Source organism: Schlegelella aquatica (assembly GCF_026013905.1).
GTDB classification, from domain to species: Bacteria; Pseudomonadota; Gammaproteobacteria; order Burkholderiales; family Burkholderiaceae_C; genus Caldimonas; species Caldimonas aquatica.
Genome location: NZ_CP110257.1, coordinates 54,844 through 508,593, shown reverse-complemented (window position 1 = coordinate 508,593; position 453,750 = coordinate 54,844). Strand labels below are relative to the sequence as shown.

Genomic DNA, 453,750 nt, shown 5'->3' with positions numbered 1-453,750 from the left:
CAGGAACGGAGGTGGGGGACATCACAGTTCGCGTAACTTCTGTAGCGAACGGATTCTCGCATGCACGTAACAGGGGCGCCGGTGCACGTAAATACCTACTTCCGGCCCGTGCGGCGCGCCGCGCAGCCAGCGCTGCATCCACACCGTGCGCAGACCCAGCCGGTGGGCCGACTTCTGATGAGCCAGCGTGTCCTCCACCAGCACGCAGCGGTGCGCCGGCACGCCCAGGCGGACGAGCACGCCGCGCAGCATGCGGGCGTCAGGCTTGGGGCGCCACTGGCCGAACATGCGCATGTCCTCGATGCTGAGAACGCCATCGAACTCGCGCCACAAGTCCAGCGCCTTGAGCACCCGGCGCGCATAGGCGGCCGGCGCGTTCGTCAGCACCAGCTTGCGCCCGCGCAGGGCCCGCAACGCGGCCTTGTCGTGGGCGTGGGCGCGCAGCGCCGCCTCCAGCCCGGGCAGCGCGTGGGTCTGGTGGAGGAAGTCGGTCGCATCGACCGCGTGGTGGCGCACCAGGCCCAACAGCGTCGCGCCATAGCGCCGCCAATACTCGCGGCGCAGGTGGTCGGCCTCTCGATCGGACAGGCCCAGCTCTTGAGCGATGTACTGCGTCATCGACTCGTCCAAGCGGGCGAACACCGCGCGCGAAGCGTCGTGCAGCGTGTTGTCGAGGTCGAACAGCCACACCGGCGGCGCCCTGCCGGCGCGCTCGCAAGCCTTCGCCGGGCGCGCGGCGCGCCGCACCCGGCGCGCCGAAGGCGACAGCCGTCGCGCGCTCAATGCGAGCGGATCATCGTGCCGAATGCCTGCTCGGTGAGGATCTCCAGCAGCAGGGCGTGCGGCACGCGACCGTCGATGATGTGCACCGAATTGACCCCGCTCTTGGCGGCATCCAGCGCCGAAGCGATCTTGGGCAGCATGCCGCCCGAGATGGTGCCGTCGGCGAACAGCTCGTCGATCTCGCGGGCGGTGAGGTCGGTCAGCAGCCGGCCGTTCTTGTCCAGCACACCGGGCGTGTTGGTCAGCAGCACGAGCTTTTCGGCGCTCAGCACCTCGGCCAGCTTGCCGGCCACCACGTCGGCGTTGATGTTGTAGTTCTCGTTCTGCTCGCCGAAACCCAGCGGCGAGATCACCGGGATGAACTGGTCGTCCTGCAGGGCCTTCACGACGCTCGGGTCGATGGAGACGATGTCGCCGACCTGACCCATGTCGTGTTCCTTGCTGGGGTCGTCCTTGTCGACCATCTTGATCTTGCGCGCGCGGATCATCCCGCCGTCGCGCCCGGTCAAGCCCACGGCCTTGCCGCCCGCTGCGTTGATGAGGCCGACGATGTCCTGCTGCACCTGGCCGGCCAGCACCCACTCGACGACTTCCATCGTCTCCTCGTCGGTGACGCGCATGCCCTGGATGAAGGTGCCCTTCTTGCCCACCTTGGCCAGCGCCTCGTCGATCTGCGGGCCGCCGCCGTGGACGACCACCGGGTTCATGCCCACCAGCTTGAGCAGCACGACGTCCTCCGCAAAGTCCTGCTGCAGCGCAGGGTCGGTCATCGCGTTGCCGCCGTACTTGATGACGATGGTCTTGCCGTGGAACTTGCGGATGTACGGCAAGGCCTGCGCGAGGATCTCGGCTTTGTCGCGCGGCAAGACGTGGCTGAGATCGGGCGAGGCGGGTGCCGCAGCGGCGGCAGCGGGGGGCTCGTTGCTCATGGCGATCGGCTCTCGGTGAGGCGTGGTACGGGAAGTGGCGGGATTGTAGGACCGCCGACTTGCGCGGACTTGAACGGGGCGCCGGGGCGGCGGGCAAATGTGGCATTGCGCGCCGCAGGGCCTTGACCTTGCCGCCGTGGGAAGGTCTATAGTGGCGCCCATGCGTTCGCCGTCGCGTTGGCGTCTCGTCCTGGCCTGCCTGATCGTCGCCCTGCTGCCCATGCGCGGCTGGGCGATGGACGGGTCGTGGTCGCGCGCGCTCACCGGCGCGGGGCGACTCGCCGCGCAGATGCCGCACGCCGACGGCGCGGCGCCCTGCCACGGCGCCGAGGCGCAGCCAGCGCCGCACCTCTCGGCAGCCCTCTCGGCGACCGACATGCAGGCCGTGCAGGCCGCCCCCGACCATGCCGCACCCGAGCACGAGAAGCGCCTGGCGGCCGCCGGCGGCGAGCACGACTGCGGCAAGTGCCAGGTCTGCCACAGCCCGGCCGCGATGACGGTCGGCTCCGCCACCGTCCCCGCCCACTCGGCGCCGGGCCAGCCCGTGCCCCGGCTGCGCCTGGCCGGGGGCCGCGACGAGGGCGACACCCTCTTCCGTCCGCCCAGGGGCTGATCCGCCCCCCCTGCACCCGAGCCTTCGCCCCGCTTCGTCCATGCGGCCGAGGGTGGGTCGCCGGCCGCGGCAGCGCCCGGTGTGCCCCTTGTGTATTGCTTCCGGTTGCCGTGCGCGCACCGCCTGCCAGGGCCCCTGCCCCGAGCGGCTGCAGGCCGGCACCCCCGATGCAGCGAGTTGAGATGACCTCCACGACTTTCCGACGCACCTTACCCGCCGCCGTGCTCGCCCTGGCGGCCGGCGGTGCCGGCGCGCAAGGCGCGCCGAGCACCTTCGAACTGGACCTGCCTTATCGCTCGGCCTTCGACGGTTACCTTCCGCACGCCGATCCCACCGCCTTCGACTGGCGCGGCGCCAACGACCTCGTCCGTCGCCTCGGCGGGCACGCCGGGCACCTGCGCAGCCCGGAGCGCGCGAAGGACGCAGCCGAGAAGCCGGGCCGTCCGGCAGCGCCGACCGACGTCGGCCCCGGCGCCCCGGAGGGGCGGCGGCAGCCGGCCCGCGGCACCGACGGAGGTGGCCGATGAGAACCCGCACGAAGGCGCTCGTACTGGTCCCGCTGGTGGCCGTGCTCGCCGGCTGCGCCACGCCGGGCCCGCAGGACGCGCTCGTGGAGGCCCGGCGTCTCGCCCCTCAGGGCGGCGAACTGACGCTGGCGACCGACGAGGCCGCCCGCCGCGAGCGGGAAAGCGCGGTCGCCCGGGCGCTGGCCGAACCGCTGGACGCACAGGGCGCGTGGCGGGTGGCGCTGCTCAACAGCCCCGCGCTGCAGGCGCTGATCGCGCAGTCCTGGGCTGCGCAGGCCACCGTGGTCCAGTCGGGCCGGCTGCCCAACCCGCGTCTGGCGCTGGAGCGGCTCACGCGCGGCGACGAGACCGAGATCGGACGCGTCCTCAGCTTCGGCCTGCTGGAGCTCCTTGCGCTGCCCTGGCGCGCCGGGCAGGCCGAGCGAGCGGCAGAGGCGGCGCGACTCCAACTGGCGGCCGATGTGCTGCGCGTGGGCGCGCAGGTGCGCCAGCAGTGGGTCCGCGCGGTGGCCGCGCAGCAGCTCGCGCAGTACCACGAGCAGGTGCGCGATGCCGCGCAGGCCAGCGCGGAGCTCGCGCGCCGGATGCAGGCCGTGGGCAACTACAGCCGGCTGCAGCGCGACCGTGAACAAGCGTTCTACGCCGATGCCACCGCCCAACTCGCGCGTGCCCGGCAAGCGGCCGTCGCCGAGCGCGAGGCCCTCGTGCGACTGCTGGGCTTGTCCCCCCAGCAGGCCTCGTCGTTGCGACTGCCCGACCGCCTGCCCGACCTGCCCGGCGAGCCGCGCCCCGCGCAGCAAGTGGCCGACGCCGCGAAACGAGAACGCGTGGACCTGCGACTCGCCCAGCGCCGCTTGGCCGCCGCCGACGCGCAGCGGACGCTGGCGCGCTGGACGAGCCTCACCGACATCGAACTCGGCGTCGTACGCAACAGCGAAACGCACCAGCCGACGCAGCGCGGCTTCGAACTGGAGCTCACCCTGCCGCTCTTCGATGCGGGCCAGGCCCGGCGCGCCGGGGCCTCGGCCGAGGCGATCGCCGCCTTGAACCAGGTGCACCAGGTGCAGATCGAAGCCACCTCCACTTTGCGCGAGCGCTACGCCGCCTACCGCACGGCCTACGACCTGGCGCGGCATTTCCGTGACGAGGTCGTGCCGCTGCGGCAACGCATCGTCGACGAGATGCTGCTGCGCTACAACGGCATGCTGGGCTCGGTCTTCGAGCTGCTGGCCGAGTCGAGGACGCACATCGGCAGCGTCATCGGCGCCATCGAAGCCCAGCGCGACTTCTGGCTGGCGGACGCGGCCCTCGATGCCGCCATCCTCGGTGTGCCGGCCGAGGGCGCGTCCCTCCTCACCCAGGCGCCTGCCGCCGGCGGCGCCTCCCCCGCAGGACATTGACGATGACCACACGACGCCTGTTCCTCGGCGGTGCGGCGCTCGCCGGCGCTGCCACCGTGGCGCGCTCGGCGCTGGCGGCGCTGCCAGAGCCCGCCTCTCGCACCGACACCAACACCGCCGCACCGCTCGCCCCCGCCCAGGGGCGCCCCTACCGCCCGGTCGTCACGCTCAACGGCTGGTCCCTGCCCTTTCGCCTGCGCAACGGCTGGAAGGAATTCCACCTCGTGGCCGAGCCCGTCGTGCGCGAACTCGCGCCCGGCATGAACGCGCAGCTGTGGGGCTACAACGGCTCCTCGCCCGGGCCCACGATCGAGGTGGTCGAGGGCGACAAGGTGCGCATCTTCGTGACCAACCGGCTGCCCGAGCACCACGCGGTGCACTGGCACGGCCAGCGCCTGCCCAACGGCATGGACGGCGTGGGCGGCCTCACCCAGCCGCACATCCCGCCAGGCAAGACCTTCGTCTACGAGTTCGAGGCGCGCCGCCCGGGCACCTTCATGTACCACCCGCACGCAGACGAGATGGTGCAGATGGCGATGGGCATGATGGGCTTTTGGGTCACGCACCCGCGCGAGCCCAGGCGCGTGCCCGGGTATGTCGAGTGCGACCGGGACTTCGTGTTCCTGCTCAACGCGTTCGACATCGAGCCCGGCAGCGCGACGCCCAAGGTCAACACGATGCTGGACTTCAACCTGTGGTGCTTCAACAGCCGGGTCTTTCCGGGCATCGATCCGCTCGTCGTGCGCCGCGGCGATCGCGTGCGCATCCGCATCGGCAACCTCACGATGACCAACCACCCGATCCACCTGCACGGCCACGAGTTCGTCGTGGCGGGCACCGACGGGGGCTGGACGAACCCCGCCTCGCGCTGGCCGGAGGTGACGGTGGACGTCGCCGTGGGGCAGATGCGGGCCGTCGAGTTCGTGGCCGACGAGCCGGGCGACTGGGCCCTGCACTGCCACAAGAGCCACCACACCATGAACGCGATGGGCCACGACGTGCCCACGATGATCGGCGTGGACCATCGCGAGGTGGTGCAACGCATCCAGAAGCTCGTGCCCGACTACATGGTGATGGGCGAGCGCGGCATGGCCGACATGGGCGAGATGGAGATGCCCCTGCCCGACAACACGCTGCCGATGATGTCGGGCCAGGGCCCGTTCGGCCCGGTGGAGATGGGCGGGATGTTCACGGTGCTCAAGGTGCGCGAGGGGCTCGCGCGCAACGACTACCGCGACCCCGGGCCCTACGCGCACCCCGCAGGCACCGTCGCCCGCGAGTGGACGGACGCGGCCCCCGAGCCGCAGCGTGCCCCCGGGGCGGCGAGCGCCGCACCGGCCCCGCTGCGTGCGCGCAAGCCGTCGGGACACAACGCCCACCATTGACCCCCTCGGATCGAAAGGAACGCACTCATGTCTGTACGTTTGAACGCCGGAGTGGCACTGCTGGCCGCGCTCGCCATGAGCTCGACGGCCTTCGCCCACGGCGAAGGCCATGCCTCCCGCCGCTTGGAGCTCTCGTCCGAACGGCACCCCTGGGGACAGCAGGGCGACCCGGCCAAGGCGACTCGCACGGTGCGCGTGGACATGGACGACCGGATGCGCTTCGTCCCGGACCGGCTCGAGGTGCGGCAGGGCGAGACCGTGCGCTTCGTCGTGCGCAACCGCGGCCAGGTGCTGCACGAGATGGTGATCGGCACGCGCGATGCGCTGGAGTCGCATGCCGAGCTGATGCGCAAGCACCCGGGCATGGAGCACGACGAGCCGTACATGGCCCACGTGGGGCCGGGCCAGCGCGGCGAGATCGTCTGGACCTTCACCGAGCCGGGCGAGTACTTCTACGGCTGCCTCGTGCCCGGGCACTGGGAGGCCGGCATGAAGGGCCGGATCGTGGTGCGGCCGTGATGCCCTGCGCAGCCCGGTGTCCCGCGCACCGCCAGAGGGAACATCGGGCGGTGCCGGCACTCGAAACCACCAACACCCGTTGATCGAGGAGTAACGAAATGCCATTGAACCCTGCCCGCCGGCGATGGGTCGGCGCCTTGGGCGCGGCCGCGGCTCTGGCCGCCACGGGCGTGGCCCTCGTGCCCGCCCGGGCCGCTCGCAAGCCGGTCGTGGAGGTGTGGAAGTCCGCCACCTGCGGCTGCTGTCACGAATGGGTGGCCCACCTGGAGAAGCACGGCTTCCAGGTCAAGACGCACGACGTCGACGCCCCCGGCGACTACCGCGAGAAGTTCGGCCTGCCCCAGAAGTACGGCTCTTGCCATACGGCGAAGGTCGAGGGCTACGTGCTCGAAGGGCACGTGCCCGCCCGCGAGATCGAGCGCCTGCTGCGCGAGCGCCCGCAAGCCCTGGGGCTGGCCGTGCCCGGCATGCCGGTCGGATCGCCCGGCATGGAAGTGGGCTCGCGCAAAGACCCGTACGATGTGCTGCTCGTCGCCCGTGACGGGCGCGCATCGGTGTATCAGAGCTATCGTTGACAATGAACGCCATGAAGAAATCCCTCATCGTCTCCCTCACACTGGCTCTGGCCTCGTTCGGCGCCTTCGCTCAGATGACCGACGGCGAAGTCCGCAAGATCGACAAGTCCCAGGGCAAGATCACCATCAAGCACGGCGAGATCAAGAACCTCGACATGCCTCCGATGCAGATGGTGTTCAAGGCCGAGCCGCCCTCGCTGCTGGACAAGGTGCAAGTGGGCGACAAGGTGAAGTTCCAGGCGGCGAAGGTCGGCGGCACGTACACCGTCACCGCGATCGAGAAGCAGTGACAGCAGTGACGCGCGGCGCAGCGTTGCGGCCCCGCCCCGGCGCCTGCGATCGATACGCAGGCGGGTGAGCGAGCGCCGCGCAGTCACGCCCAGAGCGCGCCGAGATCGAGGTGAGAGGCCACCGCGTCGGCCTCGTCACGGGGCAGCCGCGGCACCGCGCCGAGGCAGGGCGCGCCGAAGCGGCGCCGCATCAGGTCCGCCAGCGTGGCGAGGTTGTCTTCGCGATGGGCCATCCCGGCGTCCACCTGGTTGCCCACCCAGCCTGCCAGGCGCAGCCCCCGCGCGCACACCGCCTCGGCGGTCAGCAGCGCGTGGCTGAGGCAGCCCAGGCGCAACCCCACCACGAGCACCACCGGCAAACCGAGAGCGGCCGCGAGGTCGGCGGTGTCCTCGTTCTCGTTCAAGGGCACGCAAAAGCCACCCACGCCTTCCACCACCAGGCGATCGCAGCGGGGCATGAGGGCGCGGGCCCCTTCGAGAAGGGGGGCGAGTTCCAGGCGCACACCGGCAAGGCGGGCGGCGATGTGCGGCGCACAGGGCTCGTCCAGCAGAAAGCGGCAAGCCTCCTGGGGCGCGAGCGGCACGCTGCTGGCCGCACGAAGACGTTCCACGTCGTCGTTCACGCGCCGCCCTTCGCGCAGCTCGGTGCCCGCTGCGATCGGCTTGTACCCCGCCGTACGCAGCCCCTGCCTCGCCCAGGCGCGCAACAGGCCCGCGCTCACCGTCGTCTTGCCGATCTCGGTGTCGGTCCCCGTCACGAACACGCCCTGCAATTCCATCGTTTGCCTCCTGCGATGCCAACTCGCGCCGAGCAGCTCCCGCCCGGCTCACTCATCCTTCGCACCGCGCCCGACGCGACAAGCGCCCGGCCGCGCGGCGTACGGCCGCGATGAGCAGGTCCACGTCGCCCTCGTCATGAGCGGCGGTGACGGTGACGCGCAAGCGCGCGGTGCCCGGCGGCACCGTGGGCGGGCGGATGGCCGGCACCCAGACCCCTTCGGCATCCAGCGCGGCTGCCAATTCGAGCGCGGTCGCGTTGTCGCCGACGATGATCGGCTGGATGGGCGTGTCCGAGGACCCGAGGCGCCACGCGGACGGCAGCACCGCCGCAAGGCCGGCGCGCAGCTGGCCGATCCGCTGGCGCAGACGCGCGCGCCGTCGCTCGCCCTCCTCGCCCGCCAGGAACGCCAGGCTCGCCGAGACGGCGTGCGCCACGGCGGGCGGTGAGGCCGTCGTGTAGATGTAGGTCCGCGCCGCCTGCACGAGCCATTCGATCACCGTGGGCTGCGCCACGACGAAGGCCCCCGCGACCCCCGCCGCTTTGCCCAGCGTGCCGATGTAGACGATGCGCTCGCTGCGCAGCCCGAAGTGCGACAGACTGCCGCGGCCGCCCTCACCCAGCACGCCGAAGCCGTGCGCGTCGTCCACCACCAGCCAGGCGTCGTGCCGCTCGGCGAGAGCGAGCAGCGCATCCAGCGGCGCCAGGTCACCATCCATGCTGAAGACGGCATCGGTGACGATCAGCTTGATCGGCGTGCGAGCCTGCTGCAGCAGCGCGTCGAGCGATTGCACGTCGTTGTGCGGGTACTTGACCACCTCGGCCCGCGCGAGCCGCGCACCGTCGATCAGCGAGGCGTGGTTGAGTTCCTCGCAGTAGAGCGTCGCCTGGGCGTCGCCCAGGGCCGTGAGCACCGCGAGATTGGCCATGTAGCCGGTGCAGAAGAAGAGCGCACGGCCGTCGGGCACGTGGGGCGCGAGGAACCGCGCCAGCGCCTCCTCCAGGTCGGCGTGCGCCTGCGAGTGCCCGTTGATGAGGTGCGACGCGCCGCTGCCCGCGCCGTACCGCCGCGCGCCTTCCGCCAGCGCGTCGGTCAAAGCCGGATCGCCGGCGAGGCCCAGGTAGTCGTTGCTGCAGAACACCAGCTTCGCAGTCAGGGAGCCGTCCGGCGGCGCGATGAGTTGCCGCGGGCCGCAGGGAGAGTGCGCGACGCGCAGGCGCCGGCGCAGCCCTTGCGCCTCGCGCGTCGCCAGCTGGCGTTCCAGGTGCTCAAGCAGCATGGCGGCACACCTCCTCGAGCGTGTCGATCACCCGCGCTGCGAGCCATGCAGCGAGCTCCTCGTCCATCACGTAGGGCGGCATCACGTAGACCGAGCGTCCGATCGGGCGTATCAGCAGTTCCCGTTGCAGGCCGGCCTGGTGGAAGCGCTCCGCGAAATCGGCACCCGCCACCTCGGGGCGCACATCGAAGGCGACGATCGTGCCGCGCCGGCGCAGGTGCTCGACGCGCGGGTCGTCCTTGAGCGGCGCGAGCGCGGCCTCCAAGGCGCTGCTCGCCCGTGCATTGCGCTCGAGCACCGGCTCGCGGTCGAAGCGGTCCAGCACCTCGCAGGCCGCCCGACAGGCCAGGGGGTTGCCGGTGTACGAATGCGAATGCAGGAAGGCCCGCCGCACGTCGTCGGCCAGAAAGGATTCGTAGATCGGCCGGCTGGCGAGCACGAGCGACAAGGGCAAGTACCCGCCGCTGATGCCCTTGGACAGACACAGGAGGTCCGGCCATGGCACCTCGCCTTCGTCCGCTGCCTGTTCGGTCGCGAAGAAGGTGCCGGTCCGACCGCAGCCGACGGCGATCTCGTCGGCGATGAGGTGGACCTCGTATTCGTCGCACAACGCCCGCACGCCGCGCAGGTAGCTCGCATCGTGCATCGCCATACCGGCCGCGCCCTGCACCAGCGGCTCGTAGATGAAGGCGGCGATGTGCTCGTGGCGCCGCTCCAGCAGCGCACGTAGATCGTCCAGCGCGCGCACGGCCACGTCGGCCGGCGTCTCGCCGGCAGCCGCTTGCCGCGCGTCGGGCGAGGCCACCTGGTGGGAGCGCATCAGCAGCGGGTCGTAAGCGTCGCGGAAGATGGCGACGTCGGTGACGGCCAGCGCGCCGATGGTCTCGCCGTGGTAGCCGTGGCGCACGCAGACGAACTCCCGCTTGGCCTCGCGCCCGCGGTTGCGCCACGCATGAAAGCTCATTTTGAGAGCGATCTCCACGGCAGAGGCCCCGTCGCTTGCGAAGCACACGTGCGGCAAGGCGCCCGCCGTGCGACGCGCCAGGCGCTCGGCCAGCTCCACCGCCGGTTCGTGCGTGCAGCCGGCCAGCATCACGTGGGCGATGCGGTCGAGCTGGTCCTTGAGCACGGCGTTCAGCCCGGGGTCACCGTGCCCGAACAGATTGACCCACCACGAGCTGATCGCGTCGAAGTAGCGCCGCCCCTCGGGGTCGAACAACCAGGGCCCCTGGCCGCGCGCCACCGGCAGTGGCGGCGCCTCGCGCAGCCGGTGCATCTGGGTGCAGGGGTGCCACACATGGGCCAGGCTGCGTTCGATCCAGTCGTGCGTGCGGTCGATGACCATCGTCTTCGTGCCTCCCGGTGAGCCGGTGCGTCGAGTTGTTGGCGAGTTCGCGATGTTAGTGGGCGCCTAGAGCACACTCCCCAGAGCGGAGCGCCTATAGTGGGCCCGTTTCACGCCGGAGAGCCCCCATGGCCACCAAACCCAGCCGCGACGACACCCCGCCCGATCCCTTCGCCGGGCCCTTCTCGCAGAGCGTGCGCGATTCGGCGCAACAGATCTGGCTGGCCGGCCTCGGAGCCTTTTCCAAGGCCCAGCAAGAAGGCGGCAAGCTCTTCGAGACGCTGGTCAAGGAAGGTGTCGCCCTGCAGCGCAAGACGCAATCCGTGGCCGAGGAGCGCGTGAGCGAGGTCACGCAGCGCATGTCCGCGGTGGCTGGGGAACTCAGCCAGAAGGCCACCCAGCAGTGGGACCGCCTCGAGGGCATCTTCGAGCAGCGGGTCTCGAAAGCCTTGCACAAGCTCGGCATGCCGACCCAGGCGGACCTCGACGCGCTGCACGCCCGCCTCGACGAGTTGCAGGCGCGCCTGGACAAGTTGAGCCCCACGCATCGCCCGAGCCGCGCCGCGCGCCCGGCGACGTCCAGCACGAGCCCCGTGCGCAAGGCCGCCGCCAAGCGGGCGCCGGCTCGCAAGGAACCCAAGTAGCCCCACCCGGGGCCGAGGGCCACCGGCCGCCTCACACCCCACGGCCGCTGCGCCCCGGCGCTGCAGCCTCGCCACCCGCTCACGCGTCAGCTGCGGTAGTCGGCATTGATGCTGACGTAGTCGTGCGAGAGGTCGCACGTCCACACGGTCGCGCTGGCAGCGCCGCGGCCCAGCCCGACGCGCACCGTGATCTCGCGTTGCTTCATCACGCGCTGGCCGTCTTCCTCGCGGTACGACGGGTGGCGCCCCCCCTGAGTCGCGACATGCACATCGTCCAGGTGCAGGTCGATGAGGCCCTGATCCAGGTCGTCGATGCCGGCGTAGCCGACGGCGGCCAGGATGCGCCCCAGGTTGGGATCGCTCGCATAGAAGGCCGTCTTCACCAGCGGCGAGTGTGCGATCGCATAGGCCACGCGGCGGCACTCCTCCTCGTTCGCACCGCCTTCGACCTGCACGGTGATGAACTTGGTCGCGCCCTCGCCATCGCGCACGATGGCCTGGGCAAGTTGCTGCGCGACGGCCACCACGGCCTCGCGCAAGGCCCGGCCTTCCGGAGAGTCGAGGGACGTGATCGCCGCATGGGCCGCCCGGCCGGTCGCGATCAGCATGAACGAATCGTTGGTCGAGGTGTCGCCGTCGATCGTGATGCGGTTGAACGACAGGTCCGCCGCCTCCCGCACCAACGCTTGCAGCACGCCGGGCTCCACCTTCGCATCGGTGGCCACGAAACCGAGCATCGTCGCCATGTTGGGGCGGATCATCCCCGCGCCCTTGGAGATGCCCGTCACCGTCACCGGCGCACCGCCGATCTGGACCTGCCGCGAGGCCGCCTTGGGCACGGTGTCGGTCGTCATGATCGCCTCGGCCGCCTCGGCCCAGGCGTCCTCGCGCAGCGCGGCCAGCGCGGCGGGCAGCGCCTGCTCGATGCGGTCGTTCGGCAACGGCTCCATGATGACGCCGGTGGAAAACGGCAGCACCTGCTCCGGTGCCAAGTCCAAGTGGCGCGCGAGCGCCACGCAGGTCGAGTAGGCCCGCACCAGCCCGTCCTCGCCGGTGCCGGCGTTCGCGTTGCCGGTGTTGATCACCAGCGCCCGAATGCCGACGCCGGCCGCCAGGTGCTTGCGGGCCAACTGCACCGGGGCCGCGCAGAAGCGGTTGCGGGTGAACACGCCGGCCACCGCCGCGCCCTCGTCGAGCGTGATGACGGCGAGGTCCTTGCGGTTGGCCTTGCGCACGCCGGCCATCGCGATGCCGAGCTTGACGCCGGGCACGGGGTGCAGGTCCTGCGGGCGGGGGGCTGCGAGGTTGACGGGCATGATGCGTCTTCCGTGAGGTGGGGCTTCAGGTCAGACGGCCGTGGCAGTGCTTGTACTTCTTGCCGCTGCCGCAGGGGCAGGGATCGTTGCGGCCGACCTTGGGCACCTGCTGGCGCACCGTGCTCGGGTCGGTCTCGCTGGCGACGCTGCCGTCGTCGTTCGGGTGGGTGTACGTCACGTTGGAGATGTGTTCGGCGCGGTCCTCGATGGCCTCGGCGGCCTGCGCCACCTGCTCCTCCGACTGGATGCGCACGGTCAGCAGCAGACGCGTGACTTCCATCTTCACCGCATCGAGCATCTGCGCGAAGAGTTCGAAAGCCTCGCGCTTGTACTCCTGCTTCGGGTTCTTCTGCGCATAGCCGCGCAGGTGGATGCCCTGCCGCAGGTAGTCCAGCGCCGCCAGGTGCTCGCGCCAGTGGCTGTCGAGCGACTGCAACAGCACCATGCGCTCGAACTGCACGAACTGCTCGCGCCCCACACGCTCGACCTTGCTCCGGTAGAGCGCATCGGCGGCGGCCAGCACCTTCTCGACGATGTCTTCGTCGGTGATGGCTTCGCTCTTGTCGACCTCGGCCTTGAGCGGCAGGTCGATCTGCCACTCCTCGCGCAGCGCTTTCTCCAGACCTTCGAGGTCCCACTGCTCCTCGACGCTCTCGGCCGGCACGAAGGTCCGCACCACGTCCGTCAGCGCACCGTGGCGCAGGCTCGCGATCTGGTTCGACAGGTCCTGCGCGTCCAGGATGTCGTTGCGCTGCTGGTAGATCACCTTGCGCTGGTCGTTGGCGACGTCGTCGTACTCCAGCAGCTGCTTGCGGATGTCGAAGTTGCGCGCCTCGACCTTGCGTTGCGCGCTTTCGATCGAGCGCGTGACGATGCCCGCCTCGATCGCCTCGCCTTCGGGCATCTTGAGGCGGTCCATGATCGCGCGCACGCGGTCGCCAGCGAAGATGCGCATCAGCGGGTCTTCGAGCGAGAGATAAAAGCGCGAAGAGCCCGGGTCGCCCTGACGGCCGGCACGGCCGCGCAGCTGGTTGTCGATGCGGCGGCTCTCGTGACGCTCGGTGGCGATGATGCGCAGGCCCCCCAGCGCCTTGACCTGCTCGTGCAGGCTCTGCCACTCGTCGCGCAGCTTCTGGATGCGCGCCTGTTTCTCGGCGGCGGGCAGCGACTCGTCCGCCTCGATCAGCTGGATCTGCTTCTCGACGTTGCCGCCCAGCACGATGTCGGTGCCGCGGCCGGCCATGTTGGTCGCGATCGTGATCATCTTCGGGCGGCCCGCTTGCGCGATGATCTCCGCTTCCTTGGCGTGCTGCTTGGCGTTGAGCACTTGGTGCGGCAGGCCCGCCTTCGTCAGCATCGCCGAGATCAGCTCCGAGTTCTCGATGGAGGTGGTGCCCACCAGCACCGGCTGTCCGCGCTCGTAGCACTCGCGGATGTCGGCGATCACCGCGTCGTACTTCTCCTTGGCCGTCTTGTAGACGAGGTCGAGCTCGTCCTTGCGCTGGGTCGGCTTGTTGGGCGGGATGACCACCGTCTCCAGGCCGTAGATCTCCTGGAACTCGTAGGCCTCGGTGTCGGCCGTGCCCGTCATGCCGGCGAGTTTGCCGTACATGCGGAAGTAGTTCTGGAAGGTGATCGAGGCGAGCGTCTGGTTCTCGGCCTGGATCTCCACGCCTTCCTTGGCCTCGACGGCCTGGTGCAGACCGTCCGACCACCGGCGCCCATGCATCAGGCGGCCGGTGAACTCGTCGACGATGATGACCTCGCCGTTCTGCACCACGTAGTGCTGGTCGCGGTGATACAGGTGGTGCGCCCGCAGCGCGGCATACAAGTGATGCAGCAGCGCGATGTTGGCTGCGTCGTACAGGCTCGCCCCTTCGACCAGCAGGCCCGCTTGCGCCAGCAAGTGCTCCGCGCGCTCGTGCCCCTGCTCGGTCAGGTACACCTGGCGCGTCTTCTCGTCCAGCGTGAAGTCGCCCGGCTCGATGATGCCTTCGCCGGTGCGCGGGTCGGCCTCGCCGATCTGCTTCTTGAGCTGCGGCGCGATCTTGTTGATGCGCACGTACAGCTCGGTGTGGTCCTCGGCCTGCCCGCTGATGATGAGCGGGGTGCGCGCCTCGTCGATCAGGATCGAGTCCACCTCGTCGACGATGGCGTAGTGCAGGCCCCGCTGCACGCGGTCGGCCGTCTCGTACACCATGTTGTCGCGCAGGTAGTCGAAGCCGAACTCGTTGTTCGTGCCGTAGGTGACATCCGCGGCGTAGGCGGCCTGCTTCTCCTCGCGGGGCATCTGCGGCAGGTTCACCCCCACCGACAGACCCAGGAAGTTGTACAGCCGCCCCATCCACTCGGCGTCGCGCCGCGCGAGGTAGTCGTTGACCGTCACGACGTGCACGCCGTGGCCCGTCAGCGCGTTCAGGTACACCGGCAGCGTGGCCACCAGCGTCTTGCCCTCGCCCGTGCGCATCTCGGCGATCTTGCCCTGGTGCAAGGCCATGCCGCCGATCAGCTGCACGTCGAAGTGCCGCATCTTGAGGGCGCGCTTGCTGCCTTCGCGCACGACGGCGAAGGCCTCCGGCAGCAGGTCGTCGAGCGTCTCACCCTGGGCCAGCCGGGCCTTGAACTCGTCGGTCTTGGCGCGCAGCTGCTCGTCGGTGAGCTTCTCGAACTGCGGCTCCAGCGCGTTGATTCTCTCCACCACCCGCCGGTACTGCTTGAGGAGACGGTCGTTGCGACTGCCGAATATCTGGGTGAGAAGCTTGGGCAACATGCGGGTTGTCGGTAGTGTCCTTGCCCCAGGCGCGGGGCTTGCCGCCGCCTCGAGGGCGGGCGGCCACGATCGAGCGCCGGCACGCGCCGGCGAACACAGAGGGGCTGCCCGGCGCTGCCAGCAGCCACCGTGCCACCCAAAAGCCGCTGAGTTTAGCACCCGGGTTCGCGGCGCTTCCCAGGGAGGGCCGGTACACTGGCGCCCATGAACACGCGCTCCGACCCCGTCGTGCCGATCGGCGAAGCCTTGGGTCGCCACGGAGGGCTGGCGCGGCTGCAGCAGCTCGTGCGCGAGTCGAACGAGCGGTTCGAGGCGATCCGTCCGCTGTTGCCTGCGCCCCTGGCCCGGTACGTCAAACCCGGCCCCATCGACGAGGAGGGCTGGTCCCTGCTGGCCCCCAATGGCGCGGTCGCCGCGAAGCTGCGGCAGTTGCAGCCGCGCATGGAGGCGCTGCTCAAGCACCGCGGATGGCAGGTCACGGCGATCCGCATCAAAGTGCAATCGGCCTGACCGGGCCTCGGGGAACGGAGCTGGTGCCGGCTATCCGACTCGAACGGATGACCTACCGCTTACAAGGCGGTTGCTCTACCAGCTGAGCTAAGCCGGCGAATAGGCCGCGGGCGCGCCCCGCAGCGCAGTGAAGCAGGCAGTGTACCGGAGCGCCGGCGCCCGCTGCACCGGGTGCGTCACTTGATGCGTTTGAGGGCGGGGCGCCCGCCGCCCGGGGGCGGCGGGGAAGGCGCGTCCTCCTCGCCACCCGCGGGCCCGGGAGACGGTGCTTGCGGCTCACCCTCGGCCGGCGACGGCGCGAGCTTGAGCGGGCTCGGGCTGTGCGCCGCCGTCTCAGGGACGCCCTCCTCCGCCGACGATTCGGGCGGCTCGCTCGGGATCGGGAAGGCCATGCCCTGCCCGTTCTCACGGGCGTAGATCGCGATCACGTGGTCCACCGGCACGACGATGTCGCGCGCCACTCCGCCGAAGCGGGCCCGGAACTCGATGAAGTCGTTGCCCAAGCGCAACCCGCTCGTCGCATCGAAGCTGACGTTGAGCACGATCTCGTGGTTCTTGACGTACTCCATCGGCACCTGGACGGACGCATCCACGTACACCGCGATGTACGGCGTGAAGCCGTTGTCGGTGCACCAGTCGTGCAGCGCCCGGATCAGGTAGGGCCGGGTCGAGCTGCCGGCAGGAGGCGCGGGAGGCGGCGGGTTCATGGCGCAGGGGTCGGGGCGCGCTTACTTGCGCATCACCTTCTCGGAGGGCGTCAGCGCCTCGATGTAGGCCGGACGCGAGAAGATGCGCTCGGCGTACTTCAGCAGCGGTGCGGCGTTCTTGGACAACTCGATGCCATAGTAGTCCAGGCGCCACAGCAGCGGCGCAATGGCCACGTCGAGCATCGAGAAGTCGTCGCCCAGCATGTACTTGTTCTTCAGGAAGATGGGCGCGAGCTGCGTGAGCCGGTCGCGGATCTGCGAGCGCGCCTTCTCGAGCTGTTTGTCGCTGGGCTTGACCCCGCGCGACTCGAGCACGTTGACGTGGGCGAACAGCTCCTTCTCGAAATTGAGCAGGAACAGCCGCACGCGGGCACGGGCGATCGGATCGCCCGGCATCAGCTGCGGATGCGGAAAGCGCTCGTCGATGTACTCGTTGATGATGTTCGATTCGTACAGGATGAGATCGCGCTCGACGAGGATGGGCACCTCGTTGTACGGATTCATCAACGCGATGTCTTCCGGCTTCGCGAACAGATCGACGTCGCGAATCTCGAAGTCCATCCCCTTCTCGAACAGCACGAAACGGCAGCGGTGGGAATAGGGGCAGGTGGTCCCGGAGTAAAGCACCATCATGATGGCGTGCTCCTATGCTCGTCGAGTTCGTCTATCAGAAAACACAAACGGAGTGGGCGCCGCGGGCCACCCACTCCGAACGTCGCAGCGGCGCCCTCGAGGCCCCGCCGCCGTCGTTACTTCACGTCCTTCCAGTACGCGGCGTTCAGGCGCCACGCGATGACGGTGAACAGACCCAGGAAGATCAGCACCCACACCCCCAGGCGCACGCGCTGCTTCTGGACCGGCTCGCCCATCCACTGCAGGAAGGCGACCAGGTCCGCCACGGCGTTGTCGTACTCCTGCGCCGACATCTTGCCCGGCGTCAGTTGCTCGAAGCCCGCGAAGACGTGCTGCGTCTTGCTCGGGTCGTGCGGGTCCTTCTCCTCGATGAACTTGGCCGCGCGCTGGCCCTGCAGCTCCCACAGCACGTGCGGCATCCCGACGTTCGGGAAGGCGAGGTTGTTCCAGCCGGTCGCCTTGGTGTCGTCACGGTAGTAGGTGCGCAGGTAGGTGTAGAGGTAGTCGGCGCCCGTCCCGGCATGCGAGGCACGCGAGCGCGCGATCACGGTGAGGTCGGGCGGGGTGGCGCCGAACCATTCCTTGGCCTGCTTCGGATCGAGGGACACTTTCATCGTCTCGCCGACCTTGTCGGTGGCGAACATGAGGTTGTCCTTGATCTGCTGCTCGGTCAGCCCGATGTCGCGCAGACGGTTGTAGCGCATGAAGGCGGCCGAGTGGCAGTTCAGGCAGTAGTTGACGAACAGCTTGGCCCCGTTCTGGAGGGCGGCGATGTCGGTGACCCGGCTCACCGGGAACTTGTCCCAGGCAATGCCGCCCTCGGCGGCGCGCGCGGCCGGCGCGCCGGCCAGCAGCATCAGGGAAGCCAGCAGGCTGTAGATCAGTTTTTTCATCGTGTGGGCTCCAGCGGCATCAGTGGGCGACGTAGGTCACGCGCTCGGGGACCGGCTTGAACTCGCCCATGCGGCTCCACCAGGGCATCAGCAGGAAGAAGCCGAAGTAGAACAGCGTGCCGATTTGGGAGATGAGTTCGCCGGTGGGCGACGGCGGCTGGATGCCGAGGTAGCCCAGCACCAGGAAGAACAGCACGAACACGCCATAGACGTACTTGTGCCAGCTCGGACGGTAACGGATCGACTTGACCGGGCTGTGGTCCAGCCAGGGCAGGAAGAACAGGATGATGACCGCACCGCCCATCACCACGACGCCCCAGAACTTGGCATCGAAGGTCTTGAGCAGGGCGATCGCGACGGCCGCGCCGACCAGCAGGCCGACCTTGCCCTTGGCCGAGAACGCACCCTTGATCACACCGAGAACGGCGCCGAGGGCGATGATGACGCACAGCACGTTGACCATCAGGTCGGTCGTGGCGCGCAGCATCGAGTAGAACGGCGTGAAGTACCACACCGGTGCGATGTGCGGCGGCGTCTTCAGCGGGTCGGCAGGGATGAAGTTGTTGAACTCGAGGAAGTAGCCCCCGAACTCCGGCGCGAAGAAGACGATGGCGCTGAAGACCATCAGGAAGATGGACAGGCCGAAGATGTCGTGCACCGTGTAGTACGGGTGGAACGGAATGCCGTCCAGCGGGCGGCCCGCGGCGTCGAGCTTCTCCTTGATCTCGACACCGTCGGGGTTGTTCGAGCCCACCTCGTGCAGCGCGATGATGTGCGCCACGACCAGGCCGAGCAGGACCAGCGGGATCGCGATCACGTGGAAGCTGAAGAAGCGGTTGAGCGTCGCATCGGAGACGACGTAGTCACCACGGATCAGGAGGGCGAGGTCCGGGCCGATGAAGGGGATCGCGGAGAAGAGGTTCACGATCACCTGGGCACCCCAATAGGACATCTGGCCCCAGGGCAGCAGGTAGCCGAAGAAGGCCTCGGCCATCAGCATCAGGAAGATCAGGCACCCGAAGATCCACACCAGCTCACGCGGCTTGCGGTACGAGCCGTACAAGAGGCCGCGGAACATGTGCAGGTAGACGACCACGAAGAACGCCGACGCGCCGGTGGAGTGCATGTAGCGGATCAGCCACCCCCACGGCACGTCGCGCATGATGTACTCGACCGAGGCGAACGCCAGGTTCGCGTCCGGCTTGTAGTGCATCACGAGGAAGATGCCGGTGACGATCTGGATCACCAGCACGACGAGCGCCAGCGAGCCGAAGATGTACCAGAAGTTGAAATTCTTCGGCGCGTAGTACTGCGCCATGTGCTCGTTGTAGAGCTGGGTCAGCGGGAACCGGTTGTCGATCCAGTTCAGGAGCTTCTGCCCGCGCGTCGCGTTCGGCGGAGCTTCTTTGAATTGAGCCATGGGGGTCACCTCGATACTTCGTTAGCCTTCTCGTCAGCCGCGTAGGGCGCGCCGCGCCGCCGTCTCGACGCGCAGCCGTGCCCTCCGCCCGGGGGCATCAGGCCTTCTTGTCCTCGCCGATCAGCAACTTGGTGTCGGAGAGGTACACATGCGGCGGCACCTCCAGGTTGTCCGGCGCAGGCTTGTTCTTGAAGACGCGACCCGCCATGTCGAAGGTCGAGCCGTGGCAGGGACACAGGAAACCGCCCACCCAGTCCTCGGGCAGCGAGGGCTGGGGGCCGGCGGCGAAGCGCGCCGTCGGCGAGCACCCCAGGTGCGAGCAGATGCCCACGGCGACCAGGATCTCTTTGTGGTCCTCACGGGCGCGCCACTGGTTGCGGGCGTACTCGGGCGTCAGTTCGGCGGGCTTGCGCTCGGACTTGGGGTCGGCGACCTGGGGCTCCGTCTTCTCGAGCGAGGCCAGCTGCTCGGGCGTGCGGCGCACGATCCACACCGGCTTGCCGCGCCACTCCACCGTCATCATCTCGCCCGGCTTGAGGCCGCTGATGTCCACCTCGACCGGCGCGCCGGCCGCGCGGGCCTTCTCCGACGGCTGGAACGTGGAAACGAAAGGAACCGCTGTGGCCACGCCACCGACGGCACCGGCTCCACAGGCAATGGCTACCCAAGTGCGGCGGCCTTTGTCCACTTGCTGGTCACTCATGGGGGGATCCTCAGGAAGCACTTCTCTAGTTAGGGGCAACCCGAGATTCTATCCGACCGCCCACCCCCGAAACCAGCCCGCCAGAGCCCGCGGCGGCGCCGTTCGAGGCGTCCGGAGCGCCGCCGGGTCGCAGCGGCCGCGTGCATGCGCGCTCCCACTGGCCGGCGCGCCCGCCCTCCCCCATACTGCTCGCACGCGCCGAGCAAGGCCGGCGCGACGGCACATTCGGCACTCGACGAGAAGGGGTCGGCCATGGGATTCATGCGCGAGTTCAGGGAGTTCGCGGTCAAGGGCAACGTCGTGGACCTGGCCGTGGGCGTCATCATCGGCGGCGCCTTCGGCAAGATCGTGGACTCGCTGGTCAACGACCTGGTCATGCCGGTGGTGAGCAAGCTCTTCGGCGGGCTGGATTTCTCCAATTACTTCATCCCGCTGGCGGGGCAGACCGCCAGCACGCTGGCCGAGGCCAGGAAAGGCGGCGCGGTCTTCGCCTACGGCAGCTTCATCACGGTGGCGCTCAACTTCGTGCTGCTGGCCCTGGTGATCTTCGTGATGGTCAAGCAGATCAACCGGCTGCGCCGCGAGACCCCGTCCGCGCCCGCCGCTCCACCGGCGCCGCCCGAGGAAGTGGTGCTGTTGCGCGAGATCCGCGACGCCCTGAAGAAGTAACGGTCTGTTAACAGGCCGGCCGGGCAGCGCCGAAAGGTGGCGAATTGCGCACCGGCCGTCGGCCCGGGGGCGCCGCAGAGGGAAGGTTTCGCGCCATACTGCGCTTCGTTGCGTCCCGGCTGCAATGAGCGTACCCGACCCGCGTCTTCACGCCGCCATGCAATCGGCGGTGCAGAGAATCCTGTCCACGGTCGCCGACACGGCGAGCCGCACCGTGGACGTGCTGGGCATGCTCGCGCTGTCGGCGAAGAGCAACGCCGACCGCCAAGCCTACATGGCGGCGCAGTACGACTTCCAGCACAAGCTGTCTGCCTTCAACATGACGTTCACCAGCGTGTTGAACGAGAAGGTGGCTCAGCAACTGCACCCGCGCAGCACCCGCCCGATGGCCGCCACCGACTGGACGGCGCTCGGCCTCGTCGGCGACCAGGAGGTCGAAGAACAGGTCACCGCGCACCGCCTGGGCCTCGCGATCGAGCACGAATGCGAATGGGAACTGCGAGAGCTCGACGCCTACATGGGCTCGCTGCTGGGGCTGGGACGACCGGACCCGGAGCGCAACCCCATCCGCCCGGAGATCGTCGGCAAGGCGCTCTTTCGTGCGATCGAGAGCGTCACGACCGATGTCGGGGTGCGCAAGACATTGGCCCGCGAGTTGTCCCACGGCCTGGCGAAGTCCATGCGGCAGTGCTATGGCGCGATCGTCGCCGACCTGAGCGCGCGCGGGGTGCAGCCCGTGGGGCTGGCCGTGCGCTCCGGCATCACGGGCACGGGCGGCGTGACCGCGCCCGCCTCGGCGGCCCCGCGCACCACCCCGCCAGACCTGCACCGGACGGCCCAGACGCTGAGCGCCCTGTTCGGCGTGCCGCCACCGTCGAGTTTCGCCACCTCGGCCGGGGGCCTGTTCGGGCCGTCCGGGGGAAGCGGCTTCGCGGCCTCGGGTGAGGGCTCCCACCGCTCGGGCTTCGGGGCCGCTGCGCCGGGCCCCACCGGCAGCGGCGCGGCAGGGCGCGTGAGCGACGCCCAGATGGCCGAGCTCATCCGCCGGCTCGCATTCCTCGCCAGCACGCCCGGCGCGCTCGACCCGGCCGCCGCGAGCGGGTGGACACCCGGCATGGCGACGGGCGGAGTGGGCGGGGGTGTCCCGCCGAGCGGCGAGGCCCTTTCGAGCGGGTTGGGGGGGCTGATGGCCGTCAACCTGATCCGCGCCCACCGCGAAGAGCTGGTGCGTGCGGCGAGCGCGCCCCTCGATCACATGGTGATCGACATCGTCGCCTCGCTGTTCGACCAGATCCTGTCCGACCCGAAGGTGCCGCCGCAGATGGCGCGCCAGATCGCGCGCCTGCAACTGCCCGTGTTGCGCGTGGCGCTCAAGGACGTGCGCTTCTTCTCGTCGCGCAGCCACCCGGTGCGCAAGTTCGTCAACCGCATGGCGTCGATCGCCTGCGCCTTCGAGGACTTCGACGACGGCCCGGGCATGCGCTTCCTGTCGCTCGTGCGCGAGCTCGTGCAGCAGATCGTCGAAGGCGACTTCGACCAGATGGATCTGTACGAGTCCAAGCTGCGGGCGCTGGAGGGCTTCGTGCAGGAGCAGGCCCAGGACGAGGCCCGCGCGCATGCCGAGGCGGTCGAGTTGCTGGCCCAGAAGGAAAGCCAGCTGCGACTGCAGGCCCGCTATGCCGAGCAGGTGCAGGCGGTGCTGCTGCCGCTCGGCGTGCAGGACTTCGTGCGCGAGTTCTTGCAGCAGACCTGGTCCCAGGTTCAGGTCGAGGCGGCGATGCGCCACGGCCCCGATGCCGAGATCACACAGCGCATGAAGCAGGCCGCGCGCGAGCTGATCCTCAGCGTGCAGCCCAAGCACTCCCCGGCCGAGCGCAAGCAGTTCATCCTGACGCTGCCGCAGCTGATGAAGACCCTCCACGAGGGCCTCGCGCTGATCCGCTGGCCGGAGGACAAGAAGAAGGCGTTCTTCTCCGAGCTGCTGCCCTGTCATGCGCAGTCGCTCAAGGGGCAGCCGCTCAGCGACTCCCAGCGCCACCAGCTGGAGAGCCACCTGCAGGCCCTGGACCGGCTGGAGCTGCCCAAGGCCGAGGACACGCCGCCGCCTGACGCGGCGCCGGTGCTCCAGGGCGAGCCCACGGGCTTTTCGGACGAGGAGGCGGCGCAGGTCGGGCTGGTGCAGGAGGCCGCCGTCGATTGGGACGGCCAGGTGGACATCGACCTGGCCCACCTGGACGATGGGGCGGCCGGCGGCGACGTCGACATCAATCTCGACGGCCTGGGCGCCGAGCTGCGACCGGAGACCCCGACGCAGGGCGCGCAGCTCGCACAGTACGTCCAGGCCGGAGTGGCCTACCAGATGTTCGTCGACGGCGCCTGGAAGAAGGTGCGTCTCAACTGGGTGAGCCCCGGGCGGACCTTCTTCATCTTCAGCCAGGGCCACAAGCACCAGAAGATCATCTCCATGACCGGGCGCATGCTGGCCAAGCTGTGCGAGAGCGGGCGCTTCCGCGCGTTCGAGCAGGCCTACCTGATCGAGCGTGCCGTCGCGCGTGCGAGGCGCCAGCTGGCCGCACTGACGGCCCATAGCAAGAGCTGAGGCCCGGCGCTCGGCCGCCCGGAGCCGGGCCGTCACCCCCCCGGGGGGTGGGGCGTACGCCCCGGGGGCAAAGACATAAGGCCCGGCGCTCGGCCGCCCGGAGCCGGGCCGTCACCCCCCCGGGGGGTGGGGCGTACGCCCCGGGGGCAAAGACATAAGGCCCGGCGCTCGGCCGCCCGGAGCCGGGCCGTCACCTCCCCCGGGGGGGTGGGGCGTACGCCCCGGGGGCCAAGACATAAGGCCCGGCGCTCGGCCGCCCGGAGCCGGGCCGTCACCCCCTCGGGGGGTGGGGCGTACGCCCCGGGGGCCAAGACATGAGGCCCGGCGCTCGGCCGCCCGGAGCCGGGCCGTCACCCCGTCGCCGGCGGGCGCGCGAAAGGAAGGATCAGCGAGCCGGCGCGGCGGCGCGCCGGGCCCCGGCCACGAGCGAGCGCGCCATGCGCAGCGCAGCGACGAGGCTAGCCGGGCTGGCGCGCCCCGTGCCCGCCAGGTCGAACGCGGTGCCGTGGTCGGGGCTCGTGCGCACGAAGGGCAGGCCCAGCGTCACGTTGACGCCTTGTTCGACGCCGAGGTACTTCACCGGGATCAGCCCTTGGTCGTGGTACATCGCGATCACCAGGTCGAACTCGCCGGGATGCTCGGGCGGCGCGTGGCGGGCCCGCATGAAGACGGTGTCCGGCGCAAAAGGGCCGCGCGCGTCGATGCCCTCGAGTCGAGCGGCCTCGATCGCGGGGGCGATGATGCGCAGCTCCTCGTCGCCGAAGAGCCCGCCCTCGCCCGCGTGCGGGTTGAGCCCCGCGACCGCGATGCGCGGGCACGGCTGCCCCCACAGGGCGGCACTGCGATGGGCGATGCGCAGCGTCTCGAGCACGCCTTCGACGGTGACGGCCTCGATCGCGTCACGCAGCGAGACGTGGATGCTGACCAGCACCGTCTTGAGCTGGTCGTTGGCGAGCATCATGCGCACCGGAGAACCGCCCTCGCCGTTGGCATACGCCTGCAGCATCTCGGTGTGGCCGGGAAAGGGAACACCGGCCGCGGCGAGGGCTTCCTTGTGGATCGGGGCGGTAACGAGGCCGGCCACACGGCTGTTGAGCGCGTCGGCCACCGCCTGCCGGATGCACTCGTGGGCCGCCGCACCGGCACGCGCGTCGACCTGTCCCAGTGGCAGGTCCTCCGGCAGCCGGACGGCAGGCCAGACGGGCAGACACCCGGGCGGCACCTCGCGCCACTCCTGGATCGACTCCAGCACCGCCACAGGCACCCGGTGGCCGAGCCGCGCGCAGACCCGACGCAGCAGTTGCGCATCGCCGTAGACCACGCAGTCGCGAAGCTCGCCGGCCCGGTGCGCCATCGCGATGATCTCCGGCCCGATGCCGCAGGCATCGCCCATCGTCACGGCGAGCGGCGCGGCGCGGCGGTCGCCCGCCCCGGGGGTTTGCGGCAGCGTCTCGCTCATGCCGGATTGTCGATGTCGATGAACTCGTGCACGAGCCCGAAGCGCTCGGCGACGTGGGCCGCGAGGGCCGGGGCGCCGTAGCGCTCGGTGGCGTGATGCCCGCACGCCAGGAACGCGACGCCCGTTTCCCGCGCGTAGTGGGTCTGCGGCTCTGAAATCTCGCCGGTGAGAAAGACGTCGGCACCCGCGGCAATCGCCGCCTCGAAGTAGCCCTGCGCCCCGCCGGTACACCACGCGACGCGACGCACCGGGCGGCCGTCGCCCTCCACCACCAGCGGCGCGCGCCCGAGCGCGGCGCCCACGGCCTGCGCGAAGGCACCCAGGCCCGCGGGCTCGCGCAGCGTGCCCAAGGCTCCCAGCTCCTGCTCGCCGAACCGACGCTCGATCTCGAGGCCGAGCACGCGGCCGAACTGGGCGTTGTTGCCCCACTGCGGGTGTGCGTCCAGCGGCAGATGGAAGGCGTAGAGGTTCATGTTGGCGGCCAGCAGCCGCTGCAGGCGCTGCTTCATCCAGCCCACGACGCGGCCGTCCTGACCGCGCCAGAAGAGGCCGTGATGCACCAGGATCGCATCGGCCCCGGCCTCGGCCGCCGCGTCGATGAGCGCGCGGCTGGCGGTCACCCCGCTGACCAGCTTGCGCACCTCGGGCCGGCCCTCCACTTGCAGGCCGTTCGGCCCATAATCCCTGAAACGGTCCGCCTCCAGCAGCCCGTTCAGGTACGCCTCCAGTTCATCCCGGTGGACCATCGACCCCAACTCCCATGCGCAAGACCTGGCTCATTTTCTCGCAAGCCGTGACAGTGGCTGTGGCGGCGTTGTTCGTCGTCGCCACCCTCAAGCCGGAGTGGCTGCACCGCAGCCCCGGCAGCGTGGTGCCGACCATCTCGATCAACGAAGCGCCCCCGGTGCCGGCCGTGGCGGCGCCCAGCAGTTACGCAGCCGCGGCCAAACGGGCGGCGCCGGCGGTCGTCAACATCGCCACCAGCAAGGCGCCCGAGCGCAACCCTCATCTGGACGACCCCTGGTTTCGCTTCTTCTTCGGCGACCAGCCCTCGCAGCCGCAGATGGGACTGGGTTCGGGCGTGATCGTGTCACCCCAAGGGTATGTGCTCACCAACAACCATGTCATCGAGGGGGCGGACGACATCGAGGTGATGCTGAGCGACGGCCGCAAGACGAGCGGCACGGTGGTCGGCACCGACCCGGAGTCGGACCTCGCCGTGCTCAAGATCGAGCTGGACAAGCTGCCCGCCATCACCTTCGGCGACTCGGACTCCCTGCAGGTCGGCGACGTGGTGCTCGCGATCGGCAATCCCTTCGGCGTCGGCCAGACGGTGACCTCCGGGATCGTGAGTGCGCTGGGGCGCAACCGGTTGGGCATCAACACGTTCGAGAACTTCATTCAGACGGATGCGGCGATCAACCCCGGCAATTCGGGAGGAGCGCTCGTCGATGCCGCCGGCAACCTCATGGGCATCAACACCGCCATCTACTCGCGCACCGGCGGCAGCATGGGGATCGGCTTCGCCATTCCCGCCACAACGGCCCGGCAGGTGATGGAAGCGCTGATCAAAGACGGCCACGTGACGCGCGGCTGGATCGGCGTGGAGCCGCAGGATCTGACGCCCGAGATGGCCGAGACCTTCAACCTCCCGGTCAAGGAAGGCGTGCTCATCACCGGCGTGCTGCAAGGCGGCCCGGCCCACCGGGCGGGCGTGCGTCCGGGCGATATCGTCGTCTCGGTCGCGGGCAAGGAGGTAACCAACACGGCGCAACTGCTCAACGCGGTGGCCGCGCTCAAGCCGGACTCCACGGCGCCCATCGTCGTGCAGCGTGGCAAGGAGAAGCTCGAGTTGCAGGTGCGCGTGGCGGAGCGCCCGACGATGGCGCGCCGCGGACGCTGACACGCAGAGCCCGCGGTCCGCGCAGGACCGCAGGCCCGCGCCTTTCGGGGTGGGCGGACCCCGGCGCGCGTTCAGCGCGCCGCGTCTTCCTCGGCCTCCGGCGCGCGGGTGTGCTTGATGAAAAGCGCCGCCGCCCACAGGCCCACCTCGTACAGCAGGCACATCGGAATGGCCAGCGCCAGCTGCGAGATCACGTCAGGGGGCGTGACGATGGCGGCGATGATGAACGCCAGCACGATGAAGTAGCTGCGGAAGGCGCGCAGCTTCTCGAGCGGCACCACTCCCATGCGCGCGAGCACGACGATGACGATGGGCACCTCGAAGGCGAGCCCGAAGGCGATGAACATCGTCAGCACGAAGCTGAGGTAGGCCTCGATGTCCGGCGCGGCCGTGATGCTCTTGGGCGCGAAGCTCTGGATGAACTTGAAGACCTGCCCGAAGACGAAGAAGTAGCAGAACGCCACACCCACCAGGAACAGGATGGTGCTGGAGATGACGAGCGGCAGGACCAGCTTCTTCTCGTGCGTGTAGAGCCCCGGCGCGACGAACGCCCAGGCCTGGTACAGCACCACCGGCAATGCAAGCAGGAAGGCCGCCATCAACGTGATCTTGAGCGGCACGAGGAACGGCGAGATCACGCTGGTGGCGATCAGCGTGGTGCCCTGCGGCAGATGGGCCACCAGCGGCGCCGCGAGCAGGTCGTACAAGCCGGACGGACCGGGCCAGACGAACAGCGCGGCGAAGGCGATGCCCACCGCGATCAGAGCTCGGACCAGCCGGTCGCGCAGCTCGATGAGGTGCGAGACGAACGGTTGCTCGGTGCCGTCCAGTTCGTCCGGACGGTCGTTGGGGGAAGGAGCGCTCACGAGCCGGCTTTCGAGGACGCGCGTGGCGGGCGAAAGCGCGCCACCCGGGCGGCACCGGACTGCACGCGCGTGCGCACGCCATGGCGCTGCTTGTACCACTGGGGAACGGCGGCCCGTTTGGCGCGCCAGTTCTTCTTGACGGGCTTGTACTCGGCCACCGGCGTGTGCCAGCTGCCGCCGGCCGCCTCAGCGGGGGTCGAGACGCCTTGCAGTTCGGACCAGGACTTCTCGAAGTCCTGCGAGACCTGACCCACCTCCTGCGACACGGTCTGCTCGAAGTTGCGCGCCGCGTCTTCGACGTGGGTCTTCATCTTCTTGAGCTCTTCGAGCTCGATGGAGCGGTTGACCTCGGCCTTGACTTCGGCGACGTAGCGTTGGGCGCGGCCGAGCAGATGCCCCACCGTGCGGGCGACGCGCGGCAGTTTCTCGGGGCCGATCACGATGAGCGCGACGGTACCGATGAGGGCGAGCTTGTCGAAGCCGAAATCGATCATGGATGCCGTTCAGCCCGGCCGGCCGAGGCCGTCGCCGGGCGCGGGGCCCGCTTTGGGGGCGGGCCGGCGCCGAAAAATCAGGACTTGGTCTTGGCGTCGACGTCGATCGTCGCCTGCTTGTCGGCGCTGCGCTCGGCGGTCACCTGCTGGGACGGCGGCGCCGCCTCCGCGCTGGAGCCGTCCCGCACGCCGTCCTTGAAGCCCTTGACGGCCGCGCCCAGGTCGCTGCCGATGTTCTTGAGCTTCTTCGTGCCGAACACCAGAACGACGATCAGCAACACGATCAACCAGTGCCAGACACTGAAAGAACCCATGGTGAACTCCTAAGCCAATCGCAAATTTTACGTGTGCGCACGCCTCGGTGCCGCTTCTGCCCGCGCCCCCTTCACGCCGCCAGGGGCACCCGCGCGGGCCGGCGCCTTCACCCCACGCGCCAGGGGCGCGGCCCGCCCATGACATGGACATGGAGGTGATAGACCTCCTGCCCGCCGTCGGGGCCGGTGTTGACCACCACCCGGAAGCCGTTGTCGGCGCCGTTCTCGCGCGCCAGCCGGGGCGCCAGTGCCAACATGCGGCCCAGCAGCGCCTCGTGCTCGGGGCCCACCTCCTGCAGCGAGGGCACGTGCACCTTGGGAATCAGGAGGAAGTGCACCGGCGCATGGGGTCGGATGTCATGGAAGCCGAGCAGTTCCTCGTCTTCGTAGACCTTGCGTGACGGAATTTGGCCTTCGGCGATCTTGCAGAAGATGCAGTTCGGGTCAGCGTGGCTCATGGGCGGGCAGGCTCGATGGCCTTGTTGGCGTTGAGGTTGATCCATCCCCGCACGACGCGGTAGAGGAACCAGATCGAGATGATCGCCCAGGCGATCATGCCGGGCACGACGAACAGCAGCCACAACGGCGCAGTCAGCAGGTACAGGCCGCCGGCCCACAACACCGAGCGGATGCGCCAGGCGAAGTGCGAGGCCTGCCACGTTCCGGCGGCGTCGTCCTTCTTGACGAGGTCCAGGATGAAGGCGGCGATCAGCAGCAGCACGCTGGCCTGCACCCCCGGCACCACCGCCGAGACGGCCACGATGGTGTGCAGCAAGTAGCTGACGGTCCCGATCGTCTTGAGGGTACGCTCCTGCTCGCTCAACTCGACATCCATCGTCATCGCGGCTCGTCCTCCCGAGGGTGCCCCCCGCGTCGCTCGGCCTCGCGCTCGCGCGCCTTGCGCAGCGCGAACTCCTCCAGTCCCGACAGGCCCTCGCGGCGCGCGAGTTCGGCCAGCACGTCGGCGGGCCGCAGCCCGAAGTGCGCCAGCGCGATCATCGAGTGGAACCAAAGGTCGGCGACTTCGTAGACGATCTTCTGCCGGTCGCCGTCCTTGGCGGCCATGACCGTCTCGGTCGCCTCCTCGCCCACCTTCTTGAGGATCGCGTCGGTACCCTTGTGGAACAGACGGGCGACGTAGGACTTCTCCGGGTCGCCGGCTTTGCGGGATTCGATGACCTGGGCAAGCCGGGCCAGGGTGTCGTTGCCGTCCATGGCGCTATTTGTAGATGCGTTCCGGATCTTTCAAGACCGGGTCCACCGCCTGCCAGGCACCCGCCTCCAGCCGCTGGAAGAAGCAGGAATGCCGCCCGGTGTGGCAGGCAATGCCCGGCTCGTGGCCGAGCTGGTCGACCTTCAGCAGGATCACGTCGCCGTCGCAGTCGAGCCGGATCTCGCGCACCTTCTGCACGTGGCCCGATTCCTCGCCCTTATGCCACAGGCGCTGCCGCGAGCGGCTCCAGTACACCGCCTCGCGGCGCTCGGCGGTGAGCGCGAGCGCCTCGCGGTTCATGTAGGCGAACATCAGCACGTCGCCCGTCGCGGCTTCCTGCGCGATGACGGGCACGAGCCCCTCGGCGTCCCATTTGACCTGATCCAGCCAGTCCATCCGGGCAGTGTAGCAATGCGGCGTGAAGGAAACGGGACAGCCGCAACGGCAGCCCGCGCCGGCGCCCGGGCGAAGGGCGGGACGGCGGCGCCCCGTGGCGTCACAGGCGCACGGGAATCCCCCGCTCGGCCATCAGCGCCTTGGCCTGGCCGACGGTGTATTCGCCGTAGTGGAAGATGCTGGCGGCCAGCACCGCATCGGCGCCACCTTGCACGAGGCCCTCCACCAGATGCTCCAGGGTGCCCACGCCGCCCGAAGCGATGACCGGCACGGGCACGGCGTCGCTGACGGCGCGGGTGAGCGCCAGGTCGAAGCCGCTCTTGGTGCCGTCGCGGTCCATGCTGGTGAGCAGGATCTCGCCAGCGCCGTACTCGGCCATCTGGCGCGCCCAGGCCACGGCGTCCAGGCCGGTGTTGCGGCGCCCGCCATGGGTGTAGACGTCCCACCCGCTGCCGTCGGCGCGCGCCTTGGCGTCGATCGCCACCACGATGCACTGAGCCCCATACTTGGCCGAGGCCTCGCGGATGACCTGCGGGTTGGCCACCGCCGCCGAGTTGAAGCTGACCTTGTCGGCCCCGGCGTTGAGCAGCCGGCGTACGTCCTCGACGGTGCGCACGCCGCCGCCCACGGTGAGCGGGATGAAGACCTGGCTGGCCACCGCCTCGATGATGGGCAGGATGAGGTCGCGTCCGTCGCTGGTGGCGGTGATGTCGAGGAAGGTCAACTCATCGGCGCCCTGGTCGTTGTAGCGCGCCGCAATCTCGACCGGATCGCCGGCATCGCGCAGCTCGACGAAGTTGACGCCCTTGACGACGCGGCCGCCGGTGACGTCCAGGCAGGGGATGATGCGTTTGGCGAGCATGTGGGCAAGGAGGTGGTGGGCGCCCCACCGCGGCGCCGCATGAAAGAGGTGGAGAGGCTGAGGGGCGGGGCGTGCAGGCGTCCTCAGACGCGCTCGCTCAGCTGCTCGACGCGCTTCAAGGCCTCGGCGAAGTCGAGCGCGCCGGTGTAGATCGCACGGCCGCAGATCACGCCTTCGATGCCTTCGTCCTCGACCTCGACCAGCGCCTCGATGTCGCGCATGCCCGACAGGCCGCCGGAGGCGATGACGGGGATGGTGAGCGCTTGCGCCAGTTTGACGGTAGCCTCGATGTTGATGCCCGTCAGCATGCCGTCGCGGCCGATGTCGGTGTAGATGACGGCTTCGACGCCGTAGTCCTCGAACTTCTTGGCCAGGTCGATGACCTCGTGGCCGGAGAGCTTGGACCAGCCGTCGGTGGCGACCTTGCCGTCCTTGGCGTCCAGGCCGACGATGATGTGCCCGCCGAAGGCCGTACACGCATCCTTCAGGAAGCCCGGGTTCTTGACCGCCGCGGTCCCGATGATGACGTAGCTCAAGCCGTCGTCGAGGTAGCGCTCGATCGTGTCGAGGTCGCGGATGCCGCCCCCCAGTTGCACGGGGATCTCGTCACCGACCTCGGCGAGGATGCTCTTGATGGCCGCTTCGTTGACCGGCTTGCCGGCGAAGGCGCCGTTCAAGTCCACGAGATGCAGGCGCTCGGCGCCGGCATCCACCCAGCGTCGGGCCATGGCTGCCGGGTCCTCTCCGAAGGTGGTGGAGTCGTTCATATCGCCCTGCTTGAGGCGCACACACTGGCCGTCTTTCAGGTCGATGGCGGGAATCAGCAACATAGCCGAAGCGAGGGTGGTGGAAGAAAAGGAAGGCGGGCCGCGGAGAAACGTTCGAAGCGTCGGGGGTTCGAGCGTGAGGGATCAGGGCTTCCAGAGCAGGAAGTTGCGATACAGGGCGAGACCGTGGTCGGCGCTCTTCTCCGGGTGGAACTGGGTCGCGAAAATGTTATCCCGCGCCACTGCCGAGGTAAAGCGCACCCCGTACTCGGTTTCCCCGGTGCTGTGGGCCGCGTCGCGCACCCGGGCATGGTAGCTGTGCACGAAATAGAAGTACGCGCCGTCCGGCACGCCCGACCACACCGGGTGAGCCGAGGTCTGGAACACGCGGTTCCACCCCATCTGGGGGACTTTGTAGCGGCTGCCGTCAGGCTGACGAAGCCCCTCCAGACGGAAACGCCGCACCTCCCCGGGGATGAGGCCGAGCCCTTCGGTGGGCCCTTCCTCGCTGCGGTCGAGCAACATTTGCATGCCAACGCACACGCCCATCAGCGGCTTGTGCGCAGCCGCTTCGAGCACGGCCTCTTGCAGGCCGGACTCGCGCAGCTCGCGCATGCAGTCGGGCATCGCCCCCTGCCCCGGCAGCACGACGCGCTCGGCGGCCTGCACGACGTCTGGGTCGGCGGTCACGACCACCTCGACGCCGGGCACGTCGCGCGCGACATGCAGCACGGCCTGCGAGACCGAGCGCAGATTGCCCATGCCGTAGTCGACCACGGCGACGAGGCCCGTGCGGCTCATAGCGCACCTTTCGTGGAGGGCACGACGCCGGCCATGCGCTCGTCGCGCTCCAGCGCCATGCGCAGCGCCCGGGCGAAGGCCTTGAACACCGTCTCGCACTGGTGGTGTGCGTTCTCGCCACGCAGGTTGTCGATGTGCAGCGTCACGAGCGCGTGGTTGGCGAAGCCCTGGAAGAACTCGTGTGCGAGCTGCGTGTCGAAGGCGCCGATCATGCCGGCCTTGAAGGGCACGTGCATCGTCAGGCCCGGGCGGCCGGAGAAGTCGATCACCACGCGCGAGAGCGCCTCGTCGAGCGGCACATACGCATGACCGTAGCGCCGGATGCCCTTCTTGTCACCGACGGCCTTGGCCACGGCCTGGCCGAGCGTGATGCCCACGTCCTCGACGGTGTGGTGCCCGTCGATGTGCAGGTCGCCTTCGGCCTCGATGTCCAGGTCGATGAGGCCGTGCCGGGCGATCTGGTCGAGCATGTGGTCGAAAAAGCCGATGCCGGTGGCCAGCCGGGCTTGCCCCGTGCCGTCCAGGTCGACGCGCACGCGAATGCGCGTCTCGCTCGTGTGGCGGGTGACTTCGGCCACGCGGGCGGTGTCGGGCGAGGCGGTGTCGGGCGTCGTGCTCATCGCGTTCTCTTCAGGTCAGGCTCGCGGCCAATGCCGCGATCATCCGGTCATTTTCCTCGGGCGTGCCCACGGTCAGGCGCACGCAGCCGGCCAGCAGGGGATGCGAGCGGCTCACGTTCTTGATCAGCACCCCGCGCGCCTTCATGCCCTCGAACGCACGGTCGGCATCGGGCACGCGGGCCAGCACCATGTTCGCCTCGCTGGGGAACGGGCGCACGCCCGGCAGCGCGGCCAGCGCCTCGATGAGGCGCGAGCGCTCGCGGCGCAGCACCTCGGCCTGGCGGCGGAATTCGTCCTCGTGCTCGAGCGCGAAGAGCGCCGCCTCGCAGTTGAGGACGCTCACGTTGTAGGGCGGGCGCACCTTCTCGACCTGATCGACGATCTCCGGGCGGCCCATCAGGTACCCCAGACGGATGCCGGCCAGACCGAACTTGCTCAGCGTGCGCATGAGCAGCACGTGCGGATGGCGCGTGAGCCGGTCGAGGTAGTGGCGGCTCGCGAACGGCTGGTAGGCCTCGTCGATTACCACGAGGCCGGGGGCGGCCTCGATCACGCGCTCGATGAGGGCATCGTCGAAGAGGTTGCCGGTGGGATTGTTCGGGTAGGCGATGTAGATGAGCGCCGGCTGGTGCGCCTCGATCGCCGCGAGCATCGCCGCCTCGTCCAGCTCGAAGGTCTGCGGCACCAGCGGCACGCCCACGTAGCGCAGGCCGAGCAGCTCGCACGACACCTCGTACATGACGAACCCGGGCGTGGGGGCGAGCACCGTCGCCCCCGGCCGGTTGCACGCCACACCGAGCAGCGTGATGAGCTCGTCCGAGCCGTTGCCGAGCACGAGGCGGTAGCCCTCGGGCATGCCAGCATGGCGGGCCAGCGCGGCCTTCAGCTCGTCGATGCGCTCGCCCGGATAGCGGTTGATCGCCACGCGCCCGAGCCGCTCGCCGAGCGCCTGTTGCAAGGCGGGCGGCAGTCGGAAGGGGTTCTCCATCGCGTCGAGCTTGACGAAGCCCGCGCTGGGTTGCACCACGTAGGGGCGCATCTGCCGCACGTCGGGCCGCAGCACGCGTTCCAGGCGGTCCTCCAGGCTGCGCATCACACGCCCTCCTGGCCGTCTTCGATCCGCAGTTCCGCGGCGCGCGCATGCGCTTGCAGGCCCTCGCCGTAGGCCAGGGTGGCCGCCACGCGGCCGAGCTGCCGCGCCCCGGCGGCGCTCACCTCGATCAGGCTGGAGCGCTTTTGGAAGTCGTACACCCCCAGCGGCGACGAGAAGCGCGCGGTGCCGGAGGTGGGCAGCACGTGATTGGGGCCGGCGCAGTAGTCGCCGAGCGACTCGCTGGTGTAGGCGCCGAGGAAGATCGCCCCTGCGTGCTTGAGCAGCGGCTCCCAACGCCCGGGCTCGCGCGAAGACACCTCGAGGTGTTCGGGCGCGATGCGGTTGCTGATCTCGCAGGCCTCTTCCATGCTGCGCGTGAGGATGAGCGCGCCGCGGCCTTCCAGCGAGGCGCGGATCACGTCGCGGCGGGGCATCTGCGGCAGCAGGCGCTCGATCGCCTCCTTCACGCGGGCGATGTAATGCGCATCGGGGCACAGCAGGATGCTTTGCGCCAGCTCGTCGTGCTCGGCCTGGCTGAAGAGATCCATCGCCACCCACTCGGGCCGGGTGGTGCCGTCGGCGAGCACGAGGATCTCGCTGGGGCCCGCGATCATGTCGATACCCACCACGCCGAAGACGTGCTTCTTGGCGCTGGCCACGTAGGCGTTGCCGGGGCCGGTGATCTTGTCGACCTTGGGGATCGTCGCGGTGCCGTAGGCCAGCGCCGCCACGGCTTGGGCACCGCCGATCGTAAAGACACGGTCCACGCCCGCGACCGCGGCCGCGGCGAGGACGAGCGGGTTCTTCTCGCCGCGCGGCGTGGGCACGACCATGACGATCTCGCCGACCCCGGCGACCTTGGCCGGCACGGCGTTCATCAGCACGCTGGACGGATAGGCGGCCTTGCCCCCGGGCACATAGATGCCGACGCGATCGAGGGGGGTGACCTTCTGGCCGAGCAGCGTGCCGTCGTCGTCGCGGTAGCTGAACGAACGGCCGCAGGCCTCGAGCTGGCGCTCGTGGTAGCGGCGCACGCGCTCGGCGGCGTGTACGAGCGCCTCGCGCTGGTCGGCGGGCAGGCCGTCGAGTGCGGCCTGCAGTTCGGCCCGCGGCAACTCGAGCTGGGCAAGCGAGGACGCCTCCAAGCCGTCGAAGCGGCGCGTGTAGTCGAGCACCGCGGCGTCGCCGCGGGCGCGCACGTCGGCCAGGATCTCGGCCACGCGCTGCTCGATCGCATGATCCGTCTCGGCCGCCCAATGCAGCACGCGCTGGAATTCGCGGTCGAAGTCCGGCGCGGTGGTGGCGAGCTGGCGGATCTGCACGCTCATGGTCTTACCTTTCGATGGCGAGGGACAAACGGTCGATCAGGTCGGCGAGCGGCTCGCGCTTGAGCTTGAGCGCCGCCTGGTTGACGACGAGGCGCGAGGAGATGTCCATGATCTTCTCGACCTCGACGAGGTGGTTGGCCTTCAACGTGCTGCCGGTGGACACGAGATCCACGATCGCGTCGGCCAGGCCGGTGAGGGGCGCCAGCTCCATCGAGCCGTAGAGCTTGATGAGGTCCACGTGCACGCCCTTGTCGGCGAAATGCTGGCGGGCCACGGTGGTGTACTTGGTGGCCACGCGGATGCGCGAGCCTTGCCGCACGGCCTGCGCGTAATCGAAGTCGGCCCGGGCCGCCACGCTCATGCGGCAACGCGCGATGCGCAGGTCCAGCGGCTGGTACAGGCCCTGGCCGCCGTGCTCCAGCAGCACGTCCTTGCCCGCCACGCCCAGGTCGGCTGCACCGTACTGCACGTAGGTGGGCACGTCGGTGGCGCGCACGAGCACCACGCGCACCTGCGGTTGCGTCGTCGGCAGGATCAGCTTGCGCGAGCGCTCCGGGTCCTCGGTGACCTCGATGCCGGCGGCCTTCAGCAAAGGCAAGGTCTCCTCGAAGATGCGCCCCTTCGAGAGGGCGAGCGTGAGCAGGGGCTGCGCGGACATCACTTGATCCTTTCGATGTCGGCACCGAGGCCGCGCAGCTTGGCTTCCATCTGGTCGTAGCCGCGGTCCAGGTGGTAGATGCGATCGACGAGCGTCTCGCCTTCGGCCACGAGCCCGGCGATCACGAGGCTGGCCGAGGCGCGCAGGTCGGTGGCCATCACCGTCGCGCCGGACAGGCGCTCCACGCCGTGCACGAGCGCCGTGTGGCCGTCCACCTCGATGCGCGCGCCCAGGCGCAGCAGCTCGTTGACGTGCATGAAGCGGTTCTCGAAGATGGTCTCGGTCACGCGCGCCGAGCCCTCGGCCACGCAGTTGACGGCCATGAACTGCGCCTGCATGTCGGTCGGAAAGCCCGGGTACTCGCTGGTGCGGAAGGACATGGCCTTGAGCCGGCCCTGCGACTTGATGCGGATGTGGTCGGCGCCGGCTTCGATCACGGCGCCGGCCTCGCGCAGCTTCTCGATCACGGCATCGAGGTGGTCGGCCCTCGCGTTCTTGACGAGCACGTCGCCGCCCGCGGCCGCGACGGCGCACAGGAAGGTGCCGGTCTCGATGCGGTCGGGGATGATGGCGTGCGGCGCCTCGGCCGGCAGGCCGCGCAGGCGCTCGACGCCCTGGATGCGGATCTTGCTCGTGCCGTGGCCCTCGATGCGCGCGCCCATCTTGATGAGCATTTCGGCCAGGTCGGGGATCTCCGGTTCCTGCGCCGCGTTCTCCAGCACCGTTTCGCCTTCGGCCAGCGTCGCGGCCATCAGCAGGTTCTCGGTGCCGGTGACGGTGACCATGTCGGTGGTGATGCGCGCGCCCTTCAGGCGCTCGGCCCGCGCGACGATGTAGCCGTGCTCGACGCGGATGTCCGCGCCCATGGCCTGCAGGCCCTTGATGTGCTGGTCCACCGGGCGCGAACCGATCGCGCAGCCGCCGGGCAGCGAGACGGTCGCCTCGCCGAAGCGTGCCAGCAACGGCCCGAGGACGAGGATCGAGGCCCGCATCGTCTTGACCAGGTCGTACGGCGCTTCGCGGCGGTCGATGCGGCCGGCGTCGATGGTCACGCGGTCGGGCCGCGCCTCGTCGCGCTCGGCGACGGCGCCCATGTTGCGCAGCAGCTTGAGCGTGGTGGCCACGTCCTGCAGGCGCGGCACGTTGGCCAGCGTGACCGGCTCGTCGGTCAGCAACGCGGCGCACAACTCGGGCAGGGCCGCGTTCTTGGCGCCGGAGATCTCGACGTCGCCCTGGAGGGCACGGCCGCCGCGAATGAGGAGTTTGTCCATGGAAGGGGTGTGGTGTGGTCCGCGCGACCGGGCGGCATGCGGGACCCACCATCGCGCCTGGCCAGGCGCGCGCCGAGCCCGCCTGCGACCTGCGGTCGCGGCGAGGCGGTCAATGATGGTGGTGGCTGGAGGCGGCCGAGACTTCAGCCCACTCGGCAGGGGTCAGCGTCTTCATCGACAGGGCGTGGATTTGCTCGCGCATTCTATCGCCCAGCGCCCGGTACACCGCCTGATGGCGCGCCACGCGGGACTTGCCCTCGAAGGCCACCGACACGATGGTCGCGAAGAAATGGCGGCCGTCGCCCTCCACCTCCAGGTGCTCGCAAGGCAGGCCCTGGGCGATGTAGTCGCGCACTTCGGAAGGAGTCGGATCGGCCATGCGGGCGATTATCGCTCATCCCGCCCTGCTCTTCGTGCTGCGCAACATCCTCCCGGGAAGCGGGCGTCGCTCCTCGGCCGGCCGGGCGGTCAGTGCCGGATCTTGTAGCCCGAGCGCAGCAAATGGAGCGCCAGCCCGGCCACGACGAGGAAACTGCCGGCCACGATCGCCAGGCTCAGCCACGGCGACACGTCACTCACGCCGAAGAAGCCGCGCCGGAAACCGTCGATCATGTAGAAGAAGGGATTGAGGTGGCTCACCGCCTGCCAGAAGCCCGGCAGCGAGTGCACCGAATAGAACACGCCGGACAGGAAGGTCATCGGCATGATGATGAAGTTCTGGAAGGCGGCCATCTGGTCGAACTTCTCGGCCCACAGGCCCGCGATCAGGCCCAGCGAGCCCAGCATGCCGGCGCCCAGCACCGCGAAGACGACGATCCACCACGGTTGTGCGAACGTGGGCGGCGCGAACCACACCGTGACGACGAAGACGCCCAGGCCCACCACCAGCCCCCGCACGACCGAAGCGCCGACGTAGGCGGCGAACCAGGCCCAGTGCGACAAGGGCGTGACGAGCAGGAACACGAGGTTGCCGGTGATCTTGCTCTGTATGAGGGATGACGAACTGTTGGCGAAGCTGTTCTGCAGCACGCTCATCATCACCAGCCCCGGGATGAGGAAGCTGGTGTAGCCGACCTTGTCGTAGACGCGGACGTGGTCTTCGAGCACGTGCCCGAAGATGAGCAGGTACAGCACCGCGGTGAGCACCGGAGCGGCCACCGTCTGGAAGCTGACCTTCCAGAACCGCAGCACCTCCTTGTAGAAGAGCGTGCGCACCCCCGCCCAGCGGGTGGCTTCGGGACCGGGCCTCATCGAACCCGCTCCCGGGGCGCCGAAGGCACGTCGTAGAAGGCTGCGGGCGAAGTGTCGGCTTGCATGATCTCCAGGAACACGTCTTCGAGATCGGCGCGGCCGATCTCCAGGTCTTCGACGGGGCAGCCGCAGATGCGCAGCTGGCGCAGGATGTCCTCGACCTCGCGGGCATCGTGGGCCTTGATCTGCACGATGCGCCCCACCCAACGGGCGCGATCGGCGAGAGTCGGCGGCAGTTCGCCTTCGGTCTTGAAGCTGAGCATGGTGCTGGCCGTGCCGGCGAGCAACGCCGAGGTCTTGTCGAGCGCCACCACGCGCCCGCTCTTGAGCATCGCGATGCGGTGGCACAGGGCCTCGGCTTCCTCGAGGTAGTGCGTGGTCAGCAGCACCGTGTGGCCTTCGCGGTTGAGGCGGGCGATGAACTGCCACAGCGTCTGGCGCAGCTCCACGTCCACGCCGGCGGTCGGCTCGTCGAGCACGATCACCGGGGGGCGGTGCACGAGCGCCTGCGCGACGAGCACCCGGCGCTTCATGCCGCCGGAGAGCTGGCGCATGTTGGCATTGGCCTTGTCGGCCAGCCCGAGGTTGACGAGCAGCTCGTCGATCCAGTCGTCGTTGCGCCGCACCCCGAAGTAGCCGGACTGCAGCCTCAGGGCTTCGCGCACCGTGAAGAACGGGTCGAACACCAGCTCCTGCGGCACGATACCGAGCTGGCGCCGCGCGGCCGCGTAGTCGGCGACCACGTCGTGGCCGTGCACCTCGACCCGGCCGGCGCTCGCTCGGGCCAGACCGGCCAGGATGCTGATGAGCGTCGTCTTGCCCGCGCCGTTGGGCCCCAGCAACCCGAAGAACTCGCCTTGCTGGATGTCGAAGCTGACATCGGTCAAGGCATGGACGTCGCCCCGCGAGGAGCGATAGGTCTTGGAGACGTGCTGGAAGCTGACGGCTGGCATGGCGCGTGGATTGTAGGCAGGCGGGCCACGGCGTGCAGCGGGCCCGCGCACGGCGCCGCCCCCACTTTTTTGCTAGATTGGCCGAAAGAGGCGCACGGCCCGCCGCGCCCCCGGCACGCCAGGGCCCGATGCAGCGCGCAGCCCGGGTGGCCAGAAGCCCGCAGCGCGAGGAGACAGGTTCAGCCATGCAAGCGAAGAAACCGCGACGAACGGCCGAGCGGATCCTGGACGTCACGCTCGAGCTGTTCAATCGCTTCGGCGAGCCCAACGTCTCCACCACCTTGATTTCGGCCGAGGTCCGCATCAGCCCGGGCAACCTGTACTACCACTACCCTGCCAAAGACGAGCTGATCAACGCGCTGTTCGACCGCTACGAAGCTTCGCTGCACGAACTGCTGGCCGCCGCGGAACAGGTGCGCGACGTGGAAGACGCGTGGCTGTTCTTCCACATGCTGTTCGAGCTGATCTGGCAGTACCGATTCCTCTACCGCGATCTCAACGACCTGTTGAGCAAGAACCGTCGGCTGGAGACGCATTTCCAGTTCGTGCTCAAACACAAGGCCGGTGCGGTGCGCTCCGTGCTCGACGGCCTGGCCGCGCGGCAAGCCGTGCGCATCGACCCGCGCGAGGCCGAACCGGTGGCCGATGCGATGGTGGTGGTGCTGACGTACTGGCTGAGCTACGAGTACGTGCGGGACCCGCGCAAGGCGCTGGAACCGCAAAGCGCGGCAGGCGCACTGGCCCGCGGCGCCTACCATGTATTGAGCCTGCTGCTGCCCTACCTGGAGCCGGGGCAGAAGGCGCACTTGACGGAGTTGGCCAGCCGCTACCGCGCGGCCGGAGAAGGATGAAGGCCATGCAGGACTGGACGCTTCATGCCGACGAGTACGCGGCATTCGTGCGGGACGACGGACACCTGGCACGCCACTGGGAGGCGCTGCACCGGGGAGACGGCCTGCCCTGGCCCGAGGAGCGCACGGTGCAGCGTGCGTGGGCGCTCTTTCATGCCGGGCGCTGGGGCGAGGCCCTGGAGGCGGGACACGCGGCCGGGCCCGCCGGGCTGGCGGTGGCCTGCCGCGCGCAGGCGCTGTATGCGACCTTCATCGAGCCCACGGAAAGGCGCAAGCTGGAGTTGCTGCTGGAAGTGGCGCAGTGGGCGCGCAGCAGGAACGGCGAGAACGCGCAGGATGCCGATGCGTGGTACTGGCAGGCGCACGCGATGGGCCGCTACGCGCAGGCGGTGCAGGCCACCGCGGCAGTGGCCCAGGAGATGGTCGTGCAGATCCAGACGGCGCTGGAGCGTGCGGTGCAGCTGCGGCCCCACCACGCGGAGGCGCACTTCGGGCTCGGCACCCTGCGCGCGGAGGTGATCGACAAGCTCGGCACGCTCATCGCACGGTCGGTGGGGGCCACCTCCGCCGCGGCGATCGAGATGTTCGAGCGGGGCCTTCGGCTGAACCCGCGCGCCGTCTTCGGCCGCATCGAGTACGCGCAAGGGCTGTTGATGCTCGAGGGCGACGACGCGGTGCCGCGCGCGGAGGCGCTCTACCGGGAGGCGGCCGGCGTGGCCCCCTTGGACGCTGCCGAACGGCTCGGCACGGAAGTCGCCGCGCTCGCGCTGCAGGACTGATGCGAGCGTGACGTTTGAACACCTGGATGAGGGATTTCACCCCCGTTCGGGGGACTCCACAGCGAGCGGCTCGTGCCGATACTGTGCTCGGGCAAGCCCACGAAGCAGTGGGAGGCCGGCTCCCCCGCCCGCCCACCGCACCCCGCCGCAACCCGGCGCTGCGGTCTTGCCCGCCAATGCCCGACGGGCAGCCCCGCCAGGGGCTGCCCGTCTCTTTTCTTGCTCTTGTCGTGCCGTGGGCGTCGCCCGGGGTGGGCGGCCGGGCGCCGGGCCTTCAGGCCCGGGCCTGGGCTCCCGGCTGGGCCTGTGGTTGCAAGGCGGGACGCCGCCGCAGGTCGTCGGGCACCCAGGCCGCGGCGGAGCGAGCGGCCTGCAAGCCGCGCGGGAAGCCGCTGCGGTCGCTGTAGTCGTACCAGGGCTGCTCGCGGCGGCGCTGCTCGACGCTGAGCGCGCGAGCACACCACACGTCCACCGCGGCGAGGCCGAGCACCGCCGCGAACGCGGCGCGGTGGCGACGGTGCTGCGCCGGCTCGCGGCCGAGCCCGAGCGTCGCGAGATCGAGCACGTCGCCCGCGACGCGCGCCCACATCCAGGCCGCCGGGCGAAGCGTCAGCAGCACGCCGGCGCCCACGAGCATCTCGCGCAGGCCCCACGCCTTGACCACGGGGGCCCACCCGGGCACGCCGGCAGCCCGGGCAGCGTGGTGCGGACGCAGCCATTGCGCGGCGCCCAGCGCCAGGCTGAACCAGCCGAGGCTTCGCGCCACGCTGCGCGGTGCGGAACGCACGTAGCGCGTGGGCGCGGGCGGCGGGCGGCGCCTTTCGGGCTCGGGGCGGGAGAGATAGGTGATGGAGGATCGGCTCATGGGCGTGGCCTTTCATCGAAGGTGGCGCGGCTCGAGACGCCGGGTTTCAGGACGACCTTGATGCAGCCGTCGTGCTTGTCGCGGAAGGTCTCGTACATCTGCGGTCCGTCCTCGAGGGCGACCGTGTGGGTGACCACGAAGGAGGGATCGATCTGCTCCTCCTCGATGCGGCGCAGCAGGTCCTCGGCCCAGCGGTTGACGTGCGTCTGGCCGGTGCGGATGGTCAAGCCCTTGTTCATCACCGCGCCGAACGGTATCTTGTCCACCACGCCCCCGTACACCCCGGGGATCGAGAGGATCCCCGCCGGCCGGCATGCATAGATCATTTCTCGCAGCACGTGAGCCCGGTCGGACTCCCACATCAGCGCCTGCTTGGCGCGGTCGTAGAGCGAGTCGAGCGAGCGCGGCACGTGCGCCTCGAGGCCGACGGCGTCGATGCACTTCTCGGGGCCCTTGCCGCCGGTCAACTCGGCCAGGCGCTCCAGCACGCTTTCCTCCTCGAAGTTGATCGTGAGCGCGCCGCAGGCGGCGGCCATGCTGAGCCGGTCGGGCAGACGGTCGATCGCCACGACCTGCCGAGCACCGAGCATCAGCGCGCTGCGCACGGCGAACTGTCCGACCGGGCCGGCACCCCAGACCGCGACGGTGTCGGTGGGCTCGATCTCGCATTGCACGGCCGCCTGCCAGCCCGTGGGGAGGATGTCGCCCAAGAAGAGCACTTGCTCGTCGGTCAGCCCGGCGGGCACCTTCACGGGGGCGACGTCTGCGTAGGGCACGCGCACGTACTCGGCCTGGCCGCCGGGGTAGCCTCCGGTGAGATGGGTGTAGCCGAACAACCCGGCCGTCGTGTGGCCGAAGACCTTCTCGGCCAGCGACTTGTTGCGGTTGCTGCGCTCGCACACCGACCAGTTGCCGCGGCGGCATTGATCGCATTCGCCGCAGCAGATGGTGAAAGGCACGACCACGCGGTCGCCGACCTCGAGCTTCTTGTTGCCGGGGCCGACCTCGACCACCTCGCCCATGAACTCGTGGCCGAGGATGTCGCCTTCCCTCATGCCGGGCATGAAGCCGTCGAACAGATGCAGGTCGGAGCCGCAGATGGCGCAGCTGGTGACTTTGACGATGGCGTCGCGAGGCTCCTCGATGCGCGGATCGGCAACGGTCTCGCAACGCACGTCCTTCTTGCCGTGCCAGCACAGTGCTTTCATGGGGCCTCCTGGTGAACCGCCCTTCGCCCGGCACATAGCGCGCCCGCCCCGGGTCGGCCGGCATCGCTTTCGCAGGGCACGGGGATTGCTCGGCGTCCTCACCAGGAGCAGGACAGATGGGGATCACACATCCACCGACACACGCGGCCCCGAGACGGGTGTGCGTGTTCCGCGCGCTCAAGCTCGGGGACATGGTGTGCGCCACGCCCGCGCTGCGCGCACTGCGGCAGCGCTTTGCGCTCGCGCACATCACCCTGGTGGGCCTGCCGTGGGCGAGGGACTTCGCCGCGCGCCTGTCGCCGTGGGTGGATGAGTTCATCGAGTTCGACGGTCATCCCCAGTTGCCCGAGCGCCCTGCGCCGCAGGCCGTGTTCGAGGCGTGGGCGGCCCGCATGCAGGCGCGCGGCTTCGACCTCGCGTTGCAGATGCACGGCAGCGGGCCGCTGTCGAACCGCATCGTGCGCGCCATCGGAGCCCGCACGACGGCGGGCTTCTTCCCGGCGGGCGGTTCGTGGGAGGGGCTCGACATCGCCTTGCAGTACCCCGACGGCATCCACGAGGTGCATCGGCACTTGAGACTCGTGCAGTGCCTGGGCGGACCGCTGGACGAGCGGCCGGACGATCGCGTGGTCTTCCCCCTGCTCGCGCGAGACACCGAGGAGCTGGCGCGTCACCCCGACCTGGCGCGGCTCGTGCCCGGGCGCTTCGTGTGCCTGCACCCGGGGGCGCGTCAGCCCGAGAAGCGCTGGCCGCCGCACCGGTTCGCGGCGGTGGGTGATGCGCTGGCTCGCAGGGGCTTCGAGGTGGTGCTGACCGGTGACGCCTCAGAACAGCGCCTGGCCGAAGCGGTGCGCCGCATGATGGCCGCGCGGGCCGTCAATGCCGCGCGGGACTTGTCCGTAGGTGCGCTCGCCGCGCTGCTCGCGCGGTCTCGCCTGCTGGTGTCGAACGACACGGGCGTCGCGCACATCGCGGCCGCGCTGCGTCTGCCGAGTGTGGTGATCTTCTTCGCGACGGACCGCGTGCGCTGGGCCCCGCTCGACGCGCAACGCCATCGCTGCGTGGAGCCGCTGAAGGCCGGACGCCCGGCGTCGGCCGGTGTGCTGCCCGAGGACGTGTTGTCGGCGGTGCAGGAGGTGCTGAAGGAGCCCTGGCGCCCCGAGGCGATCACCTTGTCTGCCCCGCCCGCGGCGCCCGAGGGTCCGGCTCTTCCCGCGTTTCCGGCAGCATGGCATCGGCCGGAGCCGGCCCCTCGTACAGCGGCTGGGCCAACGCAATGACTTCCTCGGGCGCGACGTCGTCCACGAAGGAGGCGTCGTGCCCGCAGTCCACCCCGATGCAGTTGCGCCCGCAGGTGGGGCAATCCAATCGCCAGGACACCGCCACGGCATGCCGGGCGCTGCTGGTGGGGCCGTGGCCCGGCAGGTTGCCGATCCAGTAGACGGCCACGGTGGGCACGTCCAGCGCGCGTGCCATGTGCATGGGCCCGGTGTCGTTGGACACGAGCAGGCGCGAACGCTCCAGCAGCCCGAGCAGCCCGCCGAGGGACAAGCGGCCGGTGAGATCCATCGCGCGATCGCGATGGTGCATCGCGTCGATCACCGCTCGCACGGCGGCGGCTTCGTCGCGGGTGCCGTTGACCGCGATGCTGGCCCCGAGGCCCGCGAAGTGGTCGCCCACCCGCGCGAAGTGCTGCGGCGACCAGCACCGCCGCGGGTCGGTGGCACCGGGTTGCAGCACCACCAGCGGGCCGCCCCCGGGGGGCACGGCGGCGTCGGCCTCGGCGCGGTCGCGCGCGGTGACGACCAGGCGCGGCTCGACCGTGCGGCCGAAGGCCCCGACCAGGGCCACGCCTTCGAGCAGCCGCAGCAGCTCGGGGTAGAGCTCGCGGTACGGCAACATCCGGTCGAGCGGCTCGGCGCCCGGCGTGTGGAAGCCCGCCGTCAGACGTGCCCCCAGACGGCGCACGAAGGGGTTGCTGTAGCGCCCGCCTCCATGGAGTTGCAGGGCGAGGTCGAAGCGGCGCTCCTGCATCGCCTGGAAGAAGCGCTCCTGCGCGCGCGCGTCGGCCGCTTCGCCGGGTGGCGACCCCACGCCGGGCGTCGGTGGAATGACGATCACTTCGTCCACCGGCGAGGGCCGGTCGGCCAGGAACTGCGCATGCCAGGCCCGGCCGAGCAGGCTGATGTGTGCGTCGGGGTACGCCTCGCGCAGCGCGTGCAGGGCCGGTGTCGCGACGATGAAGTCGCCCACGGCGTTGGCCCGCAGCACTGCGATGGAGGCGACGCCCTCGACCGGCCGGCCCAGCCCCTCGTAGAGCCCGCCGTGTCTCATGCGGCGGCCCCGAGCGCGGGCTCGGTCGCCGCGCGCGGGCGGCCCAGGACGTGGGGCGCGTCCACCTCGCGGCAGGGCACGGTGGTGGGCAGCTCCTGGTGGTAGGCGCCGGAGGGCATCAGGCCGCAGCCGCCGTGGCGCTCCATCACGCGCAACTGGGCCCAGACGTCCTCGCCGCAGTGCTCCGGCGGCAGCTCCTGCCAGAAGTCGAAGCCCCCGCACTCGCGCAGCTTGGCGGCATCGAACATCACGCAGCCGCCGACCCAAGCCACCTTGTAGAGCCGGGTCTCGCCCGGTGCGAGCCGCTGCTGCACGTGCCAGAGGTTGGCGGCGTTGTGCAGCAGATGCCGCTGCCAGGCCGGCGTGCCGGGCCGCACGCGCTCGGGCTCGACACGGTCGTCCCAGAACTCCACCGCCTGCTGGTGCGGCCGCACGTCGTCACGAAAGGACAGGCCGATCACCGCGCTGCCCACGAAGCCGCACCCCGCCTCTCGCAGGGCCGCCAGCATGCGGCCGATCTGCTCCGGCTCGAGCAGCACGTCGTCGTCGAGATAGAGCACATAAGGCGCGGTGGAGTGGTCCAGCAGGAACTGCCGCTGCTGCGCGAGCCCGCGGCGCGGCAGGTTGCGCTGCAACGTGACGCGGTGCCCGCGCGCTTGCAGCAGCCGCACGACGGAGCGCACCTCGCCGCAGTCGTAGCTCGCGTCGCCGTCGGACTGGTCGGAGACGATGACGTCGAAGCCCCGGTACTGCTGCCCGACGAGGGTGGCGAGCGTGGCGGCCAGTGCCGCCGGCCGTTGGCGAGTCGGAACGAGGACGTCGACCCGTGCGCCCTCGGCCCACCGCTGCACGCTCATGTCGCAGCCCCCTCCTGCACCTGGCCCTTGGTGCCGTTGAGGTACGGATTGAGGGCGGGGTCGTTGTACATCTTGAACTGCCGGTACAGCCGGAAGGTGCACGTGCCGTCCTGAAGCCCTTGCAGCAAACGCTCCAGGCAGCCGAGCAGGTCCTGTCGCTGAACCTTGAGCCGCTCCCACTTCGCGGCACAGGCCATGCGGTGGGCCTGGGAGACGCCGGTGCGCTGCAGTTGCAGGCCCATGTGATGGATCTTGAGCGCGTTGATCGAGAGCCGGTCGATCAGCGAGCCGGCGGTCTCGCTGTTGATCCACGCATCCGGGTGCGGCCGGACGTGCTCGACCGCGGCGAGGAGACACTCGTCGAGCGCCTCGATGGCGTCGTTGCGCAACTGGTTGTAGCGATCGATCGCACGCTTGTTCTTCGCGATCTCGCTGTCTGGCACGTCGGTGCGACGGGCCTGGTCCTCCTCGTCCCACAGCAGTGAGTTGTAGCGGTGGTTGGCCGCGACCCAGCGCATGGCGCCATCGGGGTGAGGCGTGTCGGGCCAGCCTGTCAGGCGCAGCGCGGCTTGCTGGAACTGGTCGATGTCGTCGGCGCGCGGCAGCGCGGCCGCCGGGTGGCACGGGCGGATCGATGCGGACATGCACACTCCCTGTGTCTCGGTGGGCAGCCGGCAGGCGGCCCTCGCCGGGGAGGGAGCAAGCACAGTGCCCTAGGGCCCGGCCGGTGCGGTCGCTGGCCCGAGGTGAGCGTGGCCCCAGCCGCAGCGGGCCTTCGCCTTCAACCGGCAGCGGGTTGAATCGGTTGCCGCCGCAGTGGCTCCATGTGGCGGTCCACCCGCGGGTCCATGAGACGTCGCCACAGGGGCGGACACAGCGCCACGACGACCGCGGCCGCGTAGCCGAACGGCAGCTGGGGGCTCTCGTCGAAATGCCGCAGCAGCTGGTAGCGCCGTGCGGCGTGGGCGTGGTGGTCGGAGTGCCGCTGCAGGTGGAACAGGAACATGTTGGTGACGAGGAAGTCCGAGTTCCACGAGTGCTTGGGGTCCACGCGCTCGTAGCGGCCGTCCGGCAACTGGCGGCGCATGAGACCGTAGTGCTCGACGTAGTTGATGATCTCCAACAGGCACACCGCAATGAAGGCCTGGCCGGCGAAGTACACGGCGCCGAGCCAGCCGCCCGCGATCCAGACGCACAGCGCGCAGAACACCGCGCTGCATGCGAACCACAGACTCACCTCGCTGCGCCACCAGCGCCACCGCCCACCGCGCCGCAGCGTGTGACGGCGCTCCAGCTCGAACGCGCGCGGCACGTTGTGGCGCAAGGCCCGGCCGATGAAGTGGTAGACGTGCTCGCCGCGGTATGCGGTGGAGTTGTCGCGCGGGGTGGCGACGTCCACATGGTGGCCGTAGATGTGCTCGATCTTGAACGAGCCGTACAGCACCGACGCGAGCAGCAGCCCTCCGCCCCACTGCTCGGCGCGGGTGGGCTTGTGAATGAGCTCGTGCGCGACGTTGATGCCCAGCACGCCACCCAGGCATCCCATCGAGACCACCCAGCCCAGCGCGCCCAGCGGCCCGAAAGGCGCGGTGGCGAACACGTGGGCCCCCCACAGCATCAGGCCGATCTGCAAGGGCACGCACAGCAGCGGCAACGCCGCGAAGTACCACGAGCGCTCGAGCCGCGGCACATCCTGCGCAGCGGGGTTGAGCGTGTCGGTGCCCACCACGAGGTCCGCCAGCGGGATGAGCACGAAGTACATGAGCGGCGTGTACCAGGCCCACGAGTCCCAGTGGCCCCAGCGCGACGCCGACCCCCACGTGACGACGGGGGGAGCGGCGGCCAGCAGGAACACGAGGTAGCCCCAGCGGTGGTGATCGGTGGTCTTGGAACGGGTGAGAACACGCCACAGCATCGCTCGCCTCCTCTGCCGGCCGGGCCCGCCCGGGCCGCGCAGCGCGGGTTGCGCACGCGCTGGAACGCAGACCCCACGCCCCAGCAGCCGCACGCAAGGGTCCAGTTTGGTCTCGATCTTGCGCTCGCAGGTCTCGGGGTTTCCCCCGGGCGCGGGCCACGTCGCGGACGGCGAGCACGCGCGTCGAGCCTCGCCATGCACGTGCAGCCGGCACGCCACGTGCACGAGGAGTGCGTTGCATCAGGCAGGAGACACGATGATCCAAGTGCAGGTGAACACCGACCATCACATCCAGGGCGGGGAGTCTCTCAACGCCTCCGTGACGCGCCTGGTCGAGCAGGCGATCGGCCGTTTCGAGAGCCAGCTCACGCGCGTGGAGCTGCATCTGAACGATGTGAACAGCCACAAGGGGGGTGACGCCGACGTGCGTTGCATGATCGAGGCGCGCATCACGGGCCACGAGCCGATTGCGGTGACCGAGCACGCCGTGAACGTGGAGCAGGCGGTGCGGCAGGCGGCCGCGAAGATGGAGCGCGCCCTCGACTCGGTGATCGGCAAGCGGCAGGAGCGCGACCGGCAGGGGCGCCCCTGAATGACAAGACGCCCCCGGCCGGTGGGGCGGGGGGCGCCTGTGCGGGAGGACTTCGATCGATCAGCGCAGGACCCGCGCGTCGAGGCCGCTGGTCGCGGGCCGCAGGATGGTCGGCTCGGGTCGCCGCTCCGAACCGCGGGCACTGCCCAGCGGCTGCTTGAGGGACTGGGCCTGTGCGTGCTCGCTGCGCAACGTCAGGCGAGTGAGCGCATAGAGCGGATCGGCATCCTCGCGGCACAGCTCGAACGTCTCCATCGCGGCGAGCGTCTGGCCCTGATAGCGCATCAGGCAGGCGGTCAGCGGCGTCTCCACGGTGAGTTCGTAGCGGCGCAGCGTCTGGGTCAGGTGAGGCCGCACACGGGTGATGAGGAGCGAGGCCGCGGACCATTCCGGCGCGCCGACGATGCGCGGAGCCGGACGCTCCTGTCCGAACAGGGCGTGAATCGATGCCTTGATCGCGAGCACGGCCAAGCTGTCGCAGCTGCTGACGAAGCGCGCGGGCAGGCAGCACTGCGAGGACGCACCGATGGTCGGGCTGCGCAGTTGGATGTCGAGCTTGCCGGCCGGATCGGCCAGGGGCCCCACCTGCACGCGGTACGCATCGCTTTCCTGCTGGCCGTAGCGCACCGCCAGCTCCACCGTCAGCATCTCCTGTCGTTCAGGCATGAATTCCACACAGTCCTCCTACGGCTACCGCCGCTCGCGCACCGGTTCCCCAGCCCCCGGCGGCCTGCGCGGGAGGGCCGCCGATTGCAAACATTTCTGCAATTGCGTAACTCCTATCCATCGCCCGGCGCCAGGCTGCCGCGGCAGTCCCTCGAAAAGTCCCCGAGCCCAGGCCGTTCCAAGAGGGGTCGGTGTCGGAAAGGAGGCTGAATCGACCTGGTTGCAGCGCTCGGGGCAGACGACAAAGAGCAAGCTGCGTGCCGGGCGCCCGGGGCGCGGAGATCGAACGCACGCGAGGCCCTGCCGCGACCGGCCGGCGGGCGGGCTGTTACACAAAGACGCCAATGGGCCTACGCGCAAGTCGTTACGCTTCAGCCTGTTGGACGACGACGCTCCACGGTCATGACGGCCCAGTGCCCTCCCCTGGCGGCTTGCCTCGACGAGCTCGGGGGTGAGGCGTCGTCGCGCGAGGCGCAGGCGGCGGCGCGGAAACGCGGGGCAGCGGCGGGACGCCGGGCGAGAGCCCGGCAGGGCGAGCGAACCGTGGAGGGGTGCAGCGTGAAGACGATACTGGTCGTCGACGATGAGCCGGCCCACGCCGAGATCCTCAGCCTGATTCTCGAGGACCTGGGCTACCGGGTGTTCTGCGCCTCAAACGGGCGCCAGGGGCTCGAATGCGCCACGCAGGTCCGTCCCGACCTGGTGGTGCTCGACTTCATGATGCCCGTCATGGACGGCGCGCAGATGGGACGCGCGATGCGCGCCGAGGGGCAGATGCATCACATCCGCATCCTGATGAACAGCAGCGTGGCCGAAGAAGTGGTGCGTTGCCATTTCGACGGCTACGACGGCTTCTTGCGCAAGCCGTACGACGTCGAGGTGGCGCTCGAGCTCATTGCGGACTTGCTCGAGCGGGATCGCTGCGCTTGAGCGTTTGCGTGCGATGCAGCGCGCGAAGGGCGCTTGCGCGAACAGGCGCGTGGCCGCGCCGGGGCTTCGCCGCGCCGGCAGCGTCCTGGCGGACACCACGGCGCGTGCGAGGCCGGGATCACTTCTTCTTCTGGACAGCCGACTTGAGCGTCGCGCCGGCGGTGAACTTCACACCCTGGCTCGCTTCGATGGTGATCTCTTCGCCGGTACGCGGGTTGCGGCCGGTGCGCGCGGCGCGCTCCGACACCGAGAAGCTGCCGAAGCCGATCAGAGAGACGGAGTCTCCGGCGGCCAGGGCCTTGGTCACGTTGGCGATGAAGGCGTCCAGCGCGCGGGCGGCAGAGGCCTTCGACAGATCGGCATCGGCGGCGATGGCATCGACGAGTTCGGCTTTGTTCATAGGGATCGCAATCCGTCAGTGGTTGGGTCGTGGACATGCGCGCAAGGCGCGAGGGCCCGGGGCCCGGGCGCGTCGCACGCGGCAAAGCCCGCAGTCTAGCCGCATCCCGGCCTTCCCCGCATCCGCCCGTGCGAGGGACGGGCGGGCGACCGGAGATGGCCACATGGGTTACCCGCATTTACAACGGCGCCGGCCGATCGGACTCTCGGTGGACGGCTGTCGCCCTCGTCGCGTCGCTCATCCGGCCGCGATGGCGGCGGGCCACACCTGCTGTAACACTGCGGGCCACACGAAGCCCGCGGAACCGGCTCATCATCGGCAGAACAACACCAGCACCCGGATTCTGTCCGTCGCGCAAGGCACCTGCCAGCCGCAGGTGCTGCGGCGTCGCAGGAGGTCGTAGGAGACACAATGAGCACGACGCGATCGACGTCTGCCACTCGCGCTGCGCCCTCAGGGCGCGCCAGCGCCGCGTTGCGCGAGCCCACCGCTGCCGTGTATGAATCGGCCCTCGCGCTGATCGGCCTGCTCCACAGGCACGGCCTCACCGACGCTCGGATCGCGCAGGCCACCGGCATCGAAACGGGGCGGATGTACGAGCCGGACGCACGCCTGCCGCTGTCGCAGATCGAAAGGCTCTGGGAGCTCGCGGCCGAGGCCACGCGCAACCCCGGTGTCGCGCTGCAATTGCATCTGCACTACCCCGAGAACAAACTGCACTTCGTCGCGCACGTCGGGATGCGCTCCCGCACACTGCGCGAGGCCCTGGAGCACTGGCGCAAGTATGCGCCCCTGCTGTGCGAGGCCGACGACGTCGACTTCATCGTCGAAGGCTCGCACGCGCGCTTCCTCTACACCTGCCGCGACCCCCGCTACGACTCGCGGTGGTTCGCCGAGCACTTCCTGGCGCTCGCCGCCTGGTTCGGCCGCTCTTTCACGGGACAGCCGCTGCGACCGCATGCGGTGCGCTTCATGCATCCCGACCCCGGTTGTGCGCAGGCCTACCATCAGGCCTTCGACGGCGCACCGGTCACCTTCCTCGCGCACGACAACAGCCTCGCGTTCGATGCGCGCTACCTGGACCTGCCGGTCCGGACGGCCGACAGCTACCTGCAGCACTTCCTCACGCAGAAGGCCGACGAGCTCAAGCGGCGGCTGGAGCGCGAGGCCCCGGTGGGCAATCGGGTGATGTTCGCGATCTCGGCGCTGATCCAACGCCGCGAGGAGGTCACGTTCGAGCGCGTGAGCGAACTGCTGGAGCAGTCTCCCCGCAAGCTGCGCGCGGTGCTGGAAGGCGAAGGACGGCGCTTTCGGGAGCTGGTCGATGAGGTGCGGCGCCACGCCGCCGCGCGCTACCTCCAGTGGGGCTTGTCGGTCTCGCAGGTGGCCGAACTGCTCGGCTTCTCGGAGCCGAGCGCGTTGCAGCATGCCTTCCGGCGTTGGTTCCAGACCAGCCCCGGGTCGTTCCGTGCGCAGCTGCGCGCCGGCCACTGGAGCGCAAGCGAGGGGGCCGGGCCCTGGCCTTGCCGCCCATCGCCCGACGAGCTGGTGGGCGAGGCCGATCGCGCCCGCTGACCCCGCTGACGCGCCGAGCGTTGCGCGGCGGGTCGACCTCAGGGTTAGACGACGGTGACGAGGACGCGGGAGTGGCGCCGCCCCCTGCTCATGCACCGAGCCAGCTCTGGCCGCACACGCGCAGGACCTGCCCGTTGACGCCGGCGGAGCCGGGGTGGACGAGCCAGGCGACGGCCTCGGCGACATCCACCGGCAGGCCCCCCTGCCCCAGCGCGTTCATGCGGCGGCCGGCCTCGCGGATCGCGAAGGGAATCGCCGCCGTCATCTGCGTCTCGATGAAGCCCGGGGCCACGGCGTTGATGGTGACGCCGCGTGAACCGAGGATCGGCGCATAGGCCTGCACCAGCCCGATCACGCCGGCCTTGGCCGCGGCGTAGTTGACCTGCCCGCCGTTGCCCGCGATGCCCGCGATGGAGGACAGGCACACCACGCGCCCGCCGGGCGGCAGGGCCCCCGCGGCGAGCAACCGCTCGGTGATGCGCTCCTGGGCGGCGAGGTTCACCTCGATCACCGATTGCCACTGGTCCTCGCGCATGTTGACGAGCCGCTTGTCGCGCGTGATGCCGGCGTTGTGGACCATCACGTCGACGCGGCCCCCGGCGCGCTCGGCGATGCGCTGCGCTGCGTCGGGGGCGGTGATGTCCAACGGCAGCGCACGCCCGTCGAGGTCGTTGCACACGCGCTGCAAGTCCACCTCGGCGGCCTGCACGTCCACGCCGATGACGAGTGCACCTTCCCGATGCAGGACGCGGGCGATGGCAGCTCCGATCCCGCGGGCCGCACCGGTGACGACCGCCGTGCGGCCGGCCAGAGGCCGAGCCGCATCGGCCGGCCAGGCGGCCCCCGGCAGGCCGTTCGAGGGCACGCCCACCCGCACGACCTGGCCCGCGACGTAGGCCGAGCGCGGCGTGAGGAAGAAGCGCAGCGTGCTGCCCAGCGCCTCTTCGGCACCGGGAGCCACGTACACGAGATTGGCCGTCGCGCCGCGGCGCAGCTCCTTGCCCATCGAGCGCACCGCCCCTTCGAGGGCGCGCTGGGCGAGGGCGGCTGAAGGAGCGACCGCGGTCTCGGGCGGGCGCCCCAGCACCAGCACGCGCCCGCAGGCGGCCAGCGAGCGCAGGCGGGGTTGGAAGAAGTCGAACAGCAGGCGCAGCCCCTCGGCGGCCACGATGCCGCTCGCATCGAGCACGAGCGCGTGGGCGCTGCCGGACGGGGCCGCCCCCTGCGCCTCGGAGAACAGCGGCGCGCCCCACGCCGCCAGGGTGCGCCGGATCGGCTCGCCCAACGCCCCGTCGGGCGGTCCGCCCACGACGACGGGGCCCGGGAACTCGGACGACTTCGGCTGCCAGCGCCTGAGCGGCGCCGGTTGCGGCAGACCGAGCGCGGCGAGCAGCCGCTGCCCGAGGGGTGAGTTCGCGAAGTCGAGATAGCGGTCGGTCACGAGAGTCTCCTCTGCCTCGGGCACGGCCCCTTGGCACGACGGCCGATCCTAGTGCGACATCAGCACCGGCAAGGTCATCTGACCGAGCATCGTGCGCGTGGCCCCGCCGAGGACGAACTCCGCCCAGCGCGGGTGCCCGTAGCCTCCCATCACCAGGCACTGCGCGCCCCAGTCGGCCGCGCGCGAGAGCAGCGCCTCGCCGGCAGGCACGGAGCTGACCTCGACATGGACGTGCGCCTGCACACGATGGCGCTCGAGCCATTGCTGCACCGCGCCGAGCGCGATGCGAGCGTCGGCATCCTCGCGGGGCCGCACCGACACCAGGTGCACGCGCGAGGCGCGCTGCAACAGGGGCAGCGCGTCGGCCATCGCGCGCGCGGCTTCGCGCCCGCCGTCCCAGGCGGCGACCACCGGCCCGTTCGTCCACCGGAACTCCCCGATGTGAGGCACCACCAGCACCGGCCGCCCGCTGCGCAGCACCACCTGCGTGGCCAGCTCGCGCTGCACGGTGGAGCGGTCCTCGGGGGCCGGCTGCCCGACGACGACGAGGTCGACGGTGCGCGCTGCGGCGATCAGCGATTCCACGGCCTCGCCGTGATGGACCCTCGATTCGTGGGTCACATCCGTGCGGGGGGCGAGCAGCGCATCGAAGCGGCGTGCGGCGTTGCGCGCCTGCTCGATCAGGTAGTCCATCGACAGCTGCAGATAGGTCGGCCCCGCCACCGCGCGCCCGACGCTCGCGGGCATGTCGGCCCAGCCCGTCGGCGCCCACCCGATCAGATGGGCCCCTTCCAACGCGCCGAGCTCGGCGGCGTAGTGGATGCGCGCCTCGCAGCGCTCGGTGTCGTCCAGATGGACGAGGATCTGACGGTAGGCCATGGAGCGCTCCTTCGGTCAAAACAGTGAGGACGGAAGCTCCTGCGCGGCGGAGCCGGACGGCAAGTGGCCTCCGGCGCCGAGCTCCAGCCGCAGGGCCATCACGCCGCCGCCGGCATCGCGCACCTCGAAGCCGAGCGAACGCGCCAGGCGCGCCATGCCGACGTTTTCGCGCAGGCACATGCCGACCAGGCGCTCGGTGCCGCGCCGGCGCAGGTGGTCCGCGAGCAAGGCGAGCAGCAGGCGTCCGAGGCCCCGCTGCTGCCAGTCGCTGCGCACCTGGATCGCGAACTCGGCTTCCCGATTGTCGGGGTCGCACAGCGCGCGCACCTCGCCGAGCAGCGGTGCCTGCGGCGAGGGGTGCCCCTCGGCCTCCACCGGCAACGCGACGAGGCACATCTCGCGGTCGTAGTCGATCTGCGAATAGCGGGCAAGCTCGCTGTGGGCCCATTCCCGCCGCGGGCCGAAGAACCGCAGGCGCACGTCCTCGGGCCGTGCGCTCGCATAGAAGTCGCGCAGCCGCGACTCGTCCTCGGGCCGGATCGGGCGCACCAGCACCTGCTGGCCGTCCACCGGGTGCAGGCTTTCCAGCTCCTTCGGGTAGGGCCGGATCGCCAGCCGCGAGGCCGCGGGAGGCTGGCCGGCCCGCACGCGCATGCGCGCGTCGAGCGCGATGACGCCGGCCTCGTCGGCCAGCAAGGGATTGATGTCGAGCTCGGCGAGTTCGTCGAGGTCGCACACCAGATGCGAGACGCGCACCAGCACCGCATGCAGCGCCTGCGCGTCGACGGCCGGATGGTCTCGCCACGCGCCGAGCAGCTTGGCCACCTGTGTGCGCGAGACGAGTTCGCGAGCCAGGGCCATGTTGAGCGGCGGCAGCGCAATCGCGCGGTCGGCGAGCAGCTCCACCGCCGTGCCCCCCTGGCCGAACAGGATCACCGGGCCGAAGACCGGGTCCTGCGAGACGCCGACGATGAGCTCGCGGGCCATCGGCCGGCGCACCTGAGGCTGCACCGTGAAGCCGGCCAGCCGCGCGCCGGGGCGCACCCGCGCGATGCGCTCGCTCATCGCCCGCGCAGCTTCGCGCACCTGGGCGGCGTCCTGCAGGCCCAGCACCACGCCGCCGACGTCGGACTTGTGGCTGATGTCGGGCGAGAGGATCTTCAACACCGCCGGGAAGCCCAGCGCCTGCGCGCAGCGGGCGGCCTCGTCCGGGTCGCGCGCCAGACGCGTGGGCACGGTGGGGATGCCGTAGGCCTCCAGCACCGCCTTGGCCTCGAGCTCGCTGAGCATCTCGCGGCCCTCGGCCTGCACGCGCTGCAGCATGGCGCGCGCCGCGGGCCGGTCGGCGGCGGCGGTGTATCGGGCCGTCGCAGCCGCTGCTCCGTCTGCCGAGGCGGCGTCGGCCGCCCGGGCGACATCGCGACGCGGCGCCTCGGGCAGCGCAGGCGGCGTCTGCAGGAGGCTGTCCTGGTTGCGGCGGTACTCCACCAGCTGCAAGAAGGCCGTCACGGCGCGCTCGGGGGTGTCGTAGGTCGGCACCCCGGCCGCCGCACACAGCTGTCGCGCGGGCTCGACGACGTCGCCGCCGAGCCAGCAGGTGAGCACCGGCTTGCGGGCCTGCTGCACGAGGGGCAGGCAGGCCCGCGCGATCTCGGCGCTCGGCACCACGGCCGTCGGCGCATGCATGAGCAGCACGGCGTCCACTTCGTCGGCTGCCAGCAGCGCCTCCAGCGCCGCGGTGTAGCGGGCGACCGGCGCGTCGCCGATGATGTCCACCGGGTTGCCGCGCGACCACGTGGCCGGCAGCGCCCGGTCGAGCGCGGCGAGCGTCTCAGGGGCCAGCGGCGCGAGCCGCCCGCCGGCCAGCGCCAGCGCGTCGGCGGCCAGCACGCCCGCGCCGCCCCCGTTGGTGAGCACCGCCAAGCGCTCCCCGGCGAGCGGTCGAGCGCGTGCCAGTGTCTCGGCGGCATCGAACAGCTCTTGCAGCGTGAGCACGCGCAACATGCCGGCGCGTCGGATCGCGGCATCCACCACCAGGTCGGACGCCGCCAACGCGCCGGTGTGCGAAGCCGCCGCCCGCGCGCCCTCGGGCGCCCGGCCGGACTTCACCACGAGCACGGGCTTGTTGCGCGCCGCGGCACGCGCTGCCGACATGAACTTGCGCGCCGACTGGACCGACTCCAGGTAGAGCAGGATGGCCCGGGTGGCCGGGTCGCTCGCCAGCCAGTCCAGCACATCGCCCACATCGACGTCGGCACTGTCGCCCAACGAGACGAAGTGGGAGAAACCGATGCCGCGGGAGTTGGCCCAGTCGAGCAAGGCCGTGGCGAGCGCCCCGGACTGCGAGACGAACGCCAGGCGCCCCGGCAGCGCATGCGTGTGCGCGAAGCTCGCGTTCAGCCGCACGCCCGGCACGAGCAGGCCCAGGCAGTTGGGCCCGAGCACGCGCAGGAGGTACGGGCGCGCCGCTTCCAGCATCCGTTGCTCCAGCGTCGGGCCGTCCGGCCGCTCGCGCGCCTTGAGTCCGGCGGTGAGCACCACCGCCGCGCGCGTGCCCCGTCGGCCGAGCGCCTGCACGAGCCCCGGCACGGTGACCGCCGGGGTGCAGATCACCGCCAGCTCCGGCACTTCGGGCAAGGTGTCCACGTCCGGCCAAGCCTGCAGGCCCGCCACCGTGGGGTGCTTGGGGTTCACCGGCCACACCGGGCCCTCGAAGCCCGCCGACAGCAGGTTGTGCATGACCAGCGAACCGATGCTCCCGGGCCGGTCGGTGGCGCCGATCACCGCCACCGAGCGGGGTCGGAACAAATGTTCGAGATTGCGAACGCTCAAGAGCTCCTCCCGACGAGGCGCGGCCCCCCGCGACCCGACCGGGGCCGCGCTGCGCACCGCGCTTGACCTGTGCAGCCTAGCCGGCCGCGCCGGGCCCGGCTTGAGCAGGGTCAAGAGGGCGACCGGCCGCAGCCCGAACGCAGACGACCGGTGCACGCGCTCCATGCCCACCGTCAAACGCCGTCCACTTGCGCTGCGTCAAGCCGCCGCGCCCGGCTGGCGCGAAGAATGGCCTGCACACGCCGGACAGTTTCATGCCCTGAAAGGAACAGACATGTATCAACGTATCCTCGCCCCCGTGGACGGCAGCTCCGCCTCCGACCGGGGTTTCAGGGAAGCGGTGGCGCTGGCGCGCGACCAGAACGCGCGCTTGCGCGTGCTGCACGTGGTGGACGAGTACGCGCTGGCATTGGACCTGTCGGGCACCACGGACTTGGGCCAGATGCACGAGACGCTCAAGCGCTACGGCGAGGAGGTGCTGGACAAGGCCAAACGCTATGCGGCCGACCAGGGCGTGCAGGCCGAGACCGCGCTGCGCGAGACGGTGGACCGCCGGGTGGCGGGGGCCGTGCTGGCCGAAGCCCAGTCCTTCAATGCCGACCTCATCGTCATGGGCACGCACGGCCGCCGCGGCCTCAGCCACCTGATCCTCGGCAGCGACGCCGAACTGGTGGTGCGCAGCAGCCCCGTGCCGGTGCTGCTGGTGCGCAGCGGCGAAGCGCAGTGAGGGGGCCGATGACGATGGGAGCGCCCATGACGAGTGCCGGTACCGACCTGCTGCGCGAGCGCCTTCAGAAGCGCCTGGACGAGTTGCGTGCCGAGGTGCGGGCGGCGAGCCTGCGCGATGCGAGCGAAGCCGAAGCCGTGGTGCGCGAAGCCCATGACCGCGGCGACGAGGCCAGCGCCGAGATCCAGCTGGGCATCGGCGACGCCGAGTTGGTGCGCGACCTGCACGAACTGCGCGAAGTGGAGGCCGCTTTGCAGCGGATGGCGCGCGGGACCTACGGGCAATGCGAGGACTGCGGCCAGGAGATCGGCGAGGCCCGCCTGGCCGCGCACCCGGCCGCTCGCCGCTGCGCGGCCTGCCAGGCGGCGCAGGAGCGCCGCCGGCCGCGCTGAGCGGCCCCTACTACTCGGGCCGGGTCAGCAGTTCGCCCACCGCGGTGAGGGCCGTCATGTTGACGACCCGCCGCACGGTGGCCGACGGCGTGAGCACGTGCGCGGGGGCCGCCGCACCGAGCAGGATCGGCCCGACCGTGATGCCCTGACCGCCCGTCATCTTCAGCACGTTGAAGAGGATGTTGGCCGCGTCCAGGTTCGGCAGGATCAGGATGTTGGCGGTGCCCGAAAGCGTCGAGGAGGGCAGAAAGCTCTGCCGCACCGATTCGCTCAGTGCCGCATCGCCCTGCATCTCGCCGTCGGCCTCCACCCCCGGCATGCGCGCCCGGAACATGTCGCGCGCAGCGCGCATCTTGCGGGCCGAGGGCCGCTGGCTCGAGCCGAACATCGAATGCGACAGGAACGCCACCTTCGGCGTGAGCCCGAAATGGCGCACCGTCTCGACCGCCAGGCCCGCGATCTCGCACAACTGCTCGGCCGAGGGGTCCTCGTTGACGAAGGTGTCGGCAATGAAGAGGGTGTACTTGTCGAGCATCAGCGCGTTGAGCGCGGCCAAGCCCGAGACGCCCTGCCGCAAGCCGATCACGTCGCGCACGTGCTCCAGGTGGCTGTCGTAGCGCCCGACCAGGCCGCACAGCATCCCGTCGGCATCGCCCAGACGCACCATCAGCGAAGCGATCAGCGTGTTCGAGCGGCGCACGGCCGTCTTCGCCGCCTCGGGCGTCACGCCGTCGCGGCCCTTGATGAGGTGATACGCCTCGCAGTAGGGGCGGAAGCGCGGATCGTCCTCGGGATTGGTCAGTTCGAAATCGACCCCCGGCTTCAAGCGCAGGCCGGCGCGCTCGATGCGTTGCGCCACCACGGCCGGGCGGCCGATGACGATGGGCCGCACGATGCCTTCTTCCAGGCCGATCTGCACCGCGCGCAGCGTGCGCTCGTCCTCGCCCTCGGCGAACACGATGCGCTTGGGCGCGCGCCGCGCCGCCATGAACACCGGCCGCATGAAAAGGCCGGTGTGGGTGACGAAGCGCAGCAGCGACTCCCGATAGGCCTCGAGGTCGGCGATCGGCCGCGTGGCCACGCCCGAGTCGGCCGCGGCCTTGGCGACCGCCGGCGCGATGCGCAGGATCAGGCGCGAGTCGAACGGCTTGGGAATGAGGTACTCGGGGCCGAAGCGCATCTCCTCGCCGGGGTAGGCGGCGGCCACCTCGTTGCTCACCTCGGCCTTGGCGAGTTCGGCGATCTCCCGCACGCAGGCCACCTTCATCTCCTCGGTGATGCAGGTGGCGCCGGAGTCCAGCGCGCCGCGGAAGATGTACGGGAAGCACAGGACGTTGTTGACCTGGTTGGGGTAGTCGGAGCGGCCGGTGGCGACGATGCAGTCGGGGCGCGCGGCCTTGGCCACCTCGGGCCGGATCTCGGGCTCGGGATTGGCGAGCGCGAGGATGAGCGGGCGCGGTGCCATCGTCTGGACCATCTCGGCGGTCAGCACGCCCGCGGTCGAGCAGCCGAGGAAGACGTCGGCGTCCTTCACCACGTCGGCCAGTGTGCGCGCGCTCGTGCGCTGCACGTAGCGGCGCTTCGACTCGTCCAGGCGGTCCTCGCGCTCGTGGTGCAGCACGCCCTTGGAGTCGCACATGTACACGTGCTCGCGGCGCAGGCCCAGTTGCACCATCAGGTCCACGCAGGCGATGGCCGCCGCGCCCGCGCCCGAGACGGCGAGCTTGACCTCGTCGATCCTCTTGCCGGTGAGCTCCAGCCCGTTGAGCAGCGCCGCGGCGGAGATGATCGCGGTGCCGTGCTGGTCGTCGTGGAACACCGGGATCTTCAGCCGCTCCTTGAGCTTGCGCTCGATGTAAAAGCACTCGGGCGCCTTGATGTCCTCGAGGTTGATGCCGCCGAGCGTGGGCTCCAGCGCGGCGATGATCTCCACCAGCTTGTCCGGGTCCTTCTCGGCCAGCTCGATGTCGAACACGTCGATGCCCGCGAACTTGCGGAACAGGCACCCCTTGCCTTCCATCACGGGCTTGCCGGCCAGGGGACCGATGTCACCCAGGCCGAGCACCGCGGTGCCGTTGGTGACCACCCCGACGAGGTTGCCGCGCGAGGTGTAATCGGCCGCGAGCGCGGGGTTCTCCTCGATGGCGAGGCAGGCATAGGCCACGCCCGGCGAGTACGCGAGCGAGAGGTCGCGCTGGTTGGACAGCGGCTTGGTGGGCAGCACCGCGATCTTGCCGCGGCTGGGGGAACGGTGGTATTCGAGCGCGGCGTCGCGCAACGCCTGCTCGGCATCGGACAGCACGGTCTTGGGGGTCGTCATGGCATCTCCTGCCCCGGCGCGCCGGGGGGTGACGAGTATCGGCCGCGAGGGGGCCGCGAAATCCGCGCGTTCATGCAAATGTGTCATGACTTGAGGCATGCGAACGGCAGCCCCGCAGCATCTGCTCGCCCATCCAGCGGCGCAGCCGGGGCAACGCCGGTTCGGGCGTCTCGTGCCCGCCCGCCGCGAGCACCAGCTCGGTGCGCCAGCCGCGCTCACCGAGCCGCCGCGCCATGCGCAGCGCCTGCGCGGGCGGAATCGTCGTGTCGTTCGCGCCATGAGCGATGAAGGCGGGCCTTCCCCCGGCCGGGGGGGCGTGCGCTGCGCGTTGTTGCGCTCGGCTGAGCAGGCGCGTGCCGACGAGGACCAGCCCCGCGACCCGCGGCGCATCGAGCAGCCCCAGGGCGCAGGCCAATGCCCCGCCCTGGCTGAAGCCGCCCAGCACGAGCGGCAACGCGGGGTCCACGCCGACGGCACCGGGCAGGGCCGCGAGGACTTCGCTCAGCTGCTCCAGCGCCCCGTCCACCTCGGGGTGCGACACATGGGGGCCCCGGCGCCGGAAGTGCACCGGGTACCAGAACCAGCCGCCCCGCGGCATCGGCCGGGGCGCGCGCAGGTTGAGCACGAGCACCTCCTGCGGCAGCCACGGCCACCACGCCGCCAGGCTGCGTTCGTCGCCGCCCGCGCCATGCAGCAGGACCATCCAGGCCCGGGCTCGATCAGGCTGCGTGCCGGGGCGCCGAGCGAGCGACCAGCGCAGCCCCGCCGCATCGCAGCTCAGCAACGGCTCGGACTCTTGCGAGCTCAGCAATGGCGCGGGCTCTTTCGTCATGGCGGGGCTCGGATGCCGCTTTCGCAGCACCGCGTATGCCCGAGCGCCGCCCCGACCCACCCGCGCTCGAGGGGGAACGCGCGCGATCGGGGCGCCTCGCAGCCGCCCCGGGGGCAAAGATAGGAGGACCGGGCGGACTCAGGACGTGCGCGGCGCGGCCAAGGGGTCGGTGGAACAAGGCGTGGAGGAGCCCAGCCGCCTCGTGTCGCGCAGCCGCGCCCTCCATGCCACGCCGGCCGCCCCGCCGGACGGGCAGGCGGCATGGGGCCGGCGCTCCACGCGCCAGTGCAGCGGCATCAGGCCGCGGAAGCGCACCGTCCACAACCACTCGCGCGCGTCGGGAAGGCGGTAGCTCAGCGCGAAGCGGTCGGAGTTCATGTCGCCGGGCAGCGCGAGGCACACCGCCTCGAGCTCGCGCGTGCACAGCGCGCGGCCGCACAAGTCCAGCGCCTGGGCCTCGGCCTCGCACTCCAGGTAGTGCCGTGCGTCGTGGTCGAGACGCTCGATCAGCACCAGCGTGGCCAGTGCCACCTCGCAAGCGAGCACGGAGGGCTCGGCACGGGCGTGGAGCATCTCGAGGTGCAGCCGTGCATGCGGGCCGAGGCCGGGGAGCTCGGCCGACCAGGCACTGGAGGCGTCGTCCCAGTGCAGCGCCAGGTCGCGATAGGTGTAGACGGTCGAAGCGGAGGCAGAGCCGGGTTCGGCGGACGGTGTGTTCATGGCTGTCTGCACCAGTTGCAAGACGGTGTAAGTCATCCTAGATCGCGTGCCCGCCCGCTGCATCCCTCTCAAGGGGGAAGCCCCCTTCGGGGGGAGAGAGCGCCAGTCTAACCGGCACCGATGGCAACACGATGACGCCCGTCGAAGTCTCGGTGGCCCGCCAGTTGGCGCACAATGCGGGGCTTCACGGGCGCCGCCGGCCGTGCGGCGCGGGCGGCCGCGCGCGGCAGGTGCCGCGCACGCATACCTCACAGTCAAGCAAGCACAGGACCCGGGCCCCGAAGCCCCAGCCGGCGATGAACCAACCTCTCGAAGACGCGCCCCGGGCGCAGTCCCCCGCCCCTGCCTCCGACGTCCCCCACGCCGGCGAGCCTGCCGTGGCCCCCGCGGCGGACGAGCCCGGCAAGGAGGAGACCGCCAAGGAGGAGACCGCCACGCAGGAGACCGCCACGCAGGAGACCGCCACGCAGGAGACCGCCACGCAGGAGGCCGCCTCGCCTGCGCAGGGTGCCGGCGCGCGGGACGCCGGCATGTCGGCGGCGGAATGCGCGACGCTGCTGCGGCAGCGCTTTCCCGACCTGTTCGGGGGCAAACCGCGCCCGCTGAAGCTGCGCATCCAGGCCGACATCCAGCAGCGCGCGCCGGGCCTGTTCCCGAAGCAGGCCCTCGGTGCCTTCCTGAGGCGCTACACGTCGAGCGATGCCTACCTGCGCGCGATGACGCAGGAAACGCACCGCTACGACCTCGACGGGCAGCCGGCGGGCGAGATCAGCGCCGAGCACAAGGAAGTCGCGCGCCAGGCGCTGGCCCAGCGGCGCTCGCGCGAGGACGCGCGTCGCGCCCAGGAGCGCGCCGAACGGCAGTTCCGCGCCGGGCTGCTGCGCGATTTCGAGACCACGACGCTCACGCGCGAGAACTTCTGCGCGCTCAAAGGCCTCGCGGTGGACCAGCTCGATGCGCAGCTCGAGATCGCCCGCCGCGAGCGCGAGGAGCGCCGGCAGTTCCTGGATCGACTGGTGCAGGACTTCCGCGCCAGCGGCAAACGCCTGCCCGAATTCGCCGCCGAGCGGGGGCTGCACCCGGCCCAGCTCGACCGCCTGCTGCGCGAGGCGGGCTGGCGCACCGGCCCCCGCCCCGGCGCGGGACGCGAGGCGCCGGCCGAGCGCGTGCGGGCGAGCGAAAAGCGTTCGCCCCACGGTCGGGACGGCGCGCAGGGCCCCGCTCCTCGCGAGGCCCGGCCCTCCCCTGGGCGCCCGAAGCGACCCTGAGGCGCATCGCGCTCCGCCCCGAGGGCGGGCGACGAGCGCCGAAGCACGGCGCGCCGCCCTGCAAGGGGGCGGGCGAGGGCCAGGAAGCACCCGCACCCGGGCGCACCCGCGCCACTCAGGGCGCAGGCCCGGGGTCGGCCAGAGCCGCTTCGATCAGCCCGACCAGACGGGCGATGTCGATCGGCTTTTCCACCAGCCCGAAGAAGCCGGCCTCGCGCAAGCGCCGCAGCGTGGTGCCGGTGACGTCCGCGGTGACGGCGATGACCGGCGTGGCGTCCAGCGCGGCGTGCCCGCGCAGCATCTGCAGGAACGCGAAGCCGTCCATCTGCGGCAGGTTGATGTCCAGCAGCACCAGGTCCGGCTGGTGCGCGAGGGCCAGCTCGATCCCGAGCATCGCCGAGGGCGCGACCAGCAGCTGCCAGCCGCGGTGCGGTGCCAGCACCTCGCGCACGAGCGCGACGTTGTCCGGGTTGTCCTCGACGTAGAGCACCTTGCGCGGCGGGCCCTCGACCACCGGCAGCGCGGCAGATGCTTCGACGGCCGCGGCGGGGGCCGTGGGGGGGCAGCCGGCCGGCAGCATCACCGTGAAAGCCGAGCCCACGCCGGCGATGCTCTCCACCTCGATGCGGCCTTGCATCAACTCGACGAGCCGTTTGCTGATGGCGAGCCCGATGCCGGTGCCTTCGATGCCCAGCTCCTCGGCGCCGAAGCGCTCGAAAGGCTCGAACAGTCTGGTCTGCTGCTCGTCGGTGAGGCCGCGTCCGCTGTCGCGCACGGTGACCGACACTACGCCCCCGCGCTCGCCCATCTCGACCCGCACCCAACCGTGCGGGCGGTTGTACTTGATGGCATTGGACAGCAAGTTGGCCAACACCTGCTTGAGCCGGGTGCGGTCGGCCACCACGTAGGTCGGCTCGCCTTGGAGGGGCTCGAGCGTGACGCCCCGCTGCGAGGCGACGGGCGCGAGCAGGTCCAGCGACTCGCGCACGAGCGCGAGCAGGTCCACGTGCTCCGGCGAGATGCCGATGCGCCCGGCCTCGACCTTCGCGAGGTCCAGCACCTCGCCGATGAGCTCCAGCAGGTGCTTGCCGGCGCGCAGGATGTGGCGCACGTACTCCTGGCTCTGGGGGGGCAGCGCGCCGCGCAGTTCGAGCAACTGGGCGAAGCCGAGCACGGCATTGAGCGGCGTGCGCAGCTCGTGGCTCATGCGCGAGAGGAAGGCCGACTTGGCCTCGTTGGCTCGCTCGGCCGCTTCCTTGGCCTTTTGCAGCTCCTTCTGGCGCGCGATCTCCGCGGTGATGTCGCTGAACACGTGGAAGAGGCGGTGCACCTCGCCGCGGCCGTCGTGCACGACGCCCAGGTTGCTCATGGTCACCAGTTCGCGGCCGTCCGTGCGGCGCATGCCCACCTCGCCCTGCCAGCTCACGCGCCCGTCGCCTCGCGCCAGCACCCGGCGGATCTCGTCGCGCAGCGGCTCGGCGATGCGCTCGAAGATCGAGGTGCCTGCCGGCGGCTCGCCGGCATACCCGAGTGCGCGGTGGTAGGCCGGGTTGCTGTAGAGCAGTTCGCCGGAGGGGGCGGCGATCGCGATGGCCTGGTCGGTCGTCTCGACCACCTGGCGCAACAGGTGCGTGCGGTCCTCCAGCTGGATGCGGGCGGTGATGTCCTGTGTGGTGCCCAGCAGCCGCAGGATGCGTCCCTGCGCGTTGCGCATGGGCTTGGCGCGCACGTGCACCCAGCGCACCGTGCCCTCGGCCGCCAAGATGCGATGGATCACGTCCATCGGGTGAGCCGGGTCCAGTTGCGCGAAGGCCGCCTCGATCAGCGCGCGATCGCTCGGGTGCACGTCGCCCCACAGCGTCTGCAGCGTCGGCACGAAGGTGTCCGGGTCCTTTTCGTGGATCTGGAACACCATCTCCGACCAGCGCACGGCGCCGGTGACGAGGTCGGCGTCCCAGTCGCCGATCTGCGACAAGCGCTGGGCCTCGAGCAGCCGGCGCTGGCTTTCCATCAGCCCGATCTCGGCCGTCTTGCGGCTGGTGATGTCCTGCACGACGCCCAGCATGTGCAGCGGCCGGCCGGCCGCATCGCGCGTCACGTCGCCGCGCTCCAGCAGCCAGCGCACGCTGCCGTCGGGCCAGACGCAGCGGTGCTCGATCTCGTAGCGCTCGCCGGTGTCGATGCAGCGCCGCACCGCCGCCTCGACCGCCGCGCGGTCGTCGGGATGCACCGCCTTCAGGAAGTTGTCGTAGCTCGTCTCGAGGTCGCCTCCGGGATAGCCGAACAGCGGCGCGATGCGCTCGGACCAGTACAACTCGCCGGTCTGGATGTTCCAGTCCCAGGTGCCGATGTCGGCGTACACCTGGCTGCGGCGCAGGCGCTCTTCGCTGTCGAGCAGCCGCCGCCGGGCCTGCTCGATCTCGGTGACGTCGGTGGCCACACCCACCCAGTGCGTGCGCACGCCGGCCTCGTTGAGCACGGGCGCCCAGCGCAGGTCCAAGGTGCGCGGGCCGCCGGGGCCCGGGGCGCACAGCGTCTGCGCCGCGGGCAGCTCGCCCTCGGCGGCCAGTCGCAGGCCCGACTGCGGCAGCACCTCGGCCAGCGCCCGCCCGGCGGGATCGCCCTCGCCTTGCAGCGCCATCTCGCCGAACGGGCGGCTCGCGTAGATCACGGGAGCATGGGGGCGCAACGCATCGACGATCACGACGCCGCTCGAACTGGAGTGCATGGCCCGCTCCAGCAGGCCCAGGCGCTCCTCGGTCGCCTTGAGGGCCGTGACGTCGGTGCGGATCGAGACGAACTGGTCCGGGCGGCCGTCGGCGTCCAGGATGGGGAGGATGGTGGACTGCACCCAGTAGTACGCCCCATCCTTGCGGCGGTTGCAGATCTCGCCGTGCCACACCTCGCCCGCGAGGATCGTCTCCCACATCTGGCGATAGAAGGCGTCGGGGTGCCGGCCGGACTTGAGCACGCGATGCGTCGTGCCCAGCAGTTCGTCGCGGCGGTAACCGCTCACCTCGCAGAAGCGCTCGTTGGCCTCGGTGATCACGCCTTGCCGGTCGGTCACGCTGACCAGGGCATGCTGGTCCACGGCCAGATGCGCCCGGCGCAGTCGGGCGATGGCTTCGGCCGTGGCGGCCGCGGCGAAGCGCGCCGAGGCCAAGCCGTCGGCGCCCGCGGCCCGCGGCTCGTCCTCCGCGAGATCGGCCCACGTGGTGCCCGGCGCGGGCGCATCGGTGCCCGGATCGTCCCCGACCAGGAGCTCGTCGCGCAGCGCCAGCAACTGCTCGATCAGCGGCGAGCGGTCGATCGCTGCGACGCCGTCGAAGTGGTCCGCCCCCTCGAGACGGCGCAACACCCGGCGGCTCGCGTCGCGCAGACGGGGGTCGGACTCGTGCTGCCACCCCTGCGCGGCCGCCTGCAGCGCGGCCTCGGCCTGCCGCGCGACGGCCGGCTCCCAGCGCGGGCCGGCGAAGAGCCGGATCAACATCAGCGCAAGCTGATGGATGTGCTCGATCGAAGCATTGCGGGCGTCCATGGCGGCGTGCGAGTGATCGGGCCGAAGGGGCCTCCCACGGGCCGCGCCGCATCGACCGACGCAGTGCGCCTCACTGCGAACGCAACAGCCGACCGGCCCGGGAGTCGGCCTCGCGCGGCCGCCGCGCAGCGGCGAGAGGCACGCGGCTTGCTCCCCGGGTGCGCATCGAGGCGTCCGGGCAGTGGTCTTGGGATGACCCTCTCTTGATGCAGTCGTGTACGTGTTTGAGTCGTGACACAGTACGCGCGAAGCCTGGGGGTCGTCAATCGATTCGTGACGAAATTGACAGACATTAAGCCCCCTGCGCGATCACCGCACGCGGGCTCACGCCCGTAGCGGCTCCGCCACGCAGCGCCTCACCACGGGCGGCTCGGGGCCCAGGTGGAAGGCCAGCCGCCGCTCGCGCAGGGCCACTTCGGCGGCCGTGACGCGGTCGAAACGGCGCAGGTGCTCGACCCAGGACTCGTCCACGAACTGCTCGACGTAGCGCGCCGGGTCGCCGACATCGCGGAAAAGCTCCCACGACAGCGCGCCATGCCGCAGGCGGCTGCGCCGCGTCTCCTGCATCACCGCCCGGAACTCGGCGGCCCGCGCCGGGTCGATGCGGTACTCGATCGTCACCAGCACCGGCCCCGCCGAGGGGTCGATCGGTTGCGAGGTCTGCGGCGCTTTCCACACCGGCGTGGGGGTGAGGTCCTCCTCGGGCCCGCCCTCCACCCGCAGATGGCGCGTGGCGGCCAGCGCCGCGAGGCCGAACAGCGCCGCGGCGACGAGGCTCGTGCGCAGGTCCGTCCAGCCGGCCACCTTGCCCCACCACGCCGCGCCGGCAGCGCTGCCGCCCATCAGCGCCATCTGGTAGATGGCCATGCCGCGGGCGCGCACCCAGTCCGGCAGCGCGAGCTGGGCCGAGATCGTGAGCGAGTTGGCCACCGAGATCCAGGCCATGCCGGCCACGAGCATCGCCGCGGCGGCCAGGAGCACCGACGGCGAGAGCGCGACCACGACGGTGGCTGCGGCCTGGATCGCCGAGCCCCACATCACGAGCTGGTCGCGGTCGAGGTGCTGCCGCAGGCGCTGCAACTGGGCGGCGGCGAACACCGCGCCCAACCCCAGGCAGGCCAGTAGCAAGGTGTAGGTGCCCGCCCCGCCGCCCAGGGCCTTGGCCACCAGCGGCAGCAGCGCGAGCAGCGCCGTCGACTGGAGGAAGAACAGCGCGACCCGCAACAGCACGGCGTGCATGCGCACCGACTGGCGCACGTACTGCACGCCGACGCGGATCGCGCCGAGGAAGCGCTCGCCCGGCAGGGCGCTGACCTTGACCTCGCGCCGCCAGCGTGCGATCAGCACGGCCGCGGCGACCGAGAGCAAGGCGTTGAGCACGAACACATAAGCGCTGCCCAGGCTCGCGATGAGTGCGCCGGCGATGACCGGACCGATCACGCGCGAGGCGTTCATCGCGATGCCGTTGAGTGCCAGCGCGGCGGGCAACTGCGCGCGGGGCACGAGCTCGGGCACGATGGCGGCGAACACCGGCCAGCGCATCGCCAGCCCGATGCCATTGGCGAAGGTCAGCAGCAGGAGCAAGGAGGCGCTCATCTCGCCGGCCAGCAGCACCGCGCAGGTGATGAGCGCGACGGCAGCGACCCAGATCTGCGTGACCATGAAGTAGCGTCGCCGGTCGAGGATGTCGGCCAGCGCGCCGCTGGGCAACCCGAGCAGGAACATGGGCAGCGTGGAGGCGGCCTGGACCAGCGCGACCATCACCGGCGAGGTCGTCAGCGTGGTCATCAGCCAGGCGGCGGCGACGTCGTTCATCCACATGCAGGCGTTGGCCGCCAGCCAGGCCAGCCACAGCATGCGGAAGGTGGGATGCTCCAGCGGCGCGAAGGCGGACACGCGCACCGCCGGTGAAGGGGCGGCGGCAGCGGACGTCGGGTCGGGCGCGGGATCGTTCATCCAGTCTCCATCTCGGGCGCAGGCGGCATGCCTTGCGGCCGCGCCTTCCTGCACGGCAATACTTTTACCCGGATTCGCTGTGAACAACCTGAGACCGCGCACGCGACCGCGGGCCGCACGGCCGCCATGAAGCCACGGGGCCTCGCGGCCCCGTGGATGCCAGCTCCTCCCTGAGCTGATCGTCGTCGTTGTCGGTGGAAATGCCGGGCGCGCCGCTACCGGGCCATCGCCGCGCTGCTCGCCGCACTGCGGAACAGACCGAGCCGCTGGGCTTCCAGCGCGGCCTCGGCGCGTGACGAGACGTTCAGCTTGCGGTAGATGTTCTTCACGTAGTCGGAAATGGTGTGGCGCGACAACCCGAGTTGCACGGCGATCTCGGGCAGCGTGTAGCCCTTGGCCACGCGCAGGAGCACATCGTGCTCGCGCTCGGTCAGGCGCACCTCGGGCAGCACGTCGACGCTGCTGCGCTCGGCGCGCGGGCCGCCGGGCTTGAAGTGCGCGATCACGCGACGCGCCACCGAGGGCGACAGCGGCGGCTCGCCCTGCGTGATGCGGTGGAGCTGCTCGGCGAGCTGGTCCATCGGCTGGTCCTTGAGCACATAGCCGAAGGCGCCGGCCTGCAGCGCGGGAAAGAGATGCCCGTCGTCGTCGTGGATCGTCACGACCACCGAGCGCGCCTGCGGTTGGGTCTCGGTCAGCGCTTCGATCACCTCGGTGCCCGAGCCATCGGGCAGCCCCAGGTCCACCAGCGCGAGATGGAAGCGCATCGCCGAGGCGTACGCGAGTGCGTCGTGCACCGTGGCACTCTCGGTGATGAAGGCGTTCGGGAACAACTGCGACACCAGCGTACGCAACCACTGGCGTACCGCAGGGATGTCCTCGACCAGCAGGATCTCGGTGATCGGCGGAAAGACCGGGCGGCTGCTGGACCCGCTGGTGCCGGAAGGGGTGAGCTCAGCCATGGAACGGGTCCCGCATGCGAGGCTGGAATTCGTCGTGGCGACCGTCCGCCGAGCGCTCGTCGGGCTCGCGCTGCTTGAGAGCGTCGATCGCCAGTTGCAGCACGACCAGCACCGCCGTGACGGCCATGATGGTGTGCAACGCATCGGCGCTCGGCGTCTCGCTGCACGCTTCGGGGATCAGCACGCACAGTCCGAATGCGGCCCATGACATGGGCCGGTTGTCGCGCCAGGCCAGCACACCCAACAGCGCGAGCACCAACAACAGGGCCAGGGTCACCGTGATCTCCAGTTCTCTCAGGTCCATGTGAAAGTTCTCCATAGGCAGTGCAGGCCCCGCCCTGATGCAAAGACGATGCCTGCTTTGCCAGGGGAGTTGTAAGTGAGGCGCTACTCGCGTTGCATGGATTGATTTGCCTTGAACGCGAGAAAGGTTCACGTGCGCGTCATGCGCACAGCCCGCGCAGCGTTACGCACGCGGCGGTAAATTCGAATGACAGAGGCTGCAAAAAGCATCGGCGCCGCGCCGAGCGAGCACATCGCCGTAGAGCGCGGCGTAGCGAGCGGCGCTCGCCTCCCAGCCGTGGTCTTGCCCCATACCGGCCTGTTGCAAGGCCCGCCAGGCGACCGGCTGCCGGTAGGCCGCCAGCGCCCGCTCCAGGGCCGACTGCAGCGCGGCCGGCTCGGGGTCGTCGAACACGAAGCCGGTGTGCCCCTCCTGCACCGTGTCGGCCAGCCCCCCGGTGGCGCGCACGATCGGCACGGTGCCGTAGGCCAGGCTGTAGAGCTGGTTGAGGCCACAAGGCTCGAAGCGCGAGGGCATGAGGAAGGCATCGCAGCCGGCCTCGATCAGATGCGCCAGCGGCTCGTCGAACCCGAGCCGCACCGCCACCCGTCCCCGATGGCGCTCGGCCAGGGCCTGCAGGGCCGCTTCGAGGGCCGGCTCGCCCTGCCCGAGCACGGCGAGCTGCGCGCCCTGCTCCACCAGCCAGGGCGTGACGGCCACCACCAGGTCGATCCCCTTCTGATGGGTCAGACGTCCCACCAGGCCGAACAGCATCGGCGCGCCGCTTTGCTCGAGGCCGAGACGGTCCTGCAGCACCCGTTTGTTGACGGCCTTGCGGGGCAGCGCGCGGGCGTCGTAGCGCGCCGGCAGGTGCGGGTCGGTCGCCGGGTTCCAGAGCTCGCGGTCCACGCCGTTGAGGATGCCGACGAGGCGGTGCGCCCGCCGGCGCAGGATGCCGTCGAACCCGCAGCCGTGCGCGGTGCCGAGGATCTCGCGCGCGTAGTTCGGGCTCACGGTGGTGAGGGCATCGGCGAACTGCACGCCGGCCTTGAGGAACGACACCTGGTGCCAGAACTCGATGCCCTCGGGGTGCAGCCACTCGCCGGGCAGTTCGAGCTCGTGGGCCAGATGCAGCGGGAAGTTGCCCTGGAAGGCGAGGTTGTGGATGGTGAGCACACTCGCCGCGCGGGGGCCGGGCAGGCGTTGCAGGTAGGCCGGCGCCAGCGCCGCGGGCCAGTCGTGCACGTGCAGCAGATCGGGTTGCCAGGCCGGCCAGGGCGAGCCGGCCGTCGCGAGCCGGGCCGCCAGGTGGGCGAAGGCCGCGAAGCGCCGCGCGTTGTCGCCCTGCGCGTCCTCGTAGGGTCCGCCGGGGCGGTCGAACAGCGCGGGGCAGTCGTGCAGCAGCAGGTCCACCCCGCGATGGCGGCCCGCGTGGACGAGCCGGCCGCCCGGCCAGGGGCCGTGGGCGCTCCATTCGGCCAGCGGGCGGCCGGCCTCCAGGAGCGGCCGCAGGGCCGGGTAGGCCGGCAGCAGCAGCTTGACGTCGTGGCCGAGGCGGGCCAGCGCGCCGGGCAGCGCCGCGCTCACGTCGCCCAGGCCGCCCGTCTTGACCCAGGGCGCGCATTCGGGCGTGGCGTGGAGGATGCGCAACGGACCGTCGGCACGGCTCATGCGGAGCCCCCCTCGTGCACCAGGACCGCCGCGGGCAGGGCCACGAGCAGCTCTCGCAGCCGCAGGCGCGGCCCGCCCGCGGGCAGCCTCCACACCCGCCCGGTGTAGAGCTCGCGCCAGCGGCCGCCGGCCGGCAGCGGCAGCACGGTGTCTTCCCACGCCGCAGCCCAGCCTTGCAGCGCGCCCCCGGCGAGCGACCACGACAGGCGCGCGACCGCGGTGACCACGCAGCGCCCCTCCGCCGCGCGGGCATAGGCCACGACATGCTCGGCGCGCGGGCCCTCGGCCGACAGCGGCACGTAGCTGCCCTGGCGCCACAGCAGCTCATGCTCGCGCCGCAGTTGCAGCAGCCGCCAGGTGACGAGCATCTTGAGGCGCCCGTCGCCCAGGTGCGTCCACAGCAGGCGCCAGTCGTCGGGCGTCGGCGCACCGGGCGCGTAGAGCTCGCGCACCTCGGCCAGCCGGCGCTGCAGGCGGTCGAAGTCCACCGGGCGGCGGTTGTCCGGGTCCACGAGGCTCAGGTTCCAGTCCTCGCAGCCCTGGTAGACATCCGGCACGCCGGGCGACGTGAACTTCAACGTGACCATCGCCACGCTGTTGGCCGCCCCGAAGGGCGCGATCTCGCGCACGAACTGGCGCAGCTCCCCGAGCACGGGGTTGGGCTCGAGTTGCCCGAGCAGGGTGTCGATGTAGTGCGCGAGCCCCGCTTCGTAGGCCTCGTCGGGGTGCGTCCAGCTCGTGCGCTCCTTGGCCTCGCGCACGGCCTTGAGCATGTAGGCCTGGATGCGCCCGCGCAAGGCGGCGAGCGCCTCGGCATCGAAGCCCTCGTCCTCGAACGGCCAGGCGCCCACCAGCGTCTGGTACAGCAGGTACTCGTCGTTGGGATGCGGCAGCACCGCCGACGGCGCGAGCGCGCGGGCATGACGGCGTTGCAGTTCGGCCCAGCGCTGCACCCGCTCGGCCCAGCGCTGCGGCATCTCGGACAGCACCGCCAGGCGCATGCGCACGTCCTCGCCGCGCTTGGTGTCGTGCGTGGAGCTGCCGAGCAGCGTGTGCGGCAGGTAGCGCAGGCGCTGCACGTTGGCCGCATGGAAGGCCGCGGGCGAGAAGCCGAAGTGCCGGGGGTCGGCGCCCACTTCGTTCAATGCGACGAGCCTCAGGTAGCGGTAGAAGACCGTGTCCTCCATCGCCTTGGCCATCACGGGCGCGGTGAACTGCTGGAAGCGGCGCACGAAGGCGAGCTGCTCCTGGCGGCGGGCCGCATCGCCCGCGTCGGCGGCATGCAGCATCAGCTGACGCAGGTACTCCACCACCGCCGCGTCGCACCGGCGCGCGGCCTTGGCGCAGGCCCAGTCGAGGTGCTGCCGATCGACGTCGCTGGCGCCTTCTTCGCCGATGTAGGTGCGGTAGACGGGAAACGCGGCGGCGATTTCGGCGAGGGCCGTGCGCAGGCCGTTGCGGGTGTGGTCGCGCGTGCGCCTGTCGCCTTGCGCGATGCGCCATGCCGACTCGGTCAGCAGCGTGAGGTCGGCGGCCAGCGCCGTCGCCATGATGTGGTGCTTGGCCTCGTACAGCAGCTCGTCCACCGGCTCGGTGCGACCGGCGAAGCCCGCATAGAGCTCGTCGAACGCGGCCTCGTGCCGGGCGTCGATGAAAAGCCCGGTGGACTGCGCGACGAAGCGGTAGCCCGTGTCGCCGTGCACCGGCCACGACGAGGGCCAGTGCTCGTGCTCGCCGAGGATCTTCTCGATCACGAGGTAGAGCGCACGCGGTGCGGCCCCGGCGGCGCGCATCGCGGCGGCGTGCCGGGCCTGCAGGCGGCGGAAGTAGCCGGGCGGGTCGCTCAGCCCGTCAGGGTGGTCGATGCGCAGCCCGTGGATCTTGCCCTCCTGCAACCAGCGCAGCAGGGTGCGGTGCGTCGCCTCGAACACCGGCTCGCGCTCCATGCGCACCGCCGCCAGGGTGTTGATGTCGAAGAAGCGCCGGTAGTTGACCTCGTCGCCGGCGACCCGCCACCACGCGGGGCGCCAGGCCTGCCGCTGGATCAGCGCGTCGAGCGCGTCGATGCGGCGGGCTTCGCCGCTGCCCGCGTCGAAGGCGCGCACGCAGGTGTCGATCCACGCGCGCACCCACTCGTGCTCCGAGGCCAGGCGTGCGAGCTCCTGCTTGAGCACCGCCTGGTCGCGCAAGCGCCTCGCGCGCGCACCGGGCTCGCGGTCGTCGCGCGCGGGCAAGGCGGCGAAGGCATCGGCCAGGTGCTGCACCCGACGGGCGACGGTGCGGGCGTCCTCCGACTGGGCCGCGCGCAGAGGCAGCGGTGCGGCGCTCAGCACCTGCGCGTAGTCGCGCGGGTCCAGCGGCAGCCGGTGGTCGTGGTAGGCCACGTGGAAGCTGCCGGCGGCGCCGTCGAAGACGAGCTTGAGTTCGCCGCGCTCCAGCACCTCGCCGTAGGCCGCTCCCAGCAAGGGGAGCAGCACCTTGCCCGGGCAGCCGGCCGCCGGCGCCTGCCAGTCGATGTCGAACGTCTCGGCATGCAAGGAGGCGGGTCCGTGCTCGAGCACATCCAGCCACCAGGCGTTGTCCGAGCCGAGCACGCCCATGTGGTTGGGCACGATGTCGAGCAACTGCAACAGGCCCAGGCCCTCCAGCGCGCTGCACAGCCGCTCGAAGTCCGCCTCGTCGCCGATCTCCGGGTTGAGCGCGTTGTGGTCCACCACGTCGTAGCCGTGCGTGCTGCCGGCGCGCGCCTTGAGGTACGGCGAGGCGTACAGATGGCTCACCCCGAGGTCGGCGAGGTACGGCAGCACACGCTCGGCATCGGCGAAACGGAAACCCGCATGGAACTGCACGCGGTAGGTGGCCCGAGGCACGAGCGCCGTGGCCAGCGGCGGCCAGGCCTCCAGCCCGGGCGCCGCGCCCCGCGGGCGGGCGCGCGTCACGGCCCGCGCGATGGCGTGCAGGCGGGGCTCGGCCGGCAGGTCCTCGAGCGGCACTGCGAGCTTCAGTCGCCAGTTGGGCCTCTCGTCGGTCGTGCCGGGGACGTTGACGGGCTCGAGTTGCAGGCACACGTCTTCGAGCTGGAGGCCGACGAGCCAGGCCCGGCTGCGGCCGAGGTACTCGTGTACCGCGCAGGCGAGGGCCTCGTCCATGTGCGGGGGCGGCTGCACCGCGCTGCCCGGGGCGACGAGGCCCTCGCGCTCCAGCGCGAGCAGCAGGTGCGCCCGGTCGGCGGCACGCTCGAGCGCCTGCTCCTCGGCCATCGACGCCTCGGGGTACAGGCCCAGCTCGCGTCGCGTGCGCAAGTCCTGCCCCGCCCAGAAGCCGGCGAGCGTGGGCAGGTCGTGCGTGCCCACCACGGCCAGCGCCTGCTCGGGCCAGTCGGCCGGCGCGCGGAAGCGCCCCTGCTCGTCGCGCTCGAAGTAGAGCGGGCAGTACGACAGCACGGCGTGCTCGCGCATCGCATCTCGCACCTCGGGCGGCACCGTCCCCAGGTCTTCGCCGATCACCAGGCACTGGCAGCGCTGGCTCTCCAGCGCCAGGATCGCGAAGAGGTCGCGCATCGGGTAGTGCAGGTAGGCCCCCTCGGTGGAGGGGTGCCCGGGCGGCACGCAATACAGGCGCATCAGCGCCATCGCGTGGTCCACGCGCAGCGCGCCCGCGTGTCGCATGTTGGAGCGCAGCAGTTGCACGAAGGGCTTGTAGGCCCTCTCGCGCAGGGCCTGCGGCTGCCAGGGGGGCAGACCCCAGTCCTGCCCGGCGGGGTTGAGCGCGTCGGGCGGGGCCCCCACGCGCGTGCCGAGTGCATACAGCGAGGGGGCCGACCAGGTGTCCGAGCCGCCCTCGCTGGAGCCGACCGCGAGGTCGCGGTACAGGCCGATCGCCATGCCCAGCGACTCGGCACGCTCGCGCACCGCCTGCAACTGCTCGTCGGCGAGCCATTGCAGGTACTCCTGATACTCCACGGCCTCGGGGTGCTCCTGCACGAAGCGGCGCACCGTCTCGCCCTCGGGGTCGCGCCAGGGCTCGGGCCAGGCCGGCCAGCCCCAGAGGGCCGGGTCCTCGGCCTGCAGGCGCGCCTGGATCGCTGCGAACACCGCATGCGCGCGCAGCGTGGCCCCCCGGCCGCGCTGGAACTGCCGGAACGCGCGCGCGCGGTGCGTGTCGCGCAGCAGGTGGCGCTCGCGGAAGCACTCGTACAGCGCCCCGAGCACCGGCAGCTTGAGCGCCGCGACCCCGGCATAGTCCACCTCGTCGCGCTCGCGCAGGGCGCGCAGCCGCTCGTGGAAGGCCGCATCGCGCACCAGACGCTGCGCGGCCTCGCAATCGGCGAACTCCGGCGCGGCCTCGACATCGATGTACAGCACGTTCAACGCCGAGCGGCTGGAGGGGCTGTACGGGCTGGCGGCGTCGGGGTTCTCGGGAAAGAGCGCGTGCAGCGGGTTCAGGCCCACGAAGGCCGCGCCGAGCAAGGCCATCGACTCCACCAGGTGACGCAGGTCGGTGAAGTCCCCCATGCCCCACTGGCGGGCCGAGCGCAGGGCGTAGAGCTGCACCGTGACGCCCCACAGACGCTCGCCGCGCTGCAGTGCCGGGGGCACGTGGCACCGGTGGGGGCAGACGATGATCTCGCAGTGCGTCAGCTCCACGCCCTCGGCACTGAGCAGCTGCAAACGGTGGTAGCCGAGCGGCAGTGTCTCGGGCAGGTCGATGCGCCCTGCGGCCACTTCGCCCTCGCCCGTGCTGCCGCTCTCGCACTGCAGGCGCCAGCGCCGGGGCGGTTCGCCGCGGCCTTCCCCCAGGGGCAACTCGACGCGCTCGCCCTCGCGCACCACGTGCACCGGCGGCAGCCAGCGCACCGTCTCGCGTGCCCGCAGGCGGGCCAGGCTTTGCCGCGCCTGGGCGTCGTCCCCCGCGGGATGACCGAGCGCCGCGGCCAGTGCGCGCAGGGCCCCTGGCGGCACCTCGCGCTCCTGGCCGCGCACATCGGTGTAGCGCGAGGCGAGCCCCAGGGCCTCGCACAGCGAGGCCAGCGCCGACGAGGATGGCGTGCGCATGCGCGTCAGCCCCCTGCGACGGTCGCGCGGACGGCGGCGGCCGGCGCGCGGCCCAGGTGCCAGCGGCCCGCCCACGGACCCAGGCCCCCGGCCGCGCCGCTGCCGAGGCTGTAGAGCAGCACCGGCTCCTCCAGCGCCGGCGGCGCCCCCGCCTCGACGGCCTCGGCCGCCAAGGGCTGGGGCCCGAGGTTGACGAGCATCTCGATCGCCATGCCGTCGTCGAAGTGCCAGCGCACCTGCAGACCGGACTCCCCCACCCGACGCGCGAGCCGGCCGCCTGCGCTGAGCCCGCTCACGCGCGGCAAGAGGTGGCGATGGCGCACTGCGAGCAGCTCGCCGTGCAGGCGGCGCCACTCGCGATGGGCCACCGCGTTGGCGCTGCCCCAGTCCAGCTTGCAGCGCTGGAACGTCTGCTCGCTGCAGGGGTCGGGCAGTTCGCCGCGTTCGGCCGCCTCGGCGTAGCGGGGGAAGTGCGAGAACTCCTTGCGTCGGCCCTCGCGCACCGCCTCGCGCAGATCGCCGCTCCAGTCGGCGAAGTAGAGGAAGGGCGTCGTCGCACCGAACTCCTCGCCCATGAACAGCATCGGCACGCCCGGGGCGAGCAGCAGGATCGCGGCGGCCAACTGCACGCTGGCGTCGTCGGCCAACTGCCGCAGCCGCTCGCCGAAGGCGCGGTTGCCGATCTGGTCGTGGTTCTGCAGGAAGTTGATGGTGTGGAGCGGATGGGCCGCGCGTGTCGCGTCGCGCCGCGGCGCTGCGCCGGGCACGAGGTGCGGCGCGCCTTCGCGGGCGAAGCCGTCGACGAGGCAGCGCGCCAGCTGCTCCAGCGGGCGGTCGTACTCGGCGTAGTAGCCGTCGTGCTCGTCGGTCAGCAGCACGTGCAGGCAGTGATGGAAGTCGCCGTTCCATTGGGCCTCGAAGCGGCCCGGCGAGCCGGGCGGCCCCAGCCGGTCCACGTCGTTGCAGTCGTTCTCCAGCATGAGGTGCACGCGGCGCTCGCCACAGCGCTCGCGCACGGCCTGCGAGATCGCCTCCAGGATGTCCGGCGAGCCGTCGTCGGCGATCGCGTGCACGGCGTCCAAGCGCAGCCCGTCGAAGCGGTACTCTTCCAGCCAGTACAGCGCGTTGTGGATGAAGAACTCGCGTACGACCTCGCAGCCGGGCCCGTCGAAGTTCACCGCCGGCCCCCAGGCCGTCTGGTGGCGCGCGTTGAAGAACTGAGGGGCGTAAGCCGAGAGGTAGTTCCCGTCGGGCCCGAAGTGGTTGTAGACGACGTCCAGGAACACCATCAGGCCGTGCCGGTGGCAGGCCTGGATGAATCGTTTGAGGTCGTTGGGGCCGCCGTAGGCCGGGTGGGGCGCGAAAGGCAGCACGCCGTCGTAGCCCCAGCCGAAGCGGCCCGGGAAGTCGGCCAGCGGCATCAGCTCGATGGCGGTCACGCCCAGCTCGGCCAGCGCCGAGAGCTGCGCCTCGGCCGCCGCGTAGGTGCCGGCCGGGGTGAAGGTGCCCACGTGCAGCTCGTAGATCACCGTCTCGTGCCAGGGCCGGCCCTTCCAGCCGCTGGTCCATTCGAACTTGCGCGGGTCGACGACCTGGCTCGGCCCGTGCGGGCCGAAAGGGTTGAAACGCGAAGCGGGGTCGGGCACCCGCTGGCGGCCGTCGATCTCCCACAGGTAGAAGGTGCCGGCCTGCGCGTCGTCGGCGTGCACCGACCACCAGCCCCGGCCGTCGGGGCGGGCATCGAGCGTGCGCTCCTCCTCGCGCGCGGGATTCATGACGAGCCGCACCCCGCGTGCGGCCGGAGCCCAGAGGCGGAACCGCACTCCGTGCTCCGTGAGGGTCGCACCGAAAGGCATGTCGTGGACGAATTGCATTGCGTCCTCTCTCACGATGAAGGTTGGGTGAGCACCGCGATCGAACGGCCGGCGACGACATACCGCCCTTGCGTGGGCGTGCCTTCGCCGGCTGGCACGCCGCTGGGCGTGCGCGTGTCGATGCGCGGTGTCCAGAGGCCGCCGCGCAAGGGCGGCAGCGCGAATGCGACGGGGTCGTGCTGCTCATTGATGAGGATGAGCACCGAGTCCCCGACGCTCCGGTCGTCGGGCGGCGATGCGGGCGGTCCGGCCGGGTCCTCCTCGGGCCCCGGCTCGTGCACCGGGCCCACTTTCCATCCGCAGATCATCGCGGCCAGCGCCCCGAGGTGCGGCTGCTGCCAGTGCTCGGGACGCATCTCCTCGCCCTGCGCGGTGAGCCAGGTGATGTCCTTGTGGCCGGCCTCATCGGCCTCGCCCTCGAAGAAGCAGGTGCGCCGCAGCGCGGGCTGCGCCTTGCGGAAGGCGATCAGCCGGCGCACGTAGTCGCACAGCAGTTGCTGCGGCGGGGTGAGCGGCCCCCAGTGCACCCAGCTGACCTCGTTGTCCTGGCAGTAGGCGTTGTTGTTGCCGCGCTGCGTGCGGCCGATCTCGTCGCCGGCCAGCAGCAGGGGCGTACCCTGCGACAGGAACAACGTGGCCAGCAGGTTGCGCTTCTGACGCTCGCGCAGCGCGTTCACCACCTCGTCGTCGGTGGGCCCTTCGGCGCCGCAGTTCCAGCTGCGGTTGTGGTTGTCGCCGTCGCGGTTGTCCTCGCCGTTGGCCTCGTTGTGCTTGACGTTGTAGCTGACCAGGTCGTGCAGCGTGAAGCCGTCGTGCACCGTGATGAAGTTGATGCTGTCGGTGGGCAGTCGTCCGCAGGCGCGGTACAGGTCGCTCGAGCCGCACAGCCGCTCGGACAGCGCCGCCAGGTGCCCCTGCTGGCCGCACCAGAAGCCCCGCACCGTGTCACGGTACTGCCCGTTCCATTCGGCCCAGCCGGCCGGGAAACCGCCCACCTGGTAGCCGCCTTCGCCCAGATCCCACGGCTCGGCGATCAGCTTGACCTGCGAAAGCACCGGGTCCTGCGCGATCGCACTGAAGAGCGCGCAATGCGGATCGAAGCGTCCGCGCACGCGGCCGAGCGCGCTCGCCAGGTCGAAGCGAAAGCCGTCCACGTGCATCTGGGTGACCCAGTAGCGCAGGCTGTCCATGATGAGACGCACCACGGCCGGCTGGTGGGCATCGATCGTGTTGCCGCAGCCGGTCACGTTCTCGTAGCGGGAGGCGTCGTCGGGCAGCAGGCGGTAGTAGGTCGGGTTGTCCAGCCCGCGAAAGCTGATCGTCGGCCCCCGGTGGTCGCCTTCGGCGGTGTGGTTGTAGACCACGTCGAGGATGACCTCCAAGCCGGCCTCGTGGAGCGCCTTGACCATCTGCTTGAACTCGCGCACCGCGTCGGCCATCGCGTAGCGCGGCTCCGGGGCGAAGTAGCCCACCGGGTTGTAGCCCCAGTAGTTGCGCAGGCCGAGCTGCACCAGCCGATGGTCGTCCACGAACGCATGCACCGGCATCAGCTCCACGGCCGTCACGCCCAGCGACTTCAGATGCTCGATCACCGGGGGCGCGGTGAGCCCCAGGTAGGTGCCGCGCCACTCGGACGGCACGTCGGGATGCAGCCGGGTGTAGCCCTTGACGTGCAGCTCGTAGAGGATGGTGTCGCGCCAGGGGATGCGAGGCGGCCGGTCGCGGCCCCAGTCGAAGCGGTCGTCGACGACCTGGCATTTGGGCGTCACCGGGGCGTCGTCCTCGATGCTGCAGGCCGGCGCGCCTTCCTCTGCGTCCGGCACGAAGCCGTAGTGCGCGCTCGACCACTGCCAGGAGCCCACCAGCGCGCGGGCGTACGGGTCGAGCAGCAGCTTGCGCGGGTTGCACCAGCAGCCGCGTTCGGGCGCCCACGGCCCGTACACGCGAAAGCCGTAGAGCGCCCCAGGCGCGAGGCCCGGCACATAGCCATACCACACGCGATAGCGGCGGTGGGTGAGCTCGATGCGCTCGCCCTCGGCCGCGTCGGGGCGGTCGAACAGGCACACCTCCACGCGCGTGGCCAGCCGGGAATGCACCGCGAAATTCACCCCCTTGCCATCCCAGGTCGCGCCCAGCGGATACGGACGCCCGATGCGCCGGCCCTTCGGCATGGCGTGCGGCGTCAACTCGCCATCGCGAGCTCGCGGTCCTGCACCCGGGCGCTGCTCGACACCGCGGGGAAGGCGCACTTGGGGACCACCACGATGCCGCCCTCGCTCACGTGAAAGCGCTGGCGGTCGCGCTCCAGGTCGTGGCCGATCGTCTCGCCCGGCGGGATGTGGTTGTCCTCGTCGATGATGGCGCGTCGCACGCGGGCACCCCGGCCGATGACCGAGCGTTCCATCACGATGCAGTGCTCCAGCACCGCGCCTTCCTCCACGTGCACCGAACGGCGCAGCATCGCGTGGTCGAGCCGGCCGCCGTTGATGATGCTGCCCGAGCCGATCGTGGAGTGGTGGATGACGCCGTTTTCGATCTGGGCCGACTCGGCTTGGTCCGGGCTCGCGTAGATGGGCCAGCAGCGGTTGGTCATGCGAAAGCGCGGGGTCGCGCCCAGGGTGTCGAAATGGGCCTGGAAGTACGCGTCGATGGTGCCCACGTCGCGCCAGTAGCCGTGCTCCTCGTAGGGGTGGACACCGGGGATGACGTTGTCGTGGAAGTCGTACGCCATCAGCCGGTGCGTGCGGGCCATGCGCGGCAGGATGTGTTTGCCGAAGTCGCTCTCGCCCGTCTCGTGCGCGCGGCGCAGCTCGCGCATCAGCACGTCGGCGTCGAAGATGTAGTTGCCCATCGAGGCGAGGGCGTAGCCCGGTTTGCCGGGCATCGGCTGAGCGATGGGTGGCTTCTCGACGAACTCGCGGATGCGCCGCCGCTCGTCCACATTCGCGATGCCGAAGGAGGAGGTCTGCGCAAGCGGCACCGGCAACGTCGCCACCGTCACGTCGGCGCCGTGGCGCACGTGAAACTGGATCATCTGCCGCACGTCCATGCGGTAGATGTGGTCGGCCCCGAACACCGCGACCAGGTCCGGCTGGAAGCTCTCCATCAGATGCAGGTTCTGGTAGACCGCGTCGGCCGTGCCCTGGAACCACTGCCGCCCGTTGATCATCTGCGGCGGCACCACCGTGACGAAATGGTGCGGGATGAACCGGGTCATCGTCCACGACTGCCGCACGTGCTCGATCAACGACTGCGACTTGTACTGCACCAGCAGGTAGATCGAGTAGATCTCGGAGTTCACCAGATTGCTGAGCACGAAATCGACGATGCGGTGTTTGCCGTTGAACGGCACCGAGGGCTTGCATCGATCAGCGGTCAGCGGGTGAAGGCGCGAGCCTTCACCGCCGGCCATCACGAAGGCGAGGACGTTCTTGCCGGCGATCATGAGGAGCTCCAGTGCGGCAGGCGGTGGGACGAGGAACAGCGCAGGGCGCGGCCGGGCTCCCCGGAAGGAGGGGGGGTGCCGGGCTGGCCGGCCCTCGCGAGAGAGGTCGAAAGGAGCGCGGCGGGCCGGGAAGCCGCCGCGCCCGGGTGGTTCGGCCGAGAGGGATCGCACAGGCCGGCCGTCCGAGGCCGGTAGCCCTTGCGCGCGCCGTCGTGGAATTCGTACCGGCGTGCCCCGCGCAACGCTCGGGGCCGGCTGCCGGGCGCGCGCCCATCCTGCACGGCAGGCTCCCCGCCGACCACGCTCCACGCGCACGAGACCGTTGCTTGCACCCTTCACCTTTCTGCAATCGCCTGCAAGGAGGGCAAGCGCTGTGCCCGCTGCGGCGCGCCGCACACCGGGTGCCAATGGGCGCTTTTCACATGCACCGCTGGGTCGTATGCGGGGTGGATCGAGACGTGGCGGGAGTTCGCAGCCCGCGTGGGAGGGCACCCGCGCGGGGGCCACGCCCGCCCCTCACCCCGTCACCGGCGCTCGATCGATGAACGCCCGGTGCTCGCGCGGCACGTGCATTGCCTCGTCGCCTCTTGCACGCCGAGGAGGAGTGCAGAACGAGGAGGAACGCCAGATGTCTCACCTGCAAATGCCGAAACTTCGATGGATCCAGCGCTGCGCGGAGCGGTTTCTGGACCGCCATCCCGCGTTGGACACCGACCAGGCGATCGAGCTGGCTGCGCGACTGTGGCTGGACACCGAAGGCGACGAGAGCCCGGAGGCGGCGGCCGAGGTCGAGATGGCGCTGTGGGAGGACGATGTGCAGGGCCAGTGGGGCCTGCGCCCGGCCGCGCCCACGCTGCACTGAGATCGAAAGGCACCGAATGCCGGTCAAGGTCCGTCACCCGATCCGTCTGGCTGTCGGGCTCGCGCTGGCCTGCGGCCTCTCGGTCGCCGCCGCGCAGGAGCTCACGCGCGGCGAGCTCGCCTTCGTCAAGAGCGCGGCCCACCTGGGCCACGCCGAGGTCGAGGCGGCCGAGGTCGTGCTGCGCAAGGCGAGCGAGCCGCAGGTGCGCCAGTTCGCCGAGCAGATGAAGCGCGACCACACCACCGCGAACGAGGAGCTCAAGGCCTGGGCGGCGGCGCAAGGCGTCGAGGTGCCGGGCGGGCCCTCGCCGCTGCAGTGGGCCCGCATCCGCATGCTGGGGGCACTGGAAGCTTCGCACCTGGCGCGCCGCTACGTCGACGAGCAGGGCATCGACGCGCACGAGGAGGCCATCGCGCTGTACCAACGTGCGTCGCGCGAAGTCCGCCAGCGCGAGCTGAAAGCCTACGTGGAGCGCCAGCTTCCGGTGCTGCGCCACCACCTCGAGGCAGCCCGCGGGGTCAAGGCGTACCTGGCAGGGGCGGCGAGAGCCTCGGCGCCCTCCGCGCCCCCGCCCCCCTCGACCTCGGCCCCCTCGACCCCGGCCCCCGCGACTTCAGCCCCCGCTGCCGCGGAGCCGGCGGCAAGCGCCACGCCTGGCACCCCGCCGTCCTGAGCTCGAAGCGCGCCCCGTGACGAGGCGTCCTCACCCCTTCCACCCCTTCCATTTGTCAGGACGAGGCTGGCGGCCTAGCATGGCCGCCATGCCCGATGCCCGCCTGCCCTCGACGGAGACGACCCCGGCCCCGCTCGTCCTACAGCCCGCCGACCGTGGCGACGCGACGCGCATCGGCGCGGTGGTCCTGGCGGGAGCCCTCGCGCTCGCGGCGGCCATGGGGATCGGCCGCTTCGCCTTCACGCCCGTGCTGCCGCTGATGCAGGCCGAAGGCCTGGGCTGGGCCGAAGGCAGCGCGCTCGCGGCGGCCAACTACCTCGGCTACCTCGTCGGCGCGCTCTTGTGCATGTGGCGTCCGGTCGCGGCGCCGCAGCGCGCCATCGGCGTCGGGCTGGTCGCGGTGGCCGTCGCCACCGCCGCCATGGCCCTGCCCGCAGGGCTGGCGGGGTGGAGCGCCTGGCGCTTCGCGGCCGGGGTGGCGAGTGCCTATGTGCTGGTGGGCGTGTCCGCCTGGGCCCTGCCGCGGCTGGCCGCCTCGGGCCGCGCGGCCGCCCCCGGCCCGCTGTACGCCGGCGTGGGCGCCGGCATCGCGGTGGCCGGGGCGGTCGGCTGGCTCGGGGCGTGGCAGGGCAGCACCTCCACGGCGCTGTGGATCGTGCTCGCGGCGCTGGCCGCCCTCGCCTGGCTCGCCACCGCCCGCGTGTGGCACCGGCGCGACGGGCCGCCCGCCGCAGCGCCCACCGCTCGCCCTGCTCCCGTCGGCCCTGCGACGGCGAGCGCCGGGGAGCGGGCACTGCCGCAATGGCAAGAGCCCGGGTCGGCCCGGCTCGCCTGGGCGTACGGGGCGTTCGGCTTCGGTTACATCGTCCCTGCGACCTTCCTGCCTGCGATGGCACGCGAGCTGGTGCCGAACCCCGCGGTCTTCGGCGCGGCGTGGCCGGCCTTCGGCCTCGCCGCGGCCGCCTCCACCATCCTGGCCGCCCGCTCGTCGCTGTCGCCGCGCAGGCGGTGGATCGCGGCCCAGAGCGTGATGGCGGCGGGCCTCGTGCTGCCCGCGCTGTCGTCCTCGTGGTGGGCGCTGCTGGCGTGCGCCGTCGCGGTGGGCGGCACCTTCATGCTGGTGACGATGAGCGGGCTGCAAGAGGCCCGGCGCGTGGGCGGCGCGGCGCCGGGGCACGTGATGGCACGCCTGACGGCCGCCTTCGCCGCCGGGCAGTTGCTGGGGCCCTTCACCGTGGCGCTGGCCCGCACCGGCCATGCCTCCCCCCGCTGGGCGCTGGCGGCGGCCGCCGTCGCGCTGGCCGCCGGGGCCTGGGCACTGCGAGAGCGCCGCTCGCCGGCCGCGCCGGGTGGCTGAGCCCCGAGCCCTCCCCGCCCGCTGCACACGCTGCCGAGGCGGCTCCTTTCCAACTCACCCCAACCCAGGAGCACAGCTTCCATGACCTCCGTCCCGCAAGGCGCTTCTCGATGCGCCGGCCCCCTCGCCGAGCGCCTGCCCGCCCTGCCCCTCGACGCCCTGGACGCGGAGCAGCGTGCGGCCGCCGAGGAACTCATCGCCGGCCCACGCAAGGCGGTCAAGGGCCCTTTCATTGCGCTGCTGCGCAGCCCCCGGCTCATGGCGCGGCTGCAGAAGGTGGGCGAGTACCTGCGCTTCGAGAGCGCGCTGCCGCGCCGGGCGAGCGAATTCGCGACGCTGATCGTCGCCCGGCACTGGACGCAGCAGTTCGAGTGGCACGTGCACGTACCGCTGGCGATGGCCGAAGGCACAGCGCCGGAGACGATCGAGGCCCTGCGCCAAGGGCGGCGCCCTCAGACGATGTCCGAGGAGGAGGCGCTCGTCTACGACTTCACCACCGAGCTGCTCGCGCATCACGGTGTCGCGGACCGGACGTTCGAGCGGGCGCGCGAGGCCTGGGGCGAGCGCGGGCTGGTCGATCTCGTCGGATTGATCGGCTACTTCGCGGCGGTGTCGATGGTGCTCAACGTCGCGCACACGCCGCCCGAGCCCACGCCGGGCGTGGAGCCGCTGCCGGCGCTGCCGTTGTAGGGCCGCCCCCGGGCGCGCGCCGCCGCATGCGCGGCATACTCGCGTCGAACACCACCGAAGGAGACGCTTGTGTTCCAAGGCATCCTGCTCACGCAAGGCCCGGACAAGAAGACGATCGCCACCTACGGCCCGCTCGACGAGGCCCAGTTGCCGGCGGGCGACGTCGACGTGCGGGTCGAGTACTCCACCCTGAACTACAAGGACGCGCTGGCCGTCACGGGCAAAGGCGCCATCGTGCGCAGCTGGCCCATGGTGCCGGGCATCGACCTGGCCGGCGTGGTCGAGACGAGCCGCGACGCCCGCTGGCAGCCCGGCGACCGCGTCGTCGTGACCGGCTGGGGCCTGGGCGAGACGCACTGGGGCGGGCTGGCGCAGAAGGCCCGGCTGAAGGGGGACTGGCTGCTGCGGCTGCCCCCCGCCTACACGACCCGTCGATCCATGGCGATCGCCACCGCCGGCTTCACCGCGGCCCTGGCGGTGATGGCACTGCAAAAGCACGGGCTGGCCCCGGGCGACGGCGAGGTGCTGGTGACCGGTGCGGCGGGCGGGGTCGGCTCGATCGCGGTGGCCTTGCTGGCGGGGCTGGGCTACAAGGCGGTGGCCTCGACCGGGCGGCCGCACGAGTCGGGGTATCTCGAATCGCTGGGGGCCTCGCGCATCATCGACCGCAACGAACTGAGCACGCCGGGCAAGCCGCTGCAAAGCGAGCGCTGGGCCGGCGTGATCGACACCGTGGGCAGCCACACGCTGGCCAATGCCTGCGCGCAGACGCGCTGGTACGGCGCGGTGGCGGCTTGCGGACTGGCGCAAGGCGGCGACTTCCCGGCCACCGTGATGCCCTTCATCCTGCGCGGGGTGAACCTCTACGGCATCAACAGCGTGTTCACCGACAACGCCACCCGCGAGCGCGCCTGGGCGATGCTCGCCCAGCACGTGGACACCGCCAAGCTCGAACAGATGACGGTGGAGATCGGGCTGTCGGAGGTGATCGACTACGCCCCGCGCGTGCTGGCCGGCCAGGTGCGCGGCCGCACGGTGGTGGACGTCAACCGCTAGGGAAGGTCTGAACAACCCGCTCTGCCGCCCGGATTGCGGCATCGTGGCGCCGGCCTGGCGTCGCTTTCGAGCCGGATTTCGCCCGTGCAGGGCGGTTTTTGGCGGGTTTCCCCGCCTTACGGACGCACTGCTCCCGTCGTCGGCAACAAACGCCGGCGCGCCATCCACAGGTTCGACAGCGCGAACAGCGTCAGCACCTGCGCCGCGTTCTTCGCCAGGCCGCGGTAGCGCACCTTCGTGTAGCCGAACTGCCGCTTGATCACCCGGAACGGGTGCTCCACCTTCGCCCGCAGACTGGCCTTGTAGCGCTCCCACCGCTCGGCGTAGCGCCGCTCGCGCTCGTTCTTCATCGCACGCAGCTTCGACGGCTTCTCCGCGATCAGGAATCCGGCGTCCACGTCCTGCAGCTCCTCGCGCTTCTCGGCACCCGTGTAGCCGCTGTCGCCGCACACCGTGTCTTCCCGGCCGTGCAGCAGCTTGTACACCTGCGTCACGTCGGCCACGTTCGCCGCCGTGCATTCCACGTGGTGCACCAGACCGGACGCGTCATCCACGCCGATGTGCGCCTTCATCCCGAAGAACCACTGGTTGCCCTTCTTGGTCTGGTGCATCGCCGGATCGCGCTCGCCCGCCTTGTTCTTGGTCGAGCTCGGCGCACTGATGATCGTGGCATCCACGATCGTGCCACTGCGCAGGCTCAGGCCCTTGCGCTGAAGATGGGCGTTGACCTGCTCGAAGAGCTTCTCGGCCAGCCCGTGCGTCTCCAACAGCCGGCGGAAGTTGAGGATCGTCGTCTCGTCCGGGATGTCGGCAAGCCCGCCCAACTGCGCGAAGCGGCGCATCACCGGCGTGTCGTACAAGGCTTCTTCCATCGCCGGGTCGCTGAGCGCATACCACTGCTGCAGGAAGTGGATGCGCAGCATCGTCGCCAACGGATAGGGCTGGCGACCGGGACGGCCCATCTTCGGGTAGTGCGGCTCGATCAGACCCAGCAGCGCCTGCCACGGCACCACCTGCTCCATCTCCGCCAAAAACACCTCGCGCCGCGTGCGCTTGCGGCTCCCCAGACCCTCGGCATCACCGAACGACAGCTGCATCGCACTCACCCCGATCACGGTGAGGCATTGTCGCGCAATCGGGCGGAGTTGTTCAGACCTTCCCTAGGCCCGGCGCCCGGCCGCGGCACCCTCAGCACGAGGGTGCCAGCCCAGGGCTGGTGGGACGCTCGGCCGCCCGGACTCCTAGGCGGTGCCCTTCGGCGCCGTCTGGCGGTCGAGCCACACCTCCAGCCCCTGGGCATTGAGCTCGATGTCCCCCTCGAGCAAGGCGGCGCATTCGGCCGCGGGGCGGGTGCATCCGCCCTGGGCCAGTTCGTGCAGGTAGAGCTGACGCAGCCCCTCGCGCAGCCGCTCGCTTCGTGCCGGCGCGTGGGCCTCGCCCTGCGCCAGCCTCACCATCGCGTCGAGCTGACGGCGCAGCATCTGCGCATGCGCGGCCACCTCCCGCGTCGCGCCGAAGTGGGTGAGATACATCACCTGGGGCTCGCGCGCCAGCAGCCGCTCGATCGACTCGCGCAGGGCCTCGGGCTCGAACTGCACGGGCGTCGTGGTGGGAAAGGCGAACCGCCCCGAACCGGTCGTGAGGTCGGGGTAGGCGATGCCGAAGGTGTCGCCCGTGAACCAGCCGCGGCTGGCCGCGTCCCAGATGCAATGGTGGTGGCGTGCGTGGCCCGGCGTGTCGGCGACGAGCAGCGGCCGGCCGGCCAGCTCGAGCACCATGCCGTCGTGGGTGGTGAGCACGCGATCGGCCGGCACCGGCACCAGTTCGCCATAGTCGCGCGCGGCGACCTCGTCCCCGTACACCGCCCGCACGCCCTGCATCAATGCGGTCGGGTCCACCAGATGGCGCGCCCCGCGGGGATGCACCACCAGCCGGGCGCGCGGCAGGTGCTGCAACAGCAGGCCGGCGCCGCCGGCGTGGTCGAGGTGCACGTGCGTGACGATCACATAGTCCACCGCGTCCGGTGCCAGGCCGTGCCGCTCGAGGGCGCCCAGCAGGCGGGGCACGGCGCTGTTCGGTCCGGTGTCGATGTAGGCCGCACGCCCGTCTTGCACGACCAGGTAGGCGGCGTCGAAACGCGGGCGCACGAAGCCGGTGTCGATCACGGTGACGCCGTGCGGCTGCAGCTCGTAGATGTCCATGGGCCTGAATCCTGCCAAAACGATGAGAGCCTGCGGGACCGGCCCGACAGGCCGTGGGTCGAGGGCGCCAGGTTGGCATTGTGGCCCCTGACCGCCCTGGCCCGCACAGCAAAGGAGCACCGATGACACGCACCTCCCTCTCCTCCCCGGCATGGGCGTGGGCCTGCGCGGGCCTGGTCGCCCTCGGCGCGGCCGGCCCCGCCGACGCGCAGAACACTGCGCGCGAGCGCTACCTGCAGGAGCGCGAGCGTTGCCTGAGCGGCCAGACGCATCAGGAGCGCCGCACCTGCCTGCGCGAAGCCGCCGCGGCCTACGAGGCGGCCCGTCGCGGCGAGCTGAGCCGCGGGCTGACGGAAGACGATTTCCGCGCCAACTCGATGGCGCGCTGCCACGCCCTGCCCCCGGGCGACCAGGAGGCCTGTCGCGCCCGCATGCAGGGCCAGGGCATCACGCGCGGCAGCGTCGAGGAAGGCGGGATCTACCGCGAGTACCGGGAGGTGGTCCCGGCGCCCGCCGCGGCTCCGCCCGCCGCACCGGAGGGCCCGCGCGGCGCGCCGGAGCCTTCCGGCCTGCCGGCGGGGGATCGTCCGCAACCTGCCGCGCCGCCCCCGAGCGGGCCGGCAGGCGACCGGCCGGGCCCGCCTGCCACGCCGCAGACGGACCCCCGCCTGCAGTTCAGCGGGCCCTCGTCCCCGCCCGGCAGCCCGGTCCCGCCGCCGGGCACGGCGAGCCCGACCCAGCCGGGCACGGTGCCGGGGCAGATCGGCCCGTCCACCACTCCGGGCATGGCGCAGCCGCACCCCCCGGCCTCCGGGCGCTGAGGCGCCTGCGCGGCGCCCCCCGGGGCGTGGTCCATGAAGAAAGAAAAAGGGGGCCGCCCCAGCGGCCCCCTCGGCCGGGCTCGCGTAGCGCCCAGCCAGCCTCCATCACGAGGTGCGCGGCGCCTTGCGCTCGCCGGCCTTGGAGCCGGCCTCGCCCATGGAGCTCATGGAGCGCGAAGCCCCGGGCCCGTCGCCGGAGGTCGCCTCGCGGGCGGCCTCGGCGAGAGCCGAGGTTTGCGTCCCGGCTTGCGAAGCGGCGTCGCTCGCGGCCGAGCGAACGGCCTCGCTGCCCTGGCGCCAGCGCTCCTGCGTCTCCTGGCTGGCCCGCTCGGACGCCTCGCGCCACTGCGCCGAGGCCTGGTCGCCCTGGCGCTGGGCCGCGTCGGTCGCCTGGCGTGTGGCATCGCGCCACTGATTCACCCCGTCGCGCGCGGTGCTGCTCCACTGCTGCAGGCCGCGCTGCCACGTCTCGGCGGCCTCGGCGGTCTGGTGCTCCAGCGTGCGAACCAGTTGCTCGTTCAGGTCGGCCCAGGCCTGGTGCGCCTGCTGCGCGGTCGCGAGCCACTGCTCGGTGGCGATGCTCACGACCTGGCGGGTGCGCTCGTCGGTGCACTCCAGCACCGAGGACCAGTCCGGCAAGCCGAGGGCGGCGGCGGCGCGGGCCTGCGTCTGCCACAACGTGCGTGCGGCAGACACATGCGCGTCGTACACCTGCTCGGCACTGCGCAGGGCGGCCTCGGCCAGATACACCGGATGGAAGCCGGCTTGACCCCCCCGTGGGGCAGTTTGCTGCATATCAGCCATCGTTCATCCTCCTTTCGACACTCGAGTCAGCCCACCACCCGGGCAGCGGTGGACCCCTATGCTGCAGGGCAACATGCGTGCCCGGCGCGCGGAGGTCGGCGCGAGGCCCCGGGGGCGCGCCAGGCCCGGCGAGACCCCTGCGCAGAGTCGAGCGAGAGCAGATGTCTTGCAGCAGAACTTGCACTCGAGCGTGCACGCAAGCCCGCATGCAGACGGGCACCCGAACGGGTCACCCGGCCGTGCACCCGAGCGTGCACCCGAAGGGGCCCGAGGGCGTCGGCGGTGCCGCAGCCCCCGGTCAGAAGACGAAGTCGTCGTGCTCCACCGCCTGACGCGCGAACAGGAAGGCGGCGGCGTTCCAGCTCTGGCCGGCCATGCCCTTGGGTTCCAGGGTCTGGCCGTGGAACCACTCCGTGAACCGCCAGTCGTCGGCCGCCAGGCTCCAGGCGAGCTTGTCCAGCTCGGCCCGGGCCTCGTCGCGCTGGCCGAGACGGGCCAGTGCCATCGCATAGAAGCCGCCGATGAAGGGCCAGATCCCGCCGTTGTGGTACTGGTGCGGGTGGTTCTGCTTGTGGCGCGCCATGTAGGGGCGCCACAGCTCGTGCTGCGGGGTGATCGGATGCGTCACGGCGCGCACGGGGTACGGCTCGGCCACCTTCGCGGCCTTGAGCGTCTGCAAGATGCCGTTGGCCATCGCGTCGCCCGCCAGCCCGCACAGGATGGCTAGCACATTGCCGAACACGTCACCCTCGTAGCCGACGAACGACAGGTTCACGAAGCTGAGGTACAGGTCCGGCGTGCGCTGCCCTCGCCGCGCATAGTGCGCCAGCAGCCGGCCCCGGCGGTACTCGGGCAGGTCGCGTTTGAACGGGTGGAAGAGATGGTTGAAGTGATAGTGCGTCTCTTCCTGGTTGGGCAGGCGGTAGATCTCCTTGACGCGGTACCACAAGGCGTTGGTGTAGAGCACGAAGCCCGAGCGGGGCATGATGTCGGCCCAGTCGCTCGCCTCGTTTTGCTGCAGCAGGAAGAACCGCTGATGCTCCTGCGAGGCCAGCCAGTTGAGCGCGAGCGCCACCTGGGGCTCCCAGCGGTGCTCGACGCCGGCCAGGGCGCTGCGGCGCCGGACGTGGTCCACCGCGATGAGCCACCACAAGGTGGCGTCGATGCAGCCCAGGTACCAGAAGTCCGCATCGACGCCCTCCGGGTCCACGTACTTCGGAATCTGGCCGTTCGGCGCCTGCGCCTGCGCCAGCGCATCCAGGCTCGCCACCGCGCCCAGCTCCAGCGTCTCGATGCCGCTGCCGGCCATGGCCAGCACGCAGATCGCGGCATCGCGGCCGAAGATGCGCGTGTAGCTGCGCGCCTCGGCGGCCTTGGTGCGGCTGGCGGCCAAGATGCCTTGCGGCGTGAGGTTGCGCTCCAGCAGATCGACCGACTCCACCGTGCACCGGTGGACGATGGGCGCCGGCTCGCAAGCAGGGCGGGCCGCGGCCAGCGGCGGCGAAGCCCACCCGGCAGGGGCTGCGCTGCAAGAAGACAGGAGCGGCGCTGGGGCCGGTTGCGGACGCGCGTGTTTCATGGACACCTCGGCAGAGCGGGTTCGACGAAGGGTCGACACCGAAGCGGCCAGTGTAGGAAGACCGCCCTGCGCGCCGGCGTGCATTTGACGCAGCGCGCCCACGCGCTGCCCGAGCGGGCTGCGGCCCTTGTCACGCTGGGCGCCGGATTCCGACGAGTGGCCGCCCGAAGCCAGGCTGACACCCCCGCGGGGGGTGGGGCGCAGCCCCGGGGGCGAAGATGCAAGAGGCTCAGGCCGAAGCCGGGGCGGGCGGCGGGCTGGGCGTGAGCGGCACCGCCATCGGGCGGCGCAGCAGCACGAGCGAGCGGCCTTGCAGCGGATAGGTCTCGCCCGGTTGCAGGCGGCGCGGCTGCGCTTGCCCCGTGGGCTCCGCCGTGTCGACCAATGCGAACCACGGCCCGCCGGGGATGGTCGGGATCGTGAACGGGATCTCGTTCGCGTCGGCATTGAAGAGCAGCAGGAAGTCGTCGTCCTCCAGCGGAACGCCGCGCGCGTCCACGTCGTCCAGACCCGCGCCCGAGAGGTACATGCCCAGGCAGCGGGCATGCTCGTGCTCCCATTCCTCGGTGCTCATCTCGTGGCCGTCGGGCTTGAGCCAGAGGATGTCCTTGAGATGCCCGCCCACCAGCGGGCGGCCGGCGAAGAAGTCGCGCCGGCGGAACGTCGGGTGCGCGCGGCGCAGCGCGATCAGCCGGCGCACGAAGCCGAGCAGCTGCTCGCGCTCGGGCGTCATCGTCCAGTCCAGCCAGCTGATCTCGTTGTCCTGGCAGTAGGCGTTGTTGTTGCCGCGCTGCGTGCGCCCGATCTCGTCGCCCGACAGGATCATCGGCACGCCCTGCGACAGCAGCAGCGTGGCCAGCAGGTTGCGCTTCTGGCGCTCGCGCAGTGCATTGACCTGCGGGTCGTCGGTCGGGCCTTCGACGCCGCAGTTCCACGACAGGTTGTGGTTGTTGCCGTCGGCATTGCCTTCGCCGTTGGCCTCGTTGTGCTTCTCGTTGTAGCTCACCACGTCGTGCAGCGTGAAGCCGTCGTGCGCGGTGATGAAGTTGATGCTCGCGTGCGGGCGCTTGCCGGTGCGCCCGTACAGGTCGGACGACCCCGTCAGGCGCGTGGCGAATTCGCCGATCAGGCCGCCGTCGCCCTTCCAGTACGCGCGCATGCCGTCGCGGTAGCGGTCGTTCCACTCGGCCCAGCCGAGCGGGAAGTTGCCGACCTGGTAGCCGCCGTGGCCCAGGTCCCACGGCTCGGCGATCAGCTTGACCTGGTTGAGCGTCGGGTCCTGACGGATGACGTCGAAGAAGCCGCCCAGATGCTCGACGCGCCCGCGCTCGCGCGCCAGCGCCGAGGCCAGGTCGAAGCGGAAGCCGTCGACGTGCATCTCCTCCACCCAGTAGCGCAGCGAGTCCATCACCATCTGCAGCACGCGCGGGTGCATCAGGTTGATGGTGTTGCCGCAGCCGGTGAAGTCGTTGTAGTAGCGGCGGTTCTCCTCCGAGAGGATGTAGTAGGAGGCGTTGTCGATGCCGCGCAGCGAGAGCGTGGGCCCCAGGTGGTTGCCCTCGCAGCTGTGGTTGTAGACGACGTCGATGATGACCTCGATCCCCGCCGAGTGCAGGGTCTTGACCATCGTCTTGAACTCCTTGACCTTGCCCGAACACGAGTAGCGGGGCTCGGGCGCGAAGAAGCCGAGCGTGTTGTAGCCCCAGTAATTGCGCAGCCCCTTTTCCTCCAGGTAGCGGTCGTTCACGTAAGCGTGCACCGGCATCAGCTCCACGGTCGTCACGCCCAGCCGCTTGAGGTAGTTGATGGCGGGCGCGCACGCCAGCCCCGCATAGGTGCCGCGCATCCGCTCCGGGATCTCCGGGTGGCGCATCGTGAAGCCGCGCACGTGCATCTCGTAGATGACCATGTCGTGCCACGGCACCTCGGGGCGCCGGTCGTCTCCCCAGGTGAAGGCCGTCTCCAGCACGCGGCACTTGGGCATGTGCGGTGCGCTTTCGCGCCGGTCGAAGGAGAGGTCCTCCCTCTTGTGGCCGATGGTGTAGCCGTACAAGGCATCGCTCCAGCGCAGCTGACCGACGAAGTCCTTCGCGTAGGGGTCGAGCACCAGCTTGTGGGGGTTGAATCGGTGCCCCTCCTCCGGCTTGTAGGGCCCGTACACGTGGTACCCGTAGGCCATGCCGGGCCGCGCCTCGGGCAGGTAGCAGTGCCAGACGTGGTCGGTGCGTTCCCGCATCTCGATGCGTTGCCGCTCGCGCCGGCCCGTCTCGTCGAAGATGGCGAGTTCCACGCGCTCGGCATGTTCCGAGAAGAGCGCGAAGTTCACGCCCTGGCCGTCCCAGGTCGCGCCGCGCGGGTACGGCTTGCCCGGCCAGACTGCGGTGATGGGTTTGTCCTTGCTCATGGTTGGCAGCTCGTGGGCGAGAGACGCCCTCGTCAGGGCAGGCGGTCGCGGCGTTCATCGCCGGGGCGCCGCGGCGCCGGCCACCAGCGCTCGAGCCACGCGGCCGCCCAGTCGCGCCCGCCCAGACCGAAGGCCAGCGCCAGTGCCAGCACGACGCCCGCCAGCAGGATGAGGAAGGTCAGCCGCACGAGCTGTCCACCCACTTCGAGCTGATCCACGGCGATCATCAAGACGAACACCAGGATCGCGTAGCGGGCGAGGTTGCCCAGCACCGCCCCGTCGCGAATGCCGATGCCGGCGCAGTAGGTGTGGACGGCGTTGCCGACGAAACGCGCGAAGTACGCACCGAAAGCCACGATCAACAGCGCGACGATGACGCGCGGCACGAACAGCATCACACGGCTGAGCAGGTCGGTCACGTAGGACAGCCCCAGGCCGTTGAACGCGACGATCAAGGCCGCGAGGATGACGACCCAGTACGCCAGCCAGCCGAACAGGCCGATGGTGTCCGTTTGCACCCCGCCGCGTTGCAGGAAGCCGTCCACGCCGGCGCGCTGCGTGACGATGTGGAGGTTGATGGCCCGCAGCGCCTTTTCGATCGCGAAGCGAGCCGCCTTGGCGAGCAGGTACCCGATGAACAGGATCACCACCGCCAGCGCGAGCCGCGGCAGCAGCGCGCCGACCTGGTAGAGGAACGCTCGCGCGGGGTCGAGCAGGACTTCTATGCGCTCCATGTGGATCTCCGTGGTGGGCGCCGCGAACGCGCGGGCTTCATGCCCGCCCCAGCAGGCCGGCGATGCCCTCCAGGGGGATCGCGACCCAGTCCGGCCGGTTGCTCAGTTCGTAGCGCAGCTCGTACAGCGCCTTCTCGAGCTCGAACAAGCCGAGCAGGCCTTCTCCGGGCCGCAGGTCTTCGTAGAGGCGGGCTGCGCCGGCGTGACGGTGGTAGGCGCGCAGGAAGGCCGCACGCGTCTGGCGCTCCCACAGCGCCGCCAGTGCCTCCAGAGAGGACGCATCCTCCGGCCCCCGCGGCAGCGAGCGCAGTGCGGCCGCGCGCGCGTAGCTGAAGGAACGCAGCATCCCCGCCACATCGCGCAGCGGCGGGTGCTTCTCGCGCCGCTGCGCGAAGCTGCGGCCGGGCTCGCCCTCGAAGTCGATGATGACGAAATCGTTCTTCGACAGCAGCACCTGCGCGAGGTGATAGTCGCCGTGGTAGCGCGTCTTGAGCCCCTGCTGGCCCGGCGCGCCCAAGGCCTCGATGCGTGCCATCACGACGTGCCGGTTGACGAGCAGCTCGCGCGCGAGTGCGGCCGCGCGCTCGTCCAGCCGGTCCAGCGCCGACTCCAGCATCGCGAAGGTGGTGCTCGCTTCCTGCGCCACCTGCTCGCGGTAGTGCGCGAGGTCGTCGCTGGTCAGGCGCTGCGGCGCGAACGCCTCGGTACCCCCATCGCTCGCGAAGGCCAGGTGCAGCTGTGCGGTGCGCTCGCCCAGCGTCTCGATCAGCGCGAGATAGGCCGCGTGCTCGTCTTCGCGCGGCGGCTCCACCACGGTCTGTCGAGACTCGAGGTAGCGCTGCAGGTAGTCCTGGGTGTAGCTCCAGCCGTCCCCCTGATTGGGCACATACCCCTGCAGGATGGACAGCGTGTAGACCGTGCCGGCGCCGGACTCGTACTCCACCACGCCGGCCACGGGCACGCAGTGCGGGAAGCGGGCCGCCTCGGTGAGGAAGCAGCCGACCTCGAACTCCGGGTTGGAGCCCGGGCGCAGACGCCGGTAGCCCTTGAGGAACAGGCGCTCATCGAGGGTGACGATGGTGTTGCTGCTTTGTGCCTGGGGCTTGCCCACCGGCAGGCTTTCGTGGTCGTCGCCGGCGACTTGGCGGAACAGGCTCGTGGGGCGGAAGCGGATGATGCCTGCCGCCGTCTTGACCTCCACGCGGCGCTGGATGGCCGAGACGACGGCATGGCAGAACGCGTCGTCGGCGAAGGCGTCGGCCATCACGCCCACCATCGCCTGCTGCCGCACCCGCGCGACGGTGGCCACCGCGAGGCTGCGCATCCGCTCCTCCTCGCGGTCCTCCCAGGCCATGGCCAGCGGCGCGTAGTACGTCGCCGGCGCCGCGGGCCCTTCCAGCTCGACGATGGGCAGCAGCCACTGGCGCTCGCCGTGCTCCCACACCGCGTGGTCGGCCAGCCGCGCACGCTGCACCGCGGTGCCCTTGGAGGCGTACCAGCGCTGCGCCTCGACGTAGCGCGCGAGCGTGTCGGTTTCGAACTGCTCGCGCACGCGCAACGCGAGCCCGATGCGCCACGGCACCACCTGGTCGCGGAACAGGCTGTTCCAGCCGTCGAAGAGGACCAGCACCGGGCGGTCCTCGGCCGGCAGCACCTCGGTGTGCCAGCTCGGCGCGTCGGCGTCGGCCGCCAGGCGGAACCAGTAGAACGCATGCGCGGGCAGCGTGAGCAGGTAGGGCAGATCGCCAATGGGCGGAAACGCGTTGCGGCCCAGCATCTCCACCGGCACGCGCCCGCGGAAGCGCGAGAGGTCCAGCTCCACCGGCTGCGCCGTGCGGGCGAGGTTCACGACGCACAGGATCACGTCGTCGCCGTACTCGCGCAGGTAGGCCAGCACCTTGCGGTTGCCGGGCCGCAGAAAGGTGAGCCGACCGCGGCCGAACGCGAGGCTCGTCTTGCGCACCGCCAGCATGCGGCGCATCCAGTTGAGCAACGACGACGGCTCGCGGGTTTGCGCCTCGACGTTGACCGCCTGGTAGCCGTAGACCGGGTCCATGATCGGCTGCAGGTACAGCCGTTGCGGGTCGGCCCGGCTGAAGCCGGCGTTGCGGTCGATGCTCCACTGCATCGGGGTGCGCACGCCGTTGCGGTCCCCGAGGAAGACGTTGTCGCCCATGCCGATCTCGTCGCCGTAGTAGATGATGGGCGAGCCGGGCATGGACAGCAGCAGGCTGTTCATCAGCTTGATGCGGTCCATGTCGTTGTCCATCAGCGGCGCCAGGCGACGGCGGATGCCGAGGTTGATGCGTGCGCGCGGGTCGGCGGCGTACATGTTGTACATGTAGTCGCGTTCCTTGCTCGTCACCATCTCGAGCGTCAGCTCGTCGTGATTGCGCAGGAAGATCGCCCACTGGCAGGTCTCGGGGATCTCCGGCGTCTGCTGCATGATCTCGACGACGGGGAAGCGGTCCTCCTGCGCGATGGCCATGTACATGCGCGGCATCAGCGGGAAGTGATACGCCATGTGGCACTCGTCGCCCTCGCCGAAGTATTCGCGCACGTCCTCGGGCCACTGGTTGGCCTCGGCCAGCAGGAAGCGGTTGGGGTAGTGCGCATCGATCGCCGCGCGCAGCTGCTTGATGATCGCGTGCGTCTCGGGCAGGTTCTCGTTGTTGGTGCCCTCGCGCTCGACCAGGTACGGGATCGCGTCGAGCCGGAAGCCGTCCACGCCCATGTCGAGCCAGAAGCGCATCACCTTGAACACCGCCTCGAGCACCAGCGGGTTGTCGAAGTTGAGATCGGGCTGGTGGCTGAAGAAGCGGTGCCAATAGTAGGCCTTGGCGACCGGGTCCCACGTCCAGTTCGACGTCTCGGTGTCGGTGAAGATGATGCGGGTGCCCAGGTACTTCTGGTCGGTGTCGCTCCAGACGTAGAAGTCGCGCTCCGGCGAGCCGGGCGGCGCCTTGCGCGCGCGCTGGAACCACGGGTGCTGGTCCGACGTGTGGTTGATGACGAGTTCGGTGATGACCTTGAGGTCCCGCTTGTGCGCCTCGTCCAGCATGAGGCGGAAGTCGTCCAGCGTGCCGTACTGCGGGTGGACGTTCTCGTACTCGGAGATGTCGTAGCCGTCGTCACGCAGCGGCGACGGGTAAAAGGGCATCAGCCACAGCGTGTTGACGCCCAGTTCCTTGATGTAGTCGAGCTTGGAGGCCAGGCCGAGGAAATCGCCGACGCCGTCGTCGTTCGAGTCGAAGAACGCCTTGACGTTGACCTGGTAGATCACCGCGTCCTTGTACCAGAGCGCCTCGTCGGTGCGGGGGATCACCGCGCCGCCTTCGGCGGCCTCGAGCTGAGGCGTGTGCGGTGCGTTCATCCAGAGGCTCTAGTCGAAGTAGTCGAAATCCTGCTCGCTGCGCACCCGCCGCCGCAAGCGCAGGACGTGCGCTGGCGAGTGGCGCGGGTCGAGCAGGATGAAGTTGCGCTCGCCGTGCCAGGTGAAGCGCTGCTCGCTGAGCAAATCGTGTACCTGGTACGGCAGGTGCGGATCGACACCGAGCCAGGCGAGGTCCACCGCGAGCCAGCCCGACTGGGGAAAATGCGGATCGAGGTTGACGACGGTGAGGATGACATTCTCGCCGTCGTCGCTGCGCTTGCCATAGGCGATGAGGTGTTCGTTGTCGATCGGAAAGAACTTGAGGCTCCAGTCCGACTGCAACGCCGGATTCTCGCGCCGGATGCGATTGACGCGGGCGATGAACGGCTTGAGGCTGTCGGGGCGGTCGCGGTCCCAATGGCGCAGCTGGTACTTCTCGGAGTTCAGGTACTCCTCGCTGCCGGGCTTGAGCGGCGCCGACTCCATCAGCTCGTAGGCCGGGCCGTAGAGGCCGTAGTTGGCCGCCAGCGTCGCGGCCAGCACCAGCCGGGCCATGAAGGTGGCCCGCTCGCCGGACTGCAGGCGCTCGTGCAGGATGTCCGGCGTGTTGGGCCACACGTTGGGCCGGAAGTACTCGCGCCCCGGCCCCTGCGACAGCTCGGTGAAGTAGTCGATGAGCTCCTGCTTGGTGTTGCGCCAGGTGTAGTAGGTGTACGACTGCGTGAACCCCAGCTTGGCCAGCCGGTGCATCACCTTCGGCCGCGTGAAGGCCTCCGACAGCAGGATCAGGTCCGGGTGCTCGCGCTTGAGGTGGGTGATGACCCATTCCCAGAACAGGAACGACTTGGTGTGCGGGTTGTCCACCCGGAAGATCCGGACCCCTTGCGCGATCCAGTGATCGAAGACGCTCTTGAGTTCCCGCCACAGCGCCGGCCAGTCCTCCGTCTCGAAGTTGAACGGGTAGATGTCCTGGTACTTCTTCGGCGGGTTCTCGGCGTACTGCACCGTGCCGTCGGGCCGCCAGCGGAACCACTGCGGGTGGTCCTTGACGTAAGGGTGGTCGGGCGCGCACTGGAAGGCGATGTCCAGCGCGATCTCGATGCCGAAGTCGCGCGCGCGGGCCACCAGGCGGCGGAAGTCCTCCAGCGTGCCCAGCTCCGGCAAGATGTCCTTGTGCCCGCCCTCGGCCGCGCCGATCGCCCAGGGGCTGCCGACATCGTCGGCCTGGGCCACCAAGGTGTTGTTCTTGCCCTTGCGCCGGGTGCGCCCGATCGGGTGGATGGGCGGGAAGTACAGCACGTCGAAACCCATCTCGGCCACATACGGCAGCAGCGCCTCCACGTCCTTGAAGGTGCCGTGCCGCCCGGGCTCGGGCGAGGCCGACCGGGGGAAGAGCTCGTACCAGGTGCTGTAGCGCGCCCGCTCTCGGTCCGCCACGAGCGGCAGCAGCACGGGGTGGGTCACCGCGAGGCTGCGGTCCGGGTAGCGGCGGGCGAGCTCCGCCAGCGACGGGTTCAGCGCGAGGGTCTTGAGGTCGGACGCATGGTGCTGCGCAGCCGCTTCGCTCAGCTGCGCGGCCCACTGCTTCAAGGCCTGCTGGTCGGCCCCCTTGGCGCGCGCGGCGGCCTCCTCCAGCAGATGGGCGCCCACGAGCACGGCGATGCGCACGTCCTCCTCGTCCACACGGCGCTCCAGCTCGTGCCGCCACGACTCGAAGTGATCGACCCAGGCCGTCACGGTATAGACATAGCGGCCGGGCGCCGGCGGCGTGAAGCTGCCGAGCCACTCGTCGTTGTGGCGCAGGCGCATCTCCACCTCGTGGAAAGACTCCTGCGTCTCCTCGCGCCATTGCAGCACGACGCGCAACACATCGTGCCCGTCGGTGAAGCAATGCGCCTCCACATGGAATGGCTCGCCGGCCACCCGCTTGACCGCGAAGCGGCCTGCGTCCACACAGGGCAGCACGGCGTCGATGACGGCACGCACGCGGCCGGCACGCGGGTCGGCGACGGCCGCCGCGGTGTTCTTGCGGGTCTCAGGCATGGCGCTCGGGTTTGAGGATCAGCGTGGCCAGGGGCGGCAGCACGAGGCTGAGCGAATGGGGCTGCCCGTGCGAGGGCAGAGGCACCGCCTCCACCCCGCCCAGGTTGCCCCACCCGCTGCCGCCGTACTCCCTGGCATCGGTGTTGAGGAGTTCGCGCCAGCGCCCCATCACCGGCACGCCCAGCACGTAGTTGGTGCGCGGCTCGGGCGTGAAGTTGCACACCACGAGCAGCGGGGCGTCCTGCGGCTCGCGGCCGCGGCGCAGGTAGGCGATGACGCTGCGCTCGGCGTCGTGCGTCTCCACCCACTGGAAGCCCTCGTGCGAGAAGTCCGTGCGGTGCAAGGCCGGCTCCTCGGCGTACAGCCGGTTGAGCTGCTGCACGAGGCGCTGGACGCCACGGTGCTCGGGCCACTCGGTGAGGTGCCAGTCGAGCTCGCCCTCGTGCGCCCATTCGCGCTCCTGCGCGAACTCCCCGCCCATGAAGAGCAGCTTCTTGCCGGGATGGGTCCACATGTAGCCGTACAGCGCCCGCAAGTTGGCGAACTGCCGCCAGCGGTCCCCGGGCATCTTGTTCAGCAGCGACCCCTTGCCGTGGACCACCTCGTCGTGCGAGAGCGGCAGCACGAAGTTCTCGTTGAAGGCATAGACCAGCGAGAACGTGAGCCGTCCGTGGTGGTACTTGCGATGGACCGGGTCTTCCCGCAGGTAGGCCAGCGTGTCATGCATCCAGCCCATGTTCCACTTCATGCCGAAGCCCAGCCCTCCGAGGTAGGTCGGCCGCGACACCATGGGCCAGGCGGTGGACTCCTCGGCGATCGTCATCGTGTCGGGGAAGTCGCGGTACACGGCCTCGTTGAGCTTGCGCAGGAACTCGATGGCCTCGAGGTTCTCCTTGCCGCCGTGGACATTGGGGATCCACTCGCCCTGCCTGCGGCCGTAGTCCAGGTACAGCATCGAGGCCACCGCGTCGACGCGCAGGCCGTCCACGTGGTACTTGTCCAGCCAGAACAAGGCCGACGAGATCAGGAAGCTGCGCACCTCGTTGCGGCCGTAGTTGAAGATGCTGGAGTTCCAGTCGGGGTGGAAGCCCTGCCGGGGGTCGGCGTGCTCGTAGAGGTGCGTGCCGTCGAAGTACTGCAGCCCGTGCTCGTCGGTGGGAAAGTGCGACGGCACCCAGTCCAGGATCACTCCCAGCCCTTCACGGTGCAGGTGGTCGACGAAGTACATCAGGTCCTGCGGCGTGCCGTAGCGGGAGGTCGGTGCGAAGTACCCCGTGGTCTGGTAGCCCCAGGAGCCGTAGAAGGGATGCTCGGTGACCGGCAGCAGCTCGACGTGGGTGAAGCCCATGGCCTTGGCATAGGGCGCGACCTGATGCGCGAGCTCCCGGTAGTTCAGGAACTGCCCGTTCGCCCGCCGCCACGAGCCGGCGTGCAGTTCGTAGATGGAGATGGGCGCATCCAGCGCGTTGCGGCGTGCGCGCTCGGACAGCCACACGTCGTCGTGCCAGTCGTAGTCCAGCGTCCACACGCACGAGGCCGTGGCGGGCGGCACCTCGGCATGGAAGGCGAAGGGGTCGGCCTTGCCCACCGTATAGCCGTGGTGCCGGGACACGATGCGGTACTTGTAGCGCTGCCCCGGGTGCACGCCGGGGATCACCGTTTCCCAGATGCCACTGCCGTCCCAGCGCGGCTGCATCGGGTGAGCCTCGGCAGACCAGCCGTTCCAGTCGCCGATCACCGAGACCGACTGCGCGTTCGGGGCCCAGACGACGAAGCGCGTCCCCCCGGGGGCCCAGTGCGCCCCCAGCTTTTCGTAGAGTCGGGCATGGCTGCCTTCGCGAAACCAGTAGATGTCCTGCTCGGAAATCGTCATCGGCAGCCGCAGAGTCAGTGTTCCAGCGCCTGGCGGACCGCCGCGGCATGGTCGCCCACGCGGGCGACCGCCTCGCGCAGCTCGGCCTCGGTGCAGTCGAACTCGCGACACCAGTACGCGACATCCTCCGGGTCCACCAGACTCACGCGGCCCGGGTCCAGCGGCTCGACGGGCTCATCCGTCGCGGGCGCGTCGCCTCCCATCGTGACGTCCATGCTGGCGCCCGGGTCCTCCTCTCCGGCGGCTGATTCGCTGCCCAGATCGACCGGGCGCGGAGTGTGGGATTCGGCGGGGCCGGGCGACGGCGACGCCGCCGCGCCGGGACGGGGCGTGGAAGGTGCAGAAGGCGACGGCATGGCGGACTCCAAAGATCGACGGCGGCTCACCGCCGCCCGCGATGCTTCAGCAAGAGGCGTACCCACACCGGGCGGGGCGATCCCCCGTGCGGGTCGCGGGGAGATCATGCGGGGCTCACGTGGGCTCACGTGGGGGTCGTGTGAGGGTGGCGTGGCGGCTGGCCGGTCGGTCGTCGCGGCCGCGCACGCCGCGCCGTCCCTTGGCCCCGACACGGCCGCGCGCCCGCGGCACCGAATGCAGACGATCTTGCCGATCGAGCGGCGGCGCGGGGGGGCGGTCGCTTCTCGGGGCGACGGGCGGGGGCTCGCTTCGGGCACGAAAAGGGGCGACGGCACGCGCCGTCGCCCCGTGGGCCGCACACCGCGCGCCGGGCGCCCCCGGCGCGGGCGAGGTCAGCGCTGCAGCAGGTTGCCCTTGTAGGGCAGGCGCACCACCGACTTCATGACCGAGGCCTTGCCCTCGAACTGCCCTTGCGCGCGCATGCCGGCGATGGCGGCGGTATTCATCGCGTAGTGCAGCGTCGCATAGCCGATGGCCTGCGCGTTGACCTGCAGCGCCACCGGGTTCACGTTGCTGAGCGTGTCGCAGGCCCGGTGGTAGCACGGGTCGTAGGGCTCGCCGGCGATGCCGCCCCACTTGGCAGCCTCCTCGGCGCTCTTGATGCCCTCCGCGCCGGTGAAGAGGCCCCCGGCCGGGATGCCTGCCTCGATGAAGGGGCCGTAGTCCGAACGCCCGTCGAAGTCGGTGCCCTTGGTGGCCAGGCCGCGACCGGCGAAGAAGGACTCGAACACCTTCTCGATCTGCGCGGAACCGGCCGGGCCGGGGCCGGCACCCACGCCGTCCGAGTCGTCTCCGTCATAGACGAAGTACACGAAGTTGGGCGAGCCCACCATGTCGAAGTTCAGGTACAGCGCGATGCGGCTGCGTTCCTCCTCGCTGAGCGTCTGGACGTAGTGGGTCGAGCCGACGAGCCCCGACTCCTCGGCGCCCCACAGCGCGAAGCGCAGCTTGTTGCGCGGACGCACCTTGCCGAGCTGCACGGCCGTCTCCAGCACGGCGGCCGTGCCGGTGCCGTTGTCGTTGATGCCCGGCCCCTCGTCCACCGAATCGAGGTGGGCGCCGATCATCACGACGTTGTTCGGGTCGCCGTGGCGCGACTCGGCGATCACGTTGTAGGTGTTCACCGTGTCCACGCGCGTGTCGGTCTTGATGCGCAGTTCGAGCCCGGGCGTGGCGGCCAGGCGCTCGCCCACGGACAACGTGACGGCGACGACCGGAATGTTCAGCGCGAAGTCCTCGCCGAGCGTGCCGTTGAGCTCGGCCTCCACGTTGTTGTAGATGACGACCCCTTGCGCGCCCGCCGCATGGGCGTTGGTGGCCTTCTGCGCGAAGGTGCACGAGCCCCGGCGGATCAGCGCGATGCGGCCGGCGCCGAAGCCGGCGAAGTCGGCCGGGTCGCACCCGGTGGGCGCGCCGCTGGGCTGCTGCACCGCCGCAGTCACATCCCCCGCGCCCGAGTACGCCATGATGCGATGCGCGATCGCGCCGCCGGGTGCGGGCGCGGTCTGCGCGAGCACGCTCGGCGAGAGCTCACGGAACACGCGGAAGTCGAACGCCTGGCGCGAGACGACATAGCCCGCGTCGCGGAACACGCGCTCCGCGTACTGCACACTGCGATCGTAGCCGCTGGTGCCCGAGGCGCGCTGGCCCCCGTTCTCGTTGGCGATGCGCTGGAGGGCGTCGAGGTGCCGACGCACGCCTTGCGCGGTGATGCACATGTTCAACTTGTTCGGCGTGTCGTTGACGCGCTGCGCGCACAGCCACTCCCGGGTGCCGGGAGCGGCTGCCGCGATCGCGGCATCGAGCGAGTCGGCCTCCAGGCGGGTGGCGGTGTCGTCACCGGAGCCGCCGCCGCAGCCGGCCAGCGCCAAGGTGATCGCCGCCAACGCGAGCGGCCAGGTGCCGGCCCTCGGGGCCAGGCGATGGTGCGGTGGGACTTTCATGCGAGCTGTCTCCTCTCGATCAGGGGTGGGACGAAGACGGGCGCTCGTGGCACCCGCACGGACGAGCCGGCCCGCCGGCGCGCGAACAGACGCGCGCCGTCAGGACGACGCAACGGGGCAGAACCGGGGTGGGAGCCGCAACGGCGGGCGCGGCCTCTTACGAGACCGCGCCCCCGTCCACGGAGCGGTCGCGGCGCATTCGCCCGTCAGGCGGTGCGGGCGCAGCGGTGGCGACGCAAAGGGTGCGGCGTGTGGCACGCCGCCGGACGAGCCGTGCATCAGTGCATGTCGGCATCGTGGCTCCCTGAGGGGTTGGTTGTTGTAGCCCCATCGTAGAAGAGGCCTCCGGCCCGGGGGCACCAGTGTGATACCGCCTGTATCCGCCCGAGCTTCATGTGCACAGGGCGCGCAGGCGCGGGTGCGCCGCCACGCAGCGCAGGGTGCCGCAGGCACCCGCACGGGGCGATCGATCGACCGCCACTCACGGGAGCGCGGGCCGGGCGTGCGGGTTGCTGGCTTCCCCCCACATGGAGACCATCATCATCTTCCAGGGCGGCGGGGCCTTGGGCGCCTTTTCCGCCGGGGTGTGGGGGGCGCTCGCGCCCCGCCTGCGAGAGGCGGGCGCCCGCCTGGCCGGTGTGGCGGGCGCCTCGATTGGGGGCATCCTCGCCGGCGTGATCGCGCGGGCCACGGCGCGCGGCGAAGCGGATTGGGGCGCGGCCGCGCTGGAGCGGTTGTGGCGCGAGCGCCTGGCCACGCCCTCGCTGCCCTTCGTGCCGGCCGCGGCGCCCTTCACGCCCGGGATCGCGCACGCCGACCCCGACGCCTGGAACGGGCTGCTCACCGGCTTGCTCGCCGGCACGCGCAGCCTCTACCGGGCAGCCCCCGAGCGGCTGAACCCCTGGGCCGGCATGCAACGCATCGATTGGCCGCTCTTCGACCGCGCGGCGATGTACCGGACCCTCACCGAGCTGATCGGCGAGTACGACACGCGCGATGCGCCCGCCCGGCCCTGGCTCGCCGTGGGCGCGGTGGACGTGCTCGACGGCGAGCTGCGGGTGTTCGACAGCGACCGCGCGCCCGTCACGCCCCGCCATCTCGCTGCGTGCGCGGCGCTGCCGCTGCTGTTCGATCCGGTGGAGGTCGACGGGCGCCTCTATTGGGACGGCGAGATGTGCAGCACCTCGCTCGTGCCGCCCGTGATGGATCGCGCCCGCGAGGCGGGCCGCGCGAGGCGCGGCGAGGACGTGCTGCTGGTGACGGTCGAGCCCATCAGCCCGAAAGCGGCGGCCTTGCCTCGCACGAGCGTCGAAATCGCCCACCGGGCGATCGAGCTGCTGCTGATGCGCAAACTGAGCCGCACCGATGCCCGTGCCCTCGGCGCCTCACGCCATTTGAGCATCACGCGGGAGCCGCTGCCGCAGGATCTGGTAAGCGGTCATTTCGACTACTCGCCCGGTCGCATCGACACCTTGCTGCGGCAAGGCCGCGAGGCAGGCGAGCGCGCCTGGGAGGCGGCGATGGCCTCGTGAAGCCGGGCCTGGGCGGCCACAGCCGGCGCGACGTCCGGCGCCATGCCGGCGTCGGGTGTGTCGCGCACCGGACTGCCATGGCCGGCCCGTCGGCGCCATACTGGGCCGTTGCGACGAGGAGACCCACCATGTCCCCCCTGTTCTCGCTGGCCGGCCAGGCGGCCGTCATCACCGGTTCGTCATGCGGCATCGGTCGCGCCATCGCCCGGCGCATGGCCGAGCGCGGGGCGAAGGGCGTCGTCTCGTCGCGCAAGGGGCAGGCCGACACCGCCGTGCCCCGGCGCCGCATGGGCGAGCCCGACGGGATCGCGGGGGCGGCCGTCTTTCTCGCCTCGCGGGCGGGCTCTTTCATGACGGGGCAGGCCATCGTCGTCGATGGCCGCGCCACCTGCTGAGGTGCCGAGCATGAGCGCCCCCGCCCCTGCACGCGAGCGGCATTTCGCGCACTGGCCGCCCGGCCAGCCGCGGCACCTGACGCTGCCGCAGACGTCGCTCTTCTACAACCTCGAAGTCTCCGCCGCCCGCTACCCCGACAAGACGTGCATCCACTACTACGGCCGCGACATCAGCTACCGCGAGGTGCTGCGCGCGGCAGAGCGCCTGGCCGGCTTCCTGCAGGGGCACTGCGGCGTCGCGCGCGGCGACCGCGTGCTGCTTTACATGCAGAACAGCCCGCAGTGGGTCGTGGCCTTCTACGGCATCGTGCGGGCGAACGCGGTGGTCGTGCCGGTCAACCCGATGAACAAGACCGACGAGCTGCGGCACTACGTGAGCGACAGCGGCGCCACCACGATCGTCGTGCCGCAGGACCTCTACCCCCAGGTGCGCCCGCTCGTCGGCGAAGGCGGCCTGGCCCACGTGGTGGTGGCCTGCTATGCCGACGCGCTGGACGCTGCCGCCCCGCACGCCCCGGCGCTGGTGCAAGCGCCGCGCGAAGCCTTGCAGGGCCCGGGCGTCGCGCTATGGTCCGATGTGATGGACCGGGCGCTGGAGCCGGGCCCGCTCGAGGTCGGGCCCGACGACCCCTGCACGATGCCCTACACCTCGGGCACCACCGGCGCCCCCAAGGGTTGCGTGCACACGCACCGCAGCGTGATGTGCTCCGCCGTGGGCGGCGTGCGCTGGTTCGGGCGCTCGCAAGACGACGTCTATTTGTCGGTGCTGCCCTTCTTCCACGTGACCGGGCTCACCGGCAGCCTGCACGGCCCCATCTATGCCGGCGCGACGATGGTCGTGCTCACCCGCTGGGACCGGCACGCGGCGCTGCTCGCGATCGAGCGGCAACGCGTCACGGTCTGGCAGTCCATCTCGACCATGATGATCGACTTCCTCGCGCAACCCGGCCTCGAGGGGCGCGACCTGTCCAGCCTGCTGGTGGTGCGAGGCGGCGGCGCGGCGATGCCGCAGACCGTGGCCGAGGAGCTGCTGCGCCGCACCGGGCTGCGCTACGTCGAGGGCTACGGCATGTCCGAGACGATGGCGGCCACGCACATCAACCCGCCACACCGGCCCAAGCCGCAGTGCCTGGGCATCCCGGTGTTCGACGTCGATGCGCGCATCGTGGACCCGGACACGCTGCACGAGCTGCCCGCCGGCGAGGTGGGAGAGATCGTGGTCCATGCGCCCCAGGTGATGCAGGGCTACTGGCGGCCGCCCGAGGCGAACGAGGAGGCGTTCGTGCCACTCGACGGCAAGCGCTTCCTGCGCACGGGCGACCTGGCGCGCATCGACGAGGACGGCTACTTCTTCATGGCCGACCGACTCAAACGCATGATCAACGCCTCCGGCTACAAGGTGTGGCCCGCCGAGGTCGAGGCGCTGCTGTACCGGCACCCGGCCGTGCAGGAGGCCTGCGTCATCGGCGCGCCCGACCCGCACCGCGGCGAGACCGTCAAGGCGCTCGTCGTGCTGCGCGCCGAACACCGCGGCACGGTGGACGCGGCGGCCCTGCTCGCGTGGGCGCACGAGCACATGGCCGCCTACAAGGCACCGCGCGTGATCGAGCTCGTCGACGAGCTGCCCAAGTCGGGCTCCGGCAAAGTGCTGTGGCGCGAGTTGCAGGAGCGCGAATGGCGCTCGGCAAGGACATGAGCATGGGCATCGTGGTGCTCTCGTCTCCGCTGCCCAGCGCCCCGTTCGCCGAGGCCTTGCGCGCCGCCGCGCCCGACATCCCGGTGTGGACCGAGCAGGACGACCCGCCCGCCGACGAGGTGGAGGCGCTGCTCGCCTGGCGACTCAAGCCCGGCATCGTCGGCCGCTATCCGAGGCTCCGGCTCGTGTGTTCCACCGGCGCGGGGGTGGACAAGCTGCTGGTGCCGGACCTGCCCGCCGGGCTGCCCCTCACGCGCGTGGTGGACCCGGACCAGGCGGTCCAGATCGCCCAATACGTGCTCGGCTGCACGCTGCGCCATACACGCGACCTGACGCTCTATGCCGCACAGCAGTCGCAGCGGCTGTGGCGCCGGCATCCGGTGCGCCCGTCGGCGCGCTGCCGCATCGGCATCCTGGGCTTCGGCGCGGTCGGGCAGGCGATCGCACGCGCCTTCGGCCCGGTGGGCTACCCCGTCACGGGCTGGTCGCGCCGGCCCAAGGCGGTGGCCGGCTGTGTCTGCGTGCACGGGGCCTCAGGGCTGGCACAGGTGCTCGCGACCAGCGACGTGCTCGTGTGCGCGCTGCCGCTGACGGCCGAGACCCGCGGGCTCCTGGACCACCGCCGGCTCTCGGCGCTGCCGGCGGGCGCCTATGTCATCAACGTGGGGCGCGGAGAACAACTCGTCGAGGACGACCTGCGGCGCCTGCTGGACGACGGGCACCTGGCCGGCGCGGCGCTGGACGTGTTCGAGCGTGAGCCACCGCCTGCGGACCATTGGGTGTGGTCGCACCCCCGCGTGCTCGCCACGCCCCACATCGCCGCCCAGGCCGCCGACTCGGTGGTGGCCGCGCAATGCGTGGCCGCCTTGCGCGCCGTGCGCGAGGGCCGCCTCCCGGACCACGCGATCGACCGGCACGCCGGGTACTGAGCGGGCGCTGCCGCGCGCGGGGCCGCGGCATCCCGTGGGGCCCGCGCCGGGCACACACCCTTCGATTGGTGCGGCCCCGTCTGTTGCACGCCCCGTCCTCAGGGCTCGCAGACCTCGAAGACCGCCTGCTGGAGCGCCTCCAGCAGCTCCTCGACCGCGTAGGGCTTGCGCAGCAGGTGCCGCTGCCCCTCGGGAGCCTGCATGCTGTAGCCGGTGGCGACCACGGCCGGCAGCCCGGGCAGGTGGCGGGCACACCACTGCACGAGATCGGCGCCCGACATCGTGCCGGGCATCACCATGTCGGTGAACAGCACGTCGAACCGCTCGCCGCGCGCGAGCTGTGCGCGTGCCTCGTCGGCGTTCGCGCACATCACCACCCGATGCCCCGCCGCCTCGAGCGAGGGCCTCACGACCGAGGCGATCAGCATGTCGTCCTCGACCATCAATACGCGCAAGGGGCGCCCGGCCGACCGGGCCGCCGGGCGCTCCTCGGCCGCCGCGGCGGCGCCCTGCGCGGCGGGCAGCAGCATCTGCGCCGCGGTGCCCACGCCCGGCTGGCTGCGCAGCCGCGCATCGCCGCCGGACTGTCGGCAAAAGGCCATCACCTGGGCCAACCCCAAGCCGCTACCGGCCCCCACGGCCTTGGTGGTGTAGTACGGTTCGAAGGCCCGCGCCACGGTTTCCGCGCTCATGCCCACGCCGTCGTCCACCACCTCGACGCTCACATAGCGGCCCGCCGGCAGCCCCGCGGTCTCCTCGTCCGTCGCCGGCCGCGCGCGCACCACGATGCGCCCGCCTTGCGGCAGCGCATCGCGGGCGTTGAAGACGAGGTTGAGCAGCGCGAGCTCGAGCTGGGTCGGGTCGGCCCGCACGGCGGGCAGGTCCGGGGCGAAATCGGCGGTCAGCGCGATCTGGCCGCCCACCGCCTTGGCGAGCAGCTCCTGGTTCTTGAGGACGAAATCGGCCAAGCTCACGGGGCGGGGGTCCAGCGGCTGCGCGCGCCCGAAGCTCAGCATCTGCCGCACGACCTCGGCGCCGCGGGAAGCGGCCCGCGAGGCCGCATCGAGCACTTTGTGCTGCGACTCCTGCGTGCAGGTGCGCTTGAGCAGGTGCAAGCCGGTCGTGATCGTCTGCAGGATGTTGTTGAAGTCGTGCGCCAGACCGCCGGACAGGCGCCCGATCGCCTCGTGCTTCTGGGCCTCGAGCAGGCGGGCCTGCGCCTGGCGCGTCTGTTCCACGGCCTCGGCGATCTTTTCCTGCAGCAGCCGCTGCGCGTCGTGTGCCTGCAGCCCGGCCTGGTGCAAGGCGAGGCTCACCGCGTCCACCTCCGCGACGCCGGTGCGCAGCGGGGGCGGCACTTCGTCGCGGCCCAGGCACCGCGCGGCCTCGTGCAGCGCCGTCACCGCCCGGATCGAGCGGCGCGAGGCATACAGCGCCACCAGCAGGCCGATGAGAAGCAATGTGCCCGCAGCCGCGAGCGCCTGCGCCGTCAGGCGCCAGGCGGCCGCCGAGAGCTCCGACTGCGGCGCGCCGATGACGACCGACACGCCGTAACGGTCCGGCGGTGTCAGGTAGGCCAGCGTCTCGATGCCTTCGAGTGTGCGCGAGCTGCCGAAGCCGGTGGCGCCCGTGTGCAGGCGCTCGCGCAGGTCCGGCGTGGCCAGCGAGCCGACCCACTGCGCCGGGTCGATGTTGCGCGCGATCACCCGGTCGCGCAGCAACACCGCGATGACGGTGTTGCGCATGTCGGCTTGACGCTCGACGATGTCCTGCACGACGGAGGGCTCGAAGCTCACCGCCACGTTCAGCTGCTGCTCCGCGACGCCGTACTCCGGGACGAACACGGCCATGACGGGGCGCCCCGCCACCGGCCCGCGCGGGTTGAAGTACAGGGTGGGCTCGGAGACGAGCGCGAAGCCCGGCGAGCGCGGCACCGTCTGGCCGGGCTGGAAGGGGCGCAGGGTGTTGACCAGCTGCCGGTTCGCGTCCACCACGAGCACCCAGTCGCGTGTGCCTTGGACCGCGGCCGCCGCCTCCTCGTAAAAGCGCGCCAGGTCACGCTCGCGCAGCTCGCGCGATGCCGCCAGCGTCGCGCCCAGCAGCGCCCGCTTGTCGAACTCGCGCTCCAACACCGAGCTGATGCTGCGCGCAACCGCCTCGATGCGCGCCCGCAGCGCGGCGGACTCGCGCAAGTAGGTGTCACGCGCCAAGACGCCGAAGGCGATGGCGGCCGGCAGCCACACCACCAACACGAGCAGCAGAAGGCGGGTGCGGATGCTCAGGGATGCAGGGCTCGGGCAGCGACGCAACTTCATCGTGTTCACCCACCTCGTCACCAAGACGTCGCGATCACCACGAGCCCGGCCTGGCCCCTCGCGCTGAGGCCGGCCGCGATGAGGATCGTGCGGCCCGCCACCGGCAGGCCGACCAGCGCCGAGGTGAGCCAGAGCGCGAACGCCGCATGCATGCTTTCCTGCGCCGGATGCCGGCCGGCGCTGGCGCCACTGTAACGTCCCTCGGGCGAGGACGGGGGGCGTGCCGAACCGGAGTTCCCCGCTTCGGCACGGCCTTTGCCGGCGGGTGATCGTCTGCTGCGAGTGCCCTGCGCGTGAACACGACCGCCCTGCTTCGTTCCCCCCCCTCCCGTCGGCTGCGTCCCCGGCGCCCGCTCCTGTGCAGGTGGCTGGGCGCCCTGCTGGCGGCCGCGGCGACGGCGAGCGCGCCGGCCGCGCCGGGCGACTCCTCGCTGCGCGACCCCTCGGCGGTGCCGGGCTTCCGGCACATCGACTCGATGGAGGCCCGGGTGCAAGGCTGCGTGACCTGCCACGGCCGCCAGGGCGAAGGCACCGCCAATGGCTACTACCCGCGCATCGCCGGCAAACCCGCCGGCTATTTGTACAACCAGCTCATCGCCTTCCGCGACGGCACGCGGCGGTACCCGCCCATGAACTACCTGGTGGCCTTCCTGCCCGACGCCTACCTGCGCGAGATGGCAGAGCACTTCTCGCGGCTGCGGCCGCCCTTCGCGCCCAAGGAAGCCGTCCCGGTGGACGCGTCGCTGCTGCAGCGGGGGCAGACGCTGGTCACGCAGGGCGACCGCCAAAAAGGCGTTCCGGCCTGCGTGGCCTGCCACGGCGCGTCCCTGACCGGCATGGACCCCGGCATTCCGGGGCTGGTCGGACTGCGCTCGACCTACATCGCCTCCCAGCTCACGCGCTGGAAGGTGGGCGAGCGCCATGCCGCCGAGCCCGACTGCATGAAGCGCGTGGCCACGCGTCTGAGCGACGTGGACATCACCGCCGTGTCCGCATGGCTGGCCGGCCAGGACCCGCCGCGCGACCCGTCGCCCGAGTCGGCCAACCTCGTGCGCATGCCCTTCGCCTGCGGCAGCCAGGGAGCCCCGCGATGATGCGAACCGTGCTGCGCATCGTGCTCGCGCTGGCGTTGCTCGCGCTGGTGGGCCTGGGCGTGCTGTATTGGATGCAGCCGCGACCGCTCGCCCCCGTGGGCGATGCCAGCCCGCCGGGCGAGTCCGCCCCGGTGGCGCTGCGCCCCGCCCAGCCCGACCCCACCACGCAGCTGATCGCCAAGGGCGAGTACCTGGCGCGCGCCGGCGACTGCGTGGCCTGCCACACCGCGCCGGGCGGCAAGCCCTTCGCGGGCGGGCGCGCCATGCCCACGCCTTTCGGCAACATCTACGTGCCCAACATCACGCCCGACGAAGAAACGGGCATCGGGCTGTACACGCCGGACGAGTTCTACCGGATGCTGCACACCGGCATCTCGCGCGACGGCAAGCTGCTCTACCCCGCGATGCCGTTCGCGTCTTACACCAAGGTCACGCGCGAGGACTCGGACGCGATCTACGCCTACCTGATGTCGGTGCCCCCGGTGCGGCAGCCCAACCGCCCGCACGAGCTGCGCTTTCCGTACAACAAGCGCGAGCTGCTGGTGGGCTGGCGCGCGCTCTACTTCAAGGAGGGCGAGTACCAGCCCGACCCGAACCAGTCGGCCGAATGGAACCGCGGCGCCTATCTGGTGCAGGGCCTGGGACACTGCGCGATGTGCCACACCGCCGTCAACCGGCTCGGCGGCACCCAGGAGTCGCGCGCGTTCGAAGGCGGCATGATCCCCAACCAGAACTGGTACGCGCCGTCGCTGACCTCCAACCGCGAGGCCGGGTTGGGCGAGTGGAGCCTCAAGGACATCACCGACCTGCTGCAAACGGGCGTGTCCAATCGCGGCACGGTGTACGGGCCGATGGCGGAGGTCGTCTACCACAGCCTGCAGTACCTCACCGACGAGGACGTGCGCGCGATGGCGGTGTACCTCAAGTCGCTGCCGGAGCGCGACACGTCGCCCCCGCCTCCCAGCCAGGCCCGCCTGGTGGCCCCCGAGGTGATGGAGCTCGGCCGGCGCATCTACGACCAGCAGTGCGCCATGTGCCATGGCGAAGAAGGCAAGGGGTATCCGCCGGCCTACCCGCCGCTGGCCGGCAACCAGTCGATCACGCTGTACTCGCCGGTGAACCCCATCCGCATGGTGCTCAACGGCGGCTACCCGCCCGGCACGCGCAAGAACCCGAGGCCGCACGGCATGCCGCCGTTCAGCCACATGCTCACCGACGACGAGGTGGCCGCGGTCGTCACCTACATCCGCGTGGCCTGGAACAACACCGGCACGCCCGTCACCGCCGCGCAGGTCAACGAGCTGCGCACGATCATCCCCGAATGAACGAAAGGCGTCCGATGGACCGGCGCACGCAACCTCCCATGACCTCCGAATCGCCGCAGCAGCAGATCGACGAGATCGTGCGACGCGGCCCGGCCGGGGCCTTCGCCGTCGCCGGCGTGGCCACCGCGATCGTCGTCGCGCTCTACGTGCTGTTCTACCTGTTCGTGTACCTGCCGCGGGGGGCGGTCCAATGAGCGCTCACGCGGGCGAACCGCTGTCGCCGCACGACGTGGCGGTCGCCGCCGAGCGGCGGTGGAGCTACATCGTGGGCGCGGTGATCGCGCTGCTCGTGGTGATGATGATCGTCACCGGGCTGCACTGGGCCTCGATGCCGCCCTCGCGGGTGGAGACGGTGGACGTGAAGACGCTGCACCTGAAGGGCGAGTTCGTCGAGGGCAACCTGGGCACCGTGCTGGAGCCCGACGGCCGGGTGGTGGTGCGGCTGGTGGCGCAGCAGTACTCGTTCGTGCCGCAGTGCATCGTGGTGCCGGCGGGCATGCCGGTCACCTTCCGGGGCACGGCGGTCGACGCGATCCACGGCTTCGTCGTCGGCACCACCAATGCGAACACGATGCTCGTGCCCGGCTTCGTGGCCACCTTCACCACGCGCTTTCGCCAGCCGGGCGAGCACCTGATGCCGTGCCACGAGTACTGCGGCACCGGCCACGAGGCGATGTGGGCGCGGGTGCAGGTGTGGCCCGCCGAGGAGTTCATGGCCCGCGCTCGCAGCGGAGAAAGGCTCTCCTGTGTTCCTCGCTAAGAAGCTCGTGCTCGCGCACTTCTGGGTGGCGTTCGTCGCCTTCCTCGCGGCGATCGTGCTCGGCGAGTGGCAGATGTTCGTGCGCAGCCCGCTGGCGCAATGGGTCAACAACCCGGAGCACTACTACCGCTCGGTCACCGCGCACGGCACGGTGATGGCCTACGTGCTGCCCACGCTGGTGGCCATGGGCTTCGGCTACGCGATCTGCGAGCTGGCCCTCAAGCAGCCCCTCATCGGCGTGCGGTGGGCCTGGGCCGGGTTCTGGCTGGTCGTGCTCGGCACGGCGCTGGCGGGCACGACGACGGCGCTGGGCAAGTCCTCGGTGCTCTACACCTTCTATCCGCCGATGGTGGGCAGCCCCTTCTACTACTTCGGCGTGGTGCTGGTCGTGGTCGGCTCCTGGGTGTGGGTCGCGCTCATGTCGATCAACCTGCGCGCCTGGAAGCAGCGCCACCCCGGCCAGAGCGTGCCGCTGGCGATGTTCGGCAACGTCGCCGGGGCCTATCTGTGGGCCTGGACGTCACTGGGCGCCGCGGCCGAGGTGCTGCTGCTCATCCTGCCCGCCGCGCTCGGATGGACGGACACCATCAACGCGGGCCTGGCGCGTGTGCTCTTCTCGTGGACGCTGCACGCCATCGTCTACTTCTGGCTGATGCCGGCCTACATCGCCTTCTACACCATCGTGCCGCGCGCCATCGGCGGGCGGCTGTACAGCGATGCGATGGGGCGCGTCGCGTTCGTGCTGTTCCTCGTCTTCTCGATGCCCATCGGCATCCACCACCTCTTCGCCGATCCGCAGGTGGGCGCCGGCTTCAAGTTCGTGCATGCGGCGATGACGGCGATGGTGTCGGTGCCCACGCTGCTGACCGTGTTCACCATCGTCGCCTCGGTGGAGATCGCCGGGCGGCTGCGCGGCGGGCGAGGCCTCTTCGGCTGGGTGCGCGCGCTGCCCTGGCACAACCCGATGATGCTGGCGGTCACCTTCTCGTTCGTGATGCTCGGCTTCGGCGGCGCGGGCGGCATCATCAACATGAGCTACCAGCTCAACGAGACGGTGCACAACACGCAATGGGTCACCGGCCACTTCCACCTCATCTTCGCCGGCGCCATCGTGCTGATGTACTTCATGATCGCCTACGACCTGTGGCCGCAGTTGACCGGCTGCCCGCCGCTGCCGCAGCGCCTCGTCAAGGCGCAGGTGTGGCTGTGGTTCGTCGGCATGATGGTGCTGTCCATGCCGTGGCACCTGGTGGGCCTGCTCGGCATGCCCCGCCGCATGGCGTACTACGACTACACGCATCCCGACATCCAGCCGCAGGCCTGGACGGTGATCGCCTCCACCCTGGGCGGGCTGCTGCTGGTGATCTCCGCGTGCTTGCTCGTCTACATCCTCGCGCGCGCGCACCGGCAGCCCCGGGCGGCGCCGCCGCCCTACAGCTTCAGCGTCGAGGCGCATCCCGGGGCTCGCACGCCCGCGCTGCTGAACGGCTTCGCACTGTGGGTCGCGATGATGATCGGCCTCACGCTCGTCAACTACGGCTTCCCCATCGCGCAGATGGCGGTGCTCGACGAAGCCGCGGTGCCCGTGGTGCCGGTCGGGAGCCGATGATGGACGAGCGGCACACCCCCCGCACGGCTCCTTCGTCGCAACGCCCCGTCGGCTGGCGCCGCAGCGTGGCGGCCCTCGCGGGCCTGACGGCGGTGTCGTTGCTCGTCGGCTTCGTGTGGCTGCCTTCCGTCCACGAGGATTTCACCGCCGAGGGGCTGTGGGCGAGCATCTGCCGCGCGGCGGGCGTGCCCGCTCGCTGGTATACCGGGGGCACCGCACCGGCGGCCGCGCCGCCCGGCACGCAGGTGGTGCTGGCACGCGAGATGGCCCGCCCGCGGGATGCGGGCTCGGTGGGGCGCGGCGCCACGCTCGCCCTCAATTGCACGATGTGCCATGGCGCCCACGGCATGAGCACCTCCAACGCGCCCAACCTGGCCGGGCAGTACCCCGAGGTCGTGATCAAGCAGTTGCTCGACTACAAACACGGCCACCGCGTGAACGCGGTGATGCAGGCCCTGGCCGCGGGCCTGTCCGAGCAGGACATCCGCGACCTCGCCGCCTACTACGCCTCGCTGCCCAAAGCGCGCACCGCCCCCACCACCTACGACGAAACGCTGCCCGCGCTGGTGCGCGTGGGGGCCCCGCTGCGCAACATCGCTCCGTGCATCTCGTGCCACGGCGGGATCGACCAGAAGTTCGGCACCCCCTGGATCGAGGGAATGCCGCGCGACTACCTCGTCGCGCAGCTGCGGGCCTTCCGCAGCGGCGAACGTCGCAACGACCCCCAGGGCGTGATGCGCACGATGGCACGCCAGATGACCGACGCCGAGATCGAGGAGGTGGCCACCTTCTATGCCCGCAAGGCCGCCCCAGCCGGCGTGCAGGGTCACTAGCCGGGGGATCGCCCTGGGTAAGCCTCCCGCCCTGAAAGTTACAATTAGAGATATATTCGGTGCACCGTCCGAGGGTTCGCTACAAGGGGCTACACGTGGGATGCCGCCCCTCGGTAGAGTGCGTTGGGGGGCACCACAAGTGGCAGGACGTGATGGCGCGATGGGCGCGGGGCTCGATCGCCGCAAGGGCAGCCAGTTGGCCTCGATGGTCGGCGCGGCGCTGTCCGTGTTGCTGCTCGTCTCGGCGGTGGCGGCCGCGCTCTACCTGCAACATGCGGCGCGGCGGTCCTGGCAGCTCGAGGCCGACAACTACGCCCAGGCGCTGGCCGCCCACGCCAGCGAAGTGTTCGCCGCCAGCGAGTACCTGCTGCGCGGCATGGCCGAGTCGATGGAGGCCCTCGCCGCGGTGAGCGCCGCGACCGGGGCGAGCTTCCGGGACCTCGTCGGCACCCCCGAGGTGCACGACGAACTGCGCACCCGGCGCGCGCCCTTTCGCATGCTGGAGCAACTCGCGATCGCCGGGCCCGACGGCCGGGTGCTCAATTCCTCGCGGCCGTTCTCCTCGACCGCCGCGCCCGTGCTCGACTCCCGCGACATCGCCCGCCTGGTGGCCCAACCCCGGGGCACCACCTATCTGACGCCCGCCCGCCGCGACCCGTCCACCGGGATCTGGGCCTTCTATCTGTGCCGCGCCATCGTCGCCCCCGAAGGGCGGCTGCTCGCAGTGGCGGCCGTCGGCATCTCTTCGGCAGCCGTGTCGGCCTTCTTCGAGCGTTTGCATCTGCAAGGCCGGCTGCTTCGCCCCGGCGAGGCGGCCATCAGCCTGCTGCGAGACGACCTGGCCGTGCTCGCCCGCGCTCCCATCGCGGAGGCGGCCGTCGGCCACCGGCTGCTGGCTTCACCCCGGCTGCCCACCCCGGGCTGGCAAGGGGGGGCCGAAGGCGTGCCCATCCTCGTCACCTGGGAGATCCGCCCCGAGGCCGAGGAGCACTCCGTGCTCGCCACCCGCCGGCTCGAGCAGCATCCGGCGCTCGTGGCCGTCGCCGTGCACGAGTCGCTCTACCTGAAGGAGTGGCGCAGCCAGGCGCTGGCCATCGTGGCGCTGGCCGCCACCGCGCTGGCCCTGCTCGCCTATGCGTTCCGGCAACTCGTGCGCCGCTTGCGCGAACGCGAAGATCAGCACGCCGAGGCCGAGCGGCTTCGCCGGCAGGCCGAGGCCGCCAACCGGGCCAAAAGCCAGTTCCTCGCCACGATGAGCCATGAGCTGCGCACGCCGATGAACGGCATCCTCGGCTCGGCCGAACTGCTGGCCCGGTCCGGCCCCGGCGAAGAGCGCGAACAGCACGTGAAGAACGTGCTGCGCTCGGCGCGCCACATGATGGGGCTCATCGACGACATCCTCGACTACACGCAGCTCGAGGCCGGCGAGATCCCGCTGGTGCTGCAACCCTTCGATGCCGTGGCGGTGGCCCGCGACGTGACGCGCATGTTCGAGTCTGCCGCCCGGGCCAAGGGGCTGGAGCTGCGCTTCGAGGCGCCCGCGCAGACGCTGCCGCTGCTGCTCGGCGACGTGCATCACCTCGCGCTGGTTCTCGCCCACCTGGTGAGCAACGCCGTGAAGTTCACCCGCGAAGGGCACGTCACCGTGCGGGCCTGCGTCACCGCCACCGGCCCCTCGGGCAGCGTGCACGTGCTGCGCTACGAGGTCGAAGACACGGGCATCGGCATCTCGCCCTCCAAGCGCACCGAGATCTTCCACCCGTTCTCTCAGGTGGACGGCTCGGCGACGCGGGCGGCCGGGGGCACCGGGCTCGGCTTGGCCATCTGTCTCAAGCTCGCCCAGTTGATGGGCGGCGAACTCGACTTCAGCAGCACGCCGGCGCTGGGTTCGACGTTCTGGCTGCAACTGCCGCTCGAGCCCGCGCCCGAAGGCGCCGTGCCCCAGGCCTCCACCCGGCTGGAAGAGCGTTTCGTGCACAGCGGTGTGATGCCGTTCGAGCCGGTCGAGCCGCCTCCGGCCCCGCCCACCTGCCATGTGCTCGTGGTCGAGGACAACCCCGTCAATGCGATGGTCGTGCAGGCCCAGCTCGCCGAAATCGGCTGCGAAAGCACCGTGGCCGAAGACGGCGAGACGGCGCTGCGCATGCTGGCGAGCCAGCACTTCGATCTGGTGCTGCTCGACTGCATGCTGCCCGGCATCTCGGGCATGGATGTGGCGCGCCGCTGGCGCGCACTGGAGGCCGAGCACGGCCTGCCCCACCTGCCACTCGTGGCCCTGACCGCCGACGTGATGGACAGCAATCGCGCCGCGTCGGCCGCGGCCGGCATGGACGACTTCCTGCCCAAGCCGTGCAGCCTGGAGCAACTGCGCGGCGTCGTCGAGCGCTGGGCGCACGCCCGCTCGGGGCAGCCCCCCGCACCCTGAGGGCCCCTCCCGCTCGATCGGCACGACGGCCGCGCACGAGCGTTGCACGCCGTTGCACAACCGGCCCCTCGCGGCCCCGCGCATGCGAGATGCTCCACGGCCGGCATCTCTACGTCGTTTGCCGCCGCCCTTGCCCGACCATGCTGAAGTCGCTGATCCTGCTCCTCGGCGCCGTTGCCGCGCCGCTTGCCGCCCACGCCCAGGACGACGCCTACATGGGCCAGTTCAACCACGCCGGCCGGGTCATCTCCGACATCGCCGGCAACGCTGCCGTGGGCCAGTCGATCGAGAACCGCACCGGCCGCTCCCAGGACGACGCCCGCCCCGGCGAGGCCGACCTCACGTTCCGCCGCTACCCCAAGGTCACCCAGCTCGCACGCGAGGAGATCGCGGCGCAGACGCGCAAGAAGAGCCCCGAGGCGGCGCGCCAGTTCCTGCACGACACGCAGCACTACGACATCGCCGCCACGCTGCGGCGCGCGGGCCTGTCGCCGAACAACCTCGCCGACGCCGCGGCCTACCACGTGGGCGTCTACTGGGCGGCCGTGCATCGACGGGCCGAGCCGCCGGCCCCGGCGCAGATGCAAGGGCTGCGCCGCCAGATGGTCGAGGTGATGCGTCGTCGCAAGCCCGCCGCGCTCACGGAGGGCGTGCGGCAATCCATCGCGGACGAGTTGATGTTGCGGGCCTACTCGACCGAGCAGATGCTGCGCCTCCTGGCCCGCCAGCCCGACGCGCAGCAGGCCGCCCTCGTCAGCCGCGCCGCGCGGCAGCAGGTCCAGCGCACGATGGGCCTGGACCTCGCCGACTACGACCTCACGTCCGCGGGCCTCGTGCCCCGCGCGCGCTGAGCCGCGGGGCAGGCCGCGCCCGCGGCCCCCGCGCCCAACCCCGCCCCTCACGGCGCCCTCCGCCATGGGCCAGAATCGCGCAGACCCGCCAAGGAGATGCGCATCATGGACAGTCTGGACCTGCAGGTGCTGCGGCAAGCGCTGCAGTGGCGTGCCGAGGATCGCGGGGTGTGGCTCGTCACCGTCCTCGAAACCTGGGGCTCCGCGCCCCGCCCGCCGGGGGCGCTGCTCGCGATGCGCGACGACGGCCTCGTCGTGGGCTCGGTGTCGGGCGGCTGCGTGGAGGACGACCTCATCGCCCGCGTGCGGCACGGCGAGCGCGTGGACCGACCCACGCTCGTCACCTACGGCATCACCAAGGACGAGGCCGCGCGCTTCGGGCTGCCGTGCGGCGGCACGCTGCGGCTGGTGCAGGAGCCGTTGGTCGACGTGGGCTGGATCGAGGACGTGCTCGTGCGCACCCAGCGGCACGAGCTGGTCGCGCGCCGTCTCGACCTGGCGACGGGCCAAGTGACGATCGAGCCGGCGTCGCGCGCCGAGCGCTTCGAGTTCGACGGCCGCAGCCTGCGCGCGCTCTTCGGCCCGCGCTGGCGGCTGCTGCTCATCGGCGCCGGGCAGTTGTCGCGCGTCCTGGCTCCGATGGCCCTGGCGCTCGACTTCGAAGTCATCTGCTGCGACCCCCGGGAGGAGTACCACCTCACGTGGGACGTGCCCGGCACCCGCTTCAGCAAGGAAATGCCCGACGACTTGATCGTCCAGCTCCAGCTCGATCCGCACAGCGCCGTGGTCGCGCTGACCCACGACCCCAAGCTCGACGACCTCGCCTTGCTCGAAGCCCTGAAGTCCCCTGCCTTCTACGTCGGGGCGCTCGGCTCGCGCGGCAACACGGCCAAGCGCAAGGCCCGCCTCGCGCTGTTCGACCTGTCGGCCGAGGAGATCGACCGCCTGCACGGGCCCGTGGGGCTCGACATCGGCGCTCGCACCCCCGCGGAGATCGCCGTCTCGATCGTCGCCGAGCTCGTGGCCGTGCGCCACGGCGTGCCCCTGCGGCAGAAGAAGACCGCCTCGGCCCCGGCGAGGGCCTGCATCGACGCTCGCTGAGCTCGGGAACCACCCGCCGGCCCTGCGCGCCGGCGTGTTGCGTCAGGGTGCTGCAAGCCAAGCAACGAAAAGTTGCGGGCCCACCACCCGGAGTCCGTCATGCGTTGCCTCGATCCTTCCGCCATCGTCCGTTGGATGGCGGCCACCCTGCTGTTGGCCCTGGCCCCCCTCGCGGCGGCCGACGAGGGCGTGTCCGACACCACCGTCAAGTGGGGCATGTCGGCGCCGCTCTCCGGCCCCAACGGTGCCTACGGCCGCGCGATGAAGGAAGGGATCGAGGCGTACTTCGCGCAGGTGAACGCGCGCGGCGGCGTGGCCGGCCGGCGGCTCGAACTCGTGGCCCTCGACGACGGCTACGAGACGGCCGCCGCGGTGGCCAACGCGAAGCAGCTGATCGATGGGCACAAGGTGTTCGCGCTGCTTGGCTTCTACGGCACCTCGCCCACCGAAGCCGTGCTGCCGGTGCTCGAGGCACGGCGGGTGCCCCTGATCGGCACCGTGAGCGGGGCCGAGGTGCTGCGCAAGCCGGCCAGCCCTTACATGTTCCACCTTCGCGCCAGCTACAACGACGAGACGGCCGAGATCGTCAAGGCCCTCACCACCGTGGGTGTGCGGCGCATCGCCGTCTTCTACCAGGACGACGGCTTCGGCCAGGCAGGGCTCAAGGGCGTGGTGCAGGCCTTGCAGCAGCACCAGCTCCAGCCGGTGGCCACCGCCTCGGTGCCGCGCAACTCGGTGGACGTCGCGCAGGCCGTGCAGGTGATCGCGAAGGCCGAGCCGCAGGCCGTCGTGATGGTCACGCTCTACCGACCGACGGCGGAGTTCGTCAAACGCATGCGCGAGGCGGGGGCCTCGCCGCACTTCGTGGCGCTCTCCCCCGTGGGCACCGACCAGTTGATCGCCGAGCTGGGCCCGCAGCACAGCCGCGGGATCCAGGTGTCGCAGGTCATCCCCTATCCGTGGAGCGACAAGCTGCCCGTCGTGCGCGAGTACAAGAAGGTGCTGGCCGAGCACGCGCGGCACCACCACTTCTCGTACTACAGCCTCGAGGGGTACTTGAACGCCAAACTGGTGGTGGCCGCGATGGAGCGCGCCGGCCGGCCCCTGACGCGCACGCGCCTCATCGAGGCCTTGCGGGCCGCCCCCTTCGACCTGGGCGGGTACACCGTGAAGTACATCCCCGGGTCGAACTCCGGCTCCACCTACGTCGAAATCAGCGTCGTCGGGCAAGACGGGCGCATCCTCAACTGAACGGCCGCGAAGCGGCCCACGGCTTCGACCGCGAACGGCCCGCACAGCGAACGGCGCCTCGCGGCACACCCTCGCGGCACACCGCTTGCCGAAGGAGTACACGCCAGGCCGCCGCACTGCCGTGCGAGGGCCCCAGCGGCGCATCCCCGACGCCACTCATTCTTCCTGGAAGCCCGCGCGTCTGGAATGCCCCTCGCGCCGAGCCGGCTTGACCTTCCCCGCATGGGAGGGTGCACACTTCGGCCCCAGAGCAGGAGTACGCATGCAGCCTTCCCATGACCACCGGCACGCCGAACCCCGCGCTCATCATGGCGGCACCCCCCCGATGCACGACGGCACCGCCATGGAGGGTGGCCACACCGTCCACCCCGCGCACCGGGTTCAGGGCCGGCCGCAGGCCGCCGAGAAGCGCCCCGTCACGGCGAGCCCGGAGCAACAGGTCGAGTACACCTGCCCGATGCACCCGCAAGTGCGCCAGATGGGGCCGGGTCACTGCCCGATCTGCGGCATGGCGCTGGAACCCGTGGTCGCCACCGGCGAGGCCGGCGAGAGCCCGGAACTGCGGGACATGACGCGCCGGTTCTGGATCGGCACCGTCCTGACGCTTCCTGTGCTCGTGCTGGAAATGGGCGGTCATCTGACCAACCTGAACCATCTGCTCGGGCAGTCGCTGTCGAACTGGATCCAATTGGTGCTGGGCACCCCTGTCGTGATCTGGGCGGGCTGGCCGTTCTTCGTGCGGGCCGCGGCTTCGGTGAAGCACCGCAGCCTCAACATGTTCTCCCTGATCGCCCTGGGCACGGGCGCCGCCTGGCTCTACAGCCTGGTCGGCACCCTCGCGCCCGCGCTCTTCCCCGCCGACCTGAGAGGCGCGGACGGCGCGGTCGCCGTCTACTTCGAGGCCGCGGCCGTCATCACGGTGCTCGTGCTGCTCGGCCAGGTTCTCGAACTGCGAGCGAGGGAGAAGACTTCGGGCGCCATCAAGGCACTGCTGGGCCTGGCACCCAAGACCGCCGTGCGGGTGCGGCCCGACGGCTCCGACGAGACCGTCCAAGTCGAGGCCATCCAGGTGGGCGACCTGTTGCGCGTCCGGCCCGGCGAGAAGGTGCCGGTCGACGGCGAGGTCACCGAAGGCAAGACGAACATCGACGAGTCGATGGTGACGGGCGAACCGATTCCCGTGACCAAGGCCGCCGGCTCGAAGGTGACCGCCGGCACGCTGAACCAGACCGGCGGGTTCGTGATGCGGGCCGAGAAGGTCGGCGCCGACACCTTGCTGGCTCAGATCGTGCACATGGTGGCCGCAGCCCAGCGCAGCCGCGCGCCAATCCAGCGTCTGGCCGACCAAGTCGCCGGGTGGTTCGTCCCCGTCGTGATCGTCGTCGCCGTCCTGACCTTCCTGGCTTGGCTGCTGTGGGGGCCTGCCCCGGCGCTGAGCTACGCCCTCGTCACGTCGGTCGCCGTGCTCATCATCGCCTGCCCCTGTGCCTTGGGCTTGGCGACCCCGATGTCGATCATGGTGGGCGTGGGCAAGGGCGCGCAGCATGGCGTGCTCATCCGCGACGCCGAGGCGCTCGAGAAGATGGAGAAGGTCGACACGCTGGTGGTCGACAAGACCGGCACCTTGACCGAGGGGCGCCCCAAGGTCGTGCACATCGAGCCCGCCTCCGGGTTCACGGCCCACGAGGTGCTGCAGAAGCTGGCGAGCGTCGAGCGGGCCAGCGAACACCCTCTGGCGCTGGCCATCGTGGAGGACGCGCAGGCCCGCAAGCTCCCCTTGTCGCCCGTCACCGGTTTCGACTCCCCCGTCGGCAAGGGCGTCATCGGGACGGTCGAGGGTGAGCTCGTCGTCTCGGGCAGCGCGAAGTTCCTCGCCGAGCACGGCATCGACACCTCCCCCTTGGCCGCCTCGGCCGAGACGCAGCGGCAACACGCCGCCACGGTCATCTTCGTCGGGCTCTCGGGAAAGTTCGCGGGCTTCGTCGCCATTGCCGACCCGATCAAGGCCTCCACCCCTGCGGCACTGCGGGCCCTGAAGGCCGCCGGTGTGAGGGTGGTGATGCTGACCGGCGATGGGAAGACCACCGCGCAGGCCGTCGGACGGCAACTCGGCATCGACGAGGTGATCGCGGAAGTCTTCCCGGAGGACAAGGCAGCGGTCGTCCAGCGGCTGCAGTCCGAAGGACGCGTGGTGGCCATGGCAGGCGACGGCGTCAACGATGCGCCGGCCCTGGCACAGGCCCACGTCGGTATCGCGATGGGCACCGGCACCGATGTGGCGATGGAGAGCGCAGGCGTCACGCTCCTCAAAGGCGACCTGCTGGGCATCGTGCGCGCCCGCACCCTTTCTCGGGCCACGATGCGCAACATCCGCGAGAACCTGTTCCTGAGCTTCGTCTACAACGCAGCCGGCATCCCGCTCGCCGCAGGGGTTCTGTATCCCTTCTTCGGGCTGCTGCTGTCCCCCATCGTCGCCGCCGCCGCGATGGCCCTGTCGTCGGTGAGCGTCATCGTCAACTCGCTGCGCCTGCGCACGGTGCGGGTGGAGTGAGGCGCGGTTCCAATGTGCTGACGCCAAGGCGCGGGCGCCCTCGCCGAGGGCCTGAACACCCGCATCCCAGCCGTCAGTGGCTCTCGCCGTTCAAGCAGCCTACTCGCAGCGGCCCCAGGAAGCGCCTTGCGAGCCGCTCACTCCACCGTCACGCTCTTGGCGAGGTTCCGCGGCTTGTCCACGTCGGTGCCACGCGCGCAGGCGGTGTGGTAAGCCAGCAATTGCAGCGGCACCACGTGCAAGATGGGTGACAGCGCGCCGTAGTGCTCCGGCATGCGGATCACGTGGATGCCGGGCTCGCTTGCGATGTGGGTGTCGGCATCCGCAAACACGAACAGCTCGCCGCCGCGCGCGCGCACTTCCTGCATGTTGCTCTTGAGCTTTTCGAGCAGCGCGTCGTTGGGCGCGACGGTGACCACGGGCATTTCGCTCGTCACCAAGGCCAGGGGCCCGTGCTTGAGCTCGCCGGCCGGGTACGCCTCGGCATGGATGTAGCTGATCTCCTTGAGCTTGAGTGCGCCTTCGAGCGCGATGGGGTAATGCAAGCCGCGGCCGAGGAAGAGCGCGTTCTCCTTGCGCGCGAACTCCTCGGCCCACGCGATCACCTGGGGCTCGAGCGCGAGCACGGCCTGCAGCGCCGAGGGCAGGTGCCGCAGCGACTTGATGTGGGCGGCCTCCTGCTCGTCGCTCAAGCGCCCGCGCACCTGCGCGAGCGCCAACGTGAGCAGAAAGAGCGCGGCCAGTTGAGTGGTGAACGCCTTGGTCGAGGCCACGCCGATCTCCACCCCCGCGCGCGTGATGTAGGCGAGCTTGCACTCGCGCACCATCGCACTCGTGGCCACGTTGCAGATGGTCAGCGTGTGCGGCATGCCGAGCGAGCGCGCGTGCTTGAGCGCCGCCAGCGTGTCGGCCGTCTCGCCGGACTGCGAGATCGTCACCACCAGCGTCTTCGGATTCGGCACGCTCTCGCGGTAGCGGTATTCGCTCGCGATCTCGACCGAGGTCGGGATCTTGGCGATCGACTCCAGCCAGTACTTGGCGGTCGAGCCGGCGTAGTAGCTGGTGCCGCAGGCCAGGATCAGCACCTGCTCCACGTCCTTGAACACCGAGTAGGCGCCGTCGCCGAACAACTCCGGCGTGATGCCCTGCACGCCGTCGAGCGTGTCGGCCACCGCGCGCGGCTGCTCGAAGATCTCCTTTTGCATGTAGTGGCGGTAAGGGCCCAGCTCGGCCGCCCCGGTGTGCGCGAGCACGGTGCGCACGGGGCGCTCGACGCGCTCGAAGCGCTCGCTGCCGTCCACCCGGGCCTCGATCCAGTACTTGCCCAGTTGCAGGTCCACCACGTCGCCTTCTTCGAGGTAGGCGATCTGATCCGTGACGCCGGCCAGGGCCATCGCGTCGGAGGCGAGGAAGTTCTCGTGCGCGCCGGCTGCGCCCACGCCCAGCACCAGCGGCGAGCCTTCGCGCGCGCCAACCACGCGGTGCGGCTCTTCGCGGCAGAACACGGCAATCGCATAGGCCCCCTTCAGGCGCAGCGTCGCGCGCTTGACCGCATCGAGCAGGTCGCCTTCGTACAGCGAGTCCACCAGGTGCGCGATGACTTCGGTGTCGGTTTGGCTGGCGAACACATAGCCGCGCGCCTGCAGCTGCGCGCGCAGTTCGTCGTGGTTCTCGATGATGCCGTTGTGCACCAGGGCGATGCGCCCGGGCCGCTCCTCGTAGGCCCGCGGACCGGTGCCGTGCGAGAAGTGCGGGTGCGCGTTGTGCACGGCCGGCGCGCCGTGCGTGGCCCAGCGGGTGTGAGCGATGCCGGTCAGCCCCTCCACCCCCTCTCGGAGCACCTGCGCGTCGAGCTCGGCCACGCGGGAGGTGCTGCGCGCGCGGCGCAACTCGCCGCCCTGGTGCACGGCCACGCCACAGGAGTCATACCCGCGGTATTCCAGCCGCTTGAGCCCTTCGATCAGAACGGGAACGATGTTGCGCTGACTGACCGCGCCGACGATGCCGCACATGGGATGCCTTTCGAGACAAGCGAGAAAAGCGGCATCCTAGGAACGAGCGGCGAAAATTTTCCTTCAAATTTTGATCTTCGATGAAACGATACGCGATCACCACAACGGGATGGAATTTTCGTTCAGAATCGCCTCGCATATGAACGTATCGACCGTCCCCACCCCCCATCTGGATGCCACCGATCGCCGGCTGCTGGACAGCCTGCAGCGCGACGCGTCGCTGACCAACCACGAACTCGCGGCCCGCGTCCATGTCTCCCCCGCCACCTGCTTGCGCCGGGTGAGGCGCCTGGTCGAGCTCGGCATCATCGAACGACGAGTCGCCCTGCTCTCGCCAGACAAGCTCGGCGCCGGCCTCACCGCCATCGTCGAGGTGAGCCTGGACCAGCAATCCGCCGAGCGGCTGGCCGCCTTCGAGGCCCGCGCCGTGGCCGAGCCGGCGGTCCAGCAGTGCTACCGCACCTCCAGCGGGCCGGACTTCGTGCTGGTGGTGTACGTGCGCGACATGGAGGCCTATCACCAACTGGTGCAACGCCTCTACACCGAGGACGCCAACGTGCGCAACGTCAAAACATACTTCTCGGTCAAGCGCGCGAAGTTCGAGCCGGCGATTCCAGTCGCGGCGCCCACGGCATAGGCCTGGGCTACGCCGATCGCCGGGCCGAGTGCCCGATCGGCCATGTCAGGGCGCGACGCCATCGCCGCGTCGTACTGCCGGGTGATCCTCGCGCCCCGGTCCGCGGCGACCGCGAATTTGTTGCGACAGGCCTCATCGGTCGGCACTCCTCAGCGTACCCTCGCCCCGGTTCAAGCGGTACCGCGAGTGGCGCAGTCGCGGCAGATGCAGGCGCGCCGCTGGGCGTGCGCCGGCACGCGGTCCAGCAGTTCGGCGCTGAAGCGCACCTCGCTACACCAGCAGGCGCCACAGGCCCCGGCGGTGTCGCAGCTGCCGGCCATCGCGCAGCCGTTCGGCCCGCCGCACAAGGGGCAGCGCGTCGGATCGATTGGGGTCGGCGCGCCGGGAGTCGCTTCTGTGCCGTTCATGCTTCTCGCCCCGGTGAAGGCCGTCAGGCCTTCTTCTTTTGCGGGCGCTGCCACCCGGGGATGGTGACCTGCTTGGCGCGCGCCACGGTGAGCTGTCCGGCCGGGGCGTCTTTGCTGATGGTGCTGCCGCCGCCGATGGTGGCGCCGGCGCCGATGGTGACCGGGGCGACGAGCACGCAGTTGGAGCCCACGTGCACGTCCGCCTCGATCACGGTGCGGTGCTTGTTGGCGCCGTCGTAGTTGGCGGTGATGCTGCCCGCGCCGTAGTTGACGCGCTCGCCCACCGTGGCATCGCCGAGGTAGGCGAGGTGGTTCGCCTTGGCGCCGCGGGCGAGCGTGGAGTTCTTCACCTCGACGAAGTTGCCGATGTGCACCTCGGGCCCCAGGCGAGCGCCGGGACGCAGGCGGGCGAAGGGCCCCACCAGCGCGCCTTCGCCGACGATCACGCCGCCCGACTCGCCGTCGATGTGCGTGTACGGGTGGATCACCGCGCCGGCTTGGATCTCGGCATTGCGGATGCAGCAGTTCGCACCGATGCGCACGCCGTCGCCGAGCCGCACCTCGCCCTCGAACACGCAGTTGACGTCGATCTCGACATCGGTGCCGCAGACGAGCCGGCCGCGCACGTCAAAGCGTGCCGGGTCGGCGAGGCGCACGCCGGCTTCCATCAGCCGCTCGGCCTCGCGCCGCTGGTAGCGCCGCTCCAGGTCGGCCAACTGCGCCGGGCTGTTGACACCGAGCACCTCGACCTCGCTGGCCGCGTGGGCTGCCACCACGGGCACGCCCTCGGCCACCGCCATCGCGACGATGTCGGTGAGGTAGTACTCGCCCTGTGCGTTGTCGTTCTTCAGTTGGGCCAACCAGCGACGCAGTTGCGCGGTGGGCGCGGCCATCATGCCGGTGTACACCTCGCGGATGGCCCGCTGCTCGGGCGTGGCGTCCTTGTGCTCGACGATGCCCACCACGTGCCCCCCGCGCCCGTCGCCGCTGCGCACAATGCGCCCGTAGCCGGTGGGGTCCTGCAGCTCGATGGTCAAGAGAGCCAGCCGCTCGCCGGCACAGGCCGCCACCAGCGTCTGGGCCGTGGCGGCCTCGATGAGCGGCACGTCGCCGTTGAGGATCAGCGTGGTGCCGGCCTCGGCCAGGCGCGGCAGCGCCTGCTGCACGGCATGGCCCGTGCCCAATTGGGGCTCCTGACGCACGCAGACCACGCCCTCACGGCCCTGGATGGAGCGCTCCACCTCCTCGGCCCCGTGCCCGGTGATGGTGACGATCTGGCGGGCGCCGAGCGTGGCGGCCGTGTCGAGCACGTGGTGCAGCAAAGGCCGTCCGGCCAGGGTGTGCAGCACCTTGGGACGCTGCGACTTCATGCGGGTGCCTTTGCCCGCGGCCATGATGACGACGTCGAGGGTCATGCGAGAGATCCTGCAAGGAAAGTCGGGGGCGATCGGCGCAGCACCGAGCCGCGCGCGATGCAGATGGCGCGATTATCCGTGCCGGAGCGGACCGGCCAGCCCCCGGGGTCAGGGGCGGTGCGTGCCTGCAGTGCTGCGAGGCTCAGCGCGCCGGCGAGCCGGCAGGAGCACCCGGCTGCGGCGCCGAGGCCGCAGCGGCGGGGGCGGAGCCGTCGCGGGGGATTTCGATGCGCACGCGTCGGGGGCTGAGCGCCGGCCGCGGGAAGTCCTTCAGCGCGGCCTCGAACAGTGCCGCCTGCAGTCCCTCGTCGGTCCAGCGGCCGTCGTGGCGCGCACTCGTCTCGTACAGCACCTGCTTGGTCTTCGCGTCGCGGATGAGCACCGCCACCTGGAACACGTAGTACGGCGACGGGATCTGCCAGCCCAGGCCCACACCGAGCGCGGAGCGGTGGCCGAAGCCCCAGCCGGCGTAGCCATAGGGCCAGGGGTCGTCCCAGGGCGCGCGGTCGTAGCGGGTGCGGCTTACCCCGACCTGGATCGTCACGTCGGGCTGGGCCGATTCAGGGACGAGGCGAAACCCGAGCTGCTGCAGCGCCGGCAGCGCGAGCGCCTCGATGCGGGCCTGCTCCTCGGGACGTGCTTGCTGCGAGGGCAGCCGCTCGAACGTGAAGGTGCCGGGGCGACGCTGCTCGGGCCACTGCGTGTAGCTGGTGACGTCGCTTTCGATCAGCCGGGGCGTCGCGCACCCGGCCAGCACCACCGCCGCGGCCAGGCAGGCGGCCGTGCCCCATCGCTTGATCGTGTCCATCGCTCGTGCTCCTTGACCGCCTGCACCGCGCCGAGCACGCGGCGTGCCATCCTCGGTGTCGGCCGCGCTCTCACCGCGCCGCGCGTCACTCGTCCAGCCGCAGCCGCACCACCGCGCTGGCGGGCGGCGCGCATTCCTCGTCGTCGTCGAAGGCCTTGTCGCCGGCCGGGTCCGCCACCCCCGTGGGTTGGAGGTTGGCGAAGGGATACAGGTTCCGGTCCATCAGGTGCGAGGGCACCACGTTCTGCAGCGCGGTGAACATGTTCTCGATGCGCCCGGGGTACTTGCGGTCCCACTCGCGCAGCATCGCCTTGATCTGCTTGCGTTGCAGGTTCTCCTGGCTGCCGCACAGCGTGCACGGGATGATGGGGAACTGCCGGAAGGCCGCCCAGCGCTCCAGGTCCACCTCGTTCACATAGGCGAGCGGGCGGATCACCACGTGCTTGCCGTCGTCGCTCACCAGCTTGGGCGGCATGCCCTTCAACTTGCCGCCGAAAAACATGTTGAGGAAGAAGGTCTGCAGCATGTCGTCGCGGTGGTGGCCGAGCGCGATCTTGGTCGCGCCCAGTTCGCCCGCCACGCGGTAGAGGATGCCGCGGCGCAGGCGCGAGCACAGGCTGCACATCGTCTTGCCTTCGGGCACGACGCGCTTGACGATGGAGTAGGTGTCCTGCTCCTCGATGTGAAACGGCACACCGCGGCTCTTGAGGTACTCGGGCAGCACGTGCTCGGGGAAGCCCGGCTGCTTCTGGTCGAGGTTGACCGCGACGATGTCGAAGTGCAGCGGGGCGCGCTTTTGCAGGTTGAGCAGGATGTCGAGCAGCGCGTAGGAGTCCTTGCCGCCGGACAGGCACACCATCACCTTGTCGCCCGGCTCGATCATGTTGAAGTCGCCGATCGCCTGGCCCACGAGGCGGTGCAGCCGCTTGCCGAGCTTGTGGTTCTCGAAGGCGAGCTTGGCCGCACGGCGAGCCTCGTCGCTCGCCGCGCCCGTGCCCGCCTCGGGCAGCGTCGCCTCGGGCAGCGTCGCCTCGGGCAGCGTCGCCTCGGGCAGCGTCGCCTCGGGCAGCGTCGCCTCGGGGGCCGCGGCTTCGGCATGCGCGGCCATGTCGTGGAGGTCGTGGAGCACCGCACTCATCGCGTCTTGCCTCGTCATTCGCCTTTGATCCGGAACACCTCCACCCCCACCGCATCGCAGTCGGGGTAGACGTCAGGTTTTTCGGTGGACACGCGCGCCGCCTTGACTTGCGGGTGCGCGAGCATCAGCGCGAGCACCTCGTCGCACAGCGTCTCTTGCAGGTGGATGTGCCCCTTGGAGACGCGCTGAGCGATGGTGCGGCGGATGAAGTCGTAGTCCAGCACCTCGTGCAGTTGGTCTTGGCGGGGCGTGGTCTGGGCCAGCGGCACATACAGGTCGACGTTGATCAGCACACGCTGTTCGCCGCGCTTTTCGAAGTCGTGCACGCCGATGTTGATCCACACCTCGTAGTTGCGCAAAAAGAGGCGCCGGCAATCCATCAGCGCGGGGTGGCTCAGCATCGAATGCATGGGTCGGTCTTTCGCATCAAGAAGCGCCTCAGGGCTTCGCCTGATCGCAGCCCGGGGCCGCCTGCGCGGCCAGAAACATCACGTCGCGCGGCTGCGCGCTCATCAGGTGCTGGCCGCCATCGACCAGCAAGGTCGTGCCCGTGATCGCAGGCGACTCCAGCGCGAACCGCACCGCCCGCGCCACGTCCTCGGGGGTGGACGAGCGCCCGAGCGGGGTGAGCCGGTGCGCCGCCTCGAACTGCGCCTGGCTCATCGGCCCGGAGACGAGCGTGACCCCGGGCGCCACGCCGACGACGCGCACCTGCGGTGCCAGCGCTTGCGCGAGCAAGGTGGTGGCCGCCTCCAGCGCCGCTTTGGACAGCGTGTACGAGAAGTAGTCGGGGTTCGGGTTCCAGAGCTTCTGGTCCAGCAGGTTCACCACACAGCCGGCCGGCGCGCCCGGCCGCGCCTGCGTCAGGTGCTCGTGCAGGGCGCGTGTCAGCAAGATGGGCGCCGCGGTGTTGGCGCGCCAGTGCCGCTCCATCGTCGCATGCCCGAAAGCGGCCACGTCGTCGTACTCGAAGACCGACGCATTGTTGACCACCGCGTCCAGCCGCCCCATCTCGGCGAGCACCTGCGGCACGAGGCCGAGGCACGCCGCCTCGTCGGCGAGGTCCGCCCCGAACGCCCGCGCGGGCACGCCGCGCGCATGCAACTCGGCCACCAATGCCTGCGCCTCGGCGGCCGAGTGGCGGTAATGCACCGCGACGCCCCAGCCGGCTGCGGCCAGCTCGAGGGCGATCGCGCGACCGAGGCGACGCGCCGCGCCGGTGACGAGCGCGACCGGGCGGTCGGTGTGGAAATCGGGGCCGGCAGGCATGGTTCCTACAATGCGGCAGATGCGCGAGCACGAAGAACCCGTCAGTGTACCGGCCGACTTGCCGACCGCCCTGCTGCACAGGCTTTTGCAGGAGGCCGCCCCGACCGACGGCTGGCTGCCGTTCGACCGCTTCATGGCCATCGTGCTCTACGAGCCGGGCCTGGGCTACTACGCGCACGGCAGCCCCAAGTTCGGCCCAGGACCGGCCGGCGGCAGCGACTTCGTCACCGCCCCCGAGTTGACCCCCCTCTTCGGCCGCGCGCTGGCGCGGCAGGTGGCGCAGGCGCTGGAGCGCAGCGGGGCGCCCGAGGTCTGGGAGTTCGGCGCCGGTAGCGGCGCACTGGCCTCGCAGCTGCTGGCCTCGCTCGGCCAGCGGTGCGCCGCCTACCACATCGTCGATCTGTCGGGCAGCCTGCGCGAGCGCCAGCGCGAGCGCCTGGCCCGCGAGGTGCCGGCGCTGGCCGCGCGCGTGCACTGGCACGACCGCTGGCCCGAGGCGATCGAGGGCGTGGTCGTCGGCAACGAGGTGCTGGACGCGATGCCCGTGCAACTGCTGCATTGGGACGGGCACGAGTGGTTCGAGCGAGGTGTGCGCGTCACGCCGCTCGGGCCGCGCTGGGCCGACCGCCCGACGGCCCTGCGCCCGCCCGTCGAGGCGGCCTGGCCGCCGGGCACGGTGACCGAGATCCACCCCCAGGCCGAGGCCTTCGTCCGCACGCTGGCCGAGCGGCTGCGGCGGGGGGCGGCGTTCTTCCTGGACTACGGATTCCCCGAGCACGAGTACTACCACCCGCAACGCAGCGGGGGCACCTTGATGTGCCACCGCGCGCACCGCAGCGACACCGATCCGCTCTCGGACCTGGGGCTCAAGGACCTCACCGCCCACGTCAATTTCACCGGCATCGCACTGGCGGGCCAGGACGCGGGGCTGGATGTGATCGGCTACACCAGCCAGGGGCACTTCCTGCTCAACTGCGGGCTGCTGGAGCTGCTGCCGCCGGACGACGGCACCGCCACGGCCGAGCGCCTGCGCGACGTGGCCGCGGTGCAAAAGCTCGTCGGCGAGCACGAGATGGGAGAGCTGTTCAAGGTGATCGGCTTCGCGCGCGGCATCGCGCTGGACGACGCCCTCGGCTTCGCCTACGGCGACCGCACCCACACGCTGTAGGGCCCCATGCTGCGCTGGCTGCTCGTCGTAGTCATCGTGCTGGTGCTGTTCAACGGACTGCGCCCCTGGCTCGAGAAGCTGGGGCTCGGCCGCTTGCCCGGCGACCTGCACTTCAAGCTCGGCGGGCGCGAATGGCACCTGCCCATCGCCACCACGGTGCTGCTGAGCTTCCTCGCGATGCTGGTGGGCAAGCTGTTCTAGGCGCGAGGGCCGGCGGCCCTAGAGGTGGATATCCCAGCGTCGCGCGCAGCGGTTGCAGCGCACGCACAGGCGCCCGCCTTCGTCCGTCCCCTGCAGGCTCCACGCCGCATAGGCGCGGCACTGCGGGCACACGGCCTGATTGGCGACGTCCTCGGCATGGAGCAGCAGGTAGAGGTAGCGCCGCAACGCCCATAACGAGATGGCCGCGCTCACGGCCGCGCACAGCCCCATCAGCGCCCGATCCGACCACACCCGGCTGTCGCCATAGGCTTCGGCCGCCGCGAACAGCCCCACCAGCCCGAGCAGCATCAGCACGAGATGCAGATGACTGCGCACCAACTCGCGCTCGTACCACTTGCGAAAGCCGAGCCGCTCGATCGTCTGCGGGATGTCCATGGCCGCCCCCCATGATGCGGCGTCGGGCTCTGGCGCACTCCGGGCCGCGGGCACGGCGCCCCTCGGGCGCCTGGGCGCATCTTCTACCGCGAGGTGCACGGACGCCAGCGCGACGTCGATTGATCGACTGCCCCGCAGGGGAAAAGCCGCGGGCTCACGGGACGGCCTTCGCGTGCCCTGCCCACCTCAGGGCGCGGGCATGCCAGGCAGGGCCGCGGCCACCGCGCGGGCCCGGGCTTCGTGAATCGCCTGGGCGATGCGCGGGCCCTGCAGGCCACGGGCGAGTGCCTCTTCGGCCACCAGCGCGGTACAGACCCCTTGCGCGGCCCGCAACGCCGCCAGCAGCCGGGGTCGCGGCGCGTAGGGCTGCCGCTCCAGACCCAACCGGCCCCGCGCATCGCATTCGCAGGCCAGCAGCATCTGCTCGAAGCGCTGGGGCCGCCGAAACGCGTCGCACCGCTCCAGCAACCGCACCACGGCCGCCGGACCGAACTCGCCGCTGCGATGCACATGACCGTGCTCACGCGCCACCACTTCCGCCAGTTCGCGGCACTCGGTGGGCACGCGCAGGCGCTGGCAGAGCCCGCGCAGCAGCTCGACGCTGCGCTGCTCGTGTCCGAGGTGGCGCGGCAGGATGTCCGGCGGTGTGGTGCCCTTGCCCAGGTCGTGGCACAGGCATGCGAAGCGCACTTCCAGCGGCGCTTCGAGGCTCGCCGCCATGTCGAGCACCAGCATCAGGTGCAGGCCGGTGTCCACTTCGGGGTGGTAGTCCGCCCGCTGCGGCACGCCCCACAGCCGGTCCACTTCCGGCAGGATGCGCGCGAGCGCCCCGCAGGCGCGCAGCACCTCGAACATCCGCGAGGGCCGGGGCTCCATCAAGCCGCGGGCGAGTTCCTGCCACACGCGCTCGGGCACGAGCGCGTCCACCTCGCCGTGCTCGACCATGCGGCGCATGAGCATCAACGTCTCGCCGGCCACGCTGAAGTCGGTGAAGCGGGCGGCGAAGCGGGCCAGGCGCAGGATGCGCACCGGGTCCTCGGCGAAGGCGGGCGACACATGCCGCAGCACCCGCGCCTGCAAGTCGTGCAGCCCCCCGTAGGGGTCGATCAGCCGGCCCTCCTCGTCCTCGGCCATCGCATTGATGGTGAGGTCACGGCGCAACAGATCCTGCTCGAGCGTCACGTCCGGCGCCGCATGAAAAGTGAAACCGTGGTAACCGCGTCCTGTCTTGCGCTCGGTGCGCGCCAGCGCGTACTCCTCCCGCGTCTCGGGATGCAGGAACACCGGGAAGTCGCGCCCCACCGGCGTGTAGCCGGCCGCCACCATCTCCTGCGGCGTCGCGCCCACCACGACCCAGTCGCGATCCTGCACGGGCAACCCGAGCAGGCGATCGCGCACCGCCCCGCCGACCATGTAGACCTTCATGGCGCCAGTATGCGCGAGCCCGCGCGCCGTAACGAACCCCGTCCGCAGAGCAGTGCCCATGCCCGCCGCCGTCCCGCGCGCACGGGATGGGTGTGAAACCATCCCACCGATACAACTTGCTGGCGGCACGGTGGCGGCCCCGCGGGGCATGCCGCTCGCAGCCGCGATTCCGTAACGCTGCAAATTTGGGGAGTGATATGAAACTGAAACCTTGGATCGCCGCCCTGGCTCTTGCTGCTGCCGCCGCGACGCCGGCGATGGCGACGGACCTGGGCGTGCTCGACGACCAGCCCGATGTCGTCACCCGGACCTTCACGTCTCCCGGGCTGACCTTCGCCGACGACTACATCTTCGACCTCGTCCTCGACAGCGACGTCTCGGGCAGCGCGACGAACCTCAAGCTCTCGCTCAACGGCATCCAGTTCCTGGACATCGCCAACTTCTCGCTGTCGCTGTACGACTCGTCCAACACCTTCCTGGGTGCGGCGAGCCTGGTGGACGGCTCCTACCAGCTCAACGACGTGTTCCTGACCGCCGGCAACGACTACTACTTCCGCGTGGCCGGCACAGTGACCGGCTGGGCGGGCGGCAGCTACTCCTTCTCGGCGGTGGCTCAGCCCATCCCCGAGCCGGAGACCTACGCGCTGATGCTCGCGGGCCTGGGCGCGCTGGGCTACATGTCGCGCCGCCGTCGCCAGGGCTGAGGTGAACTGCGGCCCGCCTCGTCGCGGGCCACGAGCCGACGGGCCCCTCGGGGCCCGTTCTCTCATCCGGCTCGGCGCGAGCGATACGGCTCGTCGAAGTCGAGGAAGTCCTGCTCGGCCATCGCCTCGCGCACCCACGCCTGCATCGCGGGCAAGGACCACACGCGATCCACGTACGCTTGCACCGCAGGCGGCACCGGCACGCCATAGGTGCGCAGCCGGGTGCAGACCGGCGCGAAGTAGGCGTCGGCATTCGAGAACCCGCCGAACAGGAACGGCCCGCCGGAGGCGTCGAGCAACTGCGTCCACATCTGCACGATGCGCTGGACGTCTCGCACGACGGCAGGTTCGCTGGCGAGCACGCGCCGGCCCACCTCCAGCAGCGACGCCTCGATGTTCATCGGAAAGTGCTGCCGCAGCGCGACGAAGCCCGCGTGCATCTCCGCGCAGACGCTGCGCGCCCGGGCGCGGGCCTTCGCATCGGCCGGCCAGATGGGTTTGGCGGGGAACTTCTCGGCCAGGTACTCGACGATGGCCGGCGTCTCCCACACCGCAAAGCCCTCGTCGACGAGCACGGGCACCCGACCGGCGGGTGTGTAGCCCGCGAGGAAGCGCTTGAACTCCGAGCCCTCCTCGAAATCCAGGCGCAGCTTGACCTCCTCGAAGGGGATCTCCAAAGCGGTCATCAGCAGCCACGGTCGAAGCGACCAGGACGAGTAGTTCTTGTTGGCGATGATCAGTTGCACGATGCGCGCTCCACGGGAGAACAGCGCCCCATGCTAGCGCCAACCGCGCCGCCCGTCCCGGCCATGCGGACCTCGCCGCCGGTCGCGGCCCCGGGCCCGCCCTCAGACCCGTCGCGCCGCCGCGCGGAAGAGGTTGAGCCGCACCTTGCCCTCGGCGGGCCCGAGGTAGCCGGGCGCCACAGCCGCAGGCCCGACCGGCGCAATGCCCAGCGCCTCCAAGCCCGGATGCCGGCCGGTCGCCACATTGGGCACGCGCATCGAGGCCAGGTTGTCGCGGCTCATCAAGGGCTGGCCGGGCAGCCACTCCATCAACAGCGCCTGCAACCAGGCGAGGGGACGGGGCAACGGGACGATCGGGCGCGGGTGCCCGGCCCACACGCCGGCGCAGTGCACCAGTTCGCGCAAGGTGTAGACCTGCGGGCCCACGAGTTCGAAGATGCGCCCGATGGTCGACGTGTCGTCGATGCACCGCACGATCGCGTGGGCCACGTCCTCCACCCACACCGGCTGGAACTTGGCGTCGGCCGCGGCCAGCGGCATCACGGGCAGCACCCGTTGCAAGCGCGCGAACAGATTGAGGAAGCGGTCCTCCGCGCCGAACATCACCGACGGCCTCAGGGTGGTCACGTCCAGGTCCCCGCCTTCCAGAAGCACCGCTTCGCCGCGCGCCTTGGAGCGCAGGTACATCGACGGGGCGTCGGGCGCGGCGCCCAGCGCGCTCACGTGCACCACCCGCCGCACCCCGACGCGCCGGCAGGCCTCGGCCAGCTTGCGGGGCAGTTCCACGTGCACCCGCTCGAACTCGCGTTCGCGACCGTGCAGGATGGCCACCAGGTTGACCACCGCATCGCAGCCGGCGAGCAAGCGCGCCAGTTGCGACGGGTCGTGCACGTCGGCTTGCTCCACCTCCAGCGTGGGCAGCATCTGGATGTGACGCGCATGGCCGCGCCACCGGGTGGGCACCACGATCGTGCCGCTGCCGCCGTGATTGCGCTCCACCAGCTTTTCGCACAAGTGGGTTCCGACGAACCCGGAACCGCCCAACACGAGGATGTTGTTATTCATCTTGCTTCTCCCGTCGAACTTCTCCGTCGAACTCGTCACAGCACCGGTGCCGTCCTCGGACGATCTGCTGCGGCGGCCCGTCGCACCTCAAGGCAGGTCCGGTTGCGGGGGCGGCGCATTGGGATCGCGCGGGCCGATCACCTGGCCCAGCCGCGCTCGCAGCGAGGTCATGCGTCCGTGCAGTTGCGCCGCATAGTAGGTCGCGTTGGACAACACCTTCTTGACGTAATCGCGCGTCTCGGCAAAGGGGATGCTCTCCACCCACACCGGCGCCTCCAGCACCGCCCCTTCGCGCCAGCGGCGCGGCCGGTTGGGCCCGGCGTTGTAGGCGGCGGCCGCCAGCACCTGCGAGCCGCCCATGTCGTCGAGCACGAGTTTCAGGTAGCTCGTGCCCAGCGCGATGTTGGTGTCGCGGTCGGTGATGAGCTCCGGCGAGTAAGGCAGGCCGATCTTCTTGGCCGTCCAACGGGCCGTCGCCGGCATCAGCTGCATCAGCCCCGATGCGCCCACGCCGGAGCGCGCGTCCATGATGAAGCGCGACTCCTGCCGAATGAGGCCGTACACGTAGGCCGGATCGAGGCCGATCTCGCGCGCACGTGTCGTCACCTCGCGGCGAAACGGCGTCGGAAAGCGCGTGTCCAGGTCGAACTCGGCCTTCGTGCGGTCACTCGTGTTGATGCAGCGGTCCCACACCTGCGCGGCGCAGGCGCGCTCGGCGGCGGCCAGGAGTTGCCGATCGTCCATGCGCCCGGCACTGGTGAAACTGAGCGTCCAGTTCCACTCGCGCACGCCCTCGTTGCGCAGCCCGAGGGCGATGAGCTGCAGCGCGCGCGTCAGCCCCGGGTTGCTGCGGGCCGCTTCGCGCTCGGCCTCGGTCAACGGGGCGGGCTTGGGCGGCAGCTCCAGCGGGCGTCCGAGGTCTTCGGTCGCGAGCTTGCCGTAGTACGTCGGTTGCCCGGCGATCGATTCCAGCAACTCGCGCGACTGGCGCCGCAACGCCTCGCCGTCCTGCGAGTCGCCAGCGATGGCCGACAGCGCCCGCGCTTTCCAGTACACCCAGCCGGCGTCGGCCTGCTCGGCCGGGCCCATCGCATTGATGGCCTGCACGACCTGCTGCCAGCGCCCGGCGCGAAGGGCGGCACGCGCCTTCCACGCCAGCATGTCGTCCGACCACTCCGTCTCGTGCGCGCCCATGCTCGCCCGCTGGAAGTAGTCGGCCGCATGGGGCAGCAGCCGGATGGACGCCTGCTTGGCGATGCTGGCCCAGGCCCAGGAGGCGAGCGGCGCGGGCAGGCGCCGCTCCCAACCGTCTTCCATCTGCTTGGCCGCCGCCTCGGGATCGCTCGCGGCCAGGCGGGCCAAGGCCATCGCGGCGAGTTCGGCCTCGGCGTGGGGGCGTGCCGCCGCCTTGCGGGCGAGGTAGCGGGCCGGGTTGTCCACCAGCTCGTCGAACTTGTTCGCGAATTCGGTGCCGGCGAGCACGACGGCCTGCCGGGCCGCGTTGCGCTTGTGGGCGTCGAAAGCGTGTCTTGCCTTGCGCCACACCTCCGAGGCGGGCAGCTCGCCGGCGCCGTGCAGCGTGAGGGCCATGAGCGAGCAGCCCTGATCAGCCTCGCGCTGCGCGCGCCACGCCTCCACGGCCGCCCGGCGCACATCCTCGCCGGCCTGGTGGCGCGCCAACACCGCATAGCACGCGACCTCACGGTCGTCTTGCATGCGGAACTTCGGGTACTCGGCCGCGAAGCGGCCCCAGTCGCGGCGACGCCCGAGCTCGAGCAGCCAGTCGTTGCGCATCCGATCTTCGACGTAGGTGTCGGGCCACCGCTCGAAGAAGGCCTGCACCTCCTCGGGCGTGGCCTCCTGCAGCCGGTTGAGCAGTTCCCAGTAGTCCACCCACATCGCGAGCGGGTGCTGCTGCGAGGCCGCCTGGATCTTCAGCGCCGCAAGCTGGCGCGCATCGCGCTTGCGCCAGGCCTCGCGCGCCTGCACGACGACATCCGACTGCGCCGCGGCCGGCGCGGGCGCCAGGCCCGCCGCCACGCCGAGCACGATGCCCAACGCCGCAGCCGCACGCCGCACGCCGGACGCGAGGGACGCTTCGAAAGGCCGTCGATATACTGACTTCACGCTGTGTGCCCCATCCATGTGTTCTGCCCCTGCCGCCCCTCGCTCCAGCTCTCCGTCCAGCGCCGAGCCCGGCCCGTCGGGCCTCTCGTCGAGCGGCGGCCCGGCTCCTGCCGGCCCCTCCGAGCGCGTCGCCTTGCGCGCCCGGCTGCTCCAGGAGCGCGAGCAGTGGGCCGCGTCGGCCCTGCACCCGGCCGCCGAGCAGGCCCTCGCCGCGCATCTGCGTGACGTGGTGCTGCAACTCGAGCCCGAGCGGCTCGGCCTGTACTGGCCCCTTCGATCCGAATTTAACGCAGTGCTCGCGTTGCGCGCTGACGGCCGCACGGCCTCCCTGCCCGGTGCATTGCCATGGGCGCGGAAGAATCCACGTTCGATGGAGTACCGTGCGTGGAACGGCGAAGAGCCCACCCTCACCGACGAATGCGGCATCCCCGGCTGTGCCGGCCCGACCGTGGTGCCCGACGTGGTGCTGGTGCCCTGCGTCGGCTACACGCGCCGCGGCTACCGGCTGGGCTATGGCGGGGGCTACTTCGACCGCTGGCTGGCAGAGCACCCCCACGTCACGGCGATCGGCATCGCCTGGAGCGCGTCGGAGGTGGACTTCGTGCCCGAACCGCACGACCACCCGCTCTCGGCGATCGTGACCGAACGCGGCGTCGTCGCGGAGTGAATCGCTTCGGCTCGGCGGCCCTCGCGGCCCCGCGCTATTCGGCGCGACGCTTCTTCTCGGGCGGGGCCTCGGCGGCCTCGGCCGTCTCGACCGGCCGGCGGGCACGGGGATGCGCGATCTGCGGGACGACCTCTTCGATCTTGTTCTCGCGCATGTAGTCGTTCATCTCGCGCCAGCCCGCGAACACCGCGGCCTTCTCGGCCTTGGGATTGAGCGCGTAGCAGTCCTCGATGGCCCGGCCCGCATGCCGGCACGCACCGCCCAGCGCCTTGCCCTCGGCTTCCTTGCGCGCGGCGATCTTCTCCGCCGACTCGATGCCCAGCTGATCGCAGGCGGCCAGCAGCGGCAGCACGAGACAGGCGATGAACAGTGGGCGCAAGGTCATGGTGGCGGTACGAAAAAGGCAAGCCGAAGACGCGGCTTGCCTTTGCATCATCGGCCGTCGCGGCCGGAACTTGAGCGCCGCGCTTGCGGCGGCCGCGCCCGGCGCCACGAGCGCGATCAGCGGGACACCATGCCGCCGCGCGCCATCGCAAGCAGCCGCGCGACACGCTCCTCCGTGCTCGGGTGGGTGCTGAACAAGCTGCTCAGCCCCCCGCCCGACAGCGGATTCATGATCATCATCTGCGCCGTCTCGGGGTGGCGCTCGGCCGTCTCGAGCGGAATGCCGCGCGCGTAGTGGTGGATCTTCTCGAGCGCCGAGGCCAAGGCCTGCGGATCGCCGGAGATCTCCGCGCCGCCGCGGTCGGCCTCGAACTCACGCGCCCGGCTGATCGCCATCTGGATCAGGCTGGCCGCGATAGGGGCCAGGAGCGCCACCAGCAGGCCCACCACCGGATTGGCCGGCCGCCCCTCGCCGTCGCGCCCGCCGAAGAACATCGCGAAGTTCGCCAGCATCGAGATCGCACCGGCCATCGTCGCGCTGATCGTCGAGATCAGGATGTCGCGGTGCTTCACGTGCGCCAGTTCGTGGGCCATCACGCCCCGCAGTTCGCGCTCGGTCAGGATGCGCATGATGCCGGTGGTGGCGGCCACCGCGGCGTTCTGCGGATTGCGGCCGGTGGCGAAGGCGTTGGGCGCCTGCTCGTCGATGACGTACACGCGCGGCATGGGCAGCCCCGCGCGCTGCGCGAGCTCGCGCACCATGCGGTAGAAGTGCGGCGCGGTGGTCTCGTCCACCTCGCGGGCGTTGTACATCTTCAGCACCAGCTTGTCGCTGTACCAGTAGCTGAAGAAGTTCATCGCCAGCGCGACCGCCAGCGCGACGAGCATGCCCTGCTGCCCGCCGATCAGCGCGCCCAGCGCCATGAACAGGGCCGTGATGGCGGCCATCAGGATGGCCGTTTTGAGCAGGTTGAACATCATGCGTCCTTCTCGTCTCGTGGACCGCAGCTCAAATGCGGCCCTTCGGTTGCAAATCAAGTCACGTGCCGGGCGGCTCGGCGGGGGGGAGCTCGAACACCGCCCCGGCCTCCAGCGGGTGCCCGGCCAGGAACTCGGCGGCCGCCAAGCGCCGCCCGCCGGGCTTCTGGAGTTCGGTGAGCTGGAGCGCTCCTTCTCCGCAGGCCACCACCGGGCCCTGCGCTTCGACCCGCAAGACACGCCCGGGTTCACCCGAGCCGCCCGCCGGCACGCCGCGCCAGCACTTCAGCGGCACCCCGGCCAACACCGACCACGCCCCCGGGAAGGGGTCGAAGGCCCGCATCCGCCGCTCGATCACGGTGGCCGGCTGCCTCCAGTCGATCGCCGCCTCGGCCTTGTCGATCTTGTGCGCATAGGTCACGCCCCCGGCCGGCTGCGGCGTGCGAGACAGCCCGCCGCAGGCTGCCAGTTCGAGCGCCTCGACGATGAGCCGCGCGCCGAGCGCGGCCAAACGGTCGTGCAGCGAGCCGGTGGTGTCGTCCGGGCGGATCGGCTCGCGCTCGACCAGCAGCATGTCGCCGGTGTCCAGCCCCTCGTCCATCTGCATGATGGTGATGCCCGTCACGGCATCGCCCGCCTCGATGGCGCGGTGGATGGGCGCGGCCCCCCGCCAGCGTGGCAGCAGCGAGGCGTGGATGTTCAGGCAGCCCAGGCGCGGCAGGTCGAGCACCCACCGGGGCAGGATCAGGCCGTAGGCGGCGACCACCATCACGTCGGGCCGCGCGGCCTCGAGGGCGGCGCGCGCCTCGGAGGCATCCTCCGGGTACTTGCCATCGAGCCGCAGACTGCGGGGCTGCACGACGACCAGGCCGCGCTCCAGCGCGCACTGCTTGACCGGGCTGGGGGTGAGCTTCATGCCCCGCCCCGCCGGCCGGTCGGGTTGCGTCAGCACCAGCGGCACCTCGAAGTCGGCCGCGACCAGCCGCTGCAGCGCCGCACGCGCGAACTCCGGCGTGCCGGCGAAGGCCACCCGCATGCGGCCCCCGCGCTCAGCCACGCACTTCCTCGCGTTCGCGCTTGAGCATCTTCGTCTTGATGCGGTTGCGCTTGAGCGGCGAGAGGTACTCGACGAACACCTTGCCCATCAGGTGGTCCATCTCGTGCTGCACGCACACTGCCAGCAGGCCGTCGGCGTCGAAACGGTATTCGCGTCCGTCGCGGTCGAGCGCTTTGACGGTGACTTGCGCGTGGCGCTGCACCTTGTCGTACACGGCAGGCACCGACAGGCAGCCCTCCTCCCAGACGATCTTCTCCTCGCTCGCCCAGACGATCTCGGGGTTGATGAGCACCCGCGGCTCGTTGCGGTCGTCGGAGACGTCGATGACGATCACGCGCTCGTGCACGTCCACCTGCGTGGCCGCCAGTCCGACGCCGTGCGCGTCGTACATCGTCTCCAGCATGTCGTCCACGAGCTGGCGGATGCGCTCGTCCACCTGCTCCACCGGTCGGGCCACCTTGTGCAGGCGGGGATCGGGGTAGCGCAGGATGTTCAGTTTGGCCATGGTGCGTGCGGTCCTTTCACCCTTGCCGGCGCGGGCCGCCGCTGTCGACGGCAGGCAACGCGCCGAGCGTGACGCAGTGCCGCTCCCGTGGTGAGGGCCGGCAGATTTCGTTGCGACATCAAGGGTTTATCGGCAGAATCTGTGAAACTAAGTGAGGATTTTCGCCGAATTGCAGCTGCTCGGCGGCCCCAAAACCATTAACCATATGACGCCATGGCCGCCCATTTCCAGGCCGTGACGGAGAGCGGAGACCCTGCATGACCCGAACCTCGATGCTGCGCGCCCGTCCGGCGGGCTTCCTGGCGTCTCGCATCCTCCCGGGGGCCCTCGCAGCCGTGCTGGCGGCAGGCGCGTCCACCGCGGGGGCCACCACCTACCCGGTCACGCCGCAGCAGCGAGCCACCGCGCAGCAGGTCGCCCAGGCCGGCGTGCCGCTGTCGGAGCTGGCCCCGAACGCCCCCGACACCTACACCGTCAAGCGCGGCGACACGCTCTGGGACATCTCCGCCGTCTTCCTGCGCCGCCCGTGGCGCTGGCCCGAGCTGTGGGGCATGAACCTCGACCAGATCCGCAATCCCCACCTCATCTACCCGGGCCAGATCCTCTACCTGGAGAAAGTCGACGGCCGCGCCCGCCTTCGCGTCGGCCAGCCCGTGGGCGACGGGCAGACGGTCAAGCTTTCGCCGCGCGTGAGGGCCCAGTCCCTCGGCCAGGGCGCGATCCCCTCGATCCCGCTGCATCTGATCGAGCCGTTCCTCAACGAAGCGGTCATCTTCGACACCAACGAGCTCGACACCGCCCCCCGCATCGTCGCCACGCAGGAGGGCCGGGTGGTCATCAGCCGCGGCGAGCATGCCTACGTGCGCGGCGACATCGCCAACGCGCGCGATTGGCGCATCTTCCGCAATCCCAGGCCGCTGCTCGACCCGGCCACCAAGGAAGTGCTGGGCTACGAGGCGGTGTACCTCGGCGCCGCCGAGTTCACCCGCCCCGGCGGCACCGGCGCCAAGGGCGAGATCATCCCGGCCACCTTCACCGTCCAGTCCACGCGGCTGGAGATCGGCGTGGGCGACCGTCTCGCTCCCGTACCTGGCCGCGAGTTCGTCAACTACGTGCCGCACGCGCCGCAGCAGAACATCGAAGGCCTGATCGTCTCGATCTACGGCGAGGCGCTCACCGCCGGGCAGAACCAGATCGTCGCGTTGAACAAGGGCGCCAAGGACGGGCTGGAGCGCGGGCACGTGCTCGCGCTGTGGCGCTACGGCCGCGAGACCCGCGACACCACGGACGGCAGCCGCACGCCCATCAAGCTGCCCGACGAGCGGCACGGGCTGCTGTTCGTGTTCCGCACGTTCGAGCGCATGTCCTATGCCTTGATCCTCGACGTGCAGGAGCCGGTCAAGATCGGCGACCGCTTCACCCAGCCTTGACCGCAGGGATCGCGCCTCGCCCCCGGCGCGGCGCCTGATACTCTCACGGTGATCGACAAGGACGAACTCGCCGCGTGGCTGCGGCTCCTCGAGACCCCTGATCTGGGCCCGCAGGAGGCGCGCCGGCTGCTCGCCGCCTTCGGCTCGCCGCAGGCGGTGTGGGAGGCCGGGCCCACCGCCTGGCGCGCGCTCGCGCCCCCGGAGGTGGCCGGCGCGCTGGCCGCCGAGCCGCAAGGCTGGGCCGAGCATGTGGAGGCCGCCTGGCAGTGGCTCGGCGCCGACCCGCGCCGGGCCATCGTCACCCTGGGGGACGCGCACTACCCGCAGCGCCTGCTCGACATCCCCGACCCGCCCCTGCTGCTCTACACGCTCGGCCGCCGCGAACTCCTCAACGCCCCGTCCCTCGCCGTCGTGGGCAGCCGCAACCCGACGCCGCAAGGTGCCGAAAATGCGCGCAGCTTCGCCCGGCACCTCAGCCAGGCGGGCCTGACGGTGGTCTCCGGCCTGGCCCTGGGCATCGACGGCGCGGCACACGAAGGCGCCCTCGAAGGCCCGGGGCGCACGGTCGCCGTCGTCGGCACCGGCCTCGACCGCGTCTATCCGAAGCGGCACCTCGCGCTCGCGCACCGCCTGGCCGACGAGGGGCTGATCGTGAGCGAGTACCCGCTCGGCACGCCTCCTCTCAAGCCCAATTTCCCGCGGCGCAACCGGATCATCTCGGGCATGACGTGCGGCACGCTGGTCGTCGAGGCCGCCGTGCATTCGGGCTCGTTGATCACCGCCCGGCTCGCCGCCGAGCAGGGACGCGAGGTGTTCGCCATCCCGGGATCGATCCACTCGCCGCAGTCGCGCGGCTGCCACCTGCTCATCAAGCAGGGGGCCAAGCTCGTCGAAGGCGCCGAGGACATCCTGGAGGAACTGCGCCTGGACGCCCCTGCCCCCGCCGCCGCCTGCGCCGGCCCGGCCGACCACGCGCCCACGGCCCGGGACCCGGTGCTCGAGGCCCTGGGCCACGACCCCGCCAGCCTCGACGCCCTGGTCGCGCGCACCGGCTGGCCCGCGGCCGAGCTCTCGGCACGGCTGTTGGAGCTGGAGCTCGAGGGCCACGTCGCCCGCTTGCCGGGCCAGCTGTTCCAGCGCCTCGAACGGGCCTGACAATCCGGGCCGATCCGCCCTCGGCCGCCGGGGGCGCCCGCGCCGATCGCAGCTGCCCGCGTTACCCCTGCCACGGTCCCGGCCCGATGCGCTGGGGTATAGTGGGACGCATGTTCGACGTGCTCGTCTATCTCTACGAGAACTACTGGCGGCCCGACGCATGCCCGGACGCCGCCCAGCTCGCGCGCAAGCTGACCGCCGTCGGCTTCGAGAGCGACGAGATCGAGGAAGCGCTGCACTGGCTCGAAGGCCTGCACCAGCTGGTGCAATCGCACGGAGCCAGCCAGCGGCCCGACAGCCTGCGCGTCTTCACACCAGCAGAGCTCGACCTGCTCGGCGAGGAATGCATCGGCTTCATCTCGTTCCTGGAGAGCGCGGGCGTCCTGCCGCCGCACCTGCGCGAGATCGTCATCGACCGTGCGATGGCGAGCGCTCCGGTGCGCCTGGAGGACCTGAAGATCATCGTGCTGATGGTGTTCTGGAGCCTCGGCGAGGAGCCGGACGCGCTGATCCTCGACGAGTTGTTCGTCGACGCCGCCGACCGGCTCATCCACTGACTAGCTCAGCAGCCGGCTCGGGTCTGCGTCGAGCTTGGCCAGCGCATCGCGCGTGGCCCGCACCGTCAAGGCCTCTTCCTCGGCGGGCACCAGCAAGCCGGCCTGCAAGAACGCGGCAAGGCGGTGCTGCTGGAACAGCACGCACCGCCCGGTGGGCGAGACGAACAGGCTCAACTGCTTGCGCAGGCCGAGCCATGCGAGCTGCACCGGTTCGTTGCGCCCGCGGTAATCGAGTTTGAACCAGCTGCCGACCTGCAGCCCGCGCGCCCACGCGATCATCGCCGGACTCGGAATCGAGCCGCCTTCGGCCACCACTTCGAGGTCGCGCGTCTCGTGGTCCGACAGGTCGAGCACCATCGATTCGTCGATCTCGACCTCGGTGTCCGGCAGCATCTCCTCGAGCGTCTCGAGCCGCAGCATCAGCTGGTCCAGGCGGTCCGGCGGAATGGCCGCAGTCTTGGCGGTGAAGGCGGCCGCCAGCGAGTTGTTCAAGGCCTGCAGGTGGGCGTCCTGCTTGTCGGTCGGCACCCCGGCGTTCGCCATCCCTTCGCGCAGGGTCTTGAGCAGCGGCGGCAGCCGGCGGATGACCTCGGCGCGCTCCTCGCGCGAGACCTTGGCGCTGGCCGACCAGATCAGATCGGCCGCGGCGCGCTTCATCGCCTTGGTCTGCTCGCTCTGCGCGCCGGTCTTGACGGCGGTCATGGCGAGCACGTCCGCCCAGATCTGGAACAGGAACTCGCGCACACCCTCCTGCACCGGCACCTCGTTGAGCATCTTGCGCAGCTCGATCGTGTACTGGATCGCCAGGATCTCGCGCTGCTCGACCTGCTGTGCCAGCGACACGCCCTTGCGCGACACCTCGTTCTCGTTGCGGAAGTAGTGCTCGAGGAACTTCTCGAACTCGACCAGCACGGTCTGGAACACGCGCCGGCCCGTGTCGGGATACGCCTCGACCACCTGCACGACGCGCTTGATCTCCTTTTCGAGCGCCTCGCCCATGGCACCCGCGGTGGAGGCATCGAAGCCCATCACGCAGGCGCCCATGCGGTCGATCAGCTTGCGTGCGGGGTGGTCGAGCGTCGCAAAGAAGTCCGGCTCGCTGACTGCGACGCGCAGCACCGGCATCTGCAGCCGCGCGAACCACACCCGCACCGACGCGGGCAGGCGCTCCTCGGTCAGGATGCTCTGGAACAGCAAGGCGACGATCTCGATCGTGGCGCGCTCGATGGGAGACTCGGCAGCACGCTTGAGCGCCTGCTTGCGGTGCTGCAGGTCCTCGACCAGATCCTGCGGCGCGCTGACCACCATGCCGCCCGCGCCCGTGCTGCGCAGACGTTGTGCCACGTCGCGCTCGGCCTCGGCGATCGCGGCCACCAGCCGGGGCGAGGGCGAGTGGAAGACGGTGGTGGGCTGGAAACCCGGCACCTGCTGGCCGACCAGTCGGTTCAGGCGCCCCAGCACGGCCTGCGCCTGCTCGGGCGCGCGCAGCAGCTGCGCCGACCGCGTCATGAGGCGGGTTTCCTCACCCACGGCGCCGCGCACGCTCGGCGAACCGGAGCCGGAGGGCGCGCCGCTCGCGGCGGCGCCGGCGCTGCCGGCCAGCTCGCCCCCCCGGCTCCCCACGGCGGACGGCCCCACGCCCACGTCGCGCGCACGGCGGATCATGGGGCGCAGGTCGATTTCGGGCAGCACGCCCTGGCCGATGAGCGACTTGTTCGTCTCGTGGTAACCCAGCACCATCAGATGCGCGAGTTCCTCGTGGACGATGGGCTGCACCGAGCGCCAGCATTCGAGACTGAGGCCGACCGAGCGCCAGGCGTCGAGCACGTCGCGCGCGACGACGTGGGGGCGCAGGACGTCGCCGTTGGCCAGGTCCTCCCGGCGCTCGAGCGCCTGCATGCGAGAACGCAGATCGCTGAACTCGAAGGACGCGAGATCCATCGCCGCGAGCGCCAGGCGTGAGCTGAGGATCTCGTGCTCGATGGTGGCGTCGTCCACCAGCGAGAGCTCCGCGCCGCGGTGGGCGAGGCCGACCGGGGTGGGCATGAAGCCCCCGTTTTGCAACTGCAAGTCGCGCTGGTCGAGGCGTTCGATCAGCGCCGCCTGCAGCGCCGGGCGCAAGCGCTGAAGGTCGGCCCACGCATCACGCCGGCGCAGCAGCAGCTCGGGCGGAGCCGGCTGGGTGGCCAATTGCTTGGCCCCTTCCTCCACGTTGAGCAGCACCTGCGACAGGCCCTGGCGCAACAAACTCAGAAAGCGTCGCCGCGCCTGTATGGCCAGGGCCCTCGGGTCGGCGGAAGTCGCCATGGTGAGCTGCGTGCCAGCGGTCCGGTGCTGAAGATGACAGCAACTCTACACCACCGCGCCCGCGTTCGGGTCGTTCGGATCGCCGTCCTTCCGGGCGCCGGCCTTGACGAGGTCCTCGCGCTTGACGCCCAGCCACATCGCGACGGCCGCCGCCACGAAGACCGACGAATAGATGCCGAACAGAATGCCGATGGTCAGGGCCACGGCGAAGTAGTGCAGCGTCGGCCCGCCGAAGAGCAGCATCGACAGCACCATCAGCTGCGTGGAGCCGTGCGTGATGATGGTGCGGCTCATCGTGCTGGTGATGGCGTGGTCGATCACCTCGGCGGTGGTCATCTTGCGGAACTTGCGGAAGGCTTCGCGGATGCGGTCGAAGATCACGACCGACTCGTTGACCGAGTAGCCGAGCACCGCGAGCACGGCGGCCAGCACCGACAGCGAGAACTCCCACTGGAAGAAGGCGAAGAAGCCCAGGATGATGACGACGTCGTGCAGGTTGGCGATGATCGCCGCGACCGAAAACTTCCACTCGAAGCGCAGCGCCAGGTAGATCATGATGCCGGCGATCGTGACGGCGAGCGCGAGCGCGCCGTCGCGTGCCAGCTCCGAGCCCACCTGCGGGCCGACGAACTCGCTGCGCTGCAACCGCAGGGGCTCGGCCCCGCCGGCGGCACAAACCTGGCGGGAGACGCTCTGCCCCTGGTCGGTCGTCTGCTGCACCGTCTGCACGGTGCCGGACTCGGCCCGGCACAGCGCCTCGAACACGCGCCCGACCACCTCGCTTTGCTTGACGTCGCCGCGCAGGGGCAGGCGGATGAGCACGTCGCGCGCGGTGCCGAAGTTCTGCACCTGCACCTCGCCGAAGCCCATCGACTCGACCGTCCCCCGCACGCGCTCGAGCTGGGCCGGCTGGCTGTACTGCACCTCCAGCACGGTGCCGCCGGTGAACTCGATCGAGAAATGCAGCCCGCGCGTGACGAGGAAGAACACGGCGGCCAGGAAGGTGACCAACGAAATGATGTTGAACACCAGCGCGTGCCGCATGAACGGGATGTCGCGCTTGATACGGAAGAATTCCATCGTAGTTCCCCGTCGGGAGGGGGCCGGCGCCGCCGGCCCTCATCCTGACATCACGACTGCTGTTGCGGTTTCCAGACCTGGCCGATCGACACGGACTTGAGCTTCTTGCGACGGCCGTACCACAGATTGACGAGCCCGCGCGAGAAGAACACGGCGGAGAACATCGAGGTGAGGATGCCCAGCACGTGAACGACCGCGAAACCGCGCACCGGGCCCGAACCGAAGGCCAGCAGCGCCACCCCCGCGATCAACGTGGTCACGTTGGAGTCCAGGATGGTGGCCCAGGCCCGCTCGTAGCCGGCATGGATGGCCGTCTGAGGGGCCGCGCCGTTGCGCAGCTCCTCGCGCACGCGCTCGTTGATCAGCACGTTGGCGTCGATCGCCATGCCCAGGGTGAGCGCGATGGCCGCGATGCCGGGCAGCGTCAGGGTGGCCTGCAGCATCGACAACAGCGCCACCAGCAGCAGCAGGTTGACGGCCAGCGCCAGCGTGGAGAACAAGCCGAACAGCAGGTAGTAGGCGATCATGAAGACGCCCACCGCGACGAAGCCCCACAGCACGCTGTTGAAGCCCTTGGCGATGTTGTCGGCGCCCAGGCTCGGCCCGATGGTGCGCTCCTCGATGATCTCCATCGGCGCCGCGAGCGAGCCCGCGCGCAGCAGGAGCGCCACGTCGTTCGCTTCCTGCGTGGTCATGCGGCCGGAGATCTGCACCCGCCCGCCGCCGATCTCGGTACGGATGACCGGCGCGGTCACGACCTCGCCCTTGCCCTTCTCGAACAGCAGGATCGCCATGCGCTTGCCGACGTTCTCGCGGGTGACGTCGCGGAAGATGCGCGCGCCCTTGGCGTCGAGCGTGAGGTGCACCGCCGGCTGCTGCTGCTCGTCGAAGCCGGCCTGTGCGTCGGTGAGGTTCTCGCCGGTGAGGATGACCTGGCGTTTGACGATGATCGGGCCGCCCCCCCGCTCGACATACCGTTCGGTGCCGAAAGGCACGGGGCCGTTGCCGGACAGCGCGGCCATCGCCTCGGCGCTGTCGTCCACCAGTCGCACCTCCAGCGTGGCGGTGCGCCCGATGATGTCCTTGGCGCGCGCGGTGTCCTGCACGCCGGGCAGCTGCACCACCACGCGGTCCAGGCCCTGCTGCTGGATCACCGGCTCGGTGGTGCCCAGTTCGTTGATGCGGTTGTGCAGCGTGGTGATGTTCTGCTTGAGCGCCTGCTCCTGCACTCGGCGAGCAGCCTCGGGCTTGAGCCGGCCGACCAGGCGCAGCTCGTTGCCCTGCCCGGCCTCGGTCCATTGGAGGTCCGGCAACTGGTCGGTCAGGACACGCTGCGCAGCGGCCAGCGCCTGGGCGTCGCGGAAGCGCACCTCGACGTCGTCACCCACACGCGAGATGCCTGCATGACGGATGTCCTTCTCACGCAGCATGGTGCGCACGTCGCCGGCCATCGCCTCCGCGCGCTTGGTCAGCGCGGCCTTCATGTCCACCTGCATCAGGAAGTGCACGCCGCCGCGCAGGTCCAGTCCGAGGTACATGGGCCGCGCCCGCAGCGAGGTCAGCCACTGCGGCGAGCGCGAGACGAGGTTGAGGGCGACGATGTAGCTCGGATCCTGCGGGTCGGGGTTGAGGGCACGCTGCAGCGCGTCCTTGGCCCGCAGCTGGGTGTCGGTGTCGCCGAAACGGGCGCGCACCGAGTTGCCCTCGAACTGCACGAAGTCGGGCTGCACGCCCGCTTCCTTCAGGATGCGCTCGACGCGCTCGGCCAGGGCGGCGTCGACCTTCAGGGTGGCCTTGCCGCTGGAAACCTGCACCGCAGGCGCCTCGCCAAAGAAGTTTGGCAGGGTGTAGATGAACCCGACCACGACCGCGATCACCAGGATCGCGTATTTCCACCACGGATAGCGGTTCATGAGGCCTCTTTCGGGCCCGCGCCCGCAGGAACGGGGGAGCGCGGGCGGGCGCGGCGCCGCGGGCGCCGGCGGAATTACTTCAGCGTGCCCTTGGGCAGCACCTGGACGACGGCGCTGCGCTGGATCTGGATCTCGACGCCGTTGGCGACCTCGAGGTGGAGATAGGCCTCGCCGAGCTTCGACACCTTGCCGAGCACGCCGCCGGCGGTGACGACTTCATCGCCCTTGGCCAAGGCCTCGATCATGGCCTTGTGCTCTTTCTGGCGCTTCATCTGCGGCCGGATCATGATGAAGTAGAGCACCACGAACATCAGCACCAGGGGCAACAGGCTCACCAGCGTCGATTCGGCGCCAGGTTGCGCGGCCGGCGCGGCTTGTGCGAATGCGTCGGAAATGAACACGCTTGAGTCTCCAGTAACGGACGATGGGGAACGTTCCATTGTATGCGTGCCCACCGGCCCGTCTGCATGGACCGCGGCGCCCCGGCTGCGTGCCGGGTCAGGGCGGCGCCGTCCCGCCGCCCTGCTTGTCTCAGACGCGCTCGGCCGCCTCTTCAGGCGATCCCGGCGCCTTCGCGGCCCGCGGGGCGTCCGTCGGCGTCCCGGCGGGGGCGTCGGCGCCCGTCGTCGCGGCGCCGGCATCCAGCCCCCAGTCCATCCAGTCGTCCCCGAACACCTCCACCGGGTGAGGCGTTCTGACGGTGCCGTTGCCGCACTTGAGAGCGTCGGAGGGGCAGTACTGGTCGCATCCCCAGCACACGCGCTCCGGGTGCAGCGGACGGATCGGAAATCGCTTGGCCATGAGTTCGAGGCGCGAATGGCAACGCGGGCCGGGCCCGCTCGGCGCGCCACCCGCCCACGATAGGGCCGACGACTGCCGCGACTCTGAGCCAGGTCAAACCGAGGCCGCGGCGACCCGTGGGGCTCAGTGCGGGGCCAGGTCTTCGCCCCCGCCGTTTACACCCGCAACACAAGAATTTGGAACGCCTGGTGGCCGATGTCGCTCAGGGCTTCTTCAACAGCCCGAGCAAGGCCAGGGCACTGAATGCAGCCCCCGCGTAGAAGGTGAACGATGCGCCGAGCCGGTCCCACAACAGACCGGCCACGACGCTCGCCACGAGCATGGCGAAACCACTGACCAGATTGAAGACCCCGAAGGCCGTGCCCCGCAGCTCGGCGGGCGCTGTATCGGCCACCATGGTGGCGAGCAGGCCCTGGGTCATTCCCATGTGGATGCCCCACAGCGCCACGCCGGCCAGCACCGTCGTCCAATGGCCGCCGAGTGCGAGCACGACGTCGGCCGCGATCAGCACGAGCAGTCCCAGGGCCAGCAGCGCCTTGTGGTTCATGCGGTCGGACAACTGCCCGAAGGGATAGGCCGACGCAGCGTAGACGACGTTCATCGCCACCATCACCAACGGCACCAGCGCGACCGCGATGCCGCTCTGCTCGGCACGCAGCACCAGAAAGGCCTCGCTGAAACGGGCCAGCGTGAAGACCGCGCCCACGGCGACCACCCACCAGTACGCGCCGCCCAATCGCCGAAGGTTTTCGCGGCGAATGGGGTTGGTGCGCTTCTCACCGACATGGCGCGCGGGTTCGTCCACCCCCCATTGCAGGAGTGCGACGGCGAGCAGCCCTGGGATCACGGCCACCCAGAACACGGCCCGGAAATCGTTGGCCCACCACAGCATCAGGCCCACGGCCAAGAGCGGCCCGAGGACCGCCCCCACCGTGTCCAACGACTGCCGAAGGCCGAAGGCCGCACCACGCACTGCGGCCGGCGCGAGGTCTGCCACCAGGGCGTCGCGAGGCGCTCCCCGCACGCCCTTGCCCACGCGATCGAGCAGACGGGCCGCAAGCACGACGCCCGTCGTCGGCGCGACGGCGAACAGCGGCTTCGTCAACGCCCCCAAGGCGTAGCCGAACACCGCCAGCCCCTTGCGCTTGCCCAGGTAGTCGCTCAGCGCCCCCGAGAACACTTTGACGACCAGTGCCGTCGACTCCGCCAAGCCCTCGATCAGACCGACCGCGACGGCGCTCGCACCCAACGTGCCCACCATGAACAGCGGCAGGAGGCTGTGGATCATCTCGGAGGAGATGTCCATCAGCAGGCTGACGAAACCGAGGACCCACACGCCGGTGGGGAGCCTGGTCAGAGGACTCGCGTCTCGTGCCAACGTGGACTCTGTCGGAAGTGAGGGGCTAGGCTCAAGAACGAAACCCGGCCGTGGCCGTGCAACGAGCGGTCGTCCGGCCGAGGAGCCGTGCCCGTCATGATCGGGTGCAGCCACGACGCCGCGGTGTTGTGCCGCCTCGAAGCGGCGCCAGCCGACCGACTCCGCCCATTCGAACAGGACGCGCGCCGGCACACCGCCGGACTCCAGCTGCTGCTGCAGCCGGGCGTAGACGCGCTCGTACAGCCGCGGCACGGACACCAGCATGCTGGGCTGGACGGCGAGCAGGTCCTCCGCCAGTGTCTGGATGGAGCGGGCGAACACCACCGCGCCACCGGTGGCGATCGGCAGGTAGTAGCCCACCGTCCGCTCCAGCGCATGCGACAGCGGCAGGAAGGACAGGAACACGTCCTCCCGGTAGCCGGCGATCCCCTGAAGAACAGCCTCGATGTTGGCAATGATGTTGCGGTGCGACAGCACCACTCCCTTGGGGCGACCGGTGGTACCTGAGGTGTAAATGATCGTGGCGAGGTCACGGGGATCGGCCGGCGCAGCAGGCGGCTCGGGGCGCGCTGCGCCTAGCCAGGGCTCCAGCCCGTGCAGGAGCCCGCCTGGGGGAGCTGCGTCCGAGTCGACGCAGACCACGCGCGCCAGCTGCGTGAGCGGCGCCGCATGGGGCTGGAGCCGCTGCCACTGCGGCACCTCCGTTACGAGCAGGCGCGCACCGCTGTCGGCAAGGATGTAGCCGGCGTCTTCCGGGTTGTCGGTCGGGTACAGCGACACCACGACCAGTCCCAGCGACAGCGCAGCCTGGTCGAGGCACACCCAGTCCACCCCGTTGGGCAGCATCACCGCCACGCGCTCGCCGGCCCCCAGGTTCTCGGCCGCCAGAGCGCCGCGCCACCGGGCCACTCTGCGCGCCATCTCGTCCCATCGCAAGCGGGTCCAAACGCCGTCGGGCGGGTCTCGGTGACGGTAGGCCTCGGCCTCAGGGCAGCGGCGGCAGCGCTCCTCGAAAGGGCCGGCAGCGTGGGAGCTTGCCCGGACCGGATGGTGTCCAGTGTCAGCTGAGGGGCAACACGCATGCTTGTCTCCTCATCCGCCGTGGGCCGGGCCGCAGGCTCACGGCGCGTCTTGCGCCGGTTCGAGCCGCCCGGCGATCGCCGTGTAAGCCGCATCTCGCAGCCGCACCGCGCGCGCGAACAGGTCGCCTTCCCCTGGCTGTGGCAGCGGCGGCAGGACGTGGACTTCCAACCGGGCGCGGCGCGGCCGCCAGCTACCGTCCGGCAGCGCGGCTCGGCTGCCGCGCAGGACCAGGGGCACGACCGGCACCTGCGCCTGCGCGGCGGCAAGGAAGGCCCCCCAGGTGGAACGGCAGCAAGCCGGGGGCAGCCCTGAAGGTCCCTTCGGGGAACACCACCAGTGCGTGTCCGCGCCGTGCATGCGCCGTCAGCGCCTGCGCGTCCTGCACCGCGCGGCGCAGGTCGAAGCGTTGGACGAAGCCAGCGCCGAGCCGGCGCAGGAAGGGGCCGGCGATGCGCTGCTGCCGCAGTTCGGCCTTGGCGATGAAGTCGCACGGCCTCGGCAAGACCGCCACCAGCACGACCCCGTCGAGGTAACTGCCATGGTTGCTCACGATCACGCACGCCCCCGCAGGGATGTTCTGCAGGCCCTCGACCCGCGGCGTCATGCCGGTGAGCGCGAGGAGTGCGCGCGCGGACGCACGGCAGATGGCCCAGGCGCGTGCGGGATTGGACTGAGCGACCGCCAGCAGCCAGGTGGGCGGCGCGAGAAGTCCGAACAGCGCGGTCGCATACCCCGCGAACAGCAGGCTGCCCCCCCGGCGCCGAGGACGTGCTGCAGTCGAAGCCAAGCCGCGCCGGCTGCCAGCGGCAGCAGTTGCAGGTGTGCGGGCGCAGGGCCGAGATGGGCGCCCCCGCGCTCGTACAGTGCCTTGCACGCAGAGCGCCGGATCTTGCCGCTGGAGGTCTTGAGCACGGTGTGCGGCGGGGCGAGCACCACTTCATCCGGCGGTTCGCCGATGGTGTCGATCACGGCCCGCGTCACCGCTTCGCCCAGCCGCGGCGCCGGGCCTGGCCTCCGCCAGCACAACCAGGCGTTCCGTGCCGGTGGCGGCATCGGGACTGCCGAACACCGCCACGCAACCCCTGCGGATGCCCTCCACACGCCCCACCGCATCCTCGATCTCCTCCGGGTAGAGGTTGCGCCCGCCGCGAATGACGATGTCCTTCACCCGGCCGGTGATGTAGATGTCGCCCGCGGCCGCATAGGCGCGGTCACCGGTGTCCAGCCAGCCGTCGTGGAACAGCTGCGCGGTTTTCTGCGGATCGCGGAAGTAGCCGCGCGTCGCCGATGGGCCGCGGAACTCCAGCCGGCCCTCCACGCGCTCGCCGAGCTCGCGGCCCTGCGAATCGACGATGCGGACCTCATGGCCGGCCAAGGGTCTGCCGCAGCCGACGAAGCGCAGAGCGTTCGGGTCATCGGCAGCGGCGGGCAACGCGCGGCCTTCCAGGCTGAACGGCTCGCGCTGCAAAGCATCCACGGGCGCCGCCCGCCCGAGCGGCGGGAACAGCAGGCCGACCGAAGCCTCCGCCAGCCCGTAGACAGGTGCCATGGCCTCGGCACGCAGGCCGCAGGTGGCAAAGCGCTCGCTGAAGCGGCGCACCGTGGCTGCGCTGACCGCTTCGGCCCCGTTGAACAGTGCGCGGACCGAGCGCAGATCGAGGTCGGCCAGGGCAGCATCGTCGATTCGCCGCAGACACAGTTCGTACGCGAAGTTGGGCGCCGCCGACAGCGTCCCTCCCCATCGCTGCAGCGTCTGCAGCCAGTGCAGGGGCCGCGCCAGGAAGGCCAGCGGTGACATGACCACCAGCGACATGCCAACGTAGAGGCTGCCCAGCCAGGCGCCGATGAGGCCCATGTCGTGGTACAGGGGCAGCCAGCTGACGAACACGTCGCGTGGGCTCGCCTCGATGGCTTGCGCCATGGCGCGGATGTTGGCCAGCAGGTTGGCATGTGACAACACCACCCCCTTGGGACTGCCGGTGCTGCCCGAGGTGTACTGGATGAAGGCAACGTCCTCGCCCGCCACGGCCGCAGGCGCCGGCACCCCGCCCCGCGCGGCCAGCTGCTGCGGTGTGACGACGGCGCGCAAGCCAGCCACCCGGGCCTGGAGCAGCCGGGCGACCATCCGCGCCTGCGGCACGGTGACGAGGGCCACAGCGCGGGCATTGTCCAGCAACGCGCCGTGCCGCAGCACGTGCTCCTCGATCTGCGAGGGCCGCCCCGGCGGGTAGATCGGTACCGGAATCGCTCCGGCCATCAGAATGCCCAGGTAGGTGCCGAAGTACTCGGGGCAGGTGGGCAGCATGATCGCCACGGTCTCCCGCGGCGCGACGCCCAGCGACTGCAGCCCGGCGGCGACCGCCGCCGCATCGGCCGCAAGCGCGCCGTAGGTGATGGGGCGCTCGTCTCCCTCCTCCAGCACCGCCACCTGCACGCGATCGGCATGCTCTCGCACGTGCCACGCCAGCACCTCCAGCAAGGTGGAAGCGGTCTGCGGTGTGCCCGCCCAAGTCCCTGGGGACGGTGCGGGAGGCGGGGGCCTGGCCACGGCCGACCCCAGCGGGTGCCCGCGCTCCACCGCACGCAAGAGGTCCGCCACGGTTTCCGCCGCCCCCAGCGCGTCCTCGTGCAGGGCGACGCCGAAGGCCCGCTCGACGCGCTGCAGCAGTTCCATGCGGGCGCGGCTGTCGAGCCTCAGGTCCTGGTCGAGCCGGCTGGCAAGCGTGACCGGCGGCAGCTCCGCGGCGCCCGGGCGCAGCTCCCGTAGCGTCGCCTCCACCAGCGACAGCAGCCCCGCAGCGTCCGCGCCCGGACGCGCCGCGGGGAGCGCTTGCGTCGGCGAGGCGGTCGGATGCACGGCGGCTCGGCTGATGAAACTTTTTCAGTCTCGCGACAGGCAGCGGCCGCAGGTTGAGGAGCATCAACCCCGGCCCTTGCGGGGAGCGGCGGTACGGCCCGCGCTGCTGCTGCGGCGGGTTCACGTTCTACGGCGGCCGCATCCCGTACATCACACCTCATTGGCTGGCCGCCACTTTCGCCAGGCGGGTGGAGTGCATCGCTTCCATATTTCGACTATCATAGAAACATGAAAGAGAAAGATGTCGTCCGATCCCTTGCCGCGCTCGCCCAGAGTAACCGCCTGCAGATCTTCCGGACGCTGGTGGTCGCCGGGTCGCAAGGCATGACGCCTGGGGTCATTGCCGAAGCCACCGGTATCCCGCCGGCAACGCTGTCTTTCCACCTCAAGGAGCTGATGAACGCCGGCCTGGTGACGCAGGAGCGTCAGGGGCGCCACTTGGTCTATCGGGCGTCGTTCGAGCACATGAGTGCGCTGCTGGGCTACCTCACCGAGAACTGCTGCCAGGGCGAGGTCTGTCTCCCCGAAGCCGCCACCTCCTGCAACTGTTGAAAAGGAACCACGATGAAGCGCTTCCACGTTCATGTCCACGTCGAGGACCTCGCTCAGAGCGTGGCCTTCTACTCCAAGCTGTTCGGCGCCGAGCCCACCCGCCTGGAGAGCGACTACGCCAAGTGGATGCTCGACGACCCGAGGATCAACTTCGCGATCTCGACGCGCGGCGGCAAACCGGGCGTCGACCATCTCGGCTTCCAAACCGACAATGCCGAGGAACTCGCCGAGTTGAAGGCACGCGCCCAGGCTGCCGACATGGCACTGTTCGATGAAGGCCAGACCACCTGCTGCTATGCCCAGAGCGAGAAGCACTGGGTCACCGATCCGCAAGGCGTTGCCTGGGAGCACTTCCGTACGCTGGCCACCATCCCGGTGTTCAGCGAGAAGGCGGCGCAGAGCGAGGCTGGCGGTGTCTGCTGCGCACCGACGCCCCGTGGCAAGCCGGTCGGCATCGCTGTCAAGCCCTCGTCCTCTTGCTGCTGAGGCTGGCCGTGATTGATCGCGTCTACACCGTCTTGTTGGTCTGCACCGGCAACTCGGCCCGGTCGATCCTGGCCGAGGCCCTGATGAACCATATGGGTCGCGGCCGCTTTCGCGCCTACTCGGCCGGTAGCACTCCAAAAGGCGAGGTAAATCCCTTTACCCTGCAGGCCCTGGCACAGCTCGGGCTGCCGACCACCGGCTACCGCAGCAAGGGCTGGGAAGAGTTCGCGACGCCCGACTCGCCACCGCTGGATTTTGTCTTCACCGTCTGCGACAAAGCCGCCGGCGAGGTGTGCCCCGTCTGGCCGGGCCAACCGGTGACAGCGCACTGGGGCATGCCTGATCCCGCCGCCGTTGAAGGCAGCGACGAGGCCAAGCGCAAGGCTTTTCTCGACGCGAGCTACTTGCTCAAGCGCCGCATCGAGCTCCTGCTGGCACTGCCTCATGATTCCCTCGACCGGATGTCGCTGCAGAACGCCGTGCGCGACATCGGCCAGCAATGACGATATGACACCAGCACACCCATGACGATCAACGTTCTCATCCTCTGTACCCACAACTCCGCACGTAGCGTTCTCGGTGAAGGCATGCTCAACCACTGGGCAAAGAAGCTTGGCAAGGACGTGCGGGCCTACAGCGCCGGCAGTGCGCCCAGCGGCCGCGTCAACCCGTTCGCGCTGGAGGCGCTACACAACGCCGGCGTGGACACCACCGGCTACCGGAGCAAGAGCTGGGACGAGTTCAGTGGCGACGATGCGCCGCCGCTGTCGATCGTCATCACGGTGTGCGACAGTGCTGCGGCCGAACAGTGCCCGGTGTTCTTCGGCGGCACAGGGGAGCAGCCGGTCAAGGTGCACTGGGGCTACCCCGATCCGTCGAACGCCGAGGGCGGCGACGACGGCAAGCGCCGCGCGTTCGAACTGACCCGCCAGGCCATCGGCTACCGCATGCTGCAGCTGCTGCAACTCCCGCTGGAGACGATGAGCAAGGCAGACCTCCAGCAGGCGCTGGCCAAGATCGCGAAGAGCTGACGATGGACCTGCCCCGCAAGTTGGCTGGCGAAGCGCTCGGTACCGCGCTGCTGCTGGCCGTCGTGATCGGCTCGGGCATCATGGCCGAGCGCTTGGCCGGCGGCAACGTCGCTGTCACGCTGCTGGCCAATACGCTCGCCACGGTCGGCGGGCTATACATCCTGATTGAAGTGTTCGGCCCGATCAGCGGGGCGCACTTCAATCCGGCGGTGAGTGCCGTGATGGCGTGGCGCGGCGAGCTGCCGAGGACTGCGCTGCTCCCGTACATCGCCGCGCAGTTGTTCGGCGCGATCCTCGGTGCGTGGCTGGCGCACGCCATGTTCGACTTGGCCGTCCTGCAGTTCTCTACCAAGATGCGGACGGGTACCGGCCAGTGGATCGCGGAGGCCGTGGCGACTGCAGGGCTGCTGCTGGTGATCCTGCGCGCGCCAGCGGGCCGCGCGGCGGCAATGGTCGCCAGCTATATCGGCGCGGCCTACTGGTTCACTGCATCCACGTCCTTCGCCAATCCGGCCGCTGTCGTCGGTCGCATGTTCAGCGACAGCTTTGCTGGCATCGCGCCTGCCAGCGCTCCCGGCTTCATGCTGGCCGAGCTGGTGGGAGCAGCGATCGGCCTCGCCATCCACAACGCCTTCGAGGCGCGGCTCCATCCGGCTGGACATCCCAACGTGATCGAGGCTTCTGGGACGGCCGAAGGCGACACCCGCTCGGCCCGCGCTGCGCCTCGCTGATCAGAAGTTGGCGCAGGTTTCGAGAGAAGAGAGGGCAGATCGGAGTCGAACCTGCCCCATTCAGGCGCCCCCGGCAGTGGGGCGCAGCGCAGGCAGAATGGCCCGGAACCCCGCGCGGTGTCGGGGAACCCGGAAACGAAAACGCCCAACCGGCGAGGGTTGGGCGTGGAAGGATGGTGGTGCAGACGCGACCGGAATCCAACCCACTCTCTCAACGATTGAGCAATCCCGGGCCCTCAGTGCCGTGGTCGAGAGCATTCCAGGCCTCGATAGGGATCAGGTGTCCAACGTCGGGTGGCAACCGATACGACAGACCCAGCGATCTGGGAGTGCAACCAGCACCCACCACGGCACGCGCGACGATCCTCGTGTTCAGACAAGACGGACGCCGCGCAAACGCAGCGCATTGCCGATCACCGATGCGGAGCTGAGACTCATCGCCAGGGCGGCGATCAACGGTGAAAGCAGCCAACCGGTGAGCGGATACAGCACGCCGGCCGCAATGGGAATGCCCAGTGCGTTGTAGAGAAAGGCGAACATCAGGTTCTGCTTCATGTTGCGGACCGTGGCCACTGACAAGGCGCGCGCCACCGCAATACCGCGCAGGTCACCCTTGACGAGCGTGATCTGTGCGCTGTTCATCGCCACGTCGGTGCCGGTGCCCATGGCGATACCGACGTCGGCCTTTGCCAAGGCCGGGGCATCATTGATGCCGTCACCAGCCATCGCAACGATACGCCCCTCGCGCTGCAGCCGCTCCACCAGTTGCAGTTTGTCGGCGGGCTTGACCTCGCCATGCACCTCATCGATGCCCAAGCGCGCCGCCACGGCCTTGGCCGTGGTCAGACCGTCGCCCGTGGCCATGACGACGCGCAAGCCCTCCGCGCGCAGCGACGCCAGCGCTTGCGGTGTGGTCTTCTTCACCGGGTCGGCGACGGCCAGGACTGCGGCGAGCGCGTGATCGACGGCCAGATACATGACGCTGGCCCCCTCGGTGCGCAGCGCCTCCGCCCGCTCGGCCAATGGCCGCACGTCCACACCGAGCTGTTCCATCAGCGCGGTGTTGCCCAGTGCCACGGCATGTCCATCGACGCGCCCGCGCACGCCGATGCCTGAGTGCGAGTCGAACTCCTCGGCGCGTGAGAGCACCAGGCCCTGCTCGCGCGCGGCCGTGACGATGGCTTCGGCCAACGGGTGCTCGCTGCCCTGGTCGAGGCTGGCAGCCAGTCGCAAGGCCTCGTCGGCGGTGAAGCCTTCGGCTGCGATCGTCGTCTGATAGCGCGGCCGGCCCTCGGTCAATGTGCCGGTCTTGTCGACGATCAGGGTATCGACCTGGCGCATTTTCTCGATCGCGGCGGCATCGCGAAACAGCACCCCCTGCGTAGCCCCTCGCCCGGTCGCCACCATGATCGACATGGGCGTGGCCAAGCCCAGCGCGCAGGGGCAGGCGATGATCAGCACAGCCACGGCGTTGATGAGGCCAAAAACCCAGCGCGGTTCCGGCCCGAACAGGCCCCAGGCAAAAAAGGTCAGCACGGCGATGGACACCGTCGCGACCACGAAATAGCCCGCCACGACATCGGCCATGCGCTGCATCGGCGCCTTGGACCGCTGCGCCTGCGCCACCATTTGCACGATCTGGGACAGCATGGTCGCCGCGCCGACACGTTCGGCGACCATGACGAGCGCGCCACTGGTATTGAGTGTCGCGCCGATGACCTTGTCGCCTGCCTGCTTGGTCACGGGCAGGGGCTCGCCCGTCAGCATCGATTCGTCCACGGCGCTGCGGCCCTCGAGGACGGTGCCATCGACCGGAACCTTTTCGCCGGGTCGAATGCGCAGCCGATCGCCGACATGGATGTGCGTCAGGGGCACGTCCTCTTCCGTGCCATCGTCGCGAAGGCGCCGGGCGGTCTTGGGGGTCAGTCCGAGCAAGGACTTGATGGCGGCCGAGGTCTGCGAACGCGCCTTGAGTTCCAGTACCTGCCCCAGCAGGGTCAGGGAAATGATCACCGCCGCCGCCTCGAAGTACACCGCGACCCGTCCCATGGACACGAACGAGTCCGGGAACAGTTGTGGGGCCACGGTCGCCGCCACGCTGTAGACGAACGCCGCCCCGGTGCCCAGCCCGATCAGGGTCCACATGTTCGGGCTGCGATGGACCACGGACTGCCAGCCGCGCACGAAGAACGGCCGACCCGCCCACAGGACGATGGGCAGGGACAGAACGAGTTCGATCCAGGTCTGTGTGCGCGCCTCGAACCAATGCAACTGGTGGCCGAACATGGCAAGCACAGTGACCATGACGGTCAGCGGCAGGGTGTACCAGAAGCGGCGCTGGAAATCGCGCAGCTCGGGACTCTCTTCTTCTTGGAGATCGGGCAGCACCGGCTCCAGCGCCATGCCGCACTTCGGACAATGACCGGGGTGATCCTGCCGGATCTCGGGGTGCATGGGGCAGGTGTAGATGGTTCCTGCGGCCAGCGCCGGCGCTTCGACAGGCGAAGGCGCGTGGCCGCTGTGGGCATAGCGCGCCGGTTCGGCGACGAACTTCGCCCGGCACCGGGCGCTGCAGAAATAAAAGCGCCGGCCTGCGTGTTCGACGTGGTGCTCGGACTGCGCGGTCACGTCCATGCCGCAGACAGGGTCCTTCAGACCTTCGGCCCGCTGCTGTGCGCTCGGGTGGTCGTGGGTGTGTCGGCGGTGGTCGTGCGCAGATCGCAGGTCCATGGCTTCAGGCCTCTTTGTCGGGGCGGTTGTCGGGCAGTGCGCCATGCCTGCCGTGGCCATGCAGCAGGTGCATCAGCGGGCACGCTAGCAGCAACAGGTACACCCAATTGCCTGCGACATGGCTCCAGTGCTCGCGCAGCAGGTAGAAGCCGCCGATGAGGGCCACCATCAGCAACGCGATCCTGACACGCCGGCTCAGGCCGGACGAGCCACGCGTGTCGGGGTGGTGATCATGATGCGTCGCGCTCATCGCCGGGTGAGGGGTTTCTTCATGGATGGGAACTGAACACTTGTGCCGACCCGTCTTTCCCAACCAGCAAGACCTGGTAGGCATCACGTCGGCCGCCATACACCGGCCCGTCCATGCCGGGTGAACCAATGGGCATGCCCGGCACCGCCAAGCCCAGGGCTTGGGGCTTTTCCTTGAGCAGCCGCTGGATGTCCGTGGCGGGTACGTGGCCTTCGATCACATAGCCCTGGATCAGGGCCGTATGGCAGGAACCGAATTTCTGCGGCATCCCGAGGCGAGCGCGGGCCGCGCCGTTGCCCTGGTCGACGGCATTCACGCGGAATCCGCTTTTCTCCAGGTGGGCAATCCAGTCCTTGCAACACCCACAGTTCGGGTCCTTCCACACCTGCACGGCAAGCGTCTGCGGTGCGGCGGCTGGTGCCAGGGAGGGAAGACTCAGCGCAAGCACCGCCAGCAGCAGCCTGCGCCGCCGGGGGAACGGTTGATCACCGGTTTGGTGCATGACAAGGACTCCCGGTGATGCTGCTTACTCGACGACGATCTTGCCCGCCATGCCCGCTTCCATATGGCCGGGGACGAGGCAAGCGAAGTCCACCGTGCCGGGCTGATCGAACAGCCAGACCAGCCCGCCGCGCTGGCCGGGCTGCAGCGTCACCATGTTCGGCTCGGCATGCTGCATCTGCGGCATCTTGCGCATCATCTCAGCGTGTTCTTTGAGCTCCTGCAAGGAGCCGACCACCATTTCATGCGGCACCTTGCCCGCGTTTTTGACAAAGAAGCGGATCGTCTCGCCCTTTTTGACCGTGATGGTGGCGGGCGTGAACCGCATCGTGTCGTCCATGACCACCTCGATGGTGCGGTCGACCTTGGCGGGATCGCCTGGCTTGCCGACGTTGGAGTGTGATGCGCCACCGTGCATCGAACCGTGCATGCCTTGCATGTCGTGCCCGGCCATGCCATGGCCGCCCTGATGATTGCCGGCGGCCAGCGCCAACACAGGCAACGCGCTCAGCGCCAAAACGCTCAAGGTTTTCTTCATCATTGGATGCTCCTGATGGGATTCGTGAATGAGATCGTGGTTGTGCGTGGGCGCTGCTAGAACCACAGGCGCACGCCCGCCACATACCGCGTTTGCCGGGTGCGCTGCCCTTCGGCGCGCGCAAAATCCGCCGTCTGTCCAAACTTGCCCGCCCATTCGACGCCGACATAGGGCGCGAACTGGCGCGAGAACTCGTAACGCAGGCGCAGGCCTGCCGCCGCATCGGCCAGCCCACTTCCCAGGCCACGCGCTTCATCGCGCCGGCCATACAGATTGACTTCCATGCGGGGCTGCAGAATCAGGCGCTGGGTGAGCAGGAGCTCGTACTCGCCCGACAGGCGCAGTGCCGTGCGTCCCGCGCCGCCGACGTAGGCCGTGGCATCGACGTCGAACCAGTACGGGGCGAGCCCTTGGATGCCCACAGCGAGCCAAGTCCGGTCAGGGCCGGCGCCGCTGTCCTGCCGCACCCCGAGTTGGGTGTCCCAGAACGGAGCCACCGCGTGGCCCCAAAGGACCTCGGTGCGTGCCTCCTCCAGTTTGCCGTCGGCGACGTCCCCTTCGGCCTTGAGGACCAGGCGGTCGTAGGTGCCGCCGAACCAGGCTTGCGCCTCATAGGCGGTGGCGTTGCCGTCCTTCGTGTCGACGCGCTCCAGGCGATCGAGGAGCACGCTGCCAAACGCATGTTCATCGGACAGCCGCAGTTGCCGTGGCCCAGGAAATGCGTACGGGCCCGACTCCAAGGTCAAGCCATTGGCATACGCGTGCGGATCGCGGGCATCGGCGGGGGCGGCTCCGCCTTGCATGCGCATGCTGCCGTGGTCCATGGTGGCGTTCGCGGACGATGGGGCGCGCGTTGGGGCGGCAGCCGCGCCCGAGTGCGCGGCATGGGCGCCGCCTTCCGTCGGTGTTTGCGCCCAGACGGGCGCCGCACCGAGCAGCACCAGCGCCGCCGTGAAGAGAGAGCAGGGTTTCATGGCGAATCTACTTGGGATGAGTTTCATGACACGACCACCACACGGAACATGCCCATGTCCATGTGCAACATCAGGTGGCAGTGCCAGGCCCAACGCCCCAGGGCGTCGGCGGTCACGAGGAAGCTGACGCGCTGCGCGGGCTGCACCGGGATGGTGTGGCGACGCACCAGGAACTGCCCGTCGGGTGTTTCCACCTCGCTCCACAGCCCATGCAAATGCATCGGGTGGGTCATCATCGTGTCGTTGTGCAGGATGATGCGCACCCGCTCGCCATACTTCAGATGCACCGGCGTGCTCTTGCCGAACTCGAGGCCGTCGAGCGACCAGGTATAGCGCTCCATGTTGCCGGTGAGGTGCAGCTCGATCTCGCGCTCGGCCCCGCGAGGATCGAGAGGGCCGCCGATCGTTTTGAGGTCGGCCAGCGTCAGCACGCGCCGGCCGTTGTTGCGCAGGCCAATGCCCGGATCGTCAAGATTGGTGCGCGGCATGTCCACCCGCATATCCGTGCTTGGGCCGTATTCCGTGCGTGCGTGACGGACCGTGGCGCTGGGCTTGGCCATCGCGCCGCCTGTCATGCCATGCATCGCGTGCTGGCCGTGATCCATGGCCATCGCGCCATGGTTCATGCCGGACATGTCGTGCTTCATGCCCGGCATGTCGTGGCCCATCGCGCCGTGGTCCATCGCGCCCATGGCCGAGCCGCCATGCCCCATCGCGCCGTGGTCCATCGCGCCCATCATGTCGGCCATGGTGAGCCATTCGACGGGATCGAGAGCAGGCACGGCGGCGTTCAAGCCCTCGCGCACCGCGAGCGTGCCGCGGGCGAAGCCGGTTCGATCCATCGATTGCGCGAAGATCGTGTAGGCGTCCTCTCGGGGCGTGACGATCACGTCGTAGGTCTCGCCCGGCCCGAAGCGGAACTCATCGACGGTGACGGGCTCGACGTTCTGCCCGTCGCTTTGCACCACCGTCATCTTGAGCCCCGGGATGCGCACGTCGTAGAAGGTGTTGGCCGCGCCGTTGATGAACCGCAGACGCACGCGCTCGCCCGGCCGGAACAGGCCAGTCCAATTGCCGGCAGGGGTGACGCCGTTCATCAGGTAGGTCAATGTCGCCCCCGAGAGATCGGCCAGGTCGGTCGGGTTCATCCGCATGTGGTTCCACATCGCACGTTTGTCCAGTGCGCGGGAGAGCCCCATGTCGGCCACGTCACGGAAAAAATCGATCGCCGTCGGCTGATTGAAGTTGTAGTAGTCGCTTTGCGCCTTGAGCTTGGCGAGCACCCGCATGGGGTCTTCGTCGGTCCAGTCGGACAGCAGCACGACATGGTCGCGGTCGGCGCGGATGGGGTCTGCCTCACGCGGCTCGACGATCAAGGCCCCGTACATGCCGGTCTGCTCCTGCGTGCCGGAGTGCGAGTGATACCAGTAGGTGCCGGTTTGTTCGAGGCGAAACTGGTAGGTGAAGGTTTCGCCAGGGGCGATGCCCGGGAAACTGACCCCAGGCACCCCGTCCATCTGGTAGGGCAGGATGATCCCGTGCCAGTGGATCGAGGTGGCCTCGCGCAGGCGGTTGGTGACGCGGATGGTGACCGTGTCGCCTTCCCGAAGTTTGAGCGTTGGCGCCGGGATGGAGCCGTTGATGGTGGTCGCCATCCTTGGCCTGCCGGTGAAGTTGACCGGCGACTCGGCAACCACCAGGTCGATGTTCGTGCCGCTGAGCACGGGCGCCGCACCCGTGCGCGTGTCGGCCAGCCCCTGCGCCGCAGCACGCACCCAGGGTGACAGGCCGACCATCACGCCGCCGGCGACCAAGCCGCGCACGAAGCGCCGCCGCGAGGGCACGGACGGCCATGGTGAATGAAACGGTCTCAAAGGGGGCATGGGATCCTCGCGGAGAGTTTCTGCAGTGAGTTTCTAATTCGGCGGATGAGTGCTGGGATGCTAGGGGCGCACCGCTGTCAGGAAGCTGTCTGAACGATTACATGTTTGTCATCAATGCGTCAGGTGCGCTAAAAATCGTCACACTGGCGTTTATCGGATACGGCCGAGCATCCGCATGAAGATATTGATGGTCGAAGATGAACCCAAAACGGGCGACTACCTGCGACAAGGCTTGAGCGAAGCGGGTTTCGTGGTCGATCTGGCGCAAGACGGCGCCGATGGTCTGCACCTGGCCTTGCAGGGCGAGTACGACCTGGTCATCCTGGATGTGATGCTGCCCGGCCTCGACGGCTGGCAGGTACTGCAGTCCTTGCGCCATCGCGGCCTGCAGATGCCGGTGCTGTTCCTGACCGCACGCGATCAGGTGGAAGACCGGGTCAAAGGCCTTGAACTCGGTGCGGACGACTATCTGGTCAAGCCTTTCTCCTTTGCCGAATTGCTGGCCCGCGTGCGCACGATCCTGCGCCGGGGGCGCAGTGGCAACGAGAGCACCGTGCTGCGCGTGGCCGATCTCGAACTGGACCTGCTGCGCCGACGCGTTTCACGCGGCGGGCGACGAATCAGCCTGACGGCCAAAGAGTTCGGCTTGCTGGAACTGCTGATGCGCCGTCATGGCGAGGTTCTGCCCCGCTCGCTGATCGCCTCGCAGGTCTGGGACATGAATTTCGACAGCGATACCAATGTGATCGAGGTGGCCATCCGGCGCTTGCGCGCGAAGATTGATGAGGGTCATGAGGTCAAGCTGATCCACACCGTACGTGGCATGGGTTACGTATTGGAAGCACCGGAGGAGCGCTGAATGTTTCGCTCCCTGTCACTGACGACCCGGCTCACCCTCTTCTTTACGTTGGCGGCTGGGGCTGTGGTGTTTGGATTGGCCTTGTTGGTCATCGCTGCATCCGAGCGGCATTTCATCGAGCTGGATCACATGGCGCTGCAGGACAAGCAGCACCTGATCGAGGATATTTTGGCGCGATCCAATTCGACCGAGGACGCCAAGTGGCTGCTGCGTGAGGCATTGAGCCACCATCACGGGCTGTACGTCAGCGTCCACGATTCGAAAGGTGAAACGCTCTTCCAGTCCGAAGGATTTCGCCTCCCGCGCGAACTGTCACCGGCGGATGAAGGCAACGGCAACGACGCGCTGATCCATTGGGCCGACGCAGGGCAGGCGTTTCGCGGGATGCGTGTCCGGGTTATTCCAGCCTATGACGCAACGACGCGGCTGGACATCCTCGTTGCCATGGACACGGCGCATCACACACGGTTCATGCTGGAGTTGCGGCGCACCCTGATGACCTATGCCGTCGTGACGATCGTCATCTGTGGCTTGCTGAGCTGGTTTGCCGCGTACAAGGGGCTGGCGCCATTGCGTGCCATGAAATCCAGAGCCACCACGCTCACGAGCCAGCGGCTGCACCAGCGCATGCCCGTCGAGGCGGTACCCATCGAAATGGCCGATCTGGCTCACGAACTCAACAAGATGCTGGACCGGCTGGAAGACGCGTTCACGCGACTGTCGGAGTTCTCGTCGAATCTGGCGCATGAGCTGCGCACCCCCCTGAGCAACCTGCTGACCCAGACCCAGGTCGCGTTGGCTACCCGGCGCGATGCCGATACCTACCGGGAGATCCTGGCTTCCAATGCCGAGGAACTGCAGCGTCTGGGCCGCATGGTGTCCGATATGCTGTTCCTGGCCAAGGCCGAACGCGGGATGATGCTGCCGAACCGGGAACGTTTCTCGGCAGCCGAGGAAACGCACGCCCTGATTGAGTTCTATGAGGCGGTCGCCGATGAGAAGGGCGTCAGACTGGCTCAGCGTGGTGAGGGCGAGATCGTCGGTGATCGCTTGATGTTCCGCCGTGCCCTGAGCAATCTGCTTTCGAACGCGCTGCGCCACACGCCGCCACATGGCGAGGTCACGATCGAGATCAGCCAGTCTTCCCAAGCCACCCGGGTGAGCGTCGAGAACACCGGCGAGGACATCGAGCCGAAGATCTTGCCGCGCCTGTTCGATCGCTTTTACCGGGCCGACCCATCGCGGTCACATCCGGAAACCGACGGCGCAGGGCTGGGATTGGCGATTACCCGCGCCATTATGCAAACCCATGGAGGATCGATCAGCGTGACGTCCGCGCAGGGCAGGACCCGGTTCTGCCTGGAGTTCCCAGGCGGAACCTGATGAGGTGAAGCAGTTGGGGCGAGCCAGCCCAAGTGCCTTTGGGGCACTTCTCGAAACCTCCCTAACCGTTGTCGCCAGTGAGCCGGCATGATGTCGCCCATGATCACCCCGCGCATCAAGCCCTCGTCTTTCTGGCGTCACCAGCCTGGCGCTGACCTGTTCGTGCAGGACCAGCGCCAAGCCAAGCTCGGCGGCTTCATTGCCAACCTGGCAGCAATGGACGAACTGATCGACTTCGCGGCCATTGCCGCCCGGGTCGACACCGCCTGCCCTCGCGCTGACCGTAGCAAAGGCGGGCGCCCGCCGTACCCCACCGAGGTGATGGTGCGGCTGCTGTTCATCCAGTCGCTGTACAACCTCAGCGACGAGGACTGCGAGTACCAGGTGCTGGACCGCATGAGCTTCCAGCAATGGCCCCGATCGCTGTTGAACCGACCGGGCTGACACCCGAGCAAGCGCCATGGGCAACTGCTCTGCGTGACGCAGGTGTAAGTCACGGTGGCGCAAGGCCGCTTGCGTGCGCTTGCGCCAAGAAGTTGGCGCAGGTTTCGAGAGAAGAGAGGGCGGAGCAGAGTCGAACCTGCCCCATTCAGGCGCCCCCGGCAGTGGGGCGCGGCGCAGGCAGAATGGCCCGGAACCCCGCGCGGCGTCGGGGAACCCGGAAACGAAAACGCCCAACCGGAGAGGGTTGGGCGCTGAATGGTGGTGGCCTAGGGCGGAATCGAACCACCGACACAAGGATTTTCAGTCCTCTGCTCTACCAACTGAGCTACCAGGCCAGCGAAGACTCACAGTATATCAGTTTCCGTGGCTGCGTTTGTTGCGCGTGAGGTCCACCCCCAGCTGCTTGAGCTTGCGGTACAGGTGCGTGCGCTCGAGGCCCGTCTTCTCGGCCACGCGGGTCATGCTTCCGTTTTCCTTGGCGAGGTGGAACTCGAAGTAGGCCTTCTCGAAGGCGTCGCGTGCTTCTCGCAGCGGGCGGTCGAGCACGAACACTTGCTCGGCCTGCGGGCCATTGCCCTGGGCGGGTGCCAGCGCAGCCCCCCCGGCGCCGTGCGCCGGCACGCCGTCGGCGGCGACCGGGCGGCCGGCCAGGTGGTTGGGGGTCGCAGGCGCGAGCGGCGATGCAGACGGCCGCGCCGGCGTCTGGCGCGACAAGGCCTGCTCCACCGCACGCAGCAGCTTCTGCAGCGTGATCGGCTTTTCGAGGAAGGCCATCGCGCCGAACTTGGTGGCTTCCACCGCGGTGTCGATGGTGCCGTGGCCCGACATCATGATGACCGGCATCGTCAGCTGGCCACTGGCACCCCACTCCTTGAGCAGCGTGATGCCGTCCACGTCGGGCATCCAGATGTCGAGCAGCACGAGATCCGGGCGGCTGCGCTCGCGAAAGGCCCGGGCCTGCGCGGCATTTTCGGCCAGCTCCACGGTGTGGCCTTCGTCGGTGAGGATCTCCGACAGCAGGGCGCGGATGCCGAGCTCGTCGTCAACAACAAGTATGGTGGCCATGCAGTCAACTTCCTGCTCCGGCAACCGTGGAGGCGCCGTCTGGGCACGCAGGGCTGGATGGAGCGAACGTCGAAAATGATAGCGAAACTTGCGCCCCGCCCGCCGCGACGCCCGGCGGGGCCTCGGGCGGCGCCGGCAGGTTCTTGAGGCGGATGCGTGCGCCGTGTTCGTCGGCGATCTTCTTGACCACCGCAAGCCCCAGGCCGGTGCCCTTGCTCTTGGTCGTCACGTAGGGCTCGAACGCACGCGCCAGCACGCCCTCGGCGAAGCCGGGCCCGTTGTCCGCCACCACGAGGCGCACCGCGCGCAGGCCCCCGTCCTCGGCGCGCGAGGCTTCGGTCCACAGGCGCACGCGGCCATCGGGGCGCTCGGCCACCGCATCGAGCGCGTTCTGCAGCAGGTTGTGCACCACTTGGCGCAACTGCGTGGCATCGCCCATGATGCGCGGCAGGCCGGGCTCGCATTCCACCTTGAGGCGCCCGGCTTCGATCGCCGCGCCGTACAGGCCGATCACCTCGTTGACGAGGGCATTGAGGTCCAACGGCGCCAGCTTGGCCGCGGGCAGGCGCGCGTAGTCGCGAAACTCGTTGACGAGCTGCTTCATCGCGCCCACCTGGTTGACGATGGTGGCGACCGACCGGGCGAGCATTTGCTGGTCCGGCCCTTCGAGCTTGGACTCGAGCTTGTGCTGCAGCCGCTCGGCGGACAGCTGGATGGGCGTGAGCGGGTTCTTGATCTCGTGCGCGAGACGCCGCGCCACTTCGGCCCACGCGACGGACCGCTGCGCGGAGACGACCTCGGTGATGTCGTCGAAGACCAGCAGCCGCGCCTGCTGCGGCAGCCAGGCACCGCGCACGAGCAGGGTGATGGGTCCGCGCCCCGCCGGCGCATCGGGGGGCGGTTGCAGGTCCATGGACTGCTGCCAGTGGTCGCGCTCGGCGGCCTCGCTGCCGGCTGCGTGCATGTCGAACAACCGCTGCACCTCGCCGGCGAAGGCCTCCAGGCCCGGCACCTCGGCGAGCGTGCGGCCGAGGCAGGCTCCGAGCGGCAGCCGCAGGATGCGCGTCGCCCCCGGATTGACGGTCTCGATGCGTCCGGCGGGGTCGAGCACGATGACGCCGGCGGTGAGGTTGTCGAGGATGGTCTGCAAGTTCGTCTTGGCCGCCTCCAGCTCGCTCAGGCTGCGCTGCACGAGCGCGCGGGCGTCCGACAGCTGTTGCGTCATGTCGGCGAACGAGCGGGTCAGGCCTCCCAGCTCGTCGCGCGAGGCGAACACCTGTTTCGGCGTGAGGTCGCCCTGCGCCACCTGCCGCACGCCCTCGGCCAGCAGCAGCAGCGGCCGCGCGAGCTGGTTGCCGAGGATGACGGCCAGCAGCACCGCCCCGAACACCGCGAGGAACAGGGTCAGCGTGAGGGTGCCGATGTACATCGTGCGCAGCCCCTCGCGGGCCAGAGCACGCTGCTGGTACTCGCGATACGCGTTCTGCACGGCGATCGCGTTGGCGGCCAGCGTCGAAGGCAGCAGCTGCGTCACCTGCAGATAGCGGTCCTCGGCGGCCAGGCTGAACGAAGACGAGGGCACGTGCGCGAGCACACGGATGCGCGGCTGCACCGCCTCGCCGTCGAGCCCTTCGAGCTGCGAGACCACGCGCTGCGTGCGCGCTTCTCGCAGGCGCTGAGACGTGGGGCGCTCGGGGGTGAGCGCCTCGCGCGCGATCCCCACCGCCGCGATGGGCGCCCCGTTCGGTCCCAGCAGGGCCACGTCCTGGGCGGAGAGCTGGTCGCGGATGCGCTCGAGCGCCAACGCGAGCGCCGCATCGCGGTTCTCGGCGGCGAGCCGCTCGGCCGCACTGCGCGTCTTGACCGACAGGTCGTTGACGAGCGTGTCGAGGGTCACCCTCCCGAGGTTGAGGCCGGCGTCCAGGGCGCCTTCGACGCGCACGTCGAACCAGCTCTCGATGCTGCGGGAGACGAACTGATACGAGACGGTGTAGATGATGAGACCCGGGAGCACGCCGACCATCGCGAAGATGCCGGCGAGCTTGGCGAGCAACCGGCTGCCGAACTTGCGCCGTCGCATGCGCACCGCCAGGCGCACGCCGGCAATCGAGATCACCAGCGCAAGGAAGGTGGCGATGGCCACGTTCAGGCCGAGCAGCCAGCCGTAGTACTGCTCGTAGAGCTGCCGATTGTTGGTGGACAGGGCCAGCAAGAACATCAACACCAGCCCCGCGCCGGACAGTGCGACCAGCGAGATGATCCAGGCCCAACGGGTGGCTTTGCTCACGGCGGGCTCACTGTAAGTCCTGCACGATCACCGTGCTCTCGGCCGACAGGTCCCAGTCGGCCTGTCCCTCGATGCCGATCTGCAGGGGCCGGGGCAGCTGCGAGGTGTCGAGCCGGTAGCGCACCTCGATGTAGTAGCGCTCGCCGGGATCGAACTGGCCGATGTCGGCGATGCGCCAGCGCGAGACGCTGCGCACCGCCGCAAGCGCCTCGGACAGCGACTCGTAGTGCTGGTTGAGGCTGCCGAAGGTGACACGGTAGCGCCGCGTCAAGGGCTGGTACGCCAGGCGCCAGGTCCGCGTGGCGCGGGCGATGCGCTCGTCTCGCCAGTACCAGCGGGGCCGGTAGGTGGTGGCCTCCGCGGCGAAATGCAGCGGCACGCCGCGCAGCAGCGCGTCTTCGACCGCCTTGGGCAGCACGAACTCGGCCTGGAAGCCCAACACCACGGACTCCTCGCTGCGGCCCACCTCGACGTCTCGCAACTGGATGCTGGCCGCCAGGGCCGCGCCGCTCCACACACACCAGCATGCGAGCAAAAACGCGCGGACGAGGCGCCCGACGGCCCGCAGGCCCATCGGTGAAGCGCCCGGCCGCGCCCTTGCGAGCACGGGCCGAACAGCAGCGATCACCCGGTGTTCGCAAAGCACGGTGCAGATTCAGCCGTTGTGTTTCTGGAGCAGGGCGTAATAGAAGCCGTCCGCGCGGAAGCCCTGCACGTCGGCCGCCGGGGCTGCGGCGCCCTGCGACCCCCCTGGTTCCGTCTGATTGTGCGGCATCGGAAGCAGGTGGCCGGGCGCCGGCAGGCGGCGGGCCTGGGATTGCCGTTGCAAAAAAGCGTCGATCTGCTCCTCGCCTTCGGCACGGAAGACGGAGCAGGTGCAGTACAGCAGCCGGCCGCCCGGGGCCAGCACAGGCCACAGCCGGTCGAGCAGTTCGGCCTGCAGCCGCACGAGCGCCTCCACGTCGGACGCGCGCCGCAGCCATCGCACGTCGGGGTGCCGGCGCACGATGCCCGAGGCGCTGCACGGCGCATCGAGCAGGATCGCGTCGAACGGACGACCGCCCGAGTAGGCGGCCGTCTCGCGGGCATCGGCAGCGCACAGGGTGGCATGCAGGCCCAGCCGACCGAGGGTGTCCTGCACGCGGGCCAGGCGGTCCGGGTCCACGTCGAGCGCCACCACGTCGAGCTCGGCCAGCTCGAGCAAGTGGGCCGTCTTGCCCCCGGGCGCGGCGCAGGCGTCGAGCACCCGGGCACCGGGCGCGAGCCACGGCCGGTCCACGGGAGCTTGCATCCCGAGCAGCAGCGGCGCGGCCAGCTGCGCAGCCGTGTCCTGCACCGAGAGCTCGCCTTCGGCGAAGCCGGGGATCTCGTGGACGGGCCGAGGGGGATCGACCACCACGCCCCAGGGCCCCGCGGGCCAGGCGCTGAGCCCCGCTTCGCGCAGGCGCTCCAGCGCGCGCGCCTGGGTGGTGCGCCGAAGGTTGACCCGCAGCGCGAGCGGGGCGCGCGTGTTGTCGAAGGCGAGCAGGTCCTGCCAGTGCTCGGGCCAGTCGGCGCGCAACCGCTCGATCCACCACTGGGGGTGGTCCCACTGCGACAGGGGCTGCGCCCGGACCTGGGCACGCAAGGCCTCGCGCTCGCGCAGAAAGCGCCTGAGCACCGCGTTGACGAAGGCGCCGGAGCGGCGGTCGCGTGCCTTGGCGGCCTCGACCGCCTGGTCCACCAAGGTGTGGTCCGGGTAGGGCGCGCCGCCGCTGCGCTCGAGCAACGACAGCGCGGTGAGCAGCAGCGCGTCCGTCCACGGCGCCGGCGCGCGCGGCACGAGCCGGCGGCGCAGGCACTCGGCATGGCCGAGCCGGCGCATGGCGTCGAAGGCGAGTGCTTGCGTGCCGGGACGCGCGCCCGCCGGGCAGGCCCGCAGGGCGTCGTTGAGCGAGCGGCCGGCGCGCACGGCCTGCACGGCGTCGGCGGTGTGCGCGAGCAGTCGCGCCAGAGGAATCGAGGGGGGGTTCACGGGCGAGAGTCTAGGGCCTCCGCCCGCGCGGGCCTGCCGGGCCCCTCGCATGCGCACGAGCGCCCCGCCGCGCGGCCCCGTGGCGGCGCCGCGCGGCGGGCGGGTTCGCCGTCAGGCCAGCATGTCGGCCCAGATGTTCTGGGCCCAGTTCCAGCCGTAAACACCTTCCATTTCCGAGGGGCCGGTGGACACCCCGCCCGACCCTGCGACGGTCTTGAAGGTCTTTTCGGCCGCGACGTACTCGTGCACGCTGGCCACGTGGATGACGTTCTTGCCGTCCACGAAGCTGTAGCAGGTGTTGGTCAGCATCGGCGCAGGGTTGACCGGCCAGCCCGCCAGCTCGGCGAGGATCGCGGCCGCCGCCACCTTGGCGTGCGAGTTCGCCATATGCCCGGACTTCGGCATGCCCGGGGCAATCTGGATCGAGTCGCCGAGCACGTGGATGTCCTTGGCTGCGGTGGACTGGAAGGTCAGGTAGTCCACGTTGCACCACCGGGCATTGGCGTTGGCCAGACCGGTCTGCACCGCGATCAGGCCGGCGCGCATCGGCGGCAGCACGTTCAGCACGTCGGCCTTGACCTCGTCTTGCACGTCGAACTTGATCACCCCGGACTTGGCATCGACCGCCACCGCGTTGTGCTGCGGACGATACTCGACGATGCCCGCGAACTGCTCGGCCCACACCTTCTTGAACAGCGGGCCCTTGGAGGTGACGTCCTGGTTGGCATCCAGCACCAGCACCTTCGAGCGGGGCTTGGCGGCCTTGAAGTAGCTGGCCACCTGGCAGGCCCGCTCGTACGGACCGGGCGGGCAGCGGTACGGCGCCTCGGGGATCGTGAGGGCGTACACGCCGCCGTCGGGCATCGCTTCGAGCTGCCGGCGCAGTGCGGCCGTCTCGGGGCCGGCCTTCCACGCCTGCAGGATGCGGCCTTCGTCGTGCGCGGCCTTCAGGCCCTGGATGCCGTCGAACATCAGGTCGATGCCGGGCGAGAGCACCAGCTTGTCGTAGGCGATGGTGGCGCCCGAGGCGAGCGTGACGGTCTTCTTGGCCGGGTCGATGCGCTCGGCCCGGTCCTTCACCAGCGTCACGCCGTGCCGCTTGCGCAGGTTGTCGTATGGCGTGGTGATGTCGGCCATCGTCTTGTAGCCGCCCAGCACCAGGTTCGAGACCGGGCAGGAGACGAAGGCGTCGTTGGGCTCGACCAGCACCACCTGCAGCCGGTAGTCGGACCACATGCGCAGGTACTTGGCCGCCGTGGCGCCGCCATAGCCGCCCCCGACCACCACCACCTGGGCCTTGGCCGGCACGCGAGAGGTGGCGCAGCCCGCGAGGCCCAGCGCGCCGAGCGCCGCGGCACCGTGGAGAAACGATCGACGTTGCATCTGTGACTCCCCCTGCTGCTCACTGCCGCGGCTGTGCGGCGAAGTACCCGGCGATCGCCTCGATCTGCGCGTCGTTGTAGCCCTTGGCCAGCTGGTGCATGACCGTGGCGGGCCGCGCGCCGGACTTGAACGCCTTCATCTGCTCGATGATGTAGGTGCGTGGCATACCGGCCAGCGCCGGCACGGACGAGGTGGGCACGGTGCGCCCGTTCGTGCCGTGGCAGTTGGCGCAGGTGGCCGCGAGGCTCTTCACGTACAAGGCCTGAGGCCCGGGGTCTTGCTGCGCATGGGCCGCGCTGGTCACCAGGGCCAGCAGCACGCCCCACGCGGGTGTCGGCTTCATCGTTGTTCCTCCAATCGTCTTCTGCCTGGGCCGCCACGGCAGCCGCACCGCCCTCCCGGCGAGCGCCGCAGGGGCGCCGGCACCGAGTGACCGGCACGCCGCCGAACGTGGGCAGCGTCCGTGTGCGACGCAACGCCCTCATGCGGCGTCGGTCGCGACTTCAATGTATTGCCGTGACAGGGCCTGCGGGCTAGGGGTATTCAGCAAACACGCGCTGATGCGCAAGGCATCGGCCCAGGGCTGCGGCAGCGGCTCGCCGCCCGCAGCCCGGCAGGCCGTCGACACCCACGTGCGCACCAGCAACGGCCGCTGCATCGCCGCCAGCCGCTCCAGCGACTGCCACGCCTGCCACAGCGCCTCGCCATCGGCGGGCACGCCGACGGGCCGTCGCTCTGCGGGCAACAGCTCGCGCAACACGTCGTCGTACCAACCGGGTACGTCGATGATTCTCGCCAGAAACGCGGTCCAGACGGCGACGTCCTTCGACAGATGAGCAATATGGTTATCGTCGGCCGGCGCAGGAGCGCTCGTGCGGCTGCCGGACAGCACGTGACGCAGGAGCATCCAGCGCAGGCGCTCGCCAGGGTCGATCTGGCGGTCCGCCTGCATCACGCGGCGAGCCGCTTCGGCCAGTGCACGACGCTCTTCGAGCGGTGCACCGGCACTGCGCCGCAGCATCAACTCCAGGGCAGGCAGCCGCGCGGCCGGCCCCAGGGACTCGACCTCGGCGCGCACGGCGGCCGCCACCGCCAAGCCGCGCGTTTCCTCGGCCCACGCCTGCCATCCGCGTTCGTCGCCGTCCGCCAGCAGCGCGAGAACCGCCGCCTTGCGCTCGCCCGGCCCGTGCCAGCGGGTCACCCGCGCGAGCGTCTCGCGGTCGCGCTGGAGTGCACCTCCGCTCGCCGCGTGCTGCACCGGATCATGCAAGCGCCCTTGCTCTGCGGCCCCACCCTCCGGCCCCGGCGCCGAAGCGACGCGAGCCGCCCGTACGGCCGCGCTGCCACCGGAGGCGAGCCCCATGGCGGCGACGGGCAGCAGGGGCTCATCGGGCGGCTCCGGCAACGGCAGGGCCGGCAGCGCCGGGCGCGGGGCGCCGTAGAGCCGCGCGATGCGATCTTCGAGAGGCGGGTGCGTGGCCAACCACCGGCCCCCCGGCGAGAAGAACAGATGCGACAAGGGCTCGGCCTGCGCGCTGACCCAGCGCTGGCGGTGATGCCGCAGCTGGTCGGCGATCTTGCGCAGGGCTCCCCCCAGCCCTTCCACGTTGCGGGTGTACTGCACGGCCGACGCATCGGCGAGGTACTCGCGCTGGCGCGACACGGCGGCCTTCAGCACGCGGCCCGCCATCCACCCGAGCGCGCCCACGGCCATCAGGGCGAGGCCGAACGGCGTGCTGGCCGGGCGCCGGCCGAGCTCGTCGGGTTCAGCCAGCGCGTGGCCGAAGGTGTGCACCATCTGCAGGCCCCACACCAGGCCGATGAGCCGCATGTTCAGCCGCATGTCGCCATGACCGATGTGCGCGAACTCGTGCGCGACCACCCCTTGCAGCTCCTCGCGCGTGAGCCGCATGAGCGCGCCGTGCGTGACGGCGAGCACCGCGTCCTCGGGCCCCCAGCCGGCGGCGAAGGCGTTGATGCCCTCCTCGCGGGGCAGCACGTACACCTGCGGCATGGGCAGCCGGGAGGCGATGGCCATCTCGGCGACGACGTTGAGCAGGCGTTGCTCGTAGCGGTCGCGCGGCGCGGCGCCCTCCTCGCCGCTGACGGCCCGGCCGCCGACGAGCCGCGCCACATGGCGGCCGCCTTCGCGCAGGCGCAGGCTCTCCAGGACGCAGCCGACCAGCACGAACAGCAGTACGAGGCCGGTGTTCGTCTCGAAGAAGTAGGCCGGATAGCCGCTCGCCCAGGGGAAGGTGAGGCGGTAGATCAGCGCCAGCGCCGCGTTGACCGCGAACACCAGCAGCACGAGCACCAGCGCAAAGAGCAGGAGCAGCCGGCGCGTGGCGACGTGGGCCGCTGCCTGGTGGGCACGGAAACGCATGGCCTTCTGGAGGGGCCCGGGTTCGGCGAGGCCGCCCTGGGACTCAGAACTGCACCCGCACCGCCTGGCGCTCGGCCTCGTGGGTGGTCGACTGCAGCATGCCCGCCTCCTTGAAGCCGAAGACGCCCGCGACGAGGTTGGTGGGGAACTGCTGCGCCGCGTTGTTGTAGTCCAGCGCGGCGTCGTTGAAGGCCTGGCGGGCGAAGGCGATGCGGTTCTCGGTGCTCGTCAGCTCCTCGGACAGCTCGCGCAGCGTCTCGTCGGCCTTGAGCTCGGGGTAGTTCTCGACCACGGCCATCAGGCGTGCGAGCGAGCCGTCGAGCGCCTGCTCGGCCACCGCGAGCGCGCCCACCGCCTTCGCGCTGGTGGGCCGCTGGCGCACTTCGCCCGCGGCGGTCGTCGCCTGGTTGCGCGCCGCGATCACCGCCTCCAGCGTCTCGCGTTCGTGCGAGATGTACTTGCGCGCCGTCTCGACCAGGTTGGGGATGAGGTCGTAGCGGCGCTTGAGCTGCACGTCGATCTGCGCATAGGCGTTGGCGATCTCGTTGCGCAGCCGCACGAGGCGGTTGTAGGCCCCGACCGCCCAGAACACGAGGATCGCCAGCACGATCCAACTCACCCATTGGCCCGTGGTCATCGTCCCTCTCCTTGTGGTGTGCCCGCACTCTAGCAGGCACCGCGGCGTGCGGTGCGCCGAAGCCGCGGTCAGGCCGCAGGATGCGTCACGCCCGAGGCTTGCTGCCAGGCCTCGTACCCCCGCTGGCGCAGCTCGCACGCGGGGCACTGCCCGCAGCCGTGGCCCCATGGGTGGCGCCGGCCGCGCTCGCCGAGGTAGCAGGTGTGCGTGTGCTCGACGATCAATTCATTGAGCGCGCGCCCGCCGAGGCGCTCGGTGAGCGCCCAGGTCTCGGCCTTGGTGAGGAACATCAGCGGCGTCTCGATCGTGAGCGGCTGATCCAACCCCAGGCTCAAGGCCACCTGCATGGCCTTCATCGTGTTGTCGCGGCAGTCGGGGTAGCCCGAGTAGTCCGTCTCGCACATGCCGCCCACGAGCACGCGCGCACCGCGCCGGTAGGCCAGCGCCGCAGCAAAGGTGAGGAAGAGCAGATTGCGCGCGGGCACGAAGGTGTTGGGCAGGCCGCCCGCCGGCTGCTCGATCGCCGGGTACGTCTGCTGCGCCCCATCGGCCGGTGCCGGCGCCGCGCCGGGGCCTGCGGCCGGTTCGGCGCGGCCCGCCGGCTGCCCGGGCGTGAGCGCGGTGGCGCAGAGCTGGCCGAGCAGCGACAGGTCCAGCAGATGATCGGCCCCCAGTCGGCCCGCCCACTGCGGGAAGCGGCGCTGGAGTTCCTCGCGCACCGTCTGCCGGCACTCGAGCTCCACCCGGTGGCGCTGGCCGTAGTCGAAGCCCACCGTCTCGACCTCGGCATAGCGGTCGAGCGCCCACGCGAGGCAGGCCGTGGAGTCCTGCCCACCGGAGAACAGCACGAGGGCTTTCACGTCACGCATGGTGTTCGGGCGATCGACGAGCGGCGCGGGCGCCTCAGGTGCGGACCTCGCCTTGCCCCAGCACCACCCACTTCATCGATGTGAGCCCTTCGAGGCCGACCGGCCCACGCGCGTGGAACTTGTCGGTCGAGATGCCGATCTCGGCGCCCAGGCCGTACTCGAAGCCGTCCGCGAACCGCGTGGAGGCGTTGACCATCACGCTGGCGGAGTCGACCTCGCGCAGGAAGCGCATCGCGTTCGGGTGGTTCGTCGTGAGGATGGCGTCGGTGTGGTGCGAGCCGTAGCGGTTGATGTGCGCGATCGCTTCGTCGAGGCTCGCGACCACCTTGATGCTGATGACCGCCGCGAGGTACTCCTCGCTCCAGTCGGACTCGACCGCATCGACCAGCCGGGCGCCCGGCACGTCGGCCAGCAGCGCCTTGGCGTGTCGGTCGCAGCGCATCTCCACGCCCTTGGCCGCCAAGATCGCGCCGATGCGCGGCAGGAACTGCGGCGCCGACTTCTCGTGCACCAGCAGGGACTCGGCAGCGTTGCAGGGGCTGTATTTCTGCGTCTTGGCGTTGTCGGTGACCTTGACCGCCAGGTCGAGGTCGACCTCGGCATCGACGTACACGTGGCAGTTGCCGTCCAGGTGTTTGATGACGGGCACCCGGGCCTCGCGGCTGATGCGCTCGATCAGCGACTTGCCGCCGCGCGGAATGATGACGTCCACGTATTCCGGCATCGCGATCAGCCGGCCCACGGCCTCGCGGTCGGTCGTCTCGATGAGCTGCACAGCCGTGGCGGGCAGGCCGCTTTCCACGAGGGCGCGCTGCACGAGCTTCCACAGCGCGAGGTTCGAGTGCAGCGCCTCCGATCCGCCGCGCAGGATGCAGGCGTTGCCGCTCTTGATGCCCAGCGACGAGGCCTCGATCGTCACGTTCGGGCGGCTCTCGTAGATCATGCCGAACACGCCGATCGGCACGCGCATCTGGCCCACCACGATGCCCGTGGGCCGGCGGCGCAGGTTCGTCATCTCGCCCACGGGGTCCGGCAATGCCGCCACCTGAAGGCAGTTCTCGGCCATCTGCTCGACGACCTTGTCGGTGATGCGCAGGCGATCGACCATCGGCGCCGGCAGGCCCCGCTCCTCCCGGGCGCCCGCCACGTCCTTCGCGTTGGCGGCTTGCAGCGTCTCGCGCTCGGCGCGGATCAGCGCCGCCAGGCGCAGCAGGCAGTCGTTCTTCGCGGCGGTGGGGGCCGCGGCCATCGCCGTGGCGGCCGCGCGGGCGGCGGCGCCGACATGGGCCATGTAGGCCTGAAGGTCGATCGCAGTCATGACGGGAATTGTCTCATCAAGCGTCGCTCGATCCCGTCCCACCCGGCGTGCGCGCCGGCGCCTTCCGTGTCAGGGTGGCGAGAGCCACTGCAACAGCGCGATCCACAGCGGCGCGGTCACCACGAAAGCGAGCGTCGAGACCACGAGCGTGGTCGTCACCTCGGCTTCGCGCGTGGCGTAGCGTTGCGAGAACATCATCGAGTTGGTGCCGGCTGGCAGTGAGGCGCACATGACGATGGCCGCGAGCGGCACGCCGGACAGACCCAGCCCGAAGTGCCCCACCGCCAGCACCAGCGCCGGCTGCACCACCAGCTTGAGGACGGACAGCGCGGCCGCCGCCGCCAGCGACCCGCGAATGCCATAGTGCGCGAGCGACATCCCGATGGCGATGAGGCAGGCGGGGACCACCGCCTGCCCCAGCATGACCAGGATCTCGTCCACGGCCGGGGGGATCGGCCAGCCCGCCACGTTCCACCCGAGCCCGAGCAGCACCGGCAGCACCACGGGATGGATCACCGTGTTGCGCACCGTCGTGCCGAGCGTCGCCAGGAGGCTGCGACGCGCGTGGCCTTCGGCCGCGCGGGCCAGGTCCAGTTCCACGAGCACCGTGACGACGGACAGCAAGGTCAGCGCGTGCAGGCTCACGACCGCCAGATGCACCGAGAGCCCCGCCTCGCCGAAGAGCGCGGCGGCGACCGGGATGCCGAGCTGCACCGTGTTGCTGAAAGTCGCCGTGATGGCGCGCACGCTCGGCTCGGCTGCAGCCTCGGGCCGGCGCCGCCGCTGGTGCGCATAGACGAGCAGCATCAGCCCGACCACCGGCGCGAAGTACGCCAGCACCGTCGACCATGGCAGCCGGTCGAAGTCGATGCGTGCCGTCGTGCGAAAAAGCAGCGCCGGCGCGAACAGGAAGAAGGTGGTGTTCGACAGCGCCCTCGCCGCCTCGCCGCCGCCGAAGAAGCGCATGCGCCCGGCCGCCCACCCGACCGAGACGACGACGAAGATGGCCAGCAGCTTGAAGTAGACGGCGGACGACATGGCGCCGCAGTATGCGCACAGCGCCCGCAGCCGCCGCTACGGCAACTACGTAAGCGGCGCGCCGTTTCAGCCCGCGGCGGCCTTCCTCGCCGGGGCCTTCTTGGCCGGCACCTTCTTGGCCGCGCGCGGCTCGAACTCGAAGCCCACCTTGCCCTCCTTGGCGTCCCACGCGAGGAAGGCCTTGAACTTGCGCCGCGTCTTGTTGGAGACGAAGTTCTCCAGCAGGTCCGTGCGGCCTTCCTTGAGCAGCTTGGTCATTTGCTCGCGCGCGATCGGCTGCTGCAGGATGATCTTGCCGCTCTTGAAGTCGCAGGTCGGGTGGGCGCCCACGCTGTGCTCGCAGACGTAGCTCGTGCCGTGCTCGTAGACCCGGCCCTTGCACTTGGGGCAGTGGCCCAGCGGCTCCTGGGCGCTGAAGTCCACCTCGCCTTCCTCGGCTTCCTTCTTGGCGTCCTCGCCGAAGTCGAACTCGAGCTTGTAGTTGTCGATCTCGTCGTCCCACACGAGCTTGAGCTCGGCGGTGAAGGGCCACCCTGCCTTGGAGCGGAACCCTTCGAGCGGGCCGATGCGTCTGTCGCGCAGGAACTGCTCGACTTCGTGCAGCTCGAAGCTGCGGCCGCCCGGGATCTTGCTGATCGAGAAGCCGCAGCCTTCGTCCTGACCGCTCCTACCGGTGCAGGTGAAGCGCCGGTAGTTCTCCTTGACCACGCCACCGCACTTGGGGCAAGGCGTCTCGAGCGTCGCGTAGTCGCCCGGGATGGTGTCGCGGTCGTACTCCTTGGCCTTTTGCACGATGCGCTCGGTCATGCGCGCGATCTCGTTCATGAAGGCCTGGCGGCTCAGACGCCCGCGTTCCATCTGCGCGAGCTGGTACTCCCAGTTGCCGGTGAGCTCGGGCTTGGTGAGGTCCTCCACGCCGAGGCCGCGCAACAGCGTCATCAGCTGAAACGCCTTGGCCGTGGGCACGAGCTCGCGGCCCTCGCGCACCAGGTACTTCTCGGTGATGAGGCCCTCGATGATGGCCGCGCGCGTGGCTGGCGTGCCCAGGCCCTTCTCCTGCATCGCCTCGCGCAGCTCGTCGTCCTCGACCAGCTTGCCCGCACCTTCCATGGCCGAGAGCAGCGTCGCTTCGGTGTAGCGCGCCGGCGGGCGCGTCTTGAGCGCGTGGACGGTGACGTCCTCGTTGTGCACCGTCTCGCCCGGGCGCACGGGCACGAGCGTGGCGTCGTCCTCCTGCGCCTCCTTGCCGTAGACGGCGAGCCAGCCGGGCTGGACGAGCACCTTCCCGTTGGTCTGGAAGTGGTAGTCCCGGCCGGCGTGCGCCACGGTGGTCACCCGCGTGGTGACGAGGTACTCGGCCGCGGGGAAGAACACCGCCAGGAAGCGCTTGACGACCATGTCGTAGAGCTTTTGCTCCGGCTCGCTCAGGTTCTTGGGCGCCTGCAGCGTGGGAATGATCGCGAAGTGGTCCGAGACCTTGGCGTTGTCGAAAATGCGCTTGTTCGGCTTGACGTAGCCGTCCCTGAGCGCCTTGGCCGCAAAGGGCGCATACGCCCGCGCGCCTTCGTCGCCGGCCAGCATCTCCAGCGTCTTGCGCGCCACGCCCAGGTAGTCCTCCGGCAGTGCGCGCGAGTCCGTGCGCGGGTAGGTCAGCACCTTGTGCTTTTCGTACAGCGCCTGCGCGAGCGCGAGCGTCGTCTTGGCCGAGAAGCCGAAGCGCGAGTTGGCCTCGCGTTGCAGCGAGGTGAGGTCGTAGAGCAAGGGGCTCAGTTGCGTGCTGGGCTTGGCCTCCTCGGTGACCGAGGCATCGCGCCCGCGCACGGCCGCCGCGATCGCCTCGGCCGTCTTCGCATCCCACAGCCGGTCCGCGCGCTGCTCGGCGTCGCCGTCGGCGGGCTTCTTCCACTTGGGGTCGAACCACTTGCCCTCGTAGACGCCCGCAGCAGCGGCGAAGGTCGCCTTGACCTCCCAGTAGTCGCGCGCGACGAACTTGCGGATCTTCTCCTCGCGCTCGACGACGATGGACAGCGTGGGCGTCTGCACCCGGCCCACGGTGGTGAGGAAGAAGCCCCCGTCGCGCGAGTTGAAGGCCGTCATGGCCCGCGTGCCGTTGATGCCGACCAGCCAGTCGGCTTCCGAGCGGCAGCGGGCGGCCTCGGCGAGCGGCTGCATCTGTTCGTCGGTGCGCAGCCGCTCGAAGCCCTCGCGGATGGCCTCGGGCGTCATCGACTGCAACCACAGGCGCTTGATCGTCTTGTCGAGCCCCCCCTTGGCCGGCGTCGCGTACTGCACGATGAGGCGGAAGATGAGTTCGCCTTCGCGCCCCGCGTCACAGGCGTTGATGATCTCGGTCACGTCCTTGCGCCGGATGAGTTTGACGATCGCGTTGAGCCGCCCCTTGCTCTTGTCGATGGGGCTCAGCTCGAAATGCGGCGGGATGACCGGCAGGTGCGCGAAGCTCCACTTGCCGCGCTTGACGTCGTACTCCTCGGGCGCCTTGATCTCGACGAGGTGGCCCACCGCCGAGGTCACGACGTAGCGGTCGTTCTCGAAATACTCGTCGTGCTTGTCGAACTTGCCGGCCACCGGGGTCAAGGCGCGCACGATGTCCTGCGCGACCGAGGGCTTCTCGGCAATCACCAGAGCTTTGCTCATCGCTTCCTGTCGGTTCAAAGATACTTCTCGAAGGCCTGGATGTCCTCGGGGAACAGTTGTCCCGCCTCGGCGTACACCACGGTGCCCTCGCGGCCGCGCACCCACGTCACCGGCAAGCCCTTGGGTTTGGGCAAGACCGATGCCAAGGCCGGCGTGTTCATGGCCACCGGATACCGGTAGCCCTTGGCGGCCAGGTACTCGCGCACGGTGGCCTCCTGCTTGTCGATCGAGATGGCGAGCACCTCCAGCCCCCGGGCGCGGTGCTTGAGCCACGCCTCGTGGATCAGCGGGCTTTGCTCCGCGCAAAACGGGCACCAGGTGGCCCACCAGTAGAGCACCAGCACCTTGCCGCGGGCCTGGGCCTCGCCGTAACGGCCTCCGCCCACCAGCGGCACGTCCGGCAGGCGCAAAGGCTTGCCCACGGCGGGCGGCTCGGCCCGGACACGCGTCACGACGCCGGCCAGCGCCGCCGCCCCCGCCGCACGCAGCCAGCGGCGGCGCGCCTCGCAGTGCGGCTCGTCATGCGCCTCAAGTACTGTATCGATCGTGTCCATGCGGGGCCTCGGGTACGCAGATCGGGATCGGTGAGGTGCGCGCGCCTACAATGCCGGCTCTCGCGCGTGCGCGCACGTACGCGCGCGCCCTCATTTCAATGTACACAAACTGTCCATGACGCAAGTCCGGCCCTCTCGTGTCCGCCAGGCGGCCCCAGCCGCCCCCGCGCGCCCCCGCGCCACCCCCCGGGGCCGTCGCATCCAGGTGCGGCGCTCCGGCGTGCACGGCAAGGGCGTCTTTGCGGTGGCCCCCATCCGGCAGGGCGAGACGATCATCGAGTACAAGGGCGAGGTCATCACTTGGCAGGAGGCGTTGCGCCGCCATCCGCACGACCCGAACGACCCGCACCACACCTTCTACTTCCACATCGACGAAGAGCACGTCATCGACGCCAAGTACGGCGGCAATGCGGCACGCTGGATCAACCATGCCTGCGAGCCCAACTGCGAGGCCGAGGAGATCGACGGTCGCGTGTTCATCAAGGCGCTGCGCGACATCGTGCCGGGCGAGGAACTCTTCTACGACTATGGCCTGGTCATCGACGAGCGCTACACCCCCAAGCTGAAGAAGCAATACGCCTGCCGCTGCGGCAGCCCGAAGTGCCGGGGCACCATGCTGGCGCCCAAGCGCTGAGAGGGGCCTCGCGGCCTGTTCGTCGCCCCGACATCGTCCCGTTCCCTCCGCCATGGCTACTTTCGTCCGGCCTGCGCATCCCTGGCCCACCGAGGCGCTGTGGCAGGCCTTGCAGGCCGAGTGGCCCGGCATCACGGTGGAGGTGGCGGCCGAACTCGATTCGACGAACGAGACGCTGCTCACGCGCGCGCGCGCGGGCGACCGCAGTGCCTGCCTGCTGGTCGCCGAGCACCAGCGCCAGGGCCGAGGACGCCAGGGCCGCCGCTGGATCTCGGCGCCCGGGGATTCGCTCACCTTCTCGGTGGGCGTGCCCTATGCGCCCCGGCAGTGGGCCGGGCTCTCGCTCGCGGTAGGCGTGGCGGTGGCCGAGGCGCTCGCGCCCGAGGTGCAGATCAAGTGGCCGAACGACCTGTGGTGCGCGGGCCGCGGCCCGGCAGGCGAGGGACGCAAGCTCGGCGGCATCCTCATCGAGACGGTGGGGACGGCGCCGTCCACCCGGCAGGCGGTGGTGGGCATCGGCCTCAACGTGCGCAGCCCGGACGGGGGCCCCGCGGGCTGGCCCGATCCGCGCAACCGGCCCGCCGGACTGGAGGAGCTCCTGCCCGGCATCGATGCGGCCGAGGTGCTGCGACGGGTGGCGCCGGCCGTCGTGCGTGCGCTGCACGAGTTCGAACGCGAGGGGTTCGCGGCCTTTCGCGCCCGCTTCGAAGCGCGCGATCTGCTGCGCGGGCGCACCGTGCAAACCACCGAGCCCGAGGCGCCGGAAGGCGTGGCCCTGGGCGTCGACGATGAAGGCGCCTTGCTCGTGCATACTGCGGCCGGCGTCCGGACGGTCGCCGTCGGAGAAGTGAGCGTGCGCCCATGTTGAGACTGCTGGTTCTGCTGCTGGTGCTGGCGAACGTCGGCTTTTATGCCTGGAGCCAGGGCATGCTCGTCGCCGTGCTCCCCTGGCCGCCCGACGCGCGCGAGCCGCAGCGGCTGCAGCAGCAGGTCCGGCCCGAAGCCATACGGGTCGCGACCGGGAGCCGGGCCGCCCCCCGGTCGGCCAGCACCCCTTCGGCGGCCGCGTCCGAAGCGTCTCGCTAGAACGGAACCGACCCGCGCCGGCCTCGGTCACGGGCCCGCGAGGCAGCCCAGGCCCAAAGCACCAATGCGAGGATCCAGGGCGCGCCCAGGAGGCCACCGCCATCGCCGCCTGCGGAGGCCTCGGGAGGATCGAGGGGCACGCCGGCCGCTCGCTTGGCCTGCGCGCAGGCCTCGACCAGGCCGGGCTCCGGGGCCTGCGTCGGCCACGGGAGAGAGGTGTAGGCCGCGGGGTTCTCGGCGTACCGCAGTGCCTCGGGAGCGTCGAGCAGGCCGGCGCCGCAGATCGCCGTCGAGCACGCGCAGTGCTCATGGTTCGAGGCCCAGCAGGTCCCGAGCTTCGACGCCTCCACATGCGGGCGGGCCGACACGCGCAGGCCGTGGACGAGCTGGTCCACCGTCAGGGCGGGGTTCACCGTCAGCATGAGAGCGGCCACGCCGCTCACGATGGGCGCCGAGAAGCTGGTGCCCGCCACCAACGTGGCCGCCGGCTGCTCCTGCGTGGTGCGCCCGCTGTTGCCGGTCGTCAGCAAGCCTCCATCGCCGAAGTACGCACCGCAGATGCCGAGGTCCGCGGGGTCTCCCCCCACGGTGCTGATCGTGACCTGCGGGCCGAAGTTGGAGTAGCTGGTCTTGATGCCCGACTTGTTCACCGCGGCCACGGCAATGACGCCGGGGCAGTTGGCCGGGCGGGCGACCGCACCCGCCTCGTTCCCGGCGGCCACGACGAGGACCGCCCCGCGGCTGCGGATCTCGTTGATCGCGTCCCGATAGGTCTGCGTGCACTCCCCCGTGCCGCCGAAGCTGAGGTTGATGATCCGCGCCGGACTGCCGTTGGGAGTCGGGGTGGGCTGTCCGGCGCGCACGCCGGGCACGAGGCCCGCGGCCCACCGCATGCCCGCGACGATGTCCGAGATGAGCGCTCCGCACTTGCCGGCCACGCGCACGGGCAGGACCGGCGTGGCCCAATGGACCCCGGCCACCCACTGCAGGTTGTCGCCTTGGGCCGCGATGATGCCGGCCGTGGCGGTGCCGTGCCAGGAGCTGTCCTGCGCCGCCGTGCCGGCGCAATCGCCGTTCGAGGTGTAGTCGCCGGGATCGGTGGCATCGGCGTCGCCGTCGACGAAGTCCCATCCGCTCAGCCACTTCGCGTCGAGATCGGGGTGGGACGTCTTGCCGGTATCGAGGATCGCCACCGGTGCTCCCGGTACGCCGCGCTGGGCCCCGGTGTCCCAGGCGGTGGACACCCGAGGCACGCCCAAGGACGAGCTGGACAGCCCCTTGAGCCACCACTGTCCGGTGTAGCGCGGATCGTTCGGCACCACCTCGAGCCGCCGCTCCATCACGTTGTATTCGACGAACTCGACGTCCGGGTCCTCCTCGAGCTGCGTGGCCAGCCGGGCCGCGTCCGAGGGAGCCAGGGCGACGCCCCAGTCCACCAAGTGAACGCGCGGCGTGACCGCTCGCACCTCGGGAGCCGCGGCCCGGGCCACGCGCGCCGCACTGGCCGGCAGCGCCCGGCCCAGCCGGCGCTCGACGACCGCGGCGACATGCGCCCGCCGGCTCTCGGCCTCCGACGGCCCGGCCTGCGTGCCGCTGGGGGCCCCGGCCGCGGCGGCCCGTGCCTGCAAGGCCGAGTCCTTGATCTTGACGAGCAACCCATGAGCCGGTGTGCGCGGCGGCTCGGCCGCGGCAGCCGCGCCGGCCAGCATCAGGGCCAGCAGCGCCGTCATCACCTTGTGAAATGTCTTACCCATCTCTGCTTGCCGGTTGGCGTGGCATTCCCGGTGCGCAGGCCCGGGCAGTCCGCGGGATTGTGCCGATCGCTGGCACGAAAGTCGGCTCCCGCTGAGAAGCGCTTACCGCTCTGTCGTGTTTGTCACATCTGCACTGTAACGCCCTCTGTCCACGCGCTCTCCATGCAAAACCGCCCCCGATGCCTGCCGGCAGAGGGGGCGGTCGGTCAGACGCTCGCGCGGGCGGTCGGCCCGCGCCGCCGCGTCACTTCGCGTTCATCAATGCGACGGTGGTGTCCAGCATGCGGTTGCTGAAGCCCCACTCGTTGTCGTACCAGCTCGACACCTTGACCAGGCGGCCGCTGACCTTGGTGAGCGTGGCGTCGAAGACCGACGAGTGCGGGTTGTGGTTGAAGTCGACGCTGACCAGCGGCAGCGTGTTGTAGCCCAGGATGCCCTTGAGCTCGCCTTCGGAGGCGTCTTTGAGGATCTGGTTGACCTCCTCGACCGTGGTGTCGCGCTTGGCGATGAAGCTCAGGTCCACGATCGACACGTTGATGGTGGGCACGCGGATCGCGAAGCCGTCGAGCTTGCCGTTGAGCTCGGGCAGCACCAGGCCCACCGCGGCGGCCGCGCCGGTCTTGGTGGGGATCATGCTCTGCGTGGCGCTGCGCGCGCGGCGCAGGTCCTCGTGGTAGACGTCCGTCAGCACCTGGTCATTGGTGAAGGCGTGGACGGTGGTCATCAGCCCGTTCTCGATGCCGATCTTGTCGTGCAGCGGCTTGACCAGCGGGGCCAGGCAGTTGGTGGTGCAGCTGGCGTTGGAGATCACCGTGTGCTCGGCCTTGAGCGTGCCGTGGTTGACGCCATAGACGATGGTCGCATCCACGTCCTTGCCGCCGGGCGCGGAGATGATGACCTTCTTGGCGCCGCCCTTCAGGTGCGCGGAGGCCTTCTCCTTGCTGGTGAAGAAGCCGGTGCACTCGAGCACCACGTCCACGCCCAGCTCGCCCCAGGGCAGCTCGGCGGGGTTGCGGTTGGCCAGCACGCGGATCTTGTCGCCGTTGACCACCATGTAGTCGCCATCGACGCTCACCTGGCCCGGGAACCTGCCGTGCGCGGTGTCGTACTGCGTGAGGTGCGCGTTGGTCTTGGGGTCGCCCAGGTCGTTGATCGCGACGATCTGGATGTCGTGCTTCTTGCCGCCTTCGTAGTGGGCGCGCAGCACGTTGCGGCCGATGCGGCCGTATCCGTTGATGGCAACTTTGATGGTCATGGCTTCGCTCCTGTGATGACAGTCAATCTTCGTGGCGCCGGCCGCCTGGCGCGGCACGCGCGGCTCAAGAACGCTTTCCCCGCAGCACCACGCGCACGGTGTCGGCCACATTCTCCGCCGTGAAGCCGAAGTGCTTGAACAGCACGGCGGCCGGCGCGGATTCTCCGTAGGTGTCGATCCCGACCACCGCATCGACACGGTACTTCCACCAGAAGTCGGTCACGCCCGCCTCCACGGCCACACGGGGCAGGCCCTCGGGCAGCACCGAGCGCTTGTACTGCGCCGGTTGGCGGTCGAACACGGTGGTCGAGGGCATCGAGACGACACGCACCGCGATGCCCTCCTGCGCCAACGCCGCCTGCGCGTGCAGCGCGAGTTGCACCTCGGAGCCGGTGGCGATGATGACGGCCTGGGGCTTCTTCTTGAGGCCCACCTCGCTCGGCTCGGCCAGCACGTAGGCGCCTTTGGCGATGTCCTCCAGCCCCGCCTTGGGCAGGTAGGGCACGTTCTGGCGCGACAGCAAGAGCGCCGTCGGGCGGCTGCGGCTTTGCAGCGCGCACGCCCAGGCCACGGCCGTCTCGGCAGTGTCGGCCGGGCGCCAGACCTCGAGGTTGGGGATGAGGCGCAGCGCCGACGCGTGCTCGATGGACTGGTGCGTGGGGCCATCTTCGCCCAGACCGATGGAGTCGTGCGTGAAGACGTGGATCACGCGCTGCTTCATCAGCGCGGCCATGCGGATGGCGTTGCGCGAGTAGTCGCTGAAGGTCAGGAAGGTGCCGCCGTAGGGGATGAAGCCGCCATGCAGCGCGATGCCGTTCATGATGGCCGCCATGCCGAACTCGCGCACGCCGTAGTTGATGTGGCGCCCGCCGTTGGGATGGCCGTCGGCGTCGAATCGCAGCGCCGGGGTGGCATGGGTGTTGGTGAGGTTCGAGCCGGTCAGGTCGGCGGAGCCGCCGAGCAGCTCGGGCAGCGCGGCGGTGTAGTGCTCCAGCGCGATCTGGCTGGCCTTGCGCGTGGCGACCGTCTCGCCCTTCTGATGCGCGTTCACCGCGGCGTCCACCGCGATCTGCGCGAACTGCGCGGGCAGCTCGCCCTTCATGCGGCGCTCGAACTCGGCGGCGAGCTCCGGGTGCTCGGCGCGGTAGCCCTCGAACAGCGCGTTCCACGACTGCTCCAGTGCCTGCCCGCGGGTCTTGCCGTCCCACAGCGCATAGACCTCCTGGGGCACGACGAAGGGCTCGTGCGGCCAGCCCAGCGCCTCGCGCGTGCCGCGGATCTCCTCGGTCCCGAGCGCCTCGCCGTGCGCCTTGGCGGTGCCCGCCCGCGTGGGGGCGCCCTTGCCGATGATGGTTTTGCACACGATCAGCGTGGGCCGGTCGGTGCTGTGCTTGGCCTGCGCGATCGCCTGGTCCACGGCGTCCACGTCGTGGCCGTCGATCGGGCCGATGACGTTCCAGCCGTAGGCCTGGAAGCGCTTGGGCGTGTCGTCCTGGAACCAGGGGCCCACCTCGCCGTCGATCGAGATGTTGTTGTCGTCGTACAGCGCGATGAGCTTGTTGAGCTTCCAGGCGCCCGCGAGCGAGCAGGCCTCGTGGCTGATGCCTTCCATCAGGCAGCCGTCGCCGAGGAACACGTAGGTGTGGTGGTTGACGATCTCGTAGCCGGGCCGGTTGAACTCCTTGGCCAGGAGCTTTTCGGCCAGCGCCATGCCCACCGCGTTGGTGATGCCCTGGCCCAGCGGGCCGGTGGTGGTTTCGACGCCGGGGGTGATGCCGACCTCGGGGTGCCCCGGCGTCTTGCTGTGCAGCTGGCGGAAGGCCTTCAGCTCCTCGATCGGCAGGTCGTAGCCGGTCAGATGCAACAAGGCGTAGATCAGCATCGAGCCGTGACCGTTGGACAGCACGAAACGGTCGCGGTCGAGCCACTGGGGGTTGGCGGGGTTGTGCCGCAGGTGGCGGCTCCACAGCGCCACGGCGATCTCGGCCATGCCCATCGGGGCGCCGGGGTGGCCGGAATTGGCTTGTTGAACTGCATCCATTGCCAACGCGCGGATCGCGTTGGCCATCAGGGTGGTGTCGGCCATGTGGAACCTGTCGACGGCCCCGCGCACGTGCGAGGCCCGGAGGGAACTGGGAGGTGGAAAGGAAGCCGCAATTGTAAAGGTCCCCCGATAATCGGCCGGTTTCCGCCGCCTGGGCGCTGCGGCCCGGCTCGCCGCCGCGGAGCCGGAGTCAGCGCCTTGCGTCCCAGCCTCCTCTTGCCGCCATGACCGACAACCTCAAAGCCATCGTCCTGGCCGCCGGCCGGGGCGAGCGCATGCGACCGCTCACCGACACCTGCCCCAAGCCGTTGCTGCCGGTGCGCGGCAAACCGCTCATCGTCTGGCACCTGGAGGCACTGGCCGCGGCCGGCGTGCGCGAGGTGGTCGTCAACACCGCCTGGCTGGAGGAGCAGTTCCCCGCCGCACTGGGCGACGGTTCGCGCTGGGGCCTCAAGATCCATTACTCGATGGAAGGCCGGGACCACGGCGGGGCGCTGGAGACGGCCGGGGGCATCGCGAAGGCGCTGCCCTGGCTGGGCGAGTGTTTCTGGGTCGTCTCGGGCGACATCTTCGCGCCGGAGTTCCGGTTCGACGCGCAGCAAGCGCGCGCCTTCGTGCACAGCGGGCGGCTGGCGCAGCTGTGGCTCGTGCCGAACCCGCCCTTCCACCCCCGCGGCGACTTCGGCATCGGCGCCGACGGACTGGGGCTGGCCGACGGCACCGGCCCGGACGGGCAGCGCTGGACGTATGCGAACCTGGCGCTGATGCGCCGCGAGCTGTGCGCGGGGCTGCCCCCCGGCACCCGGGCCCCGCTCGGCCCCCTGTTGCGCAAAGGCATGCAAGAGCGGCTCATCGGTGTGGAGATCTACCGCGGCCGCTGGGAAAATGTGGGTACGCCCGCGCAATGGCAGGCGCTCAATATGGACGCGCCGCCCGCTTCGGCGTAGAAAGCGTCGTGGCCAAGCGAACGCGGCACCGGACGCAGGGGCGCTGAAAGACCCCTCGCCGCCCGCGCGACGAGGCACGACACGAACGAGATGGGGCGCGCCACGGCCGGGGCCGGCGGAGCGCAAGAGAGGGTTGGACGATGAGCCTGCTGTCCCTGGCGGGGCTGGCCGCCAGTCTGGTGCTCATGATGCTGATGCACACCGGCGTGCTGCGCGCGGTGCGTGCCGTGGTGCTGGCGGCGCAGCCGCTGTCGGGCGCGCACGTGGATTCGTGCGTGTACCACCGCAGCAGTTGGACGCCCGGCGAGCAGGACCTCTACCCGGTCTGGGCGGCGGTCGCCGCGGCGGGTACCGCGGTGTGGGCCGCGGTGGCGTTCGGCTGGGGATGGGGCTGGCCGCTGGCCGCGCTGGCCTGGGGCGCGGCGATGGGCTGGGATCTCTGGCGCTGGGAGCGGGTGGCTTGCAGCGTCAAGTTCGTCACATGGCGGCGCGGGTGGCGCCATTCGGCGCGGCGAGCGCCGGTGGCCCGGATCAAGGAGGTGCACGTCGTCGAGAAGCGGCTGCTGGGCCCGCTGGGCGGCTGCTACGTGGCCTTCGTGCTCGACGACGGCAAGGCCGTGAAGCTGCCGCACACCGTGCTGCCGGGCGGGCTGGGTGCCGTCGAGGACTTGGCGAACTTCGTGCGGCTGCAGATGCAGCAGGTCGAGGACGTGCGCCGCCGCATCGAGAACGAGCGCCGCCGTGCCGGCAAGCCGCCCCTGGACCCGACGGAGCGTGAGATCCGCGCCCGCATCAAGGCCTTGCGCCAAGCCAAGGCCAGCGAGGTGTCGGTGCGCTGAGGCGCCCGCCCCGGAATGCGTCGCTCGGGCACGGGCCGCAGCGCCCCTTGATCCAGCGCAAGACGGCCTGCGCCGCTGCATGGAATGCTCGGTCGCACACGCTGCCCGCGCGATGGCCGGGCCGCGCGAGGAGACGCCCCATGGCCGCCAATGCCTTCAAGATCATCCGTGACGAGCACCGCGCACTCGCCTCGGTGCTGCGTTCGCTCGTCTTGCTGCTGGACCAGTACCGGCGCGACGCCACGCCCCCGGACTTCGCGCTGTTGCGGGCGATGCTGTTCTATGTGGACGAGTTCCCGGAGCGGCTGCACCACACCAAGGAGTCCGAGCTGCTGTTCCCGATGGTCCGCAGCCGCACGCGGGAGTGCGACGAGGCCCTGGACCGGCTGGATCGGGAGCACGAACGAGGCGAGCGCGCCATCCGCGACCTCGAACACGCTCTGCTCGCCTACGAGATGATGGGCGAGGAGCGACGCGGCGCCTTCGAGCAGGCGGTGCGCAATTACGTGGACTTCTACCTCGACCACATGCACGTGGAGGAGTCGCAGGTGCTGCCGGTGGCCGAGCGCGTGCTGACCGAGGCCGACCGCCAGACGTTGGACGAGGCGTTCGCGCGCAATCGCGATCCGCTGGCCGATCCCACGCCGGACGGCGCCTACCGGCCGGTGTTCCTGCGCATCCTGATGAACACCCCGGCCCCGCTGGGGCTGGGCGCTGCGGCGGCCTGACGCAGCGCCCGGCAAGGGGCCGCCGCGAGGGCGCGCGGTGAGCGTCGGGCGCGCGGCCGCCGTCAGCGCGCCAAAGGCTTCGAAATCTCGTCGATGCGCTCGAGCACTTCGGGCGTGAGGCGAGGCAGCACCTCCAGCGCGCCCAGGTTGTGACGCAACTGCTCCAGGCGCGAAGCGCCGGTGATGACGGTGCTCACGCGCGGATGGCGCGCGCACCATGCGATCGCCAACTGCGCGACGCTGGCGTCGAGCTCGCGCGCGATCTCCTCCAGCCGCCCGACCGCCTCGTTCTTGGCCGGGTCGGTGAGCTGCTCGCGCAGGAAGCTGAGGTTCTCCATCGAGCCGCGACTGCCCGCCGGGATGCCCTGGCGGTACTTGCCGGTCAGCAACCCCGAGGCGAGCGGGCTCCAGGTGGTCAAGCCCAGGCCGATGTCTTCGTACAGGCGCGCATACTCCTTCTCGACGCGGCGGCGGTGGAACAGGTGGTACTGCGGCTGTTCCATCACCGGCTTGTGCAGGTGGTGGCGCTCGGCGATCTCCCAGGCCGCGCGGATCTCGTCGGCGCTCCACTCGCTCGTGCCCCAGTACAGGGCCTTGCCCTGGCGGATCATGTCGCTCATCGCCCACACCGTCTCTTCGATCGGCGTGTTCGCGTCGGGCCGATGGCAGAACACGAGGTCCACGTGGTCGAGCTGCAGCCGCTTGAGCGAGCCGTCGATGGCGTGCATCAGGTACTTGCGGTTGAGGGTGTTCTTCTGGTTGGGCCCCTCGCTCAGGCCCCAGTAGAACTTGGTCGAGACGACGTACGACAGGCGCGGCCACCCCAGCGCCTTGATCGCCTCGCCCATCAGCACCTCGCTCTGCCCTGCGGCGTACACCTCCGCGTTGTCGAAGAAGTTCACGCCGGCATCGAAGGCCGCCGCCATGCATTCGCGCGCCGCGCGGGTGTCGATCTGGTTGGCATAGGTCACCCACGACCCGTAGGACAGGACGCTGACTTGCAGGCCGGAGCGGCCGAGGCGGCGGTATTCCATGAATCGGTCTCCCGTGAATCGAGTGAATGAGGAGGGCGAGGTTCGATAGACTGGCGCTGAACCTTCGACGCCCAGCCGCCGGGACGGGACTTCGTTCGCAGCCTCGGCCCGGCGCCGGTCCCCAGCGTAGCCCCAAGCACACACCCTCATGGACCGCTCAGTCTTTGCCGAACGCCGCCGACGGGTGGCCGAGGCCCTTCGCGCCGCCGGCGGCGGCCTCGCCTTGCTGCCCACCGCCCCCGAGCGCCCGCGCAACCGCGACACGCTCTACCCCTTCCGCGCCGACAGCTACTTCTGGTATCTGACGGGCTTCGGCGAGCCCGAGGCCTGGCTCGCCATCGACGACGAAGGGCATTCGACACTGTGGTGCCGCCCCCGCGACCCCGAGCGCGAGATCTGGGACGGCGTGCGCCTGGGACCGCAGGCCGCGCCCGAGACGCTCGGTGTGGACCGCGCCTTGCCGGTCGAGACGCTGGACGAGCAGTTGCCTGCCCTGCTTTCGGGCCGGCCCGCGGTGTGGTGGCCGTTCGGCGTGCACGAGGGCCTGGAGGCCCGCATCGCGCGCTGGATCGAGGCGGTGCGCGCGAAAGAGCGTCAAGGCGCCGAGCCGCCGCGCGCTCAACGCGACCTCACGGCCCTGCTGGACGAGATGCGGCTGGTGAAGGACGCCGGCGAGCAAGCGGCGATGCGCCGCGCCGCGCAGATCTCGGCTTGCGCCCATGTGCGCGCGATGCAGCGCTCGGCCGCTTGGCTGCGCGAGGCCCCCGGGCAGACGTGGCGCGAGTACCACCTGGAAGCGGAGCTGCTGCACGAGTTCCGCCGGCAAGGCGCGCAGGCGCCGGCGTATCCGAGCATCGTCGCGGCCGGGGCCAACGCCTGCATCCTGCACTACGCCGCGGGCCACGCGCCGCTCGTGCCCGGCGAGCTGGTGCTCGTCGACGCCGGGTGCGAGCTGGACGGCTATGCGAGCGACATCACGCGCACCTTCCCTTGCGACGGCCGCTTCACCGGCCCGCAGCGCGAACTCTACGAACTCGTGCGGGCGGCTCAGGAGGCGGCCATCGCGGCGACCCACCCCGGGGCGCGCCAGCGCGACGCCCACCATGCCGCGGTGCGCGTGCTCGCCCAGGGCATGCTCGAGCTGGGCCTGCTCTCTCGCGAGCGGCACGGCAGCCTGGACGACGTCATCGAGAAGGCGGCCTACCGGCAGTTCTACATGCACGGCACCGGCCACTGGCTGGGCTTGGACGTGCACGACGTGGGCAGCTACGTGCAGGAGGACGAGCCTGCAGTGGAGCAGCCCGACGGCCTGGGCGGCCGCGTCGTCAAGAAGCCCTCGCGCATCCTGCAGCCCGGCATGGTGGTGACGATCGAGCCGGGCCTCTATGTGCGGCCGGCCGAGGGCGTGCCCGAACGCTACTGGCACGTGGGCATCCGCATCGAAGACGATGCGCTCGTCACGCCGGAAGGCTGCGAGTTGCTCACGCGCGGCGTGCCGGTCCACCCGGACGAGATCGAGGCGCTGATGCGCGAGACGAGAAAGGACTGACGCCGCATGACCTTCTTTGCCCCCGATACCGCACCGGCCGGTCCGGCCTCGCGCGTGGATGCGAACGACGACGAGCAGATGTTCGAGCTGGCGCCCGTGTCGCTCTGGCTCGAAGACTACAGCGCCGTGCGTGATCTCTTCGATGCCTGGCGAAGCGAAGGCGTGACCGACCTGCGCACCCATCTGAGCGCCGACCGCAGCCGCGTGCAGGCCTGCTCGCGCGCCGTGAAGGTGCTGCGCGTCAATCGGCGCACGCTGGAGCTCTTCGGCGCGAGCGACATGGCGCAGCTCGTCTCCCGGCTCGACATGGTGTTCCGCGATGCGATGTTCGACTCCTTCGTGGAGGAGCTGGCCTCGCTGTGGGAGGGTCGGGGCGGCTTCGCCAACCAGACCGTGAACTACACCCTCGACGGCCGCCCCCTGCACATCCTGGTGCATGGCAAGGTGCTGCCCGGGCACGAGGCGCGCTGGGACCGGGTGCTCGTCTCGATCGAGGACATCAGCCGTCGGGTGGAGGCGGAGCGTCAGCTCGTCGCGAGCGAAGCGTATGCGCGCGGGCTCTTCGAGCACTCGCCGGTGTCGCTGTGGGTGGAGGACTTCTCGGCCGTCAAGCGGCTGCTCGACGAGGCACGCGCGGCGGGCATCCAGGATTTCCGGACCTTCATCGACGTGCATCCCGAGTTCGTCGACCGGTGCATGCAGGAGATCCGGGTCATCGACGTCAACCGCCGCACGCTCGAGCTCTTCGCTGCCCCCGACAAGCCCACCTTGCTCAGGCGGCTGGGCGAGGTGTTCCGCGACGACATGCGCAACCACTTCGCCGAACAGCTCATCGAGCTGTGGGACGGCAAGCTGGTGCAGCAACGCGAGACGGTCAACTATGCGCTCGACGGCGACACGGTGCACGTGCACCTGCAGTTTTCGGTGCTGCCCGGCCACGAGGACGACTGGTCGCTGGTGTTGGTGTCGCTGACCGACATCACCGCCCGCAAGAAGGCCGAAGCCTACCTGGAGTTCCTGGGCAAGCACGACGTGCTCACCAAGCTGCGCAACCGCTCGTACTACATCGACGAACTGAACCGACTGCAACGCAAGGGGCCGTTCCCGATCGGCGTGATCGTGGCCGACCTCAACGGCCTGAAGGACACCAACGACCAGCTCGGCCACGCCGCCGGCGATGCCTTGCTGCAGCGCGCCGGCGAGGTGCTGGCCAAGGCGGTGGACCACCCGGCCTGCGCCGCGCGCATCGGCGGCGACGAGTTCGCCGTGCTGATGCCCGCCACCGACCGCCGCGGGGCCGAGCAGGTGTTGGAGAACATCCAGCGCATCGTCGAGCTCAACAACTCGTTCTATGGCGGCACGCCGCTGTCGTTCTCGATGGGGCTGGCCGTCTGCGAGGCCGGCGAACGGCTGGAAGACGCCATCGCATCGGCCGACGCGGCCATGTACGTGGCCAAGCGGCAGCACTACGAGTCGCAGGGTCGCGACCGCCGCAACTCCCGCTACTGATCCGCGCCCCTGATCGCGCCACCGGCCTGCGGCCGACCCGCGCGGCCCGCGCCTCGAGGGGGCGAGGTGCGCTTTCAGGCGGCGGCGCCGCCGTCCTCACCGCTGTCGACGACGTGCAGCCCGCAGGCGCGCGCCTTGGCGATGCGCTTGGCCGAGGCGGCGGCGCTGGCCACCGCATCGGGGTCGGTGAAGATGCCCGGCCGCACGCGCAGCGCGCCGATCGACAGCGTCGTGCACGGGAAAAAGCGCAGCACGCCGTGGCGGTCTTCCGCCTCGATGCCGCCGGCAGCCAGTGCCTGCGGGTCGAACAAGGCCAGGGCCCGCTCGTTGAACGACTCGATGATGTGCTGACAGCGATCCATCCAGTCCTCGCTTTGGAACAGCACGACGAAATCGTCGCCGCCGACGTGTCCGACGAAATCGCGTCGCGGGTCGCAGTGGGTGACGAAGGCGCGCGCCGCCAGGCGGATCATCTCGTCGCCGCGCCAGTAGCCGTAATGGTCGTTGAACGGCTTGAAGTGGTTGAGGTCGCCGTAGCAGGCGACGAAGTCGCATCCGCTGGCGAGCAAACGGCCGATGTGGTCGCTGATCGGAATGTTGCCCGGCAGGAAGGTCAGCGGATTCGCGTGGCGGGCCGCCTCGATCCGCAACTCGGTGACCGCGCGCACCAGCTGCTCGCCCGTGCCCAGCCCCCGATACCGGCCGTTCTCGGTGATGATGAAGCCGTCGGCCAGATAGCGCTGGTCCTCCGAGGTCAGGATGGCGGTGAGTTCCTCGACGCCGGTGTGCATGTCCACCAGCAGCGGCGTGAGGTTGGCGAACAGCGTGCACGGGCGGCGGCCGTACAGCTCCTTGAAGTAGGGCTTGGTGTAGCGGTCGAGCACCTGCTGCCGATTGAGCAGCCCGACCGGGCAGCCGTCCTCGACGATGGCCACCGCGTGCAGGCCTTCGTCGGCATGAAAGCGCTGGATCAGCTCGTCGTGGGTCGTCGACGGCGCGACGCTCGGCGCGTCGATGATGAAGCGCGCCGCCGTGAACCCGCGGTGCGCCACGCGGCGCAACTCGGGCAGCACGGCGATGTCACGGCTGCGCAGCACTTCGCAGGCGGCTTCGTCGGCGCGCCCCGCGGGGGCGTGGGCCGGGCGGCCGATCAAGTAGCCCTGGCCCAGCGCGATGCCCAGGTCGCGCACGACCTTGAGGTCCTCCGGCGTCTCCAGGCCCTCGGCGACCATCGTGGTGTCGAACACCTCGGCGATCTGCAGCAAGGCGCGCAAGGTTTGCAGCTTGGCGCCGTGCGTGGCCACGCCCTTGGCGAAGTACTTGTCGATCTTGACGATGTCCGGCTTGAGTTCGGCCCACAGGCGCAGGCTGGAACGCCCGTCTCCGAAGTCGTCCAGCGCCAGCCCCATGCCGGCGGAGTGCACGGCTTGGGCGGCACCCAGCAGCGGCCCGAAGTCGCGCACGTGCTCGTGCTCCGTCAGCTCCAGCACGACCGACGACGGGGCCAGCCCGTGCGAGCGCAAGACGCTGGCGCATTCGTGCGCGCTCAGTTGGCAGAACGCCTCGACCAGCGCGCGGGCGCTCACGTTCACGAACAGCCGGCCCGGCTGCCGGTGCGCGGCCCAGCGGCGCACCGCGGCCTTCACGCAAGCGATCTCGAGTTCGATCTCCACCCCTTGCCGCCGCGCCGCGGCGAACAGGGCGTCGGGCGACTCCCAGGGCGTGCCCCGGGGCCCGCGCACGAGCGCCTCGTGACCGTGGATGCGGCCGTCGTGCAGCTCCACGATGGGCTGGAAATGCATGTCCAGCGCGCCCGAGGCGATCAGCGACAAGATGCTGCGCTCGCCATGCACGGCCGCCAGGGTCAGGGGCTTCATCGTCGGTCCTCGTGCCCGCGCGCCGCTCGTGGCGGCGGCGTGTCCAGATGTAACCGCGATTGGAGCAGTCCGGCGTGACGGGGCGGTGACAGCCCGCGCCGGTGCCGATAATGGCGCCTTCGTGGTGTGCACCGGGGTGGAGCCCGTCATGTCGCCGAGCAAGATCGATCTGGCCATCATCGGCGCCGGCCCGGCCGGGCTGGCGCTTGCGCTGCTGGCGGCGCGCCAGCTGCCGGGCGCGCGCGTCACGCTGTTCGACGCCCGGGCGGCCGACGCGGACATCGCCCGCGATCCGCGCACCCTCGCGCTGTCGCTGGGCAGCGTGCAGCTGCTGCAGCGCCTGGGGGTCTGGCCGGCGGCGCACGCGCACCCGATCCGCAGCGTGCACGTCTCGCAACAGCTGCCCACGCCGTGGCCGGGCGGGTTCAGCGATCCCGAGGTGGTGATCGAGGCCGAGCGCGAGCGCGTGCCGATGTTGGGCGCGGTGCTGGCCTACGGGCAGCTCGTCGCGCCGATGCAGCGCGCGTGGCAGGAGGCCGTCGCGCGCGAGCCGCACCGCTTGGCGAGCCGTTTCGGCCGCAAGGTGTCTGCCGTCAAGCCGCTGGCCGGGGCGGTGGAGGTGGACGCGGACATCGTGGAGCGCTACGACCTCGCGGTGATCGCCGAAGGCGGCGTCTTTGCCGAGCAGGCGCGCAAGAGCGTGGTGCACGACTACCGGCAAACCGCCTGGGTGGGGCAGGTGGATCTCCGCGGCCTGCCGCCGGGCATGGCGTTCGAGCGCTTCACGTCCCAGGGCCCGGCCGCCTTGCTACCTTTGGGGCCCGAGCGGGCGGCCCTGGTGTGGTGCGTGCCGAGCGGCGACGACCCGGTGCGCGAGCTCGACGATGCGCAGCGCGTGGCGGTGCTCAACCACGTCTTTCCCTCGCGCGCCGGCCGCATCGTCGGCATCTCGCCGCTGAAGGCGTTCGCGCTGGGCCTCAATGCCGAGCGGCGGCTGGTCGAGGGCCGCACGGTGCGCATCGGCAATGCCGCGCAGACGTTGCACCCGGTGGCGGGGCAGGGATTGAACCTCGGGTTGCGCGACGCCTACGAACTGGTGCGGCGGCTGTCTCGCGACGCGGACGTGGATGCGGCCTTGCGCCGGGTGGAACGGCACCGTGCGCCCGACCGCTGGGGCACCATCGCCGTCACGGACTTCCTCGCCCGCAGCTTCACGTGGCAATGGCCGGGCGTCTCGGCCTTGCGCGGATGGGGTCTGGCGGCGCTGCAGCGGCTGCAGCCGGCCAAGTCGCTGCTGGCGCGGCAGATGATGTTCGGGCGGCGGTAGCGTCCGGAGCGCGGCAGGCCGCCCGTGGGCCCGGCCCGCGGCCGCGGCGCCCCCAACGCCGCCGCGGGAGGACGCGCCGTCAGGCGGTCTGCAGCTGCCCGCCCTGGCCGGCCGCGCCCAGCCGGCTCACCAGTTCCTTGCGGAAGCGGTTGAGCTCCTGCACGCTCGCGAAGCTGCGCTCCATCAACAGGCTCATGTTGTGCAGGATGCGCTCGACCACCTTGTTCTCCCACACGGCGTCGAATTGGATCTGCTTGTCGAGCCAGCGCTCCAGCCACTCCGGGTCCGGCAGGCGCGACTGCACGGTGTCGCGCGGGAAGAGCTTCTCGTTGACGTGCAGGTTGGTCGGGTGCAGCGCCTGCGCGGTGCGGCGGGCGCTGGCCATCAGCACGCCGACTTTGGCGAAGGCCGCCTTGGCTTCGTCACCGAAGCGGCCGATCGCCCGCTTCATGTAGCGCAGATAGGCGCCGCCGTGGCGCGCCTCGTCGCGCGCCAGCGTCTCGTAGATCGCCTTGATCACCGGCTCGGTGTGCCACTCGGCCGCACGGCGGTACCAGTGGTTCAGCCGCACCTCGCCGCAGAAGTGCAGCATCAGCGTCTCGAGCGCCGGCGCGGGGTCGAACTCGAAGCGCACCTCGTGCAGCTCCTGCTCGGTGGGCACCAGGTCGGGGCGGAAGCGGCGCAGGTACTCCATCAGCACCAGCGAGTGCTTTTGCTCCTCGAAGAACCACACGCTCATGAAGGCCGAGAAGTCGCTGTCGTCGCGGTTGTCGCGCAGAAACATCTCGGTGGCCGGCAGCGCCGCCCACTCGGTGATGGCGTTCATCTTGATGGTGTGTGCCTGCTCGTCGCTGAGCTTGGACGCGTCGAACCGGTCCCACGGGATGTCGCGCTCCATGTTCCAGCGCACGGCCTCCAGTTGTTTGAACAGTTCGGGATACAGCAAGGGCGGTTCCTAGGGACGGGATGAAGTGACAACACAAGGGGCGCACGCCGGGGCCGGCGCCGGTTCGCGCGCGGACCGGCCTTCACGGCCACCGCGCAAGCACATACCGGGCCTACTCGCGCCGCACGGCCGGCCGGGCTGGGCTCCAGCAGACCAGAGGCCCCCCGGCGCGCCTCGCGCGGGTGAGCCCGCAACGGCAGGCGTGATTGTCCAGGAAGTGCCCCCGCCACGTCGTGAAAGGGCCGGCGCGGCGCCCGATTTTTGTGGTCTGGACGCGAACGGCCTGCTGCGCGCGCAGCGGATGTCGCCCCTGCGCCGCCCGCCCGCGCGTCCCTGCTGCGCGCGATCCGGGCCCGCGGACCGTCGCGGGGGAAGAACCACCCGCCCCGAGCAGCGCCGTGCGGCTGCCAACAACCCCACACACCGTGAGGGCAAGGGATGACTGAACCATATAAATACAATACCGTTCAGTCACGATAAATACTAGCCAGTTCAAACTGCGAGATTCCTGTCCATGATCCGCATCCGGCTCGCCGCCCCCGTCCGCTTTGCGACCACTGTATGCAACGGAATGTTGCTCCTGTTGCAGCGCGACGGTTTGCATGGAACTTTCGCCCGCGACACTTGTCATAGTTCCAGCCGGGCGGGCCGCTACCGCGGTCGTGAGGGCGCCCCGGTCTGCAACGGTTTTTCGCTGCGAAGCCTTCCAGCCTGGCTGGATGCAATCCCGAAGCGCTTCTCCTCCTCCTCCCTCCCTCCCTCCTTCGCTTTGGGGCGCTTCGCAGCCTTTTCCCTTTTCCTGCCGGCGGCCCGGGATGGCGCGGGCGCGCTGCGACGGCCGGGAGCGGCCCGATGAGCGGCACGCGGCCCCGGGTGGCCGTCATCGGCTCGGGCATCTCGGGGCTGGCCTGCGCCTGGTCGCTGCGCGACGCGTGCGCGGTCACGCTGTTCGAGGCGGGCGAGCATTTCGGCGGCCACAGCCACACGGTGGACGTGACGCTGCCGGGGCCCGCAGGCCCATGCACCTACGGCGTGGACACCGGCTTCCTGGTGTTCAACCCTCGCACCTATCCGCGCCTGGTCGAGCTGTTCGATGAATTGGGCGTGCTCACCAGCGCGTCGGACATGTCCTTCTCGGTGCAGGTGCCCGACGTGGGGTTGGAATGGTCGGGCAGCGACCTGGACACCGTGTTCGCGCAGCGTGCCAACCTGTGGCGACCGGCCTTTTGGGGCATGCTGCGCGACATCCTGCGCTTCAACCGCCTCGCCACGCGCGCGGCCGAGCAGGGCGAGGATGCCGTCCTGCGCGAACCCGTCGGTGACTTCCTGGCGCGCCACCGCTTCGGTGCGGCCTTCCGCGATTGGTACTTCCTGCCGATGATCGGATGCATCTGGTCGTGCCCCACCGACCAGATGCTGCGCTTTCCCGTCGGCACGATGATCCGCTTCTGCCACAACCACGGGTTGCTGCAACTGCAGGACCGCCCGCAGTGGTACACCGTGACGGGCGGCTCGCGCGAGTACGTGCGCAAGATGGTCGCGCAGCTGCCCGACGCGCGCCTGCGCACGCCGGTGCACCGGGTGCGCCGGCTCGGCGCAGGCGCCGGCGTGGCCTTGGCCACCGCCGACGGCGCGGAGCATTTCGACGAGGTGGTGTTTGCCTGCCACGCCGACCAGGCGCTGGCGCTGCTGGAGGATGCGACGTCCGACGAGCGCCGGGTGCTGGGGCGCATTCGCTATCGGCCGAACCGGGCGGTGCTGCACACGGACGCCGCCGTGTTGCCCCGGCGCCGCAAGGCGTGGGCCGCCTGGAACTACGAGCGTGCGGCGCAGGAGGGCCCGGGGCGCGCGGGCGTCGGGCGGGCGCCTCGCAGCCGTGCCGGGCAAGACCGGGCCGACTCGGGCGGGGTGTGCCTGCACTACCTGCTCAACCGACTGCAACCGCTGCCCTTCTCGCAGCCGGTGATCGTGACCTTGAACCCCGCACGGGAACCTGCGCCGTCGCAGGTGCTGCGCGAGTTCGAGTACGCGCACCCGGTGTTCGACCAGGCGGCGATCGATGCCCAGCACGAAGTGCCCGCGCTGCAGGGCCGCGTCCACACCTGGTATTGCGGCGCCTGGACGGGCTACGGCTTCCACGAGGACGGCTTGCGCTCGGGCCTGGAGGTGGCGCGCGGGGTGCGAGGGTCCTACCGGTTGCCGGGCGCCCTCCCGCTGGGCGAGCCCGCGACCTCGCCCGTGCGCCCCGGGGATGCGGCGCACGGCGGTGCGGTGCCGGCCAACGCTCGGATTCCTGCGGCCCGCGAGGAAGCCGCATGAGCCCGGGCGAGGCGCCCCCGTCCGGCTGGATCGGCCGCGGCGTGGTGCGCCACGAACGCTTGCGCCCATCGCATCACCTCTTCGAGTACCCGACCTGGTTCGTGCTGCTGCCGATGCGCGCCTGGCGCGACGGGGCCGCCTGCCCGCTGCCGCGCAACCGCCCCGGGTGGGCCAGCTTCTGGGACCGCGACCACGGCGAGGGGGGCGACGACAGCCTCGCGTGGATCGAGGCGGTGCTGCGGCACGAGGGCATCGCGGACGCCGACGGCGAGATCTGGCTGCACACCTATCCGCGCGTGCTGGGCTATGCGTTCAAGCCGGTGAGCTTTTGGTACTGCGAGCGGCGCGACGGCTCGTTGGCCGCGATCGTGGCCGAGGTGAACAACACCTTCGGCGAGCGGCACTGCTACCTGCTGGCCGGCGAGGACCTGCGCTGGGGCCGCGAGCTGCGGGCGCGCAAGGTCTTCCACGTCTCGCCGTTCTGCGGGGTCGAAGGCGCCTACCGGTTTCGCTTTCTGCGCACCGCCGGCCGGGCCGGGCAGCCGGGGCGCACCGTGGTGCGCATCGAGCACGACGACGAGGGCGGACCGCTGCTCAAGACCAGCGTCAGCGGCACGCTGGAGCCGCTGACTGGCGCCGGCCTGCGCCGCGCGCTGGCGCGCCGGCCGTGGCTGACCCTGGGCGTGATCGCGCGCATCCATTGGCAGGCCCTGAAGCTGTGGCGCAAGCAGGTGCCCTTCCACCGAAAACCCGAGCCCCCACGGAACTTCGTTTCCCGATGAACACCTCTGTCCTTTCCTCGCACCCGTCTTCGCCGAACCCGACCGCCGCCCCTCGCCCGCTGGGCGAGTGGGTGCCGCCGGCCGACGCGCCGCGGGCGGCGCGCGCGGCGCTGGCGCTGCTGCGCCGCCTGCGCCAGGGCACGCTGGAGCTGCAGTGGCCCGATGGCACGACCGGGCGCTGCGGCAGCGGCGAGGGCCCGCGCGCCAGCCTCGTGCTGCGCGACTGGCGCGCTTGCACCCGAGCCCTGAAGTCGGGCGACATCGGCTTTGCCGAGGGCTACATCGAGGGCTGGTGGACGACCCCGGACCTGGCGGCGCTGATGCGCCTGCTGGTGGTCAACCGCGACGCGATCGACACGCTGGTGTATGGCCATTGGTGGGGGCGGGCGTGGTATCGCCTGCGGCACTGGCTGCGGCGCAATTCGCGCGCGCAGGCCCGGCGCAACATCCATGCGCATTACGACCTGGGCAACGCGTTCTACCAGCTGTGGCTGGACCCGTCGATGAACTACTCCAGCGCCTGGTTCGACGGCGATGCTGCCCGCTCGCTGGAGCAGGCGCAACACGCCAAGGTGCAGCGCGCGCTGCGCGAATGCGCGCTGGCGCCGGGCCAGCGGCTGCTGGAGATCGGCTGCGGCTGGGGCGCGCTGGCCGAGACGGCCGCCGCGCAGTTCGGCGTGCACGTGACGGGCGTGACGCTGTCGACCGAGCAGCTGGCGTTCGCGCGCGAGCGGCTGGCACGCCAAGGGTTGGCCGCGCGGGCGGACCTGCGGTTGCAGGACTACCGCGACATCGACGACGGGGCGTTCGACGCGGTGTGCTCGATCGAGATGTTCGAGGCCGTCGGCCGCGAGTACTGGCCGGCGTATTTCGAGGCCCTGCGCCGCCAACTCAAACCGGGCGGGCGGGCCTGCATCCAGACCATCACGATCCGCGACGACCTGTTCGATCGCTACGTGCATTCGACCGACTTCATCCAGCAGTACATCTTCCCGGGCGGGCTGCTGCCCAGCCGGCAGGCGTTCGTCGAGCAGGTCCGGCGCGCCGGCCTGGAGCTGGTGGGCGAGTTCGCGTTCGGGGCGGACTATGCCGAGACCTTGCGGCGCTGGCGGCACCGCTTCCTGGACCAGGAGCCGCAAGTGCGTGCGCTCGGCTTCGACGACCGCTTCTTGCGCATCTGGGAGTTCTATCTGGCGTACTGCGAGGCCGCTTTCGAGGCGGGCAACACCGATGTCGTGCAGTTCACCTTGCGCCGGCCGGCGTGACGCGTTGCGCGCGCTGCTGGCCTCGGCGGCCGCCGCCGGCGCGTGGTGGCGGGTGCCGCAGGCCCAGGCGGCCACCGCTTCCAGCGCGGCGGCGCCCCCGCCCGCGGCCGGATGGCGTCTGCAGGGGCAGGCGCGGCTGCGGCTGTTCGGCTTCTCGGTCTACGACGCGGCCCTGTGGGCGCCCGACGGCTTCGATCCGGCCGCCTATGAGCAGTGGCCGTTCGCCCTGGAACTGCGTTACCTGCGCAACTTCGACGGCCGCGCGATCGCCCAGCGCTCGCTGGAGGAGATCCAGCGCCTGGCGCCGGTGGACACCGAGCGGACGCAGCGCTGGCTGGCCGCGATGCGGCGCGCGTTTCCGGACGTGAACGCGGGCGACCGCATCGCCGGCGTGCATCTGCCCGGGCAAGGGGCGCGCTTCTTCCACAACGGCCGGGAGCGCCCGGGCATCGACGATGCGGAGTTCGCGGTGCTGTTCTTCGGCATCTGGTTGTCGCCGCGCACCTCGGTGCCCGGCTTCCGCGCACGCCTGCTCTGCGGCGGGAGCCCGCCATGAGCCCCGGCGACGGGCCGGGGGCGGTGGCCGGGGGGGCGGTGCGGGCCGCCGCGTCGTCGCCCGCCGCGGGCGGCGGGCAGCGGCCTTGGCGGCTGCGCGACGGGCTGTCGTACGGCGCGCTGGGCCTGCCGCTGGCCTTCGTCGCGCTGCCGCTGTATGTGGTGTGGCCGGCGCACTACGCCGCCACGCAGGCGGTGTCGCTGGCCGCGCTGGGGGCGGTGCTGCTGGCCGCGCGGCTGTTCGACGCGGTGATCGACCCGTGGATCGGCCGCGCCGCCGACGCGCTGTTCGCGCGCTCGCCCGGTCACGCCTGGCGCGCGGCCGCGCTGGCCGCCGGGGGGTTGGCCGGCGGCTTCGTGGGGCTGTTCTTTCCGCCGCAGGGGCTCGGCGCCGGCACGGGCACGGGGCCGGTGGTGTGGGCCGCCGCGATGTTGGTCCCGACCTACGCGTGCTACAGCCTGGTGTCGGTCGTGCACCAGGCCTGGGGCGCCCGGTGGGGCGGCGATGCGCCCCTGCGCGCCCGCATCGTCGCCTGGCGCGAAAGCGCCGCGCTGGCGGGCGTGCTGCTGGCCAGCGTGACGCCGGCGCTGTGGGGGCTGCCCGCCATGGCGGCGACGTTCATCGTGGCGTTGGCGCTGGGGCTGGCGGCGCTGGCGGCCGCGCCGGTCGCGCCTGGCGTTGCAAGCGCGGCGGCGGGCACGCGGTCCCCGGCGGGCACGGCGCCGCCCTCGTTGCGCGAGCCCTGGCGCGTGCGCGATTTCCGCGCGCTCATCGCGGTGTTCGTCGTCAACGGCATCGCCAGCGCCGTGCCGGCCACGCTGTTCCTGTTCTTCGTGCGCGACCGCCTGACCGCGGGCGCCTGGGAAGGGGCGTTCCTCGCGGCGTACTTCGCGGCGGCGGCCGTCTCGATGCCGCTGTGGCTGGCCGCAGTGCGCCGCCTGGGGCTGGCGCGCAGCTGGCTGGCCGGCATGCTGCTGGCGGTGGTCACGTTCGCCGGCGCGGCCGCGCTCGGCCCCGGCGACGTGCTGCCCTTCCTCGCGGTGTGCGTGGCCAGCGGCCTGGCGCTCGGGGCGGACCTGGCCGTGCCGGCTGCGATGCTGACCAGCGTGGTGCGCAGCCACGGCCATGGCGGCCGGGCCGAGGGCGCGTACTTCGGCTGGTGGAACTTCGCCAGCAAGCTCAACCTCGCGCTGGCTGCCGGCGTGGCGCTGCCGGCGCTGTCGCTGTGGGGGTACGCCCCGGGCAGCCGCGAGCCGCAGGCGTTGGCGGCGCTGACGCTGGCCTACTGCGTGTTGCCTTGCGCGCTGAAGCTGCTGGCCGCCGCCAGCCTCTATGCACTGTGGATCCGCCCGTTGCGCTCAGGAGCCGATCGATGAACCTGCCCTGCCTGCCCGCCGCCCGCGGCGCGCCCGCGCGCCGCCGGGTGCTGTCGGCCCTCGCGGCCGCCGGCGCGTTCGCCCTGGTCGGTTGCGCCAGCCCGCGCATCGAGGACCATGCGAACGACGAGCCGGTGCTGGACCTGCGTGAGTACTTCGACGGCCGCGTGCGCGCCTATGGCGTCTTCCACGACCGCTTCGGCCGCCTGCAACGCCGCTTCATCGTGGAGATCGACGGCCGCTGGCAGGGCGACGTGGGCACGCTCGACGAGCGCTTCGCCTATCCGGACGGCACGACCAGCCGGCGCGTGTGGACGCTGCGGCGCGAAGCGGACGCGCGTTACACCGGGACGGCCGCCGACGTGGTCGGCACCGCGGTCGGGCAGGCCCGCGGCAATGCGCTGCGCTGGCGGTACACACTGCAACTGCCGGTGGGCGACCGCGTCTACGACGTGCAGTTCGACGATTGGATGTACCTGATGGACGGCCGCGTGATGCTCAACAAGGCGGTGATGAGCAAGTTCGGCATCCGCCTGGGCGAAGTCACGCTCACGTTCGTCAAGGAGTAGCCGTGCCGCTCAATCCTCGCCTGGACGACTGGCCCGGCCGCGTCGTGTGGATCGTCGGCGCCTCCAGCGGCATCGGCCGCGCCACGGCCGAGCGGCTGCACGCGGCCGGCGCGCGCGTGGTCGTCTCGGCCCGCAACGCGGCGGCGCTGGACGACTTTCAGGCCGCGCACCCGGGCAGCCAGGCCTTGCCGTTGGATGTCGGCGAGGTGCAGGCCCTGCGCGCAGCGGCCGAACGCATCGTGCGCGAGTGCGGCCGGCTGGATCTGGTGATGTACTGCGCGGGGCACTACCGGCCGATGCGCGCGGAGCTGTTCGACCTGCCCGAGGCGCTCGCCCAACAGCGCATCAACTACGTGGGCGCGCTGCATCTGCTCGATGCGGTGCTGCCGGTGCTGCTGGGCCAGGGGCACGGGCACCTGAGCCTGGTGGCCAGCGTGGCCGGCTACCGCGGGCTGCCGCAGGCGCTGGCGTACGGGCCGACCAAGGCGGCGTTGATCAACCTGGCCGAAGTGCTGTACCTGGACCTGCATCCGCGCGGCATCGGCGTGTCGGTGGTGAACCCCGGCTTCGTGCGCACGCCGCTGACCGTGCACAACGACTTCCACATGCCCGCGCTGCTCACGCCCGCCGAGGCCGCCGAGGCCATCGTGCAGGGTTGGGCGCGCGGACGCTTCGAGATTCATTTTCCGCGCCGCTTCACACTCTGGCTCAAGGCACTGCGTGCGGTGCACGACCGGCTGTACTTCGCCGCCGTGAAACGCACGACGGGCCTGTGACGACCCACCGCCTCGCTGCGCGCCCCGACCGCCCCGCCCGCACACCTGCTACGCTCGCGCCCCATCATGCAAGCCGACCGTCCTGCCGCCGCACCGGCCCCGCCGCCCGACCGCGCCGCGCCGGTGGAACGCCTCGTGCGCTTCTTCGAGTCCATGACCGAAGCCGATCTCGAGCGGCTGGACGAGATCTACCACCCCCGCTGCCGCTTCAAGGACCCGTTTCAGGAGGTGCAGGGCCTGGAGGCGGTGCGCGGCGTCTACGCCCACATGTACCGATCGCTCGTCGCCCCCCGTTTCGTCGTCCACCACCGCATCGTGCAAGGCCGCGATTGCATGCTGCTGTGGGACTTCCTGTTCGCCTTTCGCCGCAGCCCCTCGCAGCCGCAGCGCGTGCGCGGGTGCTCCCACTTGGTCCTCGACGACGAGGGACGCATCGCCGAACACCGCGACTACTGGGACGCCGCCGAGGAGCTCTACGAGAAGTTGCCGGTGCTCGGCAGCCTCATGCGCTGGCTCAAGAAGCAGGTGCGCGCATGAGCATCGTGGCCGTGCCCGCCGGGCAGGCTCTGCCGCTCGTCACCCCATCGCCCGCGCGGGCCGAGGCCTTGCACGGCGGGCGCGGCCCTACCTCAACCACCCCTTGCGGCGGAAGTACCAGAACGGGGCCACCACCGAGGCGATCATGAGGCCGATCGAGAACGGGTAGCCCCACTCCCATTGCAGCTCGGGCATCCGAGCGAAGTTCATGCCGTAGATGCTGGCGATGAGCGTCGGCGGCAGCAGCGCGACGCTGGCCACCGAGAAGATGCGGATGATCTTGTTCTGGTTGATGTTGATGAAGCCGACCGTCGCGTCCATCAGGAAGTTGATCTTGTCGAACAGGAACGCCGTGTGCGAGTCGAGCGAGTCGATGTCGCGCAGGATCTGGCGCGCCTCTTCGAACTGCTCGGCATTGAGCAGGCGGCTGCGCATCAGGAAGCTGACCGCACGGCGAGTGTCCATCACATTGCGACGGATGCGGCCGTTCAGGTCCTCCTCGCGCGCGATCGCGGCCAGCGCCTCGCCGGCGTCGCGGTCGTTGAGCTCTTCCTGGAGCACGCGGCGGCTCACCTCCTCCAGCGCGTCGTAGATGCCCTCGAGCGAATCGGCCGAGTACTCGGCGTCGGCATCGTAGAGCTTGAGCAGCACGTCCTTGGCGTCCTCGATCAGCCCGGGCATGCGGCGCGCGCGCAGGCGCAGCAGACGGAACACCGGCACGTCCTCGTTGTGGATCGAGAACAGCACGTTGTTGTGCAGGATGAACGCGGCGCGCACGTTGCGCGAGGTGTCGTCGTCCTCGATGAGGAAGTCGGAACGGATGTGGAGCTCGCCGTTGTCTTCCTCGTAGAAGCGGGCGGACTCCTCCAGGTCATCGCCGACGACGTCCTCGGGGATCGCGATGCCGAAGCGGCCCTGGATCCAGCCCTTCTCCTCGGGCGTGGGCGCTTCCAGGTCGACCCACACGGGCTGCACGCGCGCCAGCGCCTCGGGGCGATCGATCTCTTCCTGGTAGAGCCGGCCGTTGACCAGCGAAAAGACGTTGAGCATGCAATCTCCAACCGGTGGGGCCCGGCGCACGAGGCAGCACGAGCCCAGGGCCGAGCGGGGCGCCCGGCGGGGCAAGGGCACCGTCTCGCCCCTGCCCACGCGGCGCCGCACGACGCGCCAGCCGGCTGGAGCGGACGGTCACCGAGGGTGACAACTGTCCAAGGAAGTCTCCGTGGTCTGGAAAACGAAAATTATCTCATCGCGCTCGTCCGAGGAGCAATCGTGGCGCAGGCGCGGCCGACGCATCCGCGGTAGGCTTGCCACATCGATCACGACTGCCACGGTGGCCGCGCAAGCCGCCTCGCCCACTTCGATGACGAATGCCGCCCTCGACTCGCCTGCACACGCCGTGCAAGAGCGCCTGGCCGCACTGCGCGACGCGATGCGCCGCCACGGCCTGGCCGCCTGGATGGTGCCTTCCTCCGACCCGCACTTGTCCGAATACCTGCCAAGCCGCTGGAAGACACGCGAGTGGCTGTCCGGCTTCACGGGGTCGGTCGGCACGTTGCTCGTCACGCACGACGCGGCCGGCCTGTGGGTGGACAGCCGCTACTGGACGCAGGCCGAAGCCCAGCTGGCCGGCACCGGCATCGCCCTGATGAAGACCACCTCCGGGGCGAGCCTGCAGCACCTCGAGTGGCTGGCCGAGCGCCTGCGCCCGGGCGAGACGGCCGGGGTCGACGGGCGCGTGCTGGCGCTGGCCGCGGCACGCCAGCTGCAAACTGCCGTCGAGGCACGGGGGTCACGGGTGCGCTTCGACCTCGACCTCGTCGAGGAGCTCTGGCCGGATCGGCCCGGGTTGCCCCTGGGCCCCGTGCACGAACACCGTGCGCCGCATGCGACCACGCCGCGCGCGGTGAAGCTCGCCCAGGTGCGCGAGCACATGCGCGCCGCTGGCGCCCGCTGGCATTGGTTGTCCACGCTGGACGACATCGCGTGGCTGTTCAACCTGCGCGGCAGCGACGTGCCGTACAACCCCGTCTTCCTCGCCCATGCCCTCGTCGGGCTGGAGGACGCGACGCTCTTCGTCGCGCCAGGCAAGCTCGGCGCCGAGTTGCGCTCGGCTCTGGCGTGCGACGGAGTGCGGGTGGCCGACTACGCCGAGGCGCTGCCCTGCCTGACCGCGCTCGACGGCGCGGTGCTCGTCGACCCGCGGCGGGTGACCTGGGCCGTGCAGCAGGCCCTGCCGGCCGGCGTGCGGCGGGTGGAGGCCACGAACCCCTCGACGCTCATCAAGTCGCGCAAGACGCCGGCCGAGGCCGAGTGGGTGCGCCACACGATGGAGCGCGACGGGGCGGCGCTGGCCGAGTTCTTCGCGTGGTTCGAGCAGGCCCTGGGGCGAGAGCGGGTCACCGAACTCACGATCGACGAGCGCCTCACCGCCGCGCGCGCTCGCCATGCCGAGTTCGTCTGCCCGAGCTTCGCCACCATCGCAGGCTTCAATGCCAACGGGGCGATGCCCCACTACCGCGCCACCCCGCAGTCGCACGCCCTCATCGAGGGCCGCGGTCTGCTGCTGATCGACTCCGGGGGGCAGTACCTGGGCGGCACGACGGACGTCACCCGTGTGGTTGCGGTGGGCGAACCGACCGCCGAGCACAAGCGCGACTTCACGCTGGTGCTCAAGGCGCTGATTGCGATGTCGCGCGCGCGCTTTCCGCGGGGCATCCGCTCACCCTTGCTGGACGCGATCGCGCGCGCCCCGCTGTGGGCCGAGGGGCTGGACTACGGCCACGGGACGGGCCATGGCGTGGGCTACTTCCTCAATGTGCACGAGGGCCCGCAGGTGCTGTCCTTCCATGCCGCGCCGGAGCCGCACACGGCCATGGAGCCGGGCATGATCACCTCCATCGAGCCGGGCCTGTACCGCCCGGGGCGCTGGGGAGTGCGCCTCGAGAACCTGGCCCTCAATCAGCCGGTGCCCGAGACGGAGTTCGGCCAATGGCTGGCGTTCGAGACGCTGACGCTGTGCCCCATCGACACGCGCTGCGTCGAGCGCTCCCTGCTGCGCGACGACGAAGTGGCCTGGTTGAACGCCTATCACGCCGAAGTGCTGAGGCGCCTGGCGCCCCACGTCCAGGGCGAGGCGCGAGCCTGGTTGGAGACGAGGACGCGCCCGTTGTAGAGGCGCCCCGCTGCCCGCCCCACTCGCCAGTGGGCCTGCGCGGCACCCCGTCTGTGACGCCGTGCACGCCGCGCGGCGTCGCGGCGGGGGGTGCAGCAGGATGTCGGAAAATTTCGGACATCACGACCAGAACCCCGCCACTGGGGCATCCACGCGTCCATGAATAAAGTTCCCGACATGCTCGACACCGATCCAGGAGTGACCGCCATGCAGCCGCTCGATCATGCGACCAACCCGTTCGCGCTGATGACCGATCCCGAGGCCGTGCTGCGCGCCGTGCAGCACTCCGACCGGCTCGCCCGCCTGCAAAGCCGCGTGTACCGCCCGCTGGATCGGGCACCGTTGGACCAGAGCCTGCGCGACCTGGCCGAACCCGACGCCTCGCCGACGCAGTTCGACACGCTGCACGGCTGATCCCCGAGCACCGGGCCGCCCGACTCACCGCTCGGTCGGCCCTCTCGGCCCGGTCCGCCTTTCCTCCTCACCCGTTCCCTGCCCAGCGCCTTGCAGGCGCGACGGCCTCGCTTTGCCTGGATGAACCCGATGACGTCCCGCCCCGCTCCCCCTATCGCTTCGGTCGAGGCGGCCGTGCACCGCTACCTGCCGCACGTCAAGCGGCTCGCACAGAAACTCCACGCGCGCCTGCCGGCCAGCGTCGAGCTGGACGACCTGGTGCAAGCGGGGCTCATCGGTCTGGCCGAAGCGGCGGCGCGCAGCGACACCTGCGAAGGCCCTCAGTTCGAGGCCTTCGTCAGCCAGCGCGTGCGCGGCGCGATGCTCGACGAGCTGCGGGCCTCGGACTCCGCCAGCCGCGAGGTGCGGCGCCAGCAGCGCCAGGCGCACGCCGCGGTGCACCGCCTGGAGCACCGCCTGGGCCGGCGGCCGCGCATCTCGGAGGTGGCCGAGGAACTGGGTCTGGACCTGCCGCGCTACCACGCCCTGGAAGCCCAATGGCATCAGCACCAGACCACGTCGTTCTCAGAACTCGAGTCGGACGACGACGAAGGCAAGACGGTGTTGGACCGGCTGGGCAGCGACGAGGAAGCCGACCCGCTGAACCGGATCGCCGAGCAGCGCCGCCGTGAGGCGCTGGTGAGTGCGATCGCCTCGTTGCCGGAGCGCGAGCGCCGCGCGTTGTCGCTCTATTACGAGCAGGGCCTGGGCCTCAAGGAGGTGGGCGCGGTGCTCGGCGTGACCGATTCGCGTGTGTCGCATCTGCACGCACAGGCCTTCCGGCGACTCAAGCTGAAGCTGCAGGGCTGGTGAGGGCCCCCGGCGCGCCTTGCTCACCGCCGACGCGGCGATGCTCCTGCAGCAGGCGAGCCATCGCCTCGCACGGCATCGGCCGCGCGAGCAGATAGCCCTGCAGCAGGTCGCAGCCGAGGGTGCGCAGCTTCTCGCGCTCGGCCTCCTGCTCCACCCCCTCGGCCACCACACGCATGTGCAGCGCGTGCGCCACGTCGATGATCGAGCGCACCAGGAGCGCCGCGACCCGCGACTGGCAGATGTCGCGCACGAAGGACTTGTCGATCTTGAGCTTGCCGCAGCGCAGCCGACGAAGGTAGCTCAGCGAGCTGTAGCCGGTGCCGAAGTCGTCGATCGCCAGTGCATAGCCGCGCGCACGCAGGGCCTCGAGCACGGAGTCCGGGCTGCCGATGTCCTCGAACACCGCCGTCTCGGTCAGCTCGAACTCCACGCGATCGGGCGTGAGCCCCAGTTCGTCCAGCGCCTCGAGGAAGCGGCGCCGCTGCGACTCGCGCCGGAACTGCGTGGACGCCAGGTTGAGCGCCACCCGCGGCGGTCGCAGGCCGGCAGCCTCCCATGCCCGCAGGTCCTCGCGCACGCACCGCAGCGCGGCCAGCCCGAGTTCGACGATGAGGCCGGTGCTCTCGGCCAGCGGGATGAACTCGATCGGCGGGACCATGCCCCGGTGCGGATGCTGCCAACGCATCAGCGCTTCCATGCCCGCGAGACGGCCCTGCATGTCGAACACCGGCTGGTAGTGCAGAAGGAACTGCCGGCCTTCCAGCCCGGCCCGCACATCCGCCTCCAGCGCCGCCCGGCGCCTGATCTCGGCACCCAGCTCGGCCGAGAAGAAGCGGAACCCGTCCTTGCCTTCTCGCTTGGCCAGGTACATCGCCGCGTCGGCACATTGCATCGCGTCCTCCGCGGTGCGTGCGTCGTCGGGCAGCAATGCGATGCCGACCGACACGCTCACGCGCAAGGTCTCGCCGTCGAAGTCGATCTGGCGGGGCACCCGCTCGATCACGTCGCGCGCCACACGGGCGGCCGCCTCGGAGGCATCGCCCGTCGTGCGCAGCAGCACCGCGAACTCGTCGCCGCCCAGGCGTGCGACGACGTCGTGCGGGCGCACCAGGGCGCGCAACCGCTCGCCCACCTCGCACAGCACCCGGTCTCCCCCCGTGTGTCCGGCCGTGTCGTTGATCTGCTTGAAGTTGTCCACGTCGATGAACATCAGCGCATACTGGGCGTGAACGGCGTTGGCCTGCTCGAGGGCGGCCTCGAGCGCATAGTGGAACGAGGCACGGTTCAACAGGCCCGTCAGCGCGTCGTGCAGCGCCAGGTAGCGGGTGCGCTCCTGCGCCGCGCGCACGCGCGCGCGCAGTCGACGCGAGGCGACCAGCGACAGGCCCAGCGCGATCGCGCTGATCCCGAGCCCGCCCATCAGGAACTTCGCGACGTCGGCCCAGACCACCGAGCGATCGGCGCGCAAGACCAGCGTGCCGACGACCTGCCCGCCCGCGCTCACCGGCGCACGCACCGTCTCCACGCCGGCGCGGTGTGCCCACCACGACCGCTCGCGTTCGCCACGCTCGTAGTACGCAAAGCCACTGCCATCGCCCCGAAGGAGCAGCGCGCTCGTCACGTGGGGTGACGCGACCAGGGCGTCCAGCACCTCCATGGCATCGCTCGGCGCATCGAACATCAGCGCTGCCGCCGTGTTCTGCGAGACGATGCGCGCCTGGGTCATGAGTTCGTCGTGAAAGCGACGATCCAGCCCGACGTACTGCAGCGCCGTGAGCACCATGATCGAGCCGACCATCGCGACGCTCGACAGCACCGTCTCGCGGTACAGGGCGAGCCATTCCAGCAGCTTCTTCATCGCGACTCCGTCACTCGTCCTTCACGTACCGCGCCAGACGCAGCAGCCTGGCGCTGAAGTCGATCCCGGCCTGCCGCGCCGCAACCAAGCCGATGTCGAAGCCCGGCGCGCCACCGTCGGCATGCAGGTTGACCATCACGCCCTTGTTCACCATGCCGAAGCGGTCGCTCACCAGCAGCACCGGCTGGCTCGGCGGGATCCGCGGCAGGCTCTCGCCGACATAGGCCACATGGCAGCCGTCCAGCCGAGCAGGACTCGCCGGCCGTATCCGCACGGACCGCGAGCCTACCTGACGCTGCGGCTGCTTCAGCAGGCTCGCACTCAGGGCGTCGTCCTCCAGCACGCACAGCTCCAAGGCCTGGGCGGGGTTCGCCCGGTCCTGGGGCCATTGCACGAACAACAGCACGCGCAGCAGCACTTCGGCCTTCAGGTCCGCTTCGCGCAGGGGCGCTTGCGCCCACCCGAGGCCCACCGCCCAGGCAGCCGCGCCGGCGCAGATCCACGTTCGCACGCAGCACCTCGGCATGCCTTTAGAACCTCGCCGTCCATTGCAGCTCGACCTGCCGGCCCGGCTGCGGCACGCGCGGGCCCACCAGCCAGTTCGGCGCCGGGTCCTCGTAGCGCACATCGCCCACGTTGCGCACGCGCAGCCGCAGCGATTGTGTCTGACCGACCGCCTTCTCCACGCTCGCATGCACCAAAGCGTGCCCGGGCAGCCGCTCTCCCGCGCGGTCCCGCCGCGCCCCCATCGCCAGCACCTCGACGCCGCCGTGCCATCCCGCTGCGAACGGCGCGAGCACGCCGGCCTTGAGCAACCAGCGCGGCGAGTTGCTCAGCCACTGCCCGCCGGAGCGCGCCTCCTGCCACGCCGCGCTGGCCCGCCAGCGCACATGGGCCGGTGTGACGCGCTGCCAGTACAGTTCGAGGCCCTCGGCGCGCGCCTGTCCCAGATTGCGGTACTGCGGCAGCACGCTCGGGTCCGACTCGTCCATCTCGATGAGGTCGTCCATTTCGTAGCGGTAGAGCGTCGCGGTCAGATGGCTGTCGGGACCGAGGTTCTGCTCCATCGCCAGTTCCACCGTGCGGATGCGTTCGGCCCTCAGGGCCGGGTTGGCCCGCTGCGAGGCGCCGTCGTCGTAGTAGCGCTCGTTCAGGTTGGGAGCACGGAAGGCGCGGCCCACGAGCAGCTTGAATGCGCGATCGGCCTGCGGCCGCCACACCACCGCCGCCCGCGGCGACCATTGCGGCCCCAGACCGTCCACCCGGTCCCAACGCACGCCCCCGGTCAGCAGCCAGTGCTCGGACAGGCGGTATTCGTCCTGCACGAACAGGCCGAGCCGGTGGCCGCGGCGGTGGTCGTCCAGATGGCTCGCGAAAGGATCGACATCGTAGTTGTGCTGTTGGGCCTTCAACACGCTGCGCAGATCCAGGCCGACCACCAGCGTGTGGTTGAGCCAGCCGCGCCACGTGCTGCGCAGCTCGGCATCCGCCCAGTCGCTGGTCACGCGGTCCACGTTGACCAGGGGCGGCTCGCCGGCGAAGACATAGCGCCCCGAGAAGGTGTAGCGACTGAAGGAGACCCGCCCCTGCGGATGCCACCGGCCCGTCGGACCGCCGTCCCAGGCCAGCGCCGCCAACGCGTAGTGGTCGTCCACGTAGGTGCCCGGGGTGCCGAAGGACACGCCGTAGGGCGCATTGGGCAGATGCTTGCGTCGCTGACTGCTGACCACGCTCCACCGCCAGGGGCCGGCGCGGTACTTGAGCAGCAGCGCCGACTGCCGGGTCGCGTCCAGCCCCGCGGCACGCCCTTGCGGGTGGGCCGGGCTGGCGTGCTCGGGCAGGTGCCAGGTCGCGCCTTCGGCATGGAGCGAGGTCCAGCCGATGAAGAAGTCGCCCGTCGCCCCCAGGGGGCGGCCGTAACTCGTCACGAGCCGGCGCAGCCCGTCGGAGCCGGCGCCCAGGCTGATGCGCGCTCCCGGCTCGTCGCGGCCCTCGATGGTGGTCACGTGCGCAGTGCCGAACAAGGCATTGCCGCCGTAAACCGAGGACGTCGGACCGGCGACGAACTCCACCCGCTTGATCCAGTCGGCCACCATCGGGAACTCCAGCCCGGGCAGCCCCTGGTCGTACACCGGGTCGTTGATGCGCTGACCATCCAGCAACATCAGCGTGCGGGTGTTGTAGTCGCCGGCGCGGTTGAAGCCGCGCAGGCCGAGCGTGTCGTAGGCCCGGTCGGAGGTCAGGTAGGCACTCGGCACGCTCTCCAGCGCCTCCCCCAGCGTGCGGTAGGCGTGACCGACGATCTGCTCGCGCGGCACCACCCACACCACCGCCGGCGCATCCAGGCTGCTCTGTGCATAACGGGAGGCCGAATGCACCTCCCGATTCATGAGTTGCCCGAGCTGGGAGAGGGCCACGTCCTCCGCGCTCTGGGCCAGGACAGGGGACGCCCAGGGGTGCAACACCGCAAGGAGCAGCGCGGACAGCGTCGCCCGGTGTGCCGGCCGGCACACGCGAGGAGGAGAAGGCGAGGGCATGGACGGACGAAGATCGGATGTCTGATCCGATCTATCGGCCGGCGCTCACCCGGACTTGAGCCCGCGGACGCGGCCCGCGCGGCCGTCATCCGTGAAACCTGTCACTCGCCTGTCTCGCCTGTCACTTGTCGTCGCCGAACATCCGCTGCGCGAGCTCGTGCGCGGGCAAGCCGCTCAGATCCTTGTCGGTTTCCTCGGCGATCGCGGCCGCCACTCGAGGGTCGAGCACTGCGCGCAGGCGACCGAGGAACTTGGGGGCGGCGGCCAGGTACAGGCGCGCGAAGCGCTGCTTGGCGCGCGCGTCGGCGAGCCAGCCCGCCACGCGCCGGGCGAAGAGCTCGGCCTCCTTCTCCAGAGGGTCGGTGCGCGGCGGCGCGGTGTGCCCCATCATCTGCTCCCCCTTGCCGAAGAAGCGCCCTTGAGCATCGCGACGCAGATCGGCCTCGTCCGCATGGGCGCTGGCCCACGTGAGCGACTCCACCTCGGCCAGTTCGGTGCGGGGCCGGCCGTCGATGCCCTGCGTCTGCCTCACCTCGTACACGTTGGCACGGCCCTCGTCGGCCACCAGGACCCATGTCGCATCCATCGGCTCTCTCCTTGCACAGCGGGCGGGGCCGGCGGCCCCGGACACCGGCGGATCGGCAAAGACGGTGCCAGGTGCACCGCCTCCCCTGCGGGCCGACGCCCCGGCGCTGCGGCCGGGCGCGACGAACGCGACGCTACTCGTCGCGCCGGGCCGCGATCTCGAACGGGTTGTCCAGGTAGGGATGGCGCCCGCGGCACCACGCCCAGGCAGACGCGAGCAGGTACAGCGGCACGAACAACGGGCCCCAGCGCTCGTACTGGCGCACGTGCACGCGCTCGTGCCGGCGCAGCCGGGCCAGCGCCGCGCGATCCACACCGATCACCACGTGCCCCAGCGTCAAGGCGGCGAAGGGGCATCGGCGCCCCGGCCGAAAGCGACGGACCGAGACCTCCAGCGCGCCCTGCGTCCAGCGCAGATGACCGCCCGCCGCGCGCATCAGCAGCGCGACGACGAGCCCCAGGAAGGTCCAGGGCGAGGCCCAGAAAAAGGCCCAGGCACGGGCCAGAAGAAAGGCCGCGCGGGCCGCCCCTCGCCGTCGCAGGCCACGACCTGCACCTGGACCGGAGGGCCCTCGCGGCCGACGGGCGATCACTCGCCCAGCATCTCCGCCAACTCCTTGCAGGAGGGCTTGCACACCATTTCGGTCTTGCCCAGCAGCTTCTTGGACTGCAACTGGTCGGGCGTGCGGTGCTTGCCGCACTTGAAGCAGGAACGGGTGTTCGCCTTGCTCGCGAACGGGGAGCCCACCGCCTTGGAGCGGTAGCGCAGGCCATCCTCTGCGATGCGGGTGGTGACGACTTTGGACATGAAGGAGGTGCCTCCAGAAAACCCGGAAACTTGGGGGCGAAGGCGCAATTTTCCTAGGTTTCGAGTTCCCGGGCGAGGGGCCGGTGCAATATCCCGCCAAAGGGGGTGCCCACCGGCCGCCTTCCGGCGGGCTTGCGGCCGTCGTGCGTCGGGCCCACGCACCGCGCGGCCCGGCCGCGCCTTGGCGCCGGGCAGGCGCGTCAAGGCAGGCGCTGGCCGGCGCGCCAGCGCAGCACCGTCGACACGAGCAGGCACAGCAGCGCCCAGGCCGCCCCCAGCGCCCAGCCGGCCAGGACATCGGTCGGCCAATGCACACCCAGGTACACCCGGCTCACGCCCACCAGCCCGGTGAGCAGCACGGCGACGGCCAGGATGTAGGCCGCCATGCGCCGGCGCGGCTGCAAACCCGCCAGCAGCGCGCCGAGCGTGAGGTACACCACCGCCGACATCGTCGCGTGGCCGCTCGGGAAGCTGAGCGTGAGCACCGGCACACCGTGGGGCACCAGGTCCGGACGCGGGCGCTCGATCCACAGCTTGAGCACCTGGCTCGCGACCAGCCCCCCGCCGACCGAGGCGGCGACCAGCAGCCCCGACCCCCACTTGCCCGCGAGCAGCAGGTAGCCCAACGCCGCGCAGCCCACCAGCGCAAGCACCGCGGTGCTGCCCAGCGCCGTGATGTCGCGCATCATGAGCTCCACCCACCAGGGGCCCAGCGGGTCCGAAAGGTCGGCGGGGTCGCGCAGCGCCAGCAGCAGCGCGCGGTCCAGCGCGAGCGTCTCGCCTTCGACGACCTCCCCGGCCAGCTCCAGGAACACCCAGGCCGCCAGCGAGACGGCCGCGAGCAGACCCAGCGGCACGAGCAGCCCGCGCTCGCGCAAGAGCGCCCAGCCGAACGCGAGCCCCCTGAGTGCGCAGCCTCCCGGCCTCAGTAGAGGATGCGACACCGGATCGTCCCCTCGACCGCGCACAGCTCGGACAACGCGATCTGGCTGGCCGAAGCGTCCACGTCCACCACCACGTAGCCCACGTCCTCGCGCGTCTGCAGATACTGCGCCGCGATGTTGATGCCCGCGGCCGACAGGCGTTCGTTGACGTGCGCCATCACCCCCGGCACGTTGTGATGGATGTGCAGCAGCCGGCACTTGCCGGTGTGCTCCGGCAGCGACACCTCGGGGAAGTTCACCGCGCTCACCGTCGAGCCGTTGTTGCTGTAGCGCACGAGCTTGGTCGCCACCTCCCGGCCGATGTTCTCCTGCGCCTCGGACGTCGATCCGCCGATGTGCGGCGTGAGGATCACGTTCTCGAAGCGCGTGAGCGGCGACTCGAACCGGCTGTCGTTGCCCTGCGGCTCGACGGGGAACACGTCGATGGCCGCGCCGAGGACGTGCTTGCGCTCCAGCGCATCGACCAGCGCGTCGATGTCCACGACCGTCCCGCGCGACGCATTGATGAGGTGGCTGCCCGGCTTCATCTGCGCGAGCTGCTCGGCGCCGATCATGTTGCGCGTGGCCGGCGTCTCCGGCACGTGCAGGCTCACGACGTCCGACTGGGCCAGGAGCTCGGGCAGCGTGGCCACCTGACGCGCGTTGCCCAGTGGCAGCTTGGCCTCGATGTCGTAGAAGACCACCCGCATGCCGAGCTGCTCGGCCAGCACCCCGATCTGCGTGCCGATGTGCCCGTAGCCGATGATGCCCAGCGTCTTGCCGCGCACTTCGTAGGAGTTGGCCGCGCTCTTGACCCAGCCGCCCCGGTGCAGGATGGCGTTCTTCTCGGGGATGCCGCGCATCAGCATGATGATCTCCGCCAGCACCAGTTCGGCGACGCTGCGCGTGTTCGAGAACGGCGCGTTGAAGACCGGGATCCCGCGCCGGGCGGCCGCCTTCAGGTCGATCTGGTTCGTGCCGATGCAAAAGGCGCCGACGGCCGTGAGCTTGGGCGCCCGTGCCAGCACCGACTCGGTCAGGTGCGTGCGGGAACGGATGCCCACGAAGTGCGCGTCGGCGATCGCATCGACCAACTCGGCGCCGGCCAGCGCCTTGGGGTGCGTCTGCACGTTCGTGTAGCCGTCGCGCTCGAGCACGTCGAGGGCGGACGGGTGGATGCCTTCGAGCAGCACGAACTTGAGCTTGTCTTTCTGTACCGACAATCGTTGGGTCATCTCTCGCTCCAGGGTTCAGCCTGCTGGGGTCCAGGCACAGAGTGTGCCTTGCCGCGGGTGCCCCTGCCGCCGCCCGCGATTTGGGCGGCTGCACGAAACCCGCCACAATCGGGGGCCTCTCGTCATGCCACGGATGCCCGATGCGTCGTCACCCTTCAGGCCGCGATCCCGGCGCGAGCGCCGCGGTCCGCGCCATGGTGCGCCGGTGGCGATGGCGGGCGCACGCAGAGCAACGGCCCCCGGAAGGGGCGCCGCCCGGCCGGGGCGCCCCGGCACGTGTCGATTGAGCCGGCCCAGACGATGCGCGTGCACCCCCTGCTGACCGCCGTGATCCCGATGCGCCCGGTCGCCTTTCTCGGCCACGTGCTGCTGGCCGCGGCAGCCGGGCTGCGCCGGGGATGGCGGTTCCGCACGAAGGACCTGGGGCGCGCCACGGCCGATGCGAGCGCACGCGCGCTGCCCATCGTGACGATCGTCAACGTGCTGGTGGGCGCGATCCTCGCTTTCGTCGGCGCGGTCCAGCTGGTCAAGTTCGGTGCCGGGATCTTCGTGGCCGATCTGGTCGGCATCGCCGTCGCCCGCGAGATGGCGGCCGTCATCACGGCGGTCGTGATGGCGGGCCGCACGGGTGCGGCGTTTGCTGCGGAGCTCGCCACGATGCAGGCCAACGAGGAGATCGACGCGCTCGAGGTGCTGGGGCTGCATGCGGTGGACTTCCTCGTGCTGCCCCGCATGATCGCGCTGATCCTGATGATGCCCCTGCTGTACGTGTATGCGTGCACCACTGGCCTGCTGGGCGGCTTCCTGGTCGGCGCCGGCATGCTCGACCTGGCGCCGGCCGCCTACTTCGAGCGCACGGTGCGCGCGCTCGACTGGGAGCATCTGGCCCTGGGCTTCAGCAAGTCGATCACCTTCGGGGCCCTGGTCGGGCTGACCGGGTGCTACTACGGCCTGCATGCGGCGCGCCACGCGGCAGGCGTCGGAGCGGCGACCACGCAGTCGGTGGTCGTGGCCATCGTCGGCATCATCGCGGTCGATGCCGTCTTCGCCGTGTGCGCCAATGCGCTGGGAGTCTGAGGTGAGCCCTCGCAGTGCAGGTGATCCCCCGACCGGCGAGCGGCCGCTGCTCGAAGTGCGGAACCTCGAGATGCGTTTCGGGGCGCGGCTGATCCAGCGCGACGTCTCGTTTCGCGTGGAGCCCGGCACCGTCTTCGCCATCATGGGCGGCAGCGGCTGCGGCAAGAGCACGCTGCTCAAGCATCTCATCGGACTGCTCGCCCCGGCCTCGGGGCACATCGTCTATCGCGGGCAGGACTACTGGGCCTGCGACGAGCGGGGCCGCGCGCGCCTGAGGGCCGGCTTCGGCGTGCTGTTCCAAAGTGCCGCGCTGTGGTCGTCGATGACGCTGCTCGAGAACGTGCTGCTGCCGCTGGAGCAGCAAACCGACTGGCCGGCCGAGCGCCGCGAAGCCCGCGCGCGCGAGGTGCTGTCCTGGGTGGGCCTCGAAGCCTTCGCCGACTTCCGCCCCGCCGACCTGAGCGGGGGCATGAAGAAGCGCGCCGGCCTCGCCCGCGCCATCGTCGCCGAGCCCCCCCTCCTGTTCCTCGACGAGCCCTCGGCGGGGCTCGACCCGATCAGCTCGCGCCGGCTGGACGACCTCATCCTCGACGTGCGAGAACGCACCGGCGCGGCCGTGGTCTTGGTGAGCCACGAGTTGCCCAGCCTCATGGCCATCGCCGACGACGGCATCTTCCTCGATGCAGACAGCCGCCGGCCGATCGCCCATGGCAGCCCGCGCCGCCTGCGCGACGAGGCGACCCATCCCACCGTGCGCGCCTTCTTGCGGCGCGAAGAACCGCTGCCGGCCGACATGACGCTCCCCGCTCCATGAAACGCAACGCCTTGCTCGTCGGAACCTTCGTGATCGGCGCCCTCGCGCTGGTGGTCTTCGCCATCGTCTCGCTGGGCGGAGGCGACCCCTTCCAGCAGCGGCTGCGCGCGGTGATCTACTTCCACGGCAGCGTCAGTGGCCTGTACGTCGGAGCGCCGGTCACGTTCCGCGGTGTGCCGGTCGGTCAGGTCGAATCGATCGGCGTCGAGTTCGAACAAGGCTCGCTCGACCCCCGGATCCCGGTGCGCGTGCGCCTGCAGAGCGATGCCATCCGCGTCGCAGAACCCGGCCGCGACCGCTCGCTGGCGCTGCCCGAGCTGATCCGGCGAGGCCTGCGCGCGCGGCTCGTCGCGCAAAGCTTCGTCACGGGACAGAAGTTCATCGACCTGGACTTCTTGCCCGACCAGCCCGCGCGCATGATCGGCCGCGGGCGCGAGCCGGAGATCCCCGCCGTCGCGGACCGGTTCGGCGCGTTGATCGAGCAGGTGGCGGAGTTGCCCTTGCGTGAAACCGTGGCCGACCTGCGCAACACGTTGCAGGCCTTGCAGACCACGCTCGCCACCGCCGAGCGCACGCTGCAATCCTCCTCGGGCGAGATCGCCGCGACCGCGCAGGAGACCCGGCGCATGCTCGTCCAGGCGGGCCGCACCCTGCAGGAGCTCCAGGCGAGCGCCCAGGCCACCCTCGGCTCCGTGACCCGCCTGGCCGACAGCACCCGCGAGACGGTGCAAGACGCACGCCCGGAGCTGCAGCAGGGGCTGCGCAGTGCGCGCGAGGCCGCCGAGGCGGCGCGCGTGGCGATGACGCGGGTGCAGGAACTCACGGCCACCGGCACCCCCTTGCGCGCCGACCTCGACGCCGCGGTGCGCGACCTCTCGCAAGCCGCACGGGGCCTGCGCGAATGGAGCGAGCTGCTGCAAGAACAACCCAATGCCGTCATCTTCGGGAGCGACCGTTGAGGCCCTTCTTGATGCCCTTCCTTGCGCCCTGGCCCGGCCTTTCCCGCGGGCGGGCCGCCGAGCCCCGTGCCGTGCCGACTCCGATGCACGCCTCCGCTGCACGTGCTCGCCGGGCGATGCAGGCCACCTTGTGCGCGGCCTTGCTGCTCACGGGCTGCGCCGGGCCCGAGCCGCGCGCCACGCTCATCACCTTGCCAAGCCTCGCCGGCACCGCCGCCTCGCCCGCGGCCGAGGTGGCCTCGGCCCCCGCCCGCTGGCTCGCGGTGCGTCGCGTCCAACTGCCCGAGTATCTGCAGGCGCGCCGCGTGCGCTTTCGCGCCGATGCGAGCACCGTGGGCGAATGGCCTCACGCCTTCTGGGCCGAACGGCTGGAAGTGGCGGTGAGCCGCGAATTCACGGCCGCGCTCGCCCAGCGTCTCGGTGCGTGGCAGGTGTGCGAAGGCACGTGCGCGAGCGCGCCACCACACATGGTTCTGCTGGTGGAGTTCTCGACGCTCGACTTCCGGCGCGATCGCGGCCGGCTCACGGGATCGGCGCGCCTGCTCGCCACCACCGGCGATGCGCAGGCCCGCGTGCTGCTCGCCTGGCAGGAAGCCATCGATGAGCCGGCCCCTCGCGAAGGGCCGCAAGGTCAGGCCGAGGCGCTCGGCGCCGCCTTGCAGCGCCTGGCCGACGCTGCCGCCAGGCGGCTCGCGTCGCTTCCTTGAGACCGAGCCCGCTTGCGCGGCGCTGGGCTCAACCCGGCATCTTCGCCGAAAAAGCCCCCCGTGTTGAGGACTCACAAACACCATTCGGGTATTGCCTGAAGATGCTTGTCACAAATCCGTACCACCGGCACACTGGATCGACACATGGCGACAGCCGCTCTGCTTCGTATCGGCCCGTTTCCTCAACCCCTCTGGAAAGGAGGACTTATGAACCTGACGATCAGCGGACACCACCTGGAAGTCACGCCCGCGCTCCGAGACTACGTGCTTGCCAAGCTGGATCGGGTCACCCGGCATTTCGACCAAGTGGTGGATATCAATGTCCTGCTGACAGTGGAGAAGTTGAAGGAGAAGGATCGTCGTCAGAAGGCAGAGGTGACCCTGCACGTGAAGGGCAAGGATCTCTTCTGCGAGACATCGCACGAAGACCTGTACGCAGCCATCGACGAGCTCGTCGACAAGCTCGACCGCCAGGTCATCAAACACAAGGGTCGGGTCCAAGACCATCACCATGAATCGCCCAAGCGCATGAACGGGGCCGTCAGCGGCAGCGCGTGAATCCCGTCACCGCCGGCGCAGTCCCCGGCACATCCCATCGAGCGGCCTGCGGCCGCTTTTTGCATTTCCGTGACATCTGCCCCGAGCGCGACTTGCTGCGACGCAGCAGGGGGAGCACAATGGAACCAACGGGCTGGGCGTTGATCCCAGTCAACGGAGGGAAGCCCGAACGGGCATTCCTATAATGCAAGGTTTTGTCACTGATACGCGTGGGCCCAGGCCCGGTTCGCCGGGGGAAGGCCGGGCGCGGTGACCCACGATGAACCGTCTCGCCGCCATCCTGCCTGCCAGCAACGTGCTGGTGGATGTGGACGCCTCCAGCAAGAAGCGGGTGTTCGAGCACGCCGGCTTGCTGTTCGAGAACCTGCACTCGATCGCCCGCGCGACTGTGACGGACAACCTGTTCGCACGCGAACGGCTGGGGTCGACCGGGCTGGGCCACGGGGTGGCCATTCCCCACGGGCGCATCAAGGGCCTCAAGAACCCGCTGGCCGCGGTCATCCGCGTGCAGCAGCCCATCCCGTTCGATGCCCCGGACGACGAGCCGGTCAGCCTGTTGATCTTCCTGCTCGTGCCCGAGGCCGCCACGCAGCGCCACCTCGAGATCCTCTCCGAGATCGCCGAGCTGCTGTCGGATCGCGAACTGCGCGAGCGGCTCAAGACCGAGCCCGACGCAGCGAAGGTCCACGCGCTCATCGCGGCGTGGGAGCCGCTCAAGTCGGTCGCCTGACGCGGCGCGACCGCTTCCTCGCCGTCGCCGCGTGAAACCCACCGTCATCAGCGCCGAGGCCCTGTTCGAGGCGCAGCGCGCCACGCTCAAGTGGCAGTGGATCGCCGGCCACGCGCATCCCGAGCGCCGCTTCGACGAGGTCGCGGTGCGCGATGCGCAATCGGCCGCGGACCTCGTCGGCTACCTCAACTACATCCATCCCTACCGCGTCCAGATCGTCGGCAAGCGCGAGGTGGACTACCTCTCCAACGCCTCGCCCGAGGACCAGGCGCGTCGCGTCGCGCGCATCGTCACGCTCGAGCCGCCGGTGGTCATCGTCGCCGACGCCCAGGTGCCGCCGGATCATCTCGTCGCGATGTGCGAGCGCGCCGAGATCCCGCTGTTCGTCACGCAGGAGTCGGCCGGCTTCGTGATCGACGTGCTGCGCAGCTACCTGTCGCTGCACTTCGCCGAGCGCACGACGCGCCACGGCGTGTTCATGGACATCCTCGGCCTGGGCGTGCTGCTGACCGGTGAGTCGGGCCTGGGCAAGAGCGAGCTCGGCCTGGAGCTGATCTCGCGCGGCCACGGGCTGGTCGCCGACGACGCAGTGGACTTCTATCGCGTCTCGCAAAGCGCCATCGAGGGCCGCTGCCCCGAGCTGCTGTTGAACCTGCTCGAGGTGCGCGGCATCGGCCTGCTGGACATCAAGGCGATCTTCGGTGAGACCGCCGTGCGCCGCAAGATGCGCCTGAAGCTGATCGTCCACCTCGTGCGCAAGGAGACGATGGAGCGCGACTTCGAGCGCCTGCCCTACGAGCCGCTGTACGAGGACGTGCTGGGCGTGCCGGTACGCAAGGTCGTGATCGCCGTCGACGCCGGCCGCAACCTCGCCGTGCTGGTGGAGGCGGCCGTGCGCAACACCATCTTGCAGCTGCGCGGCATCGACACCTACAAGGAGTTCATCGAGCGCCACCAGCGCGCGATGCAGCAGGGGCAATAGCGTCTGCCCCCGCGGGCCGCTGCGCCGCGCCTGCTTGCCCTGTTGCCTTGCCGGGCGGTCACTCCCCGCGCAAGGCGCCGGCCCCGCTGCGGGGAGCCGGGCGGCCGGCCTCAACGCTCGCCGCTGTGCGGGCCGCCGCTCTTGCCCTTGCAGTCCTCGCGGCCGCACACCACGTACAGTGCCAGTGCGTGGTCCTGCAGCTCGTAGCCGCGCTCGCGGGCGATCTCCTGCTGGCGGCGCTCGATCTCGGGGTCGTAGAACTCCTCGACGCGCCCGCACATCACGCACACCAGGTGGTCGTGATGCTTGCCCTCGTTGAGCTCGAAGACGGCCTTGCCGGCCTCGAAGTGATTGCGCGAGAGGATGCCCGCCTGCTCGAACTGCATCAGCACCCGGTACACCGTGGCCAGCCCGATGTCGGCGCCTTCGGCCAGCAAGGCCTTGTAGACGTCTTCGGCCGTCATGTGGCGCTGCCTGCCCTTCTGGAAGACCTCCAGGATCTTCATGCGGGGCAAGGTGGCCTTCAGGCCGCTGCTTTTGAGTTCGTCGAGCGTGGACATGGCGTGATGGTCGATGCGGGAGGCGCTCCCGGTGGGGGGCGCCCGGGCCGGCGCCGAGGGTTCGATACCGACAGGCGCCCGGGGGCGCCTGCGTTTGCCGGTGCCGTTCGGAAGGCGGCGCGCCGGAGGCCCTAGAATCCTCCGATCATATCGAGCCTGGAGGCGACTGTTACGCCTTCGCCATGCAAACCCCTATGTCCCTCATGATTCGCTGGGGCCGCGGCATCGCGCTGGCGGCCGCGCTCGGCGCCCTCGCCGGTTGCAGCTCGATGCGCTCGGCCGATCGCCTGTTCGGCCTCATCACCCCCTACCGCATCGAGGTGGTGCAAGGCAACGTCGTCACGCAAGAGATGGCCGACGCCGTGCAACCGGGCATGTCGCGCGCCCAGGTGCGCGACATCCTCGGCTCGCCGCTGCTGACCGACATCTTCCACGAAGACCGCTGGGACTACATCTTCACGATCCGCCGCCGTGGCACCGAGCCGCAGCAGCGGCGCGTGACGGCCTGGTTCGAGGGCGAGCGCCTGGTGCGCCTGGAGGCGCCGCCGCTGCCCAGCGAGCGCGAGTTCGTCGACTCGATCGACACGTTCAAGAAGCCACGCCGCGAGCCCAAGCTGGCCTTGACCGAAGAGGAGCGGCGCGCGCTGCCCGCGCCCCGTCCGGTGCCGCCGGAAGAGGCCGCCCCGCCCGCCGCACCTCGCAGCTACCCGCCGCTGGAGCCGAGCGCCGGCGGTTGACGCCGTCGCGCACCCGTGCGCCCCTGTCCTCAAGCCCCTACCGACAACGACCATGACCCACCGCATCACCGTGGCCGGCAGCTCCGGCCGCATGGGCCGCATGCTGATCGAAGCCGTGCTGGCGAGCGACGACTGCCAGCTCGCCGGCGCGCTGGACCTCCCTTCCAGCCCTGCCGTGGGGCAGGACCCGGGCGCCTACCTGGGCCGCGCGACCGGCCTGCAGATCACCGGCGACCTGCGCGCGGGGCTGGCCGGCGCGCAGTACCTCATCGACTTCACGCGCCCCGAGGGCACGCTGGCGCACCTGCGCGTGTGCCGCGAGCTGGGTGTCAAGGCGGTGATCGGCACCACCGGTTTCACCGACGAGCAGAAAGCCGAGATCGCCCAGATCGCGCGCGACATCGCCATCGTGATGGCCCCCAACATGAGCGTGGGCGTCAATGTCGTGCTCAAGCTGCTCGACATGGCCGCGCGCGCGCTCAAGGAAGGCTACGACATCGAGATCATCGAGGCGCACCATCGCCACAAGGTCGACGCGCCCAGCGGCACCGCGCTCAAGATGGGCGAGGTGGTCGCGCAGGCGCTGGGCCGCGATCTCAAGTCGTGCGCGGTGTACGGCCGCGAAGGCGTGACCGGCGAGCGTGACCCGTCCACCATCGGCTTTGCCACCGTGCGCGGCGGCGACATCGTGGGCGACCATACCGTGCTGTTCGCCGGCATCGGCGAGCGCATCGAGATCACGCACAAGTCCTCCAGCCGCGTCACCTACGCGCAGGGCAGCCTGCGCGCGGTGCGCTTCCTGGCCGGGCAGTCGCGCGGGCTGTTCGGCATGGACGAGGTGCTGGGCCTCTGAGCCCGCCGCCGCGGATGGCCGGGTTCGGGCACTTCTGGGATCAGGCCGACGCGGTCGGCCGCGCGGTGGCGCTGGTGCTGCTGGCCATGTCGGTCGGCTCCTGGCTGCTCATCGTCTGGAAGGGCTGGCTGCTGCGCCGTGCCCGCCGCGACGTCGTGCGGGCCGTGCCGGCCTTCTGGCAGGCCGCCTCCGTGGCCGAGGGCCGCGCGCGCCTGGCCGCGTTGGACCGCGAGCGCGTGCTGCTGCCGCTGCTGGACGCGGCGCTGCACCGGCCCGGCCCGGGCTCGCTCGAGGGCAGCGGACACCTGCACTCGCAGCTCACGCGGCGGCTGCGCGACGCCCTGCACGGCGTGCTGCGTCACCTGCAATCCGGGCAAGTGGCGCTCGCCTCGATCGGCTCGACCGCCCCCTTCATCGGCCTGTTCGGCACCGTCTGGGGCATCTACCACGCGCTGGCGGGCATCGGGGCCGAGGGCCGGCTCTCGCTGGAGCAGGTCTCCGGCCCGGTGGGCGAGGCGCTGGTGATGACGGCCGCGGGGCTCGCGGTGGCCATCCCGGCGGTGCTGGCCTACAACGTGTTCGGCAAACTCGTCGCCGCCTGCGAGGCCGACCTCGAAGGCTATGCGCACGACCTGCGCGAGCTGGTGGCGGGCCGGGCGGCGGCGGGCGCGCCAGCCCCTGACGACGACCGGGAGGCGTGAGATGGCCTTCGGCCGCCTGGAGCGCGCGCCCGACGCCCGCCCGATGAGCGAGATCAACATGACCCCGCTCATCGACGTGATGCTGGTGTTGCTCGTGATCTTCATGATCGCGGCGCCGCTGATGACCACGGGCCTGCCCCTGGAGCTGCCTCGCACCGACGCCGGCCGGCCGGTCGAAGCGCCCCACAGCGTGTCGCTCACCGTGGCCGAGGACGGCACCGTCCAGCTGGACGACGAGCCGGTCGCCGCGGACCGGTTGCAAGAGCGCCTGGCGGCCCTGGCGGCCCGCGCGCCACAGACCGAGGTCCATCTGCGGGCCGACCGCCGCGTGCCCTACGGCACGGTGGCGGAATTGATCGGCCGCGTCCAGGACGCCGGCTTGCACCGCATCGCTTTCGTCACCGAGCGGCCTTGACGGCGGCCCCCGCGCGCGCAGTCCCACGGGGGCGCGCCCGTGACACGTGGTAACCACTTGGGCGCCCCTTCCCTCTTTTCGGTGAGTGCGGGCCCGCGCGGCTTGCACGCACAATGCGGCCCGCACGAAAACGACAGAACACACCAAAACGATAGATTCCGGGGAGGGAAGCCATGACCTACACCGTGGCGTCGCCGGTGGGCGGGGGCGCGGCCTGGGCGCACGACGAGCGCGAGAGCGCCCGCACGGGCGGGCGCAGCGAGCCGCCGGCGCACGGGCCGGCGGTGTGGCGGGCCGACGAGCTGGGCGCCGCCTGGCTGAGCCAGCACGACCGGCTGTTGCAGGTTTGCACCGTGCTCGGCCCCGAGCGCCTGGTGGCCGAGCAGGCCACGATCCGAGAAGCGTGCGACACCCCGTTCTCGATCGAGCTGACGGCATGCAGCCCCGGCGAGCTGCCGCTCACGCGGCTGATCGGCCAGCAGCTCAGCCTCGCGCTGCGGCAAGCCGACGACCGCCGGCGCACCTGGCACGGCTACGTCGCGGCGGCCGCCCACCTGGGCAGCGACGGCGGCTGGCATCGCTGGCGCCTGCGCCTGGGGTCGTGGCTGGACTTCCTCGCGCTGCGGCGCGACACCTATCTCTACCAGGACCGCACCGCGCTGGAGATCGTCGAAGACGTGTTTCGCGATCATCCTCAGGCGCACTGGCGCGTGGAGGTGACCCGGGCGCTGCCGCGGCGCGAGATCTGCACCCAGTACCGCGAGACGGACCTCGACTTCGTGCAGCGCCTGCTGGCCGAGGAGGGCATCGGGTACCACTTCGAGCACCAGAGCGACGCCGACGCCCAGGCGCAGCGCGACGGGCTCGCGGCGCACCAGGCGCGTCATTGCCTGGTGCTCACCGACCGCGCCAGCCCCCGGCCGTTCCTGGGGCCCGTGCGGTTCAGTCAGCCGCGCGACCTGGCCGGCCGCCACGCCCGCGCGCGGGCATGGGAAGTGGACACCCTGAGCCGCGTGCGTTGCACCCAGCGGGCCCATCCCACGGCCCTCACGCTCGCGCGCTGGCATCCCGAGCGCCTGCAAGGCGTCGCGGCCGAACAGGAGGTGCCCCTGGCCGGGGCGGCCCTGCCCCGCCTGGAGCATTACGACGGGGTGGGCGAGCGTTGGCCCGGCGGAGGCGCGGCCCAGGACGGGCGCGCGACGCGGCCGGACGACGCCGAGGGCGTGGCCGCTGCGCGCGCCCAGGTGCGCGCCGACGCTTACGCGCAGGACGGCAGGCGCGTGCACGCGCAAGGCACTTGGCGCATGGCGCGTCCCGGCGCGCGGTTCGCGCTGGTGGAGCACCCCAGCCTGGGCGGCGAGTACCTGGTGCTCGCCGTGGAGCACCGGGTGCACAACAACCTGGGCGCCCGCGCTGCCGAGATCGCCGGCGAGCCCGAGCTGGAGCACGGCGCGTACCGCTGCGAGCTGCAGGCCCAGCCGGCCGAACTCGCCCATGTGCCGCCCCCGCGCCCGCGCCCCACCGCGTGGGGCTTGCAGACCGCGCTGGTGGTGGGCCACCCCGGCGAGCCGGCCACCACCGAGCGCGACCAGCGGCTGAAGATCCAGTTCGCCTGGCAGCGGGGCGAGGCGCCCTGGCCGGGTGGGCTGCCGCACGACGAGTCCAGCCCGCACGAAGGGGGCAACGCCCCCGGCGACGCACGCAGCGGCGCGTGGGTGCGCGTGGCCGAGCGCGCGGCCGGCGCCAACTGGGGCAGCGTCTTCACCGCCCGCGTGGGCAGCGAGGTGCTGGTCGACTTCATCGCCGGCGACATCGACCGCCCGGTGATCGTCGGGCAGCTGTACAACGGGCAGGACCGCCCGCCGCTGGCCGGTGGCGAGAGGGCCGGGCGCGAAGTGCCCCCGGCGGGCGCGTGCGAGCCGAGCGGGGGCTTCGACGGGCGCGCCGGGGCTCGCGCCGCGGGCGACCGCGCCCCCCTTCGCGCGGCCAACCACCCGGGGGTGCTGAGCGGCTGGTACCAGCGCAGCCTGGGCGGCGCCGGTCACCAGGAATGGGTGCTCGACGACGCCACCGGCCAGCTGCGCATGCGCTGGCAGGCCAGCCACACCCTGGCCGAGCTGGCGCTCGGTCATCTCATCGAGCAAGCGTGCGGGAGCGCTTGGCGCGGCGGCGTGCGTGGCGCCGGCTTCGAGGCCGGCACCCAAGGCTGGGCGACGCTGCGCGCCGGCGAGGGGCTGCTCGTGACCACCAGTGCCCGCCCCGGGCGCTACGGCAGTGCCGAGTCCACCCAGATGGATGCGGCCGAGGCGGTGGCGCAACTGCGCGCGGCGCAGGAGTTGGCCGAACGCCTGCACGCCGCTGCACGCGCGGCGCGCGCCCACGGGCTGGAGCCGCACGAGGCCGAGCCGGCGGGGCAGGCGGCCGGCGGGCCCGGCTCGGCGGTACAGCTGTTGCGCCTGCTCGACCCTGCCGAGGAGGGTCGTTACGGCGGCCCGGTGAGCGGACAGCCCGCCGTCAAGCAGGACGCGGCGCGCCAGCCCACCGAACCGGTCGAACGGCCCGCAGGCCCCACCGTGACGTTGGACACGCCGTCCACCCTGGCCCAGGCGAGCGAGGCCGCCCTCGTGCAGCATGCCTCGGGCGACCACGCCGCAGTGGCGCAGGGCGACTGGCACGCCAGCGCCGGCGCCACGGCCAGCGTGACCGCCGGCGGCACGGCCAGCTGGTACACCCACGCCGGCGGCCTCCAGCTCAAGGCCGCGCGAGGGCCGGTGAGCCTGCGCGCGCACACCGACCGGCTGCAGATCCTGGCCGACCAGCAGGTGCAGATCCTGAGCGTGGCCGACGAGATCGTCGTGCAGGCCAAGCAGCGCATCGAGCTGGTGGGCGGCGACAGCGCCGTCGTGCTCGACGGCAGCGACATCCGCTTCACCACCCCGGGCAGCTTTGTGGTGCAGGCGGCCACGCATCAGTGGGAGGGGGCGGGCCGGGAGGCGGCCAGCATCGGGCCCTTGCCCGCAGGAACGGTCAATGGGATCGAACCGACGAGTCGGCTGCAGGTGGCCTACAGCGAGGCGCTCGACCTCAGTGACATTCCCGACGCATGGCTGCCCTTGCGATTCGCCGCACAGGTCGTTGCCCGCCAATCGGCTCACATCGTCGAGCAAGCGAGCCGCAGACCGGGCGACCCGATGCCATTGGCCGCGGTCACGGCCGAACCTCAGGCCCTCCGGTACTGGCACTCCACCGGCCGAGGCTGGGTGGTGGAGGAGTCGGTCGATGAGGCGGCACAGGAGTTCGACGATGAGGCAGAGGTTGACGATGACTGAGCCTGCGATCACCGACCCATACCGGGTGAAACCGGGCGACACCCTGTCGAGCATCGCGCGCCGATGTGGAAAGACCGTGCGCGAGCTGCAGCGCTGGAACGGCCTGCGCGATCCGAACAAGCTGGCCGTCGGCCAGACCCTGTACCTGTCGGAGTCGTCGGCCTTTGGCGTCACCGCGTTGTTTCTGGATGCATTGCGCCATCCGATCGAAAACCTGCCCTTCATGCTGAAGTTCGACGGCCGCACCGTGACGGGTCGCACCGGCGCGAACGGGATGACTGCCCGGCAGGTCACGCAATCGGCGCATTCCGATGTGGAAGTGTGGGTGCAGACCGTCGAAGGCACGTGGCAGCAGGTGACACGCACGCTCTCGGGCTATGGCCACAAGCTGCTGACCCTGGTCAGCGGTTCCATCGTCGTGCCTGGCAATACCGAACCGCTGCCCCAGGGCGCCCCGGCGAAGCCCAGCGCCCCGGCGCCCGCCAAGCCGGCGCCGGGCGTCCCCCAACCGCCCTTGCCCAAGCCGGCCAGCGGCACACCGAGCAAGAACAACCCGGCGGTCAAGACCCGCAAGACCAAGGGCCCGCAGGGCCAGCCGGTGCTGAAGATCGAGGTGGACATTCCGCAGGGCTTGGCCGCGCTGTTCGGGAACTACCAGGGCGGCGAGATCACCGAGGCGCAATGGGAACAGGCGGCCGCCTATCTCCAATGCGAGGCAGCTGTGCTGAAGGCGTTTGCCGAAGTGGAAAGTGGCGGCCACTTGTCGTTCTGGCGCCTGAACCATGCCGACGGCGCGAACATTCCCGCCGTCCTTTTCGAACGGCACTACTTCAGCCGCCTGACCGGTGGCAAACACGACAAGACCCACCCTGATATCTCCTGGCCCACCGGCTACCGCAAGAAGAGCCGGTTGGGCAAGAGCGACAAGAAGATGCACGACGGCCGGGTGGACGCCGACGACATCTACGGCGACTATGCCAGCGCCTATCTGCGGCTGATCAACGCCTATCGGCTGGACGCGCAGGCCGCGCTCAAGTCGTGCTCCTGGGGCAAGTTCCAGATCATGGGCAACAACTTTGCGTTGTGCCGTGCCGATGATGTGGAAACGTTCGCCGCAAGCATGTGCACCTCCGAATTCGCTCAGCTGCGGCTCCTGTGCGGGTACATCCGCAACAAGCCCGGTACCCGCATCAAGGCGCTGGGCATCGAGATGTCGCTGTGGGGTGCGGTCAAGGCCAAGAACTGGCAAGCCATCGCCTTCCACTACAACGGACCGGACTACAAGACCTATGGATACGACAGCAAACTGCAGGCCGCTTATGAGAAATACCGCAAGAAGGCGTGACCGTTGGAGGGGCTGGCTCATTTGGATCGTGGGCCCGCTGGCGCCCCTGGCCGCCAGCGCCGAGGTGCATGTCACCACGCAAGGCTGGGAACCGGCGCCCCCTTGCCCCGGGGTGCCGCCCAGCTTCACCGTCAAAGAAGTGAACGAAATGCACCAGGGCATCCGGCCTTGGCCGGATTGTCCGAGAAGCGAAGCGCGAAAGGTCAACGAAGCAGCCGAACGCGCAGCAGCCCTGCGCAATGCCGCCCCGCCGGGGGATCGTGGCAAAGCCGACCGAGACCTAGGCTACAAGCTCTACATCGACGAGAAGAAGTACTACCTGCAACCGATGCTTTTCATGGCCAAGCAGCACCCCGGCGATGTCTGCACACCGGCACCGTTTGCCAACGCGCCCACTTACCAGTGCGTCGAAGGACAGCGTTACCGCGTAGGCTGCCACGTGTTCATCTTTGACGAATCGTTCAAGGAGGTGGGTTTCCACACGATCGAGATCAAGGAATCGGCCCTCTACTTCTGCAACGCGGTGCCCGCTGTGGGCGTGGGCGACAAGACGCGCAACGAGGTGCTGATGACGGTGCAGTACTTCTTCATCGACGGCACGCCGGCAGCCCAGATCAGCGAGATCGGCTCGGGCTGGAAACGCATGACGGTGGCGTTGCGTTTGAAGGCCGAAGGCGGCAAGGTCCTGATCGAGCAGGACGACCGCTGCCTGGGCAACCCCAATCGGATCGAGACGGTCCCCGATGCCCGGCGGCGACTCGCCCGCTGCGCCCGGTAGGTTCGCAAGGTTGATGCCCGCGGATTCGCATGTCCTCTGGAGGCGGGACATGCCGTTCTTCGGCACCTTCCTCGACAAGGCGATGCCGGTTCTCGCGGCGGTGCAAGGTGAGGACATGCTCAGGCAATGGTGTCTGGCACTGCGCGAGCGGGTCGACGAGGAAGCCGGAAAGACATCGACACGCGCCGCGCGCAGCGTCCGGTGCGCTGGCGTCGCCCAGGCGGTCTTCGATGAGCGACCTCGCGCGACGGGTGCGGGGCTGCCCGGGGCGTGGCGACACGGTGCGTCGCACGGATCCGCGTCCGCGGCTGCGCCTGCGTCGGCCCGGTGCGCAGAGGGCTCGGGGTCGGCGCACGGTCGGGTTGAGCCGGCCGCTCGCGTGGGGCGGCGTTCCACCCCCTTCCTATAATCGGCGACTTCCTTCGTCCGCTGATCCGGCGCCCGTCCTGGGGCGCCTCTTACCCGCCTGACACGCGCGTCCTGCCCCATGAGCCAAGCACCGCAGCCCCATGTCTACTCGCCGCGCGAGGTCGAAGCCGCCGCCCAGGCCGACTGGCGCGCGCGCGATGCCTACCGCGTCACCGAAGACGCGAACAAGAAGAAGTTCTACGCGTGCTCGATGCTGCCCTACCCCTCGGGCAAGCTGCACATGGGCCACGTGCGCAACTACACGATCAACGACATGTTGACGCGCTACCTGCGCATGAACGGCTGGAACGTGCTGATGCCGATGGGCTGGGACGCCTTCGGTCTGCCGGCCGAGAACGCGGCGATGAAGAACCACGTGCCGCCCGCGAAGTGGACCTACGACAACATCGCCTACATGAAGAAGCAAATGCAGGCGATGGGGCTGGCGATCGACTGGTCGCGTGAGATCGCCACCTGCAAGCCCGACTACTACAAGTGGAACCAGTGGCTGTTCCTGAAGATGCTGGAAGCCGGCATCGCCGAGCGCCGCACCCAGGTCGTCAACTGGGACCCGGTGGACCAGACGGTGCTGGCCAACGAACAGGTGATCGACGGGCGCGGCTGGCGTTCGGGCGCGCTGGTCGAAAAGCGCGAGATCCCGGGCTACTACCTCAAGATCACGCAGTACGCCGAGGAACTGCTCTCGGCCGTGAGCAACCCCGACGACCCGAACTACCTGGCCGGCTGGCCCGAGCGCGTGCGGCTGATGCAGGAGAACTGGATCGGCAGGAGCGAGGGCGTGCGCTTCGCCTTCACCCACGACATCCGCGGCGAGGACGGCGAACTCATCCAGGGCGGGCGGCTGTACGTCTTCACCACGCGCGCCGACACCATCATGGGCGTGACGTTCTGCGCGGTCGCGCCCGAGCATCCGCTGGCCACGCACGCGGCGCGCAGCAACCCGACACTCGCCGCCTTCATCGAGGAGTGCAAGAAGGGCGGCACCACCGAGGCGGAGCTGGCGCTGAAGGAAAAGGAAGGCCTGCCGACGGGGCTCGCCGTGACGCATCCGCTCACCGGCGAGCCCGTCGAGGTGTGGGTGGGCAACTACGTGCTGATGAGCTACGGCGACGGCGCGGTGATGGGCGTGCCGGCACACGACGAGCGCGACTTCGCGTTTGCACGCAAGTACGGGCTGCCGATCAAGCAGGTCATCGCCGTGGAGGGCGAGACCTTCTCGAGCGAGGCGTGGGCCGAGTGGTACGCCGACAAGCAGCGCGGGCGCTGCGTGAACTCGGGGGTGCTCGACGGCCTGGACCACAAAGCCGCCGTCGACAAGGTGGCCGAGCTGCTCGCCGCGCAGGGCCTGGGCGAGAAGAAGACCACCTGGCGCCTGCGCGACTGGGGCATCAGCCGCCAGCGCTACTGGGGCACGCCGATCCCGATCATCCACTGCGAGTCGTGCGGCCCGGTGCCGGTGCCCGAGAAGGACCTGCCGGTGGTGCTCCCCGAGGACCTCATCCCCGACGGCTCGGGCAACCCGCTCAACAAGTGCGAGTCGTTCCTGAAGGTGGACTGCCCGCAGTGCGGCCAGCCGGCGCGGCGCGAGACCGACACGATGGACACTTTCGTCGATTCGTCGTGGTACTTCATGCGCTACTGCGACCCGACGAACGACGACCGCATGGTGGCCGAGGGTACGCAGTACTGGATGCCGATGGACCAGTACATCGGCGGCATCGAGCATGCGATCTTGCACCTGCTGTACGCGCGCTTCTGGACCAAGGTGATGCGAGACCTGGGCCTGGTGAAGGTGGACGAGCCGTTCAAGCGGCTGCTCACGCAAGGCATGGTGCTCAACCACATCTACAGCCGGCGCAACGAGAAGGGCGGCATCGAGTACTTCTGGCCGCACGAGGTGGAGAACCTCTACGACGAGCACGGCAAGATCGTGGGCGCACGGCTCAAGAGCGACGGTTCGCCGGTGACCTACGAGGGCGTGGGCACGATGTCCAAGTCCAAGAACAACGGCGTCGATCCGCAGGACCTCATCGACCAGTACGGTGCCGACACCGCGCGCCTGTTCACGATGTTCGCCTCGCCGCCCGAGCAGACGCTGGAGTGGAACGACGCCGGCGTCGAAGGCGCGCACCGGTTCTTGAAGCGCGTGTGGAACTTCGGCATGAAGCAGGCCGAGACGATCCGCGCAGCGCAGCCGGCCCCCTGCTGGGGCGAGGCGGCCCGCGCGCTGCGCCGCGAGGTGCACAGCCTGCTCAAGCAGATCCACTACGACTACGAGCGCATGCAGTACAACACCGTCGTCTCGGGGACGATGAAGCTGCTGAACGCGCTGGAGTCGTTCGAGCCTGCGGGCGACGGCGCCAGCGCCGCGATGCGCGAGGGCTTCGGCATCCTGCTGCGTGCGCTCTACCCCGCCTGCCCGCACATCACGCACGTGCTGTGGCAGCAACTGGGCTATGCCGCCGAGCTGGGCGACCTGCTGGACGCACCCTGGCCGCAGGTGGACGAGGCCGCCCTCGTGCTGGACGAGATCGAGCTCGTGCTGCAGGTCAACGGCAAGCTGCGCGGCTCGCTCAAGGTGCCGGCCTCGGCCGACAAGGCGGCGATCGAAGCGGCGGCGCTGGCCTCGCCGGAGTTCGCCCGTTTCGGCGAAGGCAAGCCGGCCAAGAAGGTCGTCGTGGTGCCCGGGCGCCTGGTGAACGTGGTCGTCTGATGACTCGCGCGCTGCCCGGTCGCCCCCTGCCCCGTCGCTCGTTGCCGCGCCGCGGCTGGCTCGCGGGGGTCGCGGCGCTGGTGCTCGCCGGCTGCGGGTTCCGGTTGCGCGGCGCGCCCGAGCTGCCGTTCCGCAGCATCCACCTGGGGTTTGCGCCGCGCTCGGAGCTGGGCCAGGAGGTGCGCCGTCAGCTGGCGACGCTGCCCGGCTTGCGCCTGGCCGAGACGCCCCAGGAGGCCGACGTGGTGCTGGACGTGCTGGACGACCGGATGAGCCGCGCCGTGACGGCCACCACCGGCGCCGGGCAGGTGCGCGAGTTCGACGTGCGGGCCTACCTGCGCTTTCGGCTGCGTACGCCCGCCGGGCGCGAGCTGATCCCGGAAACCGCGCTTGTGCAGTCGCAGCTGCTCAGCTACAACGAGAGCGCCGCGCTGGGCAAGGAGCTGGAGGAGGCCGAGCTGGTGCGCGACCTGCGCCGCGACCTGGCCGCGCAGTTGCTGCGCCGGCTGGCGGCCGCCAAGCTGTAGTGCCGGCGCGCGGCGCGCGCCTTTTTCCTTCACCTTCCATGCAGATTCGCGCCGATCAACTCCACGGCCACCTCCAACGCGGCCTGCGCCCGCTGTACACCGTCTATGGCGACGAGCCGCTGCTGGTGCAGGAGGCCTGCGATGCGATTCGCGCCGCGGCCCGGGTGGCGGGCCACACCGAGCGCGCGGTGCACACGGTGGCGGGTGCGCATTTCGACTGGTCGGGGCTGCTCGGCGCGGCGCAGGCGCTGTCGCTCTTTGCCGAACGGCGCCTGATCGAGATCCACATCCCCGGCGGCAAGCCCGGCAAGGACGGCTCCGAAGCCTTGCAGCGGTACTGCGAACGGCTCGGCGAGGACGTGGTCACGCTCGTCGTGCTGCCCCGCCTGGACAAGGCCACGCAATCGAGCGGCTGGTTCTCGGCGCTCGACGCGGTGGGGCTCGTCGTGCGCGTGGAGCCGGTCGAGCGCAAGGCGTTGCCGCAGTGGATCGCGCAGCGGCTGGCCGCGCAGGCGCAGCGCGTGCAGGCGGGCGAGGCCGGGCAACGCACGCTCGCCTTCTTTGCCGACCGCGTCGAGGGCAACCTGCTCGCCGCGCACCAGGAGATCCAAAAGCTCGGGCTGCTCTACCCGCCCGGAGAGCTGAGCTTCGAACAGGTGGAGGCCGCGGTGCTCAACGTGGCCCGCTACGACGTCTTCAAGCTGAGCGAGGCCGTGCTGGCCGGGCAGACGCCGCGCGTGCTGCGCATGCTCGAGGGGCTGGAGGCCGAGGGCGAGGCGCCCGTGCTGGTGCACTGGACGCTGGCCGAGGACATCCGCACCCTCAAGCGCCTGCACGACGCGGTGGCGGCCGGCAAGCCGCTGGCCATGGCCTTGCGCGAGCAGCGCGTGTGGGGCGTCAAGGAAAAGCTCTGCGAACGGGCGGTGCCACGCCTGGCCGCGTGGCAGGTCGCCGGACTGCTGGAGGCGGCCCAGTGCTGCGATGGCATCGTCAAAGGGCTCAAGCATCCGGACTGGCCGCTGGACGCCTGGGCGGCCTTGCGGCGGCTCGCGCTGATGGTGGTCGAGGCCTTGCAGTTCGGCCCCGCGGAGCCGGCCGCCTCCCATCGGCGCCTGGCGCTGGTGGCCTGAACGGCCGGGGCGGCCGCATGCCGCGCCGCCGGCCGCCCAGTGCCCCTCTGGTTGTGAAGCTTCGATAGGTGGTATCTGCGGTTCATCCCCCCGGCTGGCCGGCGGTTCTACTCAGGCGGTGTTCGAGGCGCTGGGATTGCCGGACGCCATACAGGAGGGGCCCGGATCCTTCTTTCCCGACGAGCCTTTCGTGGAGGCCGCCTTCCACGGGCCGTCGACGCGCAGCGCTCGGTGCGTCATAGATCTGCGAGAGCCGAGCGTGCTGCTGTGCACCCGCCCGATCTTCCGCGAGTTCATCGCTTCACAACACAACCCCTTCGTTTCAAGCAGCGCTTCGGCGCATGTCCGCGCCAATGGATCGGCAGCAGTTCGACCGAAGTGACAAGTCGCGGGTGAGAGAAGTGGTGCCCCGTCAAGTGCTCTGCCGCACCACTACCTCGTACGGCAGCCGCACGCACGAGGGCCGGGGTTGCTCGCCGCGCATGAGCTGCAGCAACATGCGCGCCCCCGCCTCGCCGACCTCGCTGCGGGGCGTGCGCACGGTCGTCAACGGCGGCACCATCTGGTCGCTGCCGGCCAGGTCGTTGAAGCCGGCGACCGCCAGGTCGGTCGGCACTCGGATGCCCAAGCGCTGCGCGGCCAGCAAGCCGCCCTGCGCCAGGTCGTCGTTGCAGAAGAAGACGGCATCGATCCCGTCCCGGGTGGCGAGCAGTTCGGTCAGCAGACGTGCTCCCAGCGCGATCGACGAGCGCTCGGGACTGAGCAATTCCAGCTTGGCGTCGTAGCAGCCGGCCTCGCGCAGCGCGCGGCGGTAGCCCTCGGCGCGCTGCATCGTGCGCGGGTCGAGTTGCGCGGCCACGAAGGCGATGCGGCGGCGGCCCCGCGCCAGCAGATGGCGCGTGAGCGCCGCGCCGGCCTCGACCTGCGAAAAGCCCACGCAGTACACCCCCGCCGCGTCGGTCGTCTCCATCAGATGGACACAAGGCAGGCCGCTCGACTGGATGAGCTGGCGGGCGGTCTCGGTGCGGTCGAAGCCGGTGACCAGCAGGCCCGCGGGCCGGTGGGCCAGATAGCTGCGCAGCAGCTGCTCCTCTTCGTCGGGGTTGTAGTGCGTCACCCCGATCAGCGCCTGATAGCCCGCCGGGAACAGCACCCGGTGCACCGCTTCGAGCAGGTCCACGAACAAGGCGTTCGACAGCAGCGGCACCAGGACGGCCACCTGCGTGCTGCGTGAGGACGCCAGCGCCCGCGCCGCCGGGTCGGGCACGTAGCCCAGCCGCTCCACCGCGGCCCGCACCTTGTCCACCAGCTCGGGCCCGACCCCGCGCTCGCCGCGCAAGGCCCGCGACGCGGTGATGGGGCTCACGCCCGCCTCCCGTGCCACGTCGGCCAGAGTGACTCGGCCGCTGGATCGGCGGCGGCGCGCAGGGGCGTTCATGCTCGGGTTTTCCCTATTCGACGGCGGGGCGATCGGCGTAGGATAGCGCTACCAAGTCGGGACGACAACACCGGCCCTGCCCGGCCTGCCCGTCGCGGGCATCGCCCGCGGCGCCCCGGCCGTCTCCACCCCGTTCGGCGGCGCGCAGCCGCCCAGTTCCGCCTCCAATGGATAGCGCTACCAACCCGCCGTCACCCATGACAGCCGCCCCGCAGCCCCCGGCCTCCACTTCCGCGGCGGCGCCCGGCGCAGCCTGCGCGCCGGCCCTGGTCGTCATGGGCGTCGCGGGCTGCGGCAAGTCCAGTCTGGGGCGTCGCTGCAGCGAGGCGTTGGGCTGGCAGCTGCTCGAGGGCGACGACTATCACTCGCCGGCGAGCCTGGCCAAGATGCGGGCCGGTATCGCGCTGGCCGACGAAGACCGACATGGCTGGCTCGCGCGGCTGGGGCAGCTGCTCCAGGCCCATCCCGAGGGCGTCGTGCTGACCTGTTCGGCGCTGAGACAGCGCTACCGGGACCAGCTGCGCGCCGCGCGCCCCGGGCTGCGCTTCGCGTTCCTCGATGTGGACGAAGCGACCGCCTATGCCCGCGTCGCGGCGCGGCCGGGCCACCCTTTTCCGCCCGGGTTGGTGGCGAGCCAGTTCCAGACGCTGGAGCGTCCGGACGGCGAAGCCTGCGTGCTGCGCCTGGAGGCCACGCGGCCGCTGCAGGAGCTGGCCGAGCAAGTGGTCGCCTGGGTGCGCAACCTCGCCACCGCGCCTGGCGTGCAGGAGCCCGAACGATGAAGCTCGCATCCCCTTCCCCGCGTGCACCCGCCGCATGGCTGCGGCAGCTGGCCGAAGGCGCCATGGCCCTCGGCCTGGCCGGCATGGTGCTCGCCGTCTTCGTCAACGTCGTGCTGCGCTATGTCTTCGACACCGGCATCGTGTACTACGAGGAGCTGTCGCGGCTGTTGTTCGTGTGGCTGGTCAGCCTGGGCGCGGTGCTGGCGGCGTTCGAGAACCAGCATCTGGGCTTCGATCTGCTCACCGCGCGCTTGCGAGGCGTGCCCCGGCAGGTGTGTCTGTGGCTCGCCCGCGGGGGCACCGCTTATGTGATGGTGCTGGTGGCCCAGGGCTCGTGGGCCCAGGTGCGCGCGGGCATGGACAGCCGCAGCACCGTGATCGGCTACCCGCTCGCGCTCGCCGCGGCCTCGACGCTGGTCGTCGCGGTGGGCGTGCTGGCGGCGTTGGCGGCCGAGGTGGTCCGCCATCGCTCGCGCACCCCGCACTCGCCTGCGGGCAGCGAACTGATCGAGTGAGGGGGCTGCGATGACCGTCACCGCCATCTTCCTCGTCGTGCTGATCGCCGCCATGGCCATCGGCATGCCGATCGCGCATGCGCTGCTGCTGACCGGCGTGGCGCTGATGTACCACCTCGACTTCTTCGATGCCCAGTTGCTCGCGCAGAACCTGCAAGCGGGCTTCGACAGCTTCCCGCTGCTGGCCGTGCCGTTCTTCATCCTCGCCGGTGAGCTGATGAACGCCGGCGGCCTGAGCCGCCGCATCATCGACCTGGCGCGCGCTTTCGTCGGCCACATCCGCGGCGGCCTCGGGTTCGTCGCCATCGGCGCGTCGGTGCTGCTGGCCTCGATGAGCGGCTCGGCCATTGCCGACACCGCCGCATTGGCGACCATCCTGCTGCCGATGATGCGGCAGCAGCAGTACCCCGACGGTCCGAGCGCGGGGCTCCTGGCTTCCGGCGGCATCATCGCGCCCATCATTCCGCCGTCGATGCCATTCATCATCTACGGCGTCACCACCAACACCTCGATCAGCAAGCTGTTCCTGGCGGGCATCTTCCCGGGGCTGATGATGGGCCTGTTCCTCGTGTTCGGCTGGTGGTGGATCGCCCGCAGCCGGCGCCTGCCCGCGATGGATCGCATCGGCTGGCCGCAACGCCTGCGCGCGTTGGCGGCGAGCTTCTGGGCGCTGATGATGCCGGTGATCATCCTGGGCGGGCTCAAGGGCGGGATCTTCACGCCCACGGAGGCGGCCGTCGTGGCAGCAGTCTACGCGCTCTTCGTCTCGCTGGCGGTGTATCGCGAGCTGACGCTGCCAGGGCTGTACCGCGTGCTCGTCGAGTCCAGCAAGACGACGGCGATCGTGATGTTCCTCGCCGGCGCCGCCACCGTCACGGCCTACATGATCACGTTGGCCGACCTGCCGAGCCAGCTCGCGCAAAGCTTCGCCCCGCTGATGGGCGATCCGGTGCTCTTCATGGCGGTGATGATGGTCTTCCTGCTCATCGTCGGCACGGCGATGGACCTGACGCCCACCATCTTGATCTTCGCGCCGGTGTGCGCGCCCTTGGCGGTCAAGGCCGGTGTGGACCCGGTCTACTTCGGCTTCATGTTCATCTACGCCGGCTGCCTCGGGCTGATCACCCCGCCGGTGGGCACGGTGCAGAACGTCGTCGCCGGCGTCGGCCGCATCCGCATGGAAGCGGTGATCCGCGGGACCACGCCGTTCCTTGCGATGTACCTCGTGCTGCTGGCGCTGTTCGTCGCGTTTCCGCAGCTCGTTCTCACCCCCCTGAAGTGGATGCAATGAGGTCCACCGCCCCCGCAACCCAAAGGAGATGCACGTCATGAAACTCCCCCAGCTCGTCGCCGCCGTCGGCGTGGCCCTCGCGGCCGCCACGGCCCCGCTGTCCGCCGCCGCGCAGGACATCAAGCCCCGGCTCATCCGCTTCGGCTACGGCCTCGTGGAGCAGTCCAACCAGGGCCGCGCCGTCAAGGTGTTCGCCGATGAGGTCGAGCGCCTGTCGGGAGGCAAGATGAAGGTGCGCGCCATCGGCGCAGCCGCGCTCGGTTCGGACGTGCAGATGCAGCAGGCGCTCATCGGTGGAGCGCAGGAAATGATGGTTGGCTCGACCGCCACCCTGGTGGGCATCACCAAGGAAATGGCCGTGTGGGACACGCCGTTCCTCTTCAACAATGCCCGCGAGGCCGACCTCGTGCTCGACGGCCCGGTCGGGCAGAAGATCATGGACAAGCTGCAAGACAAGGGTCTGGTCGGGCTCGTCTACTGGGAGAACGGGTTTCGCAATCTCACCAACAACAAGCAGCCGGTCCAGAAGCTGGAGGATCTGAACGGCATCAAGCTGCGCGTGATGCAGAACAACGTCTTCCTCGACAGCTTCAAGACCTTGGGCGCCAACGCCGTGCCGCTGCCGTTTTCCGAACTGTTCACCGCGCTGGAGACGCGCGCGGTCGACGGTCAGGAGAACCCGTACAACACGATCCTGTCCAGCAAGTTCTACGAGGTGCAGAAGTACCTGACCATCACCAACCACGTCTACAGCCCCTGGATCGTGCTGGCCAGCAAGAAATGGTGGGACGGTCTGTCGAAGGACGAGAAGAACGTGCTGATGGAGGCGGCCAAGAAGAGCCGCGAGTTCGAGCGCAAGGACACCCGCGAGGAAGCCGCCCGGGCGCTGGCGGAACTCAAGGCCAAGGGCATGCAGGTCAACGAGCTGTCGCCTGCGGAGGCCAACCGCATGCGCGAAAAGCTCTCCGCGATCCATGCCAGCATCGCCAACCAGGTGGGCCAGGACCTGTGGAAGGAACTCCAGGCCGCCGTGGCGCAGGCGCGGGCCGCCGCCAAGTAAGGTCCTGCCCTCTACCCTGGCGAGCGGAGCCGGACATCGATGGCCGGCTCGACCCGCCTGGCTTCGCCAGGGCGGTTCCGTTTCCCGGCGGCGTGGAGGGCGACTCGCGAAAGCAGCTATCGACACTTCACACCTGGCCCCCCTCTGCGGCCGGGCGTGAGCCGTCCGCCGGCGGCGGCTCGCCGGCCAGGGCGGCCAGGCGCATCAGCGCGTGCTGGGCGGCTGCGGCGCGCACCTGCGCCCGGTCCCCCGGCAAGTGCAGGACTTCCGCCTCCAGCGTGGGCGCAGTGCCGGCGCGGGCGAAACCGAACCACACCGTGCCCACCGGCTTGGTGGCCGAGCCGCCGCCCGGCCCGGCGATGCCGGTGACCGCCGCCGCCAACTGCGCGCGTGAGTGGCGCAGCGCCCCGTCGACCATCGCGAGCGCCACCTCGCGGCTCACGGCGCCGTGCTGCCGGATCAGCGCCTGCGGCACGCCGAGCAGCTCGGTCTTGGCCTCGTTGGAGTAGGTGACGAAGCCGCGCTCGAACCACTCGCTGGAGCCTGCGAGCGAGGTGCACAGCGCCGCGATCAGGCCGCCGGTGCACGACTCGGCACAGGCCATCTTCCAGCCGCGGGCGCGCAGTCGGGCCGCGAGCGTGTGCAGCGTCGCGCCGAGGTCGTCGGGCTGCAGCAAGGCAGGCCGCCTCCAGTCGTCCGGCTGCGTGAGGTTCGGCATCGCCCGCCCTCACCACGCCCGCCACAGGGCGAACACGAGCAAGGTGCAGAACGCGGCGACGATGTCGTCGGCGTAGATGCCGAAGGCTCCCCGCCAGCCCTCGCCCTTGAAGCGGCGGTCGGCCCAGCCGACCGGGCCGGGTTTCACCGCGTCGAAGAAGCGGAACCATGCGAAGGCGGCGGCCTGCGTCCACAGCACGCTGCCGACGCTGGCATGCGCGGGCGTGACGAACCACAGCACCCACCAGAAGCAGATGATTTCGTCCCACACGATGGGACTCGGGTCGTGCTGCGCGAGCCGGCGCGCAGTCGTCTGCCCCGCCCACAGGCCCACGAGCAGCGCCACGCCCAGCAGCACGGCCCATTGCAGGTCGCCCAGCCAGCGGTCCAGCACGACGAAGCTCAGCCACGCCCACAGCGTGCCCACCGTGCCGGGGGCCACGGGGCTCAGCCCGCAACCGAAGCCCAGCGAGACGAGGTGGGCCGGGTGCGACCAGAGGAAGCGGGCATCGGGGCGCAGGGGGGCGTGCGCAGTGACGGTGACAGCGTTCATGGCGTCTTGAAGTGGTCGAAGGTGTGGAGGTCGGCGGCGAGCAACCGCCCCTCGGGGCCGAGCACGCGCAGGCCCGGTTCGACGTCGATGCGGCCCACGCGCGTGACCGGCACGCCCGCCTCCCGGGCCGCGGCCTCGACCTCGTCGCGGCGGGCGGCCGGGGCGGTGAACACCAGCTCGTAATCGTCGCCACCCGTCAGCGTGCAGCGCCGCTGCCACTCGGGCGGCTGACGGGCGAGCACCGCACTGCGGGGCAAGGACTCGGCCTCGAGCGTCGCCCCCACGCCCGAGCGCCGCAGCACATGGCCCAGGTCGCCTGCGAAGCCGTCGGACACGTCCACCGCGGCCGTCGCGATCCCGCGCAGGGCCTGCCCCAGGGCGACGCGCGGCTCGGGCAGCTCCATCGCCCGGCGCACGCGATCGAAGTCCTCGCCCGGCAGGCTCACCGCGCCGCGGAACATCTCCAAGGCCAGGCGTGCATCGCCCAGCGTGCCGCTCACGTACACGTCGTCCCCGGGCCGCGCCCCGCTGCGCAAGAGCGCCTGCCCCGCCGGCACCTCGCCGAAGACGGTGATCGAGATCGCGAGCGGCCCGCGCGTCGTGTCCCCGCCCACCAGCTCGCAGCCGTGGCGCTCGGCCAGCGCGAAGAGGCCCCGTGCGAAGCCTTCGAGCCACGCCTCGTCAGGCTGCGGCAGCGAAAGGCCCAGGGTGAAGCCGAGCGGTCGGGCGCCGCAGGCGGCCAGATCCGACAGGTTGACCGCCAGTGCTTTGTGCCCCAGGCGATCGGGGAGCACCGTGGACAGGAAATGCCGCCCCTCGATCAGCAGGTCGGTGGAGACCGCCAGCTGCATACCCGGGGCCGGGACGAGCAGTGCACAGTCGTCGCCCACGCCGAGCGCGGCACGCCGCACCGGGCGGGTGAAGTACTTGTCGATGAGTTCGAATTCGCCGAGCGCCATGGGCGGATTGTCAGTCCTTGAGGTCGCGCAACAGGTTGGCGAGCTCCACCGCGGACTTCACGTCCATCTTCTCGAACACGCGGGCCCGGTGGACTTCCACCGTGCGCACGCTGATGTCCAGCTCGTCCGCGATGAGCTTGTTGGGCCGCCCTTCGACCACCAGCCGCATCACGTCGCGTTCACGCTCGGTCAGCTCGGCCAGCCGCCGCTCGATGGCCTGTCGCGCGCGCCGGCGCTCCAGCACCTCGGCGCTGCGCGCCAGCGCCTGCTCGACGCGGTCCACCAGCGCGTTGTCCGAGAACGGCTTCTCGACGAAGTCGAAGGCGCCGCGCTTGACCGCGGCCACTGCGGTCGGCACGTCGGCGTGCCCGGTGAGAAAGATGACGGGCATCAGGTCGATGAGCCCGCGCTCGATGAGCCGGTCGAAGAGGGCCAGACCGCTCATGCCCGGCATGCGCACGTCGAGCAGCAAACAGCAGGGATCTCGCAGCGCGCCGCCCGGGCGCGCGTCGAGCATCGCCTCGAACGCCTCGGCCGACGCATACCCTTCGGAGAGCAGCCGGCGCGAGCGCAGCAACCAGGCGAGCGCGTCGCGCAGCACGTCTTCGTCGTCGACGATGTAGACGGTCGGAATGGCAGAAGCCGAGGTGCTCATCCGGTGGCCTCGTCAGGGGTCGGGGCAAGAGGGGCGTCGCTGCGCGGCGCGCGGCGGGCCGCGGCGCTCGCATCGGCTGCAAGCGTAAACCGAAACACCGCGCCCCCACCTTGATCGGCGCCCAGGTTCTCGAACAGCAGCGCCCCGCCGTGCTGCTCGATCACCGTGCGGCACAAGCTCAGGCCCAGCCCCATGCCCTCGGCCTTCGTGGTGAAGAAGGGCGTGAAGAGCCGCTCGGCCACGGCCGGCGCGATGCCGGGGCCGCGGTCGATGACCGCGATCTCCACCCAGCGCGGCTGCGTCTGACGCACACGCAAGGTCAGCACGCGGCGCTCCAGCGGCATCTCCTCCATCGCCTGGATGGCGTTGCGGGTGAGGTTGAGTAGCACCTGCTCGATCATCGTGCGGTCGCACATCACGCGCGGCATCGGCTGCGGAGGCGCCGGCAGGTCCAGCTCGATGCGCGTGCCGCTCTTGCGCGCCTGCAGGCGCACCAGGGGCATCACCGCCTCCAGCAGATGATCGACGCGGGTCGCTTCGCGCACGTGCTCGCGCCGGCGCACGAAATCGTGCACGCTCTTGATGACGCGCCCGGCCCGCTCGGCCTGCTCGGCAATGCGCGCGAGCGCCTGCCCGATCATGCGCTGCGTCTCGGCATCGACCGGCCCCTCGCTCATCAGGTTCATCGACCCGGTCGCGTAGCTGGAGATCGCCGCCAGCGGCTGGTTGAGCTCGTGACTGAGCAGCGAGGCCATCTCGCCCACCGTGGCCAGACGCGCCGTGGCTTGCAGGCGCTCGTGCTGCTGGCGCGAGAGCTCCTCCATGCGCCGCTGCTCGGAGATGTCGAGCACCGCGCTCATCCAGCCGGTCTGACGGCCGTGCCCATCCACCAGCGGGGCCTCGAAGATCATGACGGGGAAGCGCTCGCCGTTCTTGCGCATGAACACCGTCTCGTGCCCCGTGCGCGGCGGCGCGGTGCCGGCCAGGCGCACCCGCTGCCGGCGCGTGTACTCGGCCACCATCTCCGGCGGCCAGTAAGGCGGCGGATCGCCCTCGGTCATCGTGCCCAGCAGTTCGTCCGGCGCGAAGCCCACCATCTCGCAGAAGGCCGGGTTCACGTAGGTGATGCGCCCTTCCAGGTCGCGGGCGCGCAAGCCGGTGACGAGCGAGTCCTCCATCGCCTTGCGAAAAGCCAGCGCCTCGGCCAACCCCTGCTCCGCCTCGGCGCGGCGCCGCGTGTCGCGCACCAGCAGCACCACGACCGCCCCCAGCGCGATCGACAGCCCCAGCACGAGGGCCGTGGCCAGGTTGGGGATGAGATCGGGCTTGCCGATCGCGCTGTCCACACGCAGCTGCAGCGGCGTGCCCGGCAGGTCGATGATGCGCTGCGCGACGTACACCCCGCGCCCGCGCGCCACATTGCCCGAGCGCGCGAGCCGCGTGCCATCGCCTTCCACGAAAGCGAGCTCGTGCCCCTCGGTGCGTGCGCGCGTGATGCTCTCCGACAGCATGCCTTGCAGCGAGTACGACGCCACCATGTAGCCCACCGCCTCGCCCTGGTGCATCACCGGCATGCACACGTCCATCAGCTCGATGCCGAGCCCGCCGGGCAGCGGCACGAAGTAGCTGCGCGAATAGACGGGGCCCGACAAGCGGTGCGCGCTCGCGCACGCCACCTCCGCGTCGAGGTCGGCGTCCGTGCGGGGCAACTGCTTGAACACCGGGGGCCGGTACGGCGACTCCACGAAGCTCGTGACCTGGAACGCCAGGTCGCGTCGCTCGATGCGCACCAGCTCCCGGCGCTCTCGCAGCAGTTCGCTCGCCCCTTCGCGCCAACGCGCCAGGGGCGGCTCGTTCCACAGCAGCGCCTGCAAGCTCTGCTGATCGCGCGCGAGGCTGTTGCGCAGGTCCGCGGCGGCGTCGGCGGCCACCTCCTCCACCCGCTCCTGCGCGCGGGCGGCCTCGTAGTCGAGCGTCAGGCGCACCAGCGCGGTCTGGCCCACCACGAGCAGCGCCACCAGCGCCGCCCAGGGCAGGGCTCGGCGCCACGAGGCGGCAGTGCGGGTCGATCCGGGCTCGGCGGGCATCATCGGGATTGTCGCGCCACCGCAGCCGGCGACGGCGCACCAGCCACGACTATGACGAGGCCGCCGCCCCGGACCGGTACGCAATATTGCGCATGCGGGCAGACGGCGGCGTTTGCCACACTGCGCCGCCGGTGCGGCCGCGGCGGCGGTCAGGCGCGAGGCCCCGCCGGCGCTGCACGGGGCGCAGGGCTGTCTCGACGCCGCAAACGCGGCCCGGCCCACTCCTACAATGGTCCGCGCAGGGCTGCCGCCCAGTCGCACGGCAGCCCGCCGCCCGCCAGCGGGCCACACGACCACGGACACCACGAAGGATTGCGATGCCCACCCCTGAAGAAAAACGAGCCCAGCTGCGCCGCGCGGCGCTCGAATACCACGAGCTGCCCGCGCCGGGCAAGATCGCCGTCACCGCCACCAAGCAGCTCGTCAACCAGCGCGATCTCGCGCTCGCGTACTCGCCGGGCGTGGCCGCCGCCTGCGAGGAGATCGTCGCCGACCCGACCAACGCCTTTCGCTACACCTCGCGCGGCAACCTCGTCGCGGTGGTGACCAACGGCACGGCGGTGTTGGGGCTCGGCGACATCGGCCCGCTGGCCGCCAAGCCGGTGATGGAAGGCAAGGCGGTGCTGTTCAAGAAGTTCGCGGGCATCGACGTCTTCGACATCGAGATCAACGAGAAGCACGACCTCGACAAGCTGGTGGACATCATCGCCGCGCTCGAGCCCAGCTTCGGTGGCATCAACCTCGAGGACATCAAGGCGCCGGACTGCTTCTACGTGGAGCGCAAGCTGCGTGAGCGCATGAAGATCCCGGTCTTCCACGACGACCAGCACGGCACCGCCATCGTCGTGGGCGCGGCGCTGCTCAATGGTCTGAAGCTCACCGGCAAGGACATCCGCGAGATCAAGCTCGTGACCTCCGGCGCCGGGGCGGCGGCGCTCGCGTGCCTGAACCTGCTCGTCAAGCTCGGCCTGCCGCGCGAGCACATCTGGGTGACCGACCTCGCCGGCGTCGTCTATGAAGGCCGCACCGAGCTGATGGACCCGGACAAGGCCGTCTTCGCGCAGAAGACCGAAGCGCGCACGTTGGCCGAGGTCATCGAGGGCGCCGACGTGTTCCTGGGGCTGTCGGCCGGCGGCGTGCTCAAGCCGGAGATGGTGGCCAAGATGGCGCGCCAGCCCCTCATCTTCGCGCTGGCCAACCCCACGCCCGAGATCCTGCCCGAGGAAGTCAAGGCGGTGCGCGACGACGCCATCATGGCCACCGGCCGCACCGACTACCCGAACCAGGTCAACAACGTCCTGTGCTTCCCATACATCTTCCGCGGGGCGCTGGACTCGGGGGCGACCACGATCACCGACGAGATGGAGATCGCGGCCGTCCACGCGATCGCCGAACTGGCGCAGGCCGAGCAGAGCGAGGTCGTCGCCGCCGCGTACGCGGGCGCCACGCTCAGCTTCGGCCCCGAGTACCTGATCCCCAAGCCCTTCGACCCGCGGCTGATGATCCGCATCGCGCCGGCCGTGGCCAAGGCGGCGGCCGACTCCGGCGTCGCGCTGCGCCCGATCCAGGACTACGACGCCTACCGCGAGAAGCTGCAGAGCTTCGTCTATGCCTCGGGCACGACGATGAAGCCCATCTTCGCGGTGGCCAAGCGCGCGGCGCACAAGCGGGTCGTCTACTGCGAAGGCGAGGAAGAGCGCGTGCTGCGCGCGGTGCAGGTGGTGGTGGACGAATCGCTCGCGCGCCCGACGCTGGTCGGCCGCCCCGAGGTCATCAAGCAGCGCGTCGAACGCTTCGGCCTGCGACTGCAGGAGGGCCGCGACTACGACGTGGTGAACACCGAGTACGACCACCGCTACCGCGACTACTGGCAGACCTATCACCGCATGACCGAGCGCAAGGGCGTCACAGCCCAACTCGCCAAGATCGAGATGCGCCGTCGCTTGACGCTCATCGGCTCGATGCTGCTGCACAAAGGCGAGGTGGACGGCATGCTGTGCGGCACCTGGGGCACGACGGCCATGCACCTGCACTACATCGACCAGGTCATCGGCCGGCGCCCGGGCGTCAATGTGTACGCCTGCATGAACATGCTGATCCTGCCCACGCGGCAGGTGATGCTGGTGGACACGCACGTCAACTACGACCCGAGCGCCGAGCAGCTGGCCGAGATCACCATCCTCGCGGCCGAGGAGATGATGCGCTTCGGCCTGCACCCCAAGGCCGCGCTGCTGTCGCACTCCAACTTCGGCTCGAGCAACCAGCCCTCGGCCGTCAAGATGCGCCAGGCGCTCGAACTCGTGCGCCAGCAGGCGCCCTGGCTGGAGATCGACGGCGAGATGCACGGCGACCTGGCGCTGGACGCGGCCGCCCGCCACGAGCTGATGCCCAACAGCACGCTGGCCGGCGAAGCCAACCTCTTGGTGCTGCCGAACATCGACGCGGCCAACATCAGCTACAACCTGCTCAAGACCGCCGCCGGCGGCGGCATCGCCATCGGCCCGATGCTCCTCGGCGCCGCCAAGCCGGTGCACATCCTCACGCCTTCGGCCACCGTGCGCCGCATCGTCAACATGACGGCGCTCACCGTGGCGGACGCCAACGCCGCGCGCTGACGCGGCAGGCCCGGCCCGCGTGTGCGGCTCCCCGGTGGGCGCACGCGGAACCGGCGTCTCCTGTGAAACGCGCCACGGTTTGCACCAGGGGGCGCGGCGGCGTCCCTCGGCGCGTCACGCGGCCTCGGCAGCCGCCGCAGCGGCGGTCAATGCGAGGCGCCATAAGGCCAAAAAAGAAAGCGATCGCTCACGTCAGAAGCAGCGAATTCCGATCCTTTCTGCTGAAAATTGCAGCAGAAACTTGTGGTTTTTCCGCCAAACCGGTACCATCGCGGCTTCAGTTTTCAGGGAAAACCCGTGGGGACCGCTGGTACGTCACGTCGGTGGCCGTCGTCGCTCCGCAGGGTAGGAGCCGCCACCGTCGCGGCGCTGGCCGTGGCCTTCGCTTCCGGGCCGGTCGATGCCAGGGGGCCGACCACGGTGCAGGGCGAGCGAGCGGTCATCGCCTTCGCCGAACTGCCGCCGCAAGCGCAGGAGACCCATCGCCTCATCCGCCAAGGGGGACCTTTCCCCTACGAGAAGGACGGCACGGTGTTCTTCAATCGAGAGCGGTTGCTGCCGGTCAAGCCTCGGGGGCACTACCGCGAATATACGGTGAAAACGCCCGGGGTCCGTCACCGGGGGCCGCGGCGCATCGTGTGCGGAGGGCAGCCGCCGAGCGCCCCTGAAGCCTGCTATTACACCGACGACCACTACGCGAGCTTCCGCCGGATCGTCGAATGATTCGTTGCACTTGGGGATCGTGACATGCTTTTGCAGACCGTCCGTCCGAACATCGTCCAGTCGATACGCGCATTCCGCGTAGAAGACTTGATGCAGACCGCGCAAGACACCGGGCAGCACTTCCTCTACGCGAACCTGGCGAACGCGCAGACCAAGCAGGAAGTGCTGGAGACGATTGCCCAGTCGTTCCTGTTCCCGGCGCACTTCGGCAAGAACTTCGATGCGCTGTACGACTGCATGACGGATCTGATTCACAAGGCCGGCCCGCAGCCGGGCTTCATCGTGGTGCTCGAGCAGCTGCCGGACAACCCGCGCTTCGACCGCGAGGCCCGCGAGCAGCTGCTGGACGTCTTCCGCGACGCCGCCGACTTCTGGGCGGAGCGGAAAGTGCCATTCAGGTGCTTCTATTCTTTTCTGTAGCCCGCTCCCAGGAAATCGGGTCATGGGAGCGGGCGAACGAAGTGGCCCGCAACGGCGACATCACGCCGAAGAAGAACGGTGCGCCGGCGTTCACGATCAATCTGCCGCCGATGAGCAGCGCGTTCGACACCGCCTGCTGGCTGGCGGCGGCCTGAGCCCCCCTCGCCGGACCTCGAGCGAACGGAGCGGCCCTGCGGGGCCGCTCTTCTTTTGGGGGACCCCCTTGGTTCGCTCACCCCGCCAACGCCGCCTCGAGCGCGTCGATGAAGGTGCAGGCAACGTCGTAGCCGGTCTGCTGGGCGATCTCCTGGAAGCAGGTCGGGCTGGTGACGTTGATCTCGGTGACACACTCGCCGATGATGTCCAGCCCGATGAGCAGGAGCCCGCGCGGAGCGAGCACCCGGCCGATCGCGCGTGCCGTCTCGCGGTCGCGCTCGTTCAGCGGCTGCGCCACCCCCTTGCCGCCGGCGGCGAGGTTGCCGCGGATCTCGCTGCCTTGCGGGATGCGGGCGAGCACATAGGGGATCGGCTCCCCGCCGATCACCAGCACCCGTTTGTCGCCCTGCACGATCTGCGGCAGGTAGCGCTGGATCATGATGGTGCGGGTGCCGCCCTGGTTCAGCGTCTCGATGATGCTGCCGAGGTTGAGTCCGTCGGGGCCGACCCGGAAGATGCCCATGCCCCCCATGCCGTCGAGCGGCTTGAGCACCACGTCGCCGTGCTCGGCGTGGAACTCGCGGATCTCCTCGGCGTCGCGGCTGACCAGCGTCGGCGCGATGAACTGCGGGAACTCCATCACCGCGAGCTTCTCGGGATGGTCGCGCAATGCGCGTGCGCTGTTGAACACGCGCGCGCCCTCGCGCTCGGCCTGCTCGAGCAGGTGCGTCGCATAGAAGTACTCGGTGTCGAACGGCGGGTCCTTGCGCATCAACACCGCGTCGAACGAGGCCAACTCGACCACCTGCGGCTCGCCGGCCTCGTACCACGGGTCGCTCACCCCGGTGAGGAGCACCGGCGTGGCGCGGGCGACGACGCGCGAGCCGGTGCGCCAGGCCAGATGACGCGGCTCGCAGGCCCACAGTTCGTGACCGCGCGCGGCCGCCTCGCGCATCATTGCGTAGGTCGAGTCCTTGTAGATCTTGAATCGGTCGAGCGGATCGGCGAGGAAAAGGAACTTCATGGTCGTGGGGTCGGGGCTGAATCCTTCCCGGCGGTCACGAGAGCTTCACAGCCTATCAGGGCCCGGCCCGTCCCGCCGGCGAGGGGCTGGACGAGGCGCGTCAGATCTCGATCTTCGAGCCCAACTCGACCACCCGGTTGGCCGGCAGATGGAGGAAGTCGGCCGCCCCGGCCGCGTTGCGGTGCATGCCCGAGAACAGCTTCTCGCGCCAGGGCATCATGCCGCTGCCGAAGGTGGGGATGACGATCTCGCGCGACAGGAAGTACGAGGTCTCCATGTCGTCGAGCTGCACGCCCCGGCCGCGCAGGAGCCGCAGCGCCTCGGGGACGTCCGGGTCGTTCTTGAAGCCGAAATGCAGCACCACCTGCCAGCAGTCATGCCCCAGCGGCTCGACCTCGACGCGCTTGTCGAAGCCGATCCACGGCACCTCGTGGTGGCGCACGGTCACGAAGAGGTTGGTGTCGTGCAGCACCTTGTTGTGCTTGAGGTTGTGCAGCAGCGCGTTCGGCGTGGTGCCCTTCTCGGCATTGAGGAACACCGCCGTGCCGGGCACCCGCGTGGGCGGGCTGAGGAAGACCGAGTCGAGGAAGCTCTTGAGTTCGACCGACTCGTCGCGCAGCCGCTCGCCGAGGAGCTGACGACCCTGCTTCCACGTCGTCATCAGCGTGAACATGATCGCGCCGATCACCAGCGGGAACCAGCCGCCGTCCAGCACCTTCACCGCGTTGGCGGCGAAGAACATCATGTCCACCACGAAGAAGAAGCCCGTCGCCGCCACGCACACGGCCCAGGGGTAGTTCCACGCGTAGCGGATGACGAAGAAGGTCATCACCGTGGTGATGAGCATGTCGATCGTCACGGCGATGCCGTAGGCCGAGGCCAGCGCGCTGCTGGAGCCGAACAGCACGACGGCGATGACGATGCAGCCGTACAGCGTCCAGTTGACGAAGGGCACGTAGATCTGCCCCGCCTCGCGCACGGAGGTGTGGGTGATCCGCAGGCGCGGCAGGTAGCCGAGCTGGATGACTTGCTTGGTCACCGAGAAAGCGGCCGAGATGAGCGCCTGCGAGGCGATCACGGTGGCACAGGTGGCCAGCCCAATGAGCGGGTACAGCGCCCAGGTCGGCGCCATCTCGTAGAACGGGTTGTTCACGTTCTCGGGGTGGACGAGCAGCATCGCCCCCTGGCCGAAGTAGTTGAGCACGAGCGCCGGCATCACGAGGCTGAACCAGGCCACGCGGATCGGGCGCTTGCCGAAGTGCCCCATGTCGGCATACAGCGCCTCGGCCCCGGTGACGCACAGCACGATCGCCCCCAACGAGACGAAGGCGAGCCCGGGGTGCTGGAAGATGAACAGCAGCGCGTGGTGAGGCAGCAGGGCCGAGAGCACCGCCGGATTGCGCACGACGTGCGCCAGGCCCAGCACCGCGAGGACGATGAACCACACGGCGGTGATGGGCCCGAACAGCTTGCCGACGCTCGCCGTGCCGCGCTTTTGCACGGCAAAGAGCGCCGTCAGCACGACCAGCGTGATCGGCACGACGAACGGCTCCAGCCCCGGGGCCGCCACTTCCAGCCCCTCCACCGCCGAGAGCACCGAGATAGCCGGTGTAATGACCCCGTCGCCGAAGAAGATGGCCGTGCCGAAGATGCCCACCACCAGCAATCGCCGGCGCAGCACCGGCCGGTCCTTCACGGCCATGGAGGCCAAGGCCAGCATGGCGACCAACCCGCCCTCCCCGTTGTTGTCGGCCCGCAGGATGAGGCTCACGTACTTGAGGGAGACGATGATCGTGAGCGTCCAGAACATCATCGACAGGATCCCGAGGATGTTCTCCGCGGTCACAGGGATGCGGCCGTGAGTGAAGACTTCCTTCAGCGCATACAGCGGGCTGGTGCCGATATCGCCGTAGACGACGCCGATCGCACCGAGTGTCAGCGCCGCCAACTGGGAGCCGGCGGGCGCGCGTTGGGTCCTGGATGCCACGAGCGGGAGGTCGTTATGGAAAGGCCGCCATTTTGCGCCTGTCCCGCCGGGGCTGCTCGAAATCAATGTTGCGACGCAGCAACGAAGGCGGGCGAGGCCCCGCGCGCGGCGGGACGGGGGCTCAATCGTACGTCTCGGCGTTCGGGTCGGTGGCCTCGAGCTCGTAGCTGGCCGCCAGCATGGCGAGCCGGCCGATCACGCCGTACATGTAGAAGCGGTTGGGCGGGCTCGCCCCGGGCTTGGCGTGCGGCTTGGGCAACTGGGCGGACTCGGCGAAGGCCAGCGGCACGAAGCTCGCGCCCGGGGAGTTGAGGTTCTCGTCGATGCCCCGCTCGGCATGCACCCGGTAGAAGCCGCCGACCACGTAGCGGTCGATCATGTAGACGACCGGCTCGGCCACCGCGTCGTTGATGCGCTCGTAGGTCGGCACGCCCTCCTGGATGATGACCTCCGACACCTCCTGGCCGTCCTTGATGACGGACATCTTGTTGCGGGTCTTGCGATTGAGCGCGGTCAGGTCCTTCGCGTCGCGCACCGTCATGATGCCCATGCCGTAGGTTCCGGCATCGGCCTTGACGATGACGAAGGGCTTCTCCTGGATGCCGTACTCCTTGTACTTGCGCCGGATCTTGGCCAGCAGCGCATCGACGTTGCTCTGCAGGCACTCCAGCCCGGCACCCTCCTGGAAGTTCACCTGGCCGCACTTGGCGAACATCGGGTTGATGAGCCACGGGTCCATGCCGAGGAGCTTGGCGAACTTCTTGGCGACCTCCTCGTAGGCCTGGAAGTGGTTGGACTTGCGCCGCACCGCCCAGCCGGCGTGCAGCGGGGGCAGGAGGTACTGCTCGTGCAACCCCTCCAGCACCTCGGGCAGGCCGGCCGAGAGGTCGTTGTTGAGCAGGATGGTGCAGGGGTCGAAGTCCTTGAGGCCCAGTCGGCGCTTGGTGCGGACCAGCGGCTCGACGGTGAGCGTGCTGCCGTCGGGCAGCTCGAGCGTCGTGGGCTCCTTGATCGTCTCGTCCAGCGTGCCGAGCCGCACGTTCAGGCCCGCGGCCTGGAAGATCTGCACCAGCCGCTGGACGTTGGTGAGGTAGAAGGAGTTGCGGGTGTGCCGCTCGGGGATCAGCAGCAGGTTCTTGGCCTCGGGGCAGATCTTCTCGATCGCGGCCATCGAAGCCTGCACCGCCAGCGGCAGCATCTCCTCGGTGAGGTTGTTGAAGCCGCCGGGGAACAAGTTGGTGTCCACCGGCGCGAGCTTGAAGCCGGCGTTGCGCAGGTCCACCGAGCTGTAGAACGGCGGCGTGTGCTCCATCCATTCGAGCCGGAACCAGCGCTCGATGGCAGGCATGGATTCGAGGATGCGCTGCTCGAGCTCGTTGATCGGGCCGGTCAGCGCCGTGATGAGATGAGGGACCATGCGGAAAGCCTTCAGTGGCGGCGAGTGAAAGCCCCCCGCGGCGGGACGCGGTGTGCGCCCCGCCCCGTCCGTCAGGCAGACGCGGGACGACCCTGCGTGTCCTCGAGAGGGCGAGCGTCGATTCTAGGCAAATGGGGTCCGACGCGTGTTGCGCAAGACCGTCTGCCACTCTGTTGCCATTCGAGCAACGAATCGGGCCCGCCGGGAGTGACCGCCTTCGGTCCCCGGGGCGCGTGCCGGGCGGCCAGGCTCGGCCGCGCCCCGAAAGGCCTCACTTGCTGTAGGCCGTCTCGCCGTGCGAGGCGATGTCCAGGCCTTCGCGCTCTTCTTCCTCGCTGACGCGCAGACCGATCACGAGATCGACGACCTTGTAGGCGATCGCCGCCACCACCGCCGACCACACGACGGTCAGGAGCACCGCCTTGAGCTGCGTCCACACCTGGGCGGCGATGGAGTAGTCGGCCGCGGTGACCATGGTGCCGGTGACCCAGTCGGCGACGAAGCCGGGGCCGCCGAGCGCCGGCGAGTTGAACACGCCCGTCAGCAGCGCACCCACGATGCCGCCCACCCCGTGCACGCCGAACACATCGAGCGAGTCGTCGGCCCCCAGCACTCGCTTGAGGCCCGAGACGCCCCACAGGCACGCCAGGCCGGCCACCAGCCCGATGACGAGCGCGCCGACGATGCCGACGTTGCCGGCGGCCGGCGTGATGGCCACGAGACCGGCCACCGCACCGGAGGCCGCGCCCAGCATCGACGGCTTGCCCTTGCTCAGCCACTCGCCGGCCATCCACGACAGCACCGCCGCCGCGGTGGCCAGGAAGGTGTTGATGAAGGCCAGCGCCGCGAAGTTGCCCGACTCGAGCGCTGAACCCGCGTTGAAGCCGAACCAGCCGACCCACAGCAAGGAGGCTCCGACCATCGTCAGCGTGAGCGAGTGCGGGGTGAACGCCTCGCGCCCGTACCCGATGCGCTTGCCCACCATGTAGGCGCCGACCAGGCCGGCAATCGCGGCGTTGATGTGCACCACGGTACCGCCCGCGAAGTCCAGCGCGCCCCATTGCCAGATCTGCCCGGCCTTGGCGGTCAGCGCGTCCACCTGGTCGGCGGCGGTGTAGGCGTCGGGGCCCATCCAGAACCACACCATGTGCGCGATCGGGAGGTAGCTGAAGGTGAACCACAGCACCATGAACAAGAGCACCGCCGAGAACCTGATGCGCTCGGCGAAGGCGCCGACGATCAGGCAGCAGGTGATGCCAGCGAAGGTGGCCTGGAACGCGGCGAAGAGGATCTCCGGGATCACCACGCCTTTGCTGAAGGTGGCGGCCATCGAAAAGGAGCCGCTGGCCGCGTCGAACGTGCCTTTCATGAGGAAGCGATCGAAGCCGCCGATGTAGGCGTTGCCCTCGGTGAATGCGAGGCTGTAGCCGTACACGAACCACAGCACGACGATCAGGCTGAAGGTGGCGAACACCTGCATCAGCACCGAGAGCATGTTCTTGCTGCGCACGAGACCGCCGTAGAAGAGGGCCAGGCCCGGCACCGCCATCATGATGACGAGCAGGGTGGCGACGAGCATCCAGGCCACGTCTCCCTTGTCAGCGGTGGGGGTCGCGGCCGGCTGCGCGGAAGCGGCGCTCTGTACGGGAGCGGCGGCCGTGGCAGGGGCTGCCGAAGCCGGCTCGGCAGCCGCCGCCGCAGCCGCCGGGGCAGACGCAGGCGCGGCGTCCTGGGCATGAGCGCCGAGCGTCCAGCCGAATGCGGCAAGGCCCAGCGCCAGGGAGGCGAGTAGTTTCTTCATGGGTGTTGTTCCTGGCTCAGGAGGCGCCCGCGCCGCGGGCGCCTCGCATCACACGATCACAGGGCGTCCTTGCCCGTCTCTCCGGTGCGGATGCGCACCACCTGCTCCAGCGGCGAGACGAAGATCTTTCCGTCGCCGATCTTGCCGGTGCGGGCCGCCTGCTCGATGACGTCGATGACCTGGTCGACGAGGGCGTCGTCGACGGCCACCTCGATCTTCACCTTCGGCAGGAAGTCGACCACGTACTCGGCGCCCCGATAGAGCTCGGTATGGCCCTTCTGTCGACCGAAGCCCTTCACTTCGGTCACGGTGATGCCTTGCACTCCGATGCCGCTCAGCGCTTCGCGCACCTCGTCCAGCTTGAACGGCTTGATGATCGCCGTCACCATCTTCATCGTCTTCTCCTTGCGAACCGTTCGAGGTTCAGAACGTCTTGCCCACCGACAGCACGAGGCGTGTCTTGCCGCCCGCTTTGGGGGCCGACACACCGGTCGTGAAGAAGTCCTTGTCGCTGGTGGCCACCAGCGCCGCGCCGAGCAGCCAGCCGCTCAGGTCCTTGGTGACGGCGAGCTTGTAGTCGCTCACGTCGTCGTCCTGCAGCCCGAAGTCGGTGCCGTTCTTGACGTACTGATAGCCGTAGTGGCCGCTGACGGTCCAGCCGCCGCCCAGGTCGTAGGTCGCGGCGAGATCCACGTAGTAGTTGCCCTTGGTGTTGCCCGGTGCCCCGTCGCCCAGCCCGAAGAAGTTGGTCAGGCCGTAGTACAGCTTCGCGCTGAAGAGGCTCCAGCCGGCGCCGAGATACAGCTCGGCGTGGTCGACCTTGCCGAGCCCGCCCGTGTCGTCCGAGGGGTAGAGGTAGTAGATGCCGCCGACGTCGACGTTGAGGGGGCCGGCGGAGAACTTGTAGCCGCCATAGAAGTCCATCTCGAGCGAGGCGCCTCTATACAGCGACTGCTCGACGTTGGAGTTCCAGTTGCCCAGGTAGAAGCCCGACGTGTGCGAGAAGTCGATGCCGCCCTGTAGTGAAGGCTTGTAGGCGGTCTGCGTGAAGCCGCGGAACCGGTAGTCGCTCGCGAGCGTGAGGTTGCCGCTCAAGGTGTGGGCGGACGCGGCCGCGGGCGCCGGGGCCTGCGACCAGGCGGTGGCCGACGTGGCGAGCGAGAACGCGGCGATCGCGAGGTGAACTGTCTTCATGAAGGGCTCTCCGAGGTTGAGGGGCGGGGCCGTTTCTGCACGATCCGTGCCACGGCGCGCGCGCACGGTGTGCCCCGAAACGGCACGCCGCCTGCCCTGCGCAGGCCCGACAGCGCACCGTGTGCGTGCGCACCGGGCCGGCTCGGCCCCGGCCGCGCACCGGTTTGGCGCGCCCCCCCAATGAGGGGGAGGCGCACGGGCGCGAGCGGGCGCTGCCTGCACGCGAGAATCCGCATCTCGTTCGCATTCGTCGCCTCATGTCTCTTGCCGTCATCCACAGCCGCGCGCTGGCCGCGCTGCAGGCACCGCCCGTCACCGTCGAGGTGCACCTCGCCAACGGCCTGCCGGCCTTCACGCTGGTGGGCCTGGCGGACACCGAGGTCAAGGAATCGCGCGAGCGCGTGCGCGCGGCCCTGCTGAACAGCGGGCTGGAGTTCCCCCACAACAAGCGCATCACGGTCAACCTGGCGCCGGCCGATCTGCCGAAGGAATCGGGCCGATTCGACCTGCCGATCGCGCTGGGCATCCTGGCGGCCAGCGGGCAGCTCGACGCCGAGCGGCTGGCGCCGTTCGAGTTCGCGGGGGAACTGTCGCTGGCCGGAGACCTGCGCCCGGTGCGCGGGGCCTTGGCGATGAGCGTCGCGCTGCGGCGCCAGGGCTGTGAACGCGCGATGGTGCTGCCGCTGGACAGCGCCCGCGAGGCCTCGCTCGTGCCGGACGCCCAGGTCTACGGCGCGCGGCACCTGCTCGACGTGGTCGCTTCGCTGCATCCCGAGCGTGCTGCCTCCGCAGAAGCGGGCTGGGTGCGCGTGCAGCACGAACTGGCCGTGGCCGAGCCCGTGCACCCCGACCTGCGCGACGTGAAGGGCCAAAATGCCGCCAAGCGGGCGATGGAGGTCGCCGCGGCCGGGGGGCACTCGCTGCTGTTCGTCGGCCCGCCCGGCACGGGCAAGTCGATGCTGGCGCATCGCTTCGCTGGTCTGCTGCCGGCGCTGGAGGTGGACGAGGCCCTGGAATCGGCCGCGGTGCTGAGCCTGGCCGGCCACTTCGAGCCCCGGCGCTGGCGCCAGCGCGTGCTGCGCTGCCCGCACCACAGTGCCTCGTCGGTGGCGCTGGTGGGTGGCGGCGTGCCGCCGCGCCCCGGCGAGATCTCCCTCGCCCACCACGGCGTGCTGTTCCTCGACGAGCTGCCGGAGTTCCCGCGGCCTGCCCTGGAGGCCTTGCGTGAGCCGCTGGAGACGGGGCAGATCACCATCTCGAGGGCGTCGCAGCGCGCGGAGTTCCCGGCCCGCTTCCAGCTCGTCGCAGCGATGAATCCCTGCCCTTGCGGGCATCTCGGCTCGCGGTTGCAGGCGTGCCGATGCACGCCGGATGCGGTCGCACGCTATCAGGCCAAGCTGAGCGGACCGCTGCTGGATCGCATCGACCTGCAGGTGGAAGTGACGGCCGTGCCGCCCGAGGAGCTGCTCCACGCGCCGCCGGGCGAGCCGAGCGCCGCCGTGGCCGAGCGGGTGGCCCGGGCGCGAGAACGCCAGCTCGCCCGCCAGGGGCAGCTCAACGCGCACCTCGCGGGGGCGCAGCTCGATGTGCACCTGCGGCCGGACGAGGCGGCGGGCCGCTTCCTGGAGTCCGCCGCGAAGAAGCTGGGGTGGTCTTCACGCAGCCTGCACCGGGTGCTCAAGGTCGCCCGCACGGTGGCCGATCTGGCGGGCAGCGAGGCCATCAGCACGTCGCATGTGGCCGAGGCCGTGCAATTGCGGCGCGCGATCGCCTCGAACTGACGCCCCCACCCGGCTGCCGGCCGAGCAGCGCGGCCTTTCAGTGCATCTGCGCCCGGGTCTGGCTGGGGCTTTGGCGCGCTGACGTTGAGCGGACCGTGCGAGATCATGGTGTTCGAGGGTCTGCCCGGCGGCCCGATGGACTGCTGGGCCGACGTGCGCACGCCGGCCGAGCACCTGGAGCGCAGCCTGGCGATCCTGCGCACCTTTCTGCCCTGGGAAGCGGCACGCTGCGAGCGCGTGGAGCTGACGGACGCCCAGGGCATCCTGAGCGGCCGCTTCGCGCCCACCGTGCGCCACCCGGTCGGACGCCTGCCTTCGGGGCGGCTGGTGCTGGGGATGGGCGACGCGGTGGTGGTCAATGAGCGGGACTGGGAGACGGCCGCGACAGAGCTGAGGCGCTGGGTCTACGGTGGCGGGAGAGCGCTGCCCGAGTTGGTCGCTCGACGAAATGCCGAAGCAGTCTTGCTGGTTCAATAATCACAGCAGGGCTTGTTCGAGCCTTTGCTTGCGGATCTGCCAATCCGGCATGACCTGTCCAAGCAAGGCAAAGAACTCCGAGCTGTGGTTCTTGTGAATCAAGTGGCACAACTCGTGGACGATCACATATTCGACACAGGGCCGAGGGGCTTGCACCAACCGTGAGTTCAAGGTCATCTGCCCACCAGGAGACAAGCTTCCCCATCGGCTACGCATCTCGCGTACTGCGATGCGTGGCCTCTCGTGCCCAAGTCGCTGGAACGTATCAAAGGCATCCGTCAGCACAGCATCGAACACCTCACGGGCTCGACCAAGATACCAGTGTCGCAGGAGCGCCTTGACCTTTGCGGGAGGAAGCTCTCCCTGGCTGATGACCCACATCTCGCCACGGGTCAGTTTTACATGATCCTGACGGGCATCCGAGTCGTTTGCCTTGACACGCAAACGATACTGTCGGCCCAGGTAGCGATGCGATTCACCGCTGAGATACTGCCTGGGCGCGGTGTGTCTTTCATACCGAGAGAACGTTGCCAGCTGACGACTGACCCACCCTGCCCGCAAGCGAAGCTTCTCGTCTATGGTTGCGTCATCGCACCCCCTGGGGGCAAGCACGAGAACACGCCCTCCGGGGTGCACCTCGATGCCCAGTGTTCGTCTCGACGGGCGCTCGACAATCTCATAGCGGATAACCTCGTCGCCGTAGCAGACCAAGCCGCTTCTGTCGCTCATACCGCCATCCGATGCCTGGCGAGCTGCATCGTCCGGTCGATGATGTCGTCCATCTCGCCGGTCGTCAGAGGGACACCCTTCTTGTCCTTGACCTCGTCGTACAGGTAGTCGTCGATTTCGTTCATCGTTCGACGTTGCGCGTCCAAGTCGTCCCAAAAGCCCACCTTTTTGTTGCGTTGAATGATCGACCAGATGTCGACAGCAGAGTCGGCAGCAAGCGTCGCTGCTGTCTCTTCCGCCTTCACATGGCCGAGGACATAGGGCTTGATAACGCCGTACAAAGCAAGGGCATTGTCGTTACCGGCCAACTGCGCCGGGGCATCGTCACTGCGCCGGTTGACAACCGCATCCTTGATCTCACTGACCTTGTTCAGGTATTCCAGATCGGAGATGCGTTTGGCACGGAAGTCGTCGATGGCCTGCTGAATGAGTTTGGAGAACTTCTCGTAGAACGCGGGGTCCTGTTCCAAGCGCTCGCTGATGGCCTTCTTGGTCGCGTGCGCGATCATGTCTGCCTTGGCTGCCGTAGCCTTAGCTTCACCTTGATCCTCGACCACCTGCTTGAACGCTTTCTCGTCGAAGATGTTCACGGGCTCATTCAGGCGAACCACTTCGTTTGCCGAAATATGCGTGTCCAGCAGCTTCTTGATCTTGGGCTCGAAGTCGCGGTAATCCACCGACTCGGCGTACCGCAACTTGACTGACGCCTTCAGGTTCGTAAACCGCTTCAGATCGTTTTTGTACGACTGGAGCTTCTTCTCGGAGGTCGATGCGATGAACTGCTCAGACGACATCGCAATGGACAGCGTCTTGCCGTAGGCCGCCAGTCTCTCGTAGAAGGACTCGCGCAGCTTTTCGTCAGCCAGCAGCTGCTCGTAGGCCTCTTCGTCGTGCTGGTTCTTGACCTCTTTAAAGAGGTCCCAAAGATCGGCGTGACGCTGGGGCAGTTTGGCCACTTCCTCATTGATGCTAACCAGAGCCCCCGCAAGGTCTGCCTCGTCAAATCCATCGAGTGCGCTATAAGTGGTCAGCGCCTGATCGAGCTCACCCAGGATGCCGGCGTAGTCGATGATGTAGCCGAACTCCTTGGGTTGCCTGCCCTCGTCGTCGTCATACAACCGGTTCACGCGCGCGATCGCCTGAAGCAGCGTGTGCTCGCGCAGTTTGCGCGTCAAGTACAGCACCGTGTTGCGTGGCGCGTCGAAGCCGGTCAGCAGCTTGTCGACGACGATGAGAATCTCCGGCTCGTCGCCGTGCTTGAACAGGTTGATGACCTGCTTGTTGTACTCCTCCTCGGAGCCATACCGCTTCATCATCCGTTCCCAAAAGGCGACCACTTCATCGGTCGGGTTGTCGTCGGTCTCCTCGTTGCCTTCCCGAGTGTCCGGCGGTGAGATGATGACGTCACTGGTCACGTGCCCGATCTCGTCGAGGAACTTTTTGTAGGTCAGCGCAGCCGCCTTGCTCGGGGCGACGAGCTGGGCCTTGAAACCCGTTCCCTGCCAGTTCTGCCGGAAGTGCTCGCTGATGTCGAAGGCGCGCATGTAGATCACCTGGTCGGCCTTGTTGAGCATCTCCGCCCGGCTGTACTTTTTCTTCAGGTCCGCCTTCTGCGCGTCCGTCAGGCCCTGGGTGTGGCGCTCGAACCAGGTGTCGATGGCTTTCTCGTTCTGCTCCATCTCCACATGCCGCGCCTCGTAGAGCAGAGGGACAACCGCGCCGTCCTTGACGGCCTGATTGATGGCGTAGGTATCGATCAAGCCGCCGAACTTGGCGAAGTTGTTCTTCTCCTTCTTCATCAGCGGCGTCCCGGTGAAGCCCAGGTAGCAGGCCATCGGGAACATTTGGCGCATGCGCGCGGCAAAGCCGCCGAAGTTCGTGCGGTGGCTCTCATCGACCAGGATGAAGATATCGGCCGATTCCTCGACGTGCTTCCTGACCGACAGCGCCTTGTCGAACTTGTGAATGAGCGTGGTGACGATGTGCGCCTTGTTCTCGGAGACCAGCTCCAGCAAGTGGCGCCCGCTGTCCGCCCGGTCTGGCGTCAGGCCGCAGGCGGCGAAGGTGTTGCCGAGCTGCTTGTCCAAATCCACCCGGTCCGTCACCAGGACGATACGCGGGTTGCGGATGTCGGGGTCCAGCGCCAGTGCCCTGGCCAACATCACCATCGTCAGCGACTTGCCCGATCCTTGCGTGTGCCAGATGATGCCGCCCAAGCGCCGCCCCACCTCGTCCCGGTGCTTGACCCGTTCGAGCACACGCTGGACGGCAAAGAACTGCTGATAACGGGCGATCTTGCGAATACCACCGTCAAACACCGTGAAACGAAACGCCAGGTCGAGCAAGCGTTGCGGGCGGCACAAGGCGTAGAGCATGCGATCCTGCTCGGTGACAGCCCACGCCTTGTCCACTTCCGGTTCGCGCAGGGACTTGCCATCCCAAATCAGATCGAACAGGCCCGCCTTGGCCTCGAGGGGCAGGGGCCGGTCGAGTACGGCTCGCAATTCCTCTGTTGGAATGTCTTCGCGCCACAAGGCCCAGAACTTCGCCGGCGTGCCCGTCGCGGCATAGCGCACCTCGTTCTTGTTGGTGGCCAGAAGCAACTGCGTGTAGGTAAAAAGCTTAGGGATGTACTCCTCACGCTGGTTGCGGATCATCTGCGACACCGCCTGACCGACCTCCACCTTGGGCGACTTGCACTCGATCACCGCAAAGGGGATGCCATTGACGAACAGCACGATGTCCGGGCGGCAGGTTTCGGTGCTGCGCGTCCGCTCGACAGGAAACTCGGCGGTGACGTGGTAGTCGTTGTTGGCCGGGTTCTTCCAGTCGATGTAGTTGAGTGTGAAGCTCTTGCTGTCCCCCTCGATGGACTGCTCCAGCGACACGCCCAGGGTCAGCAAGTCATAGATCGCCTCATTGGTCTTCAGCAGGCCGTCGTACTTGACGTTCTTCAGGCGCTGGATGGCGGTCTGGATGTTCTCCTCGGAGAAGAGATAGCTCTTCCCCTTGTACTGGATGCGGTTGTTCTTCTTCAGCCGCTCGCGCAGCACCTCCTCCAAAAGCACCTGCCCAAGCTTGCCACCCCTTGCTGCCAGCGCCTGCTCGGGCGTGAGATAGGTGTAGCCCAGGTTGACCAAGACCTGCAGGGCAGGGATCTGCGACAGGTACTTCTCGTTGAATCGAAATCCTTCCATGTCAGGTCGCTCCCGTCCGAACGTGGGCCGGCATCGTGGCGATCACAACAACCTGGCTCTCTTCGTCCCAAAAGTAATAGATGCGCAAGCAGCGCCTTGGATCGCGGGTGTTGCCGCCGTTCTTGATGTGCCATTCGACTGGCACCTGGCGACCATTCCAGGCGAAGTCAAAGCTGTCGGCACCGCAGCGCTCGTTGTGTATGCCATCGGCGATGGGCTTGCGGAGATCTCCGGCGGCACCATTCATTCGCGAATCGCGGTACTCATTGGCCAGCCATAGCAGGCAGCGGGCTGCCGTTTTCGGATCATCGAAATCGGCAGACTTGGTCTCTCGGCGGGCCCTGCCGGAGAGCATGACGCGGCCGCTGAGGATCTCGTCGCACCAATCGGCAAATGTGTCCCAGCTTTCTGGGAGTTGGACGGCTGAATCTGGCTCATCGCCGCGTTCCTTGATCTGCGCCAGCAGCCGTTGAATCCTGAATTGGGCACCACGCAGTTGCTGCTGATAGTTCTGAGCCTCTTCGTCAGCGCGCTCGTACTCGGACAGCCACTGTTCAGCCTCGGCCCTGGAGCGTTCCAGATCGTCCTTCAACGCATCGATCTGGATCTGAGCGGCCTTGAGCTGCTCCGCATCCGACGAACCGGCCTGCTTCAGCCGTTCCCGCTCCAAGTCGAGACTCGATTCCCGAACCGCAGAAAAGGCAACGACATCGTCGCCCAACCGCAGGCGACGCAAGCTCTCATTCGCAACAAGCCAACGCAGCGCCGTGAGCGTCGACCTTGCCCGTTCATGGTCCGTTTGCTCAATGAAGAACAGTCGGTGTGCATACGGGTTCGCATCTTGCGAGAACCCCGGCATATAGGCGCGCACAGCGCCGTTGTAAACCGACCGGGCCTTGCCAAGCTGCTCCGTCAGGACCCAGGTGAGGGCCGACGGAACGACAACCACCCTTGCAATGCCCAGGGCGGCCTTTGCGAGCAAGCGAACATCGAGCCGGGGAGCGACTTCGCCCTCAGCGACCGAGCACACCAAGTAGGGCACGGCGCGGCCGGGGTTTGTCAGTTCACCGACCAAGTCCTCCGCGTCGACCTGAGACGTGATGAACCAAGGGAGTCCATCGATGCGAGCGTCACCGTGCCGCAGACCGCAAGCCGTCGCGACCTGCCGCACCAATCCAGGCACAGACGGTTCAATGCGAAGGAATACCTCCGGCGTGCTGACCAGTAGCCGCAGGCTGAACAGGGCAGGTCCGTTGGTCGGGGCGTACCCAATGACAGCCTCGGTGGTCCAGGTGCGCTGGGCGACGTTTGCATCCGGCCGATCCACCCGCAGGGCCCACAGCGCACGGTGGCTGTCTTCGAAGCTCGCTCCAAGGCAGGTTCGACCGCCCCGAAGATGCTCGAAAGATCGCCCTTCTGCCGCAGCAGCAGGCAACTGATCGCCAACCTGTTTCGCCGCCCATGACAGCACCTCATTTCGGGCTGCCTTGGCTGCGGCAACGGGGTCAGCGCCCGAAAGTGCGGCCGCGACACGAAGCAGTTCCCGCTCGCGGACCCGCATGGGTTCCCTGTGCGCGAAGGCGGATGCCTCGCCAATGCCCCGGAGTTCTGTTTTGCTCATCGTCAGCCTCCCTCAGATCACCCACGCCGGGTGCTTGATCGCGTTGTAGAAGTCGACGCACTCGGTTTTCGGCGTACGCCCTAGTCTTTCCCTGCGGCTATCGAGCTTGTGAACCAGCCCCTCATAGAATGCCTTTTCTCCCGAATAGGCTTCCGGTAGCGCCGTGAGCTCCAGCCATCTGCGATACACGTACGAAACCGCATCGGCAATTTGTACGAGCGAGGAATGTTCCGACTTGATCGCGAATGCGGTGTTGATGACCTGGTCGAAGCGCTCGGATTGCTTGAGCGGTTGCCACACTGTTTTGCCCTTCACGGTCTTGCTCTGCTGGTAGAGTCCATCGAACCAGGGATTCGCGTAGTACAGACCGTCCGACAGCTTGGGCATGTGGACCTTGTTGTCGTCGAAGATGATGACGGACAAACCTTTGTTGTTTGACTGCGTCTGCATCTTCTTTTGGATCAGGCCGCAGATGAACATGCCTAACAAGGGCCAGTAGTCCTTCGAGCCTGGGATCGCGTAGGCGCCCCCAGCGCACGCCGCGTTGAAAGCCTGAAAGGACATGCCAAAGCCGTATATCTTCGATACCTCGACGGCCAGGTCGCAAATGTCGGTCAGGAACTGCTTGCGTTCATCGGGCGCAACAACGTTCCATCCGCCTCTGCCGTTGATGAAGGCCTTGGTCTTCAGTTCTTTCGGGGCGCCCGGGTGCTTTGCCAGGAATGCGGAAAGGGCCTGATCGAACTGGCTGGTGTATTTGCGCAGCCGATACGCATCGATCAGCAGCCCTGCCATGACGAACACGTCGCCTTCGCCGGCATCTCCCGATTCATCGACGTACGCAAACTTCATGTGACCTCCACTTCGGTGACGGGCACGCGCCACTTGCCGGTCAAAAGCTTTTGCATCAGGCCGCGTTTTTGGCGTTTGAGGGCGGTAAGAGAGCGGGAAAGCAGGGTGATTTCTTGGCGTAGCGTATTGAGATAGCGGGCGATGGCGGTTTGGGTGGCGAGGTCGGGCAAGGGAATGGAGAGGCTGGCAAACTCGCTGAAGGACACGGTTTCGCGCACGCTGCCCTGGGCGCTCTTCTTGATGCGTTCCCGCGCCTCGTGGGAATCAAGCCAGTGTCGGAAATAATCGGAATCGACCTTGGTCTCGTCGAGCCCGAACACCACGTACATCGGACTCAGCACGCCATCATCCCAGTCGTCCAGCCGGGCGATGGAGCCAACGTTGATACGGGAGGGGTTGTAGGCGTACTGCCCGCGCCGCACCACCTTGTAATTAGACAAGTCGGCGCTGGCGACACGGCGCTCGAACTGATCTTCCGGCAGGACGAAACCCCGCGAATTGGTGACGCTCAGGACGCGGGCCTCATTGCCATCGCGATTGCGCTCAGATATTTCGTGGGCAAAAGAACCGACTTGGCCGCGCGGATGCTGGCCACGGCTGATGAGGCGCGAGAGTTCGTGGGTGTAGTATCGCTCCTTCGCCTCGATCAGTTGCTCGGTTTTCTGGATGGCGGAGGCCCAGGCTCCTACCACTTCCGTTATCTGGCACTGCTCTTCATACGGCGGAACTAGGAGTGGGAATTCCTTCAGCTGAGTCGAGTTCAGCGACGACAGGCCAGTAGACCCCTTGGCACATGATAGAAAGTAGTTTCGGCCATAGTCCGATTGGACTTGAAGTTCGAGAAACTTCGGCAGCAATTGACTATTGGGGCGTGGTCGGACAGCGAACACGTGATTTTGATGAACGATGTCACTGATCTGGCCATCCCAGAGACAACCACGCCCAAGGTTTTCAGGGTTTCCGTTGCCTTCGATAAGCAGAAGATCGCCCTTCTGTAAAGTGAAGCGTGCTACTTGACTGGCAGGCACCTCAATTTCTTGCACGTCAGATAGATCAACAATGCCATCCTGTACGTTGGCCACTCTCAAATAAGGGAGCCTCACCGTCGGCCCTTCTCGCTTAGCGTTTTTGGAAAGGCCCGTGCGCACGTCGGCAAGGTGGTGAAGGGGCAGGTTTGCCCAACCAGCTGGGCGCTTCATTTCTTCTTCCCCCGCCCCTTATCCTCCAGCGTGCGCCCGACCTGCTCCAGCGCCTCCATGTCCTCGGCATCCGCCCCCAGCCGGGCCGCTTCCCGCCGCGCCGCATCGAAGGTCTCGTAGCGCTCCAGCGCCAGTCGCTCGGCCACCTGGGCGCTGATCTTGCCGGCGTGGGTCAGCACGTCCCGTTCGTTGAACTGCAGGAAGGCGTCGAGCTTGTCCTCCCACTCGCGCATGGTCATGGGCTTGCGGCGGCGGGCCATGTCCTCGGCGTAGTCGAGGTACATGACGACGATGCGATTGAGCTCGTCGATTTCGGCGGCTTGCAGGTAGTTCTTGGCGATGGTGACGTCGCCCTGGCGAACCCGGCTGCCCTTGAAGCTGGTGAGGCCCATGTTCGGTAGCGCCGGGTCAGCTCGTCCCGAGATCAGTTCGGCCGCCGTGTGCCCGGTAACGGCCCAGAGCATCTTGTTCTGCACCTTCTTGAAGAAGAGCTGGGCGGCCTCGGACTTGGGGTCGTAGTCCACGGCGGTGGCGTAGATGTCGCGCACCTTCTGGTAAAAGCGCTTCTCGGACGCCCGGATGTCGCGGATGCGTTCGAGCAGTTCGTCGAAGTAGTCCCAGCCACCGGGTTCCTTCAGGCGCTCGTCGTCCATGACGAAGCCCTTGACCAGGTACTCGCGCAGGTGGGTGGTGGCCCACTGGCGGAACTGGGTGCCGCGCAGGGAGCGCACCCGGTAGCCCACGGCCAGGATCATGTCCAGGTTGTAGTGCTTGAGCGCCCGCCTGACCTGCCGCCCGCCCTCCTGGCGAACTTGTAAGTGTTCCTTACAAGTTGCCTCGGGCTGGAGCTCGCCCTCGGCATAGATGGCCTTGACGTGCAGGGTGATGTTTTGCGGGGTGGTCTGGAACAACGCCGCCATCTCCGCCTGGGTGATCCAGACGCTGCCGCCTTCGGCGCGCAGGCGCACACTCGCCGCGCCGTCCTCGGTGGTGTAGAGGATGAGTTCGCCCGCCATCAGGCCACCTCCGCGCCCAGAGTCTTGAGGTGCTCGCGCATGCGCTCGCGCACCTCGGCCAGCTCGCGCTCGAGCTGCTCGATCTCGCGCTGCACGGCGGCGACATCGATTTCTTCCTCTTCCTCGAAGGTATCGACGTAGCGGGGGATGTTGAGGTTGAAGTCGTTCTCGGCGATCTCGTCCAGCGGCGCGACGTAGGCGTATTTGTCGACGTTACGGCGCTCGGCCACCGTCGAGACGATCTTCTGGAAGTGTGCTTCGGACAGCTGGTTCTGGTTCTTGCCGGGGATGAACTCGCGGCTGGCGTCGACGAACAGCACGTCGCGCACGTGTTCGCGCGAGCCGCCTTTCTCGCGCGCGCGGTCAAACAGCAGGATGGCCACCGGAATCGAGGTGGTCGGGAACAGGTTGCCGGGCAGGCCGACGACGGCATCGAGCAGGTTTTCCTCGATCATCGCGCGGCGGATGCGTCCTTCGGCGCCACCGCGGAACAGCACCCCGTGCGGCACGACGACGGCGACACGGCCCTCCTGGGGCAGCGCGCGTTCGATCATGTTGGTGATGAACGCCCAGTCGCCCTTGGACTTGGGCGGCACGCCGCGCCAGAAGCGGTTGAAGCGGTCGTGGTCCGCGTGCTCCGCACCCCACTTGTCCAGCGAGAAGGGCGGGTTGGCGACAACGACGTTGAACTTCATCAGCCGGTCGCCCTCGATGAGCGCCGGGCTGTTGAGCGTGTCGCACCATTCGATGCGGGCGGCGTCCTTGCTGTGGATGAACATGTTCATCCGCGCCAAGGCCCACGTGGCACCGTTGACCTCTTCACCGAAGAGGGCGTAGTTGTGACTGCCTTGGGCCTCGACCCATTGGGCGGCTTCGATCAGCAAGCTGCCGGAACCGCAGGAGGGGTCACAGATGCGGTCGCCGGGCTTGGGGTTGGCCAAGGCCGCCAGCAGGCGCGAGACCATCTTGGGCGTGTAGAACTCGCCGGCCTTCTTGCCGGCATCGGACCCGAAGCGTTCGATGAGGTAGATGTAAGTGTTGCCGATGACGTCTTCGGAGACCCTGGAGGGGCGCAGGTCGAGCTTGGCGAAATCTTCCAGCAGGGTCTTCAAGCGGCGGTTGCGGTCCTTGGCCTTGCCGAGGTTGGCCTCGCTGTTGAAGTCAATGTTGCGGAAGACGCCCTCGAGCTTGGCCTTGTTCGCGTCCTCGATGTGATCGAGCACGATGTTGATCAGCTCGCCGATGTTGGGCTCGTTGCGGCGCTCGTACAGCGCGTTGAAGTCGCCCAGGAAGCGGTCGAGTACTTTGCCGGTATCGGCATCCTTCAGCTCGACATACGGCAGGATGAAGCGCTCGCGCTCGAGCTTGCGGCGGATGCGTTCGTCGTCATCGCCGTACTGCGCCTTGTATTCAGCGTAGTGGTCGTTCCAGAGGTCGCTGATGTACTTGAGGAACAGCATCACCAGGATGTAGTCCTTGTACTGCGCGGGATCGACCACCCCTCGGAACGTGTCGCACGCGGCCCAGGCGGTGGCGTTGACTTCTTGTTGAGACAGCTTGTCGGTCATTCCTTGCTCCTTGATGGTCGCTGGGCGGGGCGCCCGCTGCCGGCCGCCCCGCTTTTCTGTCAGCCAGGGATCTTCCTGGGGTCGTTACCGTGGCTGTCGGACTGACCGATCTTCCCGTCGCGGTTGTGGATCTTCAGTTCCGACCCCTCGCGTTGGCTCATGCGCCGCGCGGCGTCGATGGCCTCCCGCTTGGTATCGTGGTGAGATCCGGCACGGGTCGCCCCGCCGCGCTTGTTGTCCCAACCACCGTTGGGGTTCGGCACGACGTGCCGCGTGTTGCTGGTTGAAGCCTTGTTGGCCATAATTGGTGCCTCAAACGTTGTGTTGAACGACGTGCCGGTCTGAGTAGGTCCAGTACTCGGGCCGGCTTCCTCACCCGCTGACCATCAGCGGGTCTCCTGTGCTTCACGCAGCAGGATTCCTTCGATCAGCGCCTTTCGGCGCCCCCTCAATTCCTCCAGCAAGGCCGCCTCGCGCGACGAGAACTGTGCGACCTCGACGATGAGGCGCTGCCTCTCCAGCGGCGGCAGTGCGACCTCAAGACTGTCAAGCACACCCTTGCCGATCATCTTCACGGCCGTTCCGGCTGCCCGCCCTGCGAGCGCGGCCTGGGTCGCCGGGTGGTTGATGAACCACTGCAGGTAGGCGGGCTCGACGAGCTCGGTGTTCGGCCGAATCAAAAGCATGGGCGCGGCCAGCACGGCGCGGCCAATGTCTGCCCCCACGAGCGCAGCCGAATTGGTCACCCCCCGCGACCGAAACAACAGGTCCCCCGCGCGAACCAGATGCCGGTTCTTCAGATCGGGCATATGAATGCGCGCCAAGCCCTCGGGGTGGAGGAGGTTGGCGTCGTCGATGTCCTTCATCTGAATCACGGCGACGTCGCCTTCCGCATCCGTTTCCAGGCGGCCGCGGAATGAGTAGCCCATGCGGACCTCAGCGATGTTGATCAGCCCGAGCATCATTTCGCTGTAATCCGATTACTGCGTTCAGTTGCTTGCTCCATGAGCGAATGGTAGGCGCACAAGACAAGCTCGGCAAGTGCTGTAAAGGCGTTTCTGCGGTTTCGTGTCGCCGACCTGTGACCCTGGCGAGGGCGGGCGCGTCCAGATCACCGAATTCGCACCCTCGAGCCCGCCGGCTTGCGATCCTGTTCGGAATCCGGGTTGGACGTTGGTGAGGACTACACCACCACTTTCCAGCGCCCAACCGTTCTCGGTTGGGCGTTTTCGTTTCCGGGTTCCCCGACACCGCGCGGGGTTCCGGGCCATTCTGCCTGCGCCGCGCCCCACTGCCGGGGGCCGGGAGATCTTCGGCATCAACGAGTTCATGCGACGCACCGCCGACGCGTTCGCGGCGGAGGGCTACGTCGTGCTGGTGCCCGATCTCTACTGGCGACTGGAGCCCGGCATCGACCTCGGCTACAGCGAGCAGGAATGGCAACGCGCGTTCGAGCTGTACCAGCGCTTCGACGTCGATGCAGGCGTGCAAGACCTGCTCGCCGCCGCCGGCGCCCTGAAGTCACGGCCCGAGTGCACCGGCAAGGTGGGCTGCGTCGGCTACTGCCTGGGGGGCAAGCTCGCCTATCTTGCTGCGTGCCGCGGCAAGCTGGACGTGAGCGTCGGCTACTACGGGGTGGGCATCGAGCAGCACCTGCACGAGGCCTCGCACCTGCACGAGTCCTCGCACCTGCACGAGGCCTCGCACCTGCACGAGGCCTCGCACCTGCACGGGCGGCTCGTGCTGCACATGGCCGAGCTCGACGCCTACTGCCCGGCGCCGGCTCGCGAAAGCATCGTGAGCGCGCTGGCCGGCCGGCCCGACTGCGAGACCTACGTCTACCCGGGCGTGGACCACGCCTTCGCCCGACCCGCCTCGCCCCACTACAGCAAGACGGCCGCGGGCATGGCATGGCAACGCACCGTCGCGGCCCTGCGCCGCGAACTCGGCCCCTACCACGACCTGTCGGCGCTGTGGGACAAGCATTGCGAACACGAGTTCGCCACGCGCGACGTCGACGCGACGATGGCGACGATGGTCTCTCAGCCGTACGTGAACCACATCCCGACGATGACGGGCGGCGTGGGCCACGACCAGCTCAAGCGCTTCTACAAGTACCACTTCGTCGACCGCAACCCGCCGGACACGAAGCTCATCCCGATCTCGCGCACCATCGGCGCCACGCAGATCGTCGACGAACTGCTGTTCTGCTTCACGCACACGATGGAGATCGACTGGATGCTGCCGGGCATCCCGCCCACGGGGCGTTATGTCGAGATCCCGCTCGTGGCCATCGTGCAGTTCCGCGGCGACAAGCTGTGCCACGAGCACATCTACTGGGATCAGGCCAGCGTGCTGGTGCAGATCGGCGTGCTCGACCCCAAGGGCCTGCCCGTGGCCGGCATCGAGACGGCGCGCAAGCTGCTCGACGAATCGCTGCCGTCCAACACGCTGATGGAGCGCTGGGCCACCAGCGAGGGGCTGCCGCTGTAGCGCGGGCCCCCGCTCGGGGCTCAGCGCGCCGCGCCGATGGCGGGCTCGTCGTCGCGCCAGCCGCCGCCGAGGGCTTTGAACAGCTCCACGGTGGCGGCCAGTTGGGCCTGGCGATTGGCCACCGTCAAGAGGCGCGCGCTGTTGGCCGTGCGCTGGGCGTCCAGCAGCTCCAGGTAGCCGGAGTAGCCCGCGTTGTAGCGCTTGTGCGCCAGCTCGAGCGCGCGTGTGGCGGCGCGCTCGCCGGCTTCGGCCTCGGCCTGCGACTCGCGCGCAGCGTGCACGTTGGCGAGCGCGTCGGCCACGTCCTTGAAGGCGGCTTGGACCGCGCCCTGATAGGCCGCGAGCGCCTCGCGTTGCCGGGCCTCGGCCTGCTCGGTCTGCGCCAGCCGGCGGCCCGCATCGAAAAGGGGCAGCGTGAGGCCGAAGCCCAGCGACCAGATGCGCGATCCGCTGTGCAGCAGGTCGGAGAGCTCGGCGCTCTGACCGCCGGCCAGGCCGGTCAGTGAGAGCGTCGGGAACATCGCCGCCTTGGCCACTCCGATCTGCGCGTTGGCCGACACGAGCAGTTGCTCGGCCTGCCGTACGTCGGGCCGGCGTTCGAGCAGCGACGAGGGCAGCCCCGCGGGGGGCGCAGGCGGCAGCGGCAGGCTGCGCACGCGGCCTTCCGCCAGCGCCAGCCCTGCCTGCCCTGTCAGCAGCCCCAGTCGGGACTGCGCCAGCGCGCGCTGGCGCTCCAGTTCGCGCAGCTGCAACGCGGCATCGGCGCGCAGCCCTTCGGCCTGATCGACCTCCAGCTGCCCCCCGGCCCCGCTTTGCAGTCGCAGGCGCAGCAGGCGCAGGGCTTCTTCGCGGGTGCGCAGCGTCTCGCGCGTCAGTGCGATCTGCTCATCCAATGCGCGCAGGCTGAAGTAGCTCTGGGCGACCAGGCCCGCGACGGTCTGCCGCACGACCTCGTGACCGTAGCGGCTCGCCAGCGCCTGGGCCCGCGCGGCCTCCGAGGCGCGGCGCAGCCGGCCCCAGAAGTCGATCTCGAAGGAGGTCGTGGCGACCAGCCGGAAGCTGTTGGCCGTCACGCCGCCGCCGGGCAACCCGGTGGTGGCGCTGGAGCGTCCGCGGCTGGCGGCACCTTCCGCGTCGACGCCGGGCCACTGGGCGGCGCGCGCCTGGCGCAGCAGCGCCTCGGCCTGCTCGACGCGCGCGGCCGCTTGCAGGAGGTCGCTGTTGTGCCGCAGCGCGAGCTCCATCAGCCGGTTCAACTCGGCGTCCTCGAACTGCACCCACCACCGATGCGGCATCGCCGGGGGCGCCTCGGCCGTCGCGGCCGGCTCGCCCGGGAAGCGCGCCGGCAGTTCGACCGCCGGGCGCCGGTAGTCGGGCCCCAGGGCGCAGCCCGCCAACGCGAGCACGAGCGCGAGGGCCGCGCGGCGCCAAGCCTTCAGCCGCCCCGTCCATGCGAAGCACGTCATACCGCCACCTCCTCGGTCGCACCGGGCGTGTGCCCGTGCTGCGGCCGCGGCTTGCGCGCCAGCAGCGTGAAGAACAACGGCACGAACACCGGGGCGACGAAGGTCGCCACCAGCATCCCGCCGAACACGCCGGTGCCCATCGACTGGCGTGCGGCCGCGCCGGCCCCGGTGGCGAACACCAGCGGCACGACGCCCAGCACGAAGGCCAGCGAGGTCATCACGATGGGGCGAAAGCGCAAGCGCGCGGCCTCCAACGCGGCTTCGGCCGCCCTCTTGCCCTGCTCCATGCCTTGCATGGCGAACTCGGCGATCAGGATCGCGTTCTTGGCGGCCAGCCCGATCAGGACCACCAGGCCGATCTGGAAGTAGATGTCGTTCTCCATGCCGCGCACCCACACCGCGAGCAAGGCGCCGGTGACCGCGAACGGCACCGCGAGCACCACCGCGAACGGCACGCCCCAGCGCTCGTACAGCGCCGAGAGGATGAGGTAGACCATCACGAGCGCGAAGCCGAAGGCGAACACCGACGCGCTGCCGGTGCGCTTTTCCTGGAAGGCCTGGCCCGTCCATTCGTAGCTGTAGCCCGGTGGCAGCGCCTGGCGCGCGACCTCCTCGACCGCGGCGATCGCCTCGCCGGAGCTGTAGCCGGGCTTGGCGTTGCCCATCACCTTGGCGGCGATGTAGCCGTTGTAGCGCTCGAGCTGCTCGGCGCCGATCACCGTGTCCACCTGGATCAGCGCCTTGAGCGGGATCATCTGCCCGGTCGTCTGCGAACGCACGTAGAGGCGCCCCAAGTCCTCCGGCTTGGCGCGGTACGGGGCGTCGGCCTGCATCGTCACCCGATAGATGCGCCCGGACCGGTTGAAGTCGTTGACGTAGAGCGAACCCATCTGGGCCTGCAACGCAGCGAAGACCTCGTTGACCGGCACGCCCAGTGCGAGCGCCTTTTCGCGGTCCACCTCCACGCGCAGCTGCGGCACGGTGGGGCGGAAGAAGGTCTGCGTGCCCGCGAGCACCGGATGCTGGTTGAGCGCGGCCATGAAGTCCTGCGTCACCTGCGCAAGCCGCCGCGGGTCGCTCTCGCCGCGCCCTTGCACGTAGACCTCGAACCCGCCAGCCTGCCCCAGGCCTTGGATGCCCGGCGGGTTGAACGCGAAGGCCAGCCCGTCCTTCAACGCGAAGCCCATGCCGCTGACCTGCTGCGCGAGCTGCTGCGTGGTCTGCTCGCGCTCCTCCCAGCCCTTCATCGGGATGAAGATGGTCGCCGCATTGCTCTTGGCGCCCCCGCCGATCAGGTCGAAGCCGTTGATGATGAAGAAGCTGTCGATGGCCGGGTTCTGCGCGTTCATCAGGCGCAGCTGCTCGGTCGTGCGCGCCGTGCGCTCCAGCGTCGCGCCATCGGGCAGCACCACGGCGGCGATGATGTAGCCCTGGTCCTCCTCGGGCACGAAGCTGCCGGGCACCCGGGTGAACAACAGGGCCGCACCGCCGAGCATCAGCGCAAAGAGCCCGAGCGCCAGGATGCGGCGCTTGAGCGCCAGATCGACCGCGCCGAGAAAGCGCCGGGTGACCCAGTCGAAGCCCCGGTTGAAGGGCGCGAACAGCCGCTCGAGCCGCGTGTGGCCGTCATCGTGCGGCTTGAGCAGCAGCGCGCACAGCGAGGGCGTCAGCGTCAGCGCCACCACGCCCGACAGCACCACGGCGATGGCCACCGTCACCGCGAACTGCCGGTACAGCTGCCCCGCGATGCCGCCCATGAACGCGACCGGAACGAACACCGCGCACAGCACCAGCACGATGCCCACCACCGCGCCCGAGACCTCGCGCATCGCCTCGATGGCGGCGGCCATCGGGCTCATCTTCTCCTCGCGCATCAGCCGCTCGACGTTCTCCAGCACCACGATGGCGTCGTCGACCACGATGCCGATGGCCAGCACCATCGCGAACAGCGTGAGCGTGTTGATGGAAAAACCGAACAGCCACAAGCCCGCGAAGGTGCCGATCAGCGACACCGGCACGGCGAGCATCGGAATCAGCGTGGCGCGCCAGGTCTGCAGGAACACGAACACCACGATCAACACGATCGCCGCCGCCTCCAGCACCGTCTTGACCACCTCGTGGATCGAGGCCGAGACGAAGCGCGTGGTGTCGTAGGGGATGAGGTAGTCGACGTCCTCGGGAAACCGCTCACGCTTGAGCTCGGCCATGCGCGCCTTGACGGCGTCGCCCACGTCGAGCGCGTTGGCGCCCGATTGCAGGAACACCCCGATCGCGATCGCCGGCATGCCGTTGACCGTGCTGGACTGGTCGTAGCTTTGCGCCCCCAGCTCGATGCGGGCCACGTCTTTGAGGCGCAGCACGCCGTTCGGGCCGGCCGCGCGCACGACGATCTCGCCGAACTCCTCGGGCTGCACCAGCCGCCCGCGCGCGGTGACGGTGTAGACCAGCTCCTGCCCCTTGGGCGCGGGCTCGGCGCCGATCTTGCCGGCCGCGTACTGCGCGTTCTGCGCATTGACCGCCGCCGCGATGTCGGCCGTCGTCACGCCGAGCTGCGCCATGCGGTCAGGCTGCAACCAGATGCGCATCGAGTAGTCGCGCGCACCGAACACCAGCACGTCGGCCGTGCCGGGGATGCGCTTCAACTCGTCGAGGATGTTCTGCGTGGCGTAGTTGGACAGGAACAGCTCGTCATGGGTGCGCTGGGGCGAATTCAGCGCGATCACGAGCAGGAAGTTCTCCGAGCGCTTGGCCACCACCACGCCGTTGCGGCGCACCTCGTCGGGCAGCCGGGGCGTGGCCAGCTGCACGCGGTTGTTGACGTTGAACGTCGCCTTGTCGATGTCGGTGCCGACCTCGAACGTGGCGGTGATCGTGACCGTGCCGTTCGACGAGGAGGTCGAGTTGAAGTAGAGCAGGTTCTCGACGCCCGAGAGCTGCTCCTCGATCGGCGCAGCCACCGTGCGCGCGAGCGTCTCGGCCGAGGCGCCCGGATAAGTGGCCGTGATGGTCACCGTGGGCGGGGCGATCTCCGGGTACTGCGCGATCGGCAGGATGCGCAGCGCCACCAGCCCGGCCAGCACGATGACGATGGACAGCACGGCCGCGAAGATGGGCCGTTCGATGAAGAATTTGGACGACATGCCCGGCTCCTCGTCACCGCGAAGCGGCCGGGGCCGCGCCGGCGCCTTGCGGCGCGCTGGCGCCCGGGGCCCCTGCGGCCGGTACAGACGCGGCCGTGCCTTGCGGCCCGCCCGGGCTGGCCGCACCCGCCGGTTGCGGCGCCACCGGGGCCCCGGGGCGCAGCTTCATCAGGTTGTCGACGATGACCTGGTCGCCCTCGTTCAGACCCTTGTGGACCACCCAGTCGCTGCCGACCCAGGCACCGGTCTCCACCGGGACGGGGGTGGCCTTGCCCTCGCGCGCCACCCACACCATGCGCCCCTGCTCCGTCTGCATGACCGCCGACTGCGGCACCTTGTAGCCCTGCACCTGACCGGCCACCACCTGAGCGCGCACGAACTGCCCCGGCAACACCGCCAGCTCGGGGTTGGCGAACTCGGCGCGCAATTGCACGGTGCCCACCCGCGGGTCCACCGTCGAGCCGGCGAAGTTGAGCCGCCCCTGCGTCAGGAATGGCTTGCCGTCCGGGCCCAACAGTCGCACCTCGGCCTTGCGGGATTGGCGCAGCCGCGCCAGTTCCGCCTCCGAGAACGAGAACCGCACCCAGATCGGGTCGGTCTGCGTGAGGGTGGTCAACAGGCTGTCGGAGCCCGCCGTCACCAGAGCCCCTTGCGACTTCTGCGACCGCCCCGTGATGCCGGAGATGGGCGCCACGACCGAGGTGTACGACAGGTTCAGTTCGGCCTCGCGCACGGCCGCCTGCGCCGCGGCGACCGCCGCCTCGGACAGACGGGCGTTCGAGACCGCCTCGTCGTATTCGCGCTGCGAGATCGCCTGCTGCTCGGCCAGGGGCTTGAGACGCTGCGCCTCGCGGCGCGCCTGCTCCATCTGCGCCACCCGCTGGGCCAGGTTCGCGCGCGCCTGCTGCAAGGCGATCTCGAACGGGGCCCGCTCGATCTGGAACATCGGTGCCCCGGCCTTGACGCGCTGGCCTTCCTCGTAGAGCTTGCGCTCCAGCAGGCCCGAGACACGCGCGCGCAGCTCGACCTCCTTGGAGCCCTCGGCCTGACCCACGGCTTCGATCGTCACCGGCACGCTTTCGAGGCGTGCCGACTGGACCGTGACCGGCATGGCCGGCATCGCGCCCCCGGGGCCTGCGCCTTGCGCCCGCGCGTCACCCGCGCCGCGATCGCTGCAGCCGCTGAGCAGCACGACGGCCGACAGCAGGACGGCCGCAAGGGCCGCCCCGCACGAGGAGCGCCAGGAAGGCAGGAGGCCCCGGCGCCCTGCGCGAGCCGCTCGTGACGGCCGGGACGGCAGGAGCTGAAGGTGCGGATGAGCCATGATGAACCTGTAAGCGCAATGGATAAGGCGGCCGGCCGGAATTCGTGATGGAATCCGAACGACCACGATGGAACTGGCGAACTGCGGGAGGTATCATACATACATTCCTGTACGTATGTACGTCGCCCCGATGCGACGAGCCGCCATGGTCCGACGCACCAAAGAGGAAGCCGAGCAGACCCGCCGACGGATCCTGGCCGCGGCGCGCCAGGTGTTCCACGAGCGCGGTGTCGGCAATACCAGTCTGGAACAGATCGCCCAGGCCGCCGGCGTGACCCGCGGCGCCATCTACTGGCACTTCGCCAACAAGGAAGACCTCTTCAAGGCCATGTGCCAGGAAGTCACGATCCCCTTCCTGGATCGGATGGACTACACGCTGCTGGTCGATCCCTCGTCCAGCCCGCTGGAGCGGCTGCGCAACTTCCTCCTGCAGATCACGACGACCGTGCAGCAAGACGAGTGTCTGCGCTGCACGATGGAGATCCTCAACTTCAAGTGCGAGTACGTCGGTGAGATGGAAAAGGACCTGGCCGACTACATCGAGCGCAACGAGGAGTTCCTCGACAAGCTCGAGCGCACCTACCAGGCCGCCCGGCGCGCGGGCCAGTTGCGCCCGGGCCTCGCACCTCGCATCGGCGCCCTGGAGACGCTCGTGTTCGTCACCGGGCTGCTGCGCCTTCGCCTGCTCGGCATGCCGGCCGTGCAGCGGACGCACGACGTGCGCGCCATGATCGACGCGCACGTGCGCAGCCGCGAGTGCCCCCAGCGCGAGCCGGCCACCACGACGTGAGCGCCGCCCGCCCGGGCGCCGGAACGCCGCTCACGAACGCATGAACCCGAGGTCCCGCTGCGAGAAGTTGCGCAGGTTGGGCAGCACGTCGAGCAGTTGCTGCTCGCTCAGGCCGAACCAGCGCCCGAGCGTCGCCGCGTACTGATCGACCGAGACGCTGGGCAACAGCGAGCCATTGCCTCCCACCTGGTCAGGGCTGCTGAAGTCATTGCCCGCGGCATTGCGCAGGCCGTATGTCGGGAACGTTCCGTACACGTCGCCCCCTTGCACCGCGCCCCCCATCACGAAGTGGTGCGCACCCCATCCGTGGTCGGTCCCATCGCCGTTGCTGGTGAAGGTGCGGCCGAAGTCCGAGGCAGTGAAGGTGGTGACCTTGTCGCGCGCGTTCAGGTTCCCCAGCAAGGTGTCGAAGTAGCGCAGACCATGGGCCAGGCGGGCCATCAGGTCGGTGTGGGTGCGATTCTGGAAATCGTGAGTGTCGAAGCTGCCGAAGCTGACGAAGAACAATTGCCGCTTGACGCCCAGCCCTCGGGCCGCGGCGATCATCTTGGCCACGATGCGCAGTTGCTGGGCCAGGGTGTTCCTTGTCGCAGCGCCGGTCAGCGGGTGGATGTAGTTCATGTCGGCGTCCGAGCCAAACACCGGCGAGCCCTCCACCGTCGCCAGCGCGACGCTCAGCACCCGCTCCGCCTCGATGGACCGCTTGCTCGTGTCGGCGTAGGCTCGCTGGAGCAGGTTGAGCGAGTGCGGCGTGGTAACGATGCGCTGCAGCGCGGCGCCCGCCTCGGCGCTGCCCAGAAGCCGGTGGCTGGCATCGAGCGCCATCCTGATCGGGCCCGACGGGCTCACCTGATACTGCCGCACTTCACGCCCTGCCAGCCACACAGCGCTACCGGACGCAGACACGGCCGTGAAGAGGCTGCCCCAGTCGTTCTGGCTGAGCAGCAAGTCGGCCATCCGGCCGCCCCAGCCCAGCGTGGCCCCCTCCGGGGCAAACGCCTGCCAGGCCGACTGCTGATCGTTGTGCGAGTAGAGCTTCGCTGGCCTCGGATGGCGGGCCAGGCGGTATTGCGCCTTGCTGGTCGGGACGACGAGCGGCCCCACGTTCGCCACGATGGCCATCCGTCGCTCCACGTTGAACATGCTCTGGAACGTGCCAAGCATTGGATGCAGCGCGAGACCCCGACCCACCGCGCTTCGCTGAGGTGCCAGAGCAAGCACGCCGCCCAGACGCGCCGGAGACTCGGGCGCCGCGGCGGGGTCCCCGGGCGCGCCGGGTGGCAACAGGGCGATGGCATCGCCGGGGCCCTGGCGCACCGCGTTGTAGGCGCTCCAGGAATCAGGGTCCGTCGCCAAGACGGTGTTGAAGCTGTCGTTGCCGCCCAGCAGGAACACGCACACCAGTGCCTTGTAGTCGGTTGGAGCAGTCTGCGCGGCGGCGGCGCCGAGGGTCGCGAGATTGAAAGCGAACGGGCCACCGGCAGCGCCCACGGCGGACAGAGCACCGGCACGACGGAGAAACTCCCGACGCGAGGCAGAGATCAAACCCATCGCGGACTCCCCTTACCGTTGAACGACGAACTCGGGTGACACCAGCGTCAGCAGCACCGCGATCTGCACGCGCTTGAGCTTGGCGGCCTGGATCTGCGCCAGGTTCGACGAGGTCGGCGGGAGCACAGGGATGGCGACCGACTCGAGGGCTCGGCGAATCTCGTTGCGCAAGCCCTCGGTCATTTGCCCGTACAGGAGCCGCTGGTTCATGCGCTCGACGAGCTCATCCGGGTGCTCCGCGATCGCCAGTTCGGCCGAGAAGTCCACCTGCACGTCACGTCGCGGGGCCTTGTGGTCCACACCGTTCTGGCCGACGCCGTAGCGAACGGCGGACAGCATGTAGTTGGCATAGCCCCCGACGGATGCAGCATGCGTGATCTGCATCTCGGGCGCCACGAGGCCCGCCGCGGCGAGGGCCGTACCCGGGGGCACGTAGCCTGGGCGGTAGAAGTTGAAGACCGAGGGCGCGCGCAGGGGCGACTGTCCCAGCGAGGTTCCCGCGTCGTCGGTGATGCCAACGAGGTAGCGTCCACTGTCGGACGTGGCATTGAAGGCGCGCAGGAACGCCGTCAGACGCAGCACCGGCTCGCGCAGTTTGCCGAAGGCAGGATCGCGGGCCCGTGCCTCGCTGCGGGCTTCGGGATCGAGCAGGATGGCTCGAACCACGGCCTTCATGTCGCCGCGCACGCCCGCGCCGTTGTCGTCGAAGGCGGCTGCCACGCGCTGCACGTACGCAGGACTCGGGTTGCTCGTCACCAGTCGCTGGATCAGCTGCTTGCCGATGAATGGTCCGACGTTGGGGTGATGGAAGAGCACATCCAAGGCTGCGCGCAGGCTGTCTTCGGCGTTCGTGCCGGCTGCCACGGTGTGCCCCAGAAACCGCTTCTCGCGTGTGGAATGGAACTTCGCGTACGCGCGCATTCCATGCCACTGACGATCCGGATGCTGGCAGGTGGATCGCCCGTAGAAGCAGGCGTCCTCGTCCCGATCGCTGTACCAGCTGAAGCCTGTGAACACGTGGGACAGTCCGACGATGTCGTCGCTGGTGTATGTCTCCAGCGGTTGTCCCTGTGCATCGAGCACGGGCGTGCCGTCGGAGCGCAGCTGGTTGAGTCCGATGGTGAACAGCTGCATCACCTCGCGGGCGAAGTTCTGGTCGGGCACCCGCCCGGTGGCGGGATCGTCCTTCTGGTTTCGCAGGTGGGAGAGGTACAGGCCCATCATCGGATGCCGTGCGACCGCGTCGAGGAGGTCGCGGTAGTTGCCGAAGCTGTGCAGGGCCAGCATGTCCATGTAGCCTGCCGCGCCGCGCGCATTGGCGGCGACCCCAGCGTCGAGCATCGAGATCACGAAGATCTGCGACAGCGCGAACGCCACGCGCTGTCGCAGCTGGTCGTCCCCCCGGATGGCGCGTGACCAGAAGCTGTCGAGCACCTCGCGCTGGCCGGCCTTGCCCGCGGGGTTCGCGGCCTTGATCTCCGCATCGGCTCGGTCCCAGTGCTCACGGTGCACGGGCGCACCCCCGCGCCGGAACTGATCCTCGATCCAGTCCCGATAACCCATCGACATCACGGCGTCGATGTCGCGATCCGTGGGCCCGAACGTGGCCTGCGTCAGGAAGCGCGCCGCTTCCTCGCGACTGGCTGGCATGTCCGACACCGCGCCCGAACCACCGCCACACCCCAACATTCCTAGCACGAGGACGAAGGCGGTCGCATTGCGCGTCCATCCCAGCAGCTCGCTCCATACGAGTCGCTTCACGTTGCCCTCCCGACCATCGGCCCGGGGCCGCTGTCATCGCACTGCACGGCCTCCTCGTGCGCGAGTCAGGCAAAGGCCGTGCGCCAAAAGAGGCCAGGGGAAGCAAGACCTGCGCGCGCAGACCCTCGGCCACGGCGAGGCCGAGAAACGGGGCTTCCCGCTCCCCCGGGGGCGGAGCGGCGCTGCGAACGGCGCCGCCCTTGCCGCGCTCCTACGCCGCCCTCATTGCTTGTTGCCCGAGGCGTCGTAGCGGGCCAGGACCATGTCCATCCCACCCTGCGAGACGAGTCCGTCGACGGCACCCAGGGTCTGTCCACCGAGGTAGACGCGCGCCTGAGCGTCGGTCGCGACCGCCCACGCGGTGTCGGCCAACGCCGAGCCCAGCCGGCGCACCCACAGCGGGTTGCCGCCGCCGTCGTACTTGAGCAGCACCATGTCGACGTTGCCCAGCGCCGTGGTGCCGGCGAACGACCCTGCGCTGTGGCCCGCGACATAGGCGTTGCCCTGCGCGTCGGTGGCGATCGCGTAGCCCGCGTCTTCGGCCGTGGAGCCGGTGCGTTGCAGCCACTGCCGGGTGCCGCTGGCGTTGTACTTCGCCACGAAGATGTCGCCGCGCGAGTCGGCGGTGCCGCCGCCGAGCGCGCCGTGCGTGTAGCCCGTGAGGAGCACGTTGCCCGAAGCATCGACCGCCAACGCGCGCGCGCCCTCATCGGCCGCCGTGCCGATCAGATCCGTCCACTCGCGCGTGCCGTCCGAGGTGCGGCGCTTGGTGATGAAGGCGTCGCCTTGCCCGCCCGCATAGCTCTTCCCGTCCATGCCGTGGGTCGTCTTGCCCGTCACGTAGAAGGAATTGCCGGACACTGCGATCCCATGGCCCTCGGTCGCGGTGTCCTCGACGCGGGAGAGGTCGGCCACCGTACTGCCATCGGCGGCGAGTTTCAACACGAGCAAAGCGCCGCCGTTCCTCTGACCCGTCACGAGGATCTCGCCGCTTGGAGCCGCGGCCACCGCCTTGCCCACATCGCCGCCGCTCGTGCCCCACTGGCGCGTCCACAGACGCTGGCCGTCGCTGCCGAAAGCGGCCACCAGCACGTCCGGTCCCCCTGCGTGCGGCTCTCCCTCGACCGAGCCCTGCACGGTGGCCGCGACGATGATGCGGCCTTGGGCATCGACGGTGAGGCCGCCGGCCTCGTCGTTGCCCGACGAGCCGAATTGACGCTCCCACGCCAGTCGGCCGTCCGGGCCGTACTTGGTGAGCACGAGGTCCACGCCGCCCCGCGACGACTGGCCGCTCAGGGTGCCCGCCGTCATGCCGAAGACATAGACGTTTCCTTGCCCGTCCGTCTTCACCGCCATGATGGTTTCGTTGCTGGCCGTGCCCCATTGCTTCGTGTAGGCGGTCGGCGTCGGCAGTTGCCCTCCGCCCGAGCCGTTGTCGTCGTCTCCACCGCCTCCGCCACCGCACGCCGCCAGGGAGAGGGCGAGTGCCGTGGGCCACAAGGTACGCAATGTCTTCCGCGTCATCGAAGTCCTCCGTGGGTGTATGTGATGCCGGGCGCCGGGGCGTCCGTTGCCTGCACAGTGTGGTGGCGCACGTCCCGCAGGTCGTCCCCGTGATGCCGGGGGACGCAGATGGCACAAATGTGTCAGCGCAGAGAGGAAGGCTTCACCATTGGTCACAAAGGGGGCCTCGCGCCCCGGCGGCGGGGCGCGATGACGAGGGGATTACCATGCACGGCAGTGCTCCCGAACTGCGCGCCAGCCATGTGCCAACTGCTCGGCATGAACTGCAACACCCCGACAGACATCGTGTTCAGCTTCACGGGGTTTGCCACGCGCTCGCAGGAGCACGCGGACGGCTTCGGCATCGCCTTCTTCGAAGGGCGGGGCGTGCGGCTTTTCGTCGATCACCAAGCGGCGGTGCGTTCCCCGGTGGCCGATCTCGTGCGCCGCTACCCGATCCGCAGCACGAACGTCATCGCCCACATCCGCAAGGCCACGCAAGGCCCCGTCGGGCTCGAGAACTGCCACCCCTTCGTCCGCGAGTTGTGGGGCCGCTACTGGGTCTTCGCTCACAACGGCGACCTCCAAGGCTTCGAGCCCCGGCTTCACGCCGCTTTCCGCCCGGTGGGCGACACCGACAGCGAGCGCGCCTTCTGCTGGCTGATGCAGGAGTTGGCGAAGAACCACGCCCGCGTACCGAGCCCGCAGGAGCTCACCGAAACCTTGCGCGAGCTGGCCGCAGTCCCGGCGCGTCATGGCACCTTCAACTTCATGCTGAGCAACGGCCACGCGCTGTGGGCCCATTGCTCGACGCGCCTGCATTACCTGGTGCGACAGCACCCCTTCAGCACGGCCCGGCTCCAGGACGAGGACATGACGGTGAACTTCGCGGAGGTGACCACCCCGAACGACCGGGTGGCCGTGATCGTCACGGAGCCGCTGACGGCCGACGAACCATGGATCCCCTTCGAACCCGGTCAGCTGCGCGCGTTTCTGGACGGGGCGCCTTTGCCGGTGTGACGCTGGCCGCCGTCCGGCATCCACCGACGACGGCCGGGCAGGTTACGGCTTGAAACACCAAGACCGGGAGGCTCTGCCCGTGGGGGAGAATAATGGGCGAATTTCCCATTTGACGGGCTTCGGAACCCGCACACGAGGTGCTTATGGAGTTCTTCGCGAAGATGACCGCGTGGCTGCGTCCCTGGATGATGGCCACCATGGCGTTCTGGTTGGCCTCCTGTGGAGGAGGTGCCGGCTCCGGCGGCACCGGGATCGTGCGCGTCTCGCTCACCGATGCGCCGAGCTGCTATGAACACGTGTACGTGACGGTGACGCGCGTGAGCATCCACCGCAGTCCGTCGGCCCTGCCGGACGACGGCGGCTGGTCGCACATCGACGTGACGCCCGCGCGTCGGATCGACCTGCTGTCTTTGACGAACGGGGTCCTGGAGGAGTTGGGGCAGACGGCGCTGCCCGCGGGTCGCTACAGCCAGATCCGTCTGATCCTGGCGGCCAACGGTGGCACGGCGCCCTACGCCAACTCCGTGGTCGTGAACGGCGAGGAGCAGGCGCTCCACACCCCGAGCTCTCAGCAAAGCGGCCTCAAGCTCCATGCCCAGTTGGACGTGGCTGCCGGGCAGACGCTGGATGTGGTGCTGGACTTCGACGCCTGCAAGTCGGTGGTGCAGGCGGGCAACTCCGGCAAGTACCTCCTCAAGCCGGTCATCTCGGTCATCCCGCTCGCGGCCGGCACGGCCCAGGCGGTGGCAGGGTACGTCGACGCGAGCGCGGCCGGCACGACCGTGTCGCTGCAGCAGGCCGGCGTGGTGGTGCGCTCGACGCAAGCCGCGGCCGACGGGCGCTTCTTCCTGTCGCCGGTCCCGCAGGGCACCTACACGCTGGTCCTCGCCGGGCCCGGGAAGAAGACCGCGGTGGTCACCGGCGTGCCCGTGGGCAGCGGCGTCACCACGGTCAGCACCCAGGCAGCTCCGATCGCGATGCAGGCGTCCGGCACCGCCGACGTGACCGGCACGATCGTCCAGTCGCCGGCGCCCGCCGGCGGCATCGACGCCACGGTGCGCGCGCTGCAGAACGTCGGCGGCGGGCGTGTCGAGGTGGCCGCGGTCCGCGTCGCAGGGGCCGAGAACGAGCCTTCCAAGGCGTACGCGCTCAATGGCTTGGCGACCGCCGCGCCGCGTGTGGCGACCTACACGGCCGGCGCGGTCACTCCCACGTTCGCCGACGCGCCCGGCGTCGCGGGTCAGTACCGCATCGAGGCGTCGGTGCCCGGCGCGGATCCGAAGACGGCGGACGTCACGCTGCCCCCGAGCGCCACGGAAGACTTCACCTTCTGAACCTGACGAGGCTGGGGCGCCGCGGCACGGGTGCGCGGTGCCGCCCTCGGGTGGCCCCCAAGGGCCGACCGTCGCGCGACGCTGTGGCGAAAAGCCGACGCTGTGTGAATCGACGTTCACGCGCGCCGGCCGCCGCGGCGCGCCGGCCGGTGGCCCCGCCGCCCGTCGCAAGAACGGAGTCCGGGGCAGAAGTTGGATGCCCGCACTGGTGCGGCGCGGCCAATTCCGCACAATGCCGTCATGGACCCGTCGCCGCCGGCGGTGGGAGAGGAGACGACGGCATGGAAATCCAGGTCAACGGGGCGGTTCACCGCCTGCCCGACGAGCAGGTGGACGAGGCGATGCCCCTGCTGTGGGCGCTGCGCGATGTCTTGGGGCTGACGGGCACCAAGTATGGCTGCGGCGTCGCGGCGTGCGGCGCGTGCACGGTGCGCGTGGGCCCTCGTGCGGTGCGGGCCTGCGTCACGCCGCTCGGTCAGGTGCGCGGCCAGCCGATCCAGACGATCGAGGGACTCAAGTCGGACCGCCTGCACGTGCTGCAGGCGGCGTGGACGGAGCACCAGGTGCCCCAGTGCGGCTATTGCCAGTCGGGAATGCTGATGGCCGCCGCCGCCCTGCTGGACGAGCGGCCGGACCCGAGCGATGCCGAGATCGACGAGGCGATCACCAACCTGTGCCGCTGCGGCACGTACCCGCGCGTGCGCGAGGCGATCAAGACGGCGGCCCGCGAGTTGCGCGGCCAGCCGCGGCGCAAGGCGGCGGGGTGGGCATGAAGCGGCGGCATTTCCTCCTCAGCGCCGCAGGGGTGGCCGGCGCGCTGGTGGTGGGCTGGGGGATCCTCCCGCCCCGCAGCCGCCTGGGCGACCGCCACACGCTGCCGGTGCGCGAGGGCGAGGTGGGCCTGAACGGGTGGATCAAGATCCACCCCAACGGCGACGTCGGTCTCGCCATGCATCGCAGCGAGATGGGGCAAGGCGTGCACACGGCGCTGCCGATGCTGGTGGCCGAGGAGCTGGACGTGCCGCTGGCGCGAGTGCGGCTCGAGCAGGCGGGCACCGATGCCATCTACGGCAACGTGGCGGCCTTCCTCGCGATGCTGCCGTTCCACCCTGCCGACGAGGAGCCGGGCAAGGAAGGCGCCACGGTGCTGCTGTCGCACTGGATGGTGACCAAGCTCGCCCGCGAACTGGGCATCAGCATGACCGGCGGCTCGACCTCCGTGAGCGACGCGTGGGAGCCGCTGCGCCTGGCAGCCGCCACGGCCCGCGCCCAGCTGCTGGGGGCGGCGTCGCTCAAGTGGCGGCTGCCGGCGGCCGAGCTGCGTGTGGTGGACGGGGTGATCAGCCATGCGTCGGGGCCGAGCGCTCATTTCGGCGAGCTGGCGCGCGAGGCTGCGGCCCTCTCGGTCTCCGAGGTGCGCGTCAAGCCCCCCCAGACGTGGAAGCTCATCGGCCGCAGTGCACCGCGCACGGACGTGCCGGCCAAGTGCGACGGCACGGCCGTCTTCGGCATGGACGTGCGGCTGCCCGAGATGCGCTACGCCGCCGTGCGCATGTGCCCGATGCTCGGCGGGGGCGTCGCGCGCGCCGACCTCGACGCGGTGTTGCGCATGCCGGGGGTGGAGCGCGTCGTCCGGCTCGGGGCTCTGGCCGGGTCCACGGCCGGGCTCGCGGTGGTGGCGCGCACCACCTGGCATGCGATGCGTGCCGCCCAGGCGATGTCCGTGGAGTGGAGCCCGCCGCCGCACGATCCGCACCGCGGGCTGCTCGACAGCGCCGCGATCGAGCGTGAGCTCGAAGCGATCGCCCGACGCGCGCTCGAGGCTGGCGAAGGGTTCACCTTCCACCGTCGCGGCCAGGCCCGTGACTCCGCGACGGCCGCGAGCCGCTCGCTGGAGCGGACCTACACGGCCCCGTACCTGGCCCACGCGACGATGGAGCCGATGAACTGCACGGCCCGCGTGCGCGATGGCGGCGTCGAATTGTGGGTGCCGACCCAGGTGCCGACGCTGGCGCGAGATGCCGCCGCCCGCATCGCGGGTGTGCCTCGCGAGCGCGTCACCGTGCACGTCACGCTGCTGGGGGGCGGCTTCGGCCGTCGGCTGGAGGTGGACTTCGTCGCCCAGGCCGTGCGCGTGGCGCTCGAGATGGGGGGCCGGCCGGTGCAGCTCGTCTGGCCGCGCGAAGAGGACTTCATGCACGACTTCTACCGCCCGGCGGCCGCGGCCGTGCTGCGCGCCGAGCTCGCAGACGACGGCCTTCCGCTGCGGCTGGAGGCCGTGACGGCGGGCGATGCGATCTCGCCCCGCTGGATGGAGCGCGGTCTGCCGCAGTTCGCCGGCCCGGTGGACGCGCCGGACAAGACCACCAGCGAAGGCCTGTTCGACCACCCGTATGCGATCCCCCACCAGCGCATCGCTCACCGGGCCACCCGCAGCGGGGTGCCGATCGGCTACTGGCGCTCCGTCGGGCACTCGCACAACGCGTTCTTCTGCGAGAGCTTCATCGACGAACTCGCGCACGAGGCGCGCCAGGACCCGGTGGCGTTCCGTCTGGCGCTGCTGGAAGACAAGCCCCGGCACCGCGCGGTGCTCAAACTCGCGGCCGAACGTGCCGGCTGGGGCCGGCCGCTGCCGGCGGGACGGGCGCGGGGCGTGGCCTTGCACGAGAGCTTCGGCTCCATCGTCGCGCAGGTCGTCGAGGTCTCCCGCAGCGAGGGCCGCCCGCGCGTGCATCGCGTGGTGTGCGCGATCGACTGCGGCACGGTGGTCAACCCCAACATCGTGCAGCAGCAGATGGAAGGCGCGATCGTCTTCGGCCTGAGTGCCGCACTGCACGGGCGCATCGACATCGTCGGGGGCGCCGTGCAGCAGCGCAACTTCCCGGATTACCCGCTGCTCAGCCTGGCCGACACGCCGCAGATCGAGACGCACCTCGTGCGCAGCAGCCGGGCCCCCGGAGGCGTCGGCGAACCGGGCACGCCGCCGATTGCGCCCGCAGTGGCCAACGCCTGGTTCGCCCTCACCGGCGAGCGCGTGCGCGGCCTGCCCCTCATCGCCGCCGCGCCTCGCCGGCCGGTGGCCTGAGGAGGCGGGGCGCTCGGCCGCCCGGAGCCGCGCCGACACCCCCGCGGGGGGTGGGGCGCAAGCCCCGGGGGCGAAGATGAAGGCGCGGCGCTCGGCCCGCGGCTCGGCCGCCCGCCCTCGTCAGCGGCGCGCGGCGTTGAGTTCGTCGCGCGTGGCCTGTGCCGCTGCGCGGGCGGCCGCGGCGAAGTCCGCCCCACCGCTCGCGTAGAGCACCGCGCGCGAGGAGTTGACGATCACGAGCCCGCGGGGGGTGCCGTCGGCCTCGGCGCGGTAGCCGGCCCGCACGGTGGCGCGGGCATCCCCGCCTTGCGCCCCTACACCGGGCACCAGCAGCGGCACGGTGGGGGCCAGTTCGCGCACGCGCTCGATCTCCTGCGGGTACGTCGCCCCGACGACGAGCCCCAGCTGCCCGTTGGTGTTCCAGGGGCCCTGGGCCAGCCGGGCCAGATGCTCGTACACGCGCGGCTGCCCGTCCACGTCGGCCAATCGCTGGTTCTGCAAGTCCGAGCCGCCCGGGTTGGAGGTGCGACACAGCAGGAAGGCCCCCTTGTCCGGATAGCGCAGATAGGGCTCGACGGAGTCGAACCCCATGAAGGGCGAGAGCGTGACGGCGTCGGCCTGGTAGCGCACGAAGGCCTCCTTCGCGTACTGCTCGGCCGTGGAGCCGATGTCGCCGCGCTTGGCGTCGAGGATCACCGGCACCCGGGGGGCGACGCGGCGGATGTGGCCGATCAGGCGCTCGAGCTGGGCTTCGGCGCCGTGGGCAGCGAAGTAGGCGATCTGAGGCTTGTAGGCGATCACCAGGTCGCGGGTCGCGTCCACGATCGCGGCGCAGAAGTCGAACAAGCGGGACGCGTCGCCCTGCCAGGCGCCGGGCAGGCGCTCGGGGTCCGGGTCCAGCCCCACGCACAGCAGGGAGTCGTTCAGGCGCTCGGCCTGGCGCAGCATGTCGAGGAAGTGCATCCCGGCATTCTAGGAGCCGCGTCTTCGCCGCAATCGCCGTTGCGACACCCTCCCGGCCGGCACGTTTCCCCGTCGCCTTCGGCACCGCGCAGGCCCGCCCCCTCCCGAGGGCCCAGGAAGGTCGCTCCCGCTCCCAGGCCTTCGAGCGGCAACTTCTATTGCACAAGCCTGTTGCGCGAGCCTGTTGCGCGAGCTTGTTGCGCGAGCTCGTTGCGCGAGCTTGTTGCACGAGCCCGTTGCACGAGCCCGTTGCACGAGCCGGCCCGAGGTCGCCTAGAATCATCCAATGAATATGCCCGCCCGCGCGCCGAGCGCCCGCTCCCTGCAGCGGCGCCCGCGAAGCGGTCTGAGCGGTCTGTCTGCGGAGCCTGCCATGCCCGATGTCCGTTCCGAGCCCCGCCGTTCGCTGGTGGATCTGGCCGTGAGCGCGATGCGCGAGCGACTGGAACGCGGCGAATGGCGCGTGGGCGAACGCATCCCGATCGAGCCCGAGCTGGCAGCCGAGCTCGGCGTGAGCCGCAACACCGTGCGTGAGGCGGTGCGCGTGCTGGCCTTCAGCGGCGTGCTCGAGGTCCGTCAGGGCGACGGCACGTACGTTCGCTCCGCGGTCGATGCGAGCGACGTCGCGCACGGGCTGAGCCGCGCCTCGCTGCGCGAGCATCTCGAGGTGCGCGCGATGCTGGAGGTCGAGGCGGCCCGTCTTGCAGCGCAGCGGCGCACCCCCGAAGACCTCGAGCGCATCCGCGCGGCGCTGTCCTTGCGCGGCGAGCAGCGCAACCGCCGCCGGCGCAGCGTGTTCGTCGAGCACGACCTTGCCTTCCACCGCGCGGTGGTGGAGGCGGCCCACAATCCGGCGCTCGCCAAGCTCTATCACTTCTTCGAACGCGCGGTGCGCGCGACGGTGCAGGCCACGATGGAAGCCAGCGATCTGCCGGAGCCCGACTACGCCTCGCACGTGGAGCTGTGCGAGGCCATCGTCCGGCAGGACCCGGAAGGCGCGGTCGCCGCCACCCGCGCGTTGCTGCAACCCGTGCTCGACGCGCTCGACCCCTTCCAGCACGACGCGCAGCCTGGCCCGTCCGGCTCGCCCTTCCGATGAGCCCGCCCGCCCGGCCGCCCGCGCGGACGGCGTGGCTCGTCGCGGGCCTGGTCGTCGTGGCGCTCAACCTGCGTCCGGCGCTCACGAGCGTCGCCCCGGTGCTCGCGTCCATCCAAGCGAGCCTCGGGCTCACGGCGGCGCATGCGGGGCTGCTGACGACGCTGCCGGTGCTGTGCTTGGGCCTCTTCGCGCCGCTGGCCCCCCGGCTGGCGGCCCGCTTCGACGCCGAGCGTGCGGTCTTCGGCGTGCTGTTCGTGCTGGCGCTGGGCACTGCCGTGCGCGGACAGTTCGGTACCGCTGGCCTCTTCGCCGGCGCCTTGCTGGCCGGGGCGGCCATCGGCGTGATCGGGGTGCTGCTGCCCGGGCTGGTCAAGCGCGAGTTCCCCGAGCGGGCGAGTCTGATGATGGGCCTGTACACGATGGCGCTGTGCCTCGGCGCGGCCGCCGCCGCGGGCCTCACCGTCCCGCTGCGCGACGCGTTCGGCGATTGGCGCCCGGCACTCGCCGCGTGGGGCGGATTCGCGCTCATCGCGGCTCTCGTCTGGTGGCCGCAGTTGCGCGGGCACACCCGGATCGCGCCTGCGCCCGGCACGCCGGTGCGCCTCATGCGCAGCCCGCTCGCCTGGGCGGTCACGCTCTACATGGGCTTGCAGTCGTCGCTCGCCTACATCGTCTTCGGCTGGCTCCCACCCATCCTGGTGGATCGCGGGCTCACCGCGCTGGCCGCCGGCGGCTTGATGTCGCTGTCGGTCCTGGTGCAGCTCGTCACCGCCTTCACGGGCCCGATGCTCGCCACCCGGCTCGGGCGCGACCAGCGGCCCACGCTCTGGCTGATGCTGACGCTCGCCCTGATCGGCCTGCTCGGTTGCCTCTATGCGCCCCTGGGCAGCGTCTGGCTCTGGGTGATCCTGCTCGGGCTGGGCCAGGGGGGGCAGTTCAGCGTGGCGATGCTGCTGATCGTGCTGCGCTCGGGCGACGCGCTCACCGCCGCCCGCTTGTCGGGCATGTCCCAGGGCGTGGGCTACACGCTCGCGGCGCTGGGCCCGCTCGCGGTGGGCCTGCTCCACGACTGGAGCGGCACCTGGCACGGAGTGGGTGCCTTGTTCGCCCTCGTCACCGCGGCGGCCGCGGCGGCGGGCTCGGTGGCCGGGCAGCGCCGGGTGATCACGTAGGAGGCCTCGCTCGCGGCCCACCCCGGCCCCGCCGACCGCAGCGGGAACGGCCGCTGCCCGGGGGCCGCCTCGCGTCGCTCAGATGCGCCGCGCCAGCTTGGCGGCCAAGCCGGTGTAGGTGGCCGGCGTCAGTGCGAGCAGACGCGCCTTCTCGGCCTCGGGCAATTCCAGCGTCTGGATGAACTGCTGGATCGCCTCGCGGTCGATCGCCTTGCCGCGTGTCAGCTCCTTGAGCCGCTCGTAGGGGTTGGGCAGGCCGTGGCGGCGCATCACCGTCTGGATCGGCTCGGCCAGCACCTCCCAGGCGGCCTCGAGGTCGGCCTCCAGGGCCGGCGGGTTCACCTCCAGCTTGTCCAGCCCGCGCAGCAGCGAGTCGTAGCCCAGCACGGCATAGCCGAGCGCCACGCCCATGTTGCGCAGCACCGTGGAGTCCGTCAGATCGCGCTGCCAACGGCTGATCGGCAGCTTCTGGGCGAGGTGGGTCAGCACGGCGTTCGCCAGCCCGAAATTGCCCTCGGCATTCTCGAAGTCGATCGGGTTGACCTTGTGCGGCATCGTCGACGAGCCGATTTCCCCGGCCTTGGTGCGCTGCTTGAAGTAGCCCAGGCTGATGTAGCCCCAGACATCGCGCGACCAGTCGATGAGGATGGTGTTCGCGCGCGTGACCGCATCGAACAGCTCGGCCATGTAGTCGTGCGGCTCGATCTGGATCGTGTAGGGGTTGAAGGTGAGGCCCAGCGCCTCTTCCACCACGCGGCGGCTGAACGCCTCCCAGTCGTGCTGAGGGTAGGCGGCGAGATGCGCGTTGTAGTTGCCCACGGCGCCGTTCATCTTGGCCAGCAGCGGGACTTGGGCGATGCGCTCGCGCGCGGTGCGCAGCCGGGCCACGACGTTGGCGATCTCCTTGCCGACGGTGGTGGGGCTGGCCGTCTGGCCGTGGGTGCGGCTCAGCATCGGTTGGTCCGCCAGTCGGTGCGCCATCTCGGTCAGCTTGGCGACGATGCGGTCGAGGGCGGGCAGCAGCACTTCCTGCCGCGCGGTCTTGAGCATCAAGGCATGCGAGGTGTTGTTGATGTCCTCGCTGGTGCAGGCGAAGTGGACGAACTCACCCGCCGCCTGCAGCTCCGCGTCGCCCGCAAAGCGCGACTTGAGCCAGTACTCGACCGCCTTGACGTCGTGGTTGGTGGTCTTCTCGATGTCCTTGATGGCCTGGGCGTCGGCGGGCGAGAAGGCCTCCACCAGCCCCCGCAGCCGGGAGCGCGCGCCCTCGCTCAAGGGCGCAAACTCGGCGAAGCCCGCGTCCGACAGCGCGATGAACCATTCCACTTCGACTTGCACGCGACGATGCATCAGGCCGTACTCGCTGAGCAGCGGCCGCAGCGCGGCGAGCTTGGAGGCATAGCGGCCGTCGAGCGGCGACAGGGCGGAGAGCGCGGACAGTTCCATGGCAGTGCGGCCGCAGGGGCCGAGAAGGAGGTGGGCGGGGAAACCCCGAATTTTAGGTGCCCCGGCAAGGGTGGGTGTGCCGGCGCCGGCTGCGGCGACGGCCTAGAATCGCACGCAGACATCCCCATTCCACCCATGAAACTCATCGGATCGCTCACGAGCCCTTACGTGCGCAAGGTGCGCATCGTGATGGCCGAGAAGAAGCTGGACTACAAGCTCGAACTCGAGGACGTCTGGGCGCCTGGCAGCGCGATCACCCAGGCCAATCCGCTCGGCAAGGTCCCCTGCCTCGTGATGGAAGGCGGCGAGGCGGTGTTCGATTCGCGCGTCATCGTCGAATACGTCGACACCCTCTCGCCGGTGGGCAAGCTCATCCCCCCCTCGGGCCGCGAGCGGGTCGAGGTGCGCACCTGGGAGGCGCTGGCCGACGGCCTGCTCGACGCCGCGATCCTCGCGCGGCTGGAGCAGACCTGGGCCGGGCGCACCGAGCAGCAACGCAGCGCCGCCTGGATCGACCGCCAGATGCACAAGGTGTATGCCGCGGTGAAGGCGATGAGCCAGGGGCTGGGCGACCGCGCGTGGTGCGCGGGCAACCACTTCACGCTCGCCGACATCGCGGTCGGCTGCGCGCTCGGCTACCTCGACTTCCGCTTCTCGCACATCGATTGGCGGGGCGACTACCCCAACCTCGGCAAGCTCTACGACAAGCTTTCGCAACGGCAAAGCTTCATCGACACCGCCCCGCCGGCAGCGTGAGCCGCACGACCCAGCCCTCCGGGTGGGGTCCGATCTCGATGTGTGCGCCGATCGCCTCGGCGCGGTGGCGCATGTTCGCCAGCCCGCGCTTGCCGCCCGGCAGGGGCGCGGTGCGCGGACGCTCGGCGGCGCGCTGGACCAGCCCGTTGTCGAGTACGGTCAGTTCGAGCCCGTGCTCGCGGCGCGCCAGCTCCAGCCAGACCACGCTCGCTTGCGCGTGCTTGATGACGTTGGTCAGCGCTTCGCGCATGATGCGCAGCACCTGCTGGGTGTCCGTGGGCGGCAGCATCGCGTCGGCTGCGTCGTCGCGCAGGTTCCACACCAGCCGGATGCCGGCCGCACGCAAGGACGGCTCCACCCTGAAGCGCAGCTCGGCCAGTGCTTCACTCAGGCACCGCGGCTCGGTGTCCATCGAGTCGAGCGACAGCCGCAACTCCACCAGGCAATCGTCCAGCGCCTGCCGCAACTCGCCCACCAGGGCCCGGGCCGGGGCCTCGTGCTGCTGTAGCTGCCGGGCCAGTGCGATCGCGCCGACGAGGCGCCCTCCGAGGCCGTCGTGCATCTCGCGCAGGATGCGGTCGCGCTCGGCGGTGGCCGCCTGACGGCGCTCGATCGCGCGCTGCGCCTCGAAGGCTTGCTCGAGCTCGCGCTGCTTGGCCTCCACCGCCTCGCGGAGGTGCCGGTTCGCATCGCGCAGCTCGCGCAAGGTGCGGCCGTAATCCTCGACCAGGCGCCATGCCATCACCACCATCAGCACGACGATCACGTAGCGGGCCCAGGTGTAGGCGCCGTAGTCGTGCATCAGCCGCAACACGATCCAGTCGCGCGCGCCCACCGCGGCACACAGCCCCACGCTCGCGGCCAGCAGCGCGGCGCCTCGGTCGCGCTGGCGCCACGCGATGGAAGCGAGGAACAGCGTCATCCCCACGGCGACGGCGAGCGTGAGCCCCAGGCTCACGGTGCGCATCACCGGCACGTTGAACGCGGCGTGGGTGAGCGACAGCGCAAGCGACACCCAGACATAGCCCGCGAAGAACCGCCGCGCGCCGGAGGTGGCCCGGCGGGCCATCTCGAGCAGGAACAGACCGATGGCGGCGATGAACAGGCTGTACGAGAACTCGAACGCCCACTGCAGCAGCCACGCCCACCACCGGCCGTCGTTGACCTGCAGCGCGCCGGCCCGCCAGGCCCAGATCAGGTTCGCCAGCCCGAACCAGCCGTACACCGACTGCCGGGTGCGCCAGGCCACCAGCAGTCCCAGCACGCCCATCGTCGCGCTGGCCGCCGCGATCATCCACGCTCCGCGCACCTGCACGTCGTGCGCGCGCCGGTACATCGGCTCCAGCGCGTCGGCGTCGCCCACCCACACGCTCGACAAGCCCGCCTCGCGGCGCGGCTCGCCGGTCACCTCGATGACGAGCTCGTTGCCCGCAGGCCGCAGCAGCGACGGCGGCAGCGCGACGTACACCGGCTCCTGGTTGTAGTTGGGCAGCGGATGCTGCTCGCGGCCCACCTCGCGCACGAGGTGGCCGTTCAGGTGCACGCGAAAGACGTTGCCCACCCGGCGCAGGAACACCGCAGGGCGCGCGGTGGCGGCCACCGCATCCGGCACCTGCAGGCGGTAGCTCGCCGAGCCGGCGCGCGAGGGCGCCGTGTGCTCCCACGGATCGGGCAGCGACACCCGGGCTTCCGGCGCGTCGGGCCGTGCGGCCTCGCGCAGCCAGGCCTCGCGCAACTCGATCGACAGTGCGTGGGCAGGAGCAACCCCCAGGCACGCCGCCGCCCAGGCGAGAAGGAGAAGCCGGCGCAGCCAGCGCTGCAGCCACGAGGCGGGGGCGGCGGTGCGGTGGCCGGCCGCGATCACGACACCGACCCGGCCAGGACCTCGGTGCGCGCCGGTTGCAGCTTGCCGTACACGGCGCGCACGTGGGTGGCCACGGTGTGCGCCGTCATCATCAGGCGCTCGCCGACCTCCTCGGTCACATAGCCCTGGGCGACGAGGCGCAGCACCGCCTGCTCGGCGGGCGACAGGCGCGCTCCACCGGCAGCGGCATGAGCAGGAGCCGCCCCGAGCCGCCGCAGCACCTGGCGCGCGATGCCCGGCGAGATCGGGGACTCGCCCCGGGCGGCCCCGCGCACGGCGTCCAGCAGCTCCGGGTCGCTGCAGCCCTTCAGGAAATAGCCATCCGCACCGCTCTCGATGGCCTCCAGCACCCGCACCTCGTCGCCGAAGACCGAGAACACGAGGATGTTCGGCCGCCATGCGACGTCGGTGCAGCCGAATTCGCGGATGAGGTCGATGGCATCGCCGTCGGGCAGCCCGAGGTCGGTGAGCAGCACGTCCGGTCGGAACAGGGGGAGCTCGTCGCGGGCCTGGGACAGCCGGGCCGCATGCCCGACACACCGCACGTCGCTGGCTCGTTGGAAGGCGCCCAGCACGTGGCGGGCGAGAAGCGGATCGTCTTCGACGAGGTATACGGTCAGCACGACAGACTGCAAGTGTCAGGAAGCCCGGCCGCCGGGGGCCAAACCGTGGCCGATCTTCCCACGACTGGCCTGCTGCGACAATGGGCGCTGCTCTCGATGGACATGCGATGAAGCCTTCGTTTACCCCTCTTGACGACGCCGACCTGGACCGGCTCGACGCCTTGCTCGCCGATTGTGCCGAGCGCAGCGAAGCCGTCCCTGACCTGGAACAGCTCGACGGTGTGCTGGCCGCCCTGGCCTGCGGGCCGTGCCCGTCGGCCTGGCGCGAGCTGATGCCCCGCGTGCTGGGAGACACCCCGCCGTTCGCCGACGCGGCGCAGGCCGAGGAGGCCTGGGGCCTGATCGAGCGCCGGTTCGAGCAGGTGCGTCGCGCGATCGAGGCGCCGGTACAACGCCTGGACGACGAGCGCGCGCTCGGGCCGCTCCTGACCGACTGGCCCTCGGTGCTGGCGGAGCTCACCGACGAGGAGCGCCGCCAGTTCGGCGAGGTGCCGGCCTTCGGCGCGCTGTGGGCGAGCGGCTTTCTGCAGGCGGTCGACGCGCTGGAAGACGACTGGCTGTTGCCCGCCGACGACGAGGGCAACGAATTCGTGGACGGCTGCCTGCAGACCTTCGAGGCGCTGGCCGCCGATGATGCCGAGCTGCCGCCCGAGGTGCGCGAGATGAGCCGCGACGAGCGGCTGGCCGATGCGCTGTGGGCCGTGTACGACCTGCGCGACTTCTGGCGCCAGCGTGCGGCGAGCCAGCCGGTCCAGCCGGTGCGCAAGGCCGCCACGCCCGGGCGCAACGACCCGTGCCCTTGCGGCAGCGGGCGCAAGTACAAGAAGTGCCACGGGGCGTCGCAGGGCTAGAAGCGGCGGCCCGCACGCGAGCCGGCCCGATCGACCTGTCGGTGGGCCGGCCTCGGGCCCACCGGTGGGCCCGAGGCCGGGATCGGGCGGCCCCGCTATACTGCCGCCCAGCGCCGATTTGTCCGGCTTGCGGGCGCTTAACAAGTTCAGCTAAAGAGGGCGTGTGCAAACCCGGCCCCTTTCGTTGGCGAGCCGGGTTTTTTGTCGCGCACATGGCCTCGCTCGGACACGTCACTCCCCAATCGATGCACTTCGCCGAGCCGCTGCGGTTGCGCAGCGGCGCGCAGTTGGCCGACTACACCCTGGTGTACGAGACCTACGGCACCCTCAACGCGGACAAGAGCAACGCGGTGCTCGTCTGCCACGCGCTCAACGCCTCGCACCACGTGGCGGGCACCTACGAAGGCGTCCCGAAGAGCGAGGGCTGGTGGGACAACCTGGTGGGCCCCGGCAAGCCGCTGGACACCGACCGCTTCTTCGTCATCGGCATCAACAACCCGGGCTCATGCTTCGGCTCGACCGGCCCGATGCACGCCAACCCGGCCACCGGCAAGCCCTACGGCGCGGATTTCCCCGTCGTCACGGTGGAGGACTGGGTGCAGGCCCAGGCGCTGCTGCTCGATCGCCTGGGCATCCGCACGCTGGCCGCGGTGATGGGCGGCAGTCTCGGCGGCATGCAGGCCTTGAGCTGGTCGCTGCAGTTTCCCGAGCGGGTGCGCCATTGCATCGCCATCGCCACCGCGCCCAACCTCTCGGCGCAGAACATCGCGTTCAACGAGGTGGCCCGCCGGGCGATCGTGACCGACCCGGACTTCCACGGTGGCCACTACTACGAGCACGGTGTGGTGCCCAAGCGCGGGCTGCGCGTGGCACGCATGATCGGCCACATCACCTACTTGTCCGACGATGCGATGGCCGAGAAGTTCGGGCGCAGCCTGCGCGCCGCCGAGCTGGCCTACAGCACGCAAGAGATCGAGTTCCAGATCGAGAGCTACCTGCGCTACCAGGGCGACAAGTTCAGCGAGTACTTCGACGCCAACACCTACCTGCTGATCACGCGCGCGCTCGACTACTTCGATCCGGCCCGCGACCACGGCGGCGATCTGAGCCGCGCGATGGCGCGCGCGCGGGCGAAGTTTCTGGTGGTGAGCTTCACCACCGACTGGCGCTTCTCGCCCGCACGCTCGCGCGAGATCGTCAAGGCGCTGCTCGACAACCGCCGCGACGTGAGTTACGCCGAGATCGACGCGCCCCACGGGCACGACGCCTTCCTGCTGGAGGACGCGCGCTACCACGCGGTGGTGCGGGCGTACTACGAGCGCATCGCACGCGAGATCGAGGAAGGGCGCGACGATGAGTGAGCGCAAGGACATGGAACTGATCGCCGAGCTCGTCCCGGCCGGCTCGCGCGTGCTGGACCTGGGCTGCGGCCGCGGCGAACTGCTCGCCTACCTGCGCGACCGCAAGGGGTGCACCGGCTACGGCATCGAGATCTCCGACGCGAACCTGCTCGCCTGCGTCGAGCGCGGCGTCAACGTCATCCAGCTCAACCTCGAGGAAGGACTCTCGATCTTCGAGGACCAGAGCTTCGACGTCGTGCTGCAGCTCGACACGCTCCAGCACATCCGCAACACCGAGGCGATGCTGCGCGAGACGGCCCGCGTGGGGCGCATCGGCATCGTGAGCTTCCCGAACTTCGCGCACTGGCCCAACCGCTTCCGCGTGGCCTCGGGCCGGATGCCGGTCACGCGGGCACTGCCCTACGAGTGGTACGACACGCCCAACATCCGCGTGGGCACCTATGCCGACTTCGAGGTGCTGGCGCGCAAGAACGGCTTGCAGGTGCTCGATGCCTTCGGCATCCAACGTGGCCGCGTGGTGCGCTTCCGTCCGAACCTGCTGGCCAGCGTGGCCGTCTTCAAGTTCACGCGCGGCTGAGTCGGGCACCCAGGCCCGGCCGACTGGGGGAAAGGCACCGCCCGGCGGCGGTACTTTTTTCCACGTGTGCTGCAAAGCGTTCCTTCGGCGACGCTTTGCAACGTGGCCCCTGTCATTTAAAAAGACGCCCCGGACCCGGTCATGCCCAAGCTAGGTGAGGGAGGGTCGGAGAGGGAGAGAGCGTGCCGGTGGTGTGTCCGGGGCGTCGTAAACCTGTCCTGCCGGCTTGATGCAATCGGTGTGCCACCCTCGGTGGAGGTGGGCGGCGGCCGGCCTTGTGCTTACACTGACCCCATGAACGCGCGAGAGTTCCCCGAATTCCGGGCCGCGGACGGCACGCGTCTGCACGCACGGGTGTGGTCGCCGTCGGTGCGGCCACGAGCCACGGTGTTGATCGTCCACGGGCTCGGCGAGCACGTGGGGCGCTACGAGCATGTGGCCCGTTGGCTCACCGAGCGCGGGTACGCCGTGGTGGGCTACGACCATCGCGGGCACGGGGCTTCGGAAGGGGCGAGGGGCGGTTTGCAGCGGCCGCTCGATCTGGTCGCCGACCTGGCCTCGGTCGTCGACGCGGTGCGCGCGCGCGGCGCGGCTCCGCTGGCTCTGCTGGGCCACAGCATGGGCGGGCTCGTCGCGGCGCGCTTCGTCGCCGACGCGGTGCGGCCGGTGGAGGCCCTCGTGCTGTCCTCGCCCGCGCTGGATCCGGGCCTGTCGGCCTTCAACCGAGCGCTGCTGGCCGTCTCGCACGCGCTCGCGCCCGGGGTCGCCGTGCCCAACGGGCTCGACGTGAACGGCATCAGCCGCGACCCGGCGGTCGTCGAGGCCTACCGCAGTGACCCGCTGGTGCACGACCGCGTCACCCCCCGGCTGGTGCGGTTCATCGTGGACGCCGGCCGCTTCGTGCTCGAACGCGCCAGCGGCTGGACCGTGCCGACGCTGCTGATGTGGGCCGGCCAGGACCGCCTCGTCGCCCCCGCCGGCAGCGCCCGGTTCGCACGAGCCGCGCCGGCGCACGCCGTGCACGCGCATTGCTTCGAGCACATGTACCACGAGATCCTCAACGAGCCGGACCGAGAGCAGGTCTTCCGCGTGCTGGAGCCCTGGTTGTCCGCCCGTTTTCCCGCCGCCTGAGCCCCCGCGCCGTCAGCGCCTGCTCCCCGCCTCGCCGCATCATGAACGCTCCCGAACGACTGCCCCTGCCCGAACCGGGCGCCTTGCAAGACCGCATCGACGAGGTCTGGGACCGCGAGATCATCCCGGCCCTGCAGGACTACATCCGCGTGCCGGCGAAGTCGCCGGGCTTCGACAGCCGCTGGGCAGAGCACGGTCACCTGGAGGCCGTGGTGCGCCAGGCGGCCCAGTGGGTCGAGAGCCAGCAAGTGGAGGGCTTGCAGCTCGAGATCGTGCGGCTCACCGATGCGCAGGGACGCCCGCGCACGCCGCTGCTGTGGTTCGAGGTGCCGGCCACCCGTGCCGGCAGCACCGAGACGGTCGTCATGTACGGGCACCTGGACAAGCAGCCGGAGTTCAACGGCTGGCGCAGCGACCTGGGACCTTGGACGCCCAAGCTCGAGGACGGCCGCCTCTACGGGCGCGGCGGGGCCGACGACGGCTATGCCGTCTATGCGTCCATCACCGCGCTCAAGAGCCTGCAGCGCGCCGGCGTGTCGCACCCGCGCGTGGTGGGCCTCATCGAAACCTGCGAGGAAAGTGGCTCCTACGACCTGCCCCACTACCTGGAGGCGCTGCGCCCGCGCCTGGGCGACGTGGGCCTCGTGGTGTGCCTCGACTCCGGCGCGGGCAACTACGACCAGCTGTGGCTGACGACCTCGTTGCGCGGTCTGGCCGTCGGCACGCTCAAGGTCGAGGTGCTGACCGAGGGCGTGCACTCGGGCGACGCGAGCGGCCTCGTGCCTTCGAGCTTCCGCATCCTGCGGCAGCTGCTCGATCGCCTGGAGGACGCGCGCAACGGCCACCTGCTGCCGGCCGGCTTCCACTGCGAGATCCCGGCCGATCGCATCGAGCAGGCGCGCGAGGCGGCGCGCATCCTCGGCGACGAGGTCTGGAAGCGATACCCCTGGGCGTGCGGTGCCGAGGGCGGCTTCACCTTGCCGACGACGACCGATCCGACCGAAGCGCTGCTGCGCCGCACCTGGCGGCCGGCGCTGTCCATCACCGGGGCCGACGGCTTCCCGGCGCTGGAGAACGCGGGCAACGTGCTGCGGCCTTACACGGCGTTCAAGCTCTCGCTGCGTCTGCCCCCGCTGGTCGACGGCGTGCAGGCCATGCACGAGCTCAAGCGGCTGCTGGAGGTCGACCCGCCCTACCGGGCGCGCGTGACCTTCGAGCCCGACCATGCCGCCACCGGCTGGAACGCGCCCGCACTGGCGTCCTGGCTGCACCAGGCGCTCGACCAGGCCTCGCGCACCTTCTACGGCGCACCGGTGGGCTTCATCGGGCAGGGCGGCACGATCCCCCTCATGAACATGCTGCAGGCGGGCTTTCCTCGCGCGCAGATGATGGTGTGCGGCGTGCTCGGCCCCAAGAGCAATGCCCACGGGCCCAACGAGTTCCTGCACGTGCCCTACGGCAAGAAGCTCACGGCGTCGGTGGCGGCCGTGCTCGCGGCGATGCCGAGCTAGTCTTCGCGCGGCCCTTCGGGCTCCCGGCGTGCGGGCACGCGCACTGCTGGAACGGGGCAGGCGGCCCCGGGATTCGACTCCGGCGGCGGCCATCGCACGAGGAGCTGCCATGGACAAGACGCGCCCACCGGAGAGCTTCGGGGCGTTCAAGCCCGTCAACCACGTGGTGATCGCCTTTCCCTCCGAGGAGGCGCTGGAAGCTGCGTTGCAGGACTTGCGCCGCGAGGGCGTGGAGGCCGAGCAGGTCGCGCGCTACCGGCCCGAGGAGATGATGGCCCAGGCCGACCGCGAGCTGCACGAGGCGAGCCCGGTGGCGGCGGTGGGCCAGGAGCTGAACCTGGTGCGAGCGCACCGGGAGCTGGCGCAGGCGGGGCATCACTTCCTCGTGGTGCCCGCCAAGGGGAGCGAGGACGCCGGGCGCGTCGCCCGCATCGCGCGGGAGCACGGTGCCACCCGCGCGCAGCGGTATGGCCGCATGATCATCGAGGAGTTGATCGAGGTCGGCGAGGGGCTGCCCCAGGTGGCGGAGTCGCCCGCACGAGGCCTCGACGCCCAGACACGCAGCGGCGAGGAGCGCACGCCCTCACCGTCCTCGGTGCCCCGGCGTTGAGCGGGGGGCGGTCTCGAGCGTAGGGCCGGCGCCCCCCCCCCGGGCGTCAGCTCGATTGCAGCATCAGCCAGGCCAGGGCCGCCAGCGGCGCCGTGTCGGCGCGCAAGGTCCGCGCGCCCAGGCTCACCGGCGTCCAACCGCGCGCGAGCGCCAGCGCCTCTTCCGCGGGGGTGAGTCCGCCTTCCGGGCCGCTCAGGAGCACGACCGGCTCGGCGCCCGTGAGACCGAGCGCCGGCAACGTCCGTGCGCCGGGAGCCAGGCTCAGAAGAAGCCGGGCCGTCGGTGCGTCGTCGGCAGGCAAGGGCCCAGACAGCCATTCCCGCAGTTCGCGCACGGGCGCCACCACGGGCACGCGCGTGCGGCCGCATTGTTCGGCCGCCGCCGTCGCCACGCCCTGCCAATGCCCCACCTTGCGCTCGGCGCGCTCCGCGCTGAGTCGCAGGACGGAGCGCTCGCACACGAGCGGCTGGAGGGCGTGCACCCCGAGTTCGGTGGCCTTCTCGACCACGGTGTCCATCCGGTCGTTGGCGGGCATGCCCAGGGCCAGCAGGACCGGGCGGGCCGCTTCGCGGTCCACCGCATGGAAAGCGCTCACCTCGACGTCCACCGCCTGCCGACCCATCCTCACGATGCGTGCCGCCCACTCGCCGCCTTCGCCGTTGAACAGACGCACGTCGTCGCCCGGCTGCAGGCGCAGGACCTGCGCATGCCGGCTCGGGCCGGGGGGCAGGGTGAAGACGAGGCCGGCAGCCAGCGCGGCCGGGACGTGGAGGCGCACGGAGGTCTTGGAGGACATGAGGCCGAGAGTGTGCCAAACCGAGCGGCTCTCGGCGGCGCCCCAGGCGGCTTCGCACCACCGCACAGCCCGGCGCCCCGCCCCTGGAGGGGGGCGGGGCACCGGGACGGGTCACCAGAGTACGGCCCTCAGCCAAGCCGATGGCCGGCTCGACCGGGCATCAGCAGCCCATGCGGTCGGATCTGCTCAGGCCTGCGCCCTCGGCCACCTCGCGGCGGACGTCCTCGCGGCTGCGGGCCATGGCCACTGCGGGAGGCGGCTTCGTGACGACGGTCGCCTCACCGGACAGTGCCGGGATGGTTTCTCCCCGCGCGCGAGCCTGTGCGATCTCGGTGCGCAGTTCCGCGCGCACTTCGGCGCGCGTCTTGTCGGACGGGGTGGCACGCCCGAAGTTCCGGTCGACGCAGGTGGCCTCCTGGGCAGAGGCGCCGGCGGCGGCCAGCAGAACGGCGAGGGCCACGAACGCTTTCTTGGCAGACATGATCAACTCTCCATGCGGTGAGGGACGAAGCGCGGCACAAGGCGGCGCGTCGCCGTCATGTCCCGCTCGGTGAGTCGCAAGCGCGGTCGTTTGTGCCCATCGTTCGTGAACTGTAGGGAGTCACCCTGCCCTTAAAAACCGGTTAGTGACCTCCCTTCAGTCAGTGAACCCTCACCCCGCGAACGCCCCGGGGCCGCGAATAATTGCGACTTCCGCAACGAGCCGAAAGAATCGGGATGGACCGTTTGCATTCCATGCGTGTCTTCGCCAAGGTGATCGATGAAGGCAGCTTTGCCGGCGCGGCCCGCGCCCTGGACCTGTCGCCGGCGGTCGTGACCCGGCTGGTGGCCGACCTGGAGGCGCACCTGGGCGCCCGGCTGATCCACCGGACGACGCGGCGCCTCGCCCTCACCGACGTCGGCGAGACCTACCTGGAGCGGGTGCGGCAGATCCTGGCCGAGGTGGAGGAGGCCGAGGCGCTGGCCAGCTCGCTCGTGGCCGAGCCCAAGGGGCACCTGCGGATCCTGGTGCCGGCATCGTTCGCGGTGCATCAACTGGCCAAGCACCTGCCGACCTTCCGCGCCCAGTACCCCAAGGTCACCGTCGATCTCACGGCGGCCGGGCCGCTCGAAAGCGCCGACGAGGGCTACGACATCACCATCCTCATCGTCGGGCCGCGGCCGCTCGACGGCGACTTCGTCGCCCGCCGGCTGGCGACGACCGATGTGGTGGCCTGCGCCGCTCCGAGCTACCTGGATCGCCACGGCCGCCCCGCCCGCCCCGAGGAGCTGGTGCACCACGAGTGCCTGGTGCCCAACCTGCCGAGCGCGCCGAGGGTGTGGCGGTTCGAGCAGTGCCCGGGGCGGGCGCGCTCGCCGCAGGCGGTCGAGATCGAGCCGCGCGCGGCGCTGACGACCTCGCACGTGGACACGCTCTATGCCGCGGCCCTCGCCGGCCTGGGCGTCGTGGGCCTGCCGTCCTTCATCGTCGAGGACGCGCTGCTGGAACATGCGCTCGAACGCATCCTGCCCGAGTGGCGCATCATGACGCTGACCATCTACGCGGCGATGCCCAGCCGCAAGTACGTGCCGGCGCGCACGCGCGCATTCATGGACTTCCTCATCGCCACCTTCGCCGCGGAGGACCGCGACCCCTGGCTGGCGGCGGCCGGCTGCGAAACGCGCGCGGTGCCCTCTGAAGCGGCCCGCTCCGAGGCGGCCGGCAGCGGGCCCGCCGCGCTGGCTTTGAAAGAGCCAGGGACGTAGAGAGCAGGCCGCGGCAGGGGGCCGCCGTGGCCCCGACGGCTCAGAAGGTGTAGCCGTACTGCCGTTCGGTGCCTTCCACCCGTTCCAGCAGGCGCGCGAGCGGGGCGAAGGCGTTGTAGCGCATCGCCACGCGATGGGCGTAGCGCCACACCAGCGGCAGGTCCTTGAGGTAGCCGTCCTTGCCGTCGCGGTGGTACAGGCGGCAGAAGATGCCCAGCACCTTGAGGTGCCGCTGCAGCCCCATCCATTCGAAGTCGCGCCAGAACTCGCCGAAATCGGTGGCCACCGGCACGCCCGCCTTGCGGGCCTTTTCCCAGTAGCGCACCGCCCAGTCGATCTGCTGCTCCTCGTCCCATTCGATGTAGGCGTCGCGCAGGAGCGAGACGAGGTCGTAGGTCACCGGGCCCCACACCGCGTCCTGGAAGTCCAGGATGCCCGGGTTGCCGGGGGCCTCGCACACCATCAGGTTGCGGCAGTGGTAGTCGCGGTGCACCAGCACCTGGGGCTGCGCGAGGTTGTTGGACAGCAGCAGCTCGAAGATGCGGTCCAGCTGCGCCCGCTCGGTGTCGCTGAGCGCAAGGCCATGGTGCCGCGCGATGTACCACTCGGGAAAGAGCTGCAACTCGCGGGTGAGCAGCTCGCGGTCGTAGGGGGGCACCTGGTCGCGCGCCGCGATGCCTTGCAGGCGCACCAGTGCATCGGTCGCATCGGCGTACAGCCGCGGCGCGGTGTCGGCATCGAGCGCGCGGAGGTAGGTCGTCGAGCCCAGGTCGCTGAGCAGCATGAAGCCCTCGGCCTCGTTCCAGGCCAGCACCTGGGGGGCGTTCAGCCCGGCGCCGCGCAACAGCGCCGCCACGCGCACGAAAGGCCGGCAGTCCTCGTGCGCCGGGGGCGCGTCCATCACGATGCGCGAGCCGGCGTCGCCGTCGATGCGCAGGTAGCGCCGGAAGCTCGCGTCGGCGCTGGCGGGCCGCAGCGTGGCCAGAGCCAGCCCCTCGCCGGCCAGGCTCGTGATCCATCGTTCGAACGCCTGCCGGCGTGCGTCGTCGGTCCAGGCGACAGCTGAGGTCGACATCGTCGGGGGTGCTCCAGGGGTGATGCGGCGGCGGTGCCTCCGCCTGCCGCGGGCGGCCCGCGGGGCGCTGCAAGATGCAACGGGCGCTGGCGGGGCTCGTGGAATAATCGATTCTACCGAGGGGCCTTCGGGCCCTTTCTTCCGGCGGCTCGCCGCACTGCGCGTCGACCGCGCCCCCCTTCCTGCCCTCGTCGTCGTTCACGGTTCCGTCTTGCTGCGCCTGTCGTCCGTTCCGTTCGAGCCGAATCCTGGGGTCCGCGCCCTCGCGCGCCGGGTGCCACCGTTCCGAACGGGCCGGGGCGCGCTTCGGGCCTGGGCGCTGAGACCGCTCGCATGGGCGGCCGCCTGGTGCACGGCCGCTGCCTGGGCGCAGGCGCCCACCGACGCCGCCGACGAGGATCGCCTGCCGGTGACGATCGAGGCGCGTGAACTGCGGGGGCGCCCGGACCTCGAGACCATCGCCGAGGGCGACGTGGACCTGCGCCGAGGGCCGACCACGCTGCGGGCGGACCGGGTGGAGTACGACCACGTCCAGGGCATCGCCCGGGCGCGGGGGCACGTGCGCGTCACGCGCGACGGCAACGTCTTCACCGGACCCGAGCTGCAGTTGCAGGTGGAGCGATACGAAGGCTTCTTCCTCGAGCCCACCTACTTCTTTTCGGCCACACAGGCGGGCGGTCGGGCCGAGCGCATCGACTTCCTCGGCCGCGACCGCCTGGCTGCCACGCAGGCCACCTACTCGAGCTGCACCCCCGACGACGAAGGCGAGTACGCCTGGCTGCTGCGGGCCAGCCGCGTCAAGCTCGACTTCGAACGCAACGAGGGCGTGGCCGAAGGCGCGGTGCTCACCTTCTACGGAGTGCCCCTGCTGGCCGCGCCGGCGTTGAGCTTCCCGCTCACGGAAGAGCGCAAGTCCGGCTGGCTGCCGCCCAACCTGCACCTGGACAGCAAGAGCGGCCTCGAGGTCGGCGTGCCCTACTACTGGAACATCGCCCCCCAGCGCGACATGACGCTGACCCCCACGGTCATCACCAAGCGGGGCGTCGCGCTGGGCACCGAGTTCCGTTACCTGCACCCTCGGTTCCGCGGCGAGATCTACACCCACGTGCTGCCCGGCGACCGCATCGCCGGCCGCGATCGGGGCTTGCTGCACTTCCAGCACGAGGGGCGCACCGCATACGAAGGCGCCTACCGGGCGGACCTCACCCGGGTGAGCGACGACGACTACTGGAAGGACCTGAAGCGCCAGATCCCCAGCCTGACGCCGCGGCTGCTGCCCGGCCGCGCCGAGGCTCACTGGTGGGTGAACGACTGGAAGGTCTATGGCGGCGTGCACCGCTGGCAGGTGCTGCAAGACCCGCTGGCACCCATCGATTCGCCGTACGCGCGCGAGCCGCAGCTGGGCATGCGCCGCAGCTTCGAGTGGGACGGCGGGTGGCGCCTGGACATGGAAGCCGAGGTCAACCGGTTCGTACAGCACGACCACGGGCCGCTGCAAGCCCGCCCGGACGCGACGCGCGTGCATGCGCTCGGGCGGCTCGCGTGGGCCGTGGTCGATGGGCCGGGGTGGTTCCTGCGTCCGCAAGTGGCGTTCAATGCGGCCAGCTATCGGATCGACGCGACGGCCACCGGCGCCGCGCGCGACGAGTCGCGCCTGATCCCGACGCTGAGCGTGGACACCGGCTGGGTGCTGGAGCGCGAGAGCACCTGGTTCGGCCGCCGCTACATCCAAACGCTCGAGCCCCGCGTGCTCTACGTGAACACCCCCTACCGCGACCAGTCCCGCATCCCGCTGTTCGACACCGCGGTCAAGGACTTCAACTTCACCACCCTGTTCGCCGAGAACCCCTTCTCCGGCGTGGACCGCGTGGCCGACGCGCACCACGTGACGCTGGGGGCGTACACGCGCTTCATCGACCCGGGCAGTGGCGGCGAAGCCTTGCGGCTGGGGCTGGCGCAACGCTACCTGTTGCGCGAGCAGCGCATCACGCCGGAGGGCGTGCCGTTCAACGAGCGTTTCAGCGACGTGCTGCTGCTCGGCTCGACCCACCTCATTCCCGACTGGGGCGTGAGCGGCGCGGTCCAGTACAACCCGGACTTGCAGCGCACCATCCGTTCGACCCTGGGGGTGCGCTATTCGCCGGGCCCCTATCGCACCGTCGCGGCCACCTACAGCATGGTGCGCAACGCCAGCGAACGCATCGACGTGGGCTGGCAATGGCCGGTGTTCCGCGCCAGCGAGCGCGAGCGCGGCAAGGGCTGCCGGGGCTCGCTGTATGCGGTGGGCCGCGTGAACTACAGCCTGCGCGACCAGCGCATCACCGACTCGCTGATGGGCTTCGAGTACGACGCAGGCTGCTGGATCGGGCGCTTCGTGGTCGAGCGGGAGTCCACCGGCGTGAGCGAGGCGACGACCCGCTTCATGTTCCAGCTCGAGTTCGTCGGCCTCTCGCGGCTCGGGTCGAACCCGCTGCGCGCACTGCAGGACAATATCCCCGGCTATCAACTGCTGCGCGGTGACGCCGGGCAGCGCTGACCTATGACCTCAATCCTTCTACGGCTTTCCATCCTGCGCGGGCTGATGGCCAGCTGCGCCTTGCTCGCAGCGCTGGCCGGTGCGGCCACCGCGCAGCCGGCCGCCCCCCGGGGCGACTACATCGTCGCGGTCGTCAACCAGGAGCTGGTCACCAACAGCGAGGTGCAGCAGCGCCTGGCGCGCATCGAGCAAGACGCCCAGCGCAGCGGGGCGCGCCTGCCGCCGCGCGACCAACTGCGCCAACAGGTGCTGGACGCCCTGATCGACGAGCGGGCCCAGCTTTCGCACGCCCGGCTGGTGGGCGTGCGCGTGGACGAAGCCGAGATCGACCGCGCGGTGGCCAACATCGCGGCGCAGAATCAGCTCACGCTGCCCCAGCTGCGCGACCGCCTGCGCAGCCAGGGCATCGACTTCGCGCGCTTTCGTTCCAACTTGCGTGATGAGCTGATGGTCGCGCGCCTGCGCGAGCGCGAGGTGCAAGCGCGCATCCGTCTGAGCGACGCCGAGATCGACCAGTACCTGAGCCGGCTGCGTGCCGAGTCCGGTCAGTCCGTCGAGTACGACATCGCGCAGGTCCTGGTGTCGGTGCCCGAGAACGCGAGCCGCGAGCAGGAGGCCGAACGCCGGGCCCGCGCCGAGCAGGTGCTCGCGCTCGCGCGCTCCGGCCGCGACTTCGCCCAGCTCGTGCGGGAGTACTCCGATGGCGCCAACCGCGACCAAGGCGGCCGGTTGGGCCTGCGCCCGGCCCACCGGCTGCCGGACCTGTTCGTGCAGGCCGTGGCCTCCTTGCGCCCGGGCGAAGTCGCGCCGCAGGTGGTGCGTTCGGGCGCGGGCTTTCACATCCTCAAGCTGGAGGAGCGCAAGGACGGCAAGGGCCTCGCGGTGACGCAGACCCGCGCCCGTCACATCCTCTTGCGCCCCTCGCCGGAGCTGCCGCCCCAGGCCGCGCTGCGGCGACTGGCGGACTTGAAGCGCCGCATCGAGCAAGGCGATGCCGGTTTCGCACAACTGGCGCGCCAGTTCTCCGAAGACGGCAGCGCGGCGCAGGGGGGCGACCTCGGGTGGGCCTCGCCGGGCCAGTTCGTGCCGGAGTTCGAGCAGGTGATGAACCAGCTGGCCGTCGGCAAGCTCTCCGAGCCGTTCATGTCGCGTTTCGGCGCGCACCTGGTGCAGGTGACCGACCGCCGACAGGTCGAGCTCGACGAGCGCCAGCAGCGCGAGTTGGCCGTCAACGCGCTGCGTGAACAGAAGTACGAAACCGCCTACGCTGACTGGGCCCGCGAGATCCGCGCGCAGGCCTACGTCGAAATGCGCGAGCCGCCGCAGTGAAGCACATCCCGCGCAAGCGCTTCGGGCAGCACTTCCTGGCCGATACCGCGGTGCTCGACGCCATCGTGCGGGCGATCGATCCGCAGCCGGGGGACGCCCTGGTGGAGATCGGCCCCGGCCTGGGTGCCCTCACCCAGCCGTTGCTCGAGCGCTGTGAACGCTTGACCGTCATCGAGATCGACCGCGATCTCGCCGCTCGACTGCGGCGCAACCCCGCGCTGGAGGTCGTGGAAGCCGACGTGCTGACGGTGGACTTCCGCGCCTTGTCCGAGGCCCGGGGCCGCCCGCTGCGCGTGGTGGGGAACCTGCCGTACAACATCTCGACGCCCATTGCGTTCCATCTGCTCGAGCAGGTGGACGCCATCGCCGACCAGCACTTCATGCTGCAAAAGGAAGTGGTCGAGCGCATGGTCGCCAGCCCGGGGCACAAGGACTATGGGCGCCTGAGCGTGATGCTGCAATGGCGCTACGACATCGAACTGCTGTTCGAAGTCCCGCCGGAAGCCTTCGAGCCGCCGCCCAAGGTCGATTCGGCGGTCGTGCGCATGGTGCCGCTGCCGAAGCCGCCGGCCGTGGAACCCGCCCGCTTGGGCGAACTGGTGACGGTGGCCTTCTCGCAGCGCCGCAAGCTGCTGCGTCACACCCTCGGGCGCTGGCTGGAGCAGCAAGGGGCCGACGCCGCCTTCGACTTGCACCGTCGGGCCGAGGAGGTGCCGGTGCACGAGTACGTGGCCCTGGCCGCGCAGCTGGACAGCGCCGCACCCTCGGTGTAGCCCCCGGGCACAGGCCGTCCCCGGGGCGCGCGCCCATGGTGGCGGCTCGCCAGCTCTCTCGCCCCGGGGAAGAAGCCTCTAAAATGAGCCCTCTCCAAGGAGCGTTGCAGCGCTGCGGCTCCGTACGCGGCGTCAGGCTTGGATCGTTCGCAACGACGCTCGCCCTGTGCCACGGGTGAGCCGTGGCCGTCCACTGTTCGAAGGCCATGACCGAGACCACCGCCCCCACCGCCGCGCAGCCCGTCCCTCCGATGCGACTTTCCGGCCTCGAGCCGGTCACCATCGGCGAGGGCCACCTGTTCATCAACATCGGCGAGCGCACCAACGTCACCGGCTCCAAGGCCTTCGCGCGCATGATCCTCAACGGGCAGTTCGAGGAAGCGCTGTCGGTGGCGCGCCAGCAGGTCGAGAACGGCGCCCAGATCATCGACGTCAACATGGACGAGGCCATGCTAGACAGCAAGGCCGCGATGGTGCGCTTCTTGAACCTCATCGCCTCCGAGCCCGAGATCGCGCGCGTGCCGATCATGATCGACAGCTCCAAGTGGGAGGTGATCGAGGCCGGCCTCAAGTGCATCCAGGGCAAGGGCATCGTCAACTCGATCTCGCTCAAGGAAGGCGAGGCCGAGTTCAAGCGCCAGGCCAAGCTCATCAAGCGCTACGGTGCGGCCACCGTCGTGATGGCCTTCGACGAGCGGGGCCAAGCCGACACCTTCCAACGCAAGATCGAGATCTGCGAGCGCGCCTACCGCATCCTGGTGGACGAGGTGGGCTTCCCGCCCGAGGACATCATCTTCGACCCGAACATCTTCGCGATCGCCACCGGCATCGAGGAGCACAACAACTACGCGGTCGACTTCATCGAGGCCACGCGCTGGATCAAACAGCACCTGCCGGGCGCCAAGGTCTCCGGCGGCGTGAGCAACGTGAGCTTCAGCTTCCGCGGCAACGAGCCGGTGCGCGAGGCGATCCACACGGTCTTCCTCTACCACGCGATCCAGGCCGGGCTCGACATGGGCATCGTCAATGCCGGGATGATCGGCGTGTACGACGAGCTCGACCCCGAGCTGCGCGAGCGCGTGGAGGACGTGGTGCTCAACCGCCGGCCCCGGCTCGCCGAAGGGGAGCCCGAACGCTCCCCGACCGAGCGCCTGCTGGAGATCGCCGAAGCAGTCAAGGGCGCGGCCAAGGACGACAGCGCCAAGCTCGCGTGGCGCCACGCGAGCGTCGAAGAGCGCCTCTCGCACGCCCTCGTGCACGGCATCACCGACTACATCGTCGAGGACACCGAGGAGGCCTGGCAGAAGATCAAGGCCCAGGGCGGGCGGCCGCTGCACGTGATCGAAGGGCCGCTGATGGCCGGCATGAACATCGTCGGCGACCTGTTCGGACAGGGCAAGATGTTCCTGCCGCAGGTGGTCAAGTCCGCCCGCGTGATGAAGCAGGCGGTGGCCCACCTCATCCCCTACATCGAGGAAGAGAAGCGCCGCCTGGAGGCCGCCGGCGGCGACGTCAAGCCCAAAGGCAAGATCGTGATCGCCACCGTCAAGGGCGACGTGCACGACATCGGCAAGAACATCGTCTCCGTCGTGCTCCAGTGCAACAACTTCGAGGTCGTCAACATGGGCGTCATGGTCCCGTGTCAGGACATCCTCGCCAAGGCCAAGGTCGAGGGGGCCGACATCGTAGGCCTCTCGGGCCTCATCACGCCGAGCCTGGAGGAGATGCAGTACGTCGCCGCCGAGATGCAGCGCGACGAGTACTTCCGCATGAAGAAGATCCCGCTGCTGATCGGCGGGGCCACCACCAGCCGCGTGCACACCGCCGTCAAGATCGCGCCCCACTACGAGGGGCCGGTGGTCTACGTGCCCGACGCCTCGCGCAGCGTGGGCGTGTGCTCGGATCTGTTGTCGGACGACAAGGCCGCCAGGTTCATCGAGGAACTGAAGGCCGACTACGAGAAGGTGCGCCAGCTGCATGCCAACAAAAAACAGACGCCGCTCGTGAGCCTGGCCGAAGCGCGCGCCAACAAGACGCCGATCGACTGGGCCGCGTACGAGCCGCCCGCCCCCAAGTTCATCGGCCGGCGCGTCTTCCGCAACTACGATCTCGCCGAACTCGCCCACTACATCGACTGGGGCCCGTTCTTCCAGACCTGGGACCTGGCCGGCCCCTTTCCGCAGATCCTGCGCGACGAGGTGGTGGGCAGCGAGGCGCAGCGCGTCTACAGCGACGGCAAGCGCATGCTGCAGAGGCTGATCGAGGGCCGCTGGTTGCAGGCCCACGGCGTGATCGGGCTGTACCCGGCCAACACGGTGGATGACGACGTCATCGAGGTCTATGCGGACGAGTCGCGCGAGCAGGTGCTGCTGCGCTGGCAGCCCCTGCGCATGCAGTCGGAGCGGCCGGTGATCGACGGCGTGAGGCGCCCCAACCGCAGCCTGGCCGACTTCGTCGCGCCCAAAGGCACGCGGCCGGACTACATCGGCCTTTTCGCCGTCACCGCCGGCGTGGGCGTCGAGAAGAAGGAGCAGCAGTTCCTCGCCGACCACGACGACTACTCGGCCATCATGCTCAAGGCGCTGGCCGACCGCCTGGCCGAGGCCTTCGCCGAGCGCATGCACCAGCGCGTGCGCACCGAGCTGTGGGGCTACGCGCCGGACGAGCAACTGTCCAACGAAGAGCTGATTGCCGAAAAGTACCGCGGCATCCGCCCTGCGCCGGGCTACCCGGCCTGCCCCGACCACAGCGTCAAGCGCGAGATGTTCCGCGTGCTGGCCTGCGACGAGATCGGCATGGGGCTGACCGAATCGCTCGCGATGACGCCAGCGGCCAGTGTCAGCGGCTTCTACCTCGCGCATCCCCAGGCGACCTACTTCAACGTCGGCAAAGTCGGCGACGACCAGATCGCGGACTGGGCGGCGCGCTTCGGTCGCCCGCAGGAGGAAGTGCGGCGGTCGCTGGCGGCGCTGCTGTGATGGAGTGTGCGCCCCACGAAAAACGACGCCCGAAGGCGCCGTGATCTGATGCCGCGGCGGATGCCGATCAGCCTCGGCGGGCCGCCTTCACCTTCAGGCGCCAGGCGTGCAGCAGCGGCTCGGTGTATCCGCTCGGCTGTTCCACGCCCTTGAAGACGAGGTCGCGCGCCGCCTGGTAGGCGAACGAGGTCTCGAAGTGGCCGGCCATCGGCTGGTAGTACGGGTCGCCGGCGTTCTGCTGGTCGACCACCGCGGCCATGCGCTGGAAGGTGGCCTCGACCTGCTCCTTCGTCACCACGCCATGCAGCAGCCAGTTCGCCACGTGCTGGCTCGAGATGCGCAGTGTGGCGCGATCTTCCATCAGGCCGACGTTGTGGATGTCCGGCACCTTGGAGCAGCCGATGCCCTGGTCGATCCAGCGCACCACGTAGCCGAGGATGCCCTGGATGTTGTTGTCCAGCTCCTGCTGCTTCTCGGCCTCGGTCCACTTGGCCTCGGCGGCCACCGGCACGGTCAGCAGGTCGGTGAGCAGCCGCTCGCGCTCGGCGTCCGCGTCGATCTTCTCCAGTTCCTGCTGGATGGCGAACACGTCCACCTGGTGATAGTGCAGCGCGTGCAGCGTGGCCGCGGTCGGCGAGGGCACCCAGGCAGTGTTGGCACCGGCCTTGGGGTGCGCGATCTTCTGCTGCAGCATCGCGGCCATCAGGTCGGGCATCGCCCACATGCCCTTGCCGATCTGCGCGCGTCCGCGCAGGCCCATGCCCAGGCCCACCAGCACGTTGTTGCGCTCGTAGGCCGCGATCCACTTGGTCGACTTCATGTCGTTCTTGCGGATCATCGGGCCCGCGTACATCGCGGTGTGCATCTCGTCGCCGGTGCGGTCGAGGAAGCCGGTGTTGATGAACGCCACGCGGCTCGCGGCCGCGGCGATGCAGGCCTTGAGGTTGACGCTGGTGCGTCGCTCCTCGTCCATGATGCCCAGCTTCACCGTGCTGTCGGGAAGCCCCAGCATCTGCTCGACGCGGCTGAACAGCTCGTTGGCGAAGGCCACTTCCGCCGGCCCGTGCATCTTGGGCTTGACGATGTAGACGCTGCCCGTGCGCGAGTTGCGCAGGCCACCCTGGCGCTTGAGGTCCACGAGCGCGATCGTCGTTGTGATGACGGCATCCATGATCCCTTCCGGGATTTCCTTGCCGCCGTCGTACAGGATGGCCGGGTTGGTCATCAGGTGCCCGACGTTGCGCACGAACAGCAGCGAGCGGCCGTGCAGCACCACGGGCCGGCCGTCGGCGCCGGTGTATTCGCGGTCCGCGTTCATGCGGCGCGTGAAGGTCTTGCCGCCCTTGCTGACCTCCTCGGTCAGCGTGCCCTGCAGGATGCCCAGCCAGTTGCGGTAGGCGAGCGTCTTGTCCTGCGCGTCGACGGCCGCCACCGAGTCCTCCAGGTCGAGGATGGTGGACAGCGCCGCCTCCAGCACCACGTCCGCGACGCCGGCGGCGTCGGTGCGGCCGATCGGCGAGGCGCGGTCGATGCGGATGTCGATGTGCAGGCCGTGGTGCTTGAGCAGCACGGACGACGGCGCCGAGGCGTCGCCTTGGTGGCCGACGAATTGCGACGGGTCCTCGAGGCCGGTGGACGAGCCGTTCTTGAGCGCCACCACGAGGCGGCCGTTGTCGATGGTGTAGCCGGCCGCCTCCTTGTGCGAGGCCCCGGCCAGGGGCGCGGCCTCGTCGAGGAACTGGCGCGCGAACTCGATCACCTTGGCCCCGCGCGCCGGGTTGTAGCCGCCGCTGCGCTCGCCGGGCTCGGTCTCGGGGATCGCGTCGGTGCCGTACAGCGCGTCGTAGAGCGAGCCCCAGCGTGCGTTGGCCGCGTTGAGCGCATAGCGGGCGTTGAGGATGGGCACGACCAGCTGCGGGCCGGCCTGCAGGGCCAGCTCGGCATCCACGTTCTGCGTCGTGGCTTTCACGTCCTTCGGCGCCGGCACGAGGTAGCCGATCTTCTCGAGGAAGGCGCGGTAGCCGGCCATGTCGCCGATCGGGCCGGGGTGGGCCTTGTGCCAGGCGTCGATCTCGGCTTGCAGGCGGTCGCGCTCGGCCAGCAGGGCCGCGTTCTTGGGTGCCAGGTCGTGGACGATGGCATCGAAGCCGGCCCAGAAGGCCGCGCGATCGACACCGGTGGCCGGCAACACCTCGTCTTCGATGAAGCGATAGAGCTCATCGGCGACTTGGAGCCGATGGACGGTCGTGCGTGAGGTCATGGTCAGTCCCCTTGGTTCCTACAGTCCGGAAAGTAAATTCAGGCGGCCGTGCGATAGAAGTAGTACAGCGTCAGGCCCGCGCCCACCGCCACCACGAAGCGGCGCAGCCAGGCAGCGGGCACGCGCCGGGCCATCGTCGCCCCCCAGTATCCGCCCGCGGTGGCGGTGGCGATCATCACCAGCGTGTGCGGCCAGCTCACCGCGCCGGCGACGACGAAGGTCACGACCGTGACGCTGTAGATGACCGCCGACAGCAGGTTCTTGATAGCGTTGATCTCGTGCACGTCCTCGTGGCCGGAGATGGCGAGGCTGGCCATCATCAGGATGCCCATGCCGGCCCCGAAAAAGCCGCCGTATACCGACACGACCGCCTGCGTGAGCCAGGCTGCCGGCGAGGCCCGGCGCGCGGCGCCGGCCGGGTGCGAGGCGCGCCAGCGCGCCAGCCACCCCGACAGGCGCGGCGCCAGCGCAAAGAGCAGCGTCGCGAAACCGAGCAGCCAGGGAATGAGTCGTGCGAACTGGCCGTCGTGCGTGCGCAGCAACAGCAGGCCGCCCGCGATGCCGCCCAGAAGCGAGGCGACCGACATCGGCACGAGGTAACTCTTGAGCGCCGCGAGCTCGCGCTTGTAGGCCCAGGCCCCCGAGAGGCTGCCCGGCCACAACGACACCGAGTTGCTCGCGTTGGCGACCACCGGCGGCACGCCCACCGCCAGCAGCGCCGGGAACGAAAAGAACGTGCCGCCGCCGGCCACCGAGTTGACCGCACCGGCGACGAAAGCGCCGAGGCCGATCAGTGCCCACTCCATCACCGCGAGCCTCCGGCGGCCCGATCGATCAGCATCAGCAACTCCTGCAGGTTGCGGCCCTCGAAACTCGGCTGGGTGCCCAGCTCCTCGGGGGGCAGGCCGGCTCGGTTGAGCCAGTAGGTGGTGTAGCCGAACCAGGTGGCGCCGACCGCATCCCATCCATTGCTCGAGACGAACCAGACCTCGCGGACCGAGAGGTCGGGCATCGTGCGGCGCAGCGTCTCCAGGCCGAGCCCGTACACGCGCGGGTCAGGCTTGAAGCAGCGCACCGGCTCGACGCTCAGCACGTGATCGAGCACCTCCGTCAGGCCGGCGCTCTTGACCGCCACCTCCAGCATGGCCGGATCGCCGTTGCTCAGGATGCCGGTCACGAGCCCACGCGCCTTCAGCGCCGCCAGCACCTCGCGGTTCTCGGGGAAGGCGCTCAGGTGCCGGTACTGGTTCATCAGCCGGTCCTCGCGGTCGCGCGTGAGTGCGAGCCCCAAGCGGGCGCAGGCGTACCGAAGCGCGGCGCGGGTGAGCTCCCAGAACGAGCGGTACAGGCCGCCGTCGGGCGCGGCCATCGTGACCAGGCGGGTGTATTCGATCTGCTTGTCGCGCCACAGCGCCGCCAGCGCCTCTCCCCGCCCGGGATACAGCTGTTCGGCCACCAAGGCGACGCTGTAGACGTCGAACAAGGTGCCGTAGGCATCGAACAGAACGGCGCGGGGGCGGCTCGGCTTCATCGTGCACGCACTTTATTTCATACGCGAGACGGGATTAAGAGCAGAGGCAGCGCTTGATCTTTGACCTCCGCGCGCGTAATCTGCGCAAGCATTTTTGACTGTTTCTGCATGGATCGGCTCAAACAGATCGAGTCTTTTGTCGCCGTGGCGACCAAAGGCAGCCTGACCGCCGCCGCCAACGCCGAAGGCGTGGCTCCGGCGGTCATCGGCCGGCGCATCGACGCCCTGGAAGAACGGCTCGGCGTGAAGCTGCTCCTGCGCACCACGCGGCGCATCACCCTCACTCACGAAGGCAGCGCCTTCCTCGAGGATTGTCAGCGCCTGCTCACCGATCTGGCCAATGCCGAGGCCAGCGTGTCGGCCGGCGGCGTGAAGGCGAGCGGCCATCTGCGCGTGACGGCGCCGGCCGGGTTCGGCCGCCGGCACGTCGCACCGCTGGTGCCCAAGTTCCTGTCGCTGCATCCGGAGGTGTCCCTGTCGCTCAACTTGAGCGACCGGGTGGTGGACATCGTCAACGAAGGCTTCGATTGCGCCGTGCGGGTGGGCGACCTCAGCGACTCCAGCCTCGTGAGCCTGCGCCTGGCCGACAACCGGAGGTTGTGCGTGGCCAGCCCCGAGTACCTGCGGCGCCGGGGCACGCCGCGGCACCCGAGCGAGCTGAACCAGCACGAATGCCTCCCGCTCAGCTCCGACGCGAGCCAGACGCGGGGTTGGGCCTTCATGATCGACGGCCAATTGACACACCTGCGCCCGCCTGGGCGGCTGGACTGCTCCGACGGCCAGGTCTTGCACGACTGGTGCCTGGCCGGCATGGGCATCGCGTGGCGTTCAACGTGGGAGGTCGAAGGCCACATCGCCAGCGGCAAGCTCGTCAGCATCCTCGACGAGTACGCCGCCCCGCCCAACGGCATCTATGCGGTCTTTCCGCAGCGCAAGCACCTGCCGCTGCGCGTGCGCCTGTGGATCGACTTCTTGAAGCACACCTACGGCGACCCCCACTACTGGGCGAGCGCGCAAACGGCCTGAGTGGGCTATAACCGCACGGGCCCGCCCGGCACGGCGCCTGCCGGGTCGCGCCGCACACAGCCGCATGACGAAAGGAACCCGAATGCTCGAAGCGTTGCTCGCCTATGCCCACTTCGTCACCATCCTCGCGGTGGTGGTGTTCCTCACGAGCGAAACAGCCCTGTGCCGCCCGGAATGGATGAACGCCGCCGTCGTCCACCGCCTCGTGCGCATCGACCGCATCTACCTCGTCTCGGCACTCGCCCTGCTGGCCACCGGCCTGGCCCGCACCTTCTGGGGCGTCAAGGGGATGGGCTGGTACTGGGCACAACCGCTGCTCCACCTCAAGGTCACGCTGTTCGTCGTGATCGCGATCATGTCCATCAAGCCCACCTTGCTCTTCCTGCGCTGGCGGCGCATCCTCGACGAGACGGGCGCGCTGCCGCCGGAGTCCGAGGTGCGCCAGGCGCGCGGCTGGCTCATGATCCAGGCCCATCTGCTGGTGCTCGTGCCGCTGGCAGCCGCCCTGTTGGCCCGCGGCATCTGGACACGCTGAAAGGAGACGCGCATGAGACCGACCCTCGCCCACGCCCGGTGCCTGTGCGGCCTGGTGCTGCTGGCCGCCACGGCGGCCGTCGCCGCCCAGTCGCCCGTCAAACGCAAACCCGGCTTGTGGGAGGTGCAACTCACCGAGCAGCGCGGCCACGTGGCGGGGCAGCCCATGCCCTCGCCCGAACAGATGGAGGCGATGCGCGCGCAAATGCCCAAGGCCCAGCGCGAGCAGATGGACAAGCTCATGCGCGAGCGCGGCATGGGCATGACGGACAAGGCCACGACCGTGCGCCACTGCCTGTCGCCCCAGGCGGCCGAGCGCGGCCCGATCGTGGAGCCGCCGGACGCGGGCATGAAGTGCGACCACCGCATGACCCCCGTGTCGGCCCAGGAAGCCCGGTTCAGCTTCAGCTGCACCGGGCCCAAGGGGCAGATGCAGGGTGAAGGCCGCGCATGGGACCTGAGCCCCGAGCATTACAAGACCTCGATGACGATGCAGGGCACCGTCAACGGCCAGCCGATCTCCATGTCGATGACGCAGACCGGGCGCTGGCTGGGCAGCGACTGCCAAGGCATCAAGCCGCTGGCGAACTGAGGCTGCTTCCGAAGCCCCTGCGCGGCCTCCTCGCAGGCCCTCTCAGTAGCGCAGGTTGAACAGCGGCTCGATCTGTGCGGCGGGCAGCGGCTTGCTGAACAGGAAGCCCTGCACCTCGTCGCAGCCGCGGCGCTTGAGGAAGTCCACCTGCTCCGGCGTCTCGACGCCCTCGGCCACCACCCGCAGCTGCAGGCTGCGCGCCAAGCCGATGATGGCGCTGACGATCACGGCGCTGTCCGCATCGGTCGCGAGGTCGTGCACGAAAGACCGGTCGATCTTGAGCAGATCCACCGGGAAGCGCTTGAGGTAGGCCAAGCTGGAGTAGCCGGTGCCGAAGTCGTCCACCGAGATCTTGATGCCCAGCGCATGGAGCTGGCCGAGGATCGACAGCGTCTCCTCGGTGTTGCGCATCAGCGTCGTCTCGGTGATTTCCAACTCGAGCAGGTGCGGGTCCACGCCGGTTTCGTCCAGCGCGCCGCGGATCATCGACATCAGATCGAGGCTGCGGAACTGCCGCGCCGAGATGTTCACCGAAATCGGGCACACCTCGCGCCCCCGGGACTGCCAGCGCTGGATCTGCCGACAGGCCTCCCGCAACACCCAGTCGCCGATGCGCACCACGAGGCCGCTTTCCTCGGCCAGCGGCACGAACTCGCCGGGATCGATGTCCCCCCGCGTCGGGTGCTCCCAGCGCAGCAGCGCCTCGCAGGCGCACAGCATCCCGGTGGCCAGCTCGTAGCGCGGCTGGTAGTGCAGCACGAACTCCCCGCGCTCGAGCGCGCGATGCAAGTCGTTCTCCAGCAGCAGCCGCTCGGTGGACGAGTCGGCCGCGTGGCCCGAGAAGACGTGGTAGTGCGTGCGCCCGTTGGCCTTGGCCTGGTACATCGCCGCGGCGGCCTTGCCGAGCAGGGTCTCCGGGCCGTCGCCGTGATCGGGGTAGAGGCTGATGCCGACCGACGGGGTGACCCGCAGTTCCATGTCGTCCACCGCATAGGGGCGCGACAACTCCTCGATCAACTCGGCCGCCAGCCGCGCCGCCTCGGCGGATGTTTGCAGGCCGGGCAACACCATCGCGAACTCGTCGCCTGCCAGGCGCGCGACCGTGTCGCCCGGGCGCACCGAGCTGCGCAGGCGGTGGGCGATGGCCTGCAACAGCCGGTCGCCCACCAGGTGGCCGAGCGAGTCGTTGATCGTCTTGAAGCGCTCCAGGTCCATGAGCAGCACGGCGACGAGCTCGCGCTGCTCGCCTGCGTCGCGCAGCGCCTCGCGCAAGCGCAGCTCGAGCAGACGCCGATTGGGCAAGCCCGTCAGTGCGTCGTGCTCGGCGAGATGCCGCACCCGGCTCTCGGCCACCTGCCGGTCGACCATCTCCTGGCGCAACTGGGCATGGGCACGGGCCAGCGCCTCGGTGCGCTCCTGCACGCGCGCCTCGAGATCCCGCTGCACGCGGTGCAGCCGGTCGATCATCCCGCGGTGAGCACTGGCATCCTCGACGATCAGGACGAGGGCGCCCGGACCTGCGGCCGGCCCGGACGCCGGCGCCGCTCGCAGCCGTGCCCAGAAGCGCGTGCCGTCGCTGCGCTGCAACTCGCATTCCAGCTCGACGCCCTCGTCGGCCTCGCCCGGGGGCTCGGCCCCGGGGGGCCACACGCAGCCCCAGGATTGCCCCTCGAGGGTGCCGGCAGGCCAGCCCAGCAGCCGTTCGAACCGTTCGTTGACCAGATGGAAGCGGCCCTCGCACACCAGCGCCAAGCCGAGCGGCGAGTGTTCGAAGACCAGGCGGTAGGGATCGGCCACGGACATGCCTCCTCCCTCACGCAGCGCGGGCGTGGCGGAGGAAGAACGAGGCTCGGGATTGCTCATCGGCCGGTGCACGGACGCCCATTGTGCAGGAGACCACGCCCCAGTCTCTGCCGCAAACGCAGGAAGCGCAAGGCCTGACGAGACCGGCGGCACGACGACGACGACGGCACCGGGGCCGAAGGCCACGTACGAGTGCCCGCGGACCAGGCGTGGTGTTCTCGCCACGCCGTCCGGCCGGGTCGCCCTTCACTGCTTACGCAGGCATTCGCTCATGAACTTCTTGCGCGCGTCGCTGGCCAGACCCTGCTGGCTGGCCTCGGCGTTGCAAGTCTTCATCTTCTCCTGCTGCGCCTTCTGCTTGTCGGTCAGGCACTCCTTCATGAAGGCCTTGCGCTCATCGCCCTTGCGGTCGCCCGCCTGCTTGTTGCACTCGATCATCCGGTTCTGCTGCTTCGTCGGCTCGGACGGCTGCCCCGGCGCCGCCGTTTGGGCGGACACCGAAAGGACGGCCGCGCCGAGGGCAAGGGCGAGGCAGTGAGGCAAGCGATTCACCAGACGTTTCATGGGCATTTCCTCATTGCAGTCAGGATCTCGTTCGCGGTGCGCAGCGCCGGGGCCGGGCGCCTCAACGCCCGCGGCTGTGTTGCGACAACGCCTCCTGCGCGGCGTGCAGCCGTTCCACGAGGACTTCGATGAAGGCCTCGTTGAAGCGGCCCCGGCAGGCCACGCTCAGCTGAGCCAGTGTCTCGGGCGTGAACGACAGCGTGGTGAGCGGATCGACGGCGACCACGTCGGCGGTACGCAAGCGCTCCTCCTTGCTCGGCGCGAGGTAGGCCATCTCGCCGACGAGCATGCCTTGCGTCAACGTCTCGACCTTGCGTCCGTCGCGCCACACCTCGACGCGGCCCTGCGCGATGATGTGGAAGTCGCGCCCGGGCTGGCCGCGCGCCATCAGCTTGTGGCCGGTGCGGTACCGCTGCCAGCGCCCCTGGTGCACCACCTCCCACAGCTCGACATCGTCGAAGTGGCGGAAGAACGGCAGCTTGCGCAGGAGATTGAAGCGCTCGGAGTCGAGCACCTGCTGCAGATTGCCGCGCGGTACGAGCCGCCCGGTGACCAGCCCCGCGAGGGCGTTGGCGAAGGCGTCCCAGTCGGTGTAGCGGTCTTGCGGGCGCTTGGCCAGCGCGCGCAAGATCACTTCGTCCACCGCCGGCACCACGCCGTGGCGGCGCGCGCTCGGCGGCACCACGGGCGCGTTCATGATCCGCTGGATGGTGGCCGCCTGCGACTCGCCTTCGACCGGCGGGTGGCCGGTCATGAGGTGGTACAGCACCGCGCCGAGCGCGTACATGTCCGACTGCGCCGACAGCGGCCCGCCGTCGAGCTGCTCGGGCGACATGTAGCTCAGCGAGCCCACCCGGTGCACCTGCGTCGTGTCGGCCCCGAGGTTGAGCACGCTGCCGAAGTCGCTCACCTTGACGTCGGTGACCTGCCCCGCCCGCTCCATGGCGAGGATGTTGGCGGGCTTGATGTCCCGGTGGATCAACCCCTGCCGGAACACGTAGCCCAACGCCATCGCGCACTTGAAGCCGATCTCGACGATCAGTTCCAGCGGCAGCAGCTGGTCAGGCCGGCAGTACGGGCGCAAGGTGTTGCCCGGCACGTACTCCATCACCAGATACTGCTCGTCGGCCGTGGTCACCGCGTCGTAGATCTGCACCACGTGGGGGTGTTGCAGCCGCCCCACGAGCCCCGCCTCGGCGGCGAAGAAGCGCGAGTAGTAGCGCCCGTCCACCGGGTCGCGCACCGCGGCCTGCCGCACCCGCTTGATCGCCACCTCGCGCGCGTGGAACTCGTCGAGGCCGAGGAAGACTTCGCTCGTGGCCCCCTCGCCCAGCTTGCGCAAGATGCGGTACTCGCCGATGCGCTCGGGCAGCGGCCCCTGGCCCCCGCGCGCCGGGGCCGAGGACGATGCCCCCGCCCCCGCCTCGTGCGGCGCCTCGGCGGCCACGCGGGCCCCGGCCCCCGAGGGGGTGGAGGCGGATTCGGCGCGGCGACTGCGTGCGACGGAGGGCATGCCGCGCATCATTTCATCGCCGCGCGGCGTGCGCAAGCCGCCACGCGGGGCCCGACAGCCCGGGTACGTAAAATCGCGCGATGATCCGCGCCAAGCAAGAACTCCTCCAAGCCCTGGGCGACGAACTCGCCGCGCTGGCCCCCGGTCAGCCGGTGACCGCCGCCTTCGAGAGCCCCAAGCAGGCCGCGCACGGCGACCTCGCCTGCACGGCGGCCATGCAGCTGGCCAAGCCGCTCAAGAAGAACCCGCGCGAAGTCGCGCAGGCGCTGGTCGAGGGGTTGCAACGCCGCGAAGCGTTCCAGCGCTGGGTCGAGGCGATGGAGATCGCGGGCCCCGGCTTCGTCAACCTGCGCCTGAAGGCCGCCGCCAAGCAGCAGATCGTCGCCGAGGTGCTCGAGCACGGCGACCGCTACGGGCGCCGACCGGCCAACGGCCAGCATCTGATGGTGGAGTTCGTCTCGGCCAACCCCACCGGCCCGCTGCATGTCGGCCACGGCCGCCAGGGCGCCCTGGGCGACTCGCTGTGCCACCTCTTCGAGACCCAAGGCTGGCAGGTCACGCGCGAGTTCTATTACAACGACGCCGGCGTGCAGATCGCCAACCTGGCGCTGTCGGTGCAAGCGCGGCTGAAGGGGCTCAAGCCGGGCGATCCGGGCTGGCCCGAGGCCGCCTACAACGGCGAGTACATCGCCGACATCGCGGCCGACTTCGCCGCGAAGAAGACGGTCAAGGCCGACGACCGTGAGTTCACCGCCTCGGGCGATCCGGACGACCTGGACGGCATCCGCCAGTTCGCGGTCGCCTACCTGCGCCACGAGCAGGACCTGGACCTGCAGGCCTTCGGCATCCGCTTCGACAACTACTACCTCGAATCGAGCCTCTACACCAGCGGGCGCGTCGAGCAGACGGTGCGGCGCCTGGTGGAAGCCGGCAAGACCTACGAGCAGGACGGCGCGCTGTGGCTGCGCACCACCGAGTACGGCGACGACAAGGACCGCGTGATGCGCAAGTCCGACGGCACGTACACCTACTTCGTGCCGGACGTGGCCTACCACATCACCAAGTGGGAGCGCGGCTTCACCAAGGTGATCAACGTGCAGGGCAGCGACCACCACGGCACCATTGCGCGCGTGCGCGCCGGACTGCAGGCCGTGGGCCTGGGTATCCCGGCCGGATACCCCGACTACGTGCTGCACAAGATGGTCACCGTCATGCGCGGCGGCCAGGAGGTCAAGATCTCCAAGCGGGCCGGCTCCTACGTCACGCTGCGCGATCTGATCGACTGGACGAGCCGCGACGCGGTGCGCTTCTTCCTGATCAGCCGCAAGGCCGACACCGAGTTCGTCTTCGACATCGACCTGGCGCTCAAGCAGAACGACGAGAACCCGGTGTACTACGTGCAGTACGCCCATGCCCGCATCTGCTCAGTGCGGCAGCAGTACGTCGAGCGCGGCGGCGCGCTGGAGCGCCTGCACGAGGCCGACCTCGCGCGGCTGACCGCCCCCAGCGAGCTGGCGCTGATGCTCAAGATCGCCGAGTACCCGGACATGCTCAGCCGGGCGGCGGCCGACTTCGCGCCGCACGACGTGGCCTTCTACCTGCGCGACCTGGCGAGCGCCTTCCATACCTATTACAGTGCCGAGCGCTTCCTCGTGGACGACGCGGCCCTCACGCAGGCGCGGCTGGCGCTGCTGACGTCCTGCGCGCAGGTGCTGCGCAACGGGCTCGCCGTGCTGGGCGTGAGCGCTCCCGAGAAGATGTGAGGCACCCGCCCTGGCCCGCCCCGACGGCGTCCGATCAACGGCAAGGCATTCCTACATGAAGAAGCAACGCGGTGGATTCATCCTGGGCCTGATCGTCGGCCTGCTGATCGGCCTGGCGCTCGCGCTCGGCGTGGCGCTGTACGTGACCAAGGTGCCGGTGCCCTTCGTCAACAAGGTGCCCCAACGCACGGCCGAGCAGGACGCCGCCGAGGCCGAGCGCAACCGCAACTGGGACCCGAACACGCCGCTGCAGGGCAAGACGCCCACGAAGCCGGCGGCGCCGAACGCTCCCGCCACCGGCGCCGCCCCGGCCACGCCCCCGGCCTCTTCACCGCTGCCGCCCGGGTTGCGGGGACAAGAGGGCAAGGCCACCTCCGGCCGGGACCCGGCTGCCATCCTCTCCGGACAGGATGCCCCCGGCCCGGCCGTGATCTACTTCGTGCAGGCCGGCGCCTTCGCCAAGCTCGACGACGCCGAGCAGCAACGCGCGAAACTCGCGATGCAGGGCTACACGGCCAAGATCAGCGAGCGCGAGCAGGCCGGTCGCACGGTGTACCGTGTGCGTCTGGGGCCCTACGACAACCAGTCCGAGGCGGAATCTCAGAAGGAGCGGCTGGCGGCGGCCGGCGTGGACGCCACGCTGGTGCGCGTGCAGAAGTAGGCGAGGCTGAACTTTGGCGGGGCGCGAGACTCCACAGGAACGGGCCACAGGTGCCGGGCGGGCACGGGCGCCCGCATCTCGCCCTTGCCCAGCACAGAAAGGAATCAGATGAAGCGTCGTGAATTCACAGGGGGCATGGCGGCTTGCGCCGCGGCAGGCATCGGCGCCACGCTGCTGGCGCCCGCAGTGCACGCCCAGGCCCCCCAGGCCGGCACCGACTACGTGGTGCTCAAGCAGCCGCAGCCGACCTCGGCGCCGGGCAAGATCGAGGTCGTCGAGTTCTTCTGGTACGGCTGCCCGCACTGCAACCGCTTCGAGCCGCTGCTCGACGTCTGGGTCAAGAAGCTGCCGGCCGACGTGAACTTCCGCCGCGTGCCGGTCGCGTTCCGCGAGGAGTTCGTGGTCCACCAGCGCATCTACTACGCGCTGGAGGCGCTGGGCCAGCTGGAAGCGCTGCACCGCAAGGTCTTCCACGCGATCCACGTCGAGCGCAACCCGCTCAACAAACCCGAAGCCGTGGCCGATTTCATGGCCAAGAACGGGGTGGACCGCGCCAAGTTCCTCGAGGCCTTCAACTCCTTCGGGGTGCAGGCCAAGGTGCGCCAGGCCAGCCAGCTCGCCGAGGGCTACAAGATCGACGGCGTGCCCGCCCTGGGGGTGAACGGGCGCTACTGGACCTCTGGCGGACTGACCGGCTCGCTGGAGCGCTCGCTCGTGGTGGCCGACTACCTGATCGCCCAGGCCCGCAAGAAGTAACCCGCCGCCGGGGCCCCACGCGGCAGTTGCGGCTGCTAGAATGGGTCGCAACTGCAAGTTTCATGCCGCGATGAGCCCCTCCTCCCTCCCCCCCTTCCAGCTCCGCCTGCGGCGGGCGCCGATGTGCGCGGCGCTCGCGCTGGCGCTCGGGGCCGCTGCGGTCCATGCGGAGCGGGCCGATCGCTACAAGCCCCTCAACTTCACCGCCGACACGCTGCGCTACGACGACCTCAAGCAGACCAACGTGCTGACGGGCAACGTGGTGATCACCAAGGGCACCATGACGGTCAAGGCCGCGCGGGTCGAGGTGCACCAGACGCCCAGCGGCCACCAGTCGGCAGTGGCGCATGCGGGCGGTGGCCAAAGCGCCTACTTCCGCCAGAAGCGCGATGCGGTCGACGAGTACATCGAGGGCGAGGGGCAGCGTATCGAGTACGACGGTCGCACCGACACCGTGCGCCTGGTGGGCCAGGCCGTCGTGCGGCGCTACCGGGGCACCACGCTGGCCGACGAGGTCAAGGGCCAGACGATCACTTACGACAACCTCGCCGAGACCTTCACCGTGCAAGGGGGCGAAGGCGATGGGCGCGTGCGCGGCGTGCTGAGCCCGCGCGACGCCGGCCCGCCCGCGGGAGCCGCACGATGACGCCGCCCACCGCCAGCGCCGGCTCACGCCCGGCCAGCCGGCTCGAGGCGCACGGACTGCAAAAGAGCTACGGCGCGCGCAAGGTGGTGCGCGACGTGCACCTGGAGGTCAAGAGCGGCGAGGTCGTCGGCCTGCTCGGCCCCAACGGCGCCGGCAAGACGACCAGCTTCTACATGATCGTGGGGCTGGTGCGGGCCGACGGAGGGCGGATCCTGCTCGATGGCAAGCAGGTCGAGAACCGGCCCATCCACGAGCGCTCGCGCCTGGGTCTGTCGTACCTGCCGCAAGAGGCGTCGATCTTCCGCAAGCTCACGGTCGAAGAGAACATCCGCGCCGTGCTGGAGTTGCAGCACGACGCCGAGGGTCGGCCGCTGGGCAAGGACAAGATCCGCCAGCGGCTCGACGCGCTGTTGCACGAGCTCAGCATCGAGAAACTGCGGCACATGCCTGCGCCGGCGCTGTCCGGCGGCGAGCGGCGCCGTGTGGAGATCGCCCGGGCGCTGGCCACCCGGCCGCGCTTCATCCTGCTGGACGAGCCCTTCGCCGGCGTGGACCCGATCGCGGTGATCGAAATCCAACGCATCATCGGCTTCCTCAAGTCGCGCGGCATCGGCGTCCTCATCACCGACCACAACGTGCGCGAGACGCTGGGCATCTGCGACCGCGCCTACATCATCAGCGAAGGCCAGGTGCTGGCGCAGGGCACGCCGTCCGAGATCGTCGAGAACCCGGACGTGCGCAAGGTCTATCTCGGCGAGCATTTCCGGATGTGAGATGACGCGGCAGCGCTTGTCCTTTGCGGGCGCCGCGCGGCGAGTCGTCGCCGCCGCGGTCTTCGCTGCGTCCACCCTGCAGGCGGTGCGGCCGTGTCGGTCATGAAGCCTTCCCTGCAGGTCCGGCTGTCGCAGCACCTGGCGCTCACGCCCCAGCTGCAGCAGTCGATCCGCCTGCTGCAACTCTCCACGCTCGAGCTGCACCAGGAAGTCGAGCAGATGCTGGAGCAGAACCCCTTCCTCGAGCCCGAGGAAGACCCTGCGGGCGAAGCCGCGCCGGCCGCCGCCGTTCCCGAGCGGACCCCCGCCTCGGAAACCCTCGCGGCCGAGGCCGAGGGCGGCGACGGCTTCGAGGCCCCGGAAGCGCCGAGCATGGACAGCGTCGAGTTCGGCGCCACCGAGCGCGAGGACTGGGAGAACGGCACCGAGCGCGATGATTTCGACGGCATCCGCGAAACGCCCGCACCCCGCAACGGGGCGATCGACGACGGCGAGCTCGACCCGATCGACCGGGCCTCCCCCGGCATCAGTCTGCAAGACCACCTGCGCCAGCAGCTCATGGGGATGCGGCTGGCCCCCGAGGATGCGGCCGCGGTGATGGTGTTGATCGAGTCGCTCGACGAAGATGGCTACCTCGCCGACCCGCTGGAGGAGATCGCCGCGCGTCTGGCGGGCGACGACGCCGAGGCGCGCGAGGAGTTGCTCGAGCGGCTGCAATGCGCGCTCAAGTGGCTGCAGAGCCTGGAGCCCACCGGGGTGGGCGCGCGCAACCTGTCCGAATGCCTGTGTCTGCAATTGCAGGCGCTGCCGCGCAGCGAGGCGCAGGTGGTGGCGACCCTCATCTGCAAGCACCACCTCGAGACGCTCGCGCGGCGCGACATCAAGAAGCTGATGGCCTCCACCGGGGCCGACGAGGAGACGATCAAGCAAGCCCAGAGCCTCATCGTCTCGCTCGAGCCCAAGCCGGGGCGCCCCTTCACGCGCGCCGAGGCCCACATCGTCGTGCCCGATGTCATCGTGCAGAAGGCCGGGCGGCAATGGAAGGTGGTGCTCAACCCCGACGTGATGCCCCGGCTTCGCATCAACGACCTCTACGCCCAGGCGCTCAAGCAGCAGCGCGCCCACGAGGGCGCGCAGGCGTTGAGCGCGCGGCTGCAGGAGGCGCGCTGGTTCATGAAGAACATCCAGCAGCGGTTCGAGACCATCCAGCGCGTGGCGCAGGCCATCGTCGAGCGGCAGAAGAACTTCTTCACACACGGCGAGATCGCGATGAAGCCGCTCGTGCTGCGCGAGATCGCCGACGAACTCGGGCTGCACGAATCGACCATCTCGCGCGTGACCACCGCCAAGTACATGGCCACGCCCTTCGGCACGTTCGAGCTCAAGTACTTCTTCGGCTCGTCGCTCAACACCGAGGCGGGAGGCAATGCCTCCAGCACCGCCGTGCGTGCGCTCATCAAGCAGCTGGTGGCCGCCGAGGACCCGAAGAAGCCGCTGTCGGACAGCCAGATCAGCGAGATGCTCGGCGAGCAGGGCATCCAGGTGGCGCGCCGCACCGTGGCCAAGTACCGCGAGGCGTTGAAGATCGCGCCCGCCAATTTGCGCAAGGCGTTGTGATGCAGCGCCTGGCCTCCCCCGCCTCGTGATGAGCGTCTTCGCGTTGTTCCTCCCCTGCGCAGCGGGCGTCGAGGCCCTGCTCGCGGACGAGGTCGCAGGCATTCTCGGCCGCGAGGCCGCGGTGCGCCCGGCCCGCGGCGGGGTGTGCGCGCAAGGCGATGCCGAGGCGGTCATGCGGCTCAACCTCGAAAGCCGGCTCGCGCAGCGCGTGCTGGTGCAGCTGGCCGAGGGCGACTACCGCACCGAGGACGACCTCTACGCCCTCGCGCGCTCGGTGGACTGGACGGCGTGGATCGGCACCCGGCAGACGATCAAGGTCGAGGTGACCGCGCAGCGGTCGCCGCTCAGGAGCCTCAACTTCGCCGCGCTGCGCATCAAGGACGCGCTGTGCGACCGCATGCGCGAGGCCACGGGCGCCCGTCCCGACGTGGACACCCAGCGGCCCGACCTCAGGGTGATGCTCCACCTCACACCGTCGCACGCGACGCTCTATGCCGACACGTCCGGCGAGCCGCTCTTCAAGCGCGGTTGGCGTGAGGACAAGGGCGAAGCCCCGCTGAAGGAAACGCTCGCCGCCGCGATGCTGGCCGCGGCCGGCTGGCGCGGGGCGCCCGAGGCCGGAGGAGCGCTGCTCGACCCTTGCTGCGGCTCGGGCACCATCGCGATCGAGGCCGCCCAGATCGCCTGCGGCATCGCCCCGGGCCTCAAACGCCGCTTCGCGTTCGAGCGCTTGCGGCCTTTCGCATCGCCCGAAGCGCGTGCCCGATGGGCCTCATTGAAAGCGGCCGCCCAGGCCCGCATCCATCCGCCCCGCGTGCCGGTGTTCGCGAGCGACGTGGCCTTCCGCATGGTGGACTTCGCACGCCGCAATGCCGAGCGGGCCGGCGTCGCGCAGGCCATCGAGTTCCACGGGGGCGACGCGCTGCAGCGCCCGGCGCCCCCGCTGCCCGCCGGGCTGGCCGGAACGCTGATGATGAACCCGCCCTACGGAGAGCGCATCGCGGCCCGCGGCAGCGTGGGCCGCCCGGGGGCGCAGGCGGAGGCCGCCAGCGGCAGGCCGCGCCCGCCGCAGGGCGCACGCCAGGAGGAAACCGCCCTCAGCGAGGGCTTCTTCGAGCGCCTGGCGGCGCACTGGAAGCGGCACTTCGGCGGCTGGACGGCGTGGGTGCTGAGCCCCGACATGAAGCTCGCGGGCCGTATGCGGCTGAAGGAGTCGCGTCGGGTGCCGCTGTGGAACGGGCCGATCGAATGCCGGCTGTACCGCTTCGACATCGTCGCCGGCTCCCCGCGCCTCGAGAGCGCCGAGGCGCGGCAGCGCAGCTCCTGAACGCCGCCGGGTCCTCCCCGGAACAGGGCGCCGTGTCGCGAGTGGGGCCGCAGCCGAAGCTGCCGACGGCGCCTCGATCCCCCCGGCGCGCAAAGCTTCACAGCGAGAAGGAAGAAGGCCCGGGCGAGAGCCCAGAAGGCTCGGACGAGAGGCAGGGCCGCAGGCGAGAAGGGACGAGAAGGGACGCTCAGACGGCCGAGAGGTAGCGGGAGACCACGGCTGCGGAAAAGCGGCTCGCCACGTCGCGCAAGAAGGCGGGAAAGTCGACATGCGCGGCGTCGTCGGCGCGGTCCGAGATGGTGCGGATCACGCCGAACGGCACGCCCAGGTCGTGGCAGACCTGCGCCACCGCGGCGCCTTCCATCTCGACGGCGAGCGCCTGCGGCAGCTCCGCGCGCAGGGCCGCGCTCTCGGCGGTGGTGCTGACGAAGCGGTCACCGCTGACGATGAGCCCTTCGTGGCAGCGACGGCCCGCCAGCCGGTAAGCCTGCACGGCCGGGGCGCCGAGATGCTCGGCCGCGGCCTGGAGCACTTCGTGCGCGGCCCGGGCCAGGCGGCTGGCGACCCGGTCGTCGGCGTCGAACGTCGAGCGGCCGTAGTACGGGATCTCATGGCGCGGGAAGATGGGCGAGGCGTCGAAGTCATGCTGCAGGAACTGCCGGCCCACCACCACGTCGCCCACCGCCACCCCTTCGGCCAGGCCGCCCGCCACGCCGGTGAAGACGATCTCCCGGGCGGCGAAGCGCTCGACCAGCAACGCCGCCGTGGTCGCGGCCGCGACCTTGCCGATGCGCGAGAGCACGACCACCACGTCCTGCCCCACCAGGTGGCCCAGCCAGAACTCGCGCCCGGCATGGCGCACGCGGTGCTCGTCGGGCATGCAGTCGAGCAACGCCTGCAGCTCCTCGGGCATGGCGGCCATGATGGCGATCCGGCTCATATCGCTTCCTCTTCCCAAAAGCACGACGGCCCGATGTTGCCATCGGGCCGCGGCGCGGTGCTTGCCGTGCCTTACTTCTTGTCGCGCAGCTCCCGGCGCAAGATCTTGCCCACCGGCGTCTTGGGCAACTCCTTGCGAAACTCGATGATCTTCGGGCGCTTGTAGCCGGTGAGGTGCTGCTCGCAGTAGGCGCGCACGTCCGCTTCGGTGATGTTCGGGTTCTCGCGCACGATCACGAGCTTGACCGCTTCGCCGGACTTTTCGTCGGGCACGCCGACCGCGGCGCACTCCAGGATGCCGTCCATCTGAGTGACGACGTCCTCGATCTCGTTCGGGTACACGTTGAAGCCCGAGACGAGGATCATGTCCTTCTTGCGATCGACGATCTTGAAGTAGCCGCGCTCGTCCATCGTCGCGATGTCGCCGGTACGGAAGAAGCCGTCGGCCGTCATTACCTTGGCCGTTTCGTCGGGCCGCTGCCAGTAGCCGGCCATCACCTGCGGGCCGCGCACGCACAGCTCGCCCGGGGTGCCGATGGGCACCTCGTGGCCCTCGTCGTCGAGCAGCTTGACCTCGGTCGACGGCAACGGTAGGCCGATGGTGCCGGTGTAGGCCTTGCTGTCGGTCGGGTTGCAAGTCACCGACGGCGAGGTCTCCGAGAGCCCGTAGCCCTCGCAGATCGGGCAACCGGTCTTCTCCAGCCACACCTTGGCCGTGGCCTGCTGCACGGCCATGCCGCCGCCGACGCTGATCGACAAGTGCGACCAGTCCACCTTGTTGAAGTCCGGGTGGTGGGCCAATGCGTTGAACAGCGTGTTGACCGCCGGGAAGCTGTGGAACTTGTGCTGCGACAGCTCCTTGAGCACGGCCGGGAGGTCGCGCGGGTTCGGGATCAGCACGTTGCAGCCGCCCATGCGCAGCGACAGCATCATGTTCACCGTGAAGGCGAAGATGTGATAGAGGGGCAGCGCGCAGATGGTGACGGGCTGTTCGCCCGGGGGCACCTTCTTCATCGCTGGCAGGTTCCACGCCTCGGACTGCAACAGGTTGGCGATGATGTTGCGGTGGAGCAGCACCGCGCCCTTGCTCACGCCGGTCGTGCCGCCGGTGTACTGCAGCACGGCGATGTCGTCCGCCCGGATCTCGGGCTTGCGGAACGGGGCGCGCCGGCCTTGAGCGATCGCATCGTTGAAGCGCACCGCGCCGGGCAGCTCGAAGGCGGGCACCAGCTTCTTCACGCTGCGCACGACGTAGTTGACGATGAGCCCCTTCGGGAAGCCCAGCAGATCGCCCATCGCGGCGAGCACCACCTTCTTGGTGGGCGTGTGGGCTTGGCACTCCTGCAGCGTGCGCGCGAAGTTCTCGAGGATGACGATGGCCTTGGCGCCCGAGTCCTTGAGCTGGTGCTCCAGCTCGCGGGGGGTGTACAGGGGGTTGACGTTGACCACCACATAGCCCGCGCGCAGGATGCCGGCCACGGCCACCGGGTACTGCGGCACGTTGGGCATCATGATCGCGATGCGGTCGCCCTTCTCCAGCCCGAGCGACTGCAGGTAGGCCGCAAAGGCCCGCGACAGGTCGTCGACGTCACCGAAGGTGACCGTCTTGCCCATGAACTTGTAGGCCGCCCGGTCGCGGAACTTCTGGAAGCTCTCCTCGAGCAGTGCGACGAGAGAGGGGTACTGGTCGGGGTCGATCTCGTGAGGAACGCCTTCGGGGTAGTGCTGGAGCCAGGGCTTGTTCATACGTTCTTTGGAAGCGGAAGCGCGATTCTGACGGAGGGCTGACAAGCCCGTTATCAGGTGTTTCGATAATCGAACGATCGTTCGTTCGCTGCGCTACTCGATCGCCTTGACCATGTCCTCCACCACCTTCTTGGCGTCGCCGAACACCATCATGGTCTTGTCCATGTAGAACAGCTCGTTGTCCAGCCCGGCGTAGCCCGCGGCCATCGATCGCTTGTTGACGATCACCGTCTTGGCCTTGTAGGCCTCCAGGATCGGCATGCCGTAGATCGGGCTGCCCTTGACGTGCGCGGCCGGGTTCACCACGTCGTTGGCGCCGAGGATGATGGCCACGTCGGCCTGACCGAACTCGGCGTTGATGTCCTCCATCTCGAACACCTGGTCGTAGGGCACCTCGGCCTCGGCCAGCAGCACGTTCATGTGGCCCGGCATGCGGCCGGCCACCGGGTGGATCGCGTACTTGACGCTCACGCCCTTGTCGGTGAGCTTTTGCGCCAACTCCTTGACCGCATGCTGCGCGCGCGCCACCGCGAGGCCATAGCCCGGCACGATGATGACGCTCTCGGCGTTGGAGAGGATGAAGGCCGCATCGTCGGGGCTGCCGCTCTTGACCGTGCGCTGCTGCTGCGCGCCGCCCGCGGCCGCGCCGGCCTCACCGCCGAAGCCGCCCAGGATCACGTTGAAGAACGAGCGGTTCATCGCGCGGCACATGATGTAGCTCAGGATCGCACCCGAGCTGCCCACCAGGGAGCCGGCGATGATGAGCATCGAGTTGTTGAGCGAAAAGCCGATGCCCGCGGCCGCCCAGCCCGAGTAGCTGTTGAGCATGGACACCACGACCGGCATGTCGGCCCCGCCGATCGGGATGATGATCAGCACGCCCAGCACGAAGCTGAGCGCGAGCATCGCGTAGAAGGCCGGCCAGCTCTCGGTGAACATGAACACCAGGCCCAGCGCGACGGTGGCCAGCCCCAGCACGAGGTTGAGCAGGTGCTGCCCGGCGAAGACCACCGGGGCGCCCTGGAACAGGCGGAACTTGTACTTGCCCGAGAGCTTGCCGAAGGCGATCACCGACCCCGAAAAGGTGATCGCGCCGATGGCCGCGCCGAGGAAGAGCTCCAGCCGGTTGCCGGTGGGAATCGGCTCGCCCGCCCCGGTGATGCCGAAGGCCCAGGGCTCGGCCACCGCGGCGATGGCGATGAACACCGCCGCCAGGCCGATCATGCTGTGCATGAAGGCCACGAGCTCGGGCATCTTGGTCATCTCGACGCGGCGGGCCATGATGGCACCGGCCGTGCCGCCCACCAGCAGGCCCACGAGCACATAGACCATGCCTTGCGCGGCCTGGCCCGAGAGCTTGACGATCAGTGCGGCGGTCGTGAGGATGGCGATCGCCATGCCGACCATGCCGAAGACGTTGCCGCGGATGGACGTGGTGGGGTGGCTCAGGCCCTTGAGCGCCTGAATGAAGCAGACCGACGCCACCAGATAGAGCAGCGTCACGACGTTCATGCTGAGGCTCATTTACTTGCCCTCCTTCTTCGCGGGCGTCTTTTTCTTGAACATCTCGAGCATGCGGCGCGTGACGAGGAAGCCGCCGAAGACGTTGACCGCGGCCAGCGCGACCGCGAGCGTGCCCATCGTCTTGCCCAGGCCGCCCTCGGTGAGTGCCGCGGCCAGCATGGCGCCCACGATCACGATCGCCGAGATGGCGTTGGTCACGGCCATCAGCGGCGTGTGCAGGGCCGGCGTGACGTTCCAGACGACGTGGTAGCCCACGTAGATCGCGAGCACGAAGATGATGAGGTTGATGATGACCGGGCTGATCGTTTCCATGCCGGTTGTCTCCTGATGTGAAGCCTCGGTGGGCGGCCGCCGCAGCCGTCGCGCGCCACGGGGGGCGGATGCGGGCCGGGCGGGCCGGGCGCGGCGCGGCGCGCCGCTCAGAGTTTGCGTATCTCCTTGACGCGGTTGCCTTCGCCCAGCAACACGACGCGCGGCTTGTGGTCGCGCGCGTGGTCCTCGCTCATCGGCGCGTAGGTGCAGATGATGAGCAAGTCGCCCACCTGCGCCTTGCGCGCCGCGGCCCCGTTGAGCGAGATCGCGCCCGATCCCCGCGGCTTCTTGATGATGTAGGTCGAGAAGCGCTCGCCGTTGTTGACGTTGTAGAGCTCGATCTGCTCGTACTCGCGCATGTCCGCGGCATCGAGCAGGTCCTCGTCGATGCCGCAGGAGCCTTCGTAGTGCAGGTCCGCCTCGGTGACGGTGGCGCGGTGCAGCTTCGCGCGCAGCATGATGCGGTTCATCGGCGCGTGACCTCCCCGTTGGCGGTGACGCGGCAGGCAGCGACGATCTCGTCGTCCAGGTCGATCTTCAGGCCGCCTTCCTTGGTGAGGATGAGCTTGAGGAAGTCGAGCACGTTGCGCGCATACAGGCTGCTCGCGTCGGCCGCCACCAGCGCCGGCAGGTTCGTCTCGCCGACGATGTGCACGCCGTGCTGCACCACCGTGCGGCCCGGCTCGGTCAGCTCGCAGTTGCCGCCCTGGGCCGCCGCCAAGTCCACGATCACGGAGCCGGGCTTCATGCTGCGCACCATCTCGGCGCTGACGAGCCGCGGCGCCGGCCGCCCGGGGATGAGTGCCGTGGTGATGACCACGTCGGCCTGCGCCACGCGCTTGGCCACCTCCGCCTTCTGGCGGTCGAGCCAGCTCTGCGGCATCGGCCGGGCGTAGCCGCCCACGCCCTCGGCCGCCTCGCGCTCCTCGTCGGTCTCGTAAGGCACGTCGATGAACTTGGCGCCCAGCGACTCGACCTGCTCCTTGACCGAGGGGCGCACGTCGCTCGCCTCGATCACGGCCCCGAGCCGCTTGGCGGTGGCGATGGCCTGCAGGCCCGCGACACCCACGCCCAGCACCACGACGCGAGCGGCCTTGACCGTGCCGGCCGCCGTCATCAGCATCGGAAAGAAGCGCTGGTACACGTTGGCCGCGATCATCACGGCCTTGTAGCCGGCGATGTTGGCCTGGGACGACAGCACGTCCATGCTCTGGGCGCGCGTGATGCGCGGCGCGGCCTCGAGGGCGAAGCCGGTGACCCCCGCCGACGCCAGCCGCTGCAGCCCCTGCGCATCGAAGGGGTTGAGCATGCCGACGAGCACGGTGCCCGGCTTCATCCGCCCGACCTCCTCGGCCTGCGGCGCGCGCACCTTGAGCACCAGCTCGCAGCCGAATGCGCCCGGCGCATCGGTGAGCTCGGCCCCCACCGCGGTGTAGGCCTCGTCGGGCGCGGACGCCGCCACGCCTGCGCCGCGCTGGATGCGCACCGTGTGGCCCTGGGCCACGAGTTTCTTCGCCGTCTCGGGCGTGACGGCGACGCGCGTCTCCCCCGCCACCGTCTCGAGCGGTACGCCTATGAGCATGAGTCCTGCCCTCCTCGTTGAATTGCCAACGCAACTGACGCGCAGCTTACACAAGCTGACAGATCGCGCACGGTAACTCAGTTTCAACTTCGGGTGGGTTGACAGCTATCGCGCGGGCGACATCGGCGCCCGCTTTGCCCCTGCCGCCGACCGCCCGGGGGGCCGGCGCTACACTGCCCGCCCATGCAGGACCGTTGGAAACCCAGTGTCACCGTGGCGGCCGTGATCGAGCGCGAAGGCCGCTTCCTGCTCGTCGAGGAGCACACCGCCGAAGGCCTGAAGCTCAACAACCCGGCCGGCCACCTCGACCCGGGCGAATCCCCCGAGCAGGGCGTTGCGCGCGAAGTGCTGGAGGAGACCGGCTGCGTCTTCACGCCCACGCACGTGCTGGGCGTGTACCTGTCGCGCTTCCACCGGCCGGCCACCCACGAGGACGTGACCTACCTGCGGCTCGCCTTCGTCGGCACCGTCACGGACCCGGCGCCCGGCTGGGTGCTGGACGACGGGATCGTGCGCACGGTGTGGATGACCGCCGAGGAGGTGCGCGCGAGCGCCGAGCGGCACCGCAGCCCGCTGGTGCTGCGGTGCATCGAGGACTACCTCGACGGCAAACGCTACCCGCTGGAACTCGTGATGACCCACCACAGCGTCTTCGAGCCGGAGATCAAGCAATGACGCGCGTCGTCGTGGGCCTGTCGGGGGGCGTGGATTCGGCGGTCTCTGCCTGGCTGCTGAAAGCCCAGGGCTACGAGGTCGTCGGCATCTTCATGAAGAACTGGGAAGATGACGACGACAGCGAGTACTGCTCCTCGCGGCAAGACTGGCTGGACGCGGCCTCGGTGGCCGACGTGATCGGCATCGACGTCGAGCACGTGAACTTCGCGGCCGAGTACAAGGACCGGGTGTTCGCGGAGTTTCTGCGCGAATACCAGGCCGGCCGCACGCCGAACCCGGACATCCTCTGCAACGCCGAGATCAAGTTCAAGGCGTTCCTGGATCATGCGATGCGCCTGGGCGCCGAGAAGATCGCGACGGGCCACTACGCCCGCGTGCGCGAGGTGGACGGCCGCTTCGAGTTGCTCAAGGGCGTGGACCCGTCCAAGGACCAGAGCTACTTCCTGCACCGGCTGACGCAGGCGCAGCTCGCGCGCACGCTGTTCCCCGTCGGCGAGCTGCACAAGACCGAGGTGCGCCGCATCGCGGCCGAGCTCGGCCTGCCCAACGCGAAGAAGAAGGATTCGACCGGCATCTGCTTCATCGGCGAGCGGCCGTTCCGCGAGTTCCTCAACCGCTACCTGGCCAAGGACCCGGGCCCGATCAAGGACGATCGCGGCCGCGTGCTGGGGCAGCACATCGGCCTGAGCTTCTACACGCTGGGCCAGCGCAAAGGGCTGGGCATCGGCGGAGTCAAGGAGCGCGGCGCGGCGCGCGGCGGCGGGGAGCACGAGCCGTGGTTCGTCGCCCGGAAAGACGTCGCGACGAACACGCTGTACGTCGTGCAAGGGCACGACCACCCATGGCTGCAGTCGCTCTCGCTGGAAGCCGCCGACGCCAGCTGGATCGCCGGCACCCCGCCCGAGCCGGGCCGCTACGCGGCCAAGACTCGCTACCGCCAGCAGGACGCGGCCTGCGTCCTCGAAGGCGGCGAGGGCGGCCGCTTCCGGCTGCACTTCGACGACGCCCAGTGGGCCGTCACCCCCGGCCAGTCGGCCGTGCTCTACGACGGCGAAGTGTGCCTCGGGGGCGGCGTGATCGAAGGGGCTGCGGCGGCCTGACCTCGGGCGCCGCCCGGCGTGCCGACGGCGGCGGTGTTGCATCGGCCACTTTGCCTGGAGGAGGGCACGGGGACGGTCGCCACCGCGCCGGCTCAGCCGGGCAGGTCCAGGGCCTGGGCGGCGCCGCGCAATCCCGGCGACTCGGCGAGGATGACCCAGGTGGGAATGCCCTCCAGGTACTCGCGGAATCGCCCCTTCGCCTCGAAGCGCTCGCGGAACGACGAGCCGTCGAACCATTCGCCCAGCCGCGGCACGATGCCGCCGCCGATGTAGACGCCCGCGCGCGCTCCGAGCGTCAGCGCCAGATTGCCGGCCACCGTGCCGAGGAAGGCGCAGAACAACTCCAGCGCGGCGACGCAGTGCGGATCGGCATGTCGCAACGCGGCCTGGGTGATCGCGGGCGCATCCAGCGGAGAGGCCTGCTTGCCGGCCAGCTCGCAAACGGCTTGGTACAAGTTGGCCAGGCCCGGCCCCGACAGGGCACGCTCGGCCGACACGTGTCCGAAACGCCGGCGCAGCAGCGCCAGCACCGCGTCCTCGCGCTCGTCGGCCGCCGACAGGGTGACGTGGCCGCCTTCGCCGGTCAGTGGCACCCAGCCGCCGCCGGGCACCGGCACGAGGCCCGAGACGCCCAGGCCGGTGCCCGGCCCCAGCAGCGCGATGGGCGCGGCCGCGACGGCCGTCCCACCCCCCACCTGGCGGCGCTCGTCGGCCCCGAGCAACGGCAGGGCCAAGGCCAGTGCCGTGAAGTCGTTCAGCACGACCAGCCGTTCCAGCCCCAACAGACGCTGCAGCTCCGAGATGGAGAAGCTCCAGTCGTGGTTGGTCATGTGCACCCGATCTGCGGTGACCGGGTTGGCGATGCCCACCGCGGCACATGCCGGGCGGGGCAGGCCCTGCGACTGGAGGTAGTGTTCGATCGCCTCGCGCAGCCCGGCATGCTCGGCCACGCGGTACGTGGTCATGCACGAGAGCCCGGCTTGCGGCTCGGCCAGCCAGGCGAAGCGGGCATGCGTGCCGCCGACGTCGGCGACCAGGCGGGGGTAAGCAGCAGCGCGGTCCATCGGTGGAAGCGGGGCGGTGGCACAGGCACCGCGGTTCACCGGTCAGGCTACCGAGCACGCGGCGTGCCCGGGCCTTCGCGCGCGCAGCCGCGCGGGGCGGCTGTCGGTCGGATCGTCAGAACGGGATGTCGTCGTCCATGTCGTCGAAGCCGGTCGACGACTTGGGCGCGGGCTTGCTGGCCGGGCGCGAGGCCGCCGGGGTGCTGCGGCCCGCACCGCCGCCCTCGTGGGGCTCGCGGCTGTAGCCGCCTTCGTCGCCCGCCGCACCGCCGCCCATGCCCTCGCGGCTGCCCAGCAGTTGCATCTGCTCGGCGATGATCTCGGTGGTGTAGTTGTCCTTGCCGTCCTGGCCTTGCCACTTGCGGGTCTTCAGGCGCCCCTCGACGTACACCGAGCGGCCTTTCTTCAGATACTCCCCGGCGATCTCGGCCAGGCGGTCGTAGAACACCACGCGGTGCCACTCGGTTTCCTCCTGGCGCTCGCCGGTGTCGCGGTTCTTCCAGTTGCGGGTGGTGGCCAACGAGATGTTGCAGACGGCCGAACCGTTGGGCGTGTAGCGCACCTCGGGGTCGCGCCCGAGGTTGCCGATCAGGATGACTTTGTTGACAGAGGCCATGGCTCGGCTCCTCCTAGAGATACATGAAGCTGCGGTGTCCGGGTGATTATCTCCGAGCCCCTCGCGGCCCCCGAATCACCCCTTGGTGGGTTCGGCGCGCGGGCCGGGCTTCAGGCCGACACGCCGTCGCCGCGGGGCGCGGTGCGCCGCGCGGGCGGGCGCATCGGCCAGGCCAGCGCGAGCCACAGCAGCATCAGCGCCGCGCACACCTGGAAAACCGCGGACTGTCCCCAGCGCGCGGCGACTTGGCCGCCGAGGAGCCCGCCGGCGAAGAGCCCGAGCGACTGGCAGGTGTTGAACACGCCCAGGGCCAACCCCTTGGCGGCCGGTGACGCCACCCGCGAGACGAGCGACGGCAACGAGGCCTCGAGCAGGTTGTAGCCGACGAAGAACGCGAGCAACGCGCCGATCAGCCAGACCGGCTCCGTCCAGCCGTGAGCCAGGGCCGCCTCGGTGAGCGCCAGCAGCGCGACGGCGCCGAGGAAGGCGGCACGCACCCGGCCGCGGCGCTCGCTCCAGATCATCACCGGCACCATCAGCACGAACGACAGCACCACCACAGCCAGATAGACCCAGCCGTGCTGGGCCACCGGCAGGCCCACGTGCTCGACGAGCGCCACCGGCACGACGACGAACATCGCCATCTGCACCAGGTGCAGCAGGAAGATGCCCGCGCACAACCGCTGCAGCTCGGGGTGCGCGAGCACGGTGCGCCAATGCGGCGCCGTGCCCGGACGCGGCGCCACCGGCGCCGGCGGCAGGCCGCGTGTGACGACGGCGATGGCCCCGAGCGCCAGCAGCCCGGTGAGCGTGAACAGGCCCGACATGCCCACCAGCGTGTACAGCCACGGCGCGAGCGCCAGCGACAACGCAAAGGACAGACCGATCGAGCCCCCCACCATCGCCATGGCCTTGGTGCGCACCTCGTCGCGCGTGTGGTCCGCGATCAGCGCCGTCACCGCGGCCGAGATCGCCCCCGCGCCTTGCAGCGCACGGCCGACGACCACCATCCACAGGTCGTGGGCGACGGCGGCGACGAACGAGCCGAGGGCGAAGACCAGCAGGCCGGCCACGATGACGGGCCGGCGCCCGAGCCGGTCCGAGGCGGCGCCGTAAGGGATCTGCAGCACCGCCTGGGTAAGGCCGTAGATGCCGATGGCCAGGCCCACGAGGCCCATCTGTTCGCCGCCGGGCATCTGTCGGGCATCGAGCGCGAAGACGGGCAGGATCAGGAACAGGCCCAGCATGCGCAGGCCGAAGATCGCCGCGAGCCACGAACTGGCTCGGCGCTCGGCCGCGGTCATGCGCAAGGAGTCGGTGCGATCGCTCATCGAATGCGGGAAAACCGTTATTGTCGCCGCGGAAGGCCGGTCGGCGCCTGGCCGCCCGCCTTGCCCGACCTGCCAGGCCGGGTCTTGTCGCCCGGGCGCGCCCCTGGGCATCGCAGGGCCCGGCGTACCGGCCCGGCTCGGGCGGGCCGCGCCCGGCTACCATTGCCGGCCTCGCCATGACCGATTCCGCCCGGCCCCGTTCGACCGCCGCCCCGAGCACCGTCCCGCTGGACATCCTGCGGGAGGTGTTCGGCTACGACCGCTTCCGCGGGCCGCAGGCGGCCATCGTCGAGCACGTGAGCGCCGGGGGCGATGCGCTGGTGCTCATGCCCACCGGCGGCGGCAAGTCGCTGTGCTATCAGATCCCGGCGATCGCGCGCCACCGCGCCGGCCGCGGCGTGACGGTGGTGGTCTCGCCGCTGATCGCGCTGATGCACGACCAGGTCGGTGCGCTGGAAGAAGCGGGCGTGCATGCCGCCTTCCTCAACTCCACGCTGTCGCTGGAGGAGGCGCAGCGTGTCGAGCGCGAGCTGATGAGCGGGCGGCTGGTGCTGCTGTACGCCGCTCCCGAGCGCGTGACGACGCCGCGCTTCCTGGCGCAGCTGGAGTCGCTCTACCTGCGCGGCCGGCTGGCGCTCTTCGCGATCGACGAAGCGCACTGCGTCTCGCAATGGGGGCACGACTTCCGCAGCGAGTACCTGGGCTTGAGCGTGCTGCACGAGCGCTTCGCCGACGTGCCGCGCATCGCGCTGACGGCCACCGCCGACGAGCACACCCGCGCGGACATCGTCGAGCGGCTGCAGCTGCAGGACGCGCGCGTCTTCATCAGCAGCTTCGACCGGCCCAACATCCGCTACACCATCGTCGAGAAGGACAACCCGCGGGCGCAGCTGTTGCGCTTCATCCGCGACGAGCACGAGGGCGAGGCCGGCATCGTCTATTGCCAGTCGCGCAAGAAGGTGGAGGAAACCGCCGCCTGGCTCAACGACGAAGGCATCGCCGCGCTGCCTTACCACGCGGGGCTCGACGCCGCGGTGCGACAGCAGCACCAGGACCGCTTCTTGCGCGAGGAGGGCCTGGTGATGGTGGCGACGATCGCCTTCGGCATGGGCATCGACAAGCCGGACGTGCGCTTCGTCGCGCACCTGGACCTGCCGAAGAACATCGAGAGCTATTACCAGGAAACCGGCCGCGCCGGCCGCGACGGCGAACCGGCCGAGGCCTGGATGGCGTACGGCCTGGCCGACGTCGTCAACCAACGGCGCATGATCGACGAGAGCCCCGCGAGCGAGGACTTCAAGCGCGTGCAGCGCGGCAAGCTCGACGCGCTGCTGGCGCTGGCCGAGACGCACGAGTGCCGGCGGGTGCGGCTGTTGGCGTACTTCGGCGAAGACTATGGCGCGGCGGCGGCGTCCCCCGGCGGGGGCGACCTCCTCGGGGTGCAGGCCGGCCGACCGACGATGAGGGCACGATGCGGCAACTGCGACAACTGCCTGGCGCCGCCGGCCACCTGGGACGCGACCGATGCGGCGCGCAAGGCGCTGTCGTGCATCTACCGCTTCCACCAGCACGGGGCACACGGGGCCGCGCCGCGGGCCTTCGGCGCCGGTCACCTGATCGACGTGTTGCGGGGCAAGCGCACCGACAAGGTCGCGCAATACGGGCATGACCGCCTCAGCACCTTCGGCATCGGGGCAGACCTGACCGAGGCACAGTGGCGCGGCGTGCTGCGTCAGCTCGTCGCGCTGGGCCACGTGACGGCCGAGGGGGAGTACGGGACGCTGCATCTGGCCGACAGCGCCCGCTCGGTGCTGCGCGGCGAAGTGCACCTGCTGCTGCGCGTGCCGGCCGAGCCTGCGCGCGGGCGGGCCACCCGCCCGCGAGGCGCCCGCGCCGCGGCGCTGCCCGCCGACCTGGACGCCGCCGCGCAGGCGCGCTTTCTGGCGCTGAAGGCGTGGCGGGCCGAGGTCGCGCGCGAGCACAACCTGCCCGCCTATGTCGTCTTCCACGACGCCACGCTGGCCGAGATGGCCCGCCTCGCGCCGACGACGCTGGAAGAGCTCGGCGCCGTCAGTGGCGTCGGTGCCAAGAAGCTGGAAGCCTACGGGCGCGAGATCCTGCGCGTGCTGGCGGCCTGAACTACTGCAGCAGGCCCCACAGCCGGCGCAGCAGGGTGTGCGCCCATGCCGGCAGCGCGCTGTCGAAGCGTTCCTCCTGGCCGTACTCGTCGCCTTCGATCACGGCGCTGTGCACCAACGTGCCGCGCCCGCACACCTGCAAGCTCAGCCAGCCGCGCGTGCCGGCCTCCCAGGTCAGCGTGAGGCTGCCGTCGGGCTCGACCTGCACGTCGGGCGCGGGCCAGGCCTGGCCCACCAGCTCGAGGAGCCGCTCGCCTTCGCGCAGCGTCGCCTCGCTCGGCCACGCCCACGCGCGGGACTCGACCAGCGGCCGCACCTCCTCGAGCGCGAGCGCGATCGGCGCGGCCCGCGTGGGCGGCGGCGTGGACGACGGGTTGACCATGCCCCCATTCTGAGCCCGGCGCGTCGGCCTGCCGTGGGGAGGGGTCTTCGGCGAACGCGCTCCGCATTGCATAATGCGACGCATTCTCATTCGCAGTCGTATTGCATATGCCTTCTGCCCCCCTACTCCGCGTCCCCGTCGTGCTGGGCCCTCTCGCGGCCGCCCTCGCCGCTCTTCCTGCCGGTGGCATGGCGCAAGCAGCCCACGCGGCGGGCGAGCTGGACGTCGTGCGCGTCACCGGCGAGCGCGAGCGCAGCTACACGTCGCAGACCGTCCAGGTGGGCACGTTCCGGGACCAGGACCCGCTGGACGTGCCCCTGACCAACAACGTGGTGACGCGCGAGGTGCTGGACGCCCAGGGGTCGCGCACCGTTTTCGGCGCGCTGCGCAACACGGCCGGGGTCACCCGCTCTCAGCTGAGCGGCTCCACCTACGACAACATCTCGATCCGCGGCCTGCTGGTGGAAAACCGCGGCAACTACCGGCTCAACGGCTCGCTGCCCGTCATCAATCTCATCGACATCCCGATGGAGAACAAGGAGCGGGTCGAGGTGCTCAAGGGCGCGTCCTCGCTCTACTACGGGTTCGTGCCGCCCTCGGGCATCGTCAACTTCGTGACCCGGCGCGCGGGCCGCGAGCCGGTCACGAGCATCGCGGCCTCGGTCAACGACCACGGCGCGGTCGACCTGCATGCCGACGTGGGCCGCCGCTTCGGCCCCGGCGAGGACATGGGCCTGCGGGTCAACACGGTGGCTGGCAAGGAGGAGCTGGGCATCGACCGCTACCAGGGCGAGCGGCAGCTGCTGTCGGCCGCTTACGACTGGCGGGTGGCTCCCGGCTTCAACCTCAAGCTGGATGTCGAGCACTACCGCAAGGACGTCAGCGAACAGGCGGCCATCGAGGTGCCGCGCGTCGCCGGCCGGGCGGTGACACCACGCCTGCCCGCGAACACCACGAATGCCGCGGGCGAGTGGCAACGCTACGACGCGCAGGCCACCAACGTGCTGCTGCGCGGCGACCTCGCCCTCGGCGACGCGTGGATGCTCACCCTCGAGACGGGCCGCGCCGTCGCCGAGCGCGACCGGCGGTACTCGTTCTTCCGCTACGGCAACCTGGCCACCGGCGAGGGCACGCTCAACATCAGCTTCGTGAATGGCCAACGCTACGAGAACACCGCCCACCGCGTGGACCTCAACGGCCGCCTCGAGACGGGGACGATCGTGCACGACCTCACCGTGGGCGCCTCCTACGGCCGGCGCGAGTCGTACTTCGGCGACTCGGCCCCCTCGGCCAGCGTGCCGCAGAACATCTACGACCCGCGCCCCGTGCCGCCGATGCATCCCGTGATCGCCACGCGAGGCGGGCGCAACCGCATCGTGGACCAGGGCCTGTACGCCTTCGACCGCATGACGCTGTCGCCGCAATGGCAACTGATGGCCGGCGTGCGCTACAGCGACTACCGGAGCGAGAACGTCACCGCCGCAGGCGCCGTCACCCCCTACGAGACCACCGACACCTCTCCCAACGTCTCGGTGCTGTTCAAGCCCGCCGAGACGCTGAGCGTTTATGCGAGCTACCTGGAGGGGCTGGAGGAAACGGGCACCGCCTCGGCCAACTACGCCAACGCCGGCGAAACGCTACCGCCGGCGGTGAACAAGCAGAAGGAGCTGGGAGTCAAGTGGCGCAGCGCCCACGGGGCGCTTCTGCAGGCCGCCGTGTTCGACATCCGCCGACCGCAGACCACTCGCGATGCCGCCAACCGCTTCGTCGTCGGCGGCAAGAGCCGGTACCAGGGCCTGGAGTTGTCGGCCAGCGGCGAACTGGGGCGGCATTGGTCGGTCATCGCGTCGGCCCTGTGGCTCGACGCGCAGATCCTGCGCTCCAGCACGGCGGCCGAGGTGGGCAAGACGCCGGAGAACACGCCCAAGCGCACGTTCAGCCTGTTCGGCGAGTACCGCGTGCCGCAGGTGCCCGGCTGGTCGGTCAATGCGGGCGCCTACCACGTGGGCAAGCGACCGGTGAACAACGCCAACGAAGCCTTCGTCGGCGGCTACACCACCTTCTCGGCGGGCACCCGCTACACGACGCGCTGGGCGGGCACCGGCGTCACCTTGCAGGCCAACGTGGACAACCTCACCGACCGCACCTACTGGAGCAGCGCCGGCAACAACCTGCTCGGCGTCGGCCTGCCCCGTACGGTGCGGGTCGCGGCGAAGTTCGACTTCTGAAGCCGGGCGGCACGCCACATCCCTCCCTCGGCCCAGCCCGGCCCGCACCTCGCCCATGCCCCTGCAAGGACGCCCCCGTCGCCTCTGGCTCGTCGCGCATCGCTGGCTCGGGCTCTCGCTCGGGGCGGTGCTGCTGGTGAGCGCCGTCACCGGCACCCTTCTCGCCGCGCTGCGGCCGCTGGAGCACGCCCGGGCGCCAGCGGTGCAGCCCGGCCTCGGGGGCCCGGTGGCCGCATCGGCCCTGCCCTGGCAGGCGGCGCTCGACGAGCTGCGTCGCCTGCACGGGCCGCACGCCAGCTTCACGTTCCGCCCGCCGCGCCAGTCGGACGAAACGCTGTGGGTGTTCGTGCGCGGCCCGCGGTGGAACGGCACGGCCTATTTCCACCCCACGCAGGGTCGGCTGCTCGCACAGATCGGCGAGCGCGAGCGCCTCTTCGGGCAGTTGTTCGAGCTGCACAGCGAGCTGTGGTCGGGCGACATCGGTAAGGGCGTGTTGAGCGTGGCGGCGCTGGCCTACCTGCTGCTCACCGTCTCGGGCCTGCTGCTGTGGTGGCCGGCCAGGTGGCACCAGGGTGTGTGCATCAAGTGGTCTGCCGGCGGCACGCGCCGCTTGTTCGATCTTCATCGCGTCGTCGGGGCTGCGGCCGGCCTGCTGGTGCTGGTGTGCGTGGCGAGCGGTGCCTACATGGCCTGGCGCCCGATCTCGCAGTGGGTGACCCGGGCAGCGGGCGCCTCGACGCTGGCGCCGCCGGCAGTGCTTCGCGCCTCGCCGCAGGCGCCACCGGTGCCGCTCGACGTCCTCGTGACGCGCGGCCTGGCGCAGTGGCCGCAGGCGCGGGCGGGCTACGTGCAGGTGCCGGCGGGCGAGGAACGGCCCGTGCGGCTGCGCCTGCGCCTAGCCGACGACCCGCACCCCAACGGCTTGAGCTCGGTGTGGTTGCACCCTCGCACGGGCGAGGTGCTCGCCGCGCACCGGTGGACCGCGCTCGACCCCGGCGCCCGCGCGTACGCGGTGGTCTACCCGCTGCACACCGGCGAGTGGGGCGGGCCGTTGCACCGGGTGGCCGTCGGCGCCGCGGGTGTGATTCTGGCCGGCTACGGCATCACGGGGGTGTGGCTCTGGTGGCGGCGTCGCCGAACGAGCGCCCGCCCGCGGAGCGCGGTCGTCGGCTCCTCTTGAGGTCGGAGGAAGCCCCGCGCCACGGCCGTTCAGGGCTGCACCGTGACGACGATCACCGGGCTGTAGCCGCGCTGCCCCCAGTTGTCGTAGGCCACGGCCTGGTACTGCCACTGCCCGGCCATCAAGGGGGCTTGCAGCACCAGCTCGAACGGCCGATGCAGGTCGTTGTGGAGCAGACGCCGGCTCCCGTCGGGCAGCACCTCGAAGAAGTCCACCTGCTCGACGAATCCGTCGTCGCGTGCGTCGGCCGTGAGGATGAAGGTGCCCCCCGGCAGCACGACGCCGGGGTTGGCGAACAGCGACACCCGGGGCGCATCGTCATCGTCGCCGATCCCGATGCCGATGCCCAGCGAGACGCCGCCCCCGCAGGCGGCCACGGACACGGCCAGCAGCGCCGCCATCAGCATCGCCACGGCGGCGCGGGCGGCCGTCGCCAAGGGACGTCGAAGGCGCTGCATGCCTGCATCCTACCGTGAGCGCACCCGGCGCCGGCTGGCACGGCCGCTGCTCGCCACTATGATGGTGGGCTTTTCGCACCTGCCGCGTCCATGCCGAAGAGTCCTTCCCAGCGCCAGCTCCGCGACGCCGACGGCGCCGGCTCCTCGGGCGCCGAGGCCCCGGCGCCGGCCGCGCCCTCGACGGGCCCCTTGATCCGCGTGCGCGGGGCCCGGACCCACAACCTCAAGAACATCGATCTCGACATCCCGCGCCACCGGCTGGTGGTGATCACCGGGTTGTCCGGCTCGGGCAAGTCCTCGCTCGCCTTCGACACGCTCTACGCCGAAGGCCAGCGCCGCTACGTGGAGAGCCTGAGCGCCTACGCGAGGCAGTTCCTGGAGCTGATGGACAAGCCCGACGTGGACGTGATCGAAGGCCTGTCGCCCGCGATCTCGATCGAGCAGAAGGCCACCAGCCACAACCCGCGCTCCACCGTGGGCACCGTCACCGAGATCCACGACTACCTGCGCTTGCTGTACGCCCGCGCCGGCACGCCCTTTTGCCCCGAGCACGAACTGCCCTTGGAGGCGCAGAGCGTGAGCCAGATGGTCGATGCCGTGCTCGCGCTGCCCGAAGACACCAAGCTCATGATCCTGGCTCCCGTCGTGCGCGACCGCAAGGGCGAGTTCGTGGAGCTCTTCCAGGATATGCAGGCCCAAGGCTACGTGCGTTTTCGCGTCGACGGCCGCATCGTCGAGGCGCCCGACGTGCCCGCGCTCAAGAAGACCGAGAAGCACGACATCGACGTCGTCGTCGACCGCCTCAAGGTGCGCGCCGACATGAATCAGCGCCTGGCCGAGAGTTTCGAGGCGGCGCTGCGCATCGCCGACGGGCGCGCGATCGCGCTGGAGATGGACAGCGCCGAGCTCGTCAGCCCGGCCCCGGACGGCGGCGGACCCGCCCGCGGGGCGGACGCGCAGCGCCCGGGGGTGCCGCATGCGCGCGAGCACCTCTTTTCGAGCAAGTTCGCCTGCCCGGTGTGCAGCTACTCGCTGGCCGAGCTCGAGCCGCGGCTCTTCTCGTTCAACTCGCCGCTGGGCGCGTGCCCGCGTTGTGACGGCATCGGCCAGATCACTGCGTTCGACGTCGAGCGGGTCGTCGCCTTTCCCTCGCTCAGCGTCGCCAGCGGCGCCATCAAGGGCTGGGACCGCCGCAACGGCTACACCTTCTCGATGCTGCAAAGCGTCGCCAAGCACTACGGCTTCGACCTGGAGGTGCCCTTCGAGGATCTGCCGGAGCAGGCCCGGCGCGTGCTGCTGCATGGCTCCGGCCAGGAGGACATCGAGTTCGTCTACCAGGCCGAAGGGGCGGGCGGTCGCAAACGCACCGTCAAACGCTGGCATCCGTTCGAGGGGATCATCCCCAACTTCGAGCGCCGCTTTCGCGAGACGGACTCGGTGGCCGTGCGCGAGGAACTCGCCCGCTACCAAAGCAGCGTGCCCTGCCCCGAATGCCATGGCACCCGCCTGCGCCGCGAGGCGCGGCATGTGAAGCTGGTGGATGCGAACACCGGCGACGCCCGTCCGATCTACGAGGTGTCGCACGCCACGCTCAAGGAGGCCTTGCGCATCTTCGAGACGCTGCAGCTCAAGGGCGCCAAGGCCGAGATCGCCGACAAGGTGGTGCGCGAGATCCGCGCGCGGCTGCGCTTCCTCAACAACGTGGGCCTCGACTACCTCAGCCTGGACCGCAGCGCCGACACGCTCTCGGGCGGCGAGGCGCAGCGCATCCGCCTGGCCAGCCAGATCGGCTCGGGCCTCACCGGCGTCATGTACGTGCTGGACGAACCCAGCATCGGCCTGCACCAGCGCGACAACGACCGCCTCATCGGCACGCTCAAGCACCTGCGCGACCTGGGCAACTCGGTGCTCGTGGTCGAGCACGACGAGGACATGATCCGCGCGGCCGACCACGTGATCGACATGGGCCCGGGCGCCGGCGTGCACGGCGGGCAGGTGATCGCGCAGGGCACACCCGAGGAGATCGCGCGCAGCGAGGAGTCCCTGACCGGCCAGTACCTCGCCCGCCGGCTGCGCATCCCGGTACCCCAGCGCCGCACGCCTTGGGGGCGCGAGCTGCTGCCCCCGCCGGCCGCACGGCCGATGCGCGCCGCCGCACCCCCGCCCGAAGCCGAAGGCACGCCGCGGGCGCTGCGCATCGTCAACGCGCGGGGCAACAACTTGAAGGGCGTCACGGTGGACATCCCCGTCGGGCTCTTCACCTGCGTGACGGGCGTCTCGGGCTCGGGCAAGTCGACGCTCGTCAACGACACGCTCTATGCGGCGGTGGCCCGCAAGCTGTACGGCAGCCACGACGAGCCCGCGCCGCACGACAACATCGAGGGCTTGGAGGCCTTCGACAAGGTCATCAACGTGGACCAGTCGCCGATCGGCCGCACGCCGCGCTCCAACCCGGCCACCTACACCGGCGTGTTCACGCCGATCCGCGAGCTCTTCGCCGAGGTGCCGGCCGCGCGCGAACGTGGCTACGGCCCGGGGCGCTTCAGCTTCAACGTCGCGGGCGGCCGCTGCGAGGCCTGCCAGGGCGACGGCGTGCTGAAGGTGGAGATGCACTTCCTGCCCGACGTCTACGTGCCCTGCGACGTCTGTCACGGCAAGCGCTACAACCGCGAGACGCTGGAGATCCTCTACAAGGGCAAGAACATCAGCGAGGTGCTCGACATGACGGTCGAGGACGCGCTGGGCCTGTTCAGTGCGGTGCCCGCCATCGCGCGCAAGCTGCAGACGCTGATGGACGTGGGGCTGGGCTATGTGAAGCTCGGCCAAAGCGCGACCACGCTCTCCGGCGGCGAGGCGCAGCGGGTCAAGCTCGCGCTGGAGCTGTCCAAGCGCGACACGGGCCGCACGCTCTACATCCTGGACGAACCGACCACCGGCCTGCACTTCCACGACATCCGGCTGCTGCTCAAGGTGCTGCACCAGCTGCGCGACCACGGCAACACCATCGTCGTGATCGAGCACAACCTCGATGTCATCAAGACGGCCGACTGGGTGATCGACATGGGCCCCGAAGGCGGCGCGGGCGGCGGCACCGTCGTCGCGACCGGCACCCCGGAAGACGTGGCCGCCCATCCCGCGAGCTACACCGGGCGCTACCTCGAGCCGCTGCTCGCCGAGCGCTGAAGCCCCGGTGCCTGGGCGCGCCGCGCCCTCACCCGGCGGCGGCCGGCGCCTCGCGGCGCGCCCGCGCGTGGCCCACCCAGAGGCCGGCCAGCACCAGCGCGAGCGTGGCCGCTTGGGCCGCCACGCCCTCCACGGTGGGGTGCAGGCCCAGCACGGGCACGCTCACGAAGCGCATCGCCGTGGCCTCGAGAACGCCCGCCTCCTGCAGCGCCGCAATGCCGTTGCCCGCGAACACCACCGCCAGCGCCGCGAGCAGCCAGGAGGTGGCCGAGAAGAAGGGCCCGAGGGGCAGCCGCACGCTGTACTTGAGGATCGCCCACGCCAGCACGGCCAGCACCGCGGCGGCCGTGGCCATGCCGCCCAGCACGGCCGTGTGCGCGCCCGCGCCCGCCTGGCCCCACAGCGACTGATAGAACAGCAGGACCTCGAACAGCTCGCGGTACACCGCGAGGAACGACACCCCGGCCATCGCCCACCAGGTGCGCCGTGCCAGCGCACCGCCCACCTGCTCGCGGATGAAGCGCTGCCACGCCTGCGCGTGCGACTTGCTGTGCAGCCAGTAGCCCACATAGAGCAGCATCGCCGCGGCCAACAGCGCCGTCACGCCCTCGGTGAGTTCGCGGCTCGCGCCCGAGATGTCCACCACGTAGCGTGCCAGCGCCCAGGTGGCGAAGCCCAACACCACGGCACCGATCCAGCCCACGTGCACGTACGCAATGGCCTCGCGCCGCCCCGTCTTGCGCACGAAGGCGACGATCGCGGCCAGCACCAGGATGGCCTCCAGCCCTTCGCGCAGCAGGATGAGCAAGGCGCTGACGAAGGCCGCTGTCGGCGACAGGCTCTCCTCGGCCAGCGCAGCGTCGGCACGGTCCAGCAGGGCCTCCAGGCGCGCAACCCTCTGCGCCACGTCGTCGGCGCGGCGCCCCTCGCCGATGGCCTGCCGCACGGCCATCATCTCGCGCTCGATCTCCAGGCGCAGCGCGCCGTCCACGGCATCGAGGCTGTTCTCGACGAGCTCGAAGCCCTCCAAGTACGCGCTGATGGCGAGCTGCCGGGCGCCTTCCTTGTCACCGGTGCGGTAGCGCTCCAGGCCCTCGCGCAGCTGCGCGCGTGCGAACGCCAGGGGGCTCGGCCGGCCCTCGTCCAGCGCCTGGGGATGCGCGACGAGCCACGCCTGGGCGGCCGCGGCGCGATCGCCCGCCTGAGCCGCGACCTCGGCGGGGGACAGCGTCACGAGCTCCCGCAGCGAGCCGAGGGTGCGGCGCCCCTGTCCCTCACGCCACGCCGCCTCGCCGGCGGCCAATGCGGCCGCGTCGTGCCGCATCGAGGCCACCAGGAACGCCAGCGCCCACCGGTCGTCCTCCGTGAGCTGCTTGAACCCCGGCATCGGCGTGTCGGCCACCCCCAGGGTGATGGTGTTGTACAGCCCGTAGACGCTGCGCGAGCGCATGCGCTCGGGGTCGTGGAAGTTGGCGGGCGCCGGCTCCATGCCGGCAGCGGCCGGGCCGTCGCCGCGGCCCTCGGCACCGTGGCAGGCCGCGCACTGCGCCTGGTACAAGGCCGCGACAGCCTGCACGTTCGGGGCGCGCTGGGGCGCCACGGTGAGCCCGTAGACCTTCACCACGTCCCAGCGCAAGGTGTCGGCCGCACGCGAAACCTCCTCGGCCGGCGCCCGGGCCTCGATGCGCCGCCCGAGCTGCGCCGCCTGCTGCAGCAAGCGCTCCCGCTCGGCCACTGCGGGCATGGCGCGCAGCAACCGCGCCACCTGCCCGACGAACTCCAGCTGCTCGCGGTACTCCGCCTCGTCGACCACCCGGCCCTCGCGCACGGTGGCCGGGTAGTCGACCGCCACGTAGTCCAGCAGATGGACGATGGTCGGTCCCGACTCCGCCTGCGCCGACTCCGCCCGCGCGCCCGACGCCGGGGGCCCCGAAGCACCCGCCCCCGCGGGGGCGCACAGCAGCAGGGCAGTCACCCCTGCAAGAGCGAAGCGCTGCAACGCTTCCACAGCGCGGGCGAGATCCATCGCAAGACTCCACGGTGCAAGACGGCACCCCTCAGGGGGCCGGACACCGAAGTGTAATGCGAATTACTCTCATTCCATTGGGCGGAGTGAGAGTCGGCGCCCTGATCAGCGCCGCGCCTCGCCGTGGGCGCGTTTCAGGCAGGCCTCCTTGGCGTCGCCCGAGTAGTTCTCGCACTTCTCCTCTTCCGCGTCACGGCGGGCCTCTGCCGTCTTCTCGCGCGCGTCGCGTTGCGCCTCGGCGCCGCGGCGCGCGGCCTTCGCGTCGGCCACTTCCTTCTCGTAGGCGGCCTTGGCCTCCTTGCGGCAGACGTCCTTCGCGTTGCCACCCTGGTCGTCACAGCGTTCCTTGGCGAGTTCGTACCGTGCCTCGGCCACGTCCTTGGCGGCGTCCTCGCGCGCGGCGGCCGTGTTCTTGTACTGCGCGTGGGCCTGGGCTTCGGCCTCGGCGCGTCGCAGTTTGGCTTCGGCCACGCACACGTCCTTGGCGTTGCCGGCCAGCCCGTCGCACTGCTGGCGGGCGGACTCGTACTGCGCCTTCGCGGCGTCGCGCGCTTCGTCGTACGCGGCTTTGTCGGAAGTCCCCGACTGCGCCAGCGCGGCACCGGCGCTGAAGGTGAACGCAAGGGCCACGGCTTGGGTCAGGGCCGACAAAGACATGCGGGTGTTCATCGCTTCCTCCTGAGTCATCGGGATGGGCGCCCCTGCACGCATGGGACAAGGGCCGTCGAGGAGTAAGCGTAGAAGCGCGGACCCTCGGACGGTGCCGGCGGTGCGCCGACACCGGGTTCGGAGAAGGCGAAGGAGCCTGTCGGTCCCGTCCGACAGGGCGCGCCCGCGCGGGAGGTCGGGTTCTTGCCTCCCTCAGAGCTCAAAGCCGTAGTCGATGGTCAGCGGCGCGTGGTCCGAGAAGCGCTCGTCCTTGTAAACGGCGGCTGAGCGGGCCGTCTCGGCGAGCGCGGGCGTGGCGATGTGATAGTCGATGCGCCACCCCACGTTCTTGGCCCAGGCCTGGCCGCGGTTGCTCCACCAGGTGTAGGCCTCGCCGGTAGCGTCGGGGTGCAGGCGGCGGTACACGTCCACCAACCCGACTTCGTCGAGCATGCGCGTGAACCACGCCCGCTCCTCGGGCAGGAAGCCGCTGTTCTTCTGGTTGCTCTTCCAGTTCTTGAGGTCGATCTCTTTGTGCGCGATGTTGATATCGCCGCACAGCACGAACTCACGCTCGGCCTTGAGCCGCTGCAAATGGGGAAAAAAGGCGTCGAGGAAGCGGTACTTGGCCTGCTGGCGGTCCTCGCCGCTGGAGCCGCTCGGAAAGTAGCAACTGATGATGGACAGCTTGCGTCCCGGGCGGTCGTAGCGCGCCTCCAGGTAGCGCCCCTCGTCGTCGAATTCGCCGCCGTCGAAGCCCACGATGAGGTCGCTCGGCTCGCGCTTGACGTACAAGCCCACACCCGAGTAGCCCTTCTTCTGCGCGCAGTGGAAGTGGGCCCTGAAGCCATCGACCGTGCGCATCGCCGGCGTGATGTCCCCGTCGTGCGCTTTGATCTCCTGCACGCAGACGATGTCGGCGGTCTGCTTCTCGAGCCAGGGCAGGAAGCCCTTGTTGACGGCGGAACGGATGCCGTTGAGGTTGGCAGTGATGATGCGGGTCATGGGCCGCAAGTGTAGGGGCCGAACACCTCGGCCTCGGCGAGCCAGGGCGCGCTGGCGTCGCGCGCAGAGAGCACGGGCGCCTGGCCGGCCGCGAGCGGCCACCGGATGCCGAGCTGCGGGTCGTCCCACCGCACGGTGCGGGCGGCCTCGGGGGCGTGATGGGCCGTGACCTTGTAGAGCACCTCGGCGTGGTCCGACAGCACGAGAAAGCCATGCGCGAAGCCGGGCGGAATCCACACCTGCAGGCGGTTGTCGTCGCTCAGCTCGTGCGCCACCCAGCGACCGAAGTGCGTGCTGCCTCGGCGCAGGTCCACCGCCACATCGAGGATGCGCCCGCGCAGCACCCTCACCAGCTTGCCCTGGGCGTGCGGAGGCAGCTGATAGTGCAGGCCGCGCAACACCCCACGCCGCGAGCCCGACTGGTTGTCCTGCACGAAGCGAATGGGCTGCCCGATCGCCGCGGCGAAGTCGGCCTCGTGAAACGCTTCCATGAAGTAACCCCGGTCGTCCTCGTGAACGACGGGCTCGACAAGCCACACGCCGGGCAAGGCAGCAGGCCGGATGTTCATCACGTCCACACCGAGTCGTGCAGGATGCGCAGAAGGTACTCGCCGTAGCCGCTGGCCACCAGCGGCTGCGCCAGTCGGCGCAATTGCTCGTCCGTGATCCAGCCCTGGCGCCACGCGATCTCCTCCGGGCAGCAGATCTTCAAGCCCTGGCGTCGTTCCAGCGTCTGGATGAAGTGGCTCGCCTCCAGCAAAGCGTCGGGCGTGCCGGTGTCGAGCCAGGCGTCGCCCCGGCCTAAGGGCACCACGGTCAACTGCCCCTGGCCGAGATAGGCACGGTTGAGGTCGGTGATCTCCAGCTCGCCGCGCGCACTGGGGCGCAGCCGGCCCGCCAGTTGCGGAGCTTGGCCATCGTAGAAGTACAACCCCGTGACGGCGTAGCGGCTGCGCGGCCGGGCGGGCTTCTCCTCCAGCCCCACCACGCGGCCGTCGGCGTCCCACTCCACCACGCCGTAGCGCTGCGGGTCCTGCACCGGGTAGGCAAAGACCGTGGCCCCCGTGGGTCGCGCCGCGGCCGCGCGCAAGCGAGAAACCCAGTCATGCCCGTAGAAGATGTTGTCCCCCAGCACCAACGCGCTGGGCGCGCCGGCCAGGAAGCGCTCGCCGATCAGAAAGGCCTGCGCCAGGCCCTCCGGCCTTGGCTGCACCGCGTATTGCAACGACAAGCCCCAGGCACTGCCGTCGCCCAGCAGCTGCTCGAAGCGCGGCGTGTCTTGCGGGGTGGAGATGAGCAGGATCTCGCGGATGCCGGCCAGCATGAGCGTGGCCAGCGGGTAGTACACCATCGGCTTGTCGTACACCGGCAGCAGTTGCTTGCTGACCGCCAGCGTCATCGGATGCAGCCGCGTGCCGGAGCCGCCGGCGAGGATGATGCCCTTGCGTGTTGTCATGGTGGTGTGTCTCCCGGGTGCTTCTGGGGCTTGTTGTTTCTTCTTGGGCTCAGTGAGCGAGGCACTCTTGCAGCATGCGATCGACCCCCGCCTGCCACGCAGGCAAGTGCAGATGGAAGGCGTGCCGCAGCCGGGTGGTGTCCAGCCGCGAGTTCAGCGGCCGGCGCGCGGGGGTGGGCCAGGCCGTGGTCGCGATGGCTTCGACCTGCTCGGCCGTCACCTTGAGGGGCTGGCCGAGCGCTTGCGCCTGCCGCAGCACGTGACAGGCGTAGCCGTGCCAGCTCGTCTGGCCGGCCGCGGCCAGATGGTAGGTGCCGGCCAGCTCTGGCTGGCGCATCGCCTGGCGCACCGCGTGCGCCGTCACGTCGGCAATGAGGTCGGCCCCGGTGGGGGCGCCGATCTGGTCGGCCACCACGCGCAACTGCTCCCGCTCGCAGGCGAGCTTGACCATCGTCTTGGCGAAGTTGCCCCCGCGCGCGCCGTACACCCAGCTGGTGCGCAGGATGAGGTGCCGCCCCCCGGCGGCGCGGATCTGCACTTCGCCGTCGAGCTTGGTTCGGCCGTAGACGCTGAGCGGGCCCGTCTCGTCGTGCTCGCGCCAGGGGCGCTCGCCCGAGCCGTCGAAGACGTAGTCGGTCGAGTAGTGCACCAACCAGGCGCCGAGCGCGGCGGCTTGCCGTGCGAGCACGCCGGGGGCGTCGGCGTTGATGCGCTGCGCCCGCTCGGGCTCCTGCTCGGCTCGGTCGACGGCGGTGTAGGCGGCGGCATTGACGATCACTTGTGGGCGCACGCGGCGCACGGTGGCGGCCAGCGCGTCGAGCTGCGTGAGGTCGCCGCACAGCTCGCCCGCGCCCGCGCGGCCGAGCGCGATCACTTCGCCCAGCGGCGCAAGCGCACGCTGCAGCTCCCAGCCCACCTGGCCGTCCTTGCCCAGCAGCAGGATCTTCATGCCGGCCCCACGCGGCCGTACTGGGTGGCGATCCACTGGCGGTACGCGCCGCTTTGCACCTGCGCGACCCACTCGGGGTGATCCAGGTACCACTGCACCGTCTTGCGGATGCCGGTCTCGAAGGTCTCGGCCGGGCGCCAGCCGAGCTCGCGTTCGACCTTGCTCGCATCGATCGCGTAGCGCCGGTCGTGCCCCGGGCGGTCGGCGACGAAGGTGATGAGCCGCTCGTGCGGGCCGGCCGCATCGGGCCGCAGCTCGTCGAGCAGGCGGCAGATGGTGCGCACGATCTCGAGGTTGGTCTTCTCGTTCCAGCCGCCGATGTTGTACGTCTGCCCCACCCGGCCGCGCTCGAGCACGAGGCGCAGCGCCGCGCAGTGGTCCTTGACGTACAGCCAGTCGCGCACGTTCAGGCCGTCGCCGTAGACGGGCAGCGGCTTGCCGGCCAGCGCGTTGACGATGGCCAGCGGGATGAGCTTTTCCGGGAAGTGGTAGGGCCCGTAGTTGTTGGAACAGTTGGTCGTGACCACCGGCAGGCCATAGGTGTGGTGCCAGGCGCGCACCAGGTGGTCGCTCGCGGCCTTGCTGGCCGAGTACGGGCTGTTGGGCTGGTAGGGGTGGTGCTCGGTGAAGGGGGCGTCCTCGGGGCCGAGCGAGCCGTAGACCTCGTCGGTGGAGACGTGGTGGAAGCGAAAGGCCTCGCGCTCCGTCGCGCCCAGCGCCTGCCAATAGTCACGCACCGCTTCGAGCAGAACGTAGGTGCCCGTCACGTTCGTTCGCACAAAGGCCGCCGCATCCTGAATCGAACGGTCCACATGCGTTTCTGCCGCGAGATGCACCACGGCCCGGGGCCGATACTCGACCAGCAGTCGGCGGACCAGCGCTGCATCGCAGACGTCTCCTTGCACGAATACGTGCCGCGAGTCACCGCGCAGCGACACCAGGTTGCCGAGGTTGCCTGCGTAGGTGAGCAGATCCAGGTTCACCACCGGCTCGTCGCGGCACGCGAGCCAGTCGAGCACGAAATTGCTCCCGATGAAGCCGGCGCCGCCGGTGACGAGGATCATGAGCGGTCCACTGTGGTGGCAAGTATGAAGCAAGAATTGTGGACCGCCCAGGCGGGACGGCCGCTCCACCGAACCGTCCCGCCCCTACCACCTACAATCTGGCGAGACGCTCGATCCAGGGTTCCTCGCCCATGTCCTCACGCACCGCCGCCCTCGCCCATTCCTTCGTCCAGTTCGCCGTCGACGCCGGCGTGTTGCGCTTCGGGGAGTTCAAGACGAAGGCGGGGCGCATGAGCCCGTACTTCTTCAATGCAGGCTTGTTCAGCGACGGGGCGAAGCTGGGTCGGCTGGCCGAGTTCTATGCGCGCCGGCTGATCGACAGTGGCATCGAGTTCGACATGCTGTTCGGCCCGGCGTACAAGGGCATCACGCTCGCGGCGGCGGTGGCGGTGGAGCTGGCGCGCCAGGGGCGCAATGTGCCCTTCGCCTACAACCGCAAGGAAGCCAAGGACCACGGCGAGGGCGGGGTGCTGGTCGGCGCGCCGGTGCGCGGGCGGGTGCTGATCATCGACGACGTGATCTCGGCGGGCACCTCGGTGCGCGAGTCCATCGCGATGATCGAGGCCGCCGGCGCCACCCCGTGCGCCGTGGCGATCGCGCTCGACCGACAAGAAAAGGCGACGGAAAACGGCACCGACGCCCCATATTCGGCCGTGCAGTGGGTCGAGCAGCGGCTGGGATTGCGGGTTTGCGCGATTGCCACCCTGGCCGACCTGCTCGAGTATCTGGAGTCCCAGTCCGATCCGCAGCTCGGCATGCATTTCGCAAGGGTTGCTGCCTATCGGGACCGCTACGGGGTGTGAAGCGATGAAGCAATCGGCGCAGCTGCACGGGGTGGGTCATGCGGTGGCGCGCCTGGCTGTGGCGGCGCTGGCCGCTGCGGCCGGGCTCGATGCGGCGGCGCAGGGCATCTACACCTGCACCGATTCGCGCGGGCGCAAGCTCACCTCGGACCGCCCCATTCTCGAGTGCCTGGACCGCGAGCAGAAGGTGCTCAACAAGGACGGCTCCCCGCGCGGCGTGCTACCGCCCAGCCTGACGGCCGAGGAGCGCGCGGAGCTGGAGGCGCGCGAGCGCCGCCGCGAGCAAGAGCGCATGGCCCTGCAGGACGCGATCCGGCGCGACAAGCTGCTGCTGAGCCGCTACCCCAACGAGAAGGCGCACCGCAAGGCCCGCGAAGAAGCACTGGAGGACGTGCGCAAGTCGATCCAGAACTCCGAGCAGCGCATCGCCGAGCTCGAAAGGGAGCGCAAGCCGCTGCTCGACGAGGCTGAGTTCTACAAGGGCAAGCAGATGCCGGCGAAGCTGAAGCAGTCGCTGGAGTTCGTGGAGGTCGCGGTCGAGGCGCACCGCACACTCATCCGCAATCAGCAGGCCGAGCTGTCGCGCATCAACTTCCTCTACGATCAGGAACTGGACCGGCTGCGCAAGCTGTGGGCCGGCGCCAAGCCCGGCAGCCTGCCTCAGCCGCAGGCCACCGCGCAGGGCGAGGCCCCCACCAAGGCGCCCTGACCGCCAGGCCCGACCGCCTCGAGCGGCGCGCGGGCACCCGGGCGTCTCACCACACGCCCTGGGCGATCATCGCGTCGGCCACCTTCACGAAGCCGGCCACGTTGGCTCCACGCACGTAGTCCACGCGGCCGTCGCCGGCGTCGCCATAGCGGACGCAATTTGCGTGGATGTCGTCCATGATGCGACGGAGCCGGGCGTCGACCTCGTCACGCGTCCAGGGCAAACGCTGCGCGTTCTGCGTCATCTCCAGGCCGGAGGTCGCCACACCACCCGCATTGGCGGCCTTGCCCGGCGCGAAGAGCACCTTCGACTGCTGGAAGAAGTGAACGGCTTCGAGCGTGGAGGGCATGTTGGCCCCTTCGGCAACGCACACCACACCCTGCTTGACGAGCGATCGGGCGTCGTCGAGGTCCAGCTCGTTCTGCGTCGCGCAGGGAAGCGCCACGTCCACCGGCACCACCCAGGGCTTGAGGCCCGCCTCATAGCGCAAACCCCGCTCGCGGGCGTAGTCGGCCACGCGGCCGTAGCGGTCGTTCTTCACATGCATCAGCAGGGCGAGCTTCTCGGGGGTGAAGCCGTCCTCGTCGATCACCGTGCCGTCCGAGTCGGACACGGTGACGACCTTGGCACCCAACTGCATTGCCTTTTCGATCGCGTACTGGGCGACGTTGCCCGAGCCCGAAACTGCCACTCGCAGGCCCTCGAGGCTCATGCTGCGCGTGCGCAGCATGTCCTCGACGAAGTACACGAGGCCGTAGCCGGTAGCTTCGGGACGGATGAGGCTACCGCCGAACGACAGCCCCTTGCCGGTGAAGACGCAGGCGGCGCTATTGGACAGCTTCTTCATCATGCCAGCCATGAAGCCGACCTCGCGAGCACCGACGCCGATGTCTCCCGCGGGCACGTCCGTGTCCGGCCCCAGGTGGCGGTACAGCTCGGTCATCAGGGCCTGGCAAAAGCGCATCACTTCGCCGCGGCTCTTGCCCTTGGGGTCGAAGTCGCTGCCGCCCTTGCCGCCGCCCATGGGCAGGGTGGTGAGCGCGTTCTTGAAGGTCTGTTCGAACGCCAGGAACTTGAGGATCGACAAGTTCACCGAGGGGTGGAACCGCATGCCGCCCTTGTAGGGGCCGATCGCGCTGCTGTGCTGCACACGGAAGGCGCGGTTCACATGCGGCCGCCCGTGGTCATCGACCCAGCACACGCGGAACTGGATGACGCGCTCGGGTTCGACCAGTCGCTCGAGCAGGCCCGGTTCGGCGTACTTTGGATGAGCAGCGATGAAATCCCACACGCTGTCCATCACCTCCCGGACCGCTTGCAGGAATTCCGGCTGGTGCGGGTCGCGCGAGCGCAGGTGGTCGAGGAACTGGTCGAGGCTCTGATACGTCACGTGTGCAAACTCCACGGCTGATGGGGAAGGACCACCCGGGAGTGTCGCACCGATCTGGGGCGCCCTGAGCCCACGTGTCGTCGAACCGGGGTCACGGCCGACGCCGGGCGGCTCAGGGAAGACGCCCGTCGAGGCTTCCCGCGGGCAGGTCACTGCGCCCCGAGCTTCTTCCTCAACAGCTCGTTGACCTGCACCGGGTTGGCCTTGCCCTTGGTGGCCTTCATCGCCTGGCCCACGAGGGCGTTGAAGGCCTTTTCTTTGCCGGCGCGGAATTCCTCGACCGACTTGGCATTGTTCGCGATCACCTCGTCGATGATGGCCTCCAGCGCACCAGCGTCGGAGATTTGCTTCAGGCCCTTGGCCTCGATGATCTCGTCCACCGATCGGCCCTCGCCGGACCACAGCGCGTCGAACACCTGCTTGGCGCCGTTGTTCGAGATGGTGCCGTCGGCGATGCGCTCGATCATCTTCGCCAGCGTCTGCGCAGCCACGGGGCAGTCCTCGATGCCGCGCCCTTCGGCGTTGAGCCGGCGCGACACCTCGCCCATCAGCCAGTTGGCCACCAGTTTGGGCTGGCGGCAGCCGTCGCGGGCGGCCTCGTAGTAGCGCGCAAACGCGAGGCTTTGCGTCATCATCGTCGCGTCGTAGGCGGGCAGGCCGTCGTCGCGCTGGAAGCGCTCGGCCATTGCGCGTGGCAGCTCGGGCATCCCGGCCTTCACGCGCTCCACCCACTCGGGCGCGATCACGAGCGGCGGCAGGTCGGGGTCCGGGAAGTAGCGGTAGTCGTGCGCGTCTTCCTTCGTGCGCATGGCCCGCGTCTCGCCGGTGTCGGGGTTGAACAGCACCGTCGCCTGCTCGATGGCCAGGCCGTCCTCCAGCCGGTCGATCTGCCAGTTCACCTCGTAGTCGATGGCCTGCTGCAGGAAGCGGAAGCTGTTGAGGTTCTTGATCTCGCGCCGCGTGCCCAGCGGCTCGCCGGGCTTGCGCACCGAGACGTTGGCGTCGCAGCGGAAGCTGCCTTCCTGCATGTTGCCGTCGCAAATGCCGAGCCACACGACGAGCGCATGCAGCGCCTTCGCGTACTCGACCGCCTCGGCCGAGGAGCGCATGTCGGGCTCGGTGACGATCTCCAAGAGCGGCGTGCCGGCGCGGTTGAGGTCGATGCCCGACTGGCCGTGGTAGTCCTCGTGCAGGGACTTGCCGGCGTCTTCCTCGAGGTGCGCGCGCACGAGGCGCACCGCGCGCTTGTCGTCGCCGAGGTAGAACTCCACCTGGCCGCCCTGCACCACAGGGATCTCATACTGGCTGATCTGGTAGCCCTTGGGCAGGTCCGGGTAGAAGTAGTTCTTGCGCGCGAAGATGGACATCGGCGCGACCTTCGCGCCGACCGCCAGGCCGAAACGGATCGCGCGCTCGACGGCCGCGCGGTTCATCACGGGCAGCGTGCCCGGCAGCGCCAGGTCCACCGCGCAGGCCTGCGTGTTGGGCGCCGCGCCGAAAGCGGTGCTGGCGCCCGAGAAGATCTTCGACTGCGTGGACAGCTGCGCGTGCGTCTCGATGCCGATGACGACCTCGTAGCCGCGCACGAGGGGAGACTTGATGCTCATGGTCAGCAGCCCTCCGGCGCGCGGAGGTGGAAGTCGGTGGCCTGCTGGAAGGCATGGGCCACGTGGAGCAACTCGGCCTCGCGCCAGTAGTTGCCGATCAGTTGCAGGCCCACCGGCAGACCGTGCTCGCCGCTGCCGGCCGGCACGCTCATGCCGGGCAGGCCCGCCAGGCTCGCCGGCAGCGTGAAGATGTCGGCCAGGTACTCCTGCACCGGGTCGGTCTGCGCGTCCAACGGCCGCGCCACCGTGGGCGACACGGGGCCGGCGATCACGTCGCACTGCCGGAACGCGGCCTGGAAGTCCTCCGCGATCATGCGGCGCAGTTTCTGGGCTTGCAGGTAGTAGGCGTCGTAGTAGCCGTGCGACAGCACGTAGGTGCCGATCATGATGCGGCGCTTGACCTCGGCGCCGAAGCCTTCGGACCGGCTCTTCTTGTACATGTCGAGCAGGTCCTTGTAGTCCTTGGCGCGGTGGCCGTAGCGCACGCCGTCGAAGCGGCTCAGGTTGGAACTGGCCTCGGCCGGGGCGATGATGTAGTAGACGGGGATCGAGAGCTGCGTGCGCGGCAGGCTCACCTCGACCAGCGTCGCGCCGAGCTTCTCGAACTCGGCCAGCGCCGCGCGCACCGCCTGCAGCACGCCCGGCGCCACGCCCTCGCCGAAGAACTCCTTCGGCAGCCCGATGCGCAGGCCCGCCAGGGGCTGGCTCGCCGTGGCGCCTTCGCGCGGCGTGGCGAGGGCGGCAACGTAGTCGTCGACCGGGCGATCTGCCGAGGTCGAATCGCGCTCGTCAAAGCCCGCCATGGCCTGCAGCAGCAGCGCGCAGTCCTCGGCGGTGCGGGCGATGGGCCCGGCCTGGTCCAGGCTGGAGGCGAAGGCGATCATGCCGTAGCGCGAGCAGCGGCCGTAGGTGGGCTTGATGCCGGTCACGCCGGTCAGCGCCGCCGGCTGGCGCACCGAGCCGCCGGTGTCCGTGCCGGTGGCCGCGGGCAGCAGGCGCGCCGCGACGGCGGCCGCGGAGCCGCCGGACGATCCGCCCGTGATGCGCGTCACGTCCCAGGGGTTGCGCGCCGGGCCGAAGGCTGAGTGCTCGTTGCTGCCACCCATCGCGAATTCGTCGCAGTTGAGCTTGCCCAGCGTCACGGCGCCGGCCGCGCTCAGCCGTTCGACGACGGCGGCGTCGAACGGGCTCATGTAGCCGGCGAGCATCTTCGACGCGGCCGTGCTCGGGAAGTCGCGGGTGACGAAGATGTCCTTGTGCGCCAGCGGCACGCCCAACAGCGGACCCCGCTCGCCCCGCGCGCGGCGCGCGTCGGCCGCGCGGGCCTGGCGCAGCGCGACCTCCTCGTCGGTGCACAGGAAGGCGCCCAGGTCGGCGCGCTCGGCGATGCGACGCAGGAAGTGCTGGGCCACTTCCACACTGGAGACCTGGCCGGCGTCGAGAGAGCGCGCCAACTCCGTCACGGTCATGTGGTGCAGTTCCATCGCGGCACCCTCACTCGATGACCTTGGGCACGAGGAACAGTCCGTCCTCGGCCGCCGGGGCGTTGCGCAAGTAGGCCTCGCGCTGGTCGGTCTCGGTCACCACGTCGTCGCGCAGGCGCAGCGCGACCGGCTCGACCGCGGCCAGCGGGGTGTAGAGCGGCTCGACGCCGCCCGTGTCGACGGCGCGCATCTGCTCGACGATGGAAAAAAAGCCGTTGAGCTGCTGCAGCATCGCGCCTTGTTCCTCGGCGCTCAACTCCAGGCGCGCGAGGTGGGCGATGCGGCTGACATCTTCGGGTGTCAAAGCCATTGAAAATGTTCTCGAATGGTGGTTCCCGCACGCATCGGCGCGGGTGGGATCGGGTATTATCGCCCGTTATCCACAGCCGGCCCGGCCGCGGTATGGCGTGGGCTCGGCAAGCGCCCACACTCTGCGACTGGTGCCGGTTTCGTGCTGAAAAAAGAAAGCGCGAACGGGCGCCGTCCGCCTCCTCAAGTCGGCCGGGCCCCGGGAGCAGTCCGGAGAAACCCCGAAAACCCCTTCGTCCCCCGGCTGGCGGGCCGGTCGCTCCCCGGCGCGGGCGGACGCGAAAGCAACATGTTCGAATCCATTCGTCGCTACTTTTCGACGGACCTCGCCATCGACCTGGGCACCGCCAACACGCTGATCTACGTGCGCGGCAAGGGCATCGTGCTGGACGAGCCGTCCGTGGTCGCCATCCGGCACGAGGGCGGCCCCAACGGCAAGAAGACCATCCAGGCCGTGGGCGCCGAGGCCAAGGCGATGCTCGGCAAGGTGCCCGGCAACATCGAAGCCATTCGCCCGATGAAGGACGGCGTGATCGCCGACTTCACCGTCACCGAGCAGATGCTCAAGCAGTTCATCAAGATGGTGCACCCGCGCTCGGTGCTCAAGCCCAGCCCGCGGATCATCATCTGCGTGCCCTGCGGCTCCACGCAGGTCGAGCGCCGCGCGATCCGCGAGTCGGCGCTGGGCGCCGGCGCGAGCGAGGTCTATCTGATCGAGGAGCCGATGGCCGCGGCGATCGGTGCCGGGCTGCCGGTGTCCGAGGCCTCCGGCTCCATGGTGGTCGACATCGGCGGCGGCACGACCGAAGTGGGCGTGATCTCGCTGGGCGGCATGGTCTACAAAGGCAGCGTGCGCGTCGGCGGCGACAAGTTCGACGAAGCCATCATCAACTACATCCGCCGCAACTATGGCATGCTGATCGGCGAGCCGACCGCCGAGGCGATCAAGAAGCAAATCGGCTCGGCCTTCCCCGGCTCCGAGGTCAAGGAGATGGAAGTCAAAGGCCGCAACCTCTCCGAAGGCGTGCCGCGCAGCTTCACGATCAGCTCCAACGAGATCCTGGAAGCGCTGACCGACCCGCTGAACCAGATCGTCTCCAGCGTGAAGAACGCCCTGGAGCAAACACCGCCCGAGCTGGGCGCCGACATCGCCGAGCGCGGCATGATGCTCACAGGTGGCGGTGCGCTGCTGCGTGACCTGGACCGCCTGCTCGCCGAGGAAACCGGCCTGCCGGTGTTGGTGGCCGAGGACCCGCTGACCTGCGTGGTGCGCGGCTGCGGCATGGCGCTGGAACGCATGGAGCGCCTGGGCTCGATCTTCACCTCGGAGTGACGCGCACCCGCCGGGGCCCGCCCCCGGCGCCCGAGTGCCGCCCGGCCCTGACGCCCGCACCGCTGACCTGACGCCGCCTTCCCTCGCGCCGCCGCTTCGCCATGCCGCTGGGCACCCTCGACCGCACCCCCCCCCCGTTCTTCAAGCAGGGGCCGTCGGCCTTCACGCGCCTCCTGGTGTTCTCGGCGCTGGCCTTCTTTCTGATGGTGGCCGACACGCGGCTCAGGCTCACCCAGCCGCTGCGCGCCGTGATCGCCACCGTGCTGCATCCGGTGCAGCGGGTGCTGCTGGCACCGGTGGAGGCGGTGCAGGTCGCAAACGAGTACCTGCAAGGCGTGCACCGCGCGCGCGAGAAGGAGGAGGCCGCGCAGCGGCAGCTCATCGCGCAGGCGGACCGGCTGGCCCGCCTGGAGCTGCTGGAGCGCGAGAACCAGCGCCTGAGAAGCCTTCTGGAGCTGCGCCCGGCCGTCAAGTCGGCCACGCAGGCGGCCGAAGTGCTCTACGACGCGCCGGACCCGTACACCCGCAAGGTCATCATCGACCGCGGCGCCACCCATGGCGTCGCGCGCGGATCGCCAGTGATCGACGAGCACGGCGTGCTGGGCCAGGTCACGCGCGTGTACCCGCTGACCTCGGAGGTGACGCTGCTCACCGACAAGGATGCGGTCATCCCGGTGCTCAACGCCCGCACGCTGATCCGCGGCCTGGCGTACGGCGACCCGGCCAACGAGGGGCTGGAACTTCGCTTCATGGCGACCAACGCCGACGTGCAGGAAGGCGACCTGCTCAGCACCTCGGGCGTGGACGGCATCTACCCGCCCGGCGTGGCCGTGGCCAAGGTGCACAAGGTCGACCGCCGGGCCGACTCGGCCTTTGCGAAGATCACGCTCAAGCCCGTCGCCAGCATGGCGAGCGCCCGGCAGGTGCTGGTGGTGCGTCCGGTGAGCGAGCAGCTGCCGCCCCGCCCGTCCGCCGAGACGGAAGCGGCCGACGGCGGCGGCGCGGGGCGTCGCAAGGGAGGGCCCAAGCCATGATGCCGCGCGGCTCGGACCAGTTGCTGCTGCCGGTCAACCCGTCGTTCATCTGGGCGTCGCTCTTGGCCGCGCTGGCGGTCAACCTGGTGCCCCTGGGGCGCGCGCCGGCCATGCCGGACCTGCTCGCGCTCACCGTCGTGTTCTGGAACGTGCACCAGCCGCGGCGCGTGGGCATCGGCGCGGCGTTCGTCTTCGGGCTGGTGATGGACGTGCACGACGGCGCCCTCTTGGGCCAGCACGCACTGGCCTACACGCTGCTCAGCTACTTCGCCATCACCATCCACCGCCGGCTGCTGTGGTTCTCGGTGCCTTCGCAGGCCGTGCAGATCCTGCCGCTGTTCTTCGCCGCGCACGCGGTGTCGGTCGTGATCCGCCTGCTGGCCGGCGGTGTGTTCCCGGGCTGGGAACTGCTGCTCGCGCCGGTATTCGAAGCCTTGTTGTGGCCCATCGCGACGTGGGTGCTGCTCGCTCCGCAGCGCCGCCCGCCCGACCCCGACGAGAACCGGCCCCTGTGATCTGGGGCCCGGCCGATCCATCCGCCCCACGAGCCTTGCGGCGATGACCGAACTGAAGAACGTCGAACTGGAGCTGTCGCGCTTCCGCACGCGGCTGCTGTTCGCGGCCGGCATGGTGCTGGTGTGCTTCGGGCTCATCGTCGCGCGGCTGCTGTACCTGCAGGTGCTGCGCCACGAGGAGCTCACCGTGCGCGCCGAGAACAACCGCATCTCGGTGGTGCCCATCGTCCCGAACCGTGGGCTGATCCTCGACCGCAACGGCGTGGTGCTGGCCAACAACTACTCGGCCTACACGCTCGAGCTGACGCCCTCGAAGATCTTCGATCTGGAAGGCACGATCGAGGAGCTCGCCAAGATCATCGAGATCACGCCCGCCGACCGTCGCCGCTTCAAGCGGCAGATGGAGGACTCCAAGAGCTTCGAGTCGCTGCCGATCCGCACGCGCCTGACCGACGAGGAGGTGGCCCGCTTCTCGGTACACCGCTACCGCTTCCCGGGCGTGGACGTGAAGGCGCGGCTCTTTCGCAACTACCCGCTGGGCGAGGTGGCGAGCCATGTGATCGGCTACATCGGGCGCATCAACCAGGCCGAGAAGGAAAAGATCGAAGACTCCGAGGACGAGGCCAACTACCGCGGCACCGAGTACATCGGCAAGCTGGGCATCGAGCAGAGCTACGAGCGCGAGCTGCACGGCATCACCGGCTTCGAGGAGGTGGAAACGAGCGCCGGCGGACGGCCGGTGCGCCGGCTACGCTCCAGCCCCGCCACGCCCGGCAACACCGTGGTGCTGTCCATCGACATCAAACTGCAGGCGCTCGTCGAGCGGCTTTACGGCACGCGCCGCGGGGCGCTGGTGGCCATCGACCCGCGCACCGGCGAGGTGCTGGCTTTCGTGAGCAAGCCCACGTTCGATCCCAACCTCTTCGTCGACGGCATCGACGCCGAGAACTGGAAGGCGCTCAACGAGTCGCTGGACAAGCCGCTGCTGAACCGGGCGTTGCGCGGCACCTACCCGCCGGGCTCCACCTTCAAGCCCTTCATGGCGATGGCCGCGCTCAACACCGGCAAGCGCGCCGCGCACGAAGTGATCTACGACAGCGGCACCTTCATCTTCGGCAATCACCGCTTCCGCAGCCACGGCGACGGCGGCCTCGGCCCGGTGGACATGTACCGCTCCATCGTCAAGTCCAGCAACGTGTACTACTACTCGCTGGCCAACGAGATGGGCGTGGACCTGATGCACGACCAGCTCGCGCCCTTCGGCTTCGGCCAGATCACCGGCATCGACATCCACGGCGAGGTGCGCGGCGTGCTGCCCTCGACCACCTGGAAGCGCAAGGCCTACAAGAAGCCGGAACTGCAGAAGTGGTACGCCGGCGAGACGATCTCGCTGGGCATCGGCCAGGGCTACAACAACTTCACGATGCTGCAGCTGGCCCACGCGATGGCGACCCTGGCCTCCGGCGGGCAGCGGCACCGCCCGCACCTGGTGCGCGAGATCCACGACGTCCTGACCCGCGAGCGGCGCGAGGTGGGCGGCCATGCGTTGGAGCCCCTGCCGCTCAAGCCCGAGCACGTGGAGGTGGTCAAGCGCGCGATGTACGGGGTGACGCAGGAGGGTACTTCGACCCGGGTGTTCGCCGGCGCGGCGTATCGCAGCGGCGGCAAGACGGGCACCGCGCAGGCCGTGTCCATCAAGCAGAACGAGAAATACAACGCGGCGCGCCTGGCCGAGTACCTGCGCGACCACTCGCTCTACGTCGCCTTCGCCCCGCTGGAGGAGCCCACCATCGCGGTGGCCGTGATCGTCGAGAACGCCGGCTTCGGCGCCCAGGCGGCCGCGCCCATCGCCCGCCGCGTGCTCGATTACTGGCTCACGGGCGTGTACCCCAGCGAAGAGGACATCGCGGCCGTGCAAAAAGGCGAGGCCGCCGCGCCGATCGGCACGCCGCGGCGTGCGGCCGAGGTGCCCTTGCCCGCGGCAGTGGCGGCCGTGCCGTCCACCGGGGGGGCGATCGCCCCGGTGACCGACCCCGCCTCTGCGCCCGCGCCTCAGCCGGCGCCGGCACCCAGCCCGCCCCCGGCCGGCGTGGCGCCGGCGGCCTCCGCGGTACCGGTCGTCCAGCGTGCGGGGCCGGCTGCGCGCCCGGCTGGCGCACGGGCCGCCGCGGCGCCCTCTGCGCCCGCCTCCACGGCACCCCGATGAGGACCGCATGAACGTCGCCATCGACAAACCTTCGCTCTGGCAGCGCGCCAAGCCGTGGTTCACCGGCTTCGACGGATGGCTGTCACTGGCCGTGCTGCTGCTGTGCGCCGCGGGCCTGACGATCATGTACTCGGCCGGCTACGACCACGGCACGCGATTCGTCGATCACGCGCGCAACATGGCGCTGGCGGCGGTGGTGATCTTCGTGATCGCCCAGGTGCCGCCGCAAAAACTCATGGCCGCCGCGCTGCCGCTGTACGTTGCCGGCGTCGCCCTGCTGGTGGGCGTCGAGCTGTTCGGCATCACGCGCAAGGGCGCCACGCGCTGGCTCAACGTCGGCGTCACCGTCATCCAGCCCAGCGAGCTTCTCAAGATCGCTCTGCCGCTCATGCTCGCGTGGTGGTTCCAGAAGCGGGAGGGGCAGCTGCGCGTCCCGGACTTCCTCGTGGCCGCCATGATCCTCGCCGTGCCGGTGGGCCTCATCCTCAAGCAGCCCGACCTGGGGACGGCCTTGCTGGTGGCCTCGGCCGGGCTGTACGTCATCTTCTTCGCCGGCCTGTCGTGGAAGCTCATCATCCCGGTGCTCGTGACCGGCGCGGTGGCGATCACCGCGCTCGTGCTCTCGGAAGACCGCATCTGCCAGCCCGAGGTCAAATGGCCCGGCCTGCACGACTACCAGAAGGGCCGCGTGTGCACGCTGCTCGACCCGACCAAGGACCCGCTGGGCAAGGGCTTCCACACGCTGCAAGGCATGATCGCCATCGGCTCGGGCGGGCTCACGGGCAAGGGTTTCATGAAGGGTACGCAGACGCACCTGGAGTTCATTCCCGAGCGCACGACGGACTTCATCTTCGCCGCCTACTCGGAGGAGTTCGGCCTGGCGGGCAACCTGATGCTGATCCTGGGCTTCGTCTTCCTGATCTTCCGCGGCCTGATGATCGCCGCCGAGGCGCCCACGCTCTTCTCGCGCCTGCTGGCCGGCGCGGTGACGCTGATGTTCTTCACCTACGCCTTCGTGAACATGGGCATGGTCAGCGGCATCCTGCCCGTCGTCGGCGTCCCGCTGCCCTTCATCAGCTACGGCGGCACCGCGATGGTCACGCTCGGCATGGGGCTGGGCATCCTCATGTCGATCTCCCGCAGCCGGCGGTTGATGGTCTCCTGAGGACGGCTTGAGCCGACGCCCCCCGGCACGCCCGCGCCGCGCCGGTCGAAGAACGTCAAGCCCCTCGCTTGACGACGCTCAAGAGAATCGCGCGCCGCCGCGAAAGAAGGCTTCAGCTTTCGCTCACTGTGCCGATGAACGGTCGACGGGCCTGGAGGCCCTCCCACCCCATCGGACCTTGACATGAGACACAACGGACCCGTCACACAACGAGAGTACGAGCTGCCCGCGGGCTGCACCTTGGTGTCCAGCACAGACCTCAAAGGCCGCATTCTCTATTGCAATCTCCCTTTTGTGGAAGTCAGCGGCTACACACGCGAAGAACTGCTGGGGCAGCCGCACAACCTGGTCCGCCACCCCGACATGCCGGAGGAGGCGTTTCGAGACCTCTGGGCGACGATCCAGCAAGGTCGCCCCTGGAGCGCCGTCGTCAAGAACCGCCGCAAGAACGGCGACCATTACTGGGTTTATGCCAACGTGACCCCGCTGCTCGAGGGCGGCCGACCGGTGGGCTACCTGTCGGTGCGCACCCGCCCCACGCGCGAGCAGGTGGCCCAGGCCGAGCGCTTGTATGCTGCCTTGCGAGAAGACGAGCAGAGCCGCCGTCCGCTGCGAGCCCGTCTCGCCGCGGGCAAGCTGCGCCGCGGAGGCTGGGCCGGCCGTCTCGATGCCCTGCAGCGGCTCGGGGACGGCCTGGTGCGCAATCCCCTGCCCGCGCTGCTCGCGATCGGCGGCTTCGTGATCGGACAGGCCGCGCCCACGCTCGGTGGGGCCGGCGACGGGATGGGCTGGGCCGCAGCCCTGGGGCTCGCCCTGGTCGGCCACGTCGGCATGCAGTGGGGCGGCCGGCGCCGTCTCGGGCCGATGAGGGAGTATGTCGATCGCCTGGCGGGTTGCGACCTGGCCATCGTGCCGCCGCCTTCTCGCCACCCGGCCCTGGAGAGGCTCTGGCAGTCGCTGGCGCAGCTGCGCGTCAATCTGATGTCCGTGCTGCGCGATGCGCAGCGGGAGATGGAGCACGTCTCGCTCGCGGCGCAGGAGATCGCCGCCGGCAACGACGACCTCTCGCGCCGCACCGAAACCCAGGCGGCAAGGCTGGAGCAAACAGCCTCGGCCATGACCGAGATCGCCTCCGCGGTCGCCAGCACGTCAGAAGCGGCGCGCCAGGCGTCGGCACGGGCCGAGGCCACCCTCGAGGCCGCACGCGCCGGCACTCAGGCCGCGCGAGAGATGCAGCACACGATGCAGTCCATCGAAGCGGCCGCGACCCGCATCGGCGACATCACCCGGCTGATCGACGAGATCTCGTTCCAGACCAACATCCTGGCGCTCAACGCCTCGGTGGAGGCGGCGCGCGCGGGCGAGGCGGGCCGGGGCTTTGCCGTCGTGGCCGGCGAGGTGCGCTCGCTCGCGCGCCGGACGACCGAGGCCGCGCAGGACATCCGCAACCTCGTGGAGCAGTCGCAAAGCACGGTTCGCGTCGGCGTGCAACAGGCCGAGCAGGTCGGCCGCACGATCGACGACGCCGTGGATCGCGTCGCTGAGATGTCCACCCTCGTCGGCGAGATCAGCCGTGCGTGCCACGAGCAGCACGGCGGCGTCTCGCAGGTTCAGGAGGCGCTCGGCGAACTGGACGCCATCACCCAGCAGAACGTAGCGATGGTCGAGCAGCTGGCGGCCGCCGCGTCGGGGCTGCGGGACCGATCGCGCGCGCTGGAAGAAGCCGTGGACCTCTTCAGGCTGGCCGACGCCACGCCACGGCGGGCGGCCGACGCCGTGGCGTTGAGACGCCAACAGCGCGCCTCGCGCGCCACCGCCGCGGCATGACGCGCCGGCCAGGCGTTCAGGCTGCCAGGGCCCGACCGGCGTCGCCGGCCCGGTCGGCGGCCGGGTCGATGACCACGCTGCGCTCGGGCGTGTAGACCTGCATCGCCTCGATGGACTGGTGATCGACCTCGATCCAGCAGGCGAACAGTGCATGGGAGCCGTAGCGCACCGGCGGGCCGGCACGGTGGGCATGCACGCCGACCCGGCGCAGCAGCCGCTCCACGCCGAGCGGCGAGACGGTGATGAAACGCTGCACCCCGCGGCGGCGGGCGTAGTCGAGGGCGCCGGAGAGGATCTGCTCGGCCACCTTGAGCTCCATCGGTTGGGCGAGCGACTGCGGCGCGCCGCAATCCATAGCGGCAAAGCGCGAGAGCTCCCACACCTGGGGGTGGCGCGGGGCGGGCTGACCGTGCAAGAGTTGAGGGAAGACGTCGGCCAGCAAGTAGGGCCCCGTGCTCGGCAGCAGGCGCGCACAGCCGCGCAACTGGCCGGTGTCGGGGTCCCGCGCGATCACATAGGCCGTCTCGGGCGTGTCGAACTGGTCCTGTTCCCGGCCGTTCTCGGCCGGCAGGTCCCAGCCCAAGGTCTCGATGAACACCCGATAACGGTACGCGGACAAAGCATCCAGCAGATCGGGGGGCAGGCTGGAGCCCGTGCCACAAATGAGTTCCACACGTCCTCCTGGGCGCAACAACGGGGTGCGGCCGATGTTCAGACGCGTGACGAACAGCAACAACTGTCAACTCAGACAGCGCGAGTGCTCCGACCTCCCTGCGACACTTCTCGGCGCGCGCGCCTAGCACCTTCTGCGCGTCAGCTGTGTGAAAAGCTGTTGCCGCCTTGTCCTGCAGCAACACCGAGGTTCCCCCCATGACACGAATCCTCCGATCCATGCGGCGACCGGTCCGCCCCGCGTCCGCCCCCCCGCCCCTGCGGGCCCTGCCGAGCGCGCCGGCGCCCGCAGCCACTCCCGAGGTGCCCCCCGACGGGTACGTGCGCCTGCCGACCCGGCTGCTCCACCGGCTGCCCCTGGTGCACCTCTATTCCGAATGGGAGGCGAGTGGCGAACTCGCCGGCTGGGGCGAGCGTGACCCCACCGACCGGCCCGTGCGTGCCCATCGCTGCGGGGAGGCCCTGGACGAGCTGTACGGCCACACCGAGTGGGCCGGACGGGACGATCCGAGGGTGTCGATCGGCTGGGATTGGCAGGCGTGCTGGACCGCCGGCCACCTGCGCTGGATGGCGGGCGAAGTGCGCACCAACTTGATGCTGGTGGACGAGCGGGGCGACGACCTCGGAGCGGGTGCCACGCAGCGGCTGTTGCAGCTGCACCTGGCGCACCTGGACTGGCCCCCCGCGGTGGCGGGCGCGCTCGGAATGCGGGGTTGAGCCGGGCCGCGGCCTTGCATCTTTGCCCCCGGGGGCCTGCGCCCCACCCCCACGGGGGTCACGGCCCGGCTCCGGGCGGCCGGGCGCCGGGCCAGGTATCTTTGCCCCCGGGGCTTGCGCCCCACCCCCGGCGGGGGTCACGGCCCGGCTGGGCGGCCGAGCGCCGGGCCAGGTATCTTTGCCCCCGGGGCTTGCGCCCCACCCCCCGCGGGGGTGTCGGCCCGGCTTCGGGCGGCCGAGCGCCGGGCCAGGTATCTTTGCCCCCGGGGCTTGCGCCCCACCCCCCGCGGGGGTGTCGGCCCGGCTTCGGGCGGCCGGGCGCCGGGCCAGGTATCTTTGCCCCCGGGGCTTGCGCCCCACCCCCCGCGGGGGTGTCGGCCCGGCTCCGGGCGGCCGAGCGCCGGGCCAGATATCTTTGCCCCCGGGGCTTGCGCCCCACCCCCCGCGGGGGTCACGGCCCGGCTCCGGGCGGCCGAGCGCCGGGCCTCAGAGCAAGCCGAGCATCGCGGCGCGAATGGTGGCGGCCGTCTTGTTGGTCGCGCCGAGCTTGGCCATGGCGTTGTTGATGTGGAAGTTCACCGTGCGCTCGGAAATGCCAAGAATCTCGGCGACGTCGCTGGAGGTCTTGCCGTCGGCCGTCCAGCGCAATACCTCGGCCTCGCGGTCGCTCAGCCGCACGCCGATCTCGGGCATGAGGCGCGGCGCGACGAGCTGCGCCATGCCCATGTGGCCCACCTGCGTGAGCCAGTACAGGCGCGGCAGATTGGCCTCGAGCTCTTGGGGGGTGATCTCCCCTTGCCCGCGCGAAAGCGTCATGAGGCTGCGGATGCCGCTGGCGTCGCGGTAGGCGAGTGCCCAGCCCACCCGCAGCCCGAACTGGCGGGCTTCGTCCCACAGTTGCGGCGTCGTGGCGAAGACGTCGTCGGACCAGATCACCGGCAGCGAGGAGCGCATGCCGTGGCGCACGGTCGGGTCCACCGCGACATAGCCGCACGCCTGATAGCGCTCCTGCCAGGCCCGCGGGTAGTTGTTGAACATCGCCACCCGCGGATTGGACAGCGGCAACGGCATCCGCAGCCCGTAGGCACAATACTCGAACCCCAGTTCCTGAGCCGCGCGCGTCAGTCGCGCGAACAACTCGTCCTCATCGGGGACGGCCAGCAAGGACTGGATGTCGTCCTCCTGCCAAGCGTACATACACCCTCCGGCCACCGCGCCCCGGGGGCGCGTCATCGGTCTCCCTGCAGCTCCGCCCATCATCGGCGCGGCTCGCAAGACCGGGGTGTCTCGGCTCGTCGGCCGACGGTCGGCCGGACAGGTCTCGGTCGCCCCTGCGCTTTCCTGCGAGGATGTGATTATGTTGTGCGAATTGCGCACACGGCGTCCCGGCCGCCGCGCCATCCAGAGAAAGTAGGCACTTCCGCTGCCGCCGCCCCGTCGCCAACCCGCGCGTTCGCCGGGGTCGATTATCTCGCCATGCGGCCCGAGGGGCATGCAGGTTTTGCCTGCTGGGCGGCCAAACGTCGCTTCAGGACCACCCTGCGCGCCGGGAGGGCTCGCTTGGCTGCCGCGGATCGGCCGCGGCCGGCGCCGGCACTCAGGGCAGCAGCAGGCTGCGGGCGCGCAGGCGCTCGTCGGCGCCGAACGTCTCGTCGATCACCTGCGCGACGGCCGCCTCTCGCTGCACCTCGGACAGCTCCGGCGCCCGGCGCAAGGCGGCGATACGCCCTCGCGCGTGCTCGAGCCGTCGCTGCCAGTCGGCCCAGGCGATGTCCTCCTGGCGCAGACGCTCGGCGGCCTCGGCGCCGAACTGCCGCACCCGCTGCTCGTGCAGCGCGGACGGATCCGCCCCCGGGGCGGGCGGGCCGAGCAGGGCGTGTTCGCTGCCGGCCGCGCCTGCGCGCTCGCCGACGCCTTGCTGCCGCGCCGCCTCGATGTGCGCCTGGAGCGCCTGCTCCTCCTGCGAGTAGAACGCATCGGCCCACACCCGCCCCAGGTGAGCACGGCGCACGGCCTGTCGCTCGGCCAAAGCGGCCTCCCACCCCTGCGGGTCGTCGAGGCGCACCTGCGTGCGGTAGCGATGCTGATGCACGGCGAGATACCGGTCCCAAAGGGTCCGGATTTCTTGGGCGGCGGCGGCCCCGACATCCCGTTCGGCATGCGCCTGCATGAGCGCCGTCAGTTCGGCGACGCTCGCTTCGCCCAGTGCCGCCAGGTAGTGGTCGAAGCGCCGCCGCAGCGAGATCGACGGCTCGAGGCGCCCGTGGGCGTCGACCGACCAGTCCCCGTCGGGTTCAGTGCCCCGTAATGAGCCCGCCCCGTAGAGGCGCCTTTCGACGGCGGCGGCGACGCTCGCCTGCGGCTGTGCGACGGGCGTCGCGTCCCCGGCGGAGAGCAGACTCCATCGGGGTGCGGCGGGCAGCGGGGCCGCGCCCGCGCCCGGGCGGCTCTCCGCTTCAGGGGCGGGCCACCACACGAGCGCGGCCACGACGGCCGCAGCCGCGAAAGCTCCTCCCGCCGCAGCCCGGCGCACGTTCAGGTTCACAGGCCAGCCAGCTTCAGCCGGTTGGCGTGGGCGCGGATCACCGCCACCGGGTCGGGCGTGAACAGGCCGCGCAAACCGAAGCTCTGGTTGATCTCGTCCAGGTGGTTCCACGGGTAATCGTCGCGCAGGACCTGGCCCCACCGCGAGGAGCAGCGCCCCACGAGACCGTCGTTGTCCTTGCCGAGAAAGGCAAGCGAGGTGAGCCCCAGCAGGCCGTCGCTCGGGTCGAGCACGTTCGTGATCACGGAGGTGCCGCTCATGGAGTAGTAGCGCACACCGTTCACCTGCGAGGGGCCGCTGCCGCACGTCGAGGTGGGGGCGCCGGCGGGAAAGCGACGGTTGAAGTCTGCCGCCCCCGCGGTGGTGAGCGAGTTCATCGCGGCCTCGGAGTTCTGCTGCAGCCCGGAGCCGCCGGAGAGATAGCTCAACAGGCTGGCAAAACCGTTGACGACCTGCGAGACGAAACCGATGGTGCCGGTCACGTCGGTGCCGGTCTTGATGGCATCGGCCACGGGGCTGCCGAAATGCGGCGTGCCGACGGTGGTGACGGAAGCGACGAGCTCCGGCGCCACGGCCGCGACGTAGCGCACGGTCTGCCCGCCATGGCTGTGGCCGATGAGGTTGAACTTGGTGTGCCCATAGGCGGCCTTGAGCCGGCGCAGCTCGGACAACAACTGCTCGCCACGCACCTCGCTCGCATTGGCGGCCGACTGCTGGGGCACGTACACCTTCGCGCCGCCCGCGCGCAGCGCCGAGGGGATACCGTACCAGTAGTCGATCGGGCCCACGGCGTCGAAGCCGAACAGGCCGTGGACGAGGACGATCGGGTGCCGCGTCTGGGTGTAGGTGTCGGCATGCGCGAGCGGCGCGTAGGCGGCGGTGCCTGCGGCGCAGGCCAGGGCCAGCACGGTGCGAGCGATCAGTCGTTTCAAGCGCATCTCCTTGGGGGTGGTATGGCGAGGCGAAGGCGCCTCGATCGGCCCAGAAAGGCGCGGGCCGGCGTCGGCCACTGGATTGGAAAACGAACGTTCGTTCGTGGCAGTCGGGCCCAACCCTCAGCTGCACCGCAGCAAAGTGATCGGCTCGCAAGGGCGGCGCGGACAGGCGTCATCAGCGATCACATCTCGCCCCTCCCTTCAGGGAAAGTCCCGAGCCGGCTCCTCCGTGTGCAGCCCCGTGCGCGGCGCGGCGACCTCACCAGAGAGTGAAGACTCAGGGGTGCACTTCGTGGGCGGCGGGCGCCTCGGCTGCCAGGGGCACGGTGGGGAACCGCACGGTCACTCGGGTGCCGCGGGGCGCTCCCCCGGCCATCTCGCCGGCGGTGTTGGCGTCTTCGAGCAGGACTTCGGCCCCATGCTGCTGAGCGATCTCGCGCACGATCGCCAGGCCGAGGCCACTGCCGTCCACGTCGGTACCGAGCGCCCGGTAGAAGGGCTGGAAGACCACCTCACGCTCGGCCTCCGGAATGCCGGGGCCGGAGTCCTCCACTTGCAGCACGCTCACCTGGCCGAACGGATCGTTGACCACCCGCACCGTGACGGTGCCGCCGGCCGGCGTGTAGAGGGTGGCGTTGTCCACGAGGTTGCGGATGAGCTCGCGGATCAGCAAGGGATTGCCGAGCACCCGTGCCGCGGGAGCGGCCCCCGGCCCGGCGGTGTCCGGGCCCTCATAGCCCAGGTCGATGCGCTTGTCCATCGCCCGCGGGACGAAATCGCGCACCACCTCGGCGGCGAGCCGTGCGAGAGGGACCTCGTGGCGGCGCTGCAGCCGGCCTTGGTTCTCGGCCCTCGCCAGTGCAAGGAGCTGATTGACCATGTGCGCCGCGCGCTGGCTGGATCGCGCGATCTGCCGCAGCGACTTCTTCAGCTCCTGCGGGTCGCGCTGGCCGGCGTCGATCTCGCGCTGGGCCAGCTCGGCTTGCATCCGCAGCCCGGCCAGCGGCGTCTTGAGCTGATGCGCGGCATCGGCCAGAAAGTGCTTCTGCGTCTTGATCGACTGGTCCAGTCGCGCCAGCAGGTCGTTGATCGAGCGCACCAGCGGGGCCACCTCCTCGGGCGCCTCGCTCTCGTCGATGGGGCTCAGGTCGTCGCTCTGCCGTCGCCGGATGCGACGCTGCAGCTCCGACAGCGGCGCGATGCCCCGGGCCAGCGCGAGCCACACCAGCAGCACCGCCAGCGGCAGGATCACGAACTGCGGCAGGATCACGCCCTTGATGATCTCGGTGGCGAGCTGCGAGCGCTTGTTGAGCGTCTCGGCCACCTGCACGAGCGCGTGCTGGCCGTCCGATGCCCCTTGCACGATCACCCACATGTAGGCCACGCGCAGCGGCTCGTTGTGCAGTTCGTCCTCGCGGAACTTCACCGTGCCCGGGTCGTGCGCCTCCTGCTCGGGCGGCACCGGCAGCTCCGGGTCCCCGCCGACCAGCTCGCCGCGCGCCCCCAGCACCTGGAAGTACACCGTGTCGGCGTTGTCGCCCTTGAGGAACTCGACGATCGTCGGCGGCATCTGGAACACCACCTGCTGCCGGGCCACGGCCACCTGCTGGCCGAGGTTGCGCACCGTCTCGGCCAGCGCGCGGTCGAAGGGCCGGTCGGCAATGCTCTGCGCGACCAGCCACGTGAGCGCGACGCTCATCGGCCACAGCAGCAGCAGCGGTGCGAGCATCCAGTCGAGGATCTCACCGAACAGCGAGCGCTGCTCGCGGTGCATCGGCACGGCCGTCGTCTCAGTTCGGGATCTTCTCGAGGCAATAGCCCAAGCCGCGCACGGTGGCAATGCGGATCGGGCCCTGCTCGATCTTCTTGCGCAAGCGGTGGATGTACACCTCGATCGCGTTGTTGCTGACCTCGTCGCCCCACTCGCACAGCCGCTCGACGAGCTGGTCCTTGCTCACCAGCCGGCCCACCCGCTGCAGCAACACTTCCAAGAGACTCAGTTCACGCGCGGAGAGCTCGACCATCTGGTCGTTGATGTAGGCCACGCGGCCGGTCTGGTCGAACGTGAGCGGCCCGTGCTTGATGATGCTGCTGGCGGTGCCCATGCCGCGACGCGCGAGCGCCCGCACCCGCGCCTCGAGCTCCTGCAGCGAGAAGGGCTTGGCCATGTAGTCGTCCGCGCCGAGGTCCAGGCCCTTGACGCGCTCCTCGATGCTGTCGGCCGCAGTGAGGATGAGCACGGGGGTGACGACGCCGCGGCCGCGCAGCCGCTTGAGCACCTCCAGCCCGTGCATCTTCGGCAGGCCGAGGTCGAGAATCACGAGGTCGAACTCGTGGGACGAGAGGGCCGCATCGGCCTCGGTCCCCGAAGCGACGTGATCGACTGCATAGCCCGAGCTGCGCAGCGACCGCAGCAGGCCGTCGGCCAGCACCTGGTCGTCTTCGGCAATCAGGATGCGCATCTCGTGTCTCCTCGCGGCGCGCGTCGCCCGGGGCGGCGGCCTGCCTTCTTGCGAACTGCTCTTTCGTGCATTGTAGGAGCGCTCACGGCTCCCAGCCTCCGGCGTAGGCTTCCAGGCCCAGCTTCACGACCGTGGCCACGTCCTCCCCCACGTCGGCGCGGAATTCGGCTTCGGCCTGCGCCACGGCGCGGTGGAAGGCCGCCAGCCACGCCCGCCCCGTGGGCGTGAAGCGCACCCATCGGGCCCGCCGGTCGCGCGGGTCCGCCTCGCGCGTGACGAGGCCCCAGGCTTCGCATTGCTCCACCAGATCGCCCATCGCCTGCTTCGTCATGCCGGCCTGCGCCGCCAACTGAGTCAGCCGCGAGCCTTCGAGGGCCAGATGACGGGTGATGTGGATGTGGGCGGCGGTGATTTGTGCCCGCGCGGCCAAATTCGCCAAGGCCAGCGGCACCTCGACGTCGCGAGCCATCAGCTCGAGCACGCGCGCGTCGAAGCGGCGCATCGCGTGGCCGAGCAATCGCCCCAGGTGCGTCTGGCGCCAGGCGGCGGCCTGCTCGGCAAGGGCCGGGGCGGTCTCCTGCGCGGCCGGTGCCACGTCACCGCGTGCGGGGGAGCCTGGGAGGGCCGGCGAGTGCCGGGAAGCAGGCGGGATCGGTCGCATGGCACAAATAGTAAGGCAAACTGACCAAAAATGCGTTTACTTCGCGGCAACCCGCGTCCACAATACTGCTCATCCATCCAGCCTGTCGTTAACCACAGGCTGATTCGATCACACAGTCAACACACACCGCCCGTCAAGGAGATGTCCGTGGACGCACCCGTCAAGGCCCTGAACACCGAAAAAGCCAAAGCCCTGCAGGCCGCGCTGGCCCAGATCGAGAAGCAGTTCGGCAAGGGCTCCATCATGCGGCTGGGCGAAGGCGAGGCCGTGGAGGACATCCAGGTCGTCTCCACCGGCTCGCTGGGCCTGGACATCGCGCTCGGCGTCGGTGGCCTGCCGCGCGGCCGCGTGATCGAGATCTACGGCCCCGAGTCGTCGGGCAAGACCACCCTCACCTTGCAGGTCATCGCCGAGATGCAAAAGCAAGGCGGTGTGTGCGCCTTCATCGACGCCGAGCACGCGCTGGACGTGCAGTACGCGCAAAAGCTCGGCGTCAACCTCCAGGACCTGCTCATCTCCCAGCCCGACACCGGCGAGCAGGCGCTCGAGATCGTCGACGCCCTGGTGCGCTCCGGCTCGGTGGACCTGATCGTCGTGGACTCGGTCGCCGCGCTCACCCCCAAGGCCGAGCTCGAGGGCGAGATGGGCGACGCGCTGCCGGGCCTGCAAGCCCGTCTGATGAGCCAGGCGCTGCGCAAGCTCACGGCCACGATCAAGAAGACCAACTGCATGGTCATCTTCATCAACCAGATCCGCATGAAGATCGGCGTGATGTTCGGCTCGCCCGAGACGACCACCGGCGGCAACGCGCTCAAGTTCTACGCCTCGGTGCGGCTGGACATCCGCCGCGTCGGCTCGATCAAGAAGGGCGAGGAGGTCATCGGCAGCGAGACCAAGGTCAAAGTGGTCAAGAACAAGGTGTCGCCCCCGTTCAAGACGGCCGACTTCGACATCCTCTACGGCGAGGGCATCAGCCGCGAGGGCGAGATCATCGACCTGGGTGTCAACGCCCGGGTGATCGAAAAGTCCGGCGCCTGGTACGCCTACAACGGCGAGAAGATCGGTCAAGGCAAGGACAACGCGCGCGAATTCCTCAAGGAGAACGCCGACCTCGCCCGAGAAATCGAGAACAAGGTGCGCGCCGCCCTGGGCGTGCCGCTGCTGCCCGGCAGCGCGCCGGCGACCGACGCGCCGGCCGACAAGCCCGCCAAGGGCCGTGCCGCCAAGGAGTGATGCCGGCCCCCAAGCTCTCGCTGCGCGGCCGGGCGCTCAAGTACCTGGCCGCCCGCGAGCACTCCCGACGGGAACTCGCCCGCAAGCTCGCGCCCCACGCCGAGACGCCCGAGCAGGTGGAAGCGCTGCTCGACGAGTTCGAGGCCAAGGGGCTGCTCAGCCAGGCCCGCTTCGTCGAGTCGATCGTCCACCGCAAGGCGGCGCGCTTCGGCGCGGCGCGCATCCGGCAGGAGTTGCAAGCCCACGGCATCGACGGCGATGCGGCGCACGACGCATTGGCCGCGCTGCAGGGCACCGAGTACGACCGCGCCCGCGCGGTGTGGCAGCGCCGCTTTGGCGGGCAGTGCGCCGCCACCCCGGCCGAACGCGCCAAGCAGATGCGCTTCCTCGCCGGGCGCGGCTTTTCCACCGAGGTCATCCGCCGGGTGGTGCGCGACGAGGACGATTGAGGCCCGGCGCTCGGCCCACGCCGCCCAACAGCCGCCTGAAAGGTTTGGTGCGACGCACCATGCTAAAGTGAGGGGCTTCGCCGAAACCGCCCGAAACCCGCGACACGGCGCCCTCGAGATGGCCCAGCCTGCGCCCGACCCCCAGCGTCAGCTCAAGCACCGCCGCAGCATCGACGTGGCGGTGTACGCCCGCCCGGACGGCTTGTGGGAGGTCGAGGCGCGCCTGGTCGACACCAAGACGCGCGACGTGGTGCTCGCCGGCGAGACCCGCCGCGCCGGGGACCCGGTGCACGACATGACGCTGCACCTCGTCGTCGACACCCGCTTCAACATCCTCACTGCCGGCGCGCAGACGCACGCCATGCCCTATCCCGGGCAATGCAACGCCTATGGTGACGCCTACGCTCGCCTGGCCGGGCTCAACCTGCTCAAGGGCTTTCGCCAGGCCGTCAAGGAACGCCTGGGCGGCGTGCAGGGTTGCACCCACATCACCGAACTCACCCAGGTGCTGCCCACCGCCGTGATCCAGGCCTTCGCCGGCGAGGTGCTCGACACCCAGGAGGGCGGCGCCTCCGCCGCCGACCAACCCCCCTTCCAGATCGACCGCTGCCACGCCCTGCGCTCCGACGGCGAGGTGGTGCGGCAGTTTTACCCGCGCTGGTACCGGCCCGAGAAGGCCGAGCCGGCTTCTCCTTAGACGTCCCCTTCAGAAAGTCACACCACCATGAAGATTCATGAGTACCAAGGCAAGGAGATCTTGCGCAACTTCGGTGTGCCGGTGCCGCGCGGCTATCCCGCCTTCACCGTGCAGGAAGCCGTCGAGGCCGCGCAGAAGCTGGGCGGCCCCGTCTGGGTCGTGAAGGCGCAGATCCATGCAGGCGGACGCGGCAAGGGCGGTGGAGTGAAGCTGGCGCGGTCGATCGACGAGGTCAAGACGCTGGCGGGCCAGATCCTCGGGATGCAGCTCGTCACCCACCAGACGGGCCCCGAGGGCCAGAAGGTGCGGCGCCTCTTGATCGAGGAAGGCGCGGACATCAAGAAGGAATACTACGTCGCGGCGCTGACCGACCGCGCCACGCAGAAGGTCGCGATGATGGCCAGCTCCGAAGGCGGCATGGACATCGAGGAAGTCGCGCACAAGACGCCCGAAAAGATCATCAAGGTCTTCGTCGACCCGCTGGTCGGCCTGACCGACGAGCAGGCCCAGCAGCTGGCTGACGGCATCGGGGTGCCGGCCGCCTCGCAGGCCCAGGCGATCGATGTCTTCAAGAAGCTCTACCGCTGCTACATGGAGACGGACGCCTCGCTGGCCGAGATCAACCCGCTCATCCTCGAAGGCAACGGCAACATCAAGGCGCTGGATGCGAAGTTCAACTTCGACTCCAACGCGCTGTTCCGCCACCCGGAAATCGTCGCCTATCGCGACCTCGACGAAGAGGACCCGGCCGAGATCGAGGCCTCCAAGTTCGACCTGGCCTACATCAGCCTGGACGGCAACATCGGCTGCCTGGTCAACGGCGCGGGCCTGGCGATGGCGACGATGGACACCATCAAGCTGTTCGGCGGCGAGCCGGCCAACTTCCTCGACGTCGGCGGCGGCGCCACGGCCGAGAAGGTGACCGAGGCGTTCAAGATCATGCTGAAGAACCCGAACGTCAAGGCCATCCTGGTCAACATCTTCGGCGGCATCATGCGCTGCGACGTGATCGCCGACGGCGTCATCACCGCCAGCCGCGCGGTGGGCCTCAAGGTGCCGCTGGTGGTGCGCATGAAGGGCACCAACGAAGACCTGGGCAAGAAGATGCTCGCCGAGTCGGGCCTGCCCATCATCTCTGCCGACACGATGGCCGAGGCCGCCCAGAAGGTCGTGGCCGCTGCTGCATGAACCACCCCCGAAGCGCCTGCGGCGCTTCCCCCTCCAGGGGGCGTCGCCAGCGGCCCGGCCTAGCCGGCTCCGCGGCGGTCGCTTGGGAAGACAACTGATTCGCTCGAGGACATCATGAGCATCCTGATCAACAAGGACACCAAGGTCATCACCCAGGGCATCACGGGCAAGACCGGGCAGTTCCACACCCGCATGTGCCGCGACTACGCAAACGGCAAGAACTGCTTCGTCGCCGGCGTCAACCCGAAGAAGGCCGGTGAGGACTTCGAGGGCATCCCGATCTACGCCAGCGTCAAGGACGCCAAGCAGGCCACCGGCGCGACGGTGAGCGTCATCTACGTGCCGCCGGCCGGCGCCGCGGACGCCATTTGGGAGGCGGTGGAAGCCGACCTCGATCTCGTGGTGTGCATCACCGAGGGCATCCCGGTGCGCGACATGCTGATGGTGCGCAACAAGATGAAGGCCAAGGAGGCGGCCGGCGGCAAGAAGACCCTGCTGCTGGGACCCAACTGCCCCGGCCTCATCACGCCCGACGAGATCAAGATCGGCATCATGCCCGGCCACATCCACAAGAAGGGCCGCATCGGCGTGGTCTCGCGCTCCGGCACGCTGACCTATGAAGCCGTGGCGCAGCTCACCGAGCTGGGCCTGGGCCAGTCGAGCGCGGTGGGCATCGGCGGCGACCCCATCAACGGCCTCAAGCACATCGACGTGATGAAGATGTTCAACGACGATCCGGACACCGACGCCGTCATCATGATCGGCGAGATCGGCGGCCCGGACGAGGCCGAGGCCGCCCGGTGGTGCAAGGACCACATGAAAAAGCCGGTGGTCGGCTTCATCGCCGGCGTCACCGCGCCCCCCGGCAAGCGCATGGGCCATGCCGGTGCGCTGATCTCTGGCGGCGCCGACACGGCCGAGGCCAAGCTCGCCATCATGGAAGAGTGCGGCTTCAAGGTCACGCGCAACCCGTCCGAGATGGGCAAGCTGCTCAAGTCGCTGCTGTAAGAAGAAGCAGCGCCCGCGGGCGCGACACCCTGCGGCGGCGGGCGGCCGCCGCCCCAGGCGCCCCGCTTGCATACGTAGTTTTTCGCAACGGCTGCCCCGGCGCGGGCGCCTACACTGCCGGCTCTCCGCGGGCGCCGCTCGGCGTCCGCCCCCCTTTCCGAACGACCTGAGGACTCCTGATGGAGCAGTTCATGACCCCCGAGTTCTGGCTTGCCGTCGGCCAGATCATCATGATCGACATCCTGCTGGGCGGCGACAACGCGGTGGTCATTGCGCTGGCGTGCCGCAAGCTGCCACCGGCGCAGCGCCGGCTGGGCATCCTGTGGGGCACGTTCGGCGCCATCGCGCTGCGGGTGATCCTCATCGTCTTTGCGCTCACGCTGCTGAAGATCCCCTTCCTCAAGATCGTCGGCGCGCTGCTGCTGCTGTGGATCGGCATCAAGCTGCTGGCGCCTGAAGACGAGGACGAGCACGCCAACATCCAGGCCAGCGACCGCCTCTGGGCGGCGGTCAAGACGGTCATCGTGGCCGACTTCGTGATGAGCCTGGACAACGTCATCGCCATCGCCGGCGCGGCGGAGACGGCCGGGGGCCAACACCAGATCCCGTTGGTCATCTTCGGCCTGCTGGTGAGCATTCCCATCATCATCTGGGGCAGCCAGCTCGTGATCAAGCTGATGGACCGCTTCCCGATCATCATCACGCTGGGCGGGATGCTGCTGGGCTGGATCGCCGGGACGATGCTGCTCTCCGACCCGGCCGTGGCCAACCCCGAAGTGGCCAGCTACTTCCCGAAACTGCCCCAGACCGAGGTGCTCAAGTACGCCTTCGGCGTGGGCGGCGCCCTGCTCGTGCTGTTGATCGGCAAGCTGCTGGCCGGCCGCCGCGGAGGCGGGGACCGCGCGGCGGCCTAAGCCCCGGCCCGTGACGCATGGGGGCCGGTGGGGCCGACGAGCGCCGGCGCACCCCGCGTGCCCGGCCCGTCGCACGCGGCCCCCGGGGCTTGGGGGGCGCCTGCTCGCGCCGGGGAGTGTGATCCAGGGCACAATCCTCACCTCGGCACTGCAGTCCCGTGCGCCCCGATAGGTTTTGACTTGAGCGCCCCGTCCATGTCCTTCGAGTTCTTCTGCCTGACCGACCCCGGTCGCGCGCGCGACAACAACGAGGACTCGGTGGCGGTGGACGAACGCGCGGCACTCGCCGTGCTGGCCGATGGCATGGGCGGCTACAACGCCGGCGAGATCGCCAGCAGCATGGCCACCTCGTTCATCAAGTCGGAGCTCGGACGCTGGCTCACCGAGGCCGCCAGCAACGCCAGCGACACCGACGTGCGCCGGGCGATGGACATCTGCGTGGACAACGCCAACCGCGCGATCTACAACGCGGCCAACTCCAACCCGCATTACGCCGGCATGGGCACCACGCTGGTGGTGGCCGTCTTCCGGGAGGGGCGGCTGCTGATGGGCCACATCGGCGATTCGCGCGGCTACCGCCTGCGCGCCGGCCATCTGACGCAGATCACGCGCGACCATTCGCTGCTGCAGGAGCAGATCGACGCCGGTCTCATCACGCCCGAGCAGGCCGCCTTCTCGGCCAACAAGAACCTGGTGACGCGCGCCGTCGGCGTCGAGGACACCGTGCTGCTGGAAACCCACCTGCACGACGTGCAGCCCGGCGACCTGTACCTGCTGTGCTCGGACGGTCTCTCCGACATGGTGCCGGACGCCGAGATCGAGGCGATCCTCGACCGCACGACCGAGCTGGCCGAGGCCGGCAACCGGCTGGTGGCTGCGGCCAACGAAGCGGGCGGCCGGGATAATATCGCCGTCGTGCTGGTCCGGGCTCATGGCCAGGCTTCGTCCGTGCGGTCCTGGTGGCCGTTCCGTCGCTGACGCCCCACATCGAACCCCGGTGCAGTCCTGCAACCCACGCAGACCCAGCGTTCGGCCCGCGCGCACGTGATACAACGGCAGGCGGCGCCCGAACCAACTCACAACTGAACATTCCAACGAGGCCAAGGCATGGGGAAACTGGTTGTTTCGCTCGACGGGGTGGTGATCAAGGAAGTCCAGCTCACCAAGGACAAGACCACGCTCGGTCGGCGCCCCTACAACGACATCGTGATCGACAACCTGGCCGTCAGCGGTGAGCACGCCGTGCTGCAAATGGTGGGGCAAGACGTCTTCATCGAAGACCTCAACAGCACCAACGGCACCTACGTGAACGGCAAGGCCATCAAGAAGCAGCTCTTGGCGCACAACGACACGATCGAGATCGGCAAGTACAAGATCAAGTACCTGACCGACGAGGCGACCGAGTACGAGAAAACGATGGTCATCAAGCCTGGCGTGATGGGTACTGCACCGGCTGCAGCCTCTCCCATGGCGCCGCCGGCCGCCCCGTCGCCGCTCGCGGCCCCTTCGGGCTTCGGCGGGCTGGGCAGCCCGTCGGGCTTCGGCTCGCTGCCCAGCGTGCCGGCGGCGTCCATCAAGGTGCTCAACGGCGCCGCTGCGGGCCGCGAAGTGACGCTGACCAAGGTGGTCACCACCGTCGGCAAACCGGGCGTGCAGGTGGCCTCGATCACCAAGCGGCCGGGCGGCTACGTCTTCGCGCACGTCGAAGGCGCCGCGCGCCCCACGGTCAACGGCAACCCGGTCGGCAACGACCCGGTGCCGCTCAAGAACGGCGACATCATCGAGCTGGCGGGGACCCAGATGCAGTTCGTGCAGGGGTAACGGGCCCTGCGCGCACGCTCGGGCCCACCCCTGCGGCGCCAGCACCGGGCGCACAGGCGGCGCTGTCAGGCCAGCGCGAGGGGCCGCTCGAGGGAATGCCCGCCTGCCGCTCGCCTGCCGCTGGTCAGTCGCCCGCCACGTCCCGCCGTCGCCTTCGACGCCGTGAACTGGATCACGGCACCGCCCACCGCGCGCGCTCGCGGGCCGGCACCCCCCGGTCCATGTGCCACTTGCCACTTGGCAACCCTGTAACAGGCGCGCACCATAGCCAGGCTGCCGCGCTGCATATCGCGCTTGCGCGGCCGACTGCAACCGCTCGATGACCCTTTCGCCGCCTTCTCACAGCCGCCCGCTGCCGCACGCGGCGCGCGCCGGCTCGCCGCGCCCCCTGGAGGGCCGCTCATGAAAGTGCGCGTGTTGGGCTGCTCCGGCGCCATCGCCGCGGGCTGCCGCACGACGGCCTTCCTCATCGACGACGACGTGCTCGTCGACGCCGGCACCGGCGTGGGCGATCTCTCGCTGGAGGAGATGGCGCGCATCGAGCACATCCTCGTCACGCATTCGCACCTCGACCACATCGTCGGCATCCCGCTGCTCGCGGATGCCGTCATGGGCCGCCGCCGCGCGCCCATCACCGTCCACGCGCTGCCGGAGACATTGGCAGCGCTGCAGCGCCACGTGATGAACTGGGTCATCTGGCCCGACTTCACGCAGTTGCCCTCGAAGGCCGAGCCCTTGCTGCGCCTGGCACCTGTGCGCGTGGGCCAGCAACTGGAGCTGGGCGGCAAGCGCATCGAGGTGCTGCCCGCCGAGCACACCGTGCCTGCGGTCGGGTACGGCATCGAGACGCCGCAAGGCTGGTGGGTCTACACCGGCGACACCGGCCCCAACCCCGGCCTGTGGCCGCTGCTCGCCCAGCGCCCGGTGGCCATGCTGGTGATCGAAACGGCCTTCAGCGACCGGGAGGCCGAGGTCGCCTTGCTCAGCCAACACCTCGCCCCCAGCGCCCTCGCCGAGGAGCTGCGCGCCCTCGACCCGCGCGTGCCGGTGTACATCACCCACATGAAGCCAGGCGAGCAGGCGCAAGTGACGAGCGAACTGGCCGCTCTGGACAGCCACCGCATCGCCGCGCTCGAGGCCGGCCAGGTCTACGAACTCTGAGCGGCCTCGAGGGGGGTGACGTTTCTTGTCACTTCCTCTGATACCCGGACACAGCTTGTCGCACTCGGTGGAGCCGTAGGTGCCGCGAATGTGCACAACCTCACGCCGCCACGCCCGCGGCGCGCTGGCACAGCCCCTGCAACAACCGCAGCGCTTCCCCCCAACCTGTCAAGGAGAGATCAATGAAGCGTGTCCAGCAGGGTTTCACCCTCATCGAACTGATGATCGTCGTGGCGATCATCGGCATCTTGGCGGCGATCGCGCTGCCGCAGTATCGCGACTATACCCAGCGCTCGGCGAACTCTGGCTGCCTGGCGGAAGCCAAGGCCTACATGGGCGCCGCCGTGGCAGAGCTGGCCAACAACCGCCCCGCTCCGGCCTACACGGCGTCCGCCTGCACCGGCGACCCGAACCCCGCTTTGGACGCCGCTGCGTACAACAACAATACCGCCATCACATTCACCACGCCAACGCGTGGGAACGGTGCCATTCGTCAGAACGCGCAGTGCAACGCAGGCACCGGCCAGTGCCAGCTCGTGAACCCCTCGTAATGTCGTAGCCCGCGGCAGGCATCGGCTTCGCGCCTATTCTTGCTGGAGCCCGGTCGCTCTTGCTCAGAGGCGACCGGGCTTTGCACTTCCCGAGCCGGCGCTGAGAAGAGGGAAGCTGCGAAAGCAGCCCTTGTGTTCGGAACAGGCCTGAGACTTCGAGCGCGCAGCGTGTTATCGCGGCTGATGCTCTTCGGCTGTGCCCGGGGTGGCTTGCACCCGGAGTTCAAGTTCAAGAGTTGCCGTCCTTTACACAACGGCCGAGGGGGTGGTCCATAGAATGCCCCGATGGACACCCGCATGCTTTCGCACTCTCTTGCAGCGCTGGACGATCGCATTCGTGGCAAGACCTTGACCGTGGGCATCTATGGGCTGGGTTACGTGGGCTTGCCGCTGGCGCTGCGCTTCTCCGAGGTCGGCATTCGAGTGATCGGCTTCGACATCGATGCCGAGAAGGTGAAGAAGCTCAATGCCGGTCAGAGCTACATCGAACGGCTCACGCCAGACCGCATCCAGCAGGCGCGGGCGCAGGGCTTCGAGGCCACCGGTGATTTCGCGCGGACCAAGGAAGCCGACGCGCTCATCATCTGCGTGCCCACGCCGCTCAACCGCTATCGCGAGCCGGACCTGAGCTTCATCGTCAACACGGTGGAGTCGATGCTGCCGCACATGCGTGAAGGGCAGCTCTTGAGCCTGGAGAGCACCACGTGGCCGGGCACGACCGACGAGGTGCTGGCCCCCCGATTGCGCTCGCGGGGCCTGGTGCCCGGTGAGAACTGCGCCTTGGTCTTCAGCCCCGAGCGTGAAGACCCGGGCAACCCGCACTACGGCACCAAGGACATCCCGAAGGTGATCGGCGGGGCGACGCCCACTTGCCTGCATCTCGGGCAGGGGGTGTACCGACACGCCATCCAGACGCTGGTGCCCGTCAGCAGCACCAAGGTCGCCGAGATGACCAAGCTGCTGGAGAACATCCACCGCAGCGTCAACATCGGCCTCGTCAACGAAATGAAGATCGTGGCCGATCGCATGGGCATCAACATCCATGAGGTGATCGACGCGGCGGCGACCAAGCCGTTCGGTTTCGTGCCCTATCGCCCCGGGCCCGGCCTGGGAGGGCATTGCATCCCGATCGACCCCTTCTACCTGACGTGGAAGGCGCGCGAGTACGGCGTGAACACGCGCTTCATCGAGTTGGCCGGCGAGATCAATCACTACATGCCGCAGTGGGTCGTGGGCAAAGTGGCCGACGCGCTGAACGAGCGGGGCCGGGCCATCAAGGGCAGCAAGATCCTGGTGCTGGGGCTGGCCTACAAGAAGAACATCGACGACACGCGCGAGTCCCCCTCGGTGGAGATCATGGACTTGCTGCAGGCCAAAGGGGCCGAGATCGCCTACAGCGACCCGCACGTGCCCGTCTTCCCGCGCAAACGGGACTACCACTTCGACCTGCAATCGGTGCCGCTCACGGCGGACACCATCGGAAGCTACGACGGCCTCCTGCTCGCCACGGACCACGACGGGTTCGACTACGCGCTGATCCAGCGCCACGCCAAGCTGATCGTGGACACGCGGGGTCGCCTCTCGGGCGACAACGTCGTCGCGGCCTGAGGGCGGCGCCGGCCGCCTGGAGGCGCCCCGCCGCGCCGGGGGCGTCGGCAGCGTCGACCGCGCCGAGGGACGGCCCCGCCGCGCAGGCACAATGCGCCGCGTGAGCCGAACCGCCGCTTCTTTCAGCTTCCCCCTTCTCGTACTGGCCGTCGCGCTGCCGCCCCTGGTGGTGGGCTCCGGCACGCCTGAGCCGGTGCTGCACTTGGGGTTGGCGAGCCTCTTCGGCTTCGGGGTGTGGCTGCTGGTGGCGCCGCCCTGGAGCGCGGGGCCTTCCATCGCGCCGACGGGGGTCGGGCCGGGGCATGCAAGGCCCTCTCAGGGCTCCTTCGGTGAGGGCTCGGTGATGGCTGCGTTGTGCCTGGGGTGGCTGGCCGCGGGACTCGTGAGTGCGGTGTTTGGCATCGTGCAGTACGTGTGGCCGGCGTGGGGAGGCGACTCCACGCTGCCGGGCTTCATCGCGACCCCTTCTTCGGCCGGCCGGGCGATGGGCAACGTGCGGCAGCCGAATCAGCTCACCACGCTGCTCGCGCTGGCGCTCTGCGGGGCGGTGTGGTGGGCCCAGGCGCGGGCGTGGCCGCGGCGGCTCCTGGTGCCGGTGATGGCGCTGCTGGCGCTCGGGATCGTGCTGAGCGGCTCGCGCATGGGGTGGCTGATGCTCGCGATGCTGAGTGCGTGGGGCGCGCTCGACCGACGGCTGCGCCCGGGGGTGCGCCAGGGGCTGATGGCGGCCTTGCCGCTGGCGGCGGCGTTCGCGGTGCTGGCGTGGCTGTGGGGGCGCTGGGGCGGGGTCACGTTCTTCCCTGAGGCGCGCATGCACAGCGCCAGCGACATCAGCAGTTCGCGGTTCGCGATCTGGTCGAACACGCTCGCGCTGATCGCCGAGTACCCCTGGGCCGGGGTGGGGTGGGGCCACTTCAACTTCGCATGGACGTTCACGCCGTTTCCCGACCGGCCGGTGGCCTTCTTCGACCACACGCACAACCTGGTGCTGCAGCTCGCGGTGGAGCTTGGTGTGCCGATGACGCTGGTGCTGCTCGGCACGCTGGGGGCGCTGATGTGGCGTGCGCGCGGCGGGCTGAGCGCGGCCGACGAGGCCCGCTCGCGGGCCTCGCGGGTGGCGCTGATGATGCTGGCCCTCGTGGGGCTGCACAGCCTGCTGGAGTACCCGTTGTGGTACGCCTACTTCCTGCTGCCCACGGCGGTGGCGCTGGCGGTGTATCTGGGGGCGGGCGGCGTGGGGGTGATCCCTCCCGGCCGCGAGCGGGTGTGCCGGGTGGCTGGCGTGCTGGCGCGTGTGGCGGGCCTCGTGATGATCGCGGGCGCCGTGCAGGCGGCCTGGGAGTACGAGCGCGTGGTGCAGATCTTCGCGCCGCAGGGGGAGGCTGGGGAACGCCCCTTGAGCGAACGCATCCGGGCGGGGCAGCGCAGCCGCTGGTTCGGTCACCATGCCGACTACGCCGCGGTGACGACGGCCTCGCGCCCGGGGCCGCTGCTCGCCACCTTCGAGCGGCCGCTGCATCACCTCGTCGATGCGCGGCTGATGATCGCGTATGCCAAGGCGTTGCACGAATCGGGCGAGCAGCGGCGCGCACTGTACGTGGCGCAGCGCCTGCGCGAGTTCCGGCACCCGCTGGGTGACGAGTGGTTCGCGGCCTGCGAACGCGCCGCCGAGGGTGCGCGCCCCTGGCACTGCGACACCACGCCGGTCACGGAGTACGGCTTCGAGGACCTGGAGCCGCGGGCGGTGTTGGCGGCGCGGCAGCGTTGATGCGCCGGCGCCGTGGCGCGGGAGCGCCGCTCAGCGCGCCGCCGTGCCGGGCTGCGGCGCGACGTACGGACCGGACTTGCCGCCGTGCTTCTCGAGCAGGCGCACGCCGGTGATCGTCATGCCGCGGTCGATGGCCTTGCACATGTCGTAGATGGTGAGCAGGCCGACCTGCACCGCGGTGAGGGCCTCCATCTCGACGCCGGTGCGGCCGAGCGTCTCGACCTGAGCCCGGCACTCGACGCGGCTGCCGGCGGCGTGGACTTCGAATTCCACGGCCACCCGGGTCAGGGGCAGCGGGTGGCACAAGGGGATGAGATCGGCGGTGCGTTTGGCGGCCTGGATCGCCGCGATGCGCGCGATGCCGAGCACGTCGCCCTTCTTGGCGGTGCCGGACCGAATCACCTGCAGCGTGGCGGGCAGCATCTCGATGAAACCGTGCGCGAGAGCGACGCGGTGGGTCACGTCCTTGCCGGCGACATCGACCATGTGCGCCTGCCCCTGCGCGTCGAAGTGGGTGAGGCCGGTGTCGGATGCAGCAGTGCGGTTCATGGCTTTGGCATGATACGTTGAACCTCGCGGCCCCGCCGCCTTCTAACCCCGAGGCTGGCGCGAGCCGGCACCCGTCCCGATCCCCGCCTGCCGCGCAGGCCCTCGTCTGGAGCCGTTTTCTTGCTGCACCGATCTTTCGCGCCGCCTGCCACGCTGGGCCCCACCGCAGCCGGGCCACGTCCTGGTTCGTCGGGTGGGGCGGCAGGCGTGGGCCCCGCGCCTCGCCGGGTGTCGACGTGGGCCGTGTGCGCAGTGGCCCTCGCATTCGGCCTCGGGGCGGTGAGCGCGCCGCTTTCCACTGCGTGGGCGCAATCGACCCCGGCGCCGATGCCGCAGCAGCTGCCCGCCCTGGGCGACAGCGTCTCGGGCGAGTTCAGCGTCGGCACCGAGCGGCAACTGGGCGACCGCATCGTGGCCGAGATCCGGCGCGACCCGGCGTACTTCGCGGACCCGCTGCTGGACGACTACGTGGATGCGCTGTGGCAGCAGTTGATGGCCGCCGCCCGTGCGCGCGGCGAGGTGTCTGCCGAGCTGCACGACCGCTTCGCGTGGCAGGCCTTTCTGCTGCGCGAGCGCTCGGTCAACGCCTTCGCCTTGCCCGGGGGCTACGTGGGGGTGCACCTCGGCCTGATCGCACTGACGGCCACCCGCGACGAGCTGGCCTCGGTGCTGGCGCACGAGCTCTCGCACGTGACGCAGCGCCATATCGCGCGCAGTCTCGTGCAGAGCAAGCAGCAGTCGCTGGTGGCGCTCGCCTCGATGATCGTCGGCGTGCTGGCCGCCAGCCGCAGTCCTCAGGCAGCCAACGCGATGATCGCGGGCGGGCAGGCGGTGGCGCTGCAAGCGCAGCTCAACTTCTCGCGCGACATGGAGCGCGAGGCCGACCGCATCGGGTTTCTCGTGCTGGAGGAGGCCGGCTTCTCGGCGGCCGGCATGTCCAGCATGTTCGAGAAGCTGCAGCAGAGCTCGCGCGTCAACGACAGCGGCGCCTTCCCCTACCTGCGCACGCACCCGCTGACCAGCGAGCGCATCGGCGAGGCCCGCGCGCGCCAGGGCATGGGCCCGGCGCGCTCGCCGGGCGTCTCGCTGGAACACGCGCTCATGCAGGCGCGTGCGCGCGTGTTGATGGACCCGCGGCCCGACACCTGGCGGGCCTGGCTGCGCCAGACGGACGACGCCGGCGGCGCCCGCCCGGCACGCGCGTTGGCCCTGGCCACCCGCGCACAGGCTGCGGCGCAATTGCGCGACTGGGCGGCGGCCGACGCGGCCCTCGCGCAACTGGAGCCGCTGGTGCAGGACGACGCGCGGGCGCGCCGAGCGGCGGCGATGCTGCGCGCCGAGAGCTGGCTGTTGCGCGGCGACGCGGCGCGCGCCGACGAGGCCCTCGCTGCCTGGCGGGGCGACGGCTCGCGCGGGATGGAACTGCTGAGCGCACGCATCGGCCTGGCCGCCCAAGGGCCCGAGGCGCCCGCAAGGCTGCAGCGCACCGCGGAAGACCTGCAAGGCTGGGTGTCGCTGCGCGCGACCGATCTGCAAGCCTGGGAGCTGCTGGGGCAGGCCTGGGAGAAGCTCGGCCAGCCGCTGCGCGCGGTGCGGGCCCAGGCGGAGGCGCGCTATCTGGTGGGCGACGTGCAAGGCGCCATCGACCGGCTGCGCGCCGCGCAGTCCCTCGCGCGCACGGGCGCGAAGTCCGACTTCATCGAAGCCTCGGTGATCGACGCGCGGCTGCGGCTGTGGGAGGAGGAATGGCGCCGACGCCTGCGCGAGGAAGCCGGGCGTTGAAGGCCTAGCGGCGCTCGAACAGGGCCTCGAGCGCGGCGTCGATGACCACGCCGCACAGGCTGTAGATCAGCGAGCCGATCAGGGCCGCCGTGAAGGTGGGCACTTGCAGCCCCTCGAGCAGGCTCGCGGCGAAATAGAACATGAGCGCGTTGATCACGAAGAGGAAGAGCCCGAGCGTGATCACGGTGACGGGCAGCGTCAGCACGACCAGCACGGGCCTGACCACCGCGTTGAGCAGCCCCAACACCAGCGCCGCGACGAGCGCGGAGCCGAAGCTGCGCACCTCGACGGCCGGATAGAGCTGCGTGACCAGCAGCAACGCCGAGGCGAGCAAGAACCAGCGCACGAGGATCTTCAGCATGGGCGCGAGCATACCGCAGCGAGCCCGTGCGGCGGCACGCGGCGGGCTGCGCCGATCACGCGGCTTCGGCTGCGAACCAGGTGCCGAGCATCACGAGCCACAGCGAGCCCGGGGTGGAGGCCTTGAAGGGGGGCACGGGCGCAGGCGATGCGTCCTTCGGGCGCCGGGCGTCGATCACCTCGTCGCCGCCGAGCTGGGACAGCAAGGGTGGCAGCGGCCCGCGGGCGACCACCAGTTCGTAGCGCCATCCTCGCGCTCGCACGCAAGGCTCGAAGGCCTCGAACAGCCGCGCGGCCCACTTGGCGCGCCAGTGCTCGCGCGCGCCGTGCGCGACCCACTTGGAAGCGCGGTGCGTGAGTCGGGGCGCGCAGGCGACGAACACCCACTGCACGCCCTCGCCCGGCCCATGGGCGGGCAGTCGGGCCTGCGCATGCGCCGCGTCGTCGATGAGAACCACGATCTTCTTCATGGAGTGGGGCAGACGATGCAACGATGGACAAGAATGCCGGCGACCGCAGTCTGCCCCGCGGGCCCCGCCCTGCCAAGCGGGCGCGGTCGCAATTCCCCTCGATTCGACAGGATTTGGGCCGATTGGCGAGAATCGCGCCTGTCGAAAGGGGAGTAGCACACGGCCCAGGCCGTGGCGGACACCCGTCAATACGGACGCATTCGCCTCCCGGCGAAGCGCCCGGGTCCCGCAAGGGCGCAGCCATCCCCCGGCCCGTCGCGCCCACCCCGCAAGACCTTTCGGCGCAATCGTTCAACTCTTCTGGAGTGTGCATGGACACCATTGCGCCCGATTGGTTGTGGGCATTTTTCGTCGTCTCGGTGCTGGTCGCGCTGTTCATCGACTTCGTCGTGCTCAAGAAGCAGGGCGCGCACGAAGTCTCCGTGAAGGAGGCGCTGAACTGGTCGCTCGTCTGGGTGTTGCTCAGCTTCGCCTTCAACGGCCTGTTCTGGTGGGCCGTCGCTCAGGACCACGGCGTCGCGATGGCCAACACGAAGGCGATGGAGTTCCTCACGGGCTATCTGATCGAGAAGTCGCTCGCCGTCGACAACATCTTCGTGTTCCTGATGATCTTCACCTACTTCGCGGTGCCGCAGGCCTTCCAGAAGCGGGTGTTGATGATCGGCATCATCGGCGCGATCGTGCTGCGCACCGTGATGATCCTGGTGGGCAGCTACCTGATCGCGCAGTTCCACTGGCTGCTCTACGTGTTCGGCGCCTTCCTGGTCATCACCGGCATCAAGATGTGGTGGGCGGCCGGCCAGGAAGCGGACATGGAGAGCAACCCCGCGCTCAAGCTGCTGCGCCGGGTCATTCCCGTCTCGAAGGACTTCGACGGCGAGAAGTTCTTCACCGTGCAAAACGGCAAGCGCATCGCCACGCCACTCTTGCTGGTGGTGCTGCTGGTGGGCGTGATCGACGTGATCTTCGCGGTCGACTCGATCCCGGCGATCTTCGCGATCACGACCGATCCGTTCATCGTGCTCACGTCCAACATCTTCGCCATCCTCGGCCTGCGGGCGATGTACTTCCTGCTCGCGGCGATGGCGACCAAGTTCCACCTGCTCAGCTACGGGCTCGCGGTGATCCTCGCCTTCATCGGCACGAAGATGCTGCTGATCGACGTCTACAAGATCCCCGTGCTGTGGTCGCTCGGGGTGGTGGTGTCCATCCTCGCGATCACGATGGTCTGGAGCGTGAAGACCGCCCCCAAGCTCGCGGCGAAGAAGGGCTGAGGCGGTACGGCAGCGCCCCGCCCGGTGCGCATGGCGCACCGGGCGGGGGCGCCTCGCGCAGCACACGTCAAAGAGAATGGTTATCATTCACGCTTCTTCACGAGCGGTCCCAGCCAGCGCGGCGGGGTCGGCCTGAGCCGGCCCTCGGCCTTCGAAGCCCTCCTCCCGGGTGGCGAGCCACGGACTGCGGCGATCCCGCAATCCGTCTCTCAACTCTGGAGTGCCACCCATGGCTCGACGCCATCTGTCTTCTCGCGCGCGCGCAGCCGCGCCCACCGCTGAACAGCCCCCCAGCTTGGGCCCCGTGCTCGCCCCGTTGGGCGCACTGGCTGCCGGATTCGGTCTGGCCGGCCTGGCCTGCGCCCAGACGCCCCCCGGACCCACGCCGCCGGCCTTGCCGCAGGTGACCGTGCGCGGCACGCCCGAGACGGCCGACAAACAAAGCCTGCGGGCCAGCCGCACCGGTGTGGCCAAGGGCGACCAGGCGCTGCGCGATGTGCCGCAGTCGGTCACGGTACACACCGAGCGGCTGATGGACGACCGCCACCTGGACGACTTGCGCGAGGTGCTGCGCGCGACGGCCGGGGTGACCTTTCAGGCCGGCGAGACCGGCGAGGAGGATGTGCGGCTGCGCGGCTTCTCGCTCCTGCAAGCCGGCGACCTCTATGTGGACGGGCTGCGCGACGCCCCGCTCTACGAACGCGACACCTTCAACAACGACCGCATCGAGGTGCTGAAGGGCTCGGCGTCGATGCTGTTCGGCCGCGGCTCGACCGGGGGCGTGGTCAACCAAGTGAGCAAGAAGCCCTTCTTGATGAACCAGCACGAGGTCGAGGCCACGGTGGGCACCGGCCGAATGGGGCGCGTGACCGGCGACTTCAATCTCAAGACCGGCGAGGATGCAGCGCTGCGCCTGAACGCGATGGTGCACCATGCCGACAACGACGGCGCAACGGTGGACAAGCGCGGCATCGCGCCCACCTACCGCTGGGGCATCGGCACGCGCAACGAGTTCCTGGTGGGGCTGTACCACCTCGAGTACGACAACCGGCCGCTGTACGACCACCCGTGGCTGCTCAGCCAGGGCAACCGCGGCACGCTGATCCCGACGCTCGAAGCGGATGCGTACTACGGCTTGGCCAGCGACCACAACGAAGGCGGCGCGACCTACGGCACGCTGCAGCACGTGCACCGCTTCGACGGGCGCGGCGAACTCAAGACGACGTTGCGCCATGGCAAGTACGAGCGCGACCTGTGGGCCAGCGTGGTGCGGTTCGCGCCCGCCGCGCAGCAGCCGGACGGCCAGGCGATCACGCGCCGCGAGCAGATCCGCGGGGACACGGTGCTGAGCCGCACCGGCAAGGGTCGTGTCGGCCAAAGCGAAATCACCACGCTGCAAAGCGAATACTCCGACCAGCTCGACTGGGGTGGCGTGCGGCACGAGGTGCTGGCGGGCATCGAATGGAGTCGCGAGGACGCCAAGCGCAACAACAACATCCCGGGCGCGACGCCGCGGCCCACCACGCGCGTGGGCACGCCCGACGACGGCGCTGCCATCCCCGACACGCGCTGGCCCATCGCGATGGCGAAGTTCGACACGAAGAACCTCTCGCTCTATGCGCAGGACGTGGTGTCGCTGACGCCCCTGTGGAAGCTCGTGGGCGGCGTGCGGTTCGATCGCTTCCGAGCCGACTACCGCGACACCGCGGGTGCCACCAAGAGCATCGCCGAGAACCTGTGGAGCCCGCGCCTGGGCGTGCTGTACCAGCCGAACGACTCGTCGTCGTACTACGCGTCGTACGGCTACTCCTACAACACCTCGGGCGAGACCTACTCCTACAGCGTCAACTCGAGCCTGGCGTCCCCGGGGAACCAGCGTGCCCTGAACACCCCGCCGGAGAAGAGCCGCAACGTCGAGATCGGCGGCAAGTTCGACCTGCTGGACCACCGGCTGTTCGTCGGCGCGGCCCTTTTCTACTCGGAGAAGTACAACGAGCGGAACACCGACCCGGACTCGGCGGCCACCCAGGAACTGCTGTCCGGCAAGCGTCACGCCGCGGGCCTGGAGCTGAACGTGGCGGGGCGCATCACGCCGGCATGGGAGGCTTTCGTGTCGTACTCGTGGATCCCGCGGGCGAAGATCGACCGCAGCAACGTCGCGCTCAATGCGGCCGGCACCGGCGCTCAGGTGGAAGGCGATCGCCCCGGCCTCACGCCCAAGCACAGCGGCTCCGTGTGGATGACATACCGCCTCACGCCCCAGCTGCGCGTGGGCACGGGCGTGAACTTCCGCAGCGCGCAGAACCCCGAAGGAGCGCGGCACGTGCGAGCCCCCGGCTTCGCCACGGTGGACCTCATGGGCGAGTACCTGCTCAGTGAGGTCTGGTCGTTCAAGCTGAACGTGAAGAACGCGGGCGACAAGCGCCATGCCGACGGGCTGTACCGCGGGTTCTACATCCCCGGTGCTCCGCGCACGGTCCAGCTGTCTGCGAAGGCCGTCTTCTGAGGCGGTCGCCATGCTGCTGCACCTAGAGGACGTGCTGACGCCCGAGGAGCTGCGCCATGCGCGGCAGGTCCTCGAGGCGGCCGCCTGGACCGACGGCCGGGCCACCGCGGGGGCCCAGGCGCTCGCGGTGAAGAACAACCAGCAGCTGCCGCAGGACAGCCAGGCGAGCCGCGAGCTGCAGGCGATGGTGAGAGCCGCGCTGAACCGCCACGCAATCTTCTTTTCGGCGGCCCTGCCGAAGAAGATCTTCGGCCCGCTGTTCAACCGGTACGGCGGCGAGACGAACCACTACGGCAACCACGTGGACGGCGCCGTGCTGCATTCGCGCCTCACCGGCGAGCGGGTGCGCAGCGATGTCAGTTGCACGCTGTTCCTGAGCGAGCCCGACGAGTACGAGGGCGGCGAGCTCGTGGTCGAGGACAGCTACGGCAGCCGGCGGGTGAAGCTGCCTGCCGGGCACGCGCTGCTGTACCCCGCGACGAGCGTGCACCGCGTCGAGCCGGTCACCCGCGGGTGTCGGATGGCGAGCTTCTTCTGGGTGGAGAGCATGGTGCGCGGCGCTGAGCAGCGGCGCCTGCTGTTCGACCTGGACATGAACCTGCTGCGGCTGCGCGAGCGGCACGGCGAGTCGGACCTGGCCGTGGCGCTCTCGGGCACGTATCACAACCTGCTGCGCATGTGGGCCGACACCTGACGTCATGAGCCCTCGCATCGATCGCATCCCGGCCGGCATCGTGAACCTTGCCGACTACGAGCGCCTGGCTTCAGAGCGGGTGGACTCCGCCACCTGGGCCTGGCTGGACGGCGCTGCGGGCGACGAGCTCACCCGACGTGCCAACCGCGAGGCGTGGGACGCCCTGTGGTTGCACCCGCGTGTGCTGCGTCCCCTGGCGCACGGGCACACGCGGGTGCACCTGTTCGGCCGCGAGTGGCCCCAGCCGGTCCTCGTCGCGCCGGTCGCCTACCAACGCGCCGTGCATCCCGATGGCGAGTGGGCCACCGCGTGGGGCGCCGCGGCCCAGGGCGCCGGACTGGTGCTGAGCCTGCAGGCGAGCGCACCGCTCGAAAGTGTCGCTCGTGCGATGCAGGCCGACGCAGGGAGAGGGCCGCTGTGGATGCAGCTCTACTGGCACCCCGACCGGGGCTGGATGCAGGAGCTCCTTGCACGCATCGAGGCGGCGGGGTACGAGGCGCTGGTGCTGACGGTCGATGCGCCGGTGTCCGGTGTGCGGGACCGCGAGCGCCGCGCCGGTGCGGGTGTGCCGCCCGAGGTGCGCTCCGTCAACCTGGTGGATCGGCCGCGCGCCGAGGCGCGAGGCGCAGGACCCGCCGCGAGCCACGTGTTCGACCACCTCGCCCTCGCGGCACCGGGATGGGACGACGTCGCCTGGCTCGCCTCTCGCACGCGCCTGCCGCTGCTGCTCAAGGGCGTCCTGCACGCCGACGACGCGCGTCAGGCGCAGGCGGTCGGGGCCGCGGGCGTGGTCGTCTCCAACCACGGCGGCCGCACGCTCGACACCGCGGTGCCCACCGCCTGGGCCCTGCCGCGCATCGTGGAGGCGGTGGGCGACGCCATGCCGGTGCTGGTGGACGGCGGCATCCGCCGCGGCACCGACGTGCTCAAAGCGCTCGCCCTCGGTGCCCGCGCGGTGCTGGTGGGGCGACCCATCGTGTGCGCGCTCGCCTGTGCGGGGGCGCTCGGCGTGGCCCATGCGCTGCGGCTGCTGCGCGACGAACTCGAGGCGGCGATGGCGCTGTGCGGATGCGCGACGCTCGAGCAGATCGACCGTGCGGTGCTGTGGAGCGAGGAGCCCGCGCACGAAGAAGCCGCTTCGCACGGGCGGGCCGATGCGCCTGCACGAACGCATCGCGCCTGTGCCCGCTGAGCGCGAGGTCGTCCTCGTCGATCGCGCGTTCTCGCATTCGTGTTCTTGCACTCGTGAGTGCCGACGAGGGCCTGTGCGAGTGACGCAAGTGATGCCACGCCGCGACAAAAGCGGCTTTCCAGAGGGGACGACGCTTGATTTCCCTCTGAAACCTGCTTCTCAATGCAGCAGGCACGCAGTACCATTCGCCACGCAGGCATCGGCAGAGAACGAAGGCTCATGCGGTCTTCGCCCCGACCGGCACATCAACCACCGACTTGATGGAGAGATTCGAAATGGCAACTGCGAAGAAGGCCGCTGCGAAGAAAACGGCGGCGAAGAAAGCCCCGGCCAAGAAGGCCCCGGCGGCGAAGAAGGCCCCGGCCGCCAAGAAGGCGGCACCGGCGAAGAAGGCGGCCCCCGCAAAGAAGGCTGCGCCCGCCAAGAAGGCGGCGGTGAAGAAGGCCCCGGCGAAGAAGGCCGCCGCCAAGACGGCCAAGCCCAAGGTGAAGCGCACGCCCAACGCGGCCTTCATGAAGGCGATGACCCCCACGCCGGCGCTGGCCGCCGTGGTGGGCGACAAGCCGCTGCCCCGCACCGAGGTGACCAAGAAGGTCTGGGACTACATCAAGAAGAACAAGCTCCAGGATGCGCAGAACAAGCGCATGATCAATGCCGACGCCAAGCTCAAGGAGATCTTCCGGAAGGATCAGGTGTCGATGTTCGAGATGACCAAGCTCATCAGCGGCAACCTGAGGTGATCCTTGCGCGCCGCCTCGGCGGCGTTGTCCTCCAGCCCGGCGCCGCCGGGCTTTTTTGTGGCTGCAAGGCGGCCGCGCCACGGGTCAAGGCGTCCAGCCCAGCAGGTCGCAGCCGAGCACGCGCTCCTGGCCGCTGCGGTTCCTGACTCGGAACTGGCGCGCATCGCCGGCCGCCGGCAGGGCCGTCACCTCGCGCGCGTCGGCGTCGGCATACCAAAGCTCGCAATGGCCGACGCAGCCACTGAAGTCGCACAACGAGCCGGTGTCCACATCGAAGGCGATCAGGCGCCCGTCGGGCGACCAACGCGCCCGGTTCGTCATGCGGGTCTGGGTGTGGCGGTAGGCATTGCGGCCGTCCAGATCGCTGACCCACAGGTCGCTGACATCGATGGTGCCTGCTTCGCTCTTGGACCACAGCCGCAGCGCCAGACGCCGGCCCTGCGGGTCGGCCCACACCTCGTTCACGGTGAGCCCGCGGGGCAGCGCCAGTTGCCCGACCGCCTGCCGCGCGGCCACGCCCACCGTGCCGATCGAGATGCGCCCGTCGTGGGTGACGTGCACATAGCGTCCGTCGGGCAGCCAGTCCACAGCGGCGTCGTCTGCCGGAAACTGATCGAGCACCCGCCGCGCGGCCAGATCGATCACCGCATACACGCCCGCCGTCGTCACGCTGTCGCTGACGCGGCCGAGCACCCACTCCTTGCGATGCGGTGCCGGACGCGGCGCGCGGAAGTACTGGTCCACCGCGGCCTCGTGCAACACGGCGCCTGATGCGGTCGCGTGCACGCGCACGGCGGTCCGGTCGGTGCGCAGGTCCCACTCGGCCGTGACGTACTGGCTGCCATCGGGCCAGGGGATGGCTTCGGCTTCCGGGGTGACCGCCATCGGCGGCCCGCCCGTGGCCGACGCGATCTGCGTGCCGTCGAGGAAATCGAGCGCGTAGTTGTGGTGCCACAGGCGCCCGGTGGGGGCCGCGATGGAAGGGCCCGGGCCGGACGGCGCAGGTGCCACCGATCCACCGCCACCGCCGCCACCACCGCCGCCGCCGCAGGCGGCCAGCCACACGAGCGGCGCGGCCACCAGCACGGCCGCCCAGCACCGACGGGACCCTCTCGAGCGGGAAGGGGGGAGCAAGCCCATACGTCCTCCATCGTTCAATGAGCCAGGGACCGCCGTAGCGTGCCGTGCAGGCCGGCGGCGCGCAGCCCCACTTCGGAGGGGAACTTGCAACGACTCTTGTCGTGGGCAGGGGGCGCCGGGGGGCGGGGCCGCGACCGGACCGCCGCCGCTGACGCAGAATGCACGGCATGCTGCGCTATCACACCGTCCCCGTCACTGCGTTCCAGCAGAACTGCTCGATCGTCTGGTGCGACCAGACCCTGCGGGCCGCGGTCATCGACCCCGGCGGCGAAGTGCCGCGGCTGCTCGAGACGGCCGACCGGCTCGGCGTGCAGTTGGAGCAGATCTGGCTCACGCATGCCCACATCGACCATGCCGGGGGCACGGCCCGCCTGGCGCGCGAGCGGCAACTTCCTATCGTGGGCCCGCACCCGGGCGACCGCTTCTGGATCGACGCGCTGCCGCAGCAAGGCGCGATGTTCGGCTTCCCGGCCGCCGAGGCGTTCGAGCCGGATCGGTGGCTGGCCGACGGCGACACGGTGCAGATCGGGCGCTGCACCCTGCAGGTGCGCCACTGCCCGGGGCACACGCCGGGCCATGTCGTGTTCTTTTCGCCCGAGGCGCGCCGGGCCTTCGTCGGCGACGTGCTGTTCGCCGGCAGCATCGGCCGCACGGACTTTCCGGGCGGCGACTACCAGACGCTGATCGACTCGATCACGCAGCGCTTGTGGCCGATGGGGGACGACGTGGTGTTCATCCCCGGCCACGGGCCGGAGAGCACCTTCGGGCGAGAGCGCAGGACGAACCCCTTCGTCGGCGGAACGTGACGCCGCCGCGGACCGCTGGAGGGCTCACCCGCGGTCGAAGCGACGCTCGGGCTTGGGAGCGCGCTCGTACAGAGGCATGACCCGCGCGAGGTGGGTCTCGAGTTCGCGGATGCGCGTCTCGCCGGCCGGGTGGGTCGAGAGGAACTCGGGCCCGCCGCTGCCGGTGACCTTGATCATCTTCTGCCACAGGCTCACGCCGGCTTGCGGCTGGTAGCCGGCGCGTGCGGCGAGGTCCATGCCCACCAGATCGGCCTCGGATTCGTCCTCGCGGCTGAACTTGAGCGTGAGCAACTGGCCGCCCATGTTGAGCAGCGCGTCGCCGGTGTTGCCGAGGCCGAGCAGGCTGGACAAGAGGCTCGCGCCGATGCGCGTGGCGGCCGTCTTGCCCATGCGCTCGCGCGCGTGTTCGCGCAGCGCGTGCGCCACCTCGTGGCCCATGATCTGCGCGACTTCGTCGTCGTTGAGCTGCAGCTTCTCGAGGATGCCGGTGAAGAACGCGATCTTGCCGCCGGGCATGCAGAAGGCGTTGATCTGCTTGGAGCCGATGAGGTTGACCTCCCAGCGCCACTCGCGCGCGCGGGCGTTCCAGCTGTAACTGAGCGGGATCAGCCGGTTGGCCACGTAATGCAGCCGCACGACCTGCGGGTGGTCGCGCGGGGCGAGCGCGTTCTGCGCGCGGGCCTGGGCCATCATCTGCGCGTACTGCTGCTGGGCCGCAGCCTCGACCTGCTCGGCCGGCACGAGCTTGGTGAAGGCCGACTCCTTGCCGACGTCGATGCCTTCGCGCGACCACGCCGGCAGGGCGGCGGCCGCACCGGCCGCCAGCAGGGCGCCGGTGAACAGGCGCCGCTGCGGAAGGGCCGGCGCATCGTCGTCGTGCCCCGGGGCGGCAGGGGCGGCCGGCGCCTGCGCGTCGGCCGGCTCGTGGCCGATCCGGGCCAACAAGGCGCACATCGGGCAGTGGTGCACGTAAGCGTTCATCTCGTCGAGGCTTTCCAGGAAACGCCAGCCGCCGCTCCGTCGCGAACGTGCCGGGAGCAGGGCCGGCCCGGCCGGGGTGGCGTGCCCGCAGCCGCTTGGTGATTCAGACCCCTTGCGCGCGTCCGGGTTCCAGCATCCGGCGTACCAGGGGCAACAACGCGTAGGCGGGGAACGACAGCCAGAACGTGAGGAAGAAGTATGCGGCGTAACCCATCTCCTGTGCGCCGAGGCCGCCGGCCCAGCCGGCCACCGCTCGGGAGAACGCGAAGATCGAGGACAGGATGGCGTACTCGGTGGTCGCCCGCGCCCGGTGCGTGATGCCCATGAGGAACGCCAGGAAGGCGCCCGTGCCCAGGCCGCCGGTGAAGCTCTCCAGCGCGCTGGCGGCGTACACCGCGAGCTGGTGGGACCAGGCCACGTCCACCGGCTGCACGATGCCGTCCGCGCCGGGCAGCACGCGGGGCACGTACCAGGCCGCGAGCGCATAGCCGAGGTTGGACAGGGCCTGCCACAGCCCGAGCACCCACAGCCCCCGGAAGATGCCCACGCGGTCGACGTACCAGCCGCCGACCAGGCCCCCGGCGATGGAGAAGGCCAGCCCCAGGTTGACGCTCACCAGACCGATCTTCTCGTTGGAGAAGCCCGAATCGACCCAGAAGGGCTTGACCATGAAGCCCATCGCCGCGTCGCCGAGCTTGAACAGCAGGATGAAGACGATCACGCCGATCATGCCGGGCCGCGTGAGCAGCTCCACCCAGGCCCCGAAGACGGGGCCTTCCTTCATGCGGTGCGCCTCGGGTCCGTGGGCGGCGCGCACCATGAGCGCCGCGCCGGCGAACATCAACGCGACCGGGATGGCCCCGCGGAACCACCACGTCGACCCCCAGGCGTTGAGCCCCGGCCAGCCGAAGGCGCGCGCCAGCGGCGGCAGGGCGGGCCACACGAGGCCCAGCAGCACGAGCGCCAGCGCCGCCACCCACAGCGGCTGCTCGCGCAGCAGGCGCAGCTCCTGCAACGCGCTGCCGGGCGGCGCCCCGGGCCGCGCGGGTTCGCGCGGCGCCAGCAGCACGAGGCCCGCATTGAGCACGAAGACCGCACCGGCGAGCAGGTACGCGAGCGACCAGCCGAACCAGCCCGAGACCATCAGCACGGCACCCGCGGTGAGCATACCCACGCGGTAGAAGCCGATGCGAAAACCGTTGGCCAGGCCGTACTCGCGCTTGTCGAGCAGCTCGATCGTGTAGCCGTCGGTGGCGATGTCGTTGGTGGCCGAGAGCATCGTGAAGCAGCCGATGGCCACCCACACCCACGGCCCGAAACCGGCGCTGGCTGCGAACGTCCACATCACGATCGCCATGCCGAGGTTGGCCGCCGCGATCCACCACCGGTGGCGGCGTGCCCAGTCCACGGCGGGCGCCCACAGAAACTTGAGCGTCCAGGCCAGCCCCAGCAGGCTCAGCAGGCCGATGTCGGCGAGGTTGACCCCCTGCTGTCGGAAATAGACGGGAAAGATGTCGTAGAAGACGCCGAGCGGCAGGCCTTCGGAGAAGTACAGCAGCGCGACCCAGAAGAGTTTGCGGCGGTAGGCCGGCGTGAGGGGTGCGGCCGCGGCGGAGGTCTCAGACATCCGCGCATTCTAGAAACCCGGCCCGGGCTCAGCCGGGCCGGCACTGCTCAGCGCCCTTCGACGGGGGGCGGCAGGAAGCGGTCGATCGTCGCCAGGAACTGCGGCATGCTGAGCGGCTTGATGAGGTAGCCGGCCAGCCCCTCGGACAAGGCCTGGCGGATGTCTTCGGCGTAGGCGCTGGCGGAGCAGGCGATGACCGGCACCCCGCGCGTGCGCGCGTCCTGCTGCAGCTGGGCGTACACCTGGTGGCCGTCCATGTCGGGCAGGCGCATGTCGAGCAAGATGAGGTCGGGCGGGCTCTGCTGCGCCAGCAGCAGCCCCTCAGCCCCGGTGCGCGCGTAGCTCACCGCCAGGCCCGGGCGCTGCTCGAACAGGCCCTCCAGCAGCAGGCAATTGAACTCGTTGTCCTCGATGCACAGCACCCGGCCGTAGGGGCGGGGCGCGGCCAGCGCCTCGGGCTCGATCCAAGGCGCGGGGCGCGAGACCGGCCCGTCGTCCTCCTCGGCACGGGGCATCTCCACCACGAACACCGAGCCGCGGCCCACCTGGCTGCGCACGCCGATCCGCCCGCCCATGCGCTCGATGAGCGAGCGGGTGAGCGCAAGCCCCAGGCCGGCCCCTTCGACGTCGCCCGACTCGCGCCCGAGCCGTTGGAGCGGCTCGAACAGGGAGTCGAGCTTGTCGGCCGGAATGCCGTCGCCCTGGTCCTCGAACTCAATGCGCACCTGCCCCTCGCCGGGCAGCACGCGAACCGTCAGCGTGCCGCCGTGCCGGTTGTACTTGATGCCGTTGGACAGGAGGTTGATGAAGCTCTGTCGCAGGCGAGTGCTGTCTCCCCAGACGCTGCAGTGCATCCGCGCGCCGGGCTCCATGCGCACCTCGACGTCGCGCTTGCGCGCGATGGGGTCGAGCAGGACGATCAATTCGTGCAGCAGCTTGGGCACGTCTACCCGGTCGCGCGACAAGGCGAGGCCGCCGGACTCGACGAGCGAGAGGTCGAGCAGGTCGTTGATGAGCCGCAGCAGGTGTTCGCTGGCCTGCAGGATGAGGTCGGGATACCTCGCCACCGTGGGCGGCAGCGCGTCCGCGCGGGACTGCAGCAACTGCGAGAAGCCGACGATGGCATTGAGCGGCGTGCGCAGCTCGTGGCTCATGTAGGAGAGGAACTGCGTCTTGGCGCGGCTGAGCTGTTCCAGCGCCTGCTTGTCGCGCTCGAGCTTCTCGTTGCGCTTGGACTCGGTGATGTCCTGCGCGAAGCCGGAGGTGCGCACGGGACGGCCCTCGGGGTCGAACTCGGTGCGCCCGCGCTGCAGCAGCCAGCGCACCTGCCCACCGGGCAACACGATGCGATGCTCGAACTCGTGCTCGGGCCGCTGCGGTGTCGGCTGCGCGAAAGCCTCGCGCACGCGGGGGAGATCCTGCGGATGCACACGCTCGAGGAAGCACTCCCAGTGGCATGCGCAGTCGGTGCGCGAGCGGCCGAACAGCCGGTACATCTCGTCGGAGCACACCATCGCTCCGGTCTCGTGGTCCATCTCCCAGCTGCCCATGTGAGCGAGCGCGAGCGCCTGCTGCAGGAGCCGCCGCTGCTCCGAGAGCGCCTGCTCGAAGCGCTTGCGCTCGGTCAGGTTGGACTGGATGGCAACGTAGTGATGCACGCGGCCGTCCGCATCGCAGACCGGCTGGATGTTGAGTGCGATCCACAGCTCGCGGCCGTCCTTGGTGTAGTTGAGCACCTCCACGCCGGCCACCGGCTCGCCTCGCTCCAGTGCCTCGCGCATTCGTGCCACCACCTCGGGGTCGGTGCCGGGGCCGTGCAGGAACGCCGCGGGCCGCCGGCCGCGCACTTCATCGAGCGTCCATCCGGTGATGCTCGTGTAGGCGTCGTTGACCCACTCGATGCGGCGCTCGGCATCGGCGATCACGACCATGTTGGGCACATGCTGGACGACGAGTTGGAAGGTGCGCAGGTCGTCCCGGGAAATGGGGGCAGAAGGGGCAGATACAGCAGACATGGGACGCACGCGGAAGCGGAGAACAGCAGACGCAACCCATGGTTACATCCTGATCCATTTTTTGCCAACCCTTGAAAGGAGGAAGCGGCCCGTGCTTCATGGGGAGGAATTGACCTCGATCAATCGCGCCGGGGCACCGTTCTGCGGTTGACCAACCAGATGCCCGTGGCCACCCCTGCCAGTGCCGCGACCAGACGCGGCGTGACCGTTTCACCGAGCAGCAACCAGCCGAACAGCAGGCCGAACAGGGGCGTGAGGAAGGTGAACGACGCGAGCCGCGTCGCCGGGTAGTGCCGGACGAGCCAGAACCACACCAGGTAGCTGGCGAAGGCCACCACGATCGACTGGAAGAAAAGCGAGCCCCACAGCGCCGCCCCCCAGCGGGCGGGCCACGCCTCGCCCGCCAGCGGGGAGGCCACGCCCAGCGCGATCGCCGAGACCGCCAGTTGGTAGAAGAGCGTCTTTTCGGCCGAGGCGCTGGCCAGGCGCGTGGCGCGGATCGCGAGGGTGGTCGCACCCCACAGCACGGCCGCCAGCACGGCGAGCAGGTCGCCCACCCAGCGCTGGCCCTGCCCGGCCACGCCCCAGCCCTCGCTGAAGGCCACCACGACCGCGCCGAACCCCAGCACCAACCCGCCCACCTGCAAAGGCGCCAGCCGCTCCGCACGGCTGATGAACGGCATGCCGGCCGCCACGACGAAAGGCGACAGGTACAGCAGCACCACCAGCCGGGACGCGGTGGTGTAGCCCAGGCCGACGTAGATGCAGAGGAACTCCCCCGCGAACAGCAGGCCCGCCAGCAGGCCGGCCGCCCCCGTGCCGTCACGCTGGAAGAGCGGGATGCCTCGCCACGCCGACCAGGCCGACACCGCCGCCGCCGCGACCAAGGAACGGACCGCGGCCTGCGCCATGGGCGGCATCGAGGGCAGCGTGGCTTTGGCGACGATCTGCTGCAGGCCCCACAACAGGCAGCAAGCCAGCAGCAGCACGACGGCACGGGAGTCGAGATGGGCGCGGCGGTCGGTCATCCGATGAATTGTGCCCGCGCCGCGCGGGCCGCGCAGCCGCGCCCGTCAGGCGGCGCCGAGCTGGGTCTCGACCCACCGCAGCAGGTCGCGCGCGCTCATGGCGCCCGAGTGCCGCGCGATCTCCTGGCCGCCGCGCATCAGCACCAGCGTCGGGATGCTGCGGATGCGATATCGCACGGAGGCCTTCGGGTTGTCGTCGCTGTTGACCTTGAAGCACTGCACGCGCCCTTGCAGCGCCTGCGCGGCTTGCTCGAAGTGAGGTGCCATCGCCCGGCAAGGACCGCACCACGGCGCCCAGAAGTCGATCAGCAACGGCAACTCGGTGCGGCCGACCACCGATTCGAAATCCGCGTCGCCCAACTCCGCGGGCGCGCCGGGCAGCAGCGGTTGTTTGCAGCGGCCGCAGTGCGGCTGCTCGCCCAGACGCTCGTCGGGCACGCGGTTGAGGCTGTGGCAGTGGGGGCAGGCGATGTGCATGGCGATCCTTTCGCGACGCCCGCAGGTGCGAGGCGCGGCACCGGAATTCAAGGCCCGGCATGCTCGCCGCGACTCAACGCGGGCCGAGCGGCAACTCGGTGTAGTAGCGCCCGCCGTGGAAGATGAGCGGCGAGGCCCCCTCGCGGCGGGTGCAGTGCTCGACCTCGCCGACGAAGATGACGTGGTCGCCCTCCTCGTACTGGCTGCGGTTGAAGCACTCGAAGACCGCCGCGGCGCCCTCCAGCACGGGTGCGCCGGCCAGGCCCGGGCGCCAGGCCACGCCGGCGAAGCGGTCCACGTTCTTGCTGGCGAAGCGCTCGGCGAGCTCGACCTGGTCGGCCGCGAGGATGTTGATCGCGTAGTGCGAGCCCCGTGCGAACACCGGCATGGAGCCTGCGCGCAGCGCGAGGCTCCACAGCACCAGCGGCGGCTCGAGCGACACCGAGTTGAACGAGTTCGCGGTGAGCCCGATGAGCCGCCCGTCGGCGTCGCGCGCGGTCACGACCGTCACGCCGGTGGCGAACATGCCGAGCGCCTGGCGGAACTGCAAGGACGAGAACGTAGGCGCGGCGGCTCGGCGAGGGGGCGTCACGATGCGGTCGGAGGACGAGACGGCCGAATTATTCCGCGCGCCGCGTAGGCCGCGTGGCAGCAGGGCTTCCCGCGCCGGCTCAGCCGCTCGCCGCGGGGCGCGGCTGCACCTCCACGTACTGCCAGAAGTCGCGCGCAAAAGGATGCGGCCGCACGCCCTTCACCCAGGGCTGCACGAGCGTCGTGCGGATGCGGTGCGTGTGCACCTTGTAGGGCATGTAGGCGATCATCAGCCGGCTCGCCTCGTGCATCAGGCGGGCGCGTTCGTCGCCATCGGGCAGCACCTGGATGCGCTCGTACAGCCGGTCGAAGGCAGGCAGCGCGAAACGGGCATGGTTGGCGCTGCCGGCGTTGGGGCCGTAGGCCATCGAGAGCATGTCCTCGCCATCGGGCGAGGTGGCCGAGTAGCCCACGCCCCACATCATCAGCTTGCCGGCGCGCGAGAGCTTGAGCTGCTCGGGCCACTGCGCGATGCGAAAGCGCATCCGCAGGCCCACCGCGTCCATGTGCTTCTTCCACAGCTCCTGGAACTGCCGCGCCTGCAAGTCCGAGCCCGAGGCCAGCTCCAGCACCAGCGGCTGCCCGTCGGGCTGCTCGCGCCACCCGTCGCCGTCGCGGTCGACGTAGCCGTACAAGTCGAGCAGCGCGCGCGCCTTGGCGCGGTTGAACTCGCTCATCTCGCTCACGATCGCCGGGTCGTGGCCGAAGGTCAGCGGCGGAATGGGCCCCTGCGCCGGCAACGCCTGGCCGCGGCGCACCTGCCGGATCTCCTCGCCCACGTCGTAGGCCAGCGAAATGGCGCGGCGCAGCGCCACCTTCTGCGGCGTGTAGCCGCCCACCACCGGATGCTCCATCTGGAAGTAGGTGACCGTGATGTCGGGCGCGACCTGGCGCGTCATGCGCACGCCGCGCTTGGCCAGATGCGGCGCGAGCCGGCCGTTGGGCACCGCGATGTGCGCGAACTCCAGCGGCACGTCCACGAGATCGATCTCGCCATTGAGGAACGCGAGCCAGCGCGGCTGCGACTCCTCGATGATGGAGATTTCGACGCGGTCGAGCAGCGGCAGGCGCCGCCCCTGCAGTCGCGCGAGCAGCGCCTGGCCCTCGGCGTCGTCCGGCGCGGGCCGCGCCTCGAAGCGCATCTCGCGAAAGCGCGGATTGCGCTCCAGCGCCATGAAGGACGAGCGCCGCCACTGCACGAGACGAAACGGCCCGGTGCCCACCGGATGCTCGGCGATGCGATCGCCATGGGCTTCGACGACCTCGCGCGCCACCGCCCCCATCGTGGCGTGGTCGGCGAAGAGGTGTGCGAACCGCGGCGCCGGCTTGGCCAGCCGCACGCGGAAGGTGTAGCGGTCCAGCGCCTTCAGGCCCTCGACCTCGCGGTCGTAGTCGAAGGGCCGGCGGCCCTCCACCGCGTCGCGCCGCACGCGGTCCATGCCCAGCACCTGCGCGTTCTCCAGCACGTACAGCGAAGGGCTCTTCCAGCGCGGGTCGTAGTGGCGCTTGATGGCATAGACGTAGTCGTGCGCGGTCAGCTCGCGCGCCCGGCCACCGAAGGCCGGGTCGTCGGCGAAGTGGATGCCCGGGCGGATGCGGAAGGTGAAGCTGCGGAAGTCGTCCGCCACCTCAGGCAGCGCGAGGGCCGTGCGCGGCACCAGCAGCGCCGGGCGCGCGAGGTAGTCGTAGGCGAGCGGCGCCTCGAAGATGTGGCCCGCGATGATGCGCGAGTACAGGTCCGAGATCTGCGCCGGGTCGAAGCCGCTCTCGGCCACGTTGAAGGCGTAGCGCAGCACCTGGCGCGGCGTGGCGGGGCCGGGCGCTTCGCGGGCGCGCGCACGGCTGGCGGCCCCGGCCGGGGGCAGCACGGCGCCCAGGGCGAGCGCGAGCCCGCCGCGGTGCACGGCGCGGCGCGTGAGGGCGGGCGGGTCGTCGTCGGTCACTGCGCGAGTGTAGAAGGTGCTTCGGGCCTGCGCGCCGACACTACACTTCGCCGAGAGCCTCCTTCCCGCCTGGCATGGCCTATCTCCTGCGACGACTGTGGCAAATGGTGCCGACGCTGGCCGGCGTGGTGCTGCTGGTGTTCGTGCTGTTCAAGGCCTTCGGCGGCGATCCGGCCGAGATCCTGGCGGGGCTCAACGCCACCCCCGAGCAGATCGCCGCGATCCGGCAGGAGCTGGGGCTGGACCGCCCCTGGTACGTGCAGCTCGGCCGCTTCGTCGGGCAGATCCTGAGCTTCGACTGGGGCCGCAGCTGGGCCACCGGCGAGCCCGTCGCCCAGCTCTTCGCGAGCCGGCTGCCGGCCACCCTCACGGTGATGCTGCCCATCCTCGTGCTCGAGGTGGTGCTGAGCATCCCGCTCGCGCTGGCGGTGGCGGCGGTGCGCGGCAGCCTCACCGACCGCGCGGTCATGGTGCTGACGACGGTCGCGCTGTCCGTCTCGTTCCTGGTGTACGTGATCGTCGGGCAGTGGCTGTTCGCCTTCCGGCTCGGGTGGTTTCCGGTGCAGGGGTGGAGCGACTCGGTGTGGACCAACCTGCTGCGCTACGCACCCTTGCCGGTGCTGCTGGCCGTGGCCGTCTCGCTCGCGCCGCAAACGCGGCTGTACCGCAGCTTCTTCCTCGACGAGATGGGGCAGGACTACGTGCGCACCGCCCGCGCCAAGGGCCTGGCCGAGCGCACGGTGCTGCTCAAGCACGTGCTGCGCAACGCGATGATCCCGATCCTCACGAACATCGGGGCCGGGCTGCCGGGCGTGTTCGTCGGCTCGTTCCTCATCGAGGTGTTCTTCTCCATCCCGGGGCTGGGCCGCGAGGTGCTGCTGGCCGTCAATCGCAGCGACTATCCCGTCATCCAGGCTTTCACGATCTACCTGGCGGTGCTGACGATGGCCATCAACCTGCTCACCGACCTGCTCTACAAGGCGGTGGACCCGCGCGTGGAGCTCAAGTGAGCGCGGCCGCCGGCGAGCCGACCGTCTCGCGCGAGGCCGCGGCCCGGCCGCAGGGCGAGGGCGTGTGGCGGCTCGCGTGGCGCCGCTTTCGCGCGGACCGCGTCGGCATGGCGTCGCTGGCCGTCGTGGCCGCCTTCTTGCTGCTGGTGGCGGCCAGCGCCGCGGGACTCGTGGCGCGCGACTGGCAGCGCGAGGTGGGCGTGCCCTATGCGCCGCCGAGTTTTCTGACGAGCCACGCGGCGCAGGAGCCAGGAGGCACGGGCGCGCCGACAGCGTCCGCCGGCGCAGCGGCCGACGAAGCGGGCCCTGCCTCGCCCCGTGGCGAGCCCATCGATCTGTCGGACATCGACCCGCTTGCGCCGCGCTACGAGGAGTGGCGCCGCCGGGCTGCGCAACTGCAGACCACCGAGCCGCCGAGACGCGCGACGCTGCCGCTGGGCGGCGACCGCCTCGGGCGCGACGTGCTCGCCAAGGCGGTCCAGGGGGCGCAGGTCTCGATCTTCGTCGGTGTGGCGGCGGCCTTCGTCGCCACCGCGTTCGGCACCGCCCTCGGGGCGCTGGCGGGGTTCTTCGGCGGACGGCTCGGGGACGTCTTGGAGTGGCTCTACAACGTCTTCACCTCGGTGCCGGGCATCTTGCTGATCTTCGCGTTCGCGGCGGTGTTCGGCCGCGGCATCGGCACCGTCGTGCTGATCCTCGGCTTCACGGGCTGGACGGGCGTGTACCGGCAGGTGCGCGCCGAGTACCTTCAGCACGCCGTGCGCGACTACGTACGCGCCGCCGAGGCATCGGGCGCCGGCCCCTGGGTGCGCATGGTGCGGCACATCTTGCCCAATGTGTCGCACGTGATCCTGGTGCAGCTGTCGATCCTCGTCGTCGGCTTCATCAAGGCCGAGGTGATCCTCTCGTACCTGGGCCTGGGCGTGCCGGTGGATCAGGTCTCGTGGGGCACGATGCTCGGCGAGGCCCAAAGCGAACTGATCCTGGGCCATTGGTGGCAGCTCGCCACCGCCACGGCCTTCATGGCGGTGTTCGTCACCGCGTTTTCGCTGCTCACCGATGCCCTGCGCGACGCGCTGGACCCGAAGCTGCGGGGGGTGGAGGCATGACGGCCGCCGAGCGGCCGCTCGACCGCGGCGCGCCCGGGGCGGGCGACGCGCTCGCAGCGCCGTCGCAGGCGCGCCCAATGGCGCCGCTGCTCGCCCTCGAAGACCTGCGTGTGGCCTTCAGGCTGGGCGAGCGCGGCCGCCTGCGTCGCGTCGTCGCGGTCGATGGCGTCAGCTTTGCGGTGCCGGCCGAGCGCACCGTCGCGCTGGTGGGCGAGTCGGGCTCGGGCAAGAGCGTGACGGCCCTGTCGGTGCTGCGGCTGCTGCCCCCCAACGCCGAGATCACGGGCCGCGTGCACTTCGGCGGCGAGGAGCTGCTGCGCGCGCCGCTCGCGCGGCTGCGGCAACTGCGCGGCCGTCACATCGCCTGCGTGTTCCAGGACCCGATGGCCTCGCTCAACCCGGTGTTCACCGTGGGCGAACAGATCGCCGAGCCGCTGCGCCTGCACCTGGGCCTGTCGCGCCGCCAGGCGTGGGCGCGCGCCGAGCATCTGCTGGAGGAGGTGGGCCTGCCCGAGCCGCACCGGCGCCTGCGGTCCTACCCGCACCAGCTTTCGGGCGGCCAGCAGCAGCGCGCGATGATCGCGATGGCCCTGGCCTGCGAGCCGCGCCTGTTGATCGCCGACGAGCCCACCACCGCGCTCGACGTGACGGTGCAGCGCCAGATCCTCGATCTGCTGTTGCGGCTGCAGGAGCGGCGCCGCATGGCGATGCTCTTCATCAGCCACGACCTCGGCGTGGTGGCCGACATCGCGCACGAGATCGTCGTGATGCGCCACGGCCGTGTGCGCGAGCAAGGGCCGGCGGCCCAAGTGCTGGGCGCCCCGCGCGACGCCTACACGCAGGCGCTGCTGGCCTGCCGCCCGCGGCTGGATGTGCGCGTCGAGCGCCTGCCCGTGCTCGACGCGCCCACGCCCTCCCCCGGCCCCGGGTCGCGCCCCGAAGACGCCCAGGCGCCCGTCGTGCTCGAGGCCCAGGGCCTCTCGCGCAGCCATTGGGTGCGGCGCGGCTGGCGACGCGAGGAGTTCCATGCCCTGCGCGGCGCCAGCTTCACGCTGCGCGCCGGGCACACGTTGGGCGTCGTCGGCGAGTCGGGCTCCGGCAAGACGACCTTGGGCCTGACGCTGTTGGGCCTGCATCCCGCCCGCGGCGGGCGCACGCGCGGTCGGGCGCTCTACCGCGACGGCGCGCACGAGTGGGACCTGACGCGGCTCGCTGCGCACGAGTGGCGGCCGCTGCGGCGGCATCTGCAGATCGTCTTTCAGAACCCGTATGCCTCGCTCAACCCGCGCTACACGGTCGCGCAGGCACTGACCGAGCCGATGCGGCTGCACGGCCTCGGCACGGATGCGCACGAGCGCCAAGCGCGGGCGCGCGCGCTGCTCGCCAAGGTGGGCCTGGACGCCGGGGCGCTGCACCGGTATCCGCACGAGTTCTCCGGCGGGCAGCGCCAGCGCATCGCGATTGCCCGCTGCCTCGCGCTCGAGCCGCGCGTGCTGGTGCTCGACGAAGCCGTCTCTGCACTCGACGTGTCGGTGCAGGCGCAGGTCCTCAATCTGCTGAAGGACCTGCAAGACGAGCTGGGCCTGGCCTACCTCTTCATCACGCACGACTTGGCGGTGGTGCGCTTCATGGCCGACGACCTGCTCGTCCTCAAGGACGGCGAGGTGGTCGAGCAAGGCCCGACCGACGCCGTGCTCGCCGCACCGCACGCCGAGTACACCCGTCGGCTGCTGCAATCGGTGCCGCATGCCCTCGGCGCCCCGAACGGACCCCGTACGCCCTGAACGGAAAGCTGCCATGACCCTCGTCGTCGTCCTCGTCGCGCTCCTCCTGGTCATTGCGACCACCACCTGGCACTACGAGGTGCTGCGCGTGCTCGGGCCGCGCATCGCGCACCTGCACGTGCGGCCCCGGGTGCGCTTGCTGTTGGTGCTGTTCGGATGCCTGTTCGCGCACGCGGTCGAGATCGGCATGTACGCCGTGGCGGCCCATCAGCTCGCCCATGCGGGCATCTACGGCCGCTTCGTGGAGGAGGCGTCGCCCAGCTGGTGGCGCGCCTGGTACTACTCGGCCGAAACCTTCACCTCACTGGGCTACGGCGACGAACTGCTCGAAGGGCCGATGCGGCTGCTGTCGGGCATCGAGTGCCTCAACGGCCTGCTGCTGATCGGCTGGAGCGTCTCGTACCTGCACATGGCGATGCTGCGCTCCTGGCCCGACCGCATTCGAGAGCGCGAGTGAGCAGGCGACGCCCCCAAAGCCGGATGCAGGCCCGGGCGCGCCGAGCGCGGCGGCGCCGCCCGGCCGCCGTGGCGCACATCCGCCAGCACGGCAGGGGCCTCTCCTCGTCACCCCGCGTCGCGCCGTCGCGCCTGCCACCCGCGCATCGCCTCCATCCACCGGGCGCGCTCCTCGGCATAGAGGTCCCACACGCACGGGTCGCAGCCGCTGCCGCAACAGGCCCCTTCTGCGGGAGGCGCGGGCTCGGGCGGAGGCGGATCGTCGCCGGCATCGGTACCGACGGCAGGCGGGGGCGAAGGCTCGGCAGGGTCGGGAGCAGCGGACATGGAAGCGGGGCGGAGCGGAAAGCGCAGGGGCGGATGCAGATGCGGATGCCGGTGCGGATCCGGATGCAAGTGCAGATGCTAGCGCGGCGCACCTCGCGCCCCTCGCCGCCGCCGGCCGCCGGGCCACCGAGGAGCGGTGAGGGCGAAAGCTCCGCACTGCGCGAAGGAAGGCCCCATGCTCCCCGATGCGCTGCAGCGCGGCCCGAGCCGCTGCCCGTGCACGAGCGGCCGGCCAGGGTAGAGTGGGTGCTTCCACTGCACTTTCCGCGGGGGCTCGCCGCCTCCCACTGTCGATGACGCCTTCCCCCTCCCCCGTAGCGGTCGTGGCGGCCGACGCGCCGCCCCGCCTCCAACCGTCGCTCTATCCGCCGCCCTTCGCTTCAAGGATGAACGGACGCCTCAAGCATCCCTTGGGCGAGCTGTTCGGCTTGACGAACTTCGGCGTGAACCTGGTGCATCTCGCCCCCGGGGGGATCTCGGCCCTGCGCCATGCACACACGAAGCAGGACGAGTTCGTCTACATCCTCTCGGGCCATCCCACCTTGCACACCGACGAAGGGAACACGCCGCTGGCGCCGGGCATGTGCGCCGGGTTCAAGGCGGGCAGCGGCAACGCGCACCGGCTGGTCAACGAGACCGAAGAACAGGTCGTCTATCTCGAGATCGGCGACCGCACGCCGGGCGACGAAGTCAGCTACCCGGACGACGACATCGCCGCCCGCATGGTCGAAAGCCAGTGGGCCTTCTTGCACAAGAACGGCGACCCGTACTGAGAGGACGCGTCGCCGCGCCCCGCCGACCGTTCGTCGGCCGGATTTGCTTCTTCGCACGATCGTGCTAAATTCTGGTCATCATGGAAGCAAAGACCGGCCGCAGCGAGCTCACTCGCGCGGCGATCCTCGACACCGCCTTGTTGATGGCCTCCGCCGAAGGGTTGGAGAGCCTCACGATCGGCGAAGTGGCCAAGCGCCTGGGCATGTCCAAGAGCGGCGTGTTCTCGCGCGTGGGCTCGCGCGAGGCCCTGCAGAAGGCGGTGATCGAGGAGTACGACCGGCGTTTCCTGCAGGACGTGTTTCTGCCAGCGATGCGCGAGCCGCGGGGGCTGCCCCGGCTCGACGCCATCGTGCGGCTGTGGTTGCAGCGCGTGCGGGACATCGAGGCGCACACCGGCTGCCTCTATTGCGCCGGCGCGTTCGAGTTCGACGACCGCGAAGGCCCGCTGCGCGATCTGCTGTACGACGGCATCATGCGCTGGCGCGCCACGCTGCGGCGCTCGGTGCTGCAGGCGGTGGAAGCCGGCCACCTGCGACCCGACACCGACGTCGAGCAGCTCGTGTTCGAACTGGACGGGCTGTTCATCGCGCTGATGCGTGACGCCCGCTTCCTGCGTGATCCCAGGGCGGCCGACCGCACCTGGTCGGCCTACCGGCGCATCATCCGCAGCTACCGCGCGCCTGCCGCCGAGGCGGCCAAGGCGGGCGACTGACCGAGGAGCGCCATACCCCGTCCCCCGCGCACCCTCGAGGTGCCTTTTCCGCCACCAACTTCGCACGACCGTGCGAAATAGGAGTCTGCCATGTTGATCGTTCTTGGTGCCCTGGGTCTGGCCGTCGCCGCCCGTCTTGCCGTGCTGGCCGTGCGGCTGTGGAAGATGCTGCCGCGCAGCAACGAGGACTTCTCCTCCTTGCCCTGAGCGCGCGGCCGTTCCTCGCGGGCGCAGGCGGGGGCTGGGGCTGACAGAAGGCGCCCGTGGGGCGGCGGGGGTGACACGCCGTGTCAGCCCCGTGACAAGAGGCGGACCGCCAGCCCCCGCCAAACCGGAACTCTTTGGCACCCGTTGAACTTTGGTTACACCCGGCGGGTTGGCATGGAAGATGCGCTGCTCGCGCCATCGTCGCACGAGAACGCCCATGGCCTGCCCTTCCAAACGTCGATCTGCCGCGCTGCTGTCGCTGGCGGGTCGCATCGCCCGCCACGGACGCCGTCAGGCCGCCGCGCGCAGCACGGTCGAAGCCGCACCGGCACGCGGCGGCTGGTCGTCGCTGATCCGCCTGGCGCCGCGCACGGGCGAGTCCACCGCACGCGCGCCCGCGTGGGCGCCCTGGAAGCGGCCGGCCCCGGTGTTCCTGTGCACCGATTTCGCGCCCAGCCAATGGTTCCAGCCATGAAAACTGCCGCTTCCGTCACTGCTACCCCTGTCTTGGCCCGCCCGGCCAGCCCACGGGAACCGCAGCGCAGCCCCGGTGCGACGCAGCCCGCGGCCACCGGTTTGCGCCAGTACCAAGTGCTGCAATCGCGCAGCGAGCCCGGTCAGCGCACGCTGGCCTTGCGCATGCGCTGACCGAGATCGACGCCTGCCGGCGGTTCACTGCCGGCAGGCACCCGTTGTCCTGTGCGCCGCGCCGGCGCACCGGGGTCTGCCCTTCCTGCCCAGTTTCGTTGGGGACGTCGAGGGAGAGGGCGGCGGCCGGGGTGGGGAGAGAGCGAGAGCCCCGGCCGCCTTTCTTTTTTTCCTGGCGCGACGCCGCACGCCCCACTCCGCCGGGGCGGCCCGGGGTGTCAAACTTGCTTACAAGCTCCTACACTCCCGCCCGCGTCCTCGCGCGGGTGCGCGAGGTGAACCCACATCACAGGAGCTTTCATGAGCTTGTTCCCCCAGTGGCGCGAGAAGACCGAGGGCGTCGTCGCGCCGGATGAGCGGCTGCCCTGGCCGCAGACCGTGGCGATGGGCCTGCAGCACGTGGTGGCGATGTTCGGTGCCACCGTGCTGGCGCCGCTGTTGATGGGCTTCGACCCCAACGTCGCGATCCTGATGAGCGGCATCGGCACGCTGATCTTCTTCTTCGTCGTGGGCGGCCGGGTGCCCAGCTACCTGGGCTCGAGCTTCGCCTTCATCGGCGTGGTGATCGCAGCCACCGGTTACGCCGGACAGGGCGCCAATGCCAACATCGGCGTGGCCTTGGGCGGCATCATCGCCTGCGGCGTGCTCTATACGCTCATCGGCCTGGCGGTGATGGCCACGGGCACCGGCTGGATCGAGCGCTTCATGCCGCCGGTGGTCACCGGCTCGGTCGTCGCGGTCATCGGCCTCAACCTCGCGGCCGTGCCGGTCAAGAACATGGCGCCCACGCCGTTCGACGCGTGGATGCAGGCGGTGACGTTCCTGGCCGTCGGCGCGGTCGCGGTCTTCACGCGCGGCATGGTGCAGCGCCTGTTGATCCTCGTGGGCCTCATCGTGGCCTCGATCCTCTATGCGGTGCTCACCAACGGCCTGGGGCTGGGCAAGCCGATCGACCTGTCGGGCATCGCGAGCGCCCCGTGGTTCGGGCTGCCGCGGTTCGCCTCGCCGGTGTTCGATGCCTCCGCGATGCTGCTGATCGCGCCGGTGGCCGTCATCCTCGTGGCGGAGAACCTGGGCCACCTCAAGGCCGTGAGCGCGATGACCGGCCGCGACCTCAACCCGATGATGGGCCGCGCCTTCGTCGGCGACGGCCTCGCCACCATCGTCTCGGGCGCCTCGGGCGGCACGGGCGTGACGACCTACGCCGAGAACATCGGCGTGATGGCCGCGACCCGGATCTACTCGACCGCCATCTTCGTGGTGGCCGCGCTGATCGCGATCCTGCTCGGCTTCAGCCCCAAGTTCGGCGCGCTGATCCAGGCCGTGCCGCTGGCCGTGATGGGCGGCGTGAGCATCGTGGTCTTCGGTCTCATCGCAGTGGCCGGCGCCAAGATCTGGGTCGACAACCGGGTGGACTTCTCCGACAACACCAACCTCATCGTGGCGGCGATCACGCTGATCCTCGGCACCGGCGACTTCACGTTGAAGATCGGCGGCTTCGCGCTGGGCGGCATCGGCACCGCGACCTTCGGTGCGATCCTGCTGTACGCCCTGCTGGGCGGGCACAAGCGCTGAAAGCACCGCCCCTCGGGGCACCGGGCTTGCCACCTGAAAGGGCTTGCAGTGGCAATGCCTTTGGGCTTGGGGTAGATTGGAGGGGTGGTGCCAGTGGCACCACGTCAATCAAGGAGAGACCCCATGTCCCCCACCGCCATCCTTGGCGGGCAAGACGCAAGGCGACTCCTGCCTCTCGTGCCCGCCTTGATTCCCTCTGCGCCTGAGCGGCGCAGCCTCCCACGCGTGCGCCGGCTCGCTCGCCGGGCTTCGTTCTGCGTCCCTGACCGTTAGGTTCGTCGCGTTCGCGCGCAGCCGTTCGACAGGCGTTTTTCCGCCGTGTCGGGCTGGCGTGCGCCCGTGCGTTTCGGTCCTTGCCCCGTGCCTTGCGCTGTCGCGAGTGCCGGCGGCCGGGTTCGTCCCTCGAATCTCGAATTGCCTGACGTTCAGGAGCAGATCATGAACCTGCATCTCACCCCTGCGACCCCGCCGCGTGAGTTCTTCCGCGTGCCCATGCCCTCGTGGCGACGCCTGTGCGCTTGCGACTGGGCCATGGTGGCCTTGAAGGTGCTGTTGCCCTACGCCGCCATGGGACTCGTTTTCGCCCTGGCGTGAAACGCGAGGCCCCGCACCGTCACAGCACGGTGGAGGGGCCTTCGCAGCGCACCCATCGGGCCAGGGCCGCGCGCAGCCGCTGCATGTCGATGGGCTTGGGGATGAAGTCGTTCATCCCCGAGGCGAACGCGCGCTCCTGCTCGCTCACGAGCGCCGCGGCGGTCAGCGCGATGATGGGCAGGCGCCGTTCGTCCCAGCGCTCGCGGGCGCGGCGCGTGACTTCATAGCCGCTCATGCCCGACATGTGCAAGTCCATCAGCACGGCGTCGAACGCGGCGTCGCTGGCCTCCAGCCGGGCCAGGGCCTCCTGGCCGTCGGTGGACTGCACCACCTCGATGCCCCACTGCTCGAGCATGGCCACCGCAATCATCATGTTGACCGGGTTGTCCTCGACGATGAGCACCCGCGCCCCCTGCAGCGCGTCCTGCTCGGGCGGCCCACCCGCCGCCGCGGCCTCGCTGAACCGTGCGGCAGGCAGGGGCAACTCGACCCAGAACAGCGCACCCACGCCAGGCTCGCTCTCGACACCGACGCGTCCGCCCATCAGGCGGGCCAGCTCCCGGCAAATCGACAGGCCCAGGCCGGTGCCTCCATAACGGCGCGAGATGGATTCGTCGGCCTGGGTGAAGGGCTGGAACAGCCGATCGCGCAGCGCCGGGTCGATCCCCGGGCCCTCGTCGCGCACTGCGAGCCGCACCCCGCCGTCGACGGCGGCCGCGGTGAGTTCGACCGTGCCCCGCTCTGCGAACTTGAGCGCATTGCTCAGGTAGTTGCCCAGAACCTGCCGCAGCCGCAGCGGGTCGCCCATCACCTGCACCGGCACGCGCGGCTCGATGCGAAGCTGGAGCCGCAGGCCCTTGCTGGCCGCCAGCTCCCCGTAGGACTGGGCCAGCGAGTGCAGCAGTTCGTGCAGATCGAAGGGCAGTTGCTCGAGCTGCAGACGGCCGGCCTCGATCTTGGACAGATCGAGGATGTCCGAGATGATGCCCGCCAGACTTTGCGCGCTGTCCACGATGCGGCGCAGGTACTCCTCGCGGCGCAACGAGGGCGTTCCCGGCGCGAGCGCGAGCTGCGCGAGGCCCAGCACACCGTGCAGCGGCGTGCGGATCTCGTGGCTCATGTTGGCCAGGAATACGCTCTTGGCCCGGCTGGCGGCTTCGGCCTGCTCCTTTGCCACGGCCAGGTCTCGCGCGGCCTGGTGGGCCTGCGTCACGTCTTCCAGGATCCACAGTGTGCTGCGACGCTGGGGCTGGCCGTCGTCGATGCGCGAGGCGCGCAAGCGCCCCCAGAAGCGCTGGCCGTCGCGACGCATCATCTCGCGTTCGATGTCCACGCGCTCGTCGCGCGCCAGCCCGCGTGCGGCCACACCGCGCACGGCCTCGAACTCCTCCTCGCTGGGCCAGATGACCCGCACCGGCTGTCCGGCCAGCGTGCCCGTCTCCCAGCCCAGCATGTGCTCGAGCCGCGCGTTCGCCTGCTCGAACCGGCCGTCCTGCACGACGGCGATGCCCACCGGCGCGTTGTCGAGGATGGCGCGGTACTCGGCACGCGAGCGCAGACGCTCGCTCACGTCGCGCGTGAGCACGAGCAGGTACGGCGAGCCGTCCACGTGGAAGATGGTGCCAGAGATGAGGCAAGGCACCAGACGGCCGTCCTTGGCGCGGTAGTGCACCAGGAAGTCCTTGACGGAGCCGTCGCGGCGGATGATCGCGAGGAACCGTTCGCGCTCGGCCTGGCTGCTGAGGATGCCGACCTCGACCACCGTGCGGCCGAGCACTTCCTCGGGCTTGTAGCCGAGCATGCGCTCGATGACGGGGTTGACGAGGATGTAGCGGCCCGACTGCGGCTCCGTGACGGTGACGACGTCGGGGCTCGACGAGAAGAGCTGCGACAGCAGCGCCTGGGATCGCAGCAACTCCTTCTCGGCCGCACGGCGCTCAGTGACGTCGACGTACATCGACTCGATCGCCGGCCCGTCCGGCAGCAGCACCTTGGCCCCAGTCGCGGTGGCATAGAGGAGCCGCCCGTCGCTGCGCCGCATGCTGAACTCGGCCAGCGGCAGGCTCGCCCCTTCCGAGAGCGAGTCGAACATCGCCAGCCGTGCGCGCAACAGGGGGCGCGAGACGGGGTCGTACAAGTCGAGCAGCGGCCGGCCGCACAGTTGCTCGGGGGAGTCGTACGCGAACAGGCGTGCGGCCGCCTCGTTGGCGGCGATGATGACGCCCTCGCGGTGCAGCAACAGCGCCGACGGCGACCGCGCGAAGAGATGCCGCCAACGCCGCTCGCTGGCCGCCACCGACTGCTGCGCCTGCAGCACGGCCTCCCAGCGGCGGCGCCCGTACACCGAGAAGGCCCACGCCAGGCCGAGCCCCGACAGGACGATGCCGGTCAGCGCGAGGGCGCGGTTGCTGGGCGACGTGGCGGCCGGGGCCGTGGCCCCTTGCAGCCAGCCCTGGCGCTCGGCGAGCCACAGCACGGCGACACCGCCCGCCGAGAGAGCGCCCATGGCCGCGGACGCCCGCCAGCCGAGCAGCAGGCCTGCGACCATGACGAACACCGCGACCAGCGGCATCCCGCTGCTGTAGAGCCCCTGGCGGGTGACGACGGCGACCACGATGATGCCCAGCAGACAGCCTGCCAGCACGATCGCGGTGGCCACACGCAGGCGCGACTCCGGCGTCCAGGCCCCGACGCCGGCCATCGCCAGCGCGAGGGTACCGAGCATCGCGCCCCCGAGAAAGCGCTGCAGCGGCTCCACGCCCTGGTACAGCACCCCGACGAGGAAAGCCCCGAACAGGCAGAACGCCGCCCCGAAGACGATGACGAAGCGGGCGACCTGGGGGTCGGTGCGCGCGGCGGCGACGGGCGGGGACTGTGGCGACACAGGACGGCGATCGGCAGCAGTTGCAAGGTGAGACAAGAACCCTGCGGGCCGCGGAGGCTGACCAGGGGTGCGCGATTCTAGGAACGCGAGTGCTGCGCTTTGCAGCGCGAGAAACCCTTACGGCCCCTCGTCGGCCGCAGGTTCTCGTGCACTGCGCCACACCTCGTTCCCTTCTTCGGCGGGAGGGGGCCGCCATGCGAGGAGCGCACCCGCGTGTGCCGAGACGGGGATAGCCCGGGTTGGCACTCGCGGCCATCCGCTCTACGGTCAGGCGCAGGAGGTCCTATGAGTCATCACGCTCGTCATTTCGCATTCCGTCGTCGTTGCATCCTCGCCGCCGCGGCCGTGCTGGTCTCGGCCGCCGCAGGGCCCGTGGCCGCGCAGGCGTGGCCCGCCAAGCCCGTGCGCATCGTCGTGCCCTTCGCCCCCGGAGGCACCACCGACATCCTCGCCCGGGCCCTCGCGCCCGAGCTCGCGAAGGCCTTCGGCCAGCAGTTCCTGGTCGACAACAAGCCGGGCGCCGGCGGCAACCTGGGCGCGGCCGAAGTCGCTCGCGCCTCGGCCGACGGCTACACGCTGCTGATGGGCACGGTGGGCACGCACGGCATCAACCAGGCGCTCTACCCGAAGCTGCCGTACGACCCGATCAAGGATTTCGCGCCCGTCACGCTGGTGGCCGCGGTGCCCAATGTGCTGGTGATGAACCCGGCCAAGGCGCAGGAGTACAAGATCCAAAGCGTGCCCGATCTGATCCGCTACGCGAAGGCGAATCCGGGCAAGCTCAACATGGCCTCCAGCGGCAACGGCACCTCGATCCACCTCTCGGGCGAGCTGTTCAAGTCGATGACCGGCACCTACATGGTCCACTTCCCGTACCGCGGCTCGGGCCCGGCGCTGATGGACCTGATCGGGGGCAACATGGACCTGATGTTCGACAACCTGCCCTCGGCGATGCAGCACATCAAGGCCGGCAAGTTGAAGGCGCTCGCCGTCACCACGGCCAAGCGGTCCGAAGCGCTGCCCGACGTGCCGACGATCGCCGAGGCCGGGCCGGTGCCGGGCTACGAAGCGAGCTCGTGGTTCGGACTGCTGGCGCCGGCCGGCACCCCGGCCGACATCATCAACCGCCTGCAGCAGGAAACGGCCAAGGCGCTGGCCTCACCCGCGCTCAAGGAGCGGCTGCTCAGCCAGGGAGCGATTCCGAGCGGCATGACGCCCGCCGAGTTCGCGCGGCTGATCGACGCCGAGCACAAGAAGTGGGCGCAGGTGGTGAAGATCTCGGGCGCCAAAGTCGATTGAAGCGGGCAGCCGCGCCGACTGCGCGCGGCGTCACATCTGGTTGCACCGTCCCCCCTGCGGCGGGATTGACCGCCGCGCGCCCACTCCCTAACGTCGGGCCCCTCATCGCGACGAAGCCCCAGAGCTTCGCGAGCGTCAAGAGAGGGAGGTCCCATGTCACACCGTCCACCGCCGGCGGCGGGGGAGGAGTCTGCGCACGCGCTGCTGGCGCAGTTGGCCCGCGCCTTGGGCGTGCCTGCGTCGCTCGTGCCGAGCACCGCCGCGCGGCTGCACCACCTGGAGCTGCCCGGCCTGCCTGCGCTGGCGACCCAGCTGCTGGTGGAGGCCTGGTCGATGCACGAGACGCTCGCCCAGGGCTACGAGCTCGAGGTGCTGTGCCTGAGCCCGCGCGCCGACTTGGAGCTGGACGCGCTGCTGTTGCAGCCGCTGCACCTGCACACCCGCACCCGCCACGCGGGCCGTGTGCGGCGCAGCGGTCTCGTGCGCGCCGTGCACGCGCTGCAAGGCGACGGCGCCGTGCAGCGCTGGCGGCTCTCGGTGGTGCCATGGACATGGCTGTTGCAGATGCGCCGCGGCAGCGGGGTGTTCCAGGAGCGCCCGCTGACCCAGATCGTCGAGGCCGTCTTGCGACGCGCCGCCCCGAAAGCCGCCTGGCACTGGGCGCCGGACGTGAGCGACTTCCTGCGCGCCAGCCATCAGGGCGGCTGGCGCAGCTACTGCGCCTACCACCGTGAAGCCGAGTGGGACTTCCTCGCCCACCACCTGGCGCGCGAGGGCCTGGTGTGGCGCTGGGACGAAGACGACGAGGCCTGCGCCGGCCACGCCCTGCACCTGCTGGCCGACACCCGCGGCTGCCCCGAGGACCCGACCAGCGCCCACGCGCCGCTCGCCTGGCAGCGCACCAGCGCCGAGGACGCGCCCGACCTCGTGCAAGCGCTCGCGCACGAGACGCGCCTGGTGCCCGCACGCACCCGGCTGCTGACCACCGACTACCGCACCAAGCGCGCCGTCGCCGGCGTGGCCGAGGCTGCCTGGCGCGACGAGGAGGCGCCGCCCCCGCTGGAGGACTACGAGCCGCTCGGCCCCTATGCCTTCGATGCCGCCAGCGCCGCCCACTACGCGCAGCTGCGCCAACAGGCGCACGAGGCGCGCAGCGAGATCTGGACCGGCCGCAGCACGGTGCGCACCTTGCGCGCCGGCACCCGCGTGCGCATCCAGCCCGCCTCGCATGCCGCGCCCCCGCCCGAGTTGCTGCTCACCCGCGTGGAACACTGGGCCCTGAACAACCTGCCCACGCCGCTGCACGAGGCGCTCGCCCGCCGGCTGGGCGACCCGCTGGAGACCTTGCGAGACGCCCACGGCGGCGCGCCGCTGGGCGCCGCGTGCGCCACCGCGGCCCGCCGCACCGGCCTGGCCAACCGCTTCGAGGCCGTGCCCGCCGAGCGGCCCTGGCGCCCGGCGCCCCCCGCACCGCGGCCGCGCCTGTCCCATTGCAGCGCCACCGTCGTCGGCCCCGACGACCAGGAGCGGCCCGGCGCCGAAGGCGCCCTCCACACCGATGCGCTCGGGCGGGTGCGGGTGCGCTTCCATTGGCAGGCGCTGGACGGCGCCGACGAGCCCGTGAGCGCTTGGCTGCGCGTGACCCAGCCGCTGGCCGGCCCCGACGGCGGCACGCTGTTCATCCCGCGCATCGGCCAGGAGGTGCTGGTCGGCTTCCTGGAGGGCGACCTCGATCGGCCGATCGTGCGCGCCGCCCTCTACAACGGACGCGGCCGTGGCGGCACCGCGCCCACCCCCGGCGGGCAACCGGCCGGCCCCCAGGCCGCCGAGCGCTCGGCCTTCAGCCGCAGCCACGACCACTCGCCCAGCGGCCAAGACAGCGTCGTGGCCGGGGGCCACCCGCCTGCCTGGCACGGCGCCGCCGCCGGCGAGCAGCACCAGCGCGCGGCCCTGTCGGGCCTGAAGACCCAGGAGGTCGGCGGCCCCGGCTACAACCAGCTCGTCTTCGACGACACCGACGGCCAGCTGCGCGTGCAAGCCGGCACCACCCAGCACGCCACCTGGCTCCACCTCGGGCACCTCGTCCACCAGGCCGACAACCACCGCGGCAGCTTCCGCGGGCGGGGCTTCGAGCTGCGCACCGACGCCTGGGGGGCCGTGCGCGCCGCCCGCGGCCTGCTGCTCAGCACCTACGCGACCGAACCCCAGGCGCCCGCCGGCGATGCGACGGCCGCCGAGGCCCTCGGGCAACAAGCCCGACAGTTGGCCGAACTGCACGACCGCGCCGCGCAGCAGCACCAGAGCGTCACGCTGGCGAGCGTGCGCGGCACCCGCGCCGCGGGGGCCTGCGCCCTGACCGACGAGCAGCCGGCGCTGGCGGCCTGGCAGGCGGTGCTGGCCGCGCAGGCGCACGCCCACACGCCCGAGCTGCGACCGGGCGGGGCCGCCGGCGGCGCGGGCACTGCGGGCACTGCGGGCGCCGGCTTGCCCGCCACCGGCGAACCGGTGGTCGTCGTGGCGGCACGCGCCGGCCTGGCCGCCGTGGCGGGGCAAGACGTGCTGGTGGCCAGCGACGACGCGGTGCACCTGAGCAGCGGGCGCGACACCACCCGCGCGGTGGGCGGCGCCGAGCGGCTGCACACCGGCCAGGCCATCGGCGTGCTGGCCGGCGCCCACGCGCCCGGTGAGGCGGCCGCCGGCACCGGCTTGACGCTGATCGCCGCGCAAGGCGATGTGCAGGTGCAGGCGCAAAGCGGCCCGCTGCAGATCGCCGCCCGCGGCCTGGTCCACGTGCAAAGCGCGCACGCCCACCTCGACTGGGCCGCCGCCAAGAAGATCACCCTGCGCACCGCCGCGGGCGCCAGCGTCACCCTGGACGCCTCGGGCATCACCGTGCAGTGCCCCGGCAAGCTCACCGTGCAGGCGGCCACCAAGAGCATGGTGGGGGCGAGCACCTATGCCTACGGCATGAACGCCATGCCGGCAGATGCGCCCTTCGATGAGGAACTGGTGCTGCGCTGGCCCTTCGACGACAAGCCCATCGCCCACCGCCGCTTCGAGATCGTCAGAGGCGATGGCACCCCGGTGCGCGGACACACAGACGCGAACGGGCGCACCGGTCTGCAAAAGAGCGACTTCTTGGAACAGATCCGCCTACGGCTCCTGGACGAGGTTTGAGATGGCAGAGCAATCCACCCAAGAGCGGATGATCCCCGTGCGCTACGACGAGCGCGGCAACCCCTACTGGGACTCGCGCATGAGCCCACCCGACGACAGCGTCGGTGTGTGCCACATGGCGCCCGACCGCATCATCCCGGTGATCTTCGTGCCGGGGGTGATGGGCAGCAACTTGAAGCAACGAGGTGTTGAGCCAAAAAGTGCCGTCCGCTGGCGTCTGGACGATGCCGGTAGCGCCGGCCGCTGGGCTGCCCCCGACAGAAATGCCCGTTATCGCAAGGAGTATCTGAACCCGGCGGCAATGGAAGTCGATGCGCAGGGCAAGGTGACGGAAAACACGTCCCTGCCGGCCGAAGAACTGCGCCGGCGCGGCTGGGGCGAAGTGGGCTACCTGAGCTATGGCGAGTTCCTGGGCTGGCTGGAGAACACGCTCAACGACGTCGATACCTGCAAGACCGGCCTGCGAGCGCAGCTCATTGGCAAGGCACTGCGGGCGATGACCGGCGACGAGGCGTTGTCGCGCGATGAGGTCGGCCTGAGCTATCGCTACCGCTTTGCGGTGTATGCCTGCGGCTACAACTGGCTGGACAGCAACGTGGCCTCGGCCCACCGGCTGAAGCGGCGGATCGAGCAAACGCTGGCGCGCTACAGGGCCGAGAAGAAGCGCTGCGAGAAGGTGATCATCGTCACGCACAGCATGGGCGGGCTGGTGGCGCGCTACTGCTCGGAGGCGCTGGGCATGCGCGACAGCATCCTGGGCATCGTGCACGGGGTGATGCCGGCCATCGGCGCGGCGGCGGTGTACCGGCGCTTCAAGGCCGGTACGGAAGACACCACGCCCTGGTACAACATCAAGGGCGCTTTCGTGGCCTCGGCACTGGGCAACGACGCGCGCGAGATGACGGCCGTGTTGTCCAGCGCGCCCGGACCGATGCAGCTGCTTCCCACGCCGGAATACGGCAACGGCTGGCTGCGCATCCGGGACGGCAAGACCACCTTGTCGCTGCCGCAACGGGGCGACCCCTATGGCGAGATCTACGCGGTACGCGGCAAGTGGTGGAGCCTGTGCGAGGACCACCTGATGAATCCGCTGAATACCGAGACCGACCCGAAGAAGCGCAAGGCAGTGATGGATCGGGATTGGGCGGCGTACGACCACCTCGTGCACAAAGAGGTGAAGCCATTTCATCAGAAGTTGTACAAGCGTTACCACCCCAACACCTACGCGTTCTTCGGCAGTCACCCCGATCAACGGGCCTACGGCAACGTCACCTGGACAGGCGATGGCGGAAGCTGGCTGCGCGGCGACCGCGCCGCTGACGTGCTGAACGCCCGCGCGCTCGATCCGTCCCAAGTCAACGAAACGCGCACCGTCGCGGCGACGCTGCAGGGTTCCGGCTGGTTGAGGGCCGAGCATCAGGACTACACGATCAGCGAGCCCGACGAACCGGGCGACGGCACCGTGCCGCACCGCTCGGGCATCGCGCCCAGGCCGCATGTGCGTTCACTGCTGCAGGTGAACACCGGCCACGAACCGGCTTACCACGCCGGCGTCGATATCGAGAGAGTGCGCCAGTTCACCGTGCGCGCCATCGTCAAGATCGCGCAGCGCATCAACGAAACCAGCCTCGCCTACAAGTGACGCCTCGTCGCATCCTGACCGCGCTGCTGGCCGCTGCCTTGACAGCCGGTTGCCAACCTCCCCCTGTCCAGATGACGCCTTCCCAAGCCGCTCAGATGAAGAACCTCACCAGCGACCTCGTGCCGCGTTGCATCGGCCGGTACCTCATCGATTTGCCGCGAAGCTTCGTCGTCAACCCTGTCGCAAGGGCCGTGATCGAAGGCATCACCATCGAGACCGAGCCGATGAGCAGGAACGAATTTGAGGCCTACTTGATGAATCGAGAGGCGCAGCTTCGGTCTGCTCATATGGATGGCGCGCCTGGGACGCCATTTCTCAAACGGGTGGAAGCCAATGCTCACGTAGAAGTCGGCCGCATATTCAATCGCGCAGAACACACCGGTGCACCAGCGTTTGCTCGCACGCTGGAACTGCTTGCTTGGAAAGACGGGGTCCGCTTCTCCATGACGCTGAATGCCACCGACGGAACAGACCTCAAGGTGGACTCGGAGGTGATTGGCACGGTCTTTGAAGAAAGCGAACGCCGGACGGTCGAGAAGTACAAGGGCATCAACGAGGTACCCCAGAAGCTCGCCCATCTCATCGGCGTCTTCCAGCGCACCTCAGGCCGTGCCGATCATGAGATTCCCACCGGCCCGGGCGTGTGCATCCGCCACGGCTTCATCCGAGGGCCAGCCACCGATCAGGAATGGATCGACCTCAACTACTACCTCAGCACCGCGGAGGACGTGTCGTTCACGTTTCACTATTTGAGCCATATCGGTCCCCAGTCCGATACGCTGCTGCAGCGAGGCGGTTCGATCGAACCAGCGCTCAAGAGGGTGGACGGGCGCACGCTGCGCAAAGGCGTGCGTGAGACCAACAACCTGAGGCCGGAGGAGTGGTTGATGGAGCGACAAGTCGACCCGGGTGTCAAGGACTACCACTTCACACTCGAGCTGAACAGCGAGTCGGGCAATGCGCGCGAGCCGTTGCTGGTGATCGACTTCGACAGTGGGTCGCGGATTCCCCACCCGGAGCGCTCGCTGGAGGAAGAGGCCACGCTCAAGCCGATTCAGAAGGCAACGCTCGGCGAAGCCGAGTCCATCGCGCTGTGGGACGCGGTGCTGCCCACGCTGCGCCGGCGGCCGAACGCGTTCTGATCGTCCGGGCTGTGCAGGGCCGCCCCACCGTGCGCTCCCCGCGCGCCGACACCAACCGCGCCGCGCTCAGCGGCTTCAAGAGCCGGGAGTTCGGCGGCGCGGGCTACAACCAGCTCGTCTTCTACGACAAGCCCATCGCCCACCGCCGCTTCGAGATCGTCAGAGGCGATGGCACCACGGTGCGCGGGCACACAGACGCGAACGGGCGCACCGGTCTGCAAAAGAGCGACTTCTTGGAACAGATCCGCCTACGGCTCCTGGACGAGGTTTGAGATGGCAGAGCAATCCACCCAAGAGCGGATGATCCCCGTGCGCTACGACGAGCGCGGCAACCCCTACTGGGACTCGCGCATGAGCCCACCCGACGACAGCGTCGGTGTGTGCCACATCGTGCCTGACCGCATCGTGCCCGTGATCTTTGTGCCAGGGGTGATGGGCAGCAACCTCAGATCCAGCGGCGAAGGCCGACGCTGGCGAATGGACTCGGTTTGGACAGCCCTGTCGTGGATATGGGCCGACGCCAAGGAACGCAAGCGTTCCTTGCGCCCCGAGACGATGGAGGTGGACGACGGCGGCAAGGTGCAAAGGAAGATGAGTGTGCCGCGCGAGGAACTGCGCCGGCGCGGCTGGGGCGAGATCGCGGCGATGAGCTATAGCGCCGCGCTGCGCTGGCTGGAGGAGAACCTCAACGACTATGAGAACTGCCGCGACGGAGTGCGCGTGAAGTTGATGGAGCAGGCGCTCGGGGCAGAACTGGGCGAGGCCACATTGACCGAAGACGAGGTACGCCTGAGCTACCGCTATCGCTTCCCGGTACACGCGTGCGGCTACAACTGGCTGGACGACAACGCCCGGTCCGCCCGCCGCTTGGGCGAGCGAATCGATCAGGTGCTGACGCGCTATCGAAACGAGGGCAAGCGCTGTGAGCGGGTCATACTCGTCACCCACAGCATGGGCGGGCTCGTCGCGCGGTATTGCTCCGAAGTGCTGGGCTACCGAGACAAGATCTACGGCATCGTCCACGGAGTGATGCCGGCGATCGGGGCTGCGGCGGTCTACCGGCGCATGAAGAGCGGCACGGAAGGCGGATGGGCGGCTGCGCAGGTGATGGGGGCGGATGCGGCGGAGATGACCGCGGTCTTGTCCACCGCGCCCGGCCCCCTGCAATTGCTCCCCACCCCCGAGTACGGCAATGGATGGCTGCGCATCCGCAGCGGCGCCCAGGAAGTCAGCCTGCCGCGTCACGGCGACCCTTATTCCGAGATCTACACGGTGCGCGGCAAGTGGTGGGGTCTATGCGACGAGGAACTGGTGAATCCCCTCAACGAAGAGCGCGATGTCAATCGAAGCAAAGCAGAGATGGATAACGACTGGAAGGTGTTTTCGCGCATCATCCAAGCGCAGGTCAAATCCTTCCACTCGGCTATCAGCAGCTGCTATCACCCCCACACCCATGCCTTCTGTGGGGACAGCGACAAGAAAAAAACCTACGGCACCGTGTCGTGGCAACAAAGCAGCGATGAGGGGAAACCGTTGGACGAGTGGATCGAAGGCACCGCACCGCACGAGTGGGGACGCCGCCGGATTAATCAACTCGAAGAAGATCGTGTCGTCTTGCACCCACACGGGAACACGCAGGCGCGTTTTTCGATCAGCGGCCCTGACGAAGCGGGCGACGGTACCGTGCCCCGTCGCTCGGGAATGGCGCCCAAGGCCCACTGCCGAAGCTTCTTGCGGGTCGCTGTCGAGCATGAACCGGCGTACAACCCGGAGGAGGGGAAAACGAGCCTGCTCGCGCTCCACTTCACCGTGCGCGCCATCGTGCGCATTGCGCAACGGGTGCGTGAGACATCCACCATGATGTACGACGACCTCCGATGAATCCCACCCGACGCCGTCTGCTACAAGCCGCCGCCTGCATACCGCTGACGCCCTCGCCCTCCGCTGCCGCCCGCTCGTTCCGCGCTCCTGCCATGACCGCCGAAGAAGCCCAACTCATTCAAAGTTTGACCGCGCGCATGACCACCCGCTGCATCGGTCGCCACCTCATTGATCTGCCCGAGCAGTTCGTGCTGAATCCGGTACAAGAAGCGGTGATCGATGAGGTCCACGTCGAGATCCGGCCGCTGGCAAAGGACCGATTCGAGCTGGAGACCCATGCCTTGTTGCGCAAATATCGCTCTCAATCTCTGGTGGGGAAAAGCGCCGGATTGCCGTTCGTCAGTCGCGAGATCTCTCTTGCGGGCGGGGTGATCGTGGATAGAGCTGAGCACGACGCAACCTCTATCCGCGCTGGCAGAACCTTGGAGGCGCTGTGGTGGGATCGTGGATACGCCCACCGGGCCACGATCAAGGCCATCGACGGCACCTACCCTGAGCTGCAGTCGGACCCCTACTGGCGCGAGCAAGGAACCGAGGTGCCCGAAAAACTCGCCACCCTTCGCGCCGTCATCGCCCGCGTGCGCGGGCGGCGGGATGACGAGATTCCGTCCGAGCCGGGCGATGGCTTTGCGCACGGGTTCTGGCAAGGAGCGCAGGCCCCGGCGGCCGAGTTCTCCATCAACTACCACCTGCAGGGCACGCCGGATGTGTACATCCACCTGCGCAGCGTCAGCGGCGACGCTCGGGTGGCCCGCCCCGACACGGGTCTGATGCAGCGGCGCGCGCAGATCGAACGGCAGATCCAGCGCTCGGGGGCCGAACTGTTGTGGCTGCGCCCGCGGGTGATCCACGGCAAAGCGTACGAAGAGTCGGCGGGGCGCGAACCGGCGCATGTGACTTCCGCCCGAGTGCCCGGCCACAGCGCGGTCTTGCAGACCGATCAAGCGGTCGAGGGCCGCTCGGCGCCGTTTTTCAAGATGCTGATGTTCAACGGCCACTACATCCCCTCGCCGCCGCGCAGTCTGGAAGAACAGGCCAAGATCCCGGATCTCAAGCGCGCCACGCTGAGCGAAGCCCAGATGCTGGCGTTGTGGGAGGCAATCACCGCCACGCTCAGACCGCGGCCGGGCGCCCTTTGAGCGTGGTCGGCGGCGCCGAGCGCTGGCACAGGCCGTCTTCCACCGTCTCGGGGAGACGGGCCCGGAGGCCCTCGCTGTCTCTCCATGCGTCGTCGCCCACCGCCCTCACGATGCGGCGTTGCGCGACGTGCTGCACCAGTGCAGCGCCCGGCCCATGGTCACCGCCGTGGTCACTTCGGAGAGTGCCGACCAGCTCGCAGACCGTCTCGCGCGATGGGCGATCGTGAACGCCACCGGGAGCCTCTTCCATCTGCGCTTCGCCGACACGAGGCGTCTGCCCGCCATCGCACGTGCCCTGCAGCCCGAGCAGTTGGCCGACTTCATCGGCCCGGCGTTGCAGTGGCGCTGCATCGGTCGCGACGGCCGCTGGCACGAACTGCCCCGCGTTGCGGTGGAGCCGACAGCCCTCACCGCAAACTCTATCGAAGCGCCGCCCCTGGATGACGCCCAGTTCGCGGCCCTCGTGCAAGACAGCGAAGCCGACGGGCTTCTCGCCGCGCTCGAGCGCGACCTGCCTCACGTGTGGCAGCGCACCCGGCCGTCATGGCGGCATCGCCACGCGCGGGAGGCGTTGCGAGAAGCCGATCGGCGCGGCGAGCGGGACACTCCCGCACGCCTGGCCCGCGTGCGCGAAGCGCTGCGGCGCACGGGCGCCTCTTCCGCGTCCCACCTCGAAGGGACCTCTTGCCCTCACCAAGACCCATGCGCATCTTCGTGACTCTTGCAGCCGCTCTGGCCTTGTTGAACGGCGAGGCCGATGCTGCGCCGGAGGGGACGCTCGTGCGCGTCCGAGCCCTCAACTACACCGACAAGCACCTGGTCGCGTTCGCCTTCGTCGACCCCGACGCCGGGAGCGGGGTGAGCGGCCCGTACGTCGAACCCTACTCCAGCTCGCCCTCCCTGTGCTGCTATGAGCTGCCGCGTCAATGGCGGGCCGGCATCAACGTCCACCTGGTCCATGACTGGTGGACGGGGTTGCTGGACAAGCGGGCACACGAAACGGCGTTGCACGAGCTGCCTGCCTACCCCAGGGGTCGGCCCGCGGACTTGTGGGCGGTCTTCCACGCCGATGGCAGCGTCGAAGTCGTCCTCAGCGACGCGGAGCCCGACGACCCGCAATGGCCTGGCAAGGTCAAAGGCTGGCCGGCGCCGAGCCGGGACCACCAGCTCAAGCAGTGGCAACTCGAGCACGACCGGCAGTCGCGCGCCGTGGCCCGGCTGCAGCGGAGGATGAACGGGCTGCCCCCCCCACGAACTGCGCGAGCTGTGGGACGGGCTGCACCAGCGCAGGCCCGCGGCACTGAAGGACTACACCGGACCGGACGACCCCCGGTTCAAGGAAGCCCTCCAGAAAGACGCCGCCGAACTCCTGCCGCAGGCCCTGGAGCGCTTGGAATGGCTGGAGCGCCACAAGCCATGACCCCACCCGCGAGCCTCCATCCGCACACGACGCGACAGAACTTCCAGAAGGTGAACCGCCGATGAGCCGCTTGTGTATGTCCCCACGATGCTGCGTGCCCTGGCTCCTGGTCCTCGGCGCTCTTGTGACGCTCCTCGCCGGCTGCGCCGGCCCGATGCCGTCGGACCGCGACGCCGTGGCCGTCACGGCGGTGAACTACACCGGCCGGGAGCTCAATGCGGTGCTGTTCATCGATCCCCAGTCCACTCGGGTCGCCGGCGGCACGGGGGCCGATCCTTACGGCGCCAGCGGCGCGATGTGTTGCTATGCGCTGCCGCGCCGATGGCAGCCGGGCATCAAGGTCAAAGTGCGCTACGACTGGTGGACCGGTTCGTCGGCCGATCGCCGGTACGAGACGGTCGAGCAGGAACTGCCGCCGTACCCCACCGACGAGCCGGGTGTGCTGTGGGCGCTGTTCTACGAGGACGGCAGCGTCGAGGTGCTGGCCAGCGCCGTGGACCCCGGCCACCCGAAGTGGCCGGGCAAGCTCAAGCACTGGCCCGTGCCGAGCCGCGAGTACAAGCTCAAGTTGTGGCAGAGGCAGTACGAGGATGCTCTGGCCGGCATAAAGACATTCGAAAGACAGCCGCAAAGAACGCAGGAGGACCTCGAGAAGGAATGGAGTTTCTACAGGGGCTTCTCCCAGGAAATGAGGGACCGCCTTGCCGCCTTCAGTGGGCCGTTGGATCCCGCCTTCTCCAACTTCTTGGAGCAGCAGAGACAGATCGCTCTGGAGACGTATCGGCGTCTCGCGGATCAGCTTCTTAGAGTCAAGCCATAGGAGGGAGCATGACGATACGTCTTGCACCCAGCGTAGATCCTCTTGCTTTCGCCAATCCAGCGGACAAGGAGAGGATGTTTGCGGGTCAAATGGATAAGGTACGAACGTGGGAAATGCGGGAGTTGCCCGCCATCGGCCAACCCGGCCGCTCGTGCGAGACGAACCTGTTCTTCGGCTTTTTCTTCGACGGCACGCGCAACCACTACGGCCTGAGCGAGGAGCGCGGCGACCACACGCACTCCAACGTCGCGCGGCTGTTCGATGCCTACCCGGGGCAGACCATTGCCCCGCAGGCCATGCTCGACGAGCGCGTGCGCTGGCCCAACGAGGCGGCGTATCCCAACTACTTCCGCATCTACATGCCCGGCGTGGGCACCCCGTTCGAAGAAATCGACGACAGCGGCCGGGGCCTGGACGAGAAGCTCGGGTCGGCCTTCGCGCGCTGGGGCGAGCGGCGCATCGTCTGGGCGCTGGCGCAGGCCATCAACGCGGTGCACCGCTACTTCCACAAGGCGCCACTGCTGTCCAACGCCGAGGTGCTCGCGCTGGCGCGCCAGGTGGACCTGAACCGCCACGCGCTGCGCCGCTCGCCCCGCTTCGTGATGCACGAGGCCGATGGCTTTCAGGCCGCCAACACGCAGGCGCGGCTGCAACAGGGCTCGAGCGCCTGCACCAGGCGCTTGGGCCTCACATGCCGGACCCGCACACCGGGCAGCCGCAACGGGTGGACCCGGGCATCGTGCGCCACCTGTACGTCAGTGCCTTCGGCTTTTCGCGCGGGGCGACGGCGGCACGGGTCTTCGCCAACTGGTTCGTCGCGCTGTGCGAGCTCGATGCGCGGCTGCTCGGGCGCAGCGGTCGCACGTTGGGGGGCTTTCCGGTCGAGTTCGACTTCCTGGGCCTGTTCGACACCGTCGCCTCGGTGGGCCTGGCCTCCAGCGCGCTGATCAGCCACGGCCATGGCGACTGGGCCGACGCGGAGGTGTCGATGCGCGTGCCGCCCGGCATCAAATGCACCCACCTGGTCTCGGCCCACGAGGTGCGCCGCTCGTTCCCGCTGGACTCGGTTTGCGTGGGCGAGCAACTGCCGCCGGGCTGCCAGGAGATCGTCTTTCCAGGCGTGCATTCGGATGTGGGCGGCGGCTATGCGCCGGGCGAGCAGGGGCGGGGCACCGATCCGCAAGGAGCGGACTTGCTGTCGCGCATTCCTTTGGCGGTGATGTACCGCGAGGCACGGCTGCAAGGGGTGCCGTTCAAGCTCGAACTGGCATCGGATACCGCCAAACGACGCTTCCTGATCGCCCGCTCCACCCTCGCCGCGTTCAATGCCTACATCGAGGCGAGCGAACGCTATGCGCAAGCGCACCCGCGCGCTGGCATGGCGCCGATGCGCGCGATCATGCGCACGCAGATGGAGATGGCGATCCTGTGGCGCAAGCGCTGGGCCGGGCGGGCCGGCCAGATGCCGGTGCTGGCGGCCGCCCGGCAGGAGGACCGCAACGACATCGTCGGCGCGGACCGCGAGTTCTGCGAGGAGATGCGGCGCTTCGAGGCCTGGCGCGGGGAGCGACGCAATCCGCACTCCCGGTGCGAGGACGCGGTGGTGGGCACCTGCATGCGCATCGAGGAGCGGCGCGTGCCGGGGCTGGACAACGGCCGCTTCGACGAGTGGGAGGACCTGAACGACTGGTGGGACCGCGACGACGTGCCCGAGGCGGTCGCCTCGCTGCTGGAGACGCTGGTGCACGACTCGCGCGCGTGGTTCAAGCTCTCGGGCTGGGAAGCCTCCGAGGTCGAGGAGGGCCTGAAGCGCTGGGTGCGCGAGTACGACGAGTACCTGGCGCAGGTCGAGCACGCGCGGCGCTGGAACGAGCCGCAGCCGACCCTGCACTTCAACCGCCAAGAGCTGGCTTGGATCCAGCACTACAAGGCCACCGGCCGCATCCCGGAGATGGAAACGCGCGGCCGCGAGCCGTTCGTCCTGGGCGCGGGCTATTTGCGCTTCCGCCGCATCTATGCGGGTGGCGACAAGCTGCGGCTGACGCACCTGCTGCCGGCCTTGCAGTTGCAAGCCGCATGACGGCGCTGCGGGGCGGGCCGGCAGCCGCCGCAGCCTCAGCCGACGACTGCGTTCAACTCGGCTTGGCGAGGCCGAGCTTTTCGATCAGCGCCTTCTCCTTCTTGAACGTCTCGGCGGCGAAGCGGCTGTACTCCTGCGAGCCCATGTACATCAGCTCCTGGTCGTACTTGGCGAGCGCCTCGACGTGGTTGGGCATCTCCATCGCCTGCTTGAAGGCGTCGTGCAGCGTCTTGACCAGGCCCGGGTCCATGCCTTTGGGCCCGCCGATGCCGTAGGGCGAGGCCTGCACGATGCCCAGGCCCAGCTCGGTGAGGGTGGGCGCGTCGGGCAGCTTGGCCAAGCGCTTGGCGCCCCAGGTGTTGAGCACGCGCAGCTTGCCGGCCTGCACATGGGGGATGAAGCCGGTCGAGTCCGCCGCGGCCATCACGTGGCCGCCGAGGATGGCCTGCATGAGGTCGGCGCTGCCCTTGAAGGGGATGTGATTGAGCTCGATGCCCGCCTTCTGCGCGATCTCCTCCATCGTGAGATGGGGGCTGGTGAGCGCGCCGGTGGAGCCGTAGGTGAGCCGCCCGGGGTTGGCCTTGGCCCAGGCGACGAAGTCGGCCCAGGTCTTGAGCGGCGAGTCGGCCGGCACCACGAGGCCGAAGGAGTAGCCCGTCACGCACAGGATGTAGGTGATGTCCTTGACCGGGTCCCAGTTGATCTTGGCGGTGTAAGGCAGGCGGAAGACCCCGAGCGGGATCTGCGCCAGGGTGTAGCCGTCGGGTTTGGCCAGCTGCAACTGCTGGGCCGGCAGCGTGCCGCCGGCGCCGGGCCGGTTCTCGACGATCACCGTCTGGCCGAGGATCTTGCCGGCGTTCTCGGCCAGCACGCGCATGGTGATGTCGGTGGGCCCCCCGGCGGGGAAAGCGACCATCAGCTTGATGGGCTGGCTGGGGAACTTCTGGGCCCAGGCGTAGGCGGGAGCGCCGAGCGCTGCCGCACCGGCGCCCAGGGTCTTCAGTACTTGGCGGCGTTTCATGGAGGGTCCCTTTCGGCTTTCGTGGTGGACGCGGCGAGCTGGCCGCGAGGTGCTTCGATCCAGCATGGCACCCCGCCCATGCCCCTGCCACCGGGGTTTGCCCCCACGGCCTGTCGCCCAGGCGTCAGGCGCGAAAGTGCCGTTCCGTCAGGCGGCACGCAGCACGGCGTAGGCGTCCTCTGCCGCTTGGCGCAGCCGCCCTTCGTCGAGGCCCGAGAGCGCGGCCACGGCCTCGACCGCGGGCCCCAGCGCTTGCGGTGCGCGCAGCAGGTAGTGCGCCACGGCCGACAGGGCGCACACCGGCACGGCCTCGGGCTCGGCGGGCCAGGTGCCGCCCGTCTGCACCACCACGTGGTAACGCACGCAGGTGGTCGCCGCGCTCGCCAGCACCCACGACTTGCACATCGCCGCCCCCAGCGCGTCGTGGCTCACCCCGAAGGTCTGCATCTCCTGCAACACGAGCAGGTCGTCGCCGGTGGATTGGCGCAACATCGGCCCATAGCGTTCAGGGGCGTGGCGGAACATCACCGCCTTGCCGCATTCCTCGAAAAGGCCCGCGGAGTGGGCGACGAAGGCGTCGAGCCCGAGCCGCCGCGCCATCAGCGCCATCACCATGCCGCGGCGGTTGGCCCGCAGCCACAGCGCCTCGAGCTCGGGCGAGGAGGGAAAGACCGAGCGCAGGCCCATCTCATAGGTGATGGCCGCGACCTCCTGGCTGCCCAGGTACAGGATGGCCTGCTGCACGGTGCGCGCCGTCTGCCGCAGCCCGTAGATCGGCGCGTTCACCGCCTTGAGCACCGCGGCGGCCAGGGCCATGTCGCCCTCGATCAGGCTGCCCATCGCCTTGAAATCGACCTCGTCCTCGGCCATCAGCAGCGCGAGCTGGACGAGCACGTCGGGCTTGGCGGGCAACTCGATTTGCAGGGAGCGCAGGGCGGGATCGATGGGAGGCATGGGCGCGGTCGGCAGGAGGGCCCCTCCTGGGGGAGCCGGTCCAAGCATAGCGAGAAATGCCCCCTGCGGGCGGCCGGGGTCCGCGGAAGTTCAGCCGCCTGAGGCGGGCACGCCACCTGCTCACGAGGGCTGTCGGTCGCCGCCAGCCGGTGGGGCCGAGTCGGAACGGCCGCCCGGTGCATCGGATGACCGGGCGGGAGAGTGAACGAGGGACCTGCCACGATGAACGCAATCGATCTTCTCATCACCCAGCACCGTGCGATCGAGGGCAAGCTCGCCCAGTGGTCGGAGATGGTGACGAGCGCGGCCAAGCGCGAGCTCTTCGAGCAGGTGGCCGAGCACTTGAGCGTGCACATCGCCTCGGAGGAGCAGGTGTTCTATCCGGCCGTCAAGGTCCAGAACATCGAAGGCGTGCTGCTGGAGTCGCTGGAGGAGCACCTCTCGCTCAAGCGGCTGCTGGCCGACCTGCGCGAGCTCGACCAGCCGGGCGACGAGGTGTTCGAGGCCAAGTTGAAAGTGCTCAAGGAGCAGACGGAGCATCACCACGAGGAAGAGGAAGAGCATCTCTTCCCGAGGGTGGGCAAGCGCTTCGACCCGCAGACGCTGGAGCAGCTGGGCCGCCAGATGGAGGAACTGCAGCGCTCGATGCGCCGCGAGGGCGATCCGGCCGCCGTGGTGGCGTCGCAGACGGACCAAGCCGCGCCGCTGCAGTGAGCCTTCGGCGTCAGGCCTTGCGGGCGCGCAGCACCCACGCGGCGAGCCCCACGGCGAGGAGCGGGCCGACCGTTTCATGAACTTGCGGT

Annotated in this window: 401 protein-coding genes, 2 tRNA genes, 4 pseudogenes and 2 riboswitches (2 of these 409 cut by a window edge); of the genes and pseudogenes, 191 read left to right on the top strand and 216 right to left on the bottom strand. The window is 70.0% G+C overall.

Annotated elements, in window-relative coordinates; all coding sequences use genetic code 11:
* The 3 genes in view from slmA to argB are tightly spaced (each overlapping or abutting the next) and all read right to left on the bottom strand, a layout consistent with a single transcriptional unit that may run on beyond the window.
* On the bottom strand, positions 1-22 hold the 5' end (the start) of the coding sequence (slmA, locus tag OMP39_RS02295; RefSeq protein ID WP_425340653.1) for a nucleoid occlusion factor SlmA. Its footprint begins 632 nt before the window's first position; 22 of the gene's 654 nt are visible here — the first part of the coding sequence; the start codon lies at positions 20-22; its stop codon lies beyond the left edge, outside the window.
* On the bottom strand, positions 22-783 hold the full coding sequence (locus OMP39_RS02290; RefSeq protein ID WP_264893197.1) for a pyrimidine 5'-nucleotidase: 762 nt from the start codon (positions 781-783) through the stop codon (positions 22-24). Before OMP39_RS02290 ends, slmA begins: the two co-directional genes overlap by 1 nt.
* Positions 780-1,712, bottom strand: coding sequence for an acetylglutamate kinase (gene argB, locus OMP39_RS02285; RefSeq protein WP_264893196.1), 933 nt, complete (start codon positions 1,710-1,712; stop codon positions 780-782). The genes OMP39_RS02290 and argB overlap by 4 nt, the downstream gene beginning before the upstream one ends.
* Positions 1,713-1,872: 160 nt before the next feature.
* Between argB and OMP39_RS02280 the strand changes: the two genes are divergently transcribed.
* The 7 genes from OMP39_RS02280 (at position 1,873) to OMP39_RS02250 (ending at position 7,021) form a co-directional block, all read left to right on the top strand.
* Positions 1,873-2,325 carry a hypothetical protein gene (locus OMP39_RS02280; protein ID WP_264893195.1) on the top strand — a complete coding sequence of 151 codons (453 nt, stop codon included), beginning with the start codon at positions 1,873-1,875 and terminating at the stop codon, positions 2,323-2,325.
* A gap of 182 nt (positions 2,326-2,507) precedes the next feature.
* Positions 2,508-2,852, top strand: a complete 345-nt coding sequence (locus tag OMP39_RS02275; protein WP_264893194.1) for a hypothetical protein — start codon at positions 2,508-2,510, stop codon at positions 2,850-2,852.
* Positions 2,849-4,252 (top strand): TolC family protein, encoded by a 1,404-nt coding sequence (locus tag OMP39_RS02270; protein WP_264893193.1) that lies wholly within the window; start codon positions 2,849-2,851, stop codon positions 4,250-4,252. The genes OMP39_RS02275 and OMP39_RS02270 overlap by 4 nt, the downstream gene beginning before the upstream one ends.
* Before the next feature lie 2 nt (positions 4,253-4,254).
* Entirely contained in the window at positions 4,255-5,637 is a 1,383-nt protein-coding gene (locus OMP39_RS02265; RefSeq protein WP_264893192.1) for a multicopper oxidase family protein, read from the top strand.
* A gap of 27 nt (positions 5,638-5,664) precedes the next feature.
* Complete coding sequence (locus tag OMP39_RS02260; protein ID WP_264893191.1) at positions 5,665-6,156, top strand: cupredoxin domain-containing protein; 492 nt, start codon at positions 5,665-5,667, stop codon at positions 6,154-6,156.
* A gap of 98 nt (positions 6,157-6,254) precedes the next feature.
* Positions 6,255-6,731: a DUF411 domain-containing protein gene (locus OMP39_RS02255; protein ID WP_264893190.1), complete on the top strand. Its 477-nt coding sequence runs from the start codon at positions 6,255-6,257 to the stop codon at positions 6,729-6,731.
* A 2-nt stretch (positions 6,732-6,733) separates the two neighbouring features.
* Positions 6,734-7,021, top strand: a complete 288-nt coding sequence (locus tag OMP39_RS02250) for a copper-binding protein (protein WP_264893189.1) — start codon at positions 6,734-6,736, stop codon at positions 7,019-7,021.
* 83 nt (positions 7,022-7,104) lie between these two features.
* On the opposite strand, the gene bioD is transcribed toward OMP39_RS02250, so the two are convergent.
* From bioD to bioA, 3 genes are read right to left on the bottom strand one after another with little or no spacing between them, the layout of a single operon-like run.
* Entirely contained in the window at positions 7,105-7,800 is a 696-nt protein-coding gene (bioD, locus tag OMP39_RS02245; protein WP_264893188.1) for a dethiobiotin synthase, read from the bottom strand.
* Positions 7,801-7,852: 52 nt separating this feature from the next.
* On the bottom strand, positions 7,853-9,079 hold the full coding sequence (gene bioF, locus OMP39_RS02240) for an 8-amino-7-oxononanoate synthase (protein WP_264893187.1): 1,227 nt from the start codon (positions 9,077-9,079) through the stop codon (positions 7,853-7,855).
* Positions 9,069-10,424, bottom strand: a complete 1,356-nt coding sequence (gene bioA / locus OMP39_RS02235; protein ID WP_264893186.1) for an adenosylmethionine--8-amino-7-oxononanoate transaminase — start codon at positions 10,422-10,424, stop codon at positions 9,069-9,071. The genes bioF and bioA overlap by 11 nt, the downstream gene beginning before the upstream one ends.
* Before the next feature lie 128 nt (positions 10,425-10,552).
* On the opposite strand from bioA, the gene OMP39_RS02230 reads away from it, so the two are divergent.
* Positions 10,553-11,068: a phasin family protein gene (locus OMP39_RS02230; protein WP_264893185.1), complete on the top strand. Its 516-nt coding sequence runs from the start codon at positions 10,553-10,555 to the stop codon at positions 11,066-11,068.
* Between the two features lie 86 nt (positions 11,069-11,154).
* On the opposite strand, the gene argJ is transcribed toward OMP39_RS02230, so the two are convergent.
* Both argJ and secA read right to left on the bottom strand, forming a co-directional pair.
* Entirely contained in the window at positions 11,155-12,384 is a 1,230-nt protein-coding gene (argJ, locus tag OMP39_RS02225; RefSeq protein WP_264893184.1) for a bifunctional glutamate N-acetyltransferase/amino-acid acetyltransferase ArgJ, read from the bottom strand.
* A gap of 25 nt (positions 12,385-12,409) precedes the next feature.
* Entirely contained in the window at positions 12,410-15,154 is a 2,745-nt protein-coding gene (secA, locus tag OMP39_RS02220; protein ID WP_264893183.1) for a preprotein translocase subunit SecA, read from the bottom strand.
* A 204-nt stretch (positions 15,155-15,358) separates the two neighbouring features.
* Here secA and OMP39_RS02215 point away from each other — a divergent pair, with 204 nt between their 5' ends.
* Positions 15,359-15,664, top strand: a complete 306-nt coding sequence (locus tag OMP39_RS02215; RefSeq protein ID WP_264893182.1) for a DUF721 domain-containing protein — start codon at positions 15,359-15,361, stop codon at positions 15,662-15,664.
* A gap of 21 nt (positions 15,665-15,685) precedes the next feature.
* Here the strand turns inward: OMP39_RS02215 and OMP39_RS02210 are convergent.
* From OMP39_RS02210 to petA, 6 genes are all read right to left on the bottom strand, one after another.
* Positions 15,686-15,761, bottom strand: a tRNA-Thr gene (locus OMP39_RS02210).
* A gap of 79 nt (positions 15,762-15,840) precedes the next feature.
* Positions 15,841-16,371, bottom strand: a complete 531-nt coding sequence (locus OMP39_RS02205; RefSeq protein ID WP_264893181.1) for a ClpXP protease specificity-enhancing factor — start codon at positions 16,369-16,371, stop codon at positions 15,841-15,843.
* Positions 16,372-16,392: 21 nt separating this feature from the next.
* On the bottom strand, positions 16,393-17,004 hold the full coding sequence (locus tag OMP39_RS02200) for a glutathione S-transferase N-terminal domain-containing protein (RefSeq protein ID WP_264893180.1): 612 nt from the start codon (positions 17,002-17,004) through the stop codon (positions 16,393-16,395).
* 116 nt (positions 17,005-17,120) lie between these two features.
* Complete coding sequence (locus tag OMP39_RS02195; RefSeq protein WP_264893179.1) at positions 17,121-17,897, bottom strand: cytochrome c1; 777 nt, start codon at positions 17,895-17,897, stop codon at positions 17,121-17,123.
* Between the two features lie 19 nt (positions 17,898-17,916).
* On the bottom strand, positions 17,917-19,317 hold the full coding sequence (locus OMP39_RS02190; RefSeq protein ID WP_264893178.1) for a cytochrome b: 1,401 nt from the start codon (positions 19,315-19,317) through the stop codon (positions 17,917-17,919).
* A gap of 97 nt (positions 19,318-19,414) precedes the next feature.
* Positions 19,415-20,020 carry a ubiquinol-cytochrome c reductase iron-sulfur subunit gene (gene petA / locus OMP39_RS02185; protein WP_264893177.1) on the bottom strand — a complete coding sequence of 202 codons (606 nt, stop codon included), beginning with the start codon at positions 20,018-20,020 and terminating at the stop codon, positions 19,415-19,417.
* Between the two features lie 252 nt (positions 20,021-20,272).
* On the opposite strand from petA, the gene mscL reads away from it, so the two are divergent.
* The gene (gene mscL / locus OMP39_RS02180) at positions 20,273-20,689 is read left to right on the top strand and encodes a large conductance mechanosensitive channel protein MscL (protein WP_264893176.1); all 417 of its coding nucleotides are present in this window, start codon (positions 20,273-20,275) and stop codon (positions 20,687-20,689) included.
* Positions 20,690-20,813: 124 nt separating this feature from the next.
* Complete coding sequence (locus OMP39_RS02175) at positions 20,814-23,288, top strand: DUF1631 family protein (RefSeq protein ID WP_264893175.1); 2,475 nt, start codon at positions 20,814-20,816, stop codon at positions 23,286-23,288.
* 385 nt (positions 23,289-23,673) lie between these two features.
* Here the strand turns inward: OMP39_RS02175 and pdxA are convergent, their stop codons facing one another.
* Entirely contained in the window at positions 23,674-24,747 is a 1,074-nt protein-coding gene (gene pdxA / locus OMP39_RS02170; protein WP_264893174.1) for a 4-hydroxythreonine-4-phosphate dehydrogenase PdxA, read from the bottom strand.
* Complete coding sequence (locus tag OMP39_RS02165) at positions 24,744-25,493, bottom strand: Nif3-like dinuclear metal center hexameric protein (protein ID WP_264893173.1); 750 nt, start codon at positions 25,491-25,493, stop codon at positions 24,744-24,746. Before OMP39_RS02165 ends, pdxA begins: the two co-directional genes overlap by 4 nt.
* Before the next feature lie 14 nt (positions 25,494-25,507).
* On the opposite strand from OMP39_RS02165, the gene OMP39_RS02160 reads away from it, so the two are divergent.
* Positions 25,508-26,650, top strand: a complete 1,143-nt coding sequence (locus tag OMP39_RS02160) for a S1C family serine protease (protein ID WP_264893172.1) — start codon at positions 25,508-25,510, stop codon at positions 26,648-26,650.
* 71 nt (positions 26,651-26,721) lie between these two features.
* Here OMP39_RS02160 and tatC read toward each other — a convergent pair whose 3' ends face one another.
* From tatC to OMP39_RS02070, 18 genes are all read right to left on the bottom strand, one after another.
* A complete protein-coding gene (gene tatC, locus OMP39_RS02155; RefSeq protein WP_264893171.1) occupies positions 26,722-27,516 on the bottom strand; it encodes a twin-arginine translocase subunit TatC in 795 nt (264 codons plus the stop codon).
* Entirely contained in the window at positions 27,513-28,010 is a 498-nt protein-coding gene (gene tatB / locus OMP39_RS02150) for a Sec-independent protein translocase protein TatB (RefSeq protein ID WP_264893170.1), read from the bottom strand. The genes tatC and tatB overlap by 4 nt, the downstream gene beginning before the upstream one ends.
* A 77-nt stretch (positions 28,011-28,087) precedes the next feature.
* Positions 28,088-28,324, bottom strand: coding sequence for a Sec-independent protein translocase subunit TatA (gene tatA, locus OMP39_RS02145; RefSeq protein WP_264893169.1), 237 nt, complete (start codon positions 28,322-28,324; stop codon positions 28,088-28,090).
* A 107-nt stretch (positions 28,325-28,431) separates the two neighbouring features.
* Positions 28,432-28,782, bottom strand: coding sequence for a histidine triad nucleotide-binding protein (locus OMP39_RS02140; RefSeq protein ID WP_264893168.1), 351 nt, complete (start codon positions 28,780-28,782; stop codon positions 28,432-28,434).
* On the bottom strand, positions 28,779-29,165 hold the full coding sequence (locus OMP39_RS02135; protein WP_264893167.1) for a DUF4870 family protein: 387 nt from the start codon (positions 29,163-29,165) through the stop codon (positions 28,779-28,781). The genes OMP39_RS02140 and OMP39_RS02135 overlap by 4 nt, the downstream gene beginning before the upstream one ends.
* The gene (locus OMP39_RS02130) at positions 29,162-29,539 is read right to left on the bottom strand and encodes a phosphoribosyl-ATP diphosphatase (protein WP_264893166.1); all 378 of its coding nucleotides are present in this window, start codon (positions 29,537-29,539) and stop codon (positions 29,162-29,164) included. Before OMP39_RS02130 ends, OMP39_RS02135 begins: the two co-directional genes overlap by 4 nt.
* Positions 29,540-29,543: 4 nt before the next feature.
* Entirely contained in the window at positions 29,544-29,933 is a 390-nt protein-coding gene (hisI, locus tag OMP39_RS02125; RefSeq protein WP_264893165.1) for a phosphoribosyl-AMP cyclohydrolase, read from the bottom strand.
* A 100-nt stretch (positions 29,934-30,033) separates the two neighbouring features.
* Complete coding sequence (hisF, locus tag OMP39_RS02120) at positions 30,034-30,795, bottom strand: imidazole glycerol phosphate synthase subunit HisF (RefSeq protein WP_264893164.1); 762 nt, start codon at positions 30,793-30,795, stop codon at positions 30,034-30,036.
* Positions 30,796-30,878: 83 nt separating this feature from the next.
* A complete protein-coding gene (gene hisA, locus OMP39_RS02115) occupies positions 30,879-31,625 on the bottom strand; it encodes a 1-(5-phosphoribosyl)-5-[(5-phosphoribosylamino)methylideneamino]imidazole-4-carboxamide isomerase (RefSeq protein ID WP_264893163.1) in 747 nt (248 codons plus the stop codon).
* Between the two features lie 81 nt (positions 31,626-31,706).
* Positions 31,707-32,363: an imidazole glycerol phosphate synthase subunit HisH gene (hisH, locus tag OMP39_RS02110; protein WP_264893162.1), complete on the bottom strand. Its 657-nt coding sequence runs from the start codon at positions 32,361-32,363 to the stop codon at positions 31,707-31,709.
* The gene (gene hisB, locus OMP39_RS02105; protein WP_264893161.1) at positions 32,360-32,983 is read right to left on the bottom strand and encodes an imidazoleglycerol-phosphate dehydratase HisB; all 624 of its coding nucleotides are present in this window, start codon (positions 32,981-32,983) and stop codon (positions 32,360-32,362) included. Before hisB ends, hisH begins: the two co-directional genes overlap by 4 nt.
* Positions 32,984-32,993: 10 nt before the next feature.
* Positions 32,994-34,076, bottom strand: coding sequence for a histidinol-phosphate transaminase (gene hisC / locus OMP39_RS02100; RefSeq protein ID WP_264893160.1), 1,083 nt, complete (start codon positions 34,074-34,076; stop codon positions 32,994-32,996).
* On the bottom strand, positions 34,076-35,404 hold the full coding sequence (hisD, locus tag OMP39_RS02095; RefSeq protein WP_264893159.1) for a histidinol dehydrogenase: 1,329 nt from the start codon (positions 35,402-35,404) through the stop codon (positions 34,076-34,078). Before hisD ends, hisC begins: the two co-directional genes overlap by 1 nt.
* A gap of 4 nt (positions 35,405-35,408) precedes the next feature.
* Positions 35,409-36,062: an ATP phosphoribosyltransferase gene (gene hisG / locus OMP39_RS02090; RefSeq protein ID WP_264893158.1), complete on the bottom strand. Its 654-nt coding sequence runs from the start codon at positions 36,060-36,062 to the stop codon at positions 35,409-35,411.
* The gene (murA, locus tag OMP39_RS02085; RefSeq protein WP_264893157.1) at positions 36,062-37,333 is read right to left on the bottom strand and encodes a UDP-N-acetylglucosamine 1-carboxyvinyltransferase; all 1,272 of its coding nucleotides are present in this window, start codon (positions 37,331-37,333) and stop codon (positions 36,062-36,064) included. Before murA ends, hisG begins: the two co-directional genes overlap by 1 nt.
* A gap of 109 nt (positions 37,334-37,442) precedes the next feature.
* Entirely contained in the window at positions 37,443-37,712 is a 270-nt protein-coding gene (locus tag OMP39_RS02080; protein ID WP_264893156.1) for a BolA family protein, read from the bottom strand.
* 89 nt (positions 37,713-37,801) lie between these two features.
* A complete protein-coding gene (locus tag OMP39_RS02075; protein ID WP_264893155.1) occupies positions 37,802-38,584 on the bottom strand; it encodes an ABC transporter permease in 783 nt (260 codons plus the stop codon).
* Positions 38,581-39,537, bottom strand: coding sequence for an ABC transporter ATP-binding protein (locus tag OMP39_RS02070; RefSeq protein ID WP_264893154.1), 957 nt, complete (start codon positions 39,535-39,537; stop codon positions 38,581-38,583). The genes OMP39_RS02075 and OMP39_RS02070 overlap by 4 nt, the downstream gene beginning before the upstream one ends.
* Before the next feature lie 185 nt (positions 39,538-39,722).
* On the opposite strand from OMP39_RS02070, the gene OMP39_RS02065 reads away from it, so the two are divergent.
* Both OMP39_RS02065 and OMP39_RS02060 read left to right on the top strand, forming a co-directional pair.
* Positions 39,723-40,388, top strand: coding sequence for a TetR/AcrR family transcriptional regulator (locus tag OMP39_RS02065; RefSeq protein ID WP_264893153.1), 666 nt, complete (start codon positions 39,723-39,725; stop codon positions 40,386-40,388).
* A gap of 5 nt (positions 40,389-40,393) precedes the next feature.
* Positions 40,394-41,167, top strand: a complete 774-nt coding sequence (locus OMP39_RS02060) for a hypothetical protein (protein WP_264893152.1) — start codon at positions 40,394-40,396, stop codon at positions 41,165-41,167.
* 274 nt (positions 41,168-41,441) lie between these two features.
* Here the strand turns inward: OMP39_RS02060 and OMP39_RS02055 are convergent, their stop codons facing one another.
* Together OMP39_RS02055 and OMP39_RS02050 are read right to left on the bottom strand one after the other, a co-directional pair.
* Positions 41,442-42,032, bottom strand: a complete 591-nt coding sequence (locus OMP39_RS02055) for a hypothetical protein (protein ID WP_264893151.1) — start codon at positions 42,030-42,032, stop codon at positions 41,442-41,444.
* Positions 42,029-43,240, bottom strand: a complete 1,212-nt coding sequence (locus tag OMP39_RS02050; protein ID WP_264893150.1) for a zinc-dependent alcohol dehydrogenase — start codon at positions 43,238-43,240, stop codon at positions 42,029-42,031. The genes OMP39_RS02055 and OMP39_RS02050 overlap by 4 nt, the downstream gene beginning before the upstream one ends.
* Positions 43,241-43,356: 116 nt before the next feature.
* Between OMP39_RS02050 and OMP39_RS02045 the strand changes: the two genes are divergently transcribed.
* Positions 43,357-44,520 carry a glycosyltransferase family 9 protein gene (locus OMP39_RS02045; RefSeq protein ID WP_264893149.1) on the top strand — a complete coding sequence of 388 codons (1,164 nt, stop codon included), beginning with the start codon at positions 43,357-43,359 and terminating at the stop codon, positions 44,518-44,520.
* Here OMP39_RS02045 and OMP39_RS02040 read toward each other — a convergent pair.
* The 4 genes from OMP39_RS02040 to OMP39_RS02025 all read right to left on the bottom strand — a co-directional run bounded on the left by OMP39_RS02040 (position 44,408) and on the right by OMP39_RS02025 (position 48,346).
* Positions 44,408-45,574, bottom strand: coding sequence for a glycosyltransferase family 9 protein (locus OMP39_RS02040; RefSeq protein WP_264893148.1), 1,167 nt, complete (start codon positions 45,572-45,574; stop codon positions 44,408-44,410). The genes OMP39_RS02045 and OMP39_RS02040 overlap by 113 nt on opposite strands.
* Entirely contained in the window at positions 45,571-46,431 is an 861-nt protein-coding gene (locus OMP39_RS02035) for a glycosyltransferase family 2 protein (protein WP_264893147.1), read from the bottom strand. The genes OMP39_RS02040 and OMP39_RS02035 overlap by 4 nt, the downstream gene beginning before the upstream one ends.
* Positions 46,428-47,075: a DUF4254 domain-containing protein gene (locus OMP39_RS02030; RefSeq protein WP_264893146.1), complete on the bottom strand. Its 648-nt coding sequence runs from the start codon at positions 47,073-47,075 to the stop codon at positions 46,428-46,430. The genes OMP39_RS02035 and OMP39_RS02030 overlap by 4 nt, the downstream gene beginning before the upstream one ends.
* A gap of 137 nt (positions 47,076-47,212) precedes the next feature.
* Positions 47,213-48,346, bottom strand: a complete 1,134-nt coding sequence (locus OMP39_RS02025) for an alkane 1-monooxygenase (protein ID WP_264893145.1) — start codon at positions 48,344-48,346, stop codon at positions 47,213-47,215.
* Positions 48,347-48,602: 256 nt separating this feature from the next.
* On the opposite strand from OMP39_RS02025, the gene OMP39_RS02020 reads away from it, so the two are divergent.
* Positions 48,603-48,938 carry an HPF/RaiA family ribosome-associated protein gene (locus tag OMP39_RS02020; RefSeq protein WP_264893144.1) on the top strand — a complete coding sequence of 112 codons (336 nt, stop codon included), beginning with the start codon at positions 48,603-48,605 and terminating at the stop codon, positions 48,936-48,938.
* A 60-nt stretch (positions 48,939-48,998) separates the two neighbouring features.
* Here the strand turns inward: OMP39_RS02020 and OMP39_RS02015 are convergent, their stop codons facing one another.
* Complete coding sequence (locus tag OMP39_RS02015) at positions 48,999-49,613, bottom strand: hypothetical protein (protein WP_264893143.1); 615 nt, start codon at positions 49,611-49,613, stop codon at positions 48,999-49,001.
* Between the two features lie 549 nt (positions 49,614-50,162).
* Here OMP39_RS02015 and OMP39_RS02010 point away from each other — a divergent pair.
* Positions 50,163-50,534 carry a response regulator gene (locus OMP39_RS02010; RefSeq protein WP_264893142.1) on the top strand — a complete coding sequence of 124 codons (372 nt, stop codon included), beginning with the start codon at positions 50,163-50,165 and terminating at the stop codon, positions 50,532-50,534.
* Positions 50,535-50,652: 118 nt separating this feature from the next.
* Here OMP39_RS02010 and OMP39_RS02005 read toward each other — a convergent pair whose 3' ends face one another.
* Positions 50,653-50,934 (bottom strand): HU family DNA-binding protein, encoded by a 282-nt coding sequence (locus OMP39_RS02005; RefSeq protein WP_264893141.1) that lies wholly within the window; start codon positions 50,932-50,934, stop codon positions 50,653-50,655.
* A gap of 411 nt (positions 50,935-51,345) precedes the next feature.
* Here OMP39_RS02005 and OMP39_RS02000 point away from each other — a divergent pair, with 411 nt between their 5' ends.
* The gene (locus OMP39_RS02000) at positions 51,346-52,509 is read left to right on the top strand and encodes an AraC family transcriptional regulator (protein ID WP_264893140.1); all 1,164 of its coding nucleotides are present in this window, start codon (positions 51,346-51,348) and stop codon (positions 52,507-52,509) included.
* An 88-nt stretch (positions 52,510-52,597) separates the two neighbouring features.
* On the opposite strand, the gene OMP39_RS01995 is transcribed toward OMP39_RS02000, so the two are convergent.
* From OMP39_RS01995 to OMP39_RS01985, 3 genes are read right to left on the bottom strand one after another with little or no spacing between them, the layout of a single operon-like run.
* The gene (locus OMP39_RS01995; protein WP_264893139.1) at positions 52,598-53,950 is read right to left on the bottom strand and encodes a 3-oxoacyl-ACP reductase; all 1,353 of its coding nucleotides are present in this window, start codon (positions 53,948-53,950) and stop codon (positions 52,598-52,600) included.
* A 48-nt stretch (positions 53,951-53,998) separates the two neighbouring features.
* Positions 53,999-54,829, bottom strand: a complete 831-nt coding sequence (locus OMP39_RS01990) for a universal stress protein (protein WP_264893138.1) — start codon at positions 54,827-54,829, stop codon at positions 53,999-54,001.
* A 15-nt stretch (positions 54,830-54,844) separates the two neighbouring features.
* Entirely contained in the window at positions 54,845-57,661 is a 2,817-nt protein-coding gene (locus OMP39_RS01985) for a bifunctional acetate--CoA ligase family protein/GNAT family N-acetyltransferase (RefSeq protein WP_264893137.1), read from the bottom strand.
* 274 nt (positions 57,662-57,935) lie between these two features.
* Here OMP39_RS01985 and OMP39_RS01980 point away from each other — a divergent pair, with 274 nt between their 5' ends.
* Both OMP39_RS01980 and OMP39_RS01975 read left to right on the top strand, forming a co-directional pair.
* Entirely contained in the window at positions 57,936-58,388 is a 453-nt protein-coding gene (locus tag OMP39_RS01980) for a universal stress protein (protein WP_264893136.1), read from the top strand.
* A gap of 26 nt (positions 58,389-58,414) precedes the next feature.
* The gene (locus OMP39_RS01975) at positions 58,415-58,780 is read left to right on the top strand and encodes a TraR/DksA family transcriptional regulator (RefSeq protein WP_264893135.1); all 366 of its coding nucleotides are present in this window, start codon (positions 58,415-58,417) and stop codon (positions 58,778-58,780) included.
* 10 nt (positions 58,781-58,790) lie between these two features.
* Here the strand turns inward: OMP39_RS01975 and OMP39_RS01970 are convergent, their stop codons facing one another.
* From OMP39_RS01970 to OMP39_RS01960, 3 genes are all read right to left on the bottom strand, one after another.
* Positions 58,791-61,100: an NADP-dependent malic enzyme gene (locus OMP39_RS01970; protein WP_264893134.1), complete on the bottom strand. Its 2,310-nt coding sequence runs from the start codon at positions 61,098-61,100 to the stop codon at positions 58,791-58,793.
* Between the two features lie 70 nt (positions 61,101-61,170).
* Positions 61,171-61,932 (bottom strand): alpha/beta hydrolase, encoded by a 762-nt coding sequence (locus OMP39_RS01965; RefSeq protein WP_264893133.1) that lies wholly within the window; start codon positions 61,930-61,932, stop codon positions 61,171-61,173.
* 138 nt (positions 61,933-62,070) lie between these two features.
* Positions 62,071-62,688: a hypothetical protein gene (locus tag OMP39_RS01960; RefSeq protein ID WP_264893132.1), complete on the bottom strand. Its 618-nt coding sequence runs from the start codon at positions 62,686-62,688 to the stop codon at positions 62,071-62,073.
* A 260-nt stretch (positions 62,689-62,948) separates the two neighbouring features.
* Between OMP39_RS01960 and OMP39_RS01955 the strand changes: the two genes are divergently transcribed.
* A complete protein-coding gene (locus OMP39_RS01955) occupies positions 62,949-63,920 on the top strand; it encodes a ProQ/FINO family protein (RefSeq protein WP_264893131.1) in 972 nt (323 codons plus the stop codon).
* Between the two features lie 115 nt (positions 63,921-64,035).
* Here OMP39_RS01955 and OMP39_RS01950 read toward each other — a convergent pair whose 3' ends face one another.
* The 9 genes from OMP39_RS01950 to OMP39_RS01910 all read right to left on the bottom strand — a co-directional run bounded on the left by OMP39_RS01950 (position 64,036) and on the right by OMP39_RS01910 (position 82,703).
* Positions 64,036-67,458 (bottom strand): PAS domain-containing protein, encoded by a 3,423-nt coding sequence (locus OMP39_RS01950; RefSeq protein ID WP_264893130.1) that lies wholly within the window; start codon positions 67,456-67,458, stop codon positions 64,036-64,038.
* A gap of 324 nt (positions 67,459-67,782) precedes the next feature.
* On the bottom strand, positions 67,783-69,414 hold the full coding sequence (locus OMP39_RS01945; RefSeq protein ID WP_264893129.1) for an MFS transporter: 1,632 nt from the start codon (positions 69,412-69,414) through the stop codon (positions 67,783-67,785).
* A gap of 215 nt (positions 69,415-69,629) precedes the next feature.
* Entirely contained in the window at positions 69,630-70,316 is a 687-nt protein-coding gene (locus OMP39_RS01940) for a response regulator (RefSeq protein WP_264894620.1), read from the bottom strand.
* A gap of 52 nt (positions 70,317-70,368) precedes the next feature.
* Positions 70,369-70,680: a hypothetical protein gene (locus OMP39_RS01935; protein ID WP_264893128.1), complete on the bottom strand. Its 312-nt coding sequence runs from the start codon at positions 70,678-70,680 to the stop codon at positions 70,369-70,371.
* Positions 70,681-70,842: 162 nt separating this feature from the next.
* Positions 70,843-72,330, bottom strand: a complete 1,488-nt coding sequence (glgA, locus tag OMP39_RS01930) for a glycogen synthase GlgA (protein WP_264893127.1) — start codon at positions 72,328-72,330, stop codon at positions 70,843-70,845.
* Positions 72,327-77,384 carry a malto-oligosyltrehalose synthase gene (locus tag OMP39_RS01925; RefSeq protein ID WP_264893126.1) on the bottom strand — a complete coding sequence of 1,686 codons (5,058 nt, stop codon included), beginning with the start codon at positions 77,382-77,384 and terminating at the stop codon, positions 72,327-72,329. The genes glgA and OMP39_RS01925 overlap by 4 nt, the downstream gene beginning before the upstream one ends.
* Before the next feature lie 5 nt (positions 77,385-77,389).
* Positions 77,390-79,258, bottom strand: coding sequence for a malto-oligosyltrehalose trehalohydrolase (treZ, locus tag OMP39_RS01920; protein ID WP_264893125.1), 1,869 nt, complete (start codon positions 79,256-79,258; stop codon positions 77,390-77,392).
* An 11-nt stretch (positions 79,259-79,269) separates the two neighbouring features.
* Positions 79,270-81,429 (bottom strand): glycogen debranching protein GlgX, encoded by a 2,160-nt coding sequence (gene glgX / locus OMP39_RS01915; RefSeq protein WP_264893124.1) that lies wholly within the window; start codon positions 81,427-81,429, stop codon positions 79,270-79,272.
* 11 nt (positions 81,430-81,440) lie between these two features.
* Positions 81,441-82,703 (bottom strand): glucose-1-phosphate adenylyltransferase, encoded by a 1,263-nt coding sequence (locus OMP39_RS01910; protein WP_342454871.1) that lies wholly within the window; start codon positions 82,701-82,703, stop codon positions 81,441-81,443.
* 628 nt (positions 82,704-83,331) lie between these two features.
* On the opposite strand from OMP39_RS01910, the gene OMP39_RS01905 reads away from it, so the two are divergent.
* The 5 genes from OMP39_RS01905 (at position 83,332) to acuI (ending at position 87,341) form a co-directional block, all read left to right on the top strand.
* Positions 83,332-83,565, top strand: coding sequence for a hypothetical protein (locus OMP39_RS01905; protein ID WP_264893123.1), 234 nt, complete (start codon positions 83,332-83,334; stop codon positions 83,563-83,565).
* A 16-nt stretch (positions 83,566-83,581) separates the two neighbouring features.
* Positions 83,582-84,238 carry a DUF4142 domain-containing protein gene (locus tag OMP39_RS01900; RefSeq protein WP_264893122.1) on the top strand — a complete coding sequence of 219 codons (657 nt, stop codon included), beginning with the start codon at positions 83,582-83,584 and terminating at the stop codon, positions 84,236-84,238.
* Positions 84,239-84,317: 79 nt separating this feature from the next.
* Positions 84,318-85,595 (top strand): MFS transporter, encoded by a 1,278-nt coding sequence (locus OMP39_RS01895; protein ID WP_264893121.1) that lies wholly within the window; start codon positions 84,318-84,320, stop codon positions 85,593-85,595.
* Between the two features lie 81 nt (positions 85,596-85,676).
* On the top strand, positions 85,677-86,285 hold the full coding sequence (locus OMP39_RS01890; protein ID WP_264893120.1) for a carboxymuconolactone decarboxylase family protein: 609 nt from the start codon (positions 85,677-85,679) through the stop codon (positions 86,283-86,285).
* A gap of 69 nt (positions 86,286-86,354) precedes the next feature.
* Positions 86,355-87,341, top strand: coding sequence for an acrylyl-CoA reductase (NADPH) (gene acuI, locus OMP39_RS01885; RefSeq protein WP_264893119.1), 987 nt, complete (start codon positions 86,355-86,357; stop codon positions 87,339-87,341).
* A gap of 116 nt (positions 87,342-87,457) precedes the next feature.
* Here the strand turns inward: acuI and OMP39_RS01880 are convergent, their stop codons facing one another.
* The gene (locus tag OMP39_RS01880; protein ID WP_028915768.1) at positions 87,458-88,438 is read right to left on the bottom strand and encodes an IS5 family transposase; all 981 of its coding nucleotides are present in this window, start codon (positions 88,436-88,438) and stop codon (positions 87,458-87,460) included.
* Positions 88,439-88,582: 144 nt separating this feature from the next.
* On the bottom strand, positions 88,583-89,542 hold the full coding sequence (locus OMP39_RS01875) for an MBL fold metallo-hydrolase (RefSeq protein ID WP_264893118.1): 960 nt from the start codon (positions 89,540-89,542) through the stop codon (positions 88,583-88,585).
* A gap of 122 nt (positions 89,543-89,664) precedes the next feature.
* On the opposite strand from OMP39_RS01875, the gene OMP39_RS01870 reads away from it, so the two are divergent.
* Positions 89,665-90,363 carry a hypothetical protein gene (locus OMP39_RS01870; protein WP_264893117.1) on the top strand — a complete coding sequence of 233 codons (699 nt, stop codon included), beginning with the start codon at positions 89,665-89,667 and terminating at the stop codon, positions 90,361-90,363.
* A gap of 105 nt (positions 90,364-90,468) precedes the next feature.
* Here the strand turns inward: OMP39_RS01870 and OMP39_RS01865 are convergent, their stop codons facing one another.
* The 9 genes from OMP39_RS01865 to OMP39_RS01825 form a co-directional block, all read right to left on the bottom strand.
* Positions 90,469-91,158, bottom strand: a complete 690-nt coding sequence (locus OMP39_RS01865; RefSeq protein ID WP_264893116.1) for a hypothetical protein — start codon at positions 91,156-91,158, stop codon at positions 90,469-90,471.
* A 307-nt stretch (positions 91,159-91,465) separates the two neighbouring features.
* A complete protein-coding gene (locus OMP39_RS01860; protein WP_264893115.1) occupies positions 91,466-92,746 on the bottom strand; it encodes an amylo-alpha-1,6-glucosidase in 1,281 nt (426 codons plus the stop codon).
* Between the two features lie 229 nt (positions 92,747-92,975).
* Positions 92,976-95,150 (bottom strand): glycogen debranching protein GlgX, encoded by a 2,175-nt coding sequence (glgX, locus tag OMP39_RS01855; RefSeq protein WP_264893114.1) that lies wholly within the window; start codon positions 95,148-95,150, stop codon positions 92,976-92,978.
* A gap of 32 nt (positions 95,151-95,182) precedes the next feature.
* Entirely contained in the window at positions 95,183-95,884 is a 702-nt protein-coding gene (locus OMP39_RS01850; protein WP_264893113.1) for a mechanosensitive ion channel family protein, read from the bottom strand.
* A gap of 37 nt (positions 95,885-95,921) precedes the next feature.
* Positions 95,922-99,257 (bottom strand): maltose alpha-D-glucosyltransferase, encoded by a 3,336-nt coding sequence (treS, locus tag OMP39_RS01845; protein ID WP_264893112.1) that lies wholly within the window; start codon positions 99,255-99,257, stop codon positions 95,922-95,924.
* A gap of 9 nt (positions 99,258-99,266) precedes the next feature.
* Positions 99,267-101,300 (bottom strand): alpha-1,4-glucan--maltose-1-phosphate maltosyltransferase, encoded by a 2,034-nt coding sequence (locus OMP39_RS01840; protein ID WP_264893111.1) that lies wholly within the window; start codon positions 101,298-101,300, stop codon positions 99,267-99,269.
* Positions 101,293-103,173 carry a 1,4-alpha-glucan branching protein GlgB gene (gene glgB, locus OMP39_RS01835; RefSeq protein WP_264893110.1) on the bottom strand — a complete coding sequence of 627 codons (1,881 nt, stop codon included), beginning with the start codon at positions 103,171-103,173 and terminating at the stop codon, positions 101,293-101,295. Before glgB ends, OMP39_RS01840 begins: the two co-directional genes overlap by 8 nt.
* A 14-nt stretch (positions 103,174-103,187) precedes the next feature.
* A complete protein-coding gene (locus OMP39_RS01830; RefSeq protein ID WP_342454870.1) occupies positions 103,188-103,388 on the bottom strand; it encodes a DUF3606 domain-containing protein in 201 nt (66 codons plus the stop codon).
* A gap of 534 nt (positions 103,389-103,922) precedes the next feature.
* On the bottom strand, positions 103,923-105,533 hold the full coding sequence (locus OMP39_RS01825) for a M28 family metallopeptidase (RefSeq protein ID WP_264893109.1): 1,611 nt from the start codon (positions 105,531-105,533) through the stop codon (positions 103,923-103,925).
* Positions 105,534-106,060: 527 nt separating this feature from the next.
* On the opposite strand from OMP39_RS01825, the gene OMP39_RS01820 reads away from it, so the two are divergent.
* The 4 genes from OMP39_RS01820 (at position 106,061) to OMP39_RS01805 (ending at position 110,085) form a co-directional block, all read left to right on the top strand.
* On the top strand, positions 106,061-107,065 hold the full coding sequence (locus OMP39_RS01820) for a patatin-like phospholipase family protein (RefSeq protein WP_264893108.1): 1,005 nt from the start codon (positions 106,061-106,063) through the stop codon (positions 107,063-107,065).
* 128 nt (positions 107,066-107,193) lie between these two features.
* The gene (locus OMP39_RS01815; protein ID WP_264893107.1) at positions 107,194-107,460 is read left to right on the top strand and encodes an SDR family oxidoreductase; all 267 of its coding nucleotides are present in this window, start codon (positions 107,194-107,196) and stop codon (positions 107,458-107,460) included.
* A gap of 10 nt (positions 107,461-107,470) precedes the next feature.
* A complete protein-coding gene (locus OMP39_RS01810) occupies positions 107,471-109,156 on the top strand; it encodes a long-chain fatty acid--CoA ligase (protein WP_264893106.1) in 1,686 nt (561 codons plus the stop codon).
* Complete coding sequence (locus OMP39_RS01805; RefSeq protein ID WP_264893105.1) at positions 109,135-110,085, top strand: 2-hydroxyacid dehydrogenase; 951 nt, start codon at positions 109,135-109,137, stop codon at positions 110,083-110,085. The genes OMP39_RS01810 and OMP39_RS01805 overlap by 22 nt, the downstream gene beginning before the upstream one ends.
* A gap of 98 nt (positions 110,086-110,183) precedes the next feature.
* Here OMP39_RS01805 and OMP39_RS01800 read toward each other — a convergent pair whose 3' ends face one another.
* Both OMP39_RS01800 and OMP39_RS01795 read right to left on the bottom strand, forming a co-directional pair.
* Positions 110,184-112,400 (bottom strand): ATP-binding protein, encoded by a 2,217-nt coding sequence (locus tag OMP39_RS01800; protein WP_264893104.1) that lies wholly within the window; start codon positions 112,398-112,400, stop codon positions 110,184-110,186.
* A 17-nt stretch (positions 112,401-112,417) separates the two neighbouring features.
* Positions 112,418-112,552, bottom strand: a complete 135-nt coding sequence (locus OMP39_RS01795; RefSeq protein WP_264893103.1) for a hypothetical protein — start codon at positions 112,550-112,552, stop codon at positions 112,418-112,420.
* Between the two features lie 324 nt (positions 112,553-112,876).
* On the opposite strand from OMP39_RS01795, the gene OMP39_RS01790 reads away from it, so the two are divergent.
* The 11 genes from OMP39_RS01790 (at position 112,877) to OMP39_RS01740 (ending at position 126,200) form a co-directional block, all read left to right on the top strand.
* On the top strand, positions 112,877-113,494 hold the full coding sequence (locus OMP39_RS01790; protein ID WP_264894617.1) for a c-type cytochrome: 618 nt from the start codon (positions 112,877-112,879) through the stop codon (positions 113,492-113,494).
* Positions 113,494-114,819, top strand: a complete 1,326-nt coding sequence (locus OMP39_RS01785; RefSeq protein WP_264894615.1) for a c-type cytochrome — start codon at positions 113,494-113,496, stop codon at positions 114,817-114,819. The genes OMP39_RS01790 and OMP39_RS01785 overlap by 1 nt, the downstream gene beginning before the upstream one ends.
* A 38-nt stretch (positions 114,820-114,857) precedes the next feature.
* Entirely contained in the window at positions 114,858-115,013 is a 156-nt protein-coding gene (locus tag OMP39_RS01780) for a hypothetical protein (RefSeq protein WP_264893102.1), read from the top strand.
* Positions 115,010-115,579, top strand: a complete 570-nt coding sequence (locus tag OMP39_RS01775) for a cupredoxin domain-containing protein (protein ID WP_264893101.1) — start codon at positions 115,010-115,012, stop codon at positions 115,577-115,579. Before OMP39_RS01780 ends, OMP39_RS01775 begins: the two co-directional genes overlap by 4 nt.
* Positions 115,566-117,188 (top strand): cbb3-type cytochrome c oxidase subunit I, encoded by a 1,623-nt coding sequence (locus OMP39_RS01770; RefSeq protein ID WP_264893100.1) that lies wholly within the window; start codon positions 115,566-115,568, stop codon positions 117,186-117,188. Before OMP39_RS01775 ends, OMP39_RS01770 begins: the two co-directional genes overlap by 14 nt.
* Positions 117,188-118,021 carry a c-type cytochrome gene (locus OMP39_RS01765; RefSeq protein ID WP_264893099.1) on the top strand — a complete coding sequence of 278 codons (834 nt, stop codon included), beginning with the start codon at positions 117,188-117,190 and terminating at the stop codon, positions 118,019-118,021. Before OMP39_RS01770 ends, OMP39_RS01765 begins: the two co-directional genes overlap by 1 nt.
* Before the next feature lie 139 nt (positions 118,022-118,160).
* A complete protein-coding gene (locus tag OMP39_RS01760; RefSeq protein ID WP_264893098.1) occupies positions 118,161-120,446 on the top strand; it encodes an ATP-binding protein in 2,286 nt (761 codons plus the stop codon).
* Between the two features lie 140 nt (positions 120,447-120,586).
* Positions 120,587-121,297, top strand: a complete 711-nt coding sequence (locus tag OMP39_RS01755) for a DUF6683 family protein (protein WP_264893097.1) — start codon at positions 120,587-120,589, stop codon at positions 121,295-121,297.
* A 105-nt stretch (positions 121,298-121,402) separates the two neighbouring features.
* A complete protein-coding gene (locus OMP39_RS01750; protein ID WP_264893096.1) occupies positions 121,403-122,398 on the top strand; it encodes an XdhC family protein in 996 nt (331 codons plus the stop codon).
* 99 nt (positions 122,399-122,497) lie between these two features.
* Entirely contained in the window at positions 122,498-123,649 is a 1,152-nt protein-coding gene (locus OMP39_RS01745) for an ABC transporter substrate-binding protein (protein WP_264893095.1), read from the top strand.
* Between the two features lie 262 nt (positions 123,650-123,911).
* The gene (locus OMP39_RS01740; protein ID WP_280925519.1) at positions 123,912-126,200 is read left to right on the top strand and encodes a copper-transporting P-type ATPase; all 2,289 of its coding nucleotides are present in this window, start codon (positions 123,912-123,914) and stop codon (positions 126,198-126,200) included.
* Between the two features lie 137 nt (positions 126,201-126,337).
* Here the strand turns inward: OMP39_RS01740 and glmS are convergent, their stop codons facing one another.
* Positions 126,338-128,212: a glutamine--fructose-6-phosphate transaminase (isomerizing) gene (gene glmS, locus OMP39_RS01735; RefSeq protein ID WP_264893094.1), complete on the bottom strand. Its 1,875-nt coding sequence runs from the start codon at positions 128,210-128,212 to the stop codon at positions 126,338-126,340.
* Positions 128,213-128,351: 139 nt separating this feature from the next.
* Between glmS and OMP39_RS01730 the strand changes: the two genes are divergently transcribed.
* A complete protein-coding gene (locus OMP39_RS01730) occupies positions 128,352-128,849 on the top strand; it encodes an Lrp/AsnC family transcriptional regulator (protein ID WP_264893093.1) in 498 nt (165 codons plus the stop codon).
* A 170-nt stretch (positions 128,850-129,019) separates the two neighbouring features.
* On the opposite strand, the gene OMP39_RS01725 is transcribed toward OMP39_RS01730, so the two are convergent.
* From OMP39_RS01725 to OMP39_RS01700, 6 genes are all read right to left on the bottom strand, one after another.
* Positions 129,020-129,256 carry a cysteine-rich CWC family protein gene (locus OMP39_RS01725; RefSeq protein WP_264893092.1) on the bottom strand — a complete coding sequence of 79 codons (237 nt, stop codon included), beginning with the start codon at positions 129,254-129,256 and terminating at the stop codon, positions 129,020-129,022.
* Between the two features lie 23 nt (positions 129,257-129,279).
* The gene (glmU, locus tag OMP39_RS01720; RefSeq protein WP_264893091.1) at positions 129,280-130,671 is read right to left on the bottom strand and encodes a bifunctional UDP-N-acetylglucosamine diphosphorylase/glucosamine-1-phosphate N-acetyltransferase GlmU; all 1,392 of its coding nucleotides are present in this window, start codon (positions 130,669-130,671) and stop codon (positions 129,280-129,282) included.
* A 142-nt stretch (positions 130,672-130,813) separates the two neighbouring features.
* Positions 130,814-131,479 carry a DUF4136 domain-containing protein gene (locus OMP39_RS01715; RefSeq protein ID WP_264893090.1) on the bottom strand — a complete coding sequence of 222 codons (666 nt, stop codon included), beginning with the start codon at positions 131,477-131,479 and terminating at the stop codon, positions 130,814-130,816.
* A gap of 85 nt (positions 131,480-131,564) precedes the next feature.
* The gene (ttcA, locus tag OMP39_RS01710; protein ID WP_264893089.1) at positions 131,565-132,635 is read right to left on the bottom strand and encodes a tRNA 2-thiocytidine(32) synthetase TtcA; all 1,071 of its coding nucleotides are present in this window, start codon (positions 132,633-132,635) and stop codon (positions 131,565-131,567) included.
* A complete protein-coding gene (locus OMP39_RS01705) occupies positions 132,632-133,027 on the bottom strand; it encodes a dihydroneopterin aldolase (RefSeq protein ID WP_264893088.1) in 396 nt (131 codons plus the stop codon). The genes ttcA and OMP39_RS01705 overlap by 4 nt, the downstream gene beginning before the upstream one ends.
* A 28-nt stretch (positions 133,028-133,055) precedes the next feature.
* On the bottom strand, positions 133,056-133,886 hold the full coding sequence (locus tag OMP39_RS01700; RefSeq protein ID WP_264893087.1) for an SDR family oxidoreductase: 831 nt from the start codon (positions 133,884-133,886) through the stop codon (positions 133,056-133,058).
* Between the two features lie 19 nt (positions 133,887-133,905).
* On the opposite strand from OMP39_RS01700, the gene OMP39_RS01695 reads away from it, so the two are divergent.
* Both OMP39_RS01695 and OMP39_RS01690 read left to right on the top strand, forming a co-directional pair.
* The gene (locus OMP39_RS01695) at positions 133,906-135,054 is read left to right on the top strand and encodes a class I SAM-dependent methyltransferase (protein ID WP_264893086.1); all 1,149 of its coding nucleotides are present in this window, start codon (positions 133,906-133,908) and stop codon (positions 135,052-135,054) included.
* A 6-nt stretch (positions 135,055-135,060) separates the two neighbouring features.
* Positions 135,061-135,255, top strand: a complete 195-nt coding sequence (locus OMP39_RS01690) for a DUF2905 domain-containing protein (protein ID WP_264893085.1) — start codon at positions 135,061-135,063, stop codon at positions 135,253-135,255.
* Positions 135,256-135,273: 18 nt separating this feature from the next.
* Here the strand turns inward: OMP39_RS01690 and OMP39_RS01685 are convergent, their stop codons facing one another.
* Complete coding sequence (locus tag OMP39_RS01685) at positions 135,274-135,651, bottom strand: hypothetical protein (protein ID WP_264893084.1); 378 nt, start codon at positions 135,649-135,651, stop codon at positions 135,274-135,276.
* A gap of 186 nt (positions 135,652-135,837) precedes the next feature.
* Complete coding sequence (locus tag OMP39_RS01680) at positions 135,838-137,076, bottom strand: multifunctional CCA addition/repair protein (RefSeq protein ID WP_264893083.1); 1,239 nt, start codon at positions 137,074-137,076, stop codon at positions 135,838-135,840.
* A gap of 197 nt (positions 137,077-137,273) precedes the next feature.
* On the opposite strand from OMP39_RS01680, the gene OMP39_RS01675 reads away from it, so the two are divergent.
* Positions 137,274-137,780, top strand: coding sequence for an FxDxF family PEP-CTERM protein (locus OMP39_RS01675; protein WP_264893082.1), 507 nt, complete (start codon positions 137,274-137,276; stop codon positions 137,778-137,780).
* Positions 137,781-137,842: 62 nt separating this feature from the next.
* Here OMP39_RS01675 and OMP39_RS01670 read toward each other — a convergent pair whose 3' ends face one another.
* The 3 genes from OMP39_RS01670 to OMP39_RS01660 all read right to left on the bottom strand — a co-directional run bounded on the left by OMP39_RS01670 (position 137,843) and on the right by OMP39_RS01660 (position 141,670).
* Positions 137,843-138,529, bottom strand: coding sequence for a glutathione S-transferase family protein (locus tag OMP39_RS01670; RefSeq protein ID WP_264894613.1), 687 nt, complete (start codon positions 138,527-138,529; stop codon positions 137,843-137,845).
* 99 nt (positions 138,530-138,628) lie between these two features.
* The gene (locus OMP39_RS01665) at positions 138,629-139,591 is read right to left on the bottom strand and encodes a complex I NDUFA9 subunit family protein (protein ID WP_264893081.1); all 963 of its coding nucleotides are present in this window, start codon (positions 139,589-139,591) and stop codon (positions 138,629-138,631) included.
* Between the two features lie 87 nt (positions 139,592-139,678).
* Complete coding sequence (locus tag OMP39_RS01660; protein WP_425340683.1) at positions 139,679-141,670, bottom strand: lytic transglycosylase domain-containing protein; 1,992 nt, start codon at positions 141,668-141,670, stop codon at positions 139,679-139,681.
* Positions 141,671-141,734: 64 nt separating this feature from the next.
* On the opposite strand from OMP39_RS01660, the gene OMP39_RS01655 reads away from it, so the two are divergent.
* Positions 141,735-142,385, top strand: coding sequence for a 5-formyltetrahydrofolate cyclo-ligase (locus OMP39_RS01655; RefSeq protein WP_264893079.1), 651 nt, complete (start codon positions 141,735-141,737; stop codon positions 142,383-142,385).
* 34 nt (positions 142,386-142,419) lie between these two features.
* On the opposite strand, the gene OMP39_RS01650 is transcribed toward OMP39_RS01655, so the two are convergent.
* From OMP39_RS01650 to def, 4 genes are all read right to left on the bottom strand, one after another.
* The gene (locus OMP39_RS01650) at positions 142,420-142,770 is read right to left on the bottom strand and encodes a hypothetical protein (protein WP_264893078.1); all 351 of its coding nucleotides are present in this window, start codon (positions 142,768-142,770) and stop codon (positions 142,420-142,422) included.
* Between the two features lie 116 nt (positions 142,771-142,886).
* On the bottom strand, positions 142,887-143,747 hold the full coding sequence (htpX, locus tag OMP39_RS01645) for a zinc metalloprotease HtpX (RefSeq protein WP_264894612.1): 861 nt from the start codon (positions 143,745-143,747) through the stop codon (positions 142,887-142,889).
* 61 nt (positions 143,748-143,808) lie between these two features.
* Positions 143,809-144,783 carry a methionyl-tRNA formyltransferase gene (gene fmt / locus OMP39_RS01640; protein ID WP_264894610.1) on the bottom strand — a complete coding sequence of 325 codons (975 nt, stop codon included), beginning with the start codon at positions 144,781-144,783 and terminating at the stop codon, positions 143,809-143,811.
* A gap of 13 nt (positions 144,784-144,796) precedes the next feature.
* Positions 144,797-145,309, bottom strand: coding sequence for a peptide deformylase (gene def / locus OMP39_RS01635; protein WP_264893077.1), 513 nt, complete (start codon positions 145,307-145,309; stop codon positions 144,797-144,799).
* A 257-nt stretch (positions 145,310-145,566) separates the two neighbouring features.
* Between def and OMP39_RS01630 the strand changes: the two genes are divergently transcribed.
* From OMP39_RS01630 to OMP39_RS01620, 3 genes are all read left to right on the top strand, one after another.
* Positions 145,567-146,739 carry a LysM peptidoglycan-binding domain-containing protein gene (locus tag OMP39_RS01630; RefSeq protein WP_264893076.1) on the top strand — a complete coding sequence of 391 codons (1,173 nt, stop codon included), beginning with the start codon at positions 145,567-145,569 and terminating at the stop codon, positions 146,737-146,739.
* Positions 146,740-146,790: 51 nt separating this feature from the next.
* Positions 146,791-147,894, top strand: a complete 1,104-nt coding sequence (gene dprA, locus OMP39_RS01625; protein ID WP_264894608.1) for a DNA-processing protein DprA — start codon at positions 146,791-146,793, stop codon at positions 147,892-147,894.
* Between the two features lie 110 nt (positions 147,895-148,004).
* Positions 148,005-148,451, top strand: a complete 447-nt coding sequence (locus OMP39_RS01620; protein ID WP_264893075.1) for a Smg family protein — start codon at positions 148,005-148,007, stop codon at positions 148,449-148,451.
* On the opposite strand, the gene OMP39_RS01615 is transcribed toward OMP39_RS01620, so the two are convergent.
* The 9 genes and pseudogenes from OMP39_RS01615 to OMP39_RS01575 form a co-directional block, all read right to left on the bottom strand.
* The gene (locus OMP39_RS01615) at positions 148,452-150,758 is read right to left on the bottom strand and encodes a DUF1631 domain-containing protein (RefSeq protein WP_264893074.1); all 2,307 of its coding nucleotides are present in this window, start codon (positions 150,756-150,758) and stop codon (positions 148,452-148,454) included.
* Positions 150,759-150,803: 45 nt separating this feature from the next.
* Positions 150,804-151,838 (bottom strand): protein translocase subunit SecF, encoded by a 1,035-nt coding sequence (gene secF / locus OMP39_RS01610; protein WP_264893073.1) that lies wholly within the window; start codon positions 151,836-151,838, stop codon positions 150,804-150,806.
* A 50-nt stretch (positions 151,839-151,888) separates the two neighbouring features.
* Positions 151,889-153,751: a protein translocase subunit SecD gene (gene secD, locus OMP39_RS01605; protein ID WP_264893072.1), complete on the bottom strand. Its 1,863-nt coding sequence runs from the start codon at positions 153,749-153,751 to the stop codon at positions 151,889-151,891.
* A 74-nt stretch (positions 153,752-153,825) separates the two neighbouring features.
* Positions 153,826-154,152, bottom strand: a complete 327-nt coding sequence (gene yajC, locus OMP39_RS01600) for a preprotein translocase subunit YajC (protein WP_264893071.1) — start codon at positions 154,150-154,152, stop codon at positions 153,826-153,828.
* A 130-nt stretch (positions 154,153-154,282) separates the two neighbouring features.
* A complete protein-coding gene (locus tag OMP39_RS01595; protein ID WP_264893070.1) occupies positions 154,283-154,552 on the bottom strand; it encodes a DUF3079 domain-containing protein in 270 nt (89 codons plus the stop codon).
* 202 nt (positions 154,553-154,754) lie between these two features.
* Positions 154,755-155,930, bottom strand: a complete 1,176-nt coding sequence (locus tag OMP39_RS01590; protein ID WP_264894607.1) for an MFS transporter — start codon at positions 155,928-155,930, stop codon at positions 154,755-154,757.
* Between the two features lie 231 nt (positions 155,931-156,161).
* A pseudogene (locus tag OMP39_RS01585) lies at positions 156,162-156,932 on the bottom strand (AMP-binding protein); the annotation flags it as partial.
* Between the two features lie 271 nt (positions 156,933-157,203).
* Entirely contained in the window at positions 157,204-157,800 is a 597-nt protein-coding gene (locus OMP39_RS01580) for a lysophospholipid acyltransferase family protein (protein ID WP_264893069.1), read from the bottom strand.
* A 150-nt stretch (positions 157,801-157,950) separates the two neighbouring features.
* The gene (locus tag OMP39_RS01575) at positions 157,951-159,870 is read right to left on the bottom strand and encodes an AMP-binding protein (RefSeq protein WP_264893068.1); all 1,920 of its coding nucleotides are present in this window, start codon (positions 159,868-159,870) and stop codon (positions 157,951-157,953) included.
* A gap of 228 nt (positions 159,871-160,098) precedes the next feature.
* Here OMP39_RS01575 and OMP39_RS01570 point away from each other — a divergent pair, with 228 nt between their 5' ends.
* Genes OMP39_RS01570 through OMP39_RS01550 form a run of 5 tightly spaced genes read left to right on the top strand, consistent with a single transcriptional unit; the run spans position 160,099 to position 162,670 of the window.
* Complete coding sequence (locus OMP39_RS01570) at positions 160,099-160,422, top strand: ArsR/SmtB family transcription factor (RefSeq protein WP_264893067.1); 324 nt, start codon at positions 160,099-160,101, stop codon at positions 160,420-160,422.
* Positions 160,423-160,434: 12 nt separating this feature from the next.
* On the top strand, positions 160,435-160,908 hold the full coding sequence (locus tag OMP39_RS01565) for an ArsI/CadI family heavy metal resistance metalloenzyme (protein WP_264893066.1): 474 nt from the start codon (positions 160,435-160,437) through the stop codon (positions 160,906-160,908).
* 8 nt (positions 160,909-160,916) lie between these two features.
* Complete coding sequence (locus OMP39_RS01560) at positions 160,917-161,411, top strand: arsenate reductase ArsC (RefSeq protein ID WP_264893065.1); 495 nt, start codon at positions 160,917-160,919, stop codon at positions 161,409-161,411.
* Positions 161,412-161,432: 21 nt separating this feature from the next.
* Positions 161,433-161,939 carry an arsenate reductase ArsC gene (locus OMP39_RS01555; RefSeq protein ID WP_264893064.1) on the top strand — a complete coding sequence of 169 codons (507 nt, stop codon included), beginning with the start codon at positions 161,433-161,435 and terminating at the stop codon, positions 161,937-161,939.
* 2 nt (positions 161,940-161,941) lie between these two features.
* Positions 161,942-162,670, top strand: a complete 729-nt coding sequence (locus tag OMP39_RS01550) for an aquaporin (protein WP_264893063.1) — start codon at positions 161,942-161,944, stop codon at positions 162,668-162,670.
* 372 nt (positions 162,671-163,042) lie between these two features.
* On the opposite strand, the gene OMP39_RS01545 is transcribed toward OMP39_RS01550, so the two are convergent.
* The 6 genes from OMP39_RS01545 to OMP39_RS01520 are packed head-to-tail and all read right to left on the bottom strand — an operon-like array spanning position 163,043 to position 169,546.
* Entirely contained in the window at positions 163,043-165,400 is a 2,358-nt protein-coding gene (locus tag OMP39_RS01545; protein WP_264893062.1) for a heavy metal translocating P-type ATPase, read from the bottom strand.
* Between the two features lie 4 nt (positions 165,401-165,404).
* Positions 165,405-165,650: a DUF2933 domain-containing protein gene (locus tag OMP39_RS01540; RefSeq protein ID WP_062196592.1), complete on the bottom strand. Its 246-nt coding sequence runs from the start codon at positions 165,648-165,650 to the stop codon at positions 165,405-165,407.
* A gap of 19 nt (positions 165,651-165,669) precedes the next feature.
* Positions 165,670-166,152, bottom strand: coding sequence for a DUF411 domain-containing protein (locus tag OMP39_RS01535; protein ID WP_133598516.1), 483 nt, complete (start codon positions 166,150-166,152; stop codon positions 165,670-165,672).
* A 24-nt stretch (positions 166,153-166,176) separates the two neighbouring features.
* On the bottom strand, positions 166,177-166,689 hold the full coding sequence (locus OMP39_RS01530) for a cupredoxin domain-containing protein (RefSeq protein ID WP_264894606.1): 513 nt from the start codon (positions 166,687-166,689) through the stop codon (positions 166,177-166,179).
* A 56-nt stretch (positions 166,690-166,745) separates the two neighbouring features.
* Positions 166,746-167,663 (bottom strand): copper resistance protein B, encoded by a 918-nt coding sequence (locus tag OMP39_RS01525; protein ID WP_264893061.1) that lies wholly within the window; start codon positions 167,661-167,663, stop codon positions 166,746-166,748.
* Between the two features lie 23 nt (positions 167,664-167,686).
* Positions 167,687-169,546, bottom strand: coding sequence for a copper resistance system multicopper oxidase (locus OMP39_RS01520; protein ID WP_264893060.1), 1,860 nt, complete (start codon positions 169,544-169,546; stop codon positions 167,687-167,689).
* 175 nt (positions 169,547-169,721) lie between these two features.
* Here OMP39_RS01520 and OMP39_RS01515 point away from each other — a divergent pair, with 175 nt between their 5' ends.
* From OMP39_RS01515 to OMP39_RS01505, 3 genes and pseudogenes are all read left to right on the top strand, one after another.
* On the top strand, positions 169,722-170,405 hold the full coding sequence (locus OMP39_RS01515; RefSeq protein WP_264893059.1) for a heavy metal response regulator transcription factor: 684 nt from the start codon (positions 169,722-169,724) through the stop codon (positions 170,403-170,405).
* Complete coding sequence (locus OMP39_RS01510) at positions 170,406-171,788, top strand: heavy metal sensor histidine kinase (RefSeq protein ID WP_104302218.1); 1,383 nt, start codon at positions 170,406-170,408, stop codon at positions 171,786-171,788.
* An 87-nt stretch (positions 171,789-171,875) separates the two neighbouring features.
* Positions 171,876-172,202 (top strand): annotated as a pseudogene (locus OMP39_RS01505) (transposase); the annotation flags it as partial.
* Between the two features lie 289 nt (positions 172,203-172,491).
* Here the strand turns inward: OMP39_RS01505 and OMP39_RS01500 are convergent.
* From OMP39_RS01500 to OMP39_RS01435, 14 genes are all read right to left on the bottom strand, one after another.
* A tRNA-Phe gene (locus OMP39_RS01500) sits at positions 172,492-172,567 on the bottom strand.
* A gap of 19 nt (positions 172,568-172,586) precedes the next feature.
* On the bottom strand, positions 172,587-173,297 hold the full coding sequence (locus tag OMP39_RS01495) for a response regulator (RefSeq protein WP_264893058.1): 711 nt from the start codon (positions 173,295-173,297) through the stop codon (positions 172,587-172,589).
* 4 nt (positions 173,298-173,301) lie between these two features.
* The gene (locus OMP39_RS01490) at positions 173,302-175,584 is read right to left on the bottom strand and encodes a sensor histidine kinase (protein WP_264893057.1); all 2,283 of its coding nucleotides are present in this window, start codon (positions 175,582-175,584) and stop codon (positions 173,302-173,304) included.
* A gap of 7 nt (positions 175,585-175,591) precedes the next feature.
* Positions 175,592-176,119 carry a DUF4390 domain-containing protein gene (locus tag OMP39_RS01485; protein ID WP_264893056.1) on the bottom strand — a complete coding sequence of 176 codons (528 nt, stop codon included), beginning with the start codon at positions 176,117-176,119 and terminating at the stop codon, positions 175,592-175,594.
* Positions 176,120-176,239: 120 nt separating this feature from the next.
* Positions 176,240-177,598 (bottom strand): 16S rRNA (cytosine(967)-C(5))-methyltransferase RsmB, encoded by a 1,359-nt coding sequence (gene rsmB, locus OMP39_RS01480; RefSeq protein ID WP_264893055.1) that lies wholly within the window; start codon positions 177,596-177,598, stop codon positions 176,240-176,242.
* A gap of 111 nt (positions 177,599-177,709) precedes the next feature.
* A complete protein-coding gene (locus OMP39_RS01475; protein WP_264893054.1) occupies positions 177,710-178,981 on the bottom strand; it encodes an NAD(P)/FAD-dependent oxidoreductase in 1,272 nt (423 codons plus the stop codon).
* Between the two features lie 19 nt (positions 178,982-179,000).
* The gene (locus OMP39_RS01470) at positions 179,001-179,324 is read right to left on the bottom strand and encodes a c-type cytochrome (protein WP_264893053.1); all 324 of its coding nucleotides are present in this window, start codon (positions 179,322-179,324) and stop codon (positions 179,001-179,003) included.
* 138 nt (positions 179,325-179,462) lie between these two features.
* Complete coding sequence (locus tag OMP39_RS01465; RefSeq protein ID WP_264893052.1) at positions 179,463-181,364, bottom strand: M48 family metallopeptidase; 1,902 nt, start codon at positions 181,362-181,364, stop codon at positions 179,463-179,465.
* 43 nt (positions 181,365-181,407) lie between these two features.
* A complete protein-coding gene (locus OMP39_RS01460; protein WP_264893051.1) occupies positions 181,408-182,001 on the bottom strand; it encodes a LemA family protein in 594 nt (197 codons plus the stop codon).
* Between the two features lie 68 nt (positions 182,002-182,069).
* A complete protein-coding gene (gene queC, locus OMP39_RS01455) occupies positions 182,070-182,870 on the bottom strand; it encodes a 7-cyano-7-deazaguanine synthase QueC (protein WP_264893050.1) in 801 nt (266 codons plus the stop codon).
* A gap of 34 nt (positions 182,871-182,904) precedes the next feature.
* Entirely contained in the window at positions 182,905-184,188 is a 1,284-nt protein-coding gene (locus OMP39_RS01450; RefSeq protein ID WP_264893049.1) for a glutamate-5-semialdehyde dehydrogenase, read from the bottom strand.
* Positions 184,189-184,257: 69 nt separating this feature from the next.
* Complete coding sequence (locus OMP39_RS01445) at positions 184,258-185,226, bottom strand: AEC family transporter (protein ID WP_264893048.1); 969 nt, start codon at positions 185,224-185,226, stop codon at positions 184,258-184,260.
* Between the two features lie 66 nt (positions 185,227-185,292).
* A complete protein-coding gene (locus OMP39_RS01440; protein WP_264893047.1) occupies positions 185,293-187,881 on the bottom strand; it encodes a DNA topoisomerase III in 2,589 nt (862 codons plus the stop codon).
* Positions 187,882-187,895: 14 nt separating this feature from the next.
* A complete protein-coding gene (locus OMP39_RS01435; protein WP_264893046.1) occupies positions 187,896-188,435 on the bottom strand; it encodes a TlpA family protein disulfide reductase in 540 nt (179 codons plus the stop codon).
* A gap of 115 nt (positions 188,436-188,550) precedes the next feature.
* Here OMP39_RS01435 and OMP39_RS01430 point away from each other — a divergent pair, with 115 nt between their 5' ends.
* From OMP39_RS01430 to OMP39_RS01420, 3 genes are read left to right on the top strand one after another with little or no spacing between them, the layout of a single operon-like run.
* Positions 188,551-189,069 carry an SET domain-containing protein gene (locus OMP39_RS01430; RefSeq protein ID WP_264893045.1) on the top strand — a complete coding sequence of 173 codons (519 nt, stop codon included), beginning with the start codon at positions 188,551-188,553 and terminating at the stop codon, positions 189,067-189,069.
* Between the two features lie 52 nt (positions 189,070-189,121).
* On the top strand, positions 189,122-189,937 hold the full coding sequence (locus OMP39_RS01425) for a biotin--[acetyl-CoA-carboxylase] ligase (protein WP_264893044.1): 816 nt from the start codon (positions 189,122-189,124) through the stop codon (positions 189,935-189,937).
* Positions 189,931-190,155, top strand: coding sequence for a hypothetical protein (locus tag OMP39_RS01420; RefSeq protein WP_264893043.1), 225 nt, complete (start codon positions 189,931-189,933; stop codon positions 190,153-190,155). Before OMP39_RS01425 ends, OMP39_RS01420 begins: the two co-directional genes overlap by 7 nt.
* Here OMP39_RS01420 and OMP39_RS01415 read toward each other — a convergent pair.
* The 3 genes from OMP39_RS01415 to tkt all read right to left on the bottom strand — a co-directional run bounded on the left by OMP39_RS01415 (position 190,152) and on the right by tkt (position 195,250).
* A complete protein-coding gene (locus OMP39_RS01415; RefSeq protein WP_264893042.1) occupies positions 190,152-191,909 on the bottom strand; it encodes a S8 family serine peptidase in 1,758 nt (585 codons plus the stop codon). The two genes, OMP39_RS01420 and OMP39_RS01415, sit on opposite strands and share 4 nt — an antisense overlap.
* A gap of 244 nt (positions 191,910-192,153) precedes the next feature.
* A complete protein-coding gene (gene gap / locus OMP39_RS01410) occupies positions 192,154-193,164 on the bottom strand; it encodes a type I glyceraldehyde-3-phosphate dehydrogenase (protein ID WP_264893041.1) in 1,011 nt (336 codons plus the stop codon).
* A 64-nt stretch (positions 193,165-193,228) separates the two neighbouring features.
* Positions 193,229-195,250, bottom strand: coding sequence for a transketolase (tkt, locus tag OMP39_RS01405; RefSeq protein WP_264893040.1), 2,022 nt, complete (start codon positions 195,248-195,250; stop codon positions 193,229-193,231).
* Positions 195,251-195,432: 182 nt separating this feature from the next.
* Between tkt and murU the strand changes: the two genes are divergently transcribed.
* From murU to OMP39_RS01390, 3 genes are all read left to right on the top strand, one after another.
* Positions 195,433-196,155, top strand: coding sequence for an N-acetylmuramate alpha-1-phosphate uridylyltransferase MurU (gene murU / locus OMP39_RS01400; protein ID WP_264893039.1), 723 nt, complete (start codon positions 195,433-195,435; stop codon positions 196,153-196,155).
* Positions 196,156-196,295: 140 nt separating this feature from the next.
* Entirely contained in the window at positions 196,296-196,994 is a 699-nt protein-coding gene (locus OMP39_RS01395; protein ID WP_264893038.1) for a hypothetical protein, read from the top strand.
* A gap of 140 nt (positions 196,995-197,134) precedes the next feature.
* Complete coding sequence (locus OMP39_RS01390) at positions 197,135-197,722, top strand: hemerythrin domain-containing protein (RefSeq protein ID WP_264893037.1); 588 nt, start codon at positions 197,135-197,137, stop codon at positions 197,720-197,722.
* Positions 197,723-197,784: 62 nt separating this feature from the next.
* On the opposite strand, the gene OMP39_RS01385 is transcribed toward OMP39_RS01390, so the two are convergent.
* A complete protein-coding gene (locus OMP39_RS01385) occupies positions 197,785-198,756 on the bottom strand; it encodes a potassium channel beta subunit family protein (RefSeq protein WP_264893036.1) in 972 nt (323 codons plus the stop codon).
* 148 nt (positions 198,757-198,904) lie between these two features.
* Between OMP39_RS01385 and OMP39_RS01380 the strand changes: the two genes are divergently transcribed.
* Positions 198,905-200,305, top strand: a complete 1,401-nt coding sequence (locus tag OMP39_RS01380) for an aminopeptidase P N-terminal domain-containing protein (protein ID WP_264893035.1) — start codon at positions 198,905-198,907, stop codon at positions 200,303-200,305.
* A gap of 6 nt (positions 200,306-200,311) precedes the next feature.
* Complete coding sequence (locus OMP39_RS01375) at positions 200,312-201,814, top strand: sensor domain-containing diguanylate cyclase (RefSeq protein WP_264893034.1); 1,503 nt, start codon at positions 200,312-200,314, stop codon at positions 201,812-201,814.
* A gap of 74 nt (positions 201,815-201,888) precedes the next feature.
* Here OMP39_RS01375 and OMP39_RS01370 read toward each other — a convergent pair whose 3' ends face one another.
* Positions 201,889-203,691: a phosphodiesterase gene (locus OMP39_RS01370; protein ID WP_264893033.1), complete on the bottom strand. Its 1,803-nt coding sequence runs from the start codon at positions 203,689-203,691 to the stop codon at positions 201,889-201,891.
* A 148-nt stretch (positions 203,692-203,839) separates the two neighbouring features.
* Here OMP39_RS01370 and OMP39_RS01365 point away from each other — a divergent pair, with 148 nt between their 5' ends.
* Positions 203,840-205,018 (top strand): FAD-dependent monooxygenase, encoded by a 1,179-nt coding sequence (locus tag OMP39_RS01365; protein WP_264893032.1) that lies wholly within the window; start codon positions 203,840-203,842, stop codon positions 205,016-205,018.
* A gap of 79 nt (positions 205,019-205,097) precedes the next feature.
* On the opposite strand, the gene OMP39_RS01360 is transcribed toward OMP39_RS01365, so the two are convergent.
* Complete coding sequence (locus OMP39_RS01360) at positions 205,098-205,964, bottom strand: ferritin family protein (RefSeq protein ID WP_264893031.1); 867 nt, start codon at positions 205,962-205,964, stop codon at positions 205,098-205,100.
* Between the two features lie 852 nt (positions 205,965-206,816).
* Between OMP39_RS01360 and OMP39_RS01355 the strand changes: the two genes are divergently transcribed.
* The 8 genes from OMP39_RS01355 to OMP39_RS01320 all read left to right on the top strand — a co-directional run bounded on the left by OMP39_RS01355 (position 206,817) and on the right by OMP39_RS01320 (position 214,144).
* Positions 206,817-208,283 carry an NAD(P)/FAD-dependent oxidoreductase gene (locus OMP39_RS01355; protein WP_264893030.1) on the top strand — a complete coding sequence of 489 codons (1,467 nt, stop codon included), beginning with the start codon at positions 206,817-206,819 and terminating at the stop codon, positions 208,281-208,283.
* Positions 208,280-209,065: a DUF1365 domain-containing protein gene (locus OMP39_RS01350; protein ID WP_264893029.1), complete on the top strand. Its 786-nt coding sequence runs from the start codon at positions 208,280-208,282 to the stop codon at positions 209,063-209,065. The genes OMP39_RS01355 and OMP39_RS01350 overlap by 4 nt, the downstream gene beginning before the upstream one ends.
* The gene (locus OMP39_RS01345) at positions 209,062-210,330 is read left to right on the top strand and encodes an SAM-dependent methyltransferase (protein ID WP_264893028.1); all 1,269 of its coding nucleotides are present in this window, start codon (positions 209,062-209,064) and stop codon (positions 210,328-210,330) included. The genes OMP39_RS01350 and OMP39_RS01345 overlap by 4 nt, the downstream gene beginning before the upstream one ends.
* Positions 210,331-210,334: 4 nt before the next feature.
* Complete coding sequence (locus OMP39_RS01340) at positions 210,335-210,886, top strand: chalcone isomerase family protein (protein ID WP_264893027.1); 552 nt, start codon at positions 210,335-210,337, stop codon at positions 210,884-210,886.
* Entirely contained in the window at positions 210,883-212,262 is a 1,380-nt protein-coding gene (locus OMP39_RS01335; protein WP_264893026.1) for an MFS transporter, read from the top strand. The genes OMP39_RS01340 and OMP39_RS01335 overlap by 4 nt, the downstream gene beginning before the upstream one ends.
* Complete coding sequence (locus OMP39_RS01330; RefSeq protein WP_264893025.1) at positions 212,259-212,831, top strand: DUF3833 domain-containing protein; 573 nt, start codon at positions 212,259-212,261, stop codon at positions 212,829-212,831. Before OMP39_RS01335 ends, OMP39_RS01330 begins: the two co-directional genes overlap by 4 nt.
* Before the next feature lie 2 nt (positions 212,832-212,833).
* A complete protein-coding gene (locus tag OMP39_RS01325; RefSeq protein ID WP_264893024.1) occupies positions 212,834-213,607 on the top strand; it encodes an SDR family NAD(P)-dependent oxidoreductase in 774 nt (257 codons plus the stop codon).
* 66 nt (positions 213,608-213,673) lie between these two features.
* Positions 213,674-214,144, top strand: a complete 471-nt coding sequence (locus tag OMP39_RS01320) for a nuclear transport factor 2 family protein (protein WP_264893023.1) — start codon at positions 213,674-213,676, stop codon at positions 214,142-214,144.
* 87 nt (positions 214,145-214,231) lie between these two features.
* On the opposite strand, the gene corA is transcribed toward OMP39_RS01320, so the two are convergent.
* On the bottom strand, positions 214,232-215,194 hold the full coding sequence (gene corA, locus OMP39_RS01315) for a magnesium/cobalt transporter CorA (RefSeq protein WP_264893022.1): 963 nt from the start codon (positions 215,192-215,194) through the stop codon (positions 214,232-214,234).
* A 313-nt stretch (positions 215,195-215,507) separates the two neighbouring features.
* On the opposite strand from corA, the gene OMP39_RS01310 reads away from it, so the two are divergent.
* The 3 genes from OMP39_RS01310 to OMP39_RS01300 all read left to right on the top strand — a co-directional run bounded on the left by OMP39_RS01310 (position 215,508) and on the right by OMP39_RS01300 (position 218,585).
* Complete coding sequence (locus tag OMP39_RS01310) at positions 215,508-217,319, top strand: aminopeptidase P family protein (protein WP_264894605.1); 1,812 nt, start codon at positions 215,508-215,510, stop codon at positions 217,317-217,319.
* A gap of 159 nt (positions 217,320-217,478) precedes the next feature.
* Positions 217,479-217,733 carry a hypothetical protein gene (locus tag OMP39_RS01305; RefSeq protein ID WP_264893021.1) on the top strand — a complete coding sequence of 85 codons (255 nt, stop codon included), beginning with the start codon at positions 217,479-217,481 and terminating at the stop codon, positions 217,731-217,733.
* 129 nt (positions 217,734-217,862) lie between these two features.
* The gene (locus OMP39_RS01300; protein WP_264893020.1) at positions 217,863-218,585 is read left to right on the top strand and encodes a FliA/WhiG family RNA polymerase sigma factor; all 723 of its coding nucleotides are present in this window, start codon (positions 217,863-217,865) and stop codon (positions 218,583-218,585) included.
* Here the strand turns inward: OMP39_RS01300 and OMP39_RS01295 are convergent.
* The 8 genes from OMP39_RS01295 to serA form a co-directional block, all read right to left on the bottom strand.
* Positions 218,560-220,443, bottom strand: a complete 1,884-nt coding sequence (locus OMP39_RS01295; protein ID WP_264893019.1) for a putative bifunctional diguanylate cyclase/phosphodiesterase — start codon at positions 220,441-220,443, stop codon at positions 218,560-218,562. The two genes, OMP39_RS01300 and OMP39_RS01295, sit on opposite strands and share 26 nt — an antisense overlap.
* Positions 220,444-220,453: 10 nt before the next feature.
* Complete coding sequence (locus tag OMP39_RS01290; RefSeq protein WP_264893018.1) at positions 220,454-220,954, bottom strand: YfiR family protein; 501 nt, start codon at positions 220,952-220,954, stop codon at positions 220,454-220,456.
* Positions 220,955-220,973: 19 nt separating this feature from the next.
* Complete coding sequence (locus tag OMP39_RS01285) at positions 220,974-222,980, bottom strand: TonB-dependent receptor plug domain-containing protein (RefSeq protein ID WP_264893017.1); 2,007 nt, start codon at positions 222,978-222,980, stop codon at positions 220,974-220,976.
* Between the two features lie 121 nt (positions 222,981-223,101).
* Positions 223,102-223,566 (bottom strand): host attachment protein, encoded by a 465-nt coding sequence (locus tag OMP39_RS01280; protein ID WP_264893016.1) that lies wholly within the window; start codon positions 223,564-223,566, stop codon positions 223,102-223,104.
* Positions 223,567-223,699: 133 nt separating this feature from the next.
* A complete protein-coding gene (locus OMP39_RS01275) occupies positions 223,700-224,158 on the bottom strand; it encodes a signal peptide prediction (RefSeq protein ID WP_264893015.1) in 459 nt (152 codons plus the stop codon).
* On the bottom strand, positions 224,155-224,373 hold the full coding sequence (locus OMP39_RS01270) for a hypothetical protein (RefSeq protein ID WP_264893014.1): 219 nt from the start codon (positions 224,371-224,373) through the stop codon (positions 224,155-224,157). The genes OMP39_RS01275 and OMP39_RS01270 overlap by 4 nt, the downstream gene beginning before the upstream one ends.
* A 200-nt stretch (positions 224,374-224,573) precedes the next feature.
* Complete coding sequence (locus OMP39_RS01265) at positions 224,574-225,317, bottom strand: phosphatase PAP2 family protein (RefSeq protein WP_264893013.1); 744 nt, start codon at positions 225,315-225,317, stop codon at positions 224,574-224,576.
* Positions 225,299-226,531 carry a phosphoglycerate dehydrogenase gene (serA, locus tag OMP39_RS01260; protein ID WP_264893012.1) on the bottom strand — a complete coding sequence of 411 codons (1,233 nt, stop codon included), beginning with the start codon at positions 226,529-226,531 and terminating at the stop codon, positions 225,299-225,301. The genes OMP39_RS01265 and serA overlap by 19 nt, the downstream gene beginning before the upstream one ends.
* 300 nt (positions 226,532-226,831) lie before the next feature.
* On the opposite strand from serA, the gene OMP39_RS01255 reads away from it, so the two are divergent.
* The 7 genes from OMP39_RS01255 to hprK all read left to right on the top strand — a co-directional run bounded on the left by OMP39_RS01255 (position 226,832) and on the right by hprK (position 232,358).
* Positions 226,832-227,608: an MlaE family ABC transporter permease gene (locus tag OMP39_RS01255; protein WP_264893011.1), complete on the top strand. Its 777-nt coding sequence runs from the start codon at positions 226,832-226,834 to the stop codon at positions 227,606-227,608.
* 1 nt (position 227,609) lies between these two features.
* The gene (locus OMP39_RS01250) at positions 227,610-228,422 is read left to right on the top strand and encodes an ABC transporter ATP-binding protein (protein ID WP_264893010.1); all 813 of its coding nucleotides are present in this window, start codon (positions 227,610-227,612) and stop codon (positions 228,420-228,422) included.
* Positions 228,419-229,381 carry an MlaD family protein gene (locus tag OMP39_RS01245; protein ID WP_264893009.1) on the top strand — a complete coding sequence of 321 codons (963 nt, stop codon included), beginning with the start codon at positions 228,419-228,421 and terminating at the stop codon, positions 229,379-229,381. Before OMP39_RS01250 ends, OMP39_RS01245 begins: the two co-directional genes overlap by 4 nt.
* An 83-nt stretch (positions 229,382-229,464) precedes the next feature.
* Entirely contained in the window at positions 229,465-230,088 is a 624-nt protein-coding gene (locus tag OMP39_RS01240) for a PqiC family protein (RefSeq protein ID WP_264893008.1), read from the top strand.
* Between the two features lie 207 nt (positions 230,089-230,295).
* A complete protein-coding gene (hpf, locus tag OMP39_RS01235; RefSeq protein ID WP_264893007.1) occupies positions 230,296-230,646 on the top strand; it encodes a ribosome hibernation-promoting factor, HPF/YfiA family in 351 nt (116 codons plus the stop codon).
* A 259-nt stretch (positions 230,647-230,905) separates the two neighbouring features.
* Positions 230,906-231,376, top strand: a complete 471-nt coding sequence (locus tag OMP39_RS01230) for a PTS sugar transporter subunit IIA (protein ID WP_264893006.1) — start codon at positions 230,906-230,908, stop codon at positions 231,374-231,376.
* Positions 231,377-231,407: 31 nt separating this feature from the next.
* Positions 231,408-232,358, top strand: coding sequence for an HPr(Ser) kinase/phosphatase (gene hprK, locus OMP39_RS01225; RefSeq protein WP_264893005.1), 951 nt, complete (start codon positions 231,408-231,410; stop codon positions 232,356-232,358).
* Positions 232,359-232,468: 110 nt separating this feature from the next.
* Here hprK and fur read toward each other — a convergent pair whose 3' ends face one another.
* The gene (gene fur / locus OMP39_RS01220; protein ID WP_264893004.1) at positions 232,469-232,918 is read right to left on the bottom strand and encodes a ferric iron uptake transcriptional regulator; all 450 of its coding nucleotides are present in this window, start codon (positions 232,916-232,918) and stop codon (positions 232,469-232,471) included.
* Positions 232,919-233,112: 194 nt separating this feature from the next.
* Here fur and OMP39_RS01215 point away from each other — a divergent pair, with 194 nt between their 5' ends.
* The 10 genes from OMP39_RS01215 to holA all read left to right on the top strand — a co-directional run bounded on the left by OMP39_RS01215 (position 233,113) and on the right by holA (position 245,875).
* The gene (locus OMP39_RS01215) at positions 233,113-233,655 is read left to right on the top strand and encodes an outer membrane protein assembly factor BamE (RefSeq protein WP_264893003.1); all 543 of its coding nucleotides are present in this window, start codon (positions 233,113-233,115) and stop codon (positions 233,653-233,655) included.
* Positions 233,656-233,707: 52 nt separating this feature from the next.
* Complete coding sequence (dapB, locus tag OMP39_RS01210) at positions 233,708-234,508, top strand: 4-hydroxy-tetrahydrodipicolinate reductase (protein ID WP_264893002.1); 801 nt, start codon at positions 233,708-233,710, stop codon at positions 234,506-234,508.
* A 14-nt stretch (positions 234,509-234,522) separates the two neighbouring features.
* Complete coding sequence (locus OMP39_RS01205; RefSeq protein ID WP_264893001.1) at positions 234,523-235,209, top strand: MotA/TolQ/ExbB proton channel family protein; 687 nt, start codon at positions 234,523-234,525, stop codon at positions 235,207-235,209.
* Position 235,210: 1 nt separating this feature from the next.
* Positions 235,211-235,624, top strand: coding sequence for an ExbD/TolR family protein (locus OMP39_RS01200; protein WP_264893000.1), 414 nt, complete (start codon positions 235,211-235,213; stop codon positions 235,622-235,624).
* 173 nt (positions 235,625-235,797) lie between these two features.
* Positions 235,798-238,953, top strand: coding sequence for a type VI secretion system Vgr family protein (locus OMP39_RS01195; RefSeq protein ID WP_264892999.1), 3,156 nt, complete (start codon positions 235,798-235,800; stop codon positions 238,951-238,953).
* A gap of 76 nt (positions 238,954-239,029) precedes the next feature.
* Positions 239,030-240,298 carry a LysM peptidoglycan-binding domain-containing protein gene (locus OMP39_RS01190; protein ID WP_425340652.1) on the top strand — a complete coding sequence of 423 codons (1,269 nt, stop codon included), beginning with the start codon at positions 239,030-239,032 and terminating at the stop codon, positions 240,296-240,298.
* Between the two features lie 148 nt (positions 240,299-240,446).
* Positions 240,447-241,076 (top strand): hypothetical protein, encoded by a 630-nt coding sequence (locus OMP39_RS01185; protein ID WP_264892998.1) that lies wholly within the window; start codon positions 240,447-240,449, stop codon positions 241,074-241,076.
* Between the two features lie 487 nt (positions 241,077-241,563).
* Entirely contained in the window at positions 241,564-244,218 is a 2,655-nt protein-coding gene (gene leuS, locus OMP39_RS01180; protein ID WP_264892997.1) for a leucine--tRNA ligase, read from the top strand.
* Entirely contained in the window at positions 244,218-244,745 is a 528-nt protein-coding gene (locus OMP39_RS01175; RefSeq protein ID WP_264892996.1) for an LPS-assembly lipoprotein LptE, read from the top strand. The genes leuS and OMP39_RS01175 overlap by 1 nt, the downstream gene beginning before the upstream one ends.
* Positions 244,746-244,783: 38 nt before the next feature.
* Positions 244,784-245,875, top strand: a complete 1,092-nt coding sequence (holA, locus tag OMP39_RS01170; RefSeq protein WP_264892995.1) for a DNA polymerase III subunit delta — start codon at positions 244,784-244,786, stop codon at positions 245,873-245,875.
* A 412-nt stretch (positions 245,876-246,287) separates the two neighbouring features.
* Here the strand turns inward: holA and gntR are convergent, their stop codons facing one another.
* Complete coding sequence (gene gntR, locus OMP39_RS01165) at positions 246,288-247,313, bottom strand: HTH-type transcriptional regulator GntR (protein WP_264892994.1); 1,026 nt, start codon at positions 247,311-247,313, stop codon at positions 246,288-246,290.
* A 275-nt stretch (positions 247,314-247,588) separates the two neighbouring features.
* On the opposite strand from gntR, the gene OMP39_RS01160 reads away from it, so the two are divergent.
* Genes OMP39_RS01160 through OMP39_RS01145 form a run of 4 tightly spaced genes read left to right on the top strand, consistent with a single transcriptional unit; the run spans position 247,589 to position 250,961 of the window.
* On the top strand, positions 247,589-248,095 hold the full coding sequence (locus tag OMP39_RS01160; RefSeq protein ID WP_264894602.1) for a gluconokinase: 507 nt from the start codon (positions 247,589-247,591) through the stop codon (positions 248,093-248,095).
* On the top strand, positions 248,092-248,610 hold the full coding sequence (locus OMP39_RS01155) for a TRAP transporter small permease (RefSeq protein ID WP_264892993.1): 519 nt from the start codon (positions 248,092-248,094) through the stop codon (positions 248,608-248,610). Before OMP39_RS01160 ends, OMP39_RS01155 begins: the two co-directional genes overlap by 4 nt.
* A gap of 10 nt (positions 248,611-248,620) precedes the next feature.
* Positions 248,621-249,901 (top strand): TRAP transporter large permease, encoded by a 1,281-nt coding sequence (locus OMP39_RS01150; RefSeq protein WP_264892992.1) that lies wholly within the window; start codon positions 248,621-248,623, stop codon positions 249,899-249,901.
* 37 nt (positions 249,902-249,938) lie between these two features.
* Positions 249,939-250,961, top strand: coding sequence for a TRAP transporter substrate-binding protein (locus OMP39_RS01145; protein WP_264892991.1), 1,023 nt, complete (start codon positions 249,939-249,941; stop codon positions 250,959-250,961).
* Positions 250,962-251,088: 127 nt separating this feature from the next.
* Here OMP39_RS01145 and OMP39_RS01140 read toward each other — a convergent pair whose 3' ends face one another.
* Genes OMP39_RS01140 through OMP39_RS01120 form a run of 5 tightly spaced genes read right to left on the bottom strand, consistent with a single transcriptional unit; the run spans position 251,089 to position 255,935 of the window.
* Entirely contained in the window at positions 251,089-251,679 is a 591-nt protein-coding gene (locus tag OMP39_RS01140; protein ID WP_264892990.1) for a CinA family protein, read from the bottom strand.
* A gap of 9 nt (positions 251,680-251,688) precedes the next feature.
* Positions 251,689-252,231, bottom strand: coding sequence for a phosphatidylglycerophosphatase A family protein (locus tag OMP39_RS01135; protein WP_264892989.1), 543 nt, complete (start codon positions 252,229-252,231; stop codon positions 251,689-251,691).
* On the bottom strand, positions 252,228-253,190 hold the full coding sequence (gene thiL / locus OMP39_RS01130) for a thiamine-phosphate kinase (protein WP_264892988.1): 963 nt from the start codon (positions 253,188-253,190) through the stop codon (positions 252,228-252,230). Before thiL ends, OMP39_RS01135 begins: the two co-directional genes overlap by 4 nt.
* A gap of 10 nt (positions 253,191-253,200) precedes the next feature.
* Positions 253,201-253,845: a response regulator transcription factor gene (locus OMP39_RS01125; protein WP_264892987.1), complete on the bottom strand. Its 645-nt coding sequence runs from the start codon at positions 253,843-253,845 to the stop codon at positions 253,201-253,203.
* Positions 253,842-255,935 carry a two-component system sensor histidine kinase NtrB gene (locus OMP39_RS01120; protein ID WP_264892986.1) on the bottom strand — a complete coding sequence of 698 codons (2,094 nt, stop codon included), beginning with the start codon at positions 255,933-255,935 and terminating at the stop codon, positions 253,842-253,844. The genes OMP39_RS01125 and OMP39_RS01120 overlap by 4 nt, the downstream gene beginning before the upstream one ends.
* A gap of 314 nt (positions 255,936-256,249) precedes the next feature.
* On the opposite strand from OMP39_RS01120, the gene OMP39_RS01115 reads away from it, so the two are divergent.
* The 3 genes from OMP39_RS01115 to OMP39_RS01105 all read left to right on the top strand — a co-directional run bounded on the left by OMP39_RS01115 (position 256,250) and on the right by OMP39_RS01105 (position 259,690).
* Complete coding sequence (locus tag OMP39_RS01115; protein WP_264892985.1) at positions 256,250-258,547, top strand: NADP-dependent malic enzyme; 2,298 nt, start codon at positions 256,250-256,252, stop codon at positions 258,545-258,547.
* 375 nt (positions 258,548-258,922) lie between these two features.
* Positions 258,923-259,270: a guanyl-specific ribonuclease gene (locus OMP39_RS01110; RefSeq protein WP_425340651.1), complete on the top strand. Its 348-nt coding sequence runs from the start codon at positions 258,923-258,925 to the stop codon at positions 259,268-259,270.
* 24 nt (positions 259,271-259,294) lie between these two features.
* The gene (locus OMP39_RS01105; RefSeq protein ID WP_264892984.1) at positions 259,295-259,690 is read left to right on the top strand and encodes a barstar family protein; all 396 of its coding nucleotides are present in this window, start codon (positions 259,295-259,297) and stop codon (positions 259,688-259,690) included.
* 232 nt (positions 259,691-259,922) lie between these two features.
* Here the strand turns inward: OMP39_RS01105 and gshB are convergent, their stop codons facing one another.
* From gshB to OMP39_RS01075, 6 genes are all read right to left on the bottom strand, one after another.
* Positions 259,923-260,870 (bottom strand): glutathione synthase, encoded by a 948-nt coding sequence (gshB, locus tag OMP39_RS01100; RefSeq protein WP_264892983.1) that lies wholly within the window; start codon positions 260,868-260,870, stop codon positions 259,923-259,925.
* A 100-nt stretch (positions 260,871-260,970) separates the two neighbouring features.
* Positions 260,971-262,857 carry a potassium transporter Kup gene (locus OMP39_RS01095; protein ID WP_264892982.1) on the bottom strand — a complete coding sequence of 629 codons (1,887 nt, stop codon included), beginning with the start codon at positions 262,855-262,857 and terminating at the stop codon, positions 260,971-260,973.
* Between the two features lie 121 nt (positions 262,858-262,978).
* Positions 262,979-264,274: a glutamate--cysteine ligase gene (gshA, locus tag OMP39_RS01090; protein ID WP_264892981.1), complete on the bottom strand. Its 1,296-nt coding sequence runs from the start codon at positions 264,272-264,274 to the stop codon at positions 262,979-262,981.
* Between the two features lie 271 nt (positions 264,275-264,545).
* On the bottom strand, positions 264,546-266,075 hold the full coding sequence (amt, locus tag OMP39_RS01085; RefSeq protein ID WP_264892980.1) for an ammonium transporter: 1,530 nt from the start codon (positions 266,073-266,075) through the stop codon (positions 264,546-264,548).
* 56 nt (positions 266,076-266,131) lie between these two features.
* Positions 266,132-266,470, bottom strand: a complete 339-nt coding sequence (glnK, locus tag OMP39_RS01080; protein ID WP_264892979.1) for a P-II family nitrogen regulator — start codon at positions 266,468-266,470, stop codon at positions 266,132-266,134.
* Between the two features lie 28 nt (positions 266,471-266,498).
* Positions 266,499-267,269: a TorF family putative porin gene (locus tag OMP39_RS01075; RefSeq protein ID WP_264892978.1), complete on the bottom strand. Its 771-nt coding sequence runs from the start codon at positions 267,267-267,269 to the stop codon at positions 266,499-266,501.
* A gap of 257 nt (positions 267,270-267,526) precedes the next feature.
* Here OMP39_RS01075 and OMP39_RS01070 point away from each other — a divergent pair, with 257 nt between their 5' ends.
* The 3 genes and pseudogenes from OMP39_RS01070 (at position 267,527) to OMP39_RS01060 (ending at position 269,527) form a co-directional block, all read left to right on the top strand.
* Positions 267,527-269,050 (top strand): YifB family Mg chelatase-like AAA ATPase, encoded by a 1,524-nt coding sequence (locus OMP39_RS01070; RefSeq protein ID WP_264892977.1) that lies wholly within the window; start codon positions 267,527-267,529, stop codon positions 269,048-269,050.
* A gap of 69 nt (positions 269,051-269,119) precedes the next feature.
* Positions 269,120-269,413, top strand: a pseudogene (locus tag OMP39_RS01065) (styrene monooxygenase/indole monooxygenase family protein); the annotation flags it as partial.
* Positions 269,387-269,527 carry a glycoside hydrolase family protein gene (locus tag OMP39_RS01060; RefSeq protein WP_425340682.1) on the top strand — a complete coding sequence of 47 codons (141 nt, stop codon included), beginning with the start codon at positions 269,387-269,389 and terminating at the stop codon, positions 269,525-269,527. The pseudogene OMP39_RS01065 and the gene OMP39_RS01060, both read left to right, overlap by 27 nt.
* Here OMP39_RS01060 and OMP39_RS01055 read toward each other — a convergent pair whose 3' ends face one another.
* The 9 genes from OMP39_RS01055 to OMP39_RS01015 all read right to left on the bottom strand — a co-directional run bounded on the left by OMP39_RS01055 (position 269,528) and on the right by OMP39_RS01015 (position 280,674).
* A complete protein-coding gene (locus OMP39_RS01055) occupies positions 269,528-270,256 on the bottom strand; it encodes a M48 family metallopeptidase (RefSeq protein ID WP_264892976.1) in 729 nt (242 codons plus the stop codon). It lies immediately after the preceding gene.
* Entirely contained in the window at positions 270,253-273,453 is a 3,201-nt protein-coding gene (locus OMP39_RS01050) for a type I restriction endonuclease subunit R (protein ID WP_264892975.1), read from the bottom strand. Before OMP39_RS01050 ends, OMP39_RS01055 begins: the two co-directional genes overlap by 4 nt.
* Position 273,454: 1 nt before the next feature.
* On the bottom strand, positions 273,455-275,074 hold the full coding sequence (locus OMP39_RS01045) for a hypothetical protein (RefSeq protein ID WP_264892974.1): 1,620 nt from the start codon (positions 275,072-275,074) through the stop codon (positions 273,455-273,457).
* Between the two features lie 12 nt (positions 275,075-275,086).
* Positions 275,087-275,926 carry a DUF3800 domain-containing protein gene (locus OMP39_RS01040; RefSeq protein WP_264892973.1) on the bottom strand — a complete coding sequence of 280 codons (840 nt, stop codon included), beginning with the start codon at positions 275,924-275,926 and terminating at the stop codon, positions 275,087-275,089.
* A complete protein-coding gene (locus OMP39_RS01035) occupies positions 275,923-277,125 on the bottom strand; it encodes a restriction endonuclease subunit S (RefSeq protein ID WP_264892972.1) in 1,203 nt (400 codons plus the stop codon). The genes OMP39_RS01040 and OMP39_RS01035 overlap by 4 nt, the downstream gene beginning before the upstream one ends.
* Positions 277,122-278,141, bottom strand: coding sequence for a virulence RhuM family protein (locus tag OMP39_RS01030; protein WP_264892971.1), 1,020 nt, complete (start codon positions 278,139-278,141; stop codon positions 277,122-277,124). The genes OMP39_RS01035 and OMP39_RS01030 overlap by 4 nt, the downstream gene beginning before the upstream one ends.
* The gene (locus OMP39_RS01025; protein WP_264892970.1) at positions 278,141-279,709 is read right to left on the bottom strand and encodes a type I restriction-modification system subunit M; all 1,569 of its coding nucleotides are present in this window, start codon (positions 279,707-279,709) and stop codon (positions 278,141-278,143) included. Before OMP39_RS01025 ends, OMP39_RS01030 begins: the two co-directional genes overlap by 1 nt.
* A gap of 59 nt (positions 279,710-279,768) precedes the next feature.
* Positions 279,769-280,011, bottom strand: coding sequence for a DUF2188 domain-containing protein (locus tag OMP39_RS01020; protein ID WP_264892969.1), 243 nt, complete (start codon positions 280,009-280,011; stop codon positions 279,769-279,771).
* A gap of 84 nt (positions 280,012-280,095) precedes the next feature.
* Positions 280,096-280,674, bottom strand: coding sequence for a restriction endonuclease subunit S (locus OMP39_RS01015; RefSeq protein ID WP_264892968.1), 579 nt, complete (start codon positions 280,672-280,674; stop codon positions 280,096-280,098).
* Between the two features lie 304 nt (positions 280,675-280,978).
* On the opposite strand from OMP39_RS01015, the gene OMP39_RS01010 reads away from it, so the two are divergent.
* Positions 280,979-282,202 carry a dienelactone hydrolase family protein gene (locus tag OMP39_RS01010; RefSeq protein ID WP_425340681.1) on the top strand — a complete coding sequence of 408 codons (1,224 nt, stop codon included), beginning with the start codon at positions 280,979-280,981 and terminating at the stop codon, positions 282,200-282,202.
* A gap of 20 nt (positions 282,203-282,222) precedes the next feature.
* On the opposite strand, the gene OMP39_RS01005 is transcribed toward OMP39_RS01010, so the two are convergent.
* From OMP39_RS01005 to OMP39_RS00995, 3 genes are read right to left on the bottom strand one after another with little or no spacing between them, the layout of a single operon-like run.
* Complete coding sequence (locus tag OMP39_RS01005) at positions 282,223-283,668, bottom strand: efflux transporter outer membrane subunit (protein ID WP_264892967.1); 1,446 nt, start codon at positions 283,666-283,668, stop codon at positions 282,223-282,225.
* Positions 283,665-286,808 (bottom strand): efflux RND transporter permease subunit, encoded by a 3,144-nt coding sequence (locus tag OMP39_RS01000; protein WP_264892966.1) that lies wholly within the window; start codon positions 286,806-286,808, stop codon positions 283,665-283,667. The genes OMP39_RS01005 and OMP39_RS01000 overlap by 4 nt, the downstream gene beginning before the upstream one ends.
* A gap of 13 nt (positions 286,809-286,821) precedes the next feature.
* A complete protein-coding gene (locus OMP39_RS00995; RefSeq protein ID WP_264892965.1) occupies positions 286,822-287,919 on the bottom strand; it encodes an efflux RND transporter periplasmic adaptor subunit in 1,098 nt (365 codons plus the stop codon).
* A 358-nt stretch (positions 287,920-288,277) separates the two neighbouring features.
* On the opposite strand from OMP39_RS00995, the gene OMP39_RS00985 reads away from it, so the two are divergent.
* Entirely contained in the window at positions 288,278-288,922 is a 645-nt protein-coding gene (locus tag OMP39_RS00985) for a TetR family transcriptional regulator (RefSeq protein WP_280925518.1), read from the top strand.
* Positions 288,923-288,952: 30 nt separating this feature from the next.
* On the opposite strand, the gene OMP39_RS00980 is transcribed toward OMP39_RS00985, so the two are convergent.
* The 3 genes from OMP39_RS00980 to OMP39_RS00970 form a co-directional block, all read right to left on the bottom strand.
* On the bottom strand, positions 288,953-290,473 hold the full coding sequence (locus tag OMP39_RS00980; RefSeq protein ID WP_264892964.1) for a DUF1501 domain-containing protein: 1,521 nt from the start codon (positions 290,471-290,473) through the stop codon (positions 288,953-288,955).
* Between the two features lie 12 nt (positions 290,474-290,485).
* Positions 290,486-292,234 carry a DUF1800 domain-containing protein gene (locus OMP39_RS00975; protein WP_264892963.1) on the bottom strand — a complete coding sequence of 583 codons (1,749 nt, stop codon included), beginning with the start codon at positions 292,232-292,234 and terminating at the stop codon, positions 290,486-290,488.
* 222 nt (positions 292,235-292,456) lie between these two features.
* Positions 292,457-293,758, bottom strand: a complete 1,302-nt coding sequence (locus tag OMP39_RS00970) for an SBBP repeat-containing protein (protein ID WP_264892962.1) — start codon at positions 293,756-293,758, stop codon at positions 292,457-292,459.
* Positions 293,759-293,998: 240 nt separating this feature from the next.
* Between OMP39_RS00970 and OMP39_RS00965 the strand changes: the two genes are divergently transcribed.
* From OMP39_RS00965 to OMP39_RS00950, 4 genes are all read left to right on the top strand, one after another.
* Complete coding sequence (locus tag OMP39_RS00965) at positions 293,999-294,757, top strand: class II glutamine amidotransferase (RefSeq protein WP_264892961.1); 759 nt, start codon at positions 293,999-294,001, stop codon at positions 294,755-294,757.
* Positions 294,758-294,900: 143 nt separating this feature from the next.
* Positions 294,901-296,091, top strand: coding sequence for a DUF4382 domain-containing protein (locus tag OMP39_RS00960; RefSeq protein WP_264892960.1), 1,191 nt, complete (start codon positions 294,901-294,903; stop codon positions 296,089-296,091).
* Between the two features lie 281 nt (positions 296,092-296,372).
* The gene (locus tag OMP39_RS00955) at positions 296,373-296,864 is read left to right on the top strand and encodes a (2Fe-2S)-binding protein (RefSeq protein ID WP_264892959.1); all 492 of its coding nucleotides are present in this window, start codon (positions 296,373-296,375) and stop codon (positions 296,862-296,864) included.
* Entirely contained in the window at positions 296,861-299,176 is a 2,316-nt protein-coding gene (locus tag OMP39_RS00950) for a xanthine dehydrogenase family protein molybdopterin-binding subunit (RefSeq protein ID WP_264892958.1), read from the top strand. The genes OMP39_RS00955 and OMP39_RS00950 overlap by 4 nt, the downstream gene beginning before the upstream one ends.
* A 120-nt stretch (positions 299,177-299,296) precedes the next feature.
* Here the strand turns inward: OMP39_RS00950 and pyrF are convergent, their stop codons facing one another.
* Positions 299,297-300,139 carry an orotidine-5'-phosphate decarboxylase gene (pyrF, locus tag OMP39_RS00945; RefSeq protein WP_264892957.1) on the bottom strand — a complete coding sequence of 281 codons (843 nt, stop codon included), beginning with the start codon at positions 300,137-300,139 and terminating at the stop codon, positions 299,297-299,299.
* A gap of 373 nt (positions 300,140-300,512) precedes the next feature.
* On the opposite strand from pyrF, the gene OMP39_RS00940 reads away from it, so the two are divergent.
* Both OMP39_RS00940 and OMP39_RS00935 read left to right on the top strand, forming a co-directional pair.
* On the top strand, positions 300,513-301,238 hold the full coding sequence (locus tag OMP39_RS00940; RefSeq protein ID WP_264892956.1) for a FadR/GntR family transcriptional regulator: 726 nt from the start codon (positions 300,513-300,515) through the stop codon (positions 301,236-301,238).
* Complete coding sequence (locus OMP39_RS00935) at positions 301,235-302,410, top strand: CynX/NimT family MFS transporter (protein ID WP_264892955.1); 1,176 nt, start codon at positions 301,235-301,237, stop codon at positions 302,408-302,410. Before OMP39_RS00940 ends, OMP39_RS00935 begins: the two co-directional genes overlap by 4 nt.
* Positions 302,411-302,488: 78 nt before the next feature.
* Here OMP39_RS00935 and purB read toward each other — a convergent pair whose 3' ends face one another.
* Complete coding sequence (purB, locus tag OMP39_RS00930; protein WP_264892954.1) at positions 302,489-303,856, bottom strand: adenylosuccinate lyase; 1,368 nt, start codon at positions 303,854-303,856, stop codon at positions 302,489-302,491.
* A gap of 135 nt (positions 303,857-303,991) precedes the next feature.
* On the opposite strand from purB, the gene OMP39_RS00925 reads away from it, so the two are divergent.
* Positions 303,992-304,612 carry a glutathione S-transferase N-terminal domain-containing protein gene (locus tag OMP39_RS00925; RefSeq protein WP_264892953.1) on the top strand — a complete coding sequence of 207 codons (621 nt, stop codon included), beginning with the start codon at positions 303,992-303,994 and terminating at the stop codon, positions 304,610-304,612.
* Here the strand turns inward: OMP39_RS00925 and OMP39_RS00920 are convergent.
* A complete protein-coding gene (locus tag OMP39_RS00920) occupies positions 304,584-306,476 on the bottom strand; it encodes a sensor histidine kinase (RefSeq protein WP_264892952.1) in 1,893 nt (630 codons plus the stop codon). The two genes, OMP39_RS00925 and OMP39_RS00920, sit on opposite strands and share 29 nt — an antisense overlap.
* Positions 306,473-307,099, bottom strand: coding sequence for a response regulator (locus OMP39_RS00915; protein WP_264892951.1), 627 nt, complete (start codon positions 307,097-307,099; stop codon positions 306,473-306,475). The genes OMP39_RS00920 and OMP39_RS00915 overlap by 4 nt, the downstream gene beginning before the upstream one ends.
* A gap of 107 nt (positions 307,100-307,206) precedes the next feature.
* On the opposite strand from OMP39_RS00915, the gene OMP39_RS00910 reads away from it, so the two are divergent.
* The 6 genes from OMP39_RS00910 (at position 307,207) to OMP39_RS00885 (ending at position 313,140) form a co-directional block, all read left to right on the top strand.
* Positions 307,207-307,950 (top strand): YecA/YgfB family protein, encoded by a 744-nt coding sequence (locus OMP39_RS00910; protein ID WP_264892950.1) that lies wholly within the window; start codon positions 307,207-307,209, stop codon positions 307,948-307,950.
* A gap of 100 nt (positions 307,951-308,050) precedes the next feature.
* Positions 308,051-308,125, top strand: a riboswitch (SAM riboswitch).
* Between the two features lie 37 nt (positions 308,126-308,162).
* Positions 308,163-309,311, top strand: a complete 1,149-nt coding sequence (gene metX, locus OMP39_RS00905) for a homoserine O-succinyltransferase MetX (RefSeq protein WP_264892949.1) — start codon at positions 308,163-308,165, stop codon at positions 309,309-309,311.
* Entirely contained in the window at positions 309,304-309,888 is a 585-nt protein-coding gene (gene metW, locus OMP39_RS00900; protein WP_264892948.1) for a methionine biosynthesis protein MetW, read from the top strand. The genes metX and metW overlap by 8 nt, the downstream gene beginning before the upstream one ends.
* A 294-nt stretch (positions 309,889-310,182) precedes the next feature.
* A complete protein-coding gene (locus OMP39_RS00895; RefSeq protein ID WP_264892947.1) occupies positions 310,183-311,019 on the top strand; it encodes an alpha/beta hydrolase in 837 nt (278 codons plus the stop codon).
* A gap of 41 nt (positions 311,020-311,060) precedes the next feature.
* Positions 311,061-312,530 (top strand): M20 family metallopeptidase, encoded by a 1,470-nt coding sequence (locus OMP39_RS00890; RefSeq protein ID WP_264892946.1) that lies wholly within the window; start codon positions 311,061-311,063, stop codon positions 312,528-312,530.
* 109 nt (positions 312,531-312,639) lie between these two features.
* Positions 312,640-313,140: a hypothetical protein gene (locus tag OMP39_RS00885; RefSeq protein ID WP_264892945.1), complete on the top strand. Its 501-nt coding sequence runs from the start codon at positions 312,640-312,642 to the stop codon at positions 313,138-313,140.
* Positions 313,141-313,186: 46 nt separating this feature from the next.
* Here the strand turns inward: OMP39_RS00885 and OMP39_RS00880 are convergent, their stop codons facing one another.
* Positions 313,187-313,936, bottom strand: a complete 750-nt coding sequence (locus OMP39_RS00880; RefSeq protein ID WP_264892944.1) for a 16S rRNA (uracil(1498)-N(3))-methyltransferase — start codon at positions 313,934-313,936, stop codon at positions 313,187-313,189.
* 160 nt (positions 313,937-314,096) lie between these two features.
* On the bottom strand, positions 314,097-314,417 hold the full coding sequence (locus OMP39_RS00875) for a DUF4148 domain-containing protein (protein WP_264892943.1): 321 nt from the start codon (positions 314,415-314,417) through the stop codon (positions 314,097-314,099).
* Positions 314,418-314,653: 236 nt separating this feature from the next.
* On the opposite strand from OMP39_RS00875, the gene OMP39_RS00870 reads away from it, so the two are divergent.
* Entirely contained in the window at positions 314,654-315,682 is a 1,029-nt protein-coding gene (locus tag OMP39_RS00870; protein WP_264892942.1) for a LysR family transcriptional regulator, read from the top strand.
* A gap of 40 nt (positions 315,683-315,722) precedes the next feature.
* Here OMP39_RS00870 and OMP39_RS00865 read toward each other — a convergent pair whose 3' ends face one another.
* Complete coding sequence (locus tag OMP39_RS00865; protein ID WP_264892941.1) at positions 315,723-316,757, bottom strand: aminoglycoside phosphotransferase family protein; 1,035 nt, start codon at positions 316,755-316,757, stop codon at positions 315,723-315,725.
* A 274-nt stretch (positions 316,758-317,031) separates the two neighbouring features.
* Between OMP39_RS00865 and OMP39_RS00860 the strand changes: the two genes are divergently transcribed.
* From OMP39_RS00860 to metH, 4 genes are all read left to right on the top strand, one after another.
* Positions 317,032-319,293: an LPS-assembly protein LptD gene (locus tag OMP39_RS00860; RefSeq protein WP_264892940.1), complete on the top strand. Its 2,262-nt coding sequence runs from the start codon at positions 317,032-317,034 to the stop codon at positions 319,291-319,293.
* A gap of 3 nt (positions 319,294-319,296) precedes the next feature.
* Positions 319,297-320,622 carry a peptidylprolyl isomerase gene (locus OMP39_RS00855; protein ID WP_264892939.1) on the top strand — a complete coding sequence of 442 codons (1,326 nt, stop codon included), beginning with the start codon at positions 319,297-319,299 and terminating at the stop codon, positions 320,620-320,622.
* Entirely contained in the window at positions 320,619-321,395 is a 777-nt protein-coding gene (rsmA, locus tag OMP39_RS00850) for a 16S rRNA (adenine(1518)-N(6)/adenine(1519)-N(6))-dimethyltransferase RsmA (RefSeq protein ID WP_264892938.1), read from the top strand. Before OMP39_RS00855 ends, rsmA begins: the two co-directional genes overlap by 4 nt.
* A 90-nt stretch (positions 321,396-321,485) precedes the next feature.
* A riboswitch (S-adenosyl-L-homocysteine riboswitch) is annotated at positions 321,486-321,563 on the top strand.
* A 38-nt stretch (positions 321,564-321,601) separates the two neighbouring features.
* On the top strand, positions 321,602-324,373 hold the full coding sequence (gene metH, locus OMP39_RS00845) for a methionine synthase (RefSeq protein WP_264892937.1): 2,772 nt from the start codon (positions 321,602-321,604) through the stop codon (positions 324,371-324,373).
* 67 nt (positions 324,374-324,440) lie between these two features.
* Here metH and OMP39_RS00840 read toward each other — a convergent pair whose 3' ends face one another.
* The 3 genes from OMP39_RS00840 to OMP39_RS00830 are packed head-to-tail and all read right to left on the bottom strand — an operon-like array spanning position 324,441 to position 328,164.
* Entirely contained in the window at positions 324,441-326,633 is a 2,193-nt protein-coding gene (locus tag OMP39_RS00840) for a malate synthase G (RefSeq protein ID WP_264892936.1), read from the bottom strand.
* A gap of 38 nt (positions 326,634-326,671) precedes the next feature.
* Entirely contained in the window at positions 326,672-327,439 is a 768-nt protein-coding gene (locus OMP39_RS00835; protein WP_264892935.1) for a sulfite exporter TauE/SafE family protein, read from the bottom strand.
* Entirely contained in the window at positions 327,439-328,164 is a 726-nt protein-coding gene (locus OMP39_RS00830; RefSeq protein ID WP_264892934.1) for a haloacid dehalogenase type II, read from the bottom strand. The genes OMP39_RS00835 and OMP39_RS00830 overlap by 1 nt, the downstream gene beginning before the upstream one ends.
* A gap of 108 nt (positions 328,165-328,272) precedes the next feature.
* On the opposite strand from OMP39_RS00830, the gene OMP39_RS00825 reads away from it, so the two are divergent.
* The 3 genes from OMP39_RS00825 to OMP39_RS00815 all read left to right on the top strand — a co-directional run bounded on the left by OMP39_RS00825 (position 328,273) and on the right by OMP39_RS00815 (position 330,316).
* Complete coding sequence (locus OMP39_RS00825; RefSeq protein ID WP_264892933.1) at positions 328,273-329,190, top strand: LysR family transcriptional regulator; 918 nt, start codon at positions 328,273-328,275, stop codon at positions 329,188-329,190.
* An 82-nt stretch (positions 329,191-329,272) separates the two neighbouring features.
* On the top strand, positions 329,273-329,725 hold the full coding sequence (locus tag OMP39_RS00820; protein ID WP_264892932.1) for a DUF2214 family protein: 453 nt from the start codon (positions 329,273-329,275) through the stop codon (positions 329,723-329,725).
* A gap of 12 nt (positions 329,726-329,737) precedes the next feature.
* Entirely contained in the window at positions 329,738-330,316 is a 579-nt protein-coding gene (locus tag OMP39_RS00815; RefSeq protein ID WP_264892931.1) for a DUF3617 domain-containing protein, read from the top strand.
* A gap of 42 nt (positions 330,317-330,358) precedes the next feature.
* Here OMP39_RS00815 and OMP39_RS00810 read toward each other — a convergent pair whose 3' ends face one another.
* The 3 genes from OMP39_RS00810 to OMP39_RS00800 form a co-directional block, all read right to left on the bottom strand.
* A complete protein-coding gene (locus OMP39_RS00810; RefSeq protein WP_264892930.1) occupies positions 330,359-332,119 on the bottom strand; it encodes a sensor domain-containing protein in 1,761 nt (586 codons plus the stop codon).
* A 246-nt stretch (positions 332,120-332,365) separates the two neighbouring features.
* Positions 332,366-332,683, bottom strand: a complete 318-nt coding sequence (locus OMP39_RS00805) for a PsiF family protein (RefSeq protein WP_264892929.1) — start codon at positions 332,681-332,683, stop codon at positions 332,366-332,368.
* 61 nt (positions 332,684-332,744) lie between these two features.
* A complete protein-coding gene (locus tag OMP39_RS00800; protein WP_264892928.1) occupies positions 332,745-334,196 on the bottom strand; it encodes a serine/threonine-protein kinase in 1,452 nt (483 codons plus the stop codon).
* Positions 334,197-334,276: 80 nt separating this feature from the next.
* Between OMP39_RS00800 and argS the strand changes: the two genes are divergently transcribed.
* The 7 genes from argS to OMP39_RS00765 all read left to right on the top strand — a co-directional run bounded on the left by argS (position 334,277) and on the right by OMP39_RS00765 (position 341,739).
* Positions 334,277-335,959, top strand: a complete 1,683-nt coding sequence (gene argS / locus OMP39_RS00795) for an arginine--tRNA ligase (protein ID WP_264892927.1) — start codon at positions 334,277-334,279, stop codon at positions 335,957-335,959.
* Between the two features lie 55 nt (positions 335,960-336,014).
* Positions 336,015-336,620 (top strand): SPOR domain-containing protein, encoded by a 606-nt coding sequence (locus tag OMP39_RS00790; RefSeq protein WP_264892926.1) that lies wholly within the window; start codon positions 336,015-336,017, stop codon positions 336,618-336,620.
* A gap of 108 nt (positions 336,621-336,728) precedes the next feature.
* Positions 336,729-337,376, top strand: coding sequence for a thiol:disulfide interchange protein DsbA/DsbL (locus tag OMP39_RS00785; protein ID WP_264892925.1), 648 nt, complete (start codon positions 336,729-336,731; stop codon positions 337,374-337,376).
* A gap of 70 nt (positions 337,377-337,446) precedes the next feature.
* The gene (lptA, locus tag OMP39_RS00780) at positions 337,447-338,022 is read left to right on the top strand and encodes a lipopolysaccharide transport periplasmic protein LptA (RefSeq protein WP_264892924.1); all 576 of its coding nucleotides are present in this window, start codon (positions 337,447-337,449) and stop codon (positions 338,020-338,022) included.
* Complete coding sequence (lptB, locus tag OMP39_RS00775) at positions 338,019-338,795, top strand: LPS export ABC transporter ATP-binding protein (protein ID WP_264892923.1); 777 nt, start codon at positions 338,019-338,021, stop codon at positions 338,793-338,795. Before lptA ends, lptB begins: the two co-directional genes overlap by 4 nt.
* A gap of 102 nt (positions 338,796-338,897) precedes the next feature.
* Positions 338,898-340,412, top strand: coding sequence for an RNA polymerase factor sigma-54 (locus OMP39_RS00770; protein ID WP_264892922.1), 1,515 nt, complete (start codon positions 338,898-338,900; stop codon positions 340,410-340,412).
* Positions 340,413-340,440: 28 nt separating this feature from the next.
* Positions 340,441-341,739 (top strand): THUMP domain-containing class I SAM-dependent RNA methyltransferase, encoded by a 1,299-nt coding sequence (locus OMP39_RS00765; protein ID WP_264892921.1) that lies wholly within the window; start codon positions 340,441-340,443, stop codon positions 341,737-341,739.
* A gap of 187 nt (positions 341,740-341,926) precedes the next feature.
* On the opposite strand, the gene OMP39_RS00760 is transcribed toward OMP39_RS00765, so the two are convergent.
* From OMP39_RS00760 to OMP39_RS00735, 6 genes are all read right to left on the bottom strand, one after another.
* Complete coding sequence (locus tag OMP39_RS00760; RefSeq protein ID WP_264892920.1) at positions 341,927-342,679, bottom strand: 5'-methylthioadenosine/adenosylhomocysteine nucleosidase; 753 nt, start codon at positions 342,677-342,679, stop codon at positions 341,927-341,929.
* A gap of 71 nt (positions 342,680-342,750) precedes the next feature.
* Positions 342,751-344,424, bottom strand: a complete 1,674-nt coding sequence (locus OMP39_RS00755) for a long-chain-fatty-acid--CoA ligase (protein WP_264892919.1) — start codon at positions 344,422-344,424, stop codon at positions 342,751-342,753.
* A gap of 93 nt (positions 344,425-344,517) precedes the next feature.
* A complete protein-coding gene (locus tag OMP39_RS00750) occupies positions 344,518-345,948 on the bottom strand; it encodes an NAD(P)(+) transhydrogenase (Re/Si-specific) subunit beta (protein WP_264892918.1) in 1,431 nt (476 codons plus the stop codon).
* On the bottom strand, positions 345,949-346,260 hold the full coding sequence (locus OMP39_RS00745) for an NAD(P) transhydrogenase subunit alpha part 2 (RefSeq protein WP_264892917.1): 312 nt from the start codon (positions 346,258-346,260) through the stop codon (positions 345,949-345,951).
* Between the two features lie 107 nt (positions 346,261-346,367).
* Positions 346,368-346,730: an aspartate 1-decarboxylase gene (panD, locus tag OMP39_RS00740; RefSeq protein ID WP_264892916.1), complete on the bottom strand. Its 363-nt coding sequence runs from the start codon at positions 346,728-346,730 to the stop codon at positions 346,368-346,370.
* On the bottom strand, positions 346,727-347,842 hold the full coding sequence (locus tag OMP39_RS00735; protein WP_264892915.1) for a Re/Si-specific NAD(P)(+) transhydrogenase subunit alpha: 1,116 nt from the start codon (positions 347,840-347,842) through the stop codon (positions 346,727-346,729). Before OMP39_RS00735 ends, panD begins: the two co-directional genes overlap by 4 nt.
* Positions 347,843-348,025: 183 nt before the next feature.
* Between OMP39_RS00735 and OMP39_RS00730 the strand changes: the two genes are divergently transcribed.
* A complete protein-coding gene (locus OMP39_RS00730) occupies positions 348,026-348,517 on the top strand; it encodes an NUDIX hydrolase (RefSeq protein ID WP_264892914.1) in 492 nt (163 codons plus the stop codon).
* Positions 348,514-349,617, top strand: a complete 1,104-nt coding sequence (gene mnmA / locus OMP39_RS00725; RefSeq protein ID WP_264892913.1) for a tRNA 2-thiouridine(34) synthase MnmA — start codon at positions 348,514-348,516, stop codon at positions 349,615-349,617. Before OMP39_RS00730 ends, mnmA begins: the two co-directional genes overlap by 4 nt.
* Positions 349,618-349,709: 92 nt before the next feature.
* Here the strand turns inward: mnmA and OMP39_RS00720 are convergent, their stop codons facing one another.
* The 3 genes from OMP39_RS00720 to OMP39_RS00710 form a co-directional block, all read right to left on the bottom strand.
* On the bottom strand, positions 349,710-350,681 hold the full coding sequence (locus tag OMP39_RS00720; protein ID WP_264892912.1) for a glucokinase: 972 nt from the start codon (positions 350,679-350,681) through the stop codon (positions 349,710-349,712).
* 115 nt (positions 350,682-350,796) lie between these two features.
* A complete protein-coding gene (gene ssb, locus OMP39_RS00715; RefSeq protein WP_264892911.1) occupies positions 350,797-351,297 on the bottom strand; it encodes a single-stranded DNA-binding protein in 501 nt (166 codons plus the stop codon).
* A gap of 110 nt (positions 351,298-351,407) precedes the next feature.
* On the bottom strand, positions 351,408-352,628 hold the full coding sequence (locus tag OMP39_RS00710) for an MFS transporter (protein WP_264892910.1): 1,221 nt from the start codon (positions 352,626-352,628) through the stop codon (positions 351,408-351,410).
* A 176-nt stretch (positions 352,629-352,804) separates the two neighbouring features.
* Here OMP39_RS00710 and OMP39_RS00705 point away from each other — a divergent pair, with 176 nt between their 5' ends.
* The gene (locus OMP39_RS00705; RefSeq protein ID WP_264892909.1) at positions 352,805-354,766 is read left to right on the top strand and encodes a RecQ family ATP-dependent DNA helicase; all 1,962 of its coding nucleotides are present in this window, start codon (positions 352,805-352,807) and stop codon (positions 354,764-354,766) included.
* Between the two features lies 1 nt (position 354,767).
* On the opposite strand, the gene OMP39_RS00700 is transcribed toward OMP39_RS00705, so the two are convergent.
* Entirely contained in the window at positions 354,768-355,148 is a 381-nt protein-coding gene (locus OMP39_RS00700; RefSeq protein ID WP_264892908.1) for a hypothetical protein, read from the bottom strand.
* Between the two features lie 188 nt (positions 355,149-355,336).
* Here OMP39_RS00700 and OMP39_RS00695 point away from each other — a divergent pair, with 188 nt between their 5' ends.
* Both OMP39_RS00695 and OMP39_RS00690 read left to right on the top strand, forming a co-directional pair.
* A complete protein-coding gene (locus OMP39_RS00695; protein ID WP_264892907.1) occupies positions 355,337-357,376 on the top strand; it encodes a TonB-dependent siderophore receptor in 2,040 nt (679 codons plus the stop codon).
* A gap of 55 nt (positions 357,377-357,431) precedes the next feature.
* Entirely contained in the window at positions 357,432-358,556 is a 1,125-nt protein-coding gene (locus tag OMP39_RS00690) for a PepSY-associated TM helix domain-containing protein (protein ID WP_264892906.1), read from the top strand.
* A gap of 29 nt (positions 358,557-358,585) precedes the next feature.
* Here the strand turns inward: OMP39_RS00690 and OMP39_RS00685 are convergent, their stop codons facing one another.
* On the bottom strand, positions 358,586-359,014 hold the full coding sequence (locus OMP39_RS00685; RefSeq protein WP_264892905.1) for a hypothetical protein: 429 nt from the start codon (positions 359,012-359,014) through the stop codon (positions 358,586-358,588).
* A 90-nt stretch (positions 359,015-359,104) separates the two neighbouring features.
* Here OMP39_RS00685 and uvrA point away from each other — a divergent pair, with 90 nt between their 5' ends.
* Entirely contained in the window at positions 359,105-362,197 is a 3,093-nt protein-coding gene (gene uvrA / locus OMP39_RS00680; protein WP_264892904.1) for an excinuclease ABC subunit UvrA, read from the top strand.
* Positions 362,198-362,225: 28 nt separating this feature from the next.
* Here uvrA and OMP39_RS00675 read toward each other — a convergent pair whose 3' ends face one another.
* The 7 genes from OMP39_RS00675 to rfbB all read right to left on the bottom strand — a co-directional run bounded on the left by OMP39_RS00675 (position 362,226) and on the right by rfbB (position 369,345).
* Complete coding sequence (locus tag OMP39_RS00675; protein ID WP_264892903.1) at positions 362,226-364,223, bottom strand: cytochrome c/FTR1 family iron permease; 1,998 nt, start codon at positions 364,221-364,223, stop codon at positions 362,226-362,228.
* Between the two features lie 105 nt (positions 364,224-364,328).
* Positions 364,329-364,892: a hypothetical protein gene (locus OMP39_RS00670; protein WP_264892902.1), complete on the bottom strand. Its 564-nt coding sequence runs from the start codon at positions 364,890-364,892 to the stop codon at positions 364,329-364,331.
* A gap of 192 nt (positions 364,893-365,084) precedes the next feature.
* Positions 365,085-365,876 carry an exodeoxyribonuclease III gene (locus tag OMP39_RS00665; RefSeq protein ID WP_264892901.1) on the bottom strand — a complete coding sequence of 264 codons (792 nt, stop codon included), beginning with the start codon at positions 365,874-365,876 and terminating at the stop codon, positions 365,085-365,087.
* Positions 365,873-366,445, bottom strand: a complete 573-nt coding sequence (gene rfbC, locus OMP39_RS00660) for a dTDP-4-dehydrorhamnose 3,5-epimerase (protein ID WP_264892900.1) — start codon at positions 366,443-366,445, stop codon at positions 365,873-365,875. Before rfbC ends, OMP39_RS00665 begins: the two co-directional genes overlap by 4 nt.
* Positions 366,445-367,332 (bottom strand): glucose-1-phosphate thymidylyltransferase RfbA, encoded by an 888-nt coding sequence (gene rfbA / locus OMP39_RS00655; protein ID WP_264892899.1) that lies wholly within the window; start codon positions 367,330-367,332, stop codon positions 366,445-366,447. The genes rfbC and rfbA overlap by 1 nt, the downstream gene beginning before the upstream one ends.
* Before the next feature lie 49 nt (positions 367,333-367,381).
* A complete protein-coding gene (gene rfbD / locus OMP39_RS00650) occupies positions 367,382-368,281 on the bottom strand; it encodes a dTDP-4-dehydrorhamnose reductase (protein ID WP_264892898.1) in 900 nt (299 codons plus the stop codon).
* Complete coding sequence (rfbB, locus tag OMP39_RS00645; RefSeq protein ID WP_264892897.1) at positions 368,278-369,345, bottom strand: dTDP-glucose 4,6-dehydratase; 1,068 nt, start codon at positions 369,343-369,345, stop codon at positions 368,278-368,280. The genes rfbD and rfbB overlap by 4 nt, the downstream gene beginning before the upstream one ends.
* 131 nt (positions 369,346-369,476) lie before the next feature.
* Here rfbB and pyrE point away from each other — a divergent pair, with 131 nt between their 5' ends.
* Complete coding sequence (pyrE, locus tag OMP39_RS00640; RefSeq protein WP_264892896.1) at positions 369,477-370,148, top strand: orotate phosphoribosyltransferase; 672 nt, start codon at positions 369,477-369,479, stop codon at positions 370,146-370,148.
* Positions 370,149-370,152: 4 nt separating this feature from the next.
* On the top strand, positions 370,153-370,857 hold the full coding sequence (locus OMP39_RS00635) for a DUF4124 domain-containing protein (RefSeq protein WP_264892895.1): 705 nt from the start codon (positions 370,153-370,155) through the stop codon (positions 370,855-370,857).
* A 46-nt stretch (positions 370,858-370,903) separates the two neighbouring features.
* On the opposite strand, the gene gdhA is transcribed toward OMP39_RS00635, so the two are convergent.
* From gdhA to gatC, 4 genes are all read right to left on the bottom strand, one after another.
* The gene (gene gdhA / locus OMP39_RS00630) at positions 370,904-372,247 is read right to left on the bottom strand and encodes an NADP-specific glutamate dehydrogenase (protein ID WP_264892894.1); all 1,344 of its coding nucleotides are present in this window, start codon (positions 372,245-372,247) and stop codon (positions 370,904-370,906) included.
* Between the two features lie 149 nt (positions 372,248-372,396).
* Positions 372,397-373,854, bottom strand: coding sequence for an Asp-tRNA(Asn)/Glu-tRNA(Gln) amidotransferase subunit GatB (gatB, locus tag OMP39_RS00625; protein ID WP_264892893.1), 1,458 nt, complete (start codon positions 373,852-373,854; stop codon positions 372,397-372,399).
* A gap of 2 nt (positions 373,855-373,856) precedes the next feature.
* On the bottom strand, positions 373,857-375,338 hold the full coding sequence (gatA, locus tag OMP39_RS00620) for an Asp-tRNA(Asn)/Glu-tRNA(Gln) amidotransferase subunit GatA (RefSeq protein WP_264892892.1): 1,482 nt from the start codon (positions 375,336-375,338) through the stop codon (positions 373,857-373,859).
* 10 nt (positions 375,339-375,348) lie between these two features.
* Entirely contained in the window at positions 375,349-375,648 is a 300-nt protein-coding gene (gene gatC / locus OMP39_RS00615; protein ID WP_264892891.1) for an Asp-tRNA(Asn)/Glu-tRNA(Gln) amidotransferase subunit GatC, read from the bottom strand.
* A gap of 288 nt (positions 375,649-375,936) precedes the next feature.
* Here gatC and OMP39_RS00610 point away from each other — a divergent pair, with 288 nt between their 5' ends.
* The 6 genes from OMP39_RS00610 (at position 375,937) to OMP39_RS00585 (ending at position 383,727) form a co-directional block, all read left to right on the top strand.
* A complete protein-coding gene (locus tag OMP39_RS00610) occupies positions 375,937-376,980 on the top strand; it encodes a rod shape-determining protein (RefSeq protein WP_264892890.1) in 1,044 nt (347 codons plus the stop codon).
* A 101-nt stretch (positions 376,981-377,081) separates the two neighbouring features.
* Positions 377,082-378,014 carry a rod shape-determining protein MreC gene (gene mreC / locus OMP39_RS00605; protein ID WP_264892889.1) on the top strand — a complete coding sequence of 311 codons (933 nt, stop codon included), beginning with the start codon at positions 377,082-377,084 and terminating at the stop codon, positions 378,012-378,014.
* Positions 378,011-378,529: a rod shape-determining protein MreD gene (gene mreD / locus OMP39_RS00600; RefSeq protein WP_264892888.1), complete on the top strand. Its 519-nt coding sequence runs from the start codon at positions 378,011-378,013 to the stop codon at positions 378,527-378,529. The genes mreC and mreD overlap by 4 nt, the downstream gene beginning before the upstream one ends.
* A gap of 43 nt (positions 378,530-378,572) precedes the next feature.
* Positions 378,573-380,735 carry a penicillin-binding protein 2 gene (gene mrdA, locus OMP39_RS00595; protein ID WP_264892887.1) on the top strand — a complete coding sequence of 721 codons (2,163 nt, stop codon included), beginning with the start codon at positions 378,573-378,575 and terminating at the stop codon, positions 380,733-380,735.
* A 7-nt stretch (positions 380,736-380,742) separates the two neighbouring features.
* The gene (rodA, locus tag OMP39_RS00590) at positions 380,743-381,900 is read left to right on the top strand and encodes a rod shape-determining protein RodA (protein ID WP_264892886.1); all 1,158 of its coding nucleotides are present in this window, start codon (positions 380,743-380,745) and stop codon (positions 381,898-381,900) included.
* 183 nt (positions 381,901-382,083) lie between these two features.
* The gene (locus OMP39_RS00585; protein WP_264892885.1) at positions 382,084-383,727 is read left to right on the top strand and encodes a methyl-accepting chemotaxis protein; all 1,644 of its coding nucleotides are present in this window, start codon (positions 382,084-382,086) and stop codon (positions 383,725-383,727) included.
* A 16-nt stretch (positions 383,728-383,743) separates the two neighbouring features.
* On the opposite strand, the gene OMP39_RS00580 is transcribed toward OMP39_RS00585, so the two are convergent.
* Positions 383,744-384,400 carry an acyl-homoserine-lactone synthase gene (locus OMP39_RS00580; protein WP_264892884.1) on the bottom strand — a complete coding sequence of 219 codons (657 nt, stop codon included), beginning with the start codon at positions 384,398-384,400 and terminating at the stop codon, positions 383,744-383,746.
* A gap of 197 nt (positions 384,401-384,597) precedes the next feature.
* Here OMP39_RS00580 and OMP39_RS00575 point away from each other — a divergent pair, with 197 nt between their 5' ends.
* The gene (locus OMP39_RS00575; RefSeq protein WP_264892883.1) at positions 384,598-385,116 is read left to right on the top strand and encodes a DUF4902 domain-containing protein; all 519 of its coding nucleotides are present in this window, start codon (positions 384,598-384,600) and stop codon (positions 385,114-385,116) included.
* 486 nt (positions 385,117-385,602) lie between these two features.
* Here OMP39_RS00575 and OMP39_RS00570 read toward each other — a convergent pair whose 3' ends face one another.
* The 6 genes from OMP39_RS00570 to OMP39_RS00545 form a co-directional block, all read right to left on the bottom strand.
* On the bottom strand, positions 385,603-386,313 hold the full coding sequence (locus tag OMP39_RS00570; protein ID WP_264892882.1) for an autoinducer binding domain-containing protein: 711 nt from the start codon (positions 386,311-386,313) through the stop codon (positions 385,603-385,605).
* A gap of 400 nt (positions 386,314-386,713) precedes the next feature.
* Complete coding sequence (locus OMP39_RS00565) at positions 386,714-387,661, bottom strand: lipase secretion chaperone (protein WP_264892881.1); 948 nt, start codon at positions 387,659-387,661, stop codon at positions 386,714-386,716.
* Positions 387,658-388,599 carry an esterase/lipase family protein gene (locus OMP39_RS00560; RefSeq protein WP_264892880.1) on the bottom strand — a complete coding sequence of 314 codons (942 nt, stop codon included), beginning with the start codon at positions 388,597-388,599 and terminating at the stop codon, positions 387,658-387,660. Before OMP39_RS00560 ends, OMP39_RS00565 begins: the two co-directional genes overlap by 4 nt.
* Positions 388,600-388,873: 274 nt before the next feature.
* A complete protein-coding gene (locus tag OMP39_RS00555) occupies positions 388,874-390,370 on the bottom strand; it encodes a sensor histidine kinase (protein ID WP_264894596.1) in 1,497 nt (498 codons plus the stop codon).
* Between the two features lie 16 nt (positions 390,371-390,386).
* Positions 390,387-391,058, bottom strand: coding sequence for a response regulator (locus tag OMP39_RS00550; protein WP_264892879.1), 672 nt, complete (start codon positions 391,056-391,058; stop codon positions 390,387-390,389).
* An 82-nt stretch (positions 391,059-391,140) separates the two neighbouring features.
* Positions 391,141-391,653 carry a MarR family winged helix-turn-helix transcriptional regulator gene (locus tag OMP39_RS00545; protein ID WP_264892878.1) on the bottom strand — a complete coding sequence of 171 codons (513 nt, stop codon included), beginning with the start codon at positions 391,651-391,653 and terminating at the stop codon, positions 391,141-391,143.
* A gap of 213 nt (positions 391,654-391,866) precedes the next feature.
* On the opposite strand from OMP39_RS00545, the gene recA reads away from it, so the two are divergent.
* The 12 genes and pseudogenes from recA to OMP39_RS00485 all read left to right on the top strand — a co-directional run bounded on the left by recA (position 391,867) and on the right by OMP39_RS00485 (position 404,117).
* Positions 391,867-392,952: a recombinase RecA gene (recA, locus tag OMP39_RS00540; RefSeq protein ID WP_280925517.1), complete on the top strand. Its 1,086-nt coding sequence runs from the start codon at positions 391,867-391,869 to the stop codon at positions 392,950-392,952.
* Positions 392,952-393,401, top strand: coding sequence for a recombination regulator RecX (gene recX / locus OMP39_RS00535; protein ID WP_264892876.1), 450 nt, complete (start codon positions 392,952-392,954; stop codon positions 393,399-393,401). Before recA ends, recX begins: the two co-directional genes overlap by 1 nt.
* 118 nt (positions 393,402-393,519) lie before the next feature.
* A complete protein-coding gene (locus tag OMP39_RS00530) occupies positions 393,520-394,098 on the top strand; it encodes a DUF2889 domain-containing protein (RefSeq protein ID WP_264892875.1) in 579 nt (192 codons plus the stop codon).
* 27 nt (positions 394,099-394,125) lie between these two features.
* Positions 394,126-395,286 (top strand): ADP-forming succinate--CoA ligase subunit beta, encoded by a 1,161-nt coding sequence (gene sucC, locus OMP39_RS00525; protein WP_264892874.1) that lies wholly within the window; start codon positions 394,126-394,128, stop codon positions 395,284-395,286.
* Between the two features lie 114 nt (positions 395,287-395,400).
* The gene (gene sucD / locus OMP39_RS00520; protein ID WP_264892873.1) at positions 395,401-396,294 is read left to right on the top strand and encodes a succinate--CoA ligase subunit alpha; all 894 of its coding nucleotides are present in this window, start codon (positions 395,401-395,403) and stop codon (positions 396,292-396,294) included.
* Between the two features lie 179 nt (positions 396,295-396,473).
* Positions 396,474-397,208 (top strand): TerC family protein, encoded by a 735-nt coding sequence (locus OMP39_RS00515; RefSeq protein ID WP_264892872.1) that lies wholly within the window; start codon positions 396,474-396,476, stop codon positions 397,206-397,208.
* Between the two features lie 195 nt (positions 397,209-397,403).
* Entirely contained in the window at positions 397,404-398,186 is a 783-nt protein-coding gene (locus OMP39_RS00510; protein ID WP_264892871.1) for a Stp1/IreP family PP2C-type Ser/Thr phosphatase, read from the top strand.
* A 129-nt stretch (positions 398,187-398,315) separates the two neighbouring features.
* Positions 398,316-399,029: an FHA domain-containing protein gene (locus tag OMP39_RS00505; RefSeq protein WP_264892870.1), complete on the top strand. Its 714-nt coding sequence runs from the start codon at positions 398,316-398,318 to the stop codon at positions 399,027-399,029.
* Positions 399,030-399,431: 402 nt separating this feature from the next.
* Entirely contained in the window at positions 399,432-400,190 is a 759-nt protein-coding gene (locus OMP39_RS00500; RefSeq protein ID WP_264892869.1) for an MBL fold metallo-hydrolase, read from the top strand.
* Positions 400,191-400,372: 182 nt separating this feature from the next.
* Positions 400,373-400,484: pseudogene (locus tag OMP39_RS00495) on the top strand (prepilin-type N-terminal cleavage/methylation domain-containing protein); the annotation flags it as partial.
* A gap of 542 nt (positions 400,485-401,026) precedes the next feature.
* Entirely contained in the window at positions 401,027-402,349 is a 1,323-nt protein-coding gene (locus OMP39_RS00490) for a nucleotide sugar dehydrogenase (RefSeq protein ID WP_280925516.1), read from the top strand.
* A 100-nt stretch (positions 402,350-402,449) separates the two neighbouring features.
* Positions 402,450-404,117, top strand: a complete 1,668-nt coding sequence (locus OMP39_RS00485; RefSeq protein WP_264892868.1) for a PglL family O-oligosaccharyltransferase — start codon at positions 402,450-402,452, stop codon at positions 404,115-404,117.
* A 30-nt stretch (positions 404,118-404,147) separates the two neighbouring features.
* Here the strand turns inward: OMP39_RS00485 and moaC are convergent, their stop codons facing one another.
* Complete coding sequence (gene moaC, locus OMP39_RS00480; protein WP_264892867.1) at positions 404,148-404,666, bottom strand: cyclic pyranopterin monophosphate synthase MoaC; 519 nt, start codon at positions 404,664-404,666, stop codon at positions 404,148-404,150.
* Between the two features lie 327 nt (positions 404,667-404,993).
* Between moaC and OMP39_RS00475 the strand changes: the two genes are divergently transcribed.
* Positions 404,994-406,448 carry a M48 family metalloprotease gene (locus tag OMP39_RS00475; protein ID WP_264892866.1) on the top strand — a complete coding sequence of 485 codons (1,455 nt, stop codon included), beginning with the start codon at positions 404,994-404,996 and terminating at the stop codon, positions 406,446-406,448.
* Positions 406,449-406,452: 4 nt separating this feature from the next.
* On the opposite strand, the gene OMP39_RS00470 is transcribed toward OMP39_RS00475, so the two are convergent.
* Positions 406,453-406,809 carry a phage holin family protein gene (locus OMP39_RS00470; protein ID WP_264892865.1) on the bottom strand — a complete coding sequence of 119 codons (357 nt, stop codon included), beginning with the start codon at positions 406,807-406,809 and terminating at the stop codon, positions 406,453-406,455.
* 55 nt (positions 406,810-406,864) lie between these two features.
* The gene (locus OMP39_RS00465) at positions 406,865-407,278 is read right to left on the bottom strand and encodes a hypothetical protein (RefSeq protein ID WP_264892864.1); all 414 of its coding nucleotides are present in this window, start codon (positions 407,276-407,278) and stop codon (positions 406,865-406,867) included.
* Positions 407,279-407,589: 311 nt separating this feature from the next.
* On the opposite strand from OMP39_RS00465, the gene OMP39_RS00460 reads away from it, so the two are divergent.
* From OMP39_RS00460 to OMP39_RS00440, 5 genes are all read left to right on the top strand, one after another.
* Positions 407,590-408,552, top strand: a complete 963-nt coding sequence (locus OMP39_RS00460) for a TerC family protein (RefSeq protein ID WP_264892863.1) — start codon at positions 407,590-407,592, stop codon at positions 408,550-408,552.
* 229 nt (positions 408,553-408,781) lie between these two features.
* Positions 408,782-411,058, top strand: coding sequence for a TonB-dependent receptor (locus tag OMP39_RS00455; protein WP_264892862.1), 2,277 nt, complete (start codon positions 408,782-408,784; stop codon positions 411,056-411,058).
* Positions 411,059-411,068: 10 nt separating this feature from the next.
* A complete protein-coding gene (locus OMP39_RS00450) occupies positions 411,069-411,752 on the top strand; it encodes a Fe2+-dependent dioxygenase (protein ID WP_264892861.1) in 684 nt (227 codons plus the stop codon).
* 4 nt (positions 411,753-411,756) lie between these two features.
* Complete coding sequence (locus OMP39_RS00445) at positions 411,757-412,944, top strand: alpha-hydroxy acid oxidase (RefSeq protein WP_264892860.1); 1,188 nt, start codon at positions 411,757-411,759, stop codon at positions 412,942-412,944.
* A 275-nt stretch (positions 412,945-413,219) separates the two neighbouring features.
* Positions 413,220-413,684 carry an SWIB/MDM2 domain-containing protein gene (locus OMP39_RS00440; RefSeq protein ID WP_264892859.1) on the top strand — a complete coding sequence of 155 codons (465 nt, stop codon included), beginning with the start codon at positions 413,220-413,222 and terminating at the stop codon, positions 413,682-413,684.
* Positions 413,685-413,768: 84 nt separating this feature from the next.
* Here OMP39_RS00440 and OMP39_RS00435 read toward each other — a convergent pair whose 3' ends face one another.
* Positions 413,769-414,824 (bottom strand): TolB family protein, encoded by a 1,056-nt coding sequence (locus tag OMP39_RS00435; RefSeq protein ID WP_264892858.1) that lies wholly within the window; start codon positions 414,822-414,824, stop codon positions 413,769-413,771.
* Positions 414,825-414,991: 167 nt separating this feature from the next.
* Here OMP39_RS00435 and OMP39_RS00430 point away from each other — a divergent pair, with 167 nt between their 5' ends.
* The gene (locus tag OMP39_RS00430) at positions 414,992-415,630 is read left to right on the top strand and encodes an MBL fold metallo-hydrolase (RefSeq protein WP_264892857.1); all 639 of its coding nucleotides are present in this window, start codon (positions 414,992-414,994) and stop codon (positions 415,628-415,630) included.
* A gap of 24 nt (positions 415,631-415,654) precedes the next feature.
* On the opposite strand, the gene OMP39_RS00425 is transcribed toward OMP39_RS00430, so the two are convergent.
* The 7 genes from OMP39_RS00425 to OMP39_RS00395 form a co-directional block, all read right to left on the bottom strand.
* Entirely contained in the window at positions 415,655-416,611 is a 957-nt protein-coding gene (locus OMP39_RS00425) for a M48 family metallopeptidase (protein ID WP_264892856.1), read from the bottom strand.
* A 103-nt stretch (positions 416,612-416,714) separates the two neighbouring features.
* Positions 416,715-418,238: an MFS transporter gene (locus OMP39_RS00420; protein ID WP_264892855.1), complete on the bottom strand. Its 1,524-nt coding sequence runs from the start codon at positions 418,236-418,238 to the stop codon at positions 416,715-416,717.
* A gap of 47 nt (positions 418,239-418,285) precedes the next feature.
* Positions 418,286-420,253, bottom strand: a complete 1,968-nt coding sequence (locus tag OMP39_RS00415; RefSeq protein WP_264892854.1) for a PAS domain S-box protein — start codon at positions 420,251-420,253, stop codon at positions 418,286-418,288.
* A 119-nt stretch (positions 420,254-420,372) separates the two neighbouring features.
* Positions 420,373-421,281 (bottom strand): DMT family transporter, encoded by a 909-nt coding sequence (locus OMP39_RS00410; RefSeq protein WP_264892853.1) that lies wholly within the window; start codon positions 421,279-421,281, stop codon positions 420,373-420,375.
* Between the two features lie 45 nt (positions 421,282-421,326).
* Positions 421,327-421,758 carry a thioredoxin TrxC gene (trxC, locus tag OMP39_RS00405; RefSeq protein ID WP_264892852.1) on the bottom strand — a complete coding sequence of 144 codons (432 nt, stop codon included), beginning with the start codon at positions 421,756-421,758 and terminating at the stop codon, positions 421,327-421,329.
* Between the two features lie 73 nt (positions 421,759-421,831).
* Positions 421,832-422,350 (bottom strand): flavin reductase family protein, encoded by a 519-nt coding sequence (locus OMP39_RS00400; RefSeq protein WP_264892851.1) that lies wholly within the window; start codon positions 422,348-422,350, stop codon positions 421,832-421,834.
* A gap of 79 nt (positions 422,351-422,429) precedes the next feature.
* Entirely contained in the window at positions 422,430-424,292 is a 1,863-nt protein-coding gene (locus tag OMP39_RS00395; RefSeq protein WP_264892850.1) for an ABC transporter substrate-binding protein, read from the bottom strand.
* A gap of 74 nt (positions 424,293-424,366) precedes the next feature.
* Between OMP39_RS00395 and OMP39_RS00390 the strand changes: the two genes are divergently transcribed.
* From OMP39_RS00390 to OMP39_RS00375, 4 genes are all read left to right on the top strand, one after another.
* On the top strand, positions 424,367-425,302 hold the full coding sequence (locus tag OMP39_RS00390) for an ABC transporter permease (RefSeq protein WP_264892849.1): 936 nt from the start codon (positions 424,367-424,369) through the stop codon (positions 425,300-425,302).
* On the top strand, positions 425,299-426,411 hold the full coding sequence (locus OMP39_RS00385; protein WP_264892848.1) for an ABC transporter permease: 1,113 nt from the start codon (positions 425,299-425,301) through the stop codon (positions 426,409-426,411). The genes OMP39_RS00390 and OMP39_RS00385 overlap by 4 nt, the downstream gene beginning before the upstream one ends.
* A 77-nt stretch (positions 426,412-426,488) precedes the next feature.
* A complete protein-coding gene (locus OMP39_RS00380; protein WP_264892847.1) occupies positions 426,489-428,195 on the top strand; it encodes an ABC transporter ATP-binding protein in 1,707 nt (568 codons plus the stop codon).
* Positions 428,196-428,208: 13 nt separating this feature from the next.
* Positions 428,209-428,652: a potassium channel family protein gene (locus OMP39_RS00375; RefSeq protein WP_264892846.1), complete on the top strand. Its 444-nt coding sequence runs from the start codon at positions 428,209-428,211 to the stop codon at positions 428,650-428,652.
* A gap of 107 nt (positions 428,653-428,759) precedes the next feature.
* On the opposite strand, the gene OMP39_RS00370 is transcribed toward OMP39_RS00375, so the two are convergent.
* A complete protein-coding gene (locus tag OMP39_RS00370; RefSeq protein ID WP_264892845.1) occupies positions 428,760-428,978 on the bottom strand; it encodes an oxidoreductase-like domain-containing protein in 219 nt (72 codons plus the stop codon).
* Between the two features lie 386 nt (positions 428,979-429,364).
* Here OMP39_RS00370 and OMP39_RS00365 point away from each other — a divergent pair, with 386 nt between their 5' ends.
* From OMP39_RS00365 to OMP39_RS00340, 6 genes are all read left to right on the top strand, one after another.
* Positions 429,365-429,751, top strand: a complete 387-nt coding sequence (locus tag OMP39_RS00365; RefSeq protein ID WP_280925515.1) for a cupin domain-containing protein — start codon at positions 429,365-429,367, stop codon at positions 429,749-429,751.
* Positions 429,752-429,831: 80 nt separating this feature from the next.
* Entirely contained in the window at positions 429,832-430,464 is a 633-nt protein-coding gene (locus OMP39_RS00360; RefSeq protein WP_264892843.1) for a TetR/AcrR family transcriptional regulator, read from the top strand.
* Positions 430,465-430,888: 424 nt separating this feature from the next.
* Positions 430,889-431,146 (top strand): hypothetical protein, encoded by a 258-nt coding sequence (locus tag OMP39_RS00355; protein ID WP_264892842.1) that lies wholly within the window; start codon positions 430,889-430,891, stop codon positions 431,144-431,146.
* Complete coding sequence (locus OMP39_RS00350) at positions 431,143-431,319, top strand: hypothetical protein (protein ID WP_264892841.1); 177 nt, start codon at positions 431,143-431,145, stop codon at positions 431,317-431,319. The genes OMP39_RS00355 and OMP39_RS00350 overlap by 4 nt, the downstream gene beginning before the upstream one ends.
* Positions 431,320-431,619: 300 nt before the next feature.
* Positions 431,620-432,894, top strand: a complete 1,275-nt coding sequence (locus tag OMP39_RS00345) for a solute carrier family 23 protein (RefSeq protein WP_264892840.1) — start codon at positions 431,620-431,622, stop codon at positions 432,892-432,894.
* Positions 432,895-433,332: 438 nt separating this feature from the next.
* Positions 433,333-433,488, top strand: a complete 156-nt coding sequence (locus OMP39_RS00340; RefSeq protein WP_264892839.1) for a hypothetical protein — start codon at positions 433,333-433,335, stop codon at positions 433,486-433,488.
* Positions 433,489-433,507: 19 nt separating this feature from the next.
* On the opposite strand, the gene OMP39_RS00335 is transcribed toward OMP39_RS00340, so the two are convergent.
* The gene (locus OMP39_RS00335; protein ID WP_264892838.1) at positions 433,508-436,372 is read right to left on the bottom strand and encodes a PAS domain S-box protein; all 2,865 of its coding nucleotides are present in this window, start codon (positions 436,370-436,372) and stop codon (positions 433,508-433,510) included.
* Positions 436,373-436,657: 285 nt separating this feature from the next.
* Here OMP39_RS00335 and OMP39_RS00330 point away from each other — a divergent pair, with 285 nt between their 5' ends.
* The 11 genes from OMP39_RS00330 (at position 436,658) to OMP39_RS00280 (ending at position 450,972) form a co-directional block, all read left to right on the top strand.
* The gene (locus OMP39_RS00330) at positions 436,658-437,671 is read left to right on the top strand and encodes a tripartite tricarboxylate transporter substrate binding protein (RefSeq protein WP_264892837.1); all 1,014 of its coding nucleotides are present in this window, start codon (positions 436,658-436,660) and stop codon (positions 437,669-437,671) included.
* A 153-nt stretch (positions 437,672-437,824) separates the two neighbouring features.
* Positions 437,825-440,848, top strand: coding sequence for a type VI secretion system Vgr family protein (locus tag OMP39_RS00325; RefSeq protein WP_264892836.1), 3,024 nt, complete (start codon positions 437,825-437,827; stop codon positions 440,846-440,848).
* Positions 440,849-440,885: 37 nt separating this feature from the next.
* On the top strand, positions 440,886-442,490 hold the full coding sequence (locus OMP39_RS00320; RefSeq protein WP_264892835.1) for an alpha/beta hydrolase: 1,605 nt from the start codon (positions 440,886-440,888) through the stop codon (positions 442,488-442,490).
* Positions 442,491-442,585: 95 nt separating this feature from the next.
* Complete coding sequence (locus OMP39_RS00315; RefSeq protein ID WP_264892834.1) at positions 442,586-443,632, top strand: T6SS immunity protein Tli4 family protein; 1,047 nt, start codon at positions 442,586-442,588, stop codon at positions 443,630-443,632.
* A gap of 29 nt (positions 443,633-443,661) precedes the next feature.
* The gene (locus OMP39_RS00310; RefSeq protein WP_264892833.1) at positions 443,662-443,904 is read left to right on the top strand and encodes a hypothetical protein; all 243 of its coding nucleotides are present in this window, start codon (positions 443,662-443,664) and stop codon (positions 443,902-443,904) included.
* A 1-nt stretch (position 443,905) separates the two neighbouring features.
* Complete coding sequence (locus OMP39_RS00305; RefSeq protein WP_264892832.1) at positions 443,906-445,513, top strand: esterase/lipase family protein; 1,608 nt, start codon at positions 443,906-443,908, stop codon at positions 445,511-445,513.
* 92 nt (positions 445,514-445,605) lie between these two features.
* Positions 445,606-446,652: a T6SS immunity protein Tli4 family protein gene (locus tag OMP39_RS00300; protein ID WP_264892831.1), complete on the top strand. Its 1,047-nt coding sequence runs from the start codon at positions 445,606-445,608 to the stop codon at positions 446,650-446,652.
* A 22-nt stretch (positions 446,653-446,674) separates the two neighbouring features.
* Complete coding sequence (locus OMP39_RS00295; protein ID WP_264894593.1) at positions 446,675-447,370, top strand: DUF4123 domain-containing protein; 696 nt, start codon at positions 446,675-446,677, stop codon at positions 447,368-447,370.
* Positions 447,355-448,137, top strand: coding sequence for a DUF3304 domain-containing protein (locus OMP39_RS15390; RefSeq protein WP_425340650.1), 783 nt, complete (start codon positions 447,355-447,357; stop codon positions 448,135-448,137). Before OMP39_RS00295 ends, OMP39_RS15390 begins: the two co-directional genes overlap by 16 nt.
* Positions 448,138-448,166: 29 nt before the next feature.
* Complete coding sequence (locus OMP39_RS00290; protein ID WP_264892830.1) at positions 448,167-448,892, top strand: DUF3304 domain-containing protein; 726 nt, start codon at positions 448,167-448,169, stop codon at positions 448,890-448,892.
* Between the two features lie 691 nt (positions 448,893-449,583).
* A complete protein-coding gene (locus OMP39_RS00280) occupies positions 449,584-450,972 on the top strand; it encodes a T6SS phospholipase effector Tle1-like catalytic domain-containing protein (RefSeq protein WP_425340649.1) in 1,389 nt (462 codons plus the stop codon).
* Positions 450,973-451,024: 52 nt separating this feature from the next.
* On the opposite strand, the gene OMP39_RS00275 is transcribed toward OMP39_RS00280, so the two are convergent.
* Positions 451,025-451,993 carry a tripartite tricarboxylate transporter substrate binding protein gene (locus tag OMP39_RS00275; RefSeq protein WP_264892828.1) on the bottom strand — a complete coding sequence of 323 codons (969 nt, stop codon included), beginning with the start codon at positions 451,991-451,993 and terminating at the stop codon, positions 451,025-451,027.
* 147 nt (positions 451,994-452,140) lie between these two features.
* Entirely contained in the window at positions 452,141-452,947 is an 807-nt protein-coding gene (locus OMP39_RS00270; protein ID WP_264892827.1) for an HDOD domain-containing protein, read from the bottom strand.
* A 222-nt stretch (positions 452,948-453,169) separates the two neighbouring features.
* On the opposite strand from OMP39_RS00270, the gene OMP39_RS00265 reads away from it, so the two are divergent.
* The gene (locus OMP39_RS00265; protein ID WP_264892826.1) at positions 453,170-453,661 is read left to right on the top strand and encodes a hemerythrin domain-containing protein; all 492 of its coding nucleotides are present in this window, start codon (positions 453,170-453,172) and stop codon (positions 453,659-453,661) included.
* 10 nt (positions 453,662-453,671) lie between these two features.
* On the opposite strand, the gene OMP39_RS00260 is transcribed toward OMP39_RS00265, so the two are convergent.
* Positions 453,672-453,750: the final stretch of a S8 family serine peptidase gene (locus OMP39_RS00260; protein ID WP_264892825.1), read on the bottom strand. It continues 2,204 nt past the right edge of the window; the window shows 79 of its 2,283 coding nt (coding positions 2,205-2,283); its start codon lies off the right edge, out of view; its stop codon occupies positions 453,672-453,674.

Excerpts from the sequence above, each read along its gene's own strand:
- argB (WP_264893196.1), bottom strand. The coding sequence starts at position 1,712 with ATGAGCAACGAGCCCCCCGCTGCCGCCGCTGCGGCACCCGCCTCGCCC.
- OMP39_RS02280 (WP_264893195.1), top strand. The coding sequence starts at position 1,873 with ATGCGTTCGCCGTCGCGTTGGCGTCTCGTCCTGGCCTGCCTGATCGTC.
- OMP39_RS02275 (WP_264893194.1), top strand. The coding sequence starts at position 2,508 with ATGACCTCCACGACTTTCCGACGCACCTTACCCGCCGCCGTGCTCGCC.
- OMP39_RS02270 (WP_264893193.1), top strand. The coding sequence starts at position 2,849 with ATGAGAACCCGCACGAAGGCGCTCGTACTGGTCCCGCTGGTGGCCGTG.
- OMP39_RS02265 (WP_264893192.1), top strand. The coding sequence starts at position 4,255 with ATGACCACACGACGCCTGTTCCTCGGCGGTGCGGCGCTCGCCGGCGCT.
- OMP39_RS02260 (WP_264893191.1), top strand. The coding sequence starts at position 5,665 with ATGTCTGTACGTTTGAACGCCGGAGTGGCACTGCTGGCCGCGCTCGCC.
- OMP39_RS02255 (WP_264893190.1), top strand. The coding sequence starts at position 6,255 with ATGCCATTGAACCCTGCCCGCCGGCGATGGGTCGGCGCCTTGGGCGCG.
- OMP39_RS02250 (WP_264893189.1), top strand. The coding sequence starts at position 6,734 with ATGAACGCCATGAAGAAATCCCTCATCGTCTCCCTCACACTGGCTCTG.
- bioD (WP_264893188.1), bottom strand. The coding sequence starts at position 7,800 with ATGGAATTGCAGGGCGTGTTCGTGACGGGGACCGACACCGAGATCGGC.
- bioF (WP_264893187.1), bottom strand. The coding sequence starts at position 9,079 with ATGCTGCTTGAGCACCTGGAACGCCAGCTGGCGACGCGCGAGGCGCAA.
- bioA (WP_264893186.1), bottom strand. The coding sequence starts at position 10,424 with ATGGTCATCGACCGCACGCACGACTGGATCGAACGCAGCCTGGCCCAT.
- OMP39_RS02230 (WP_264893185.1), top strand. The coding sequence starts at position 10,553 with ATGGCCACCAAACCCAGCCGCGACGACACCCCGCCCGATCCCTTCGCC.
- argJ (WP_264893184.1), bottom strand. The coding sequence starts at position 12,384 with ATGCCCGTCAACCTCGCAGCCCCCCGCCCGCAGGACCTGCACCCCGTG.
- secA (WP_264893183.1), bottom strand. The coding sequence starts at position 15,154 with ATGTTGCCCAAGCTTCTCACCCAGATATTCGGCAGTCGCAACGACCGT.
- OMP39_RS02215 (WP_264893182.1), top strand. The coding sequence starts at position 15,359 with ATGAACACGCGCTCCGACCCCGTCGTGCCGATCGGCGAAGCCTTGGGT.
- OMP39_RS02205 (WP_264893181.1), bottom strand. The coding sequence starts at position 16,371 with ATGAACCCGCCGCCTCCCGCGCCTCCTGCCGGCAGCTCGACCCGGCCC.
- OMP39_RS02200 (WP_264893180.1), bottom strand. The coding sequence starts at position 17,004 with ATGATGGTGCTTTACTCCGGGACCACCTGCCCCTATTCCCACCGCTGC.
- OMP39_RS02195 (WP_264893179.1), bottom strand. The coding sequence starts at position 17,897 with ATGAAAAAACTGATCTACAGCCTGCTGGCTTCCCTGATGCTGCTGGCC.
- OMP39_RS02190 (WP_264893178.1), bottom strand. The coding sequence starts at position 19,317 with ATGGCTCAATTCAAAGAAGCTCCGCCGAACGCGACGCGCGGGCAGAAG.
- petA (WP_264893177.1), bottom strand. The coding sequence starts at position 20,020 with ATGAGTGACCAGCAAGTGGACAAAGGCCGCCGCACTTGGGTAGCCATT.
- mscL (WP_264893176.1), top strand. The coding sequence starts at position 20,273 with ATGGGATTCATGCGCGAGTTCAGGGAGTTCGCGGTCAAGGGCAACGTC.
- OMP39_RS02175 (WP_264893175.1), top strand. The coding sequence starts at position 20,814 with ATGAGCGTACCCGACCCGCGTCTTCACGCCGCCATGCAATCGGCGGTG.
- pdxA (WP_264893174.1), bottom strand. The coding sequence starts at position 24,747 with ATGAGCGAGACGCTGCCGCAAACCCCCGGGGCGGGCGACCGCCGCGCC.
- OMP39_RS02165 (WP_264893173.1), bottom strand. The coding sequence starts at position 25,493 with ATGGTCCACCGGGATGAACTGGAGGCGTACCTGAACGGGCTGCTGGAG.
- OMP39_RS02160 (WP_264893172.1), top strand. The coding sequence starts at position 25,508 with ATGCGCAAGACCTGGCTCATTTTCTCGCAAGCCGTGACAGTGGCTGTG.
- tatB (WP_264893170.1), bottom strand. The coding sequence starts at position 28,010 with ATGATCGATTTCGGCTTCGACAAGCTCGCCCTCATCGGTACCGTCGCG.
- tatA (WP_264893169.1), bottom strand. The coding sequence starts at position 28,324 with ATGGGTTCTTTCAGTGTCTGGCACTGGTTGATCGTGTTGCTGATCGTC.
- OMP39_RS02140 (WP_264893168.1), bottom strand. The coding sequence starts at position 28,782 with ATGAGCCACGCTGACCCGAACTGCATCTTCTGCAAGATCGCCGAAGGC.
- OMP39_RS02135 (WP_264893167.1), bottom strand. The coding sequence starts at position 29,165 with ATGACGATGGATGTCGAGTTGAGCGAGCAGGAGCGTACCCTCAAGACG.
- OMP39_RS02130 (WP_264893166.1), bottom strand. The coding sequence starts at position 29,539 with ATGGACGGCAACGACACCCTGGCCCGGCTTGCCCAGGTCATCGAATCC.
- hisI (WP_264893165.1), bottom strand. The coding sequence starts at position 29,933 with ATGGACTGGCTGGATCAGGTCAAATGGGACGCCGAGGGGCTCGTGCCC.
- hisF (WP_264893164.1), bottom strand. The coding sequence starts at position 30,795 with ATGCTCGCCAAACGCATCATCCCCTGCCTGGACGTCACCGGCGGCCGC.
- hisA (WP_264893163.1), bottom strand. The coding sequence starts at position 31,625 with ATGTTGCTGATTCCCGCCATCGACCTGAAAGACGGCCAGTGTGTGCGC.
- hisH (WP_264893162.1), bottom strand. The coding sequence starts at position 32,363 with ATGAGCCGCACGGGCCTCGTCGCCGTGGTCGACTACGGCATGGGCAAT.
- hisB (WP_264893161.1), bottom strand. The coding sequence starts at position 32,983 with ATGAGCACGACGCCCGACACCGCCTCGCCCGACACCGCCCGCGTGGCC.
- hisC (WP_264893160.1), bottom strand. The coding sequence starts at position 34,076 with ATGCGCAGCCTGGAGGACCGCCTGGAACGCGTGCTGCGGCCCGACGTG.
- hisD (WP_264893159.1), bottom strand. The coding sequence starts at position 35,404 with ATGAGCGTGCAGATCCGCCAGCTCGCCACCACCGCGCCGGACTTCGAC.
- hisG (WP_264893158.1), bottom strand. The coding sequence starts at position 36,062 with ATGTCCGCGCAGCCCCTGCTCACGCTCGCCCTCTCGAAGGGGCGCATC.
- murA (WP_264893157.1), bottom strand. The coding sequence starts at position 37,333 with ATGGACAAACTCCTCATTCGCGGCGGCCGTGCCCTCCAGGGCGACGTC.
- OMP39_RS02080 (WP_264893156.1), bottom strand. The coding sequence starts at position 37,712 with ATGGCCGATCCGACTCCTTCCGAAGTGCGCGACTACATCGCCCAGGGC.
- OMP39_RS02075 (WP_264893155.1), bottom strand. The coding sequence starts at position 38,584 with ATGAGGCCCGGTCCCGAAGCCACCCGCTGGGCGGGGGTGCGCACGCTC.
- OMP39_RS02070 (WP_264893154.1), bottom strand. The coding sequence starts at position 39,537 with ATGCCAGCCGTCAGCTTCCAGCACGTCTCCAAGACCTATCGCTCCTCG.
- OMP39_RS02065 (WP_264893153.1), top strand. The coding sequence starts at position 39,723 with ATGCAAGCGAAGAAACCGCGACGAACGGCCGAGCGGATCCTGGACGTC.
- OMP39_RS02060 (WP_264893152.1), top strand. The coding sequence starts at position 40,394 with ATGCAGGACTGGACGCTTCATGCCGACGAGTACGCGGCATTCGTGCGG.
- OMP39_RS02055 (WP_264893151.1), bottom strand. The coding sequence starts at position 42,032 with ATGAGCCGATCCTCCATCACCTATCTCTCCCGCCCCGAGCCCGAAAGG.
- OMP39_RS02050 (WP_264893150.1), bottom strand. The coding sequence starts at position 43,240 with ATGAAAGCACTGTGCTGGCACGGCAAGAAGGACGTGCGTTGCGAGACC.
- OMP39_RS02045 (WP_264893149.1), top strand. The coding sequence starts at position 43,357 with ATGGGGATCACACATCCACCGACACACGCGGCCCCGAGACGGGTGTGC.
- OMP39_RS02040 (WP_264893148.1), bottom strand. The coding sequence starts at position 45,574 with ATGAGACACGGCGGGCTCTACGAGGGGCTGGGCCGGCCGGTCGAGGGC.
- OMP39_RS02035 (WP_264893147.1), bottom strand. The coding sequence starts at position 46,431 with ATGAGCGTGCAGCGGTGGGCCGAGGGCGCACGGGTCGACGTCCTCGTT.
- OMP39_RS02030 (WP_264893146.1), bottom strand. The coding sequence starts at position 47,075 with ATGTCCGCATCGATCCGCCCGTGCCACCCGGCGGCCGCGCTGCCGCGC.
- OMP39_RS02025 (WP_264893145.1), bottom strand. The coding sequence starts at position 48,346 with ATGCTGTGGCGTGTTCTCACCCGTTCCAAGACCACCGATCACCACCGC.
- OMP39_RS02020 (WP_264893144.1), top strand. The coding sequence starts at position 48,603 with ATGATCCAAGTGCAGGTGAACACCGACCATCACATCCAGGGCGGGGAG.
- OMP39_RS02005 (WP_264893141.1), bottom strand. The coding sequence starts at position 50,934 with ATGAACAAAGCCGAACTCGTCGATGCCATCGCCGCCGATGCCGATCTG.
- OMP39_RS02000 (WP_264893140.1), top strand. The coding sequence starts at position 51,346 with ATGAGCACGACGCGATCGACGTCTGCCACTCGCGCTGCGCCCTCAGGG.
- OMP39_RS01990 (WP_264893138.1), bottom strand. The coding sequence starts at position 54,829 with ATGGCCTACCGTCAGATCCTCGTCCATCTGGACGACACCGAGCGCTGC.
- OMP39_RS01980 (WP_264893136.1), top strand. The coding sequence starts at position 57,936 with ATGTATCAACGTATCCTCGCCCCCGTGGACGGCAGCTCCGCCTCCGAC.
- OMP39_RS01975 (WP_264893135.1), top strand. The coding sequence starts at position 58,415 with ATGACGAGTGCCGGTACCGACCTGCTGCGCGAGCGCCTTCAGAAGCGC.
- OMP39_RS01970 (WP_264893134.1), bottom strand. The coding sequence starts at position 61,100 with ATGACGACCCCCAAGACCGTGCTGTCCGATGCCGAGCAGGCGTTGCGC.
- OMP39_RS01965 (WP_264893133.1), bottom strand. The coding sequence starts at position 61,932 with ATGACGAAAGAGCCCGCGCCATTGCTGAGCTCGCAAGAGTCCGAGCCG.
- OMP39_RS01960 (WP_264893132.1), bottom strand. The coding sequence starts at position 62,688 with ATGACTTACACCGTCTTGCAACTGGTGCAGACAGCCATGAACACACCG.
- OMP39_RS01955 (WP_264893131.1), top strand. The coding sequence starts at position 62,949 with ATGAACCAACCTCTCGAAGACGCGCCCCGGGCGCAGTCCCCCGCCCCT.
- OMP39_RS01950 (WP_264893130.1), bottom strand. The coding sequence starts at position 67,458 with ATGGACGCCCGCAATGCTTCGATCGAGCACATCCATCAGCTTGCGCTG.
- OMP39_RS01945 (WP_264893129.1), bottom strand. The coding sequence starts at position 69,414 with ATGAACGATCCCGCGCCCGACCCGACGTCCGCTGCCGCCGCCCCTTCA.
- OMP39_RS01935 (WP_264893128.1), bottom strand. The coding sequence starts at position 70,680 with ATGGACCTGAGAGAACTGGAGATCACGGTGACCCTGGCCCTGTTGTTG.
- glgA (WP_264893127.1), bottom strand. The coding sequence starts at position 72,330 with ATGAGCCGTGCCGACGGTCCGTTGCGCATCCTCCACGCCACGCCCGAA.
- OMP39_RS01925 (WP_264893126.1), bottom strand. The coding sequence starts at position 77,384 with ATGCGCACGCCATCCTCGTCGGCGCTGGCCTCGCTGTGCGAGGCCCTG.
- treZ (WP_264893125.1), bottom strand. The coding sequence starts at position 79,258 with ATGCAATTCGTCCACGACATGCCTTTCGGTGCGACCCTCACGGAGCAC.
- glgX (WP_264893124.1), bottom strand. The coding sequence starts at position 81,429 with ATGCCGAAGGGCCGGCGCATCGGGCGTCCGTATCCGCTGGGCGCGACC.
- OMP39_RS01910 (WP_342454871.1), bottom strand. The coding sequence starts at position 82,703 with ATGATCGCCGGCAAGAACGTCCTCGCCTTCGTGATGGCCGGCGGTGAA.
- OMP39_RS01905 (WP_264893123.1), top strand. The coding sequence starts at position 83,332 with ATGTCTCACCTGCAAATGCCGAAACTTCGATGGATCCAGCGCTGCGCG.
- OMP39_RS01900 (WP_264893122.1), top strand. The coding sequence starts at position 83,582 with ATGCCGGTCAAGGTCCGTCACCCGATCCGTCTGGCTGTCGGGCTCGCG.
- OMP39_RS01895 (WP_264893121.1), top strand. The coding sequence starts at position 84,318 with ATGGCCGCCATGCCCGATGCCCGCCTGCCCTCGACGGAGACGACCCCG.
- OMP39_RS01890 (WP_264893120.1), top strand. The coding sequence starts at position 85,677 with ATGACCTCCGTCCCGCAAGGCGCTTCTCGATGCGCCGGCCCCCTCGCC.
- OMP39_RS01880 (WP_028915768.1), bottom strand. The coding sequence starts at position 88,438 with ATGCAGCTGTCGTTCGGTGATGCCGAGGGTCTGGGGAGCCGCAAGCGC.
- OMP39_RS01875 (WP_264893118.1), bottom strand. The coding sequence starts at position 89,542 with ATGGACATCTACGAGCTGCAGCCGCACGGCGTCACCGTGATCGACACC.
- OMP39_RS01870 (WP_264893117.1), top strand. The coding sequence starts at position 89,665 with ATGACACGCACCTCCCTCTCCTCCCCGGCATGGGCGTGGGCCTGCGCG.
- OMP39_RS01865 (WP_264893116.1), bottom strand. The coding sequence starts at position 91,158 with ATGCAGCAAACTGCCCCACGGGGGGGTCAAGCCGGCTTCCATCCGGTG.
- OMP39_RS01860 (WP_264893115.1), bottom strand. The coding sequence starts at position 92,746 with ATGAAACACGCGCGTCCGCAACCGGCCCCAGCGCCGCTCCTGTCTTCT.
- glgX (WP_264893114.1), bottom strand. The coding sequence starts at position 95,150 with ATGAGCAAGGACAAACCCATCACCGCAGTCTGGCCGGGCAAGCCGTAC.
- OMP39_RS01850 (WP_264893113.1), bottom strand. The coding sequence starts at position 95,884 with ATGGAGCGCATAGAAGTCCTGCTCGACCCCGCGCGAGCGTTCCTCTAC.
- treS (WP_264893112.1), bottom strand. The coding sequence starts at position 99,257 with ATGAACGCACCGCACACGCCTCAGCTCGAGGCCGCCGAAGGCGGCGCG.
- OMP39_RS01840 (WP_264893111.1), bottom strand. The coding sequence starts at position 101,300 with ATGCCTGAGACCCGCAAGAACACCGCGGCGGCCGTCGCCGACCCGCGT.
- glgB (WP_264893110.1), bottom strand. The coding sequence starts at position 103,173 with ATGACGATTTCCGAGCAGGACATCTACTGGTTTCGCGAAGGCAGCCAT.
- OMP39_RS01830 (WP_342454870.1), bottom strand. The coding sequence starts at position 103,388 with ATGGACGTCACGATGGGAGGCGACGCGCCCGCGACGGATGAGCCCGTC.
- OMP39_RS01825 (WP_264893109.1), bottom strand. The coding sequence starts at position 105,533 with ATGAAAGTCCCACCGCACCATCGCCTGGCCCCGAGGGCCGGCACCTGG.
- OMP39_RS01820 (WP_264893108.1), top strand. The coding sequence starts at position 106,061 with ATGGAGACCATCATCATCTTCCAGGGCGGCGGGGCCTTGGGCGCCTTT.
- OMP39_RS01815 (WP_264893107.1), top strand. The coding sequence starts at position 107,194 with ATGTCCCCCCTGTTCTCGCTGGCCGGCCAGGCGGCCGTCATCACCGGT.
- OMP39_RS01810 (WP_264893106.1), top strand. The coding sequence starts at position 107,471 with ATGAGCGCCCCCGCCCCTGCACGCGAGCGGCATTTCGCGCACTGGCCG.
- OMP39_RS01805 (WP_264893105.1), top strand. The coding sequence starts at position 109,135 with ATGGCGCTCGGCAAGGACATGAGCATGGGCATCGTGGTGCTCTCGTCT.
- OMP39_RS01800 (WP_264893104.1), bottom strand. The coding sequence starts at position 112,400 with ATGAAGTTGCGTCGCTGCCCGAGCCCTGCATCCCTGAGCATCCGCACC.
- OMP39_RS01795 (WP_264893103.1), bottom strand. The coding sequence starts at position 112,552 with ATGCATGCGGCGTTCGCGCTCTGGCTCACCTCGGCGCTGGTCGGCCTG.
- OMP39_RS01790 (WP_264894617.1), top strand. The coding sequence starts at position 112,877 with ATGGAGGCCCGGGTGCAAGGCTGCGTGACCTGCCACGGCCGCCAGGGC.
- OMP39_RS01785 (WP_264894615.1), top strand. The coding sequence starts at position 113,494 with ATGCGAACCGTGCTGCGCATCGTGCTCGCGCTGGCGTTGCTCGCGCTG.
- OMP39_RS01780 (WP_264893102.1), top strand. The coding sequence starts at position 114,858 with ATGACCTCCGAATCGCCGCAGCAGCAGATCGACGAGATCGTGCGACGC.
- OMP39_RS01775 (WP_264893101.1), top strand. The coding sequence starts at position 115,010 with ATGAGCGCTCACGCGGGCGAACCGCTGTCGCCGCACGACGTGGCGGTC.
- OMP39_RS01765 (WP_264893099.1), top strand. The coding sequence starts at position 117,188 with ATGGACGAGCGGCACACCCCCCGCACGGCTCCTTCGTCGCAACGCCCC.
- OMP39_RS01755 (WP_264893097.1), top strand. The coding sequence starts at position 120,587 with ATGCTGAAGTCGCTGATCCTGCTCCTCGGCGCCGTTGCCGCGCCGCTT.
- OMP39_RS01750 (WP_264893096.1), top strand. The coding sequence starts at position 121,403 with ATGGACAGTCTGGACCTGCAGGTGCTGCGGCAAGCGCTGCAGTGGCGT.
- OMP39_RS01745 (WP_264893095.1), top strand. The coding sequence starts at position 122,498 with ATGCGTTGCCTCGATCCTTCCGCCATCGTCCGTTGGATGGCGGCCACC.
- OMP39_RS01740 (WP_280925519.1), top strand. The coding sequence starts at position 123,912 with ATGCAGCCTTCCCATGACCACCGGCACGCCGAACCCCGCGCTCATCAT.
- glmS (WP_264893094.1), bottom strand. The coding sequence starts at position 128,212 with ATGTGCGGCATCGTCGGCGCGGTCAGTCAGCGCAACATCGTTCCCGTT.
- OMP39_RS01730 (WP_264893093.1), top strand. The coding sequence starts at position 128,352 with ATGAACGTATCGACCGTCCCCACCCCCCATCTGGATGCCACCGATCGC.
- OMP39_RS01725 (WP_264893092.1), bottom strand. The coding sequence starts at position 129,256 with ATGAACGGCACAGAAGCGACTCCCGGCGCGCCGACCCCAATCGATCCG.
- glmU (WP_264893091.1), bottom strand. The coding sequence starts at position 130,671 with ATGACCCTCGACGTCGTCATCATGGCCGCGGGCAAAGGCACCCGCATG.
- OMP39_RS01715 (WP_264893090.1), bottom strand. The coding sequence starts at position 131,479 with ATGGACACGATCAAGCGATGGGGCACGGCCGCCTGCCTGGCCGCGGCG.
- ttcA (WP_264893089.1), bottom strand. The coding sequence starts at position 132,635 with ATGACGAGGCAAGACGCGATGAGTGCGGTGCTCCACGACCTCCACGAC.
- OMP39_RS01705 (WP_264893088.1), bottom strand. The coding sequence starts at position 133,027 with ATGCATTCGATGCTGAGCCACCCCGCGCTGATGGATTGCCGGCGCCTC.
- OMP39_RS01700 (WP_264893087.1), bottom strand. The coding sequence starts at position 133,886 with ATGCCTGCCGGCCCCGATTTCCACACCGACCGCCCGGTCGCGCTCGTC.
- OMP39_RS01695 (WP_264893086.1), top strand. The coding sequence starts at position 133,906 with ATGCGCGAGCACGAAGAACCCGTCAGTGTACCGGCCGACTTGCCGACC.
- OMP39_RS01690 (WP_264893085.1), top strand. The coding sequence starts at position 135,061 with ATGCTGCGCTGGCTGCTCGTCGTAGTCATCGTGCTGGTGCTGTTCAAC.
- OMP39_RS01685 (WP_264893084.1), bottom strand. The coding sequence starts at position 135,651 with ATGGACATCCCGCAGACGATCGAGCGGCTCGGCTTTCGCAAGTGGTAC.
- OMP39_RS01680 (WP_264893083.1), bottom strand. The coding sequence starts at position 137,076 with ATGAAGGTCTACATGGTCGGCGGGGCGGTGCGCGATCGCCTGCTCGGG.
- OMP39_RS01675 (WP_264893082.1), top strand. The coding sequence starts at position 137,274 with ATGAAACTGAAACCTTGGATCGCCGCCCTGGCTCTTGCTGCTGCCGCC.
- OMP39_RS01665 (WP_264893081.1), bottom strand. The coding sequence starts at position 139,591 with ATGAATAACAACATCCTCGTGTTGGGCGGTTCCGGGTTCGTCGGAACC.
- OMP39_RS01655 (WP_264893079.1), top strand. The coding sequence starts at position 141,735 with ATGTGTTCTGCCCCTGCCGCCCCTCGCTCCAGCTCTCCGTCCAGCGCC.
- OMP39_RS01650 (WP_264893078.1), bottom strand. The coding sequence starts at position 142,770 with ATGACCTTGCGCCCACTGTTCATCGCCTGTCTCGTGCTGCCGCTGCTG.
- htpX (WP_264894612.1), bottom strand. The coding sequence starts at position 143,747 with ATGTTCAACCTGCTCAAAACGGCCATCCTGATGGCCGCCATCACGGCC.
- fmt (WP_264894610.1), bottom strand. The coding sequence starts at position 144,783 with ATGCGGGTGGCCTTCGCCGGCACGCCGGAGTTCGCGCGTGCGGCGCTG.
- def (WP_264893077.1), bottom strand. The coding sequence starts at position 145,309 with ATGGCCAAACTGAACATCCTGCGCTACCCCGATCCCCGCCTGCACAAG.
- OMP39_RS01630 (WP_264893076.1), top strand. The coding sequence starts at position 145,567 with ATGACCCGAACCTCGATGCTGCGCGCCCGTCCGGCGGGCTTCCTGGCG.
- OMP39_RS01620 (WP_264893075.1), top strand. The coding sequence starts at position 148,005 with ATGTTCGACGTGCTCGTCTATCTCTACGAGAACTACTGGCGGCCCGAC.
- OMP39_RS01615 (WP_264893074.1), bottom strand. The coding sequence starts at position 150,758 with ATGGCGACTTCCGCCGACCCGAGGGCCCTGGCCATACAGGCGCGGCGA.
- secF (WP_264893073.1), bottom strand. The coding sequence starts at position 151,838 with ATGGAATTCTTCCGTATCAAGCGCGACATCCCGTTCATGCGGCACGCG.
- secD (WP_264893072.1), bottom strand. The coding sequence starts at position 153,751 with ATGAACCGCTATCCGTGGTGGAAATACGCGATCCTGGTGATCGCGGTC.
- OMP39_RS01595 (WP_264893070.1), bottom strand. The coding sequence starts at position 154,552 with ATGGCCAAGCGATTTCCGATCCGTCCGCTGCACCCGGAGCGCGTGTGC.
- OMP39_RS01570 (WP_264893067.1), top strand. The coding sequence starts at position 160,099 with ATGAAAGAGAAAGATGTCGTCCGATCCCTTGCCGCGCTCGCCCAGAGT.
- OMP39_RS01565 (WP_264893066.1), top strand. The coding sequence starts at position 160,435 with ATGAAGCGCTTCCACGTTCATGTCCACGTCGAGGACCTCGCTCAGAGC.
- OMP39_RS01555 (WP_264893064.1), top strand. The coding sequence starts at position 161,433 with ATGACGATCAACGTTCTCATCCTCTGTACCCACAACTCCGCACGTAGC.
- OMP39_RS01550 (WP_264893063.1), top strand. The coding sequence starts at position 161,942 with ATGGACCTGCCCCGCAAGTTGGCTGGCGAAGCGCTCGGTACCGCGCTG.
- OMP39_RS01545 (WP_264893062.1), bottom strand. The coding sequence starts at position 165,400 with ATGGACCTGCGATCTGCGCACGACCACCGCCGACACACCCACGACCAC.
- OMP39_RS01540 (WP_062196592.1), bottom strand. The coding sequence starts at position 165,650 with ATGAGCGCGACGCATCATGATCACCACCCCGACACGCGTGGCTCGTCC.
- OMP39_RS01535 (WP_133598516.1), bottom strand. The coding sequence starts at position 166,152 with ATGCACCAAACCGGTGATCAACCGTTCCCCCGGCGGCGCAGGCTGCTG.
- OMP39_RS01530 (WP_264894606.1), bottom strand. The coding sequence starts at position 166,689 with ATGAAGAAAACCTTGAGCGTTTTGGCGCTGAGCGCGTTGCCTGTGTTG.
- OMP39_RS01525 (WP_264893061.1), bottom strand. The coding sequence starts at position 167,663 with ATGAAACCCTGCTCTCTCTTCACGGCGGCGCTGGTGCTGCTCGGTGCG.
- OMP39_RS01520 (WP_264893060.1), bottom strand. The coding sequence starts at position 169,546 with ATGCCCCCTTTGAGACCGTTTCATTCACCATGGCCGTCCGTGCCCTCG.
- OMP39_RS01515 (WP_264893059.1), top strand. The coding sequence starts at position 169,722 with ATGAAGATATTGATGGTCGAAGATGAACCCAAAACGGGCGACTACCTG.
- OMP39_RS01510 (WP_104302218.1), top strand. The coding sequence starts at position 170,406 with ATGTTTCGCTCCCTGTCACTGACGACCCGGCTCACCCTCTTCTTTACG.
- OMP39_RS01495 (WP_264893058.1), bottom strand. The coding sequence starts at position 173,297 with ATGGCCACCATACTTGTTGTTGACGACGAGCTCGGCATCCGCGCCCTG.
- OMP39_RS01475 (WP_264893054.1), bottom strand. The coding sequence starts at position 178,981 with ATGCAACGTCGATCGTTTCTCCACGGTGCCGCGGCGCTCGGCGCGCTG.
- OMP39_RS01470 (WP_264893053.1), bottom strand. The coding sequence starts at position 179,324 with ATGAAGCCGACACCCGCGTGGGGCGTGCTGCTGGCCCTGGTGACCAGC.
- OMP39_RS01465 (WP_264893052.1), bottom strand. The coding sequence starts at position 181,364 with ATGCGTTTCCGTGCCCACCAGGCAGCGGCCCACGTCGCCACGCGCCGG.
- OMP39_RS01460 (WP_264893051.1), bottom strand. The coding sequence starts at position 182,001 with ATGACCACGGGCCAATGGGTGAGTTGGATCGTGCTGGCGATCCTCGTG.
- queC (WP_264893050.1), bottom strand. The coding sequence starts at position 182,870 with ATGCGTGACGTGAAAGCCCTCGTGCTGTTCTCCGGTGGGCAGGACTCC.
- OMP39_RS01450 (WP_264893049.1), bottom strand. The coding sequence starts at position 184,188 with ATGACTGCGATCGACCTTCAGGCCTACATGGCCCATGTCGGCGCCGCC.
- OMP39_RS01445 (WP_264893048.1), bottom strand. The coding sequence starts at position 185,226 with ATGTCGTCCGCCGTCTACTTCAAGCTGCTGGCCATCTTCGTCGTCGTC.
- OMP39_RS01440 (WP_264893047.1), bottom strand. The coding sequence starts at position 187,881 with ATGAGCAAAGCTCTGGTGATTGCCGAGAAGCCCTCGGTCGCGCAGGAC.
- OMP39_RS01435 (WP_264893046.1), bottom strand. The coding sequence starts at position 188,435 with ATGGACACGATCGATACAGTACTTGAGGCGCATGACGAGCCGCACTGC.
- OMP39_RS01430 (WP_264893045.1), top strand. The coding sequence starts at position 188,551 with ATGACGCAAGTCCGGCCCTCTCGTGTCCGCCAGGCGGCCCCAGCCGCC.
- OMP39_RS01425 (WP_264893044.1), top strand. The coding sequence starts at position 189,122 with ATGGCTACTTTCGTCCGGCCTGCGCATCCCTGGCCCACCGAGGCGCTG.
- OMP39_RS01420 (WP_264893043.1), top strand. The coding sequence starts at position 189,931 with ATGTTGAGACTGCTGGTTCTGCTGCTGGTGCTGGCGAACGTCGGCTTT.
- OMP39_RS01415 (WP_264893042.1), bottom strand. The coding sequence starts at position 191,909 with ATGGGTAAGACATTTCACAAGGTGATGACGGCGCTGCTGGCCCTGATG.
- gap (WP_264893041.1), bottom strand. The coding sequence starts at position 193,164 with ATGACCATCAAAGTTGCCATCAACGGATACGGCCGCATCGGCCGCAAC.
- tkt (WP_264893040.1), bottom strand. The coding sequence starts at position 195,250 with ATGGCCGACACCACCCTGATGGCCAACGCGATCCGCGCGTTGGCAATG.
- murU (WP_264893039.1), top strand. The coding sequence starts at position 195,433 with ATGACCGACAACCTCAAAGCCATCGTCCTGGCCGCCGGCCGGGGCGAG.
- OMP39_RS01395 (WP_264893038.1), top strand. The coding sequence starts at position 196,296 with ATGAGCCTGCTGTCCCTGGCGGGGCTGGCCGCCAGTCTGGTGCTCATG.
- OMP39_RS01390 (WP_264893037.1), top strand. The coding sequence starts at position 197,135 with ATGGCCGCCAATGCCTTCAAGATCATCCGTGACGAGCACCGCGCACTC.
- OMP39_RS01385 (WP_264893036.1), bottom strand. The coding sequence starts at position 198,756 with ATGGAATACCGCCGCCTCGGCCGCTCCGGCCTGCAAGTCAGCGTCCTG.
- OMP39_RS01380 (WP_264893035.1), top strand. The coding sequence starts at position 198,905 with ATGGACCGCTCAGTCTTTGCCGAACGCCGCCGACGGGTGGCCGAGGCC.
- OMP39_RS01375 (WP_264893034.1), top strand. The coding sequence starts at position 200,312 with ATGACCTTCTTTGCCCCCGATACCGCACCGGCCGGTCCGGCCTCGCGC.
- OMP39_RS01370 (WP_264893033.1), bottom strand. The coding sequence starts at position 203,691 with ATGAAGCCCCTGACCCTGGCGGCCGTGCATGGCGAGCGCAGCATCTTG.
- OMP39_RS01365 (WP_264893032.1), top strand. The coding sequence starts at position 203,840 with ATGTCGCCGAGCAAGATCGATCTGGCCATCATCGGCGCCGGCCCGGCC.
- OMP39_RS01355 (WP_264893030.1), top strand. The coding sequence starts at position 206,817 with ATGAGCGGCACGCGGCCCCGGGTGGCCGTCATCGGCTCGGGCATCTCG.
- OMP39_RS01350 (WP_264893029.1), top strand. The coding sequence starts at position 208,280 with ATGAGCCCGGGCGAGGCGCCCCCGTCCGGCTGGATCGGCCGCGGCGTG.
- OMP39_RS01345 (WP_264893028.1), top strand. The coding sequence starts at position 209,062 with ATGAACACCTCTGTCCTTTCCTCGCACCCGTCTTCGCCGAACCCGACC.
- OMP39_RS01335 (WP_264893026.1), top strand. The coding sequence starts at position 210,883 with ATGAGCCCCGGCGACGGGCCGGGGGCGGTGGCCGGGGGGGCGGTGCGG.
- OMP39_RS01330 (WP_264893025.1), top strand. The coding sequence starts at position 212,259 with ATGAACCTGCCCTGCCTGCCCGCCGCCCGCGGCGCGCCCGCGCGCCGC.
- OMP39_RS01320 (WP_264893023.1), top strand. The coding sequence starts at position 213,674 with ATGCAAGCCGACCGTCCTGCCGCCGCACCGGCCCCGCCGCCCGACCGC.
- corA (WP_264893022.1), bottom strand. The coding sequence starts at position 215,194 with ATGCTCAACGTCTTTTCGCTGGTCAACGGCCGGCTCTACCAGGAAGAG.
- OMP39_RS01310 (WP_264894605.1), top strand. The coding sequence starts at position 215,508 with ATGACGAATGCCGCCCTCGACTCGCCTGCACACGCCGTGCAAGAGCGC.
- OMP39_RS01305 (WP_264893021.1), top strand. The coding sequence starts at position 217,479 with ATGAATAAAGTTCCCGACATGCTCGACACCGATCCAGGAGTGACCGCC.
- OMP39_RS01300 (WP_264893020.1), top strand. The coding sequence starts at position 217,863 with ATGACGTCCCGCCCCGCTCCCCCTATCGCTTCGGTCGAGGCGGCCGTG.
- OMP39_RS01295 (WP_264893019.1), bottom strand. The coding sequence starts at position 220,443 with ATGAAGAAGCTGCTGGAATGGCTCGCCCTGTACCGCGAGACGGTGCTG.
- OMP39_RS01285 (WP_264893017.1), bottom strand. The coding sequence starts at position 222,980 with ATGCCCTCGCCTTCTCCTCCTCGCGTGTGCCGGCCGGCACACCGGGCG.
- OMP39_RS01280 (WP_264893016.1), bottom strand. The coding sequence starts at position 223,566 with ATGGATGCGACATGGGTCCTGGTGGCCGACGAGGGCCGTGCCAACGTG.
- OMP39_RS01270 (WP_264893014.1), bottom strand. The coding sequence starts at position 224,373 with ATGTCCAAAGTCGTCACCACCCGCATCGCAGAGGATGGCCTGCGCTAC.
- serA (WP_264893012.1), bottom strand. The coding sequence starts at position 226,531 with ATGACCCAACGATTGTCGGTACAGAAAGACAAGCTCAAGTTCGTGCTG.
- OMP39_RS01255 (WP_264893011.1), top strand. The coding sequence starts at position 226,832 with ATGCGCGTGCACCCCCTGCTGACCGCCGTGATCCCGATGCGCCCGGTC.
- OMP39_RS01245 (WP_264893009.1), top strand. The coding sequence starts at position 228,419 with ATGAAACGCAACGCCTTGCTCGTCGGAACCTTCGTGATCGGCGCCCTC.
- OMP39_RS01240 (WP_264893008.1), top strand. The coding sequence starts at position 229,465 with ATGCACGCCTCCGCTGCACGTGCTCGCCGGGCGATGCAGGCCACCTTG.
- hpf (WP_264893007.1), top strand. The coding sequence starts at position 230,296 with ATGAACCTGACGATCAGCGGACACCACCTGGAAGTCACGCCCGCGCTC.
- OMP39_RS01230 (WP_264893006.1), top strand. The coding sequence starts at position 230,906 with ATGAACCGTCTCGCCGCCATCCTGCCTGCCAGCAACGTGCTGGTGGAT.
- fur (WP_264893004.1), bottom strand. The coding sequence starts at position 232,918 with ATGTCCACGCTCGACGAACTCAAAAGCAGCGGCCTGAAGGCCACCTTG.
- OMP39_RS01215 (WP_264893003.1), top strand. The coding sequence starts at position 233,113 with ATGTCCCTCATGATTCGCTGGGGCCGCGGCATCGCGCTGGCGGCCGCG.
- dapB (WP_264893002.1), top strand. The coding sequence starts at position 233,708 with ATGACCCACCGCATCACCGTGGCCGGCAGCTCCGGCCGCATGGGCCGC.
- OMP39_RS01205 (WP_264893001.1), top strand. The coding sequence starts at position 234,523 with ATGGCCGGGTTCGGGCACTTCTGGGATCAGGCCGACGCGGTCGGCCGC.
- OMP39_RS01200 (WP_264893000.1), top strand. The coding sequence starts at position 235,211 with ATGGCCTTCGGCCGCCTGGAGCGCGCGCCCGACGCCCGCCCGATGAGC.
- OMP39_RS01195 (WP_264892999.1), top strand. The coding sequence starts at position 235,798 with ATGACCTACACCGTGGCGTCGCCGGTGGGCGGGGGCGCGGCCTGGGCG.
- OMP39_RS01185 (WP_264892998.1), top strand. The coding sequence starts at position 240,447 with ATGCACCAGGGCATCCGGCCTTGGCCGGATTGTCCGAGAAGCGAAGCG.
- leuS (WP_264892997.1), top strand. The coding sequence starts at position 241,564 with ATGAGCCAAGCACCGCAGCCCCATGTCTACTCGCCGCGCGAGGTCGAA.
- OMP39_RS01175 (WP_264892996.1), top strand. The coding sequence starts at position 244,218 with ATGACTCGCGCGCTGCCCGGTCGCCCCCTGCCCCGTCGCTCGTTGCCG.
- holA (WP_264892995.1), top strand. The coding sequence starts at position 244,784 with ATGCAGATTCGCGCCGATCAACTCCACGGCCACCTCCAACGCGGCCTG.
- gntR (WP_264892994.1), bottom strand. The coding sequence starts at position 247,313 with ATGAACGCCCCTGCGCGCCGCCGCCGATCCAGCGGCCGAGTCACTCTG.
- OMP39_RS01160 (WP_264894602.1), top strand. The coding sequence starts at position 247,589 with ATGGGCGTCGCGGGCTGCGGCAAGTCCAGTCTGGGGCGTCGCTGCAGC.
- OMP39_RS01155 (WP_264892993.1), top strand. The coding sequence starts at position 248,092 with ATGAAGCTCGCATCCCCTTCCCCGCGTGCACCCGCCGCATGGCTGCGG.
- OMP39_RS01150 (WP_264892992.1), top strand. The coding sequence starts at position 248,621 with ATGACCGTCACCGCCATCTTCCTCGTCGTGCTGATCGCCGCCATGGCC.
- OMP39_RS01145 (WP_264892991.1), top strand. The coding sequence starts at position 249,939 with ATGAAACTCCCCCAGCTCGTCGCCGCCGTCGGCGTGGCCCTCGCGGCC.
- OMP39_RS01140 (WP_264892990.1), bottom strand. The coding sequence starts at position 251,679 with ATGCCGAACCTCACGCAGCCGGACGACTGGAGGCGGCCTGCCTTGCTG.
- OMP39_RS01135 (WP_264892989.1), bottom strand. The coding sequence starts at position 252,231 with ATGAACGCTGTCACCGTCACTGCGCACGCCCCCCTGCGCCCCGATGCC.
- thiL (WP_264892988.1), bottom strand. The coding sequence starts at position 253,190 with ATGGCGCTCGGCGAATTCGAACTCATCGACAAGTACTTCACCCGCCCG.
- OMP39_RS01125 (WP_264892987.1), bottom strand. The coding sequence starts at position 253,845 with ATGAGCACCTCGGCTTCTGCCATTCCGACCGTCTACATCGTCGACGAC.
- OMP39_RS01120 (WP_264892986.1), bottom strand. The coding sequence starts at position 255,935 with ATGATGCCCGCCGAGCCCGGATCGACCCGCACTGCCGCCTCGTGGCGC.
- OMP39_RS01115 (WP_264892985.1), top strand. The coding sequence starts at position 256,250 with ATGCCCACCCCTGAAGAAAAACGAGCCCAGCTGCGCCGCGCGGCGCTC.
- OMP39_RS01105 (WP_264892984.1), top strand. The coding sequence starts at position 259,295 with ATGCTTTTGCAGACCGTCCGTCCGAACATCGTCCAGTCGATACGCGCA.
- gshB (WP_264892983.1), bottom strand. The coding sequence starts at position 260,870 with ATGAAGTTCCTTTTCCTCGCCGATCCGCTCGACCGATTCAAGATCTAC.
- gshA (WP_264892981.1), bottom strand. The coding sequence starts at position 264,274 with ATGGTCCCTCATCTCATCACGGCGCTGACCGGCCCGATCAACGAGCTC.
- amt (WP_264892980.1), bottom strand. The coding sequence starts at position 266,075 with ATGAAGAAACTACTCGCCTCCCTGGCGCTGGGCCTTGCCGCATTCGGC.
- glnK (WP_264892979.1), bottom strand. The coding sequence starts at position 266,470 with ATGAAGATGGTGACGGCGATCATCAAGCCGTTCAAGCTGGACGAGGTG.
- OMP39_RS01075 (WP_264892978.1), bottom strand. The coding sequence starts at position 267,269 with ATGAAGACAGTTCACCTCGCGATCGCCGCGTTCTCGCTCGCCACGTCG.
- OMP39_RS01070 (WP_264892977.1), top strand. The coding sequence starts at position 267,527 with ATGTCTCTTGCCGTCATCCACAGCCGCGCGCTGGCCGCGCTGCAGGCA.
- OMP39_RS01060 (WP_425340682.1), top strand. The coding sequence starts at position 269,387 with ATGGGCGACGCGGTGGTGGTCAATGAGCGGGACTGGGAGACGGCCGCG.
- OMP39_RS01055 (WP_264892976.1), bottom strand. The coding sequence starts at position 270,256 with ATGAGCGACAGAAGCGGCTTGGTCTGCTACGGCGACGAGGTTATCCGC.
- OMP39_RS01050 (WP_264892975.1), bottom strand. The coding sequence starts at position 273,453 with ATGGAAGGATTTCGATTCAACGAGAAGTACCTGTCGCAGATCCCTGCC.
- OMP39_RS01045 (WP_264892974.1), bottom strand. The coding sequence starts at position 275,074 with ATGAGCAAAACAGAACTCCGGGGCATTGGCGAGGCATCCGCCTTCGCG.
- OMP39_RS01040 (WP_264892973.1), bottom strand. The coding sequence starts at position 275,926 with ATGAAGTTTGCGTACGTCGATGAATCGGGAGATGCCGGCGAAGGCGAC.
- OMP39_RS01035 (WP_264892972.1), bottom strand. The coding sequence starts at position 277,125 with ATGAAGCGCCCAGCTGGTTGGGCAAACCTGCCCCTTCACCACCTTGCC.
- OMP39_RS01030 (WP_264892971.1), bottom strand. The coding sequence starts at position 278,141 with ATGGCGGGCGAACTCATCCTCTACACCACCGAGGACGGCGCGGCGAGT.
- OMP39_RS01025 (WP_264892970.1), bottom strand. The coding sequence starts at position 279,709 with ATGACCGACAAGCTGTCTCAACAAGAAGTCAACGCCACCGCCTGGGCC.
- OMP39_RS01020 (WP_264892969.1), bottom strand. The coding sequence starts at position 280,011 with ATGGCCAACAAGGCTTCAACCAGCAACACGCGGCACGTCGTGCCGAAC.
- OMP39_RS01015 (WP_264892968.1), bottom strand. The coding sequence starts at position 280,674 with ATGATGCTCGGGCTGATCAACATCGCTGAGGTCCGCATGGGCTACTCA.
- OMP39_RS01005 (WP_264892967.1), bottom strand. The coding sequence starts at position 283,668 with ATGACGTGCTTCGCATGGACGGGGCGGCTGAAGGCTTGGCGCCGCGCG.
- OMP39_RS01000 (WP_264892966.1), bottom strand. The coding sequence starts at position 286,808 with ATGTCGTCCAAATTCTTCATCGAACGGCCCATCTTCGCGGCCGTGCTG.
- OMP39_RS00995 (WP_264892965.1), bottom strand. The coding sequence starts at position 287,919 with ATGCCGGTCACGGTCCAGTCGGCACGCCTCGAAAGCGTGCCGGTGACG.
- OMP39_RS00985 (WP_280925518.1), top strand. The coding sequence starts at position 288,278 with ATGGTCCGACGCACCAAAGAGGAAGCCGAGCAGACCCGCCGACGGATC.
- OMP39_RS00980 (WP_264892964.1), bottom strand. The coding sequence starts at position 290,473 with ATGGGTTTGATCTCTGCCTCGCGTCGGGAGTTTCTCCGTCGTGCCGGT.
- OMP39_RS00970 (WP_264892962.1), bottom strand. The coding sequence starts at position 293,758 with ATGACGCGGAAGACATTGCGTACCTTGTGGCCCACGGCACTCGCCCTC.
- OMP39_RS00965 (WP_264892961.1), top strand. The coding sequence starts at position 293,999 with ATGTGCCAACTGCTCGGCATGAACTGCAACACCCCGACAGACATCGTG.
- OMP39_RS00960 (WP_264892960.1), top strand. The coding sequence starts at position 294,901 with ATGGAGTTCTTCGCGAAGATGACCGCGTGGCTGCGTCCCTGGATGATG.
- OMP39_RS00955 (WP_264892959.1), top strand. The coding sequence starts at position 296,373 with ATGGAAATCCAGGTCAACGGGGCGGTTCACCGCCTGCCCGACGAGCAG.
- OMP39_RS00950 (WP_264892958.1), top strand. The coding sequence starts at position 296,861 with ATGAAGCGGCGGCATTTCCTCCTCAGCGCCGCAGGGGTGGCCGGCGCG.
- pyrF (WP_264892957.1), bottom strand. The coding sequence starts at position 300,139 with ATGCACTTCCTCGACATGCTGCGCCAGGCCGAGCGCCTGAACGACTCC.
- OMP39_RS00940 (WP_264892956.1), top strand. The coding sequence starts at position 300,513 with ATGCCCGATGTCCGTTCCGAGCCCCGCCGTTCGCTGGTGGATCTGGCC.
- OMP39_RS00935 (WP_264892955.1), top strand. The coding sequence starts at position 301,235 with ATGAGCCCGCCCGCCCGGCCGCCCGCGCGGACGGCGTGGCTCGTCGCG.
- purB (WP_264892954.1), bottom strand. The coding sequence starts at position 303,856 with ATGGAACTGTCCGCGCTCTCCGCCCTGTCGCCGCTCGACGGCCGCTAT.
- OMP39_RS00925 (WP_264892953.1), top strand. The coding sequence starts at position 303,992 with ATGAAACTCATCGGATCGCTCACGAGCCCTTACGTGCGCAAGGTGCGC.
- OMP39_RS00910 (WP_264892950.1), top strand. The coding sequence starts at position 307,207 with ATGAAGCCTTCGTTTACCCCTCTTGACGACGCCGACCTGGACCGGCTC.
- metX (WP_264892949.1), top strand. The coding sequence starts at position 308,163 with ATGGCCTCGCTCGGACACGTCACTCCCCAATCGATGCACTTCGCCGAG.
- metW (WP_264892948.1), top strand. The coding sequence starts at position 309,304 with ATGAGTGAGCGCAAGGACATGGAACTGATCGCCGAGCTCGTCCCGGCC.
- OMP39_RS00895 (WP_264892947.1), top strand. The coding sequence starts at position 310,183 with ATGAACGCGCGAGAGTTCCCCGAATTCCGGGCCGCGGACGGCACGCGT.
- OMP39_RS00890 (WP_264892946.1), top strand. The coding sequence starts at position 311,061 with ATGAACGCTCCCGAACGACTGCCCCTGCCCGAACCGGGCGCCTTGCAA.
- OMP39_RS00885 (WP_264892945.1), top strand. The coding sequence starts at position 312,640 with ATGGACAAGACGCGCCCACCGGAGAGCTTCGGGGCGTTCAAGCCCGTC.
- OMP39_RS00880 (WP_264892944.1), bottom strand. The coding sequence starts at position 313,936 with ATGTCCTCCAAGACCTCCGTGCGCCTCCACGTCCCGGCCGCGCTGGCT.
- OMP39_RS00875 (WP_264892943.1), bottom strand. The coding sequence starts at position 314,417 with ATGTCTGCCAAGAAAGCGTTCGTGGCCCTCGCCGTTCTGCTGGCCGCC.
- OMP39_RS00870 (WP_264892942.1), top strand. The coding sequence starts at position 314,654 with ATGGACCGTTTGCATTCCATGCGTGTCTTCGCCAAGGTGATCGATGAA.
- OMP39_RS00865 (WP_264892941.1), bottom strand. The coding sequence starts at position 316,757 with ATGTCGACCTCAGCTGTCGCCTGGACCGACGACGCACGCCGGCAGGCG.
- OMP39_RS00855 (WP_264892939.1), top strand. The coding sequence starts at position 319,297 with ATGACCTCAATCCTTCTACGGCTTTCCATCCTGCGCGGGCTGATGGCC.
- metH (WP_264892937.1), top strand. The coding sequence starts at position 321,602 with ATGACCGAGACCACCGCCCCCACCGCCGCGCAGCCCGTCCCTCCGATG.
- OMP39_RS00840 (WP_264892936.1), bottom strand. The coding sequence starts at position 326,633 with ATGACCTCACGCACGACCGTCCATCGGCTCCAAGTCGCCGATGAGCTC.
- OMP39_RS00835 (WP_264892935.1), bottom strand. The coding sequence starts at position 327,439 with ATGGAGTGGGCACTGATCGGCCTCGGCGCTTTCGTCGCCGGTGCGGTC.
- OMP39_RS00830 (WP_264892934.1), bottom strand. The coding sequence starts at position 328,164 with ATGAAGCCGAGCCGCCCCCGCGCCGTTCTGTTCGATGCCTACGGCACC.
- OMP39_RS00825 (WP_264892933.1), top strand. The coding sequence starts at position 328,273 with ATGGATCGGCTCAAACAGATCGAGTCTTTTGTCGCCGTGGCGACCAAA.
- OMP39_RS00820 (WP_264892932.1), top strand. The coding sequence starts at position 329,273 with ATGCTCGAAGCGTTGCTCGCCTATGCCCACTTCGTCACCATCCTCGCG.
- OMP39_RS00815 (WP_264892931.1), top strand. The coding sequence starts at position 329,738 with ATGAGACCGACCCTCGCCCACGCCCGGTGCCTGTGCGGCCTGGTGCTG.
- OMP39_RS00810 (WP_264892930.1), bottom strand. The coding sequence starts at position 332,119 with ATGTCCGTGGCCGATCCCTACCGCCTGGTCTTCGAACACTCGCCGCTC.
- OMP39_RS00805 (WP_264892929.1), bottom strand. The coding sequence starts at position 332,683 with ATGAAACGTCTGGTGAATCGCTTGCCTCACTGCCTCGCCCTTGCCCTC.
- OMP39_RS00800 (WP_264892928.1), bottom strand. The coding sequence starts at position 334,196 with ATGCCCTCCGTCGCACGCAGTCGCCGCGCCGAATCCGCCTCCACCCCC.
- argS (WP_264892927.1), top strand. The coding sequence starts at position 334,277 with ATGATCCGCGCCAAGCAAGAACTCCTCCAAGCCCTGGGCGACGAACTC.
- OMP39_RS00790 (WP_264892926.1), top strand. The coding sequence starts at position 336,015 with ATGAAGAAGCAACGCGGTGGATTCATCCTGGGCCTGATCGTCGGCCTG.
- OMP39_RS00785 (WP_264892925.1), top strand. The coding sequence starts at position 336,729 with ATGAAGCGTCGTGAATTCACAGGGGGCATGGCGGCTTGCGCCGCGGCA.
- lptA (WP_264892924.1), top strand. The coding sequence starts at position 337,447 with ATGAGCCCCTCCTCCCTCCCCCCCTTCCAGCTCCGCCTGCGGCGGGCG.
- lptB (WP_264892923.1), top strand. The coding sequence starts at position 338,019 with ATGACGCCGCCCACCGCCAGCGCCGGCTCACGCCCGGCCAGCCGGCTC.
- OMP39_RS00770 (WP_264892922.1), top strand. The coding sequence starts at position 338,898 with ATGAAGCCTTCCCTGCAGGTCCGGCTGTCGCAGCACCTGGCGCTCACG.
- OMP39_RS00765 (WP_264892921.1), top strand. The coding sequence starts at position 340,441 with ATGAGCGTCTTCGCGTTGTTCCTCCCCTGCGCAGCGGGCGTCGAGGCC.
- OMP39_RS00760 (WP_264892920.1), bottom strand. The coding sequence starts at position 342,679 with ATGAGCCGGATCGCCATCATGGCCGCCATGCCCGAGGAGCTGCAGGCG.
- OMP39_RS00755 (WP_264892919.1), bottom strand. The coding sequence starts at position 344,424 with ATGAACAAGCCCTGGCTCCAGCACTACCCCGAAGGCGTTCCTCACGAG.
- OMP39_RS00750 (WP_264892918.1), bottom strand. The coding sequence starts at position 345,948 with ATGAGCCTCAGCATGAACGTCGTGACGCTGCTCTATCTGGTGGCGTCG.
- OMP39_RS00745 (WP_264892917.1), bottom strand. The coding sequence starts at position 346,260 with ATGGAAACGATCAGCCCGGTCATCATCAACCTCATCATCTTCGTGCTC.
- panD (WP_264892916.1), bottom strand. The coding sequence starts at position 346,730 with ATGAACCGCATCATGCTGCGCGCGAAGCTGCACCGCGCCACCGTCACC.
- OMP39_RS00735 (WP_264892915.1), bottom strand. The coding sequence starts at position 347,842 with ATGCTCATAGGCGTACCGCTCGAGACGGTGGCGGGGGAGACGCGCGTC.
- OMP39_RS00730 (WP_264892914.1), top strand. The coding sequence starts at position 348,026 with ATGCAGGACCGTTGGAAACCCAGTGTCACCGTGGCGGCCGTGATCGAG.
- mnmA (WP_264892913.1), top strand. The coding sequence starts at position 348,514 with ATGACGCGCGTCGTCGTGGGCCTGTCGGGGGGCGTGGATTCGGCGGTC.
- OMP39_RS00720 (WP_264892912.1), bottom strand. The coding sequence starts at position 350,681 with ATGGACCGCGCTGCTGCTTACCCCCGCCTGGTCGCCGACGTCGGCGGC.
- ssb (WP_264892911.1), bottom strand. The coding sequence starts at position 351,297 with ATGGCCTCTGTCAACAAAGTCATCCTGATCGGCAACCTCGGGCGCGAC.
- OMP39_RS00710 (WP_264892910.1), bottom strand. The coding sequence starts at position 352,628 with ATGAGCGATCGCACCGACTCCTTGCGCATGACCGCGGCCGAGCGCCGA.
- OMP39_RS00705 (WP_264892909.1), top strand. The coding sequence starts at position 352,805 with ATGACCGATTCCGCCCGGCCCCGTTCGACCGCCGCCCCGAGCACCGTC.
- OMP39_RS00700 (WP_264892908.1), bottom strand. The coding sequence starts at position 355,148 with ATGGTCAACCCGTCGTCCACGCCGCCGCCCACGCGGGCCGCGCCGATC.
- OMP39_RS00695 (WP_264892907.1), top strand. The coding sequence starts at position 355,337 with ATGGCGCAAGCAGCCCACGCGGCGGGCGAGCTGGACGTCGTGCGCGTC.
- OMP39_RS00690 (WP_264892906.1), top strand. The coding sequence starts at position 357,432 with ATGCCCCTGCAAGGACGCCCCCGTCGCCTCTGGCTCGTCGCGCATCGC.
- OMP39_RS00685 (WP_264892905.1), bottom strand. The coding sequence starts at position 359,014 with ATGCAGCGCCTTCGACGTCCCTTGGCGACGGCCGCCCGCGCCGCCGTG.
- uvrA (WP_264892904.1), top strand. The coding sequence starts at position 359,105 with ATGCCGAAGAGTCCTTCCCAGCGCCAGCTCCGCGACGCCGACGGCGCC.
- OMP39_RS00675 (WP_264892903.1), bottom strand. The coding sequence starts at position 364,223 with ATGGATCTCGCCCGCGCTGTGGAAGCGTTGCAGCGCTTCGCTCTTGCA.
- OMP39_RS00670 (WP_264892902.1), bottom strand. The coding sequence starts at position 364,892 with ATGAACACCCGCATGTCTTTGTCGGCCCTGACCCAAGCCGTGGCCCTT.
- OMP39_RS00665 (WP_264892901.1), bottom strand. The coding sequence starts at position 365,876 with ATGACCCGCATCATCACTGCCAACCTCAACGGCATCCGTTCCGCCGTC.
- rfbC (WP_264892900.1), bottom strand. The coding sequence starts at position 366,445 with ATGAACATCCGGCCTGCTGCCTTGCCCGGCGTGTGGCTTGTCGAGCCC.
- rfbA (WP_264892899.1), bottom strand. The coding sequence starts at position 367,332 with ATGACAACACGCAAGGGCATCATCCTCGCCGGCGGCTCCGGCACGCGG.
- rfbD (WP_264892898.1), bottom strand. The coding sequence starts at position 368,281 with ATGAAGATCCTGCTGCTGGGCAAGGACGGCCAGGTGGGCTGGGAGCTG.
- rfbB (WP_264892897.1), bottom strand. The coding sequence starts at position 369,345 with ATGATCCTCGTCACCGGCGGCGCCGGCTTCATCGGGAGCAATTTCGTG.
- pyrE (WP_264892896.1), top strand. The coding sequence starts at position 369,477 with ATGTCCTCACGCACCGCCGCCCTCGCCCATTCCTTCGTCCAGTTCGCC.
- OMP39_RS00635 (WP_264892895.1), top strand. The coding sequence starts at position 370,153 with ATGAAGCAATCGGCGCAGCTGCACGGGGTGGGTCATGCGGTGGCGCGC.
- gatB (WP_264892893.1), bottom strand. The coding sequence starts at position 373,854 with ATGAGCATCAAGTCTCCCCTCGTGCGCGGCTACGAGGTCGTCATCGGC.
- gatA (WP_264892892.1), bottom strand. The coding sequence starts at position 375,338 with ATGGAACTGCACCACATGACCGTGACGGAGTTGGCGCGCTCTCTCGAC.
- gatC (WP_264892891.1), bottom strand. The coding sequence starts at position 375,648 with ATGGCTTTGACACCCGAAGATGTCAGCCGCATCGCCCACCTCGCGCGC.
- OMP39_RS00610 (WP_264892890.1), top strand. The coding sequence starts at position 375,937 with ATGTTCGAATCCATTCGTCGCTACTTTTCGACGGACCTCGCCATCGAC.
- mreC (WP_264892889.1), top strand. The coding sequence starts at position 377,082 with ATGCCGCTGGGCACCCTCGACCGCACCCCCCCCCCGTTCTTCAAGCAG.
- mreD (WP_264892888.1), top strand. The coding sequence starts at position 378,011 with ATGATGCCGCGCGGCTCGGACCAGTTGCTGCTGCCGGTCAACCCGTCG.
- mrdA (WP_264892887.1), top strand. The coding sequence starts at position 378,573 with ATGACCGAACTGAAGAACGTCGAACTGGAGCTGTCGCGCTTCCGCACG.
- rodA (WP_264892886.1), top strand. The coding sequence starts at position 380,743 with ATGAACGTCGCCATCGACAAACCTTCGCTCTGGCAGCGCGCCAAGCCG.
- OMP39_RS00585 (WP_264892885.1), top strand. The coding sequence starts at position 382,084 with ATGAGACACAACGGACCCGTCACACAACGAGAGTACGAGCTGCCCGCG.
- OMP39_RS00575 (WP_264892883.1), top strand. The coding sequence starts at position 384,598 with ATGACACGAATCCTCCGATCCATGCGGCGACCGGTCCGCCCCGCGTCC.
- OMP39_RS00570 (WP_264892882.1), bottom strand. The coding sequence starts at position 386,313 with ATGTACGCTTGGCAGGAGGACGACATCCAGTCCTTGCTGGCCGTCCCC.
- OMP39_RS00560 (WP_264892880.1), bottom strand. The coding sequence starts at position 388,599 with ATGCGCTTGAAACGACTGATCGCTCGCACCGTGCTGGCCCTGGCCTGC.
- OMP39_RS00555 (WP_264894596.1), bottom strand. The coding sequence starts at position 390,370 with ATGCACCGCGAGCAGCGCTCGCTGTTCGGTGAGATCCTCGACTGGATG.
- OMP39_RS00550 (WP_264892879.1), bottom strand. The coding sequence starts at position 391,058 with ATGCGCATCCTGATTGCCGAAGACGACCAGGTGCTGGCCGACGGCCTG.
- recX (WP_264892876.1), top strand. The coding sequence starts at position 392,952 with ATGCCGGCCCCCAAGCTCTCGCTGCGCGGCCGGGCGCTCAAGTACCTG.
- OMP39_RS00530 (WP_264892875.1), top strand. The coding sequence starts at position 393,520 with ATGGCCCAGCCTGCGCCCGACCCCCAGCGTCAGCTCAAGCACCGCCGC.
- sucC (WP_264892874.1), top strand. The coding sequence starts at position 394,126 with ATGAAGATTCATGAGTACCAAGGCAAGGAGATCTTGCGCAACTTCGGT.
- sucD (WP_264892873.1), top strand. The coding sequence starts at position 395,401 with ATGAGCATCCTGATCAACAAGGACACCAAGGTCATCACCCAGGGCATC.
- OMP39_RS00515 (WP_264892872.1), top strand. The coding sequence starts at position 396,474 with ATGGAGCAGTTCATGACCCCCGAGTTCTGGCTTGCCGTCGGCCAGATC.
- OMP39_RS00510 (WP_264892871.1), top strand. The coding sequence starts at position 397,404 with ATGTCCTTCGAGTTCTTCTGCCTGACCGACCCCGGTCGCGCGCGCGAC.
- OMP39_RS00505 (WP_264892870.1), top strand. The coding sequence starts at position 398,316 with ATGGGGAAACTGGTTGTTTCGCTCGACGGGGTGGTGATCAAGGAAGTC.
- OMP39_RS00500 (WP_264892869.1), top strand. The coding sequence starts at position 399,432 with ATGAAAGTGCGCGTGTTGGGCTGCTCCGGCGCCATCGCCGCGGGCTGC.
- OMP39_RS00490 (WP_280925516.1), top strand. The coding sequence starts at position 401,027 with ATGGACACCCGCATGCTTTCGCACTCTCTTGCAGCGCTGGACGATCGC.
- moaC (WP_264892867.1), bottom strand. The coding sequence starts at position 404,666 with ATGAACCGCACTGCTGCATCCGACACCGGCCTCACCCACTTCGACGCG.
- OMP39_RS00475 (WP_264892866.1), top strand. The coding sequence starts at position 404,994 with ATGCCGCAGCAGCTGCCCGCCCTGGGCGACAGCGTCTCGGGCGAGTTC.
- OMP39_RS00470 (WP_264892865.1), bottom strand. The coding sequence starts at position 406,809 with ATGCTGAAGATCCTCGTGCGCTGGTTCTTGCTCGCCTCGGCGTTGCTG.
- OMP39_RS00465 (WP_264892864.1), bottom strand. The coding sequence starts at position 407,278 with ATGAAGAAGATCGTGGTTCTCATCGACGACGCGGCGCATGCGCAGGCC.
- OMP39_RS00460 (WP_264892863.1), top strand. The coding sequence starts at position 407,590 with ATGGACACCATTGCGCCCGATTGGTTGTGGGCATTTTTCGTCGTCTCG.
- OMP39_RS00455 (WP_264892862.1), top strand. The coding sequence starts at position 408,782 with ATGGCTCGACGCCATCTGTCTTCTCGCGCGCGCGCAGCCGCGCCCACC.
- OMP39_RS00450 (WP_264892861.1), top strand. The coding sequence starts at position 411,069 with ATGCTGCTGCACCTAGAGGACGTGCTGACGCCCGAGGAGCTGCGCCAT.
- OMP39_RS00445 (WP_264892860.1), top strand. The coding sequence starts at position 411,757 with ATGAGCCCTCGCATCGATCGCATCCCGGCCGGCATCGTGAACCTTGCC.
- OMP39_RS00440 (WP_264892859.1), top strand. The coding sequence starts at position 413,220 with ATGGCAACTGCGAAGAAGGCCGCTGCGAAGAAAACGGCGGCGAAGAAA.
- OMP39_RS00435 (WP_264892858.1), bottom strand. The coding sequence starts at position 414,824 with ATGGGCTTGCTCCCCCCTTCCCGCTCGAGAGGGTCCCGTCGGTGCTGG.
- OMP39_RS00430 (WP_264892857.1), top strand. The coding sequence starts at position 414,992 with ATGCTGCGCTATCACACCGTCCCCGTCACTGCGTTCCAGCAGAACTGC.
- OMP39_RS00425 (WP_264892856.1), bottom strand. The coding sequence starts at position 416,611 with ATGAACGCTTACGTGCACCACTGCCCGATGTGCGCCTTGTTGGCCCGG.
- OMP39_RS00420 (WP_264892855.1), bottom strand. The coding sequence starts at position 418,238 with ATGTCTGAGACCTCCGCCGCGGCCGCACCCCTCACGCCGGCCTACCGC.
- OMP39_RS00415 (WP_264892854.1), bottom strand. The coding sequence starts at position 420,253 with ATGTCTGCTGTATCTGCCCCTTCTGCCCCCATTTCCCGGGACGACCTG.
- OMP39_RS00410 (WP_264892853.1), bottom strand. The coding sequence starts at position 421,281 with ATGACCGACCGCCGCGCCCATCTCGACTCCCGTGCCGTCGTGCTGCTG.
- trxC (WP_264892852.1), bottom strand. The coding sequence starts at position 421,758 with ATGCACATCGCCTGCCCCCACTGCCACAGCCTCAACCGCGTGCCCGAC.
- OMP39_RS00390 (WP_264892849.1), top strand. The coding sequence starts at position 424,367 with ATGGCCTATCTCCTGCGACGACTGTGGCAAATGGTGCCGACGCTGGCC.
- OMP39_RS00380 (WP_264892847.1), top strand. The coding sequence starts at position 426,489 with ATGGCGCCGCTGCTCGCCCTCGAAGACCTGCGTGTGGCCTTCAGGCTG.
- OMP39_RS00375 (WP_264892846.1), top strand. The coding sequence starts at position 428,209 with ATGACCCTCGTCGTCGTCCTCGTCGCGCTCCTCCTGGTCATTGCGACC.
- OMP39_RS00370 (WP_264892845.1), bottom strand. The coding sequence starts at position 428,978 with ATGTCCGCTGCTCCCGACCCTGCCGAGCCTTCGCCCCCGCCTGCCGTC.
- OMP39_RS00365 (WP_280925515.1), top strand. The coding sequence starts at position 429,365 with ATGAACGGACGCCTCAAGCATCCCTTGGGCGAGCTGTTCGGCTTGACG.
- OMP39_RS00360 (WP_264892843.1), top strand. The coding sequence starts at position 429,832 with ATGGAAGCAAAGACCGGCCGCAGCGAGCTCACTCGCGCGGCGATCCTC.
- OMP39_RS00355 (WP_264892842.1), top strand. The coding sequence starts at position 430,889 with ATGGCCTGCCCTTCCAAACGTCGATCTGCCGCGCTGCTGTCGCTGGCG.
- OMP39_RS00350 (WP_264892841.1), top strand. The coding sequence starts at position 431,143 with ATGAAAACTGCCGCTTCCGTCACTGCTACCCCTGTCTTGGCCCGCCCG.
- OMP39_RS00345 (WP_264892840.1), top strand. The coding sequence starts at position 431,620 with ATGAGCTTGTTCCCCCAGTGGCGCGAGAAGACCGAGGGCGTCGTCGCG.
- OMP39_RS00340 (WP_264892839.1), top strand. The coding sequence starts at position 433,333 with ATGAACCTGCATCTCACCCCTGCGACCCCGCCGCGTGAGTTCTTCCGC.
- OMP39_RS00330 (WP_264892837.1), top strand. The coding sequence starts at position 436,658 with ATGAGTCATCACGCTCGTCATTTCGCATTCCGTCGTCGTTGCATCCTC.
- OMP39_RS00325 (WP_264892836.1), top strand. The coding sequence starts at position 437,825 with ATGTCACACCGTCCACCGCCGGCGGCGGGGGAGGAGTCTGCGCACGCG.
- OMP39_RS00315 (WP_264892834.1), top strand. The coding sequence starts at position 442,586 with ATGAAGAACCTCACCAGCGACCTCGTGCCGCGTTGCATCGGCCGGTAC.
- OMP39_RS00305 (WP_264892832.1), top strand. The coding sequence starts at position 443,906 with ATGGCAGAGCAATCCACCCAAGAGCGGATGATCCCCGTGCGCTACGAC.
- OMP39_RS00300 (WP_264892831.1), top strand. The coding sequence starts at position 445,606 with ATGACCGCCGAAGAAGCCCAACTCATTCAAAGTTTGACCGCGCGCATG.
- OMP39_RS15390 (WP_425340650.1), top strand. The coding sequence starts at position 447,355 with ATGCGCATCTTCGTGACTCTTGCAGCCGCTCTGGCCTTGTTGAACGGC.
- OMP39_RS00280 (WP_425340649.1), top strand. The coding sequence starts at position 449,584 with ATGCCGGACCCGCACACCGGGCAGCCGCAACGGGTGGACCCGGGCATC.
- OMP39_RS00275 (WP_264892828.1), bottom strand. The coding sequence starts at position 451,993 with ATGAAACGCCGCCAAGTACTGAAGACCCTGGGCGCCGGTGCGGCAGCG.
- OMP39_RS00270 (WP_264892827.1), bottom strand. The coding sequence starts at position 452,947 with ATGCCTCCCATCGATCCCGCCCTGCGCTCCCTGCAAATCGAGTTGCCC.
- OMP39_RS00265 (WP_264892826.1), top strand. The coding sequence starts at position 453,170 with ATGAACGCAATCGATCTTCTCATCACCCAGCACCGTGCGATCGAGGGC.